Origin of the sequence: Micromonospora globbae (genome assembly GCF_036184225.1) — a bacterium.
In the GTDB taxonomy this organism is placed as follows: Bacteria; Actinomycetota; Actinomycetes; order Mycobacteriales; family Micromonosporaceae; genus Micromonospora; species Micromonospora globbae.
This window is the reverse complement of record NZ_CP108084.1, coordinates 2118160-2579532: the sequence shown is the minus strand read 5'-3', so window position 1 is coordinate 2579532 and position 461373 is coordinate 2118160. Positions and strand designations below refer to the sequence as shown.

General features: G+C 73.9%; 377 protein-coding genes, 2 tRNA genes, 1 pseudogene and 3 riboswitches (2 of these 383 cut by a window edge). Of the genes and pseudogenes, 226 read left to right on the top strand and 154 right to left on the bottom strand.

Features of this window, described 5'->3' with window-relative positions:
- Positions 1-60: the end of a hypothetical protein gene (locus tag OG994_RS11335; protein ID WP_328853138.1), read on the top strand. It extends 360 nt beyond the left edge of the window; only the last 60 of its 420 coding nucleotides appear in the window; its start codon lies beyond the left edge, outside the window; it ends in the stop codon at positions 58-60.
- A 58-nt stretch (positions 61-118) separates the two neighbouring features.
- Here the strand turns inward: OG994_RS11335 and OG994_RS11330 are convergent, their stop codons facing one another.
- Together OG994_RS11330 and OG994_RS11325 are read right to left on the bottom strand one after the other, a co-directional pair.
- On the bottom strand, positions 119-619 hold the full coding sequence (locus tag OG994_RS11330; RefSeq protein WP_120330945.1) for a hypothetical protein: 501 nt from the start codon (positions 617-619) through the stop codon (positions 119-121).
- A 98-nt stretch (positions 620-717) separates the two neighbouring features.
- Positions 718-1269, bottom strand: a complete 552-nt coding sequence (locus tag OG994_RS11325) for a hypothetical protein (protein ID WP_328853137.1) — start codon at positions 1267-1269, stop codon at positions 718-720.
- 305 nt (positions 1270-1574) lie between these two features.
- Positions 1575-1654: riboswitch (ZMP/ZTP riboswitch) on the top strand.
- Between the two features lie 22 nt (positions 1655-1676).
- Between OG994_RS11325 and OG994_RS11320 the strand changes: the two genes are divergently transcribed.
- The 3 genes from OG994_RS11320 to hflX all read left to right on the top strand — a co-directional run bounded on the left by OG994_RS11320 (position 1677) and on the right by hflX (position 4612).
- Positions 1677-2522: a bifunctional 5,10-methylenetetrahydrofolate dehydrogenase/5,10-methenyltetrahydrofolate cyclohydrolase gene (locus OG994_RS11320; RefSeq protein WP_328853136.1), complete on the top strand. Its 846-nt coding sequence runs from the start codon at positions 1677-1679 to the stop codon at positions 2520-2522.
- 100 nt (positions 2523-2622) lie between these two features.
- Positions 2623-3375 (top strand): dienelactone hydrolase family protein, encoded by a 753-nt coding sequence (locus tag OG994_RS11315; protein WP_328853135.1) that lies wholly within the window; start codon positions 2623-2625, stop codon positions 3373-3375.
- An 88-nt stretch (positions 3376-3463) separates the two neighbouring features.
- Complete coding sequence (gene hflX, locus OG994_RS11310) at positions 3464-4612, top strand: GTPase HflX (protein WP_328853134.1); 1149 nt, start codon at positions 3464-3466, stop codon at positions 4610-4612.
- Positions 4613-4622: 10 nt separating this feature from the next.
- On the opposite strand, the gene OG994_RS11305 is transcribed toward hflX, so the two are convergent.
- Positions 4623-5336 carry a spermidine synthase gene (locus tag OG994_RS11305; protein ID WP_328853133.1) on the bottom strand — a complete coding sequence of 238 codons (714 nt, stop codon included), beginning with the start codon at positions 5334-5336 and terminating at the stop codon, positions 4623-4625.
- Positions 5337-5476: 140 nt separating this feature from the next.
- Here OG994_RS11305 and OG994_RS11300 point away from each other — a divergent pair, with 140 nt between their 5' ends.
- The gene (locus tag OG994_RS11300; RefSeq protein WP_328853132.1) at positions 5477-6490 is read left to right on the top strand and encodes a zinc-binding dehydrogenase; all 1014 of its coding nucleotides are present in this window, start codon (positions 5477-5479) and stop codon (positions 6488-6490) included.
- A 143-nt stretch (positions 6491-6633) separates the two neighbouring features.
- Positions 6634-8022, top strand: a complete 1389-nt coding sequence (eccB, locus tag OG994_RS11295; RefSeq protein WP_328853131.1) for a type VII secretion protein EccB — start codon at positions 6634-6636, stop codon at positions 8020-8022.
- Between the two features lie 57 nt (positions 8023-8079).
- On the opposite strand, the gene OG994_RS11290 is transcribed toward eccB, so the two are convergent.
- From OG994_RS11290 to OG994_RS11280, 3 genes are read right to left on the bottom strand one after another with little or no spacing between them, the layout of a single operon-like run.
- A complete protein-coding gene (locus tag OG994_RS11290) occupies positions 8080-8946 on the bottom strand; it encodes a carbohydrate ABC transporter permease (protein ID WP_328853130.1) in 867 nt (288 codons plus the stop codon).
- Positions 8946-9905: a carbohydrate ABC transporter permease gene (locus tag OG994_RS11285; protein ID WP_328853129.1), complete on the bottom strand. Its 960-nt coding sequence runs from the start codon at positions 9903-9905 to the stop codon at positions 8946-8948. Before OG994_RS11285 ends, OG994_RS11290 begins: the two co-directional genes overlap by 1 nt.
- The gene (locus OG994_RS11280; RefSeq protein ID WP_328853128.1) at positions 9902-11296 is read right to left on the bottom strand and encodes an ABC transporter substrate-binding protein; all 1395 of its coding nucleotides are present in this window, start codon (positions 11294-11296) and stop codon (positions 9902-9904) included. The genes OG994_RS11285 and OG994_RS11280 overlap by 4 nt, the downstream gene beginning before the upstream one ends.
- Positions 11297-11413: 117 nt before the next feature.
- Between OG994_RS11280 and OG994_RS11275 the strand changes: the two genes are divergently transcribed.
- From OG994_RS11275 to OG994_RS11265, 3 genes are all read left to right on the top strand, one after another.
- Entirely contained in the window at positions 11414-12454 is a 1041-nt protein-coding gene (locus OG994_RS11275) for a zinc-binding dehydrogenase (protein ID WP_328853127.1), read from the top strand.
- The gene (locus OG994_RS11270) at positions 12451-13269 is read left to right on the top strand and encodes a sugar phosphate isomerase/epimerase family protein (protein ID WP_328853126.1); all 819 of its coding nucleotides are present in this window, start codon (positions 12451-12453) and stop codon (positions 13267-13269) included. The genes OG994_RS11275 and OG994_RS11270 overlap by 4 nt, the downstream gene beginning before the upstream one ends.
- A 137-nt stretch (positions 13270-13406) precedes the next feature.
- Positions 13407-14780, top strand: a complete 1374-nt coding sequence (locus tag OG994_RS11265; protein ID WP_328853125.1) for an MGH1-like glycoside hydrolase domain-containing protein — start codon at positions 13407-13409, stop codon at positions 14778-14780.
- A gap of 7 nt (positions 14781-14787) precedes the next feature.
- Here OG994_RS11265 and OG994_RS11260 read toward each other — a convergent pair whose 3' ends face one another.
- A complete protein-coding gene (locus tag OG994_RS11260; RefSeq protein ID WP_328853124.1) occupies positions 14788-15147 on the bottom strand; it encodes a winged helix-turn-helix transcriptional regulator in 360 nt (119 codons plus the stop codon).
- A gap of 142 nt (positions 15148-15289) precedes the next feature.
- Between OG994_RS11260 and OG994_RS11255 the strand changes: the two genes are divergently transcribed.
- Both OG994_RS11255 and OG994_RS11250 read left to right on the top strand, forming a co-directional pair.
- Positions 15290-16159: an NAD(P)-dependent oxidoreductase gene (locus tag OG994_RS11255; RefSeq protein WP_328853123.1), complete on the top strand. Its 870-nt coding sequence runs from the start codon at positions 15290-15292 to the stop codon at positions 16157-16159.
- Complete coding sequence (locus tag OG994_RS11250) at positions 16156-17052, top strand: NAD(P)-dependent oxidoreductase (RefSeq protein ID WP_328853122.1); 897 nt, start codon at positions 16156-16158, stop codon at positions 17050-17052. The genes OG994_RS11255 and OG994_RS11250 overlap by 4 nt, the downstream gene beginning before the upstream one ends.
- Positions 17053-17114: 62 nt before the next feature.
- Here the strand turns inward: OG994_RS11250 and OG994_RS11245 are convergent, their stop codons facing one another.
- Together OG994_RS11245 and OG994_RS11240 are read right to left on the bottom strand one after the other, a co-directional pair.
- Positions 17115-17654: a hypothetical protein gene (locus OG994_RS11245; protein ID WP_147427287.1), complete on the bottom strand. Its 540-nt coding sequence runs from the start codon at positions 17652-17654 to the stop codon at positions 17115-17117.
- A gap of 297 nt (positions 17655-17951) precedes the next feature.
- Positions 17952-19265 carry an aminotransferase-like domain-containing protein gene (locus OG994_RS11240; protein WP_120330930.1) on the bottom strand — a complete coding sequence of 438 codons (1314 nt, stop codon included), beginning with the start codon at positions 19263-19265 and terminating at the stop codon, positions 17952-17954.
- Positions 19266-19313: 48 nt separating this feature from the next.
- Here OG994_RS11240 and OG994_RS11235 point away from each other — a divergent pair, with 48 nt between their 5' ends.
- From OG994_RS11235 to OG994_RS11185, 11 genes are all read left to right on the top strand, one after another.
- On the top strand, positions 19314-20621 hold the full coding sequence (locus OG994_RS11235; protein ID WP_328853121.1) for an MFS transporter: 1308 nt from the start codon (positions 19314-19316) through the stop codon (positions 20619-20621).
- Positions 20622-20750: 129 nt separating this feature from the next.
- Positions 20751-21155 (top strand): DUF2267 domain-containing protein, encoded by a 405-nt coding sequence (locus OG994_RS11230; protein WP_328853120.1) that lies wholly within the window; start codon positions 20751-20753, stop codon positions 21153-21155.
- A 330-nt stretch (positions 21156-21485) separates the two neighbouring features.
- The gene (locus OG994_RS11225) at positions 21486-24953 is read left to right on the top strand and encodes an AMP-binding protein (protein ID WP_328853119.1); all 3468 of its coding nucleotides are present in this window, start codon (positions 21486-21488) and stop codon (positions 24951-24953) included.
- The gene (locus OG994_RS11220; protein WP_328853118.1) at positions 24950-28126 is read left to right on the top strand and encodes a thioesterase domain-containing protein; all 3177 of its coding nucleotides are present in this window, start codon (positions 24950-24952) and stop codon (positions 28124-28126) included. Before OG994_RS11225 ends, OG994_RS11220 begins: the two co-directional genes overlap by 4 nt.
- Positions 28123-30432, top strand: coding sequence for a lantibiotic dehydratase (locus tag OG994_RS11215; protein ID WP_328853117.1), 2310 nt, complete (start codon positions 28123-28125; stop codon positions 30430-30432). The genes OG994_RS11220 and OG994_RS11215 overlap by 4 nt, the downstream gene beginning before the upstream one ends.
- Positions 30429-33944 (top strand): amino acid adenylation domain-containing protein, encoded by a 3516-nt coding sequence (locus OG994_RS11210; protein WP_328853116.1) that lies wholly within the window; start codon positions 30429-30431, stop codon positions 33942-33944. Before OG994_RS11215 ends, OG994_RS11210 begins: the two co-directional genes overlap by 4 nt.
- An 11-nt stretch (positions 33945-33955) precedes the next feature.
- Entirely contained in the window at positions 33956-39424 is a 5469-nt protein-coding gene (locus tag OG994_RS11205; RefSeq protein WP_328853115.1) for a type I polyketide synthase, read from the top strand.
- 26 nt (positions 39425-39450) lie between these two features.
- A complete protein-coding gene (locus OG994_RS11200; protein ID WP_328853114.1) occupies positions 39451-40404 on the top strand; it encodes a TauD/TfdA family dioxygenase in 954 nt (317 codons plus the stop codon).
- Positions 40404-40592 carry an MbtH family protein gene (locus tag OG994_RS11195; RefSeq protein WP_328853113.1) on the top strand — a complete coding sequence of 63 codons (189 nt, stop codon included), beginning with the start codon at positions 40404-40406 and terminating at the stop codon, positions 40590-40592. The genes OG994_RS11200 and OG994_RS11195 overlap by 1 nt, the downstream gene beginning before the upstream one ends.
- Entirely contained in the window at positions 40589-43708 is a 3120-nt protein-coding gene (locus tag OG994_RS11190; protein WP_328853112.1) for a non-ribosomal peptide synthetase, read from the top strand. Before OG994_RS11195 ends, OG994_RS11190 begins: the two co-directional genes overlap by 4 nt.
- A complete protein-coding gene (locus OG994_RS11185; protein ID WP_328853111.1) occupies positions 43708-49242 on the top strand; it encodes a non-ribosomal peptide synthetase/MFS transporter in 5535 nt (1844 codons plus the stop codon). Before OG994_RS11190 ends, OG994_RS11185 begins: the two co-directional genes overlap by 1 nt.
- A 162-nt stretch (positions 49243-49404) precedes the next feature.
- On the opposite strand, the gene OG994_RS11180 is transcribed toward OG994_RS11185, so the two are convergent.
- The 3 genes from OG994_RS11180 to OG994_RS11170 all read right to left on the bottom strand — a co-directional run bounded on the left by OG994_RS11180 (position 49405) and on the right by OG994_RS11170 (position 52306).
- Positions 49405-50649 (bottom strand): hypothetical protein, encoded by a 1245-nt coding sequence (locus OG994_RS11180; protein ID WP_328853701.1) that lies wholly within the window; start codon positions 50647-50649, stop codon positions 49405-49407.
- 56 nt (positions 50650-50705) lie between these two features.
- Complete coding sequence (locus OG994_RS11175) at positions 50706-51530, bottom strand: LLM class flavin-dependent oxidoreductase (RefSeq protein ID WP_328853110.1); 825 nt, start codon at positions 51528-51530, stop codon at positions 50706-50708.
- Positions 51531-51610: 80 nt separating this feature from the next.
- Positions 51611-52306, bottom strand: a complete 696-nt coding sequence (locus OG994_RS11170; RefSeq protein ID WP_328853109.1) for a YdcF family protein — start codon at positions 52304-52306, stop codon at positions 51611-51613.
- Positions 52307-52449: 143 nt separating this feature from the next.
- Between OG994_RS11170 and OG994_RS11165 the strand changes: the two genes are divergently transcribed.
- The gene (locus tag OG994_RS11165) at positions 52450-52944 is read left to right on the top strand and encodes a type II toxin-antitoxin system PemK/MazF family toxin (RefSeq protein WP_328853108.1); all 495 of its coding nucleotides are present in this window, start codon (positions 52450-52452) and stop codon (positions 52942-52944) included.
- A 22-nt stretch (positions 52945-52966) separates the two neighbouring features.
- Here the strand turns inward: OG994_RS11165 and OG994_RS11160 are convergent, their stop codons facing one another.
- Positions 52967-53617 (bottom strand): flavodoxin family protein, encoded by a 651-nt coding sequence (locus OG994_RS11160; protein ID WP_328853107.1) that lies wholly within the window; start codon positions 53615-53617, stop codon positions 52967-52969.
- A 156-nt stretch (positions 53618-53773) separates the two neighbouring features.
- On the opposite strand from OG994_RS11160, the gene OG994_RS11155 reads away from it, so the two are divergent.
- From OG994_RS11155 to OG994_RS11145, 3 genes are all read left to right on the top strand, one after another.
- Positions 53774-54118 (top strand): ArsR/SmtB family transcription factor, encoded by a 345-nt coding sequence (locus OG994_RS11155; RefSeq protein ID WP_328853106.1) that lies wholly within the window; start codon positions 53774-53776, stop codon positions 54116-54118.
- Positions 54102-54575 carry an SRPBCC family protein gene (locus OG994_RS11150; protein WP_328853105.1) on the top strand — a complete coding sequence of 158 codons (474 nt, stop codon included), beginning with the start codon at positions 54102-54104 and terminating at the stop codon, positions 54573-54575. The genes OG994_RS11155 and OG994_RS11150 overlap by 17 nt, the downstream gene beginning before the upstream one ends.
- A 275-nt stretch (positions 54576-54850) precedes the next feature.
- Positions 54851-55006, top strand: a complete 156-nt coding sequence (locus tag OG994_RS11145) for a hypothetical protein (RefSeq protein ID WP_328853104.1) — start codon at positions 54851-54853, stop codon at positions 55004-55006.
- A 72-nt stretch (positions 55007-55078) separates the two neighbouring features.
- On the opposite strand, the gene OG994_RS11140 is transcribed toward OG994_RS11145, so the two are convergent.
- The 3 genes from OG994_RS11140 to OG994_RS11130 all read right to left on the bottom strand — a co-directional run bounded on the left by OG994_RS11140 (position 55079) and on the right by OG994_RS11130 (position 59920).
- Positions 55079-58399: a glycosyltransferase gene (locus OG994_RS11140; protein ID WP_328853103.1), complete on the bottom strand. Its 3321-nt coding sequence runs from the start codon at positions 58397-58399 to the stop codon at positions 55079-55081.
- Positions 58399-59007 (bottom strand): hypothetical protein, encoded by a 609-nt coding sequence (locus tag OG994_RS11135; protein WP_328853102.1) that lies wholly within the window; start codon positions 59005-59007, stop codon positions 58399-58401. The genes OG994_RS11140 and OG994_RS11135 overlap by 1 nt, the downstream gene beginning before the upstream one ends.
- A 265-nt stretch (positions 59008-59272) precedes the next feature.
- On the bottom strand, positions 59273-59920 hold the full coding sequence (locus OG994_RS11130) for a GGDEF domain-containing protein (protein ID WP_328853101.1): 648 nt from the start codon (positions 59918-59920) through the stop codon (positions 59273-59275).
- Between the two features lie 263 nt (positions 59921-60183).
- Here OG994_RS11130 and OG994_RS11125 point away from each other — a divergent pair, with 263 nt between their 5' ends.
- The 5 genes from OG994_RS11125 to OG994_RS11105 all read left to right on the top strand — a co-directional run bounded on the left by OG994_RS11125 (position 60184) and on the right by OG994_RS11105 (position 64419).
- The gene (locus OG994_RS11125) at positions 60184-60423 is read left to right on the top strand and encodes a DUF397 domain-containing protein (RefSeq protein WP_120330908.1); all 240 of its coding nucleotides are present in this window, start codon (positions 60184-60186) and stop codon (positions 60421-60423) included.
- Positions 60424-60553: 130 nt separating this feature from the next.
- A complete protein-coding gene (locus OG994_RS11120) occupies positions 60554-61435 on the top strand; it encodes a helix-turn-helix domain-containing protein (RefSeq protein WP_396844142.1) in 882 nt (293 codons plus the stop codon).
- A gap of 126 nt (positions 61436-61561) precedes the next feature.
- Positions 61562-62626 (top strand): LacI family DNA-binding transcriptional regulator, encoded by a 1065-nt coding sequence (locus OG994_RS11115; RefSeq protein WP_120330906.1) that lies wholly within the window; start codon positions 61562-61564, stop codon positions 62624-62626.
- Position 62627: 1 nt separating this feature from the next.
- Positions 62628-62831, top strand: a complete 204-nt coding sequence (locus tag OG994_RS11110) for a hypothetical protein (protein ID WP_120330905.1) — start codon at positions 62628-62630, stop codon at positions 62829-62831.
- A gap of 163 nt (positions 62832-62994) precedes the next feature.
- Positions 62995-64419, top strand: a complete 1425-nt coding sequence (locus OG994_RS11105; protein ID WP_328853100.1) for a serine/threonine-protein kinase — start codon at positions 62995-62997, stop codon at positions 64417-64419.
- Positions 64420-64518: 99 nt separating this feature from the next.
- Here OG994_RS11105 and OG994_RS11100 read toward each other — a convergent pair whose 3' ends face one another.
- Positions 64519-65238 (bottom strand): MOSC domain-containing protein, encoded by a 720-nt coding sequence (locus OG994_RS11100; protein ID WP_328853099.1) that lies wholly within the window; start codon positions 65236-65238, stop codon positions 64519-64521.
- A 323-nt stretch (positions 65239-65561) separates the two neighbouring features.
- Between OG994_RS11100 and OG994_RS11095 the strand changes: the two genes are divergently transcribed.
- The 5 genes from OG994_RS11095 to OG994_RS11075 all read left to right on the top strand — a co-directional run bounded on the left by OG994_RS11095 (position 65562) and on the right by OG994_RS11075 (position 70029).
- The gene (locus OG994_RS11095; RefSeq protein WP_120330903.1) at positions 65562-66353 is read left to right on the top strand and encodes a DedA family protein; all 792 of its coding nucleotides are present in this window, start codon (positions 65562-65564) and stop codon (positions 66351-66353) included.
- Positions 66350-67480: a sensor histidine kinase gene (locus OG994_RS11090; protein ID WP_328853098.1), complete on the top strand. Its 1131-nt coding sequence runs from the start codon at positions 66350-66352 to the stop codon at positions 67478-67480. The genes OG994_RS11095 and OG994_RS11090 overlap by 4 nt, the downstream gene beginning before the upstream one ends.
- The gene (locus OG994_RS11085; protein WP_120330901.1) at positions 67471-68115 is read left to right on the top strand and encodes a response regulator; all 645 of its coding nucleotides are present in this window, start codon (positions 67471-67473) and stop codon (positions 68113-68115) included. Before OG994_RS11090 ends, OG994_RS11085 begins: the two co-directional genes overlap by 10 nt.
- A 561-nt stretch (positions 68116-68676) precedes the next feature.
- Complete coding sequence (locus OG994_RS11080; RefSeq protein WP_328853097.1) at positions 68677-69273, top strand: hypothetical protein; 597 nt, start codon at positions 68677-68679, stop codon at positions 69271-69273.
- Positions 69274-69609: 336 nt separating this feature from the next.
- The gene (locus OG994_RS11075) at positions 69610-70029 is read left to right on the top strand and encodes a protein-tyrosine phosphatase family protein (RefSeq protein WP_396844053.1); all 420 of its coding nucleotides are present in this window, start codon (positions 69610-69612) and stop codon (positions 70027-70029) included.
- Positions 70030-70292: 263 nt separating this feature from the next.
- Here the strand turns inward: OG994_RS11075 and OG994_RS11070 are convergent, their stop codons facing one another.
- On the bottom strand, positions 70293-72566 hold the full coding sequence (locus OG994_RS11070; RefSeq protein WP_328853096.1) for an excinuclease ABC subunit UvrA: 2274 nt from the start codon (positions 72564-72566) through the stop codon (positions 70293-70295).
- Between the two features lie 169 nt (positions 72567-72735).
- On the opposite strand from OG994_RS11070, the gene OG994_RS11065 reads away from it, so the two are divergent.
- From OG994_RS11065 to OG994_RS11055, 3 genes are all read left to right on the top strand, one after another.
- Positions 72736-73461 (top strand): MerR family transcriptional regulator, encoded by a 726-nt coding sequence (locus OG994_RS11065; protein WP_328853095.1) that lies wholly within the window; start codon positions 72736-72738, stop codon positions 73459-73461.
- A gap of 104 nt (positions 73462-73565) precedes the next feature.
- Positions 73566-74822, top strand: coding sequence for a D-alanyl-D-alanine carboxypeptidase family protein (locus OG994_RS11060; protein ID WP_328853094.1), 1257 nt, complete (start codon positions 73566-73568; stop codon positions 74820-74822).
- Positions 74823-74915: 93 nt separating this feature from the next.
- Complete coding sequence (locus tag OG994_RS11055) at positions 74916-75731, top strand: peptidylprolyl isomerase (RefSeq protein ID WP_328853093.1); 816 nt, start codon at positions 74916-74918, stop codon at positions 75729-75731.
- A 17-nt stretch (positions 75732-75748) separates the two neighbouring features.
- Here OG994_RS11055 and OG994_RS11050 read toward each other — a convergent pair whose 3' ends face one another.
- Positions 75749-76798, bottom strand: coding sequence for a LacI family DNA-binding transcriptional regulator (locus OG994_RS11050; RefSeq protein WP_328853092.1), 1050 nt, complete (start codon positions 76796-76798; stop codon positions 75749-75751).
- Positions 76799-76952: 154 nt separating this feature from the next.
- Positions 76953-78026 carry a LacI family DNA-binding transcriptional regulator gene (locus OG994_RS11045; protein WP_120330893.1) on the bottom strand — a complete coding sequence of 358 codons (1074 nt, stop codon included), beginning with the start codon at positions 78024-78026 and terminating at the stop codon, positions 76953-76955.
- 140 nt (positions 78027-78166) lie between these two features.
- On the opposite strand from OG994_RS11045, the gene OG994_RS11040 reads away from it, so the two are divergent.
- From OG994_RS11040 to OG994_RS11010, 7 genes are all read left to right on the top strand, one after another.
- Entirely contained in the window at positions 78167-79474 is a 1308-nt protein-coding gene (locus OG994_RS11040) for an extracellular solute-binding protein (RefSeq protein ID WP_120330892.1), read from the top strand.
- Entirely contained in the window at positions 79471-80469 is a 999-nt protein-coding gene (locus tag OG994_RS11035; RefSeq protein ID WP_328853091.1) for a carbohydrate ABC transporter permease, read from the top strand. The genes OG994_RS11040 and OG994_RS11035 overlap by 4 nt, the downstream gene beginning before the upstream one ends.
- Positions 80470-80471: 2 nt before the next feature.
- Positions 80472-81332, top strand: a complete 861-nt coding sequence (locus tag OG994_RS11030) for a carbohydrate ABC transporter permease (RefSeq protein WP_396844051.1) — start codon at positions 80472-80474, stop codon at positions 81330-81332.
- An 89-nt stretch (positions 81333-81421) separates the two neighbouring features.
- Positions 81422-83800: a beta-xylosidase/alpha-l-arabinosidase gene (locus tag OG994_RS11025; protein ID WP_328853090.1), complete on the top strand. Its 2379-nt coding sequence runs from the start codon at positions 81422-81424 to the stop codon at positions 83798-83800.
- Complete coding sequence (locus OG994_RS11020) at positions 83797-84801, top strand: acetylxylan esterase (RefSeq protein WP_328853699.1); 1005 nt, start codon at positions 83797-83799, stop codon at positions 84799-84801. Before OG994_RS11025 ends, OG994_RS11020 begins: the two co-directional genes overlap by 4 nt.
- Before the next feature lie 105 nt (positions 84802-84906).
- A complete protein-coding gene (locus OG994_RS11015; RefSeq protein ID WP_407942602.1) occupies positions 84907-85734 on the top strand; it encodes a M15 family metallopeptidase in 828 nt (275 codons plus the stop codon).
- Positions 85735-85806: 72 nt separating this feature from the next.
- Positions 85807-86313 (top strand): DinB family protein, encoded by a 507-nt coding sequence (locus tag OG994_RS11010; protein ID WP_328853089.1) that lies wholly within the window; start codon positions 85807-85809, stop codon positions 86311-86313.
- 46 nt (positions 86314-86359) lie between these two features.
- On the opposite strand, the gene OG994_RS11005 is transcribed toward OG994_RS11010, so the two are convergent.
- Positions 86360-87175, bottom strand: coding sequence for an alpha/beta hydrolase (locus OG994_RS11005; protein ID WP_328853088.1), 816 nt, complete (start codon positions 87173-87175; stop codon positions 86360-86362).
- A gap of 351 nt (positions 87176-87526) precedes the next feature.
- On the opposite strand from OG994_RS11005, the gene OG994_RS11000 reads away from it, so the two are divergent.
- The 3 genes from OG994_RS11000 (at position 87527) to OG994_RS10990 (ending at position 88937) form a co-directional block, all read left to right on the top strand.
- Positions 87527-87598 (top strand) — tRNA-Glu (locus OG994_RS11000).
- Positions 87599-87629: 31 nt separating this feature from the next.
- Positions 87630-87703 (top strand) — tRNA-Gly (locus OG994_RS10995).
- A gap of 34 nt (positions 87704-87737) precedes the next feature.
- The gene (locus OG994_RS10990; RefSeq protein WP_328853087.1) at positions 87738-88937 is read left to right on the top strand and encodes an RtcB family protein; all 1200 of its coding nucleotides are present in this window, start codon (positions 87738-87740) and stop codon (positions 88935-88937) included.
- 27 nt (positions 88938-88964) lie between these two features.
- Here OG994_RS10990 and OG994_RS10985 read toward each other — a convergent pair whose 3' ends face one another.
- From OG994_RS10985 to OG994_RS10945, 9 genes are all read right to left on the bottom strand, one after another.
- A complete protein-coding gene (locus tag OG994_RS10985; protein ID WP_240033126.1) occupies positions 88965-89348 on the bottom strand; it encodes a UBP-type zinc finger domain-containing protein in 384 nt (127 codons plus the stop codon).
- A gap of 70 nt (positions 89349-89418) precedes the next feature.
- Entirely contained in the window at positions 89419-90672 is a 1254-nt protein-coding gene (gene fmdA, locus OG994_RS10980; RefSeq protein WP_120330885.1) for a formamidase, read from the bottom strand.
- 87 nt (positions 90673-90759) lie between these two features.
- Positions 90760-91044: an FmdB family zinc ribbon protein gene (locus tag OG994_RS10975; RefSeq protein ID WP_120330884.1), complete on the bottom strand. Its 285-nt coding sequence runs from the start codon at positions 91042-91044 to the stop codon at positions 90760-90762.
- A 155-nt stretch (positions 91045-91199) separates the two neighbouring features.
- A complete protein-coding gene (locus OG994_RS10970) occupies positions 91200-92687 on the bottom strand; it encodes a DHA2 family efflux MFS transporter permease subunit (protein ID WP_328853086.1) in 1488 nt (495 codons plus the stop codon).
- A gap of 189 nt (positions 92688-92876) precedes the next feature.
- Positions 92877-93785: a Gmad2 immunoglobulin-like domain-containing protein gene (locus OG994_RS10965; RefSeq protein ID WP_328853085.1), complete on the bottom strand. Its 909-nt coding sequence runs from the start codon at positions 93783-93785 to the stop codon at positions 92877-92879.
- Complete coding sequence (locus OG994_RS10960) at positions 93782-95284, bottom strand: HAMP domain-containing sensor histidine kinase (RefSeq protein ID WP_328853084.1); 1503 nt, start codon at positions 95282-95284, stop codon at positions 93782-93784. The genes OG994_RS10965 and OG994_RS10960 overlap by 4 nt, the downstream gene beginning before the upstream one ends.
- A 10-nt stretch (positions 95285-95294) precedes the next feature.
- Entirely contained in the window at positions 95295-95975 is a 681-nt protein-coding gene (locus OG994_RS10955) for a response regulator transcription factor (protein WP_120330881.1), read from the bottom strand.
- Positions 95976-96070: 95 nt separating this feature from the next.
- Positions 96071-96649: an AMIN-like domain-containing (lipo)protein gene (locus OG994_RS10950; protein WP_328853083.1), complete on the bottom strand. Its 579-nt coding sequence runs from the start codon at positions 96647-96649 to the stop codon at positions 96071-96073.
- 138 nt (positions 96650-96787) lie between these two features.
- Complete coding sequence (locus tag OG994_RS10945) at positions 96788-97390, bottom strand: CGNR zinc finger domain-containing protein (protein WP_328853082.1); 603 nt, start codon at positions 97388-97390, stop codon at positions 96788-96790.
- 95 nt (positions 97391-97485) lie between these two features.
- On the opposite strand from OG994_RS10945, the gene OG994_RS10940 reads away from it, so the two are divergent.
- From OG994_RS10940 to OG994_RS10930, 3 genes are all read left to right on the top strand, one after another.
- Entirely contained in the window at positions 97486-98232 is a 747-nt protein-coding gene (locus OG994_RS10940) for a phosphodiesterase (protein ID WP_328853081.1), read from the top strand.
- On the top strand, positions 98229-98900 hold the full coding sequence (locus tag OG994_RS10935) for a LysE family translocator (protein WP_328853080.1): 672 nt from the start codon (positions 98229-98231) through the stop codon (positions 98898-98900). The genes OG994_RS10940 and OG994_RS10935 overlap by 4 nt, the downstream gene beginning before the upstream one ends.
- A 173-nt stretch (positions 98901-99073) precedes the next feature.
- Positions 99074-100894, top strand: a complete 1821-nt coding sequence (locus tag OG994_RS10930) for a bifunctional metallophosphatase/5'-nucleotidase (RefSeq protein WP_328853079.1) — start codon at positions 99074-99076, stop codon at positions 100892-100894.
- A 20-nt stretch (positions 100895-100914) separates the two neighbouring features.
- Here the strand turns inward: OG994_RS10930 and OG994_RS10925 are convergent, their stop codons facing one another.
- Both OG994_RS10925 and OG994_RS10920 read right to left on the bottom strand, forming a co-directional pair.
- Positions 100915-101679, bottom strand: a complete 765-nt coding sequence (locus OG994_RS10925; RefSeq protein WP_328853078.1) for a VOC family protein — start codon at positions 101677-101679, stop codon at positions 100915-100917.
- 164 nt (positions 101680-101843) lie between these two features.
- The gene (locus OG994_RS10920) at positions 101844-103100 is read right to left on the bottom strand and encodes an MFS transporter (RefSeq protein ID WP_120330876.1); all 1257 of its coding nucleotides are present in this window, start codon (positions 103098-103100) and stop codon (positions 101844-101846) included.
- A gap of 75 nt (positions 103101-103175) precedes the next feature.
- Between OG994_RS10920 and OG994_RS10915 the strand changes: the two genes are divergently transcribed.
- From OG994_RS10915 to OG994_RS10850, 14 genes are all read left to right on the top strand, one after another.
- Entirely contained in the window at positions 103176-104159 is a 984-nt protein-coding gene (locus OG994_RS10915) for an ArsR/SmtB family transcription factor (protein WP_328853077.1), read from the top strand.
- Between the two features lie 120 nt (positions 104160-104279).
- Positions 104280-105554, top strand: a complete 1275-nt coding sequence (locus OG994_RS10910; protein WP_328853076.1) for a snapalysin family zinc-dependent metalloprotease — start codon at positions 104280-104282, stop codon at positions 105552-105554.
- Between the two features lie 156 nt (positions 105555-105710).
- Positions 105711-106436: a hypothetical protein gene (locus OG994_RS10905; protein ID WP_328853075.1), complete on the top strand. Its 726-nt coding sequence runs from the start codon at positions 105711-105713 to the stop codon at positions 106434-106436.
- A gap of 170 nt (positions 106437-106606) precedes the next feature.
- The gene (locus OG994_RS10900) at positions 106607-107800 is read left to right on the top strand and encodes a LacI family DNA-binding transcriptional regulator (RefSeq protein ID WP_328853074.1); all 1194 of its coding nucleotides are present in this window, start codon (positions 106607-106609) and stop codon (positions 107798-107800) included.
- Complete coding sequence (locus OG994_RS10895; protein ID WP_120330872.1) at positions 107797-108729, top strand: carbohydrate ABC transporter permease; 933 nt, start codon at positions 107797-107799, stop codon at positions 108727-108729. The genes OG994_RS10900 and OG994_RS10895 overlap by 4 nt, the downstream gene beginning before the upstream one ends.
- 1 nt (position 108730) lies before the next feature.
- Positions 108731-109570, top strand: a complete 840-nt coding sequence (locus OG994_RS10890) for a carbohydrate ABC transporter permease (RefSeq protein WP_120330871.1) — start codon at positions 108731-108733, stop codon at positions 109568-109570.
- 33 nt (positions 109571-109603) lie between these two features.
- Complete coding sequence (locus OG994_RS10885) at positions 109604-110896, top strand: ABC transporter substrate-binding protein (RefSeq protein ID WP_328853073.1); 1293 nt, start codon at positions 109604-109606, stop codon at positions 110894-110896.
- Positions 110897-110900: 4 nt separating this feature from the next.
- Positions 110901-112088: an ADP-ribosylglycohydrolase family protein gene (locus tag OG994_RS10880; protein ID WP_328853072.1), complete on the top strand. Its 1188-nt coding sequence runs from the start codon at positions 110901-110903 to the stop codon at positions 112086-112088.
- Entirely contained in the window at positions 112085-113431 is a 1347-nt protein-coding gene (locus tag OG994_RS10875; RefSeq protein WP_328853071.1) for an ADP-ribosylglycohydrolase family protein, read from the top strand. Before OG994_RS10880 ends, OG994_RS10875 begins: the two co-directional genes overlap by 4 nt.
- A gap of 85 nt (positions 113432-113516) precedes the next feature.
- A complete protein-coding gene (locus OG994_RS10870) occupies positions 113517-114455 on the top strand; it encodes a ribokinase (protein WP_120330867.1) in 939 nt (312 codons plus the stop codon).
- On the top strand, positions 114452-116401 hold the full coding sequence (locus OG994_RS10865; RefSeq protein ID WP_328853070.1) for an SUMF1/EgtB/PvdO family nonheme iron enzyme: 1950 nt from the start codon (positions 114452-114454) through the stop codon (positions 116399-116401). Before OG994_RS10870 ends, OG994_RS10865 begins: the two co-directional genes overlap by 4 nt.
- A gap of 4 nt (positions 116402-116405) precedes the next feature.
- On the top strand, positions 116406-118571 hold the full coding sequence (locus tag OG994_RS10860; protein WP_328853069.1) for an alpha/beta hydrolase-fold protein: 2166 nt from the start codon (positions 116406-116408) through the stop codon (positions 118569-118571).
- The gene (locus tag OG994_RS10855; RefSeq protein WP_120330865.1) at positions 118568-119770 is read left to right on the top strand and encodes a CaiB/BaiF CoA transferase family protein; all 1203 of its coding nucleotides are present in this window, start codon (positions 118568-118570) and stop codon (positions 119768-119770) included. Before OG994_RS10860 ends, OG994_RS10855 begins: the two co-directional genes overlap by 4 nt.
- On the top strand, positions 119770-120591 hold the full coding sequence (locus OG994_RS10850; protein ID WP_328853068.1) for an HpcH/HpaI aldolase/citrate lyase family protein: 822 nt from the start codon (positions 119770-119772) through the stop codon (positions 120589-120591). The genes OG994_RS10855 and OG994_RS10850 overlap by 1 nt, the downstream gene beginning before the upstream one ends.
- A 281-nt stretch (positions 120592-120872) precedes the next feature.
- On the opposite strand, the gene OG994_RS10845 is transcribed toward OG994_RS10850, so the two are convergent.
- On the bottom strand, positions 120873-122309 hold the full coding sequence (locus OG994_RS10845) for an MFS transporter (RefSeq protein WP_120330863.1): 1437 nt from the start codon (positions 122307-122309) through the stop codon (positions 120873-120875).
- Between the two features lie 89 nt (positions 122310-122398).
- On the opposite strand from OG994_RS10845, the gene OG994_RS10840 reads away from it, so the two are divergent.
- On the top strand, positions 122399-122941 hold the full coding sequence (locus tag OG994_RS10840; protein ID WP_120330862.1) for a winged helix-turn-helix transcriptional regulator: 543 nt from the start codon (positions 122399-122401) through the stop codon (positions 122939-122941).
- A 30-nt stretch (positions 122942-122971) separates the two neighbouring features.
- Here the strand turns inward: OG994_RS10840 and OG994_RS10835 are convergent, their stop codons facing one another.
- The 3 genes from OG994_RS10835 to OG994_RS10825 all read right to left on the bottom strand — a co-directional run bounded on the left by OG994_RS10835 (position 122972) and on the right by OG994_RS10825 (position 125513).
- The gene (locus tag OG994_RS10835) at positions 122972-123601 is read right to left on the bottom strand and encodes a DUF305 domain-containing protein (RefSeq protein WP_328853067.1); all 630 of its coding nucleotides are present in this window, start codon (positions 123599-123601) and stop codon (positions 122972-122974) included.
- Between the two features lie 68 nt (positions 123602-123669).
- Positions 123670-124563, bottom strand: coding sequence for a DUF1996 domain-containing protein (locus OG994_RS10830; protein WP_328853066.1), 894 nt, complete (start codon positions 124561-124563; stop codon positions 123670-123672).
- A gap of 293 nt (positions 124564-124856) precedes the next feature.
- Positions 124857-125513, bottom strand: a complete 657-nt coding sequence (locus OG994_RS10825; RefSeq protein ID WP_328853065.1) for a C39 family peptidase — start codon at positions 125511-125513, stop codon at positions 124857-124859.
- Between the two features lie 1674 nt (positions 125514-127187).
- Between OG994_RS10825 and OG994_RS10820 the strand changes: the two genes are divergently transcribed.
- Positions 127188-129032 carry a M28 family peptidase gene (locus tag OG994_RS10820; RefSeq protein WP_328853064.1) on the top strand — a complete coding sequence of 615 codons (1845 nt, stop codon included), beginning with the start codon at positions 127188-127190 and terminating at the stop codon, positions 129030-129032.
- Between the two features lie 47 nt (positions 129033-129079).
- Here OG994_RS10820 and OG994_RS10815 read toward each other — a convergent pair whose 3' ends face one another.
- The 3 genes from OG994_RS10815 to OG994_RS10805 form a co-directional block, all read right to left on the bottom strand.
- Positions 129080-129769 (bottom strand): hypothetical protein, encoded by a 690-nt coding sequence (locus tag OG994_RS10815; protein WP_328853063.1) that lies wholly within the window; start codon positions 129767-129769, stop codon positions 129080-129082.
- A gap of 165 nt (positions 129770-129934) precedes the next feature.
- The gene (locus OG994_RS10810; RefSeq protein ID WP_120330130.1) at positions 129935-130633 is read right to left on the bottom strand and encodes an SDR family oxidoreductase; all 699 of its coding nucleotides are present in this window, start codon (positions 130631-130633) and stop codon (positions 129935-129937) included.
- Between the two features lie 202 nt (positions 130634-130835).
- Positions 130836-131321: a winged helix-turn-helix transcriptional regulator gene (locus OG994_RS10805; RefSeq protein WP_328853062.1), complete on the bottom strand. Its 486-nt coding sequence runs from the start codon at positions 131319-131321 to the stop codon at positions 130836-130838.
- 150 nt (positions 131322-131471) lie between these two features.
- Here OG994_RS10805 and htpG point away from each other — a divergent pair, with 150 nt between their 5' ends.
- The 5 genes from htpG to OG994_RS10780 all read left to right on the top strand — a co-directional run bounded on the left by htpG (position 131472) and on the right by OG994_RS10780 (position 143741).
- A complete protein-coding gene (gene htpG, locus OG994_RS10800) occupies positions 131472-133385 on the top strand; it encodes a molecular chaperone HtpG (RefSeq protein WP_328853061.1) in 1914 nt (637 codons plus the stop codon).
- A gap of 786 nt (positions 133386-134171) precedes the next feature.
- Positions 134172-137291, top strand: a complete 3120-nt coding sequence (locus OG994_RS10795) for an OmpL47-type beta-barrel domain-containing protein (RefSeq protein ID WP_407942578.1) — start codon at positions 134172-134174, stop codon at positions 137289-137291.
- A 22-nt stretch (positions 137292-137313) separates the two neighbouring features.
- A complete protein-coding gene (locus OG994_RS10790; RefSeq protein ID WP_120330134.1) occupies positions 137314-138279 on the top strand; it encodes a sugar phosphate isomerase/epimerase family protein in 966 nt (321 codons plus the stop codon).
- Entirely contained in the window at positions 138276-139490 is a 1215-nt protein-coding gene (locus OG994_RS10785) for a multicopper oxidase domain-containing protein (protein ID WP_328853059.1), read from the top strand. Before OG994_RS10790 ends, OG994_RS10785 begins: the two co-directional genes overlap by 4 nt.
- Positions 139491-139694: 204 nt before the next feature.
- Entirely contained in the window at positions 139695-143741 is a 4047-nt protein-coding gene (locus OG994_RS10780) for a ThuA domain-containing protein (protein ID WP_328853058.1), read from the top strand.
- A gap of 97 nt (positions 143742-143838) precedes the next feature.
- Here the strand turns inward: OG994_RS10780 and OG994_RS10775 are convergent, their stop codons facing one another.
- On the bottom strand, positions 143839-144267 hold the full coding sequence (locus tag OG994_RS10775) for a hypothetical protein (RefSeq protein ID WP_328853057.1): 429 nt from the start codon (positions 144265-144267) through the stop codon (positions 143839-143841).
- Between the two features lie 189 nt (positions 144268-144456).
- Here OG994_RS10775 and OG994_RS10770 point away from each other — a divergent pair, with 189 nt between their 5' ends.
- The 3 genes from OG994_RS10770 to OG994_RS10760 are packed head-to-tail and all read left to right on the top strand — an operon-like array spanning position 144457 to position 145846.
- Complete coding sequence (locus OG994_RS10770) at positions 144457-144813, top strand: ArsR/SmtB family transcription factor (RefSeq protein WP_120330136.1); 357 nt, start codon at positions 144457-144459, stop codon at positions 144811-144813.
- A complete protein-coding gene (locus OG994_RS10765; protein ID WP_328853056.1) occupies positions 144810-145268 on the top strand; it encodes an SRPBCC family protein in 459 nt (152 codons plus the stop codon). Before OG994_RS10770 ends, OG994_RS10765 begins: the two co-directional genes overlap by 4 nt.
- A 47-nt stretch (positions 145269-145315) precedes the next feature.
- On the top strand, positions 145316-145846 hold the full coding sequence (locus OG994_RS10760; protein WP_120330138.1) for a GNAT family N-acetyltransferase: 531 nt from the start codon (positions 145316-145318) through the stop codon (positions 145844-145846).
- 61 nt (positions 145847-145907) lie between these two features.
- On the opposite strand, the gene OG994_RS10755 is transcribed toward OG994_RS10760, so the two are convergent.
- Genes OG994_RS10755 through OG994_RS10725 form a run of 7 tightly spaced genes read right to left on the bottom strand, consistent with a single transcriptional unit; the run spans position 145908 to position 153329 of the window.
- Entirely contained in the window at positions 145908-146615 is a 708-nt protein-coding gene (locus OG994_RS10755; RefSeq protein WP_120330139.1) for an N-acetylmannosamine-6-phosphate 2-epimerase, read from the bottom strand.
- A complete protein-coding gene (locus tag OG994_RS10750; protein WP_328853055.1) occupies positions 146612-147553 on the bottom strand; it encodes an ROK family protein in 942 nt (313 codons plus the stop codon). Before OG994_RS10750 ends, OG994_RS10755 begins: the two co-directional genes overlap by 4 nt.
- Positions 147550-148392, bottom strand: a complete 843-nt coding sequence (locus tag OG994_RS10745; protein ID WP_120330141.1) for a carbohydrate ABC transporter permease — start codon at positions 148390-148392, stop codon at positions 147550-147552. Before OG994_RS10745 ends, OG994_RS10750 begins: the two co-directional genes overlap by 4 nt.
- The gene (locus tag OG994_RS10740) at positions 148382-149329 is read right to left on the bottom strand and encodes a carbohydrate ABC transporter permease (protein WP_120330142.1); all 948 of its coding nucleotides are present in this window, start codon (positions 149327-149329) and stop codon (positions 148382-148384) included. The genes OG994_RS10745 and OG994_RS10740 overlap by 11 nt, the downstream gene beginning before the upstream one ends.
- A 12-nt stretch (positions 149330-149341) precedes the next feature.
- Complete coding sequence (locus tag OG994_RS10735) at positions 149342-150625, bottom strand: ABC transporter substrate-binding protein (RefSeq protein WP_240033063.1); 1284 nt, start codon at positions 150623-150625, stop codon at positions 149342-149344.
- Positions 150626-150647: 22 nt separating this feature from the next.
- Positions 150648-152243 carry an FAD-dependent oxidoreductase gene (locus tag OG994_RS10730; RefSeq protein ID WP_328853054.1) on the bottom strand — a complete coding sequence of 532 codons (1596 nt, stop codon included), beginning with the start codon at positions 152241-152243 and terminating at the stop codon, positions 150648-150650.
- A gap of 39 nt (positions 152244-152282) precedes the next feature.
- Positions 152283-153329: a LacI family DNA-binding transcriptional regulator gene (locus OG994_RS10725; RefSeq protein WP_328853053.1), complete on the bottom strand. Its 1047-nt coding sequence runs from the start codon at positions 153327-153329 to the stop codon at positions 152283-152285.
- A 459-nt stretch (positions 153330-153788) separates the two neighbouring features.
- On the opposite strand from OG994_RS10725, the gene OG994_RS10720 reads away from it, so the two are divergent.
- The 3 genes from OG994_RS10720 (at position 153789) to OG994_RS10710 (ending at position 158563) form a co-directional block, all read left to right on the top strand.
- On the top strand, positions 153789-155141 hold the full coding sequence (locus OG994_RS10720) for a glycoside hydrolase family protein (RefSeq protein ID WP_328853052.1): 1353 nt from the start codon (positions 153789-153791) through the stop codon (positions 155139-155141).
- A 195-nt stretch (positions 155142-155336) separates the two neighbouring features.
- Positions 155337-157337 carry a translation factor GTPase family protein gene (locus OG994_RS10715; RefSeq protein ID WP_328853051.1) on the top strand — a complete coding sequence of 667 codons (2001 nt, stop codon included), beginning with the start codon at positions 155337-155339 and terminating at the stop codon, positions 157335-157337.
- 119 nt (positions 157338-157456) lie between these two features.
- Positions 157457-158563 carry an AAA family ATPase gene (locus OG994_RS10710; protein WP_328853050.1) on the top strand — a complete coding sequence of 369 codons (1107 nt, stop codon included), beginning with the start codon at positions 157457-157459 and terminating at the stop codon, positions 158561-158563.
- Positions 158564-158580: 17 nt separating this feature from the next.
- Here OG994_RS10710 and OG994_RS10705 read toward each other — a convergent pair whose 3' ends face one another.
- The 9 genes from OG994_RS10705 to OG994_RS10665 all read right to left on the bottom strand — a co-directional run bounded on the left by OG994_RS10705 (position 158581) and on the right by OG994_RS10665 (position 169878).
- On the bottom strand, positions 158581-161391 hold the full coding sequence (locus OG994_RS10705; RefSeq protein WP_328853049.1) for a glycoside hydrolase family 38 N-terminal domain-containing protein: 2811 nt from the start codon (positions 161389-161391) through the stop codon (positions 158581-158583).
- Positions 161391-162536, bottom strand: coding sequence for a Gfo/Idh/MocA family protein (locus OG994_RS10700; protein WP_328853048.1), 1146 nt, complete (start codon positions 162534-162536; stop codon positions 161391-161393). The genes OG994_RS10705 and OG994_RS10700 overlap by 1 nt, the downstream gene beginning before the upstream one ends.
- Positions 162533-163444 (bottom strand): sugar phosphate isomerase/epimerase family protein, encoded by a 912-nt coding sequence (locus OG994_RS10695; RefSeq protein WP_328853047.1) that lies wholly within the window; start codon positions 163442-163444, stop codon positions 162533-162535. The genes OG994_RS10700 and OG994_RS10695 overlap by 4 nt, the downstream gene beginning before the upstream one ends.
- On the bottom strand, positions 163435-164643 hold the full coding sequence (locus OG994_RS10690; protein ID WP_328853046.1) for a CehA/McbA family metallohydrolase: 1209 nt from the start codon (positions 164641-164643) through the stop codon (positions 163435-163437). The genes OG994_RS10695 and OG994_RS10690 overlap by 10 nt, the downstream gene beginning before the upstream one ends.
- Positions 164640-165785, bottom strand: a complete 1146-nt coding sequence (locus OG994_RS10685; protein WP_328853045.1) for an ABC transporter ATP-binding protein — start codon at positions 165783-165785, stop codon at positions 164640-164642. Before OG994_RS10685 ends, OG994_RS10690 begins: the two co-directional genes overlap by 4 nt.
- Complete coding sequence (locus OG994_RS10680; RefSeq protein WP_204985244.1) at positions 165785-166669, bottom strand: carbohydrate ABC transporter permease; 885 nt, start codon at positions 166667-166669, stop codon at positions 165785-165787. The genes OG994_RS10685 and OG994_RS10680 overlap by 1 nt, the downstream gene beginning before the upstream one ends.
- Positions 166666-167607, bottom strand: coding sequence for a carbohydrate ABC transporter permease (locus OG994_RS10675; protein ID WP_204985245.1), 942 nt, complete (start codon positions 167605-167607; stop codon positions 166666-166668). Before OG994_RS10675 ends, OG994_RS10680 begins: the two co-directional genes overlap by 4 nt.
- Positions 167582-168979: an extracellular solute-binding protein gene (locus tag OG994_RS10670; protein ID WP_120330152.1), complete on the bottom strand. Its 1398-nt coding sequence runs from the start codon at positions 168977-168979 to the stop codon at positions 167582-167584. Before OG994_RS10670 ends, OG994_RS10675 begins: the two co-directional genes overlap by 26 nt.
- 161 nt (positions 168980-169140) lie before the next feature.
- The gene (locus tag OG994_RS10665; protein WP_120330153.1) at positions 169141-169878 is read right to left on the bottom strand and encodes a GntR family transcriptional regulator; all 738 of its coding nucleotides are present in this window, start codon (positions 169876-169878) and stop codon (positions 169141-169143) included.
- Positions 169879-170066: 188 nt separating this feature from the next.
- Here OG994_RS10665 and iolC point away from each other — a divergent pair, with 188 nt between their 5' ends.
- The 6 genes from iolC (at position 170067) to OG994_RS10635 (ending at position 181065) form a co-directional block, all read left to right on the top strand.
- Positions 170067-171050 carry a 5-dehydro-2-deoxygluconokinase gene (gene iolC / locus OG994_RS10660; protein WP_120330154.1) on the top strand — a complete coding sequence of 328 codons (984 nt, stop codon included), beginning with the start codon at positions 170067-170069 and terminating at the stop codon, positions 171048-171050.
- Complete coding sequence (locus OG994_RS10655; protein ID WP_328853044.1) at positions 171047-171967, top strand: Cgl0159 family (beta/alpha)8-fold protein; 921 nt, start codon at positions 171047-171049, stop codon at positions 171965-171967. The genes iolC and OG994_RS10655 overlap by 4 nt, the downstream gene beginning before the upstream one ends.
- The gene (gene iolB / locus OG994_RS10650; RefSeq protein ID WP_328853043.1) at positions 171964-172866 is read left to right on the top strand and encodes a 5-deoxy-glucuronate isomerase; all 903 of its coding nucleotides are present in this window, start codon (positions 171964-171966) and stop codon (positions 172864-172866) included. Before OG994_RS10655 ends, iolB begins: the two co-directional genes overlap by 4 nt.
- The gene (gene iolD / locus OG994_RS10645; protein WP_328853042.1) at positions 172866-174710 is read left to right on the top strand and encodes a 3D-(3,5/4)-trihydroxycyclohexane-1,2-dione acylhydrolase (decyclizing); all 1845 of its coding nucleotides are present in this window, start codon (positions 172866-172868) and stop codon (positions 174708-174710) included. Before iolB ends, iolD begins: the two co-directional genes overlap by 1 nt.
- Before the next feature lie 320 nt (positions 174711-175030).
- A complete protein-coding gene (locus tag OG994_RS10640) occupies positions 175031-177457 on the top strand; it encodes a M14 family metallopeptidase (RefSeq protein ID WP_328853041.1) in 2427 nt (808 codons plus the stop codon).
- A 194-nt stretch (positions 177458-177651) separates the two neighbouring features.
- Complete coding sequence (locus OG994_RS10635) at positions 177652-181065, top strand: S8 family serine peptidase (protein WP_328853040.1); 3414 nt, start codon at positions 177652-177654, stop codon at positions 181063-181065.
- A gap of 60 nt (positions 181066-181125) precedes the next feature.
- Here the strand turns inward: OG994_RS10635 and OG994_RS10630 are convergent, their stop codons facing one another.
- Positions 181126-183516 (bottom strand): WD40/YVTN/BNR-like repeat-containing protein, encoded by a 2391-nt coding sequence (locus OG994_RS10630; RefSeq protein ID WP_328853039.1) that lies wholly within the window; start codon positions 183514-183516, stop codon positions 181126-181128.
- Between the two features lie 224 nt (positions 183517-183740).
- On the opposite strand from OG994_RS10630, the gene OG994_RS10625 reads away from it, so the two are divergent.
- Positions 183741-184073: a PadR family transcriptional regulator gene (locus OG994_RS10625; RefSeq protein WP_328853038.1), complete on the top strand. Its 333-nt coding sequence runs from the start codon at positions 183741-183743 to the stop codon at positions 184071-184073.
- Complete coding sequence (locus tag OG994_RS10620) at positions 184067-185038, top strand: hypothetical protein (protein WP_328853037.1); 972 nt, start codon at positions 184067-184069, stop codon at positions 185036-185038. The genes OG994_RS10625 and OG994_RS10620 overlap by 7 nt, the downstream gene beginning before the upstream one ends.
- 87 nt (positions 185039-185125) lie before the next feature.
- Here the strand turns inward: OG994_RS10620 and OG994_RS10615 are convergent, their stop codons facing one another.
- Genes OG994_RS10615 through OG994_RS10595 form a run of 5 tightly spaced genes read right to left on the bottom strand, consistent with a single transcriptional unit; the run spans position 185126 to position 189642 of the window.
- Positions 185126-185596 (bottom strand): hypothetical protein, encoded by a 471-nt coding sequence (locus OG994_RS10615; protein ID WP_120330165.1) that lies wholly within the window; start codon positions 185594-185596, stop codon positions 185126-185128.
- 18 nt (positions 185597-185614) lie between these two features.
- Positions 185615-186496, bottom strand: coding sequence for a carbohydrate ABC transporter permease (locus tag OG994_RS10610; protein ID WP_120330166.1), 882 nt, complete (start codon positions 186494-186496; stop codon positions 185615-185617).
- Positions 186493-187506, bottom strand: a complete 1014-nt coding sequence (locus tag OG994_RS10605) for an ABC transporter ATP-binding protein (protein WP_328853036.1) — start codon at positions 187504-187506, stop codon at positions 186493-186495. The genes OG994_RS10610 and OG994_RS10605 overlap by 4 nt, the downstream gene beginning before the upstream one ends.
- The gene (locus tag OG994_RS10600) at positions 187499-188791 is read right to left on the bottom strand and encodes an ABC transporter substrate-binding protein (RefSeq protein WP_328853035.1); all 1293 of its coding nucleotides are present in this window, start codon (positions 188789-188791) and stop codon (positions 187499-187501) included. The genes OG994_RS10605 and OG994_RS10600 overlap by 8 nt, the downstream gene beginning before the upstream one ends.
- Entirely contained in the window at positions 188788-189642 is an 855-nt protein-coding gene (locus OG994_RS10595; protein WP_328853034.1) for a carbohydrate ABC transporter permease, read from the bottom strand. Before OG994_RS10595 ends, OG994_RS10600 begins: the two co-directional genes overlap by 4 nt.
- Positions 189643-190002: 360 nt before the next feature.
- Here OG994_RS10595 and OG994_RS10590 point away from each other — a divergent pair, with 360 nt between their 5' ends.
- Entirely contained in the window at positions 190003-191916 is a 1914-nt protein-coding gene (locus OG994_RS10590) for a Xaa-Pro dipeptidyl-peptidase (RefSeq protein WP_120330170.1), read from the top strand.
- Between the two features lie 245 nt (positions 191917-192161).
- On the opposite strand, the gene OG994_RS10585 is transcribed toward OG994_RS10590, so the two are convergent.
- On the bottom strand, positions 192162-193388 hold the full coding sequence (locus OG994_RS10585; RefSeq protein ID WP_120330171.1) for a PucR family transcriptional regulator: 1227 nt from the start codon (positions 193386-193388) through the stop codon (positions 192162-192164).
- A gap of 238 nt (positions 193389-193626) precedes the next feature.
- Between OG994_RS10585 and OG994_RS10580 the strand changes: the two genes are divergently transcribed.
- From OG994_RS10580 to OG994_RS10570, 3 genes are all read left to right on the top strand, one after another.
- A complete protein-coding gene (locus OG994_RS10580) occupies positions 193627-194961 on the top strand; it encodes a nicotinate phosphoribosyltransferase (protein ID WP_328853033.1) in 1335 nt (444 codons plus the stop codon).
- Between the two features lie 205 nt (positions 194962-195166).
- Positions 195167-196393, top strand: a complete 1227-nt coding sequence (locus OG994_RS10575; RefSeq protein ID WP_240033067.1) for an SGNH/GDSL hydrolase family protein — start codon at positions 195167-195169, stop codon at positions 196391-196393.
- 14 nt (positions 196394-196407) lie between these two features.
- Positions 196408-197439, top strand: coding sequence for an alpha/beta hydrolase (locus tag OG994_RS10570; RefSeq protein ID WP_328853032.1), 1032 nt, complete (start codon positions 196408-196410; stop codon positions 197437-197439).
- Positions 197440-197487: 48 nt separating this feature from the next.
- On the opposite strand, the gene OG994_RS10565 is transcribed toward OG994_RS10570, so the two are convergent.
- The gene (locus tag OG994_RS10565) at positions 197488-198408 is read right to left on the bottom strand and encodes an RNA polymerase sigma-70 factor (RefSeq protein WP_328853031.1); all 921 of its coding nucleotides are present in this window, start codon (positions 198406-198408) and stop codon (positions 197488-197490) included.
- Positions 198405-199565 carry an NAD(P)/FAD-dependent oxidoreductase gene (locus OG994_RS10560; RefSeq protein ID WP_328853030.1) on the bottom strand — a complete coding sequence of 387 codons (1161 nt, stop codon included), beginning with the start codon at positions 199563-199565 and terminating at the stop codon, positions 198405-198407. The genes OG994_RS10565 and OG994_RS10560 overlap by 4 nt, the downstream gene beginning before the upstream one ends.
- A 232-nt stretch (positions 199566-199797) precedes the next feature.
- On the opposite strand from OG994_RS10560, the gene OG994_RS10555 reads away from it, so the two are divergent.
- Entirely contained in the window at positions 199798-202845 is a 3048-nt protein-coding gene (locus OG994_RS10555) for a P-loop ATPase, Sll1717 family (protein WP_328853029.1), read from the top strand.
- Here the strand turns inward: OG994_RS10555 and OG994_RS10550 are convergent, their stop codons facing one another.
- The gene (locus tag OG994_RS10550) at positions 202846-203178 is read right to left on the bottom strand and encodes a hypothetical protein (RefSeq protein ID WP_120330177.1); all 333 of its coding nucleotides are present in this window, start codon (positions 203176-203178) and stop codon (positions 202846-202848) included.
- A 241-nt stretch (positions 203179-203419) separates the two neighbouring features.
- Between OG994_RS10550 and OG994_RS10545 the strand changes: the two genes are divergently transcribed.
- From OG994_RS10545 to OG994_RS10535, 3 genes are all read left to right on the top strand, one after another.
- Positions 203420-206542 (top strand): amidohydrolase family protein, encoded by a 3123-nt coding sequence (locus tag OG994_RS10545; protein WP_328853028.1) that lies wholly within the window; start codon positions 203420-203422, stop codon positions 206540-206542.
- Between the two features lie 66 nt (positions 206543-206608).
- Entirely contained in the window at positions 206609-207382 is a 774-nt protein-coding gene (locus OG994_RS10540) for a hypothetical protein (RefSeq protein WP_328853027.1), read from the top strand.
- Positions 207383-207470: 88 nt separating this feature from the next.
- The gene (locus OG994_RS10535; RefSeq protein WP_328853026.1) at positions 207471-208670 is read left to right on the top strand and encodes a cupin domain-containing protein; all 1200 of its coding nucleotides are present in this window, start codon (positions 207471-207473) and stop codon (positions 208668-208670) included.
- Positions 208671-208674: 4 nt separating this feature from the next.
- Here OG994_RS10535 and OG994_RS10530 read toward each other — a convergent pair whose 3' ends face one another.
- Both OG994_RS10530 and OG994_RS10525 read right to left on the bottom strand, forming a co-directional pair.
- On the bottom strand, positions 208675-209547 hold the full coding sequence (locus OG994_RS10530) for an NAD(P)-dependent oxidoreductase (RefSeq protein WP_328853025.1): 873 nt from the start codon (positions 209545-209547) through the stop codon (positions 208675-208677).
- Between the two features lie 48 nt (positions 209548-209595).
- Positions 209596-210222, bottom strand: coding sequence for a flavin reductase family protein (locus OG994_RS10525; RefSeq protein ID WP_328853024.1), 627 nt, complete (start codon positions 210220-210222; stop codon positions 209596-209598).
- Between the two features lie 104 nt (positions 210223-210326).
- Here OG994_RS10525 and OG994_RS10520 point away from each other — a divergent pair, with 104 nt between their 5' ends.
- Complete coding sequence (locus OG994_RS10520; RefSeq protein WP_120330182.1) at positions 210327-210947, top strand: L-threonylcarbamoyladenylate synthase; 621 nt, start codon at positions 210327-210329, stop codon at positions 210945-210947.
- Positions 210948-210998: 51 nt separating this feature from the next.
- Here the strand turns inward: OG994_RS10520 and OG994_RS10515 are convergent, their stop codons facing one another.
- Positions 210999-211586 (bottom strand): NADPH-dependent F420 reductase, encoded by a 588-nt coding sequence (locus tag OG994_RS10515; protein WP_328853023.1) that lies wholly within the window; start codon positions 211584-211586, stop codon positions 210999-211001.
- Between the two features lie 65 nt (positions 211587-211651).
- Between OG994_RS10515 and OG994_RS10510 the strand changes: the two genes are divergently transcribed.
- Genes OG994_RS10510 through OG994_RS10500 form a run of 3 tightly spaced genes read left to right on the top strand, consistent with a single transcriptional unit; the run spans position 211652 to position 213102 of the window.
- Positions 211652-212068, top strand: coding sequence for a winged helix-turn-helix transcriptional regulator (locus tag OG994_RS10510; protein ID WP_328853022.1), 417 nt, complete (start codon positions 211652-211654; stop codon positions 212066-212068).
- A 22-nt stretch (positions 212069-212090) separates the two neighbouring features.
- A complete protein-coding gene (locus OG994_RS10505) occupies positions 212091-212549 on the top strand; it encodes an SRPBCC family protein (RefSeq protein WP_328853021.1) in 459 nt (152 codons plus the stop codon).
- Positions 212539-213102, top strand: coding sequence for a TetR/AcrR family transcriptional regulator (locus OG994_RS10500; RefSeq protein WP_328853020.1), 564 nt, complete (start codon positions 212539-212541; stop codon positions 213100-213102). Before OG994_RS10505 ends, OG994_RS10500 begins: the two co-directional genes overlap by 11 nt.
- Here the strand turns inward: OG994_RS10500 and OG994_RS10495 are convergent.
- From OG994_RS10495 to OG994_RS10485, 3 genes are all read right to left on the bottom strand, one after another.
- Positions 213080-215269: an FUSC family protein gene (locus tag OG994_RS10495; RefSeq protein WP_328853019.1), complete on the bottom strand. Its 2190-nt coding sequence runs from the start codon at positions 215267-215269 to the stop codon at positions 213080-213082. The two genes, OG994_RS10500 and OG994_RS10495, sit on opposite strands and share 23 nt — an antisense overlap.
- Positions 215270-215370: 101 nt before the next feature.
- Positions 215371-216114, bottom strand: a complete 744-nt coding sequence (locus OG994_RS10490) for an N-acetyltransferase (protein WP_120330269.1) — start codon at positions 216112-216114, stop codon at positions 215371-215373.
- Between the two features lie 168 nt (positions 216115-216282).
- Complete coding sequence (locus tag OG994_RS10485) at positions 216283-216615, bottom strand: hypothetical protein (RefSeq protein ID WP_328853018.1); 333 nt, start codon at positions 216613-216615, stop codon at positions 216283-216285.
- 452 nt (positions 216616-217067) lie between these two features.
- A riboswitch (cyclic di-AMP (ydaO/yuaA leader) is annotated at positions 217068-217250 on the top strand.
- Between OG994_RS10485 and OG994_RS10480 the strand changes: the two genes are divergently transcribed.
- The 4 genes from OG994_RS10480 to katG all read left to right on the top strand — a co-directional run bounded on the left by OG994_RS10480 (position 217248) and on the right by katG (position 226537).
- Positions 217248-217862 (top strand): transglycosylase family protein, encoded by a 615-nt coding sequence (locus tag OG994_RS10480; RefSeq protein WP_328853017.1) that lies wholly within the window; start codon positions 217248-217250, stop codon positions 217860-217862. It overlaps the preceding riboswitch by 3 nt.
- 309 nt (positions 217863-218171) lie before the next feature.
- Positions 218172-223619, top strand: a complete 5448-nt coding sequence (locus OG994_RS10475; protein ID WP_328853697.1) for an ATP-binding protein — start codon at positions 218172-218174, stop codon at positions 223617-223619.
- A gap of 247 nt (positions 223620-223866) precedes the next feature.
- The gene (locus tag OG994_RS10470) at positions 223867-224271 is read left to right on the top strand and encodes a Fur family transcriptional regulator (protein WP_192902218.1); all 405 of its coding nucleotides are present in this window, start codon (positions 223867-223869) and stop codon (positions 224269-224271) included.
- 34 nt (positions 224272-224305) lie between these two features.
- Positions 224306-226537, top strand: a complete 2232-nt coding sequence (gene katG / locus OG994_RS10465; protein ID WP_120330189.1) for a catalase/peroxidase HPI — start codon at positions 224306-224308, stop codon at positions 226535-226537.
- A gap of 165 nt (positions 226538-226702) precedes the next feature.
- Here katG and OG994_RS10460 read toward each other — a convergent pair whose 3' ends face one another.
- A complete protein-coding gene (locus tag OG994_RS10460) occupies positions 226703-227539 on the bottom strand; it encodes an aldo/keto reductase (protein ID WP_328853016.1) in 837 nt (278 codons plus the stop codon).
- 57 nt (positions 227540-227596) lie between these two features.
- Positions 227597-228334: a TetR/AcrR family transcriptional regulator gene (locus OG994_RS10455; protein ID WP_120330191.1), complete on the bottom strand. Its 738-nt coding sequence runs from the start codon at positions 228332-228334 to the stop codon at positions 227597-227599.
- Positions 228335-228446: 112 nt separating this feature from the next.
- Here OG994_RS10455 and OG994_RS10450 point away from each other — a divergent pair, with 112 nt between their 5' ends.
- Complete coding sequence (locus OG994_RS10450) at positions 228447-229430, top strand: NAD(P)-dependent alcohol dehydrogenase (RefSeq protein ID WP_328853015.1); 984 nt, start codon at positions 228447-228449, stop codon at positions 229428-229430.
- Between the two features lie 6 nt (positions 229431-229436).
- Here the strand turns inward: OG994_RS10450 and OG994_RS10445 are convergent, their stop codons facing one another.
- The 7 genes from OG994_RS10445 to OG994_RS10415 form a co-directional block, all read right to left on the bottom strand.
- Complete coding sequence (locus OG994_RS10445) at positions 229437-229949, bottom strand: hypothetical protein (RefSeq protein ID WP_328853014.1); 513 nt, start codon at positions 229947-229949, stop codon at positions 229437-229439.
- 64 nt (positions 229950-230013) lie between these two features.
- Positions 230014-231042 (bottom strand): SEC-C domain-containing protein, encoded by a 1029-nt coding sequence (locus OG994_RS10440; RefSeq protein ID WP_328853013.1) that lies wholly within the window; start codon positions 231040-231042, stop codon positions 230014-230016.
- 121 nt (positions 231043-231163) lie between these two features.
- The gene (locus tag OG994_RS10435; protein ID WP_328853012.1) at positions 231164-231817 is read right to left on the bottom strand and encodes a response regulator transcription factor; all 654 of its coding nucleotides are present in this window, start codon (positions 231815-231817) and stop codon (positions 231164-231166) included.
- Positions 231814-233019, bottom strand: a complete 1206-nt coding sequence (locus tag OG994_RS10430) for a sensor histidine kinase (RefSeq protein ID WP_328853011.1) — start codon at positions 233017-233019, stop codon at positions 231814-231816. The genes OG994_RS10435 and OG994_RS10430 overlap by 4 nt, the downstream gene beginning before the upstream one ends.
- 87 nt (positions 233020-233106) lie before the next feature.
- On the bottom strand, positions 233107-234081 hold the full coding sequence (locus tag OG994_RS10425) for a hypothetical protein (RefSeq protein WP_328853010.1): 975 nt from the start codon (positions 234079-234081) through the stop codon (positions 233107-233109).
- A gap of 148 nt (positions 234082-234229) precedes the next feature.
- Positions 234230-235129: a permease prefix domain 1-containing protein gene (locus tag OG994_RS10420; protein WP_328853009.1), complete on the bottom strand. Its 900-nt coding sequence runs from the start codon at positions 235127-235129 to the stop codon at positions 234230-234232.
- The gene (locus OG994_RS10415; RefSeq protein ID WP_120330195.1) at positions 235126-235539 is read right to left on the bottom strand and encodes a PadR family transcriptional regulator; all 414 of its coding nucleotides are present in this window, start codon (positions 235537-235539) and stop codon (positions 235126-235128) included. Before OG994_RS10415 ends, OG994_RS10420 begins: the two co-directional genes overlap by 4 nt.
- A gap of 144 nt (positions 235540-235683) precedes the next feature.
- Here OG994_RS10415 and OG994_RS10410 point away from each other — a divergent pair, with 144 nt between their 5' ends.
- The 12 genes from OG994_RS10410 (at position 235684) to OG994_RS10355 (ending at position 247775) form a co-directional block, all read left to right on the top strand.
- Entirely contained in the window at positions 235684-236151 is a 468-nt protein-coding gene (locus OG994_RS10410) for a nuclear transport factor 2 family protein (RefSeq protein WP_328853008.1), read from the top strand.
- Positions 236152-236299: 148 nt separating this feature from the next.
- Positions 236300-236776: a VOC family protein gene (locus tag OG994_RS10405; RefSeq protein ID WP_120330197.1), complete on the top strand. Its 477-nt coding sequence runs from the start codon at positions 236300-236302 to the stop codon at positions 236774-236776.
- A gap of 20 nt (positions 236777-236796) precedes the next feature.
- Positions 236797-237138, top strand: a complete 342-nt coding sequence (locus OG994_RS10400) for a YciI family protein (protein WP_192902217.1) — start codon at positions 236797-236799, stop codon at positions 237136-237138.
- Entirely contained in the window at positions 237135-238331 is a 1197-nt protein-coding gene (locus tag OG994_RS10395; protein WP_328853007.1) for an RNA polymerase sigma factor, read from the top strand. The genes OG994_RS10400 and OG994_RS10395 overlap by 4 nt, the downstream gene beginning before the upstream one ends.
- 137 nt (positions 238332-238468) lie before the next feature.
- A complete protein-coding gene (locus OG994_RS10390; protein ID WP_328853006.1) occupies positions 238469-239746 on the top strand; it encodes an MFS transporter in 1278 nt (425 codons plus the stop codon).
- A gap of 261 nt (positions 239747-240007) precedes the next feature.
- Positions 240008-241186 carry a condensation domain-containing protein gene (locus tag OG994_RS10385; protein WP_328853005.1) on the top strand — a complete coding sequence of 393 codons (1179 nt, stop codon included), beginning with the start codon at positions 240008-240010 and terminating at the stop codon, positions 241184-241186.
- Positions 241183-242496 carry an MFS transporter gene (locus OG994_RS10380; protein WP_328853004.1) on the top strand — a complete coding sequence of 438 codons (1314 nt, stop codon included), beginning with the start codon at positions 241183-241185 and terminating at the stop codon, positions 242494-242496. The genes OG994_RS10385 and OG994_RS10380 overlap by 4 nt, the downstream gene beginning before the upstream one ends.
- Positions 242489-243580 carry a condensation domain-containing protein gene (locus tag OG994_RS10375; RefSeq protein WP_328853003.1) on the top strand — a complete coding sequence of 364 codons (1092 nt, stop codon included), beginning with the start codon at positions 242489-242491 and terminating at the stop codon, positions 243578-243580. Before OG994_RS10380 ends, OG994_RS10375 begins: the two co-directional genes overlap by 8 nt.
- Entirely contained in the window at positions 243558-243788 is a 231-nt protein-coding gene (locus tag OG994_RS10370) for a phosphopantetheine-binding protein (protein WP_120330220.1), read from the top strand. The genes OG994_RS10375 and OG994_RS10370 overlap by 23 nt, the downstream gene beginning before the upstream one ends.
- Positions 243785-244993 carry a cytochrome P450 gene (locus OG994_RS10365; protein ID WP_328853002.1) on the top strand — a complete coding sequence of 403 codons (1209 nt, stop codon included), beginning with the start codon at positions 243785-243787 and terminating at the stop codon, positions 244991-244993. The genes OG994_RS10370 and OG994_RS10365 overlap by 4 nt, the downstream gene beginning before the upstream one ends.
- Positions 244990-246303, top strand: a complete 1314-nt coding sequence (locus tag OG994_RS10360; RefSeq protein ID WP_328853001.1) for an amino acid adenylation domain-containing protein — start codon at positions 244990-244992, stop codon at positions 246301-246303. The genes OG994_RS10365 and OG994_RS10360 overlap by 4 nt, the downstream gene beginning before the upstream one ends.
- Positions 246300-247775 carry an aminotransferase class V-fold PLP-dependent enzyme gene (locus OG994_RS10355; RefSeq protein WP_328853000.1) on the top strand — a complete coding sequence of 492 codons (1476 nt, stop codon included), beginning with the start codon at positions 246300-246302 and terminating at the stop codon, positions 247773-247775. The genes OG994_RS10360 and OG994_RS10355 overlap by 4 nt, the downstream gene beginning before the upstream one ends.
- Before the next feature lie 13 nt (positions 247776-247788).
- Here the strand turns inward: OG994_RS10355 and OG994_RS10350 are convergent, their stop codons facing one another.
- Complete coding sequence (locus tag OG994_RS10350; RefSeq protein WP_328852999.1) at positions 247789-250380, bottom strand: ATP-binding protein; 2592 nt, start codon at positions 250378-250380, stop codon at positions 247789-247791.
- A gap of 340 nt (positions 250381-250720) precedes the next feature.
- Here OG994_RS10350 and OG994_RS10345 point away from each other — a divergent pair, with 340 nt between their 5' ends.
- The 7 genes from OG994_RS10345 (at position 250721) to OG994_RS10315 (ending at position 263722) form a co-directional block, all read left to right on the top strand.
- Complete coding sequence (locus OG994_RS10345; protein ID WP_328852998.1) at positions 250721-251848, top strand: Gfo/Idh/MocA family protein; 1128 nt, start codon at positions 250721-250723, stop codon at positions 251846-251848.
- Complete coding sequence (locus OG994_RS10340; RefSeq protein ID WP_328852997.1) at positions 251845-253350, top strand: sugar ABC transporter ATP-binding protein; 1506 nt, start codon at positions 251845-251847, stop codon at positions 253348-253350. Before OG994_RS10345 ends, OG994_RS10340 begins: the two co-directional genes overlap by 4 nt.
- 156 nt (positions 253351-253506) lie before the next feature.
- Complete coding sequence (locus tag OG994_RS10335) at positions 253507-254532, top strand: ABC transporter permease (RefSeq protein WP_328852996.1); 1026 nt, start codon at positions 253507-253509, stop codon at positions 254530-254532.
- Positions 254529-255572, top strand: a complete 1044-nt coding sequence (locus tag OG994_RS10330) for an ABC transporter permease (protein ID WP_328852995.1) — start codon at positions 254529-254531, stop codon at positions 255570-255572. The genes OG994_RS10335 and OG994_RS10330 overlap by 4 nt, the downstream gene beginning before the upstream one ends.
- 32 nt (positions 255573-255604) lie before the next feature.
- Entirely contained in the window at positions 255605-256780 is a 1176-nt protein-coding gene (locus tag OG994_RS10325; protein ID WP_328852994.1) for a substrate-binding domain-containing protein, read from the top strand.
- Positions 256777-257628, top strand: coding sequence for a sugar phosphate isomerase/epimerase family protein (locus OG994_RS10320; protein ID WP_328852993.1), 852 nt, complete (start codon positions 256777-256779; stop codon positions 257626-257628). The genes OG994_RS10325 and OG994_RS10320 overlap by 4 nt, the downstream gene beginning before the upstream one ends.
- 94 nt (positions 257629-257722) lie before the next feature.
- On the top strand, positions 257723-263722 hold the full coding sequence (locus OG994_RS10315; RefSeq protein WP_328852992.1) for a ThuA domain-containing protein: 6000 nt from the start codon (positions 257723-257725) through the stop codon (positions 263720-263722).
- A 117-nt stretch (positions 263723-263839) separates the two neighbouring features.
- On the opposite strand, the gene OG994_RS10310 is transcribed toward OG994_RS10315, so the two are convergent.
- A complete protein-coding gene (locus OG994_RS10310; RefSeq protein ID WP_328852991.1) occupies positions 263840-264670 on the bottom strand; it encodes an NAD(P)H-binding protein in 831 nt (276 codons plus the stop codon).
- Between the two features lie 81 nt (positions 264671-264751).
- Here OG994_RS10310 and OG994_RS10305 point away from each other — a divergent pair, with 81 nt between their 5' ends.
- The 3 genes from OG994_RS10305 (at position 264752) to OG994_RS10295 (ending at position 267449) form a co-directional block, all read left to right on the top strand.
- Positions 264752-265345: a TetR/AcrR family transcriptional regulator gene (locus OG994_RS10305; RefSeq protein WP_328852990.1), complete on the top strand. Its 594-nt coding sequence runs from the start codon at positions 264752-264754 to the stop codon at positions 265343-265345.
- An 81-nt stretch (positions 265346-265426) separates the two neighbouring features.
- Complete coding sequence (locus tag OG994_RS10300) at positions 265427-266884, top strand: serine/threonine-protein kinase (protein WP_328852989.1); 1458 nt, start codon at positions 265427-265429, stop codon at positions 266882-266884.
- Between the two features lie 160 nt (positions 266885-267044).
- Complete coding sequence (locus OG994_RS10295) at positions 267045-267449, top strand: RidA family protein (RefSeq protein WP_328852988.1); 405 nt, start codon at positions 267045-267047, stop codon at positions 267447-267449.
- 22 nt (positions 267450-267471) lie between these two features.
- Here the strand turns inward: OG994_RS10295 and OG994_RS10290 are convergent, their stop codons facing one another.
- The 10 genes from OG994_RS10290 to OG994_RS10245 all read right to left on the bottom strand — a co-directional run bounded on the left by OG994_RS10290 (position 267472) and on the right by OG994_RS10245 (position 277387).
- Positions 267472-268125 (bottom strand): TMEM175 family protein, encoded by a 654-nt coding sequence (locus OG994_RS10290; protein ID WP_328852987.1) that lies wholly within the window; start codon positions 268123-268125, stop codon positions 267472-267474.
- Between the two features lie 270 nt (positions 268126-268395).
- Positions 268396-270327, bottom strand: a complete 1932-nt coding sequence (locus tag OG994_RS10285; RefSeq protein ID WP_328852986.1) for a glycerophosphodiester phosphodiesterase — start codon at positions 270325-270327, stop codon at positions 268396-268398.
- A gap of 98 nt (positions 270328-270425) precedes the next feature.
- Positions 270426-272327 carry a DUF2075 domain-containing protein gene (locus OG994_RS10280; protein ID WP_328852985.1) on the bottom strand — a complete coding sequence of 634 codons (1902 nt, stop codon included), beginning with the start codon at positions 272325-272327 and terminating at the stop codon, positions 270426-270428.
- A 140-nt stretch (positions 272328-272467) separates the two neighbouring features.
- Positions 272468-272794 (bottom strand): nucleotide pyrophosphohydrolase, encoded by a 327-nt coding sequence (locus OG994_RS10275; RefSeq protein ID WP_328853696.1) that lies wholly within the window; start codon positions 272792-272794, stop codon positions 272468-272470.
- A 382-nt stretch (positions 272795-273176) separates the two neighbouring features.
- Positions 273177-273431 carry a hypothetical protein gene (locus OG994_RS10270; protein WP_147427276.1) on the bottom strand — a complete coding sequence of 85 codons (255 nt, stop codon included), beginning with the start codon at positions 273429-273431 and terminating at the stop codon, positions 273177-273179.
- Between the two features lie 880 nt (positions 273432-274311).
- Entirely contained in the window at positions 274312-274977 is a 666-nt protein-coding gene (locus tag OG994_RS10265; protein WP_328852984.1) for a class I SAM-dependent DNA methyltransferase, read from the bottom strand.
- A 151-nt stretch (positions 274978-275128) separates the two neighbouring features.
- Positions 275129-275359 (bottom strand): hypothetical protein, encoded by a 231-nt coding sequence (locus OG994_RS10260; RefSeq protein WP_328852983.1) that lies wholly within the window; start codon positions 275357-275359, stop codon positions 275129-275131.
- A 3-nt stretch (positions 275360-275362) separates the two neighbouring features.
- On the bottom strand, positions 275363-276643 hold the full coding sequence (locus OG994_RS10255) for a WXG100 family type VII secretion target (RefSeq protein WP_328852982.1): 1281 nt from the start codon (positions 276641-276643) through the stop codon (positions 275363-275365).
- Positions 276640-276960, bottom strand: a complete 321-nt coding sequence (locus OG994_RS10250; protein ID WP_328852981.1) for a type VII secretion target — start codon at positions 276958-276960, stop codon at positions 276640-276642. The genes OG994_RS10255 and OG994_RS10250 overlap by 4 nt, the downstream gene beginning before the upstream one ends.
- Positions 276947-277387 carry a YbaB/EbfC family nucleoid-associated protein gene (locus OG994_RS10245; protein ID WP_328852980.1) on the bottom strand — a complete coding sequence of 147 codons (441 nt, stop codon included), beginning with the start codon at positions 277385-277387 and terminating at the stop codon, positions 276947-276949. Before OG994_RS10245 ends, OG994_RS10250 begins: the two co-directional genes overlap by 14 nt.
- A gap of 167 nt (positions 277388-277554) precedes the next feature.
- Here OG994_RS10245 and OG994_RS10240 point away from each other — a divergent pair, with 167 nt between their 5' ends.
- The gene (locus OG994_RS10240; RefSeq protein WP_328852979.1) at positions 277555-279012 is read left to right on the top strand and encodes an NAD(P)/FAD-dependent oxidoreductase; all 1458 of its coding nucleotides are present in this window, start codon (positions 277555-277557) and stop codon (positions 279010-279012) included.
- Here OG994_RS10240 and OG994_RS10235 read toward each other — a convergent pair.
- On the bottom strand, positions 278997-279524 hold the full coding sequence (locus tag OG994_RS10235) for a DUF488 domain-containing protein (RefSeq protein ID WP_328852978.1): 528 nt from the start codon (positions 279522-279524) through the stop codon (positions 278997-278999). The genes OG994_RS10240 and OG994_RS10235 overlap by 16 nt on opposite strands.
- A gap of 151 nt (positions 279525-279675) precedes the next feature.
- On the opposite strand from OG994_RS10235, the gene OG994_RS10230 reads away from it, so the two are divergent.
- A complete protein-coding gene (locus tag OG994_RS10230; RefSeq protein ID WP_328852977.1) occupies positions 279676-281082 on the top strand; it encodes a DM9 repeat-containing protein in 1407 nt (468 codons plus the stop codon).
- A 49-nt stretch (positions 281083-281131) separates the two neighbouring features.
- On the opposite strand, the gene OG994_RS10225 is transcribed toward OG994_RS10230, so the two are convergent.
- Positions 281132-282109 carry a DUF6461 domain-containing protein gene (locus OG994_RS10225; RefSeq protein WP_328852976.1) on the bottom strand — a complete coding sequence of 326 codons (978 nt, stop codon included), beginning with the start codon at positions 282107-282109 and terminating at the stop codon, positions 281132-281134.
- 191 nt (positions 282110-282300) lie between these two features.
- On the opposite strand from OG994_RS10225, the gene OG994_RS10220 reads away from it, so the two are divergent.
- The 3 genes from OG994_RS10220 to OG994_RS10210 all read left to right on the top strand — a co-directional run bounded on the left by OG994_RS10220 (position 282301) and on the right by OG994_RS10210 (position 287062).
- A complete protein-coding gene (locus tag OG994_RS10220; RefSeq protein WP_328852975.1) occupies positions 282301-282879 on the top strand; it encodes a hypothetical protein in 579 nt (192 codons plus the stop codon).
- Positions 282880-283125: 246 nt separating this feature from the next.
- On the top strand, positions 283126-283617 hold the full coding sequence (locus OG994_RS10215; protein WP_328852974.1) for a hypothetical protein: 492 nt from the start codon (positions 283126-283128) through the stop codon (positions 283615-283617).
- Positions 283618-283621: 4 nt separating this feature from the next.
- Positions 283622-287062, top strand: coding sequence for a hypothetical protein (locus OG994_RS10210; protein ID WP_328852973.1), 3441 nt, complete (start codon positions 283622-283624; stop codon positions 287060-287062).
- Positions 287063-287093: 31 nt separating this feature from the next.
- Here the strand turns inward: OG994_RS10210 and OG994_RS10205 are convergent, their stop codons facing one another.
- Together OG994_RS10205 and OG994_RS10200 are read right to left on the bottom strand one after the other, a co-directional pair.
- Positions 287094-287297 (bottom strand): DUF397 domain-containing protein, encoded by a 204-nt coding sequence (locus OG994_RS10205; protein ID WP_328852972.1) that lies wholly within the window; start codon positions 287295-287297, stop codon positions 287094-287096.
- Positions 287290-288180 (bottom strand): helix-turn-helix domain-containing protein, encoded by an 891-nt coding sequence (locus OG994_RS10200; protein WP_328852971.1) that lies wholly within the window; start codon positions 288178-288180, stop codon positions 287290-287292. Before OG994_RS10200 ends, OG994_RS10205 begins: the two co-directional genes overlap by 8 nt.
- A gap of 292 nt (positions 288181-288472) precedes the next feature.
- Here OG994_RS10200 and OG994_RS10195 point away from each other — a divergent pair, with 292 nt between their 5' ends.
- A complete protein-coding gene (locus OG994_RS10195; RefSeq protein ID WP_120329313.1) occupies positions 288473-288724 on the top strand; it encodes a hypothetical protein in 252 nt (83 codons plus the stop codon).
- 8 nt (positions 288725-288732) lie between these two features.
- On the opposite strand, the gene OG994_RS10190 is transcribed toward OG994_RS10195, so the two are convergent.
- Positions 288733-289956, bottom strand: a complete 1224-nt coding sequence (locus tag OG994_RS10190; protein ID WP_328852970.1) for an NAD(P)/FAD-dependent oxidoreductase — start codon at positions 289954-289956, stop codon at positions 288733-288735.
- 24 nt (positions 289957-289980) lie between these two features.
- Positions 289981-290577, bottom strand: coding sequence for a GTP cyclohydrolase I FolE (gene folE, locus OG994_RS10185; protein WP_120329311.1), 597 nt, complete (start codon positions 290575-290577; stop codon positions 289981-289983).
- 174 nt (positions 290578-290751) lie between these two features.
- Between folE and OG994_RS10180 the strand changes: the two genes are divergently transcribed.
- Positions 290752-291411 carry a helix-turn-helix transcriptional regulator gene (locus OG994_RS10180; RefSeq protein WP_328852969.1) on the top strand — a complete coding sequence of 220 codons (660 nt, stop codon included), beginning with the start codon at positions 290752-290754 and terminating at the stop codon, positions 291409-291411.
- A gap of 96 nt (positions 291412-291507) precedes the next feature.
- Here the strand turns inward: OG994_RS10180 and OG994_RS10175 are convergent, their stop codons facing one another.
- The gene (locus OG994_RS10175; protein ID WP_120329310.1) at positions 291508-291831 is read right to left on the bottom strand and encodes a DUF4326 domain-containing protein; all 324 of its coding nucleotides are present in this window, start codon (positions 291829-291831) and stop codon (positions 291508-291510) included.
- A gap of 182 nt (positions 291832-292013) precedes the next feature.
- Here OG994_RS10175 and OG994_RS10170 point away from each other — a divergent pair, with 182 nt between their 5' ends.
- From OG994_RS10170 to OG994_RS10160, 3 genes are all read left to right on the top strand, one after another.
- On the top strand, positions 292014-293129 hold the full coding sequence (locus OG994_RS10170) for a WD40/YVTN/BNR-like repeat-containing protein (RefSeq protein WP_328852968.1): 1116 nt from the start codon (positions 292014-292016) through the stop codon (positions 293127-293129).
- Complete coding sequence (locus tag OG994_RS10165) at positions 293126-293428, top strand: MoaD/ThiS family protein (RefSeq protein WP_120329308.1); 303 nt, start codon at positions 293126-293128, stop codon at positions 293426-293428. Before OG994_RS10170 ends, OG994_RS10165 begins: the two co-directional genes overlap by 4 nt.
- Before the next feature lie 222 nt (positions 293429-293650).
- Complete coding sequence (locus OG994_RS10160) at positions 293651-294394, top strand: META domain-containing protein (RefSeq protein ID WP_328852967.1); 744 nt, start codon at positions 293651-293653, stop codon at positions 294392-294394.
- Positions 294395-294418: 24 nt separating this feature from the next.
- On the opposite strand, the gene OG994_RS10155 is transcribed toward OG994_RS10160, so the two are convergent.
- A complete protein-coding gene (locus tag OG994_RS10155) occupies positions 294419-296047 on the bottom strand; it encodes a hypothetical protein (protein ID WP_328852966.1) in 1629 nt (542 codons plus the stop codon).
- 257 nt (positions 296048-296304) lie between these two features.
- Between OG994_RS10155 and OG994_RS10150 the strand changes: the two genes are divergently transcribed.
- Positions 296305-296922, top strand: a complete 618-nt coding sequence (locus tag OG994_RS10150) for a TetR/AcrR family transcriptional regulator (protein ID WP_328852965.1) — start codon at positions 296305-296307, stop codon at positions 296920-296922.
- A gap of 138 nt (positions 296923-297060) precedes the next feature.
- Positions 297061-298146, top strand: a complete 1086-nt coding sequence (locus OG994_RS10145; RefSeq protein WP_328852964.1) for a phosphatase PAP2 family protein — start codon at positions 297061-297063, stop codon at positions 298144-298146.
- A gap of 24 nt (positions 298147-298170) precedes the next feature.
- Here the strand turns inward: OG994_RS10145 and OG994_RS10140 are convergent, their stop codons facing one another.
- Together OG994_RS10140 and OG994_RS10135 are read right to left on the bottom strand one after the other, a co-directional pair.
- Entirely contained in the window at positions 298171-299343 is a 1173-nt protein-coding gene (locus OG994_RS10140) for an AI-2E family transporter (RefSeq protein ID WP_328852963.1), read from the bottom strand.
- Positions 299344-299617: 274 nt separating this feature from the next.
- Positions 299618-301366, bottom strand: coding sequence for an amidohydrolase (locus OG994_RS10135; protein WP_328852962.1), 1749 nt, complete (start codon positions 301364-301366; stop codon positions 299618-299620).
- Between the two features lie 272 nt (positions 301367-301638).
- A riboswitch (glycine riboswitch) is annotated at positions 301639-301732 on the bottom strand.
- Between the two features lie 234 nt (positions 301733-301966).
- Between OG994_RS10135 and OG994_RS10130 the strand changes: the two genes are divergently transcribed.
- Both OG994_RS10130 and OG994_RS10125 read left to right on the top strand, forming a co-directional pair.
- Positions 301967-302362: a DoxX family protein gene (locus OG994_RS10130; protein WP_328852961.1), complete on the top strand. Its 396-nt coding sequence runs from the start codon at positions 301967-301969 to the stop codon at positions 302360-302362.
- Positions 302363-302727: 365 nt separating this feature from the next.
- Entirely contained in the window at positions 302728-304971 is a 2244-nt protein-coding gene (locus OG994_RS10125) for a penicillin acylase family protein (protein ID WP_328852960.1), read from the top strand.
- A 119-nt stretch (positions 304972-305090) separates the two neighbouring features.
- Here OG994_RS10125 and OG994_RS10120 read toward each other — a convergent pair whose 3' ends face one another.
- Positions 305091-305660 carry a hypothetical protein gene (locus OG994_RS10120; RefSeq protein WP_328852959.1) on the bottom strand — a complete coding sequence of 190 codons (570 nt, stop codon included), beginning with the start codon at positions 305658-305660 and terminating at the stop codon, positions 305091-305093.
- Between the two features lie 215 nt (positions 305661-305875).
- Here OG994_RS10120 and OG994_RS10115 point away from each other — a divergent pair, with 215 nt between their 5' ends.
- From OG994_RS10115 to OG994_RS10105, 3 genes are all read left to right on the top strand, one after another.
- Positions 305876-306658 carry an SDR family NAD(P)-dependent oxidoreductase gene (locus OG994_RS10115; RefSeq protein WP_328852958.1) on the top strand — a complete coding sequence of 261 codons (783 nt, stop codon included), beginning with the start codon at positions 305876-305878 and terminating at the stop codon, positions 306656-306658.
- 217 nt (positions 306659-306875) lie between these two features.
- The gene (locus OG994_RS10110; RefSeq protein ID WP_328852957.1) at positions 306876-309470 is read left to right on the top strand and encodes a M64 family metallopeptidase; all 2595 of its coding nucleotides are present in this window, start codon (positions 306876-306878) and stop codon (positions 309468-309470) included.
- A 131-nt stretch (positions 309471-309601) separates the two neighbouring features.
- On the top strand, positions 309602-310846 hold the full coding sequence (locus tag OG994_RS10105) for a PucR family transcriptional regulator (protein ID WP_240032987.1): 1245 nt from the start codon (positions 309602-309604) through the stop codon (positions 310844-310846).
- Positions 310847-310856: 10 nt separating this feature from the next.
- On the opposite strand, the gene OG994_RS10100 is transcribed toward OG994_RS10105, so the two are convergent.
- The 3 genes from OG994_RS10100 to OG994_RS10090 all read right to left on the bottom strand — a co-directional run bounded on the left by OG994_RS10100 (position 310857) and on the right by OG994_RS10090 (position 312335).
- Positions 310857-311129 (bottom strand): potassium transporter TrkA, encoded by a 273-nt coding sequence (locus OG994_RS10100; RefSeq protein ID WP_120329298.1) that lies wholly within the window; start codon positions 311127-311129, stop codon positions 310857-310859.
- Positions 311130-311232: 103 nt separating this feature from the next.
- Positions 311233-312174 (bottom strand): rod shape-determining protein, encoded by a 942-nt coding sequence (locus OG994_RS10095; RefSeq protein ID WP_328852956.1) that lies wholly within the window; start codon positions 312172-312174, stop codon positions 311233-311235.
- Positions 312129-312335 (bottom strand): hypothetical protein, encoded by a 207-nt coding sequence (locus OG994_RS10090; RefSeq protein ID WP_328852955.1) that lies wholly within the window; start codon positions 312333-312335, stop codon positions 312129-312131. Before OG994_RS10090 ends, OG994_RS10095 begins: the two co-directional genes overlap by 46 nt.
- A gap of 268 nt (positions 312336-312603) precedes the next feature.
- Here OG994_RS10090 and OG994_RS10085 point away from each other — a divergent pair, with 268 nt between their 5' ends.
- Together OG994_RS10085 and OG994_RS10080 are read left to right on the top strand one after the other, a co-directional pair.
- Positions 312604-313437 (top strand): rod shape-determining protein, encoded by an 834-nt coding sequence (locus tag OG994_RS10085; protein WP_328852954.1) that lies wholly within the window; start codon positions 312604-312606, stop codon positions 313435-313437.
- Positions 313438-313450: 13 nt separating this feature from the next.
- On the top strand, positions 313451-313789 hold the full coding sequence (locus tag OG994_RS10080; RefSeq protein ID WP_120329294.1) for a TraR/DksA family transcriptional regulator: 339 nt from the start codon (positions 313451-313453) through the stop codon (positions 313787-313789).
- 44 nt (positions 313790-313833) lie between these two features.
- Here the strand turns inward: OG994_RS10080 and OG994_RS10075 are convergent, their stop codons facing one another.
- The gene (locus tag OG994_RS10075) at positions 313834-314802 is read right to left on the bottom strand and encodes a TrmB family transcriptional regulator (protein WP_328852953.1); all 969 of its coding nucleotides are present in this window, start codon (positions 314800-314802) and stop codon (positions 313834-313836) included.
- 246 nt (positions 314803-315048) lie between these two features.
- On the opposite strand from OG994_RS10075, the gene OG994_RS10070 reads away from it, so the two are divergent.
- Complete coding sequence (locus OG994_RS10070; protein ID WP_328852952.1) at positions 315049-318654, top strand: S8 family serine peptidase; 3606 nt, start codon at positions 315049-315051, stop codon at positions 318652-318654.
- Positions 318655-318818: 164 nt separating this feature from the next.
- Here the strand turns inward: OG994_RS10070 and OG994_RS10065 are convergent, their stop codons facing one another.
- Positions 318819-320843 (bottom strand): hypothetical protein, encoded by a 2025-nt coding sequence (locus tag OG994_RS10065; protein ID WP_328852951.1) that lies wholly within the window; start codon positions 320841-320843, stop codon positions 318819-318821.
- 622 nt (positions 320844-321465) lie between these two features.
- Between OG994_RS10065 and OG994_RS10060 the strand changes: the two genes are divergently transcribed.
- The 3 genes from OG994_RS10060 (at position 321466) to OG994_RS10050 (ending at position 329102) form a co-directional block, all read left to right on the top strand.
- Positions 321466-324399: an ATP-binding protein gene (locus OG994_RS10060; RefSeq protein WP_328852950.1), complete on the top strand. Its 2934-nt coding sequence runs from the start codon at positions 321466-321468 to the stop codon at positions 324397-324399.
- A 474-nt stretch (positions 324400-324873) separates the two neighbouring features.
- On the top strand, positions 324874-328464 hold the full coding sequence (locus OG994_RS10055) for a S8 family serine peptidase (RefSeq protein ID WP_328852949.1): 3591 nt from the start codon (positions 324874-324876) through the stop codon (positions 328462-328464).
- Positions 328461-329102 carry a hypothetical protein gene (locus OG994_RS10050; RefSeq protein ID WP_328852948.1) on the top strand — a complete coding sequence of 214 codons (642 nt, stop codon included), beginning with the start codon at positions 328461-328463 and terminating at the stop codon, positions 329100-329102. Before OG994_RS10055 ends, OG994_RS10050 begins: the two co-directional genes overlap by 4 nt.
- Positions 329103-329207: 105 nt before the next feature.
- On the opposite strand, the gene eccCb is transcribed toward OG994_RS10050, so the two are convergent.
- The 3 genes from eccCb to OG994_RS10035 all read right to left on the bottom strand — a co-directional run bounded on the left by eccCb (position 329208) and on the right by OG994_RS10035 (position 335271).
- Entirely contained in the window at positions 329208-333539 is a 4332-nt protein-coding gene (eccCb, locus tag OG994_RS10045; protein ID WP_328852947.1) for a type VII secretion protein EccCb, read from the bottom strand.
- Positions 333540-333541: 2 nt separating this feature from the next.
- Positions 333542-333985, bottom strand: coding sequence for a hypothetical protein (locus OG994_RS10040; protein ID WP_328852946.1), 444 nt, complete (start codon positions 333983-333985; stop codon positions 333542-333544).
- Positions 333986-334062: 77 nt separating this feature from the next.
- A complete protein-coding gene (locus tag OG994_RS10035; protein WP_328852945.1) occupies positions 334063-335271 on the bottom strand; it encodes a hypothetical protein in 1209 nt (402 codons plus the stop codon).
- Positions 335272-335354: 83 nt separating this feature from the next.
- On the opposite strand from OG994_RS10035, the gene OG994_RS10030 reads away from it, so the two are divergent.
- The 7 genes from OG994_RS10030 to OG994_RS10000 all read left to right on the top strand — a co-directional run bounded on the left by OG994_RS10030 (position 335355) and on the right by OG994_RS10000 (position 341398).
- Positions 335355-336053: a TetR/AcrR family transcriptional regulator gene (locus tag OG994_RS10030; RefSeq protein WP_328852944.1), complete on the top strand. Its 699-nt coding sequence runs from the start codon at positions 335355-335357 to the stop codon at positions 336051-336053.
- A gap of 319 nt (positions 336054-336372) precedes the next feature.
- Positions 336373-337335, top strand: a complete 963-nt coding sequence (locus tag OG994_RS10025; protein WP_328852943.1) for an ABC transporter substrate-binding protein — start codon at positions 336373-336375, stop codon at positions 337333-337335.
- Complete coding sequence (locus OG994_RS10020; RefSeq protein WP_328852942.1) at positions 337332-338186, top strand: ABC transporter permease; 855 nt, start codon at positions 337332-337334, stop codon at positions 338184-338186. Before OG994_RS10025 ends, OG994_RS10020 begins: the two co-directional genes overlap by 4 nt.
- Positions 338183-338902 carry an ABC transporter ATP-binding protein gene (locus tag OG994_RS10015; RefSeq protein ID WP_120329281.1) on the top strand — a complete coding sequence of 240 codons (720 nt, stop codon included), beginning with the start codon at positions 338183-338185 and terminating at the stop codon, positions 338900-338902. The genes OG994_RS10020 and OG994_RS10015 overlap by 4 nt, the downstream gene beginning before the upstream one ends.
- Entirely contained in the window at positions 338899-340461 is a 1563-nt protein-coding gene (locus OG994_RS10010; protein ID WP_328852941.1) for an FAD-binding protein, read from the top strand. Before OG994_RS10015 ends, OG994_RS10010 begins: the two co-directional genes overlap by 4 nt.
- A complete protein-coding gene (locus OG994_RS10005) occupies positions 340458-340802 on the top strand; it encodes a 4Fe-4S dicluster domain-containing protein (protein ID WP_120329279.1) in 345 nt (114 codons plus the stop codon). The genes OG994_RS10010 and OG994_RS10005 overlap by 4 nt, the downstream gene beginning before the upstream one ends.
- 17 nt (positions 340803-340819) lie before the next feature.
- Positions 340820-341398, top strand: a complete 579-nt coding sequence (locus tag OG994_RS10000; protein WP_120329278.1) for a thioredoxin family protein — start codon at positions 340820-340822, stop codon at positions 341396-341398.
- Positions 341399-341441: 43 nt separating this feature from the next.
- Here the strand turns inward: OG994_RS10000 and OG994_RS09995 are convergent, their stop codons facing one another.
- Complete coding sequence (locus tag OG994_RS09995) at positions 341442-341840, bottom strand: winged helix-turn-helix transcriptional regulator (protein ID WP_204985204.1); 399 nt, start codon at positions 341838-341840, stop codon at positions 341442-341444.
- Positions 341841-341900: 60 nt separating this feature from the next.
- Here OG994_RS09995 and OG994_RS09990 point away from each other — a divergent pair, with 60 nt between their 5' ends.
- Both OG994_RS09990 and OG994_RS09985 read left to right on the top strand, forming a co-directional pair.
- A complete protein-coding gene (locus tag OG994_RS09990) occupies positions 341901-342590 on the top strand; it encodes an NAD(P)-dependent oxidoreductase (protein WP_328852940.1) in 690 nt (229 codons plus the stop codon).
- A 46-nt stretch (positions 342591-342636) separates the two neighbouring features.
- Positions 342637-343518, top strand: a complete 882-nt coding sequence (locus OG994_RS09985) for a hypothetical protein (protein WP_328852939.1) — start codon at positions 342637-342639, stop codon at positions 343516-343518.
- Positions 343519-343603: 85 nt separating this feature from the next.
- Here OG994_RS09985 and OG994_RS09980 read toward each other — a convergent pair whose 3' ends face one another.
- The 5 genes from OG994_RS09980 to OG994_RS09960 are packed head-to-tail and all read right to left on the bottom strand — an operon-like array spanning position 343604 to position 346566.
- Positions 343604-344293, bottom strand: a complete 690-nt coding sequence (locus OG994_RS09980) for a hypothetical protein (protein WP_120329275.1) — start codon at positions 344291-344293, stop codon at positions 343604-343606.
- Positions 344294-344326: 33 nt separating this feature from the next.
- Positions 344327-345088, bottom strand: coding sequence for a hypothetical protein (locus OG994_RS09975; RefSeq protein WP_328852938.1), 762 nt, complete (start codon positions 345086-345088; stop codon positions 344327-344329).
- Positions 345089-345101: 13 nt separating this feature from the next.
- Positions 345102-345803: a WXG100 family type VII secretion target gene (locus OG994_RS09970; RefSeq protein WP_328852937.1), complete on the bottom strand. Its 702-nt coding sequence runs from the start codon at positions 345801-345803 to the stop codon at positions 345102-345104.
- On the bottom strand, positions 345800-346129 hold the full coding sequence (locus OG994_RS09965) for a hypothetical protein (protein WP_204985203.1): 330 nt from the start codon (positions 346127-346129) through the stop codon (positions 345800-345802). Before OG994_RS09965 ends, OG994_RS09970 begins: the two co-directional genes overlap by 4 nt.
- The gene (locus tag OG994_RS09960) at positions 346126-346566 is read right to left on the bottom strand and encodes a YbaB/EbfC family nucleoid-associated protein (RefSeq protein WP_204985202.1); all 441 of its coding nucleotides are present in this window, start codon (positions 346564-346566) and stop codon (positions 346126-346128) included. Before OG994_RS09960 ends, OG994_RS09965 begins: the two co-directional genes overlap by 4 nt.
- Before the next feature lie 264 nt (positions 346567-346830).
- On the opposite strand from OG994_RS09960, the gene OG994_RS09955 reads away from it, so the two are divergent.
- Genes OG994_RS09955 through OG994_RS09910 form a run of 10 tightly spaced genes read left to right on the top strand, consistent with a single transcriptional unit; the run spans position 346831 to position 356773 of the window.
- The gene (locus tag OG994_RS09955) at positions 346831-348126 is read left to right on the top strand and encodes an alpha/beta fold hydrolase (protein ID WP_328852936.1); all 1296 of its coding nucleotides are present in this window, start codon (positions 346831-346833) and stop codon (positions 348124-348126) included.
- Positions 348127-348171: 45 nt separating this feature from the next.
- Positions 348172-349077 carry a dihydrodipicolinate synthase family protein gene (locus tag OG994_RS09950; protein WP_120329271.1) on the top strand — a complete coding sequence of 302 codons (906 nt, stop codon included), beginning with the start codon at positions 348172-348174 and terminating at the stop codon, positions 349075-349077.
- Complete coding sequence (locus tag OG994_RS09945) at positions 349074-350075, top strand: proline racemase family protein (protein WP_328852935.1); 1002 nt, start codon at positions 349074-349076, stop codon at positions 350073-350075. Before OG994_RS09950 ends, OG994_RS09945 begins: the two co-directional genes overlap by 4 nt.
- Entirely contained in the window at positions 350072-350755 is a 684-nt protein-coding gene (locus tag OG994_RS09940) for a GntR family transcriptional regulator (protein WP_328852934.1), read from the top strand. The genes OG994_RS09945 and OG994_RS09940 overlap by 4 nt, the downstream gene beginning before the upstream one ends.
- The gene (locus tag OG994_RS09935; RefSeq protein WP_328852933.1) at positions 350752-351903 is read left to right on the top strand and encodes an NAD(P)/FAD-dependent oxidoreductase; all 1152 of its coding nucleotides are present in this window, start codon (positions 350752-350754) and stop codon (positions 351901-351903) included. Before OG994_RS09940 ends, OG994_RS09935 begins: the two co-directional genes overlap by 4 nt.
- Entirely contained in the window at positions 351900-352238 is a 339-nt protein-coding gene (locus OG994_RS09930; RefSeq protein WP_328852932.1) for a 2Fe-2S iron-sulfur cluster-binding protein, read from the top strand. The genes OG994_RS09935 and OG994_RS09930 overlap by 4 nt, the downstream gene beginning before the upstream one ends.
- Entirely contained in the window at positions 352222-353697 is a 1476-nt protein-coding gene (locus OG994_RS09925; protein ID WP_328852931.1) for an NAD(P)/FAD-dependent oxidoreductase, read from the top strand. The genes OG994_RS09930 and OG994_RS09925 overlap by 17 nt, the downstream gene beginning before the upstream one ends.
- Entirely contained in the window at positions 353690-355213 is a 1524-nt protein-coding gene (locus tag OG994_RS09920) for an aldehyde dehydrogenase (NADP(+)) (RefSeq protein ID WP_328852930.1), read from the top strand. Before OG994_RS09925 ends, OG994_RS09920 begins: the two co-directional genes overlap by 8 nt.
- A gap of 19 nt (positions 355214-355232) precedes the next feature.
- Complete coding sequence (locus tag OG994_RS09915) at positions 355233-356042, top strand: helix-turn-helix domain-containing protein (protein ID WP_328852929.1); 810 nt, start codon at positions 355233-355235, stop codon at positions 356040-356042.
- Positions 356043-356053: 11 nt separating this feature from the next.
- Entirely contained in the window at positions 356054-356773 is a 720-nt protein-coding gene (locus OG994_RS09910; RefSeq protein ID WP_120329263.1) for an SDR family oxidoreductase, read from the top strand.
- A 15-nt stretch (positions 356774-356788) separates the two neighbouring features.
- Here OG994_RS09910 and OG994_RS09905 read toward each other — a convergent pair whose 3' ends face one another.
- Positions 356789-357493 (bottom strand): FadR/GntR family transcriptional regulator, encoded by a 705-nt coding sequence (locus OG994_RS09905; RefSeq protein WP_328852928.1) that lies wholly within the window; start codon positions 357491-357493, stop codon positions 356789-356791.
- A 239-nt stretch (positions 357494-357732) separates the two neighbouring features.
- A complete protein-coding gene (locus OG994_RS09900; protein WP_328852927.1) occupies positions 357733-359157 on the bottom strand; it encodes a P1 family peptidase in 1425 nt (474 codons plus the stop codon).
- A 204-nt stretch (positions 359158-359361) separates the two neighbouring features.
- Here OG994_RS09900 and OG994_RS09895 point away from each other — a divergent pair, with 204 nt between their 5' ends.
- The 9 genes from OG994_RS09895 to OG994_RS09855 all read left to right on the top strand — a co-directional run bounded on the left by OG994_RS09895 (position 359362) and on the right by OG994_RS09855 (position 369414).
- Positions 359362-360414 carry an isocitrate/isopropylmalate dehydrogenase family protein gene (locus tag OG994_RS09895; RefSeq protein ID WP_328852926.1) on the top strand — a complete coding sequence of 351 codons (1053 nt, stop codon included), beginning with the start codon at positions 359362-359364 and terminating at the stop codon, positions 360412-360414.
- Positions 360415-360482: 68 nt separating this feature from the next.
- Positions 360483-361994 carry an ABC transporter substrate-binding protein gene (locus OG994_RS09890; protein ID WP_328852925.1) on the top strand — a complete coding sequence of 504 codons (1512 nt, stop codon included), beginning with the start codon at positions 360483-360485 and terminating at the stop codon, positions 361992-361994.
- A gap of 4 nt (positions 361995-361998) precedes the next feature.
- A complete protein-coding gene (locus OG994_RS09885; protein WP_120329260.1) occupies positions 361999-362946 on the top strand; it encodes an ABC transporter permease in 948 nt (315 codons plus the stop codon).
- Positions 362943-363812, top strand: a complete 870-nt coding sequence (locus tag OG994_RS09880; RefSeq protein WP_120329259.1) for an ABC transporter permease — start codon at positions 362943-362945, stop codon at positions 363810-363812. Before OG994_RS09885 ends, OG994_RS09880 begins: the two co-directional genes overlap by 4 nt.
- Entirely contained in the window at positions 363809-364804 is a 996-nt protein-coding gene (locus OG994_RS09875) for an ABC transporter ATP-binding protein (protein ID WP_328852924.1), read from the top strand. The genes OG994_RS09880 and OG994_RS09875 overlap by 4 nt, the downstream gene beginning before the upstream one ends.
- The gene (locus tag OG994_RS09870; RefSeq protein ID WP_328852923.1) at positions 364801-365700 is read left to right on the top strand and encodes an ATP-binding cassette domain-containing protein; all 900 of its coding nucleotides are present in this window, start codon (positions 364801-364803) and stop codon (positions 365698-365700) included. Before OG994_RS09875 ends, OG994_RS09870 begins: the two co-directional genes overlap by 4 nt.
- A complete protein-coding gene (locus OG994_RS09865) occupies positions 365697-366926 on the top strand; it encodes a M20 family metallopeptidase (protein WP_328852922.1) in 1230 nt (409 codons plus the stop codon). The genes OG994_RS09870 and OG994_RS09865 overlap by 4 nt, the downstream gene beginning before the upstream one ends.
- Positions 366923-367972 (top strand): P1 family peptidase, encoded by a 1050-nt coding sequence (locus OG994_RS09860; RefSeq protein WP_328852921.1) that lies wholly within the window; start codon positions 366923-366925, stop codon positions 367970-367972. Before OG994_RS09865 ends, OG994_RS09860 begins: the two co-directional genes overlap by 4 nt.
- The gene (locus tag OG994_RS09855; protein ID WP_328852920.1) at positions 367969-369414 is read left to right on the top strand and encodes an aldehyde dehydrogenase family protein; all 1446 of its coding nucleotides are present in this window, start codon (positions 367969-367971) and stop codon (positions 369412-369414) included. Before OG994_RS09860 ends, OG994_RS09855 begins: the two co-directional genes overlap by 4 nt.
- Positions 369415-369490: 76 nt before the next feature.
- Here OG994_RS09855 and OG994_RS09850 read toward each other — a convergent pair whose 3' ends face one another.
- Positions 369491-370258, bottom strand: coding sequence for an SDR family NAD(P)-dependent oxidoreductase (locus OG994_RS09850; RefSeq protein WP_328852919.1), 768 nt, complete (start codon positions 370256-370258; stop codon positions 369491-369493).
- A gap of 157 nt (positions 370259-370415) precedes the next feature.
- Positions 370416-371171 carry an alpha/beta fold hydrolase gene (locus OG994_RS09845; protein WP_328852918.1) on the bottom strand — a complete coding sequence of 252 codons (756 nt, stop codon included), beginning with the start codon at positions 371169-371171 and terminating at the stop codon, positions 370416-370418.
- Positions 371172-371393: 222 nt separating this feature from the next.
- Between OG994_RS09845 and ggt the strand changes: the two genes are divergently transcribed.
- The 3 genes from ggt (at position 371394) to OG994_RS09830 (ending at position 375843) form a co-directional block, all read left to right on the top strand.
- Positions 371394-373193, top strand: a complete 1800-nt coding sequence (gene ggt / locus OG994_RS09840; RefSeq protein WP_120329254.1) for a gamma-glutamyltransferase — start codon at positions 371394-371396, stop codon at positions 373191-373193.
- A gap of 161 nt (positions 373194-373354) precedes the next feature.
- Positions 373355-375325: a potassium transporter Kup gene (locus OG994_RS09835; RefSeq protein ID WP_328852917.1), complete on the top strand. Its 1971-nt coding sequence runs from the start codon at positions 373355-373357 to the stop codon at positions 375323-375325.
- Between the two features lie 95 nt (positions 375326-375420).
- The gene (locus tag OG994_RS09830; RefSeq protein ID WP_120329253.1) at positions 375421-375843 is read left to right on the top strand and encodes a hypothetical protein; all 423 of its coding nucleotides are present in this window, start codon (positions 375421-375423) and stop codon (positions 375841-375843) included.
- Between the two features lie 69 nt (positions 375844-375912).
- Here the strand turns inward: OG994_RS09830 and OG994_RS09825 are convergent, their stop codons facing one another.
- Positions 375913-376551 (bottom strand): TetR/AcrR family transcriptional regulator C-terminal domain-containing protein, encoded by a 639-nt coding sequence (locus tag OG994_RS09825; RefSeq protein WP_328852916.1) that lies wholly within the window; start codon positions 376549-376551, stop codon positions 375913-375915.
- A gap of 199 nt (positions 376552-376750) precedes the next feature.
- Between OG994_RS09825 and OG994_RS09820 the strand changes: the two genes are divergently transcribed.
- Both OG994_RS09820 and OG994_RS09815 read left to right on the top strand, forming a co-directional pair.
- Positions 376751-377695, top strand: coding sequence for a quinone oxidoreductase family protein (locus OG994_RS09820; RefSeq protein WP_328852915.1), 945 nt, complete (start codon positions 376751-376753; stop codon positions 377693-377695).
- Between the two features lie 129 nt (positions 377696-377824).
- Complete coding sequence (locus tag OG994_RS09815; protein ID WP_328852914.1) at positions 377825-379201, top strand: FAD-dependent oxidoreductase; 1377 nt, start codon at positions 377825-377827, stop codon at positions 379199-379201.
- A 21-nt stretch (positions 379202-379222) separates the two neighbouring features.
- Here the strand turns inward: OG994_RS09815 and OG994_RS09810 are convergent, their stop codons facing one another.
- The gene (locus tag OG994_RS09810; RefSeq protein ID WP_328852913.1) at positions 379223-380116 is read right to left on the bottom strand and encodes a bifunctional helix-turn-helix transcriptional regulator/GNAT family N-acetyltransferase; all 894 of its coding nucleotides are present in this window, start codon (positions 380114-380116) and stop codon (positions 379223-379225) included.
- Positions 380117-380291: 175 nt separating this feature from the next.
- Between OG994_RS09810 and OG994_RS09805 the strand changes: the two genes are divergently transcribed.
- Positions 380292-380930, top strand: coding sequence for a hypothetical protein (locus tag OG994_RS09805; RefSeq protein WP_328852912.1), 639 nt, complete (start codon positions 380292-380294; stop codon positions 380928-380930).
- Positions 380931-381027: 97 nt separating this feature from the next.
- On the opposite strand, the gene OG994_RS09800 is transcribed toward OG994_RS09805, so the two are convergent.
- Positions 381028-382287 carry an MFS transporter gene (locus OG994_RS09800; protein ID WP_328852911.1) on the bottom strand — a complete coding sequence of 420 codons (1260 nt, stop codon included), beginning with the start codon at positions 382285-382287 and terminating at the stop codon, positions 381028-381030.
- Positions 382284-382994 carry a siderophore-interacting protein gene (locus OG994_RS09795; RefSeq protein WP_120329246.1) on the bottom strand — a complete coding sequence of 237 codons (711 nt, stop codon included), beginning with the start codon at positions 382992-382994 and terminating at the stop codon, positions 382284-382286. Before OG994_RS09795 ends, OG994_RS09800 begins: the two co-directional genes overlap by 4 nt.
- Positions 382995-383093: 99 nt before the next feature.
- Between OG994_RS09795 and OG994_RS09790 the strand changes: the two genes are divergently transcribed.
- The gene (locus OG994_RS09790) at positions 383094-383654 is read left to right on the top strand and encodes a GNAT family N-acetyltransferase (protein WP_328852910.1); all 561 of its coding nucleotides are present in this window, start codon (positions 383094-383096) and stop codon (positions 383652-383654) included.
- A 99-nt stretch (positions 383655-383753) separates the two neighbouring features.
- Positions 383754-384833 carry a PIN domain-containing protein gene (locus OG994_RS09785; RefSeq protein WP_120329244.1) on the top strand — a complete coding sequence of 360 codons (1080 nt, stop codon included), beginning with the start codon at positions 383754-383756 and terminating at the stop codon, positions 384831-384833.
- A 61-nt stretch (positions 384834-384894) separates the two neighbouring features.
- Here the strand turns inward: OG994_RS09785 and OG994_RS09780 are convergent, their stop codons facing one another.
- Complete coding sequence (locus OG994_RS09780; protein WP_158610107.1) at positions 384895-385404, bottom strand: VOC family protein; 510 nt, start codon at positions 385402-385404, stop codon at positions 384895-384897.
- Positions 385405-385645: 241 nt separating this feature from the next.
- On the opposite strand from OG994_RS09780, the gene OG994_RS09775 reads away from it, so the two are divergent.
- Entirely contained in the window at positions 385646-386932 is a 1287-nt protein-coding gene (locus tag OG994_RS09775) for an L-lactate MFS transporter (RefSeq protein WP_120329242.1), read from the top strand.
- A gap of 90 nt (positions 386933-387022) precedes the next feature.
- Here the strand turns inward: OG994_RS09775 and OG994_RS09770 are convergent, their stop codons facing one another.
- Entirely contained in the window at positions 387023-387649 is a 627-nt protein-coding gene (locus tag OG994_RS09770) for a class I SAM-dependent methyltransferase (RefSeq protein WP_328852909.1), read from the bottom strand.
- Between the two features lie 314 nt (positions 387650-387963).
- On the opposite strand from OG994_RS09770, the gene OG994_RS09765 reads away from it, so the two are divergent.
- The 6 genes from OG994_RS09765 to OG994_RS09740 are packed head-to-tail and all read left to right on the top strand — an operon-like array spanning position 387964 to position 395319.
- Positions 387964-389640, top strand: a complete 1677-nt coding sequence (locus tag OG994_RS09765) for an ABC transporter substrate-binding protein (RefSeq protein ID WP_328852908.1) — start codon at positions 387964-387966, stop codon at positions 389638-389640.
- Positions 389641-389647: 7 nt separating this feature from the next.
- On the top strand, positions 389648-390604 hold the full coding sequence (locus OG994_RS09760; RefSeq protein WP_120329241.1) for an ABC transporter permease: 957 nt from the start codon (positions 389648-389650) through the stop codon (positions 390602-390604).
- The gene (locus OG994_RS09755) at positions 390601-391485 is read left to right on the top strand and encodes an ABC transporter permease (protein ID WP_120329240.1); all 885 of its coding nucleotides are present in this window, start codon (positions 390601-390603) and stop codon (positions 391483-391485) included. Before OG994_RS09760 ends, OG994_RS09755 begins: the two co-directional genes overlap by 4 nt.
- Entirely contained in the window at positions 391485-392537 is a 1053-nt protein-coding gene (locus OG994_RS09750; protein ID WP_120329239.1) for an ABC transporter ATP-binding protein, read from the top strand. The genes OG994_RS09755 and OG994_RS09750 overlap by 1 nt, the downstream gene beginning before the upstream one ends.
- Positions 392534-393535 carry an ABC transporter ATP-binding protein gene (locus OG994_RS09745; protein ID WP_120329238.1) on the top strand — a complete coding sequence of 334 codons (1002 nt, stop codon included), beginning with the start codon at positions 392534-392536 and terminating at the stop codon, positions 393533-393535. Before OG994_RS09750 ends, OG994_RS09745 begins: the two co-directional genes overlap by 4 nt.
- The gene (locus OG994_RS09740; RefSeq protein ID WP_328852907.1) at positions 393532-395319 is read left to right on the top strand and encodes a gamma-glutamyltransferase family protein; all 1788 of its coding nucleotides are present in this window, start codon (positions 393532-393534) and stop codon (positions 395317-395319) included. The genes OG994_RS09745 and OG994_RS09740 overlap by 4 nt, the downstream gene beginning before the upstream one ends.
- On the opposite strand, the gene OG994_RS09735 is transcribed toward OG994_RS09740, so the two are convergent.
- A complete protein-coding gene (locus tag OG994_RS09735) occupies positions 395301-396002 on the bottom strand; it encodes a GntR family transcriptional regulator (RefSeq protein ID WP_158610106.1) in 702 nt (233 codons plus the stop codon). The genes OG994_RS09740 and OG994_RS09735 overlap by 19 nt on opposite strands.
- 99 nt (positions 396003-396101) lie before the next feature.
- Between OG994_RS09735 and OG994_RS09730 the strand changes: the two genes are divergently transcribed.
- Together OG994_RS09730 and OG994_RS09725 are read left to right on the top strand one after the other, a co-directional pair.
- On the top strand, positions 396102-396818 hold the full coding sequence (locus OG994_RS09730) for a YoaK family protein (RefSeq protein WP_158610105.1): 717 nt from the start codon (positions 396102-396104) through the stop codon (positions 396816-396818).
- Between the two features lie 119 nt (positions 396819-396937).
- Positions 396938-398446, top strand: a complete 1509-nt coding sequence (locus tag OG994_RS09725) for a pyridoxal phosphate-dependent decarboxylase family protein (RefSeq protein WP_328852906.1) — start codon at positions 396938-396940, stop codon at positions 398444-398446.
- Between the two features lie 3 nt (positions 398447-398449).
- Here OG994_RS09725 and OG994_RS09720 read toward each other — a convergent pair whose 3' ends face one another.
- From OG994_RS09720 to OG994_RS09685, 8 genes are read right to left on the bottom strand one after another with little or no spacing between them, the layout of a single operon-like run.
- Positions 398450-399406, bottom strand: coding sequence for an NAD(P)-dependent oxidoreductase (locus tag OG994_RS09720; protein WP_328852905.1), 957 nt, complete (start codon positions 399404-399406; stop codon positions 398450-398452).
- Complete coding sequence (locus OG994_RS09715; RefSeq protein ID WP_328852904.1) at positions 399403-400257, bottom strand: class II fructose-bisphosphate aldolase; 855 nt, start codon at positions 400255-400257, stop codon at positions 399403-399405. Before OG994_RS09715 ends, OG994_RS09720 begins: the two co-directional genes overlap by 4 nt.
- Positions 400258-400266: 9 nt before the next feature.
- The gene (locus OG994_RS09710; RefSeq protein WP_328852903.1) at positions 400267-401796 is read right to left on the bottom strand and encodes a xylulokinase; all 1530 of its coding nucleotides are present in this window, start codon (positions 401794-401796) and stop codon (positions 400267-400269) included.
- Positions 401793-402686 (bottom strand): SIS domain-containing protein, encoded by an 894-nt coding sequence (locus OG994_RS09705; RefSeq protein ID WP_120329231.1) that lies wholly within the window; start codon positions 402684-402686, stop codon positions 401793-401795. The genes OG994_RS09710 and OG994_RS09705 overlap by 4 nt, the downstream gene beginning before the upstream one ends.
- Positions 402683-403489 (bottom strand): MBL fold metallo-hydrolase, encoded by an 807-nt coding sequence (locus OG994_RS09700; protein ID WP_328852902.1) that lies wholly within the window; start codon positions 403487-403489, stop codon positions 402683-402685. Before OG994_RS09700 ends, OG994_RS09705 begins: the two co-directional genes overlap by 4 nt.
- The gene (locus OG994_RS09695) at positions 403486-404424 is read right to left on the bottom strand and encodes a shikimate dehydrogenase family protein (protein WP_328852901.1); all 939 of its coding nucleotides are present in this window, start codon (positions 404422-404424) and stop codon (positions 403486-403488) included. Before OG994_RS09695 ends, OG994_RS09700 begins: the two co-directional genes overlap by 4 nt.
- On the bottom strand, positions 404421-405107 hold the full coding sequence (deoC, locus tag OG994_RS09690) for a deoxyribose-phosphate aldolase (RefSeq protein ID WP_328852900.1): 687 nt from the start codon (positions 405105-405107) through the stop codon (positions 404421-404423). Before deoC ends, OG994_RS09695 begins: the two co-directional genes overlap by 4 nt.
- Positions 405094-405675 (bottom strand): glucose-6-phosphate isomerase family protein, encoded by a 582-nt coding sequence (locus tag OG994_RS09685; protein WP_204985198.1) that lies wholly within the window; start codon positions 405673-405675, stop codon positions 405094-405096. Before OG994_RS09685 ends, deoC begins: the two co-directional genes overlap by 14 nt.
- 365 nt (positions 405676-406040) lie before the next feature.
- Here OG994_RS09685 and OG994_RS09680 point away from each other — a divergent pair, with 365 nt between their 5' ends.
- The 9 genes from OG994_RS09680 to OG994_RS09640 all read left to right on the top strand — a co-directional run bounded on the left by OG994_RS09680 (position 406041) and on the right by OG994_RS09640 (position 416750).
- Positions 406041-406862, top strand: a complete 822-nt coding sequence (locus OG994_RS09680) for a DeoR/GlpR family DNA-binding transcription regulator (RefSeq protein ID WP_328852899.1) — start codon at positions 406041-406043, stop codon at positions 406860-406862.
- On the top strand, positions 406859-407923 hold the full coding sequence (locus tag OG994_RS09675) for a sugar ABC transporter substrate-binding protein (protein WP_328852898.1): 1065 nt from the start codon (positions 406859-406861) through the stop codon (positions 407921-407923). Before OG994_RS09680 ends, OG994_RS09675 begins: the two co-directional genes overlap by 4 nt.
- A gap of 21 nt (positions 407924-407944) precedes the next feature.
- On the top strand, positions 407945-409489 hold the full coding sequence (locus OG994_RS09670) for a sugar ABC transporter ATP-binding protein (RefSeq protein ID WP_328852897.1): 1545 nt from the start codon (positions 407945-407947) through the stop codon (positions 409487-409489).
- 2 nt (positions 409490-409491) lie between these two features.
- On the top strand, positions 409492-410526 hold the full coding sequence (locus OG994_RS09665; RefSeq protein WP_158610103.1) for an ABC transporter permease: 1035 nt from the start codon (positions 409492-409494) through the stop codon (positions 410524-410526).
- Between the two features lie 21 nt (positions 410527-410547).
- Positions 410548-411534 carry a sugar phosphate isomerase/epimerase family protein gene (locus tag OG994_RS09660; RefSeq protein WP_120329225.1) on the top strand — a complete coding sequence of 329 codons (987 nt, stop codon included), beginning with the start codon at positions 410548-410550 and terminating at the stop codon, positions 411532-411534.
- A 3-nt stretch (positions 411535-411537) separates the two neighbouring features.
- Entirely contained in the window at positions 411538-412524 is a 987-nt protein-coding gene (locus OG994_RS09655; RefSeq protein WP_120329224.1) for a 1-phosphofructokinase family hexose kinase, read from the top strand.
- The gene (locus tag OG994_RS09650; protein ID WP_328852896.1) at positions 412521-413849 is read left to right on the top strand and encodes an FGGY-family carbohydrate kinase; all 1329 of its coding nucleotides are present in this window, start codon (positions 412521-412523) and stop codon (positions 413847-413849) included. Before OG994_RS09655 ends, OG994_RS09650 begins: the two co-directional genes overlap by 4 nt.
- Before the next feature lie 7 nt (positions 413850-413856).
- Positions 413857-414486 (top strand): bifunctional 4-hydroxy-2-oxoglutarate aldolase/2-dehydro-3-deoxy-phosphogluconate aldolase, encoded by a 630-nt coding sequence (eda, locus tag OG994_RS09645; protein WP_120329222.1) that lies wholly within the window; start codon positions 413857-413859, stop codon positions 414484-414486.
- A gap of 233 nt (positions 414487-414719) precedes the next feature.
- Positions 414720-416750 carry a ligand-binding sensor domain-containing protein gene (locus tag OG994_RS09640; protein WP_328852895.1) on the top strand — a complete coding sequence of 677 codons (2031 nt, stop codon included), beginning with the start codon at positions 414720-414722 and terminating at the stop codon, positions 416748-416750.
- Between the two features lie 99 nt (positions 416751-416849).
- Here OG994_RS09640 and OG994_RS09635 read toward each other — a convergent pair whose 3' ends face one another.
- Entirely contained in the window at positions 416850-418160 is a 1311-nt protein-coding gene (locus tag OG994_RS09635; protein ID WP_328852894.1) for a Gfo/Idh/MocA family protein, read from the bottom strand.
- A gap of 149 nt (positions 418161-418309) precedes the next feature.
- Between OG994_RS09635 and OG994_RS09630 the strand changes: the two genes are divergently transcribed.
- From OG994_RS09630 to OG994_RS09600, 7 genes are all read left to right on the top strand, one after another.
- A complete protein-coding gene (locus tag OG994_RS09630; protein ID WP_120329219.1) occupies positions 418310-419551 on the top strand; it encodes an ABC transporter substrate-binding protein in 1242 nt (413 codons plus the stop codon).
- Positions 419552-419613: 62 nt separating this feature from the next.
- A complete protein-coding gene (locus OG994_RS09625) occupies positions 419614-420543 on the top strand; it encodes a carbohydrate ABC transporter permease (protein WP_120329218.1) in 930 nt (309 codons plus the stop codon).
- Positions 420540-421433 carry a carbohydrate ABC transporter permease gene (locus OG994_RS09620; RefSeq protein WP_328852893.1) on the top strand — a complete coding sequence of 298 codons (894 nt, stop codon included), beginning with the start codon at positions 420540-420542 and terminating at the stop codon, positions 421431-421433. Before OG994_RS09625 ends, OG994_RS09620 begins: the two co-directional genes overlap by 4 nt.
- Entirely contained in the window at positions 421430-422434 is a 1005-nt protein-coding gene (locus OG994_RS09615) for a hydroxyacid dehydrogenase (RefSeq protein ID WP_328852892.1), read from the top strand. The genes OG994_RS09620 and OG994_RS09615 overlap by 4 nt, the downstream gene beginning before the upstream one ends.
- Before the next feature lie 45 nt (positions 422435-422479).
- Positions 422480-423361, top strand: coding sequence for a Gfo/Idh/MocA family protein (locus tag OG994_RS09610; protein WP_328852891.1), 882 nt, complete (start codon positions 422480-422482; stop codon positions 423359-423361).
- 227 nt (positions 423362-423588) lie between these two features.
- The gene (locus OG994_RS09605) at positions 423589-424605 is read left to right on the top strand and encodes an NAD-dependent epimerase/dehydratase family protein (RefSeq protein WP_328852890.1); all 1017 of its coding nucleotides are present in this window, start codon (positions 423589-423591) and stop codon (positions 424603-424605) included.
- Between the two features lie 8 nt (positions 424606-424613).
- Positions 424614-425669 (top strand): dihydrodipicolinate synthase family protein, encoded by a 1056-nt coding sequence (locus OG994_RS09600; RefSeq protein WP_204985197.1) that lies wholly within the window; start codon positions 424614-424616, stop codon positions 425667-425669.
- A 63-nt stretch (positions 425670-425732) separates the two neighbouring features.
- On the opposite strand, the gene OG994_RS09595 is transcribed toward OG994_RS09600, so the two are convergent.
- A complete protein-coding gene (locus OG994_RS09595; protein ID WP_328852889.1) occupies positions 425733-426953 on the bottom strand; it encodes a hypothetical protein in 1221 nt (406 codons plus the stop codon).
- 81 nt (positions 426954-427034) lie between these two features.
- Here OG994_RS09595 and OG994_RS09590 point away from each other — a divergent pair, with 81 nt between their 5' ends.
- From OG994_RS09590 to OG994_RS09575, 4 genes are read left to right on the top strand one after another with little or no spacing between them, the layout of a single operon-like run.
- Entirely contained in the window at positions 427035-428207 is a 1173-nt protein-coding gene (locus tag OG994_RS09590) for a DegT/DnrJ/EryC1/StrS family aminotransferase (RefSeq protein ID WP_328852888.1), read from the top strand.
- Complete coding sequence (locus tag OG994_RS09585) at positions 428204-429100, top strand: dihydrodipicolinate synthase family protein (RefSeq protein WP_328852887.1); 897 nt, start codon at positions 428204-428206, stop codon at positions 429098-429100. Before OG994_RS09590 ends, OG994_RS09585 begins: the two co-directional genes overlap by 4 nt.
- Positions 429097-429837 carry an amidohydrolase family protein gene (locus OG994_RS09580; RefSeq protein ID WP_328852886.1) on the top strand — a complete coding sequence of 247 codons (741 nt, stop codon included), beginning with the start codon at positions 429097-429099 and terminating at the stop codon, positions 429835-429837. The genes OG994_RS09585 and OG994_RS09580 overlap by 4 nt, the downstream gene beginning before the upstream one ends.
- Entirely contained in the window at positions 429834-430565 is a 732-nt protein-coding gene (locus OG994_RS09575) for an amidohydrolase family protein (RefSeq protein WP_328852885.1), read from the top strand. Before OG994_RS09580 ends, OG994_RS09575 begins: the two co-directional genes overlap by 4 nt.
- Positions 430566-430567: 2 nt before the next feature.
- Here OG994_RS09575 and OG994_RS09570 read toward each other — a convergent pair whose 3' ends face one another.
- Positions 430568-431719 carry a citrate synthase gene (locus tag OG994_RS09570; RefSeq protein ID WP_328852884.1) on the bottom strand — a complete coding sequence of 384 codons (1152 nt, stop codon included), beginning with the start codon at positions 431717-431719 and terminating at the stop codon, positions 430568-430570.
- Positions 431720-431787: 68 nt separating this feature from the next.
- Here OG994_RS09570 and OG994_RS09565 point away from each other — a divergent pair, with 68 nt between their 5' ends.
- The gene (locus OG994_RS09565) at positions 431788-432987 is read left to right on the top strand and encodes a citrate synthase (RefSeq protein WP_328852883.1); all 1200 of its coding nucleotides are present in this window, start codon (positions 431788-431790) and stop codon (positions 432985-432987) included.
- A 40-nt stretch (positions 432988-433027) separates the two neighbouring features.
- Here OG994_RS09565 and OG994_RS09560 read toward each other — a convergent pair whose 3' ends face one another.
- From OG994_RS09560 to OG994_RS09540, 6 genes and pseudogenes are all read right to left on the bottom strand, one after another.
- Positions 433028-434851 (bottom strand): hypothetical protein, encoded by a 1824-nt coding sequence (locus OG994_RS09560; protein ID WP_328852882.1) that lies wholly within the window; start codon positions 434849-434851, stop codon positions 433028-433030.
- A 57-nt stretch (positions 434852-434908) separates the two neighbouring features.
- A pseudogene (locus tag OG994_RS31550) lies at positions 434909-434992 on the bottom strand (twin-arginine translocation signal domain-containing protein); the annotation flags it as partial.
- 102 nt (positions 434993-435094) lie between these two features.
- Positions 435095-436141: a zinc-dependent alcohol dehydrogenase family protein gene (locus tag OG994_RS09555; RefSeq protein WP_328852881.1), complete on the bottom strand. Its 1047-nt coding sequence runs from the start codon at positions 436139-436141 to the stop codon at positions 435095-435097.
- 150 nt (positions 436142-436291) lie between these two features.
- Positions 436292-437500, bottom strand: a complete 1209-nt coding sequence (locus OG994_RS09550) for a D-alanyl-D-alanine carboxypeptidase family protein (RefSeq protein ID WP_328852880.1) — start codon at positions 437498-437500, stop codon at positions 436292-436294.
- A gap of 192 nt (positions 437501-437692) precedes the next feature.
- Positions 437693-440221, bottom strand: coding sequence for an ABC transporter permease (locus OG994_RS09545; protein ID WP_328852879.1), 2529 nt, complete (start codon positions 440219-440221; stop codon positions 437693-437695).
- Positions 440222-440229: 8 nt separating this feature from the next.
- Positions 440230-440988, bottom strand: coding sequence for an ABC transporter ATP-binding protein (locus tag OG994_RS09540; RefSeq protein WP_328852878.1), 759 nt, complete (start codon positions 440986-440988; stop codon positions 440230-440232).
- A 147-nt stretch (positions 440989-441135) separates the two neighbouring features.
- Between OG994_RS09540 and OG994_RS09535 the strand changes: the two genes are divergently transcribed.
- The 5 genes from OG994_RS09535 (at position 441136) to OG994_RS09515 (ending at position 445222) form a co-directional block, all read left to right on the top strand.
- Positions 441136-442338, top strand: coding sequence for a sensor histidine kinase (locus OG994_RS09535; protein WP_328852877.1), 1203 nt, complete (start codon positions 441136-441138; stop codon positions 442336-442338).
- Positions 442335-442973: a response regulator gene (locus OG994_RS09530; protein ID WP_120329203.1), complete on the top strand. Its 639-nt coding sequence runs from the start codon at positions 442335-442337 to the stop codon at positions 442971-442973. The genes OG994_RS09535 and OG994_RS09530 overlap by 4 nt, the downstream gene beginning before the upstream one ends.
- Before the next feature lie 324 nt (positions 442974-443297).
- Positions 443298-443696, top strand: coding sequence for a hypothetical protein (locus OG994_RS09525; RefSeq protein WP_328852876.1), 399 nt, complete (start codon positions 443298-443300; stop codon positions 443694-443696).
- Between the two features lie 171 nt (positions 443697-443867).
- Complete coding sequence (locus OG994_RS09520) at positions 443868-444644, top strand: MBL fold metallo-hydrolase (RefSeq protein WP_328852875.1); 777 nt, start codon at positions 443868-443870, stop codon at positions 444642-444644.
- Positions 444645-444661: 17 nt separating this feature from the next.
- Positions 444662-445222, top strand: a complete 561-nt coding sequence (locus OG994_RS09515) for a DedA family protein (RefSeq protein WP_328852874.1) — start codon at positions 444662-444664, stop codon at positions 445220-445222.
- Here the strand turns inward: OG994_RS09515 and OG994_RS09510 are convergent.
- Positions 445167-447497 carry an alkaline phosphatase family protein gene (locus OG994_RS09510; protein WP_328852873.1) on the bottom strand — a complete coding sequence of 777 codons (2331 nt, stop codon included), beginning with the start codon at positions 447495-447497 and terminating at the stop codon, positions 445167-445169. The genes OG994_RS09515 and OG994_RS09510 overlap by 56 nt on opposite strands.
- Before the next feature lie 200 nt (positions 447498-447697).
- Entirely contained in the window at positions 447698-448300 is a 603-nt protein-coding gene (locus OG994_RS09505; RefSeq protein ID WP_328853695.1) for a mycothiol-dependent nitroreductase Rv2466c family protein, read from the bottom strand.
- A gap of 195 nt (positions 448301-448495) precedes the next feature.
- Here OG994_RS09505 and OG994_RS09500 point away from each other — a divergent pair, with 195 nt between their 5' ends.
- Both OG994_RS09500 and OG994_RS09495 read left to right on the top strand, forming a co-directional pair.
- On the top strand, positions 448496-449614 hold the full coding sequence (locus OG994_RS09500; RefSeq protein ID WP_328852872.1) for a hypothetical protein: 1119 nt from the start codon (positions 448496-448498) through the stop codon (positions 449612-449614).
- Positions 449611-449838: a hypothetical protein gene (locus OG994_RS09495; RefSeq protein ID WP_328852871.1), complete on the top strand. Its 228-nt coding sequence runs from the start codon at positions 449611-449613 to the stop codon at positions 449836-449838. Before OG994_RS09500 ends, OG994_RS09495 begins: the two co-directional genes overlap by 4 nt.
- Here the strand turns inward: OG994_RS09495 and OG994_RS09490 are convergent.
- From OG994_RS09490 to OG994_RS09470, 5 genes are read right to left on the bottom strand one after another with little or no spacing between them, the layout of a single operon-like run.
- Positions 449791-450645 carry an alpha/beta fold hydrolase gene (locus tag OG994_RS09490; RefSeq protein ID WP_328853694.1) on the bottom strand — a complete coding sequence of 285 codons (855 nt, stop codon included), beginning with the start codon at positions 450643-450645 and terminating at the stop codon, positions 449791-449793. The two genes, OG994_RS09495 and OG994_RS09490, sit on opposite strands and share 48 nt — an antisense overlap.
- A 2-nt stretch (positions 450646-450647) precedes the next feature.
- Complete coding sequence (locus tag OG994_RS09485) at positions 450648-451514, bottom strand: SDR family oxidoreductase (protein ID WP_328852870.1); 867 nt, start codon at positions 451512-451514, stop codon at positions 450648-450650.
- Positions 451504-452994 (bottom strand): flavin-containing monooxygenase, encoded by a 1491-nt coding sequence (locus OG994_RS09480; protein WP_328852869.1) that lies wholly within the window; start codon positions 452992-452994, stop codon positions 451504-451506. Before OG994_RS09480 ends, OG994_RS09485 begins: the two co-directional genes overlap by 11 nt.
- Positions 452994-453305, bottom strand: a complete 312-nt coding sequence (locus OG994_RS09475) for a DUF4873 domain-containing protein (protein WP_328852868.1) — start codon at positions 453303-453305, stop codon at positions 452994-452996. Before OG994_RS09475 ends, OG994_RS09480 begins: the two co-directional genes overlap by 1 nt.
- 29 nt (positions 453306-453334) lie before the next feature.
- The gene (locus tag OG994_RS09470; RefSeq protein WP_328852867.1) at positions 453335-454048 is read right to left on the bottom strand and encodes a TetR/AcrR family transcriptional regulator; all 714 of its coding nucleotides are present in this window, start codon (positions 454046-454048) and stop codon (positions 453335-453337) included.
- Positions 454049-454096: 48 nt separating this feature from the next.
- On the opposite strand from OG994_RS09470, the gene OG994_RS09465 reads away from it, so the two are divergent.
- Entirely contained in the window at positions 454097-454993 is an 897-nt protein-coding gene (locus OG994_RS09465) for an AurF N-oxygenase family protein (RefSeq protein ID WP_328852866.1), read from the top strand.
- A 49-nt stretch (positions 454994-455042) separates the two neighbouring features.
- Here OG994_RS09465 and OG994_RS09460 read toward each other — a convergent pair whose 3' ends face one another.
- Positions 455043-457742: a sugar-binding protein gene (locus OG994_RS09460; protein WP_328852865.1), complete on the bottom strand. Its 2700-nt coding sequence runs from the start codon at positions 457740-457742 to the stop codon at positions 455043-455045.
- A 413-nt stretch (positions 457743-458155) separates the two neighbouring features.
- Here OG994_RS09460 and OG994_RS09455 point away from each other — a divergent pair, with 413 nt between their 5' ends.
- The 3 genes from OG994_RS09455 to OG994_RS09445 all read left to right on the top strand — a co-directional run.
- The gene (locus OG994_RS09455) at positions 458156-459310 is read left to right on the top strand and encodes an ROK family protein (RefSeq protein ID WP_120329190.1); all 1155 of its coding nucleotides are present in this window, start codon (positions 458156-458158) and stop codon (positions 459308-459310) included.
- A 49-nt stretch (positions 459311-459359) separates the two neighbouring features.
- A complete protein-coding gene (locus OG994_RS09450) occupies positions 459360-460406 on the top strand; it encodes an extracellular solute-binding protein (RefSeq protein ID WP_120329189.1) in 1047 nt (348 codons plus the stop codon).
- A 140-nt stretch (positions 460407-460546) separates the two neighbouring features.
- On the top strand, positions 460547-461373 hold the 5' portion of the coding sequence (locus tag OG994_RS09445) for an ABC transporter ATP-binding protein (RefSeq protein WP_120329335.1). Its footprint extends 247 nt past the window's final position; 827 of the gene's 1074 nt are visible here — the first part of the coding sequence; it begins with the start codon at positions 460547-460549; its stop codon lies off the right edge, out of view.

Below are 461373 nucleotides of genomic sequence, written 5' to 3'. Positions count from 1 at the left end.
CCATCGGTCCCACCGGTCGGCGTAGGGCAGGCTGAGAAGCCGAGACGATCTGGCGACTGACGAACAGGACGGGCCGCGGTCGACCAACCGCAGCCCGTCCACCCGTGCGGATCCACAGCTACATCTTTTGAATCTGGTAAGCCACCGCGGCCTGAGCGTTGCCGGCCGGGATGATCAGGACGGACGAGTTCTTCGCATCGGCCGCCAGGTGGAGATCAACCGTACCGGTGGTGACCGTGGGGGAGCACGGGGGGAGTTCCGTGATGCCCGATTCCCCGCCTATGCGGAAGTGCGCGAACACCGTGCCTTCTCCGACGCAGTACACCACCAGTCGATAGTTGCCCGCCTCCCATTCGTCACGCCCCTCGTCACGGATAACCATGGCCATGAGCCTGGAGTCCTGGATCGTCGCCGTCGGGCGGGCGCTGATGGCGACGACCGTGTTGGCCACCTTCGTGTTGGCTCTGTCGGCCGCCAGTAGATGGCGCGGGATCTCCGGCGAGAGGCTCGGGGAGGCGGGTGCGGAGACCGATGCGGAGGGCGCGGCGTCGTCGCTCGGACTGTCCGGCGCGGGCGTACACGCGGTCATGACGAGCGGGACGCACAAGATGGCGCACACCGCTGCGTTGGTGGTCGGGGTCTTGATGTCTACCTCCGCTCTCCGTGGCACCCGGTTGCCGAGGATCGGCGACCGGGTGCCACACGTCGACCCTCCGATCAGGAAGATGTCTCCCAGTACCGGTAACCCCAGGAAAGTGCACTGGGCATTCTGGTGACCGTTCCCGTCACGCTGTCGGTCTTGACGCAGTTCGAGTTCATGTAGTACTTCTCGACGCCCATCCGCCAACCCCAGTTTCCGAACTGGAGGTTGCCGTACTTCCCTGAGCTGATGGTCCGGGAATATGTGTAGCTCTGCGCCAACGACGATGTGACGGAGGCGTTGATGCCGAACGTGCCCTCGGCCGAGAGCACGACTGCGCTCGCGCTCACGGATATCCCGCTGGAGACAGCGAAGGTCGTCGACAGGTTGTACTGGATCGAGGCACCCACCGTGCCTCCCGGACCGGACTTGAAGTGGATTCCAGCGGGAATGTGCAGATCCTGCTTGGAGAAGGTGCGGTAGTGCCAACCCATGTCGACACAGGCCATGGGCGTGACGGGTCCCTCCGCTCGGGCGGATTCGACCGCCACGAGGGTCGCGCCGACGCCCAGGACCGCAGCCAGGGTCGACCTGGTGAAGCGACCACGCCGAGCGCGGTGGATTAGCATGGAACGAGTTCTCACATGTCCTCCTGCCAGGGGGATGGGAACGTGGTGCCCCGCGGGGTGCAGACCCGCGGGGCACCGTCCGAGTGGCGCAACGATACGGTCCCGCGCCTGTGCGCGGGGGAGGATCAACCGCGTCAGGAGCGTCCGACGCACCGTAAGTGATCAAGAAAGTCCGGAATGATCCTCCGTCGTATCCACTGACCGTCATGAATTGACGGAAGGTGAAGATCACGAATTGATCACGGTCTTGGTGCGGGAGACCGCCCCACGTGCGACGCGCGGACGGGCGACCGGGTGTTGATAATCTGTGACCGCGCGACTGGCGAGGGTGGGTCACCACCGGGGAGCGCTGTCAGCGGGAGCATCGTCCGCCTGGGTGCTCCTCACCACGAGGTGAGGAGCCGAGCATGACCGCGACCCTGATGGACGGGCGGGCGCTGTCCCGTCAGCTGCTCGACGCCACGGCGGAACGCGCCACCGCGTTCCAGCTCGCGCACGGGCGCCGGCCCTGTCTGGCCACGGTCCTGGTGGGGGACGACCCCGCCTCCCACACGTACGTCCGGATGAAGGTCAACCGCTGCGCGGAGGTGGGGATCGAGTCGCGCCGCGTGGACCTGCCGGCGTCGACCGCCACCGAGGAACTGGTGGGGCTGCTGCGGGACCTGTCCGCCGATCCGCGGGTCGACGGCATCCTGTTGCAGCACCCGGTGCCGGCACAGATCGACGAGCGGGCCGCGTTCGAGGCCATCCCGGCCGGGAAGGACGTCGACGGGGTGACCGGCGCGTCGTTCGCCGCCATGGCCTTCGGCGACCCCGGCTTCGCCTCCTGCACGCCCGGCGGGATCATGCGGCTGCTGGACGCGTACGAGGTGCCGCTGCGCGGGCGCCGGGCGGTCGTCGTGGGGCGCAGCGCGATCCTCGGCAAGCCGGTGGGCATGCTGCTGCTGGGGCGCGACGCCACGGTGACGTACTGCCACTCCCGCACCGTCGACCTCGCCGCCCACGTCCGTGAGGCCGACGTGGTGGTGGCCGCGGTCGGCGTGCCGGAACTGGTCCGCGGCGAATGGATCAAGCCGGGGGCCGTGGTGGTCGACGCCGGCTACAACCCGGGCAACGTGGGGGACGTCGAGTTCGACGCCGCGGCCGCCCGGGCGGGACTCATCACCCCCGTCCCCGGCGGCGTCGGGCCGATGACCATCGCCGTGCTGCTGTCGCAGACCGTCGACGCCGCCGAGCGGCACGCTCAGGGGTGACCGGCGGCCCCCGGGCGTGGGGGCGGCCGGTCCGCCGCGCGGGGTGACGACCCGCGGAGTAGCGTCGTCCGTCGGAGCCAGTCACGCGGGGAGGGCAATGGTGCGGACGACGACGGTGGACGTCAGGACCGGCGACGGGGTCGCGGACGCGTACCTCGTACGCCCCGACGGGGAGGGGCCGTTCCCGGCGGTGCTCGTCTTCATGGACGCGTTCGGTCTGCGGCCCCGGCTGGCGGAGATGGCCGAGCACATCGCCGCCCGGGGCCACGTGGTGCTGGTCCCCAACCTGTTCTACCGCGCCGGCCGGTCGCCGCTGTTCGACCTGTCCCTGCTGGGCGACCCCGGGCAGCGCGGCGCCATCTTCGCCCGGATCGGGCCGCACATGGCGGCGCTGACCCCCGAGGTCGTCGCCCGGGACGCGGCGGCGTACCTGGACTTCCTGGCCGCACTCGACGGGGTCGCGCCGGGGCCGGTCGCCGTCGTCGGGTACTGCATGGGCGGGATGAACGCGCTGCGGGCCATCGAGGCCCACCCGCAGCGGATCGCGGCGCTGGCCAGCTTCCACGCCGGCCGGGTGGTCACCGACGCTCCCGACAGCCCGCACCTGGGGGTCGGTTCGGTCACCGGCGAGCTGTACTTCGCGCACGCCGACCACGACCGGTCGATGACCGCCGAGCAGATCGCCACGCTCGAGCGGACCCTCGACGCCGCCGGCGTCCGGTACCGGTCCGAGGTGTACGAGGGCGCGCCGCACGGGTTCACCATGGCCGACACGGCCGAGTACGACGAGAAGGCCACACAGCGGCACTGGGCCGCGATGTTCGACCTGCTGGACCGCACGTTCGGCCGCTGAGCCGCCGGTCCGGCGACCGCCGTCGGGCATGGTGACCGCCTGGCCGGGTAGCACGCCTCGTCCGCCGGTGACGAGGTGAGGTGACGGAGTGGCCGGAACGTGGTTGCTGGGCACGGGAGTGGGCGAACCGGGACGTCGGCCCACGGCGCTGCTGGCCGGGGTACGCGAGGAGGAGGCCGGCGACACCGGGTCGGGCACCGCGACGTCGCTGGAGGAGCTGCGGAGGCTCGCCGACACCGACGGGCTCGACGTGGCCGACGCCGTGGTGCAGAACCGGCCCCGGCCGGACCCGGCGACCTATCTCGGCTCCGGCAAGGTCGACGAGCTGGCCGCGCTGGCCGAGCGCACCGGCGCCGAGGTGGTCATCGCCGACGGCGAGCTGTCGCCCGGGCAGATCCGCAACCTGGAGGAACGGGTCGGGGTGCGCGTCGTGGACCGGACGGCACTGATCCTGGACATCTTCGCCGAACACGCCCGCACCGGTGAGGGCCGGCTCCAGGTGGAACTGGCGCAGATCGCGTACCAGCTGCCACGGTTGCGCGGCGACGGCCGGTCGCTGTCGCGGGTCGGTGGCGGCCGCATGGCCGGCGGCGCCGGCATGGGCGTACGCGGACCCGGTGAGATGCGGCTGGAGACGCAGCGCCGGCGGCTGCGGCAGCGGGCGACGCGGCTGCGCCGCAACGCCGCGGAATTGTCCCGGCGGCGGGAGCGGACCCGCAACCGGCGCTCCCGCAACCAGGTGCCCTCGGTGTCGATCACCGGCTACACCAACGCCGGCAAGTCCGCCCTGCTCAACCGGCTGACCGGGGCGGACGCCCAGGTCCAGGACGTGCTGTTCGCGACCCTCGACCCGACCGTGCGGCGGTTGACCGCCGGCGGGCTGACCTTCACGGTCACCGACACGGTCGGCTTCGTGCGGCACCTGCCGCACCAACTGGTGGACGCGTTCCGCTCCACGCTGGAGGAGGTCACCGGCAGCGACCTGGCGCTGCACGTGGTCGACGCGTCCGCGCCCGACGCGCTGGACCAGATCACCACCGTGCACGGGGTGCTGCACGAGATCGGCGCGGGCGACGTGCCCGAGCTGCTCGTCCTCAACAAGATCGACATCGCGCCGCCGGAGTGGGTGGACGCCCTGTGCCGGGCGCACCCGCAGGCGGTGCCCGTCTCCGCGCTGACCGGCGCCGGGATCGCCGAGCTGCGGACGACCCTCGCCGAACGGCTCGCCCGACGCTGACCCCGCCGCGTCAGGCGCGCCGGGCCACGTAGACGGTGTTGGCCGACTGGCCCCCGGTCAGCGGGTTGGGGAACGGCACCACGTGGGTCTGGGCGGTGGCGAAGACCTCGGCGAGCGTGCGCGCGAAGTCCGCGTCGGGCGGATCGTCGGACCAGAGCGCGAACACACCGCCGGGGTGCAGGTGGTCGGCGAGGCGGCGCAGCCCGTCCGGCGTGTAGAACGGGGCGTGCCCCGGGTGCAGCACGTGCCGGGGGGAGTGGTCGATGTCGAGCAGCACGGCGTCGAAGCGGCGTCCCGGCCGGTCCGGGTCGAACCCGTCGCCGTCGACGGCGGCGAAGAAGTCCGCCCGCACGAGGCGGGTCCGCGGGTCGTCGGCCAGCCCGGCGGCGAACGGCAGCAGCCCCCGCCGGTGCCAGTCGATGACGTCCTCGACCGCCTCGACCACGAACAGCGACCGCACCCGCTCGTCGGCCAGCGCGGTGCGGGCGGTGTAGCCGAGACCGAGCCCGCCGACCACCACGTCGAGGTCCGCGCCGGTCAGCGGGGCCAGCCCGAGCCGGGCCAGCTCGATCTCCGCGACCGGGAAGAGACTGGACATCAGGAACTCGTCGTCGAGCTTGACCTCGTACACGTCGACGTCGAGCGCGGGGTCGCGGCGCCGGCGCAGGCTGATGAGCCCGAGCGGCGTCTCCCGCCAGGCCAGTTCCTCGAAGCGGACGCCCACCCGGATCCTCCCTACGCTGCTGCCGTGCGGATGCTATCCGGCCGCGCGCCTGACGCGCCCCGGCCACGCGGGGCAGGCATCGGATCGCCGCCGGCGGGTAAGCCGGCCCGTCGGAGACGGGTCGACGCGGGGAGCGCACGATGGCGGAGATGCTGGCCGGACGGCTGCACCTGACGGACCGGGCGCTGCGGATGGAGACGGTCCCGGTGCCCGAGCCCGCGCACGGGCAGGTGCGGATCCGGGTCGCGGCGGCCGGCGTCTGCCTCTCCGACGTGCACCTGATCGACGGCACGCTGAGCCCGCTCTACCTACCCGGCGACGTGGTGACACTCGGCCACGAGGTGGCCGGGACCGTCGACACGCTCGGCGAGGGGGTGACGGGCTGGCAACCGGGCCAGCGGGTGCTGCTCCAGGCCGGGGAGCGCGACCAGCGCGGCACCGTGTTCACCCGGGGCGTCGACTACGACGGGGGATGGGCCGAGTACGCCGTTGCCAGCGCGGAGACGCTCGTGCCGATCCCCGACGACCTGCCGTTCGAACAGGCCTGCATCATCCCCGACGCGGTCTCCACGCCCTGGGCGGCGGTGACCGACACCGGGCGGACCCGCCCCGGCGAGGCCGTGGCGGTGTGGGGCGTCGGCGGCCTGGGCGCCCACGCCGTGCAACTGCTACGGCTCGTCGGCGCGGCACCGGTGATCGCCCTGGACCCGCTGGACGCCGCCCGCGACCGGGCGCTCGCCCTCGGCGCCGACGCCGTGTTCGACCCGGCCGACGCGGGTCTGCGCGACGCGCTGCTCGGCCTCACCGGCGGGCGCGGACTGGACGTGGCGTTCGACTTCGCGGGCGTGACCCCCGTCCGCGAGCAGGCCCTCACGCTGCTGGGCCGCCGTGGCCGGCTGGTGCTCGCCGGCATCGCCAACAAACCCGTCACCATCGCCTCGGACAGCCCGTTCAACTACCTCCAGCAGGCGGTGCTCGGACACTACGGCTCGGAGGCCGAGCACGTGGTGCAACTGGTGTCGCTGGCCGGGCAGGGACGGCTCGACCTGCGCGCGTCGGTCAGCGACGTGCTGCCACTCGCCGACGCCCCAGAGGCCGTACGGCGGGCGCAGAGCAAGGAGGGCGACCCGATCCGCCTCATCCTGCGGCCCTGAGCGGCGGTCCCGGGTCACACCGGTCCCGGTGCCCGTGCGGCCGTCGGAACCCGCGTGGACCGGCCACCGACGACACGGAGGGTCCACGGGGGATCGACGCAGCGCTTATCCTGTGCCCCGTTCCGTGCACCGGAAGGGGTGGCATGCCGTCGCGGCAGGACCAGCTGCACTCGTACCAGTTCACCGTCCAGCGGGCGGTCGCCGCCCTGGTCATGCGCGAGACGGACCCGGCGCAGTCCCCGTTCCGGCGTCTGGCCGGTGCCGGGCTGGCCAGCGTGCTCGTCGCCGCGATCGGACTGGGCGGCTTCGCGCTGTACGGGCTCTTCGCCGGTGGTGGCAGCGCCTGGCGCGACCCCGGCGCGGTCATCGTGGAGAAGGAGTCCGGCGCCCGGTACGTCTACCGCGAGCGGAAGCTGCACCCGGTGCTCAACTACGCCTCGGCGCTGCTGATCGTCGGCGCGGAGCGGCCGCGGACCGTGCTCGTGTCCCGCCGGTCGATCGACGGGGTGCCCCGCGGCCTTCCGCTGGGCATCGCCGACGCGCCCGACTCGCTGCCCGCCGCGGCCCGGCTGTCGGGCGCGCCCTGGACCGTCTGCTCGCTGCCGCCCGCCGACGCCGGCCGTGCCGTCCCGCGCTCGGCGCTGCTGATCGGCACGGGCACCGCCGGTGGGCGCGAACTCGGCGACGAGGCGCTGCTGCTGCGCCACCCCGACGGCGGACTGCATCTGGTGTGGCACGACCAGCGCCACCGGATCCGCGACACGAACCGGGTGCTGGCCGCGCTGGCCACCACCCGGGCCCGGGCCGTGCCGGCGGCCCCGGCGCTGCTGAACGCGCTGCCGGCCGGCGCCGACCTGGCCCCGCCGCCCGTCCCGTCGCTCGGCGAGCCGTCCGCCCGGGTACCGGGCGCCCGGATCGGCGACGTCTACCTGGTGCGCAACTCCGGGGGCGGCCGGCAGTACGCGGTCGCCGTCCGGGACGGGCTGGCCGGGGTCACCGAGTTGCAGGCGGCACTGCTGCTGGCCCGCACCGGTCAGGGCGAGCCGGAGCCGATCAGCCTCGGCCGGTTCGCGGCCCTGCCCGCGGCGCCCGACCTGGCGCCGGCCGGCCCGGACGCCCCGCCGGCGTCCCCGCCCCGCCTCGCCTCCCTCGACGGCGGGGGCCTGTGCGCCCGGGTGGGTGGTGACGCGGCCGTCGCCCAGGTGCGGGTGGGCGCGGCGCTGCCGGACCTCGCCGGCGCGCCGCGCACCGGCGCCGGGACGGCCGGCGGGGTACGGGCCGACCACGTCGTGGTGGCGCCGGGCCGGGGCGCCGTGGTCGAGGCGGTCCCGGCCCCGGGCGCCACCGGCGGCGCGATCTCGGTGGTCACCGACCTGGGACGCCGGCACGCGGTGACCGACCGCGGCGTGCTCGCCATGCTCGGCTACCGCGACGTGCGTCCGGCGCGGCTGCCGGCCGGCGTCGTGAGCCTCGTGCCCGCCGGCGCCACGCTCGACCCGGCGGCCGCGCGGGCCGTCGCGGCACCCGGCTGACCAGCGCGTCAGAGTGCAGCCCGACCGCCAGGAGCGGCTCACCGGCGACGCCCGGGGTCAGCCCTTCTCCGCGCCGCTGGTGAGCCCCTCGGTGAGCAGCCGCTCGCTGGCGAAGAACAGGAGCACGATCGGCAGGGTGAGGATCACCGAGCCCGCCATCAGCACGGTCTTGGGCACCTCCACACCGTCGGCCAGTTGCGCGAGCCCGAGCGACACCGTCCACCGGTGCGGTTTGTCGACGAGGAAGAGCAGGGCGAAGAGGAACTCGTTCCAGGCGATCATGAAGTCGTAGAGGGCGACGGCCATGATGGACGGCGCGGCGAGGGGCAGGCTGATGCGGCGGATGATGCCGAGGCGGCCGGCGCCGTCGATGGCCGCGGACTCCTCCAGGCTGAGCGGGATCGTCTCGAAGTAGTTCTTGAGCATGTAGACGGAGACCGGCAGGGTCTGCGAGATGTAGACCAGCACCAGGCCGAGCAGCGAGCCGCGCAGCCCCGCCCGGGTGAAGACGACGAAGAGCGGGATGGCGATCACGATGGACGGGAAGAGGTAGACGGCCAGGAACAGGAAGTCGACCTGACGGCGGCCGAAGAAGCGCAGGCGGGAGACCGCGTACGCGCCGGGGATCGCCACGACCAGTGTGAGCAGGGTCGCCGCGAGGGCCACCACGCCGCTGGTGCGGATGAAGGTGACGAAGCCCTGGCCGCCGTCGTCGGTGGCCCTGAGCACCTCGGCGTACGTGGCGACGGTGAGTTCGCCGAGGCCGACCACCAGCGCGCCGGGGTCGAGCAGCAGCCGCTCGACCGGACGCACCGAGAGCACCAGCATGTAGTAGAAGGGGAAGACGGTGACCAGCAGGAACGCGGCGATCACGAGCCGCCGCAGCCAGCGCAGGCTCACCGTCTCGACCCGGTCGCGGTCCATCAGGGCACCCTCCGGGCGAAGAAGCGCAGGTAGATCAGGACGAACACGATGAGCACCACGGCCAGCACGACCGCCTGGGCGGCGGCCGCGCCGATGTCGGTGCGCGCGGTGAGGAACTGGTAGACGCGGACGCTGACCACCTCGGTGCCGGCGGCGCCTCCGGTGAGCAGGTAGACGTCGTCGAACTTGTTGAACGTCATGATGAACCGCAGCACGCCCAGCAGCGCGATCACCGGCATCAGCTGCGGCAGCAGGATGTGGCGGAAGCGCTGGGTGGGGGTGGCGCCGTCGACCCGCGCGGCCTCCTCCAGGTCGGCGGGCACCGCCTGGAGGCGGGCGAGCAGGAACAGGAACGCGAACGGGAAGTAGCGCCACGCCTCGAAGGCGATAACCGTGGCGAGGGCGGTGGACTCCTGGGAGAGGAACGGGACGGGGGCGTCCCAGCCGAGCAGCCGCCGGCCCCAGTGGTTCACGATGCCGAGCTGCGGGTCGAGCATCACCTGCCAGACGAAGGTCATGGCGACCACGGGCGCCACGTACGGCAGCAGCATCGACGCCCGGACCAGGGTGCGGCCCCGGAACGGCCGGCGGACGACGAGCGCCGCCACCAGGCCGAGCGCGATCGACCCGGCGGTGCTGCCGATGCTGTAGACGAGCGTGGTGACCAGCGAGTCGGCGAAGCCGGGGGTGTGCAGTACGCGGTCGATGTTGTCGAGGGTGAACTCGCCGAACAGCCCGGTGCGGCGCAGCGTGGCGAGCCGGACCCGCTGGAACGCCAGCACCACCGTCCAGACGATCGGGATGCCGATGACCGCGATCACGACGAGCAGGGTCGGCGCGACCAGGGCGAGGCCGGCGCGGGACTCGCGTCGCCGCAGGGTCAGGGGTCGGCGGCGGGGGCGGGGCGCCGGCCGTGCCCGGGTGGGGGAGCGGCCGGTGCCCGGCGTCGTGGTGGTCAATTGAGGCCCGCCTTGATCGCCTCCACGTCCTTCTTGGCGCGGGCGGCGGCCGCCGCGGCGTCGGACTTCCCGCCGATGAGGTCGGCCAGCGCCTTCGGCACCGGCAGTTCACCGAGGATGGCGCCGACGAGCGTGCCCTGGCCCTGGGTCAGGCCCCAGCGCTGGAACGTGTCGGGGCTGGTTCGCAGGGTGTCGAGCAGCGGGGCGCCGTAGATCTCGGCGAGTGGCTTCTTCGCGTCCACACCGGCCTGGCTGCCGTTCCAGGCGGTGCGGAACTTCTCCGGGTCGTCGGCGGTGCCGGCGCGTACGGGGAACCGGCCCTCGGGGGACATGCCGAACCAGCGGGGGTACGCCTCGTCGAGCATGTATTGGACGAAGCGGGTCGCCGGGTCGGTTGCGGCGCCGTCGAGCACCGCCCACGAGCTGATCTCGCCGTACTGGGCGGGTTCGGTGCCGTTGGGGCCCTTGATGGCGGTGACGAATGCGCTGTTCCTGGCGAGGAACGTGGGGTCGGCCGCGCACTGGGGGCAGGTGGGCCGGGCGTCGTTGCGCAGCCCGGCCAGCTCGTCGAGGATGAACGGCGACCAGACGAGCATGGCGGCCTTGCCGGCGAAGTACGTGGCGCGGGTGGTGTCCACGTCCTGGGCGCCCTTCACGGAGTGGTTGCGCATCAGGTCGCCGTAGAAGCGGAAGGCCTCCACGCACGGCGGCGAGTCGAGCGTCACGGCGCCGGAGTCGTCGGTGAGCTGGCATCCGTTGGCCAGGGCCAGGTGCTCGAAGGTCTGCTGGGTGAAGACGTCACCGGGTGCGGTCGCCGCGGTGATTCCGGCGATCCCGCCGGTGTGGAGCCGGGCCGCCGCGGTGGCGATCTTCTCGTACGTGTCGGGCGCCGGCAGGCCGGCGGCGTCGAAGAGGTCCTTGCGGTAGACGAGCAGTTGTCCCCACCCGTCGCTGGGCACCGCGAGCTGCCGGCCGTCGTCGGCGGTCAGCTCCAGGGCCCGGGCCGAGAACGTCTGCCGGCCGAGCGCCTCCACGATGTCGCCGTTGGCGTCGGGGTGCAGCAGGTCGTTGCCGGCCAGTGTGCGGACGCCGGCCAGCGGGACGGCCCCGACCACGTCGGGCAGTTCACCGGCCGCGGCGCTGGAGGCGATGAGCGACGGGAACTGGTCCTCGTTGAGGGTGACCAGCTCGACCTGGACGCCGGTGGCGGCGGTGAAGTCCGCGACGATGGCACGGGTGGCCGTTACGCGGTCGGCGACGTCCTCCAGGCTCCACACCGTGATCCGGTTGTTGTCGCTGTCGGCGTCGTCGTCGCCGCAGGCCACGAGGGTGGCGCCGAGAAGGGCGAGGATCAGGGGAGCGGCGAGCGTCCGCATCGGAGTGAATGACATCGACGGCACTCCTCTCGAAGGGTACATGGCGGATTCAACCCCTTCGATTGATCAATGACAAGACATATGCCGATTTTTTGTTCTAGGATGGAACTCAGTGCTACCGGGATGTGACTCATGGTCAACTGGGTTGTCTCCTTGGCCGGGCCCCGCAGGATCAGCCTCGAGCCCTGCCCCCGGGATCCGCTCGGTCCCGGCCAGGTCCGGGTGCGCACCCGCTACTCCGGCATCTCCGCCGGCACCGAGCTGACCCTCTACCGGGGCAGCAACCCCCGCCTCAGCAAGGACTGGGACGACGCCGCCCGGATGTTCGTGCCCCGCCAGTCCCCGGTGCCCTACCCCCTGGTCGGCTTCGGCTACGAGGAGGTCGGCGAGATCGTCGAGGTGGCGCCGGAGGTCATCGACCGGCATCCCGGTCAGCTCGTCTGGGGGATCTGGGGCCACCGGGCCGAGGCGGTCCTGGCCGCCGACGCCGTCCACCCCCTGCCACCCGGGCTCGACCCGCTCGCCGCCGTCTTCGCCCGACCCGGCGCCATCGCGCTCACCGCCGTGCTCGCCGGGGACCTGCACCTCGGCGACTGGGTCGGCGTCTTCGGGCAGGGCGTCATCGGGCTGCTCGCCACCCGGCTCGCCGTGCTCTCCGGCGCCCGGGTCGTGGCCGTGGACCGCATCGCCGACCGGCTGGCCCACGCCACCCGCTACGGCGCCCGGACCACCGTCGACGCGACAACCGAGTCGGCGGCCGCCGTGCTGCGCGGCGCCACCGGTGGCCGGGGCGCCGACGTCTGCCTCGAGTTGTCCGGGGCGTACCCGGCGCTGCACGAGGCGATCCGGGCCACCACCCACGCCGGCCGCGTCGTGGCCGCCGGCTTCTACCAGGGGCAGGCCGACGGCCTCGGCCTCGGCGAGGAGTTCCACCACAACCGGATCCAGCTGGTGGCGGCCCAGGTCTCCGGGCCGACCCCGGCGCCCGGCCTGGCCGGCCGGTGGTCCGGCGCCCGCGTCGCCCAGACCTTCATGGACCTGGTCGCCGAGGGAAGCGTGGACCCGCTGCCGCTGGTGAGTCATGTCGTCGACGCGGGCGCGGTGGCCGACGCGCTGGCGTTGCTCGACCGCGGTGACGGTGACGTCCTCCAAGTGGTGCTGAGGTTCCCATGACCATCCCCATCGCCTGCCAGGAGCAACTCCTGCCGGGCACCGACCTGATCCAGAAGTACGCCCTGGCCGTCGCGCTCGGCTACGACGGCATCGAGCTGCGCGGGCGCGGCGACCTCGCCTTCGCCCGCCGCCTGCCCGAACTGCGCCGGGCCCGCGCCGCCGGCGTCGTCATGCCCACCGTCTGCGTCGAGATGGACCACTTCATCGGCGACTTCGACCCCGTACGCTCCGCCGACGCCGTCCGTAACCTGCGCTCCCAGCTCTCCGTCATCGCCGAGCTGGGCGGCGTCGGGGCGATGACCCCCGCGGCCTGGGGCATGTTCTCCCGGCGGCTGCCGCCGTTCGAGCCGCCCCGCCCGCCGGCCGGTGACCGGCAGGTGCTCCTGGACGCGCTCGGCGCGCTCGGTGAGCACGCCCGCGCCGAAGGGGTCACCCTCTTCCTGGAACCGCTCAACCGGTACGAGGACCACATGGTCAACCGGCTCGACGAGGCGGTGGTGCTCTGCGCCGCGCTCGGCCTGCCCTCGGTGCGGGTGGTCGCCGACACCTTCCACATGAACATCGAGGAGGACGACGTGCACCGGGCGCTGCGCGCCGCCGCGCCCTACCTGGGGCACGTGCAGGTCAGCGACTCCAACCGGTACCAGCCGGGCGCCGGCCACCTCGACTGGCGCGCCCTGGTCCGCACCCTTCTGGAGATCGGCTACGGGGGGTGGCTGGCCCTGGAGTGCCGGCTGCGCGGCGACCCGGTCCGGGCGTTGCAACAGGCCGCTGCGGTGCTGCGGCACGCCGAGCCCCGGCAGGCCGCCGCGTGACCGCCGCCGAACCGGCGGGGCCCGGCGTGAGCGCCGACGAACCGGCGGACCCCGGCGTGAGCGCCGTCGAACCGGCGGGGCCCGGCGTGAGCGCCGGTGCGCCCGGCGGGAACACCGCTGGACCGGAGGGGGACGGCGTGAGCGCCGGTGCGGCGGAGGGGCCCGGCGCCGACACGGAACGGCTGTGGCGGCTCGCCGTGGCCACGCTGGACGGCAACTGGGAGCACGACCACACGGTGCCGTCCCGCACCCTCTACCCGCACCAGTGGAGCTGGGACTCGGCGTTCATCGCCGTCGGGCTGGCGCACGTCCGCCCCGACCGTGCCTGGCGGGAGCTGGAGAGCCTGTTCCGGGCCCAGTGGGCCGACGGGCGGGTGCCGCACATCGTGTTCAACCCGCGGCTGCCCGTCGGCGCGTACTTTCCCGGGCCGGAGTTCTGGGCGTCCGACCGGGCCGACGGCGCGCCGGCCGCGGCGACCTCCGGCCTGGTGCAACCGCCCGTGCACGCGCTCACCGCCTGGCTCGCCTACCGTCGGGCGCCCTCGGACGCGGCCCGCGCGGCCCTGGCGCGGCTCTACCCCCGGCTGGTGGCCCAGCAGCGCTACCTCGCCACCCGGCGGGACGTGGGCGGCGGCGGGCTGGCCTGCGTGGTGCACCCGTGGGAATCCGGCCTCGACAACAGCCCCGCCTGGGACGGCCCGATGGCCGCCGTGCCGGCCGACGTCGCGGTGATGCGCGCGTACCGGCGGCACGACACCCGGCACGCGCCCGCCGCGCACCGCCCCACGGACCTGGACTACGCGCGGTACGTGGCGATCGTCGCCGGCTACCGCGACGGCGGCTACCGCGACGACGACCTGGGCCGGCGGCACCCGTTCCTCGTGGAGTGCCCGCTGTTCAACGCGGCGGCCGGCGCCGCCGAGCACGCGCTGGCCCGGATCGCGCCGCTGGTCGGCGCCGACCCCGGGCCGCACCGGGAGCGGGCGGCCGGCATCACCGAGGCCCTGGTGCGCCGGCTGTACGACCCGCGGACCGGGACGTTCCGGCCCCGCGACCTGCGGACCGGGCGGCTGGTGCCGGCGCGGACGGTGCTCGGGCTGGCGCCCCTGATCCTGCCGGACCTGCCGGCGCCGCAGGTCGCGGCGGTCGTGACCGAGGCGTGTTCGGCGCGGTTCGGTGTGGCCCGACAGATGGATCGGCCGTTGCCCAGCTACGACCGGACCGCGCCGGACTTCGAGCCGCTGCGCTACTGGCGCGGGCCGAGCTGGATGAACATCAACTGGCTGGTCCGCCGCGGTCTGCTCGCCCACGGCCGGGCCGATCTCGCCGACGGCCTGCGCCGGTCCATGCTCGGGCTGGTCGCGGGCGCCGGCTGCCACGAGTACTTCCATCCGGACACCGGCGCGGGGCTCGGCTCACCCGCGTTCGGCTGGACCGCCGCGCTCGTGCTCGACCTGCTGGCCCGCGAGCCCGCGCCCGCCGGCGCGGCCGGCGGGCGGCCGGCCGTGTGACGGGTGGTCAGGCGGGCGTGGCGACGCCCTCGGCGGCGAGGCGCTCGGACCGCCGCCGACCCCACTCGCCGAGCGGGCGCAGCGCCTCGTTGAGCGACGCGCCGTGCTCGGTGAGGGAGTACTCCACCCGCGGCGGGACCTCGCGGTAGACCTCACGGTGGATCAGCCCGTCCTCCTCCATCTCCCGCAGGTGCTGGATGAGCATCTTCTCGCTGACGCCGGGCAGGCCGCGCCTCAGCTCACCGAAACGGCGGGTGCCGTAGTTGTTCAGCTCCCACAGGATCAGCGACTTCCACTTGCCCGACACCACGTCCATGGCGGCGTCGATGCCGCAGATGTAGGGGCCGCGCCTGGCGCCGGATGTCATCGGACCTCCAACGGTGTCCCGTCCTCACTTACCTGGAGGTAAGTATTGAACAAATTAGTGGGTACTTGTCGCTCCGACGGTACCCGGGAAGCATGGTCATCGGCGCGCCCGTCACCTCACCGACCACAGCAGAGGAAATCCGATGACCACCAGCACCACGTTCCTGGGACTGGGAGCGATGGGCACCGCGCTCGCGACCGCGGCCCTCGACGCCGGCCGACCCGCCGTCGTCTGGAACCGCACCCCGCAGCGGACGCACGACCTCGCCGCGCGCGGCGCCGCCGTCGCGGCGACCGTCGCCGAGGCCGTCGCCGGTGACGGCGTGATCGTCGTCTGCCTGTTCGACCACCGGTCCGTGCACGCCGTACTCGACCCCGTCGCCGCCGAGCTGTCCGGGCGTACGGTCGTCAACCTGACCACCACGACCCCGAACGAGTCCCGCGAACTCGCCACCTGGACCGCCCAGCACGGCGCCACCTACCTCGACGGCGCCATCATGGCCGTCCCGGAGACGATCGGCCAGCCGGGCGCGGCGATCCTGTACAGCGGATCGGACGCCGCGTTCACCCGCCACCGCGCGCTGCTGGACCTGTGGGGCACCAGCAGCTTCGTCGGGACGGACGCCGGCCTGGCACCGCTGCACGACATGGCCATGCTCGTCGGCATGTACACGATGTTCGCCGGCTTCCTGCACGGCGCGGCGATGGTCGGCTCCGAGGGTGTGTCGGCGACGGAGTTCACCGCGCGGCAGGCGCCCTTCCTCGCCGCCATGACCGGCCAGCTCGCCGGTCTCGCCGCAACGGTCGACGCCAAGGACTACACCGGCGCCGGGCAGCAGAGCCTGCGGTTCACCGAGGCCGCCCTGGCGGCCCTGCTGCGCGCCACGGCCGAGCAGGGCGTCAACGGGGAGGTGCTCAAACCCGTGCACGACATCGTCACCCGGCAGATCGCCGCCGGGTACGGCGAGCACGGCACCGCCCGCATCGTCGAGGAGCTGAGGAGCGCCCGGTGAGCGCCACCCGTACCCCTGTCACCGTCATCGGTCTGGGCCCGATGGGCCAGGCCATGGCCGCGACCCTGATGCGCGCCGGGCACCCCGTCACGGTGTGGAACCGCACGCCCTCCCGCGCCGACGACCTCGTCGCCGCGGGCGCCACCCGGGCCGACACGCCGGCGGACGCCGTGGCCGCCAGCGACGTGGTCATCCTCAGCCTCACCGACTATCCGGCGATGTACGACATCCTCGGCCCGGTCGTGGACGACCCACGCCGGGTCCTCGCCGGCCGGGTCCTGGTGAACCTGAGCTCCGACACGCCCGACGCCTCTCGGGCCGCCGCCGAGTGGGCCGCCGGACACGGCGCCGACTTCGTGACGGGCGGCGTGATGGTGCCCGCGCCCGCGGTCGGCACCCCCGCCGCCCACGTGTTCTACAGCGGCCCGAAGGCGGTGTTCGACGCGCACGAGCCGGTGCTGCGCCCGATCGGGCGCCCCGCGTACCTCGGGGAGGACCCCGGGCTGGCGCAGCTGTTCTACCAGGCCCACCTCGACGTGTTCCTCACCGCCCTGGCGAGCCTCCTGCACGCCACGGCCCTCGTCACGGCGGCCGGCGTGCCGGCCGGCGACTTCCTGCCCGGCGCGCTCGACCTGCTCACCGACATCCCCGCGATGATCGGCGACGGGCGGGAGCTGGCTCGCGAGCTGGAGGCCGGTGAACACCCGGGCCACCTGAGCACCGCCCGGATGATGGGCGCCACGGCGGACCACATCGTGCGTACGAGCCAGCGGGCCGGCGTCGACCTCGCGCTGCCGGACGCCGTGAAGTCGTACTACGACCGGGCGATCGCCGCCGGGCACGGCGACCGGAACTGGACGGCCCTCTTCGAGGTGGTCAGGGCGCGACCCTGAGCCGGACGCGCGGCGGCCGGGCGGAACCTCCCCGCCCGGCCGCCGGCGTCACCGACCGGCGGCTACAGCAGATTGGTGATCACCCAGTTGGACGGTCCGCCGTTCTGGGTCATGCCCTCCGGCGTGAAACAGGCCGTCTGGTCGCCGGTGGTCTCGGTGATGACCTGCCGCACCTGCGCACCGGCGTACAGGCCCGACGTGATGGGCCCGTCGGCGATGGCCAGCAGCTGGCCGTTGACGGTGTTGGAGAACCGGAGCGTCCAGTTCCAGTTGCTGGTCTCGCCGGTGTTCCAGTGGAACGTCTGTGTGCCGGTGCCGCCGGCGAGCAGTGCGGTGCACGACGTCGTGAACGTTCCCGAGAACGGTGCGACGAACGACAGCTGGGTGAGCGGCCGGGCGAGGTCGACGCACGCCACGGCCGTGTCCTGCCCGCTGATCGTCACCGTCTGAGGCGTGTTGGTGAGCCCCGGGCTGTAGTTGATGACGTTCGTGCCGGTGCAGGTGACCGAGATGAGCGTGGACGCCGACGCGGGCTGAGCGACCGCGAGGAACCCCAGCAGAAGCGCGGCAGCGCTGGCGATCGAGAGGGCCTTCTTCGTCATCGCGAACTCCTCGTGCGATGGTCGGGCGGGGTCGCCGGCCGGGGCGCGGCACACGCGCACAGCCTCTCGTCGTCGATGGGCGGCGGCGAAACCCCCATGTGGAACCTCAGGGGCGTGCACGTCTGGCTGATCCGGCGCGCGCCGGCCCCTGGTATCGGCTGAGTTTGGCTGGGTGGCCACCCAACACACAGCGTAACCAACCCTGCGCCGGTGGTGCATCGCCTGTTGGGACGACTTCGGACGGTTGGGGGCGACCACCGGCCGGGCCGCAGTCGCCGCCGGACGCCGCCCGCCTGCTCAGCCGCCGAGCAGCCGGGCGAGGGCGTGCAGCGCCGTGCGGACGCTCGCGTCGTCGGCGCTGAGGCTGACCCGCAGCCCGGCCGGCGCGCTGCGCCGGGCCGCGAACTCCGCCGTGCCGGCCACCGCGAGACCGCGGCGCCGGGCCCGCTCGGCAACCTGCCCACCGTCGCCGTCGAGGCGTATCCAGGCGAACGGGGCCGGCCCGGGCGCGTACACCCGGTCCCCGAGCAGGTCCCGGGCGAGCGCGGCGCGGGCGGCCAGCTCGGCGGCCCGCGCCGCGGCGAGCGGGACGGCGGCGCCCCCGAGCACGAGCTGGGTGGCCACCTCGGCGACCAGCGGGGCGGGCGCCCAGGCCAGTGCCCGGGCGGCGGCGCTCAGCGGGGCGGCGAGCGACGGTGGGGCGTACCGGTAGCCGATCCGCAGTCCCGGCGCCAGGGTCTTGGTGATGCCGCCGAGCAGCACGGTGCGCGGGTGCAGCGCGGCCACCGGTGGCGGCCGGTCCGGCAGCAGCGCCCCGAAGGGGTCTTCCTCGATGACGGGCAGGTCGTGGGCGGCGGCCACCGCCGCGATCTCCTGCCGACGCCGGGCGGGCATGGTGACCACGGTCGGGTTGTGCAGGGTGGGATGCAGGTGCAGGGCCGCCACCCGACGCCGGGCGCAGATCCGGTCGACGGCGTCCGGTCGGGGCCCCCACTCGTCGCTGGGCACCGTGGCCAGTTCGACGCGGAGCAACCGGGCCGCCGCGAGCAGCCCCGGGTTGGTCAGCTCGGTGGTGACCACGACGTGCCGGGGCTGTGCCAGCGTTGCGAGGGCCGCGGCGAGCCCGTGCTGGCCGCCGGCGGTCACCTCGACGTGCGCGGGGTCGGGGCGCCAGTCGCCGTACGCCAGCCAGCGGGCGCCGGCGATGCGGTGCCGTACGGCGTCGGCGTCCTCGCCGCTGACCGCGAGCGGGTCGGCGGCGATGCGGTGCAGCACCGGCGCCACCGCCCGGTGCACCGCCCCGTGGCCGGGCGGGTGCACCGTGGCGAGGTCGAGCAGGGCAGCGCCCGGGGCGGCCGGCCGGGACGGGGCCGGCGCCACGAACGTCCCGCGGCCGACCTCCCCGGTGAGTAGCCCGCGCCGGACGGCGACCTGGTAGGCCCGTCCCACGGTGGCGACGGTCACCCCGAGCCGCCGGGCCAGTTCCCGCTGCGGCGGCAGCCGCTCGCCGGGCCTGAGCCGGCCGGCGGCGATGTCCGCGCCGATCGCGTCGGCGAGGGCGAGGTAGCGGGGGACGCCGGTCGGCGGCGCGGGGGGCTCCCAGATTGTCACCGTGACAATCTAGCCGCCGGGGTGCTCGCCGCTCACCGGATTGTCACCGTGACAATCGCCGTCGCCGGGTTCCCGCGGCGGGCCGGCGAGGCTGCCCTCATGTCCCTCGACCTGTGGCGGCACGCCACCTTCCGCCGTCTCTGGCTCTCCGACGCGGTGAGCACGCTCGGAACCCACGTCACCGCCGTCGCGCTCCCGCTGGCCGCCCTGACGGTGCTCGGCTCCGGCGCCGCCGGGGTGGCCGCGCTCACCGCCGCGAGCACCGCCCCGTACCTGCTGCTCGGCATCCCGGCCGGCGCGATCGTCGACCGGCTGCCCCGCCGGGCGGTCCTGGTCGTGGCGGACCTGGTCCGGGCGGCGCTGCTGGCCAGCGTGCCGCTGGCCTGGGCCGCCGGGCTGCTCACCCTGACCCACCTGGTGCTCGTGGCGCTGCTCGCCGGGGCGGCGACGGTGCTGTTCGACGTGGCGTACTTCGCCGCCGTGCCGGCCGTCGTGCCGCCCGGTCGGCTGGCCGACGCCAACGCGCGGCTGGAGGCGGCACGGGCGGTCGGCCAGACCGCCGGGCCCGGCGTGGCCGGGGTGCTGGTCGGCGCGCTCGGTGCGCCTGCCGCCCTCCTGGTCGACGTGGCCAGCTTCGTCGCCTCGGCGTTGTTCCTGGCGCGTACGCCCCGGCTGGCCCGCTCCCGCGCCGGCCGCGCCGGGGTCTGGCGCGACGCCGCCGGCGGCGTCCACTTCGTCCTGCGGCAACCGGTGGTCCGCGCGCTCACGCTCTGCTCGGGGCTCACCAACCTCTGGCACGCCGGATTCCTGGCCATGCTGATGGTGTACGCGGTGCGCGACCTGCGGCTGCCCGCCGCGACGGTCGGGCTGCTGGTGGCCGGCGCGAACGTGGGCTACGTGCTCGGCGCGGCGGTGGCCCGGCCACTGCGGGACCGGGTCGGCCTCGGCCGCGCGATCACCGGCGCGGCGGCACTGCAGGGCGGCGCCGCGCTGGTCCTGTTGGCGCAGCCGGTCTGGATCGCCGCGGGGCTGGCCGTCGGCGCGTTCGCCAGCGGCCTCTACAACGTCAACGCGGTCAGCCTCCGGCAGGCGGCGACGCCGCCGGCGATGCTGTCGCGGATGACCGCCACCAGCCGGTTCGTCATCTGGGGCGCCATGCCGCTCGGCGCCGCCCTCGGCGGTGCGGTGACCGGGCTGCTCGGGGCCCCGGGCTACCTGGCCCTGGCGTCCGCCGGCATGGCCGCCGCGGCGCTGCTCACCCTCGCGTCGCCGGTGTGGCGCACCGCCCGGTTCCCGCAGCCGCCGACCGACCCGGCGGGCCGGGAGGTGACCGACGCGGGGGCCGTCCGTGCCTGAGCCGGGCGCTTCCGGCCGGGAGGGGACGCGTACGGGCTGGGCGGCCTCGGCCGGGAGCGGGGTGCTGCGCGGTGTCGTTTGCGCTGCCCGGCGCGGGGTAAGCGCGGTGCCGGACGAGGGAGGGGCGGCGTGCGGTTTCCCCGCTTCATCGACGCGGTGTCCCGGCGGTCCGGGCTTCCGCCGGAGCAGGCCGCCACCGTCGCCCGCGCCGTGTTGCAGACGATGGCCGAGCGCGTCAGCGGCGGGCCGGCGGACGACCTCGCCGGGCACCTGCCGGACGAGGTGGACGGCTACCTGAACCGGGACACTCCCGGTGCGGCGGCGGGCGGTTCCCCGACCGGGCCCGGCGAGTTCCTGCGGCGGGTGGGGGAGCGGGCCGGGGTGGACGACGCGACGGCGCGCATCGGGACCGGCGCCGTGTTCGCGACCCTCCGGGAGGCGGTGACGGTCGCCGAGTTCCGGGAGATGGTGGCGCGGCTGCCGCGCGCCGGGGACGGCGGAGTGGCCCCTCGCCCGCCGTCGTACGATGGCTGATCAGGGACCAGGTGCGGCAAGCTGTCCAAGGTCCGACATCCGGCGAGTTTCCGGAAAGTTTCCGGTCAGTAGCGGTAGTTGACCGCAAAAATATTCGCCTCGCCTCCTCTACGCGGTAACTCCTCAACGCGCTAGGGGGATGATCGGACTATTTCCTCCGTCCCTCGTCTGAGGCTCCGGTCGGCTCTTCGGCCGGACTGTCATCGACGATCTTTTCACCCAGGTATCGAGACTTATGCTGCTTCCATTGTGAAGTCCTGGGGGGGATCATGATCACGCTTGTCCAAGGCTGCGCGTCCGTCCTCTGTGGAGCGCACACCGCGTCCTGAGATGGCGAACGACACCCTGATCCATCGCTTCGGCGATGTCGCCGCCGCCTGCCCCGAGCAGCCCGCCGTCCTCGGCGAGACCCGACGGTTCAGCTACGCCGAACTGGCCGGCCTTGCCGGTGGGTACGCCGACGCGCTCACGGCCGCCGGCGCCCGGCCGGGCGACCGGGTCGCGCTGCTCACCGCGCACGGGGCCCCGACCATCGCCGCGATCCTCGGCACGCTCGCGGCCGGGTGCGCGTACGTGCCGCTGGACCCGGGCTTCCCCCGCCGGCGACTGCGGCACATGCTCGCCGCCGCCGGCGTACGCACCGTCCTGTGTAAATCCGAGCACGAGGAGCTGGCCCGCGCGCTGGACGTCGACGGCACCACGGTCCTCGTCGTGGACGACCCCGACCCGGCGCCGCTGCGCCCGCGACCGGTCGACCCCGACGCGCTGGCGTACGTGCTGTTCACCTCCGGCTCGACGGGCCTGCCCAAGGCGGTCGGCCAGACCCACCGCAACCTCCTGCACGTCGTCCGCAACCAGATCGACACGCTCGACATCGGCCCGGCCGACCGGCTCAGCCTGCTCGCCTCGTTCAGCTTCGACGCGGCCATCCCCGACCTCTACCCGGCCCTGCTCACCGGCGCCGCCGTGATCCCCGTCGACCTGCGCCGGCACGGGCTGGCACACGCCGTCGACCAGCTCGCCCGTCACGGCGTCACCGTCTACCACTCGACCCCGACCGTCTACCGGTTCCTCCTGGACACCCCCGGCGTCGAACGGCTGGACCGGGTACGCGTCGTGCTGCTCGGTGGCGAGCAGGCCACGTGGGCCGACGTCGCCCGCGGCCGTGGCCGGTTCGCCCCCGGATGCGTGCTCGTCAACGGCTACGGCGCGACGGAGATGACGTTCGCGGCCCGGTACGTGACGCCCCTGGCCGAGGCCGACCCGGCGGCCACCGGCCCGCTGCCCATCGGCACCGCGCTGCCCGGCTACCAGCTGCGCCTCGCCGACGACGGCGAGATCGTGGTGCGCAGCGTCCACCTCGCCCCCGGCTACCTCGACCGGGACAGCGACCGGTTCACCACCGACCCCGACGGGGTGCCGGCGTACCGGACGGGCGACCTCGGCGAGCGGCTGCCCACCGGCGAACTGCGCTGCCTCGGCCGGCTCGACCGGCAGGTCAAGGTGCGCGGCTTCCGGATCGAGCTGACCGAGATCGAGGCCGTCCTCGCCGCCGAGCCGGGCGTCGCCGCGGCCCGGGCCATCGCCCGCGACGGCGAACTGCTGGCCTACGTCCGCCCCGCCGCCGGCCCGCTGGACCCGGCCGCCCTGCGCGCCTCGCTCGCCGACCAGCTGCCCGAGTACGCGGTGCCGCGCGCCGTCGTGCCGATCGACGAGTTCCCGCTCACGGTGACCGGCAAGGTCGACGAACGCGCGCTGCCGGACCCCGACCGCCGGGTGCCGCCCGGAGCGGAGCCCCGTACGCCCACCGAGCGGGCCGTGCACGACATTTGGTGCGCCGTGCTCGGCCGCGACGCCGTCGGACGCACCGACAACTTCTTCGACGTCGGCGGGCAGTCCCTGCTCCTGGGCCAGGTGCAGCAGCGACTCGCCCAGCGCTTCGGGGTGCGGCTGCCGATGCTGCGCCTGTTCGACCACCCGACCGTGGCCGCGCAGGCGCGGCTGCTCGACGACCCGCCGGCCGACCGCGCCCCCGCCCCGGCCCTCGCCGCCCCGCCCGCGCCCTCGGTGGCGGCCCGCGAGTACACCGGCGACGAGATCGCCGTGGTGGGCCTCGCCGGCCGGTTCCCGGGCGCGCCCGACGTGGCCACCTTCTGGTGGAACCTCTGCGCCGGGGTCGACTCCATCCACGACCACACCGACGCCGAGCTGGCCGCGCTCGGGATCGGACCGACGCTGCGCGCCGACCCGCGGCACGTGCGGGCCGCCGGCCGGCTCGACGGCGTCGCCGACTTCGACGCCGAGTTCTTCTCCTTCGCCGAGCAGGAGGCGGCGCGGACCGACCCGCAGCACCGGCTGTTCCTGGAGACGGCCTGGGAGGCGCTGGAGGACGCCGGCCACGACCCGTCGCGCTTCCCCGGCCTCGTCGGGGTCTTCTCCGCCACCTCGGCCAACCGGTACTTCCTGTTCCACCTCATGGACAACCCGGCCGTCGTGGGCGACGTGGACCCGGACGACTGGGAGGCCCGGCTCATCGGCCGGCAGTTCACCGACCACCTGCCCGGGCAGGTGGCGTACCGGCTGGGGCTGACCGGCCCGGCGGTCGCCGTGCAGAGCGCCTGCTCCAGCTCGCTGGTCGCCGTCTGCCTCGCCGCGCAGAGCCTCGCCGACTACCAGTGCGACATCGCCCTCGCCGGCGGCGTGAACGTCACCTGGCCCCGGTACCGCCACACCCCCGGCGGTCTCGCCTCGCCGGACGGGCGGTGCCGCGCCTTCGACGAGGCCGCCAGCGGCTCCGGCTTCGGCTCCGGCGTGGGCGTGGTCGCGCTGCGCCGGCTCGCCGACGCGCAGGCCGACGGCGACCGCGTCTACGCGGTCCTGCCCGGCTGGGCCGTGACCAACGACGGCCCCGACCGGGCGGGCTTCGCCGTGCCCGGCCCCGCCGGACAGGCCGCCGCGGTGGCGAACGCGCTCGCCGCCGCCGAGGTCGCGCCCGGCGAGGTCCGGTTCGTCGAGGCCCACGGCAGCGGCACGCCGCTCGGCGACGCCATCGAGGTGGCGGCGCTGCACGAGGTGTACGCGGGCGGCCCGGCCGACAGCTGCGCCCTCGGCTCGGTCAAGACCAACATCGGGCACCTGGACGCCGGCGCCGGGATCGCCAGCCTCATCAAGGCGGTCCTCGCCGTGCAGCACGGCGTGATCCCGCCGAACCTGCACTTCACCCGCCCGCACCCGGAGATCGACCTCGCGGCCGGTCCGTTCTACGTGCCCACGAAGGTGCGGGACTGGCCGGAGGCGCCGCGCCGGGTCGCCGGGGTCAGCTCGTTCGGGCTCGGCGGCACCAACGCCCACGTGATCGTCGAGCAGCCGCCCCCGGCCGAGCCGGTCGACGCGCCGGCGCCCGCCGCGCACCTGCTGCCGGTCTCCGCGCGGACCCCGGCGGCGCTGGCGGAGGCGCTGCGCCGGCTGCGGCGCCACCTCGCCGGCGCGGCCCCGGCGCTCGCCGAGGTGGCCGCCACCCTGGCCCTCGGCCGGCGGGCGTTCGCCTGCCGCGCCGCGGTGGTCGCCGCCGACCTGCCCGGTGCGCTGGCCGCCCTCGACGAGCTGCTGGACACCGGCGTCCCGGTCGCCGGCGAGCCGGGCGAGCTGCGCGAGCTGGCTGCCGCCTGGGTGGCCGGCCGGGACGTGGACTGGACGGTGCTGCACCCCGAGGGCGCGGTGCGGCGCACCGGGCTGCCCACCTACCCGTTCCAGCGGCAGCGGTACTGGATCGACCCCCCTCAGAAAGGCACGCGGTGAACTGGTTCGTCTCCGCCGGTGGCCGTGACCCGGCCCCGGTGCAGCTGTTCTGCCTGCCGTACGCCGGCGCCGGCGCCAGCGCGTTCCGGCACTGGCAGGGCGGCCTCGGCCCGGGCGTCGAGGTGCTGCCGGTGCAGTTGCCCGGCCGGGAGAACCGGATCACCGAGGACCCGCGGTTCCAGGTGGCCGACGTCGCCCGGGCCGTCGCCGAGCGGGCCACCGGCCCCTACGCCCTGTACGGCCACTCGATGGGCGGCCGGCTCGGCTTCGAGGTGGTGCGCGAGCTGCGCCGCGAGGGGTGCCCGCTGCCGCTGCGGCTCTACGTCGGCGGGGCACGGGCCCCGCACGTGACGGCGCCGAGCCTCTTCGACGGCCTGTCCACCGTGGACGACGACGAGCTGCTGCGCCGTCTCGGCGAGGGCGGCGGCCTTCCGGCCGAGGTGCTCGAGCACCCCGAGCTGGTGGAGCTGCTGCTTCCGCTGCTGCGCGCCGACTTCGGCCGGGTGGACAGCTACCGGTACGTGCCCGGCGAGCCGCTGCCCGTGCCCATCGTGGCGTTCAGCGGCCGGCACGACCGGGCGGTGACCCGCGCGCACAGCGAGGCGTGGCGCGAGCACACCGCCGCCGGGTTCACCCTGCACGAGATCGACGGCGGGCACTTCTTCCTGCACGACGCGCTGGACGAGCTGCTGTCCGTGATCCGCGCCGACCTCGACGCGGCCCTCGCCCAGCCGCCGGCCGCGGCGACCGCCGTCGCACCGGCGACCGCCGCCGCACCGGCGGACACCGCCGCGCGCGCCCCGCTGCCGCCGGCGACCGCCGCGGGCGCCGCCCAGCCGACGGGCGGCGCGGTCGGCGCGGCCGGGCACCGGGTGCCGCTGGGGAACACCGGCTGGTCGGTCTGGCGGGACGCCATCCTGCGCACCACCGGCTTCCCCGCCGACGGCCTCACCCTGCTCAGCGCCCCGCAGGCCGCGGCGGCCGCCGACGAGATGCTGGCCACCGGCGCCGGCGCCGAGCAGTTCGACAAGGAGTTCGCCGAGGCCCTCGCGGCGACCGGCCGCCGGCTCGTCGAGCTGGCCGGTGACCCGCTGCTGCGCGAGGCGGTCACCTGGCAGAACCGCAACGCCCTGCTCGCCCTCGACGGCCTGCGCCGCGGCGGCCCGGACGCGCCCCGCAACGTGCGCCGCCGCGACCGGGAACGGGCCCTGCTCAAGTACTGGCAGCGCTACTGCGGCAAGAACGAGACCGTCGGCTTCTTCGGCCCCAGCTGCTGGGCCACGCTGGACCCGACCAGTCCGGTGGCCGCCGAGGTCCGTCCCGGCCCGACCCTCACCCGCCGCCGCTGGGTGTGGTTCGAGTCGTGGGCGCTCGCCGCGTACGCCGACCACATCGGCCAGGACCTGGCCGTACGGGCCTGGTGGCCGCCCGTACTGGCCCCGCACCTGCGCCTCGTCGACCGGACGGTGCTGCGGCCCGGCCGCCCGCCGGTGTCCCTGTCCCCGGTGGAGGCCGCGCTGCTCGCCGCGGCCGACGGCCGCCGGCCCGCCCGGGACCTCGTCGCCGACCCGGCGGTCGGGCTGCGCCGCCCCGAGGACGGGTACGCGCTGCTCGACCGCCTCGTCGAGCGGGACCTCGTCACCTGGGACGCCGGCCTGCCGGTCAGCCCGGCCGCCGAGGACGTGCTGCGGGAGCGGATCGACACCATCGGCGACGCGGCGGCCCGCAAGTCGGCGCGCGCCGGCTTCGACCGGCTCGTGGCGGCCCGCGACGCCGTCGCCGCGGCGGCCGGCGACCCGGACCGGCTGCGCGCCGCGCTGGACGCGCTCGACGAGACGTTCACGGCGCTGACCGGCCTGCCGCCGCGCCGCCGCGAGGGGCAGATGTACGCGGGCCGCACCCTCTGCTACGAGGACACCGCCCGCGACCTCGACGTGGTCTTCGGCGCGTCGCTGCTGGACGGGATCGCCGCGCCGATGGGCGTGCTGCTGCAGGCCGCCCGCTGGCTCGCCGGCGCGCTGGAGGAGGCGTACGGCGCGGTCTTCCGGGAGCTCTACGAGGAGCTGCGCGCCGAGACGGGCGACGGGCCGGTGGCCCTGTCCGATCTGTGGTTCCTGACCCAGGGCATGTTCTGGGGCGACGGTGAGCGCCCGGTCGACGCGGTCGCCGCGGAGTTCGCCGGCCGGTGGGCGGGGCTGTTCGGGCTCGACGCGCTGCCGCCGGGCACGACCGAGGTGCGGCTGCGCGCGGACGACCTCGCCGCACGGGTCGCCGAGGCCTTCCCCACCGTGCGCCCGGAGTGGAGCAACGCCCGGCTGCACAGCCCCGACCTGCAGATCTGCGCCGCCGACGCGGAGGCGCTGGCCCGGGGCGACTACACGGTCGTCCTCGGCGAACTGCACGCCGCCTGGCCGTCCTTCGACTGCCAGGTGTTCACGCCGTCGCACCCCGACGTGGAACGCCTCCGCGCGGCGCTCGCCGCGGACCTCGGCGAGCGGCGCATCCGGCTGCTCTTCCCAACCGACTGGCCCCGCCGCACCAGCCGCGTCGCCGAGGCGCTGATCGGCCCGACGGACCGGCAGCTCGCCTTCGCCCCGGCGCCGGGCGCGGACCCGCAGCGCGCGCTGCCGACGGTGGCGCTGACCGTCACCGACGAGGCCGGCCGGCTCGTGGCGACCGCCCCGGACGGACAGCGCTGGCCGCTGACCGAGATCTTCGCCGGGCTGCTCGCCGCGCACGCCGTCGACGGGTTCAAGCTGGTGGCCGCCGCCCCGTACACGCCGCGGATCACGCTCGACCGGCTCGTGGTGGCCCGGCAGACCTGGCGTACCACGGTGGGGGAGAGCGGCCTGGGCACGGTGACCGGGGAGCGGGAGCGGTTCCTCGCCGTCCGCGCCTGGCGCCGCCGGCTCGGCCTGCCCGAGCAGGTGTACGTGAAGCTCGGCACCGAGACCAAGCCCTGCTTCGTGGACCTCAGCAGCCCGGCGTTCGCCAACATGTTCTGCGCCATGGTCCGCGCCGCCCGCGGCGACCGCGGCGACGACGTGTCGCTGGTGGTCAGCGAGATGCTGCCGGGCCCGGACGACGCCTGGGTGCCCGACGCGCAGGGGCGGCGCTACTTCAGCGAGCTGCGCCTGCACATCGTGGACGACGCCGTGGAGGTGGCCCGGTGAGCCACCGGATCCCCCTGAGCGACACCGGCTGGTGGGTGTGGCGGGACGTCGTGCTGCGGACCGCCGGGTTCCCGGCGGCCGGGCTGGCCGCGTTCGCCGCCCCCGAGGCGGCGGCCGAGGCGGACGCGCTGCTGGCCGGCGGCGGCAGCCGGGACCTGTTCGACAAGGCGTTCGCCGCCGCGCAGCTCGACGCCTCCGGCCAGGCGAACCGGATCGCCGCGGACCCGCTGCTGCGCGAGGCGGTCACCTGGCAGAACCCGGACATGCTCGTCGCGCTCGACGGGCTGGTCCGCACCGACCCGGCGGCCCGCAACTGGCGTCGCCGCAAGCGGGAGTCCACCCTGCTGCGGTACTGGCAGCGCTACTGCGGCAAGGCCGAGACGATCGGCTTCTTCGGGCCGGTCTGCTGGGCCCGCTTCGACCCCGACGATCCGCGGACCCGGGTGCGCCCCGGACCGGCGCTGGTGTCCCGGCGCGAGGTGCGCTTCGAGGCGTGGGCGCTGATCGCGTACGCCGACCGGCTCGCCGACGACCTGGCGGTGCGCCGCTGGTGGGCGCCGGCCCTCCCGCCGCACCTCAGCGTCGCGGGCCGGCAGTTGCGCCGCCCGCTGCACCCGCCCGTGGACCTCACCGCGGCCGAGGCGCGGCTGCTGTCGTACTGCGACGGACGCACCCCGGCCGAGGCGGTCGTCGCGCGCGCCCGCGCCCACCCCGACAGCGGGTTGCGCTCCGCGGCCGACGGGTTCCTCCTGCTCGACCGGCTCGTGGAGCGGTCCCTGCTCACCTGGGACGCGGCGCTGCCGATCAGCCCCTGGGCCGAGCGGGCGCTGCGCGAGCGGCTCGCCGCCATCGGCGATCCCGCGGTGCGGGCCGAGGTGACCGCCGGGTTCGACCGGCTCTGCGCGGCCCGCGACGCGGTCGCGGCGGCGGCCGGCGACCCCGACCGGCTGGCCACCGCCCTCGCCGCGCTCAACAGCGAGTTCACCGCGGTGACCGGGCGGCCGGCGACCCGGCACCGCGGGCAGATGTACGTGGGCCGCACGGTGCTCTACGAGGAGACCGTCCGCGACCTCGACCTCACCATCGGGTCGGCGGTGCTGGACGCGCTCGCGCCGCCGCTGGCCATCGTCCTGCGGGCGGCGCGCTGGCTCACCGCCGAGATCGGCACGGCCCTGCGGCGGCTGCTCGACGACCTGTACGCCGAACTGCGCGACGACGGCCCGGTCCGGCTCGCCGACGTGTGGTCGCTGGCCCAGGGTCTGCTGCTCGCGGCCGACGGTCCGCTCGCCGGCGCGAGCACGCAGTTCACCGCCCGCTGGGCGGAACTGTTCGGTCTCGACCGGGTCGACGCCGGGCAGACCGAGGTCCGGCTGCGCAGCGCCGACCTGGCCGAGCGGGTCGACGCCCTCTTCCCGGCGACCGCGCCCGGCTGGCCGTCGGCGCGGATCCACAACCCGGACGTGCAGATCAGCGCCGCCGACGTGGCCGCCCTCAACCGGGGCGAGTTCCTGCTCGTCCTCGGCGAGATGCACCCGGCCACCACGCCGTTCGACAGCGCGGTCTTCGCGCCGTTCCACCCCGACCCGGCGGCGCTGCGCGCCGGCCTGGACACCGACCTCGGACCGGCCCGGGCGCGCGTGCTCTACCCGGAGGGCTTCCCCCGGGTCACCACCCGGACCACGTACGCCTCGGTGGGGCCGGCCGACCGGCAGTTCGGCATCGACACCGCCCGCGGCGCGGACGTGGACCGGCTCGTGGCCGCCACCGAGGTGCGGGTCGACCGCGACGGCGCGGAGCTGACGGCCGTGCTGCCCGACGGGAGCCGCTGGCCGCTCGTGGAGATCTTCGCGCACCTGCTCGGCTCCCTGCTGCTGGACAGCTTCAAGCTGGTCGCGCCGGCCCCGCACACGCCGCGGATCACCATCGACCGGCTCGTGGTGGCCCGCCGCACCTGGCGGACCACCGTGGGCGAGAGCGGCCTGACCGGCGTGAGCGGCGACGCCGAACGGTTCCTCGCGGTGCGCCGGTGGCGCCAGCGCCTCGGCCTGCCGGAACGGGCCTTCGTGAAGGTGGGCACCGAGGTCAAGCCCTGCTACGTCGACTTCACCGGCCCCCTGTACGCCCACTCGCTGTGCGCGATGGTCGACGCCGCGGCCCGGACCGGCCCGGACGTGTCCGTCGTGGTCAGCGAGCTGCTGCCGGCGCCCGAGGACGCCTGGGTGCCCGACGCGCAGGGCCGGGGACACGTCAGCGAGCTGCGGCTGCAGATCACCGATCCGAAGAGCTACCGGGGAGAGAACGGGTGACCGACATCCTGTCCATCAGCGCCGTGGAGGGCGAGCCGCTGCCCTGGCCGGACGCGACGCTGGCCGAGCTGATCGTCGCGCAGGCGGCCCGTACCCCCGACGCGGTCGCCGTGCGCCAGTGGGACGACCGGCTCAGCTACCGCGAACTGCTGGACCGGGCCGCCGGGGTGGCGGCCGCGCTGCGGACGCGGGGCGTCGGCCGGCAGAGCCGGGTCGGTGTGTGCGGGCACCGCCGCCCGGACCTCGTCGCCACCGTGCTGGGCGTGCTGCTCGCCGGCGCCTGCTACGTGCCGCTGGAGCCGGGCGGCCCGCGCCGGCGGCTGCGGGAGATCGCCGCCGACGCCGGCGTGTCGGTGGTCGTCGGCGACGCCGCGGAGACCGAGTTCGCCGACGCGGACGGCATCGAGGCGGTCGGGCTGCCCGGCCCGGCGCCGCTCGCACCCTGCCCGGCCCGGCCGGGCGACCCGGCGTACGTGCTGTTCACCTCGGGGTCGACGGGCCGCCCCAAGGGGGTGCTCACCACCCACCGCAACGTCGTCGAGTTCGTGCACGGGGTCGTCGCGCTCAGCGGCGCCGACGCCGGGGTGCGCAGCCTCGGCATCGCCTCGCTCGGCTTCGACGCGGCCACCATGGACCTCTTCGTGCCGCTCGTGCTCGGCGGCGCGGTGCAGCTGCTCGGCGCCGAGGACCGCGCCGACCCGGTCCGCCTCGCCCGGTTCATCGCCGCGCACGAGGTGAACTGGGGCTTCATCACGCCGACCGTCCTGTCCATGCTGGACCCGGCCGAGCTGCCCGGCTGGCGGGTGATTCTGTGCGGCGGCGAGGCGGTGCCGGCCGACCTGGCCGCCCGCTGGGCGCCCGGGCGGACCTTCCTCAACGGCTACGGGCCCACCGAGACCACCGTGCTGGCGGTCAGCGGCCCGCTCACGGCGGGCGAGAGCGACCCGGTGCCGATCGGCCGGCCGCTGCCCAACCACCGGGCGTACGTGGTCGACGCCGACCTGCGACCGGTGCCGCCGGGGGAGACCGGTGAACTGCTCATCGGCGGCCCCGGACTGGCCGACGGCTACCTGAACCGGCCGGCGCTGACCGCCGAACGGTTCGTGCCGGACCCGTTCTCCGGCGAGCCGGGGGCACGGCTGTACCGCACCGGCGACCTGGTCCGGCAGGAGCCGGACGGGCGGATCGTCTACCTCGGCCGGGCCGACCGGCAGGTGAAGATCCGCGGCCAGCGCATCGAGTTGGGCGAGGTCGAGGCGGTGCTCGCCGACCTGCCCGGCGTCGACCGGGTGGTGGTCGAGGCCGTACCCGGCGCGGCCGGCGCCGAGCTGGTCGCGTTCCTGACCCCGGCCGACGCGCCGGACGACGCCCGGCTGCGCGCGTACGCCGGCCCGAGGCTGACCGCCGCCATGCTGCCGGCCCGGGTGCTGCGCCTCGACGACCTGCCGGTGAGCCCGACCACCGGCAAGGTGGACCGCCCGGCGCTGCGCGCCCTGGCCGCCGCCGACCGCGACGCGACGCCGGTCGCGGAGCCGGCCGGCCCGGACGAGCCGCTGGACGCGGCGGTGCGGCGGATCTGGACCCGCCTGCTCGGCGCGGCGCCCACCCCGCAGACCGACTTCCTCGCCGCCGGCGGCAACTCCATCGCCGCGATGCGGCTGGTCGCCGCGCTCCGCGCCGAACTGGGGCGGCACGTCGACACCCGCGACGTCTTCACCGGACGCACCTTCGCGGCGCTGGTCGAGCGGGTGCGCTCCGCCGCGACGACGGACGGGGACGGCCTCACCACCGGCAACCCGCCCACCCTGTCCCCGCCGCAGCGGCGGCTCTGGTTCGTCGACCAGCTCGCCCCCTCCAGCGCGCCGTACAACATCGCGGTGGCGCACCGGCTGCACGGCCCGCTGGACGTCGCGGCGCTCGGCGCGGCGCTGCGGGCCGTCGCCGAGCGGCACGACGTGCTGCGCTGGCGGATCCCGCAGACCGGTGGCGTGCCGTACGCGGTGCGGGAGGAACCGACCGACGTGGCGGTGCCCGTGGTCGACCTGACCGGCAGCGCCGACCGGGAGGGCGAGCTGGCGGGGATGCTCGCCGCCGGCGCGGGACACGCCTTCGACCTGGCCACCGGGCCGCCCTGGCAGGTGACCGTCTACCGGCTGGCGGCCGACGAGCACGTGCTGGCCGTCACGCTGCACCACGCGGTCTTCGACGGCTGGTCCGAGGCGCTGCTCTACGACGACCTCGCGGCCGCGTACGCGCAGGCCCGCGCCGGAGAAACCCCCCGGCTGTCCGCGCTCACCGCCACGTACGCCGACTACGCGGTGTGGCGGGCCGAGCGGGACCGCCGCCGCGGGGACACCGACCTCGCCTGGTGGACGGGCCACCTCCAGGGCGCGCCCACGGTGCTGGACCTGCCCCGGGACCGCCCGCGACCGGCCGTGCAGACCTACGCGGGCGCCGAGGCGGCCGTACGGTTGCCCGAGGCGACCGACCAGGCCGTGCGCGCGCTCGCCGAACGGCGCGGCACCACGGTCGCCGCGGTGCTGCTCGCCGGGTTCGGTGAGCTGCTGTCCCGCCTCACCGGCGGCGACGACCACGTGCTCGGCGCGATCGTCGCGGACCGGCGGCTGGCCGCCTTCGACGACGTCGTCGGCTTCTTCATCGACACGATGCCGGTGCGGGTACGCACCGGCGGGGCCAGCTTCGCCGAGCTGGTCGACCGGTGCGCCGCCGAGCTGCACGAGGTGACCACCCACCCCGGCGCGCCGCTGGAGCGGATCGTGGAGGCCCTCGGCGTCGGGCGGGACACGTCCCGGGCGCCCCTCGTGCAGGTGCTGTTCAACGTGCTCAACTTCGTCCCGCCCCGGCTGACGCTCGACGGACTCACCGCCGAGCCGGTCCCGGTGCCGAAGCCCGGATCCCCGTTCGACATCACCGTCTACGTGGTCGAGCGGGCCGGACAAGTCGGCGTCGAGGTGGTCTACAACCCGGACCTCTTCGACGGCGAGCGGATCGACGCGCTCCTGGCCGACCTCGCGGCCCTGGTCGGCGCGCTCGCCGCCGCGCCGGACGCGCCCGCCCGCGACGTGGCCGCCGAACTGCCCCGGCCGACCGTCCGGGTGGCCCAGCTCGGCGCCATGACCGTGGCCGCCGCCGACCCGCCGCGCGCCGTCCTGCCGGCCGGCCCCGACGGGCTCACCGAGACCGAGGAACTCATCGCCGGCATCTGGCGGGCGGTGCTCGAACGCGACCGCGTCGGCGTCACCGACAACTTCTTCGACATCGGCGGGCACTCCCTCGCCCTGGCCGAGGTGCACGCCCGGTTGACCGCCGCCACCGGCCGCTCGATCGCGATGCTCGACCTGTTCCGCCACCCCACGATCCGGGCGCTCGCCGCCAGCCTGGACGGCGCCGCCGACCGGCCGGAGCTGGCCCGCGCGGCCCTGCGGGCCGCCGCCCGACGCAGCCGTACCCGTCGTAATCCACCCCGCCGCCCCGGCGGCACCACGCACTGAAGGACACCGTGATGGACGATTCGACCGCAACCGAACTGTCCGGCGAGGGCGACGGCATCGAGCCGATCGCGATCGTCGGGATGGCCGCCCGCCTGCCCGGCGCCGCGGACGTGAACGAGTTCTGGCGCAACCTGGTCGACGGGGTGGAGTCGGTCACCGAACTCACCCGCGAGGAGCAGCTCGCCCGGGGCGCCTCCGCCGAGGAGGTGGACGACCCCGGCTGGGTCAACCGGGCGCCGCTCGTCGACGGGTACGACGAGTTCGACGCCGGCCTGTTCGGGATGACCGCCCGGGAGGCGGAGATCACCGACCCGCAGCACCGGCTGTTCCTGGAGTCGTGCCACGCCGCGCTGGAGGACGCCGGCTACGACCCGTCCCGCTACGACGGGGCGATCGGCGTGTACGCGGGCACCGGCGGCAACACGTACCTGCACCGCCACGTGCTGCGCAACAAGCGGGTCGGCGGCAGCCCGCACAGCGCCGTCTCCATCGCCACCGGCAACTCGCCGAACTACGTGGCGACCAACGTGTCGTACCGGCTGGACCTGCGCGGGCCGAGCCTCACCGTGCACACCGCCTGCTCCACCTCGCTGGTCGCGTTCCACCTCGCCTGCGAGGCGCTGCGCAACGGCGAGTGCGACATGGCGCTCGCCGGCGGCGTGAACATCGAGCTGCCGCACGTCGGCTACCTGGGCATGGACGGCTTCACCTCGCCGGACGGCCGGTGCCGGCCGTTCGACGCCGGCGCCAACGGCACCGTGTGGGGCAGCGGCGCCGGGGTGACCCTGCTCAAGCGCCTCTCCGACGCGATCGCCGACGGCGACACGATCCGGGCCGTCGTTCTCGGCAACGCCATCAACAACGACGGCGCCGGCAAGGTCGGCTTCACCGCCCCGAGCATCGACGGGCAGATGGAGGCCATCGCCCAGGCCGTCGCCATGGCCGGCGTCGACCCCCGCACCATCAGCTACGTCGAGGCGCACGGCACCGGCACCGCCATGGGCGACCCCATCGAGGTGGCGGCGCTGTCGGCCGTGTACGCCAAGGACACCGACGACCGGGGCTGGTGCGGCATCGGCTCGGTGAAGTCCAACATCGGCCACCTCAGCCAGCCGTCGGGGATCGTGAGCGTCATCAAGACCGTGCTCGCCATGGAGCACGGGCTGATCCCGCCCACCATCAACTACGAGACCCCGAACCCGGCCATCGACTTCGCCGACACCCCGTTCTACGTGGCGAACACCCTCACCAAGTGGGACACCGACGGCGGCCCGCGCCGGGCCGGCGTCAGCTCCTTCGGCATCGGCGGCACCAACGCCCACGTGGTGCTGGAGCAGGCGCCCGCCGCGTACGGCGCCGCCCGGCGGGTGCGCCCGGCACAGCTGCTGCACGTGTCGGCGCAGACGCCCACGGCCCTGGACGCCGCGCTGCAACGGCTCGCCGCGCACCTCGACGGCGCCGCCGACGCCGGTCCGGAGTACCTCGCGGACGTGGCGCACACGCTGCGCGTGGGCCGCCGGGAGTACCCGCACCGCGCCGCCGTGGTGGCCACCGACCTGCCCGACGCCGTGGCCGCGCTGGCCAACCCGCGGCGCGTGCAGCGGGGCGTGGCCGAGGGCGCACCCCGCCTGGCCTTCCTCTTCTCCGGCCAGGGCGCCCAGTACGCCGGCATGGGCGCGCAGCTCTACGCCGAGGAGCCCGGTTTCGCCGCCACCGTCGACGAGTGCGCCGAGCTGCTCCGCCCCGAGCTGGGGCTGGACATCCGGGACCTGATCCTCGGCCGCGACCCGCAGGCGGGGGAGAAGCTCACCGAGACCCGCTACACCCAGCCCGCGCTGTTCGTGGTCGAGTACGCCCTGGCCCGCCTGTGGCAGGACGCGGGGGCGCGCCCGGCGGCGATGATCGGGCACTCGATCGGCGAGTACGTGGCCGCCACCGTGGCCGGCGTGCTCACCCTCCCCGACGCGCTGCGGGTCGTCGCCGCCCGCGGCCGGCTCATGCAGTCCCTGCCGGCCGGTGCGATGCTCGCCGTCTCGCTCGACGAGAAGACGGTCGCCGAGCGGCTGCCCGAGGGGCTCGCCGTGGCGACGGTGAACGGCCCGGGCACCTGCGTGGTGGCCGGTGAGACCGAGGCGGTCGCGGCCTTCGCCGAGGTGCTGAAGGGCAAGTGCAAGCTGCTGCGCACCTCGCACGCCTTCCACTCGCCCATGATGGAACCGATCCTCGACGAGTTCACCGCCCTCATGGCGTCGGTGACGCTGCGCCCGCCGACGGTGCCGTTCCTGTCCAACGTGACCGGCACGTGGATCACCGACGCGCAGGCCACCGACCCCGCGTACTGGGCGGCCCACCTGCGCCGGCCCGTGCGGTTCGGCGACTGCGTGGCCACCCTGCTCGGCGAGGGCACCTGGCAGCTCGTCGAGTGCGGCCCCGGCAAGCAGCTGGCCAACCTCGCCCGGATGCAGGTCGCCCGGGCGTCGTCGGACCAGCGCAAGCTCACCCCGCTGGGCAGCCTCCCCGGCCCCGGCGAGTCGACCGGCGACCTGGCCACCCTGCTCGGCGCCGCCGCCGTGCTCTGGTCCGCCGGCGTGCCGGTGCGGCTCGTCGACGACCCGCAGGCGCGGCGGGTGCCGCTGCCCACGTACCCGTTCGAGCGGCGCCGCTACTGGGTCGACCCCGACCCGGAGCCGCAGGGCGGGGCGCCGGCGGCGCAGAGCGGCCCCCGTCCACTGCCGGAGTGGTTCGCCGTACCGGTCTGGCGGCAGGCCGCGCCGCAGCCGCCCACCGAGACGCTCGGCCGGTGCCTCGTCCTCGCCGACGGGCCGCGCGGCGACGCGCTGATCGCCGGCCTGCGCGCCGCCGGAGCCGACCCCGTGGAGGTACGCCCCGGCGACGCCTTCGCCGCGACGCCGACCGGCTACCGGCTGCGCCCGGGCGTCCGCGAGGACCACGACGCCCTCGTGGCGGCGCTGTCCACCGACGGCGTACCCGCCCGGCTCGTGCACGCGCTCACCCTCGACGGGGCGCCGACCGGCACCGACATCGCCGCCACGTGGGCGGCGCAGGAGCGGGGCTTCTTCAGCGCGCTGCACCTCGTGCAGGCACTCGCCGGCGCCGGCCTGACCGCGGAGGAGAACGGCCTCACGCTGGACCTCGTCACGAGCGGCATCGGCGACGTCCGTGGCGACGACCTGACCCGGCCCGAGCACGCCACCCTCGCGGGACTGACCCGGGTGCTCCCCGCCGAGCTGCCGGGGCTCGCCGTCCGGCTCGTCGACGCCGACCCCGGCGACCACGACGGCCGGGCCGTGGTCGACGAGCTGCGCCGGCCGCGCGACCCGCGACGGCCCGAGGTGGCGTTGCGCGGCGGCCGGCGCTGGGTCGCCGACCACGAGCAGGTCACCATCGAGGGCGAGAGCGAGCCGGGCGCCCTGCGCGAGGGCGGCCGGTACGTGATCACCGGCGGCCTGGGCGGCATCGGCATCACCCTCGCCGAGGACTTCGCCCGCCGGGCCCGCGCCCGGCTCGTGCTGCTGGCCCGCTCCGGCCTGCCGCCCCGCGAGCGGTGGGACGACCACCTCGCCGTGCACGGCAGCGCCGACCGGGCCGGGCGGGCCATCGCCGCCATCCGCCGGATGGAGGCCGCCGGCGCCCAGGTGCTGGTGCTGGCCGCCGACGTCACCGACCCCGACGACCTGCGCCGAGTGCGGGCCGCGGCCGAGGAGGCGTACGGCGGGATCGACGGCATCGTGCACGCCGCCGGCCTGCCCGGCGGCGGCATGGCGGAGGTCAAGGAGCGCGCCGAGGCCGAGCGGGTGCTCGCCCCGAAGCTCGCCGGCACCCTCGCGCTGGCCCGCGTCTTCGGCGACCTGCCGCTGGACTTCGTGGTGCTCTGCTCGTCCGTCACCTCGGTGATCGGCGGCTTCGGCCAGGTCGACTACTGCGCCGCGAACGCGTTCCTCGACGCCCACGCCCGCGCCGGACGCGGCTGGCGGGCGCCCGTGCTGTCGCAGAACTGGGGCGGCTGGGCCGAGGTGGGCATGGCCGTGGAGACGGACGTGCCGGCCGGATTCCGGGCCGCCGGACGGGACACCGTCACCACCACCGTCGACCACCCGGTGCTCACCACCCGGGTCACCGGACCGGAGGGTACGGTGCTGCACGGGCTGGTCTCCGCCACCACGCACTGGGTGCTCGACGAGCACCGCATCGGCGGCGTGCCGGTGGTGCCCGGCACCGCCCACCTGGAGTCGGTCCGGGCCGCGGTGGTCGCGGCGCTGCCCGCCCCCGGCCCGGACGCGGCCGTGGAGCTGCGCGACGTGGTGTTCCTGGAGCCGTTCGCGGTGCCGGAGGGCGCCATCGCCCAGTACCGGGTGGAGCTGACCCCCACCGACGACGGGACGGACTTCGCGGTCCGCAGCCTCGCCGGCGGCCAGCTGCGCACGCACGTGCGCGGCGCGGCCGGGTGGGTCGACGAGCCGGCGCCGCCGGCCCGGGAGGTGACCGTCGCGGGCCGCCGCGTCGACGACGACGCCTCGTTCGGCCGGGGCCGGACCAGCATGCTCACCTTCGGACCGCGGTGGAACGCGCTGCGCGAGCACCACCTCGGCGACGGCGAGGAACTGGCCCGGATCGAGGCGCCCGCCGAGGCCGCCGGCGACCTGGCGTCGTGGGGCCTGCACCCCGCCCTGCTCGACGTGGCGACCGCGTTCGGGCGCGGGCAGGGCTCCGGCACCTACCTGCCCCTGTCGTACGGCCGGATCGTGGTGCGCGGGCCGCTGCCGGCCCGCTTCACCAGCCACCTGCGGCACCGCGACAGCGCCACCGACGAGGTCGTCGCCGCCGACCTGACCCTGCGGGACGAGGCGGGCCGGGAACTCGTGGCGATCAGCGACTTCGTGCTGCGCCGCGTCGATCAGGGCGCGGTCACCGGCGGACTGGCCGCCACGGCCCCGGCCGAGGAGACCCCGGCCGGGCCGAGCGAGGACATCCGGCCGGTGGACGGGGCGGAGGCGTTCCGCCGCAGCCTCACCGCCGGTCTCGGCGCGCAGGTCGTCATCGCCACCCGGACGGTGGCCGACCTGTGCGACCGGGCCGGCCGGGTCACGACCGGAAGCCTCGAGGACGAGCCGGACACGCCGGCCGCCACGCCCGCGGTGACCGGCGGCGGCTCGGCGGCGCCGAGCACCGAGCTGGAGATCGCCATCGCCCAGGTGTGGCGGGACGCCCTCGGGGTGGCCGAGGTCGGCGTCGACGACGACTTCTTCTCCCTCGGCGGCAACTCCCTGGTGGCGGTGCAGCTCATCGCGGCGATGCGCAAGGCCACCGGGGTCCGGCTGCCGATGCGCAGCCTCTTCGAGACGCCCACGGTGGCCGGCCTGGCCGCCCGCATCGGGGAACTGCGGGCCGCCGCGCCCGCCACCGACGAGTCACGGGAACCGGCGGCGATCCCCGCCATCCCGCGGCTGCCGCGCGCCTGACCACGAGACGACAGGAGTAGATAGCCATGAGCGACACCATCGCCACACTGCCGGTGGTCGTCGAGAACGACGGCCGGGCACTCACCGACCTCATCGCCGACCGCCGCGGCGAACTGCGTGCCGCGCTGGCCGAGCACGGCGGGCTGCTGTTCCGCGGGTTCGAGGTCGGCGGGGTGGACGGGTTCGACCGGGTGGTCCGCGCCCTCTCCGGGGAGCCGCTGACCTACACCGAGCGGTCCTCACCCCGCCACGCCATCAAGGGCCGGGTCTACACCTCGACCGACTACCCGCCGGACGAGGAGATCTTCCTGCACAACGAGAACTCCTACCAGGCGCGCTGGCCGCTGACCCTGTTCTTCTACTGCATCACGCCGCCCGAGACGCAGGGCGCCACGCCCCTGGCCGACGTGCGCCGGGTGTACGAGGAGATCGACCCGCAGGTGCGGGAGGAGTTCGTGCGGCGTCGCTGGATGCTCGTCCGCAACTTCCACGAGGACTTCGGGACCCCGTGGCAGCACGTGTTCAACACCGACGACCGGGCCGAGGTCGAGGCGTACGCGGCGGCGAACCGGATCGAGCTGGAGTGGCGCGGCAAGGACGGGCTGCGGACGCGGGCGGTGCGCGACGTCGTCCACCACCGTCCCGGCTCGGACACCCCCCGCTGGTTCAACCACGCGACGTTCTTCCACGTCAGCACCCTCCCGAAGGACTACCAGGAGGGGCTGCTGGCCATGTTCGGCCCCGACGAGCTGCCGTCGAACACCTACTACGGCGACGGCGGCGAGATCCCCGCCGACGTGATGGACCACCTGCGGTCCGCGTACCGGGCCGCGACCGTCCGCTTCGACTACCAGCGCGACGACGTGCTGGTGGTGGACAACATGACCGCCGCGCACGGCCGGGAACCGTTCACCGGCCCCCGCAAGATCGCCGTCGCGATGGCCGAACCGCACACCCCCGAGAGCAACGGAGCGAACTGATGGCCGAATCCCGATACCTCGTCGTCCGCAACGACGAGGAGCAGTACTCGATCTGGTCGGCCGACCGGGAACTGCCCGCGGGCTGGCACGACGCCGGCTTCGCCGGCAGCCGCGAGGAGTGCCTCACCCACATCGACGGCGTCTGGACCGACATGCGCCCGCGCAGCGTGCGGGAGGCGGCGTCATGACGCGGGAGTGGACCTTCCCGGCCTCGTTCGCCCAGGAGCGGATCTGGATCGCCAACCAGCTCGATCCCGCCTCGCCGGTCTACAACGTCTCCAACCCGTTCCGGTTCCCCGTCGGCGTGACCCCGGAGCAGGCCACCGAGGTGGTCAACCGGGTCGTGGCGCGGCACGAGGCGCTGCGTACGCACCTGCGGGTCGACGACGGCGCGCTGGTGCAGGTCGTCCGCGAGGCGGAGCCGTTCACGCTGCCCGTGGTGGACCTGCGCCACCTCGCCGGCACCGAGCAGGTGCGCCGCTTCGACGCCGAGCTCACCGAGCTGGGCCGCACGCCGATCCCGCTGGACGCCGCCCCGCTGTGGCGGGCCCGGCTGCTGCGGCTCGGCGACGACCAGGTGGCGCTGCTGTTCGTGGTGCACCACGCTGTGTTCGACAGCCACTCGGCGGTGCTGCTCGCCGCCGAACTGGCCGCGTTCAGCCGGTCCGTGCTCACCGGCGAGCCCGCCGACGTGCCCGAGCTGCCCGTCCAGTACGCCGACTTCGCGGTGTGGCAGCGCGAACAGCTCACCGGCGAGGAGCTGGAGCGGCAGCTCACCTTCTGGCGGGACCACCTCGCCGGCGCGCCCGCCGCCACTGGGCTGCCGCTGGACCGGCCCCGACCGGCCCAGCTCGGCTTCGCCGGCGACGAGGTGCACTTCGACCTGCCCGACGGGCTGCTCACCCGGGTCGGCGAACTCGCCACCGGCGCGTCGGCCACCCCGTACATGGTGCTGCTGGCGGCGTTCGCGGCGCTGCTGTCGCGCATCTCCGGCGACGAGGATGTGGTGGTCGGCGTGTCCACCGCCGGCCGCGACAACCCCGAGCTGGCGCCGCTCATCGGCATGTTCGTGAACCCGGTGGCGCTGCGCTGCGACCTCGCCGGCGACCCCACCTTCGCCGAGCTGGTCACCCGGGTACGCGACGGGCTGGTCGACGCGATGGAGCACGGCCAGACCCCGTTCCAGCGGATCGTCGAGGCGGTCGCCCCCCAGCGCGACCCGTCGGTGCAGCCGATCTTCCAGACCGCGCTCAACTGGATCCCGGACTCCGGCCTGGACCCGGTGGCGCTGGGCACCACGAAGGACGACCTGGCGTTCGACATCACCACCACGACGAGCCGGCTGGTCTACCGGACGGCGCTGTTCGACCGCACCACCGCGGAGGCCCTCGTGGCCCGGTACGTCCGGCTGCTCGACGCGGCCGTGACGGCACCCGGGCAGCAGGTCTCCGCGCTGCCGCTGCTCGACGACGCCGAGCGGGAGCGGGTGCTCGTCACGTGGAACGACACCGCCCGCGAGGTGCCGGCGACCACCGTCGTGGAGGAGGTGCAGCGGCGCGTGGCCGCCGCCCCCGACGCCACGGCGCTGGTGCACGAGGGCGTCGCGCTGTCCTACGCCGAGGTGAACGCGCGGGCCAACCGCCTCGCCCGGCTGCTGGTCGCCCGCGGCGCCGGCCCGGAGACCCGCGTGGCGCTGGCGCTGCCCCGCTCGGTGGAGCTGGTGGTGGCGATCCTCGCCGTGCTCAAGTCGGGCGCCGCGTACGTGCCCGTGGACACCGGCTACCCCGCCGGGCGGATCGCGTACCTGTTGGAGGACGCGCAGCCAGCGCTGGTGCTGGCCACCGCGGAGACCGCCGCGCTGGTCCCGGCCGGTGCGCTGGTGGTCGACGCCGGCACCGGCGCGGACCTGGCCGACGGTGACCTCACCGACGCCGACCGGGTCGCCCCGCTGCGCCCCGAGCACCCGGCGTACGTGCTCTACACGTCCGGCTCCACCGGGCGTCCCAAGGGCGTGGTGGTCGAGCACCGGGCGGTCGCCGCCTACCTGGCCTGGGCGCGGCACACCTACCCCGGCCTCGCGGGCACGGCGCTGCTGCACTCGCCGGTCTCGTTCGACCTGACCGTCACCGGGCTGCTCGGCACGCTCACCGCCGGCGGCACGGTCCGGCTGGCCGCCTTCGACGACGCGGCGGCCCGCGCCGGCGGCCGACCGTCGTTCCTCAAGATCACCCCGAGCCACCTGCCGCTGCTCGAGCCGGAGCTGTCGCCCACCGTCGACCTGGTGATCGGCGGCGAGGCGCTCACCGGCGAGCAGCTGGCCGGCTGGCGGCCCGGGCACGAGGACGTCGCGATCGTCAACGAGTACGGGCCGACCGAGGCCACCGTGGGCTGCGTGGCGGCCCGGATCGCGCCGGGGGAGACGCTGCCGGCCGGCCCGGTGCCCATCGGCGGTCCCACCTGGAACACCCGGGCGTACCTGCTCGACGCGGCCCTGAACCCGGTGCCGCCGGGGGTGGTCGGCGAGCTGTACGTCGCCGGCGACCAGCTCGCGCGCGGCTACCTGCGCCGGCCCGGGCTGACGGCGGAACGCTTCCTGCCCTGCCCGTTCGGGCCGCCCGGTGCGCGGATGTACCGCACCGGTGACCTGGCCCGCCGGCGCGCCGACGGGACGCTGGAGTACCTCGGCCGCCGCGACAACCAGGTGAAGGTCCGCGGCATGCGGATCGAGCTCGGCGAGATCGAGTCGACCCTGCTCGCCCGCCCCGACGTGCGGGAGGCGGCCGTGGTGGTGCGCACCGACTCCGGCGAGCCGGAGCTGGTCGGCTACGTGGTCGGTACCGCCGACCCGGCGGCCCTCGCGGCCGACCTGGCCGCCGAGCTTCCCGCGCACCTGGTGCCGACGGCCTTCGTGCCGGTGGACGCGCTGCCGCTCACCCCGAACGGCAAGCTCGACGTCGCGGCGCTGCCCGCGCCGGAGGCCGCCGCCACCGCGGACGGTTTCGTGGCTCCCCGCACCGAGGCCGAGTCGCTGGTCGCCGACGTCTACGCCGAGATCCTCCAGGTGGAGAAGGTCGGTGCGCTCGACGACTTCTTCGCCCTCGGCGGCAACTCCCTGCGGGGCATGCGGGCGATGGCCCGCATCCGCGCCGAGGTGGACGTGGACCTGCCGATGCGGGCCCTGTTCAGCAGCCCGGTGGTGGCCGACCTGGCCGCCCAGATCGAGCAGCGGATCGCCGCCGAACTCGACGGGCTCTCCGAAACCGAGGTCGCCGCCCTGCTGGCGGCGGAGAAGGACACTCCCTGATGACCGACCTGAAGGACCCGGCCCGGGACGCCGCCCGGCAGGCCCTCATCGCGCAGCGGTTGCGGCGGCGTCAGGCCGCCGCGACCGCGGCGCGGATCACCCCGCGTCCGCCGGACGCCGAGGTGCCGCTCTCGTACGCCCAGGAGCGGGTCTGGTTCATGGACCAGCTCGCCCCGGGCGAGGCGGCGTACCACATCGCCGTGCCGATGCGGGTGCGCGGCCCCCTGGACGTGGCGGCGCTGCGGGCCGCGCTCGACGGCCTGACGCGGCGGCACGAGTCGTTGCGGACGCGGTTCCCCGCCGACGCCGACGGCAAGCCGACCGTGGTGATCGAGGAGAGCCTCGAGGTGCCGCTGACCATCGTGGAGGCCGCCGACGAGGCCGCCGCGCAGGAACTGGTCGAGGCCGCCGCCGCCGAACCGTTCGACCTGGCGCGCGGCCCGCTGCTGCGCGCCCTGCTCATCCGGCTCGCGCCCGAGGACCACGTGCTCTTCCTCGGGCAGCACCACATCGTCGGCGACGGCTGGTCGGTCGACGTGCTGCTCCGCGACCTCGTCACCCTCTACCGGGGCGGCGAGCCTCCGGCGCTGCCCGTCCAGTACGGCGACTTCGCCGTCTGGGAGGCGCGGGAGCTGGCCGGGCCGGCCGCCCAGGGGCACCTGGAGTGGTGGAAGCAGCGGCTCGACGGCATCACGCCGTTGGAGCTGCCGCTGGACCTGCCGCGGCCGGCCACGCAGACCTACCGCGGCGACTTCGTGGAGTTCACCCTCGACAAGGCGACCACCGACGGACTGAACGCGCTCACCCGCGCCCACGGCGGCACCCTGTTCATGACGCTGCTCGCGGCGTACCAGGTATTCCTGTCCCGGCACGCCGGCCAGGAGGACTTCGCCGTCGGGGCGTCGGTGGCCGGCCGGTCCGCGCCGGAGCTGGAGAACGTCGTCGGCATGTTCATCAACATGCTGCCGCTGCGCGCCGAACTGGCCGGCGACCCGACGTTCGCCGAACTGCTGGAGCGGACCCGGCGCAGCGTGCTCGACGCCCTGGAGCACGGCGACGTGCCGTTCGCCCGGGTGGTGCACGAGCTGGGCCTGCCCCGCGACGTCAGCCGCTCGCCGGTGTTCCAGGCCATGTTCGTCCTGCAGAACTACGACATGGGCCGGTACGCCGAGGTCCCCGGCACCAGCGAGGTGACCTTCGACTGGACGCCCATGGAGCTGCGGGCCACCCGGTTCGACTTCGAGCTGCACGCCGTGGAGACCGTCGACGGCCTCTGGGGCAAGCTCGTCTTCAACACCGACCTGTTCACCCGCGAGACCGTCGAGCGGATGGCCGGCCGGCTCGGCGCGCTGCTGCGGGCCGTGGTCGCCGCGCCGGACACCCCGGTCTCCGCGCTGGACCTGCTCGCCCCCGGCGAGCGGGAGCTGCTGGCGGCCTGGAACGACACCGCCGCCGACTTCCCGCGTACGCAGACGCTGCACGCGCCGATCGAGGAGCGGGCCGCCCGCACCCCAGACGCCGTGGCGCTGCGCTTCGAGGGCCGTTCGGTGACGTACGCCGAGCTGAACGCCGCGGCGAACCGGGTCGCGCACCGGCTGCGCGCGGCCGGCGTGGGCCCGGAGACCCTGGTCGGGGTCTGCGCGGAGCGTTCGGTGGAGCTGGTCGCCGGCCTGCTCGGCGTGCTCAAGGCCGGCGGCGCCTACCTGCCGCTGGACCCGGAGTACCCGGCCGAGCGGCTGGCGTTCATGCTCACCGACGCCGACGCGCCGGTCGTGCTGGTGCAGGAGCACCTGCGCGACGTGCTGCCGGAGACCGGCGCCACGGTGCTCGTCCTCGACGACGACGGCGTGTGGGCCGGGCAGCCGGAGACCGACCCCGATCCGGTGGCCGGCCCGGAGCACCTGGCGTACGTCATCTACACCTCCGGTTCCACCGGGCGGCCCAAGGGCGTGCCGAACACGCACCGGGGCATCGTGAACCGGCTCGACTGGATGCAGAAGACGTACCGGATCGGCCCGGACGACGCGGTGCTCCAGAAGACGCCGGCGAGCTTCGACGTGTCGGTGTGGGAGTTCTTCTGGCCGCTGCGCGAGGGCGCACGGCTGGTCCTGGCGCGGCCCGGTGGGCACAAGGACGCCGGCTACCTGCGCGACCTGCTGGTCGCCGAGAAGGTGACGACCACCCACTTCGTCCCGTCGATGCTGACCGTGTTCCTGGCCGAGGACGGCGTCGAGGCCGCCATCGCCCTGCGGCGGGTGATCTGCTCCGGCGAGGAGCTGCCGCTGGCGACGGCCACCGACTTCACCGCCCGGCTGCCCTGGTGCGGGCTGCACAACCTGTACGGCCCGACCGAGGCGGCCATCGACGTCAGCTCCTGGCACTGCGACCCCGCGCTGCTGGCCGGACTGGCGAGCGTGCCCATCGGCGCGCCCATCGCCAACCTGCGGCTGCACGTGCTCGACGCGGCCGGCAACGAGTGCCCGGTCGGGGTCGCCGGTGAGCTGCACATCGGCGGTGTCGGGCTGGCCCGCGGCTACCACCGCCGTCCGGCGCTGACCGCCGAGCGGTTCGTGCCGGACCCGTTCTCCGGCGAGCCGGGCGCCCGCCTGTACCGCACCGGCGACCTGGCCCGCTGGCGGATCGCGCCCGCGGCGCCCGACGCGGCTGGCGTCGACGCGGCGCCGGCCGGGGTCATCGAGTTCCTCGGCCGCATCGACCACCAGGTGAAGCTGCGCGGGCTGCGGATCGAGCTGGGGGAGATCGAGAGCGCGCTGCGGGAGCAGCCCGGGGTGGTCGAGGCCGCGGTGATCGTCCGCGAGGACACCCCCGGCGACAAGCGGCTCACCGCGTACGTGGTGGGGACGGCCGAGCACGCCGACCTGAAGGCGGCGCTGAAGGAGACCCTGCCGGAGTACATGGTGCCGGCGGCGTTCGTCACCCTCGACGCGCTGCCGCTCAGCCCGAACGGCAAGCTGGACCGCCGCGCGCTGCCGGCGCCCGTGGTCACCCGCGAGGCGTCGGTGGCGATGGTCGAGCCCCGCGACGACACCGAGCGGCTGCTCGCCGGCATCTGGTCGGAGGTGCTCGGCGTGCCGGCGGTCGGCATCGACGACGACTTCTTCGACCTGGGCGGGCACTCGATGCTCGCCACGCAGGTGGTCGCGAAGATCCGCAAGGCGGAGCACGGTGGCCGCGCCGTCGGCGTCATGGACCTCTTCCAGCAGCGCACCATCCGCGAGCTGGCCGCCTTCATGTCCGGCAGCGCCGGCCAGGAGGGGCCGCGGCGGCTGCTCTACGAGCTGACCAAGCCGATCCCGGCGAAGCAGCGGGTGGTGTCGTACGTCTGCGTGCCGTACGGCGGCGGCAGCGCGATCGTCTACCAGCCTCTCGCGGACGCGCTGCCGGCCGGGCACGCGCTGTGGTCGCTGGCGATTCCGGGGCACGACGTGGGGCTCAGCGAGGACGCGGTGCCGTTCGACGAGCTGACCACGCGGGTGGCCGAGGAGATCCTGGAACGGGTCGAGGGACCGCTCGTCCTCTACGGCCACTGCGGCGTGGGCAGCGCGATCGTCACCGAGGTGGCCCGCAAGGTGGAGGCCGCCGGGCGTGAGCTGGAGGCCCTCTACATCGGCGCGATGTTCCCGTTCGCCCGTCCCAAGGGCATCTTCGCCGCGCTGCGCACGCGGATGGAGAAGCTGCGCAGCAACCGGCACTACGCGAGCTGGCTCAAGTCGATGGGCGTGGACACCGACGAGCTGGATCCGGAGCAGGCCGACCGGATCATCAGCAACATGCGGGCCGACTCCCGGGCCTCCGAGGAGTACTTCACCGGCCTGCTCGACCGTCGGGTGACGAAGCTGCGCGCGCCGATCGTCTCGGTGGTCGGCTCCGAGGACCCGGTCACCGACTACTACACCGAGCGGTACGCCGAGTGGCAGTTCCTCAGCGACGACCTGACGCTGGTGGTGCTGGACCAGGCCGGGCACTTCTTCCTCAAGTACCGCGCCGACGAACTGGCCGAGATCGTCACCCGCACCCACCGGGCCGTCGCCGCCGGCGACGTGTCCGCGCTGTCGCGGGAGGCGCGGGGCGAGGACGCCGGCTGGGCCGTGCACGACACGATGCGCGTCGGCGTGGACGAGCGGCGGCAGGCCAACACGGTCAAACCGAGCATGGGCCGGTTCGTCGCGGTCACCGCCGGCCAGGTCGTCTCCACGACCGGCTCCGCGCTGACCGCGTTCGCCCTGCCGATCTGGCTGTTCAACCGGACCGGCTCGGTCACCAACCTGGGCCTGCTGTGGGCGCTGGCGCTGATCTGCGGCGTGCTCATGCTGCCGGTCGCCGGGGCGATCACCGACCGGGTGAGCCGCCGCCGGATCATGATGATCGCGAGCAGCAGCGCCGGCTCGGTGCAGGTGGTCCTCGCGGCGCTGCTGTGGACCGACACCCTGGCGCTCTGGCACATCTACGGCCTCGTGGCGTTGAGCCAGGTCGCCGGGTCGTTCCAGCGCATCGCGTTCCAGTCGGCCGTGCCGCAGCTGGTGCCCAAGCGCTACCTCGGTCACGCCATGGGCATCACCCAGCTCTCCAACGGCGTCGCCATGCTGCTCATGCCGGTCTTCGCCGCCGGCCTGCTGGCCGCCATCGAGCTCAAGGGCATCGTGATCATCGACGTGGTCAGCTACCTGGTGGCCGTGCTCACCCTCGCGATGGTCCGTTTCCCGAACGCGCTGGGCTGGCGACCCCGGGAACGGCTGCTCGTGGCGATCGCCAACGGGCTGCGCTACTCCTGGAACCACCGCGGGTTCCGGCTGATGCTCGGCTACTTCGCCCTCGGCAACATCTTCCTGGCCCCCGCCCTGGTGCTCGTCACGCCGCTGGTGCTCTCCTTCGGCACGGCGACCCAGGTGGCCCAGGTGGCGCTCGCCGAGGCCCTCGGCGCGGTGGCCGGCGGTGTGCTGATGTCGATCTGGGGCGGCCCACGGCACCGGCGGATGATCGGCGTGCTCATCGGCAACCTCGGCACGGCGATCGGCTGCATGCTCATCGGCCTCGACGCCTCGGTGGCGATGATCGGCGTGGGGATGTTCTGGCTGGCCATGGCGATGACCACCGCCCAGTCCATCTACGCCACGATCGTCCAGGTCAAGGTGCCGCAGCGCTTCCACGGCCGGGTGTTCAGCCTCAACCAGACCATCTCCTGGTCGACCCTGCCGATCGGCTTCGCGCTGGTCGCACCCGCGACGACCAACCTCTTCGAGCCGATGTTCGCCCCGGGCGGCGCGCTGGCCGGATCGGTGGGCGCGGTCATCGGCACCGGCCCGGGCCGGGGGATCGCGTTCGCGTACATCTGCTTCGGCGCGACGCTGGTCCTGATCACCCTGGGCGGCTTCGCGATCCGGCTCCTGCGCCGCTTCGACATCGAGGTCGAGGACTCGCTGCCGGACGACCTCATCGGCGCGCAGGAACGCGAGCGGCGCCTCGCGGCGCGCGCGGCGGAGCGGGAGTCGGAGAAGGTGCCGGTCGCCGCCTGAACCCGCCCGGCCTCCGGACGTCCCCCGGAGGTCGGGCGGCCTCCGGTCGCTCCAGGCCCGGCGGGCCTCCGGTCGCCGGTGTACGCGCCGGCCCGCGGCCCCGCACGCCGTGACGGCCGGAGGCGGGTGGGGCCTCCGGCCGTCTCCCGGAGGCCCCACCGGTCAGACCGTCCCGGGCGGTTCGGTGAGGTCCTCGTCCGGCAGCTCCGACGGCTGCGCCACCCACGCCGAGTAGACCGGCAGGCCGTGCCACGGCCCGGCCGGCACCCCGCCGCGGGTGTCGGTGGCGACCGCCACCACGGCGTACGGGTGCCCGAACCGCAGTTCGGCGAACCGGGCGACGTTCTCCGGCGGCAGCCCGGTCGCCAGGGCGAACGCCGTCACGGCGGCGGCCTCGAACCCGTACCGGCCGTAGCGCGCCACCGCGGACTGGACCGCCTCGTACATCAGCGGCGGGCCGCCCATCAGCTCGCCGAGGGCCCGCGCCGCCGAACCGAACCCCAGCGCCGCGGCCGTCAGGTCGTGCCGGCTCTCCGCGGACCAACCGGGCAGCACCGCGCTGACGTGCTCCTCCCGGGCGTACGCCCGGGTCTGCTCCTCCCGCAGCGACCACAGCGGGGTGTCGCCCAGCGGCAGGTCGTAGAGGGAGCGCCGGCCCACACCCTTCTCCACGGTGGACCGGGCCGCCTCCACGGCCACCTCGTGAGCCGCCGCGAGCACGTCGGCCGCCGGGACGTCCGGCATGGCGGCCACGGAGACCACCAGCATCCCCGCGTCGCGGCCGTCGACGCTCTCCGGCCGGGCCGCGGCCGCGTGCACGGCCACGTCCCCGGCCCGCGTGGTTTCGGCGATCCAGCAGTCGTGGCCGTGCCACGGCGTACGCAGCACGTGGCGCAGCCGCCGCGCCCAGGCGCTGTCGGGGCCGAGTGCGTCGCCGGTCGCCACCTGGAACGGGTCGGCCCAGGAGATCCGCGTGGCCAACGCGGTCGCCATGACCAGCAGCGTTTCCGGCGACAGCGTGAGGGGGAACCTCTCGATGAGGCCCAGGGTGTGCTCGCGCGCCCACGCGTCCAACGCCGCCTGGTCGGGCAGCGGGCCCGTCTCGGTGAGCTCCGGCAGCGTGGCCCGCCACCGGGCCAGCGCGTCGGAGGCCGACCGCTCCCACAGCGCGCTCGCCGACGCGACCAGCGGGTGCGGCGCGTCCAGCAGGGACCGCGCGGTGGCGGCCGCCCGGTCCACGTCGGTGCCGAGGACGTCCTCCAGTTCGGCGCGGGCGGCGCCGGTGGCGGCCGGGCCGACCAGGGCGAGCAGCAGCCACGCACCCAGCGGGGAGGCGACGTGGTGACCGTCGCCGACGAGGCGGTGCATCCGTTCCGCGTATCGGGCCACGGGCCCGGTGAGAACCATCACCGCTCCACTGTGCCCGCTGCCCGCCGCCACGTCAGCCCCGGTCGTCGGGCGGGTCAGCGGGGTGGGCCGGCGAGCACGCGTTCCCGGGCCGCCTCGACACCACCGCGCCACCAGCCCATCGCCTCGATCCACCAGGTGAGCCCGACCGCCGCGTACGGTGCGACGGTCCGCGCGGCGTTCTCCGGTGACGTCCAGCCTTCGAGCCCGATGTCGAACCCGTCGAGCGAGCCCCGCTCGGCGGCGACGAACCGCACCGCGTCGGCGAACTGCTCGACGGGCACGGGGACGCCCATGCCCGCGCCGGCGAAGGTCGGGACCACTCCGTCCCAGTGGGCGGCGCGGCGCAGGCCGGGACGGTTGGGCCACCGGCCGGCGCACCAGACGGGTACGCGCGGCCGCTGGACCGGCGTGGGCAGCATCCGCACCCGTTCGCCCGACGGCAGGGGCACCTCCTGGCCCGACCACAGTGCCGTGAGCTGCGCGAGTGACTCGTCCAGTCGCCTCCCGCGCACCCGCAGGTCGGGATCTTCGCCGAACGCCGTGTACTCGGCGTCCATCGAGCCGATGGCCGCACCGAAGACGAGCCGACCGCCGGACAGCGTGTCCAGGGTGGCGGTCTCCCGGGCCACCACCTGCACCCGGCGTCGCGGCAGTGCGGTCATGAGGACGCCGAGCCGGATCCGGGAGGTCCGCGCCGCGATCGCGGACGCGACGACCACGGGATTCACGACGGGCCAGTCCGGCTCGTGGTAGAGCACGTGGTCCCAGACGAAAACGCCGTCCCAGCCGCGTTCCTCGGCGGCGACGGCCAACTCGACCAGGGCCGCGGCGTCGGCGAACGGCCCGACGTTCGGAAGTCCGACTGCGTATCGGGGCATCGAGCAACCCTAACGCCCGCCCGGCGGTGACGCGACGACCGCGCGTGATGTCGCCACGGTCGCGAGCGCGCCGGCAGATGTCAGCCCGGGTGCCCGGTGAGGAGCGCCACGTGCTCGCTCCACAGCCACCGCAGGTAGCGCTTCAGGTCGTCGAGGGAGGCGACCCATCCGCTGTCCGCGTACCTCACGATGCGTGCGGCCTCGCCGGGGAGCAGGTCGTAGGCGGTCGCGTGCGTCTCCGGGACGGCGGTGTGGGGAGGAACCGTCACCGGGTCGGGCACGAGGGCGATGCGAAGGCCCCGCTCGTCGAGGGCCCTGAGGACCGTGAGGTACACCCGCGGCAGGTGGTACGGCGAGACGGTGAGCCCGAGGCTCGTGATGCCCAGTTCGCCGACCCGGTCGGCGATCCACGCGGCCTGGAGGCCGGTGTGGGGCGCCGGCCCGGTCTGGAGGAGGACGCCGTCGAGGCGGCTGAGCCCGAGATCACGCAGGTAGGGGAGGGTGAGCTCGCGATACGTCGCCTCGCGCGGGTTGCCGTTGGCGACCAGCAGATGGTTGATCTCCGGGCGGGCCTGCCAGCGGTCGATGGCGTGGGTGAGGCGCCACTCCTCGCCCTGGCCGGTGGGCACGGCGAGCGCGTCCACCCGGTCGGCGGCCGAGGCGGGCAGCGCCAGGATGGCCGTGAAGGCCGTCATCACGTCCATGAGCCCGCGCGTGGTGACGGCGGTGAGGTCCGCGGCCGGCACGACTCGGGGCAGCGGTCCGTTCGGGTGCACCCATGCCTCCGCTGGGGTGAGGGTCCGGCGTGTGTGCCGGGGGTCGTCGGGAGGGGGCCCCTCCGCCGGACACGGTAGTGCAGGCTCCGTCACGGGTTCCCTGGCTCGGGGAGGGTGGGGCGGAGCGGATAGGCTGCCGGGCCGTGGCAGGTCTGTTGAGGAATGTGGCGGCGCGCATCGGTCGGGTGGGTGGGGTCGTCGTCCCCCGTCCGCGCCGGCCGGGGCCCGCGCCGGCCCAGGTCGCCCGGCGGCGCCAGGTCGCCTCGTTGCAGCGGCGCGAGCTGTCGTACGCGCCCGAGCTGGACGGGCAGGCCGACCCGGGTGAGATCGTCTGGACCTGGGTGCCGTACGAGGACGACCCTCGCCAGGGCAAGGACCGGCCGGTGCTCGTGGTCGGGCGGCAGAGCCGGACCCTGTTCGGGCTGATGCTCTCCAGCCAGAGCGAGCGCGACGGCCAGCGGCACTGGCTCGCGCTCGGCCCGGGCACCTGGGACCGTGAGAAGCGGCCCAGCTGGATCCGGTTGGACCGGGTGCTCACCATGCGGGAGGACAGCATCCGCCGCGAGGGTGCGATCCTGGACCGGGAGCGCTTCGAGCGGGTGAGCCGGGCGCTGCGCGCCGGCTACGGCTGGCGCTGAGCGACGGCGGGGAGCGACCCGTTCAGGCCGGTTCGCGGCTCGGTCCGACCGCCGCGCCCCGGGCGTCCGGCGGCGGGTACGGCTGCTCGGCCAGCAACCGGGCCAGGTGTGCGCTGTTGAGGGCCAGAGCCCTGGTGGTACGCCCGGTCGTGTCGGGCTTCGGCCGGGCGTCGAGGTAGTCGACCTTGTGCAGCGCCTCGCCGACCCAGTACGTCGCCCCGGCGGCGGGACAGGTGAAGCCGACCTCGTTCAACGCCTGCTGCACCTCGGCGATGGTGTGGTGCGCGCCGTCCTCGTTGCCGACGACGGCCACCCCGCCCACCTTCCCGTACGTGAGCAGCCGGCCCTGGGCGTCGGTCTCGGACAGCTCCGCGTCGAGGCGTTCCAGCACCATCTTGGTCACCGAGGACGGCTGACCGAGCCAGATCGGAGTGGCGATGACGAGGATCTGCGCGGCGAGCAGCCGGGCCCGGATGGCCGGCCACCCGTCGCCGTCGCCCTCGTCGGTGGAGACGCCGAAACGCACGTCGTGATCGACGACCCGGATCAGCTCGCCGTCCACGCCCTGGTCGGCGAAGGCGTCGAGCACCTCCCGGCCGAGCACCTCCGAACTCGACGGCGCCGGTGACCGCTTCAGGGTGCAGTTCAGGACCAGGGCCCGGATGGCCGTCACGGTGCTACCTCCTCGGCCGGTGCCGCGTGCGCTGTCCGTTCTACCCGTGCGACGGCGCGGAACACCTCCACGAGGTTTCCGGATCCGCTTGACACCGCGCCCCGACGGCGTACGTTCAACTTATCGGTTTATCAACCAAGTGGTTGAGAGAAGGTCATGACGGCAGATCCGGTCAGCCTCGTGTTCGCCGCCCTCGCGGATCCGACCCGCCGGGCCATCCTCGCCCGGCTGGCGTCCGGCGAGGCGACGGTCAACGAGCTGGCGGCGCCGTTCCCGGTGAGCGTCCAGGCCATCTCGAAGCACCTCAACGTCCTGGAGCGGGCCGGCCTGATCGTCCGCACCCGGGAGGCCCAGTGGCGGCGCTGCCGGCTCGATCCGGCCCCGCTGCGCACCCTGTCCGAGTGGGTCGACCAGTACCGAAGGCTCTGGGACGACCGTTACGACACATTGGACGACTATCTGCGCGACCTGAAGGAGAGAGGCGATGGGACAGCTCAGTGACCTGGTGATCGACCTGCCGTCGGACCGCGAGATCACCCTCACCCGCACGTTCGACGCGCCGCGCGACCTGGTGTTCGCCGCCCACAGCGAGGCGGAGCACCTCAGGCACTGGTGGGGCCGGGGCAACCCGCTCGACGTCGAGATCGACTTCCGGGTCGGCGGCCGGTACCGCTTCGTGGAGCACACGAAGGACGGCAACTCCTACGCCTTCCGGGGCGAGTTCCGCGAGATCGTGGTGCCGGAGCGCATCGTGCAGACCTTCGAGTTCGAGGGCATGCCCGGGCACGTGGTGGAGGAGACCCTCGTCTTCACCGAGCGCGACGGCCGGACCGTGGTGACCGGCACCAGCCGCTTCGACACCACGCAGGAGCGCGACGGCATGCTCGACAGCGGCATGACGCAGGGGGCGGCCGAGTCGTACGCCGCGCTCGAACGGTACCTGGCCACCCTGGTCTGACGACCGGCGTCGGCGCCCGACGTGCCGGTGCACGCGTAACAGCGGTGTGTAACGCCGGCATGCGCGTCGGCGCTGCACACTATGCACTGGGGAGTCGCACCGGGTTCCGCACAGTGGCGGCGGCGGGGTCGCCGTCCGGACCGGAGAGGACGGCCGCGATGAACGGTGATGTGCCACGACCCCAGGCTGGTTCCGAGGACCATCTCCCCGTCACTCCAGGCTGGACCTGCGGTACCTGCGGCGCGGAGTGGCCGTGTGCCACGAAACGGCGCCGGTTGCTGGAGGAGTTCCGCCGCGACCGTGCCGCGCTCGGCGTCTATCTGGCGTCCTGCCTCGCCGCGGCGTCCGACGAACTGCGCCGCGTGCCGGTGTCCGTCCTGCAGCAGCGGTTCACGGGCTGGCTGCCCCGGCCACCACGACACTCCTTCTGACGCGGTGCGGGCCGGCGGCCCATCGGCCGCCGGCCCGCACCGACCGCACCTCCTTTCTGCTGTGACCCGTGGTCAGATCCGGGTGCTCGCCCGGACCTGCCGCGCTGTGGCGGGGACCGGCGCGCGCCGAACGCGCCCGGTCGCCGCGGGGGTGCCGGTCGGCCAGCCGAGCAGCCGGGGACGCCGTCGGGCGCTGACGTCCTCGACCCAGCCGACCAGCAGCACGACGACGAACAGCAGGACGAGCGCCACCCCCAGGTATCCGGCCCGCCCGAGCCACCAGGCGTCGACCCGGTCGCCGACGGCGAAGCAGACCGCGATGGCCGCGTTGTGCCAGAGGTAGATGGTCAGCGCACGGCCGTTCAGCCAGGTGACCAGCCGGTCCAGTGGTCGGGCCCGGGCCAGCCAGCCCAACGGCGGGCGCGCCCGCAGCAGCACCAGCACGAAGCCCAGCGAGTAGAACGCCTGGGCCAACGGGATGTCGTTCAGGTCGAACCCGCCGGCGGGGTGGGTCAGCGTCCACCCCACCCCGACCCCCAGGCACAGGGCCGCCGCGGCGAGCAGGGCCGCCAGGGGAACACGGTGCAGCGCGCCGTCGCGGTGGGCGAAGCCGACGAGCCAGCAGGCGCCGAACGTGGCCAGGTCGGTCACGACCGAGTTGACCTGGCCGCTGAGCGGCGGAGACGTGGTCTGCAGCACCACCACGGCGGCGAGGGGCAGCAGCACGGTCGGCAGTGGCCACCGGCGGTAGAGCCCGAGCAGCGCGGGGGAGAGCAGCACGAGCCAGAGGTACGTGACCAGATACCACAGCACCCCGGTGACGTCCTGCGCCCAGGCGTTGCCGGCCGGTTGGGCGATCGGCAGCAACCAGGTCAGCAGCCCCGGCCACGCCGGCCGGTCGGACCAGCCGTGCCAGACCATCAGCGGCACGAGCACCGCGCCGAACACCCACAGGGCGGGCAGGAGCCGCCGCAGCCGGCCGTTGACGGCGCGGGTGGGCGCACGGTCCAGGGACCGGGCCATCAGCGAGCCACCGAGCGCGAACATCACCCCCATGGCGGGGAACGCGAAGCTCAGCCAGGCGTAGCCCCACATGTGGTAGACGATCACCCGCGTCAGGGCCAGCGTCCGCAGCGTGTCGAACCAGCGGTCGCGGCCGGCACCGGCGGGCGCCGCCGTGCGCGGTCCGGGCGGCACGACGCTTCCGTCGACCACCCTGCCCTCGTGACCCGGCGGGTCACCGGCGCGCTTGAGCTTCCGCCACCGCAGCCGGGTGCCGGTCAGCGCGGTCACCGTCGACTTGACCAGGACCAGGTACATGAGCTGCCGGTACGCGAACTGCTGCAGGGGCAGTGCCAGCAGCGGCAGGAGACGCTCCCGGTCGAGGCGGAAGGCCACCACCGCCGTGACCGCCTGCACGGCCAGCATCAGCAGCCACGCCGTCGCGGTCTCGGTGGTGCCCAGGAAGAACAGTCCGTAGAGGGCCATCACGTCCAGCACGGGCCCGAGCAGAGGCAGCGCCACACCGAACAGGGCGAGCATCGGCAGGCCGAGACGCCCGAACCGGCCCGAGGGGCCCCGGTCGAACACCGCCCCGCGGTGCTTCCACATCGCCTGCATGGTGCCGTAGCTCCAGCGGTACCGCTGCCGCCACAGCTGGGTCAGCGACGCGGGCGCCTCGGTCCACGCCCGGGCGCGCTTCTCGTACACCACGCGCCACCCGGCCCGGAGCACGGCCATCGTGATGTCGGTGTCCTCGGCGAGGGTGTCGTCGCTCATGCCACCCGCGGCGAGCAGCACCCGGCGCCGGAACGCCCCGATGGCCCCCGGCACGGTCGGCATGCAGCCCAACGTCTCGTACAGGCGGCGGTCGAGGTTGAAACCGATGACGTACTCGATGTGCTGCCACCACCCGAGCGGGCCCCGGCGGTTGGCGACCTTGACGTTGCCGGCGACGGCGCCCACCGACGGGTCGGCGAACGGCTGCACCAGCCGGCGTACGGAGTCCCGCTCGAACACGGTGTCACCGTCGACCATCACGATGATCTCGTGGCTGGCGTGCGCGATGCCGAGGTTGAGGGCGCTCGACTTGCCGCCGTTGGGCTTGCGGATCACCCGGACGTTGCGCAGCCCGAGCGCCTCCACGAGGTCGGCGGTCCCGTCGGTCGAGCCGTCGTCGACGACGATGACCTCGATGCCGCGATGGTCGCCGTTGGCCAGCGACCGGACGCTCGCGACGATGCCGGCCTGTTCGTTGTAGGTCGGCACGACGATCGTCACGGGCTCGGTGACCGGCGGCCCCCAGTACCCGCGCCGGCGACGCCAGGCCAGCCGTGGCGCGAGGACGAGCAGCAGCAGCGTACGGACCAGCATGAGGAGCCCGGCCACCACGAACAGCACGCGCAGCGTGGCGATGAAGAGGTCGGCGACCTGCACCGCCAGGACCACCGAGCCGGAGTGCCAGCGGTCGACCGCCGACACCGGCCGGTTGACCGGAACGGCCGACACGCCGTCGTCGTCGATCTCGTCCCGGGTCCGGTTCACACCGTCCCCGACGGTGACGAACTCGTAGCCGCGGGCCAGCATCGCGGGGATGAACCGGTCGAGCGCGGCGACCGTCTGGGCCCGGTCGCCGCCCGCGTCGTGCAGCAGCACGACGGCGCCCTGCCCGGCCGGCGGGGTCATGTTCCGCAGGATCGCGTCCACTCCGGGCCGGGCCCAGTCCTGGCTGTCGGTGTCGTTGACCGCCGTGAGGTAGCCGAGGTCACCGGCCTGTCGGATGGCGGTCCACGCGTCGTCGTCGACGGCGTCCGCCCGCGACGAGTACGGGAGACGCAGCAGGGTCGTCCGGACGCCGGCGGCGTTCATGATGGCCATCTGGGTCTGGGTGTACTCGAGTCGGCGCTGCCAGCCGGGCAGCAGGGTCGCATCCGGGTGACTGAAGGTGTGCACACCCAGTTCATGGCCCTCCGTGGCGATCCGTCGGGTCAGGTCGGGGTGGCGCGCCACCTGGCTGCCGACCACGAAGAAGGTCGCCCGCGCCCCGTGGCGCCGCAACACGTCGAGGATCCGCGGCGTCCACACCGGATCCGGTCCGTCGTCGAAGGTGAGCGCGATGGTGCGGGGCGGCATGTGGTAGGACCGCTGCCCGCCGTCGGTCGTGTCGATCACCGGGCCGCCCGAGATGATCTCGGCCGGTACGCCGCCCTGGTCCCCGGCCTCGCGCACGTGGTCGGGCGTGAACTCGGAGTTCGCGTACGCCTCCACCAGCAGCACGCTGAGCAGGGCGGTGACGAGTGTCCCGTAGACCACCCAGCTCGTCCGCAGCGGAAACCGGACCCGACGTGGCCTCCTGGGCGGGGAGGGCACGGGCCGCCTCGTCGTCACGGTCATCAGGCCAGGTACCTCCGTGCGGCGTCGAGGAGGGCCGGTGCGGTCGGTGTCACGGGCGGGGGCGTCTGGGGAGACGGGCTGGGGAGCGTGCCGGTCGGTGACGGTGAGGGTGACGCCGACGGCGGCGTGGGCCCTGCCGTCGAGGGGGACGGGTGGGAGGGACCGCGGCCGGGACCAGGGGATGGCGAGCCCCGACCCGGTTCGTCACGCACCGGCCCGGGTTCGGCGAGGACGGGCGGCCAGGGCCCCGCGTCGTCGGCGCTGTCGCCGGCCGGGCCGAGGTCGCCGCCTGCGACCTCGCTGGCGCCGGCGATCACGGGAGGGAGGGGCGGCAGCCCCTGCTCGGGCGCCTGGTCGGCGGTCTCCATGCCGGTCTCGTCGTTGAGGAGCGGCGCGGGCTGGGGGACGGACGGTCCGGTGAGGACGGCGAGCCCGACGATCGGCACGTACACGAGGGCGCCGGCCGCCAGGAGTACACCGCACCGGCGCATCAGGCGCGCGCGCCGTCCGGTGGCGTCGACGAAGACCGGCACGGGGCCCGGGGACTGCGCGACGGCGATGTCGCGGGCGGCTGCGGGCGAGTTGCCATCGTGAATGCGAACGACCACCCGGCCGAGGCTAGGGATGGCAAAAGCGGCTTATGTCCACTTTGCCGTCATCGGGTCGTGCTCGGGATTTCATATTCCGAACAACCGGATGGACGAGGCGAAGGGGCGACGAACATGCCGGGAGTTCTCATTCACGTCCAGGCGTGACGGGACGTCGATAAGACGCCGATATCGCCCGGCCCGGTCAACGACGGCCCCGTCACGTTTCCCCGCCCGGCGCGTTGAGCGGACGGAAGTTGGCGGGCGGAAGGTGGGAGGTTGCGGGTCAGTCAGGAAGGTGGACGGTGTCGACCAGCTGGCGGGTCTGCCGGCCGGCGCTCAGGCTCTTCGCCTGGTACATGGCCGCGTCCGCCTCGCGCAACGCCTCGGTGAGCTGCGTCGGGCCGGTCACCGGCGCGAGGCCGACCGACGCCGTCACCCGCAGGGTGAGCGTGCCCAGCGGGATGGGGGCGGCGAGCATCTCGCAGAGCCGGCGGCTGGCGTGGTCGATCCAGCGACGGTCCACGGTGGGGCTGACGAGCAGGCCGGCGAACTCGTCGCCGCCGAGGCGGGCCACGAGGTTGTCGCCGGCGAAGGCGGCCAGCCGCTCCGCGACGCTGATGAGCACGTGGTCCCCCGCGGCGTGCCCGTAGCGGTCGTTGACCTGCTTGAAGTCGTCCAGGTCGAGCACCACGGCGATCAGGGGCCGCCGGCCGACGTCGGCCAGCAGGGCGGCGGCCAGCCGGTAGAAGGCGCGGCGGTTGGGAAGCCCGGTGAGAGGGTCGTGGCTGGCCGCGTGTCGTTCGGCGGCGAGTTCGGCCTGCAGGTGCGCGATCTCCGCCTCGGCGCGTAGCGCGCGGCGGCGCAGCTGCCAGGAGGAGAGCAGTGCCCCCGCGGCGCAGATACCGGACGCGACACTCATCGGATCCGGCACACGAGCCCTCCCGTCACGCCGCCGCCCGAGCCCCGTCGCGGCCGACGCGCCCGGCCGGGCCCCCGTTTTCCCTGGTCACGGCCCAGGTCAGGTAACTCACTGTGAACGGATGGGTACCGTACACATGGGTTATCATGCTCGCCGTCCGATGCAGATGCAAGAGCAGCTGCACGTGCAGCACCGTCCGATGTCGACACGTCTTCCGCGCCGCCACCGCTCCTCCCCACGGCATCGGCCGGCTATGAACAGAAAGACCCCTCCGCATGCAGCAGCCGATGAACGGCGTCCCCGTCAACCAGCTTCCCCCGCTGACCTGGCAGAAGAGCCGCCGGAGCAACCCGAGCGGCAACTGTGTCGAGCTGGCGGCGCTGCCGGGGGGAGCCGGCATCGCCGTACGGAACTCGCGGTACCCGGACGGGCCGGCGCTCATCTACACCGTCGAGGAGATCGCCGCCTTCGTGCTCGGCGCCCGCGACGGCGACTTCGACCACCTGATCGCCTGACCGGCGCCCCGCGACGCGCGGCACGCCACCGGTCACGGGGAGTGCGGCGCACCGCCGGTCCGTGGCATGCTTACCAGTCGGCCGGGCCGGAGCCCGGTCGTGCGTGGTGCGCGGAGGTCGGCACGTGACGATGGTGGACGCCGACGGCGGCTCGGCGACCGGGCCGACCGTGCTGCGCATGCTGCTCGGCGCGCAACTGCGGCGCCTACGGGAAGCCAGCGGCGTCACCCGGGAGGGCGCGGGCTGGGAGATCCGCGCCTCCGAGTCGAAGATCAGCCGCATGGAGCTGGGCCGCGTCGGCTTCAAGGAACGCGACGTCGCCGACCTGCTCACCCTCTACGGCGTCACCGATGCCGAGGAACGGGAGACGCTGCTCAAGCTGGCCCGCGACGCGAACAGCCCCGGCTGGTGGCACCGGTACGGCGACGTGCTGCCCGCCTGGTTCCAGTCCTACCTCGGCCTGGAGGCCGCCGCCGTACTGATCCGCACCTACGAGGTGCAGTTCGTGCCGGGCCTGTTGCAGACACCCGCGTACGCCCGCGCGGTCGTGCTGCTCGGGCACGGCTCGGCCGCACCCGACGAGATCGACCGGCGGGTGGCGCTGCGCATGCGTCGCCAGGAACTCCTGCGCCGGGCGGAGCCGCCGCAGCTGTGGGCGGTGATCGACGAGGCGGCCCTGCGGCGTCCCATCGGCGGGCCGGGCGTGATGCGTGACCAGTTGACCGCGCTCATCGAGGCCACCCGGTCGCCCAACATCCGTCTGCAGATCATCCCGTTCGCGGCCGGCGGGCACGCGGCGGCCGGCGGGGCGTTCACCATCCTGCGCTTCGGCGACCAGGATCTGCCCGACATCGTCTACATCGAACAGCTGACCAGCGCCATCTACCTCGACAAGCGGGACGACCTCGACCACTACGCGCTGGCCATGGAGCGGCTGTGCGTCGAGGCCGAGCCGCCGGAGCGTACGCCGGACCTGCTCGCGCGGCTGCGCGACGAGGTCTACCCCGCCTGATTCCGCGCCCCGCCGCCGCGACACGAGGGGCGCGACCTCGGTCGCCGCGCATCCCTGTTGACCGTTTCCCGCCGTCCCGCTAGTCTCTGAATCGATCCAGTTCTGAATCGATCCAGAGGGGGAGCGGTGAAACCCACCCTCCAGGCCGTGGCCGACGCGGTCGGCGTCTCCCGCAGCACCGTGTCCAACGCCTACGCCCGCCCCGACCAGCTCTCCGCGGCCCTCCGCCAGCGCATCCTCGAGACCGCGAAGGCGATGGGCTACCCCGGCCCGAACCCGACCGCCCGCTCGCTGCGGCGGGGCTACGTCGGCGCGATCGGGGTGCTGTTCACCTCGCGCCTGTCGTACGCGTTCACCGACCCCTTCGCGGTGCGCTTCCTCGCCGGCGTCAGCGCGGCGGCCGAGGGGCACGGCACCAGCCTGCTGCTCGTGCCGATGCCCGGCGACCGCGCGGAGGCCCGCCATGCCGTGGAGAACGCGGCCGTGGACGGCTTCTGCGTCTACTGCGCCGGCGACGAGACCTGGGCCCTGAACGCGCTCCGCGACCGCGGGCTGCCCTTCGTCACCACCGCCCCACCCGAGGACGCCGGCCCCGACGACCGCTACGTCGGCATCGACGAACGGGCCGCCGCCCGGGGCATCGCCGCTCACGTGGCGAGCCTCGGCCACCGGCGGGTGGCCCTCCTCGGCGACTCGGTGCTGCCCGACGCGCCCGCCGGCCCGCTGCGACTGCCCGCGGCCGACCGGGTGCCGCACACGACCACCCGCGGCCGGTTCGCCGGCTTCGCCGACGCGTTCGCCGAGGTCGGCGTGGCCTGGTCGGACCTCACGGTCCTCACGGCCCCGGGCAACGACCGGCGGGCGGCCGCCGCCGCGGTCGCCGGCCTGTTCGACGGGCCGGACGCGCCGACCGCCGTGCTCGCCTGTTCGGACGTGCTCGCCCTCGGCGTCCTCGACGTCCTCGCCGGGCCGGAGCACGCCGGCCGACCGCCGGTCTCGGTCACCGGCTTCGACGACATCGCCGAGGCCGCCACCGTCGGCCTCACCACCGTGCGTCAACCGGCCGAGGAGAAGGGCCGGATCGCCGCCGAACTGCTGCTCGACCCGCCCGCCGACCCGGCGGCCGCACACGTCCTGCTGCCCACCGCACTCGTCGTCCGGACCTCCACCGGACCCGTCCCGAGGAGCTGACATGGAACAGCCCACCGGCTTCGTCACCGCCGTCGACGCGGTGGTCCGGCACGTCAACTCGGCCCGCCCCGACGCGCCGGTCCGGGCCGACCGCACCCGCCCACCCCGGCTCACGCCCACCCGACTCGCCGCCGCCGCGGCGCTGCGCCGCCTCGCCGACCGGATCCAGCCCGCACCCGTCCCGTCCACGCCGCCCTGCGCCTGAACCCGCGCCCGCCGGGCCCGTGGGCTCCGGTCCACGGTCCCGGCCATCTCCGCATCCGGGCAGGACACGTCGATCGGTGCCGAATCGGGCGCGTTGAGTGGTGGGTCAGGCCGTCGGCCGGGCACACTGGACGACCATGTCGCCGTTCACGCCCACTCTCCGGTTGCACGATCGGTACGTTCTGCACGAACGGATCGGTCTGGGCGGAATGTCCGAGGTGTGGCGTGCCGACGACGAGGTCCTCGGGCGACCCGTCGCCGTCAAGGCGCTCGCCGCACCGCTCGCCACCGACCCGCACCTGCGGGCCACCATCCAGCGCGAGGCCCGCGCCGCCGCCCGCCTGACCCACCCGCACGTCACCCACGTGTACGACTACGGCGAGGCGACCCTGCCCGGCGGCGAGGTCGTGCCCTACCTCGTCATGGAGCTGGTCGACGGGCGCAACCTGGCCGACCGGCTCGCCGAGGGGCCGCTGCCGTGGGCCGAGGCGGTACGGGTCGGGGGACAGGTGGCCGCCGCGCTCGCCGCCGCCCACCGGATCGGCGTGGTGCACCACGACATCAAGCCCGGTAACGTGATGCTCACCGAGACGGGCGCCAAGGTCCTCGACTTCGGCATCGCCGCCCTCGCCGGTCCGCACCACCCGCTCGCCGGGCAGACCGGCGAGGTGCTCATGGGCACCCCCGCGTACTTCGCGCCGGAACGGCTCACCGCCGGCCCACCCGACCCCGCCAGCGACGTCTACGCCCTCGGCGCACTGCTCTACCGCACCCTCACCGGACGGGCGCCGCTGCCCGTGCAGACGTGGGAGGACGCGCTGGAGGTGCACCGGCGGCGTACCCCTGTACCGCCGCTGCGGATCCCCGGCCTGCCCGCCGACATCGCCGACCTCGTCCTCGCCTGCCTCGCCACCGACCCGGCCCGGCGCCCGCGCGCGGCGCAGCTCGCCACCCGGCTCAGCGCCGTCCCGCCGGCCGACCCGCCCACCGCCGTCGTGCCGCCCCTGCCCACCGGGCGGGCGGCCGTCGCGGGCGCGCAGGCGCCCACCCTCGTCGACCGGCGACCCGCCGCACCGCAACCGGCCGCCGCGACGCCCCGCCGCCGCTCCCGCAGCCCGCTGGTCGCGATCACGGCGGCCGGCCTCGCACTCCTCGTCGCTCTGGGCGCGATGGCCGTCCTCGACGACGAGCGCGGCACACCGTCCGCGACCGGCCCGAGCGCCACGCCGTCCGCGCCCTCGCCCTCCGCCACGTCCGAGTCGCCGACGCCGCCGCCCACCTCGGCACCCCCGCCGACCACGGACGCCCCCGTCGCGATCAGTCTGCGCGAGCTCGCCACCGAGTTCGCCGCGCTCCTCGCGCAGGCGCAGGCACAGGGGCAGATCGACCGGCGGACCGCCGAGGACCTGCGCGACGAACTGGCCGACCTGTTCCGGGGCAAGCCGAAGGACCGGACCAAGCGGGTCGAGGACCTGCGCAAGCGGATCGGCGAGGCCGTCGAGCGGGACCGGCTGTCGCCCGACCTCGCCGACCGGTTCGACGACCTGCTGGACCGGGTGGATGTCGGGGTCGGCCGCGACGACGGCTGACCCGGGCGGGGTGACCCCGCGCGGACCGGTGGCGTCCGCCGGGCGGGAGCGGGGGTTGTGCCCCGCCGGCACTCCGCGCGTCGGTCGAGGGCCCGCCCCTCAGTCCAGCTCGACCCGGTCGCCCACGGCGACCCGACCCGGCGTGACCACCTGGGCGTACGCGCCGACGCACGGCTGCCGCCCGAGGCCGGGCAGCGGCTCGATCCGGTTCAGCCGGGCCGGCACCCGCAGCGCGTCCGGCTGCCGCGGGAGGCGGCCGTGCACGAGGGTCGGCACGGCGCAGCGCGGCGTCGGCGCGAGCACCCGCAGCACCAGTTCCGCGCCGACGCGCAGGTGGCGACCCACCCAGCCGTTCTCCACGAACCCGGCCCCCGGCGCGTCGACCACGAGGTTGGGCCGGTACCGGTCGGCCGCCACCGGGCCGTCGGGCAGTTCGGCCGAGACACGGTCCAGGGTGGCGGTGGTGACGAGGTGGATCGGCGCGAAGTCGAAGAAGCTGCCGGGCGCCGCCGCGCCGAGCGTCGTGACCTCGACCGGCACCGTGGCGGTGACCCCGGCGGCGAGCACGGCGTCCGGGACCGCCCGGTCGAGGGTCGCGCCCGCGGGCGGGGTGTCGGTGAGCGTCACCGGCGCACCGAGCACCGTGGACAGCACCGTGTCCGCGTCGTCGTCGCATGTGGACACGACGCGACCGTCGGGCAGGGTGACCCGTACCGGGTCCGGAGCGCCGCCGGCCGCCCGGAGGGTGAGCATGCCGCGCCACCGCCGCGGGTCCTTCGCGCTGACCACCCGCCCGCTCTCCGGGTGCAGCAGCGCCACACCCGGTCGCCGGAGACGCCGGCCGGCCCCACCGCGGCGGCGGCGAGCTGCTCGCCGAGCATCGACTTCACGGGGTAGCGCCAGAGCTGCGCCACCCGCCCGCGGGAATCGGTCACCGCCCGACCCTAACGAGCGCCACGTCCCGCCGTACGCCAGGCCCGCCGCGAGGCACCTGAGGGCCGGGACCTCAGGGACGGGGACGTGCCCACCTGTCCTCCCGGGCGGGGTGCGGTTTCCCGCACCCGGCCGGGTGCGGTTCCGCGGCCCGGTCGGGTGGCCTGCCCCATGGCCGGCTCCCAGGAACGGTTCGTAGCGTTGGAGCCATGATTCGTACCTCGCACGTCCTCCTCGCCGCGGGAAACCTCTCGGCCGACGCCGAACCGCCCCAGGACGGACTGGTCGGCTACGTCACGGACCTCGTGGAACGGCTCGGTGGCCCGGGCGCCGGCCTGGCCGTGGCGCTGGAGAACCTCTTCCCGCCGATCCCGAGCGAGGTGATCCTCCCGCTGGCCGGATTCGTGGCCGGGCAGGGGCGGATGAGCGTGCTGGGGGCGATCTTCTGGACCACGCTCGGCTCGCTGCTCGGCGCCCTGGCCCTCTACGCCATCGGCGCCGCGCTCGGCCGGGACCGCATCCGGGCGGTCGCGGCACGGCTGCCGCTGGTGAAGCTCAGCGACGTCGACCGCACCGAGGCGTGGTTCATCCGGCACGGTGTCAAGGCGGTCTTCTTCGGGCGGATGATCCCGATCTTCCGGAGCCTCATCTCCATCCCGGCCGGCGTGGAGCGGATGCCGGTCGGCGTGTTCGCGCTCTACACGACGCTGGGCAGCCTCATCTGGAACAGCACCTTCGTGTTCGCCGGCTACCTGCTCGGTGACAACTGGCATCTCGTCGAGGGGTACGTCGGCGTACTCCAGAACGTCGTCATCCTGGTGTGCGCGGCGGCCGTCGTCTGGTTCGTGGTGACCCGGGTCCGCCGCGCCCGACGGGGCGGCCGCGACCCGGAACCGGCGGCGGCCCCCACCCTGGGCGCGGGCGTTCCCGACCCGAGCGGCCGAGGCACCCTCTACCGCAGCGGCGGGTGGGGCGACGACGGACGCGGCGCGGCGGGATGACCCACCCCGCCCGGGTCGGGGTCGGCGTCGCCGCCGGTGTGCTGACCGCCGCCGGCGGCCTCGCCTTCCTCCTGGCGGCCGCCGTCGCCGGCGCCGCGTCCGCCGTCGTCCCGCCGGCCCGCCGCCGGATCGGCGCGCTCATCCCGCGGTACGCCACGACACTGGTACGCCTCGAACGACGGCGGCTGGGCGAACTGCTCGGCGCCAGCGAGCTGCCCCCGGTCCGCACGGCCGGCTGGCGGGACGTCGCCTACCTGGCGGCCCGGCTGCTCCCGGGCGCGCTCGGCGCGCTGGCGTTCGGGCTGCTGGGGATCGGCGCGGTGCTGGCCTGGATCCTGGTGTCCGCCACCGTGCGCGGTGACCTGTCCCTGGCCGAGATCCTGCTGCAGGTCGTCATCGGCGCGGTCCTGTTGCTGCTCAACGTGCAGGCCATCGCCAGCGTCGGCGCGCTCGACGTCCGGATCGCCCGCCGGCTGCTCGACCGCGACGCCCGCGCGGCGCTGGAGGACCGCGTCCGCGAGCTGGCCAGCACACGCGCGGGCGTGATCGCGGCCGTGGACGCCGAACGCCGGCGCATCGAGCGCGACCTCCACGACGGGCTGCAACAACGACTCGTCGCCCTCGGCATGCTGCTCGGCCGCGCCCGACGCAGCCGGGACGCCGAGCGCACGTACGCCCTCGTCACCCAGGCCCACGAGGACCTCCAGCGGGCGGTCGAGGAGCTGCGCGAGGTGGCGTGGCGGGTCTACCCGTCCGCGCTGGAGGAGAGCGACCTGGGTGAGGTGCTCGGCATGGTCGCCCAGCGGTCCACGGTGCCGGTGCGGATCCGCTGCGACCTCCCGGTACGCCCCGACCGGCAGATCGAGACCGTGCTGTACTTCGTGGCCTGCGAGGCGCTCACGAACGCCGCGAAACACGCCGCCGCTACCCTGGTCACGATCGACATCGGCGTACGGGAGGGGACGGTCCGGATGCGCGTACGCGACGACGGCGCGGGCGGCGCGGCCCCCTCCGGGCCGGGCCTGTCCGGGCTGGCGCGCCGGGTCGCGGCGCTCGACGGGCGGCTGCGGGTGGAGAGCCCCGCCGGCGGGCCGACCACCGTGTTGACGGAACTGCCGTGCGGGTAACCCTCGCCGAGGACTCGGCGCTGCTCCGCGAAGGGCTCGTCCGGCTGCTCGCCGAGGAGGGCCACGACGTCGTCGCGGCGGTGGGTTCCGCCGACGAACTCGTCGCCGCCGTCGCGCGCGAACGGCCTGACGTCGTCGTGACCGACGTCCGGATGCCACCGAACCACACCGACGACGGGCTGCGCGCCGCGCTGGAGATCCGCCGCCGCTGGCCCGAGACCGGCGTCCTCGTCCTGTCCCAGTACGTCGAGCGGCGGTACGCGAGCCAACTGCTCGCCGACCGGCCCGAGGGAGTCGGGTACCTGCTGAAGGACCGGGTCGCCCAGGTCGACGACTTCCTCGACGCCCTGGACCGGGTGGCCGCCGGCGCCACGGCACTCGACCCCGAGGTGGTCCGCCGCGTGGTGGCCGGCTCGGACCGGGCCGACCCGCTCACCCGGCTCACCCCCCGCGAACGGGACGTCCTGCACCACATGGCGCAGGGCCACACGAACGCGGCGATCGCCCAGCGGCTGCACGTGTCACTCAGCGCGGTGGAGAAACACGTCAACGCGATCTTCGACAAGCTCGACCTGGGAGAGGCGGTCGGCTACAGCCGCCGGGTGCTGGCGATCCTGCGGTACCTGTCCACCTGAGTGCTCATCCCGACCCTCCGGCGGGCATCTCGACCGGTCGCCGCGCCGCCCGAGGGCCGTGCCCCGGGGGCCTGTGAACGCCCCCGATGCCGCAATGTCGCCGGCCTGAGGTGGGTCGCCCGCTTTGGCGGCTGACCGGATGGGCGGCTTGTCCGATCATGGGTGGTTTGGGGTGTGGTCGGTGGCACCCTGGGGCCGGAATCGTGGGCGGGCCGGGGTCGTTGAACACCCCTGACGGCCGAGGCAGCAAGACCCCGGCCCCGGTGGCCCGCCGGCACAGGTGAGGTCCCGGGAATGATGGCGGGCCGCCGGTCGTTGCACACCGATCCACGGCCCCGGTAGGGCACCGCCCCGCCGCCCCCCGGCCTGGCGCCGGGGAATGACGGCCGGCCGCGGGTCGTTGGACACGGACCCGGCCCGGTGCGGCACCCCCCGCCCACCACCGGCCGCGGACCCCCCGAGACTTTTCCCCTTTCGAGCGCACCCGTGTGCTCGTCCCCCGAGATCCACGCCCCGATCCCCCGAACGGGCGTGGACCTTCACCCCCGAGGAGCTTTCATCATGAACACGATCCTGCGTAAGAGCGTGCTCGGTATCGCTGGTCTGGCGTTCGCCGGTGGCGTGGTCGGTGGCCCGATCGCGGCCCACACCAGCGGCCACCACGCGGTCGACGCGCGGCCGGTGGCGGTGCTGCAGGCGGACAAGCCGGGCGTGGACACGGCGAAGCTGATCCCGCACGGCACCCAGGGTGCGCAGTCGCGTATCGAGCTGAACGACGAGCAGGTCGCGAACGTCAAGGCGATCATCGCGGCGACGAAGAAGTCCGGTATGGACGAGCGGGCGGCGGTCATCGCGATCGCGACGAGCCTGCAGGAGTCGAAGCTGGAGAACCTGGGCCACCTGGGTGACGCCAACGACCACGACTCGCTGGGCCTGTTCCAGCAGCGCCCGAGTTCGGGTTGGGGTACGCCGGAGCAGATCACCGATCCGGAGTACTCGACGATGGCGTTCCTCAAGGGTCTGAAGCAGGTCGACGGGTGGCAGGACATGCCGCTGACCGACGCCGCGCAGACGGTGCAGGTGTCGGCCTACCCGGACGCCTACGCCCAGTGGGAGCAGCAGGCCGCCGACCTGGTCGCCCAGCACTGGAACAGCTGACACCCCCACAGCCGACACCGCACGACCCCACAGACCTGACACACAAGGGGGAAACACGCTGGCCGGCACCCGAACGGGTGCCGGCCAGCGGCATGTCCACACCCGTCCGGCCCCGACCGGCCCCCATCCTGTCCCGTTGATCATGAGGTTGGCGGGGACGAACCGGGCAATCCGCCCCGTCAACCTCATGATCGACCGGAGGATCGGGGGGTGGGAACACCGGCGGGTGCGCCGGAGCCCCGTACGCCGCTGCGGTGCCCGAGCCGGGCCGGCGGGAGGAGAGGGCCGTGCCGGGACTGGTCACCCGATCGTTGCGCGAGACGGCAGAATGCCGGGATGAGCATGGAGTCGTCCTGGGCGGAGCAGTCGGGCGTGGTCGTCCTGCCGAGCGGTGCCGTGGTACGGGGGAGGCGCATCGCCGATCCGGCGTCGCCCGCCGACTTCGCTCTGCTGCTGGCTCCCGGACCGGCACCGACCTGGCCGTACCGCCGGATCCGGTGGCCCGACTTCTGGGTGCCGCTCGACCGCGACGATGCCCTCGACGCGCTGCGCGAGGCGCTGCGCCGCGCGCACGGCGGCGAGCGGGTGGAGGTCGCCTGCCGCGGAGGCCAGGGGCGTACGGGGACGGCGCTGGCCGCGCTCGCCGTGCTCGACGGCATGCCCGTGGAGCGAGTGGTCGACTGGGTACGCGCGAACTACCGGCCCCGCGCGGTCGAGACGCCCTGGCAACGGCGGTGGCTTCGCCGGCTGTCCTGACACGTCGGGCGCGGCCACCACCGAACACGTCGGGCGCGGCCACCACCGAACACGTCGGGCGTGGCCACCACCGAACACGTCGGGCGTGGCCACCACCGGAAACCGCCCCGGCCGGATCGGGCGAAGGCCGGCCCCGCCCTGTCCCGCGCCGCCGCGGCGCCCGCAGGGGTCCGGAGGTCCGGACCCACGCGCGCCGGGGTCCGGAGGCCCGAACCACGCGCGCCGGGGCCCGGAGGTCCGAACCCCGGCGGCGTTCGCTGGTCTCAGGCTGCGACGTACTCGCGCAGGTGCCGGGCGGTGAGCGTGTCAGCCGTCGCCACCAGGTCGGCCGGTGTGCCGGTGAAGACGATCCGGCCGCCGTCGTGGCCGGCGCCCGGGCCGAGGTCGATGAGCCAGTCGGCGTGCGCCATCACGGCCTGGTGGTGCTCGATGACGATCACCGTGTTGCCGGCGTCGACCAGGCGGTCGAGGAGCGCGAGCAGTTGGTCGACGTCGGCCAGGTGCAGGCCCGTGGTCGGTTCGTCGAGCACGTACGTGCTGGTCTTCTCGGCCATGTGGATGGCCAGCTTGAGGCGTTGCCGTTCGCCGCCGGAGAGGGTGGTGAGCGGCTGGCCCAGGGTGAGGTAGCCGAGCCCGACGTCGGCCAGCCGGCCGAGGATGAGGTGCGCCGGCCCGCTGGGGAAGAAGTCGTACGCCTCGGTGACCGGCATGGCGAGCACCTCGCTGATGTTCTTGCCGCGCAGCCGGTAGGTGAGCACCTCGTCGGTGAACCGTCGCCCCTCGCAGCGTTCGCAGACGGTCGCCACGCCGGCCATCATGGCCAGGTCCGTGTAGATCAGGCCGATGCCCTTGCACGCCGGGCAGGCGCCCTCGGAGTTGGCGCTGAACAGCGCCGCCTTGACGCCGTTGGCCTTGGCGAACGCGGTGCGGATCGGGTCGAGCAGGCCGCTGTAGGTGGCCGGGTTGCTGCGACGCGAACCGCGGATGGGGGACTGGTCCACGATGACCACGCCCTCGCGCCTGCGCAGTGAGCCGTGGATCAGTGAGCTCTTGCCCGAGCCGGCCACCCCGGTGACCACGGTCAGCACGCCGAGCGGGATGTCGACGCTCACGTCGCGCAGGTTGTGCAGGTCGGCGTGCCGGATCGGCAGGTGCCCGGTCGGCCGGCGTACCTCGGGACGCAGGCCCACCCGGTGGTCGAGGTGGCGCCCGGTCAGGGTGTCGGAGCGGCGCAGGCCGGCCACGTCGCCGGTGTAGCAGATGCGGCCCCCGGCGGTGCCGGCGCCGGGTCCCAGGTCGACCACGTGGTCGGCGATCGCGATGGTCTCCGGCTTGTGCTCGACCACCAGCACCGTGTTGCCCTTGTCGCGCAACCGCAGGAGCAGGTCGTTCATCCGGGCGATGTCGTGCGGGTGCAGGCCGACGGTCGGCTCGTCGAAGACGTACGTCACGTCCGAGAGGCTCGACCCGAGGTGCCGGACCATCTTCACCCGCTGCGCCTCCCCGCCGGACAGCGTGCTGCTCTCCCGGTCGAGACTGAGGTAGCCGAGACCGATCTCCACCAGCGAGTCGAGCACGTCACTCAGATTGGCGACGAGTGGGGCCACCCCCGGGTCGTCGATGCCCCGGACGAACTCGGCGAGGTCGCTGATCTGCATGGCCGAGCACTCGGCGATGTTGCGCCCGGCGATGCGCGAGGAGAGGGCCGCCTCGTTGAGCCGGGTCCCGCCGCAGGCGGCGCAGGTGGTGAAGGTGACCGCCCGGTCGACGAACGCCCGGATGTGCGCCTGCATCGAATCCCGGTCCTTGGACAGGAACAGCCGCCGGACCTTCACCACGAGGCCCTCGTACGTCCAGTTGAAGCTGTCCGTCTTGATCTTCGTGGCGGGTTTGTGCAGGAAGTCCTCCCACTGCTGTGGCGTGAAGTCCTGCAGCTTGACGTCCGGGTCGAACAGCCCGGAGCCGACGATGGTCTGCCAGTACCAGGAACCGACGGCGAAGTTCGGCACCTTGACGGCGCCGTCGTTGAGCGAGCGCTCGACGTCGACCAGCTCGTGCACGTCGAGGTCGGACACCTTGCCGAGCCCCTCACAGGCCGGGCACATGCCCTCGGCCAGGTTGAAGCTGAACGCGCCCGCGCTGCCGACGTGCGGGGTGCCGAGCCGGCTGAAGACGATCCGCAGCATCGCGTACGCGTCGGTGGCCGTGCCCACGGTCGAGCGTGAGTTCACGCCGAGCCGTTCCTGGTCGACCACGATAGCCGCGCTCAGGTTGCGCAGCGAGTCCACGTCGGGACGGCTCTGCCTCGGCATGAACGACTGGAGGTAGGCGCTGTAGGTCTCGTTGATGAGGCGCTGGGACTCGGCGGCGATGGTGCCGAAGACCAGCGACGACTTCCCCGAGCCCGAGACACCGGTGAAGACGGTGAGGCGGCGCTTGGGGATGTCGACCGACACGGAGGCGAGGTTGTTCTCCCGCGCACCCCGTACCTCGATCATGTCGTGGCTGTCGGCGGCGGTGGGTGTTGGCTGCGGCATGCGAACCCTTCGCGAGATGGGGCGGGCGAACGCCCACCCTGGCACCGGGGTCTGACAGATTCATTCTCCCATTGACGTCCCCGTGGAGGGTTTCACGACCATCAACACGGGACTGTCGGGGGAAGCTCCCGTAAAGTCTCAAACGACGTGACGACCCGGGGGTGATCCGATGGGGACGATGGAGCGGCTGCGGGCGGTCGACCTGGCCGCCGGCGCGGGCATCTCGGTGCAGCAGGTGCGCAACTACGTCGACCTCGGTGTGCTCCCTCCGGTGCGGCGCACCGACAGCGGCTACCGGATCTTCACGGCCGAGCACGCGCGGGCGCTGGCGGTGGCGCGGCGGATGGCCGAGGGCTACGGGTGGGCGCGTACCCGGGAGATCATGGCCGCGGTGCACCGGGGCGACCTGCCGGCGGCGCTGGCGTCGCTCGACGCCGGCCACGCCGAGCTGGACCGCGAGCGCGCCGACATCCGCCGGGCGCTCGCGGCGTTCGAGACGGTGGTGACGAGCCCGGCGAGACCGGTCCCGGCGCCGCGCCGCCCGGCCCGCATCGGCGAGGTCGCCGACCTGGTCGGTGTCCGCACCTCCCAGCTGCGGCTGTGGGAGGCCCGCGGGCTGCTGCGGCCGGTCCGCGCCCGCGGCACCGGCTACCGGGTGTACGACGAGGCCGAGCAGCGCGCCGCGCAGGTGGTCGCGCTGTTGCGCCGGGGCGCGTACCCGTTCGACATCATCGCGGCGGTGGTGGCCGAGCTGCGGACCACGGGCAGCCCGCAGCGGGCGCGGGCCGAGCTGGCGCGCCGCGAGCAGGACCTGCACGCGCGCAGCCTGCGCCGGTTGGGCGCGTCCGCCGCCCTGTACGACTACCTGCGCGACCGCGGGTCGCCCGGCACCTGAACCCGACGGCTCCCGCGCCGGGCCGACCGGCCGGCACCCCCACCGACCCCGGCCGGGTGGACCGGCCCGCCACGGGCACCTCGCACTCCCACTAGGGTGCTGGCATGACCCGGCTGCTGGCCACCACGGCGACCGCCGTCCTGCTCGCCACCGGCACCGCGGTGCCCGCGGCGGTACCTGCGGGTGCGCTGCCCGCCGGCACCGCCGCCCAGGTGGCCGCGGCGCCGACCGTGCCCTGCCCCCGGGCCCCGGCGCCGAAGGTCTCCCGGCCGCCGCGACCGTCCCCGCCGCCGGCCGTGCCCGAGGAGCGGGTGGTGGGAGGTGACGCGCTCGCCACGGCCGGACTGGTCGTCCCGCCGGGCGCGCCGGCCCCGCCGAAGATCACCGCGACGTCGTGGCTCGTGGCCGACCTCGACACCGGGCAGGTGCTCGGCGGATGCGGCCCGCACGAGTACGGCACCCCGGCGAGCGTGCAGAAGCTGCTGCTGGCCGCCACCATGCTGCCGCGCCTGGACCCGAAGCAGGTCGTCACGGTCACCGCCGAGGACATGGACATCGAGCCCGGGTCGTCCGCCGTGGGTCTGGTCGAGGGTGGCCGGTACACGGTGGAGACCGTCTGGCTCGGGCTGCTGCTGAACTCCGGCAACGAGGCGGCCAACCTGCTCGCCCGGCTGGGTGGCGGCGCCGACGGCGCGGCCGGGGGAGTGCGCGCGATGAACGAGTACGCGCACCGGCTCGGCGCCCTTCAGACGCACGCCGTGACCCCGTCCGGGCTCGACGGCCCCGGCCAGTTCACCAGCGCGTACGACCTGGCGCTCATCGCGCGGGTCTGTTTCGCCGACCCGACGTTTCGCCGGTACGCGCTCACCGAACGCGCCCAGATCCCGGCCCAGCCCGCCCTGCGGACCAAGGGCTTCCAGATCCAGAACGAGAACCAGCTCATCTACCGGTACCCGGGGGCGCTCGGCGGCAAGACCGGCTTCACCGACCTCGCCCGGCACACGTACGTCGGCGCGGCGGAACGCGACGGGCGACGGCTCGTCGCCACCCTGCTCGGCGCCGAGCCGCGACCGCTGCGCGGCTGGGAGCAGGGCGCGGCACTGCTCGACTGGGGCTTCTCCCTGCCCCGCTCGGCGTCCGTCGGCCGGCTCGTCGAGCCGGATGAGCTGTCGGCGAGCCCGACGGTCGAACCCACCCCGCTCCCCGCCCCCGCCGGGAATCGCCCGGCCGCCGCGAGCGGTCCGGCCGGCGATGGGTGGCCGAGCTACTGGTCGGTGGGTGCGGTGGTCGCCGCGGCCGCCGTCCTGCTGCTGGCCGGGCTGCTGTGGGCACGACGGTCGGCGCGACGGCGGCGACCCTGACACCGACCCGCTCCGTGCGCGTGTGGATCGACAACCGTCGACGGTATGCATAGACTCCGGTCGCTCCGGCACCACGAGTCCAGGAGGATCCCCGTGTCGTGTGAACCTCGACCGCATCCCGTTCCCGCCCCGTGCCGTTCCGGGCGTACGCTGCCGCGCCTCGCCGGCGCGGCGCTGCTCACCGGGGTGCTCGTCGCCTCCGGCGGCGCCGTCGCGGCGGCCGCGCCGCCCACGACGTCGGTGTCCGCCGTCGCGCCGGTGAGCGCCGGCGGGCCGCGTACGACGCCCGGGCCGTGCGGGTACACGGCGACGCCGGAGGACCCCGCGGTCCGGCCGGTGCCGTTGCCGCCCGACCCGCGCCGGACGCCGGACAAGGGCCGGGTCCGCGTCACGCTCCGGACCAACCACGGACCGATCGGGCTGACCCTCGACCGCTCGGCGGCGCCGTGCACCGTGCAGAGCTTCCTGCACCTGGCCCGGCACCGCTTCTACGACCGGACCTCCTGCCACCGGCTGACCGCGTACCCCACGTTGAGCGTCCTGCAGTGCGGTGACCCGTCCGGCACCGGGTCCGGCGGGCCGGGCTACCGCTACCGCGACGAACTGCCCACCGACCTGCCGCCCGCGCCCACCGACCCGACCGGCGAGCGGCGGCTCTACGCCCGCGGCACGCTCGCCATGGCCAACGCCGGTCCGGACACCAACGGCAGCCAGTTCTTCCTGGTGTACGCCGACTCGGCGCTGCGACCGAACTACACCGTCTTCGGCTCCGTCGACGCCGCCGGGCTGGCGACGCTCGACCGGATCGCGGCCGGCGGGGTGGCCCCGACCGAGGAGGACCCGGCGCCGGTCGACGGCGCGCCCGCGCTGCCGGTCCACATCCGCTCGGTCGTCCGGCACCACCACTGACGGACGAGGCCGGGCGGCTACCGACCGGAGACGGTCGCCGCGCCGGCCCGGTCCGGCGGTGTGGCGGAGCTGTCCCGGACGACCAGTTCGGTGGCGAGTTCCACGCGCGGCGAGTCGACACCCTCGCCCTGGGACAGCCGCAGCACGGTGCGGGCGGCCAGCCGCCCCATCTCGACCAGGGGCTGCCGCACCGTGGTCAGCGGCGGCGACGCCCAGCGTGCCTCCGGAAGGTCGTCGAAGCCCACCACGCTGACGTCGTCCGGCACGCGCAGGCCGCGCCGGCGGATGGCCTCGTAGACGCCGAACGCCATCTGGTCGCTGGAGGCGAAGATGGCCGTCGGGGGCTCGTCGAGGTCGAGCAGCGCCTGGCCGCCGGCGAAGCCGGAGGAGTGGTAGAAGTCGCCCGGCCGCATCAACCGGTCGTCGACCGGGACGCCGGCGGCCTCCAGCCCGGCCCGGTAGCCGTCCATCCTGGCCCGGCTGCACAGGAGGTGGGTCGGTCCGGCCACGAAGCCGATCCGCCGGTGCCCGAGCGAGAGCAGGTGCTCGGTCGCGGCGAGCCCACCGGCCCAGTTGGTGGCGCCGATCGTCGGTACGTCGGTCGCCGGCACGCCGGCCGGATCGACCACCACCACGGGTACGTCGAGCCGGCGCAGCTGGGCGTGCAGCGGCGCGCTGACGTGCGAGGTCACGAAGATGACGCCGTCGGTCGCCCGGGCGCGCAGGTTCTGCAGCCACTGCCGGGCCGCCGTCGGCTGGCGGTGGATGGCGGAGACCACGGTGCCGACCCCGGCGCCCCGCCCGACGTCCTCCACACCGCGGATGATCTCCACAGCCCACGGGCTGTCGAGGTCGTTGAAGACCAGGTCGACCAGGCCGGCGCGCCGCACCCCGCGGTTGGTCCGGCGCCGGTAGCCGTGATGGCGCAGCAGTTCCTCGACCCGTTCCCGGGTGTCGGGGGCCACGTCCGAGCGCCCGTTCAGCACCCGTGACACGGTCGGCACCGAGACCCCGGCCTCCCGCGCGATGGCGGTGATGGTCACCCTGCGTCCGTCGTCGGCGTCCACCCGCGTCTCCCTCCCCAACCGGGGGCGGACGCGGCGCCGGCGCCGGGTTCCCGGCTCGCGGCGTCGGCGCCGGGAGCCCCGGCGTCGCGTGCCGCCCCGGTCATCTTGCCGTACGGAGGGTGGTCGCCGACACGGCAGGTCGTCACCGGCAGGGTCAACCGCCGGTGATCGGAGGGGCGTCCCCGGCGGTCGCCGCGGGCACCGGTCGACCCGGGCGCGGGGGAGGGGGGTACGCGGCGCAGGAGGCTCGGATGACCAGTTCGGTGGGGAGCCGGACGTGCGGGTCGCGTTCGACGCCCCCGATGACGTCGATGAGCAGCCGCATGGCCTCGGCGCCCATGCGTTGCAGGGGTTGCGCGATCGTCGTCAGGGGAGGGTTGACCAGCGCCGACTCGGGAACGTTGTCGAATCCGATCACGGACAGGTCGTCGGGCACCGCGAGGCCCATGCTCCGGGCGACGTCCATCGTGGAGATCGCTGAGAGGTCGTTGCCGGCGAAGACGGCGGTCGGCCGGTCGGCGAGCGCGAGCAGTTCGGCGGCCGTGGCCGCCGCGCTCTCGACCCGGAACCCGCCGACGCGTACGAGCCGCTCGTCGACGGGCACGCCGGCGTCGGCCATGGCCTTGCGGAAGCCCGCCTCGCGCAGCCGCGCCGACTCGAGGTCGGGGCGTCCGCTGAGGTGCGCGATGCGGCGGTGGCCGAGCGACAGCAGGTAGTTCGTCGCGAGCATCGCGCCGGTGAAGTTGTCGGAGTCGACGGTGGGCAGGCCGGACGGGCCGGTGTGGGGGTCGACGGCGACGACGTGGAAGCCCTGTCGGGTCTCCACCACGGTGGGCGTGACGATCACGGCCCCGTCGATGAGCGTCCCGGACAGGCGGGCCAGCGAGCGTCGTTCCCAGCCGATGCCGGCGCCGTCGCCGTCGCCGCCCGAGTACGCGAGCAACTGGTAGCCGGTGCCGGCGACCTCTCTCGACGCCCCCTTGAGCAGCTCGGTCGAGAACGGCTCGAACTCGGAGACCAGGATGCCCAGCACGTTCGTGCGGTGACTGCGCAGGCTCTGCGCACCGAGGCTGGCCTCGTACCCGAGCTGGTGGATGACCTGTCGGACGCGCTCCACGGTCGCCTGGGCCACGCCGTACCGGCCGTTCACGACCTTGGATACGGTCGCCACCGAGACGCCGGCCGTGCGGGCCACGTCCGACATCTTCACACGCTGCGGGAACGCCACGCCGACGATGATAGAGGCCGCTCCAGAGGCCGTCACCGGAGAATCGAAAACGTTATCGATAACGATTGACACTGAGTTACACGGCTGTAAAACTCCCCCCCAGCCGAGTACCGCGGACTGCTAGTCGAGGAGACGATTCGATGGCGATGAAGCACCGCGCGGGCGCCGCTCTGGCGCTGTTGACGACCAGCGCACTCCTCGTCGCCGGTTGCAACGGCGGCGAGAGCGAGACGCCGAATGAGGAAGAGCCGTTCCAGAAGCCGGTGACCCTGACGTGGTGGCACAACGCCTCGCAGGACGGCCCCGGCAAGACCTACTGGGAGAAGGTCGCCAAGGACTTCTCCACGCTCCACCCGACCGTCACGATCCAGATCGAGGCGATCGAGACCAACCAGTTGCAGCGCACCCGGCTCCCCGCCGCGCTCCTGACCAACGACCCGCCGGACATCTTCCAGGCGTGGGGCGGCGGTGAGATGCGCGAGCAGGTGGAGGCCGACTACCTCAAGGACATCACCGACCAGGTCAAGACCGAGGTCGCCGACATGGGCAGCGCGGCGGAGATCTGGCAGGTGGACGGCAAGCAGTACGGCCTGCCGTTCCGGATGGGCATCGAGGGCGTCTGGTACAACAAGGACCTGTTCGCCAAGGCGGGCATCACCGCTCCTCCGACCACCTTCGAGGAGCTCAACGCGGCCGTCACGAAGCTCAAGGCCATCAACGTCACCCCGATCGCCCTCGGCGCCGGCGACAAGTGGCCCGCCGCCCACTGGTGGTACAACTTCGCGCTGCGCGCCTGCTCCGTCGACACGCTCAAGAAGGCCTCGGTCGACCTCGTCTTCGACGACCCCTGCTTCGTCAAGGCCGGCGAGGACCTGAAGACGTTCATCGCGACCGAACCGTTCCAGCAGAACTTCATCGCCACGCCGGGGCAGAACGACCCGACCAGCGCGAACGGCCTGCTCGCCAACGGCAAGGCCGCCATGGAGCTGATGGGCGACTGGAACCGCGGCACCCTGGAGACCGTCGCCGAGGACCCGGCGAAGCTCACGAAGTTCCTCGGCTGGTTCCCCGTGCCGGCGATCTCCGGTTCGCCCGGCGACCCGAAGGCCGCCCTCGGCGGCGGCGACGGGTTCGCGTGCGCCAAGAACGCCCCGCCGGAGTGCGTCGAGTTCCTCAAGTACATCGTGAGCCCGGAGGTGCAGAAGGGCTACGCCGGGACCGGCACCGGCCTGCCCGTCGTCAAGGGCGCGGCGGACGCCGTGACCGACCCCGCGCTGAAGTCCATCCTGGAGGCGACCGCCGGCGCGACGTACGTGCAGCTCTGGCTGGACACGGCCTTCGGCAGCACGGTCGGCAACGCGATGAACGACGCGATCGTCGCCATCTTCGCCGGAAACGGCACCCCGCAGCAGGTCGTGGACGCCATGAAGGCGGCCGCACGCAAGTGACCGCCACCAACCCGACCCTGAACCCCGCCGGCGGCGCGTCAGCGCCGCCGGCGGGCCCCCGGCCCGCCGGGCGGTCGTCCGCCCGCGCCGCGCAGACCCGACGCAAGTGGTACGAGATCGTCGGGCTCACCACGCCGGCGATCGTCGTCTACGTGATGTTCGTGCTGGTGCCGATGGGCTTCGCCGTCTACTACAGCCTCTACCGCTGGCGCGGCGTGGGACCACCCACCGAGTTCGTCGGGCTCGACAACTACGTCCTGGCCTTCCAGGACCCGATCTTCCTCGACGCGCTGCGCAACAACGCCGTCATCGTGGTCGGATCGCTGCTCGTCCAGGGCCCCATCGCCCTGGCCGTGGCCCTGCTGCTCAACCGCCGCTTCCGCGGGCGCACCGTGTTCCGCCTGCTCGTGTTCGTGCCCTACGTGCTCGCCGAGGTCACCGTCGGCATCATGTGGAAGCTGCTCCTGACCGGCGGCGGCACCGTCGACGCGCTGCTGCGCCAGCTCGGTATGGGCGGCCTGGTGCACGCGTGGCTGGCCGACCTCGACATCGTCATCTGGACGATGCTGTTCGTCCTCACCTGGAAGTACGTCGGCTTCGCCATCATCCTCCTGCTCGCCGGCCTGTCGAACGTGCCGCCGGAGTTGACCGAGGCCGCCGCGATCGACGGCGCGAGCTGGTGGCAGACGCAGCGCCACGTCACGCTCCCGCTGCTGGGGCCCACGATCCGGATCTGGATGTTCCTGTCGATCATCGGTTCGCTGCAGGTGTTCGACGTCATCTGGGTGACCTCGGTGCCCGCCGTACGGTCGCTCGGCGCCTCGGCCACCATGGCCACGTACATGGTGGACAACGGCTTCTTCGCGCGGCTGTGGGGCTACGGCAACGCGGTGGCCGTGATCCTGTTCGTCATCTCGTTCATCGCGGCGCTGCTGTTCCAGCGCTTCCTCCTCCGCCGCGACATCGAGGGCGCCATCACCGGAAGGACGAACTGACCGTGCCCGCGACCACCGTCCCCTCCCCGCCCGCCCCGCGTCGCCCGTGGTCGTGGGCCAACCCGCTCACGTACGCGCTGGCGCTCGCGGTGGCCGCCGTGTCGATCGCCCCGGTGGTCTACGTGATCGTCGGCGGCTTCCGCACCACCCCGCAGATCGTCGCGGACCCGGCCGGGCTGCCCGACCCGTGGGTGCTGGACAACTACGCCAGGGTGCTCACGGAGAGCGACTTCTGGCGCCAGGCGTTCAACAGCGCCGTGATCGCCCTGGGCACGACCCTCGGTGTCGTCGTACTCGGCGTCTGCGCGGCGTTCGTGCTCGCCCGGTACACCTTCCGGGGACGCGAGGCGCTCTACACCTTCTTCACCCTCGGCCTGCTGTTCCCCGCCGGCGCGGCGATCCTGCCGCTCTACCTCATGCTGCGCGACCTGAACCTGATCAACTCCTACTACGCGGTGATCCTCCCGCAGGTCGCCTTCTCGTTGCCGATCACGATCGTGATCCTCCGCCCGTTCCTGTCCGCGGTCCCCCGCGAACTGGAGGACGCCGCCGCCATCGACGGGGCCGGACGGCTGAGCTTCCTCTGGCGCATCATGCTGCCGCTGTCCCGGCCCGCGCTCGTCACCGTCGGGGTCCTCGCGTTCGTGGCCAGCTGGAACGCCTTCCTCCTGCCACTGCTCGTCCTCGGCGACGTCGACCTGCACACCCTGCCGCTGGGCGTGCAGAACTTCTCCAGCCAGTACACCTCCGACACGGCGGGGATCCTCGCCTTCACCTCGCTGGCGATGTTGCCGGCACTCCTCTTCTTCACCCTCGCCGAGAAGCAGATCGTCGGTGGCCTGCAGGGCGCGGTCAAGGGCTGACCGCGGCCGGCGAGGACGACACACCGCATGACCGTCTACCTGTTCGCCCGCCGGGCCCTCCCGTAGGGACCGACGGGCGTCGGAGGAAAGTGACCGACACCGTGACCGTGGACATCGAACGCAGCACCGCCATCTGGAACGACCCCTCCTACGACCCCGCCACCCGGGTGGACGCCCTGGTCGCCGCCATGACCCTGCCCGAGAAGATCGCCCAGCTGTACGGAGTCTGGGTGGGCGCCTCCGCCGACGGCGGCGAGGTCGCCCCGTACCAGCACGAGATGGAGGACCCGGTCGACCTCGAGGCCCTGCTGGGGACCGGCCTCGGCCAGCTGACCCGGCCGTTCGGGACCGCGCCGGTGGACCCGGCGCTCGGCGCGCTCTCGCTGCTGCGCACCCAGCAGCGCATCGTCGCGGCGAACCGCTTCGGCATCCCCGCCGTGGCCCACGAGGAGTGCCTGGCCGGCTTCGCCACCTGGGGAGCCACCGCCTACCCGGTGCCGCTGTCCTGGGGAGCGACGTTCGACCCGCCGCTGATCCGCCGGATGGCCGCCGCCATCGGGGCCGACATGCGCCGCGTCGGCGTGCACCAGGGGCTCGCCCCGGTGCTCGACGTGGTGCGCGACGCCCGCTGGGGACGGGTCGAGGAGACCATCGGCGAGGACCCCTACCTGGTCGGCACGGTCGGCACCGCGTACATCCAGGGCCTGGAGTCCGAGGGTGTGGTGGCCACGCTCAAGCACTTCGTCGGCTACTCGGCCTCCCGCGCCGGCCGCAACCTCGCACCGGTCGGCATGGGGCCCCGCGAACGGGCCGACGTCATGCTCCTGCCGTTCGAGATGGCGGTACGCGAGAGCGGCGCGCGCTCGGTGATGCACGCCTACACCGACACCGACGGGATGCCGTCGGCGGCGGACGAGGAACTGCTCACCGGGCTGCTCCGCGACACGTGGGGCTTCACCGGCACGGTGGTCGCCGACTACTTCGGCATCGCGTTCCTGCGCATGCTGCACGGGGTGGCCGGCAGCTGGGGCGAGGCGGCCGGTGCCGCCCTGGCCGCCGGCGTGGACGTCGAGCTGCCCACCGTGAAGACGTTCGGCGAGCCGCTGCGCGCGGCGATCGCCGACGGCGTGGTGCCCGAGGCGCTCGTCGACCGCGCCGTGCGCCGGGTGCTGCTCCAGAAGGCCGAGCTGGGGCTGCTCGACGCCGGGTGGAGCCCGGTGCCGCCGGCGCTGGACGGGGTCGACCTGGACGACCCGGAGGCCGTGCGCGGCGCCGTCGACCTGGACCCGCCGGCCAACCGCGAGCTGGCCCGGCAGATCGCCGAGGAGGCGGTCGTCCTGCTGCGCAACGACGGCATCCTGCCGCTGGCCGCGCCGGCGCGCATCGCGGTGGTCGGCCCGCAGGCGGAGAGCCCGACGGCGGTGCTCGGCTGCTACTCCTTCCCGGTGCACGTCGGTTCCCGCCACCCCGGGACGCCGTACGGGATCGAGCTGCCGACGCTGGTGGCGGCCCTGCGGGCCGAGTTCCCGTCCAGCGAGGTGGTGGTCGAGACCGGCGCGAGCGTCGACGGGCCGGACACCGACGGCTTCGCGGCGGCCGTCGCGGCGGCCCGGGACGCGGACGTGGTGATCGCGGCACTCGGTGACCGGGCGGGGCTGTTCGGGCGGGGCACCAGCGGCGAGGGCTGCGACGTCGAGTCGCTGGCCCTGCCGGGTGTGCAGCAGCAGCTGCTCGACGCGCTGCTGGACACCGGCACGCCCGTGGTGGTGGTCATGGTCGCGGGCCGGCCGTACGCGCTGGGCCGGGCGGTCGACGACGCGGCCGCCATCGTGCAGTCGTTCTTCCCCGGCCAGGAGGGGCCACCGGCCATCGCCGGGGTGCTCAGCGGGCGGGTCGAGCCGCAGGGGCGGCTGCCCGTGAGCGTGCCCCGCCGGACGGGCGCGCAGCCGGCCACCTACCTCGCGGCCCGGCTCGGGCACGCCACCGACGTCTCCAACCTCGACCCCGCCCCGGCGTACGGCTTCGGGCACGGCCTCAGCTACACCCGCTTCGACTGGTCGGAGCTGACGGTCGAACGGGCGACGGCGGAGACCGACGGCGAGCTGCGGCTGGCCTTCACGCTGCGCAACAGCGGCGACCGGTGGGGCAGCGAGGTCGTGCAGCTGTACGCGCACGACCCGGTGGCCTCGGTGGTGCAGCCGGTGCAGCGGCTCGTCGGCTACCAGCGGGTGCCCCTGGACCCGGGGGAGTCCTGCCGGATCGAGGTCACCGTGCCGGCCGACCTGTTCTCGTTCACCGGCCGCGACGGGCGGCGCGTGGTCGAGCCGGGCGCGTTGGAGCTGCGGCTCGCCGCGTCCAGCACCGACACCCGCCTGACGGCCGATGTCGAGCTGCGCGGGCCGGCGCGGCACGTCGACCACACGCGGCGGATGCACCCGGGTTTCACCGTCACCCCGAGCGCCGGCTGACGGTGTTCACCGACCTGCCCGAGGAGCAGCTGCGCGCGTACCGCAGCGGGGTGCGCGACCCGGCCGACTTCGACCGGTTCTGGGCCACCACGCTGGCCGAGGCCCGCTCCGCCGACCCGTCCGTGCGGGTCGAGCCCGTACCCACCGGGCTCGCCGGCATCGACGTGTACGACGTGACGTTCCCCGGCTTCGCCGGCCAGCCCGTCCAGGGCTGGCTGCGGGTGCCCCGCGGCGGCCGGCCGCCGCTGCCGGCCGTCGTGCAGTACGCCGGTTACGGCGGCGGACGCGGGCACCCGCTGGAGAACCTGCTGTGGGCCGCGGCCGGGTACGCCCACCTCCAGATGGACACGCGGGGGCAGGGTTCGGGGTGGAGCCGCGGCGACACCCCGGACCCGGCCGTGGCCGGCCCGGAGGCGCCCGGGGTGCTGACCCGGGGCATCGCCGACCCGCGCACCTACTACTACCGGCGGCTCGTCACCGACGCCGTCCGGGCCGTGGACGCCGTCCGGACCCTGCCGGCCGTCGACCCGGCCCGGGTCGCGGTGCTCGGCCACAGCCAGGGCGGCGCGCTGGCGCTCGCGGCCGGCGCGCTGGCGCCCGACCTGCGGGCCGTGGTCGCCGGGGTGCCGTTCCTCTGCGACATCCCCCGCGCCGTCGTGGTCACCGACGCCCGGCCCTACCGCGAGATCCGCGACTTCCTGGCCGTCCACCGCGACGCCGAGCAGCGGGTGCTCGCCACCCTGGCGTACGTGGACGGGGTCAACTTCGCCCGGCGCTGCCATGTCCCAACCCGCTACTCGGTCGCCCTCATGGACGAGATCGTGCCGCCGTCGACCGTCTTCGCCGCCGTGAACGCCCACGCCGGGCCCACGGAGCTGTCGGTGTGGCGCTACAACGGCCACGAGGCGGGCGGGATCGACGACGACGCGGCGGCGCTGCGGTTCCTCGCCGCGCACCTGACCGGGGACGCCGAGGCCGCTCCGGAGCCGGTCGCCGGCTGATAGACAGGACGGGTGCGCAGGTCAGCCCGGACGTGGCCCGGCGCGGCGCCGACGCGGCGGCGCGCGCGTCGGCCCCCGCCCCCGCGCCGGCGGGCCGCCCGGCTCGTGGCCGCGCTCCTCGCGGCCGGCACGCTGCTCGGCGCCTGCGGGCGGCCCGAGCCACGCCCCGCGCCGACCCCGCCCGTCCCGCAGCCGTCACCGACCGGCCCCCCGTCGGCGTCGCCCACCGGCCCGCCACCCCTGCCCGGCTTCGTGGTGCTCGGCGACGTCGACCCCCGCATCCTCACCGACATCCGGTACGCCACCCCGCACAACTTCGTGGGCCGGCCGATCACCGGTTACACCGAACCGCTCTGCCTGCTCACCCGGCGGGCCGCCGAGGCGCTGCGCCGGGTGCAGGACGCCGCCCTCGCCGGCGGTCACAGCCTCAAGGTGTACGACTGCTACCGACCCGTGCCGGCCGCGGACGACTTCGTGGCCTGGGCCGAACGGCCGGACGAGCAGCAGATGAAGGCCGAGTTCTATCCCCACGTGGACAAGGCCCGGCTGTTCGAGGACGGCTACATCGGCGCGCCGACCGCGCACAGCCGCGGCAGCACCCTGGACCTGACCCTGGTCGACGTGCCCGCGCCGACGCAGCCGCCGTACGTGCCCGGCCAGCCGCTCGTCGCCTGCACGGCGCCGCGCGCCCAGCGGTTTCCGGACAACAGCGTGGACATGGGCACCGGCTTCGACTGCTTCGACACCCGGGCCCACACCGCCGACCCCGCCGTCACCGGCACGGCGCGGGAGAACCGGATGCTGCTGCGGCGGCTCATGACCGGCGCCGGGTTCGTCAACTACGACCGCGAGTGGTGGCACTACCGCCTCCGGGACGAGCCGTACCCGGACACCTACTTCGACGCCCCGGTGGCCCGCTCGTCCGTGCGCTGAGCGGACCGTCCGGCGCGTACGGCATGATCGGCGGGACGCGGACAGCACCACCGCGGGGAAGGAAGACGGCACATGACGACGGAGCGCATCGCCCCACCACTGACCGGCGGGGAGCGTGAGACGCTGCGCGCCTTTCTGGACTACCACCGGGCGACGCTCGCCCTGAAGTGCGACGGGCTGACCGACGAGGAACTGCGGCAGCAGTCCTCGCCGCCGTCGACGCTCTCCCTGCTCGGGCTGGTCCGGCACATGGCCGAGGTGGAACGGACCTGGTTCCGCCGGGTCATCAACGGCGAGGACATCCCCCTGGTGTGGTCGAGCAGCGGCGACTTCCAGGAGGCGTACGACGCGCGCTCGGCGACCCGGGCGGAGGCGTTCGCCGCGTGGCGGCGCGAGGTGGAGCACTCGCGGCGGATCGAACGGGAGGCGGAGTCGCTGGACGTCACCGGCCACAACGCCCGGTGGGGCGCGGACGTGTCCCTGCGCCTGGTGATGCTGCACCTGATCCACGAGTACGCCCGGCACAACGGCCACGCCGACTTCCTCCGGGAGGCGATCGACGGCACCGTCGGCGCCTGAGACCCGGCGTGGGCCGGCTGGTGGCCCGGCGCCGCCGCGGCGGCGGTCACGCGGGGCCGGGCGGCGCCGGGTCGGTGGTGGCCCGTGGCAGCGGCAGCCAGGCGAGCACGTCGGCGATCTTCGCGTCCCAGTACGCCCAGTCGTGGTCGCCGGGGGAGAAGTCGACGGTGAGCGGCACACCCCGCTCCCGCGCGGCGGCGACGAAGCGGACGTTGTCCTCGTACAGGAAGTCCTCGGTGCCGCAGGCGACGTAGAGCGCGGGCCGGTCGGCGGGCCCGCCGCTCACCCGGTCCAGCAGGGCCAGGGTGTCCTCGTCGGTGCCGGCGACCGGGCGCTCGCCGAAGACGGTGCGCCGCACCGCCTCATCGAGCGGGTCGGTCGGGTGCTCCAGCCGGTGGGTGATGTCCAGCGCCCCGGAGAGACTGGCCGCCGCGGCGAACCGTCCCGGCTGCCGCAGCGCCCACTTCACCGCCCCGTAGCCGCCCATCGACAGCCCGGCCACGAACGTGTCCTCCCGGCGGTCGGAGATGCGGAAGAACGACCGGCACAGCTCCGGCAGCTCCTCGCTGAGGAACGTCCAGTAGCGGTTGCCGTGCGCCTCGTCGGCGTAGAAGCTCCGGCCGACCTGGGGCATCACCACGGCGAGGCCGAGCGGCGCCACGTACCGCTCGACGGACGTGCGGCGCACCCAGATCGTGTCGTCGTCGGTGAGCCCGTGCAGCAGGTAGAGCACCGGCGGGTCGCCGCCCGTGGTGCCACCGGCCATCCCGATCTGCGAGGACGTCCGCTGCGGCAGGATCACGGTCATGGAGGTGCTGAGGGCGAGCACCTCGGAGTAGAAGTCCACGCGCATGAGGGCCACGATCGTGAACGGTAGCCGGCGCGCGGTGGCGCGGCGAATATCGATTGCCGGCCCGGGCGCGTCCCGCATACCGTCGTCGGCGCAAGGTCACCTGATCATCCCAGGGAGGACGCCGTGCCAGCGCACGCCACCATCCGGTCCACGCGGCCCACGCCGCGCGGCGGTGCGTGGCTGTCCACAACGGAACGGGTCCTGGGTCAGCGCCGGTACGTGGGGGGCCGGCACCGGGTGAGGCGGCGCGACTGACGCGCCCGCGTACGTACGCAGCCGCCCACCCCGCCGGGGTCCGGGCGGCTTTTTCCGTCCGTGACCCCGGCCCCGGGCGGGCCGGGGGGTCGCCCGCCCGGGCACGGGCCGTTGGAGCAGCGGAAGCTCACCCGGTTCTCACCCGGGAGGTCACGGGTTCGAATCCCGTACGGCTCACGCGTCGGCGCCGCCGGGCGCCGCGCGTCTCGCGGTTGTAGCGCAGCCTGGCAGCGCGTCACCTCGCCACGGTGAAGGTCGCCGGTTCGAGTCCGGCCAGCCGCTCCGACACCATCCGCATCGACACGAGGAGACGACCATGGGCTTCACCACGCTGGCCGGCACCCGGGCACCGGTTCGGGTCTGGACCGACCCGTACGCCATCGAGCCGCAGGCGGCCCGGCAGCTGCGCAACATCGGCGCGCTGCCCTGGGTGGAGGGTGTCGCGGTGATGCCGGACGTGCACTTCGGCAAGGGCGCCACGGTCGGCTCGGTGATCGCCATGCGGCAGGCCGTGTCCCCGGCGGCGGTCGGCGTGGACATCGGGTGCGGCATGTCCGCGGTGCGCACCTCGCTCACCGCCGCCGACCTGCCCGACGACCTGGCCGGGCTGCGCTCGGCCATCGAGGCGGCGATCCCGGTGGGCTTCGCGCAGCGCGACGAGCCGGTCGACCCGCGCCGGGTGCGCGGGCTGGAGCAGGGCGGCTGGGCCGGCTTCTGGGCCCGGTTCGCCGACCTGCACCGGGGGGTCGCGCAGCTCGAGGTCCGCGCGCAGCGGCAGCTGGGCACCCTCGGCGGCGGGAACCACTTCATCGAGGTCTGCCTGGAGCAGGGCGGCGCCGACTCCGGGCGGGTCTGGCTGATGCTGCACTCCGGCTCCCGCAACATCGGCAAGGAGCTGGCCGAGCGGCACATGGCGGTGGCCCGGCGGCTGCCGCACAACGCCGACCTGCCCGACCGGGACCTCGCGGTGTTCCTCGCCGGCACGCCGGAGATGGACGCCTACCGCCGGGACCTGTGGTGGGCGCAGGAGTACGCGCGGCGCAACCGGGCCGTGATGCTGGCGGTGCTCTGCGGCGTCGTCCGGGAGCGGTTCCCGCAGGTGCGCTACGACGAGCCGATCAGCTGCCACCACAACTACGTGGCGGAGGAGAGCTACGGCGGCGTGGAGGTGCTCGTGACCCGCAAGGGCGCGATCCGGGCCGGCCGGGGCGACCTCGGCATCATTCCCGGCTCGATGGGCACCGGTTCGTACATCGTGCGCGGGAAGGGCAACGCGGACGCGTACTGCTCGGCGTCGCACGGTGCGGGGCGGCGGATGTCGCGGGCGCAGGCCAAGCGGACCTACGGCACCGCGGATCTCGTGGCGCAGACCGCGGGCGTGGAGTGCCGCAAGGACGCCGGGGTGGTCGACGAGATCCCCGCCGCGTACAAGGACATCACCGAGGTGATGGCGCAGCAGGAGGATCTGGTCGAGGTGGTCGCGCACCTCAAGCAGGTGGTGTGCGTGAAGGGCTGAACCGGAGGGCCGGAGGACGACCGCCCGTCAGTGCAGGCGGGTCTTCCAGTCCTCCGGCACCCGGCCGCGCGGGCCGGGTGCGGGCTGGTCGAGCGGGTGCGAGTGCGGCTCGGCCAGCACCGGCCCCTCGGCGTAGAACTGGTCGGTGGAGTAGTCCCAGAACCACGACTCGCCGGGCTCGTAGCTCTGGATGATCGGGTGGCCCGTCGCGGCGGCGTGGGCGGTCGCGTGCCGGCTCGGCGACGAGTCGCAGCAGCCGACGTGGCCGCAGGCCGCGCAGCGGCGCAGGTGGAACCACCATCCGCCGGTCGATTCGCACTCCAGGCAGCCGGGGCCGCTCGGCGGCGCGGCCGGGTCGATCGCCGCGCTCACGGACTGCGGCTCGGGCTCCGGCCTCGTCTGTTCACCCACGTTCGGCAGTCTGGCACGCGCGAGGGCCCGGGCCCACCCCGCCCCCGCACGTGTGCCGGCCGGCACATCCTCAGAAGGTCGACTTCGGTGCGGTCACCTTCTGCTTGATCTTCGTGGGCCCGCTGGCCGAGGGCCGGACGTCGAAGTCGAAGATCTCGGTGGGGATGTAGATGGTCGCGCAGGAGTTCGGGATGTCCACCACGCCCGAGAAGCGTCCCTCGATCGGCGCGGCCCCCAGGAGCAGGTACGCCTGCTCGGGGCTGTAGCCGAACGTGGTGAGGTAGTCGATGGCGTGCAGGCAGGCCCGCTGGAACGCCAGCTGCGAGTCCAGGTAGCGCTGCTCCCCGTCGAGGGTCACCGAGATCCCGGAGAAGGCGAGCCACTGACAGTACTGGGGGTTGGTGTTGCCCGGCAGGAAGATCGCGTTCTCGGAGACCCCGTACGTGCGCATCCCGTCCTTGATGAGGTCGACGTGCAGGTCGACGAAGCCGCCCATCTCGATGGCGCCGCAGAACGTGATCTCCCCGTCGCCCTGGGAGAAGTGCAGGTCGCCGACGGAGAGGTTGCCGCCCGGCACGTACACCGGATAGAAGACGCGGGATCCCTTGGTGAGGTTCTTGATGTCCTGGTTGCCGCCGTTCTCCCGGGGTGGCGCGGTCCGCGCCGCGACGGCCGCGGCGGCCTCGTACGCGGAGCCGGTCAACGAACCGAGGATCGCGTCCTGCGGCAACGGGGGCAGCGCCAGTGGCGGCACCCGGTCGGGGTCGGTCTCCGCGAGCGTCCGCTCCCGCCGGTTCCACCTGTCCAGCAGGTCGGCCGACGGGGCGGTGCCCATCAGGCCGGGGTGGATCATGCCGGTGAAGGAGACGCCCGGGATGTGCCGCGAGGTGGCCCGCTGCCCGCTGAAGTCCCAGATCGCCTTGTACGCGTCGGGGAACTGGTCGGTCAGGAACCCGCCGCCGTTCTGCTTGGCGAAGATCCCCGTGTACCCCCAGCCCTGGCCGGCGAGCGGGCCGGAGTCCTCCTGCGGGATCGGGCCGACGTCGAGGATGTCGACCAGCAGCAGGTCACCCGGTTCGGCGCCCTGCACGGCGAACGGGCCGCTGAGCGCGTGCACGATGGACAGCGGGGCGTCGCGGACGTCGTCCGCCGAGTCGTCGTTGTGGATCTCGCCGTCGAACCACTCCCGGCAGTGCACGCGGAACGTCGCTCCCGGCTTGACCGTGGCCACCGGCGGGATGTCCGGGTGCCACCGGTTGTGTCCGATCTTCTCCTGATCCCTGAACTTCTTCGTCGAGTCGAGAGGGAAGATGACCTCGGGCATGTGCCGTCCTTCCGTTCCCACCGTCCGCCACGGTGGTGGTCTGTCGTCTGGCGGCGGCACAGCGCGGGATCGGCGCCGCCGGTCGTGTCACAGGCGCGGGAGCCGGGAGTGGGCCGGGTGGGCAGAGGCCCTCGGGGTGGCCGGTCGCCGTCCCGGTACGCGGGTCACCACCTGGGGCGTCTCCGCGCTCGCCGCGGCCCGGTCCAGCGCCGTCCGGAGCGCGCGGGGCGTGCGGGTCAGCCGCGGCGCCGACCAGACCCGGCCGGCCGCGCCGCCGCAGGCCGGGCAGGGCAGCGTCGGTGGTGCCTCGCCGAGCGGGAACCGCGCCTCGACGTCGCCGTCGTTCGGGCACCGGTAGTCGTACGTCGCCACGTCGCCCTCCTCACGTGCGCCGTCGTCGTGGCCGGGCGGACACCGGGGCCGCGCCGGACAGGTCAAGGATCGTGCGCATCCGGGCGGTCCGCTGGCCAACGTCCGAGGTGGTCCCCGTGGCCGCCCGATCGGGTGACGCGGTGCGGCCGGCGCGGTCAGCCCAGGTGCGCCGGCGCGCCGGTGGGCACGTCCTGCCGGCGTACGCGGATCAGCAGCAGGGTGGTCAGGCCCGAGAGCAGGATCAGCCCGGTGCCCCAGGCGAACGCCACCGAGTAGCCGTGCACCAGCGCCCGCACCTGGGTGCCCGGATCCGGCACCCGGGTCGCCAGGTACCCGGTGACCGCGCTCGTGTACATGGTGTTGAGCAGGGCCGTGCCGAGGGAGCCCCCGACCTGCTGGGTGGCGTTGAGGGTGGCGCTGGCCGCGCCCGCGTCGTGCTCCGGGACGCCGTACAGGGCGAGGCTGGACAGCGGCACGAACGTGAAGCCGAGCCCCATGCCGAGGACGACCTGGGCGGGCAGCAGGTGGGCGGCGAACGAGGTGTCCACGTCCACCTGGGTGAGCGCCACCATGCCCGCCGCGGCGAGCACCGCGCCGGCGAGCATCAGGGGCTTGGCACCGACCCGGGGCAGGAGCTGGCTGGCCGCGCCCGCGGCGATGAGCACCCCGGCGGTGACCGGCAGCGACGCGAGCCCCGCCTCCAGCGGCGTGTACCGGAGCACCACCTGGAAGTAGAAGGTCAGGAAGAGGAACGCCCCGAAGAGGCCGGCGCCGATCAGCGTGGAGGCGAGGTACGCGCCGCCCCGGTTGCGGTCGAGCAGGATCCGCATCGGCAGCAGCGGGTGGCTGGAGCGCAGCTCGATGACGACGAACGCCGCGAGCAACGCCACGCCGGCGGCGATGAACGCGAGCGTCCCGGCGGCGTCCCAGCCGTCCTCGGCGGCCCGCGTGAACCCGTACACGAGGCTCACCAGGCCCAGGGTGACGACCAGCGCGCCCGGCACGTCGTAGCGGGTGTCGCCGTGCGCCCGGCTCTCCGGCACCAGCGGGAGCGCCAGGAGCAGCGCGAACGCGGCGATCGGGATGTTGACCAGCAGGCACCAGCGCCAGCTCGTGTACTCGGTGAGCACCCCGCCGAGGAGCAGGCCCACGGCGGAGCCGCCGCCGGCGATCGCGCCGTACACGGCGAACGCCTTCGCCCGCTCCCGCGTCTCGGTGAACAGCACCGTGAGCAGCGCCAGCGAGGCCGGGGCGAGCAGCGCGCCGAAGACGCCCTGCAACGCGCGGGCGCCGAAGAGCAGCGCGCCGTTGGTGGCCAGGCCGCCCACGGCGGAGGCGAGCGCGAAGCCGACCATGCCGACCAGGAAGGCGCGCTTGCGTCCCCAGTAGTCGGCGATCCGGCCGCCGAGCAGCAGCAGCCCGCCGAACGTCAGCGTGTACGCGGTCACCACCCACTGCCGGTCGGCGTCGCTGATGCCCAGGTCGGCCTGGGCGTGGGGGAGCGCGATGTTCACGATGGTGGCGTCCAGCACCACCATGAGCTGCGCGACCGCGATGACCGCGAGCACGGCCCAGCGGCGCGGGTGCCCGCCCTGCGTCCCGGCGCCGGGCACGTCGGCGGTGGTCGAGGGTGTTCCGGGCATGGCGAGGCCCTCCGTGCGGACGAGGATCCGGCTCGGCGCGACGGGACGGTCGCGCCCGGCCCACGTCCGGGTGCCGTCTTTCGCCTGCCCCGCCCCCCGCGAACGACGTTCACGTCCGACGCTAGTGGGCGCGATCCGGTCCGCGCAGCGGCTTGCGGCATCCGCCCCCGGTCGGGCCACGCCGGGTGGTCACCGGGCGGGTGCGAGCCGCACGGGCACGCGGACGACGTTCACGCGGCTGCCGTCGTTCGCGGACACCTCGTACACCTCGACGGTGCCGGCCTGTTCGCGGGCGGCCCGCCAGGTGACCACGGCACGGTAGTCGCCCCGGCAGCCGCTGCCGCAACTCGCGGTGGTGAACGCCGTGGCGATCTCCCGACCGCCCGCGTCGAGCACCCGCAGGCTGACGGTCGCCTCGAACACGTCGGCGGTGCCGGTGACGGTGAGCGGGCTGGTGACCCGCTGCCCGACGGTGGGCCCCGTGACCACGATCGGCGGCAGCAGGTCGGCGTAGTCCGCCCGCCCCACCGGCGCGTCGGCGGCGGCCACCGGCGGGTCGAATCGCACCCGGCGGACGGTGGGGAACTGGGTGAGCGTCCAGACGACCTGGCCCCGGCGTAGGCGGTCGGTGCGCGGGTCGCCCCCCACCGCGGCGAGCCGGACGGTCGCGACGCCCCCGGACACCCCGAGCGGTTCGGTGCCGGCCGGCAGCAGCGTGGTCATCCCGGTGGCCGCCTCCCCGACGGTCGGTCCGGCGGCCAGCTCGGTGAGGGCCAGCCGGGAGGTGGCCAGGGTGCTCGGCCGGGTACGCCGGGTCGGCACCAGCCGCCCGTCGCGGACGAACCACAGCTCGACCGTCACGGCGCCGGCCGTCGTCGGGGCGTCGGTCACCGGCGGTGGGGCGGGACGCGGGGAGCGCGGGCCGGATGTGGCCGGTTCCCCGGTGGCCGGCGTCACCGGCGCCGGGGCGGGCGGCGTCGCGCCGGGTGTGGCCGTCTCCGGCGCCGCGGTGGGGGCGGGGCCCAGCGACCCGGAGCGGGGCGGCGCGCAGCCCACCAGCACCCCGGCGACCAGCAGCGCGACCAGCGGACGTCTCACGGCGCCTCCTGGCGGTCGGCCGGTCCGGCGTGGCGGGCCGGTGCCGCGGCGGCGTCGTCCGGTCCGGCGTGGGTGGTCGGTGCCGCGGCGGCGTCGGCCGGGGCCGGCGTGGCGTCGGGCGGGCCGGACACCGGCAGCGCGAGCCGGAACCGGGTGCCGACGCCGGGCGCGCTGTGCACCGTCAGGTGGCCGCCGAGCAGCCGGGTGTTCTCCTGCGCGATCGCCAGCCCCAGGCCGCTGCCCGGCCCGGAACGCGCCGGGTCGACCTTGTAGAAGCGGTCGAAGAGGCGCGGCAGGTGCTCCGGGGCGATGCCCGGCCCGCGGTCGGCCACGTCGACGAGCACCCGGCCGGCGTCGCGCACCACCGTCGCCCGGACCTCGCCGCCGCCGTGCTCGACGGCGTTGCCCACGAGGTTGGCGAGCACCCGCTCCAGCCGGCGCGGATCGGTGCGCACGGGGGTGGCCGTCCCGGCGACGGTGACGCGGTCCCGCCAACCGCGCGCGGCGACCAGGGCGTCCAGCAGGGCCAGGGGATCGACCGGGCGCGGGGCGAGCGGCTCCTGCCCGGCGTCGAGCCGGGAGATCTCCATGAGGTCCTCGACGAGGCGGCGCAGCCGGATCACGTCGGCCACCAGCAGTTCGGCCACCCGCCGGGCGTCGCCCGGGAGCCGGTCGGTGTGCTCGCGCAGCAGCGAGGCCGCCGCCACGAGGGCGGTCACGGGCGTACGCAGCTCGTGCGCGACGTCGGCGGTGAACCGCCGCTCCCGCGCCTGGGCCCGCGAGAGCGCCTCGATCTTGGCCTCCAACGCCTCGGCCATGCCGTTGAAGGACGCCGCCCAGTCGCTGAACTCGTCGCGGCCGTGCACCGGCAGGCGGGTGGCGAGCAACCCCTCGGCGACCGCCCGGGCGGCCCGGCTGGCTCGCCCGACCGGTTCGAGGGTGCGCCGGGCCAGGCCGTGCCCGACCGCCGCGGCGACGAGCACGACGAGCCCCCAGCCGGCCAGCAACGCCGTACGGAGCTGGTCGAGGCCGCGGTGCAGGTCCTCCTCGGAGGTGACCACGTAGAGCTCGCCGTCGGAGCCCGGTATCCGGCCGCCGACCAGGAGCAGCCGTGGCCGGGCCGAGGGAGCGGAACGCTCGTACCCCAGCTCGCCGGCGGCCACCGTGGCCCGCAACGCCGGCCCGGGCAGCGGCGCGAACGAGGCGTTCGAGGCCTGCACGTCCCCGTCGGCGGCGAGCAGCACGTGGCGGCCGCTGCCCTCGAAGCTGCGCAGCAGCTCCGCGCGGCGCTGCTCGGTCAGCGGCCGGAACTGCCCGGCGAGCACGAGCTGGTAGCGGGCGTCCGCGGCGGCCTGCTGCACGGAGGCGTCCAGCCGTGCCTGCCGCAGCAGCAGGTACGACCCGCCCGCGAGGGACCCGGCGGAGACGCCGGCGACGAGCACGAACGCGACGGTCAGCCGGCGCCGGAGCCGGCCCGGGGGCACGCGGTTCGCGGCCATCGCGGCACGCTCACGTCGCCGTGAGCTTGTAGCCGGCGCCGCGTACGGTGCGGACGAGGCGCGGGTGGGCGGGGTCGTCCTCGATCTTGGCGCGCAGCCGTTGCACGGCCACGTCGACGAGCCGCGAGTCGCCGAGATAGCTGTGGTTCCACACCCGGTCGAGCAGCAGCTCGCGGGTGAAGACCTGACCGGGGCGACGGGCCAGCTCCAGCAGCAGCCGGAACTCGGTGGTGGTCAGCGGCAGCTCCCGTCCGGCCTTGCGGACCACGAAGCTGCCCGGGTCGATCTCCAACCCGCCGACGGTCAGGACGCCCGGCTCGGCCGGCGCGGTGGCCCGCCGCAGCACCGCCCGCACCCGGGCCACCAGCTCCGGCAGGTCGAACGGCTTGCGCAGGTAGTCGTCGGCGCCGCACTCCAGGCCGACGACGACGTCGATGGTGTCGGTGCGGGCGGTGAGCATGAGGATCGGCACCGCGCTGCTGCGGCGGACCTCCCGGCACACCTGCAGGCCGTCGAGGCCGGGCAGCATCACGTCGAGCACGATGAGGTCGACCGGTCGCGCGCGCCAGACCGCGAGCGCCTCCCGGCCGTCGACGGCGGTGGTCACCCGGAACCCGGCCCGGCGCAGTCCGAGGGCGCTGACCTCCCGGATGGAGGCATCGTCCTCGACCACCAGCACGCGGCCGTCCATGACGCCACCAGCGTAGGCCCGCGCGACCGCGGGCGACCCTGGCGCAACGGACGGTGACGGGGGCCCGGGTGGCGCCGGGCCCTCGTCCGTGCGGTTCACTCCTGCCACTGGTGGGCCACGTCGACCACGATGCGGCTGTGGGCGCCGGGACCGTCGAGGACGAACGCCCGGAACGGCAGCCGCGCCCGCACCCCGACCGCGAACGTCGTGTAGCCCTCGAAGCTGCCGCCGAACACCACGTCGCGCAGTGTCCGGTAGCGCAGCACGGTGGCCGCGTGCTCGCCCACGCGGTACGGCACCGTGGCCGCGCGTTCCGCGTCGTACGCGGGCGCGCGGAGGGAGACCCGCAGCAGCGCACCCCCGGCGGTGTACGGCGACAGCGGCCGGCCCTCGCCCTCGGTCCAGGTCTCGCCGTACTCGACCGTGTAGCCGTTCGCCGGGCCGGCGAACTCGAACACCACCCGGTCGTAGCAGTCGTGCCGGCCGGTGCGCACCTCGACCAGCGGGTCGGTGCTGAGCGTGCCGGCCGCCTTCGTGCCGCTGCCCCAGGTGATCCCGCAGTACGGTGCGGCGGCGGCCGCCCGGTCGGTGGCCGCCGTGCCGACGCCCGCCGTGCCCGCCACCAGACCGGTGACCAGCACGGCCAGCGCGGCCAGTGTGCTTCTCGTCCTCATCGTCGTCTCCCCTCGCCCGTCCCGGGTGGTCACCCGCCGGCGTCGTCGCCGGCGTCGACCTCGACGGTCGGGCGGCACGGCCACGGCAGCTTCGCCGCGCCGTAACAGCAGGGTTACGGCGGTGTCGGGGGAGCGCGGTCAGCGCCCGGCGGCGTGGCGCTGGTAGTGCCGGGCGACGCGGGCGCGGTTGCCGCAGGACGGCTTGCACCACTCCTGTCGCGGGTGCTCCTTGACGAAGTAGCGCACGCAGCGGGGCGCGTGGCAGGCGCGCAGCCGCTCGCGGTCGGGGCCGGCGAGGAACTCGACGGCGGCGCGGGCGAGCCCGGCGACGAGTCGCAGCCGCGCGTCGCTCACGTCGGTCCGCCAGGTGAGCGTCGGCGCGGCGTCGGGCTCCCAGGCCAGCACCGGGCAGACCGGCACCGCCGCGGCGGCCCGGTTGAGCCGGTCGACGGCCTCCCGGGGAGACAGCAGGGACGCGGAGTCGGCCCGGCTGGGCGGGCCGGGGCGCACCGCCTCCGCGAAGAGGGTGCGCACCGCGCGACGCAGCGCCACGACGTCCCGCCGCAGGCTCTCGTCGGCGGCGTCGAGGCCGTCGAGGTCGCCGGCGTACGGCCGCAGGGACGTGGCCTGCTCCCGGAGCCAGGCGGACAGCCCGGCGACGTCGTCGAGGTCGTCGGCGACCCCGCCGTCGCCGTCGTGCCGGATCGTGCCGGCCAGGGCCAGCGCGAGGTGCTGGGCCATGCGAACTCCTCCCTCCAGGACCGGCTTGCGTCGCCGTCGAGATCAACTGTACCGTGCCTAATGCTTGAAGCGCCAACAACCATTAGGGAGCGGCCGTGCTGGTCATCGCCCACCTCAGCGACACCCACATCGACAGCCACCCGCGCTCCGCCGAGCGGACCGCCCGGGTGATGGACCACCTGAACGGCCTGCCCCGACCGGTCGACGCGATCCTCGTGACCGGCGACGTCGCCGACCACGGCGAGGTGGCGGAGTACGAGACCGCCGCGAGGCTCCTCGCCTCCCCGACCCCGGTCCTGGTCTGCCCCGGCAACCACGACGTGCGTCCCGCGTACCGCAAGGGCTTGCTCGGCGACGACTCCGGCGCGACCGGGCCGATCAACGCCCGGCACGACGTGGCCGGCGCGGTCTTCCTGCTCGCCGACTCCACGGTCCCCGGAGAGGACGACGGCCACCTCGACCAGGAGACGCTCGACTGGCTCGCCGCCGAGCTGGCCTCCGTACCAGGCGACACACCCACGTTCGTCGCCTTCCACCACCCGCCCGTCGCGCTGCACCACCCCGTCATCGACCCGACCCGGCTCCTTCCCGCCGAGCCCCTGGCCGAGCTGGTGGCCGCGCACCCGCAGGTCGTCGCCGTGCTGACCGGGCACTTCCACACCCCCGCGGCGAGCACGTTCGCCGGCCGTCCACTGCGCATCGCGCCCGGCGTCGTCTCGACGCTGCGGATGCCGTGGGAGGGGGAGGGGACGCTGACCACCCAGGCACAGCCCCCCGGCGTGGCCTTCCACGTGTACGACGACACGGGGCTGCTCACGACCCACTACCGGGTGGTGGTGTGAGCGTGCACGGTGCCGCGCTGCTCGGGTTCCTCGTCGCCGTCGCGCCGATCACCACGACGCCCGGCGCGAGCCTGACCCTCGTCGTCTCGCGGGTCGCCGCCGGGGGGCGGCGGCAGGGCTGGTGGGTCATCCTCGGGACGGTGACCGGGCTCTACGTCCACGCCACACTGGCCGCGCTGGGGCTCGCCGCGCTCGTGCTCGCCTCCTCGCGGGCGTTCTGGACGGTCAAGCTGCTCGGCGTCGCGTACCTCGTGGGACTCGGGCTGTGGCTGCTGTGGTCCGCGGCCCGGCGTCCCGGCCGCGGACGCCCGGGCGACCCGCGCGACGTCACGGCGTCCCGGGTGGAGCGGCGCCGCCTGCCCCGGTTGCCGTGGCGGGGGCACCACCCCTACCTCCAGGGGCTGCTCGGCAACGTGCTGAACCCCAAGGCCGCCGCCGTCTACCTCACGCTCGCGCCGCAGTTCCTCACCCCGGACCGGCCGGTGCTGGCGCCGATGCTGCTCCTCGCCACCGGGCACGCCGCGCTGCACACCGTCTGGCTGGCGGGGTGGACGGTCCTCTCCGGCGCCGCCGCCACCCTGCTGCGGACGGCCGCCGTCCGCCGCCTGCTGGACCGGCTGACCGGCGCGGTCCTGGTCGGCCTCGGCGTGCGCAGCGCGGTGGCCTGAGGCGGGTCGGGCACGGCGAGGCCGGAACAGAAGTTCCGGCTCCCGTGGCGCGTACGTCACCCCGTGTTCGGATCCGGACAGGACACTCACGACGGCCGCCTACCTCAGCCTGGTGCCCGGACGTGGGCATGCGAGTCCGCCGCGGCCGCCTACCTCGAAGGAGCCGTAGCACGATGTCCAACGCCCGGACCACGCGCCCTCGCTGGCATCGACTGGTCACCGCGACCGCCGCGGGCCTCGTCCTGACTGCGGCGTCGCCCGCCGCCAGGGCGGACGCCACCGCCGCCGACGCGAACCCGGTCCGGGTGCAGTTGCTGTCGATCACCGACCTCCACGGCTACTTCGGTGACTACACCACCACCGTGCCGGGCGCTCACGCCGGTGAGGCGACGCAGACCGTTGGCGGCGGCGCCTACCTGGCGGCCCACCTGGACCGTCTCCGCGACCAGGCCGCCCTGCCCGAGGCGAACTCGATCCTGTTCTCGGCGGGCGACGACTTCTCCGGCTGGCCCAGCGAGACCGCGTACTTCTGGAACGAGCCCACGATCGAGTACCTCAACCACATCGGTGTGCGGTTCTCGACCATCGGAAACCACGAGCTGGACCGCAACCTCGACTACCTGCGCCACATGATGGACGGCACGTGCGAGGGCCGCCCCGACGGCGACCTCTGCTTCACCGACTCCACCGGCGAGCGGTTCGCCGGAGCCGACTTCGACTACTACTCCGCGAACGTCGTCGACGGCGCGACCGGCGAGCTGGTCGTGACGCCGTACCACGTCGAGCGGGTCGACGACGGGCACGGCGGAACGCTCCCCGTGGGCTTCATCCACGCGACCACGAGCGGCACGCCCAACGAGGGACTCTCGTACTGGCCGGCCGACCAGCTGCGCTTCCTGCCGGAGGCGGCGGAGATCAACCGGTACGCCGCCGAGCTCCAGGCCCAGGGCGTGCAGTCGATCGTCGCCGTCGTGCACGAGGGATTCGCGCAGGTCGGTGACTTCTACAACGACTGCACGAACCCCTCCGGGCCGATGGTCGAGATGAACAAGCAGATCTCACCCGCCGTCGACGCCATCGTCACCGGGCACTGGCACGCCCTCGCCAACTGCCTGCTGCCCGACCCGGCAGGCAACCCCCGCCCGGTCGTCGAGGCCGCCAACCACGGCCGCCTCATCAGCGAGATCAACCTGCAGTTGGACCCCGAGACCGGCGATGTCCTGCGCGATCGGACCACCTCCACCAATCACGCCAACACCCGTACCGTGACTCCGGACCCCGAGGTCCTCAGGATGGCCCAGTACTGGCGCGACCGCGCACAGCAGCGCCGGAACGAGCCCGTCGTGGACATCGCCGGCGACCTCGCCCGCACGTCCGCCGACGCGGAGGAGTCGACCCTGGGTAACGCCACCGCCGACGCGTTCCGCTGGGCGGCGCAGCAGGACGGTGGTGCCGACGTCGGGATCGTGATGCCGAACACCCTGCTGCGCGACGTCACCTACGCGCCGACCGCCGGCAACGCCGCCGACGCTCCCGGCCGGGTGCTGTTCGGAGAGCTGATGGTCGGCGTGATCCACGAGAGCGGCGGCTTCGGCGCGGCACTCACGAGCGGTGAGCTGACCGGCCGCGGGCTCGACCAGCTGCTGGAGAGCCAGTGGCAGCAGGCCGCCGACGGCTCGGTCACCTTCCGGCCGCTGGCGGTCTCGAGCAACGTGAGCTACCGCTACGACCCCACGGCGCCCGTCGGCGACCGCGTCGACTTCGGGCAGGTCCGCATCGACGGCAAGCCGCTCAAGCCCAACGCCACCTACCGCGTCGCGACGCTGTCCAAGGACTTCGTGACCCGGTACGCCGTCCCCGGGTTCAGCGCCCTGCTCGACGCCCACCACCAGCACCGGACGGCCTACTCCGGCCCCGACGCGCTGGCCGGCTACCTGCGCGCGCACGCGCCGCTCGCCCCGCCAGCGCTCGACCGGATCCGGGCCAAGCCGTAACGCGCTCGCCCCGGGTGCGGTCAGGGCGGAGTGGTCCCGAGTATCGAGAAGAACGCGCCCTGGGGATCGGTGAGCACCGCGAACCGACCCCGCGTCAGGTCCGTCGGCTGGACGGCGAGGGTCGCACCCAGCCGCAGCGCCTCGGCGGCGACGCTGTCGGTGTCGGTGACCGCGAAGTAGACCATCCAGTGCGACGGGAGATCACCCCAGTCTTCGCCGATCATGGGCATCATCCCGGCGACGGGGCGACCCTCCCGCTGCCAGGTGGTGTAGGTGATCGGGCCCATCGGCTGGTCGTCCGCCGTCCAGCCGAACACCGACCCGTAGAACTCCTTGGCCCGGTCCCACTCCCGCGTGGTCAACTCGGCCCAGGTCAGCGAGCCGGGTACGTCGAACACCTCGGCACCCGGCATGCCGAGCGACTGCCACACCCCGAACGGCGCCCCGGCCGGGTCGGCGACGAGCGCCGTCCGCCGGGAACCGGGGACGTCGACGGGCTCGGTCAGGACCCGGCCTCCGGCGGCGGTCACCCGCCGGCAGGTCTCCTCGGCGTCGTCGGCCGCCAGGTAGGGCACCCAGGCGGGCCCGTGCGGGCCAGCTCCCCGCCCGGCGCCGGCCACCGGTCTGCCCTGCTGGTGGAAGACGAGGTGACCGTCGGCCGGGGGTTGCCGGTCCGCCTCGGCGACGGCCCAGCCGAACAAGGGCGCGTAGAAGCCCGCCGCGCCGGGAAGGTCGGTGGTGACCAGGTCGACCCAGGCGGGTGCTCCCGCGGGGATGTCTGTCATGGCTCCGGCTTCGCTCCCTCGGCTCCGGCCGTCGCCGGCACGCCCTGCCGGCATCGTGGCACCGTTCGCGCCCGTACGGGGCGGATCGGGCGAATCGGCAGCGCAACCGTCGTCCGGACGCACCACCGACCGGGTGGCCCGGGAGCCACGAAGGCGGCACCCGGTCACGCGCCGGGCGGCCGGCGCAGCGCGCGCAGCGGCGACAGGAAGACCGGAAGCCAGGTCAGCCCGTTGGCGACGGCGCCGACCAGCAGCGACGTCCGTACGTCGGTGAACTGGGAGAGCAGGCCGGCGATCGCCGCGCCCACGGTGAGCGCCCCGGTGAGCAGGAACCGGAAGGTGGCGTTCATCCGGCCGAGCAGCGCGTCGGGGGTGGCGGCCTGGCGCAGGCTGACCCCGATGACGTTGCCGATGCCGGTCCGCCAGGCCAGCGCCAGCCACCCGAGGCCGGCGAGCCACAGCATCGGCCCGGTGTCGACCAGCGCGACGAGCAGTCCGAGCGGTGCGACGAGCAGGCCGGGCAGCCAGAGCGCCCGGCCGTGCCCGATCCGGCCGGCGAGCCGCCGGGCGGTCAGGGCGCCGAGCAGGCTGCCCACCCCGCCGACCCCGAGGAAGAGACCGAGGGCGGCCGCGCCGAGGCCCAGCTCGCGGAGGAACACCACCGGCAGCATCGTGGTGGTGAGCTGCATCGTGAGGTTGATGCTCGCCGTGGAGGCGGCGAGCGGCCGCAGCAGCGGGCTGCCGAGGACGTGCCGGACGCCGGCGCCGAGCTGGCGGGCGAACCCGCCGGGCTCCCGGGTAGGGCCGGAGCGTGGCCCGCCGGCGGGGATGCGGCCGACGGCCGCGGCCGCGACCGCGTAACCCACCGCGTCCAGCACGATCGCCGCCGGTGCCGTGAGCAGCTGCACCAGCAGCCCGCCGACGCCCCGGCCGGCGATCTGCAGCGTGCCGCTGGTCGTCACGAGCAGCGAGTTCGCCGCCACCAGCCGGTCCCGGCCGACGAGCTCCGGCAGGTAGCTCTGCGCCGCCACGTCGGCGAAGACGGTGCCCAGCCCGGTCAGGAAGACGACGACGTAGAGCTGGTGGATGCTCAGCCAGCCGGCCCACCACGCCACCGGCACCGAGGCGACCAGGACCGCCCGGAGCAGGTCCGCGGCGACCAGCACGCTGCGGCGGGGCCACCGGTCGACCCAGACCCCGGCGGGCAGGCCGACCAGCAGGAACGCGGCGGTGCTCAGCGCGCCGAGCAGGCCCACCTGGGCGGGGCCGGCGGAGAGCAGGGAGACGGCGAGCACGGGCACGGCGAGCTGTCCGACGTGGAAGCCGACGTCGTGGGCGACGGCGGCGGTGTAGAGCAGCCGGAAGGAGCGCGGCCATCGGGTCGGCGCCCGGCCCGCGGCCGTCGGGGTGGCGATGGTCATGCCGGTCACGGTGCCGGCCGCGCCGGTCGCGGGGCGATAGATTCGACCCTCGCCGAATCCACCGAAGGAGTAGCCATGATGCTGGTCGGGCTCGACGCCCGGGACCTGGCCACCACCCGGTTCGCGGTGTCGCCGCTGTGGGAGGTCGTGGCCAGCGTCCGGGTCGTCACGCGACCGCACCGCTTCCCGGAACACCTGCCCTGGGCGGAGCGGGCGCGGGCACGGCTGGCGGGACTGGACTGGCGGCTGCTGGCCGAGCTGTTCCCGCCGGACAGCGGCGTCGTCCCCAGCTTCGTCTGCCCGCCCCCGTCCACCTCACAGCCGACACTCGACGTGGAGCTGGCCGCCCTGGCCGCCGCGCCGGCCGACGCCGTCCGCGCCGACCTGGACGCCCAGCCCGGGCCGCGCTCGCCGCGGGTGGCCGAGTTGTACGACGATCCGCCCGCCGGCCTGCGCCGGCTGGCCGAGGTCGTCCGGGCGTACGGGGACGCCGTGATCGCGCCGTACTGGCCCCGGATGCGGACGCTGCTGGAACGGGAGGTGCTGCTCGGCGCGCGGCGGATGGCGACCGACGGCGTGAACGGGCTGCTCAACCACCTCGACCCGTACGTCCGGCTGGAGGGCGACACCCTGCACGTCGAGCATCTGGTGGTCTCCGGCGCGGTGCGGCTGGACGGTCGGGGCCTGTTGCTGGTGCCCTCGGTCTTCTGTGGCCCCCGCGTGTGGTCCAACTTCGGCTCGCCCGGGCAGCCGGTCCTGCGGTATCCGGCCCGGGCGGTGGGGACGCTCTGGGAGCGGGATCCGCTGCCGCCCGGGCGGGGGCTGGCCCGCGTGCTGGGGCGCACCCGGGCGGCCCTGCTGCACGAACTGGCCGTGCCCACATCCACCACGGAGCTGGCCGAGCGGTGCGGGCTGGCGCCGGCCACGGTGTCGGCGCATCTCGGGGCGCTGCGCGACGCCGGTCTGGCCGGCACGCACCGGGCCGGTCGCTTCGTGCTGTACGCGCGGACGACCGCGGGGGAGGCCCTGGTGGCCGCCGCCGGCGCCGCCGCACCCTGACCCGCCCGTTCTCGCCGCGCCCTGACCCCCCGGTTCCCGGCGCGCCTGCCCCGTCGGTTCCCGGCGTGGCGTGACCCGCCGGTTCCCGGCGTGGTCGGGGCCCGGTATGACGGATCCGTTATGACCGACATCGCCGGGCGTCGATCTAACATCCACGTACATCAATGTCTCGGTGGCGGTGTCGCCGCCGGAGGACCAGGGGAGTGCGTGATGTTCCGACGACAACTGCTGCGGACGGCGGTGACCGCGCTGGCGGCCGTCCTCGCGGCGGCCGGCCTTCAGGTCGCCACGGGTGCGGGAGCCTCCGCCGCGCGGACCGTCTACTACGACGCGAGCCGCACCGGCGAGTTCCGCACCAACTTCGACCAGGCCGCGCAGATCTGGAACAGCCGGGTCAGCAACGTCCGGCTCGTGCCGGGCACCCCGGCCAGCATCACCATCTACGTCGACGACGGCTGGCCGCGCGCCCAGGTCACCGGCCTCGGCTCCGGCCGGATCTGGATGGGCCGCACCGCCGTGAACCAGGGGTACCACCGCACCCGCATCGCCGCCCACGAGTTCGGGCACATCCTCGGCCTGCCGGACCGCCGCACCGGCCTCTGCGCGGACCTCATGTCGGGCAGCAGCGCCCCGGTGTCCTGCACCAACGCGTACCCGAACGCGACCGAGGCGAGCCGCGTCAACCAGCTCTTCGCCGGCGGCCTCGCCGCGGCGGAGGCGGTCGGCACGTACACCTGGAGCGGCGACGCGGACGTGAGCCCGCTCGTGGTCGGTGGCCGGCCGGCCAGCGAGAACTACTCGTTCCTCGTGTACCTGTCCGGCTGCACCGGCTCGCTGATCAAGGCGAACTGGGCGGTCACCGCCAAGCACTGCCCGACCCCCTCGTCGGTGCGGGTGGGCAGCACCAACCGCACCAGCGGTGGGACGGTGGTCGGCGTGACCCGGGCCGTCAACCACCCGACCATCGACGTGAAGCTGCTGCAACTGGCCAGTTCGGTGAGCCACGCGCCGGCGCCGATCCCGAGCACCTCGGGCGCCGTCGGCACGGCCACCCGGATCATCGGGTGGGGGCAGACGTGCCCGACGCGCGGCTGCGGCTCGGCGCCCACGGTGGCGTACGAACTGGACACCTCCATCGTCTCGGACAGCCGGTGCCTGGGCATCAACGGCCCGTACGAGATCTGCACCAACAACACGAACGGCAACTCCGGCGCCTGCTACGGCGACTCCGGTGGCCCGCAGGTGCGGCGGGTCAACGGCGTGTGGAACCTGATCGGGGCCACCAGCCGCGCCGGCAACAACAACTCGACCTGTGCGACCGGACCGTCCATCTACGGCGACCTGCCGGCCATCCGGTCCTGGATCAACACCCAGGTCGGGGGTCTGCCGTCCTGACCGGACGCACACGAGCCCGGCGCGGGGGATGTGGCGGCATCCCCCGCGCCGCCGTGTACGGGGTCGGCGCGACCGGCGACGACTGCGGGGGGTCACACCGCGCGGGCGCAGCGTGCGGTAGCGTGCCTCGCATATCGACCCCTTCCGAGGTGAACCATGCCTGTCGTGGCCGCGCTCGCACTGACCCTCGCGTTGACGCCCGCGCCGACGCCGTCACCGCCACCACAGTCCAGCGGGCCGGTGGGCGGCCTGCTCGGTGGCCTCGGGGACCTCGTCGACGGCCTGCTGGGCGCGGGCGGCGGCGCGCCGAGTGGTACACCGACCACCGCGCCGCCGACGCCCACCCCGTCCGCCACGTCGGTGCCCACGCCCGGTCCCGTCGTACCCTCCGGCTCCGTGCCCCCCGGCGTCGCGCCGTCGGGTACGCCGACCGCCGTGCCGACCGCCGTGCCGACCGGCGTGCCGAGCGCCGGACCGAACGGCCTCCCGGCCGGCGGGCCCGGCCGGGGAATGCCGGGAGGCGGCCCCGGCGAGCCGGCGGCCGTGACGGCGGCGCCGCCGGGTGGCGACGGAGGCCCGGCGCCTTCGACGTCGGAGAACCTGGGTGTGCCCACCGTCGTCGGGTCCGACCCGTTCCTGCGATGGGCCGTCATGGTGCTCGGGGTCGGTGTGGTGGGGCTGGCCGTCGCCCTGTTCCTGCGGCGGCGTCCGGCGCCGCCGGCTCCGGTGCCGGCCGCGACCGGGGCCGGCGTGGGGCCGGTGCCGCCCGGTCCCGACGAGACGACCGGGAACGTCACCCGGCTGCCGACCAACCTGAACGCGATCTACGAGCTGGGCCGCCTCGACGAACGCCTCGCCCAGGAGCGCGAGCGCCGCTCCTGAGCCCGGCTCGGACGCGGCCCCGACGGCGAGCCGCGGTGGTCGACGCTGCCGCGCGTCGGGGGCCGCCGACCCCGGTTGGAAACGTTTTCGTAACGGGCCCTTGACCTCTCCACAGGGCGCGGCGCAGACTCCCCGGAAACGTTTACAGCAATCGGGTGGAGGTGCCGGGCGTGGGTCGTAAACGTTTACCGGAGTCGGCGGACGGCCGGCCCACGGTGCACACCGTCGCCGCCCGCGCCGGCGTCTCCATCGCGTCCGCCTCCCGCGTCCTCAACGGCGTCGGCGGCAGCCCGGAGACGATCCGCAAGGTGCGCGCGGCGGCGGCGGAGGTGGGGTACGTGCCGAACGCGATCGCCCGCTCCCTCCAGTCCCAGCGCACCGGCCTGGTGGCGCTCGCCGTCGAGGACATCGGCAACCCGGTCTACGTGGCGATGATGCGGGCGATCGAGGCGGTGGTCGCCGACTCCGGGCGCCAACTTCTCGTGCATGCCACCGGCGGGCGCATCGACAACGAGACGGCGCTGCTGCGGCGGCTCGCGAACCGCTACGTCGACGGGATGATCATCTCGCCGATCCGGGTCACCGACGACCACCTCGCCGCGCTCGTGGACAGCCCGGTGCCCGTGGTGGTCGTCGGCCAGCTGGGCGCCGACGCGCCGGTGGACAACGTACGGACCGACTCCCGGCAGGGCGTCGCGCTGGCCGTCGAGCACCTCGTCGCCACCGGCCGCCGTCGGATCGGCTTCGTCAACGGCCCGCTCGACACCGTTCCCGGCGCGGTGCGCGACGCGGGGTTCCGTGCCGCGCTGGCCCGGCACGGCATCGACCTCGACGAGGACCTGGTCGAGGTGGGCGACTTCCAGTACGCGGCCGGCCGCGCCGCCACCGAACGGCTCCTCGCCCGGGCCCGTCCCGACGCGCTGCTCTGCGCCAACGACCTCATCGCCGTCGGCGCGCTGCACGCCCTGCTGGCCGCCGGGCGCCGGGTGCCCGAGGACGTCGCGCTGGTCGGCATGGACGACACCGAACTGGCCCGGATGATGTTCCCGCAGCTGTCCAGCGTCTCGCTCGGCTCCGCCGAGCGCGGTCGCCGGGCCGCCGAGCTGCTCCTGCAACGCATCGCCGATCCCGCCCTACCGCCGCGGCGCGAGCAGGTGCCCCCGAGCCTCGTCGTCCGCGCCTCCAGCGGCGCGCCGCTGCCGTCGCCGCGGCCGGCCGGCGACCCGTTCTCCGGACCGTCCACCGGCGCGGCGTCGGCCGTCACCACGGACCCCGCGCCACCGGCCGGACCGCCCGCCGACCCCGCCTCCGGGCCGGTCGGCACCCCGCCCTCCCACCCGTCCAGCGAAGGGGCGAGCTCATGACCACGCTGGCCGAACGGCCGGACGTCACACGGGCCGGGCGGTCCCGCCGCCCGAACCGCCGATCCGACCGCACCGCCATCTACCTGCTGCTGCTGCCGTCGCTGCTGCCCATCCTGGTGTTGTCGGTCTTCCCGCTGCTGCGCGGCATCTACCTCGGCTTCACCGACGCCCGGGCCGGGCGCAACGTCGACGTCAGCTTCACCGGCCTGGAGAACTACCGGGAACTCCTCGGCGACGGACTGTTCTGGAACTCGTTCAAGATCGGTCTGCTCTGGGCCCTCGGGGTGACCGTGCTGCAGTTCCTGCTCGCCCTCGGGCTGGCCCTGCTGCTCAACCAACAGCTGCGGTTCCGTGGGGTGGCGCGGGTGCTGGCCGTGGTGCCCTGGGCCATGCCGCCCGTCGTGGTCGGCATCCTCTGGAAGCTCGTCTACCACCCGGACGCCGGTCTGCTCAACGAGTTCTTCCACCGGATCGGGGCCGACGGTCTGCGGACGAACTGGCTCGGCGACTTCAGCACCGCCCTGCCCGCGGTGATCATCGTCGGTGTCTGGGCCGGCATGCCCCAGACGACCGTCGTCCTGCTCGCCGGCCTGCAGGGGGTGGCCCGCGAGCTGCACGAGGCGGCCGCGGTGGACGGCGCCAGCGCCTGGCACCGGTTCCGGCACGTGACGCTGCCCGCCCTGACCCCGGTCATCGTCGCGATCACCTCGCTGGACTTCATCTGGAACTTCAACTCGTTCGGCCTGGTCTACGTGCTCACCGCCGGCGGTCCGGGCGGCAAGACCATGCTGCCGATGCTGTTCGCCTACGAGGAGGCGTTCCGCTACGGCAACTACGGCTACGCCGCCGCACTCGGCAACGTCATGGTCGTGATCATCGTGGCGCTGCTGGCCGTCTATCTCCGCCGCCGGATGAGGGAGGCAAACTGAGATGTTCGGGAAAACCAGCCGCGTCGGGCGGACGCTGCAGTACCTGGCCCTCGCCGGCTACCTGATCTTCCTCGGGTTCCCGCTGGTCTGGCTCCTCTCGACGGCGTTCAAGCCCCCGCGGGAGCTGGTGCAGCTGCACCCGAGCCTCATCCCGACGAACCCCACCACGCAGAACTTCGTCCAGGCCTTCACCGAGCAGGAGCTGGGCCGCGCGGCGCTCAACAGCCTCCAGGTGTCGCTGGCCTCCGCGGTGCTCACCGTCCTGGTCGCCATGCCGGCGTCGTACGCGCTCGCGCGGTTCCGCTCGAAGCTCGGCACCGCGGCGCTGGGCTGGGTGCTGCTGTCGCAGCTGTTCCCGTTCGTGCTGCTGATCATCCCGATCTTCCTGATCCTGCGGCAGGTCGGCCTGGCCAACACCCACGCCGGGCTCGTGCTCATCTACGTGGTCTGGGCGCTGCCGTTCGCGCTGTGGATGCTCCAGGGGTTCGTCCGCAACATCCCCCGCGAGCTGGAGGAGGCGGCCAGCGTCGACGGCGCGACCCGGCTCCAGGTGCTGCGCCGGGTGGTCTTCCCGCTGCTCGCGCCCGGCATCGTGGCGACCGCGCTGTTCTCCTTCATCTCGGCCTGGAACGAGTTCTTCTTCGCGCTGGTGCTGGTCAAGACGCCGGAGCTGGCGACCCTGCCGGTCGCCCTGGCCCGGTTCGTCGGCATCGAGGGCACCGCCCGTCTCGGGCCCCTCGCGGCCGGCTCGCTACTGGCCACCCTGCCCAGTCTCATCTTCTTCGCGTTCATGCAACGCCGGCTCTCGTCCGGGTCGCTCGCCGGCGCGGTCAAGGGCTGAACCATCCCCCCACCACCAAGGAGGTAATCCCCCATGCTCCGTACCCGATTCCGTCGACTCGCCGCGGCCACCGCGGTCGCGGTCGTCGGCCTCGGCGCGCTCGCCGCCTGCGGTGACGGCGGCGACGACGAGGCCACATCCGGTCCGGTCAAGCTGCGCTTCCTCAGCCTCGCCTGGCAGAAGGAGTCGCTGCAGGCCAACAAGGACCTGGTCGCCAAGTGGAACGCCGAGCACCCGGACATCCAGGTCGAGTACGTCCAGGGCGACTGGAACTCGATCCACGACCAGCTCGTCACCTCGTTCGAGGGCGGCGACGCCCCCGACATCGTGCACTACGAGGCGTCGGCGATCGGCGAGTTCAGCAAGCAGGGCTACCTGGCCGACCTGTCCGACCTGATCTCCGACGACCTGAAGGGCCAGATCGACCAGGGCGTCTGGGACACGGTCACGTTCGACGACAAGGTCGCCGGGGTGCCGTTCCTGCTGGAGTCGCAGGTCGTCATCGCCAACAAGAAGCTGCTCGACGCCGCCGGCATCGCGGTGCCGCCGGCCGACGGCGGCTGGACCTGGGACGAGTTCCAGGCCAACGCGCAGAAGCTCACCAAGCCCGGCCAGTACGGCGTGGCGTGGGCGCTGAAGTCGCCGACGAACCGCGTGCTGAACCTGGCGCTCAACTTCGACGGGAAGTTCTTCTACACCGACGGCGGGCGCACCGAGGTCCGCATCGGCGACGCCGAGAAGGAGGTCCCGAAGCGCATCCACGACATGATCTACACGACGAAGTCCGCCTCGCCGGAGGCGCTCGGCATGAGCGGTGCGGACACCCTGCCCGGCTTCTTCGGCGGCAAGTACGCGATGCTGCCCGGCTCGGTGTCGCTGCGCCAGCAGATGGTCGAGCAGGCGCCGGAGGGCTTCGAGTGGGTCACGCTGCCGCCCGTCAAGGGCCTGTCCACCAAGCAGGCGGCCAACCCGCAGACGCTGTCCATCGCCGAGGACTCGAAGCACAAGAAGCAGGCCGCGCAGTTCCTGGAGTACTTCCTCAACCCCACCAACATGGCCGCCCTGGCCAAGGGTGACTGGCTGGTGCCCACCGGCAAGCAGGCCAACGAGGAGCTGGTCAAGCTCACCGGCGGCAAGCAGGGCTGGGACGTCGCCGCGGACAGCGCCGCGGACCTGACGGTCGCCCCGTTCCAGATGGCCGACGGCTACCCCGAGTGGAAGACCAAGTACGCCACCCCGGCCCTCCAGCAGTACTTCGCCAACAAGATCACCCTGGACCAGCTCGCCACGCAGCTGGTCGACGGTGGCAAGCAGGTTCTGAGGTAAGGAAATGTCACTCTTGCTCGACACTTCGGTCGGATGCCTGGTCGGCGCGGCGGTCGGGGACGCCCTCGGTGGCGCCACCGAGACGGCCCTGCCCGAGCAGATCCGCGCACGGTTCGGCGGCTGGGTCGAGGGCATCGTGCCCCCGTACCACGCCGACTGGGCCACCGCGCGGCCGCTCGCGCCGTACCACAAGGGCGACGGGCACATCACCGACGACACGTTGATGACCCACGCCCTCGTCCGGGCCTACGCGGCCAAGCGCGACCACCTCGACGCGTACGACGTGGTGGAGCTGCTGGTCCCCGACCTGATCGAGCGGGTGGTCTACATCCCCGACCTCGAGCGGGAGGGGGTGACCTTCCACCGCCTCGCGGCCGCCGAGCGGTGGTTGGTCACCCGCCTGCACCACGCGCACGCGGACCCGCGCGAGGCCGGGGTGGGCAACATCGTCAACTGCGGTGCGGCCATGTACATGGCCCCGGTCGGCATCGTCAACGCGGGCGATCCGGCCGGGGCGTACGCCGAGGCGGTGGAGATCGCCGGGGCGCACCAGCACAGCTACGGGCGGGAGGCCGCCGCGGTCTTCGCGGCGGCGGTCGCCGCGGCGGCCACCCCCGGGGCCACCGTCGACGACGTGGTCGCGGCCGCGCTGGACCTGGCGCGCGACGGGACCCGGGCGGCCATCGACGCCGTCGTGAAGGAGGCCCGGGGGCACCACGACTGGAAGACCGCGATCCCCGCGCTGCGGGCCGCCGTCGCCCCGTACGACACGGTGGGGGAGGAGTACCGCAACCCGGGCCTCGGCGCGCGCCGCCCCAGCCGGCTGCACTCCATCGAGGAGCTGCCGGTGGCGATCGGCATGCTGGTGGTGGCCGGCGGCGAGTACCGGCCCGCGGTGCTCGGCGCCGTGAACTACGGACGCGACGCCGACTCCACGGCCACCATGGCCGGCGCGATCGCCGGTGCGCTCGGCGGCGCCGCGGCGGTGCCGGCGGAGTGGGCCGAGGCGGTCGCCACCGCGTCCCGCACCGACCTCGTCGAGCCCGCCCGGGTCCTCGCGGCGGTCGCCGGCGAGGTCTTCGACCGGGACCGGGCCCGGTTCACCCGGCGCGCCGAGCGCTTCGCGGGGCTGACCGGCGGCGTGCCGGCGCAGCCCGGCCCCGCCGAGCAGGACGCGGAGCCGGCCCGGTGAGGATCACCTGGGTGCAGCCGGAGGACCTGCTGCCGCACGAGCTGGCGGCGAGCCGGGACGAGGGACGCGACGTCAGCGCGCTCGCGCGGCGCTGGACGGAGGCCGGCGGCGACCTCACCCCGCCGGTCAGCGGCGCCTCGCCGAACCCGGCGTCGCCGCGGCTGCGGGCGCTGGCCGCCGAACTGCTCGACGCCGCCGACGCGCTGCCCCCGGCCGCCGCCGAGGACGAGCCCGACGAGCTGGCCGACCTCCGGGCGACCTGGCCGCGACAGTGGTCGCTGCCGACCGACGTGACGCACGACCGGCTGCACGGCGCCTGGCTCGGCCGGGCGGTGGGCTGCCTGCTCGGCAAGCCGGTCGAGAAGATCCCCCGGGAGGGCATCCGGGAGATCCTCACCGCGACCGGGCGCTGGCCGCTGCGCGACTGGTTCACGGCGCGCGGGTTGCCAACCGAGGTGGCGGCCCGCTGGCCGTGGAACCGGCGCAGCGCGCCGACCAGCCTCGCCGAGAACATCGACGGCATGCCCGAGGACGACGACCTCAACTACGCGCTGCTGGCGCTGCGGGTGCTGGAGACGCACGGGCGGGACTTCACGAGCGCCGACGTGGCGCAGGCGTGGCTGGACTGGCTGCCCGGCGGGCGGGTCTTCACCGCCGAGCGGGTCGCCTACCGCAACCTGCTGCTCGGGTACGCCCCGCCCGAGAGCGCCCGGCGGCACAACCCGTTCCGGGAGTGGATCGGCGCGCAGATCCGCACCGACGTGTACGGCTGGGTCAACCCCGGCCGCCCGGACCGGGCCGCCGAGCTGGCCTGGCGCGACGCCACCGTCAGCCACGTGCGGGGCGGTGTGCACGGCGCCGTGTGGGCCGCCGCGCTCGCCGCGGCCGCGCCGGTCGCCGACACCGTGGACGAGGTGCTCGACGCCGCCGAGTCGGTGCTGCCGCCGCGCAGCCGCTTCGCGGCCACCGTCCGCGAGGCGCGTGCCCTCGCCACGGACGCCGAGGACTGGGAGCGGGTGGTCGACGAGCTGTACGCCCGGCACGGCCACCTGCACTGGGTGCACGTACGCAACAACGCCGCCCTGGTGGCCGCCGCGCTCGCGTACGGGCGGGGCGACCTGGAGCGGTCGATCTGCGCGGTGGTCAGCGGCGGCTGGGACACCGACTCGACGGGCGCCACGGTCGGCGCGGTGACCGGGGCGCTCACCGGCGCGTCGGGGCTCCCCGACCGCTGGGTGGCGCCGCTGCGCAACCGGCTGGCGAGCAGCATCGCCGGCTTCGACGGGGTCGGCTTCGACGAGCTGGCCGCGCGTACCCGCGCGCTGGCCGGTGCCGGGTCATGAGGGGGCGGCACCGGCCGGCGCCGGGTCGGGGGACGGGCGTCGTGGGGGCGACGGCCGTCGCGCGGGAGAAGGAAGGAGGCAGGGGATGAGCGCACGCGTGGTGGTGGTGGGCAGCACCAACCTCGACCTGGTGGTGACGGCGCCGCAACTGCCCCGCCCCGGCGAGACGGTACTGGGCGAGGACTTCCGCACCGTCCCCGGCGGCAAGGGCGCCAACCAGGCGGTCGCCGCGGCCCGGGCCGGCGCCGCGTGCGACTTCGTCGGCGCGGTCGGCGACGACGCGTTCGGCTCCCAGTTGCGGGCGAGCCTCGTCGACTCCGGTGTGGACGTGCGCCGCCTGCGCACCGTCCCCGGTCCCTCGGGCGTCGCGCTGATCGCCGTCGACCGGTCGGCGGAGAACTTCATCGTGGTCGCGCCCGGCGCCAACAGCACCCTCACCGACCTCGACGCCGAGGACCGGGCGGCGATCGCCTCGGCCGACGTGCTGCTGCTCCAGCTGGAGGTGCCGCTGTCCACCGTGGTCCAGGCGGCCGACTGCGCCCGGGCCGAGGGCACCGTCGTGGTGCTCAACGCGGCGCCGGCCGCGGTGCTCCCGGCGGAACTGCTGGACCTGGTCGACGTGCTCGTGGTCAACGAGCACGAGGCGGCCACCGTCGGCGGGGTGTTCTCCGACGACCCCGCCGTCCTGCTCGACGCGCTGCTGGAGCTGGTGCCCCGCGTGGTGCTGACGCTCGGGGCGCGCGGCGCCGCGTACGCCGACCGGCGCGGCCTGCGGCTGGACATCCCGGCCCCGTCGATCACGGCCGTCGACACCACCGCCGCGGGCGACGCCTTCACCGGCGCGCTCGCCGTCTCCTGGGCCGAGCGCGGCGGCGCGATCAGCGCGGAGACCGTGGCGGCGAGCCTGCGCTGGGCGTGCGCCGCCGGCGCGGCCTGCGCCCAGCGCCCCGGCGCGTCCACCGCGCTGCCGGAGCGGGCGGCCATCGACGCCCTGCACGACGCGACCTACCGAGGTGCACCGTGAGCTTCAACCCGTACGTCCCGCGCCCCATCGACCGGCCGACGGAGGTGCCGCTCGACGAGCGGGCCGACCTGACCGTCCTCGACGAGGCGAAGATCTTCGCGGCGCCGGACGACCCGGCGCACTGGCCCGCCTGGCGGGAACAGCTGACCCGGTGGCGGGCCGACGCGCGGGCCCGCCTCGGCTACACCGGCACCCACTACGACGAGATCACCGGCGACTGCTTCACCGTCTGCCTCGCCTGGTTGTGGGACGAGACGCTCTACGACCACGCCCGCGGCGTGTTCACCGTCGACGCGTTCCTCGACGCCGCCGAGCGGGACTTCGGCGGCTTCGACGGGGTGGTGCTCTGGCACGCGTACCCGGTGATCGGCCTGGACGAGCGCAACCAGTTCGACTGGTACCGGGACGTGCCGGAGCTGCCCGAGGTGGTGCGGGCGTTCCAGGCCCGCGGGGTGCGGGTCTTCGTCGACTACAACCCCTGGGACACCGGCACCCGACGGGAGGCGGGCAGCGACGCCGAGGAGGTCGCGGCGCTGGCCGGGAAGCTTGGCGTCGACGGCGTCTTCCTCGACACCCTGAAGGAGGGCGCCGGCGAGCTGCGCGCGGCGCTCGACGCCGTCCGACCGGGCCTCGTGCTGGAGGGGGAGAGCCGCGTCCCGCTCGCGCGCATCGGCGACCACGCCATGTCCTGGGCGCAGTGGTTCGCCGACTCGCCGGTCCCCGGGGTGCTGCGCGCCAAGTGGTTCGAGCGCCGACACGTCCTGCACCACACCCGCCGCTGGCACCGGGACCACCTCGAGGAGCTGCACTCGGCCTGGCTCAACGGCGTCGGCGTGCTGGTGTGGGAGAGCGTGTTCGGCGTCTGGGTCGGCTGGAACGAGCGGGACCGCGCGGTGCTGCGGGCCATGCGCCGGGTCCAGGCCGGCCACGCCGCGTGGCTGCGGTCGGAGGACTGGGTTCCGCTCGCCGACTACCCCGGCTCCGGTCAGGTGTACGCGTCCCGCTGGACGCACGAGGGCCAACCACTGTGGACGGTGGCCAACACCGGCGGCGACCACGACGGGCCGTGGCTGGTCACCGACGCCCGGCCCGGTCGGCGCTTCGTCGACCTGGTGACCGGCGCCGAGCTGAGGGTCACCGACTCGGGGCCGGGAACGGTCGCCGTGGGCGGCCCGCTGCCGGCCGGGGCCGTCGCGGCGGTCGTCGTGACCGACGCCCCGGTCACCCGGCACGCGCCGCCGACCGGCGACCCGTCCTTCCCGGCCCGCGCGGCGGTGCGCACCCGCACACCGTGGGCGCCGCGGACGGAGGTGCCCGAGGGCATGGCGGCCGTCGAGGCGGGCCGCCGTGAGCTGGTGGTCCGCCACCGGGTCCGGGAGACCGGCCTGTACGGCGAGACGCCGTACGTCGACGAGTGGAAGCCGCTGCCGCCCCGGCTGCACCACACCGCCACGCTGCGCCGCGCCGTCACGCTGGGCCGCTTCGCCATCGCCACGCACGAGGTCACCCACGGCCAGTACGCCCGGTTCCTGCGCGCCACCGGCTACCGGCCCGTCCGCCCCGAGCGGTTCACGGCCGGTCAGGGGCCGGCCGACGCCCCGGTCACCGGGGTCGACCTGGCCGACGCGCGGGCGTACGCGGCCTGGGCCGGGCTGCGGCTGCCCACCGAGGACGAGTGGCAGGTGGCCGCCGAGGCGGGGCTGCTCGCCCGCCGGGAACCGCTCGTGTGGAACCTGACCGATAGCGAGCACTCCGACGGGCGTACCCGTTTCGTGATCCTCAAGGGCGGCGCCGCCTACCGGGCCGAGGGCTCCGACTGGTACTTCGACGGCGGCCCGCAGCCGCCGGAGGTCTCGGTGAAGCTCCTGCTCACCGGGGCCGGACTCACCCGCTCCGACCAGGTCGGCTTCCGCTGCGCGGCCGACCTCCCCACCCCCGAGGAGTGACCCCATGAGCAGAGGTTGGCGGATCGGCGGCGCCCTGGCCGCCGTACTCCTGGCGCTCGGCCTGGCCGGCGCGGTGCCCGGCGCGGCCGGCGCGAAGAAGCCCCGGGCCGGCACGCTGACGACGGCCACCGCGCCGTCCCCGGCGCTCGGCGGGACCATCGACTACATCGTCTACCTGCCGTACGGGTACGCCGGCGACACCGGCACCCGTTACCCGGTGCTCTACCTGCTGCACGGGCGCGGCGACACGATGCAGGCGTGGACCCGGGTGAAGGCCGACCTGGACCGGATGATCGCCGACGGCGAGGTGCCGCCGGTGATCGCCGTGCTGCCCGACGCGCCGTGGAGCAGCCGGGGCAACTGGTACGTCGACTCCCGGTACACCGGCGCCGACGACCCGGGCCGACCCGTCGAGACGGCCCTCACCCGGGACCTGGTGGCGCACGTCGACGCCACGTACCGCACGGCCGCGCACCGCGGCGCCCGGCTCGTCGGCGGCTACTCGATGGGCGGCGCGGGCGCCCTGCGGTACGCCCTCGCCCACTCCGACCTCTTCGCCAACGCGCTGGTGCTCAGCCCCGCGGTCTACCGCCCCCTGCCGCCGGCCGACTCCTCCGCCCGCGAATACGGCGCGTTCGGAGACGGCGAGCAGCGCTTCTCCGACGAGGTGTACGAGCGGCTCAACTACCCGGCCCTGCTGCCGGGGCTGGACCCCGAGTCGCCCGTGCGGATGTACATCGCCGTCGGCGACGACGAGTGGGCCAACCCCGACCCCGCCGACGCGGCCCACGACCTCGACTACGAGGCCGCCACCCTCTACAACACCGTGCGCCGCGCCGACGGGGTCGCCGCCGAGTTCCGCGTCCTGGACGGCGGACACGACTGGGACGTGTGGCGACCGGCCTTCGTGGACGGCCTGAAGCACCTCGCCGGCACGCTGAGCGTCACCCCGCCCGCCGGGCTGCCCGGTCCGCTGCACGGCACCCCGGGCACCGACTGGGCCGGCGGCGTCGCGGCGCACCCGGACGGCACCACCACCCTGGCGTACGCGGCCTCCGGCGCCGTGTCGGGCCAGCCGTACGCCGGCGGGCTGGACGCCGTGGTGAGCCACCTCGACGGCACGGGCGCCGCGCGGTGGACGACCCAGTTCGGCACCCCCGCCAACGACCGCCTGTACGGGGTGGTGCCGCTGGCCGACGGCGGTGTGATCGCGGCCGGGTACACCCGGGGCGACCTCGACGGGCGGCACCCCGACAGCCCCGCCGACGACGCGTTCGTCACCCGCCTGACCGCCACCGGCGAGCGGGCCTGGCTCACCCAGACCGGCGATCCCGCCAAGGCGGACCGCTTCTACGCCGTGGCACCCGCCCCGGACGGCGGCGCGTACCTGGCCGGCTACACGAGCGGGTCGTTCGCCGGTGCGGCGACGGCCGGCGACAAGGACGCCGTGCTGGTCCGGGTCGCCCCCGACGGGCGGATCGCCTGGAGCCGGCAGCTCGGCGGCCCGGGCGAGGACAAGGCGTACGCGGTGGCGGCCGACGCGAAGGGCGTCTACGTGGCCGGCACCACCTCGGCGGGGCTGCCCGGCACGACCCCGCTCGGCGGCGCCGACGGCTGGCTGGCCCGGTACGCATCCGACGGCACGCCCGGCTGGGTGAACGCCGTCGGCGGCGCGGGCGACGACCTGCTCGGCGGCGTCGCGGTGGCGGCCGACGGGACGGTGGTGGCCACCGGGTCCACCGGCGGTGAGGCCACGGCCGGCGGCACCGACGTGCTGACCGTGGCGTACACCCCGGCCGGCCGGCAGCGGTGGCGGACCGTCACCGGCGGGACCGGCGCGGACGCCGGCGCGGACGTCGTGCCGCTGCCCGGCGGCGGGGTCGCCGTGGTCGGCTTCACCGGCAGCCGGCTCGGCCTGCCGGTCGGTGGCGCCGACGTCCTGACCCTGCGGCTGGACGCCCGGGGCCGCCAGCTCGGCGTCGCCCAGTACGGCACCGCGCGCGACGACGCGGCCGACGCGTTCGGCGAGGAGAACGTCTACGCCACCCTCGCCGCCGACGGACGGCTGTTGGTCAGCGGACTGACCGCCGGGACACCGGTGGGCGGCGGGGCGCGCGGCAACGGTGACGTCTTCCTCGCCGCGGTCGACCCCGCGAAGGGGACGCCGTGACGGCCGGCGCGGGCCGTGGCCCGCTCGACGGCGTGACGGTGGTCGACCTGGCCACCCTGTTCGCCGGGCCGCTCGCGGCGGCGTTCCTCGGCGACTTCGGCGCCGACGTGATCAAGGTGGAGCATCCGGCGAAGCCGGACCCGTCGCGGGGGCACGGCCCGGCCAAGGACGGCGTCGGGCTGTGGTGGAAGGTGCTCGGCCGCAACAAGCGGACCGTCACCTGCAACCTCTCCGACCCCGACGGCGCGGAGCTGCTGCGCCGCCTGCTCGCCGACGCCGACGTGCTCGTGGAGAACTTCCGCCCCGGCACGCTGGAACGCTGGGGGCTCGGCCCGGCCGAGCTGCACGCCGTCAACCCGCGCCTGGTGATCACCCGGATCAGCGGGTTCGGGCAGGTCGGCCCGTACGCGCGCCGACCCGGGTTCGGCACCCTCGCCGAGGCGATGAGCGGCTTCGCGGCCGCGACCGGGGAGCCGGACGGGCCGCCCACCCTGCCCCCGTTCGGGCTGGCCGACTCGGTGACCGCCCTCGCGGCCGCGTACGCGGTGATGCTCGCCCTGCGGGCGAGGGACGTCACGGGCGCCGGGCAGGTCGTCGACCTCGCCATCATCGAGCCGATCATGGCGATGCTCGGCCCGCAGATCACCTGGTACGACCAGCTCGGCTACATCCAGCCCCGGCTGGGCAACCGCTCCAACAACAACGCGCCGCGCAACACGTACCGGTGCGCGGACGGCCGGTGGGTGGCCGTCTCCACGAGCGCGCAGAGCATCGCCGAGCGGGTGATGCGCCTCGTCGGCCGCCCCGAGCTGGTCGACGAGCCGTGGTTCGCCACCGGCAGCGGCCGGGCCGCGCACGCCGACGAGCTGGACGCGGCCGTGAGCGCCTGGGTGGCGCAGCGGGACCGGGACGAGGTCGTGGCCGCGTTCGAGGCCGCGCAGGCGGCGGTCGCCCCCGTCTACGACGTGCGGGACATCCTCGCCGACCCGCAGTACGCAGCGCTCGGCACCGTCCGCACCGTGCCCGACGAGGAGCTGGGTGAGGTGCGGATGCAGAACGTGCCGTTCCGGCTCTCCGACACCCCCGGCGACATCCGGCACGCCGGACGGCGGCACGGCCAGGACACCGACGCCGTGTTCGGCGCGCTCGGGCTCAGCGCAGACGAGCTGGCCGCGCTGCGCGAGCGGGGCGTGATCTGATGCTGCTCACCTGGCTCTACGTGCCCGGTGACCGGCCCGACCGGTTCGCCAAGGCGGTCGCCTCGGGCGCCGACGCGGTCATCCTCGACCTGGAGGACGCGGTGGTGGCGGGGCGCAAGGCGTACGCCCGGGAGGCGGTCGCCGACTTCCTCGCCGAGGAGCACCCGGTGCCGGTGCAGGTGCGGATCAACGAGCTGACCGGCCCGGACGTCGAGGCCGACCTGGCCGCCGTGGCCGGCCGGCCGGGGCTGTCCGGGCTGCGGCTGCCCAAGGTCGAGTCGGCCGGGACGGTGGCGTCGATCGCCGCCCGGGTCGACGTGCCGCTGCACCCGCTCGTCGAGTCGGCGCTCGGGCTGGAGGCCGCGTACGCCATCGCGAGCGCCCACCCGGCGGTGGCCTCGATCGGTCTCGGCGAGGCCGACCTCCGCTCGGACCTGGGGGTCAGCGACGACGCCGGGCTGGCCTGGGCCCGCGGCCGGGTGGTGGTGGCGGCCCGCGCGGCCGGTCTGGCGCCGCCCGCCATGTCGGTGTACGCCGACGTCGTCGACGTCGAGGGGCTGGCCGCCTCCTGTGCCGTGGGCCGGCGGCTCGGCTTCCTCGGCCGGGCGGCGATCCATCCTCGGCAGCTGCCGGTGATCGTCGAGGCGTTCCGGCCGGACGAGCGGGAGGTGGCCCGGGCCGCGGAGCTGCTGGCCGCGGTCGCCGAGGCGGAACGGCGGGACTCGGGGACCGTGGTGCTCCCGGACGGCCGCTTCGCCGACCGGGCGATGGTCGCCGCGGCCCGCCGCACCGTCGACCTGGCCGCCCGCTACGCCGCCTGACGGCACCCGTCGCCGCCTCGCCCGGGGGCGTGCCAGCGCCGGCCCGGACCGCGCCGCGAACGCCGCGCGGCCCGAGCTGCCCATCCGGCCTGGCCCGTTCAGCTTGCCGGCCTGGCCCGTCCGGCCTGGCCCGTCCGGCCTGGCCCGTCCGGCCTGGCCCGTCCGGCCTGGCCCGTCCGGCCTGGCCCGTCCGGCCTGGCCCGTCGGGCCCGGGGCCGCGCCGTCGGCCTCGCCTGCCGGGGGACGCGCCGACGGCGCGGCTCGCCGCGCTTGCGGCGGGCTCAGCCGGCGGCCGGGACCGGAGCGGCGACCCGTCGCCGGCCCACGGTCGCCGCGGTGCCGAGCAGGGCCACGACGGCGCCGAGCAGCAGGACGGCGTCGGCGCCGTGGGCCGAGAAGCCGCCCGTCTGCCCGGCGGGCAGCAGGCTCGAGGCCGCGGTGATGCTGGCGGCGACGCCGAGGGCCGAGCCGACGTAGCGGGCCGTGTTGTTGGCGCCGGACCCCATCGCGACCCGGTCCGCCGGGACGCTCGTGACGGCCATCCGGGCCAGCGCCGCGTTGAGCAGACCGCTGCCGGCCCCGGAGATCAGCAGACCGGGCACGGTGCGGACCCAGGAGTGCGCGTCGGCGTAACCGAGCATGGCCAGGTATCCGGCGGCGGTGAGGAGGAACCCGAGCGCGAGCTGCCGGGTGGGCGCCACGCGCGCGCCGAGGTGACGCATCTGGTTGCTGACCACGAACGAGGCGCCCGCCCACAGGAAGGCCAGGCCGGCCGCGCCCAGCGCGCTGACGCCGATCAACCGCTGCACCAGCGTGGGCAGGACCGTGCTCGGGCCGAGCGCGGCGAGCCCCGTGAGGAACGCGCCGAGGGTGGCCGTCCGGAAGTCCGGCCGGCGGAACAGCGCCAGGTCGAGCATCGGCGCGCGGCCGCGGGCCTCGACCGCCACGAAGGCGGCGACCAGCAGGACCCCGAGCACCAGCGGGATCAGCACGGCCGGCCGTACCCAGCCGGTACGCCCGGCGGTGACGGCGACGAGCAGCAGCGCCAGTCCGGCGCCGAGGGTCAGCACCCCGGCCACGTCGACCCGGGCGGTCCGCTCCGCGCGGGACTCGGCGAGCAGCCGCCCGCCGAACACCGCGAGCACGGCGGACAGCACCGCGAGCACCAGGTACAACCAGCGCCAACTGCCGAGCGCGGTGAGGACGGCCGAGGCCAGCGGCCCGACCGCGATGCCGGCGCCGAGCATCGACGCCCAGCGGGCCGTCGCGTGGGACCGTCCGTGGTGGGTGCGGAAGGCGTGCCCGAGCAGCCCCAGCCCGGCGGCGAGGATCGCCGCGCTCGCGGCGCCCTGCACCACGCGGGCGGCCACGAAGGTGCCGGAGTCGGGGGCGACGGCGGCGCCGACCGTGCTGACGGCCAGCAGCGCCAGGCCGGCCCGGAAGATCCGGCGCCGCCCGAAGTCGTCGCCGAGGCTGCCGGCCACCAGCAGGGTGGCGGCGAGCCCGAGCGTGATCGCGTTGATCAACCAGGTCTGGGTGGTGAGGCCCGCCCCCAGGCTCCGCGCCGTCTGCGGCAGGACGGCCACCGGCGCGGTGTAGTTCACGAGGACGAGCAGCGTCGCGGCGCAGACCGCGAACAGGGCCCGGGAGCCGGAACGGGCGGCGTCCGGGTCAGGGGCGACGGCGGTCGGTGCGGTGACGCCGGCGGATGTCGACATGCGGAAGCCTCTCGGGTCGGTTCATTCGACGAACCGACAATAGCAGCGATGGTTCGCTGAATGAACCGACCCGGGGGTAGGATCACACCGTGGCACTGGGGAAGAACTACGAAGGGCAGCACTGCTCCCTGGCCAGAGCACTGGAACTGGTCGGCGAGCGGTGGACGCTGCTCGTCGTCCGCGACGCCTTCTACGGCGTACGCCGCTACGGCGACTTCCTCAGCCACCTCGACATCCCCCGCGCCGTGCTCGCCGACCGCCTCGCCACGCTCGTGGGGGCGGGCATCCTCCAGCGGCACCGCTACCAGGAGTCCCCACCCCGGGACGAGTACGTGCTCACCGAGCGGGGCGTCGAACTCTGGTCGGTGATCTACCCGCTGATGCACTGGGGCGCCCGGCACTTCGCCACCGGACAGTGGCTGCGCAGCTTCCGCCACGCCGCCTGCGGGACCGAACTCGACCCGGGCGGCCGCTGCCCGGCCTGCGGCAACGCCGACGTCCCGCCCGGTGACGTCGAGACCGTTCCCGGGCCGGGCGTGCCCGACGAGCCCCGCCAGGATCCGGTCAGCGTCGCGCTGCGCCAGCGCCCGCACCGGCTCCTCGAACCGCTGCTCCCCGCCGACCGGGCCTGAGCGGCCGACGCCTAGTCGGGCCGGCCTCGGCTACCGCACCCCGGCCGAGGCGGGCGGCGGGTCGAGCCGGTCGAGCCGGGCCAGGGCGGCGGTGCCGTTCCGGACGACGGCGGCCGCCAGCGCGGTGACCGCGGGATGCGCACCGGACCGCTGCTCGGCGGCGGCGACCCGGACGGCCTGCGTGAGGTGGGCGCGCAGGTGCTGGGCGAGCAACCGGTGCAGCGCGGCGACGCTCGCCGACCGCAGCTCGGCGAGCTGCTCGGCGGTGACCATCCCCGGCATGTCGTGGCCCTCGTGCGGGTTGGTCGCGGGCGCGCCGGAGCCGGCCAGCAATCCCCGGGCCCGTGTGAGGTCGGCGCGGTGGGTGGCGGCGACCTGCGCGGCGAGTCGCCGCCAGGCCGGGTCGGTGGTGCGGGCCGGCACCAGGTCGAGCGCCGGGAGCAGCCGTTCGGCCATCGCCACGTGCAGCTGGAGCCAGACGACGTCGGTCCCGTTGAACGCCGGTGCTCCGCGCGTACCCCCTGGGCCGGCGGTGCCGGCGGGTGACGCGGCGTTGCCGGTGGTGGCCGTGGGAGGCCGCGCGGCCGGACCGGCATGCGCGCAGCCGCTCACCAGCAGAGCCACCGCCACCAGGGCGGACGACGCGGCCGTCGTACGCATCGGGCCTCCTCTCGCGCCCGAGGGGAGCGGGCCCCGTGCCATGGGGCCCGCTCCCGGATCGATTCGGGTCAGAGCGGCCGTCCGTCGTGGCCGCACTTGATGACCGGGCGGATGCAGTCGTTGACCCGGCGGGCCATCTCCGCCACGGGCCAGGCGTTGAAGAAGTCGCCGTGCATCGTGTAGCCCGGCCCGGAGGCCAGCCGGAACTGCGACGGGTCACCGTTGACCGGGTACCGCAGCACCTGCCGCAGCTTCGGCACCGGCACCGGGTGGCTCGCCGGGCAGGCCTGGTTCACCGGGTACGCCATGTGGCTCTTGTGGTCCGGCGAGTCCAGGTCGCGGCCGTTCCAGCACTGCGGGAAGTCGAGGTACGACTCGAGCATCGTGCCGGCCGGGCAGTTCACGAAGTTCTTCGACGGCGGCACGTGCCCCGCGTGCAGGCACGACCAGCGGGCGATGCTGTTCTCCGGCCCGGTCGCGAGGGCGTTGCCGGCCACGATCCGCAGCCCCTGGGGGAGCGGCTCCGTACGGGCGACCACGTCGCTGCGTACGCCCTCACCCAGGTAGTAGAACGTGACGATCGCCGGTTCCACCGGCACGTTGTTGCGGTAGAGCGTCGGCACCCAGTACGACGAGGTGTCCACGCCCGGGTTGCAGGTCGTGGCGGAGTTCAGCAGGTCCGGCAGGGTGGTGTGCGCGTTCGTCACCGTGCTGCCGAAGAAGCTGTGCATGTGGGACGCCCCGGGCAGCCCGGGGAAGATGATCGGGTCGTCCGGCAGCCGGTGGCTGAAGCCGCAGTCGGCCGGGAACTCGGCCACGCGGATGGCGTTGGTGCCCGGGGCGGCGTCGGCCCGGGCGGTGGTGGAGACGGCGTACGTGCCGAGCAGCGTCAGCAGGGCGCCGATCGCCGTGGCGAGGCGCAGCCGGCGGCGGATGCCGGCGCGGGGTACGGCCCTTTCCATCTCGGACTCCTGTCGGGGTGGGCCAGGGGCACGTCCGGCGCCGCCGCCGAAGGCATCGGAGATTCCTGGCCGGGCTGGTGGTGGTTGCGGAAGGATGAGAGAGCGCTCTCACCGTCAAGGGTCGGCCTCGCGTCGACAGTTGTCAATACGTTCCGGCTCGTTCGGAGATGCGACGGCACGAGGGGTCGCCGGCGGGGTCGCCGCCGTCGGATGACGAGACGACGAAAGGGCCCGGCCCCCGGTTGGGGGTCGGGCCCTTTCGGTGTGCGTTGTGTTGGTGCGCCTCGGTTGGGTCAGGAGGCGCTGTAGCCGCGGGTGGCGATCCAGTCGGCGAGGTTGTCGACGCTCATCCGGTAGGAGGCCATGGTGGGGTCGGCGGAGTCGGCGATGGTGACGGTCTTGCCGCCGTCGCGGTAGCCGATGACGCTGATGTAGTGCCCGCCCTCGAAGGAGTGGGTGTTGCCGTCGGTGTCCACGGCGGTGCCGGCGATGTTGGCCACGACGGCGCGGCCGTCGTCGACGGTGTCGACGATGTCGGTGCGCAGCTTGTCGGTCTGCTTCTCATCGGCGGTCGGGCTGGAGATCTCGACGCTGTGGTAGGCGTTCTTGCCGGTTTCCTTGTTCAGGACGGGGGTGATGTCGTTGATGGAGTTGGTGCCGGCTTCGGTGGTGCCCATTTCCTTGGCCATGGCGTCGACGTTGATGTCCTTGCCCTGGACGGAGAGGGCGTTGCGGGTGGCGGCGGGGCCGCAGTAGTAGAAGTTGGGCTGGGCCTCGTAGCGGACGTTGAGTTCGCGTTGGCCGTGGTCCTTGCGGTTCTGGACCTGCGCGGCGGGCTTGCCCTCGGGGGCGGCGGCGTGGGCGGCGATGGCGGGGCCGGCGATGCCGCCGCCGGTGGCGGCGATGGTCGCGGCGGTGAGGGCGGTCTTGCGGATCAGATCGGTACGCATGATGGGTGCCTCTCTGGTCGGGGGTGTTTCGGGGGTGTGTGGCACACGCGCGGGGGTGTGCCGTGAGGATTCGGGGGGCGCCTGGGGGTGGTGCCTGCTCGGCGCCTCGGGGGTGTAACGGTCCGGGCCGGGGATGCATTCCACCGGGGTCGGGGCCCGCGGCGGGGCGGCCTCGGGGGCTGCGGCGGCCGGGCTTGGGCACGGCGGCCGGCCGGGTCGTAGAGGCTTGGCCGGTGGCCGGGGTTGGTGCTCGCCGGGGGTTCGTGCGTGGGCCGCGGGGGTGGCTGCTTCGCCCGGCGTCGGCATGTTCAACGACGCGGGGGTGGGCATGATTCCGCCGTGGGGGTGGCCCCGACCACGGCACACCCGACCCCACAACCGGACATGACGCCCAGCCGGGTGGCCGACGAACCGGACACCAGCCGCATGCAGGCCCCATCCGCTCGTCCCCACGTTCCACGGCCGAGGGCACCCGGCGGGCCAACCGCGCGACGTCCTCCCCATGCGGGTCACTCGTCAAGATCGCGCAGTTTCCTGGATGTTGTCGCATCGAGGAGCGATCGAGGCCACAACATCCCCGATGTTGTGGCCTCCGCGCGCCGCCCCGGGGCACACCATGATCGGGATGGGTGCGACTCGGCCTCGGCGCACACGCCGAGGCCACGGCGTCCCTGCCCGTCCGGCCGGGGCACGGTCCAGGGGACAACGTCCCCGGCTGCCGGCGGGGTCGGCGCGCGGTGGGCGCCAACTTCCGGGACGTTGTCGGGTCGGGGCGCCGTTGAGGGCACAACCCGGTCGTTCGGCGGGACCGGGTGCCGAATCGTCTACGACATCAGCTCTAAAGGCTCCGACGACCACACCGGCACGGCGGTCGGCAACGGCCTGGGAATCCCGGCGGGCACGCTGCCGGCGACGCCCCCTTACCGCGCTGGCCACCCCTGTGCATGGCGAGGCGCATGTGGGCGTGTGCTGTCGAACTGCCCCGGATATGGGGCAGGCTGCCGGCATTCCCGCATAGGGACTGGTGTAGGTCGGGATGGCGCGGCCCGATCCACGTAATGCGTCCGCCGGACACGGTGAATCGACTCGTTGCTGCACGACTGCCGTGTCGACCGGATGCCGCCGCCGGGGCGGCTCGGCCCGGGCGCCAGTGTGGCGGTATGGCGGGTGCCCCAGATATGGGGCAGGTCGACAGCATCCGCCAGACCGGTGTGGCCGGGCCGCAACGGGGGCGTGGCCAACCGATGCAGCCGCCGGTGGCGGCCGGTGAGTCGCTGGTCTCCTGCCTCTCCCGCGCCTAGGTGGAGAAGGTGAGATCGACGGCATGGCGTCCGCCGGGGCATGCCGCCATGCCGAGGGGCGGCGAGCTGATCAATGGCCTTCGACTGGCTGCCCGGCATGTGCGACGGTGCTGACCGCCGGCAGGCATGTGACCCGGATCCGCCGGGAGGCATGTGCCCCAGATACGGGGCAGGTCGACAGGATCGAACTAGCTGGGGCGGGCCGGGACTGACCTCGTAGAACAACCTCGACGTCGGCGGGCGGTCGGCGCTCGGGCACCCCGGACATCACCGCACCGGAGTCGTTCATGCCGGCGGTTCCGGACGAACGGCCATTGCGCCAACGAATCGAGGGGTGTCACTGTCTAATCCCCTCCGACCCCGAGGAGTCCTCATGAGAGGCAGTGCGTTGAGCGCGCGGATCGCGTTCGTCGTGTGCGCCGGGATGTCGGTGACGCTGGCCGCCCACCCCGTGGTCGCGTCCCCGCCCGTCGACCTCCCACCCCGGTCCGCCGGCCCCCACCCCGTGGCCGCCGCCCCGGCCGTCCCGGCCCCGGCAGCCCCGTTCACCGCCGCGGACGTCGCCGCCGCCGACCGGGCAGCCCCAGCGCCCGCGGCGCTTCTCGCCGCGCCGGACATCTCCGTGGCCAACGTGCAGGCGCACCTGGCCCAGTTCGGCAGCATCGCCAGCAGCAACGGCGGCAACCGGCGCGCCGGTTCGGCCGGCCACACCGCGTCCGTCGCGTACGTGAAGGGCCGGTTGCAGGCGGCCGGCTACACCGTCACCGAGCAGCGGTGCACGTCCTGCACCTACCCGTCGAACAACCTCATCGCCGAGTGGCCGGGCGGCCCCGCCGACCAGGTGGTCATGTTCGGTGCGCACCTCGACGGCGTGTCCGCCGGGCCGGGCATCAACGACAACGCCTCCGGGTCGGCGGCCCTGCTGGAGAACGCGCTCGTGCTCGCCACGCAGAACCCGACGACCACCAAGCGGGTGCGGTTCGCCTGGTGGACCGACGAGGAGCAGGGACTCAACGGCTCGCGCTTCTACGTCAACTCATTGAGCGCGACCCAGCGCGGCTACATCAAGGGCTACTACAACTTTGACATGGTCGGTTCGACCAACGGTGGCTACTTCATCAACCGGCTCACGTCGAGCACGGCCGCGCCGCTGAAGGCGTACTGGGACTCGCTCGGACTGCAACCGGAGGAGAACGTCGAGGGGCAGGGCCGCTCCGACGACTACCCGTTCCAGCAGGCCGGCATCCCCACCTCCGGCTACGCGGCCGGTGCCAGCGCCCGCAAGACCAGCGCCCAGGCGGCGAAGTGGGGCGGAACGGCCAACGCGGCGTACGACCCGTGTTACCACCGCTCGTGCGACACCACCAGCAACGTCAGCGCGACAGTGCTCAACCGGGCGGCGGACGGCATCGCGTACGCCATCTGGCAGCTGGCGGTCGGCGACGGCGCCCCGGCCGACGACTTCTCCGTCGCGGTGAGCCCGACCTCCGGCAGCGTGGCGCCCGGCGCGTCGCGCACCGCCACCGTCACCACGGCCACCACTGCCGGGTCGCCGCAGACCGTCGCCCTCTCCGCGACCGGCGTGCCCGCCGGCGTCACGGTGACGTTCAGCCCGTCGTCGGTCACCTCCGGCGGCTCGTCGACGATGACCGTGACGGCGTCCGCGGCGGCCACCACCGGCACGTTCCCGATCACGGTGACCGGCACCGGGTCGGCGCGGCGGACCGCCACCTACACGCTCACCGTCACGGGTACGGGCGGCTGCCCCGGCGGCCAGCTCGTCACGAACGGCGGCTTCGAGAACGGCAGCAGCCCGTGGACCGCCACCTCCGGCGTGATCACCAACTCGACCGCGCAGCCGGCCCGCACCGGCACCTGGAAGGCCTGGCTGGACGGGTACGGACGCAGCCGCACCGACACGCTGTCGCAGACGGTCACCCTGCCGGCCGGATGCACCGGCTCCACCCTGTCGTTCTGGCTGCACATCGACACGGCCGAGACCACGACCTCCACCGCGTACGACCGGCTGACCGTGCGGCTCGGCAACACCACGCTGGCCACCTGGTCCAACCTCGACGCCGCGCCGGGCTACGTCCAGCGGACGCTCCCCGTCGGGGCCTACGCCGGGCAGACGGTGACCCTGACGTTCACCGGCACCGAGGACGCCTCGTTGCAGACCAGCTTCGTGATCGACGACGTGTCGCTGACGGCGAGCTGACCTGCTCGCCCGGCCGGAGCGCCGGTGGCTACGCGCTCGGGGATCGCTCAGTCGAGCACCGACTCGCCACCCGGGTAGGCGAAGGACGACCGTGGCGAGTAGAAGCCCCACACGACCTCGAGCGGCTCGGCCGGACGCAGTGCGTACACCGGGTGGTCGGGTTCCAGGAACTCCAGTGACGTCACCTCGAAGGGGTCGACCGGCTCCGCCACGAACGGGTAGTTGCCGCTGACCAGCGTGCCGTCCACCTGCGTGAGGTAGCGGAGTTGTCCCCGGTTCACGGCGTCGCCGGTGCGGCCCACTCGGGCCGTCGCCCTGATGACGGGCACGCCGTCCGCCTCGGTGGTGGCGACCAGCCGGTTACCCCGTACCTCGATGGTGGTCGTCCCCGGGGTGGCCGGTACGCCGCGGGCGGTGGCGTACGCCCGGACCACCGGGCTCGAGTTGAAGTAGTGCGTCCACCACCGACCGGGGGTGACCCCGTCGGGAGCGTCCACCCCGGACAGGTCGGGCCCGATGTACGTCAGGGAGTAGGCGCCGAAGCCGGAGGTCTGTGCCTCGTCGTCGACGACGTACTGGTTCATGAACACCTGGCGGTTCGGTGCGGGCCTGAGCCCCTCGGGCACGAGGGCGGCCACGGCGTCGGGGTCGGCTGGTATCCAGCCGAAGTAGAGCATCCGGCTGTTCACGACGAGTTGAGGAGCGACGAGTTCGGTCACGAGGGGCCCCTTCCACACGACAGCAGTGTGTGGTCGCGACGCTACGGAGCCCTCTGGTGCGGGGCAACGACGGATTGCCGACACGCGACCGCCCGACCGGGGTCTCCCCGCGGTCACCGCCGTCTCGGCCCGGTCAGGGCGGGGTGGGGCCGACCTGCGCCACCCCGCCACCTACGCCGGCCGTCAGGGCAGGTCGGGGTAGAGCGCGGCGACCCCGCCGGCCAGGCCGGCCCGCACCTGGCGGCTCAGGTCGTCGGCCAGGATCTCGTAGGAGTCCGCCTCGATGCCGTCCACGGCGATCCGGGCGACGTCCGCCGGGTCGAGCTTCGGGGCGGTGACGTTTGCCGTCATGTCGGTGTCCATGTAGCCGACGTGCAGGCCGGCGACCCGGACGTTCCGCTCGGCGAGCTGGGTCCGCAGGGCGTTGGTCAGGGCCCACTCGGCCGACTTGGCCGCGCTGTACGCCCCGGCGTTGGGCAGGGCGATCCAGGACAGCACGGACAGGATGTTGAGGACGGTGCCGCCGCCGTTGCCGGCGATCACCGGTGCGAACGCCCGCACCATGGACAGCGTGCCGAAGTAGTGGGTGTCCATCTCCAGCCGGATCCGCTCCGGGTCGCCGTGGAGCAGGTCCGCCCCGGTGCCGGAACCGGCGTTGTTGACGAGCAGGTTCACGTCGCGGGCGCGCTCGGTGGCGGCGGCCACGGAGGCGGGATCGGTGATGTCGAGCCGGACGGGCGTGACGCCGGGCAGGTCGACGGTGTCGGGGTTGCGGGCGCCGGCGTAGACGGTGGCGCCGCGGGCGACGAGTTCGGCGGCGAGGTGCCGGCCGAAGCCCCGGTTGGCGCCGGTGACGAGGGCGGTGCTTCCGGCGATCTTCATGCGTTGCTCCTGGTGCTCGTGGGATGGCCGGGACGGCGGGACGCCGGTCGGCCGGCGGGAGGTTCCGGGCGGCGGGGCGCCGACCGGGTGGCGGGAGGTTCCGGGCGGCGGGGCGCCGACCGGGTGGCGGGAGGGTCGGGGACGGCGGCCGGATGTCGGCCGGTGGCGGGGGAGGAGGCGGCGCGCCGGCCGGCTCCGCGGATCAGTTGCCCTCGGCGCGGCGCAGGCCGGGCCCGGGGCGTACGTCGATGGCGTCGGGGTCGACGTCGTGCCCCGCGGTGCAGCGCAGCACGGCGTGCACCTCGGCGCCGCAGTCGTGGTGTGCGACCCGCACCGAGGGGCCGGCCGGGTCGGCCGCCCACGCGTCGCCCCACTGGCGCAGCGCGGTCAGCACGGGCAGCAGTTGGGCGCCCTTGTCGGTCAGCACGTACTCGTGGCGGGTGCGTTGCCCAACCTCGCGGTAGGGCCGCCGTTCCAGCAGCCCGTCGGCGACGAGCTGCTTGAGCCGGGCCGCGGCGACCGGCTCGCTGACGCCGACGCGGGCGGCGAAGTCGTCGAAGCGGCGCGTGCCGAAGGACGCCTCGCGCAGCAGCAGGAGCGTCGAGCGGTTGCCGACCACGTCGAGCGCGCGGGCGATCGAGCAGTTGGTCGTGAGCCAGGCGTCCCGGTCGGCGAGGAGATCGGTCATGCCGGCGACGCTACCCGAGCTGACTTAGTAGAGGCAAAGTCAGCTACGTCACGCCGCCGGGGGCGGGATCGGGAAGAGGTCGGCCCGGGCCGCCCGGGTGACGGCTCGTATCCTGTGCGCGAACACCACGTGAGGCAGAAGGGAGACGGTGTGGGCAACCCGGTCGAGACGCTGGAGTTCCAGGCCGAGGCGCGGCAGCTGCTCCAGCTGATGGTGCACTCGATCTACTCGAACAAGGACGTCTTCCTCCGCGAGCTGATCTCGAACGCCTCGGACGCGCTGGACAAGCTGCGGCTCGCCTCCCTGGTCGACAAGGACCTCGACGTCGACACCTCCGACCTGCACATCGCCATCGAGGTCGACCGGGACGCGCGGACGCTGACCGTCCGCGACAACGGCATCGGGATGACCCGCGACGAGGTGGTCTCGGTGATCGGCACGATCGCCAAGTCGGGCACCGCCGAGCTGCTGCGTACGCTGCGCGAGTCCAGCGACTCCGCCGCCTCCCAGGAGCTGATCGGCCAGTTCGGCGTCGGCTTCTACGCGGCGTTCATGGTCGCCGACCGGGTGGAGCTGCTCACCCGCAAGGCCGGGGAGTCCGGCGGCACCCGCTGGTCGTCCACCGGCGAGGGCACGTACTCGGTCGAGACGGTGGACGCGGCGCCGCAGGGCACCGCGGTCACCCTGCACCTCAAGCCGGCCGACGCCGAGGACAACCTGCACGACTACACCGCCGAGTGGACGATCCGGGAGATCGTCAAGCGCTACTCCGACTTCATCGCCTGGCCGATCCGGATGGAGGTCGAGCGCTCCGGCGAGGGCGGCGCCACGACCCGCGAGGTGCAGACGCTCAACTCGATGAAGGCGCTCTGGGCCCGGCCGCGCGACGAGGTCGACCAGGCCGAGTACCACGAGTTCTACAAGCACGTCGCGCACGACTGGGCCGACCCGCTCGAGATCGTGCACATGAAGGGCGAGGGCACCTTCGAGTACGAGGCGCTGCTCTTCATCCCAGCCCACGCTCCGCTGGACCTCTTCGCCCCGCAGGGTCGCCGCGGCGTCCAGCTCTACGTCAAGCGGGTGTTCATCATGGACGACTGCGAGGCGTTGATGCCGGGCTACCTGCGCTTCGTGAAGGGCGTGGTGGACGCCCACGACCTGTCGTTGAACATCTCCCGCGAGATCCTCCAGCAGGACCGGCAGATCCAGGTCGTGCGCCGCCGCCTGGTCAAGAAGATCCTCGCCACGGTGAAGGACCTCAAGGCCAACCACCCCGAGCGGTACCGCACGTTCTGGACCGAGTTCGGCGCGGTCGTCAAGGAGGGGCTCGTCGACGACGCGGAGAACCGGGACGCGCTCCTCGATCTGGTCAGCGCCGCCTCCACCCACGACGCCGCCGAGCCGACGGACCTGCGCGGTTACGTCGAGCGGATGAAGGACGGCCAGAGCGAGATCTGGTACGCCACCGGCGAGTCCCGCGCCATGCTGGAGAACTCGCCGCACATGGAGGCGTTCCGCGCCAAGGGGCTCGAGGTGTTGCTGCTCACCGACCCGGTCGACGAGGTGTGGGTCGAGCGGGTCGGCGCGTACGACGGCAAGCCGCTGCGGTCGATCGCCAAGGGCGAGGTCGACCTGGACACCGACGAGGAGCGCCAGCAGGCCGAGGCCGAGCGGGAGCAGCAGCGCAAGGACTTCGCCGACCTGCTGACCTGGATGGGCGGGGCGCTCGCCGACAGCGTCAAGGAGGTGCGCCTCTCCTCCCGGCTCACCACCTCGCCGGCCTGTGTCGTGGGTGACGCGCACGACCTCACCCCGACGCTGGAGAAGATGTACCGGGCGATGGGGCACGAGGTGCCGCCGGTCAAGCGGATCCTCGAGGTGAACCCCGGCCACCCGCTGGTCGCCGGGCTGCGCAAGGCGCACGAGCAGGGCGGAGACCAGGCCGAGCTGCGGGAGACCGCCGAGCTGCTCTACGGGATGGCGCTGCTCGCCGAGGGCGGCGAGCTGGCCGACCCCTCCCGGTTCACCCGGATCCTCGCCGAGCGCCTCACCCGTACCGTCTGACAGCCGTCGCGCCGGTCGACGCCCGCCTGGCGTCGACCGGCGCGGCACGTCCCGGCCCGACGGGCGCGCCCGCGTCTCCTTCGCGCCCGGCCCGTCGAGGCCGTCCCGGGGGCGCTCCGGCGTGTCCTCCGGGGAGCTCTCGCCGAGCCCGTACGACCGCATCCACCCTCTGAGACCTGCCCGGTGACCTGCGCGGAAGCGGGTCACGCCCGGTCCACGCCGCCTCGCCTGGCGGCTACCCACGGTGACTTTTGTTGGTTCAGATAAAAGTACGCGCGGGGGTGACGAAAGGTCTGGACAGGGTGACACCAAGTTAGTAGTGTCGGGGCTCATCGATATGTTTCATCGAGATGAACCGCAGCGCGGAAGGTCTCGATCGGCGGCCTCGGGGCGGCGCAACACGCCCTCGCGGCCACCGACCCGAGCGGGGACGGCACCCCCGAGGTCAGTGGCACGCCCGGCGACTCGGTGCGACGACGCGCCGTGTCGGGTGACCGACGCCCGTCCCGCTCGATGACGCCTCGTCAGCTCCGACGCTCCGACACCCCGCCAGCACCGCGCTGAACGCCGCCCGTTCACGCGAGCGATCCGGCTCGCCCGCCGACCGGGCAGAAGGCCATCCACACAGGACGACCGTGGCGACGCCACGGCCGGGGACCCCGTGCGCCCGGGGAGGGGGACACACGGGGGTGTCGTTGGGCGACATTTCGCGACATGAGGTGACCCGACATCGGCGGGGGTGCCCGCTCCTGCGGTGCGCGCCTCGCGACTGGGAGAGAGGCATTGATGAACGGTTATCGACCCCCTGGTCGACTACGCAGATCGATCGCAGCCCTCGGAACGGCCGCCCTCGTGTGGCTGACCGCGCAGGTGGTGGCGGTGCCGGCGAGCGCGCGGCCGGTCGACACCGAACGACCGGCCGCCGCCGCGGCGTCGCAGCCCCGCCAACTGCAGGCCCAGGTGCTGACCTGGACCGCCGGCAACGACTTCATGGCCTACCGCTCCGCACCGACCACCGCGGTCGCCGGACCGGCCACGCTCGTCTTCGAGAACAGCGCCGCCACCGGCAACACGACCGGGATGCAGCACACCCTGACCTTCGACACGACCAACCCGGCGTACAACACCGACGTCGACGTGAACATCCTGGCCGACCCGACGGACGCCAACGGTGGCCGGTGGACGGTCGACGTGGTGCTCTCACCGGGCACGTACCGCTACTTCTGCGCGATCCCCGGCCACGGGAGCATGACGGGCCTCCTCGTCGTCAGCGGTGGCAGCTCGGACACCACGCCGCCGACGGTGACCGCCGCCGTGAGCGGCGAGCGCGACGACAACGGCGCGTACGTCGGTGCCGCCACGGTGACGCTGTCGGCCACCGACGAGGGCTCCGGTGTCGGCCGGGTCGAGTACTCGCTCGACGGCGGCCCCTACGGCACCTACTCGGCGCCGGTCACCGTGAACCAGCCGGGCCAGCACACCCTGACGTACCGGGCCACCGACAACGCGGGGAACACCTCGTCGCCGCAGTCGGTGTCGTTCACGGTGGTGGAGGCGCCGCCGACGGACACGACCCCGCCGACCGTGACGGCCGCCGTGACCGGTGAGCGGAACGACGACGGGGCGTACGTGGGCTCGGCGACGGTGACGTTGTCGGCCACGGACACCGAGTCGGGTGTGGACCGGGTGGAGTACTCGCTCGACGGGGCCGCGTACGCGACCTACTCCGCCCCGGTCACGGTCAACCGGCCGGGCCAGCACACGGTCAGCTACCGGGCGACCGACAAGGCCGGCAACACCTCGTCGCCGCAGTCGGTGTCGTTCACGGTGGTGGAGGCGCCGCCGACGGACACGACCCCGCCGACCGTGACGGCCGCCGTGACCGGTGAGCGCGACGACAACGGCGCGTACGTCGGGTCGGCGACCGTGACGCTGTCCGCCACGGACACCGAGTCGGGCGTGGACCGGGTCGAGTACTCGCTCGACGGCGGCGTCTACGCCACCTACACCGCGCCGGTGGCCGTGAACCAGCCGGGCCAGCACACCCTGACGTACCGGGCCACGGACAAGGCCGGCAACACGTCGTCGCCGCAGTCGGTGTCGTTCACCGTGGTCGACCTGCCGCCGACGGACACCACCCCGCCGACCGTCACCGCCGGGGTGACCGGTGAGCGCGACGACAACGGCGCGTACGTCGGGTCGGCGACCGTGACGCTGTCCGCCACGGACACGGAGTCGGGCGTGGACCGGGTCGAGTACTCGCTCGACGGCGGTGCCTACGCCACCTACACCGTCCCCGTGACGGTGAACCAGGTGGGCCAGCACACGGTGAGCTACCGGGCCACCGACAAGGCTGGCAACACCTCGACGCCGCAGTCGGTGTCGTTCACCGTCGTGGCGCCGCCGGTCCGTGACACCACGCCGCCGACGGCGACCGCCAACGTCACCGGCCAGCGCGACGACAACGGGGCGTACGTCGGCTCGGCGACCGTGACGCTGTCGGCCACCGACACGGAGTCGGGCGTCGACCGGGTCGAGTACTCGCTCGACGGCGGGGCCTACGCCACCTACACCGCCCCGGTGACCGTCAACCAGGTCGGCCAGCACACGGTGAGCTACCGGGCCACCGACAAGGCCGGGAACACGTCGACGCCGCAGTCGGTGTCGTTCACCGTCGTCGACCCGCCGGCGCCGGACACCACGCCGCCCACCGCCACGGCCAGCGTCACCGGCCAGCTGGACGAGACGGGCGCCTACGTCGGCAGCGCCACCGTCACCCTCGCCGCCGCGGACGCCGGCTCCGGCGTCGACCGGATCGAGTACTCGCTCGACGGCGCGGCGTACACCCGGTACTCGGCGCCGGTCACGGTCGACCGGCCGGGCGCGCACACGCTCAGCTACCGGGCCACCGACCGGGCCGGCAACACCTCGGGCACCGCGTCGGTCACCTTCACGGTCGTCGCGAGCGGCCCCCGCGCCTGCCCGGTGCCCGACACCCGGCCGACCGTCTGGTTCGGCACGGTGGACAGCGGTGTGCCCAACCGGGAGATCGCGGACGGCTGCACGATCAACAACGCCATCCAGGACGAGAAGGAGTGGCGTAACCACGGCCAGTTCCTGAAGCACGTCAACGAGGTCACCGAGCACCTGCACCACCTGGGCGTGATCGACCACGCCGAGCACGGCCGCCTCGTCAGCGCCGCCGCCCGTTCCGGTGTCGGCAAGCCGGACGGCAAGAACGGCTACACGGCCCTGCTCGACTCGTCGCCGGCCTCGTTCAAGAAGTGGGAGCACGTCGGGGCGGGCGGCTTCACCCGCAACGCCGACGGGTCGATCACCAGCCGGGCGGTTCCCGGTCTCGGCATGCTCTGGCTTCCCACCGCCGAGTACGGCGACTTCTCGCTCAAGCTGCAGTGGCGCGACGACGCACCCGGTGACGGCCGCGCCAACAGCGGCGTCTTCGTCCGGTTCCCGACCGTGCACGGACACCCCGACGAGCCCCGGCCGGAGTGGGTGGCCATCAAGTACGGCCACGAGCTGCAGATCTTCGACCGTCCCGACGGCGACCAGTACAAGAGCGGGTCGGTGTACGGCTTCGACCGCGTGGACCTGGCGGGCGCCGGGGTGACCCCGAAGGGCACCTGGAACGACTACGAGATCCGCGTGGTGGGGCAGCACTACTCGATCTTCCGCAACGGCGAACTGGTCAACGAGTACGTGAACTCCCCCGAGGCCGTGTTCAGCCCGCCCCGTGCGGACGATCCCGGCGGCGCGGGCCGCCAGCACGCCCGCGGCCACATCGGCCTGCAGAACCACGGCACCGGCGACGTCATCAGCTTCCGCAACGTCCGGATCGCGCCCCTGACGGCGTGCTGCCCGGGCGGGACGTCCGCCGCCTGCTGCTGACCCAGGAGAGGAAACGACCACCATGGCGAAGAACAGGATCGACCGGCGGGCGCTGCTGCGCGGCCTCGCCGGAACCACCGTCGCCGTCAGCGCGGCGAGTCTCGCCGGCGCCCTGCCGGCGACCGCGGCGGGCGAGTCGAACGGCCGCCTGATCCCGCGCGGCCACATGGGCATCCAGCTCTACAGCGTCCGGGACAAGATCGCCGAGCTCGGCTTCGCGGTCGTCTTCGAGGAGCTGTCCCGCATCGGCTACCGGGAGGTCGAGTTCGCCGGCTACACCCAGGGCAACGTCGGCCCCATCACCCCGCAGCAGATCCGGCAGCTGCTCGACGACAACGGCCTGAAGGCCGCCGGCAGCCATCGGGGCCTTCAGGACTTCCGCACCAACCTCGAATGGGAGCTGGACGTCGCCGAGATCCTCGGCATGCCCGCCATCGGCACCGCGCAGGCTCCCACGGGCAACCGCACCATCGACGGCTACAAGGCCGCCGCCGCCGAGTTCAACGAGTGGGGCGCCGCGGCCGCCGCCCGCGGGATCAAGCTCTACCAGCACAACCACACGATCGAGTTCAGCTTCGCGACGGACCGGCCGGACGTGCGGCTGTACGACCTGTTCCTGGAGCTGACCGATCCCCGGTACGTGTTCATGGAGCTGGACATCCTGTGGGCGTACGGCGGGGCGCGCAAGTACCCCGGATTCCGCCCGGTCGACTACGTGAAGGCCCACCCGCACCGCTTCCCGCTGTTCCACGTCAAGGACGGCGTACCCCTGCCCGACCCGCAGCAGGGCAACTCCTACCTCGACGTGGAGTTCGGCGCCGGGGTGATCCCGTTCGCCGAGTTCTTCACCGAACTCGACGGCGGCGGTCGCTTCACCTACCTGTGGGAGCAGGACACCGCGCCGAACGTCCAGCCGAACCCGCCCGGTTCGCTGGGCGCCGCGGAGCGCAGCTACCAGCGCATGGTCGACCTGCGGGGTGAGCGGTGAGCGGCTGGCGGCTCGTCGAGGACGACCCGGCGGGCGGAAGCGCCGCGAGCGGGCCGGCGGCCGACGTCCCGGCGGCCGGCGCGCACACCGACCCGCCGCACCGGCGCCGGACGGGCGGTCGCCGGCTGATGGTGGTGATGGCCACCGTCCTGCTGACGCTGGTCGGCGCCGGTGGCTTCGCCGCCGCCCGCACCGGGGCCTTCTTCGCGGAGCGGCCCGACGGCTGCACCAAGCCGGACCGGACCCTGCAGCTGTACGCCGTCGAGCTGCCCAAGGACGGCACGCAGACCCGGCTCGGCTACGGTCTCACCCCGCAGACGGCCTCCTACCCGGGCCCGACGATGGAGATGACCGAGGGCGAGTGCCTCGCCATCACGCTGCACAACCTGGTGCCCGCCGCCACGCTGGAGCGGCTGCGCACCAACCCGGCGCACCCGCTGGGCGTGTCGCTGCACGTGCACGGCGTCAAGTACACGCAGCTCTCCGACGGCACCGTGCAGAGCGGCTCGTTCGTCCCGCCCGGCGAGTCGCGCACCTACACCTGGTACGCCGCGCCGCGCAACAAGAAGACCGGCGCGCCCGGCACCGCCGGCTACTGGTGGTACCACGACCACGTGGTGGGTGGCCCCCACGGCACCCAGGGCCTCGGCGCGGGCCTCTTCGGCGGGCTGGTGGTCCGCCGACCCGGTGACCCGAAGCCGGACCGCACCTACACGGTGGTCTTCGGCGACCTGCAGAGCATCAACCTGCGGCGCGGGGCGGCCGCCGACACCTGCGACGCGCAGAACCCCCAGCCGGGACCGACCTGCCTGGTCGCCCGCAAGGGGGAGCGGGTGGAGTTCATCGTGGTCGGCATCGGCAACGACATGCACACCTTCCACCTGCACGGCCACGCGTGGGTGGACAACCGCACCGGGGTGATGCCGAACGGGGAGGCGTTCGCCGACACCGTCAACGTCATCGACAACAAGCCCCTCGGACCGGGCGACTCGTTCGGCGTCACGGTGACCGCCGGCGACTCGGTCGGGCCCGGCCACTGGATGCTGCACTGCCACATGCAGTTCCACTCCGACGGTGGGATGTCGACGATGCTGCACGTCCTGGACGAGAACGGGAACATGCCGCCCGGCCACGACGCGCACACCCACGCCGCCGCCCCCGCCGCGGCCGGCGTGACCACCGGCGCCGCCGGTGCGCACCAGCACAACTGACCACCGGCCGCCACCGCACCTCTGACCCAGGGTCCGTGGCTGCTGGTCCGCAAGCCGGAGCAGCAGCCACGGCCGGGACCCCGTGGTCCCCAGCCACCCCGCCCGTCCGCCGCAACGTCCCCCACCCACACCCCGTACGGGCGGCCGACCGATCCGGCGCGCCGCCCCGGTAACCGCATGTACCTCTACTGAGGAGGAGTCGAGATGGCTCACAGACGCCATTTCCGGTTGTCCCGATGGGTCGGACGACCGCCACGGTCCGACTCGCCCGTCGCGCCGCCACCCGCCCGTCGGCGGGCGCTGCGGCGGGCCGGGGCCCTCGCGTCGAGCGCCGCGCTGGCCCTCGGCGTGCTGGGCCTGCCCACCCAGCCGGTGGGCGCCGCGCCCGTGCAGGCGGCCGCCGCCGAGGCCGCGGCGGCGGTGAAGGTCCTGGTGTTCCACGGCCCGGCCGACAAGCAGGACGACCCGGTCACCCGGGCCGTCGACGCGATCCGCGGCCTCGGCGCGGAGCACGGCTTCGCCGTCGACGCCTCCAGCGATCCCGGCGTGTTCACGTTCGGCAACCTGTCCCGCTACCGGGGCGTGGTGTTCCTCTCCGCCAACGGGGTGACGCTCGACGACGCGCAGGAGGCCGCGTTCCAGGCGTACATCAAGGGCGGCGGCGGGTTCCTCGGCGTGCACGACGCGGCCCGCGCCCAACCCAGCTCCGCCTGGTTCACCGGTCTCATCGGCACCCGGCCGGCGGCCAGCCTGCCGAACGCCGAGAAGCCCGTCTCGGCCAGGGCGAGCGCCGAGAACCCGCCGAACGAGACCGCCGCGAAGGCGATCGACGGGTCCACCGGCACCAAGTGGCTGACCTTCAACCCGACGGGCTGGCTGGCCGTGCAGCTGGCGAAGCCCGTCGTCGTGAGCCGCTACGCGCTGACCTCGGCGAACGACTTCCCGGGCCGGGACCCGAAGAACTGGACGTTGCAGGGCTCCGAGGACGGCAACACCTGGACCGACCTGGACACCCGCACCAACGAGACGTTCCCGCAGCGGTTCCAGACCAAGCAGTACAGCTTCACCAACACCAAGGCCTACCAGCACTACCGGCTCAACGTGACGGCCAACAGCGGTGAGCCGCTCGTGCAGCTCGCCGAGCTGTGGCTCATCGGCCCGGACGCAGGACCGGCCCCGGACACCACCGTGCAGGAGGCCGTGGTCGACTTCACCGACCGCCAGCACCCGGCGAACAAGGGCCTGCCGCTGACCACCAAGCGGGCCGACCAGTGGATCAACTGGGACCCGAGCCCGGTCGGCCGGGTGCACACGGTGGCCCAGGTCGAGGAGGGCACCTACAACCCGGGCCTGAGCGGGAACGGCGCGTTCCACCCGGTCTCGTGGTGCCAGGACTACGAGGGTGGCCGCTCGTTCTACACCGGCATGGGCCGCACGGAGGCGAGCTGGACCAGCGACCGGCAGTTCCGCAGCCACCTCGTCGGCGCGATCCAGTGGACCACCGGCATGGTGCGCGGCGACTGCCAGGCGACCATCGGGTCGAACTACCGCATCGAGCGGCTCACCGCCACCAACCAGTCGGGCCAGCTCGACCAGATCGGCGAGCCGCACGGCCTGACCATCGCCCCCGACGGCAAGGTCTTCTACATCGGCAAGGCCGCGTGCGCGACCGGCCCGATCTCCAGCTGGGACAACCCGAACGTGGGCCTCGGCTGCGGCACCATCCACCAGTGGGACCCGAAGACCAAGCAGGTCAAGCTGCTCACCACCCTCGCGGTGATGGGCAACCGGGGCAGCGGCAGCGAACTGGTCAAGAACGAGGAGGGCCTGGTCGGCATCACCCTCGACCCCAAGTTCGCGGAGAACGGCTGGATCTACGTGTACTGGATGCCGCACGAGTCGATCGACCGGGACCGGCGCATCGGCAAGCGGACGGTGTCGCGGTTCACGTACGACGCCGCGCGGCAGACCATCGACCAGGGCACCCGCAAGGACCTGCTGAGCTGGGACACCCAGATCCACAGCTGCTGCCACGCCGGTGGCGGGATGACCTTCGACGAGTCCGGCAACCTCTACATCGGCACCGGTGACAGCAACTCCTCCGGCGGCTCGGACGGCTACTCGGGCAACAACTGGACGCAGGAGTACAAGGGCGTCTCGTTCCAGGACGCGCGGCGCACCGCCGGCAACACCAACGACCTGAACGGCAAGATCCTGCGCATCCACCCGGAGCCCGACGGCACCTACACGATCCCGCAGGGCAACCTCTTCACCGGCAAGGAGGAGGGCGGCGGCAAGACCCGCCCGGAGATCTACGTGATGGGCGTGCGCAACATCGCGCGCATCGCGTGGGACCCGGTCAACGACTGGCTGACCGCCGCGTGGGTCGGCCCGGACGCCGGGGGCCCGAACCCCGAGCTGGGTCCGGCCAAGTACGAGACGGCCACGATCATCACCTCCGCCGGCAACCAGGGCTGGCCGTACTGCATGGGCAACCGGCAGCCGTACCGCGACCGCAGCAACACCGACGCGAGCGTGCTCACCGGCTGGTACGACTGCGACAACCTGCGCAACGAGTCCCCGCGCAACACCGGCCTGGTGAACATCCCGCCGGCCCGGGACAACATGATCTGGTACTCGCCGCAGGGCGGTGGACCCGTCTACCCGAAGCGCACCGACGGGAGTGGCCTGCCGACGTACAAGCTCGGCGACGAGACCTTCACCCAGCCGTACCTGAAGGGCGGCGGGCAGGCCGTCATGGACGGCCCGACGTACCAGCGGGAGAACGTCGACGTCGACAGCGGTGTGGCCTGGCCGGAGTACTGGGACAACAAGTGGTTCATCGGTGACCAGTCGAACGCCAACAACCGGATCGCGGTCACCGTCGACCCGAGCAAGGTCCCGACCGCGGGGCCGCCGGCCTTCGCCGAGGACCTGCGCAGCATCATCCGCCCGGGCAGCGGCGCCAACCAGCTCCAGTCCTGGATGGACGCCAAGTTCGGCCCGGACGGTGCTCTCTACATGCTCGACTACGCCGGCGGGTTCTTCAGCCTGCACCCCAACCAGAAGCTGATCCGGATCACCTACCACGGTGGCCCGGCGACGCCGAACCCGAGCCACGCGACCGCGCGGGCCGTGGCGCAGAGCAGCCCGAAGACGATCGCCTTCTCCAGCGCCCGCGCCGGCGGCGTGGCCTGGGAGTGGAACTTCGGTGACGGCAGCGCGCCGTCGCGCGAGGCCAACCCCACGCACACGTACGCCGACTACGGCACCTATGAGGCGACCGTGAAGGTCACGTACGCCAACGGCGAGGTGGCCACCGGCACGGTCCAGGTCGTGGTCGGGTGCGCGGCGCCCGACACCCGCTCGACGGTGCGGATGCTCGACACCGACACCGGCCTGACCAACCACGAGGTGGGCGGCGACTGCACGGTCAACGACCTGATCGACGACGAGCGCATGTGGTCCAACCACGGCCAGTTCGTGAGCCACGTCGCCGGCGTGGTGGGCGACCTGCGCAAGGCGGGCGTCCTCGACAACCGCGAGGCGACGACGTTGCAGAAGGCCGCCGCCCAGTCGCAGATCGGCAAGGTTCCCGGCTACCAGCCGATCTTCGACGGCTCGGCGGGTTCGCTCGCCGACTGGCGGCAGGCGCCCAGCGGGTCGTTCACGCTCCAGCCGGACGGCTCGATCCGCAGCTCGGGTGGGCTCGGCATGCTCTGGTACGCGAAGAAGGAGTTCGCGGACTTCTCCATGCGGATGCAGTTCCGGGACGTGTCCACCGGCAGCACGTACGCCAACAGCGGCGCGTTCGTCCGGTTCCCCGACCCGAGGACGCCGCTGGAGGAGCGGCCGGACGGCAGCTGCGGCACGGTCGGCTCGGCCCGCAGCTCGCAGGCGTGGGTGGCCATCTTCTGCGGTCACGAGATCCAGATCTACGACGGTCCGACCGGTGAACCGCAGAAGACCGGGTCGATCTACAACTTCGACCCGACCACGCTGGAGCAGGCGGGGGCGACCCCGAAGGGCCAGTGGAACGACTACGAGATCCGGGTGGTCGGGCAGCACTACACGATCATTCGCAACGGCGTGGTGATCAACGAGTTCGACAACACCCCGGGCAAGCAGTCCTCGCGGGCCGGTGACCCGCCCACGGACCTGCGGCAGTTCCTCAGCGGGTTCGTCGGACTGCAGAACCACGGCACCAACGACCTGATCGAGATCCGCAACGTGAGGGTCCGCGAGCTGTAACACCGAGAGCGTGCCGGGCACGGAGGACCCACCCTCCGTGCCCGGCACCGCCGCGTCCGCCGGCGGCGTGCCGACCGCCCGCGACGCCCCGCGGTGGTCAGGCCTTGCGGGCCGTACGCCGGTTGCCGAACGTCTCCATGGTGGTCGCCTTCTTCGCCGGCGCCCTCGTGGCCGAGGTGGTGCGGGACCGGGCCGGGGCCTTCTTGGCGGCCTTCCGCGCGGCGGCCGGCGTGGCGGGCGCCTTCTTCGGCGGCGCGTTCTTCGCGGCGGCCGCCTTCGCCGTCGGCCTGCGCGTGGGCGTGGCCGTGGTGGCGGACGTGTCCTTCTTCCGCGCGACCCGGGCCGTCGTGGCGGTCGGCTTCTCGCCGGGAGCCTTGGCCGCGCTCGCGCCGGTGGCCCGCTTCGTGGCTGCGGCGACCTTCTTCGCCGCCGCCTTCCGGTTCATCGGCGCCTTCTTGGCCCCGGTGGACTTCCGGGCCCCGCTCGGGCGGCTGCCCGGCGGGACGGCGTTCCTGCCTGCGGTCATCCTGGTCCTCCTCCGGTCTGCCGGCGTCGCCTGCTGCCGCACACCGGGCGCGGCGGGACCCGTGGGCGCGGCCGGCCCGGTCGCGCGGGTCTTCCCCGGGCTCTGGGCGGCAAACGCCGGGGGACATCCGCAGGCGAAAAAGTTAAGCAATCCCTTGACTATTGGGGGTGGCGGTGAAAGGTTAAGTGAGTGCCTAACCATCAGGTTCCGTTGGACCGGGTGTTCCACGCCCTCGCCGACCCGTCCCGGCGCGCCATCGTCGAGCGGCTCACGGCCGGGCCCGCGTCGGTGAGCGAACTGGCCCGGCCGCTGCGGATGACGCTGCCGGCGGTGCTCCAGCACGTCCAGGTCCTCGAGAGCAGCGGGCTGGTCGTGTCGGAGAAGGCCGGCCGGGTGCGCACCTGCCGGGTCGAGCCGGCCGCCCTGCGCGCCGCCGAGGTCTGGCTCACCGCGCGGCGCACCGCCTGGGAGCGCCGCCTGGACCGGCTCGACGACGTACTGGCCGGGGCAACGGAACCGACCACCACCGAGGAGGACCGACCATGACCACGACAGAGATCACCCACTCGACGTTCACCCTCGAACGCCACTACGCCGCGCCGCCCGCCACCGTCTTCTCGGCGTGGGCGGACCCGAGCGTCAAGGCCCGGTGGTTCGCCGGGCCGGACGCCGAGCACGAGCTGGACTTCCGGGTCGGCGGCCGCGAGCGGGCGATCGGCCGGCACGACGGCAGGGTGCTGACCTTCGAGGCCCACTACCAGGACATCGTGCCCGGCGAGCGGATCGTCAGCTGCTCCACGCTGTCGGCCGGTGACGCCCTCTCGACGGTCTCGATCACCACCGTCGAGTTCGTCCCGGACGCCGACGGCACCCGCCTCGTGCTGACCGAGCAGGGCACCTACCTGCCCGGGCACGAGCAGCCGGCCTGGCGCGAGCAGGGTACCGCGTCCCAGCTCGACGCCCTCGCCGCCGAGCTGGACGCCGCCGCGACCAGGGGGTGACGCCGCGCCGCGGGCGCGACGCGCGGGCCGTGGCAGGATGCGGTCCCGTGCGCACCATCACCACCGACCGCCTCCGGCTCCGCCCCTGGCGGGACGAGGACGCCGACTTCCTCCTGGACATGCAGTCGCGCTGGGAGGTCGTCCGCTTCCTCGGCGCGAACCCCACCGTGATGACGACCCGCGAGGAGGCGCTCGCCTCGATCGCCCGCCGCCGGGCCGTCGACCACCCCGTCCACGGGATCTGGGCGATCACCACGGCCGCCGACGACCGGCTCGCGGGCACCCTCCTGCTCAAGCCGATCCCGCTGTCGGCCGGTGAGACCACCGACGGGCCGGAGGAGGTGGAGATCGGCTGGCACCTGCACCCGGACGCCTGGGGGAAGGGATACGCCACCGAGGCGGCGGCGGCCGTCCTCGACGACGCGTTCCGCGCCGGTCTGGAGCGGGTCGTCGCCGTCACCTATCCCGACAACCACGCGTCGCAGGCCGTGTGCCGGCGGCTCGGCATGACCCACCTCGGCCGCAGCAGCCGCTACTACGACCTCGAGATGGAGCTGTTCGAGAAGCGGCGCGACTGACGCGCGGCCGCCCGCCCCGCTGTGGCCGGCGCGGTCGGGTGCCGGTCCCGGCGGGGGCGTCTCACCGCTGCGGGGCGCCCGCTCCGGTCGTGCCGCGCAGGGACGCCACCAACCGGCGGGTGATCCACAACGGCGAGGTCACGGCGTTACCCACCACGACGGCGTGCGCCCCCGCCGCGAAGGCCGCGTCGATCTGCTCGGCCGTCCGGTAGCGTCCCTCGGCGAAGACCGGCACCGGCACGGCGGCGGCGAGCCGGCCGACCAGGGCGACGTCCGGGCCGTCGGCGTGCGGGCTCGCCGCCGTGTACCCGGACAGCGTCGTGGCCACGGCGTCCGCGCCGGCGGCGACGGCCGCCACGCCCTCCTCCACCGTCGAGACGTCGGCCAGCACCAGGGCGGCCGTCCGGTCCCGCAGCGCGCGTACGGTGTCGGCGAACGTCCGCCCGTCGGGGCGGGGCCGGTCGGTGGCGTCCACCGCGACGATCGGGGCCCCGGCGAGCGCCACCTCGACCGCGTGCCCGGCGGTCGGGGTGATGAACACGTCCGCGTCGCCGTGCTTGTAGAGGCCGATCACCGGCACGTCCACGGCGGCGCAGACCGCCCGGACGTGCGCGGGACTGTTGACCCGGACGCCCACCGCGCCACCGCGCACCACGGCGGCCGCCACCCGGGCCTGCACGTACGCGTCCCGCATCGGGTCGCCCGGGTCGTCGGGCAGCGGCTGGCAGGACACCACCAGCCCGCCCGCCAGGTCGTCGAGCACGCTCACGTCGGTCGTTCCCTCCTCGGTGACGCCGCAGCGCCCCCGTCGTACGGATCCAGGGCCAGCCGGGCCGCGCCGACGGCGACGGCGTCCCCGCCGAGGGCGGCGGCCCGCAGCGGCACGTCGGCCCACGCCGGTGGCAGCTCGGCGGCGTACGCGGCCGCCGCGGCGGGCAGCAGGGCCTCGGCGGCGCCGCCCGCGAGCAGCACCACCGCCGGGTCGAGCAGGGCCACGAGCCCGGCGAGGGCGCGACCGAGCGCGGCGCCGGCCCGGGCGAGCACCGTCTCGGCGGCCGGGTCGCCGCCCCGGGCCCGTTGCGCGACCGCCCGCCCGTCGACGTGCGCGCCGGTCTCGGCGGCGTACGCGGCGGCCAGCCCGCTGCCGGAGGCGACGGCCTCCAGGTGCCCGTACCGGCCGCACCCGCAGCGCAGCCGCTCGGCGCCCGGCGCCGGCAGGTGGGCGACGGCCCCCGCGGCACCGCGCGCGCCCGTGTCGACATGACCGTCCCGCACGAGCGCCCCGCCGAGCCCCGTGCCGACGGCGACCAGCAGCAGGTCCGCGTCGCGCCGGCCGGCACCGGCCCAGGACTCGCCGAGCGCGGCGGCGTGCACGTCGTTGGCGACCCGCACCGGGCGGCCGAGCCGGTCGGCCAGCGCGTCGGCCACCGGCGTGCCCGCCCAGCCCGGCAACGAGTCGGTGGCGTACCGGATGGTCCCGGTGGCCGGGTCGACGGTGCCCGCGGTGCCGACCCCGACCGGCCCGTCGCCGGCCGCGGGCAGCAGCTCCGCGGCCAACCGGGCCGCGGTGTCGAGCACCGCCCGCGGCCCGCCGCGGGCGGGCGTGGGGGCCCGCCGCCGGTCCCGCACGCTGCCGTCCGCGCCGACCAGCGCGGCCACCGTCTTGGTGCCGCCGATGTCCAGGCCGACGACCGTCGGTGTGCTCATCCCTTGAGGCCGGTGTGGGCCAGGCCCTCGACGAACTGCTTCTGCGCGAGGACGAAGACCACCAGGACCGGCAGCGCGGTCATCGACGCCGCCGCGAGCTGGACGTTCCACATCGGGCCGCCGTACGCGTCGACGAACTGGGTGAGCGCCTGGGGCAGGGTGAACTTCTCCGGGGAGGAGAGGAACACGATCGGCTCCAGGTAGAGGTTCCAGCTGTGCAGGAAGGTGAAGATCGCCACGGCGCCGAGCGCGGGCCGGGACAGCGGCAGGGCGATCCGCCGGAAGGTGGCGAACCGGCCGAGCCCGTCGACGCGGGCGGCCTCCTCCAGCTCGGCGGGCAGGCTGATGAAGAACTGCCGCATGATGAACGTGGCCAGCACGCTCGGGGCGCCGAGGATCGGCACCAGGATGAGCGGCCAGTGCGTGTCGATCAGGCCGAGCTTGAAGAACATCTGGAACAGCGGGACGATCGTGACCTCGCTCGGGATGAGCAGCCCGGTGAGGACCACCAGGAAGAGCACGTTCTGGCCGCGGAACCGGATCCGGGCGAAGGCGTACCCGGACAGCGCCGACACCGCGAGCGTCCCCACGGTGACCACGAGCGCGATGTAGAGGCTGTTCAGGTACTGCCGGCCGAACGGCTGCAGCTCGAACACCCGCTGGTACGCCTCCAGCTGCGGGTGCACGGGCAGGAGCTGCGGCGGGAAGGCGAAGATGTCCGAGATCGGCTTCAGCGACGAGGTGACCATCCACCAGGTCGGGAAGACGAACGGGATCGCCAGCACCAGCAGCACCCCGTAGAGCACCACCTTGGTCCGGGGCGACAGGTCACGACTCATGGAAGACCCATCTCTTGCGCATCTGCCACTGCAGCACGGTGAGCGCGAGGACGATGCCGAACAGGACGATCGACAGCGTCGCGCCGTAGCCGAAGTGGTGGAACTGGAACGCCTGCTGGTAGAGGTAGTAGACGAGCACGGTCGTGGACGTCCCCGGCCCGCCCTGGGTGAGCACGGCGATCTGCGCGAAGACCTGCAACGAGCCGACCACCGTGATGATCGAGGTGAGCAGGATCGTCGGGCTGATCAGCGGCACGGTGATCCGCCAGAACTGGCGCATCCGGCTGGCGCCGTCGACCTCGGCGGCCTCGTACAGCTCCGCCGGCACGCCTTGGAGCGCGGCGAGGAACAGCACCATGTTGAGGCCGACGTTCTTGAAGACCTGTACGACGATCACCGAGAACATCGCGGTGCCCTCGCCGCGCAGCCAGTTCGGCCCGTCCACGCCGATCGTGTCCAGCAGCCCGTTGACACCGCCGTTGTCCTGGAGCAGGAAGCCCCAGACGATGGTCCAGGCCACCAGCGAGACGACGACCGGGGAGAAGAACAGGGTGCGGAAGACGATGGTGCCGCGCAGCTTCTGGTTGAGCAGGACGGCGAGCAGCAGTGCGAGGCCGAGGTTGAGCACCACGAGGCCCACGGAGAACAGCCCGGTGGCCCGCAGCACCGACCCGAGGTTGGGGTCGTCGGCCAGCGCGGCGTAGTTCTCGCCGCCCACGAAGTCGAACGTGCCGGCGAGCACGTTCCACTCGTGCAGGCTGTACCAGACGACCAGCACGAGCGGCAGGAAGACGAAGACGAGGCTGCCGATCAGCTGCGGCGCGATGAACAGGTAACCGGCGAGGTGGTCCCGGCGGCGGCTCGTCCAGTACGGCCGGGCGCGGGCCGGGGTGGGCGGGGCCGTCGCCCCACCCACCCTGATGTCCGTCTGGGACATGACCCTGCTGCCCTACTTCGCCAGCATCGGCTGGATCTTGGCGCAGAGGCCGTCGAGGACGGCCTTCACGTCCGCGTCCGGCTTCCACAGCGGGTCGAGGCCGGCGCGCACCTGCTGGCTCAGCTCGGCCTGCCCGGCGTGGTTGGGCTTCACCACGCCGCTGGTGATGCCGTCGATGACGACCTTCTGCAACTGTTCCGGCTTGAGCTTGGGGTTCGTCTTCGCGAGCGTCTCCGCGGTGAGCTGCGACTGCCGCGGCGGCGGGAAGAACTGCGCGAGCTTCGCCGAGTTGGCGGGGTTGGTGAGGAAGGCCAGGAAGTCGGCCGCCTGCTCGGCGTGCGGGCTCTTCTTCAGCACCCCGATGCCGGCCTGGCCGACGACGGCGTAGGGGCCCTTCGGGCCGGCCGGCAGCGGGACGAGGTCCCAGGCGAAGCCGTCGTCCTTCAGCAGCGACGCGCGGGAGATCTGCGTGATCGTCATGGCCGCGTCGCCGGCGAAGAAGTCCGCCGTGGTGCCCGGCCCCGGCAGGGCCTTGTCGGTGAAGATCGCCTTGTGGAGCGTGGTCATCGCGTCGACCATCTCCGGTGCGGCGAAGCCGCAGGACTTCCCGTCCTCGCTCCACGCCTGGGCGCCCCAGCCGGTCCAGAAGGTGGACAGGTTGTCCCAGCCCTTGTAGTCGAAGTCCCGGATGACCAGGCCCGCCTTGCCGGTGGCACGGGCGGTCGCGCCGGCGGCGGCGAGCGCCGCGTCCCACGTCCACTGACCGGCGGCGATCAGCTCCGCCGGTGTCTTCTGCCCGGCCTTCTTGAGCAGGTCGGTGTTCACGAAGACGCCGAACGGGGAGGTGGAGAACGGGTACGCGTAGAGCTTGCCGCCGTCCTGCCACAGCTTGAGCGTGGCGGGGGAGAGGTCCTCGTACTGGTAGCCCTCGGTCTTCTTGAGCGTGTCGTCCAGGGGCGCCAGCGCGCCGGAGGCGACGAAGTCCGGCGCGGAGTTCTCGAAGATCCAGGCCAGGTCGGGAGCGTTGCCGCCGGCGATCTGGGTGGTCAGCGTGGTCGTGTAGTTCTCGAACGGCAGCGGGTCGAACGTGATGGCGCTGACGTCCGGGTGGTTCTTGCGGTACTCGTCGGCGATCTCGTTGAGCAGCTTGAGGTGCGCCTCGTTCGCCGACCAGACGGTCATCCGGAGGCTGGCCGGGCCGTCGTCGGCCGAGTCACCGCCGCCGCCGCAGGCGGACAGCGCGAGCGCGCCGGCCACCGCCGCGGCGGCGACCCGCAGTCCTTGACGGGTTCTCACAATCATCTCCTCACCGGGGGTTTCAGTAGCCCGCGATCGTCGGCCAGCGCAGCTCCACGCCGTCGGCCGAGATACGGTCCTGGAAGTCGGCCAGCAGACGGGGGGTGCTGCGGACCGCGCGCGGGGACTCGCCCCGTGCCAGACAGAAGTCGGCGAGCAGGCCGGCGACCTCGCCGATGTTCCACTCGACCGGATGCAGCCGGTAGCTGCCGTTGGTGATGTGCGTGGTGCCGATGTTCTTGCCGGCGGGCAGCAGGTTCTCCACCCGCTGCGGGATGAGCGCGCCGAGCGGGATCTCGAAGGGGCAGGAGCCCACGTCGATGTAGTTGTCGCCGCCCGTGGACGGGTGCAGGTCGATGCGGTACATCCCGACGCCCACGGAGTCCGGGTAGCTCACGGCGCCGTGCTCGCCGCGTACGGCCAGCGACAGGTCCTGCTCCACGACCGTGTACTCGGCGCGGATGCGGCGCGACTCGCGGATGTACGGCGCCTGGGCCAGCCCGTCCCGGCTGCCGGTCACGTCGCCGCGCAGCCGCAGCCCGGGGAACCCGGTGCCGCCGTCGGGACGGGGCGCCTCGGTCTGGAGCCAGTACAGGACCGACAGGGACAGCTCACGCGCCTTGGCCAGGTGCCAGGCCGCGTTCGGCACGTCGATGACCGGCCCCTCGAAGTAGTCGATCATCGGCCAGTTCACGAGCGTGATGTCGCTGGCGTACGCGCCGGTGGTGAAGTTGCGCCGCGCGGCGATGCGCCGGAACGTCCACAGGTTGCCGTCGCCGGGGTTGAGCCGCTGGTCGGCGTTGACGGTGAGCGGGTCGTCGTCGGGGTTCGGGGTGAAGCTGCGCTCGACGATCTCCAGCGTCCGCGGGTGCGGGGAGCGCCACGAGAGCAGCCGGTCGCCCCAGAAGTCCGGCTTGTAGTCGCGCCAGAAGTCGTAGCCGGCGGGGCGGTCGATGGTGTGGTCGCCGTCGACGTGGTCGATGGCGAAGCAGACCGAGACGGCCTGCATGTTCATGGGCTGCGCCTCGGCGGGCGCGCTGGGCTCGCCGGTCTGGGCCTGCGACTCGAACCCGGTGACGTACTCGGTGCCGGACAGCGGCAGCAGCTCACCGGTCTCGGTGGCGTCCAGCACGTACGGCGCCGTGAGGTCGATGCGGTCGTCGCGGTCCCGGTGCGCCACGGTGACCCCCACGACCCGGTCGCCGTCGGTGGCCACGGCGACCGGCCGGTACGGCTGGAGCACCGTGAGCCGCCCGGAGCCCCGGTACGGCGCCAGCATGCCCTCCAGGACGGCGACGGCAACCCTCGGCTCGTGGCAGATCCGGCTCACCCAGCCGGCTCCCGGGTTCAGGTCCGTCCAGGCCCGGGAGCGCTCGGTGAGGGGGTAGTGCCGGCGGTAGTAGTCCCGGATGCCGTTGCGCAGCGCCCGGTAGCTGGCGGTGGCGCCGAACTGCTCGATCCAGGAGTGCTCGTCCGGTGGGACCGCCTGGCTGGTGAGCTGCCCGCCGAGCCAGTCGAACTCCTCGGTCAGGATGACCGACCGGCCGGCACGGGCGGCCGCGAGGGCCGCCGCGACGCCACCGAGCCCGCCACCGACGACGAGGACGTCCGCACGCATCTGTACCACTTGCTTCCTTCCGCTTGCGCGGCCGTCGCCTCAGGGGCGGCTGGCCGCCTGTCCGGGGGTGCCGAGGGTGTCGCCCTCGACGAGTTCGCAGGGGAGGAGCCGCTGCGGGACGTCGCTGGCGCTGCCGTCGATGACGCGGGCCAGGACCTCGACCGCCTGGCGGCCCATCTCCTCACGGGGGATGCGGAACCCGGTGAACGCCAGGTCCGTGGGGACCGGCACGGTCGGGTCGCCGAGGCTCAGCAGGGACAGGTCACGGGGCACGGCGAGGCCGCGCCGCCGGGCGGCCCGCTCCAGCGCCACGACGGTGGCGAAGTCCTCCACGAACGCCACCGTGCTGCGGTCGGCGAGCAGGTCGTCGAGGACCGTCTCGGCGTCCGCGGCGGTGGCCGAGCGGTGCCGGGCGCTCTCCGCGGCGGCCGCCGCCGCCAGGTAGCCGCGCCGCCGGTCCTCGGACGACTCGGCCGTGATGCCCATGCCCAGGTAGGTGAGCCGGCGGTGGCCCCGGTCGAGCGCCATCTCGACGAGGCGGCGCACGGCGGTGGCGTAGTCGGCGCCGACGTACGGCACCGGTCCGCCGGCGTCGTCGCGGCGGCCCACCGCCACGTACGGGTAGCCGTCGCGGTTGAGCCGGTGCAGCTCCTCGCCGTCGATCTCCTGGCCGAGCAGGATGCAGCCGTCGGCCAGGCGCAGCCGGTTGTCCTGGTGGAAGATCCGCCGCCGGCCGTCGACCACCGGCGCGCTGGTGAACAGCAGCAGGTCGCAGCCGACCCGTTCGGCGTACTCCTCGATGCCGAGCAGGAACGGGTGGAAGAAGTCCCGGCTGCCGCTGGGGAACGCGGGCTCGTACGTGAACACGCCGATGATCCGGTTGAAGCGGGCGGCGAGCCGCCGCGCGACCGGATCGGCGGCGTAGCCGGTCTCGGCGATGACCCGCAGCACCCGGTCCCGGGTCTCCGGTGCGATCCGCACGTCGGCGTCGGCCCGGTTGTTGAGCACGAGGGAGACCGTCGCCTGGCTGACGCCGGCCAGCCGGGCGATGTCACGCTGAGTGACACGTCGGGGGGTAGCGGGCACGGGGGTTCCTTCCGATGGCGCTAATACGCATTAGCGCGCGGCGTAGGAGGGAGCTTCGCGGCCCCACCCGGGAGATGTCAAGAGGGTGAACGAAGATTTCTCCGAGATGAATCCCCAGGAGTAATGCGCATTAGTCGAATCTGGACGCCCGCCGGTGGTCGCCTGGCCCTAGGCGAGCGGTGGTTTCGGGGCAGCCTCTTGACAGGAGTGGCCGGCGGCGGCAACCATTCGAGAAACGTCACTGCTAATACGTATTAGCACGCCGGGTCGGTTCACTCGCCCGGCGTCCCCCCGCCGTACCCGCGTCACCGAGCGTCACCATCTTGCGCGCTGTGGACCGCCCCCGACCGTCCACTGTCGCCCGTGCGGCGACCGCGACCGCGGCCACCGCGGGCGCGGACCATCCGGCCGACCGCGACCGGCCGGGCAGCCCGACCCGTCCCGAGAAGAGGAAGAGGCATGACGAGAGCACGTGTCGCACCGCCGCGCCGCGCCGTCGCGGCGATCGGCGCCGGCCTGCTGGTCACCGCCGGGGTCGCCACCCCGGCATCCGCCGACGCACCGGGGATCGACTTCCCCCGCTTCAGCTACGTGGGCGACGCCTTCGACAAGGCCGACCTCACCTACAACCCGACCAACGAGTTCATCTTCCCCAGCGTCATCCGCGCCGCCGACTACTTCCCGAACCCGCTCGGCACCTACTACCTCTACTACGCCCCCCACGAGCGCCCCGGCGGCATCGCCCTGGCCTACGCCGACTCGATCGACGGCCCGTGGACCGAGTACGCGGGCAACCCCCTGATCAGCAACACCTGGCTCCCGCACTACTCGACGGTCAGCCACGTCTCGTCCCCGCACGCGGTCTGGATCGAGGGCGAGGGCAAGCTCTTCCTCTACTACCACGGCGAGAACTCGATCACCCGCTACGCCACCTCCGAGGACGGCATCCACTTCACCTACGGCGGCACCGCGGTGAGCCGTGACGCCACCACCGGCGGCGAGACCTCCTACGCCCGGGTGTTCGAGCAGGCGGTACCCCGCCTGGGCAGCCGCTACCTCATGGTCTTCATGGACAACCCGACCGCCGCGCTGCCCGGCCCGACCGGGCCGGTGTCCCGCCGGATCCGCTGGGCGGTCTCCCCGGACGCCCGCACCTGGACCATCCAGCCGGAGCCGCTCGTGACCCCGCAGGGTGACGAGGGGCCCAACGCCTCCGGCCCGTTCTTCCTCCGCTGGCAGGACCGCAACCTGGTGATCTACCACGCCGCCGACGGCAACATGCACGCCGTCGACGTCGGCGAGAACTTCGACCAGGAGATCCACCTCGGCGTCGTCCACGACTCGATGACCGCCGCGCCGGACCTCGGCCGCTCGGCCGCGCCGACGTTCTACTTCGACGGCCGCACGGCGCACATGTACTACGAGGCCGGCGGTCGGCTCAGTGCGACCATCGGCCACGCCGTGGCCACCCTGCCCGAGCCGGTGCCCACCCGGCAGCTCGACTGCACCGTCGACCAGCCGGTCCTGTGGCCGCCGAACCACCGGATGGTCGACGTGACGGTGGACGTGGACCTGCCCGACGGGGTGCTCGGCCCGAACGCGTTCGCGCTGACCGCCGTCAGCGGCGGCGACGCCGCGGACGTCAGCGGCTTCACCACCGGTACCCCGGACACCGCCGGCCGGCTGCGGGCCGAGCGCGCCGGCAACGGCGGTGACCGCGTCTACACGTTGACGTACGCGGGGCACGACGAGATCGGCCGGCCGGTCGGCTGCACGGTCACCGTCACCGTGCCGCACGACCAGGGGGCCTGACCGACCCCACCCGCCGCCCGCGGCTCCCACCGGTCACCCGGTCGGGAACGCGGGCGGCCCTATTTCGGTTGCCCACCCCGGCCCGCGCTGGTCGACTGGGCGGGAGACACCACGACCGGAGGGAGCGAGAGATGCGAGCCGCGTCCATGTCCAACCACCAGGGAACGTTCATCGACCCGAAGGACATGACGCTTCGTGAAGACCCTCAACGTCGGGATCCTCGCCCATGTTGACGCCGGAAAGACCAGCCTGACCGAACGCCTGCTGCACGCCGTCGGCGTCACCGACGAGATCGGCAGCGTGGACGACGGGACGACGCGCACCGACACGCTGGCGCTGGAGCGGCGGCGCGGCATCACCATCCGCTCGGCCGTCGTCTCCTTCGTGGTCGACGACGTCACGGTCAACCTCGTGGACACGCCCGGCCACCCGGACTTCATCGCCGAGGTGGAACGGGTCCTCGACCTGCTCGACGGCGTGGTGCTCGTGGTCTCCGCCGTCGAGGGCGTCCAGGCGCAGACCCGGGTGCTGATGCGGACGCTCCAGCGCCTGCGCCTGCCGACCCTCATCTTCATCAACAAGATCGACCGGGCGGGCGCCGACCCCGACCGGGTGCTGCGGGACATCGCGGCGCGGCTGACGCCGCGCGTCGTGGCCACCGGCACGACGCACGCGCCCGGCACCCCGCACGCCCGGTTCGTGCCCCACCCCGACACCGACCCGGCGTACGCGGCCCGCCTGCTCGACCTGCTCACCGTGCACGACGAGCGCCTCCTCGCGGCGTACGTGCAGGAGCCGGCGCGGCTGACCGGCCGGCGGCTGCGCGCCGCGCTGGCCGCGCAGAGCCGTGGCGCGCTGGTGCACCCGGTGCTCGCCGGGTCCGCGATCACCGGGGCGGGCGTGGACGCGCTGACGGCCGCCCTGACCGGGTTGCTGCCCGTGCGGACGCAGGACGGGCGGGGCCCGGCGTCGGGGACGGTCTTCAAGGTGGAGCGGACCGCCGCCGGCGAGAAGGTGGCGTACGTCCGGATGTTCGACGGCACCGTGCGGGTCCGCGACCGCGTGCCGGTGGGCTCGCGGGTCGCGACGGTCACCGGTGTCGACCTCTTCGACCGCGGGTCGACCGTGCGCGCCGAGGCCGTGACCGGCGGCCGGATCGCGCTCCTGCGCGGGCTCGGCGACGTACGGATCGGCGACCCGGTCGGGGCGGTCCGCGCCGGCGCGGCCGGCCACCACTTCGCCCCGCCCAGCCTGGAGACGGTCGTGGTGCCCGAGCGCGACGCGCAGCGGGCGGCCCTGTACGCCGCGCTCACCGAACTGGCCGAACAGGACCCGTTGATCAACGTCCGGCGCGACCCGCTCCGGCGGGAGATCACCGTGTCGCTCTACGGCGAGGTGCAGAAGGAGGTCCTCCAGGCGATGCTCGCCGACGAGTACGGCATCGCGGTCACCTTCCGCGAGACGACCGCCGTCTTCGTCGAACGGCCCGTCGGCACCGGCGCGGCCGTCGAGCTGATCGGGGTGGCGCCCAATCCGTTCCTGGCGACCGTGGGGCTGCGGGTCGCGCCGGGCGCGCCGGGCAGCGGTGTGACCTTCCGGCTCGGCGTCGAACCGGGCTCGATGCCGCCGGCCTTCTTCACCGCGGTGGAGGAGACCGTGCGGGAGACGTCGTCCCAGGGACTGCACGGCTGGCAGGTGCTCGACTGCGCGGTCACCATGACCCACGCCGGTTACTGGGCGCGGCAGAGCCACGCGCACGGCACGTTCGACAAGAGCATGTCGAGCACGGCCGGGGACTTCCGCAACCTCACGCCGCTGGTGCTCATGGCCGCGCTGCGGGAGGCGGGCACCCGCGTGGAGGAGCCGGTGCACCGGTTCCGCCTGGAGGTCCCGGCCGACGTGCTCTCCGCCGTGCTGCCGGTGCTCGCCCGGCAGGAGGCCGTGCCGCACGCGACGCTCACGCAGGGCGCGTCGGCGGTGGTCGAGGGGCTGGTGCCGGCGCGGCGGGTGCACGAGGTGGAGCGCCGGCTGCCCGGGCTGACCCGCGGCGAGGGGATCCTCGAGGCGGCGTTCGACCACTACCGTCCGGTCCGGGGCGCGCCGCCGCGGCGGGCCCGCTGGGACCACGACCCGACCGACCGCAAGGGTTACCTGCTCGCCGTCAACCGGCGGGTGGCCCGAGGCGGTGCGCGGTGAGGCGCCCCGAGCGGCCCCGCGCCGGGGCGGCCCCCACCGGGGCCGGACGCACCCGGGCGGGCCGCACGCCCGGCGGCGCGAACGCGTCCGGGAGCGACCGGACGGTTCCTGTGCTGTGGTTGTGCGGCCCTCCCGGCGTCGGCAAGACCGCGGTCGGCTGGGAGATCTACGAGGGCCTGGTCCGGTCGGGGATCCAGACGGGCTACGTCGACATCGACCAGCTCGGGATGTGCTACCCGGAGGTGGCCTCGGATCCCGGGCGGCACCGGATGAAGGCACGCAACCTCGACGCGGTGGTCCGCGGTCACCGGGCGGCCGGGGCCCGGTGCGTGGTGGTGTCCGGCGTGGTCGACGCCCGGCACGGCGTGCACCGCGACGCGCTGACGGGGATGTCGTTGACGGTCTGCCGGCTGCGGGCCGACGAGGACGAGCTGGCCCGGCGGTTCGTCGGCCGGCAGGGACACGCCGACGCGCTGCCGCACGTCCTTCGGGAGGCCGCGGACCTCGACGCCGGCGCGGTCGGCGACGTGTGCGTCGACACCACGGGCCTGACGGTGGCCGAGGTCGCCCGCCGGGTGCGGGAACGGGTGCCGGGCTGGCCGGCGACCGGCGGGCACGGCTCACCGTCCCCGGCCGATCCAAGGGGCCACACCGACGCCGCAGCCGTCACGGGCCCGTCGTCCGTGCTGTGGGTGTGCGGCGCGACCGGTGTCGGCAAGTCCACCGTCGCCTTCCAGGTCTACCTGAAGGCGCTCCGCGCCGGGCTCACGGCGGCGTACGTCGACCTCGACCAGCTCGCCATCTGCGGCCCCACGCCGGCCGACCACCGGCTGAGGGCCGGCACCCTCGCGGCCGTGTGGCGCACCTACCGCGAGGCCGGTGCCGCGGCGCTCGTCATGGCCGGACCCGCGGAGGACCGGTACGCCCTCGACCGGTACGTCCGTGCGCTGCCGACGGCGACGGTGACGGTGTGCCGACTGCACGCCGGCCGTGACGAGCTGACCCGCCGGATCCTGCGCCGGGGCCGGGGCCGCGGCAGCTGGCCGCAACCAGGGGACCCGCTGGTCGGCCAGCCGGTCACCCGCCTGCGCCACGTGGCCGACCAGGCCGCGCGCGACGCCGACGCCCTGGAACGGGCCGCGATCGGCCACCGGATCCCCACCGACGGGCGCACCGTCGAGGAGGTCACCGCGATGGTCCTCACCCACGCCGGATGGGCGCACTAGCCAGCGGCCGGCCGACCTCAGGCCAGGTCGAGCTGCACGGTGGCGATCTCCCACGGGCGCAGCGGCAGCCGGAGCCGGCCCTCGGCATCGACGGGCAGCGGCTCACCCGGCCGGCCGAGCAGGTCGGCGCGGCGGGCGCCGCGTACGGCCCGGCCCGCCCCGATCACCGCCGTCGTCGCCTCCGGCGTCTCGGCCACCACCCGCGCCTCGATCCGGCCGTCCCGGGCCCGGACGCTGGTCAACGCCACCCCCGCGCCGGTCACCGCCAGGCCGGTGACCGGCTCCGGCAGCGCGCCGGCCGGACCGGCCGTGCCCGCGAAGGACAGCAGCTCGTGCCGGTAGTGCTCGGCGGCCTCGACCACCCCCGCCGTGTGCCAGTCCCCGCGGAACGGCAGCACGGCCAGCTCCACGCTGCGCGCGCCGCGGCACTGCGCCTGCGGCGTGGGCACCTGCGGCCCGGCGGGCTCGTCACGCAGCGCGTGCCGGTTGCGCGACAGCATCCCGATCGACCGCAGGACCGTGACGGCCAGTTCCCGCCCGGAGTCGGTCAGCTCGTACTCGGTGGGCTGGGTCAACAGCGCCGCGAGCGACCCGCCCGGCCCGCCGGCGGCCACGAACCCGGAGGCCGGGAACGTGGGCAGCGGCACCTCACCACCGCCGCCCTCCGCGGTCAACCCGCGCTCCACGACCGCGAACTGCCCCTCGGCGTACGACACGGAGGCGGGCGACGGCAGCGGCAGGTGCAGGCGTACGCGGTGGTCGTCGCAGCGGTTGTCGAACTCCACCCGCAGGCGGACGAACGGCTCGCCGGCCCGCAGCTCGACGCGGGTGGTGACGACGATCGCCTCCCGGTCCACCGCCCGGGAACCCGCGTCGACGTCGGCCGCCACGGGCCAGCGGTACTCGCGTACCACGTCGAGGACGGCGAGCAGCGGCCCGCGGTGGCGCGGCACGACGCGGACCGCCCGGGGCTTGTCGACCAGTTCGTCGGCGGCCGGCGGGGCGTAGTTGTAGCTGTCGCCCACGTCGCCGCCGTCCACGATCCGCCCGACCCCGTCCACGGTGAGCCCGTCCGGCGTGGACAGTCGCAGCGTGCCGTCGCCGGCCACGTCGACGCGCAGCAGGCCGTTGTCCAGGGCGCGGTCGTCGGCCGTCGACACGGTCGGCGGTCGCGGGGCGCCGTCGGGGGCCCCCGCGGGCGGCCCGGCCTCCGCCGCGGCGGGTGGGCCCGCCACGGGCCGCACCGCGGCGTGGCCGAGCGCCGGCACGTCGACCAGGGCCGCGACGGTCATCCGGGGCGCCGCGACGATCCGTACCCGCCACCGGTCGGCCGGCGCGGCCTCCGCGAGCGCCAGCCGCACGTCCTCGACGTCGAAGGCGGGGTCACCGTGCCGGGCGACCTCGAACGTGAGCGTGGCGTCGGCCGGCGACACGGACCAGCCGGTGACCTCCTGGCCGTACAGTTCGGTGCCGTGCACGCGGGTGAGCACCGCGGGCAGGTCGGCGGCGGGCACCACCTCGTCGGCGAGCACCGTGCGGGCCCGGTCGAGCACCTGGGCGGGCAGCGTCCGCCCGTCCGCCGTGGCCAGCGCCACCGCGTCCCCGGCCGGTGCCCCGCCGGCCCCGGTCGGGGCCTGGACGTCGAGGCGCACCAGCGCCGTCCGGGGCGCCGGGCTCGGGTTGAACAGCAGGTACCCGTCGCGGGGCACCGCCGCGGCGAGCCGCGCGCCGACCAGGTCGCAGACGGCGCGGCCGAGCTGGTCGGCCTCGGCGAGCCGGGCCGCCACCTGCTCGGCGGTCTCGTCGCACCCGCAGCCGGTCACCGAGTCGTGGCAGCTCGCGTCGATCAGCCGGGCCCACGCCATGTCGAGGAAGCGTTGGACGGACGGATCGTGGAACAGTGCGGCCAGCGGCTCCGCGTACCGCTCGACCCGACGCTCCGCGCGGCCCATCGCCTGCTTGAGGTGGGCGCGCACCGAGATGACGCCGGGCAGGATGTTGGCCCGCGCGTGCGACCGCAGCTCCCCGCGTACGGTGGGCAGTCCGTCGACGCTGGTCGGCTGGGTGGCGAAGTACTCGGCGAGGGTGCCCAGGCGCAGCGCCACGCCGTCGACGTCCGCGGCGGCCAGCCGGTCGGGCGCGTCCGGGGCCGGGGCGGCGTGGTCCGTGCCGTACATGGCGAGCACCGGGCCGGTGGCGCCCTGCGGCCGCCAGGCGGCGAGCCGGGCGGCCAGGTCGGTGGCCCGGCGGGTGACCAGGGCTGGGTCGTCCATGATGCCGGCCGCGTTGCCGTACCCGCCCGGCAGGTACTCGGTGCGGATCGTGGTGCCGTCGGGGGCCTGCCAGGCGAACGCGTGGGTCCGCACCCGGTCCGGCACGCCACGGAACACGCAGGCGTGGGCGAGGCCCGCACCCGCGAGGATCTGCGGCATCTGCGCGATGTGGCCGAACATGTCGGGCAGGTAGCCGACCGGCATGGCGCCGCCCAGCTCGGCGCTGCGGGTCAACCCGCGCTCCAGGTTGCGGACGATGTTCTCCCCGCTGCACAGGAACTCGTCCAGCAGGATCTGCCACGGGCCCACGGCGAGCCGGCCGGCGCGGACCAGGTCGACCACCTGGCCCCGCCGCTCCGGGCGGACCTCCAGGTAGTCGTCGACGGCGGCGAGCTGCCCGTCGAGTGTGAACCGTTGCCGCTCGTCGCGCGCCATCCGGTCGAACACCTCGTCGAGCAGGGCCACCAGCCGCAGGCGGAACCGCTGGAACGGCTCGTACCACTCGCGGTCCCAGTGGGTGTGCGGAACCACGATGATCTCGGTCGGTTGCGCCATCAGCTCGCCGCCTCTCCGCCGATCGCCACCCCGGTCAGCTCACCGTAGCGGCGTACCACCTGCTGGCTGGTCCGTATGTCGGCCGCGCCCCCGTCGATGCCGGTCAGCGGGGCGGCGCCCGCCGTGACCATCGCGTGGAAGGCGACCAGTTCCTGCTCGAACGCCTCGGTGACCGACCGGAACACGCTGCGCCGCTCGCCGCCGCCGTGGTCGTCGACCACGGTGAGCGCGGTCGGCGCGTTGAGCAGGTACGGCGACGGGAAGACCAGTTCCAGCGAGCCGCGGGCGTGGTGCAGCGTCACGGTCTCCCGGTAGGCGGGGTAGTCCGGCAGGTTGAGCCAGCGGATCCCGTACCGGCCGCCGCCGGGCAGCTGCCCGCTGATGTCCACCGAGGGTTCGGCCGGCCCGCCGGGGCGTACCGGCCAGGTCGTCACGTGGTCCACGGTGGCCGGTGCGCCGGTGAACAGCCGCAGCAGCGACAGGTCGTGGCAGACGCTGTTGACGAGGATCCGGTAGAGGGTCCGGGCGCGGGGGTCGGCGCCGACGGCGGCGTCGAGCAGGGCCTCGTCGGCCGCCCGCAGCCGGGCCGCCTCGCCGGCCGGCACGTCGCCGGGCGCCGGCGGCAGGTTGGCGAACGCGAGCTGCCGGTCGCCGCCGGCGTGCAGCACGGTCACCTCCACGGCGTGCACCCGTTCGGGCCCCCCGAGGTCGTCGAGCAGGCGGGCGGCCTCGGCGACCGCCGGGTCGTACTGCTTCATGTAGCCGACCATGAGCGCCGGCGTGCCGCCGCCCAGCTCGGCGAGGCGGTCCGCCTCGGCGAGGGTGTAGGCGAGGGGCTTCTCGCACAGGACCGGCAGGCCGGCGCGCAGGGCCTGCGCGGCCAGGTCGCCGTGGGAGCCGGAGGTCGCCAGCAGGACGGCGTCGTACCCGCCGTCGGCGAGCATCGCCGCCGCGTCGGTGTAGCGGCGGCCGTCCTCGACGCCGTACCGGCCGCCCAGCTCGGTGACCCGGGTGGGGGAGAGGTCGCAGAGGGCGACCACGTCGAACAGGTCGTCGCGGCGTTGCAGCAGGGGCAGGTGCACCGTGCGGGAGATGATGCCGAGGCCCGCCACCGCGATCCGGATCCGCTTGCCCGGCTCGGTCATCGCCGCACCCCCGCCAGCCAGCGGAGGTTCGCGGCCTGGTCCGTGCGGGTCCGGTCGAGGTCGCGGCCCCGGGCCGGGGCGTCCTGCTCGATGACCAGCCAGCCGGTGTAGCCGCCCTCGTCGAGGGCGGCGAGGACGCCGGCGAAGTCGACGTCGCCCGCGCCGAGCGGGCAGAACCCGCCGGCGGCCACCACGTCGGTGAGGCCGCCGCCGGCCGCGCGGACCCGTTCGTGGACGGCGAGGTCGGCGTCCTTCAGGTGGACCTGCGCGATGCGCCCGGCCCAGCGGCGCGCCGCCGCGACCGGGTCGCCGCCGGCCAGCAACAGGTGCCCGGTGTCCAGGCACACGTTGACGTCGGTGAGTTCCAGCAGCCGGTCGGCCTCGGCCTCGCTCTCCACCTGCGTGCCGAGGTGGTAGTGGAAGACCGGTTCCAGGCCGCGCTCGCGGCAGCGGTCGGCGGCCCGCTGGACGCGGGCGGCGAAGGCGGGCCAGTCCCCGGCCGGCAGCCCGGTGCCCGGGTCGGCGGGGACGCCGGGCCGGGCCATGCGCGCCGGGTCGCCGGGGCAGGCGAGCGTGGGCCGGGGCGCGAAGCGCGGGTCGTCCACCGGCGCCGCGGTGAACGCGTCGAGGGCCGCGTCGAGCTGGGCGAGGTCGGCCTCGAAGCCGTCGGGGTCGGCGTAGCGAAGGTCGACCCACCCGCCGGCCAGACTGAGGCCCGCCGTGGTGAGCCGACGGGCCAGCGTGTCGCCGGTGCCGAGGTAGCCGATCGGCCCGGAGTCCACCCCGTCGTACCCGTCCCGGGCCAGCGAGGCCAGCAGGTCGTCCGGGCCGAACTCCACCTCGTCGGGCTGGTAGATGCCGTGGTTCACGGGTGCGCCGGCCACCCGGGTCCGTCCGGTCAGCTGCACAGTGCGATCACCTCCATGCGGTGGGACTCCAGGACGTGCAGGCCGTCGCCGGCGGGGAACCGGCACCGGTCGCCGCGTACGACGCGGTGGCGCCCGTCGGGGTGTTCGAGCAGCGCGCCGTCCGCGTCCAGGGCCAACAGTTCGTCGCCGACGCGCAGGAGCAGAGGCGCGCCCGGGCCCGCGGAGACGGCGGTACGGCCGGCGCGCAGCGCGTCGACCACCGCGGCCTCGACGGGCCGGTCGGGGTCGACCAGCAGCCAGGTCGTCGGGGAGCCGGGTGGGGCGTCGTCACCGGGACGGTGGAAGTCGCTGCCGCCGACGGGCACTACGTCGGGGCGCCACGCCCGGGCCCAGGCCAGCGGGGCGCCCCAGGTGCGGTCCCACCAGCCGGAGTGCCACACCTCGGCCAGCCGGGTCCGGTCGGTCAGCGGCTGCCGCCAGGCGCAGTCGCCGCCGAGGGGATGGTTGACCGACATCGCCCCGCCGGCCCGCTCGGCGGTGGCCCGCCACTCGTCCGGCGGCCGGCGGAAGTCCACCCAGCCGACCGGCCCGAACACGTTGGCGTGGCCACGGTCGGTGGTGACCTCCTGCCCGGGCACCAGGGCGATCCCGTAGCGGGCGGACGCGGCCGGCAGCCACGGGTGGTGGCTGACCGTGTTGTGGTCGGTGACCGCGAGGAAGTCCAGGCCGCGGCCGGCCGCGAGGGCGGCCAGCTCGTCGACGGTGCACGACCCGTCGCTGTGCACGGTGTGCGCGTGCAGGTCGCCGGCGATCCAGCGGAGGCCGTCCACGGCGGGCAGGTCGCGCCGCGGCGGGCGCTCCGGACGGGGCGGCGCCGCCGGCGGCGGTGGCTGCGGCGGTGCGGTGGTGGCGACCGTCGCGGTCACCTCGTAGTCGAGCCCCTCGGGCGGGATCCGGTGCAGCCGCAGCAGCACCCGCCACTCGCCGGGCTCCAGCTCGCCGGGAAGGTAGCCGGGGGTGGCCCAGCCGGCGGTGATGGTGAACGTGTCCCGGGCGCCACCGGACCAGCCGCGGAAACCGGCCGGGCCGAGACAACCGAGGTCGAGCACCCCCGCGTCGCGCGGGTGATCGAGCCGTACGGTCAGCGCGGCGGTGCCGGGCGGCACGGTGACCGGCAGCTCCCGCAGCACGGCGTCGGCCCGGTCGGCGAGGGTCCAGCGGCCCCGGTGGGTGGTCACTGCTCGGCGCCGGCGGCGGTGCGGGCGGCGGGCACGGCCGGGGTCGCCTCGGGGGTGACCAGCTCCCCGTCCCGGTAGAGCAGGGACCGGCCCGGCCGGGGCACCACCCACCCGGTGTCACCCGGCGCCGGCTCCCGCCCCTCGGGGACGACGACCTGGAGGCTGGTGCCGGGGGTGTCGCCGGCCGGCGCGTCGGCGGGCTGCAGGTCGAGGGAGACCAGCGAGAAGCTGCCCAGGTTCTCCACGACCACCACCCGTCCGCGTAGGCCGCCGGACGCCGGTTCGGCGGTGTGGTCGAGGTACTCGGGGCGTACGCCGTAGGTCAGCTTCTCGCCGTCGGTGACCTGGACGCCCTCGGGCACCGGCAGCCGGGTGCCGGCGACGACGAGTTCGCCGTCGCGGACCTCGGCGTCGACGAGGTTCATCGGCGTGGAACCGATGAACCCGGCCACGAACGTGTTGGCCGGGCGGCGGAAGACCTCGGTGGGGGTGCCGACCTGCCGGATCCGGCCGCCCTCCATGACGGCGATCCGGTCGGCGAGGGCGAGCGCCTCGGCCTGGTCGTGCGTGACGAAGACGGTGGTGACGCCGAGTTCGCGTTGCAGCCGCTTGAGGAAGGTGCGGGCCTCCAGCCGCAGGCGGGCGTCCAGGTTGGACAGCGGCTCGTCGAGGAGGAATACCTGCGGGTGGCAGGCCATCGCCCGGGCCAGCGCGACCCGCTGCTGCTGCCCGCCGGAGAGCTGCCCGGGCCGGCGCTGCAACAGCGCGCCGAGCCCCAGCTCGTCGGCGGTCTCGGCGGCCTTGTCGGCGCGGGCGCGGCGGTCGACCTTCTTGATCCGCAGCGGGTAGGCGATGTTGTCCTGCACGGTCATGTGCGGGAACAGCGCGTAGTCCTGGAAGACCATCGCGACGTCGCGCCGGCCCGGCGGCAGCGCGGTGACGTCCCGCTCACCGATGTGTACGCGCCCACCGGACGCGGTCTCCAGGCCCGCGATGGTGCGCAGCAGGGTGGTCTTGCCGCAGCCGGACGGACCGAGCAGGGCGAAGAACTCGCCGTCGGCGATCTCCAGGTCGAGGGCGTCCAGGGCGCGTACCCCGTTGGGGTAGACCTTGGTCAGCTCGCGCATCGTGATGGCGGACATCAGCGCTTGATCCCTCCGTGGAAGCGGAATCCGTACCGGCTGCTGACGAAGACGAACATGAGCGCCACCGGCAGCGAGTAGAGCAGGGAGAACGTGGAGAGCAGCCGCAGGTCGGCCTGGCCGCCCTCGGTGTAGAGGGTGTACATGATGACCGCGGCGGGCGCCTTCTCCGGCCCGCGCAGCAGCAGGAACGGCACCAGGAAGTTGCCCCACACGTTGGCGACCGCCCAGACGCCCACGGTGGCGAGGCCGGGCCGGACCACGGGCACCACGATGTGCCGCATGATCTGCAGCGGGCTGGCGCCGAAGACCCGCGCCGACTCCTCGTAGGACGTCGGCGTGGCGTCCATGAAGTCCTTGAGGATGAAGATCGCGGCGGGGAGCAGCCCGCCGCTGAGGATCAGGATGACGCCGAGCCGCGAGTCGATGAGGTTGAGCCGGAAGGCCAGCTCGAACAGGGGCACCATGGTGGCCGTGCCGGTGACGATCGAGGAGAGCAGCAGCAGCCCGTAGAGCAGCGCGTCCCGCCCGGGGACCCGCACGCGGCTCAGCGCGTACGCGGCCAGCGCCGCGAACGTCACCACCAGCACGGCCGTGCCGGCGGCCAGGTAGACCGAGTTGAGCAGCGAGCTGAGGGCGTACGGGTTGTCGAGCAGGGCCCGGAAGTTGTCCAGGGTGAACCGCGGCAGCGACGCGGTGATCGTCGGCGTCTCGTCGAACGGCGCGGTGGCGAGCCACAGCAGCGGCAGCGCGAAGAACCCGAGCACGGCGCAGAGGAAGACGTAGCGCCCGATGCGGGAGAGCACGTGCCGCACGGCGACGGGCGCGGCGCCGGGCGCCGGACGGTCGGTGCGGGCCGGGGCGGTCCGGGTCGCGGTGCTCACGCCGTCTCCTTCCGCCGACCCAGCATCCGCAGGTAGACCAGCGCGATGACCAGGTTGATGAGCAGCATGACGAACGAGATGGCGGCGCCGAAGCCCAGCTCGCCGCCGGACAGCGCCACCTTGTAGACGTAGACCGGCAGGATCTCCGACCGCTGCTCGGGCCCGCCCGCGGTGATGAGGAACGGCGCGAAGTCGTTGAACGTCCAGAGGCTGATGAGCAGGAGGTTCGTCAACACGTGCCCGCGGATGCGGGGGAAGACCACGTCGCGCAGCTGCTGCCAGGTACCGGCGCCGGCCAGCCGGGCGGTCTCCAGGTGCGAGCGGGGCACGTTCTCCAGGGCCGCGGCGTAGAGCATCATCGAGAACGCCGTCCCGCGCCAGGTGTTGAACACGATGATCGACAGCATCGGGTGGTCGAGCAGCCACGCCGTGCCGGGGATGCCGAGCAGCGCGTTGAGCGTCCCGCCGTCGCGGTCGAGCAGGGCGATCCAGAGGAAGGCGACCACGGAGCTGGGCAGGATCCAGGACAGCAGCACGAACCCCTCGACCAGGCGGCGCAGCGGGCCGCGGCGGTCGCGCAGCGCGTACGCGATGGCGAAGCCGAGCCCGGCCTGGCCGATGACCGCCGACCCGAGCACGAACTGGAGGGTGAGCACCAGCGAGCTGCGGAACCGCTCGTCGGTCAGGGCCCGGGTGTAGTTGTCCAGCCCGACGACCTCGGGGTTGGCGGCGGCCAGGCCGGTGAGCCGGTAGTTGGTGACACCCAGGTAGATCGTCCACGCGGCCGGCACGACCAGGAAGAGCAGGATCAGCACCATGCCCGGCACGAGGAACCCGGTGGCGCGTGCACGGCCGAGGCCGGCGGCGTCGGGGGCGGCGCCGGTGGCCCGGCGCCGCCCCTTCACCGCCTGGTCAGGAGGTGACGTTACCGGGGCCACCGACGATCCCTTCGACCTTCTTCTGGTACGCGGCGGCCGCCTGGTCGGCGCTCGTGCCGGACGCGGCGGCGGCGGTCGCCTCCTGCAGCGCCACCGACACCTGCGGGTACACGGCCAGCGGCGGCCGGTACGCGGTGACGGGCAGGACCTTCTCGGTGATGAAGCTCAGCATCGGGTCGCCCGCGAGGACCTCCTTGTTGACGTCCGTGCGGGCGGTGATCCGCTTCTCGCCGGCCAGCTCGGCCTTGACCCCCTCGGCGGAGTGCATGAACGACAGCAGCTCCCACGCCTGGGACGGGAACTTCGAGTGGGGGTTGAGTACCCGTACGCCGCCGCCGGACATGCTCACGAAGTCCTGGCCGCGGATGCCGGCGCCGGGCTGCTTCGCGGGGATCAGCGCGTAGCCGACGGTGGTGTCGCGGTCGGCCATCTTGGCGATGCCGCTGGTGGGGTTGACGACGCTGCGCCAGAAGTAGTCGCCCTCGGCGAGGATGCCGATCTTGCCGGCCGCGAACTCCGCGAAGGACTTGTCGCGCCCCTTGGCCTCCTGCTGGAGCTTCGGGTCGCCGAGGCCGCCGCCGTAGACCTTCGCGTAGAAGTCCAGCATGTCCTTCACCGGCTGGGTCGCGCCGGCCCACTTGCCGTCGGCGTAGATCTCCCCGCCCGCCCCGGCGAGCAGGGGCAGCGCGCCCTGCATGGTGGTGGCCTCGCCCATGGCCGTGCCGGCGTTGATCTGGATGGGGGTCACGCCCGGCAGAGTCTTGAGCTTGGCGCCGGCGTCGAGGATCTCCTGCCAGCTCGTCGGCTGCCACTCGGCGGGGAGCCCGGCCTGGGCGAAGAGCTTCTTGTTGTAGTAGAGGACGCGGCCGTCGGTGCCCAGCGGGATGCCGTACCGCTTGCCCTCGAAGGAGCCCAGGCCCTGCACGGTCTCCGGGATCTGCGACCAGCCCTCCCAGGAGTCCACCTCGCCGCCGGCCACGTCGGACAGCGGCTTGAGGTAGCCGGCCTGGACGAACTCGCCGACCCAGATGCCGTCCAGCGCGATGACGTCGGCGCCGCCCTTCGAGCGCAGGTCGAGCGCGATCTTGGTCTTGTACTGCTCGTCGTCGACGCCGCTGGGGACGAAGGTGACCTTCGCGGTGACGCCCTTGGCCTTCTGCGCCTCGACGAACCGGGGGATCACCCACTTCTCGATCCACTCCGCGCCCGCGGAGTTCTTCCCGCCCACGATGGAGTTGGCGGCGATGGTGAGGGTGATGTTCTTCGCGTCCTTGCCGGCGGGCTCGGACGAGTCACCGCAGGCCGTGGCGGCGAGGGCGACGGCGGTGAACGCGGCGAGCACGCCCAGTGCGTGTCTCGGTTTGGCTGACATGGGCTGCTTCCCTTCGCAAGGAGAGACTTCGAAGAGACTCGCGGGTAGCCCGCCGGCCGCAGGTCACCAACCGGCGTGCTTGCGGCCACAATGTCATGACAGCCTGACGACGTAAATACCTGTCACTGAAATGAGCGCGAAACATCCACCGTCGCCACTGCTCACCGCTCGGCGACGGTCACCTCCAGTGAGTAGCGCGTGCCCCGGTAGATGTGGGCGCCGTGCTCCACGAAGCGCCCCTGGTCGTCGTACGCCGTGCGGGTCATGGTGAGCAGGGGCGCGCCCCGCCGCTCGCCGAGCATCTGGGCCTCGGCGGCGGTCGCCGCCCGCGCCCCGATGCGCTGGTGGGCGCCGCGGATGCGGATGCCGGCGGCACGCAGGGTCGCGTAGAGGCCGCCGGCCTGCAACCCGTCCATGGTGAGCCGGACGCGGTCGGCCGGCAGCCAGTTCTCCATCACGGCGAGCGGCTCGCCGTCGGAGAAGCGCAGCCGGCGCAGGTGCCACACCTCGCTGCCGACGGCGACGTCGAGGGCCGCCGCCACCGCGGACGGGCAGGGCACGGTGGTCAGCTCCAGCACCGAGGTCGACGGTTTCCGGCCGGCCCGCAGCAGGTCGTCGTGGAGGCTGGTGAGCTCCACCGACCGGCGTACCTCGCCGCGTGCCACCTGCGTGCCCACCCCCCGCCGGCGCACGATCAGTCCCTTGTCGACCAGGTGCTGGATCGCCTGGCGGACGGTGGGCCGGGACAGGCCGAGCCGGTCGGCGAGTTGCAACTCGCTGTCCAGCCGGTCGCCCGGGGCCAGCTCACCGCGCTGGATGGCCGCGGCGAACTGCTCGGCGACCTGGAAGTAGAGCGGGACCGGGCTGCTCCGGTCGACCGCGATCTCGGGGCCGGTCACGGCATCTCCTCGCTGACGAAGGACGCGGATTCTCGGGGCACGACGAACGGACGCCACTGTACCGAAGCGATCACCCACCGCAGAGGGCGGATGTCATGACAACACATTGACACAACTCAGCGGCGCTGTTACCAATCAGGGACAGCGCTGGCCCGCGCACCCGCGCCGGCCGGGACGGAGGACGCGGCATGCTGGACGTGCTCACCATCGGCCGGGTCGGGGTGGACATCTACCCGCTGCAGATCGGCACACCGCTGGCCGAGGTGGAGACGTTCGGCAAGTTCCTCGGCGGCAGCCCCACCAACGTTGCCGTGGCCGCCAGCCGGCAGGGCCTGCGCGCCGGAGTCGTCACCCGCACCGGCGCGGACGCGTTCGCCGACTACGTCCACCGGGCGTTGCGGGAGTTCGGCGTCGACGACAGCCAGGTCCGCCCGGTCGAGGGGATGCCCACCCCGGTGACCTTCTGCGAGATCTTCCCGCCCGACCACTTCCCGCTCTGGTTCTACCGCACCCCGACCGCCCCGGACCTGCAGATCCGGCCCGACGAGCTGGACGCGGACGCGATCGCCTCCGCCCGCGTCCTCTGGCTCACCGGCACCGGCCTCTGCCAGCAGCCGAGCCGGTCCGCGCACACGGCCGCCCTCGCGATCCGCGGCGGCCGGGCCCACACCGTGCTGGACCTCGACTACCGGCCGATGTTCTGGCCCGACCCGGCGGCGGCCACCGCGGCGGTCGCCGAGGTGCTGCCCCACGTCACGGTGACTGTGGGCAACCTGGACGAGGTGGAGGTGGCCGTCGGCACGCGCGACCCGGAGCGGGCCGCCGGCCTGCTCCTGCGACGCGGGCCCCGGCTGGCGGTGGTGAAGCTCGGACCCGACGGCGTGCTCGCGCGCACCGCCACCGAGACCGTCCGCGTGCCGCCGGTGCCCGTGACGGTGGTCAACGGGCTCGGGGCCGGCGACGCGTTCGGCGGCGCGCTCTGCCTCGGCCTGCTGCGCGGATGGCCGCTGGAGCGGACGCTGCGCTTCGCCAACGCGGCCGGCGCCATCGTCGCCTCCCGCCTGGCCTGCTCCGCCGCCATGCCCGACGAGGACGAGACCCTGGCGCTGCTGCACGCCGTCCAGCCGCAACCGGTGCCGCCGACCGGCGCCGGGGGAGGAGAAGACCGGTGAGCACCGAGTACGACGCCCTGACCCGCACCCGCGCCCACCGGCCACAGGCGATCGCCGAGGCGGCCGCCCGCCGCGTCCGCCGGCCGTGGCCGGAGCCCGGACGGCCGCTGTTCATCATCGCCGCCGACCATCCGGCCCGGGCCGCCCTCGGCGTACGCGACCGGCCGATGGCCATGGCCGGGCGGGCCGACCTGCTCGACCGGCTGCGCCTGGCGCTGTCCCGTCCGGGCGTCGACGGGGTGCTCGGCACCCCCGACATCCTGGAGGACCTGCTGCTGCTCGGCGCACTGGAGGACCGGCTGGCCATCGGGTCGATGAACCGGGGCGGCCTCTCCGGCGCCCGGTTCGAACTCGACGACCGGTTCACCGCCTACGACGCCGACAGCATCGCCGCGATGCGCTACGACGGCGGCAAGATGCTGTGCCGCATCGACCCGGACGACCCGGCCACCGCCTCCACCCTCCAGGCGTGCGCCCGGGCGGTCACCGCCCTCGCCGCGCACCGCACGGTGGCGCTCGTCGAGCCGCTGTGGGTCACGCGCACCGACGGCCGCGTCCACCCCGACCTGCGGCCCGAGGCGGTCGTCAAGGGGGTCAGCGTCGGCCAGGCGCTCGGCGCCACGAGCGCGTACACCTGGCTGAAGCTGCCGGCCATCGACGAGATGGAGCAGGTGATGGCCGCCACGACCCTCCCGGTGCTGCTGCTCGGCGGCGACCCCGTGGAGGCGCCCGACACGGTGTACGCGCGCTGGCAACGGGCGCTGCGGCTGCCCGGCGTGCGCGGGCTCGTCGTCGGCCGCGCCCTGCTCTACCCACCGGACGACGACGTGGCGGCCGCGGTGGACCTGGCCGGCTCACTGCTGCCCACCGGGCGCGACGACGACCGCGCCGCCGCGCAGCAGGGCGGCCGCGCGTGAGGACCGCCGAGGCCCACCTGCCCTGGGGCAGCACCGCCCGCCCACCCTGGGCGCTGGAGATCACCCCCGAGCGGGCCGGCTGGCGCCACGCCGGCCTGCGGGTGCTCACCCTGGCCGACGGCGCCACGGTCACGTTCGACACCGGCGACGAGGAGATGCTCGTGCTGCCGCTGGCCGGCGCCGCGACCGTCCACTGTGACGGGCTGCGGATCCGGCTGGCCGGGCGGGCGTCGGTCTTCGCCGCCGTCACCGACTTCGCGTACGTGCCGCGGGACGCCACCGTCACCGTCGAGGGCGCCGGACGCGTCGCCCTGCCGTCGGCCCGGGCCGCCCGGCGGCTGTCGCCCCGCTACGGCGCCGCCCGGGACGTGCCGGTGGAGCTGCGCGGCGCCGGCCCGGCCAGCCGGCAGGTCAACAACTTCTGCGCCCCGGACGCCTTCGACTGCGACCGGCTCGTCGCCGTCGAGGTGCTCACGCCGGGCGGCAACTGGTCGTCGTACCCGCCGCACAAGCACGAGGAGGACCGCGTCCACGACGGCGGCCGGCAGGAGGCGGCGCTCGAGGAGATCTACTACTTCGAGGTCGCCGGCGGACGGCCCGGCGACCCCGCCGGGCCGGTGGGCTACCAGCGGGTGTACGGCACCGACCGCCGCCCGATCGACGTCCTCGCCGAGGTGCGCGCGGGCGACGTGGTGCTCGTCCCGTACGGCTACCACGGCCCGTCGATGGCCGCGCCCGGCTACGACCTCTACTACCTCAACGTGCTGGCCGGGCCCGGTCCGGTCCGCACCATGGCCTGCGTGGACGATCCGCGACACGCGTGGATCCGGGGCAGCTGGGCCGGGCAACCGGTCGACCCGCGGCTGCCGCTCGCCGGCCCCACGACCCAGGAGGCGTGATGCCCAGACTGACGGTGGCCCAGGCGCTGGTGACGTTCCTCGCCAGGCAGTGGTCCGAACGGGACGGGGTGCGACGGCGCCTCGTCCCGGCCTGCTTCGGCATCTTCGGCCACGGCAACGTGGCGGGCGTCGGCGAGGCGCTGGCCAGCACCGACGTGGACCTGCCCTACCACCTGTGCCGCACCGAGCAGGGGATGGTGCACACGGCGGCGGCGTACGCCCGGATGACCGACCGGATGAGCACCCTGGCCTGCACCACCTCGATCGGTCCGGGGGCGACCAACCTGGTCACCGGGGCGGCCGGCGCGACCATCAACCGGCTGCCGGTGCTGCTGCTGCCCGGCGACATCTTCGCCACCCGCGTGGCGAACCCCGTCCTGCAGGAACTGGAGGACCCGCGCTCGTACGACGTGAGCGTCACCGACGCCCTGCGCCCGGTCTCCCGCTACTTCGACCGGATCAACCGGCCCGAACAGCTGCCCGCGGCCCTGCTGGCCGCCATGCGGGTGCTGACCGATCCCGTCGAGACCGGCGCGGTCACCCTCGCCCTCCCGCAGGACGTGCAGGCCGAGGCGTACGACTGGCCGGCGGAGCTGTTCGCCGAACGGGTGTGGCACGTGCCGCGCCCCCGGCCCGATCGGGCGGCGGTCGACCGGGCCGCCCGCGTCGTCACGGCGGCACGCCGACCGCTGCTGGTCGCCGGCGGCGGCGTCGTCTACAGCGGAGCGTGCGACGCGCTGCGCCGGTTCGCCGAGGCGCACGGGGTGCCGGTGGCGGAGACGCAGGCGGGCAAGGGCGCCCTGCCGCACGACCACCCGTTGGCGCTCGGCGCCCTCGGCGTCAGCGGCACCACGGCCGCGAACACCGTCGCGGCCGACGCCGACCTGGTGATCGGGGTCGGCACCCGGTACAGCGACTTCACCACCGCCTCGGGCACCCTCTTCGGCGACGGCGCCCGGTTCGTCAACCTGAACGTCACCGGCTTCGACGCGGCGAAGCTGTCCGGGACGCAGGTCGTCGGCGACGCCCGGGAGGGCCTCGCGGCCCTCGACGCGGCCTGTGCCGGATGGGCCACGGCGGCGGCGTACCGCGACGAGGTGACCGAGCTGACGAGGCGGTGGACGGCCGTGGCCGACGTCGCGCGGCGGTCCGCGCCCGACGCGCGGCCCACCCAGACGGCCGTCATCGGCGCGGTGAACGAGGCGGCCGGGCCCCGGGACGTGGTGGTCTGCGCGGCCGGCTCGATGCCGGGCGACCTGCACCGGCTCTGGCGCGGCGTCGACCCGAAGAGCTACCACGTCGAGTACGGCTACTCGTGCATGGGCTACGAGATCGCCGGCGGGATCGGGGTGAAGCTGGCCGCACCGGAGCGCGAGGTCTTCGTGCTGGTGGGCGACGGCTCGTACCTGATGCTGCCCAGCGAGCTGGTCACGGCCGTGGCCGAGGGCATGAAGCTGGTCGTGGTGCTCGTCGACAACCAGGGGTTCGCGTCGATCGGCCGGCTCTCGGAGAGCGTCGGCGCGCAGCGGCTCGGCACCGCGTACACCGACCGGGCGGGCGACCCGCTGCCGGTGGACCTCGGGGCCAACGCCGCGAGCTTCGGCGCGGACCTGATCCGGGTCGACAGCACGGCGCAGCTGCGCGACGCCCTGGCGCGGGCGCGGGCCTCGGAGCGCACCACGGTCGTCCACGTCCGCACCGACCCCATGGAGGCGGGCCCCGAGGGCGGCGCCTGGTGGGACGTGCCGGTCGCCGAGGTCTCCACGACGGCCGCCGCGCGGGCCGCCCGCGCCGGCTACGAAGCGGGGCGCAAGGCGCGCCGCAACCACCTCAGGCCCGGCTGACCGGGCGGGCGACGCGGCCGGGCCGTCGGCCCCTCGTCCACCGTCCCACCAGGGGATTGACAGATCACTTCCGGCCACTGAGGATGATCCCAGTTCACCGACCGCCACCGCGTCATCACGTTCTGGCCCGTCGCATGTCGGCGATGCGCGGCGTCCAGCCGGCGGTCGGCTCTGTCACCACCCGTCCCGTCCACCACGTCGCGTGCCCGGTCACCGCAACGATCGCACCCGACCCATTCGATGGAGCCGCGTACCCCGGGCGTGCCCCTCGGCCACCTCCGTCGGCCTGCCGGCCGAAGAGCCAGAAGGGCAGTGAACACATGCCGTACCCCCAGTCGCCACGGTGGCGACGTCGTCTACCCGTTCCGCTGGCCGCCGCGACGGCCGTCGTGCTGCTGGTCAGTCCGGCCGCCGCGACGGCGCCGCAGCCCGCCGCGCCCGCCGACGCCGGGCCGGTCGCCGGCGAACAGGCGAGCGTCGTCGAGGTGCTGCTCGACGGCACCGCGGAGCTGGACGCGCTCGTCGCCACGGGCGTCGACCTCGACCACCACGTCGAGCGCACCGAGGACGGCGTGGTCGCCCACGCCGTGGTCACCCCCAGCGAGGCCGCGCGGCTGACCGCGGCCGGCTTCACCCTGGGCGACGCCCTGTACCGTCCCGAGGACTCCCGCGCCCGCATCGCCGAGCGCGAGGCGACGATCGCCGCGCACGTGGCGGAGAACCGCGAGTTCGCCGCGGCGGCGTCCGACCCGACGGCCCCCGACGTCTCCGACGTCAAGATCATCCGGGCGGACTACTACACGTCCGGGACCAGCCAGATCCTCTCCGTCGAGGCGAAGTGGGCGCAGGGCCAGACGGCGTCGAACACGCTCACCGTCGAACGGGACAGCGGCCCCGGCACCGCCATGGGCTCCGGCGGCACGCAGACCATCTCCCGCTTCGTCGACGCCGGCGTCTACCTCTACCACCGCGGCGCCGCCACGGTGACCGCCCGCCCGGAGTACGTCCGGATCACCAGCCCCACCGGTGACGTGGCGGTCGCGAAGGTGCGGGAGTGGCTGCCCACCCCGGAGACCAGCCCGGAGCCCCCGGGGTACCAGAAGGACTTCGTCACCAGCTACCTCACCCCGACCGAGCTGTACGCGCGGATCCACCAGCTCGCCGCCGAGTTCCCCGACCTGGCCGAGATCGTCGAGCTGCCGTACAAGACCAACGGCTACCGCCGGCACGCCCAGGCCGTGCTCGGCGCCGCCAACGCCAGCCGCGTCGCCGTGGACTCCCTCGCCTGGGGCCACGAGGGCGGCAACGACATCTCCGTCGAGCTGGCCAACCCGGGCCCGGGCAACGCGACGACCGGCGTGACCGTCATCGGCTCGCACATCCGGGTGAACCTCGCCACCGACGCCGCGGGCGCGGTCACGAGCACCGCCGCGCAGGTCGTCGCCGCGCTCAACAGCGGCGCCGGCTCCCTCGTGCGCGCGTACACCTACCGCGGCAGCCCGGGCACCGGCGTGGTGGCGCCGGCCCCGCGGACCCCGCTCACCGACGACCTGAGCGCGCCGGCCTCCGTCTCCCGCGACCCGCACCCGGTGTACGCGATCCGCATCGGCAAGCACCGCGACGGCACGAAGACGGGTGTGCTCGCGTACGCCCAGGAGCACGCCCGGGAGTGGGTGCCGCCGCTGGTCACCATCGAGACCGCCGAGCGGCTGCTGCGCAACTACGCGCACGACGGCCGGACCAAGCAGCTGCTCAACAACCTCGACATCTGGATCGCCCCGTCCATCAACCCGGACGGCGGCCACTACTCGTTCTACGACTTCAACTCCCAGCGCAAGAACATGACGAACCACTGCCCGCTGACCGGCGCGGCCGACTTCCTCGGCCGGGACTCCTGGGGCGTGGACGTCAACCGCAACTACACCGAGTACAGCCTGTTCGACGGCTACTCGGGCGCCTCGTCGAGCTGCACCAGCGGCACGTACGCCGGCCCGAGCGAGCTGTCGGAGCCGGAGGACAAGAACCTCGACTGGCTGGCGTCCCGGCCGAACATCAAGTTCTCGATGAACCTGCACTCGTCCGGCAACTACTTCATGTGGTCGCCCGGCGCGTACGCCCTGCCGGACCGCACCTCGGCGCCGCGCCCGTCGCTCGCCGACGAGTCGTTCTTCTGGGGCGCGTCCTCCCGGATCCTCACGGCCATCAAGCAGCACCGCAACATGGCCGTGACCCCGGCCCGCACCGGCCCGATCTCCGACGTCCTCTACTCGGCGGCGGGCAACTCCGGCGACATGCTCTGGTACAAGTACGGCATCTACGCCTGGAACTTCGAGGTCGGCACCTCCTTCCAGCCGCAGTGGGACGAGGCGCACGACGAGACGATGGAGTTCGCCAACGGCCTCGTCGAACTCATGCGGGTGGCGCGGGACTACGCCTCGGACAAGAAGCGACCGGAGAGCACGCTCACGATCGCGCCGAGTTCGACGCCGGGCATGGTGAACGTGACGTTCGACGTCTCCGAGCCGGCCGCCGTCTTCTACACCCTCGACGGCGCCGCCCCGACCTACGAGTCCACCCTCTACGGCTCGGCGGGCGTCCGGGAGGGCGGTGAGACGCTGACCGTCCCGGCCGGCACCCGGGTCAACTGGTTCTCCGTCGACGCGGCGGGCAACGTCGAGAACAACTACCAGCCCGACGGCAACGGCAAGAACTACCGCAAGGGTCAGGCGGTCCTGCCGACCAGCTGACCACCTGCCCCAACCGGCGGCCGCGGCGCACCCAGCGCCGCGGCCGCCGGCCGTTCTCGGGGCCGCCCGGCCTGAACGCTCGGTGACCGCACGGCGTACGCGATGCGTGTTCCCGGCGACCGCTCCGCGGACTAGCGTGAGATCAACTTTTCGGCCCGGTCCCGTCGGACCGGGTCAGTCCATGAAGGAGCGGCATGCTCAAGAGAACACGATGGCTGCTGGCCGTCGCCGTGTCGGCCACGGTGGCGGTGGGCGTCCCGGGCGGACCGGCGCTGGCGGATCCCAGCGACCCCGCCCCGACAGCGGTGGCCGGAACGCGGGTCGGCGCGGAGACGTACACGGTCACGCTGCTGACCGGTGACGTGGTGACGGCGCGGACGAACGGCACCGGCTGTCCGCAGGCGTCGGTGCAGCCGGCGACCCCGAACGCCGTGTTCCACCAGTGGTGCGGGCCCGACGGGCACCTGCACGTCGTACCCGCCAGCGTGGCGGCACGGATCGGCCCGGTGCTCGACCCGGACCTGTTCGACGTGTCGGTGCTGATCGCCGACGGCTACGACGACGAGAAGACGTCCGCCCTGCCGGTCATCGTGCAGCCGGCCACGAAGGCGGCCCGCGTGGCGGCCCTGGACGGCGTCGTCGACCTGCCGATCATCGACGCGGTGGCGGGCCACGTACCGAAGAAGGATCCGGCGGCCGCGAGGCTGGCGGCGAACCCGCTGCTGGCGGGAGCGAAGAAGGTGTGGCTGGACCGCAGGGTCCGCGCCACCGGCCTCCCGGCGGCGCCGCCGCGCGCCGTGCCGGCGACCGCCCCGCGACCGACCGCCGCGGGGGCGGCAGGCCACGGCGACGACCTGGACTGGAACCTGCGGCAGGTCTCCGCGCCGGACGCCTGGCGGGCCGGCTACACCGGCCGGGGCGTGCGCGTCGCGGTGCTCGACACGGGCGCGGACTTCACCCACCCGGACCTGGCCGGCCGGGTCGTGGAGAAGGCCGACTTCACCGTCGACGGCGGCGACGCGGTCGACCACAACGGCCACGGCACGCACACGGCGTCCACGATCGCCGGCACCGGCGCGGCGGCCCACGGGCAGCGGCGCGGCGTGGCCCCCGACGCGCAGCTGGTGATCGGCAAGGTCCTCGACGACAACGGCTTCGGCGACGACTCGCAGATCATCCGCGCAGTGGAGTGGGCCGCGCAGCGTGCCGACGTGGTCAACATGAGCCTCGGTGGTGAGTACCCGGACGACGGCAGCGACCCGCTGGCGCTGGCCGTCGACGCCGCCACCCGTGCGCACGGCGCCCTGTTCGTGATCTCCGCCGGCAACAGCGGCGGCGGGATCTCCGCGCCGGGCTCGGCCACCACGGCCCTGACCGTGGGCGCGGTCGACCGGGACGGCGCCCTCGCGGACTTCTCCAGCCGCGGCCCCCTGGTCGACACGTCGGTGGCCAAGCCGGAGCTGGTGGCGCCCGGTGTCGACATCGTGGCCGCCCGGGCGGCCGGGACGAACCTGCAGGACCCGATCGACCGGTACTACGAGGGCTCGACCGGCACGTCGATGGCCGCCCCGCACGTCGCCGGCGCGGCCGCGCTGCTCGCCCAGCGGCACCCGGACTGGACGCCCGACCGGCTCAAGGCCGCGCTCGTCGGCGCCGCCGACCCCGTGACCGGCGTCGACCCGTACGCCGTGGGCGCCGGACGCCTCAACGCCGCGCGCGCCCTGTCCGGCCCGGTCAGCGGGCAGCCCGTGGTCGACCTCGGCACCTTCACCCACCCGCAGTCCGGCACGGCCGAGACGACGCTGACCTGGACCGGCGACACCACACCGGCCACCGTCACCCTCGACCTGGACGTCACCGCCGTCAACCACGACGGGACCACGGCACCGCGCGGCGCGCTCACCCTCACCACGAGCAGGGTGACCGTCACGCACGGGTCCAGCGCCCGCGCCACGTTGCGGGTCGACCGCGCCGCCCTGGCCGCACGGCCGGGCTACTACATCGCCACCGTCACGGCCCGGGGCCCCGGACACCGGCTGGTCGCCACCACCCCGGTCAGCTTCCACGTCGAGCCGCGCATGGTCGACCTGACGGTCGACACCAGGCCCATGGCCGACGCGCCGGAGGGCGCCGACACCTGGGTCGGTGTCCTGGTGACCAACCTCGACGACCCGTACGTCTCCGCCGGTGACGGGTTCTTCCGGCCCGGCGGCTCGGTGACGGTGCGGGTCGCCCCGGGCCGCTACGCGGTCACCGGCGCGTTCAGCTCGTACGACCCGCTCACCGACGCCCAGGCGGGCGCGTACGTCGGCACCACCGACCTGTCGGTCACCGGTGCCCGCAGCGTCGTCCTCGACCCGGCGACGGCACGACCCGTGACGGCGACCGTCGACGGGGCGCCCACCACGCCGATCCTCACGTCGTTCGTCCTCCAGCAGACCACGAGGAACGGCCTGAGCTGGTGGAACAGCGTCACCGGCCTCGGCGGCGGCGCGAAGGTGTCGGTGTCGCCGCTGCGCAGGCCCGGCATCGGGTCGCTGCGCACGTACGCCGCGTTCTACCTCCAGTCACCGCAGGGCACGGTGGACCCCTACGCCTACGACCTCGTCCACGAGTACGAAGGCGGCGTGCCGGCCGACCCGTCGTACCGGGTGAGCCGGGCCGAGCGGACCCGGCTCGCGCGCGTCGACCAGCGGTTCCAGCAGGTGGACTCGCCGGAGATGTTCACCTCGCTGCGGCGCTCCATGTACGCGCCCGACGGGCTGTACCTGACGCAGCTGCGCACGTTCGGCCTGCCCACGCGGCGTACCGACTACCTGTCGCCGGGCTACCTCTACCTCGACGAGGGCGTCTACGGCGGGCTTCCCGCCCAGGAGCAGGTACGCAGCTACCGGCCCGGCAGCCGGCAGTCGCGGATCTGGGCGCGCCAGCCGCTGCACTCGGACTGGGTCGACGGGCTCGTGACGATCGGCGACGTGTTCCCGTGCGCCACCGCGCCGTCGCGGACGCGGGGCAACCTGCACGTCGACCTCGCCATGCTCACCGACCAGCACGGGCGCGCCGACTGCCTCCAGGGCGGGACGATCGGGTTCAACCGGAAACTGTCGCTCTACCGCGACGGCGCGCTGATCGAGGAGCGGAACGCGTCGCGGGCAGACTTCACGGTGCCCCGGCAGGCGGCCGACTACCGGCTGACGTTCGACCTCGAGACGAGCCTCGTGCTGCCCGTCTCGACCCGCGTCACCACGTCCTGGACGTTCCGCTCGGCCGGGCCCGCCGGTACGGGAAGCGTGCCGTTGCCGCTGCTCGCGGTCGACTACGCGCTGCCGATGGACGACGGGAACCACATCGTCGGTGGCACGGGCGAGTTCACGGTCCGGCAGGCCCGGGGCGTGCCGGCGCAGAAGGTGACCTCCTTCCAGGTGTGGACGTCCACGGACGACGGCGCGACGTGGAGGGCCGCCCGGGTCACCCGGGACGGGGACACCTACCGCGCGGCCCTGCCGCGCCCCACCGCCGGGCAGGCCGTCTCCCTGCGGGTGAAGGCGGACGGCAACGGCGGCAGCGGCATCGACCAGACCGTCATCCGGGCGTACCGGGCCGGCTGACCGCCGCTGGACGGACCGCGGCCCCGGCACATCGTGCCGGGGCCGCGGGTCCGGCCGGTATCAGGCCTTCTTGCAGGAGGACAGGACGCCGACCACGCCGACGCCGGTGGGCTTCAGCGGCAGCTTCGTGGAGGCCGCGGGGCACCTCGGCACGGTCAGGTCGTAGACGCCGCGACCGAAGGTCGCCGAGGTGAGCTGGCGGGTGGGCTCGTGGTACCGCAGGTACATGACGGGCGCCTGCGGCAGGTCGGTGCCGAGCGCCGCCCACTCGCCGCCGTTCCACGCCGACATGAACACCCCGACGTCGGTGCCGACCAGCAGGAGGCCGTCGGCGGTCGGGACGATGCTGTTCACCGGCGCGTCCGGCAGGCCTTGGCCGATGTCGCTCCACGTCCGGCCGCCGTCGCGCGTGATCATGACGTGCGGGCGGTCGCTGCCGGAGCGGAACCCGGAGAACGTCGCGTAGGCGATGTCCTCGTCGGTCGGGTGCACCGCCACCCGGGTGACCCACGTGCCGGGCAGCTGCGCCGGGTCGACCTGGTGCCAGGTCCCGCCGAGGTCGTCGGTCCACCACAGCCGGCCGTCGTCGGTGCCGACGTACAGCGTGTCGCCGTCACTGGGCGCGGCGGCGATCGTCGTGATCGTGCCCCACGGGTAGCCGGACGGGTCGTTGGGGCCGCCGCCGGTGAGGTCCGGGCTGATCGGCGTCCACGTGCGACCGTTGTCGGTCGACCGGTTGACGATGTTGCCGGCGTAGTACATGACGTCCGGGTCGCTCGGGTCGAACTGCAGCGGCGTGAGCCAGTTGCGCCGGGCCGAGGTCGTCTGACCGGCGCCGATGGTCTGCCGCGGCGCGGCGCCGGAGTTCTCCGACCGGTAGCAGGAGCCGTACTGGCTGCAGCCGAAGACGATCGTCGGGTCCTCCGGGTGGATGATCACCTGGAGGCCGTCGCCGCAGCCGATCGCGGACCACGGCCCGCCGACGCCGGTGTAGCCGCGGTTGCAGCCGTTGTCCTGCGCGCCGCCGACCTTCAGCACCGGGTCGGTCTCGGCCACGTCCACCGTGTAGAACTGCGTGTACGGCTCGTAGGTCGACTTCACCCAACCGCCGGCCCCGTTGGCCTCCGAGCGGTAGAAGCCGCCGTCGTTGCCCAGGTAGACCCGACCGGGCACCTTCGGGTCCCAGCGCATCGTGTGCTGGTCGGCGTGCACCCCGCCCACCGACGAGAAGCTCTGCGCGCCGTTGGTCGAGCGCATCAGGTTCACGCCGGTCAGGAACACGTGGTCGGCGTTGGTGGGGTCGACGAAGAGCTTGCCGAACCACCAGCTGAACGTCGACTGGGACGCCTGGCCGGCGGTCACGGGGGTCTGCGTCCAGGTGTCGCCGCCGTCGTCGGACCGGTAGAAGGCGCGGAACGGGCCGAGCGCGGTCCCGACGTACGCGTAGAGGCGCTGGGGGTCGTTCGGGGCGAGCGCGAGACCCCAGCGGCCCTGGTCGGCGTCGGTGGGCAGGCCGTTGGTCATGCGCTGCCAGGTCCGGCCGCCGTCGTCGGAGCGCCACAGGCTGGAGCCCGGGCCGCCGTAGGTGCGCTGGTGCGGTTCGCGCAGGTGGTCCCACATGGCGGCGTACATCCGGCGGGGGTTGGTCGGGTCGATGAGGACCTCGGTGGCGCCGGTCGTGGGGTTCGGCGGCGCGAGGACCTGCCGCCAGCTGTCGCCACCGTTCTCCGAGAGGTAGACGCCGCGCTGGCCGCCGGGCTTGAAGAGGTTTCCGCTGGCGGCGGCGAAGATGCGGTCCTCGTCGGTCGGGTCGATGGCGAAGCGGGCGATGGCGTGGCTGTCGCGCAGGCCGACGTGCCGCCAGGTCTTGCCCCGGTCGGTCGAGCGGTAGATGCCGTCGCCTCCGAAGGTGATCGAGCCACCGCCGGGCTGGGCCTCGCCGGTGCCGGCGAACAGGACACCGTCGCTGGTCATGGCGACGGCGCCCATGCTCTGCGTCCCGTCGTCCGGCCAGGCCGTCTCGAACGTGGCGCCGGCGTCGCCGGAGCGCCAGATCCCGCCGGACGCGGCGGCGATGAAGACCTGGTCCGGCACCTGCGGGTCGACGGCGATGTCGACGACCCGGCCGCCGATGTTGCTGGGGCCGAAGAACGACCACGGCCGCTCGGCCAGGTGCCGGTACGCCTTGCGGGTGTGCGCAGCGACCAGGTCGGCCTCGCCGCGGGCCTTCGTGTACTTGGCGGTGGAGAGATCGGTGCTGCCGTCGCTCATCCGCTGGGCGGTCATCCACTCGTCGGGCAGTTCCATCGGGCCGGTGGGGGTGCTGGTGGCGAGCGACACCTCCTGGGTGGGCCCTGGCGTCGATGAGGCGGTCAGCGCGACTGTGGCGAGCAGCGCGACAGCCGCCGTCATGGTGAGGCCGCGATATCGGCGGATGAGCGTGAGCTTCATTCGGGTCTCCCTGTTGGCGGGGGTCGTGGGAAAGCGGTCTCCACCGTGCACGCTAGACAGGGGAGTGAGCCGGGTCACCGAGCAACTGTCGCGAATGCCGTCGGCCTCTTAGGACACCTGTCGAGGCCCGCACCAGCGCTGTCGGCAGCCGGCGGTTGCGGGTGCGCGACGACGGGCCCGGCAACGGGGCTGGACCCTATGTAGAGTTCCGATATAGTGGGCCGGTGCGTATCACCGTCCCCGTCACCAAGGTCCTCGCGGCCCTCCTCGCCGATCCCGGCGCCGAGTGCTACGGGCTGGACCTCATGAAGGTCACCGGTCTGCCCAGCGGCACGCTCTACCCGGTCCTGCACCGGTTGCAGAGCGCCGGCTGGCTCGACGCGCACTGGGAGGCGATCGACCCCGCGGCCGAGGGCCGGCCCGCGCGCCGCTACTACCGGCTCACCCCCGAAGGCGCCGTCGCGGCCCGCCGGGCACTCGCCGAGCTGCGCGCCCTGACCACCGACGGACGGCAGTCCTGGGGTGGCGCCGAGCCGACGGGCGCACCGGCGTGGTGACCCGCCGGCTCGCCGAGGCCCTGCTCCGGGCGGCCACCCGGCGTTGGCCCGCCGAGTACCGCGACGAGCTGGGGCGCGAGTGGAGCGCGGAGCTGCACGTGCTGACCGCGCAGCGGCAGCGTCTGCGGATGCTCCGCTACGCCGCGAGCCTCGCCGCCAGCCGACCCGACGGCCCGCTCGCCGGTCCGCGCGCGGTCCGCGGGCGGGCCGGGCGCACCGCCGCCGCGCTGCTGCTCGCCCCGGTCGCCGGCGTCGGGATCGTGCTGGTCAGCGCGGTCGTGATGGCCGTCGTGGTGAACGGGTTCCTCGCGACGACCGTGAGCTGGTCGACACGTGCGCAGTTGCCGCTGCTGACGGTCCTGACCGCCGCGTTGGCGCTGCTCCTGGCCCGGTTCGCGGCGCGCTGGGGTCGCCGCAGCGCCCTCGCCGGGCCGCTGCGTACGGCCCTCGGCGTCATGCTTCCGGTCGGCGTCACCGCCGTCCTCCTCGAGTACGTGCTGAATCGGGGCACCCAGGGCCTGATCCGGGCCGCCCCCGGCCTGGTGAGCTGGCTGACCCTGCTCACCCTCGTCCTGTGGGGCGCGTCGGCGCTCGCCGGTCGCGGCCGTGTCCGGGCCGCGTGGTGGTTCGGCGTGCTCGGCGCCCTCGTCGTGGCCGACGTGTCGGTCGTCCTCACCGTGGTCAACGCGATCCCCGCCGGCCCCCAGACCGTCGTCGACGGCCTGCCGCAGGCCGACACGGTCGACCGGATCTCCGCACCCCTCTGGCTCTTCGCGAGCTGGACGGACTGGTCGTTCGGGCTCCCCAGGCCGACGCCGTGGGAGCTGTTCCTGATCACCGATCTGGTGGAGGTGCAGCCCTACCTCTACCTGGCGGTCAGCCCGTACGCGCTCGCGTACGCCGTCAACGCCGCGCGGTCCGCGCCGCCGGCCGACGCGGCGCCGCCGGCGGGGTTGCCCGCCTGAGCGGGCCGGTCACCGGCCACCGCGCCCGGCGGGGCGGCCACCGGCCTCCCGCCTAAGCGGGCCGGCGGGTCGCGTGCGCCCGGCGGCTCAGCGGCTCTGGAACTCCGGCAGCCCCGCGTCGTCGCTGTCCGGGCCCACCACGGCCGTGAGCGTCGTCCCGTCGGCGCAGAGGGCGGTGGCCCGCAGGTACGTCCGCCGCTGCTGCGCCCGCATGAGCACCTCGGCCTCGAAGATCTCGTCCTCCACGCGGAGCAGGTCGACGTCGTCGCGCCGCTCGTAGTGGGCCCGCACGTCCAGCGGCGTCATGCGGACGACGGCCTCGACCGTCGTGAGCGCGCCCTGCGGGACGACCGACGTGACCCGTGCCCCGTCGGGCAGCAGCAGGCCCGTGACGTCGGCGTCGACCTCGGCGTCGGCGTCGAGCGGCACCCGGTCGCAGCTCGGCAGGTTCGCCAGCATGCCCGGGCCGCGACCGGCCGGTTGCGGGGCGTCCGTCCCGCCGCACGCCGTCAGGAGCAGCGGGACCGTGGCGGCGACGGCCAGCGTCCGGAGTCTCACCGCCGCAGCATGGCACGCTCAGCGCAGCACGCGCCACCGCCGGACGGCGAGCAGCAGCGCGGCGATGACGACGGCAGTGACCACCATGAGGACGGTCGTGATCAGGGCGCCGTAGGCGAAACCGGAGAACTCGAAGGCCTGGTCGAAGATGTAGACGGGCAGGTAGAGGGTGGCGTTGGCCGGGCGGCCGTCGGTGAGGACGTACGCGGGCACGAAGTTCACCTGCAGTGTCAGGATCGTGTCGCGTACGGCGAGCAGGAGCAGCACGGGTGCGAGCAGCGGCAGGGTGAGCCGGCGCAGCTGCCCGAACGGGCCGCAGCCCTCCAGGGCCGCCGCCTCGTAGAGCCGCCCGTCGAGCAGCCGCCGGGCGGCGAGGACGACCAGGAAACCCTCCCCGATGGGGAACACCAGCATCAGGGCGACGGCCACCCGGGCGGTGCCCGGGTCCGACAGCCACGTGAACCCGGGATGGCCGACGAGCCCGAGCACCTGGTTGAGCGGGCCGTACAGCGGGTTGAGCACCCACAGGAAGAGCACCGCGAGGGCCACGTCGGGCACGACCGTCGGCAGGTACACCGCTACCCGGAACCAGCGGCCACCCGGTCGCGGCGCCGCGAGCAGCAGGCCCAGACCGACGGCGGCGAGCAGCCGCAGCGGCACCGCCAGCGCCACGTGGACCGCCGACGCCTCCACGCTGTCGAGCAGGAAACCGTCGGCGACCATCCGCCGTACGTTGGCGAAACCGACGAACTGGGGATCGCGGGTCAGCCCGGTGTGGTCGGTGAACGCGTAGCCGACGTTGAGCAGCGCCGGCAGCGCGATCAGCAGGCCGACCGCGACCGCGTACGGCGCGAGGAACGCCCACGCGGTCAGCGGCCGGCGGGACCGGTCGGCGCTCACCGCAGGCGCCGCCCGCTCGCCGTGTCGAACCGGTGCAGCCGACCCGGGTCCGCGCGCAGCCGCACCTCGTCGCCCGGGCGGACGCCGGGGCGCGGGCCGGTGCGGACGGTCAACCGGGTGCCGTCCGGGCAGCGGGTCAGCAGGATCGTCTCGCTGCCGAGCGCCTCCACCGCCTCGACCGCGGCCCCGACCGGCCCGTCGGGATCGAGCGCCAGGTCCTCCGGGCGGACGCCTACGGTCACGTCGTCGGCGCCGCCGAGCACGCCGCCGCCGGGGACGAGGTTCATGGGCGGGCTGCCCAGGAAACCGGCCACGAATACGTCCGCCGGCTCGTCGTACACCTGCTGGGGCGGCCCGACCTGGCGGACCCGGCCCCGGTCGAGGACGGCGACGCGGTCGCCGAGGGTCATGGCCTCGGCCTGGTCGTGGGTGACGTGGACGGTCGTCGTGCCGAGCTCCCGGTGCAGGGTGATCAGCTCGGCGCGGGTGGCGAAGCGCAGCGGCGCGTCCAGGCTGGCCAGTGGTTCGTCCAGCAGGTAGACGGTCGGTTCGCGCAGCAGCGCGCGGGCCAGGGCGACGCGCTGGCGCTGGCCGCCCGAGGTCTGGTCGGGGTAGCGGTCGAGAAGCTCCCCGATGCCGAGCCGGTCGGCGGCGGCCCGGGCCCGCCGTTCGGCCTCCTGCCGGCGGACCCGGCGCACACGCAGCCCGAACGTCAGGTTCGCCAGGACGGTGAGGTGCGGATAGAGCGCGTAGTCCTGGAAGACCATCGCGACGGCCCGCCGGTGCGGCGGGATCCGGGCGACGTCCTGCCCGTCGACGAGGATACGGCCGCCGTCGGGCCGGTCCAGGCCGGCGACCAGTCGCAGGATCGTCGACTTTCCCGAGCCCGAGGGGCCCACGAGGGTCAGCAGCTCGCCGGCGCGCACCTCCAGGTCGACGCCGTCGAGGGCCACGACCCGCCCGTACGACCGGGTGAGCGACTCGAGGCGGACGGCCCCGCGCTCACCCACCCGTGCCCGCCGGCAGGCTGAAGAGCGGGCGGATCTTCTCCTCCAGTTGTCGCAACCCCTCCTCCCGGCCGACCCGGCCGTAGAAGACCTCCTCGAGCAGGGCGTCCGCCTCCCGCTCGACGCGGGACCAGGTGCCGGTGCGGGGAGTGGCCCGCAGGTGCGGCTCGGCGTCGAGGTAGACGCGGGACGACGCGGGCGGCTTGGCCGGGTCGAGGAACGCGGGGGAGTTCGCCACGTCGAGCCGCGACGGCACGGTACGCCCCGAGGCGGCCAGGATCCGCTGGCCCTGCTCGCCCATGGCGAACTCGATGAACCGCCACGCGTCGTCGTGGTCGGGACGGCCGGCGCTCATGCAGTACGCGTCGCTGTGCAGGATCGACGCGGGCACCCCGCCGGGCGCCACCGGCAGCGGCGCGGCGTCCCACGTGAAGCCGTCGATCGTGCGCAGCGTGGGGACGGCCACCCGGCTGTTGAGGTACATGCCGAGGGTGCCGCGCAGGAAGCGGGCCTCGCTCGACTCGCTCTGCTCCTCGGCGTCCGGGGGCACGACGTGGTGCGTGAGCTGGAGGTCGAGGAACCAGTCGACGGCCTTCCGGGTGGCCGGGTCACCGGTGAGGGTGAGGGTGGTCGGCCGGGCCGGGTCGTCGACGAGCTCACCCCGGTTGGACCAGACGAACGGCGCGAGCCGCGGGATCGACGGCTCCACGCCCAGGCCGTACGTGCCGTCGCCGGTCAGCGCACGGGCGGCGGCGAGCAGGTCGTCCCACGTCCAGCCGGCGCGCGGCGGCGGCACACCCTTGGCGGCGAAGAGGTCGGCGTTGTAGTAGACGACCAGCGACGACATGTTCTGCGGCAGGCAGGTCAGGGTCTTCCCGTCGAAGCGGAAGGCGTCCAGCGCCCGCGGGCTGAAGTCGCTCTCGTCAAGGGCGGTGCTGCGATCCAGGTAGGACTGCACCGGCTCGATGGCCTGCTGGGCGGCGAACTGCCCGTACCGGCGGTAGTTGAGCAGGAACACGTCGGGCGGCTGACCGCCGGCGAACGCGGTGGTCAGCCGCGCCATCAGCTCGTCCTGGGTGGCGACCGGGGACAGGTTGACGGCGACGTCGGGGTGGGCGTCGGAGAACGCGTCGACGAGGCCGCGGTAGCCGGCGATCTCCTCGGCGTCGCCGAAGAGCACGACCGTGATCCCCGAGTCGTCCGCCGCGTCGCCGCCGCTGTCACAGGCGACGGCGCCGAGCAGCAGCGCGGCGGTGACCAGGGCGGCACAGCGTCGGAAGCGGCTCACCTACGACCTCCAGATCTCAGGGCGGCCAGCGGATCGTCGTGCAGCAGGATCCGCTGCGCCAGCAGGAACACCACCACGCACGGCAGGGTCGCCACCACACAGCCGGCCATGAGCAGTGGCCAGTCCGTCGGGTTCAGCAGTCGCAGGAACTGCAGGCCCAGCGGGTACGTGTAGCGGTCGCCGCGGTGCAGGTACAACAGCGGGTCGATCAGGTTCGACCAGTGGAACGTGAACGCGAGCACGGCCACCGCGAGGGTCGCCGGCCGCACCTGGGGCAGCGCCACGCGGCGCCAGACGGTGAGCCACCCGGCCCCCTCCAACCGGGCGGCCCCGAGCTGGCTGTCCGGCACGCCGCCGAAGGCCCAGGCGTACAGCAGCACGAGGAAGGGGCTGCCGGCGAGCAGCGCCGGCGCCAGCAGCGGGACGTACGTGTCGACGACCCCGGCGAGCCGGAACAGCTCGAAGCGGGTGGCCCAGACGGCGGTGACCGGCACGAGCAGCACCGCCAGCAGGCCGAGCACGGCCCGCCGCCGGGCCGCCGGCGTGAGCAGCCGCAGCCCGAAGCCGGTCAGCGAGGCGACGACGACCGTCAGCGGGACGGCGACCGCGACGACCATCGCCGAGTTCGCGAGGTAGCGGAAGAGGGGGATCAGCTCCGGCAGCCGGGCGTACGCGGCCACGGTCGGCTCGGGCGGGAGCAGCTCCAGGGTGCGGGGCGGGGGCCGGCCGGCGGGCCGGAGCGAGCCGACCACCATGAACCACAGTGGGGCGGCGAACAGGGCCGCGAACAGCGCCGGCACCACGAACCGCCCGATGATCCGCGGTGCCGCGGAGGGGCCCGAGGACCGCACGTCCCGCCCTTCCCGCCAACTGGTTGGCGTGCTCGTCCACGTCTCCCCGCCACCGGCTGGCATCGCCCATCGCCCAGCCCGGTGGCGGGTGTGCGGCCGAACCTATGGCCCGGCGGCGCACCCGTCATCGGGCACCTGTTGGAATCCCCCGCCCACCGCTCCTACGCCTGTCGCAGTCCTCGGGGTCACGCTGGGTGGCGGTGGCGTACGACAGACGTAGGAGACGCCGACGATCAACTTCCGCACCTGTCCGATGACCGGGCCACCCCCGGATTCCTAGGGTTCCACCATCTGCCGCACCGGCGGCCCGCCGACCCTGCCCGGGACGGCCGTGCCGGTGCCGGACCAGGGAGGAGCACCATGCGAACCAGGAGGAGCTGGTGGCGTGCGTCGGTGGTGGTCATGCTGACCGCCGCCGTCGGCCTGCCGGCGGCCGCCGCGACCGCGAAGCCGGCCGCGGAACGTCTCGGACCGGTCGTCCGGGACGGAGTCACCCAACCGGTGTTCGGGTACGCCGACGCGATCCGCGAGCGGGTATTCGTCACCTCGGACGTCGACACCGACGGCGACGGCGCGCGTGACGTCGTCGCCATGGACATCATCCGGCCCAAGGCCAGCGACGAGGGCCTGCGCGTGCCGGTCGTCATGGACGCGAGCCCGTACTACTCGACGGTCTGCCGCGGCAACGAGAGCGAGTGCAAGGAGGACGTCGACGGCGACGGCCTCAACGACAAGTGGCCGCTCTTCTACGACAACTACTTCGTCCCGCGCGGCTACGCGGTGGTGCTGCTCGACATGATCGGCACCAACCACTCGACCGGCTGCCCGGTCACCGGCGGGTACGCCGACAACATCAGCGCGCCGACGGCCATCGACTGGCTCAACGGCCGGCGCCCGGGGCGCAACGCCGCCGGTGAGCCGGTCGTGGCGACCTGGCACAACGGCCGCACCGGCATGATCGGCAAGTCGTACGACGGCACCCTCGCCAACGCGGCGGCCGCCACCGGCGTCGAGGGCCTCACCACGATCGTGCCGATCTCGGCCATCTCGAGCTGGTACGACTACTCGCGCAGCAACGGCCTGGTCACCCGCGCCAACAACTACTCCGGCAGCCTCGCCAACACCGTCACCAACCCGGACCGGCGGGCGTACTGCGCGCCGGTGCGCACCCAGTTGGGCGTGGACGGCGACGACGTGACCGGCGACTACAACGACTTCTGGGCCGAGCGGGACTACGTCCCGCACGCCGACCGGGTGCGCGCCAGCGTGTTCGTGGTGCACGGCATCAACGACAACAACGTCCGTCCGGACCACTTCAGCAAGTGGTGGGACGCGCTCGCGGAGAACGACGTCCCCCGCAAGCTGTGGCTGACCGGCACCGGCCACGTCGACCCGTTCGACTTCCGCCGCGGCGAGTGGGTGGACACCCTGCACCGCTGGTTCGACTACTGGCTGCACGGCATCCAGAACGGGATCATGAAGGAGCCGCGGGTCGACGTCGAGCGGGCCCCGGACGTGTGGGAGACCCACCGCGACTGGCCGATCCCGGGCGCCCGCCCGACCCAGGTGTTCCTGCGGCCGGGCGCCGAGGGGGAGGCCGGCGGCCTGTCGGTCCGCCCGAACGCCGGCAAGGCGTCCCGGACCTTCCAGGACACCCCGACCATGAGCCAGACGAACGCGATCCGGCACCCGTCCGACCCGGCGGCGAACACCGAGAACCGGCTCGTGTTCCTGTCCCAGCCCCTGAAGGCGCCGCTGCACATCTCCGGCACGCCGGTCGTGCGGATCAAGGCGTCGGTGAACGGTGAGGACACGAGCTTCGCCGGGCTGCTCGTGGACTACGGCACCCGGCCGCGGTTCAGCACGGCCGGCGACGGCATCGCGACGCTGACCGAGGAGGACTGCTGGGGCGAGGCGGCCACCTGGGGCGGGCACGCCGAGGACGCCTGCTACCGGCAGACCCGCAAGACCATCGCCACCGACGCGCAGGAGCTGGTCACCAAGGGCATCCTCGACGGGCTGAACCTCGACTCGCTGCGCGTGTCGACTCCGCTGGTGCCGGGGCAGAAGAACGCGGTCGACGTGCCGCTGCTGCCCGAGGACTACGTCTTCGAGGCCGGTCACCAGATCGGCGTGGTCCTGCTCGGCTCCTACTCCGGCTACAGCAGCCGGGCCAAGCAGAACCGGGCGGAGATCACTGTGCACTTCGACAGCAGCCGGATCGAGCTGCCGGTGGTCGGCGGCCGGACGGCCGCCGTCCGGGCCGGGCTGTAGCGACACCCGAACCGACGGGCGGGGCGGCCAGGCCGCCCCGCCCGTACGGCGCCCGACGTGTGCCGCCCGTACGGCGCCCGACGTGTGCCGCCCGTACGGCGCCCGACGTGTGCCGCCCGTACGGCGCCCGACGTGTGCCGCCCGTACGGCGCCCGACGTGTGCCGCCCGTACGGCGCCCGACGTGTGCCGCCCGTACGGCGCCCGACGTGTGCCGCCCGGTCAGCTCTCCGGGCGGTACGCGCCGTCAGCTCTCCGGGCGGTACGCACCGGTGAGCCGACCGAGCTTCAGCGCCAGGTGCAGGCAGAGCCGCTCGTTGCCGTTCTTCAGGTCGGTCTCCGCCAGCTCCTCGATGCGCTGCAACCGGTAGTACAGCGTGGTCCGGTGCAGCCGTAGCTGTTCCGCCGTGGCGTGGGCGTTGCCGGCCAGGTCCAGGTACCGCTCCAGCGTCTGCAACAGCACGGGGCTGGGCTGCTCGCGCAGGAGCCGGTCCAGGCCCGGATGCACGTCGGCCATGTCGAGGCGCCGGCCCTCCAGCCGCGACAGCACCCGGTAGATGCCCAGCCCCGACCAGGAGACGACGCTGCCGAGAGCCGGCAGCCGCACGCCGACCCGGGCGGCCTGCAGCGCCTCGCCGTACGACCCGAAGGCGTCGGACAGGCCCGGGCGCGTCTGCCCCACCCCGACGACCGAGCGGTCGACGCAGGCGAGCCCCCGCGTGGCGTGGCGCAGGTTGTCGTCGAGGAGCTTCGCGGCCGTCTCGGGGGAGGGACGGCCCGCCCCCCGCCCGCCCGCGAGCAGCAGCACCCCGTGGTCGTCACGCACCAGGTGCAGCGCCTCCCGACTGCCGACCCAGCGCCGGGTGGTGACCAGCGCCTGTTCGAGCGCGAGCCGGGCCACCTCGTCGGGCACCCGGTCGTCGGGCGGGACGAGCTGCGCCACGAGCGCGGTGGCGGGCCCGTCGGCGATCATCCCCGCCTCGCGCAGGGCCTGCACCGAGCGGTCCCGGGTCGCCTCGCTGTCCGACAACAGCGTTCGGGCCGCCTCGGACTCGCGTTGCGAGGCCAGCTCACCGAGCAGGTTCTCCCGGTAGAGGGCCAGGGACAGCTCACTCATCAGCCCGGTGGCGGCGATGTCCGCGTCCGCCATCGTGCCGTCCGGGTCGATGAACCACACGAATCCCAGGAGCAGATCCTGGTGGCGTATCGGCACGCAGACCCGTGGCAGCAGGTCCAGTTCCTTCGACGCCGGCGTGCGCACAGGCTCGCGGGCGTCCATGATCCCGACGTTGCGGAACCACGCCATCACCTCCGGCGTGGTCTGGCGGCGCAGGATCGACGCCCGCCGTACGCCGTCCATCACGCCGGTGTGTTCGCTGTAGACCACGACGCGCTGGCGCCGGTCCTCGATCAGTGCTGGTCGACCCGCGTACGCGGCGAGCGCGTCAACCAAGCGTTGCAGCTCACCCTCCATTGGGCTCCTCCGGTCGCCCCTCACTGGACCTTCCACGACGGACAGGTACCCGTCGGTGCGCCCCACCGAGCCTCGATGGCCCGGCCGCGCCAGGGCCGCACAGAACGATCATGCTGGTCGGCATCGACCGGGACAACCGTCTACCCGGCCGTAGCCAGCGGCCCGGCACCCGGGAAGCCCGGGATCGCCCGTTTTCCGTACGCCGGGGCGACCCGTCCCCCACAGTGGTGCCGTGGGCATGAGCGGGTTGCGGACGGACCTGTACGAGCTGCGGATGGCGGCCAGCTACCTGCGCCGCGGCATGACCGACCGGGCGACGTTCAGTCTCTTCGCCCGCCGGCTGCCGCCCCGGCGCGGCTTCCTCGTGGCCGCCGGGCTGGCCGAGGCGCTGACCTTCCTCGAGGAGTTCGCGTTCGACGCCGCCGACCTGCGCTATCTGCGCGACGTGGGCGGCTTCGACCAGCCGACCCTGGCCGCGCTGTCGGCGCTCCGCTTCACCGGCGACGTGTGGGCCGTCCCCGAGGGACGGGTGGTGTTCGCCGACGAGCCGCTGCTGGAGGTGACGGCCCCGATCGCCGAGGCGCAGCTCGTGGAGACCGGCGTGCTCAACATCGTCACGTTCCAGACCACGATCGCCAGCAAGGCGGCCCGCTGCCGGCTCGCGGCCGGCGACGCCCAACTGGTCGACTTCGCGTTCCGGCGCACCCACGGCATCGAGGCGGGGGCGGGGGTGGCCCGCGCCTCGGCCATCGCCGGCTTCGCCGCGACCAGCCACGTCGAGGCGGCGCGCCGCTACGGTCTCGCACCGTCCGGGACGATGGCCCACTCCTACGTCGAGGCGTTCCCGGACGAGCGGTCGGCGTTCCGCGCCTTCGCCACCGACTCCCCCGACAACCCGATCTTCCTCGTGGACACGTACGACACGCCCGCCGGCGTGCGCGCCGCCGTCGACGTGGTCGCCGAGCTGGGGCTGACCGGCCCGCTGGGCGTACGGCTCGACTCGGGTGACCTCGCCGCGCTGGCCCGGCAGGCCCGCACGATCCTCGACGACGCCGGCTTGACCCACGCCCGGATCGTGGCGAGCGGCAGCCTCGACGAGGCCGCCGTCGCCGATCTCGTGGCCGCCGGCGCGCCCATCGACGCGTACGGTGTGGGCACGAAGATGGGCGTCTCCTACGACGCGCCGTCGCTGGACAGCGCGTACAAGCTGGTCGCGGTCGGCGACCGGCCGGTGCTGAAGCTGTCACCCGGCAAGGCCACCCTGCCCGGCCCCAAACAGGTCTTCCGGGACGCCGCCGGCGAGGCCGACGTGGTGGCCCGGCGCGACGAGCCCGCCCCCGGAGACCGGGAACCGCTGCTCGTGCCGGTCATGCGCGACGGCCGCCGCCTGGAACCCGCGGACCCGCCCGAGGAGGTACGCGCCGCGCGGCGCCGCCTCGACGCGGACCTGCGCTGGCTTCCCGAGCCGGCGCGCCGCCTCACCGATCCGACCCCGCTCACCGTCACCGTCAGCCCGGCGTTGCGGGCGCTGCACGACCGGGTGGCCGCAGAGGCCAGGCGGGGCGGCGCCTGACCGGGCCCGCGCCCGGGCGGCAAGAGGTGCACGCCCGTCGATGGCCGCTGGTCGCAGCGGCCGTCGCCGCTCGGCTCAGCCAGCCGTCCGCTCGTCGCGCCGAACCCCCCGGCTCATCGCCTGCCGCTGTCGGATGATCACCGTACGTGATTTCATTCCCCGCGCCGGCCGGCTTCCGCACCGAACTCGAGACGAGGAGCTGAGTGTGAAGAAGCGTCTACGAGTACGTCTCGCCGCCGTCGCCGCGCTGACCGTCGGCGCCGGCCTCCTGCCCACCACCGCGGTGGCCCAGTCCGGCGGGCACGCCGACTGGATCGGCAGCTGGTCCGCCGCCGTGGCCCGGCCGGGCACGTCCGGCACGTCGGCGGCCGGCTTCACCGACACGACCCTGCGGCAGGTGGCGCACCTGTCCGTCGGCGGTGACGGCGTCCGCCTGCGCATCAGCAACGTCTACGGCACCACCGCGCTGACCGTCGGCGCCGTCACCGTGGCGCCGCGCACCGGTGGCGCGGGCACCCCCCAGGTCGACCAGGGCGCCCTGCGCCCCGTGACGTTCGACGGCGAACGGTCGGTGACCATCCCCGCCGGCGTCGAGTGGTGGTCCGACCCGGTGCCGATGCGGGTGGCCGACGACTCCGACCTGGTCGTCAGCACCTACCTCCCGGGCCCCACCGGCCCGACGACCTGGCACCCCGCCGGCTACTCCACCTCCTTCCGCGCCACGGGCGACGCGACCTCCGACGCCGGGGGAGCGTTCACCCGCCTGGACACGGCGCGGTACTTCCTCTCCGGAGTGGACGTCGTCTCCCGCGCGGCCGGGTCGGTGGTGTTCTTCGGCGACTCGATCACCGACGGCGTCGTCTCGACGGTCGACGCGAACCTCCGCTACCCCGACCAGGTGGCGGACCGGCTGCTGCGGCGGCCCACGGCCCGGCAGTGCGGCGTGCTCAACGCCGGCATCAGCGGCAACCGGCTGCTGAACAACGCCGGGACGGCGGGCGACTCGGCCCTGGCGCGCTTCGACCGAGACGTCCTCGGCCAGGCCGGGGTCCGCAGCGTCGTGTTGCTGGAGGGCATCAACGACATCGGCAACAGCCGAGGCGCCCTCGAACCGGAGCAGCTCATCGCGGTCTACCGGCAGTTCATCGCCCGGGCGCACCAGGCGGGGATCCGGGTCGTGGGCGCCACGATCCTGCCGTACGAGGGCGCCGGCTACTACAGCGAGGCCGGCGAGGCCGACCGCCAGGCGGTCAACGAGTGGATCCGCACCTCCGGCGAGTTCGACGCGGTCGTCGACCTGGACGCCGCCACCCGCGACCCGGCCGACCCCGGCCGCCTCAACCCGGCGTACGACTCCGGCGACCACCTGCACCCCGGGAACGTGGGCTTCACGGCGATGGCCGAGGCCGTGAACCTCCGCGACATCTGCTGATGGAGGGCCGACCCATGCGCAGACGCGCCACCCTCGGCGCCGTGGTGGCGCTCGGGCTCACACTGGCCGGGCTCACCGCACCACCGGCCGCGGCGGCCGGACCGGCGGCCACCACGGGTGCCGTCACCGGCCCGGTGCACGCGCCCGACGGCGCGTACGTCGCCCGGGAGACCGTCGTCGGGCCGCGCCTGGTCGACCTCACGATCCAGTCACCGGCGCTCGGCGGGACCGCCGCCGTACGCCTGCTGACGCCCGACGGGTGGGAGCAGCGCCGGCCCGGGGACCGCTGGCCGGTCCTCTACCTGCTGCACGGCTGCTGCGACTCGTACGTGAGCTGGACGCGCTCCACCGACGTGGCGAGCATCCCGGAGCTGCGCGACGTGCTCGTCGTCATGCCGGAGGCCGGTGCCGCCGGCTGGTACAGCGACTGGTGGAACGGGGGCCGGGGCGGCACGCCCGCCTGGGAGACGTTCCACCTCGACGAGGTGCGCCGCATCCTGGAGCGGGGTTACGGCGCCGGTCCGAAGCGGGCGGTGGCCGGCCTCTCGATGGGCGGCTTCGGGGCCATGTCGTACGCGGCCCGCCACCCGGGCATGTTCCGGGCGGCGGCGTCGTTCAGCGGCGTCGTGCACCCGTCCCGCGACGCGTCCTACTGGCTGCCGTTCTTCGGCCGCACCGGGCTCGACCCGTACGACCTGTGGGGCGACCCGGTGGCGCAACGGCACATCTGGGCGGCCCACGACCCGTACCACCTGGCGAAGCGGCTGCGGCACACCGCGTTGTTCGTGGCCACGGGCGACGGCACCGCCGGCGGGCCGTTCGACCCGCCGGGGACGACCGACGGTCTGGAGGCGCTCATCCACGCCGAGAACGTCGCCTTCGTCGACCGCCTGCGGGAGCTGGGGATCTCCGTGCGGACCGACTTCTACGGGCCGGGCAGGCACAGCTGGCCGTACTGGGAGCGGGAGCTGCACCGGGCGCTGCCGACGCTGCTCGGCGCGCTCGGCACGGGTCGCGGCGCGGCGACCCACGAGGTCGCGCGGTAGCCCGCGGCGTCCGCCGGTGACCCTTTGTGGGTCACCGGCGGACGCCGGCTACCGCTCGGGGCCGCCCTCGACGGGGTGGACGGTGCGGGCGGCGACCGCGCGGAGCTTGTCGGGGTTGGCGACGTTGTGGATCGCGACGACGGAACCGTCCTCGTCCAGGTCGAGGGTGAGCGTGGCGATGACCCGGCCGGCGCCGCTGAACACGATGCCCGGCCACCCGTTGATCTCGACCAGTTCGACGGCCATGTCGGCGGGCTCGACCCCCTGGTAGGGGCGGGTCGCGATGCCCGCGAACCACGCGGCCACCCGCTCCGCGCCGGTCACCGGCCGCATCGCCTGACGCACCTTGCCGCCGCCGTCGGTCCACAGGGCCACATCGGGGGCGAGCAGCTGCATCAGCCCGTTGATGTCACCGCCGGTGGCGGCGGCGAGGAAGCGCTCGGTCACTTCCCGCTGCCGGGCACGGTCGGTGTGGAACCGCGGCCGCCGGGCCTGCACGTGCCCGCGGGCGCGGTGCGCGGCCTGGCGCACCGTCGCCTCGGACCGGTCGACGGCCTCGGCGATCTCGGCGTAGCTGAAGCCGAACGCCTCCTTGAGCACGAACACCGCGCGTTCGAGCGGGGTGAGCGTCTCCAGCACCACCAGCAGACCCATCGACACGGCGTCCGCGGCGGCCACCTCGTCGGCGGTGTCCGTGCTCGTCAGGATCGGCTCGGGCAGCCACGGCCCGACGTACGTCTCCCGTCGGGCCTGCGCGGACCGCAGCCGGTCCATCGCGACGTTCGTGACGATCCGCACCAGGTACGCCTTCGGGTCGGCGACCTGCGACCGGTCGGCCGCCGACCACTTCAGCCACGCGTCCTGTACCGCGTCCTCGGCGTCGGCCGCCGTGCCGAGGATGCGGTAGGCCACGGAGAACAGCAGGTTCCGGTGGTCGTCGAAGACGCTGCCCCGCCGGTCGGTGGTCATCGGGTGTACCGGCCGCCGCGCCGCCACGCGAACGATCCGACGGCCGGGTACCTCTGGAGCCGACGGAACGACGGCCACCCTGACGAGCTCACCGTCTCCTTGTACCAGACGGCGGCGCGACCGGTCAGGTAGAGCCGCTTGGGGCTGTCGTCAGGGTGGGTGAACTGGATCACGGCGTCGCGGCGGCCGAGGCTCACAGGAGCGTGCAGGTAGCCGAACCGGAACGGGCGTGGCTGCCGGCCGTCCAGCTCCCGCGCGATCGACAGGGCCGCGTGCACACCCGTCGGCATGCCGCTCTGGCAGGTGCCGTGCATCACCCCGTAGCGCTGCCGGACCGCGGCCGCGTCGCCGATCGCGTACACCTGCGGGTGCGACACCGACCGCAGCGTCGGGTCGGTCACGATGCGTCCCCGCTCGTCGACCGCGAGACCCGCGGCGGCCGCCAGCGGCGGCACCCGGACCCCGCTGGTCCACAGCACCACGTCGGCCGGGACGCTGTCCCCGCCGGCCAGCTCCACCGACTCCGGCAGCACCTTGACGACCTCGACCCCGCTCACGACCCGGACGCCCAGCCGGGCGAGCGCGCGACGCAGGTGGGCCCTGGCCCCCGGCGTCATCGTCGCCCCCGGCTCCTGCCGGCCGACCAGCACGACGTCCAGGCCCGGGTGCCGCTCGGCGATCTCGGCCGCGCACTCCACGCCGGTCAGCCCGCTGCCGCACACCACCACGGTGCCGCCGCCCAGGCCTGCGAGCCGCCGCGCCAGCAGGTCGGCGTCGTGCGCGCTGTCGAGGGTGTACGCGTTCTCGTCCACGCCGGGAACGGCCGCGGTGTCGGCGACGGCGCCCAGCGCGTACACCAGCCGGTCGTACTCCAGCACCCGTTCGTCGTCGATCCGCACGCGTCGCGCGGCGGCGTCGACGCCGGTGACCCAGCCGCGCACGAACTCCACCCCGGTGCCCGCCAGCAGGTCCGGGATCCGCAGATCCGCCAGCCGCTGCCCCGAGGCGGTCTGGTGCAGCCGCAGCCGTTCGGTGAACCGCTCGTCGGCGTTCACGACGGTGATCCGCACGTCGCTGCGGCGCCGGGTGCGCCCGGCGAGGCTGGTCGCCGCGGCCAGTCCCGCGTACCCGGCGCCGAGAATCACGATCCTGTTCATGTGCCTGCCCCTTCTCGCGTTGTCGACGACCACGGGACGAGCCGGTACGGTCTGCCCGTGAAGCGCGGTGACGGGCGTCACACGGCGGGCGGGCCACGCCCGTCCGGTCCGGCACCCGCCGGTGAGCGTCCGGCCGTTGCCTTCACGCGCGAACCCGGGTGATCCTTGGCCGAAGGCGACAGCGGGGACGCCCCGGGTTGCCCGGGCGCGGCCGGCGACGGAACGGAGCACGATGACCGATCAAGGTGGACTGCACATCGGCCCCATCGGCACCCTCCGTTTCGGGCAGGACGTCGCCGAGCACGACGAGCGGCTCGACTCCTACTTCCTCCGGACCGGGACGTACTGGGCGTTGGTCCACGACGACGTCGACCTCGTCATCGGCGCCAAGGGCACCGGCAAGAGCGCCATCGCCCGGTTCCTGTCCAAGGCCGACGTCGACATCGAGCAGCTGAACGACGTCATCATCATGCCGGCCTTCAACATCCGCGGCTCGATCCTCTTCAAGCGACTGATCAACCAGGTCGACGCGGACGACGAGGGCATCTACCGGGACATCTTCCTGGCCTACATGGTGGGCCTGGCCGGGAACTACCTGGTCAAGACGTTCTCCGACACGGCCGACGTCGCGGCGCTGGAGGAGGGCATCCGTAGCTGCGGGCTGATGGTCGACGAACCGTCGCCGCACTCGGTGTGGCGGCGGGTGCTGAGCCGCATCCGGCCGCAACTGGGAACGACGATCGTCGTCAGCGACGGGGACGGGTCACCGGGCGCCCCGAACCGACAGGCGTCCGGCGACGCGTTGCTCGTCTCGCTGGACACCCTCGAAGGGCTGCTCGATCTCATCTACGCGGCGCTCGAGCGGTTGAACCTGCGCATGTGGATCCTCTTCGACCGGCTCGACGAGGCGTTCCCGGACCGGCGGGACGTCGAGGTGGCCGCCCTGCGCGGGCTGCTGCGCGCCCACCTCGACGTGTGCAGTTTCGGGATGCGACTGCGGCCCAAGCTGTTCCTGCGCCTGGACATCTTCGACCGCATCACGCAGAAGGAGGGGTTCGTCAACGCGACCCACCTGCGGACGACCCGGATCACGTGGGACTCGGACGCCATCCTGCACATGATCGCCCTGCGGGTCACGGCGGGCGCCGAGCAGCAGGAGCTGGTGAGCCCGGCGGTCAAGGACATGCTGACCACCTCGACCGGCCGCCGCCGTCTCTGCCGCAGCCTGTTCCCCCGCCGCATGGAGAACCTCGATCCGCTCGTGTGGCTGCTGCTGGTCACCGTCGACGCGACCCGCGAGTTCAACCCGCGCAACGTGCTGACCCTGCTGCGCAGCGCGCAGCTCGCCGAGATCCAGATCGCCATGCGGGACCGGGCCGGGATGTCCGCCCGCCGGGACACGTTCGTCCTCTCCCCCCGGGCACTCCAGCAGGGCTACCGGCAGCTCTCACTGGCGCGCATGCAGGACACCCTCTACGCCGAGAGCACGATCGCCCGGACGTACATCGAGAAGCTCCGCGGCCGTGCGGTCAGATTCACCCAGGCGGAGATCGCCGAGCGGCTGGGCGTCACCGGCGAGGAGCTGGAGGAGGTGCTCCGTGTGCTGCGGTACATCGGATTCCTCCGCAAGAACGAGGGCGTCTTCATCGTTCCGCCGCTCTACCGGCCGGCGTTCTTCGTGTCGATCCACGGCGCCGAGCTGCGACTGGGCGCGGCCGAGGCCGACGAGATGACCGGGCTCGCCGAGCCGGAGGAGACCGCCCGGCCCGACGACGACCCGGCGGCGGGCACGGTCGGCGGCGCGCCGGACGAGGTCGGGGAACCGCGCGACGACGACGGCGAGGCGGCGGCCGACGCCCCGGCGCCGGAGGCCGCGACGTCCGCCAAGCGCCGACGCCGCGGCCGCCGGCCGAAGCGCCGGGGCAGCAGCCGGGACGAGCTGGTCCCGACCAACACCCCCTCCGAGATCGGCGACCAGCTCGACTTCGCGCAGGAACTCGGCGACGCGCTCGGCAGCGACGAGGCGATGGTCGGCCTGCCGGCCGGCGACTCTCCGGTGAGCCTCGGCGTCGGCGACAGGTCGGGCGGGGCGTCGGCGCCGGCGGGTCCGACCTCGTCGCTCGTGGCCCGGACGGGAGCGTGGGCCGTCGGGCAGGCGCGGGAACTGGGGGAGCAGGGTGACCCGGTCGGCGGCTTCCACCTGCTCCACCCGGGCCACACCGGCCACGACGGCGCCGCCTGCGTGGCTGCCGACCTCGCCTACCTCTCCTGCGACGAGTCCACCATCGACCTGGCCGTCGAGATGTTGCGCAACGGCGGCGCGGAACGGTCCTGGCCGGCCCGGGCACGGTTGCTGGTCCTCGAGTTGATGAGGAACCACCTCGACGAGGCGCAGGCGCTGGTGGTGAGCGCGGCGAAGCGGTACCTGCAGGAGATCGCCATCGGCGTGGTGCGGATGGTGAGCCAGGTGCCGGAGCGGGAGGCCCAGTTCTGGCAGACCAGCCTGGCGTTCATCAGCGGACCGGACGCCCCCGTCTCGTCGCTGCGGCCGCTGTGGCCGATCCTCGCCGCCTCACGGGTGATGCCGATCGGCCGGCATTCGTGGGAGCGCGGCCTCGGCAACGTCACCGGCGACGTCGAGGAGCTGCGCAACCAGATCTGGACACGGGAGCTGTGGAGCCTGACCATCCGGCACATCGAGGGCTTCCTGCACGCGTACGCGAAGGGCGGCCCCATGTCGACGGCGCCCGTGCTTCTGCCGTACCAGATCCTGTCCTGCGCCTGCGTCCTGGAGAGCGCCGGCCGGCTCAGCCCAGCGCTGCGGGCGGGGATCGCGCGGTCTCTCGGCACGCACCTGGAGGGCACGGACCTCCGTAACCGTGAGCGGTTCCTGGAGTGGGTCCAGTACGCGCCGCTGGTGCTGGAGGTGGAGATGCCGGTCGGACCGGGCCCGGGGGCCGGCACGGGACAGCGGCGGAACGTGCCACGGCAGGGCGGCCGGAACAACGGGGGCGGCTGGCGCGGCCAGAGCCGCAACGTTCCCGACCAGGAACTGTGCGACTTCGTCGTACGCGTCGTCCAGGACGGGCTGTTCGAAGGGCGGCCCGGCATGCTGCTGTCCGAGATGGGCAATCGGCTGCTGGCGCGTTCTCCGGGCTTCAACTACCGGGCGCTCGGCTACACGTCGCTGCTGGACTTCGTCAATGCCGTGTCGGAGGCCGACAACCGGATCGTCATCCAGAAGACGGCCGAGAACCAACCCTACGTCGTGCTCGGCTGACTAGCTCTTCGAGTGGTCGAACCGCACCCTGCTGAACGCCGACACGAACATGGCCAGCAGCAGGACGACGAGGCTCGCCCAGACGACGGGCCCCGCGACGAGCGGGAGCCGCCCGTCGGTGCCCGCGAACACGACCAGCATGCTGCTGACCTCGCCCGCGGCGAAGACGGCGAGCAGCAGGGCCAGAGGCACCGACCGGAACGTCATGGTCATCCGCCCGTGCAGCCGGCCGAGCCCGTAACCGACGAGCGTCGCCCAGCGCTGCAGCACGAGCGCGATCGCCAGCGCCGGGAGGACCTGAGCCGACAGCGAATAGAACTCAACATTCCGCACGGACGCATGCTACTGAGCCCGGTCGACAGCACGGCCCGCCTCGACGCGCCGGGTGGGGTGCGACGACCGCGCCGACCGGGTCGCAACACGCGGTGATGTGCCGCTCAACGACCGGAACCCGCCGATCACCGCTCGTGCCTGTTCGCTGACCGCTCGCCGGCGGACGGCACCTGTGCCAGACCCGGGACGGCCCACGACGATCGAGACTGTTCGATCGACGGCTGTCGAAGGGGGAGGCGTCATGACGGGTGTACGGAGGCGGGACCTGCTGGCGGGAGCGGCCGGGGCGGCGGCGCTGGCCGGAGGCGGGACGGTGGCCGCGGAACCGGCGCTGGCCGGCCCGCGGGACGCGGCGGGGGACCGGAACCGGCGGGTCGCCCTGCGGGAGGGCACGGACGTGGCCGCCCAACTCTCCCCGGACGGCCGGATGATCGCCATGGACCTGGTGAGCGTGCTGTGGGTGCTGCCCGCGTCCGGCGGTCCGGCGCGGCGCCTCACCAGCGACCTGTTCGACATCGCCCAGCCCGACTGGGCGCCGGACAGCTCCACGATCGCCTTCCAGTCCTACCGGGACGGCGCCTTCAACCTGTGGCTGATCCGCCCGGACGGTTCCGGGCTGCGACAGCTCACCCACGGCCCGTACGACCACCGGGAGCCCCGCTTCTCGCCCGACGGGCGGCGCATCGCGTTCTCCTCGGACCTGACCGGCAGCTACGGGATCCACGTGCTCGACCTGGCCACCGGCGGGACGAGCGTCGTGGCGGACACCGGCGTCGAGGAGTACGAACCGGCCTGGTCGCCCGACGGCACACGGATCGCGTTCGTGGTCGCCAACACCCGCATCGACGTGGTCGACCTGGCCAGTGGCGCCCGCACCACGGCGGTGACCGCCCCGACCGGCGCCGTCCTGCACAGCCCCGCCTGGACCCCCGACGGCCGTGACCTGGTCTACCACCGGCTGCTCGACGGTCGCAGCGAGCTGTGGCGGGGCGACACGCCCCTGGTCACCGGCGAGGACACCTACCCCTTCCGGGTCTCCTGGCGCTCCGACCGCGAGTTCGTCTACGCCGCCGACGGCCGGATCCGCCGCCGCCGACTCGACGGAGGCCGCCGCCAGGACGTCGGCTTCGTCGCCGCGGTCACCGTGGCCACGCCCCGGTACCGCAAGCGGCGGCGGGACTTCGACTCCACCGTCCGCAGGCCGGTGGTGGGCATCGGCAGTCCCGTGCTGTCGCCGGACGGCCGGCGGGTGGCCTTCCGCGCCCTCAACGACATCTACCTCATGACCATCGGGCAGCCGCCCCGACCGCTGACCCGCGACCAGTGGTGGAAGTGCGACCCGGCATGGTCGCCGGACGGGCGGTACCTGTCGTACTCCACCGACCGGGGCGGGAAGCTGGACATCTGGCTGCGCGACCTGCGTACCGGCGAGGAGCGGCAGCTGACCGACCTGCCGGACGCCGCCGCCGTCTCCGGCACCTGGTCCCCGGACAGCGCCCGCCTGGCCTTCCTCGACCAGAACGGCGCGCTCTACACCGTCGAGGTGGCCTCGGGAGCGGTGCAGCCGGTGTTCGGGGCGACCTTCGAGCCCGGCCGTCCCACCTGGTCGGCCGACGGCCGGACCATCGCACTGGCCGCCGTCGTGCCCTACTCCGCCCGCTACCGCGAGGGACTCAGCAAGATCCTGCTGGTCGACCGGGTCACCGGCGCCGCGCGCTACGTCGACCCGATGCCGCACCGGTCGATCCAGACCCGCGGTGACGACGGTCCGGTGTGGTCGCCCGACGGCCGCCGCATGGCGTTCGTGGTCGCCAGCGTGCTGTGGGTGGTCGACGTCGGACCCGACGGCACGTTCGCGGGCGCGCCGCGGCAGGTGACCCACGAGGTGACCGACGCGCCGAGCTGGAGCGGTGACTCCACCCACCTGCTCTACCTGAACAACGGGCGGCTGCGGCTGGTGTCCGCCGACGGCGGCGCCCCGCGTACCGTCCCGGTGGGCTTGACCTGGACCAACAGCCGGCCCCGCGGGCGTACGGTGATCCGGGCCGGACGCCTGTGGGACGGCGTCGGCCACCGCCTGCGCGCGGACGTCGACGTGGTGGTCGAGGGGCACCGCGTCGTCGCCGTCGAGCGGTCCCGGCCCGGCCGCGACGGCCGGATCGTCGACGCCCGCGACGGGGTGGTGATCCCCGGCCTCATCGACATGCACCACCACCGGGAGATGCAGGGGTACGCCTACGGCGCCCGGCAGAACCGGCTCTGGCTCTCCCTCGGCGTGACCACCACCCGCTCGCCGGGCAGCCCCGCCTACCACATGGTCGAGGAGCGGGAGTCGGTCCAGTCCGGCGCCCGGATCGGCCCCCGGTACTACGCCACCGGCGAGGCCGTGGACGGTCCCCGCATCTACTACAACTTCATGCGCCCCACCTTCGACGAGCGGCAACTGGCGCTGGAGCTGGAGCGGGCCGGGGCGCTCGACTACGACCTCATGAAGGCGTACGTCCGGCTGCCGGTCGCCTGGCAGCGCGCGGTGGTCGCCTGGTCGCACCGGCGGGGGGTGCACGCCACCTCGCACTACCACTACCCGGCGTTCGCGTTCGGCAGCGACGGGATGGAGCACACCGGCGCCACGAACCGCTTCGGCTACTCCCGTACGGTCACCGCCATCGGGGCCGGCTACCAGGACGTCATCGACATCTTCAACGTCTCCCGGGCCGCCCGCACACCGACCCTGTTCGGCGCGAACACGCTGCTGCGCGAGGACACCTCACTGGTCACCGACCGGCGGGTCCGCACGCTCTACCCGTCCTGGCAGTACGCGGCGCTACAGGCCGCCGTCACCGCCGCGCAGGCCACCGACCAGACCGCCAACCGGGAGAACCTGGCCCGGCAGGTCGCCCAGGCGGCGGCGATGATCCGTGGCGGCGGGCGCGTGCTGACCGGCACCGACTCGCCGATCGCGTTCAACGCCGTGAGCCTGCACCTCAACCTGCGGGCCATGGTGAGGTACGGACTCACCCCGTACGAGGCGCTGACGACCGCCACCCGGGCGCCCGGCGAGTTCCTGGAGGAGCCGATCGGGCAGATCGCGCCCGGCATGTACGCCGACCTGGTGGTCCTGGGCGGCGACCCGCTGAGCGACATCGACCAGGCGGCCAACGTGCGGCAGACGATGGCCAACGGGGTGCTGCACGACGTCGACGAGTTGCTCGCCCCGTTCGAGGCGGCGCGGACGGCGACGGCCGCCGCCACGACGAGCACCCTGTTGCCGCCGCTTCCCGCCCACCCGGACAACGCCCGGTACTGGTGGCACGACCCCCACTACGTCGAGGCCGGCCGGCACGCGTGCTGCGCCGAGGGCTGAGCGGCGCGACGACGATCAGTAGGCTGCAGGCCGGTACGTGGGTGTGCGGTCTGGGTCGGGGGTCGGATGCGCGGGAAGAGCCTCATCGCGGGGATGCTGGTGGCGGCGGGCCTGTCCGCCTGCACGGGACAGCCCGTCCCACCGGCGCCCCCACCGTCCACCGCGAGCGCCGCCGTGGCGTCTCCCTACGAGCCGGAGGCGTTCCTGGCGCTCGTCCGCGCCGCGGCCGAGGAGGAGGGCTTCGGCGACCGCGTCGCGGAGAGCGACGTCGAGGGCGGCGAGGTGTACCTGCGACCCTGCGACCTGCTCGTCACGGACCCGGACCGGGACGGGGGCGCCGAGCCGCCGGTCGAGGCGGTGTGGGCCGCCGAGGTCGAGGTCAACCCGACGCCGTCGTTCCAGGGCGTCTCCCGCCCGACCACCGCCCTGACCGTCGAGGTCGCGCGGCTGGCCGACGCCGACGAGGCCGCCGCCGCGGCCCGCCGCCTCCGCGCGACCCGGTGCCCGGACGGCGACTTCCGCCTCACCATGGGCACGGCCAGCGCGCGCTGGGCGGCGAGCGCGGTTACCGTCGGTGCGACGCCCGCGCGGCTGACCACGGCGACGGTCCGCCGGATCGACCCGGAGGCCGAGGGCGGGATGACGTTCCTGCCCGGTGACGCGCGGCTGATCCTCGCGTACGGGCCCCTGCTCGTCGGCGTCGAGGCGGTCGCGTTGTGGCCGCGCAGCGCGAGCACCGCCGCCGAGGTCACCGCGATGGCGCGGGAGAAGGCCACCGCGTTCGCCCTCGCGATCGTGGAAGGGCTGCCGCCGGCGGACGCGCCCGGCCCGGGAAACTGACCGACGATCGCCCGCTCGCCGTTTCCGGCCCGCCGTCCACGCCGCTCGGCCTAGCATGGCTCGTGGTCACGATTCGGACGGGCGGGGCATGACGGCCGCGTCGCCCCGCCGGTTGGTCGAGGAGCTGCTCAACGACGGCGGGGGAGTGCTGCGGCTCGCCCCGGCCTTCGTCGCCCGGGACCTGGTGCCGCCCGGCCGCCGGTTCGGCCTGCCCGAGGACGCGTACGACCTGGGCGAGCGCGGCTACGTCTGCGAACGCTGGCTGGGCTCCACCACGAAGGCCGACAACCGGATCGGCCCGCCCGACGAGGGGCTCAGCCACGTCGTCGACTCGACGGGACGGCCGCGGATGACGCTGCGCGACGCCGTCGCCGCCGACCCCGCGGCGATCATGGGCGAGGCGTACGCGGCGAGCCACCCGCAGGGGCTGGGGCGGCTGGCGAAGCTGCTCGACTACGGCGCCCGCATCCCGTACCACATCCACCCACCGCAGCGGTTCGCCGAACTGCTCGGCCGCCGGTCCAAGGACGAGCAGTACTACTTCCCGGCCGGGGTCGACGCCGGTCCGCGCCCGGAGACGTTCTTCGGGGTGCACCCGTGGATCGTCCGCGAGCGCGCGTACGACGTGCTCCTGCCGTACCTCGTCGACTGGGACAGCGACCTCATCCTGCGCCACTCGCGGGCCGAGCTGCAGGTGCCCGACGAGGGCTTCCAGGTGCCGTCGGGGGTGCTGCACGGGCCGGGCACGGCGCTCACCGTCGAACTCCAGGAGGACTCCGACGTCTTCGCCATGTTCCAGGCTCTCAACGCCGGCCGGATCATCTCCAAGGAGCTGCTCTTCCACGACGTACGCCCCGAGGACCGCCGCGCACACGGCGAGCGGTTCCCGCTGAACTTCGTCGAGTGGGAGTTGAACGGCGACCCGTACTTCTACGAGAACAACCACCTGACGCCCCAGCCGATCGACACCGACGGCGGCGGCAGCGAGTGGTGGATCTTCTACAACACGCCGAAGTTCAGCGGGAAGAAGCTCGTCGTCCCGCCCGGCGGCCGGCACACGGCGACGGAGCGGGGGGTCTACTCGCTGCTGGTCTGGTCGGGCTCCGGCCGGTACTGCGGCCACGACGTCCGCGGCGGGGACGCCAACCGCGACGAACTCCTCGTGAGCCACGCCGTGGCGACGGCCCCGCACACGATCGAGAACACCGGCGACACCGATCTGGTGGTCTTCACGTTCTTCGGGCCGGACATCAACGAGACGCCGTCCATCCCGGTGTTCGCGGCGTAGGGGCTCAGCGGCCGGCGCGGGCGCCGTCGACGATGTGGGCCAGCACGCGCGAGTAGTCCTGGTCGCCGAGGCCCGCCTCCTCGGCCGCCACGATCCAGCTCCGGGCCGCCTCGGCCACCGGCAGGCGGACGTGCGCGGCCTCGGCGGCCGAGGTGACCAGGTCGGCGTCCTTGTGGGCGAGCGACAGGGGGAAGTGCAGCGGGACGTCGCCCGACTCGACCGCCGTCCGGCGCCGGTCCGCCTGCGCGCCGACGGGGGTCGCCGACAGCACGTCGAACGCCACGTCCCGCGACAGGCCGAGCCCCTCGGCCAGGGCGAGCGCCTCGCCGAGGACGGCGAGCACCCCGAAGAGGGTCGAGTTGGCGACCAGTTTGGCGGCCGCCCCGGCGCCGAGCGGGCCGACGTGCGTCGGCGTGCCGAGGGCGTCCAGCGTGGGCATCCACCGCCGGGCGAGCGGGTCCGGCCCGCCGACGAAGATGCGCAGCTGGCCCGCCTCGGCCTGGGGGTGGCTGCCCAGCACCGGCGCGTCGAGGAGGCCGACGCCCTCGGGCAGCGCCGCGGCGAGCCGCCGCACGGCGGCCGGCCCGACCGTCGACATCTCGGCGATGGTGGTGGGCGCGGCGGCACCGGCCAGGATTCCGTCCGGCCCCTCGGTCACCTGCCGCAACGCGGCCGGGTGGGCCAGCATCGTGATGACGAGGTCGGCCGCGCGGGCGGCGTCGGCCGGGCTCGCGGCCGCGCGTGCGCCGTGGGCGACGAGGTCGTCGGCCCGCTGCGGCGTCCGGTTCCACACGACGAGGTCGTGGCCGGCGTCGAGCAGCCGGCGCGCCATCCGGCGCCCCATCCCGCCGAGGCCGATGAAGGCGATCGTTGTCATGCTCTCCATCCTGGCAACCGCGGACGTGCCGAGCGCCGGATCGCCGGCTCATGCCACGACGGCGGCCCGGCCGGCGGTCGGTGTGTCGGAGCGGAAGCTGTGGCCGAGTTGCGCGCCCAGGCCGAAGTAGTGCCGGAAGTTGTAGATCAACGGCTGCCAGGCGGTGGGGTCGACGTGCTGGGTGCCGGGCACCACGATGGCGGGGTCGGCGTGTACGCGCAGCACGTCCGCCTCGACGATCACGAACTCGCCGCGCAGGTCCGGGGTGATCCGGGCGGCCCGTGCCTCCAGTTGGAGCGGGCACTCCGCGACGCGTTGCGGTCGGACCAGCTCGGCCGGTTCCGGCCGCAGCCCGGCGGCCTCGAACTTCGCCGGTTCGTAGCGGAACCCCCGCTTGTGCGCGGGCACCGGGTCGCGGCCGGTGAGCGGGGCGAGGTGTTCCACCGCCGTCCACTGGGCCGGGGACGGCAGGTTGATCACCATGTCCGGCCGTTCCCGCAGGTTGTGCGCGGTCTGCCCGGTGACGCCGAGGCCGAGGACCACCATCTGGCCGAGCGCCCAGGCCGACGACATGGGAGCGAGGTTGCTCGTCCCGTCCTCGTTCTCGGTGCTCAGCAGCACCACCGGGGTGCCGAAGTAGAGGATCTTCGGCTGGATCGTGACGTGTGCGGTCATGACCGCAGACGCTACGAGCGGAACCGTTCGGCCCGCGCCGAACGGCCGCGCCGGAGCTGTCGCCGGTGTGGGCCGGGTGGGCACGGCCTGACTAGGCTCTCTCCATGGCGAGGTACTACGACGTCCACCCGGACAACCCGCAGCCCCGGGCGGTGAGCCAGATCGTCGGCCTGATCCGCGACGGCGGCCTCATCGCCTACCCGACGGACTCCTGCTACGCGCTCGGCTGCCGGCTGGGCAACCAGGAGGGCCTGGACCGGATCCGGGAGATCCGGCGCCTCGACGAGCGGCACCACTTCACGCTGGTCTGTCGGGACTTCGCGCAGCTCGGCCAGTTCGTCAAGGTGAGCAACTCCGTGTTCCGGCTCGTGAAGGCCGCCACGCCGGGCAGCTACACGTTCATCCTCCCGGCGACCAGGGAGGTGCCGCGCCGGATGCTGCACCCGCGCAAGCGCACGGTCGGTGTGCGCGTCCCCGACCACGTGGTGACGCAGGCGCTCCTCGCCGAGCTGGGCGAGCCGCTGGTGTCGAGCACGCTGATCCTGCCCGGCGACGAGGAGCCGATGACCCAGGGTTGGGAGATCAAGGAGCGGCTCGACCACCTCGTCGACGCGGTGGTCGACGCCGGCGACTGCGGCAAGGAGCCCACGACGGTGGTCGACCTGTCCCAGGACGAGCCGGAGGTGCTGCGCCGCGGGGCCGGGGACCCCTCCCGGTTCGAGTAGCCCCGCCCGGTCGTCGGACCGGGCCGGGTCGGCGCGGGCAGAGCCGACCGGTCAGTGGGCGATGGCGAGCGCGAACGGGACCGGCCCGAGGGCGGCGACCAGCGGCCGGACCATGAGCAGGAAGGACTCCGGCCACCAGGCGTTGGCCACGCCACCGAGGTCGATGATCCGGTGTGGTGGCCAGCCGAGGTCGGCGAGCAGCCCCGCCACAATCTTCTTCGCGTCGGGGTCGTCGCCGCACAGGAAGGTGGACGGGGGCACCGGCAGGCTGGTCGGGGCGACCATCAGGGGTGCCGGACCCACCGTGTTGAGCGCCTTCACCACGCGGGTGTCGGGCAGCGTGCGCTGGATCTCCTGGCCGAGGTTCGGATAGAGCAGGCGGGACGCGAAACCGTCCGGCCCCTGCTCGACCGCGTTGGCGACGTCGATCAGGACCTTGCCGGCGAGAGCCGGGCGCAGTCGTCCGAGCACCTCCACCGACACCGCGCCGGGCAGCGCGTTGACGACTGTCTCCGCCGACGCGGCGGCGGCCTCCAGACGGTCGCGGGAGCCCACGACGACGTCGTGGCCGGCGGCGGACAGGGCCGGGGCCAGCGCCCGGGCGACGGTGCCGGCACCGAGGATTCCGATGATGCTCATGCCCCGACGCTAGGCTGGCGCCCGTCCCGACGGCAGTAGGCACCTTGAGGTGCCCGGAGGATCCGATGGTCACCAGCAGAGCGGCGGCACGCCGCACCGCCGCCCGCGCGGCGTACCTGACGTCGATGGCGGCGTGCCCGACGCACCGCGTACTGGACCGGATGGGCGAGCGCTGGGTCAGCCTGATCCTGAAGGAACTCGCGTGCGGCCCGCGCCGGCACGGCGAGCTGGCCCGCGCCGTCGCGGGCGCCACCCAGAAGATGCTCACCCAGACGCTGCGGGGCCTGGAGCGCGACGGCCTGGTCGCCCGGTCCGTGACCGGATCGGTGCCCCCGCGCGTCGAGTACCGGCTGACGCCGCTCGGGGCGAGCCTCCTTCCGGTGCTGGCCGTGGTGACCGAGTGGTCCGAACGGCACATCGGTGACATCGACGCGGCACGCGCCGCGTACGACGCGGGTACGCCGCGGGAGAGGGCGCGGTGACCGTAGATGTACCATCCGGTACATGGACTACGAGGAGACGACCGTCGCCACCGCCGGCATCGGCCCCACCTGGGCCGCGCTGGCGGACGTCACGAACTATCCGCGGTGGACCGCGTCCATGACGTCCGTCGAGCCCCTCGACGGTCCGGGACTCGTGGTGGGCAACCGCTTCCGCATCCGGCAGCCCGGCCTGCCGCCGACGGTCTGGCGGGTGTGCGACGTCCGCGAGCGCGAGTCGTTCAGCTGGGAGGCCACCGCGCCCGGCGTGCGCACGCTCGCGTACCACCACCTGAGCGGCGAGCCGGACGGGACGACCCGGATCCGCATCGGCCTGCGCCAGACGGGTGTCCTCGCCGGGCTGGTCGCGCTGTTCACCCGGGCGAGGACCCGGCGGTACGTCGCGATGGAGGCCGCCGGCCTCAAGGCCGCCGCCGAGGCGGCCGCCCGTTCCGAGGACGACGAGGCGGCGGATGGCCGGTGACGCCCGCGCGGCGCTGCTCGACCGGTGCGTGGCATTCCTGAAGGAGAACGGGTTCAGCGAGCTGAGCCTGCGGGAGATCGCGGCCGGGGCCGGCACCAGCCACCGGATGCTGATCTACCACTTCGGCAGCCGCGAGGGCCTGCTCGCCGAGGTCGTCCGCCGCGTCGAGGACGAGCAGCGGGCGGCGTTGGCCGCCCTCGCGACCGGCTCCGACGACCCGGTGGAGGTGAGCCGGCAGTTCTGGCGGCGCCTCGCCGATCCCGCGCTTGCCCCCGCGGAGCGGCTCTTCTTCGAGATCTACGCCCACGCCCTCCACGGCCGGTCCTGGACGGAGCCGTTCCGCGCCTCGGTCGTCGCCGCCTGGACCGGGCCGGTCGAAGAGCTGTTCGTCCGGCTCGGCTTCGACGAGACGGAGTCCCGCCGGCGGGCCCGCCTCGGCCTCGCCGCGACCCGCGGCCTGCTGCTCGACCTGCTCGTCACCGGCGACCGGGAGCTCCTGGACGCCGCCGCCGACCTGTTCGCGCGGCTCGTCACGGCCCCTCGGAGCCAGTGACGGCGCCGGGGTCACCCCCGGCGTCGCGCCCGGAACCGGTGCGGGCCAGGTCGTCGGCGGCGCTGGCGAGCAACAGGTGCACCTCCACGAGGTGCCGCACGGGACGGCCCGGCTGGTCGAGTGCCGGGCGGATCGGCTCCAGCTCGTCGACGCACCGGGTGGGGGTGACCGTCGGGTGCGCCGGTTCACCGTGGGCGATCCGCCGCGCCACCTCGTCGTACGCCGACCGCAGCCGCCGGACGGTGCCGCGGAGCTGCGCCGCGGCGTCCGGCCAGCCGGCGAGGCAGCCGGGCGGGTTCCGGTCCAGCGTCGACTCGGCGGCCAGCAGCGTGTGGTGCCCGGCGGCCAGGACGGCCTGCCAGTCCACCCGGCTGGTACGCGGGTCCGGACGCTCCCCGTGGTACTGGGCGTAGGAGGCGTCCGCCAGGATCATGGCGCGCCGGGCCCGCTCGAACGTGCGGTCCGACGCCGGACCGCCGAGCGTCGCCTCGACGACCTCCTCGAGCACCTCGGCGCTGGCCACGAGCGCGGCGGCGGCGTGGCGGCGCAGGTCACCCCGCGCGCCGCGCGGCCACATCAGCAGGCCGGCCAGCACGCCGATCGCCGTGCCCAGCAGGACGTCCAGCAGACGGACCTCGGCCAGCTGGAGTCCTCCGGACGAGAGCTGCGCGAACACGAACGTGAGCACCAGGGTGAAGGCGGCCTGCGCCCAGGCCGGCGCGGCCAGCCGCCCCAGGGTGAAGGCCAGCAGCATGGTGACCGGCAGTGCGACCGCGAAGATGACCAACTGGCCCACGAAGTGCAGCAGCAGGCCGCTGACGATCGCGCCGGCGACCGTGCCCACCACCGCGGGGCGCAGCGCCGTACGGGTGTCCACGGCCGAGGTCCGCAGGACGGTGAGGGTCGCCAGCAGCACCCAGAACCCGTGCATGAGCGACAGCACGCCGGCCACCACGCGGGCGGCGGCCAGCGCCACACTCAGCCGCAGCGCCGTCTGGAACGGGGGAGAGCCGGGGGTCAGGTGAGCCTGGAACTGCCGCCGGTACAACGTCCACCGGCCGTGCCGCGCGTCGGCGAACACCTGCTGGTACGCGCTGGCCACGCGGTTCTCGTCGCTGGCCGGCACCCCGGCGGCGGTCCGCGCCGAGACGGCGAGGATGCGGGCCTGCTCGGCGATGCTCAGCACGGTCGCGTCCAGGCACAGCCGGGGGAGGTAGGCGGGGGAACCCGCGTGCGGGTACGCCCGCTCGGTCGCCCTGGTCGCGGCGTCCACGTCGTCGACCGTCACCGCGGGTGTGCCGCCGCGCAGGGTGCGGCCGGCGGCCCGGGTCGTGTCGGCGCACGTCCGCAGCAGCCGTACCGCCTCGGGGTCCGGCCGGGGCGGACGCTCCGCCGCGAGCCGTGCCGTCTTGACGAGGAGCCCCTGCATGGCCGCCTGGCAGGCCCGCAGCGCCCGGTCGGAGGCCCGGGAGGCGGTCGGTCGCTGCGGCGCCGGCAGCTCGGCCAGGCGGATCCGGGCCACCGCCTCGGCCGCCTGGTCGTGCCGGGCGTCCCGGTCACGCTGGGCGCTGACCGGACCGGTCAGCGCGGCCGTGGTGGCGTCGAGGAACGCCGCGACGCTGTCGGCCGCCTCGGCGAGCCGCCGCGGATAGGAGACGGGCGTGGCGTCGGGCCAGATCGTCACCTCGGCGGCGGCGAGCAGCGCCACGCTGGCCGTCACGCCCACCAGACGCTGCGGCAGGGTCTCCGGCTGGTACGGCGGGAAGCAGGCGAGGATGTAGAACAGCTGGAAGGCGTTGGCCAGGCCGACGAGGTGGGGCCCGCCCACACCGGCGAACGCCACGGCGAACCCGATGACGAGCATTCCGGCGGCGGCGCCCGCGGTGTTCCCGGCCAGGAGGGTGCCGGCGACGACCAGCACCCAGGCCACCGGCAGTGCCGAGAGCAGGATCCGGGCCCGGTGGCGGGCCGACCCCGGCAGCTGCGCGAACATGCCGGTGGCGACCACACCGAAGAGCCCGTACGTCGCGAGCGTCACGTCACCGGCGCCGTAGCGGCCGATGTAGAAGACGGTCGACGCCACGAGGGTCAGTCGCGCGGCGCGTCGCAGGGCCGCGTACCCCGGGTCAACGTGGCGCAGCCGGGCCAGGAGGCCGCTTCCGAGCACGCCTCGACCCCCGTCGTACGTACCTCGTCCCAGGGGTCATTCTCCACGGTGACCTGCCGGGACGGGTCGCTTCCGGCGCAATCGCCGGTGCGGGGCGCGCGTTACAGCCGGTGCCGGACCCAGACGTTGGGCTCGACGTAGACGGCGTGGTCGTGGGCCACGTCGCAGTGCACCGGCACGAGGGCGCCCGGCACGTGGACCGGGCCGCTCGTGTCGAACGGCAGGCCGGTCCAGCGACGCCAGTCGGCGAGCGTCCCGGAGATCACCATGGACCGGGGCGCGACGCGCTCGATGCGCCCGCCGGCGCGTACGTGCACCCGCAGCCACGGGTCGACGGGCAGGCCGTCCGCGCGGACCTGCGCGGCGTACTCGGTCATCGGCAGGTCTGGCCGGGTGTGCTTGCCGTTCGGCCGCACCGGCGCCACCAGCGTGTCGAAGCCCCGCTTCGCGACCGCCCGCCGCATCGCGTCGAGCATGAGCGCGGACAGTCCGCCGCCACGACGGTCGGGGCGGATGCAGATCTCCAGCGCCGAGACGATGTTCGGTTCCGCGCCGCTGAGCCGGTTGACCGTGGCCCGCTGGATCATCCGGTCCCACCCGCCGTCGGGCAGCTCCGGCTCGGTCCAGCGCAGCGGCACCGCGTACGCCCGGGCGGCCAGGCGGCCCGGCTCGGCCGGGTCGACGGCGGCGAACACGAACTCCGGGTACAGCTCGTGGGCGACGCTGTAGTAGACCGAGCCCATCGGGTCCCAGACCATGAACGGCGGCCAGGCGCCGTCGAAGTCCTCGTCGAGCAGCGGGCCGACGTCCGGGCGCTCCGCCAGGGTCACGATGTCGAGGTCCACGCGGCGCACCCTAGAGGCGCGACCCGTCGGCCCGCAGCCGATATTCGGCCCGCTCCGGGGGCGGCCACGGTGGCCGGCGTCGCTCAGCTCCCGCGTCACCGGTCCACCCGCGGCCGCAGCCCGGAGCGGAACCCACACGTCCTCCCGGCCGTCGGGCCGTCCGCCCCGTCAGGCGGCCGAGGCGCTCGTCGACTCCCGCAGGTGGGCGGTCGCGGCGCGGCGGGCCGCGGGCACGACCGGGGCCGCCGACCAGCCGGTGGGGGCGTCCTGCGCGGGCTCGGCCATGCCGTCGGCCTCGCTCTGGGCGGCCCGCAGCGCGCGCTGGGCGTTGTTCCACGCCGTGCACGGCCACGGCTCACCGGCGCAGAGAAGGTTCCGGCAGCCCCCCTCACCGTCGGGCTCGTGCGCGTCGGCCACCTCCAGCGCGAGCTTCCACAGCAACGGGTCGGTCACCCCGTCCGGTCGTTCTGTCACCGAGTCGGTACGGTCTGTCTCGGGCATGGCGATTCCCCCCTCTGGTTCGTGTGCCGCCCTACCTTCACCACTGTCTCCCCCCGGTAAACCCGGCTGCCGGCGGCCTGAGCTGCCGGGTCTCCGTAGCGGATTCTCACCCACGGTGTCGAGGCATCCCAGCCCCGCGCGTATTCGTGTCGTAGTCGTCACCGCCGTGTCCCCCGTACGGACCACCGATGATCGCGTTGGGTGATCATGTGCGTGCCATCGGTGGCCGTCCGGCATCCCGGGTGTCGGGTGTCGCACGTGGACGGCGGTGTCACCTTCCCGGTACGCCGCGTGGTCGTCCCGGCGCCGACGCGCCACTCATCGCACGGCCTCGCGCGGTCCGCAACTCGAGCGAGGGACGCCACGCGGGGCCCGGTGAAGAACTTCACAGGGGGTGGGCGACCGTCGTGAGAGCCGCCTAGCGTCGGTCGGGTCCGCCATCGTGGACACCGCGACCGGAAACGCCTAATCCTGCCGCCGGTCGTCGGCAATTCGTCACCCGGGCAGGAGCGGGGGACCCACGTTCCTCGGCGTGCGGCGGTGCGCCGCGCGCCTCGGGGTGAAGCCGCCATGGGCGGCCGGGCTCCTCGGCCCGAACCCGACAGCTCACCTCGCCGGCGTGGAGGACACCCATGTCATCTGCGTACAACGCCCGTCACCGTGCCGTGACCGCCCGTCGCGTCGCCCTCGGCACCCTGGCCGCCGGCGCCGTCACCGGCGCCGTCGCCCTCTTCGGCACCGCTTCGCCCGCTCAGGCCGCGGTCAACTGGGACGCCATCGCCCAGTGCGAGTCCGGCGGGAACTGGCACATCAACACCGGCAACGGCTACTACGGCGGGCTCCAGTTCTCCCAGAGCACCTGGGAGGGGTACGGCGGCACCAAGTACGCCGCGCGTGCCGACCTCGCCACCCGCGGCGAGCAGATCGCCGTCGCCGAGAAGGTGCTCGACGGCCAGGGCATCGGCGCGTGGCCGACCTGCGGCAAGAAGGCCGGCTCCACCGCCTCGACGTCCACCGGCAAGTCGTCCACGTCCACCCGGGACAAGGAGCGCGGTTCGACGTCGACGACGCGCACCGCGCCCTCGTCCGGCGGGCACACGTACGTGGTGAAGCCCGGCGACACGCTGTCGGAGATCGCCGAGGCGCACCACGTGGACGGCGGCTGGCGGGCCCTGTACGAGCGGAACGAGCGGGTGGTCGGCGACGACCCGGGTCTCATCCTGCCCGGGCAGCGGCTCGCCCTCTGACGCACCACCGGCGTCCGGGCATCCACCCTTCCGGGGTGGGTGCCCGAACGTGTCGGTGCGGCCGTCACGGACAGTGGTGGCGCGAATCTCCCCGGTCGGTCGGACGCGGTCACCGGCGGGGCTGATGCATCGATCTTTGGAGAAGGCGTACCGTCCGGGTTGGTGAATCTCCACAACTTCCGCCGTTCGCAGTTTGGTCGGTGCGACAGTTCCTTACCGGCCGGTAGCGGCGAAGGTTGTCGGCGGGGACCTCTGCCACCAGGGCGTCCCCGTTCTTCTGTGAACGACGCTCTTTGGGGGGCCAACTCGGTGTTCAGCCGCATCGCCATCGTCAACCGGGGAGAAGCCGCCATGCGGCTGATCCACGCCGTCCGCGAGCTCAACGCCGAGGCCGCAGCCCCGCCCATCGAGACCGTCGCGCTGTACACCGACGCGGAGCCCACGGCCACGTTCGTCCGCGAGGCCGACCACAGCTACTGCCTCGGGCCCGCCTCCGCGCGTCCGTACCTGGACCACGCCGTCCTCGAACGTGCCCTCGTCGAGACGGGCGCGGACGCGGCGTGGGTCGGCTGGGGCTTCGTCGCCGAGGATCCGGCGTTCGCCGAACTCTGCGCGAAGCTGGGGGTCACGTTCATCGGGCCCAGCCCCGAGGCGATGCGCACGCTCGGCGACAAGATCGGCGCAAAGCTGATCGCCGAGGAGGTCGGCGTGCCGGTGGCGCCGTGGAGCCGTGGCGCGGTGGAGAACCTGGCCGCGGCCAAGCGCGCGGCGGCCGAGATCGGCTACCCGCTGATGCTGAAGGCGACCGCCGGCGGCGGCGGACGGGGCATCCGGGTCGTCCGCAGCGACGAGGAGCTCACCGACGCGTACGCGCGCACGAGCCTGGAGGCCCAGCGCGCCTTCGGCAGCGGCGTCGTGTTCCTGGAGCGCCTGGTCACCGGCGCCCGGCACGTCGAGGTGCAGGTCATCGCCGACGGCCAGGGCACGGCGTGGGCGCTCGGCGTCCGCGACTGCTCGGTGCAGCGGCGCAACCAGAAGGTCATCGAGGAGTCGGCGTCGCCGGTGCTCGCCCCCGAGCAGGTCCGCGAGCTGAAGGCGGCGGCCGAGCGGCTCGCGCTGGCTGTGGACTACCGGGGCGCCGGCACCGTCGAGTTCCTGTACCACCCCGGTGAGAAGCTCTTCGCGTTCCTCGAGGTCAACACCCGGTTGCAGGTCGAGCACCCGATCACCGAGGCGACCACGGACTTCGACCTCGTGAAGGCGCAGATCCACGTCGCGGCCGGCGGCCGGCTCGGCGACCGGATCCCCGCCGAGGCCGGGCACGCCGTCGAGGCGCGCCTCAACGCCGAGGACCCCGACCGCGACTTCGCGCCCTCGCCCGGCCGGATCGTCCGGCTGGCCCTGCCCAGCGGCCCCGGCATCCGCGTGGACACCGGCGTCAGCGAGGGCGACGTGATCCCCGCCGACTTCGACTCGATGATCGCCAAGATCATCGCCTACGGCCGGACGCGCGACGAGGCGCTCGGTCGGCTCCGCCGCGCCGTCGCCGAGACCACGGTGATCATCGAGGGCGGCGCCACCAACAAGAGCTTCCTGCTCGAACTGCTCGACCAGCCCGAGGTGATCGACGCGAGCGCGGACACCGGCTGGATCGACCGGGTCCGCGAGCAGGGCCGCCTGGTCTCCACCCGGCACTCCGGCGTCGCGCTGGCCGCGGCGGCCATCGAGGCGTACGAGGACCAGGCCCTCGTCGAGCGGCAGCGCCTGCTCACCACCGCGCACGGCGGGCGTCCCCAGGTGCAGCACGAGAGCGGCCGGCCGATCGATCTCAAGCTCCGTGGCGCCAGCTACCGGGTGACCGTCGCGCAGACCGGGCCGCGCCGCTTCCGCGTCGGCATCGGCACCGCCCCGGCCGTGGACGCCGAGCTGGAGCGTTTCGACGAGCACACCGGCCGGATCGTGGTGAACGGGCAACGGTTCCGGCTGGTCACCGACACCCACGGACCCACCCACCTGGTCGAGGTGGACGGCGTCACGCACCGGGTCAGCCGGGACGAGGGCGGCGTGCTGCGCTCGCCCGCGCCGGCGCTGGTCGTCGCGACGCCGCTGGAGGTGGGCGACGAGGTCGAGGCGGGCGCGCCCGTCCTCGTCCTGGAGAGCATGAAGATGGAGACCGTGCTGCGGGCGCCGTTCGCGGCGCGGCTGCGGGAGTGCCTGGTCTCCGTCGGCAGCCAGGTGGAGACCGGCGCGCCGCTGCTGCGCCTGGAGCCGGTCGGCGATCCCGCGGCGGGCGAGGCCGCGCAGGCCGAGGCCGTCGACCTGGACCTGCCGCCCGAGCCGACCGACCTGTCCGCCGAGGCCCGCGTGGCGCGTGGCATCGCCGACCTGCGCGGGCTGCTGCTCGGCTACGACGTCGACCCCCACGACGAGCGTCGCGCGCTGACCGCCTACCTGGCCGCGCGGGCCGAACTCGGCCGCCGGCCGCTGGAGGAGGAGGTCGGGCTGCTGCAGGTGTTCGCCGACCTGTCCGAGCTCAGCCGCAACCGGCCGCTCGGCGAGGAGACCCGGGCCGACACCCGCGTGCACAGCCCCCGCGAGTACTTCCACGCGTACCTGCAGTGCCTCGACGTCGACCGCGCCGCCCTGCCGGACACGTTCCGCACCCGGCTGGCCCGGGTGCTGGCCCACTACGGCGTCGAGGACTTCGAACGCACCCCGGCCCTGGAAGAGGCCGTGTTCCGGATCTTCCTGGCGCAGCAGCGGGCGTCGGCCGACGTCTCGGTGATCGTCACCTTCCTCCAGACGTGGCTGGCCGAGCCGCTGCCCGGCGACGAGCTGCGCGAGATGGTCGGCCAGGCGCTGGAGCACCTGATCTTCGCCACCCAGCTCCGGTTCCCGGTGGTCGGCGACCTGGCCCGCAGCATCGTGTTCCGCTGGGCGGCGCAGCCGATGCTGCGCCGCAAGCGCGCCGAGGTGTACGCGGCCGTCCGCGGCCACCTGCGCCACCTCGACCGGCACCCGGACGCGCCGGACCGGGCCGAGCGGATCGCGAAGATGGTGTCCTCGCCCGAGCCGCTGGTGCGCCTGCTCGGCCAGCGGATCGGCAAGCCCGGCCGCGACCACGGCCCGATGCTCGAGGTGCTGAGCCGCCGCTACTACGGCAACCGCGGCGTGAGCGGGGCGCGGTGCGTGACGACGGCGGGGCACGCCTTCTTCACGGCCGAGTACGACCGCGACGGTGAGCGGTTCCGGCTGGTCGCCGCGGCCGCGGACTTCACCGAGCTGCCCGCGGTCCTGGCGCAGGTCGCCGCGCTGTCCGGCCCGGGCGCCGTGGCCGACGTGTACCTCACCTGGACCGACCAGCCCGCCCCGGACGCGATGGCCGCGTCGCTGCGCGAGATCCTCGATGACGCCGGGCTGCTGGACGTCGTCTCACGGGTGACGGTGTCGGTGGCCGGGCGCACCGGGACGGAGATGCACCACCACTTCACGTTCCGGCCCGGTACCGGGGAGGACCGGCTCATCCGCGGGCTCCACCCGCTGATCGCCGAGCGCCTGCAACTGCCCCGCCTGCGGAACTTCGACCTGACCCGGCTCCCGTCGGCCGACGAGGAGGTCTACGTCGTCCACTGTGTCGCGCCCGACAATCCGGCCGACGAGCGGCTGGTGGCGATGGCCCAGGTCCGCGACCTGACGCCGCTGCGCGTCGCCGACGGACGGATCCTCGCGCTGCCCGCCGCCGAGGGCGCGCTGGACGCGTGTCTCGACGCCATCCGCAAGGTGCAGGCGCAGCGGCCGGCGAAGAAGCGGCTCGACACCAACCGGATCATCATCTACGTCTGGCCGCCGAGCGAGCTGACCACCGAGGAGCTGAACGCCGTCGCGCAGCGTGTCCTGCCGCGCACGGCCGGCGCGGGCCTGGAGGAGGTCCTGTTCCTGGGCCGCCAGCGCGACCGGGCCACCGGCGAGCTGACCGACATCGCCGTGGAGATCTCCTACCACGCCGGCATGCAGGTGTCGGTCACGGCGCCCACGACCGAGCCGATCCCGCCGCTGGACGACTACCGGCAGAAGGTGCTGGCGGCGCGGCGGCGCGGCACGACGTACCCCTACGAGCTGACCGACATGCTGGCCGGTCCGCGCGGCACCTTCACCGAGTACGACCTGGACGACGCCGGCCAGCTGGTCCCGGTGGAGCGGCCGAAGGGGCGCAACCGGGCCGGCATCGTGGCCGGTGTGGTGAGCACGCCCACCGAGCGCTACCCCGAGGGCGTCACCCGGGTGGCGCTGCTCGGCGACCCGACCCGGGCGCTGGGCGCCCTCGCCGAGCCGGAGTGCGCGCGGGTGATCGCCGCGCTCGACCTGGCCGAGCGGATGCGCGTACCGGTCGACTGGTTCGCGGTGTCGGCGGGCGCGCGGATCTCGATGAGCTCGGGCACCGAGAACATGGACTGGGTCGCGGCGGCGCTGAAGCGGATCGTGGAGTTCACCCAGCGTGGCGGTGAGATCAACATCGTGGTCGCCGGGATCAACGTGGGCGCCCAGCCGTACTGGAACGCCGAGGCCACGATGCTCATGCACACCAAGGGCATCCTGGTGATGACCCCCGACTCGGCCATGGTGCTGACCGGGAAGCAGTCGCTGGACTTCTCCGGCGGGGTGTCGGCCGAGGACAACTTCGGCATCGGCGGCTACGACCGGGTGATGGGCCCCAACGGCCAGGCCCAGTACTGGGCGCCGGACCTGCGTGGCGCCCGGGACCTGTTGATGGCGCACTACGACCACACCTACGTGGTGCCGGGGGAGGCGCGACCGCGCCGGGCCGTCACGTCCGACCCGGTCGACCGCGACATCTGCACGTACCCGCACGTGGTGCCGGACAGCGACTTCACGACCGTCGGCGAGATCTTCTCGCGGGACCGCAACCCCGACCGTAAGAAGGCGTTCGACATCCGTACGCTGATGCGCGCCCTGGCCGACCAGGACCACGCGGTCCTGGAGCGGTGGGCGGGCATGGCCGACGCCGAGACCGCCGTCGTGCAGGACGTGCACCTCGGCGGCATCCCGGTGTGCCTCGTCGGCATCGAGTCCCGGTCGGTGCCGCGGCGCGGGTTCCCGCCGACCGACGGGCCGGACACGTACACGGCGGGCACGCTCTTCCCGCGTTCGTCGAAGAAGGTGGCGCGGGCGATCAACGCGGCCAGCGGGAACCGGCCGCTGGTCGTGCTGGCGAACCTGTCCGGGTTCGACGGGTCGCCGGAGTCGATGCGGCAGCTCCAGTTGGAGTACGGCGCGGAGATCGGCCGGGCCATCGTGAACTTCGACGGGCCGATCGTGTTCTGCGTGATCTCGCGGTACCACGGCGGGGCGTTCGTGGTGTTCTCCAAGGCGCTCAACCCGAACATGACGGTGCTCGCCGTCGAGGGCTCGTTCGCGTCGGTCATCGGCGGGGCGCCCGCCGCGGCCGTGGTCTTCGCCGGCGAGGTGAACGCCCGCACGGCGAAGGACCCGCGGGTGGCGGAGCTGGAGGCGCGCGTCGCCGCAGCAAGCAACGGGGAGCGCGCGGCGCTGGTCACGCAGCTCATGGACGTCCGGGCCGCGGTCCGGTCGGAGAAGCTGGGCGAGGTGGCCGCCGAGTTCGACGGGGTGCACAGCATCCAGCGCGCGGTCGAGGTCGGCTCGGTGGACGCCATCATCCGGCCCGAGGAGCTGCGTCCGCAGATCATCGCGGCGGTCGAGCGCGGCCTCGGGGCCTGACACCGCCGGCTGCCCGGGACCGGTCCTCGGACCGGTCCCGGGCAGCGGCCGTACGGGCGTCCGTGAACCGACGGGCGGGAGCATGCCGCCGATCCGGCCCGCGTGACCAAGATCACCTTCCGTGCGCGGCGGGGAAACCGCATCGTGGCCGGTCCGGGCTCCGGGTGACCCCGGACCCATAATCTTGACTCATTCCAAAAAACGAAGCAGACTTCGGGGCGTGCCCACGACCCTGGACTTCCCGCGGATGCTGCGTGCCGCCGCGCTGCGCGTGACCCGCCCCCGGCTGGCGGTGCTCGACGCGGTGCACACGCATCCGCACGCCGACACCGAGTCGATCATCGGTGTGGTGCGCACGGAACTCCCCGACGTCTCCCACCAGACCGTGTACGACGCGCTGCACGCGCTGACGGCCGCGCGTCTGGTGCGGCGGATCCAGCCCTCCGGCTCGGTGGCCCGCTACGAGTCGCGGGTCGGGGACAACCATCACCACGTGGTGTGCCGGTCCTGCGGGCTCATCGCCGACGTCGACTGCGCCGTCGGTGAGGCGCCCTGCCTGACCGCGTCCGACGACCACGGCTTCTCGATCGACGAGGCCGAGGTCGTCTACTGGGGCCGGTGCCCCGACTGTTCCGCCGCAGGCAACTCCTGATCCCCCTGGTACGCCCAGTCACGGAAGGAACCAGATGTCCGAGAACCACGACGCCGTCGTCCACGACGCCGAGGCGGGCAGCGAGTCCCGCTGCCCGGTCGCGCACGGACGCGCCCCTCACCCGACGGAGGGTGGCGGCAACCGCGGCTGGTGGCCGAACCGTCTCAACCTGAAGATCCTCGCCAAGAACCCCGCGGTGGCCAACCCGCTCGGCGAGTCGTTCGACTACGCCGAGGCGTTCAAGTCCCTCGACCTGGCCGCCGTGAAGCGGGACATCGCGGAGGTGCTCACCACCTCGCAGGACTGGTGGCCGGCGGACTTCGGCCACTACGGCCCGCTCATCATCCGCATGGCGTGGCACAGCGCGGGCACCTACCGCATCAGCGACGGCCGCGGTGGCGCCGGCCACGGCCAGCAGCGGTTCGCGCCGCTGAACAGCTGGCCGGACAACGCGAACCTCGACAAGGCCCGCCGCCTGCTCTGGCCGGTCAAGAAGAAGTACGGCCAGAAGATCTCGTGGGGCGACCTGATGATCCTCGCCGGCAACGTCGCGCTGGAGTCGATGGGCTTCAAGACGTTCGGCTTCGCCGGCGGCCGTGAGGACGTCTGGGAGCCGGAGGAGGACGTCTACTGGGGCCCCGAGACCACGTGGCTCGGCGACGCCCGCTACACCGGCGACCGTGAGCTGGAGAACCCGCTCGCCGCCGTGCAGATGGGCCTCATCTACGTCAACCCGGAGGGCCCGAACGGCAACCCGGACCCGGTGGCCGCGGCCCGCGACATCCGCGAGACGTTCGGCCGCATGGGGATGAACGACGAGGAGACCGTCGCGCTGATCGCCGGCGGCCACACCTTCGGCAAGACCCACGGCGCGGGCCCGGCCGACCACGTCGGCCCGGAGCCCGAGGGCGCCCCGCTCGAGGAGCAGGGTCTGGGCTGGAAGAGCAGCTACGGCAGCGGCAAGGGCGCGGACGCCATCACCAGCGGTCTGGAGGTCACCTGGACCTACCACCCGACCCGGTGGGACAACGAGTTCTTCCACATCCTGTTCGCGTACGAGTGGGAGCTCATGAAGTCCCCGGCCGGCGCGCACCAGTGGCGTCCCAAGAACGGCGCCGGCGCGGACCTGGTGCCCGAGGCCCACGACCCGACGAAGCGCCGCGAGCCGCGGATGCTGACGACGGACCTCGCGCTGCGGTTCGACCCGATCTACGAGCAGATCTCGCGGCGGTTCCACGAGAACCCCGACCAGTTCGCGGACGCCTTCGCCCGGGCCTGGTTCAAGCTCACCCACCGCGACATGGGCCCGGTTTCCCGCTACCTCGGCCCGGAGGTGCCGAGCGAGACGCTGATCTGGCAGGACCCGCTGCCCGCGGTCGACCACGAGCTGGTGGACGCCGAGGACGTCGCGGCCCTCAAGCAGCAGATCCTCGCCTCGGGCCTGTCGGTGTCCCAGCTGGTCTCCACCGCGTGGGCGTCGGCGTCGACGTTCCGGGGCAGCGACAAGCGCGGCGGCGCCAACGGCGCGCGGATCCGCCTGGAGCCGCAGCGGAACTGGGAGGTCAACGACCCCGACGAGCTGGCGCGGGTGCTGCGCACCCTGGAGGGCATCCAGGAGGCGTTCAACGCGTCGCAGACCGGCGGCAAGAAGATCTCGCTGGCCGACCTGATCGTCCTCGCCGGTGGCGTGGGCGTCGAGCAGGCGGCCCGCAACGCCGGCTACGACGTCGAGGTGCCGTTCACGCCGGGGCGTACGGACGCCTCCCAGGAGCAGACCGACGTGGAGTCGTTCGCGGCGATGGAGCCGACCGCGGACGGGTTCCGCAACTACCTCGGCAAGGGCCACCGCCTGCCGGCCGAGTACCTGCTGCTCGACCGCGCGAACCTGCTGACCCTCAGCGCGCCCGAGATGACCGTCCTCGTCGGCGGCCTGCGTGTCCTCGGCGCGAACTACCAGCAGTCGCCGCTGGGCGTCTTCACCACCAACCCCGGGTCGCTGACCAACGACTTCTTCGTCAACCTGCTCGACCTGGGTACGACGTGGAAGCCGACCTCGGAGGACTCGACCACGTTCGAGGGTCGCGACTCCGCGACCGGCGAGGTGAAGTGGACGGGCAGCCGGGCCGACCTCGTGTTCGGCTCGAACTCCGAGCTGCGCGCGCTCGCCGAGGTCTACGCGAGCGACGACGCGCACGAGAAGTTCGTGCAGGACTTCGTGGCGGCGTGGGTCAAGGTCATGAACCTGGACCGGTTCGACCTCGCCTGATCCCACACCGACGGCAGGGCCGGCCCCCGCACGGGGGCCGGCCCTGCCGCATCCGCCCGCCGGTGGCGCCGCGCGGGCGCCCTGATCGTGTCGCGGCCGCCTCGGCCCTGCCCGGCCGATCGCGACCGCGCCGCGTGTCGCGGGCCGGTGTCGTGGCCCGTGGTGTCAGAACTCCTCGTAGACCGCCGGGTCCTGGCCCGCGAGACGCCCGTCGGGGCGGCCCAGCGCGGTGATGGCCGCGATCTCGGCCTCGTCGAGCGCGATGTCGAAGATGCCGAGGTTCTCCCGCTGCCGCTGCGGCGACGCCGCCTTGGGGATGGGGATGACCTGGCGGGCCACGTGCCAGGCGAGGATCGTCTGCGCGGGCGTGACGCCGTGGGCGGCCGCGATCTCCGTGACGACCGGGTTCTCCAGCAGGTCGTTCCCGCGGCCGAGCGGGCTCCAGCCCTGCACGAGGATCCCGTGCTCGCGGTGGTGGTCGAGGGCGTCCTGCTGCGGAAAGTACGGGTGGATCTCGATCTGGTTCACGACCGGGGCGACCCCGGTCTCGGCCACCAGCCGGTCGATGTGCTCGGGAAGGAAGTTCGACAGTCCGATGTGCCGGACGAGCCCGCGCTCGCGCGCCTCGACGAGCGCCTTCCACGCCTCCACGTACAGCCCGGTCCTCGGGTTCGGCCAGTGGATCAGGTACAGGTCGATCCGGTCGAGGCCGGTGCGGTAGACGCTCTCCTCGATCGTGGCCAGCGCCTCGGCGTAGCGGTGGTGCCGTCCCGGCAGCTTCGACGTGACGATCAGTTCGTCGCGTACGTCGCCGGCGGCGCGGACGGCCCGGCCCACCGCGCCCTCGTTCTCGTAGTTCACCGCGGAGTCGATCAGCCGGTAGCCGGCCCGGATCGCCTCGCCGATGGCGTCGACCCCCTCGGAGCCGGTCAACCGGTAGGTGCCGAGCCCGATCGCCGGCAACGCGGTGCCGTCGGCGGCCGTCAGGCGGGGAATCGTCATCGTGCTGCTGCCTCTCCGGTGGCGCGGATCGGGCGACCGGGTCGCCCTCCCGCGTTCCTATGCCTCGTCCTGGTCCTTGCGGTGGGACCGCCGCGACGAGGACCAGCCCTGCCGCTGCAGCCGTTCGATGCCGTCCAGCAGCAGGTCCAGCGCGAACTCGAACTCGAACTGGTCGTCGCAGCCCTGCCCCACGACAGTGTCGCCGTCGTGGGAGGCCGCCGTGGAGATCTCCGCCAGGTGCGGGAACCGGGCCGCGACCTCCGCCGGCAGGGCCGCCGGCGGATCCGGGTTGGTCGCGCCGGACCGGCCGGCCTGCCGGGAGGGATCGAACAGTTCCTGGCTGAAGCCCAGGATCCGGCTGCCCATCGCGTGCATCACGTGGTGGGCGAGGTCGGTGGAGAAGCCGCCGGCCCGGAGGGTCGCGACCACCGAGTCGAGGTAGGCGAGGATGGCCGGCGTCGCCATGGTGCGCGACTCGATCGCGAGCGGCGCCCAGGGGTGGCGCCGCAGCGCCCGCCGCGCCGAGAGGATGCGCCGGCGCACCGACTGCTTCCAGTCGGTGCCGGGCACCGGGGGGTCGATCTCCCCGACGACCACGTCGATCATCCCGTCGAGCAGTTCGTCCTTGTTCGCGACGTGCTTGTAGAGAGCCATCGGTACGACGCCCAGGTCCTGGGCGAGGTTGCGCATGCTGAGGGACTCGATCCCGGCCTCGTCGGCGAGCGCGACGGCGGCACGCAGGATCCGTTCCCTGCTCAGCGGCGTCCGGCGCAGCGTCTGCACCTGCTCAGGCATCTCGGGTCCTCGTCTTCCGGCAGCGGTTGAACCTTAACCGTCTTGACGGGTGTACGGCGTACACCTATGGTGCGTGACATGAGGTGTACGCCGTACACCCGAGGGAGGGAAGATGAAGGCGATCGTCCAAGACCGATACGGCCCGCCGGAGACGCTCACGCTCGCGGACGTCGACACGCCGGTGCCCGCCCCCGACGAGGTGCTCGTCCGGGTCGAGGCGGCCTCGCTCAACGCGTACGACTGGCACGCCATGCGGGGCGACCCGCTGATCGCGCGGCTGGCCATGGGCCGGTCACGGCCCCGGGCCCGCATCCGTGGCCGCGACTTCGCGGGCCGGGTCGAGGCCGTCGGCGCCGAGGTCCGGCAGGTGCGCCCGGGTGACGCCGTCTTCGGCGACCTCGGCGACGCCAACGGCGCCTTCGCCGAGTACGCGTGCGTGCCGGAGACCCTCGTCGCGCCGCGACCGGCGAACCTGACACCGCAGCAGGCCGCCGCCCTGCCGCTGGCCGGCGTCACCGCGCTCATGGGACTGTGCGACGTCGGCCGCGTCGGGCCCGGCTGCCGGGTTCTCGTCAACGGCGCCTCCGGAGGCGTCGGCACCCTGGCCGTCCAACTGGCCCGGGCACTGCGCGCAACCGTGACCGCGGTCTGCAGCACCCGCAACGTCGACCTCGTCGGATCGCTCGGCGCCGACCACGTCGTCGACTACACCCGCCACGACTTCACACGGGACACCCGCCGCCACGATCTCGTGTTCGACCTCGTCGGCAACCGCTCCCTCGCGGCGCTGCGGCGGGCGCTGACCCCGACCGGGACGCTGCTGCTCTCCGGCGGCGGCGTCTACCGTGGCGGCAGCCTCCTCGGACCGGTCGGGCTCATCACGCGCGGACGGATGCTGGCGCCCTTCGTCCGACAGCGGATCGTCGTGCTCACCACGGCACCCGGCCGGCGGCACCTCGACGCGCTCCGCGTCCACGTCGAGAACGGCCGCCTCACCCCGGTCATCGACCGGACGTATCCGCTCCACGAGGTGCCCGAGGCCATCCGGTACCTCGAAGGTGAACACGCGCGCGCCAAAGTGGTCATCACCATCTGACGCGCCCTACGCCTGCTCCGCGACCCGGAACGCGAGCGAACCCTTCGCCGTGCCGCGCACGGCGGTGATCGTCCAGCAGCCGGCCGTGGGGAACCGCCAGCCGGTGCCCCACTCCTCGCCGGGCCGTTCCCAGTTGCTGCCGCCGTGCGCCTCGGGACCCCAGGTCGGCTCGACGACCGTGCCGTCGGGGCCGGTGGCGCTGACGGCGAAGTCGCCACTGCCCGTCATGCGCCACACCACCTTGATCTCCGAGGCCGTGGTCAACAGCGGATCGCGGGGGAACAGCAGCGCCCACAGTGTCGCCCCGTCGCCGGTGCCCTGCCGCTCCAGCGTGGCGCCGGGCCCGCCGACCTGGGCGGTCGCCGGACAGGACGGCGAGGGCGCGGCGGCCGGTGGCGCCCCGGAGGGCGACCCGGACGGTGGGGGAGGGGCGGGGTCGCACCCGCCGAGCAGGAGCGCCGACGCGAGGCCGAGCCACCAGACGCTGAGGGCGGGCCGGGCCCGCGCCACGGAAGCCATGGTCGATGCTACCGCCGACGGGGCGACCGCCGGGTACCCGAAGCGCGCGGGCCCCGCCGGCTCGTCAGCTACGGGAGCGCGGCAGGCAGCACTTCTTGTACTTGAGGCCGGAGCCGCACCAGCAGGCGTCGTTGCGCTCCGGCGGCCAGGGGATCCGCGCGGCGGGCCGCGTCTCCAGCTCCCGCGCGTACCCGGCCCGGACCTGCGGGTCGGTCACGTCGCCGCGGCCGGTCAGCTCGTCCACCGACCCGCGCAGCACGTGCAGCCCGCCCCGGCCGGCGCCGGCCTGCCGGACCAGTTCCTTCTCCAGCCGCGCCCGGTGCGCGTCCCAGTCCGGCCCGTACACGTCGGTGAGCGCGGCCTGCTCGGCGAGCAGGCGGTCGAACTCGGCCCGGGGGAAGAAGACCAGGTCGGTCTCCCCGGCGGGCCGCTGCTGGGCGCGGCGGACGAGCTGCGCCTCCAGCCGGTCGGCGAGGTCGTCGTGCCGGTCGTGCGGCAGGTTCAGGTCCCGGCGTACGCGGTGCCGCTGCTGGAGCAGGAAGAACAGGACACCCGGCGCCTCCGGCGGCCCGACCTCGACGGCCGGCTCGGTCAGGGCCTGCGCCGGCTCGCCGCTGGCGGCGGCCCGCTGACCGAGCAGCGTGTCGACCGCCTCGCTGAGCCACTCGTCGGCCGTCGCCGTGCGTCCGCCGGCGTCCAGGGCCGCGCTGACGTACGCGGGGGCGTCCGGCTGTTGGGTGAGCAGCGGACGTAGGGCGTCCAGTTCGGCCATCGCCTCGTCCTCGCGACCACCGACCCGGAACAGGATCCGGGCCCGCAGCGCCCGGGCACGGCCGGCGCGGGCGTCGTCCCGGGTCGGGTACGCGGCCACGGCCCGGTCGGCGTACCGCAGGGCGGCGTCCAGCCGGGAGCGGATCTCGGCGATCTCGGCGGCCAGGGTCAGCGCGTCCCCCGCGTCGTCCGGGTCCGCCAGCCGGCCCTGATCCACGGCGTCGGCCAGGTCGGCGGCGACCCCGAGCGGGTCGGCCGTTCCGAGCGCGGAGCGGCGGATCTCGGCCAGGTCGGCGCTGGTGAGTACGTCTGTCGTCGGCACGATCTCACGGTACGTCCGCGGTGGCCGGATCCACCGCTGGATCACCTGTTACGCCGATCTCAGGCCGTGCCGGCGGTCACTGCACCGTCGCCGGCCGCCCCTGGGCCGGCGGACCGGGTGCTCACTCGTCCACCAGCAGGCCGGCCTGGGCGGCGAGCAACGCCAGCCGGATCCGGTTACCCGCGCCCGTCTTGGCCAGCAGGCTCGTGACGTGCGTCTTCACCGTCGTCACGCCGAGGTGCAGCCGCTGGGCGATCTCCCGGTTGGAGAAGCCGGCACCGACGAGGGCCAGCACGTCCCGCTCGCGGGCGGTCAGGGTGTCCGGCAGCGCGGGCGCCGGCGCCTCGCCGAGCCGCGCCCGCACCGCCTGGTCGACGAGGCGGCGCAGCACGGTGGGGCTGAACGGGGTCTCGCCGGCCGCCGCCCGGCGGATCGCCGCCAGCAGCTCGTCGGGGGAGGCGTCCTTGACGAGGAAGCCGCAGGCGCCGGCGGCGAGGGCGGGGAAGAGGTGGTCGTCGTCGTCGAAGGTGGTCAGCACCACGACCCGCACCGACGGCCGGTCGGCGAGGATCCGCGCGGTCGCGGCCGTCCCGTCGACGAGTGGCATCCGCAGGTCCATGAGGACCACGTCCGGCGCCACCTGCCCGGCCAACCGGATCGCCTGCTGGCCGTTCTCCGCCTCGCCGACCACCGTCATGTCGGGTGCGGAGTCGCAGAGCATCCGCAGGCCCGCGCGGACCAGCCGCTGGTCGTCGACGAGCAGCACCCGGATCATCGGGTCGCCCCCGCCGGCAGGACGGTCCGCAGCCGCCACCCGGCGCCGTCGGGCCCCGCGACCAGGGTGCCGCCGAGCAGTTCGACGCGCTCGCGCATGCCCGTCAGCCCGTGTCCCGGTTCGCCGTTCTCGGTCGCGGCGCGCCGCACGCCCCGGCGGGCGCCGTCGCCGCCGGGCCGGGCTGGGGCGTCCGCGCCGCCGTCGTCGCTGACCTCCCAGTGCACCGCGCCGTCCCGCATCCGGACGGACACCCGGGCCCGGGCGGTCGGGCCGGCGTGACGGGACACGTTGGCCAGACCCTCCTGGGTCAGCCGCAGGACCGCCAACCCGCGTACGGCGTCCAGCGTCGCCACCTCCGGGTCGATCGTGGCCTCCACCGTGAGGCCCGTCCTCACGGCCCGGTCCACGGTCTCGGCGAGCGCCTCGGGCAGCGCGCCCGGGTCGATCGGGACGTACCCGGACCCGTCGCCGACCGTGGCCGGGTTGCGCAGCACCGCCACCAGGCGGCGCAGGTCGGCGAGCGCCGCGCTGCCGCTGGCGTGCAAATCGTCGAAGACCTCGCCGACGCGTGGATCGGAGCCGGCGAGCACGTGCCGGGCCACGCCGACGCGCAGGACCATCGACGCCACGTGGTGGGCCACGAGATCGTGCAGTTCCCGGGCGATGGCCGCCCGTTCGCTGGCCCGGGCCGCCAGCGCCTCGACGGCCACCCGCTGGTCGGCCTGCCGGGCGAGCTGGCGGGCCGCCCGGATGTTGAGGCCGATCAGCAGCGGCACGCCCACCGTGAGGGCCACGCCGTAGAGCCAGGTGGGCAACCCGACCGGCGTGCCGTCGAACGAGTCGAGGACGTAGCCGGCGAGCAGCGCCGCGAGACCGACGGCCACCTGCCGGGTCGGCACCCGCAACGTCAGTTCCAGGACCGCCCAGGTGGCGCCGACCTGCGGCACGACCGGCTCGACCTGGCCGAACCAGCCGGCGAGGCCGAAGACCAGCGCCGAGGTGAGCGCGGCGGCCAGGGGCCACCGCACGCCGAGGGGGCAGATCGCGAGGGCGGCGGCCGCGAAGGCCCAGTCCACCGGGGCGTACGGGCCGTCGGCGTGCGGCCGCAGCAGCAGGTAGCCGATGCCGCTGAGGGCCAGCAGGGTCAGCCGGAGCCACGCGTACCGGTCGTCGAAGAGCCGCGACACCCAGCGGGTAACCACCATGTCAGGGTAGGCGTGGGTCGGGTGCCGGGACAGCCGCCGACCGGTCCGGCCCGGCGTCGACCGCCGGGCCGGACCGTCCGCCGCTCACGCGTACACCCGCGGGGGTTCGTCCTGACCGGACGGCGCCGGCGCCGTCCGGCGCAGCGCGAGCAGGACACCGACGGCCGTGACGGCGGAGACCACACCGGCCGCGGCGAGCGTCGCGCCGTCGGGGTGGACCAGCGGCTGACCGCGCAGGGCCTGCCAGGTGACGACCGCGAGCAGACCGGCGTACGCGACCGCGGCCGTGACGACGAGCCGCAGCCGGACCCGGACGTCGCGCAGCCGGGGGAACCGTCCGGCCAGCACGCCGAGCGCGATGGCCAGCAGCGGCAACGCCTGCAGGGCGTGCATGCCCACGAAGTGCGGGATGCGCAGGTCCCCGCCGGTGGTGCTCCACCCGGTGAGCGGCATCCCCGGCCCGCCGTCGGGCACGCCGACGCTGTGGGCGCCCACGAGCGTGACGGCGTCGGCGGCCCGCTGCTCGGGGGTCGGCAGGACCATGAGGTAGCCCAGGCCCATCCCGACCACCGCGATGAGCAGGCCCAGCCGCAGCGTCCAGGCGATCGCCCGGTCGGGTATCCGCTGCAGCATCAGCAGGACGGCGAGCACCAGCGTCCCGGCGTAGATCCCGGCGACGAGGGCGGCCATCATCCCGAAGATCGTGGCGTCCAACGGGGTCGCGACGTTGAAGTGGCTCTGCTGGCCCCGGGCGGCCTGCAGGGCGATCAGTCCCACCTCGAAGAAGCCGGTCACGGCGACCAGGGTGCCGGCCCACCAGGCGACGCGCCGGCCGCGCGTCATGAGCGGGATCATCCAGGCCAGCGTCACCACGTAGACGAGGAACGAGACGGCGAACTTGAAGGGTTTGAGCCAGATCGGCGCGCCGACCAGGATCCGGTCGTCGACGACCAACCCGACCAGGGACACGACGCCGAGCGCCGCCATCGTGGCGGCCACGGCCATGAGAGGTGGGTGCCAGCGGAAGGCCTGTCGCAGCGATACGGGTGAGTACGTCATGCCCTCGACGGTCGCCGAACCGCGGCGCCGGATCGCCCGCCCGCCGTCCCGGACCGCCGGCCCCCGGTACGAACCGTCCTCCTACCGTGGGAGGAGGACGGTTCGGGTGGCGTGACGCCCGGGTGTCCGGCGCGCGGGCGTCGTCGGGTCAGTGCCGGGGCGCGAACAGCATCCGTGCGAGCACGAGCAGCATCGCCGCGAAGCCGGCCACGAGGGCGAGCGGGGACCACGCCCAGCCGACGGTGAGGCCCAGCACGGCGAACGCCGCGATCGCGACCAGCCACAGCGTCACCGTGTAGAGGCCGAACCGGGCCGCGGCCGACGGGTCCTCCGTGAACCGGTCGCCGACGTCCTGGTGGGAGGCCGCGAACCGGAGCACCCAGGGCTTGTGGCGGTTGGTCTGCGTGGCGCCGAGGACCGTGAACACCACGATCGAGGCCACGACGGCGAGGGCGCCACCGATGAGCCAGGGCAGCTCGCGGTCGAGCGCGTAGCGCCACGCGCCGCCCGCGCCGAGCAGCGCGACGGTCGTGGCCGCGCCGTATCCGGCGGCGCGGCCGGCCGGCATCGGGTAGTTGGTGGTGGTCTCCTGCCGCAGCGCGTCGGCCACCACGAGGCCGGCGGCCAGCGCGACGGCGACGACCGCGACGAGTTGCGCCGGCCCGGGCACCGCGACGTCCACGGTGGCCAGCACGACAGCGGTGAGCGCGGCCGCCGCGACCGCCGCGAGGACGACCGTGCGTACCAGGAATCCGGGCTTCGGCCGTACCCGGTATCGCGCCCAGGCCGGCGTGGCGGCGTCGGTGGCGGTCTCCACCTCGTCGATCAGGGACCGGATGTCGCCCGCCTCGGGCATCGCACGCTGCGCGGCCGCGACGGGGGACAGGCCCTCGCGTTCGAACTCGGCCGCCCGGGCCACCAGGTTGGCGCGCATCTCCTCCTTCAGGTCCTGGAGGTCGGCCGTCATCTCGACGCCGGCGAAGGCCTCGTCGAGGAGGCGGTGGATCTCCATGGCGGAACCGCGTGTGGTGTCGTCGGTGGCGGTCATGACGGATGCCTTTCCAGTGATCGGTCTCCGGAGGTGGGGCGGTCGCCGAGGTCGAGCAGGGAGTCGATGAGGTCGCGGGTGACGACCCACGCGGCCAGGTTGCGGCGGTAGACGGCGTGACCGGCATCGGTGATGCGGTAGTACTTCCGCCGCCCGCCCCTGGTCTCGTCGCCCCAGTACGCCTCGACGAGCCCGTCCTTGACGAGCCGCCGGTAGCTCGCGTAGAGGGTCGCCTCCTTGATCTCGTACGCCCCGCCGGTGGCGTCGCGGATCGTCTTGAAGATCTCGAAGCCGTAGCTGTCGCCGCGGCGCAGGATCCCCAGCACGATCGTGTCGGTGTGGCCGCGCAGCAGGTCGGAGGCGAAGGCGTCGCCGAGGAGGGCGGTGTCGCTTCCGCTTCGCTCAAACATGTTCAGTACTGTATCAGATCAAGTACTAGCGCAGCCATACCGCTTCGCCGCCCTCGTCGCTCGCCCCGTTTCGGCCGCCCCGAGCAGGGAATGCCTCGGCGCCCGTGGCGCAGGAGCAGATCGCGAGACGAAAGGGGCCGCACGATGAGCGACGCCCGCCCGCCGTTCCCACCGTTCGACCTCGACAGCGCGATCGCCAAGGTGCAGGCCGCGGAGGACGCCTGGAACACGCGCGACCCGCACAAGGTGAGCCTCGCCTACACGGAGGACTCCGTCTGGCGCGACCGCCACCGGTTCTTCAACGGCCGGGAACGGATCGTCGAGTTCCTCACCGCCAAGTGGGAACGCGAACTCGACTACGTGCTGCGCAAGAGCCTGTGGGCCTTCCGGGAGAACCGGATCGCGGTGCGCTTCCAGTACGAGTGGCACGACGCCGACGGCCGGTGGTTCCGCAGCTACGGCAACGAACTGTGGGAGTTCGACGAACGCGGCCTCATGCGTCGTCGCGAGGCCAGCATCAACGACGTGGCGATCGACGAGAGCGAGCGCCGCTACTTCGGGCCGCGCCCGGAGAACGAGCGCGGCGCGGGCCACGACATCGCGCTGCGGTGACGCCGACCGTGCCGGCGCGCGCCACCGGCCGGTGAGCGTCGCCGCCCACGGCAACGGACGGAGAAAAATCGTCCGGCAGGATGTCGGATCCGGCCGCCCGCCGGTCGTCTACCTGGGTGAAGGGCAACGAGAACCCAGGAGGACACCCATGACGGCACCATCGAGCCCCCACCCGATCCCCGACACCTACCGGCGGGTCACACCGTGCCTGGTCGTCGACGGCGCGGCCAGGGCCCTCGCGTTCTACGCCGACGTGTTCGGCGCCCGGGAACGGATGCGGATGGCCGGCCCGGACGGCACCATCGCCCACGCCGAGATCGAGATCGGCGACGCCGTGCTCATCGTCGAGGACGCCGACCCGCAGCGGGGCACGAGCGCGCCGCCGGCCGGCGGGCTGCCCGGCACCCCCGTGTTCCAGTTCGTCTACGTCACCGACGTCGATACCGTGGTGGAGCGGGCCGTCGCGCTCGGCGCCACGCTCCGGCGGGCCCCGGAGAACCAGTTCTACGGCGACCGCGACGCGTTCGTCGTCGACCCGTTCGGCCACGCCTGGACCGTCGCCACGCACGTCGAGGACGTCGACCCCGACGAGGCGGCGCGCCGGATGGCCGCCCTGTCCGCCTGAGCACCACGAACGGAGACCCGGTGAAGTACGTGCTGATGTTCGTCGAGACCGAGCAGTTCGCCGCCGACCTGGCGGCCATGGACGAGCCGGAGCAGGAACGCGCCTACGCCCGCGTACGCCAGTGGTTCGCCGACCACCACGACAAGATCACCCACCACACCCACCTCATGCCGCCGGACACCGCCACCACGCTGCGGCTCGACCGGGGCGAGCCGCTGATCTCCGACGGACCGTTCGTCGAGGGCAAGGAGATCGTCAGCGGATTCGCCGAGATCGACGTCGCCGACCTCGACGAGGCCCTGCGGATCGCCCGGTCCTGGCCCGCCTGCCCCGTGGTGGAGATCCGGCCCATCGCCGCATGAGCCGACCGACGTACGCCGAACTGGCCCGCGTGGTCCGCGACCACGCGGGCCGGCTCGCCGCGTCCCTCGTCCACCTCGTCGGCGACTTCGCCGCGGCCGAGGACCTCGTGGCCGACGCGGTCGAGGCCGCGCTGACCCACTGGCCGGTCGAGGGCATCCCCGACCGACCCGACGCCTGGCTGTACACGGTGGCCCGCCGCCGCGGCCTCGACCAGCTCCGCCGCGACAACCGTCACCGCCAGAAGCTGGCCCTGCTCCCGTGGCCGGTCGAGCCCCGACCCGACGACCGGCTCCGCCTCGTCTTCACCTGCTGCCACCCGGCCCTGCCCCGCTCCGCACAGATCGCCCTCACGCTCCGGGTGGTGTGCGGCCTGACCACCGCCCAGATCGCCCGCGCGTTCCTCGTCTCGGAGAGCACCGTCGGGCAGCGCATCACCCGCGCCAAGCGGAAGATCAGCGACGCGGGCATCCCCTACCGGATCCCCTCCGCCGACGAGCTCGGCGACCGGGTCGCCGAGGTGCTCGCGGTGATCTACCTGCTGTTCAACGAGGGCTACCTGTCCACCGGCGACCAGCAGGCCCACGCCCGCGACCTCGCCGAGGAGGCCGAGTTCCTCGCCACGCTGCTGCACACCCTCATGCCCACCGAACCCGAGGTGGCCGGCCTGCTCGCGCTGATCCGGCTGCACCGGGCCCGCGCCGCCGCCCGCTTCGACGACCGGGACGACATCGTGCCGCTGCCCCGGCAGGACCGGTCCCGCTGGGACCACGACGCCATCGCCGCGGCGGGCCGGCTCCTCGCCCGCGCGGCCGCCCAGAAGCGGCCCGGCCCGTACCAGCTACAGGCCGCGATCGTGGCCTGCCACGCCGAGGCGCCCCGGTGGGAGGACACCGACTGGCCGCAGATCCTCGTGCTCTACGACATGCTGCTCCACCTGGCGCCGTCCCCGGTCACCCGGCTGCACCGGGCCGTCGCCCTGCGCTACGTCGCCGGTCCGGCCGCCGCCCTCGCCGAGGTCGACGCGCTCCGCGACGACCTCGCCGGCTACCACCTCCTGCACGCCACCCGCGCCGAACTCCTGCGCGACCTGGGCGACGCCACCGGGGCCCGGGCCGCCGACGAGCGGGCGCTCGCGCTGACCGCCAACCCCGCCGAACGGTCCCTCCTGCGGCAACGCCTCGACTGGACCTGAAGGCTCCGCGCCCGATCGCGCGCCGAACGGATTCGAACGACCCCGAACGCCCGGTCCCGTTCCAAATCGGTCCGGCGCCGATACGGTCTGTGCCGACCACCGCACTGGCAGCGGTGGACGGCAGGACGGGGGTCGGCGTGACCGAGCGTGCCGCGACGTACGCAGAGGTGTTCGCGGTGCGCGAGTACCGCTACCTGTTCGGGGCGTACCTGCTGTCGCTGGCGGGCGACCAGATCACGGCCGTCACCGTGGCGTACGTCGTGTACACCGGCACCGGCTCGGCGGCGCTGTCGGCGGCCGCGTACGCCAGCTCCTACCTCGCCTGGCTGACGGCTGGCCCGTTGCTGTCCGGCCTGGCCGACCGGTTTCCGCGACGACGGGTCCTGGTCGTGTGCGACCTCGCCCGCGCGGCGCTCATCCCCCTGGCGGCGCTGCCGGACGTCGCCGCGCCCGCCCTCGTGGTCCTGCTGTTCCTCGTCAACCTGCTGCGGCCTCCGTTCGTCGCCGCGCGGGCGGCGCTGATGCCCGAGGTGCTCGACGGTGACCGCTACCCGGTCGCGAACGGCGTGGACAACATCTGTGCCCAGGTGGTGCAGGTGGTGGGCTTCGCCGTCGGGGGGAGCCTGGTGGCGTTGCTGTCGTTGCGCGGCGCGCTGCTGGTGGACGCCGGCACGTTCCTGGTCTCCGCACTACTGATCATGGTCGGGGTCCGCCGCCGCCCCGCCCCCCGCCCGGCCGCGGGCCCGGCACGTCCGGACCGCGCCGCGGGCCTCCGGATCATCCGCACCGACCCCCGGCTACGCGCCTACGTCCTCGTCCTGTGGACGGCCAGCTCGTTCACCTACGCGGCGGAGGGCCTCATGGCGCCGCTGGCCCGCCAGTACGGCGGCGGGGCCGGCACCGTCGGACTGCTGCTGGCCGCCGCGCCGACGGGGATGGCCCTCGGTGGGGTGGCCCTGACCCGGTTCTGTCCGCCGGCGGTCCGGCCGCGGCTGATCCTGCCGCTGGCCGTCCTGTCCGCCGGGGTGCTGGCGGCGGTCTGGCTCGTTCCACCGCTGTGGCTGGTGCTGACGCTGTTGCTGCTGGCCGGTGCCGCGAGCGCCTTCGCCGTCCCGTTGAACGCGTTGTTCGGCCGGGCCGTGCCCGCGCAGTTGCGGGGACGCGCGTTCGGCGTGGCCATCACCGGCCTGAGCGGGTTCCAGGGCCTGGCGATGGTCACCGCGGGCCTGGCCGCCGACCGGTGGACGCCCACCACGGTCATCGGATTCAGCGGACTGTCGGGCGCCCTCGTGGTCCTCGCTCTCGCGCCCCTCTGGCCGCGACGCGCCGCCGTGGTGACCGACGGCGTCGAACGACTTCGAACGCCTTCGATCGCCGATGGCCCTACCGCCAAGGTCGGCGGCGGCCGACGCTGAGGTCACCGGGCGGGCCACGGGGCCGCCCCGTCGGGAGGGGAGGAATGCCATGCGCAGCGTCGGCAAGCGCGGCGTCAGCTGGACCTGACCCCGCCATCACCTCGGCGATGTGCCTCCGGATCCGTGCGAACCGGAGGGAGTCGACGGCGCTGACGAGAGGAGGTGCGGCGATGCGTAAGGACGACTGCGCCGGCTGAGAGCACTGAACCACGGTGGGTGGCCACCGCGAGGTGACCACCCACCCCCGAGGCTGGAGGATCCATGCCGATCGAGGGCACCTACCCGCTCACCATGGGCCAGCTCTCCATGTGGAAGGCCCTCGCGGTGCGCCCGCCTGAGCAGCTGTGGGAGTCCAACCAGGACGTCGTGTGGCCGGTCGCGGCCCCCGTCACCGAGGAGCGGATCCGGCATGCCCTCACCGCGCTGGCGGTGCGGCACGAGTCGCTGCGCACCGTCTACCGCCCGGCCCACGAGTCCGGCGAGGTACGCCAGGCGGTCCTGCGCGACCCGCCCGTGCGGTTCGGTGCGGCGTCCGTGCGGGAGCCGTTCGACCTGACCGCCGAGCCGGCGTGGCGCGCCTGGGTCCGTACGCCGGACGACGGGCCACCGCGGGTCCATCTGGTGATCCACCACATCGTCGCCGACGGCGCCGCGCTACGGGTCCTGGAGTCCGACTTCCACGCGCTGCTGCGCGACGAACCCCTCCCCGACGCCCCGGCGCCGCGGGAGGTGGCCGAACGGCAGCGCGGCGACGCGTTCCGGGAGAGGTTGACCGCGGCCGCCGAGTACCGCCGCCACACCGTCGCGGCCGCCCCACGGGCACCGGTGTCCCGCGGCCCTCTGGTGCGGGCTCTCGTCGACACGGGCGTCCCGTACGGCGCGGCCCGCCGCGCGGCCCAGCACCTGCGGGTGACCCTGCCCAATCTGCTGCTCGCGGTCTACGCGCAGGCGCTGGCCGCCACCACGGGGGTGGCGGATCAGCTGCTGTGGCAGTTGGCCGCGAACCGGCTCGACCCGGCCGTACGACGCCTGGTGTCGTCGATGACCCAGTGGGTGCCCATGCTGGTCCCCGTCGATCCCGACGGGCCGCTGGGCCCGGTGGCCCGCGAGGTCAACGTGGCGGCGGTACGCGCCATGCGGCACGGTGTGTACGACCCGTTCGCCGTGGGGCCGCACGACTTCGACCACGGGAGCTACGTCACGTTCATCCCGCCGCCGGCCGACGCCGATCCCGCGTCCACCGAGGTCCTGCCCGGCCGCATCGAGTGGCTTCCGCCGCGCTCCTACAGCGGGGCCAGCTTCTATCTGATCGCCAGGGCCCACCCGACCGTGCAGCTCACCCTGCGGGTGATGCGCGACGGGTACGGGCGGGCCGAGGTGGAACGCTTCCTGACCACCATGGCCGACCTCCTGCTGCGCACCGTCAAGGACGCGCAGTGACCACCAGCCTCTGGCGCAACCGCGACTTCATGGTGCTGTGGTCCGGCCGGACGCTCAGCGAGGTCGGCGACGCCGTCTCGCTGCTGGCCATCCCGCTGCTCGCGGTCACCGTCCTGGACGCCACCGCCGTCGAGGTGGGCATCCTCAGCGCCACCCGGATGGTCGCCTACCTGTTCCTGTCCCTGCCCGCCGGTGTGTGGGTGGACCGGATGCGCAAACGCCGCGTCATGGTGGTCTGCCACCTCGTCCGCGCCGGGCTGGTGGCAACCGTCGCCGTCGGCGCCTGGGCCGGCTGGGTCACGATGGCGCACCTCTGGATCGTGGCGTTGCTGTCCAGCGTGTGCACCGTGCTGTACGAGACCGCTCACCAGAGCTTCCTGCCGGCGGTCGTGCCGGGCGGGCAACTGCTCGAGGCCAACGGCAAGCTGGCGACCACGTACGCGGTCTCCCGGATCGCCGGATACAGCGTGGGCGGCGCCCTGGCGTCGGCGCTGGGTGTGGCGCGCACGGTGGGCGTCGACGCCCTCGCCTACCTGGTCAACGCGGCGTCCCTGCTGTTCATCCGGCGTGCGGAGGACCCACCGGCGGCGGCGGGGCCGCGGGACTTCCGCCGGGAGCTGGCCGCCGGGCTGTCGTTCGTGTTCCGCCATCCGATCATGCCCAGGCTGGTGGCGGCGTCGGCGTCGCTCAACCTGTTCAGCCAGATGATCTTCGCTCTGGCTGTCCTCTACCTCGTGCGGGACCTGCGGCTGGACGAGCACACCGTCGGCGTCGTGTTGGCACTCACCACGCTCGGCGGGATCGGCGGTGGCCTGCTGTCCGCGCGGCTGGCGCGACTGGTGGGCAGCGCGCGGATCATCTGGATCGCTCCGCTGGGACTCGGCTGGACGGTGCTGCTCGTGCCGGCCGCGCGGCCCGGCTGGGGCCCGGTCGCCTACACGGTGGGCATGGCCGGGCTGGGAGCCCTGTTCGCCATCTACAACGCGGCGGCGATCAGCTACCGGCAGGGAGTGTGCCCGCCGGAGCTGCTGGGACGGATGACCGCCTCGATCCGGTGGGTGATCTTCGGGGTGATGCCGGTGGGCGCCCTCGCCGGCGGTCTGCTGGGCAGCTGGCTCGGTGTGCGGCCGACGTTGTGGATCGCCGCCGTCGGGGTGTGGGCGTCCGGCCTGTGGCTCTACTTCTCACCGCTGCGGCGACGCCGCGACGTGCCGGACGCCGCGTCGGACGCGGCGCCGTCACCGGCGGCGCGCGAGCGGGTGCCCGTCGACATGGCCGGAGAGGCCACGGGAGGAGGACGACGTGGATGACCAGCCGTTCGGGCAGCGCATCCTGTCCTGGGTGGGCGGGCCGGCGGACGCCGACCGGTTCGTCGCCCTGGGCGGGGTCCGGCTGCCGGCGGAGCCCGACCCCGCCGCGCTGCGGCGGTCCCTCGACGCGATCGTCGCCCGGCACCCCGTACTGGGGGAGGGACCGGTCCCACTGCGGACGGTCGACGACGTGTGGGCGGCGGCGGCCGCGGGGCGGTACCCGCCCGACGCACCCTGCCTGCTGTGGGCGTACCTGGCCGGCGCCGAGCTGCTGCTCGTGGCTCACCACACCGTCTCGGACCCGTGGTCGATGCGGCTGCTGGTCCGCGAGGTGCTGAAGCCCGGCAGCGGGCCGGCGCCCTCGTACCACGACGGCACGGCCCCGTACCCGGCCCGGCGGGTGGCCCGTTCCGCGCCGTTCTGGAACGCGATGCTCACCGACGTCCCGGCCCTCGTCGCGGGTACGGACGACCGCGCCGGCACGGCGGAGATCCGGCAACCGAGCGGCATCACGCAGGAGCACGCGGCGGCGGTTTCACGGGTCGCGCGCAGCACGCCGTTCGTCATCCTGCTCACCGCGTTCGCGCGGGCGCTCGGCCCGCTGTGCCACGGCGAGACCGTCGTTCCGGTGCTCACCCACGGCCGCCGCAGGTCCGAGTGGGACACCGTGGGGCTGTACATGAACGTGCTGCCGGTGCGGCTCGGCACGCCGACCGTGGGCTCGGTCCACCGCGCGTTCGCCGAGGCGTACGCGAACGAGATCCCGTTCCCGCTGCTGCTGGACGCGGTGCCGCAGGCCGACGCGTTGTTCGCCGCCGGCGGACCGAGCCTGGCCCAGTTCGAGGTCATCCAGGTGCCGGACGGTGCCGGGATCGAACCGCTGACGATCCCTCCCGGGCTCGGGCTGGGCGGGCCGCTGCTGCCCGTCAACGGGCTGGCGTTCTGGCTCGAGCCGGGCGCGGGTGGCGCCTACACGGCCTGCCTGCGCTACCGCCGGTCGTACGGGGAACCCGAGATGCGCGCCCTGATGCGGCGCTTCGTCGAGCGATGGGAGGAGATCGATGCCGACCCGGCCCGAGCTTGAGTCGATGTTGACCCGGCTGTGGAGCGAGAAGCTGAACGTCACACCGATCGGCGTCGAGGACAACTTCTTCGCCCTCGGCGGCGACTCGCTGCTCGCCGCCGACCTGCTCATGGACCTCTACGATCGCCTCGGCGTCGAGGTCGACGCCGCGGTGCTGTTCCTCAAGCCCACGATCGCCGAGCTGGTCGACGAGGTGCTGGCCTCATGAGGATCGCGCCCTGTGGCCACACCCGCCCCCCGGGCAGGGCCCACCTCGCCGACCCCGTCCTCCACGAGGTGGGAGACCCGCACGCCGCGTTGCGGGCGCTGCGCCGGTGGGATCCGGTGGGCTGGCAGCCGGTCGAGGGGCGGTCGGGCTTCTGGGCCGTCACCCGCTACGCCGACGTCCGAGCCGTCCTCACCGACCACGAGACGTTCAGCTCCACCGGCGGGGTGATGCTCAACATGCTCGGCCGACCGGAACCGGCGCGAGACCAGCAGTTCGCGTCCAGCGACCCGCCGCGGCACGGGCTCATCCGCGGGCCGTTGCAACGACAGATGACCACGCGCGCGGTGGTACGCCACGCGCCGGCCATCCGGTCCTTCGTACGGGGGATGCTGCACCCCGCCGACGGGCCCCTGGACTTCGCCGACCTCACCTCCGGCCTGCCGCTGGCCTTCCTGGGGCCGCTCATGGGCATCCCCGCCGCGGACTGGCCCGACCTGGCCCGGTGGGTGGCCATGTCGGTGGCCGAGCACGACCCGGAGGCCATGCTGCCCGACGGCCCGACCGCGACCCTCGAGCGCGGGCACCGCGAGCTGTTCGCGTACCTGCTCCACCTGGTGCTCGACCACCGGCGGCGCCCGCGCGGGGACCTCGTGGACCTGCTGGCGTCCATGCCGCTGCGGCCCGGCGCCGTCGTGGCCAACTGCTACAGCCTGCTCCTCGGCGGCGGCGCCGCCATCCCGCACGTGCCCCGCGCGGCGCTGGCCGAGCTCATCCGCACCGGGCGCTACGAGGAGTGGGCCCGGCGACCCGACCGGATCGACCGGGCGGTCGAGGAGGCGCTGCGGTTCGCCACGCCGGCCGGACACTTCATGCGACTCACGAAGCGGGACACCACCGTCGGCGGCGTACGCATCCCGGCGGGTGACGCCGTCGTGGTGTGGCTCGGGTCGGCGAACCGCGACGAGGCCGTGTTCCCCGACGCCGACACGATGGACCCCGACCGCCACCCGAACCGGCACCTGGCGTTCGGCGACGGGCGCCACTACTGCCTGGGAGCACCCGTCGCCCGGCTGACGCTGCGCATCTTCTTCGAGGAGCTGTTCGCCACCTTCGCGTCCTTCGAGCCGGCCGGCGAGGTGGAGCGCGTCCGGTCGACCTGGCTGGCGGGGATCCGGCGGATGCCGGTCGTGGGCAGGCGGCGTTGATCCCCGACGCGCTGGCCGCCCAGCTGCGCTCCCGCGGGGAGGCGCCGGCGGTGGTGGATCCCGAGCAGGCCCTGACGTACGCCGACCTGGACGGCCTGAGCGGTGCGGTCGCCGCGCACCTCGACCAGCTCGGGGTGGGCGCCGGCGAGGCGGTGGTCGTGCACACCCGGCTGTCGCGCTGGGCCGTCGTGGCCATGCTCGGCGTCCTGCGGGCGGGAGCACGGTACGTCCCCGTCGACGCGGCCTTCCCGGCCGCTCGCCGGGACCTGATGGTCGCCCGCAGCGGCGCCCGGGTCACACTCACCGAAGGGCTGCTGGCATCGCTGGCTCCGGCCCATTCGCCGTGGCGGGACGGGCCGTTCGCGTACACGATGTTCACCAGCGGATCGACCGGCGTGCCGAAGGCGGTGACCGTGTCGCGGGCGGCGCTGAGCTACTCGACCGGCGCCCGGCTGGAGTACTACGGTCGCCCACCCGAGCGTTTCCTGCTGTGCTCGTCGATCTCGTTCGACAGTTCCGTGGCGGGCGTCTACTGGACCCTGTGCACCGGGGGCACGCTGGTCATCCCCAGCGACCGGCCGTTCGACGTGCGGGCGCTGGTCCGGGCGGGAGCCGTGCACCGGCCCACCCACACGCTGATGGTGCCCTCGCTGTACCGGCTGCTGCTCCGTTCGCCCGTCCGCAGCCTGACCACCGTGATCGTGGCCGGTGAGACCTGCCCACCCGCCCTGGTCGACCTGCACCACGAGCGGATGCCGCACGCCGCGCTCCACAACGAGTACGGACCGACCGAGTGCACCGTCTGGAGCACCGTGCACCGGTGCGTGCCGGGGGAGGACCCGGTACCCATCGGCCGGCCGATCCCCGGCACCACGATCTCGATCGAGGACGGCGAACTGTGCATCTCCTCGCCCGGTGTGGTGTCCGGCGGGCCGGTGTACCGCACCGGCGACCGGGTCAGCATGGGCGCCGACGGCCTGCTCCGGTACCACGGACGGGTCGACGAGCAGCTCAAGGTCGGCGGCATGCGCATCGAACCGGCCGAGATCGAGCACGCCCTGATGTCCCACCCGGCGGTGCTTCTGGCCGGCGTCGCCGTCCCCTGGCAGGGCGTGGCGTTCGTCGTCAGCGCCGAACCGGTGGACCAGAAGAGCCTGCGGGCGCACCTGCTCGACCGGCTGCCCGCCGTGGCCGTACCCACCGTGTTCGTGCGGGTGCCCCGGCTGCCCACCCTGCCCAACGGCAAACTCGACCGGAGCGCCCTGGGCCGCGCCGCCCGCCCCGAACCGGATCGGCAGCTCTCCCCGTGACCGCCGACGACCAGCCGTCCACCGCACCGGCCGGCGTGCGTGTCGCGGCGAGCGTCGCGGACACCGCCCGGATCGACGCGCTGCGCGCCACCGAGTACCGGCACCTCGACCGCGACGGCGGCGTCTACCTCGACTACACGGGAGCCGGGGTGGTGGCACGGGCACAGGTCGCGGCCCACCACGACCGGCTGCTCTCGGGCCTGTACAGCAATCCGCACTCCGAGAACCCCACCTCCGAGGCGGCCGGTTCCCTCGTCGAGTCGGCCCGGCGGGCGGTGCTCGGCTTCTTCCGCGCCGACCCGGCCGAGTACGCGGTCATCTTCACACCCAACGCCAGCGGCGCCTGCCGCCTGGTCGGCGAGGCGTACGACTTCGGCCGCGGTCGCCCCCTCGTGCTGACGTGGGACAACCACAACTCCGTCAACGGGATCCGGGAGTACGCCCGTACGGCCGGCGCGCCGGTGCGTTACGTGCCGCTGAGCGGCCCCGACCTGCGGGTGAGCGAACCCGACGTGATCGCCGCGCTGACCGCCGGCCGGCTGGTCGGCCCTCGACGGTGGCGCCGCACCGGCAGGTCAGGGCTCTTCGCGTACCCGGCGCAGAGCAACTTCACCGGTGTCCAGCATCCGCTGGCGTGGGTGGACCTGGCCCAGCGGCACGGATACGACGTGCTCCTCGACGCGGCCGCGTTCGCCCCGACCAACCGGCTGGACCTCAGCGTCGTGCGGCCGGACTTCGTCTGCCTGAGCTGGTACAAGCTCTTCGGCTACCCCACGGGGGTGGGGGCGCTGCTCGCCCGCCGCGACGCGCTGGCCCGGCTACGTCGACCGTGGTTCGCGGGTGGCACCATCCGGGCGGTCAGCGTCCAGGGCGACTGGCACCAGCCGATGGGGGACGAGTCGGGGTTCGAGGACGGCACCCTCAACTTCCTCAGCATCCCCGACGTGGAGTTCGGGTTGGGCTGGCTCGACTCGATCGGCGTCGACCTCGTCCACGCCCGGGTCGGTCTGCTCACCGCCTGGCTGCTGGAGCGGCTGACCGCGTTGCGGCACCGCAACGGCCGGCCGCTGGTGCAGGTGTACGGGCCGTCGACGGGCGACGCTCGCGGCGGCACCGTGGCGTTCAACTTCCGCCACCCGGACGGGTCACTCGTCGACGAGCGGCTCGTCGCGCGCGAATCGTCGGCGGCCGGCTTCGCCCTGCGTACCGGATGCTTCTGCAACCCGGGCGCCGCCGAGGCGGCCTTCGGGATCAACCAGGACCTGCTGCGACGCGCGATCCTCACGCACGCCGAGACGATCGACCAGCACCTCGCCACGTTGCGGCTGCCCACCGGCGGCGCGGTACGCGTCTCCTTCGGCCTGGTCTCGACCGTGGCCGACGCGGAACGTTTCCTGGCCTTCGCCGAGTCGACCTACCTGGACCGGGACGCCCCCACCGACGCCCGGCTGGCGCCGCGGATCCGCTGCTGAGAACGGGCCGCTCTCAGCCGGAGCCGGTGGTGGTGGCCCCGGCCAGGGCGGCGCGCAGCTGGGCGCACGCCGGCGGGTCCAGGCCGTCGAGCCGGTCCAGGGCGTCCCGCCAGTGCTGGTGCGCCAGGGCGGCGTGGCCGAGGCCGGCGTGGGCGTTGCCCAGCACCTGGAGCGCCAGGCCGATGCCCCGCTGGTGCTCGTAGCGTCGGCAGATCTCCAGCGACTCGCCCGCGCGCGCGATCGCCGCGCGGTGGTCGCCGGCGGCCTGGAGCGTCTCGGCGAAGTTGACCAGCGCCTGGGCCTCCCGCAAGGGGTCGGTGCCGCTGTCGGTCAGGGCGAGGCCCGCCTCGTGACAGGCGATGGCCCGGGAGTGGTCGCCGAGGCGCTGGTGCACCAGGGCCAGGTTGTCGAGGACCATGGCCTCCTTGTGCCGTTGCCCGAGTTGCCGCCGGATCTCCAGCGCGGCCCGCAGGCGGTGCAGGGCGCCGGTCAGGTCGCCGCGGTCGCGTAGCGCGTTGCCGAGGTTGTTCAGGATCGCGGCCTCCCGGCCCCGGTCACCGAGCTCGCGCTGGACGGCCAGGGAACGTTCCAGCAGCGGGATCGCGTCGTCGATGCGGCCCTGCCGGAGCAGCGCGACCGCGACGATGTTGAGCCCGGACGCCTCGCCGGCGCGGTCGCCGCGCCGGTTCGCCGCCGTGACGGCGAGGTGACCGAACTGCTGTTGCTCGGCGATGTATCCGGCGTAGTCGAGGAACTTGGCCGCGACGAGGGCCAGGTCACCGACCTCGGTGAGGGTCCGCCCGGCCGCCGTCTGCTGGCGGGCTATCAGCAGCAGGTTGGTGTGCTCCCGGTCGAACCAGTCCCACGCGTCGGCGACGGTGTGCAGGGGCGGGTCGGGGCGTACCGGACCGGTTGGCTCGTCGATGCCGAACCGGTCCTGCGGGTAGAGCAGCCGGGCGGCACGGATGGTGGTCGCGAGCAGCCACGCGGTCAGCCGGCCGAGGGCCTGCTCCCGGTGGGACGGGTCGTCCACCGCCTGCGCACGTTCCCGGGCGTAGAGCCGGACGATGTCGTGGAACCGGTAGCGGTCGCCACCGGCGGACTCGACGAGGTGGGCGTCGGCCAACGCGTCCAGCGACCGCTCCGCCGCGTCGACCGGCAGATCGGCCAGTGCCGCGCACCCGTGCGGCGTGAGGTGCGTCCAGCTCGGCAGCGCGGCGAGCCGGAACAGCCGGGCAGCCTCTCGGCGGTCGCTCTGCGGCGCGCCCTCGAACGCCTGGTAGCCCAGGTGCAGGCTCGCCCGCACCGACAGGTCACCGACCTCCAGCGTGTCCAGCCGGAGGCCCTCGTCGTCCAGACGCGTGGCGAGGCTGGCGAGCGAGGCGTCCGGCCGGGCCCCGGCGCGGGCGCCGACGATCCGTAGTGCCAGCGGCAGTCCGCCGCACCGGCGCACCACGGTGGCGGCCGCGGCGGGCTCCGCCCGCACCCGTTCGGGGCCCGTGAGCCCGGTGAGCAGGGCGAGCGCCGCGTCGTCGGGCAACGGATCGAGGCGGATCCGGGCCGTGGTGTCCAGGTCGGGGAGCATCCACCGGCTCGTGATGATCGTGGTGCACCCGGGACCGCTGGGAAGGAGCGGCCGGATCTGTGCGGCGGACGCGGCGTTGTCGAGTACCACGAGCACCCCGCGTTCGGCCGTCCACGTGCGCAGCAGGGCCGACGCCTCGTCGAGCGAGGCCGGAACGGTGGGCGCGCCCAGCGCCCGCAGGAACCGGCCCAGCACGTCCGCGGGCTCGGCCGGCGCGATGCCGGCGGTGGCCCCGCGCAGGTCCGTGTAGAGGCAGCCGCCGTCGTACCGCCCGACGATCCGGTGCGCGACGTGCAGGGCGAGCGCGGACTTGCCGACGCCGCCGGCCCCTTCGACCAGGCACACGGCCGCGTCGGCCGCTGTCGACGCGAGCAGCCGGTCGATCTCCGCCGAGCGGCCGAGCATCAGCGGCGGCGCCGGGGGCAGCTGGTACGGCACGGGTGCTCCTGGCCGGTTCTCCACCGGCCGTACCTCGGCGGCGGTCGGCCACGGTGACACGCGCGGTCCGGTCCGGTCCGGCCCTGCGCCGGACCCGTCGGCCCGTCCGATCCTCGGACCGGTCCCGCTCGCGGGGATCAGACGCAGGGCGGTGGCGCCGTCCGTGGGTCGCCCGACGCCGTCGCTCCGAGCGGTGGAACCGATCGGAGCGGGGGCGCGGGCGGCGGGACCGGCCGGTGGGCGTCCGGGCCGGCGCGGTGGACGTCCGTCCGGGGCCGCCGGGGGCGCCGTCGCCCGTGCGGCGGCCAGCCGGCCCCACGCCGCCAGCCACGCCGACACGCGGTCGTCCGCCACCTGGCAGGCGCGCAGCAGGGCCGACACCAGCTCGCGACGGGGTAGCGTCGGCCGGCCCAGCATCGTCGCCAGGGTGCTCGCCGGCAGCACGTCCCCGTTGCGCTGCGCGCGTCGGGCGATCTCGCGGTAGGCGAGGCCGGACTGGTCGCGGACGCGACGCAGCAGCGTGACGTACTGCTCCGGGTTGGTGGCGGTGCTCGGGTCGACGCCGAAGTCGGCGGCCGTCATGCGTGCCCTCACGTCAGCTGTAGGCGCCCGACGCCGGAGTGTGCCGGGCGGTCGTCCGGGGTGCGTCAAACGGTACCCGCCCGACTCCAGGGATGGACACACCTATTCCACAGTGGACGGACGTGGACGCGTTGGCCGGATGGCCCGTCACGACGGCCCACCACAGTGGACCGTTCGGGCTCGCCGGTCCGGTCTGGTGGCCCGGCATCGGGGATGTCCGAGACGAAACGGGAGGTTCTGTCGACGATCACGACGACTTTCGCCGCCGCCTATCTAACTATCGGCGAAGACGGCATGACTTTTCGTTGACCCGGGCATAAGTTGTCGCTACCGTCGACGCATGTCTATGGCCGACGTGACAGCGGCGCCCAGCGAACCGGATTCCGAGCAGCGGACCCTGCGTGTCGCGGTCGTGGGCGCGGGGTTCATGGGGCAGGTGCACGCGGAGGCGGCGCGGCGCGCGGGAGCGAGCGTCGTGGCCGCCGTGGCGTCCCGACCGGAGGGTGCCGCCGCCGCGGCCCGCGCGGTCGGCGCCGAGGAGGGCTACCCCGACCTCACGACCCTGCTCGGCGACGCCGAGATCGACGTGCTGCACGTGTGCACGCCCAACGCCTCGCACGTCCCGACCGCCGCCGCGGCGCTCGCCGCCGGCGTGCACGTCGTCTGCGAGAAGCCACTCGCGACGAACAGCGCCGACGCGCGGACGCTGGTCGAGGCCGCCGGTGGGCGGGTGGCCACCGTGCCGTTCGTCTACCGCTTCCACCCGATGGTCCGGGAACTGCGGGCCCGGCTGGCCGCCGGGGAGGCCGGCGTGCTCGCCAGCGTGACCGGCGGGTACCTCCAGGACTGGCTGTCCCGACCGTCCGACGACGACTGGCGGGTCGACGCCGCGCTCGGCGGCCCGTCCCGGGCGTTCGCCGACATCGGCTCCCACTGGTGCGACCTGTTCGAGTTCGTGACCGGCGACCGGATCGCCCGCCTGTCCGCCCGCACCGCGGTCGTGCACGAGCGGATCCGCGGCGACGGCCGGGCCACCGAGGACCTCGCCGCCGTGCACTTCACCACCGCCGCCGGCATGGTCGGCACCCTGGTGGTGTCACAGGTCGCCGCGGGCCGCAAGAACCGGCTGCACCTGGAGCTGTCCGGCACCGACGCGAGCTTCGGCTTCGACCAGGAGGACCCGGAGCGGCTGTGGGTCGGCCGGCGCGAGGGCGGCCAGACGTTGCTGCGTGACCCCGCCACGCTGCACCCCTCCGCCGCGCGCTACGTCCGGCTACCCGCCGGGCACGCGCAGGGCTACCAGGACTGCTTCGACGCGTTCGTCGCGGACACCTACCGCGCCGTGCGCGGCGCGGACGTGCCCGACGGCCTGCCGACGTTCGCCGACGGGCTGCGCGCGGTCCGGATCACCGAGACCGTCCTGGCCTCCGCCGCCACCGACGGCGCGTGGACGGAGGTGCCGGGATGACACCCGGCCCGGCGACCCGCGTACGCCTGCGGGGGATCACCAAGTCGTTCCTCGGCGTGCCCGTGCTGCACGGGGTCGACCTGGACCTGCGCGGCGGCGAGGTGCACGCGGTGATGGGCGAGAACGGCGCCGGCAAGTCCACGTTGCTCAAGGTGCTGGCCGGGGTGCACCGCCCCGACGGCGGCACCATCGAGGTCGACGGCACCGAGGTCTCCTTCGCCGGTCCCACCGACGCGCAGCGGGCCGGCATCGCGATCATCCACCAGGAGTTCACGCTCCTGCCGCACCGCACCGTCGCCGAGAACGTCTACCTCGGCCGCGAGCCCGTACGCCGGATGCAGGTCGACCGACGGCGCATGGTGGCCGACACCCGCGCGCTGCTGGACTGGCTCGGCGAGGACGGGATCGCGCCGACCGACGTCGTGGCCTCGCTGTCGGTCGCCCAGCGGCAGGTCGTCGAGATCGTCAAGGCGCTGTCGACCGACGCCCGGGTGCTGGGCATGGACGAGCCGACGGCGGCGCTCGCCGACCACGAGGTGGAGCTGCTCTACGACCTCGTACGCCGGTTGCGCGAGCGGGGCATCGCCATCCTGTACGTCTCGCACCGGATGCGCGAGGTGTTCGACCTCTCCGACCGGATCACCGTCCTCAAGGACGGCCGCTTCGTCACCTGCGCGCCGACCCGGGAGCTGACCTCCGAGGACCTCGTCCGCCACATGGTGGGCCGCGACCTGGGCGAGTACTACCCGGACCGGGCCCGCCCCGGCGACCTCGGGCCGGTGCGTCTCGCGCTGCGCGGTGCCGGCAACGAGCGCGTCCGGGACCTGACCTTCGAGGTGCGCGCCGGGGAGATCGTCGGGTTGGCGGGCCTGCAGGGCTCCGGCCGCTCGGCGGTGGCCCGCGCGGTGTTCGGCGTCGAGCCGTTCACCCGTGGGGTGCTGGAGGTGGACGGCACGCCGCGGCGGGTGACGCGGCCCCGCACCGCCGTACGCCTGGGGATCGCGCTGGTCACCGAGGACCGCAAGGGCGACGGGCTGGCCCTGCGCCAGTCCGTGCGCGACAACACCCTGCTGGTACGCCGAGCCGCGCTGCGCGGCGCGCGTGCCCGCGCGCGGTCGGACCTGCCGGCGCTGCTCGACATGGTCGCGGTGGTGGCCCGGGGCGAGCACCAGGAGGTGCGGTTCCTGTCGGGCGGCAACCAGCAGAAGGTCGTCCTCGCCAAGTGGCTGGCCGTCGCACCGAAGGTGCTGGTCGTCGACGAGCCGACGCGCGGCATCGACGTGGGCGCGAAGCGGGCCGTGCACGAGTTGCTGCGCGACCTCGCGAGACGCGGTGTGGCGGTGCTGATGATCTCCTCCGAGCTTCCCGAGCTGATCGGGATGAGCGACCGGATCCTCGTCATGCACGACGGTGCGCTGGCCGGTGAGCTGCCGGCCGGTGCGAGCGAGGGGGCCGTGATGGCCCTGGCCACCGGGCACGGTCTCGCGGAGGCGGTGGCATGAGCGAGCGCAGCGAGCGAATCGTCAGGCACTGCGCGGTGAAGTCTCGTGACGGCGCCGACCGGAGGGAGGCGGCGGCATGAGCGAGCGGGGCGAGCGAATCGTCAGGCACTGCGCGGTGGAGTCTCGTGGCGGCGCCGACCGGAGGGAGGCGGTGGCATGAGCGTCGTGCAGGAGAACGTCTCCCCGGTGCGGCCGAGGACCGGCCGGGCCGCGCCGCGTCCGCGGCTCACGCCGGTCGCCATCGTCTACCTCGCGCTGGTGGCGCTGCTCGTCGTGGGCAGCGTGCTCGTCGGGCTGCGGGGCGAGGTCCTGCTCGACCAGGCCGGCATCCTCAACATCCTCACCCGGGCCACCGCGCTCGGCCTCGTCGCGGTCGGGCAGACGATGGTGATCCTCACCGGCTCCCTTGACCTGTCGGTGGCGTACCTGATCGGCCTCACCTCGCTGATCGCGGCGGAGACGATGGCCGGGCGCGACGGCATGGTGGTGCCCGGTGTGCTGCTGGCGCTCGCGGTGGCCGCCGGCGTCGGTCTGGTCAACGGGCTGGTCATCACGGTCCTGAAGGCCAACGCGTTCATCGCGACGCTCGGCGTGGCGTTGATCCTGCGCGGCTACCTGGAGGACAACTACACCGGCCCGGCCGGCGACGTGCCGCGCGGCTTCCAGCACCTCGGTTACGACCGGATCGGCCCGGTGCCGGTGGCGGCGCTGCTCATGCTGGCCGTCGCGGCCGTGGCCTGGTGGTACCTGTCGCGCACCCGCCCCGGCTACCACATGTACGCGGTGGGCGGCGACATCGAGGTGGCCCGGCTGTCCGGGGTGCCGACCCGGCGGGTGGTCGTCACCGCCCACGTGCTGTGCTCGGTCGCCGCCGGCCTCACCGGCATCTACCTCGCGAGCCGGCTCGGCTCGGGCGCCCCGTACGTCGGCACCGACGCCGGCTACGACCTGGAGTCGATCGCCGCCGTCGTGCTCGGCGGCACGCTGCTCGCCGGTGGTCGGGGCGGCGTCGTGGGCACCATCGGCGGCGTCCTCATCCTCGCCACCCTGGACACGATCTTCGACGACCTCGCGGTCGACCCGTTCTTCAAGGACGTGGTGCGCGGCGTCGTCCTGGTGACCGCCGTCGCGCTGTACGCCCGGCGGATGACGGCCCGTCGCGCGCGGGGGAGGCTGGCATGACACGGGAGGCTGGCGTGGCCGCGCGCCGCGAGGGTGGCGCGTCCTGGCGTCCCCGGCTGGCCGAGGGCACCGCGCCGGTGCTGGTCGTCCTGCTCCTGCTGCTCGTCGGCCTCGCCGTCACCGGTCCCGCCTACGACGAGCCGTCCGGCTACCTGGCGCTGCTCAAGCGGGCCGCGCCGCTGATGATCCTCGCCATCGGGCAGTACTTCGTGATCGTCTCCGGCGGGTTCGACCTGTCGGTCGGTGCGCTGGTGACCGCCGGGGTGGTCATCGCGGCGCGACTCATCGACGGCGACGAGTCCGCCACGACGGGGGTGGTCCTGCTCGTGCTCGGCTTCGGCCTGCTGGTGGGCCTCGTCAACGGGCTGGTCACGACGAAGCTCCTGGTGCCGTCGTTCATCGTGACGCTCGGCATGATGCTCGTGCTCGACGGCGCGGTCTTCCTGTGGACCGACGGCGCGCCGCGCGGGGCGCTGTCCGCCGGGTTCCGCACGTTCGGGCGCGGCAGCGTGGACGTCCCGCTGCTCGGCGAGGTCCCGTGGTCGGTGCTCATCCTGCTGGCGATCCTGGTCGCCGCGGCGCTGTTCATGCGCGGCGGCACCGGCCGCGCGCTGGTGGCGGTCGGTGACAACGAGGCCGCCGTACGGCTGTCCGGCGGCCAGGTCGACCGGCTGCGGCTGCTCGCGTTCGTCCTGTCCGGCCTGCTCGCCGCGGTGGCCGCGATCCTGCTCGGCGGGTTCGCCGGCGTCTCGGCCCAGGTCGGCAACGGTCTGGAGTTTCGGGCGATCACCGCGGTCGTGCTGGGCGGCGTGCTCCTCGGCGGCGGTCGGGGCTCGGTGGTCGCGGCCGCGGCCGGCGCGCTGTCCCTGGAGGCGCTGTTCACCCTGCTGAACCTGCTCGGCGTGAGCGGCGCCCTCGAATCGGCCGTGCAGGGCGTCATCATCATCGCCGCCGTCGCCTACGCCGCCCTCGGCGGGGGCCTGCGGCAGCGGCTGCGGTGGCGGCCGAAGCGGAACAGCACCCAACCCGCTCCCTCCTGATGTCCCCACGGCTGGCAAAGGAGATCACGACAATGACCAAGAGATGGGCCCTGGTGGCCGTGGCGGGCGTGCTCGCCCTCGCCGGCTGTTCCAGCGACCTGCCCGAGGAGACGCCCTCGGGCTCCGGGTCACCCAGTTCCGACCCCCGCAGGTCCGAGTTCTTCGACCAGGCCGAGTACGACCGCCAGCTCGCGTTCCGCGACGCCACGCCGCAGGGTCCGGACGGCAAGCCGTGGGAGCAGATGCTCGAGCCTCAGATGGTCGACACCGCGAAGTACGCCAAGCCGGGCGGGAAGTACCGGCTCTGCTTCTCCAACGCCGCGGTGGACAACCCGTGGCGGCAGGTGGGCTTCAAGACCATGCAGCAGGAGGTGAAGCTGCACCCGGAGATCAGCGACTTCGTCGTGTTGGACGCGGAGGCCAAGGACGACAAGCAGATCAGCGACATCCAGTCGCTGAGCGGCCGCGACTGCTCGGCGATCATCATCTCGCCGAACACCACGGCCACCCTCACACCGGCCGTCGAGCAGGCGTGCGCGACCGGCGTGCCGGTGATCGTGTTCGACCGGGGCGTCAACACCACCTGCCCGGTCACGTTCATCCACCCCATCGGCGGCTTCGCGTTCGGCGCGAACGGCGCGGAGTTCCTGAAGGAGAACGTCAAGCCCGGCGGCAAGGTCCTCGCGCTGCGCATCCTGCCCGGCGTGGACGTGCTGGAGCAGCGGTGGGCCGCCGCCAACGAGATCTTCTCCGGCAGCGAACTTGACGTGGTCGGTGTGGAGTTCACCGACGGGGACGCGGCCAAGACGAAGAGCATCGTGTCCGACTACATCCAGCGCGAGGGCACGATCGACGGTGTCTGGATGGACGCCGGCGCGACCGCCGTCGCCGCCGTCGAGGCGTTCCAGGACGCGGGCGTCGACGTGCCGGCCTTCGTGGGCGAGGACCAGCAGGACTTCCTGCGGCTGTGGGTCGACGAGGGCCTGACGGCCGTCGCCCCGACGTACCCCACCTACCAGTGGCGCACCCCCGTCATCGCGGCCGTGAAGATCCTCAAGGGCGAGCAGGTGCCGAAGGAGTGGGTGCTGCCGCAGCCGCGGATCACCGGCGAGAACGTCCGGGAGTACGTCAAGGAGGACATGCCGCCCCTGCACTACGCGATGTGCGGCTGCGAGGACATGCCGGGCTACCCGGGGCCGTGGAAGTGACTGCCCACCGCCTGGGGGTCAACACCTGGGTGTGGACCTCGCCGCTGACCGACGCGACCCTGGCCGCGCTGGCGGCCAAGGTCGCCGGGTGGGGGTTCGACGTGCTCGAACTCCCGGTGGAGAACCCCGGCGACTGGGATCCGGCGCGGGCCGCCCGGGTGCTCGCCGACCACGGCCTCGGCGCCACCGTGTGCCTCGTGATGCCGCCCGGCCGCGAACTCGTGGCGGCCGACGCGGCCACGATCCGGTCCACCCAGGACTACCTGCGCCGCGTCGTGGACGCGGCCGCCACGGTCGGCGCGCCGGTGATCGCCGGCCCGGCGTACGCCTCGGTGGGCCGGACCTGGCGGCTGTCGCCGGGTGAGCGGGCGGGCGCGTACGCGCAACTTCGGGAGAGCCTCGCCCCGGTCGTCGCGCACGCGGGCGCGGCCGGCGTCACGGTGGCCGTCGAGCCGCTCAACCGGTACGAGACGAGCCTGCTCAACACCGTCGGCCAGACCGTCGAGGCGATCGGGGACCTGCCGCACTGCGGGGTCGCGCTCGACCTCTACCACCAGAACATCGAGGAGACCGACATCCCGGCGGCCGTCCGAGCGGCCGCCGGCCGGGTGGCCCACGTGCAGGTGTGCGGCAACGACCGGGGCACCCCCGGCACCGACCACCTGGACTGGCCGGCGATCCTCGCGGCGCTCGACGCGGCCGGCTACACCGGCCCGCTGTGCATCGAGTCGTTCACCGCGGAGAACGCCACCATCGCCACCGCCGCCTCCATCTGGCGTCCACTGGCCGAGAGCCAGGACGCCATCGCCGTCGACGGCCTGAAGTTCCTACGGGCGGTGATGCCCTAGACCCGATCGCCACCACCGCGAATCCGACGGCGCCGGCACGCCGCACGGTCACGACAGCATCAGTTCCTCGCGTCCCAGGGAGGTTGCACATCCCATGAACGTGACCCGGCGTCCCCGGTGGGGACGGCTGCTCGCGATGCCGGTCGCCGCCGCGCTCGCGATGTCCATGATCGGCCCGTCGCCCGCCGCCGCCCACCCGGGCGCGCACGGCGACGCCCACGTGCTGATCTTCACGAAGACCACCCAGTTCCGGCACACCGAGGCGATCGAACAGGGCGTCCCGGTGCTGCAGGCGGCCTTCGCCGAGGCCGGCATCACCTCCGAGCACACCGAGGACTCGTCGGTCTTCAACGACGAGGACCTCGCCCACTTCGACGCCCTCGTGATGTTCCAGGCCTCCGGCGACCCGTGGACCGCCGACCAGAAGGCGGCCATGGAACGCTACATGCAGGCCGGGCACGGCATCGTGGCCATCCACAACGCCACCGACATGCGCGGCAACTACGCCTGGTGGGACAACATGATCGGCACGCTGATGCCCGGTCACGCCGCCACCGGGACCAGCCCCGGCCTGCCGGGCACCGTCCGCGTCGAGGACCACACCCACCCCTCCACGAGCCACCTGCCGCAGCGCTGGGAACGCGCCGACGAGTGGTACAACTACGCGCTCAACGTCCGCGGCGACGCGCACGTGCTCGCCACGATGGACGAGACGACGTACGACCCGGGCGGCAACGCCATGGGCTACGACCACCCGATCTCGTGGTGCAAGCCGTACGACGGCGGCCGTGCCTGGATGACCGGCATGGGCCACTTCGGCGCCCACTACACCGGTGAGCCGCAGCTCGTGCAGCACATCGTCGGCGGTGTGAAGTGGGCCGCCGGCATGGTCGAGGGCGACTGCGGCGCCACCACGTGGGACAAGTTCGAGCGCGTCCCGCTGGACCAGAACACCTCCGCCCCGTACGCCATGGACATCGCGCCCGACGGCCGGGTCTTCTACACCGAGCTGGTCCGCGGCGAGATCCGCGTCTACGACCCGCGCACCCGCACCACGTCGACGGCCGTCACCATCCCGGTGTACTCCGGCGGCGAGGACGGCCTGCTGGGCATCGCGCTCGACCCGGACTTCGCCGACAACGGCCACCTCTACGTCTACTACTCGCCGGCGAGCGCCGACGACACCGACCCCGACAACTTCGTCAACCGGCTGTCCCGGCTGACCGTCGGCGAGGGCTCGCAGATCGACCGGGCGAGCGAGAAGGTGCTGCTGGAGGTGCCGGCGCGGCGGCTGCCCGACGAGCCGGGGCACACCGGCGGCGGCCTGGACTTCGGCCCCGACGGCAACCTCTACCTCGGCGTCGGCGACGACGTGAACCCGCACTCCGAGCCCTCGGGCGGCTACGCGCCGCTGTCCGAGCGCGACGGCACCTTCCACGACGCGCGGGCCACCTCGGCCAACACCAACGACCTGCGCGGAAAGGTCCTGCGGATCCACCCGGAGCCGGACGGCACCTACTCCGTCCCGGAGGGCAACCTGTTCCCGCCGGGCACCGAGAAGACCCGCCCCGAGATCTACGCCATGGGCTTCCGCAACCCGTTCCGGTTCGCCATCGACCCCGAGTCGGGTGCGCTGGCCGTGGCCGACTACTCGCCCGACAACGGCAGTGACAACCCCGACCGCGGCCCGGCGGGCATCGCCGAGTGGAACCTCATCACCGAGCCCGGCTTCTACGGCTGGCCGCTGTGCATGGGCGACAACGAGCCGTTCCGCGACGTCGACTACCGCACCAACCCGGTGACCGTCGGCGCCTACTTCGACTGCGACAACCCCGTCAACGACTCGATCCGCAACACCGGCCTGCGGGAGCTGCCGCCGGCCAAGCCCGCGAAGATGTGGTACGGCTACCAGCGCTCCTCGGTGCCGTCGGTCATCCCGCAGGGCGGCGGCCTCGCCCCGATGGGCGGCCCCTTCTACCAGTACGACCCGGACCTGGACTCCGACACGAAGTTCCCGGCGTACTACGACGGCAAGCCGTTCTTCTACGAGTGGTCCCGCAACAAGATGTACTCCATCATCCCGGGCGCCAACGGGACCGTGGAGAAGGTCAACCCGTTCCTGCCGCAGGAGCAGTTCCTCGCGCCGATCGACTCGAAGTTCGGCCCCGAGGGCTCCCTGTACGTGCTCGACTGGGGCGGCGGCTTCGGCCGGGACAACCCGAACTCGGGCCTGTACCGCGTCGACTACATCTCCGGGTCGCGCTCCCCGGAGGCGAAGGCCACCGCCACACCGGACTCCGGGCGGGCGCCGCTGGAGGTGCGGTTCGACGGCGCGCCGTCGTCCGACCCGGAGGGCGAGGCGCTCACGTACGCGTGGGACTTCGACGGCAACGGCACGGTCGACTCGACCGACCGGGCGCCCGCCCACACGTACACCGACAACGGCGTCTACAACGCGCGGCTCACGGTCACCGACCCGCACGGCAAGACCGGCACCACGACGGTGCCGATCACGGTGGGCAACACCCGGCCGCAGGTGCGCTTCGAGGCGCCGCCGAACGGCGCGTTCTTCGACTTCGGTGACGAGATCAGCTGGAACCTGTCGGTCACCGACGCCGAGGACGCCCAGATCGAGGACGCCGACGTGGTGATCCAACCGGCGCTCGGCCACGACGAGCACGCCCACCCGGCCGACCCGCTGCACGGGCGGACCGGCTCGGTGGTCACCGCCCTGGGCGGCGGCCACAGCGACGACATGAACGTCTTCTACGCCCTCGACGGGCGCTACACCGACTCGGGCGGCCCGGGTGGCATCCCCGCGCTCACCGGATCCCACACGACGCTGCTGTTCCCCAAGCAGCGGGAGGCGGAGTTCTTCGACGCCTCGCAGGGCGTCACGGTGGCGCCGGCACGGGACGTGGAGGGCCACGCGAACGCCATCACCGGCGCCAACGGCGCGTGGGCGTCGTACGACCCGGTGAACCTGCGCGGTGTGGACCGGCTCGTCCTGCGGGCCGCCGCGACCAGCGCGGGCACCGTCGAGCTGCGCCGCGGCGCTCCCGACGGCGCGCTGCTGGGCACCGCGCAGGTGCCGGCGACCACCGCCGGCCGCTACGTGGACGTACCAGTCCAGGTGAGCGACCCGGGGGAGACGTTCACCCTGTACGTGGTGTTCCCGGGCGCCGGCGAGCGGCGGCTGAACTTCATCGAGGCCGACGGCAAGGGTGTGTCCCCGACGACCAAGCCGAAGGTCACGGTGACCGCACCCGGACCGGACGACGACCTGGAGCCGGGCGCCATCGCGGTGACCGCGGACGCCTCCGACGCGGAGAACACGATCACGAAGGTCGAGTTCTTCGTCGACGACACCTCGATCGGCGTGGACACCACGGCGCCGTACGCGGTCACCTGGAACGCCACGACCGAGAAGCGCTACCGGCTGACCGCGGTCGCCACCAACGACAAGGGCGCCACCACCACCTCACGCATCGTGGAGGTGGAGGTCGGTGACCTCTACGGCGACTGGCAGACGTTCAGCAACACCAACGCCACGTTCGACCGGCCGGACACCGACACCTGGGTCGTCACCTCCGGTGGCGCGAACATGTGGCAGGGCACCGACCAGTACGGCTCGGTGTACCTCCCGGCGGCCGGCGGGAACCAGTGGACGGCCACCGTGAAGATCGCGCGGCAGGGCAACTCCAACGCCTCCGCCAAGGCCGGGCTCATCGTCCGCAACGACATCACCGGGCCCGGCACGTCGCCCGGCTACGCGGCCATGACGATGCGGGCCGGGCTGGGCTTCGAGTGGCTGCGCGACACCGACGGCAACGGGCAGCTCGACGCGAGCACCGGCGCCAGCACGACGAGCTACCCGGCGTGGGTGCGGATCGTGCGCGACGGCGCCCGGTACTACGGCTACTGGAGCAAGGACGGCGTCACGTTCACCCGTGTCGGCGACCCCGTGACGCTGCCCGGCGCCACGAGCCCGCAGGACATCGGCCTCGCGGTGACCGCGCACAGCGCCACGGCCACCAGCGAGGTGGAGTTCACCGGGTTCAGCCTGGTGGACAGGGCCATCCACCCCGGACCGGACCCCGAACCGGAACCGGGACCGGGCTGCCTCGTCACCGCCTCCGACCCGTTCGACGGCGACGCGCTGAACACCACCCGCTGGACGGTGGTGCGCCACGCACCGGACCTGCCCGTGCGGGTCGCGGACGGCACGCTCGTGCTGCCGGTCACCAACGGTGACATCAACGAGGCCGCGACCGGCCCGATCAGCTACGTCGGCCAGCCGGCGCGGCCCGGGTCGTGGACGGTGCGGACGAAGGTGTCCCTCGCGCACACCCGGGAGTGGCAGCACGCCGGGCTGCTGATGCACGGCGGCGACAACGACTACGTGAAGCTGGCGTTCACCCGCAACTCGTCCGGCGGGCGGCTGCTCGAGTTCCAGACGGAGGCGGCGGGCACCCGCACGTGGCACGCCAACGTGACCGTGCCGGCGGACTTCCCGCCGGCCGTGCACCTGCGGCTGAGCAGCGACGGGTCGAAGCTGACCGCCGCGTACTCGACCGACGGCGAGACCTGGACGGCCCTGGCCGGCCAGGCGACCGTGATCCCGCGCGCCACGATCGGCCTGATGGCCGCCGGTGACACGGCGGCACACGCGGTCGACGCGGTGTTCGACCACTTCACCCTCACACCCGACACGGGCGACGACGGTGTGCGGGCGCCGGGCGACGAGTTCGACGGCGACGCGCTCGACGGCTGCCGCTGGAACGCCGTGGTCCGCTACGACTCGTCGAAGGTCGCCGTCACCGACGGCCAGCTGCGGATCGAGACGCAGCCCGGCGACATCAACGGCGACACCAACCAGTCGCCGCGCAACTTCGTCCTCCAGGACCTGCCCGACGGGGACTGGACCATCCAGACCCGGCTGACGCCGACGATGCTGCACCGCTGGCAGCTGGCCGGGTTCCTCGTGTACGCCGACGACGACAACTACGTGAAGTTCGACGTGGTGGCCACGAACACCAGCGGCGCGCCGACCGACCTGCGAGCCGAGCTGGTGTCCGAGCGCAACGGCCAGTTCGGCAACGGCGGCAACCGGTCGATCGACGTCGCCGAGGCGACCGAGAGCGGCTGGTACGACCTGCGGCTGAAGCGGACCGGGAACACCTACTCGGCCGAGATCAGCGACGGCGGAGTCACCTGGACCTCCCTCGGCGACCCGGTGACCAACGACGCGCCGATGACCTCGTTCGGCCTCATGGCGCTCGGACCGGAGCAGGTGTCGCCGGTGACGGTGGCGTTCGACTACTTCCGGGTGGTCGACACGGTGGCGCCGTCGGTGTCGGTGGCCGTCGACCCGGCCGCACCGAACGGCGACAACGGCTGGTACGTCTCGCCGGTCACCGTCTCGGCCACCGGGACGGACGACCGGGGCCCGGTGCGGATCTCGTACCGGATCGGCGACGGCGAGTGGACCGACTACCGGGAGCCGGTGAGGGTGACCGGGGACGGCACGCGTGAGCTGCGGTTCCGGGCGGTCGACGAGGCCGGCAACGTCTCGACGGAGTCGGTCGTGTCGCTGCGGGTCGACGCCACGGCCCCGGTCGTGTCGTTCGGCGGGGTCACCGACGGCGGCTCCTACGAGCTGGGCGAGCGGCTGCCGATCACGGCATCCGCGAAGGACCCGGCCTCGGGTGTCGCGTCGGTGGTCGTCACGCTCGACGGCACGCCGGTCAGCGGGCCGGTCGCCCCGACCGCGGGCGCCCACCGGGTGACCGCGGTGGCCACCGACAAGGCCGGCAACGTCACCGAGTCGGCGGCGTCGTTCGAGGTGGTCGCGACGTACGCGAACACGGTCGCGCTGGTCGACCGGTACCAGGAGGAGGGGCTCGTCCCGCAGCACCGCGCGGCTGCCATGAAGAGCCAGCTCAAGGTGGCCGAGCGCCTGGTGAAGGCCGGGCAGGAGCCGCAGGCCGAGGCGGCGCTGGACCGGTACGCGTCGTTCGCCGACGCCGTCGCCGACCAGTCGGCGCGCACCCAGTTGATCGCGGCCGGCGAGTACCTGCGGGCCCACCTGTGAGGAGATGACGGCGAGCCGGTGCCGGCCGGCTCCCGACCGGTGCCGGAGCACGCCAGGCGTGCTCCGGCACCCGGTGTCCGTGCACCGGCCGGCCCGCGGCCTGCGACCGCCGGTCGATCAGCGGAAGGCGGCGGCGTTGCGCCTGGCCCAGGCGGGGAAGCTGCCGGGCGCGCGACCCAGGATCTTCTGGACGTCGGGGCTGACGGTCTGCTCGCGGGCGGTCGGGGTGCCGAGGATGTCCAGGGTGGTGTCGGCCACCGGCGCCGGCATGAACGCGAGCATCAGTTCGCGTGCCGCCTGCCGAGTCTGGTCGACGAACGTGAGGGGCTCGCCGATGGCCTCGGCGATGGCGGCGACGCGCTGACGCGGGGTGATCAGCTCGGGGCCGGTCAGTTCGTAGACGGCCTTCGCGTGGTCGGGTCGGGTGAGCGTCACGGCGGCCACGGCGGCGATGTCGTCGGGATCGATGAGCGGAAGGCCGACGTCGCCGAAGGGAGCGGCGACGGTCCGGGAGGCCTTGACCGACGGCGCCCAGGCGTAGGAGTTGGACGCGAAGCCGCCGGGACGCAGGATGGTCCACTCCGCGCCGGAGGCCATGACGGCCTGCTCGAAGGCGGCGAAGGCCCGGCCGTGTGACAGGGAGTCCGGACGGGTGGCCACGCCCTGAGAGGAGAGCAGGACGATCCGGCCTGCGCCGGCGAACTGCGCCACGACCTGTTCGGGGTCGCCGGTCATCATCAGGTCGCCGCCGACCAGCAGGAACACCGCGTCCGGGGAGGGCAGGTCGGCGGCCGGCCGGGCGAGGTCCGCGGCGAGCGTACGGACGCCGGGCGGCACGTCGGACGTGGTGATGCCGCGGGAGACGGCGGTCACCGCGTGGCCCTGCTCGACGAGGGTGCGGACGAGGGTACGGCCGACGTTACCGGTGGCACCCGTGACAATGATCATGAATGTCGCTCCAGAGTTAGTTAGTTGACTGACTTGGCTCTGGGGGACCGTAGCACGGGAGGGGGACCTATAGTTAGTCGGGTGACTGACTCGAACGCGGTGCGCTCCCGGAAGGCCGGCGCCAAGCGCGAGCGGCTCATGGTGGCGGCCGCGCACGTGGTGCACCGGCAGGGAGTCGAGCGAACCACCATCGCCGACATCGCCCGCGCCGCCGACGTCCCCGTCGGCAACGTGTACTACTACTTCAAGACCAAGGACGAGCTCGTCGCCGCGGCGCTGTCGGAGCACACCCGGCAACTGGAGCTGCTCACTGAGCGCCTCAACCGGCTCCCAGATCCGCGCGACCGGCTCAGAGGCCTGATCGAGGCATGGGTCAGCCAGCGTGACGTGGCCGCCCGGTACGGATGCCCGACCGGCACCCTCGCGGTGGAGCTCGACAAACGCGACGACGGCGGGCTGGACGCCGAAGCGGGCAAGGTCATTCGGCAGCTGCTCGGCTGGGTGGAGCAACAGTTCCACGAGTTGGGCCTGCCGGAACCCGACGGCCTCGCCCTTACGCTGGTGGGCGCGTACCAGGGCATGTCGCTGCTGGCCAACGCCTTGCGCGACCCGAGCGTCATGGACCGCGAAGGCGCCCGGCTGCTCAGCTGGCTTGAGTCGCTCGACGCCACATGAGACCGGTCGGCGCCCGTCACCGCGGCGACGACGGAATGCCATCGTGCGTGAGATCGGCGAGTCCGGGGTACGGGTTCCCCTATGCCGAGAGAGGGGCAAGTCGTCGGAGGCCGTTACCGCCTGGAGGAGAAGATCGCCAGCGGCGGTATGGGTGACGTGTGGCGGGCCGTGGACGAGACGCTGGGCCGCTGTGTGGCCGTCAAGACGCTGCACTCCCGCCTGGTCACCGACGCCGAGTTCGGCGAACGGTTCCGTCGCGAGGCGCGGGCGATGGCGGCCCTGCGTCATCCCGGTGTCGCCCAGGTCTACGACTACGGCGAAGTGTCACTGCCCGGCGAGCCGGCCCTCGCCTACATCGTCATGGAGTGCGTGCAGGGACAGCCCCTGGCGGCGCGGATCGCCGAGGCGCGGCGGCTCGACCCGGCCGAGACGATGTCGATAGCGGCGCAGACGGCCCGCGCCCTCGACGCCACCCACCGCGCCGGCGTCGTGCACCGCGACGTCAAGCCCAACAACCTCATCATCGAGCCGGACGGGCACGTCGTACTCGTCGACTTCGGCGTCGCCGTCACGCAGGAGGCCGCGAGCCTCACCGCGGCGAACAAGGTCGTCGGCACCCCCCTCTACATGGCCCCCGAGCAGGTGGCCCGGAACGAGACCACCCCCGCCATCGACATCTACGCGCTGGGCGCCGTCACCTACCACTGCCTCGCCGGTCGACCGCCCTACCAGGGCGACAACGCCGTCACGGTCGCGCTGCGGCACCTCGAGGACGAGCCGCCGCCGCTGCCCGAGGACGTCCCGGCGGAGCTCCGGCAGTTCGTGGCCACCGCGATGGCGAAGGAACCCGCCGACCGGTTCCCGACGGCGGCGGCGATGGCCAGCGCGGCGCAGGCCCTCGCGGACTCGTACGCCCGGCCGGGGAGCCCCACCGTCCGGGCGGCCTGGACCGAACCGCCGACCGTTGCCCTCACCCCGCGACAGCCGACCTCCAGCGGTACGCCCCGCCGGCTCGTCGGCCGGGAACCCACCAAGGTCGCGGTGCTGCTCGGTTCGCTGGCCGCCGCGGCCGCCGTCCTGGCGCTCGCCGACCCGGCCGGGACGATGTCGGACCGGACCGGGCGACAGCCGGGATCACCCGCGGTCTCGCCCACGGTGTCGCCGTCGACGCGGCCCGCACAGGTGGGACCCGGCCCTGGCGCCGGTGGTGGTGAACCGGAGGCGCGCACGTCCGCCGCGGTTCGCACGCCCGGATCGCCCAGCCCGACGGCCACCCGCCCCGTGGACGGGAGCACCACGGGTGGCGTGACGCCCTCGGGTGGAAGCGGCTCGCCTGATCCCACCACCACCGACAGTGCGTCCCCGGAGCCGACGGGTGCGCCGACGGGCGGAACGACGGGCGGCCCGTCCGTGGAGCCGACCGAGGAGCCCACCGCGGACCCGACCGCGGACCCGACCGCGGAGCCCACAGAGGAACCGACCGGGGAGCCGTCGGCGGACGAATCGACGGCCGGGGACGGCGCGGCTTCCCGCCGTTAGCCGGTGCCGGCGCGGCTGCTGACCACGCACCCGCGCACCGCAAACTGCGGCAATTCGCGGCCCTTGTGCGATCTAGTCGTCACCGAGCCGTCGCGGTGGGTGACAATGGCTCGATGCGGTGCGCGCGGACGCACCCCTACCCGATCGCAACGGAGGAGCCTTGAGCGCCACGGTCACGTCGTTCAGCTACCACGTTCCCTGGGAGGGCCTGTACGGGTTCAGCCAGGCCATGCAGGTCGGCGACACGGTCTACATCTCCGGTCAGCTCGCGCACGACGCCGAAGGGAACTTCGTCGGAGAGGGCGACTTCGACGCCCAGGTGAACGCGACGCTCGACAACCTCGACAGGGTGCTGGCGCACTTCGGTGCCTCCCGGCGTCAGGTGGTGGAGACCACGGTCCTCGTCGTGGGGTTGCGCGAACACTTCGACGCGGTGGCCGCGGCGCACTCCCGCTACTTCGGCGACCACCGTCCGACCAGTACGGTCAGCGGTGTGGTGGAGCTGGCGCTACCGGCCCAACTCGTCGAGATCGGGGCCGTCGTCCGCCTGGACATCGCCGCCTGATCCCAATCTCCGGACCTCTGCCCTACGTCCGGTCCCGGGCGGTCTCGCCCCGGATCGGCAGCCAGTAGAACGGGATGAACGTCGCGATCACCGCCACGCCGAGAGGAGGGAACAGCGCACCCAGGACGGTGCCGGTGGCGATCCAGGTGAGGGCGAGCCGGAAACGCCGACCGAGGGCCTTCGCGCCGGCGAGGTCGATCGTCGTCGCGAGCAGCCGGCGGTGCCGCCGTACGTGGCCCCAGATGGCGTTGAACAGGACCGCCGCCAGCCCGAACGTGAGGCCGTGGAGGACGACGGCGGCGCGCTGCCCGTGTCCGTCCCGGAACGCCTGGGCCAGGACCGACGCGGCGAACGGCAGGAACGCGATGTCCATCAGCAGCACGGTGTTGAGGAACAGCACCATCCGATCGGCGACGCGGATCTGGTCGAACATGACGTGATGGTTGGCCCACACCTGCCCGATGAGCATGAAGGTGACCGCGTAGGCCAGATACGACGGCCAGAGTGCGGCCAGGCCGTCGGCGAGATGGCGGGTGTCCTGCGGCGGCCGGATCTCCAGGACGAGCAGGGTGACGGCGATGGCGATGACCGCGTCGCTGAACGCCACGAGCCGGGAGGGATCGCGCTCCATCCCGAAGGGCGTCGACCGTCCCTGCCACCGAGCGGGTTCTGTCACCGTCCCAGCGTCCGGCATCGGCCCCCTCGACGCCCGCAGCCGGGGCGTGTGTCCCGCAGCGCGTTGCTCGTCGTCCGGGACGTGCCGGCGCCGCGATCGACACCTACTTCGTCCTGGGCAGCGTGCCGCTCGTCGGGATCACGGCCGCCCACGTCCGTCGGCGGGTTCCCGGAGCCCGAACGGCAGACCGCCGGGATCGGCCGCGCCCATCCATGCCGAAAGGAAGGTCCCCGCCGTCGGAGCAGACGGCGGGGACCGGTGGTGCGAAAACTACTTCTGCGCGAGCGCCCGGGCGTCGGCGACGATGACGCCGGCGACGTCCGCCGGCACCTGCTTGCCGGCCTGCACCGTCGCGTACGTGGCCAGCGCCGCGTACTGGCCCTGGCTCAGCAGCGCCGTCATCGCGGTGACCGCGGACTGCTTGGCGCCGGAGGTGAGGATCACGTAGCCGAGGCCGGCCTGGCTCGGCGTCACCGTGAAGGTGCTCGTGGCGGTCGCCGTACCCTCGGGACCGGTCACCTCGGCGCGGATCGTGTGCTCACCGGCGGCCAGCGTACGCAGGTCGAGAGCACGTCCGACCTCGGTCTTCACCCCGTCGACGGTGACGGTGACGGTCTCGGCGTTGGTCGCGGCCACCGCGACGACCGGGGACTGGGCCCGGTCGAGGCGCGCCTCGTCGGCCGGCGAGGTGATCGCCACGGTCGGCTCGGCGCTGGGACGCTGCAGGAATGCGGAGTTCCACCCGACCAGCTCGGAGGGACGGTTGGTGATCACCCCGTCGACGCCGATCCGCTCCAGCCGCTGCCAGAGGCTGGCGGAGTCCATCGTCCACGCCATGACCGCGACGCCGGCGGCGTGCAGCGGGGCCACGATCTCCGGCTTGGCCAGCAGCGCGTTGCCGTCCGGGTTGTACGCGGTGAGGTGCAGCTCGCGGGCGATCGCCACCGGGTCGGCGTCGAGGCTGCTGCGCAGCAGGCCGAGCGGCAGCTCGGGCGCCAGCTCGTACGTGTAGCGCAGCGCGTCGACCTCGAAGCTCTGGACGAAGACCCGGCCCGTCATCTGCTGGTCGCGGATCACCTGGACGATCTTCGCGACCTCGTCCTTCGTGTGCCGGCCCTTGATCTCCAGCAGCAGGTTCCCGCCCCGCGTACGCAGGTCGGCGAGCTGCTCGGCCAGCGTCGGGACCCGCTCGCCCGCGTACTGCGGTGCGAACCACGAACCGGCGTCGAGCGCCTTGATCTGCGCGGCGGTCAGGTCGCGGATGTTGCCGGTCCCGTCGGTGGTCCGGTCGACGGTGCCGTCGTGCAGCACGAACGGGATCCCGTCCTTGCTCGGCTGCACGTCGTTCTCAATCCAGTCGGCGCCACCCTTGCGCGCGATCTCCTGCGCGACCAGGGTGTTCTCCGGCGCGGCAGCCGACGCGCCCCGGTGCGCGATCACCGTGAGCGGGCTGCCCTCCGGGCGCAGGAACCCGTTCGGCGGCAGCTCGGTGACGACCACGTCGTCGTACGAGACGGTGCCGCCGTTGACGAACAGCGCCTGCACGCCGTTGGCGGAGCGCTGGAGGCTGCTCGTACGCATCATCTCGCGCCCGTCGAAGATCCAGCGGGCCTGGTTGCCGTGCACCTCGACGGCGACGCGGACGTCCCGGCCGGTGCCGGCGGCGTACGGCGCGGAGGCGGTGTTCGTGACGACCCACGCGTTGCCGGTGGTCCGCTGGGCGAACTCGAGACCGTTGGAGGCCGTGCTGCCGCTGCGCATGGTGGCGATCCACCACGGCGTCGCCCCGTCGGCCGGCACGTCGATGCCGAGCGACGCCCAGCGGGTCGCCGCCTGCACCGACTCGAAACGCATGGTCGCCTCGAACCGGAAGTCGTCGAGGTGCCGCCCGAACGTGATCTTGTTGTTCGCGCTGGCGCTCGCCGACGTCCCGTACAGCCGGCCGTTCTCGACCTTCCACGTCCCGTCGACCGCGTTCCAGCCGGCGGGCAGCGACCCCGAGGAGAAGTTCTCCGAGACGACCACGTCGCCCGGCTTCGCGGTGGCCGGCGACGAGGTCGCGACGGCCACCGCGGCGGCGGCACCGGTGACGGCGAGCGCGGCGGCGACGGCGGCGACCCGGGTACGCGTGGCGGCCAGTCTCGTGGCGGCGAGGATCTTCGTCGCCCGGCCGCCCGGCGATGATGCGGAATGGACAGTCATGGTCGCCGACCGTAGGAAGCGGAGCCGACCACATGATCAACCGAGCGTGGCAGGCACGGGAACGCTCGGTGTACGAACCGGTTTGTGTGAAGCGTGGATCAGAGCGGCCGGGTCTCCGGCTCGTACGTCGTCTCCACCGGGCGGCTCACCTTCACCAGCGAAACCAGGTAGTCGCGCGTCTCAGCGTCGGTCGAGTAGATCATCGTGCCGCGCATGCCACGGGTCAGCAGGACCTTGTACGTGTTGCGGATCAGGAGGTCCGCCTCGGCGTCGCTGACCGCCTTTCGGCTGCGAAACGCAGGATCCTTCGACTCCTCGCGACGGGTCACCAAGCGACCGTCGCGGGCCACGAGGTCCGGCCCGATGATGACGCCCGACCAGGCGTACTCGAATCCCTGTGCGGTGTAGACGCACCCCACCTGACCGAAGCCGTTCGGATCGGTGGCCCAGAACGCGCTCCCGGGCGCGTCGCCGACGCTGCGATCGCTCTTGACGTTCCACGGTCTCGACCAGCCGCCGATCTGCACGTCGGGGACGAGGGTGTCGTCCGGCCGTGGATCGCTCCACGGCCAGCAGTAGCCCGCCGACATGCGGGCCGTCACACCGGGCGCCTGCTTGCCGGCGAGAAACGCTTCCAACTCCTCCGGTGATTCGGCCAACCGCACGTCGATGCGCCCGTCGCCCGTCCAGACCCAGGGCTCCCCGCCGTCGAGGCCGAGGAGGTCGACGACCCATTGCTCGTACTCGTCGCTGCCGCCGCACCGGAACTGGCCGTGCAGCGACACCACCTCGACGTCCAGGTTGAGCTGTTTGGCGTACGTCGAGATGACCTCGACGTTGCCGAGTTCACCCGGCTTGACCACCTGGTGTTCGTCGAGCAGGAAGACGGGTACCCGTGCGGCAGCGATGAGTTCGTCGATCTGCGGGCGGGACTTGTCGCGCTTCGCCTTCGGCGTGAACCGGTTGACCGAGGTCTCTCGGATCCGGTGCGCCTCGTCGCAGATCAGCACGTCGAGGCCGTTGCGCTCGGCGGACATGAAACTGTTGAAGTAGCCGAAGAGGTTTTTCAGCCGGGTCGACCCCCGGCCTGCGTATCGGCGTAGCGTCTGGGTGAACGAGCGTGAGCCAGTCGCGTGCATGACCGCGCGCTGCTGCCGGGCCAACTCGCCGAGCACGGACAACGCGATGACGCTCTTCCCGCTGCCGGGCCCGCCGGAGACGACCACGACGCTCTTGCGGTCCGCCGACCGGGCCCGTTCCACTGCGTGTAGCACCAATTCGTACGCCACGCGCTGCTCGTCCAGCAGCGTGAAGTGCGAACGTTCCTTCAGTTCCTGTGCGGCGTACGCCAGCAGATGCCGACTGGGCCGGACGGAGCTGGTGAGGAACCGGTCGGCCGCAGCCGCACCGGACTTGGGTGCGAGGTGAGCGCGGAGGTAGTCGAGGAACTGGCCGCGTCGTTGCTTGGTGAAGATCCGGCTCTGTTCGTTCGCTCGGCGGATGAACAGGTCGTTGACATCGCGGTCCACGGCATTGTGCAGGTAGGCCGCACCGCGCACAGGATTGCGATGTCCCGAAAGAATGCCGAGAAAGTCGGTCAGGTACTCGCAGTACTGCTCGACCTGCAGACCAGGATGAAGCCGTGGACCGCGGGCGTGCTCGACCGCCACGAGACGGTCGGAACCCTCGTAGGACTCCGCATACGACCATTGCTTGAGTTCGACGACCACGTAGGAGTCGTCCGCGGTTTTGGGGTCCACCCCCGCGAGAACCACGTCAACCCGCTTGCTCGTCAGTGGGAGCTGGTACTCGACCAGCACCTCGACCTGGCCGAGCCCCGCGTCGGCGAGGTCCTGACCGAGCACCTGGAGGCTGCGTGACCAGGACCGGCGCTCTGCCGGGCTTACGTTGCGCCCCATACTCTCGGCGATCCGGTCCGCGAGCATGCCGGTGCCGGCGAGGCGCAGGAGACCATCGGCGGAAATGCGGAACGTCGACAACTTTCGCCCCCGGGCAGCACGAAGCGTTCGTGCGCATGGGGGGCGTGTCCGGTGGCGGCCGGAAGCCCGTCGTAACGCGCCTTGATGTGGTGGACTGTAGCGAAGAGATCAACTCGCCGCTACGTCCACACGGGCGGTCGCTATCGTTTCGCGGCCGAGCCGCGGACCTGGTCGATCGGGTAGCGCCGGGCGGAGTCCTCCAGCTTGGTCAACGCTGCCTCCACCGGATCAATCCCCAGCACATCGGCGAGTCGGGTCAGATAGATCATGACGTCGCCGATCTCCGCCCGCACCCGGCCGCCGGCCTCCGGGTCGGACATCACGGTGGTGGACTGCTCCGGGGTGAGCCATTGGAATTCGGCGATCAACTCGCCGACCTCGCCGGCCAACGCCATGGCGAGGTTCTTCGGTGTGTGGAACTGCTGCCAGTCCCGTTCCTCGGCGAACGCTGCCAACCGTTCTTTCAGCGTGCCGTGGTGCGGGCGGTCGTGCGGTGCGATGTCCTGCGTCGAGTTCGTTCCGGCCACGAGTCAACAACCTAGGCGACGCTAGCGAGCCGAGGTGTAACACTGCTCTCGCTCCTTCTGCCACAGGACGTCGTCGTCGAGGTTCGCGTACTCTGAGCGCATGCGGCGTGCCAGGTCGTAGAAGCCCTCATGCGGGCGGCCAGTCTCCCTCCGACGACGAGAGCGCTCCAGATCGGCGCACCGCTCCGCGGCACCGCGCACGGGCCGGCGACACCCTTCGGTACCCCGGGAGGGTGTCGCCGGCGATGTGCTAGTAAGCGGTGTCCGAGCGGTTGATCGAACTTCACTCCGTCGACGCGGAACGCGGTGCGTCCCTATGAAACTAGTAGCACTTGATGCCGCTGGGACCGCTGATCACGTACCACTCGTGCTGCCCGTATCCGGTCCTCATGGTGTAGCAGTTCTTCTTCGGCCAGTTCCACTGGCAGGCCACCCAGCTGTTGTCACCAGTGGACTTCGTGCGGTTGTTCTGGCAGATGTACGTGTTTCCGCCGCCGGTCCACTGCCCGAGCTTGAAGTAGCCGTTGGCCTTGTTGTTCCTCACGTAGATGGCCCGCCGGTCAAACCGGATACACATGGTCGCGTTGTATCCCGACGGGCTGTAGCACTGGATGTTGCTGGCGGTCGCGCCGGACCAGACCGTCGATTTCGAGACGTTGGTTCCGTTCTTCCAGTAGAGCGACCCGGCGGACGCCGGAGCTGCGAACACCGTCGCGGATGCCACCGCCAACGCGGTGGCCAACAGAGCCGAGCAGGCCAGTGAGCGGAGACGTGTCACAGTCTCTCCCTTCCAGGGTTCGGTCCGGCAACATGGGCCGGAACAGCAGGTCATTGCGCACCCTCGGAGCCGTCCACCAGCAACTGTGATTCGGCTGGACCGGCATCCTCGTGGGACCGAGTCTGGCAGGAATACTTCGACGAACGGCTATGCGTATCGCGTCTTGAGGAAATCTTGAGTTTGAATGTCCGGGCACGGGCCCGAATGTCATCGCTGATGATCACAGGGAGGGCCCGCAAACAGTGGCGACCAGAGTCCCCGAGCAGCGACTACGCCCTCACGGCGATTCCCATCGATGCTGCCGCCGCTCGTGGGCCGAGTGGGACCAGCGGGCCGGAGCGCCGATGCCTACGGTCGAGCCACGAGCGCCGACGACGATGACACCAGCGAGGGTCAGGTCACGGTTCGCCACGTTCATCTCGTCCACGAACCGGGTAGAGCCACAGATGCAGACGATCTCAGGTCGGTCGGACACGGCTCAGTCCTTCGGGTCGAACGGAGACCGTCAATGTGCGGCGAGACCTCACAGACGGGCAAACGAGCCAACAGCGAACGCGGCGAGGTGGACCATGCGGCTGCACCGTCGCAGGCGGGAGGCGTAGCGCGTGCGGGGATTGACCCTGCTCGACGTCGAAGTCCGGGGTGCGCCCGGCTCGCCAGCTTCCTGTAGCCACACGGCCTAATGAGCCTTGGCCAGCAGGACCGCCTGATCGTCCTGCTCGCCGCGCTCGGCACGTCGTACCAGGCGGCACACCTCCCGCAGGCCGACAGCCTCGAACTGGGAGGCGACCTGGTCCGGCGTGTAGAGGTAGCGCTCGAGTTCGACCTCGTGGCCGAACCGGCGGTACGCCGCTGACACGTCGCGCGTACCCTCGCCGGACTGGAACCCGACGAGCAGGTGACCGGTCGGGCGGAGAACCCGGGCGGCCTCCGCGAAGATGCGGGCCTGGCCGGCCGGAGGCGTGTGGATGATCGAATACCACAGCAGCACACCCGCGAACCGGTTCTCGGGGTAGGGGAGGTCGGCCAAGGAGCCGACGGTGAACGCCAGGTCAGGGCGGTCGCGCCGGGCCATGGCGACCATGTGCGGAGACAGGTCGACACCTTCCACCAGGCACCCGCGCTCGGTGAGGTACCGGCTCATCCGCCCCGCGCCGCACCCGGCGTCAAGGACCCGTGCGTCGTCACCGGACGTCACCGCCGTTGCGAAGGCGTCGACCATGGCGAGGTCGAGGGGAGCCTCGGCGCGGGTGTCCGGAAGGTACCTGGCGTAGTCCTCGGCCACGGTGTCGTAGGCGCGTTGCACGCTGCGGTAGTCGAGCGGTTCTGGCGACGGGCTGGACACGAGCAGCATCATCGCAGCGCGACGCCCGGCGAGCACCTCCCATAGTCCTGTCAGGGCTGACCGCGGTCACTGCGCCACACGATCCGAGGCGCGCATCCTCATTCGAGCTCCTGATGACGATTCGTTCGCCTCAAGCCTCTGGTGAGCCGGGTCAACTTGCGAAGATGGCCCGCGGTGGAAACTCTCCACTGGATCTCCAGAGGTTGACGATCTTTGCCGTGATGGCGCTCGCTGCGGAGTCGAAGTCTCCGTCTTCGACCCCTGCCTGGAGAGTGGTTGGATCGATCGTCAGGACCCGGTCGAACCGGTCGTCGAATCCGAACTCGTACCGCACGGCGTCCGTGGCAGCCTCCACCCGCCGCGCGACCACCATCATTCCCATGGTCTAGCCTCCGAAAATCGAGTAGTCCTCGCACGTTGGACCGGGAATCGATTCCTGCCAGTTCGATATGCGGTTGGCAGCGCTGTGAGCCTCTCGGTAGTCCGCCTGCGGATGCGTGCGGTAGTAGTTGGATTCCGCCAGCTCATGCTCCAGGAGTACGTAGTCTTCGGGCAGCGGGCTGCCACGACGAAGGCGCAGCCACGCCTCGGCCATGGGCGCGCTCGGATCGTAGCGCTGCCGGATGATCCCACCCGCATAGTCGTCCATCGGATGCTCTTCGAAGAAGATGTGCCGACGAATCTGCTGGATTTCCTCGAGAGAGAAGCCGCGGGAGCCGTCGAGCCGAGGGGCGTCTGCCACATGGCGGGCGATCACCGCCGCATCCTCCTGTCGACGGATCGCCTCGTACGCCTCCCCAGCCCAGCGATCCTGACCGAGATAGTCCGCCAGGTTGCGAGGTCGTGATGTGTGACCGCCATGAGCCACAACCCCGTCCTCGGCCACCCGAATGGGCTGTCCGTCTGGCACATCTCGCAGACGCCCGAGGGTCTGCTTGAGTCGCTCGATCAGTTCGGCGAGCCGGCGGGCGGCCGGGATGATCCGTCGGAGACTGTTGATCAGTCCGCGGAGCAGCTTCGCGATCCGCGCCGCCCACGACGCCACCAGGGTGGTGACCTGCTCGGCGACCAGCGGTGTGGCGAGCCCGGCCGTGGCGACGAGTTCGGCCGCGTACACGACGAGGCGGGACACGCACGTGGCGATGGCGTCGCGGACGAGGAGCCGGACGGCGGCGACGAGGCCCGCCGTCGCCTCGGTGATGGTGGCGATCGTGTCGGCGCCCGCGGCCAGCCCGGTGATGGCCTGCTGCTGCTCGTGCGCCCAGGCGCGGTAGGCGGGTCCGGCCAGCCCACCCCACTCGGCCAGGTCGATCCGGACGTCACGGGCCAGGTCGCCGGCGGTGTCGCGCAGCGACGCGGCCACGTTGCGCCAGGTCTGGGCGTGGGCGGTGATCTGGGCCGGGTCGCCGGCGAGCCAGTCGAGGGCTTCGCTGAGCGGCTTGACGTGCTCGATGAGCCAGGCGATGCCGTACTGGAGGAGCGCGCCCACCGGGTCGGAGACGAACGCGAGCGCGTCGAGGCTCGCGCTGACCACGCCGAGCGTGCCGTCGATCCAGCTGCCGTCGCGCACGCCCTGGTGGATGAGCGCGATGTCCTCGAGGATCCACACGCCCGCCCACGCGCTGGGGGAGGGGTCCGCGGCGGGGGCGACCAGCGGGTTGGTCACCGCCCGCGCCGTGCCTGGTCGAGCAGCCGCTCGGCGCGCGCGTCGGCGGCCCGGTAGCGGGCCGCGCCGGCGCGGAGCCGCTCGCCGCTGTCGCGGACCGATCCGGCCGCCGCGCCGATGCCGTCCACGAGGGTACGGTGCAGGCCGTCCAGCAGCATCGGCACGAGTACGCAGAGTTGACCGTACGCGTCGGCGCTGAGGCGGACGTGCTGGCCGGCCGCCCGGGCGGTGTCCAGACGGTCGGCGGCGCGGTCGAGGTGGCCGGCGTGGGCGGTCAGGTCCTCGGGCCGGACGTGGATGCCGTCACCGGGCGGCACCGGCGCCACCGGAGTCGACGTCGTCGGGTCGGACGCGGATGCCGGCACCGGCAGCCTCGACCTGCGTGCGCCGTCGGTAGGACTCGACGATCGCCGCCCCGGCCGGGTCGTCACCCAGGGTCTGCCGGGTCGCCTCGGTGACCTGCTCCAGCAGGTCGGCGCACGCGGCCCGGGTGGTCGCGACGATCAGCTCGGCGATGTGCGCGGCCGGGCGCTGGCGGATGCGCTCGTCCAGGCGCAGGTCGACCAACTGCCCGGACGAGTCGACGGTGGCCACGACCGCCCGGTCGGGACTGTGCGCCGTGCCGTTCAGGGCCCGGATCCGCGACGTGAGCGAGCGTGTGCGCTCGGCCCGGTCGGTGAAGGACGCCTCCCAGCGGTCGAGTCGTCGGGCCGCCGCGTCCAGCGCAGCCTCGTCCGCCCACATGCCGACCCTCCCCAGGGACAATCACGGCCATCGTGGTGACGCAGACGATAGCAACCGACCGCGCTGCGTGCTGTCCCGCGAATGCCGTGTGCCCGATCACCATCGGCACGCGGCACAAAGCCAAGCCTCACCTGGTTGTACGAGGTGGCAGTTGGTGGGAGGACGCCATGCGCAGGATCCTGATCGTCGGCGGCGGCTACGCCGGTTTCTACACGGCCTGGCGGCTGGAGAAGAAGCTCCGCCGCGGCGAGGCGGAGGTCACGCTCGTCGATCCCCGCCCGTACATGACCTATCAGCCGTTCCTCCCCGAGGTCGCCGCGGGTTCGGTCGAGGCGCGTCACGTCGCCGTCTCGCTGCGCCGTCACCTGCGCCGGACGACCGTCATCCCGGCCAGCGTCACCGAGATCAACCATGCGCGGAAGACGGTGACCATCCGGCCGCTGGACGGGCCCGACCGCGAACTCGACTACGACACCATCGTGGTTACGGCGGGCGCGGTGACCCGTACGTTCCCGATCCCCGGCGTCGCGGAGGGGGCGATCGGCCTCAAGCACGTCGAGGAGGCCGTCGCGATCAGGGACCGGCTGCTCACCGCGTTCGAGCGTGCCTCGACCCTCCCGCCCGGTCCGGAGCGTTCCCGGCTGCTGACCGTGACCGTCGTCGGCGGCGGGTTCACCGGCGTCGAAGGCTTCGGGGAGCTGCTATCCCTCGCGACGGCGCTGCTCAAGCGGTACCCGGAACTCACCTTCTCGGATCTCGCCTTCCACCTCGTCGAGGCGCAGGGGCGCATCCTTCCCGAGGTCACCGACGACGTGGGCCGGTGGGTGGTCCGCCACCTCGAACAGCGCGGCGCGCACATCCACCTCGACACGCAGCTCGTCTCGGCGCAGGACGGGCACGTCGTGCTCTCGACCGGCGAGGAGTACGACACCGAGCTGCTGATCTGGACCGCGGGCAACGGCGCCAACCCCGTCGTCGCCAAGCAGACCGACCTGCCGGTCGACCGGAGCGGCCGCCTGCAGGTGCGCGCCGACCTGCGGGTCGGCACGGCGGAGGCGGCGATCCCCGACGCCTGGGGTGCGGGCGACAACGCCGCCGTGCCGGATCTCGCCTCGTCGGTCCCGGGTGCCCTCACGGTGCCGAACGCGCAACACGCCGTCCGGCAGGGCAAGCGGCTGGCCGCGAACCTGGTGGCCGACCTCCGCGGGCGGCGGGTCAAGCCGTACGTCCACCACAGCCTCGGCGTGGTCGCGACCCTCGGCCTCGGGCGCGGCGTCTTCCAGTACCGCCGCCTGGTCGTCAAGGGGTTCCCGGCCTGGGTGATGCACCGCGGGTACCACGTGCTCGCCGTGCCGACCTGGGAGCGCAAGCTCCGCGTCCTGCTGGTCTGGCTCAGCGCTGCGCTGTTCGGCCGCGACATCGTCTCGCTGCAGTCGGTGCAGCAGCCCCGGGCCGCGTTCACCGCCGCCGGCGCACCCCGCCCGGCCACCGGAGGCCCGATCCGCGACGGCCGGTGGGCGGCCATGCGCCGACCGTCGCCCAGCGGGCTCGGCCGCCGGCGCGCCGTCCATGACCGGCTCGCCGCAGGACGCCCGGCAGCGGACGCGCGTCACACGCGGTCGTAGACGAGTACGCCGCCGGGCGCGAGCCGCGCGCCCGCGGCCACCGGGTGCTCCCTGAGCTGACCGCGATGGTCGAGGTGGCACACCGGCGTGTCCCGAGCCAGGGTGACGAAGTCGGCGATCAACCGGCGGTGGCACCGCCACCAGACCGTCTCACTGCACATGACGGCCACGCGCGACGTCCGCACCTCGGTGAGCAGCTCGTCGGCCGCCGCGATGAACTCCGGGCTGCGCATGTGGGCGGCGTACGCCCGGAACGCCTCGACCTGCCACCACCGGTCGGGCGAGTCCTCCGGGACGCGCCGGCGGCCGCCGAGCCGCTCCTCCCACCGGTAGCCGACGCCGACGGACGGCAGCCACCCCGCCAGGGCCTCCCGCGTGACGTGCGGGTGGGCCCGGCTGCCGGGATACCGGCGTACGTCCACCAGCCGGGTGACGCCCGCGTCCCGCAGCAGCGCGGTGAGTTCCGCCTGGCTGGCGGTGCCGTGGCCCACGGTGAGGAGCGGCTCTGCCATGAGGATCAGATAACCGTACGGAGTGCCGGGCCGCACAGGGAATCGGACCGCGACGGACAGGCAGGCCGGTCGATCCCACCAGCCCGGCGTCGCCCCGGATCAGCGCGTCGAGGCCTGTGGTGACGGGACATGTTGATCTACGCTGCACGGAATGGATCTTTCTGCCGATGGATATCGTTGGGAGCCGGCTCGCGGCGGCTGGATCCCACCCGGCGCGGTACCGCACGGCTATGAGGCGAACGGCGAGCCACTGTGGGTGTGCCGCGTCCGGATGCACGGCGGCGTGCACCCGGGCAAGGTCCGTCCGGCCTTCGGCGCGGCGCAGGCCGCCTGGGGCGGCAACGAGGTCAGCGTCGACGAGTACGAGGTGCTGATGGATCGGGGCGTCTGGGGCATCGCCTCCGGCGGTGCGGTGCCGGCGGACGCGGTGCCGGCGGGCCGGGAGCGCGACGGCGAGCCGCTCTACGTCGCCCGCGCGGCGGTCGCGCCCGGCACACTGCACATCGGCAAGGTGCGGCCCGCCTTCGGCGCCGCCAACATCGGATACGGCAACGACGAGCACAAGGTTCACTCGTACGAGGTACTGCTGCACCCGTCGTCGTCTCCTCCGCCGGAGGCCCCGCGGCGTGCCGGGATCCAGATGGAACCCACCTACGCCGACTTCGGCACCGAGCCGCCACGCGTCGGGAACGTCACGATCACCGGCGTCGACGGGTCCTCGGCCGCGGGCGACCACCTGGCCATCGGCGCCGGCGGGTCGGTCGAGCTGGAGTTCGACGTGCCCGACCCGGCCGTCGTCTGCGAGGCCTCCGTCGCCCTCGTGGCGCTCGCGTCGATGCTCTCCCGAGCGCCCGGATACGCTCCGCTCACCGTCCGCCTCAACGGCAGACCGCTGGCCGACCGGCTGCGGATCCCGAACGGCGGTGGACTCCCGCAACGGCTGGTCTTCGCGGTCCCGGCCGAGGAGTTGGTGGCCGGCCGGAACGCACTGCGAATCGAGAGCGCCACCGACGCCCGGAGCATGCTGTGGTTGTACCGGGTGACGATCGACCCGATGCACGCGCACGATCAGGCGGGGCTGGCGCTCGAACGGCAGGCGATCGCCGAGCCGGTGCTGCGATACGCGACCGACGCCGGTGACGTCACCATCTTCGTGGACCGCGGCGAGCAGGCCGTCCTCGAGCAGGTGGCCTGGGCGGACACCTCCGGCACCGAGTACGCGATCACGTTCGAGAAACAGCAGGCGGCTTTCTACGGCTGGACCCGGCAGCCGGGGGAGCGGCCGAGGGAGTTCCGCGGCCGGCTGATCGAACGCGGCTCCTTCGCCAAGGAGGCTCGGCGGTTCTCCACCGAGGAGGGCTGGAGCGGCGGGTGGCACCGCTCCGGTGATCTGCTCCTCGCGGTGGGTGTGTCCGGCCGCCCGATCAGCAGGCTGGCCTGGCGCGACGGCCGCGGCAACAACGGCACGGTCGCCTTCGGCGACGGCGGCTTCCTGGGGACCTACCAGCGGGTCGGGGAGGGCCCCATCGGCTACCGTGGCCGTCCGGCCCAGGGGTGATCCTGCTTGGCGCGCGCGCCGACTGGTGGCACGCCGGACCGAGAGGAGGTCAGCCCGCCTCCCGGAGCAGGCGGTACAGGTCCCGGCGTAGTGCCGGCCATTCGTCGGGGATCGCATACCGAGCGGCGTTCAGCGCATCGACGGCGGCCGCCCCCTCGCCCGTCCCCGTGTAGAGGGCGTCGACGGCAGAGGCACCGGCTTGCCCGTCGACGCCGTGGGCCTTGAGGTGGATGACCCTCGACCGGGTCTCCTCGTCCAGAGTCAGGCCCCGCTCGACGGCCTCCACTGCCTGTCTCGCCAGGTCGTCGTCGCTGAACCGGTGCCGGGCCGCCACCGCCCGCAAGGCAAGCGCCAGCGCCGTCCGCCGAACCGGCTCCGGCGCCGCCCGCAGTCGCGCGTCGAGGTCGGGCTCGTAGTGACCGAAGTTCGAGGGCGGCCTCGGGTCGGGCGGAATCGGCCCGAGCCGTACGGTCACCCACGGCCCGGCCTGCGGATCTGCCCCCTCGTCGCTCATCCACTCCGCCGGCAGCCGCACGCCGGTCCGCCTCTCGACAAGCGCCATCGCCGCGGCGGTCACATACTCGGTGCCCTGCGCGGCGCGCACGTCGTCCAGGTCGTCGTCGAACGCGGACGGGTCATCGCCGTACCGCCGGTCCGGATCGTTCATGTCCATCCAGACGAGCACCTTGCCGTACACGGCGTACGTGACGCCGCCGTTGCCGTTGATGGTCCAGTCGACCGTGTGCACCCGCGTGCCGTCGCTGAGCCAGCGCAGAACCTCGGGCCGGCTCAGCTCGCAGCCGTTGTCCTGGAACACCACCACGTTGGGACCAATCCGAGCCAGGTCGGCGAGCTCGCCGGTCTGCGTGTCACCCGGCTCGACACGCCTGGCACGCAGGCGTTCGATCACCCCGTCGATGGTGGCCTCGGCACTCGCCGGCTGCACCACCGCCCAGCTCAACCCCTCGGCGAGCCAGTCCCGATCGGCCAGGAAATCGTCGTAGTAGCGCACGGTGTCCGACACCATCCCCACACAGTACGACGATCATGGCCGCCGTTGCCCCCTGCCTGAAGCCGATATCCGCCGTGAGTCCGCACATCGTGGAACCTGCCTGCCTCCCGCTCTGTAGTGCACCGAGCGGGGGGTGGTTCCGCGTGGCGGCCGTATGGACAGGCGGCAAGATCACCCTGTCGTACATGATCGGTAGGCTGTGGCGCATGACGATGCCAGAGAACGGGAAGCGACCTGCCGGATTCGTGGTCGGCTCGCTGGTTGCCATCACGTTCGGCACCGTTTTCGTGCTGGCGAACAGCGCTGCCCTGCCCACGCCATGGCCTGTCGTCATCCGCGCAGTTGGACTGATCGTGGCCGCTCTGCTCGTCGTTGGACTCGCGGTGGTGGTCCGCGCGGCACCGACCGCGACACAGGTGCCGGCGTCCGAGCATATGGATCGTCGCTACTGGCTCATCGTCGCTCTGGAAGCGGGCGCGCTGTTCGGAGGACTAGCCGTGATCAACGGCGTTCTGCACCGCTCGGCGGTGTCGGTCGCGTGGGTGGCACTGGTGGTCGGCGTGCACTTCTTCGGACTTGCCTGGATCTGGCGTATGCCGCTCTATCACTGGCTCGGGGCGGCGATGTCCGTCCTCGGCCTCACCGGCTTCCTGATCTACGCGTTCGGCGGTGCCCCGGAGATCGTCGGGCTGGTGGCCGGGGTCGGTTCGGGTGCGGCGCTCTATGCCGCGGTCGGCGTGGCTCTGCGCCAGGCGTTGCGCGGGCGGACGCCCGTCGCCGTCTGAGCCCGCACAGCACCCCGCGATCCCCAACTCGCCACGGCACGTCCCGGCCTGCCGGAAGAATCCGCCGACAGGGCGGTCACGTGTCGTTTGACCGACTCACCTACCTTGTGGCTGTCATTCGTGGACATCACTAGTTTTGTGCTCGCCTGATCCCGACAGGAGCTCCACGCAAGCGGTGGATCCGGCCGGTGAACCACGGTGGAGCGCTCGACGGGAGATGACCGATCACGTGGGGAGGAGCAGCCGTTGCTGACCGAGGCATTGGCGGCGCTGGCCGCCAACGGTGGGGCGGCCCTGGTGGCGGCCATGGCTACCGACGCCTGGCAGGCCGCCCGCGACGGCATGGCCCGGCTGTTCGGCCGCCAGGGGTCCCAGCGTCAGGCAGCCATCGAGACTCAATTGGACAGCAACGTCGTCCTGGTGGAGCGGGCCGGCGATCCCGCCCAGGCGCGGCAAGGTCTGGTGCCGTTGTGGCAGATGGAGTTGATGCAACTGCTGGCAGAGCACCCAGAGGCCGAGGCCGAGTTGCGGAAACTCGTCGCCGACCTGCGTGACGCGCTGCCCCGCGCCCAACAGCAGTGGGTGCAGGTGGTCCTTACCACCATCGCCCGCGACAACTCCCGGCAGTTCACCGCGGTTTGGGGCAACGTCATCTACCACGAGTCTCCCTCGTCCGCGGCCGGCCGGCAGCCCCCCTCGCCTGCCGAGGCCGACGACAGCCCGGGCACCGTGCGGTGACGCCGTGGACGGCATGTTCGGTCAGCTGGGGCGAGTCGACAGCGTCCATCAGCAGGTGCGGGTCGAGAACGGCGGCTTCGGCTACGCAGCGATGGGCGGGGACGTGCACGTCTTCGGTGACGGCAGACCCGTGTACCTGCTCACCGAGGCCGGCGGGCCGGCCGACCTGACCCTGGCGGTGGACGGCCACGGGCTGCCGGCTCAGCCCAGCCACCTGCTCAACGCCCGCCACGCCATCGTGGACTTCACCGGCCGCAACCGTGAGGTCGACGATCTGACCACCTGGCGGGACAGCGGTGGTGGTCGCGCGGTCCGCTGGCTGCACGCCCCAGGCGGCCAGGGCAAGACCCGCCTGGCCAGCCACGTCGCCGCGATGGCCGCCCGCGAGGGGTGGAAGGTGATCGTCGCCCAACACGCGCCAGCCCGCGTGGTCGCCGCCGAGGAGCAGACCAGCCACGACCTGCGCGTCGGGACTGCCCGCGGGCTGCTGATGCTGGTCGACTACGCCGACCGGTGGCCACTGGCCCACCTGACGTGGCTGTTCAGCAACAAGGTGCTCGACCAGAAGGTGCCGGTGCGGGTACTGCTCCTCGCGCGCAACGAGCACGTCTGGCCTGCCCTGCGCCATGCCCTCGTCCAAGCGCACTGGCCGTCCGACGCCTGCACCAGCCAGCCGTTGGGCGCCCTGCCGCAGGCCCGGGACGCCCGCAGGAGCATGTTCGTCGCCGCCCGCGACTGCTTCGCCCGCCACTACGGCATTTCGGACCCGACCGGGATTGCCGTGCCCGACTGGCTGGAACGGGACGAGTTCGGCCTCACTCTTGCCGTGCACATGGCGGCGCTGGTCGCGGTCGATCGCCACGCCCGCATCGCACTCCAGCCAACCGGTCCGGAACCGGATGCACCGCGCGAGGGCATGATGGCCCTGACCAGCTACCTGTTGCAGCGCGAGTGCCTCCACTGGAACGCCCTCCATGGCACCGTCGACACTCTCACCGGCGGGCGTACGGCGATCAACACCGGACCTTGCCGGATGCGCCGGGCCGTGTTCACCGCAGCCCTCACCGGTCCCCTGGGTTACCGAGACGCCAGGGCGGCGCTGGACAGGGTCGGCGTCGGCGGCGACCCCGACCAGGTACTCGCCGACCACGCCTTCTGCTACCCGCCCGTCGACCCCCGTACCGTTCTGGAGCCCCTCTACCCCGACCGTCTCGCCGAGGACTTCCTGGCCCTGTGCGTTCCCGGTCACGACGTGCCCGGCCAGTCGGACCCCTGGGCCCACGGGGCCCCCGAGATGTTGCTCGCCCCACCGGCCGGCGACGATCCGCTACCGCCGTACGCGGCCCGCGCGATCACGTTCCTCACCGCCGCCAGTGAGCGCTGGCCCCACCTGATCGCCACGCTGGAAGGGCTCGAGCGCCTCCTCCCACAGGACCCGGACGACGCGGGCGGGGACCTCACCGTCGCTGCGGCCAACCTCGTCGACCGCCTCGTGCGTCATCGTCTGCCGACGTTCATCGACCCGGCCGCGCGTGCCGAACTGTACGACACCCTGGGTCGCTGGCTCGACCGGGCCGATCGGGACAACGAGGCCGCCGCCGCGCTGACCGAGGCCACCCGCCTGTACCGACCGCTGGCCACGGCAGACCCACAGGCCTTCGGACCCAAGCTCGGCTGGTCAGCGCTGAACCTCGCCCTGGTCCTGATCGTCGACCTGGGTCTCGTGCCCCAGCCGGGCGACTTCAGGCACCTGTCGGCCGGCGGTGACGCGATAAGGCCGAGCCTGGCCCGTCCGGACGACGCGCTGGCGGCGCTCCGGGAGGCCGTCGAGATCTTCCGCCGGCTGGCCCGCGACAATCCCGCTGACCACGAGGAGGACCTCGTCGCCGCGCTGTCCATGGTTGGCGTCTTCGGGCCGCATCTCGGAGCGGCCGAGGATTCACTGTCCTTCGCCCGCGAGTGCGTCGACATCGTCCGCCGGCTCTCTCGCGACGGCCCGCCGGGCGCGTACGAGGACACCATGCCGCTCATGCTGGCGAACCTCGCGAGCAACCTGGTGACGTCGGAGCCGGTGCAGGCCGCTGCCCTCGCCGGTGAGGCGGTCGACGGTGCCCGCCGGCTGGTGGGCGACAACCCGGCCGAACCCGACAGCGATGACGCCGCACGCTTCACGCTTCACTTCACGCTCGTCGTCCAGGCCGGGGTGCTGCTACGGGTGGGCCGCGCCGAACCAGCGTTCGCAGCCTTCGACGAGGCGGTGCGGATCCAACGCCTGGGTCAGCGGGAGAAGGATCCAGACGGCCGCGATGCCTGGTTCTCGACGTTCGGACTGATGATCGGCCTGCTGTGGGTGCAAGGACGTGAGGACGAGGCGGCGGTCGGTCTGGGAGCGGCCATGCACGTGCTCCGGCGCGAGGCGCGAACCAACCCGACCGCCCACGGGCCAGAGCTGCTCCAAGCCTTCCTCGTGCTCGACTACCTGCTGCGCATGCTGGAGCGATGGGAGCTCGTCCTCGCCGGACAACGCGAGATGATCCGCTTCCTCGAGTCGTCGGACTACCCGCTTCGATACGACGACCTGCTCGGGGTGTTGGGCGCCAACAGCGCCGTCCTGATGACGTTGGGGCGGTGGGACGAGGCGTTGGACGTGATCGGCGACATGGCCGAGGCGTTGCTACGGGAGGGCAGCACCGATGAACTGGAGTACGGCCTCATAGGAGCGCTGGCCGCGGTCGCCGCGGACGGATCGGGCGAGTGGCGGGACGACCCCGCCTACGGGGGAGTGGCTCAGGAAAAGGCCGTCGTCAGGCTGAACCAGATAGCGGAGGCGTACCGCCAGCGACCGTGCGGCGACACGCATGTGCGCGACCACGGCTTGGCCGTCACGCTCAAACTGCTGGCCGGGGCACTGTGGATCATGGGTCAACCGTGGGAGTCCCTGGCCGCCAGTGGTGAGGCTGTCGAGGCCCGCCGCCACCTGGCAGGTGGCGGATCCGCCGAGCACGACAGCTATCTCGCGCTCGCGCTGCTCGACCATGCCCGGAAGGCTGAGGACCTCGAACTACACGAAGAGGCCGCGGCCGCCGCGAAAGAGGCCGCTCACCTCTACGACCGACTCGCGCGTGAGGACTTCGCCACGCGTGCGCCGAGCCTCGCCGCGGCGCTGCACACCCTGGCTGTCAACGTGTGGTGGATACACGCGGCGGAGGCGCTGGAACCGGCCCGGCGTGCCGTCGAGATCCTGCAACGGTTGGCGCGCGGCGAACCGGCCAGGCACCAGGCCAACCTCGCCAACGCGCTGGACACGCTCGCCAGCCTCCTCCGCCATCTGGGGCGAGAGGCGGACGCGCGCGCCGCGGAAGGCCAGGCCGCCGAGGCGCACGCCCGGCTTGCCGCCCTCAGCGAGACGCCATCTCCTGGCGGGGGAGCCGCCGTCGACCGGTGAGGTGGTCGAGCACGGGGCGTGCCCTCGGACCTCAGGCGGCGAGATCCGGCCGCTTCGCGGCGGCGACGAACGCCGTCCAGGTCGCCGGGGTGAAGGCGAGGACCGGGCCGTCGGGGTCCTTCGAGTCGCGTACGGCGACGACGCCGGGGAGGTTGGTGGCGACCTCGACACAGTCCCCGCCGTTGCCGCCGCTGCGCGTGCTCTTGCGCCAGACGGCGCCGGTCAGGTCAGTCATGTCGCATCTCCCCGATGACCCGTTTGATCATGTCCCTCGATTCTGCCTCTCCGAGCGCGAGCGCATCCAGCCCCTTCCAGACCCGCTCGTAGGCGGCCAACTCATCGGCCTTGTCGAGATAGAGGGCTCCCGTGAGTGACTCGCTGTAGACAACCGACGGCTCGGGTGCCGCCCTCCCGCCCTTCGTGGCGGGGAAGTCCAGGATCACGAACGATCCGGCCACCGCGCCCGGCTGGGGGCCGGCCGACAGCGGCAGTACTCGGATGGTGACGTTCGGCAGGTCCGACATCGTGATGAGGTGGTCGAGCTGGGCATGCATGATTCCCGGCCCGCCGACGGCCCGCCGTAGGACCGCCTCCGAGAGCACCTGCGTCACCTTCGGAGGTGCGGGAAGGCGACGCGTCAGCAGGGCCTGTCGTTGCAACCGCACCTCGACGGCTCGCTCCCGATCCTCCTCGTCGGCCTGCGGGCGGTCCAGCCGATAGACGGCCTGCGCATACTGGCGGGTCTGGAACAGGCCCGGAATCAGCGACTCGTCGTACCTCCGTAGGTAGGCGGCGGCGGATTCCAGGCCGACGTACAGTTCGAACCAGCTCGGCACCGCGTCGCCGTACGCGTGCCACCAGCCCTTCGACTTCGTCTCGGCGGCCAGGCCCTTCATGGCCTCGGTCATCTCCGCCGAGACGCCGTACAGCTCGCACATGGCCTTGACGTCGAGCACCCGCACCGGGCCCATGCCGCTCTCGATGCGCCAGATCTTCTGGCGGCTGTATTCGAGGGCGTCGGCGGCGGCGTCGAGGGTGACGCCGGCCTCGGTGCGGTACTGCCGCAGCAGCCGCCCGAGCTGCCGGCGCGGCACGGTAGATCCGATGTCCTCGGCCATGCGAACACTCCCTGGTTCCGTCCTGCAACACTGCGTGACGTCGCCCTGCAACCTCTACAGGTTTCAGTAAAGAAAGTCAATACATCTCAGCGAAAATGCGCTGTGGAACGTTGCATGTGGACGGCGTCGTGTCACAAGCTGACCACCAACAGCTGTGCTGCCGTACCGCTGAACGAAGCTGCGGTGGCACGGCGGGGTGGGGCCGGTCGCGGGGGAGGGCGGGGGCCTCACCCCATCCAGCCGACGACGGAGAGGCCACGATGGATCAGCGAACGGGCCGGGGGAGCGCGCGGTGAGCCGACGGTACGTCATCCACCTGCCGGTGGTCGCCAACGACCTGCCCGCGGCCCAGCGGCTGGCCCGGGTCGTGGGCCGCTGGATGACCGTGCTGCCGATGATGGACCCCGGCGGGACCACGGTGTCGACGGAGGACGACCAGAACGTACGCCACTGGGTCTTCTGCGACGCGCCGATGCCCGGCGGCCGGCGCTGCCTGCTCCGCCCCGACCACGACGGCGAGTGCTCCCGCCGCCTCCGCCACTGACCCTTCGATCAGCGCACCTCGTCCAGCGGCACGTCGGGATCGGCCAGCCGGTCGAGGTCCACCGGCCGGGCAGCCGCGACCAGCCGCCGGATCTGCGGGACGACGTCCCACACGTTGACGTTCATGCCGGCCAGCACCCGCCCGCCGGCGGTCCAGAAGGCGATGAACTCGCGCTTGGCCACGTCGCCCCGGACGACGACCCGGTCGAACTCCCCGGGCGGGGCGTGCCCGACGTACTCCATTCCCAGGTCGTACTGGTCGGTGTAGAAGTAGGGCAGGTCGTCGTAGCTGACGGGCTGCCCCAGCATGGCGCGGGCCGCGGCGGCGCCGCTGTGCAGCGCGTTGGCCCAGTGCTCGACGCGCAGGCGCCGGCGCAGCACGGGATGGTAGGCGTTGGCGACGTCCCCGGCGGCGTGGACGTCCGGGTCGGCCGTCCGCAGGGACGCGTCGACGAGGATGCCGTTCTCGACGGCGAGGCCGGCCGCCGCCGCCAGGTCGGTGTTCGGCCGTACGCCCACGGCGACCACCACGGCGTCGGCCGGCAGTTCGGTGCCGTCGGCCAGCAGGACCGAGGAGGCGCGCACGTCCCCGCGGATCTCGCGGACCTCGGCGTCGAAGTGGAAGGTGACGCCGTGGTCCCGGTGCAGGTTGGCGAACACCCGGGCGATCTCGTCGCCGAGCACCCGGCGCAACGGCAGGGCGGCGGTCTCGACCACGTCGACGGTGGCGCCCCGCTGCCGGGCGGCGGCAGCGACCTCCAGGCCGATCCACCCCGCCCCGACGATCACGACGTGCGCGCCGTCGACCAGGGCCGCGGCGATCCGGCGGCTGTCGGCGAGGGTACGCAGGCGCAGCACCCCGTCCAGGTCGGCCCCGGGCGCCGCGAGGTCGCGCGGCGTGGCGCCGGTGGCCAGCAGCAGCCTGTCGTACGCGATGTGCTCACCGTCGGCGAGCCGTACCACCTTCGCGGAGCGGTCGACGGCGACGGCGCGGGCATCGGTGCGCAGGTCGACGTCGTGCTCGGCGTACCACCCGGCGTCGTGGACGAACACGCTGTCGGGCTCGGCGCTGCCGGTCAGCAGGCCCTTGGACAGGGGTGGCCGCTCGTACGGTCGGTCCGGCTCGTCGCCGACCACGACGATCCCGCCGTCGAAGCCCTCCTCCCGCAACGTCTGCGCGGCCCGCGCGCCGGCGAGCCCGGCTCCCACGATCACGAAGCTGGTCTTCGACATCGGTCCGGTCCTTCCGTGTGTGCGTCAGCGGGGGCCGACCCCGGCCAGCGTGAAGAACTCGGCGCGCGAGCGGTGGTCGTCGCGCAGCGTGCCGAGCAGGGTGGAGGTGATGGTGCTGCTGCCGACCGCGCGGACACCGCGCAGCGTCATGCACAGGTGTTCGGCCTCGACGACCACGCCGACCCCGCGCGGGCGCAGGTGGTGGGTCAGCCAGTCGGCGATCTGCTTGGTCAGCCGCTCCTGCACCTGCGGGCCGTGGGCGAACAGCTCGACCACCCGGGCCAGTTTGGACAGCCCCAGGATGCGCTCGCCGGGCAGGTAGCCGACGTGCGCGACGCCGACGAACGGCAGCAGGTGGTGCTCGCAGACCGACCGGATCGGGATGGCCCGGGCGAGCACCAGTTCGTCGTAGCCCTCGTCGTTGTCGAAGGTGGTCAGCTGGAACTCGCGCGGGGTGAGCAGTTCGGCGTAGGCGCGGGCCATCCGACCGGGGGTGTCGGCGAGGCCGTCGGCGGAGGTGTCGACGCCGAGCGCGGCCAGGAACTGGGCTGCCGCCCGTTCGGCGGCGGCCAGGTCGCGGCGGGGGCGCTGGTGCTGCACCCGGAGGGCGGTGACGCTCACGTCAGCGGCCTCCCCGCGGTCGCGGGCGCTTCCCGGTCGTCGGGCCGTCGTGGGTGATCCAGGTGCATGACGAACCCCCAGAATGTTTTCGCCAACGTCCGTTGGTGTTATCGAGGATGCTGCCCCAGCGAGTCCGGAATTTCAATAGCGTTCGCTGGTGATAATGTCGGGGCTGTGAGCACCGGGGAGCGCTGGAGCGCGATGGCCGCGCTCGTCGACCGGTCCCGGCGGGCGCTGTACGACTACGTGTGCCGGGCCGACCACCCGGTCACGCGCGAGGAGGCGGCCGAGGCGCACGGCATGTCCCGCAACCTCGCGGCGTTCCACCTCGACAAACTCGTCGAGTCCGGGCTGCTGCGGGCCCGCTACCAGGCGCCGGCCGACCAGCCCCGGGGCCGCGGCCGGACGCCGAAGGTCTACGAGGCGGCCGGTGACGGCCTCGCGATCACCGTTCCCGAGCGGCGCTACGAACTCATCGCCGAGATCCTCGCCGACGCGGTCGCCGACGACCCGCACGACGCCGACCAGGCCGCGCGGCGGCAGGCCCGGCGACGTGGCCGGGACCTGGGCGCGCAGGTACGCGACTGCGGAGAGGACCTCGTCGCCGCGCTCGCCGGCCTCGGCTTCGAGCCCGAAGCCTCCCGCGACCACGTGCTGCTGCGCAACTGCCCGTTCCACGCCCTGGCCACCCGGCAGACGGCCCTCGTGTGCGGGCTCAACCACGCGTTCCTCGCCGGACTGGTCGCCGGCGCGGGACGCACCGACCTGCTGCCCCGGCTCGCGCCACGTCCCGGTGCCTGCTGCGTCCGGCTCGACGCGGCCCCCGAGCGTTAGCGACGTTCCGGTGAGGTGCCGGTGGTGTCCACAACGCCGCATCTCCCGGAAGGTGCGAATCGTCGTCCCGATGGTCGGTGCCGTGGTTCGCGACGCCTACCCCGCCGTCGACGGCAGCGCGTCGGCGAGTTCGGCGATGACCTCGGCGTGACAGCGCTCCGGCACGCACCAGCAGCCGAGCCGCCGCCCCCGTAGCCCCGGGAGCAGGGCGAGCAGGTCGGGTCGTCCGAGCAGGTACGCGCGGTACCGCGCGACGACCTCCTCCCGCGTACCGTCCGGGCCGGGACGGTACGGGCTCGACAGCGGGGAGGCCGGAAGGCGCCAGCCGCCCCGGTACATGGCGCGCCCCACGTAGACCACGTCGGCGTACGCCGGGTCGTCGCGGTGGCCCTTCAGGTTCACGACAGTGGTCGGGGGCATCACTCGGCTCCTCCGGTTCCGGCCGGCGCACCGGCACCCGGCGGCCGTCCGGCCGTCGCCGCGCCGCGCGCCGTCCACCGATTCGTCGTACCCGCAGAGTACGACTGGCGGTGACCGATGAGTTCCGACCTGGCGGAGAGTCTTACCCGGGGCACCACTGACCTGAACGGAAGGATGCGGAGATGAGCGGCGTACGAGTGCTGGTCGGCACACGCAAGGGCGCGTTCGTGCTGACGTCGGACGGCAGGCGCGGCGACTGGACGGTCGAGGGACCGCACTTCGGCGGCTGGGAGATCTACCACCTCGCCGGGTCGCCGGCCGACCCCAACCGGATCTACGCCTCCCAGTCCGGCGGCTGGTTCGGGCAGTTGATCCAGCGCTCCGACGACGGCGGGAAGACCTGGAACACGGTCGGCAACGACTTCGCCTACGCCGGCGACGTCGGCGACCACCTCTGGTACGACGGGACCCCGCGCCCGTGGGAGTTCAAGCGCATCTGGCACATCGAGCCGTCCCGCGACGACCCCGACACCGTGTACGCGGGCGCTGAGGACGCCGCCCTCTACCGGTCCACCGACGGCGGCCAGAAGTGGACCGAGCTGACCGGCCTCCGGACGCACCCCACCGGGGCGTCGTGGCAGCCCGGGGCCGGCGGCCTGTGCCTGCACACGATCATCCTGGACCCGGCGCACCAGGGCCGGATCTACACGGCCATCTCCGCGGCGGGCGCGTTCCGCAGCGACGACGGTGGCGACAGCTGGCTGCCCATCAACAAGGGCCTGCGCTCGGGGGAGATCCCCGACCAGGACGCGGAGGTCGGCCACTGCGTGCACCACATCACCCAGCACCCCTCCCGGCCCGACACGCTGTTCATGCAGAAGCACTGGGACGTCATGCGCAGCGACGACGCCGGAGCGACCTGGCGCGAGGTGAGCGGCAACCTCCCGTCCGACTTCGGCTTCCCGATCGCCGTGCACGCGCACGAGCCGGAGACGATCTACGTCGTGCCGATCAAGAGCGACTCGGAGCACTACCCGCCGGAGGGGAAGCTCCGCGTGTACCGCAGCCGCACCGGCGGCGACGAGTGGGAGCCGCTGACCACGGGGCTCCCGCAGGCCAACTGCTACGTCAACGTGCTGCGGGACGCCATGGCGGTCGACACGCTCGACCCGTGCGGGATCTACTTCGGCACCACCGGCGGCCAGGTCTACCACTCGGCCGACGGCGGCGACACCTGGGCGCCCATCGTCCGGGACCTCCCGCCCGTGCTCTCCGTGGAAGCCCAGGTGCTGCCGTGATCCGGGTCGTCCTCCCGGCCCACCTGAAGACCCTCGCGCACGTCACCGGGGAAGTCGCCATCGAGGTGACCGGGGACGGCCCGGTCACCCAGCGCCGGGTGCTGGACGCCATCGAGGCGCGCTACCCGATGCTGCTCGGCACCATCCGTGACCGGCACAGCGGCAAGCGCCGCCCGTTCGTCCGCTTCTACGCCTGTGAGGAGGACCTGTCCAACGAGTCACCCGACGCGCCGCTGCCCGAGCGGGTCACCAGAGGCGAAGAGCCGTTCATCGTCCTGGGCGCGATGGCCGGGGGATAACTCCGCCGTCCCGGATGCAACCGCACGCCACCGCCGGCCGTCCAACACGTCGGGGCCGGCGGTGGCCGGTGTGGCGAGAGGACGGGTGAAGCGATGGGCCGGCGGGGTTTCCTTGCGGCGACGGTCATTGTCGGGGCGCTGCTTGCGGGCTGCGCCGGCGAGGACGGGGCGCAACCGTCTCCGCCGGTCGCCGAGCAGCCTCTCACGGCGACACCGGCCCCCGTGGATCCCACAGCGCTGATCGGCAACTGGCACCTCGTCGGGGTGGCCGAGGAGCCCCAGGGCGTCCTGCGCGTCGCTCCCCACCAGATCCAGCTCTTCGGCCGCTGCGGGATGCACACCGGCTCGTGGCGAGCCGACTCCGGCGGCCTCTTCGTCGCCGCCATGTTCGGCATCTCCGGGCCCCGGCGGGGCGACGGCTGCACCGCCGACCCCCGTCAGCTCGTCGGCTGGTTGCAGCGGGCCACCGGATACCGGCTGGAGGGCGACACGGTGGTGCTCATCGACGAGGCGGGTGCCCAGGTCGCTCGGCTGCGTACCGGAGCGACGCCGACGCCGGGGCCGCACCTGGCACCCTCCGAGGTGGCGCCGCCCACGCTCACCGACGAGGACCGGCGGCGGTTCGCGCCCGCGGCCGCGCTGCCGGCGAACCTGCGCCCCGTCGACCCGACCCGGCTCGTCGGCAGATGGGCGCCGGCCCGCGGGCCCGAGACGGTGTACGTCGAGTTCCGCGCCGACGGTGAGTGGCGCGGCTCCGACGGATGCAACGGTCAGGGCGGACGCTGGGTGGCCGGCCCGGGAGGCGCGCTGCTCGCCACGTCCGGGCCCAGCACGCTGATCGGCTGCGAGGGGGAGCCCGTCGGGGCCTGGCTCTCGTCGTCCTGGCGGGCCGGCCTGGACGGCGAGACGCTGGTGCTCCTCGACGCCGGGGCGGGGGAGATCGGGCGGCTGCGCCCCGCCGGCTGACCCCGGGCAGCGCGGCGACGACCGCTACCAGACGAAGATGCGCGGTACCGGCCGGACGGGCCGCGGTGGCGGCGGCGCGATCCGGGGCGCCGGCCGGTACGTGTACGGCGGACGCTGGTAGCCGCCGAGATCCGGCGGGTAGTAGCGGGGGAGCGGGGGCAGTTCCGGCACGAGCAGCTCCGGAAGGCGCAGCTCCGGCAGGGGCCCCGGCCGTCCCGGACGCGCCTGGGGCGGCCGGCGGGCCTTCAGGGTCTCGGTCACCTTCCGGTCGATCAGGGTGGGACCGTTGCGCAACGACGCCAGCGTCTGCCGGTGCCTCTCCGCCAACCGCTCCGCCCGGGGCGTGGCGTCGGCGACGGACCGGCGGACGTCCGTCTGGTCGACGATCACCGCGGCTTCCCGCGCGACGGCCGCGTCGAGGTCCTGCGGGCTGCGGACCGCGACGCCGACGAGACGGTCGTACGCCCTGCCGATCCGGTCCTGGAGCACCTGGTCGGCGGCGTCGGCGAAGGCCTGCAGCAGCGGCTCCATGATCGGGACGGCCTCGGTGAGCGGTCGGGTGAGCGCCAGGATCCGTTCGCTGACGACCTTCTCCAGGTGCAGCGTCACCTTCCTGCGCCCGTCGGCGACGAGGTCGATCCCGCCGCCGCCCGGCCGGTCGGCCAGAGCCCGGCGGCTGGCCTCGATCTGCTCCGGTGTCACGTCCCCCGGCAGGTCCCGCCGCCCGGTCGACTCGACCCGCAGGTCGCCGTCGAGCGCGCCCAACCGGGTCCGTCGGGCAGTCTCCTCCCGGACCGCCGCGTCCACGGCGGGGACGCCGACCGCGTACCGGCGCCGCGTCTCCTCGGCGTGTGCCCGCACGGTGTCGGCCAGGTCGGCGATCGTCGTCTGCTCGCTCAGGGCGTCCCGGTACGACGGTGGGAAGGTGGCGAGGACCTTCGTGTACAGGCCGCTCGTCACGCGGGTGGACAGGTCCGCCTCGACCTTCGCCGTCACGTCCGCGTACCCCTGCTGGGCGACCTTGAGGCGCAACCGCAGGTCATCCGCGGGCACGCCGAGGTGCATGCCGAAGAGGGAGAAGGACGCGAGCGTGGCGAGGCCCGCCGCGGCCGGCCCGCTGTAGCGGGTGTAGAACTCGGTGCCGCGGTGGAGCCCGTGCGCCGTCCGGAACCGCCACCCGTGCCCGGCGTCCGGGCGCCGGTGGCGCGTGCCCCTGGCCAGCAGGAGACAGGTCAGCAGGTGGACGCCGACCAGGACGCCGAGCACCACCGACTCGCTCAGCTTGAGGTTGTCGGAGAAGAACGACGACGTTTCCTCGAAGGCGCGCTGGAGGGCGATGAGCCGGTCGGTGCTCGCGGTGCCGCCGAACGATTCGACCCAGGCCGCCAGGAGGCAGTAGAAGGTGGTGGCGACGCCGATCGGCACGAGGTACAGGACGCCGAGCGCGCACAGGTGGTAGCGGAGGTCCGCCCCGTCGCGTACGTGATCCAGGCCGAGCCGCCGCCGCACCGAGCAGGCGTGGCCGGCGCAGAGCAGGACGAGCCCCCAGATCGCGCCGGCGAGCAGGCCGTACCAGGTGATCGCGGTGAGGGCGACGGTCAGGGCCACGAGCAGGCCGACCGCCGTCACCCTCCTCAGCTCGATCGTCGTCATCCTGTCCTCCCCGGGAGCAGGGCGGCCACCTCCCTCCAGGAAATCACAGCTGGTAAATGGATCGCTGCGTCGCGCTCCCGCCCAGCTTCCGCGATCTTGCACTTCGTGCCCCCGATACGGGCGTTTCATCCCGGTTCGCCGGGGCGGAAAGTGCAAGATCGCGGGAGGGGATCGGGGGCGCGGCGCTGTGATCGGGCACACGATTTTTCCCTCTTGGAAACTTTGCCGGAAAAGCAAGTTTCGCGGATAGTGGTCGCGTGACCTCGGACGTTGGCCTTCGCGAGCGCAAGAAGCGGGCGACCCGCGCGGCGCTGAGCCAGGCGGCATGGTCGCTGATGGTGGAGCGCGGGATCGACGCGGTGACCGCCGAGACGGTCGCCGCGACCGTGGACGTCTCACCCCGGACCTTCCGCAACTACTTCTCCAGCCGCGAGGAGGCGATCCTCGACGGGATCGTGCAACGCGCGTCCTCGCTCGTGGAGGCGCTGCGCGCCCGGCCCGCCGACGAGCCGGTGTGGGACTCGCTCGCCCACGTCCTGCCCGAGGCGATCACGAACGTGCTCGGCGACCGGGACGACATCGCCGTGCTGGTGCGCGTCTCCGCGGCGAACCCGGCGCTGCTGGCCCAGCAACTGACGGTGTTCGCCCACGTCGAACGGCTCATCGCCGAGGTCATCGCCGAGCGGACGGGCGCCGACGTCGAGCGTGACCTCGCCCCGCACCTGCTGGCGGCCGTGCCCGGAGCCCTCATGCGGGCGGTCGTCACGTTCTGGGCCGACGGCGACACCGACGCCAGCCTCCCGGACCTCGTCCGGGCGAGCATCACCCAGCTGCGCGACGGCCTCCCGCTCGGCCGCGCCGCACCGGCCACCTGAACCCGGCGCCCGCCGGCCCGGCCGACGTGCGCGTCACGCACGGCACCGAGCCGGAGCTGACCCGCCTCCCCTCCCGTGGGGCCGCCCGCCGGCGGCGAGGTCCCACACCTGCCCAACCCTCGTCGTGAAAGGACCGCCGTGGGCGCCGACGACCGCGGGACCCGCCCGCACCCCCTCCGGGAGCTGCTGCTCGTCGCCGCGCTGTTCCTGGCGTACAAGCTCGGACGGCTGGTCGCGGTCGGGGACCTCTCCAGCGCGTACGCCAACGCCACACACGTCTGGGGGCTGGAGCGCGCCGTGCGACTGCCCGACGAGGCCACCCTGCAGGGGATCCTGCTGTCGCACGACCACCTGGTCCGCGCCGCGAACCGCTTCTACGCCTCGGTGCACTTTCCCGCCACCGCGGCGCTACTGCTGTTCACGTACCTGTTCCGGCCCGCCCTGTACCGGTGGGCCCGGACGCTCCTCGCGGCGCTGACCGCCGTGGGCTTCGCCATCCAGGCGCTCGTGCCCATGGCGCCGCCGCGGCTGCTGTCCGCCACCGGAGTGCTCGACACGGGAAAGCTCGTGGGCCCCCGCGCCTACGGTGATCCCGCCACCGACACCCTCTCCAACCAGTACGCCGCCATGCCCTCCCTGCACGTCGGCTGGGCCGCGGTGGTCGCCATCGTCCTGGTCGCCGCCGGCCGCAGCCGCTGGCGGTGGCTCTGGCTGCTGCACCCGGTGCTCACCCTCGCCGTCGTCGTGGTGACCGGGAACCACTACTGGCTCGACGCCGTCGCCGCCCTGGCCCTGCTCGGCACCATCCTGCTGCTTGCACCGGGACCGCGGACCGCGCCGGCCGCCCGGGCGGCGACCGTGCCCGGAACGCGGACGGCGATCGCGCTCGCGACCCGCGCACGGGCGGCGATGACGCCCGCCATCCGATGGGGGAGGGCGGCCGCACCCGGGACGGCGGCCGTATCAGGGAGGGCGACTGCTCCCGGGAGGGCGGCAGCATCAGGGACGGCGACCCCACCCGGGACGGCCTTCGCGCCCGCCCCGATGCCGCGGACGGCGCCTGTCGTGCCTCCGGCGTCGACGGTCGTGGATCCGGCGCCGTCGCTGGCCGCCGTCACCCGGACCGGGTCGCCCGGCGGCCACCCGGCGATCCCGGGCGGCCCCGGCTGGCGTACCGCCTCACGCCCGTTGGAACCCGAGCCGGCCGTCACCGAGGGGGCCTGAACCCGTCCGGTGCTCGCCCCGCCGTCAGGCGGGCTGCTCGGCCGCGGTGGCGCCCGCCGCAGGGCGGTCGGGGCCCGGCTCACCGGCCGGGTCGGTCGGGTCCGGGTCCGGTTGCTCCGGTGCGGCCCGTTCGGGCGGGTCGCTCAACTGCTCGCGCAGGTAGTTCCAGATCACGGCGACCAGCGCGGCGGCCGGCACCGCCAGCAGGCTGCCCACGATGCCGGCCAGGCTGCCGCCCAGCGTCACCGCGAGCAGGACGACCGCCGCGTGCAGGCCGAGCCCGCGGCTCTGCACCATGGGCTGGAAGACGTTCCCTTCGAGCTGCTGCACCGCCACGATGATGGCGAGCACGATGAGCGCGTCGGTCAGGCCGTTCGACACCAGTGCGATGAGGACGGCGACGAACCCGGCGAACAGGGCACCCACGATGGGGACGAACGCCGCCACGAACGTCAGCACGGCCAGGGGCAGCACCAGCGGCACCCCGACGATCCACAGGCCGAGGCCGATGAAGACGGCGTCCAACAGACCGACGAACGCCTGGGACCGCACGAACGCGCCCAGGGTGTCCCAGCTGCGGGCCGCCACGGTGGGCACGTCCACGGCGAGGCGGCCGGGGAGCTGGCGGGTGAGCCAGGGCAGGAACCGGGGGCCGTCCTTGAGGAAGAAGAACATGAGGAACACCGCCAGGACGGCGGTGACGACCCCGTTGACGATCGTCCCCACACCCGTGACCGTGGCGGTCACGATGCTGCCCACGCTGTCCTGGACACGGGCGACCCCGGCGTCGAGCGCCTCGCTGATCTCGTCGTCGCCGATGTTCAGCGGCGGGCCGGAGGCCCACTCGCGCAGGTGCTGGATCCCGTCGACGACCCCGTCGGCCAGCTCGCCGGACTGCGACGCGACCGGCACCGCGATGAGCACCACGATCCCGGCGGCGGCGAGGAGGAACAGCAGGGTCACGGTCGACGCGGCCAGCGCCGGGCGCCAGCCGTGCCGGCGCAGGAAGCGGGCCAGCGGCCAGGTCAACGTGGTCAGGAGCAGGGCGATCACGAGCGGCCAGACGACCGACCACATCCGGCCCATGATCCACAGGACCACCCCGGTGCCCAGCAGGACCAGCAGCATGTCCAGGGAGACGCGTGCCGAGGCCCGCAGGGCGGCCCGCGTCTTCGAGGCGTTCAGCGAGGAAGGCATCGGCATAACCCTAGACATCCTCGTCGAGCCGGCGCCGCCCGGCGTCGTAGAAGAGCGGTGACCGGCATCACGGACCGCCGACCGGCGCACGGACGAGCGGTGACCGGCATCGCGGGCCCGCGCCGCCCCGCGTCACGGACGAGCACCGGCCCGCGTCACGGGCCGGCGTACGTCGCCCGAAAGGGCGTGCGACGCGGACACGGCGGTGTGGTGCCGGGGCCGCGCCCCGACACCACACCCGTGCTCCGGCCCGGCGACGCCGGGCCCACCGGCGCTACTCCAGCGGCGGCAGGTTCGACGGCGGCAGGCTCGGCCCGAGGTCAGGGGCGGTCTCGGTGGAGACGACCCGCCGGGGCGGCCAGGTGACCCCGCGCGGCGGCCAGGACTGCCGGGTCCGCTCCAGGAACCACTTCGGCGGCTCGTACAGGGGCAGCTCGTAGTCGTTCGGCAGCATGCTCTTCCACTTGATCTTCGCCGTACGCCGCTCGAACTCCTCCTTCATCTCGGCGATGACCGTCGGCTGGGTCAGCAGATCGACGGTGGTGGCGGCCAGGTACTTGGCGGCGGCCAGCATGGACACGTGCCCGGCGTGCGACGCCGCCGTGGCGGTGTGGTGCCACGAGTGGTTCTTCGTGCCGCCGGGCTGGTGGGCGGTGCCCATGGAGATGGTGGGCACCTGCCAGCTGATGTCGGCGACGTCGGTGGAGCCGCCGCCCATGAACACCGGCGCCGGGGGCCGGAGCTCACTGATCGTGGAGGAGAAGCCGGTCTCCGCCGACCCGTTCGACCTCTGCAACGCCTTGCCGAAGCGCTGGTCGGCCTCCGAGAACGTCGGCGCGCCGACCTGCGTCATGTTGGCGTACATCAACTCGGCGCCGCGCTTGTTGCCGAGCTTGTTCCAGACGCCGCCCATGATGCGGTACTGCATGCGGGTGCCGGTGGCCAGGGCGGCCGCCTCGGCACACTTGACGATCTTGTCCATGAGGATCTTGGCGCGGGCCGGGCTGCCCTCCCGCGCGTAGTACCAGATGCTCGACAGCGTCGGGAAGACGTTCGGCGCCTGCCCGGTCTGGCGGATGGCGTGGTGCATGCGGGCGGTGTGGGCCATGTCGCTCTCCCGCAGGAACTCGGTGAGCATCGCCATCGCCGTGACCGCGTCCTGGGTGGAGCGGGTGCTCAACGGGGAGCCGCCGTGGCCGTCGGTGCCCAGGAACTGGAACGCGACGCTGTACATCGCGTTGCCCGAGCCCCAGCTGGTGCTGTTGCCGGTGGCCGGGTGCCAGTCGACGAAGGCGTCCAGGCCCCGGTAGACGCCCGCCTTCACGGCGACCGACTTGCCGACCAGCTGCTCCTCGGCCGTGGAGCCGAAGAACTTGATGGTGCCGTCGAGGTTGCGGGCCTTCATCGCCTTCGCGGTCGCCACCGCCGCGCCGGCCGCCGCGGCGCCCAGCGCGCAGTGCCCGCAGCCGTGGCCGAAGCCGTACGTGGGCGAGTAGGGGTCGTGGTGGTAGACGAGCGGGGAGTGCTGCGGGTTGGACTTCTCCTGCGACAGCCCCGGCAGCGCGTCGTACTCACCGCTGAAGCCGATCACCGGCTTGCCGGTGCCGTTGCTGAACGTCGCCACGAACGCGGTGGGCATGCCGCCCGACCCCCACTCGATCGTGAAGCCGTTCGCCTTCAGGAACTGCGCCTCGGCCCACGACGAGTTCCACTCGGCCAGGGAGGGCTCCGCGTACTCCCAGATCCGGTCGTTCAGGCCGATGATGCGGTCGGACTCGCGGTCGATCCACGAGAGGGCCGCGTCCTTCGCCTGTGAGTCGACGGCCAGACCCGTCGGCGCCTCGTAGTTCACGGGATCGGCCGGCATCGTCGCGGGGTCGAGCGCGAGATCCGACGCGGCGGCCAGGGCCGGGTCCGACGTCAGGATGGGAGCGACCGCGAGCCCGGCGCCGGCGGCGCCGAGGAGCCCGAGCAGATCGCGACGGCTGTACCCGGACGAATCGAGATGATCGGTTTCACACACGTTGCTCTCCTCGACCAGAAGCTGATCAACCGGACAGTGACAGCGGGTCGTCGGCATGCCGAAATGGTGAGCAACGGGCAATCCGAAATGGAGGATCCCGCGGAGGAGTGACAAATTGGGGGTCGACGGAAAAGGGCATGACGTTGAGCCGACTGTCGATTGGACGCAACGGGCGCCCACCGTCCCCACTGTCTGTTTACCTGAGAGTGTCACCAGCTCGCGCTGGCTTCCCCCTTCGGTGAGCGGCATACGCCGCTGCTCTCCAGTGGCGCCTCGGAACTGCAGTACCTGGGCCTGAGAGATTCCGGGAAGTTGCTCCTTCGGCGCCTCCCTTGGCCAGAGGGAGGACTCTCCTGCAGCTCCTCAAACGGCTAGTGTCGATCCAAACCAACAGGGCCCGCGGATGTCAACCCTCATCCCATGGTTGCCCGTAAAAGATTATTACCGACGCCAATGCGTATCTGGTCGTGAACCCGCACGGTCGGTGGTGCGGTCGCGCGCCGCGCCACGCCCGGCCGCCGGGAGCGGTGTCGCGGGTGTCCGGCGCCGGGGCGCCGCTTCGACGTACCGGTGGCAGGCACCGCCGTCGAAGGGATCGCCATGACCACGAAGCAGTTGTCGCCGGGCCGCGTCCGTCACCTGCGGTGGATACCGCAGGTGCCGCTGGCGCTCGCGATGGTCGCCGCAGGAACGGCCAAGCTCGGCGGCAATCCCGCCATGGTGGCGATGTTCGACGACATCGGCGCCGGGCAGTGGTTCCGCTACGCGGTGGGCGCACTGGAGGTCGCCGGCGGGGTGGGCCTGGTGATCCCCCGGCTGGCCGGCTACGCGGCGCTCGGTCTCGTGTGCCTGCTGGCCGGCGCGGTCGTCACCAACGTGGCCGTGCTCCGTACGTCGCCGGTGGTCGCGCTGGCGCACCTGGCCGCCGCCGTGCTGGTCGCCTGGCTCCGCCGCCCGCCCCTCGTGTCGCGGAGCGATCACGCGCGCCGGCCGTGACCCGGCCTGCGATCAGGGCGAATATCTGTTGATCTCTATTGCCCGTCCGCCCCACGAGTGGTAGTCATGTCGGAGCGGGTTGATCACCGAGTGGTCGGGGAGGTGGCGATGATCGTTGTCGTCCCCTGGCCGAACGGCGGGCACCGCGCCGCCGCCCGACCCTGCGCCGGCGCCTCCGGCGCACCTCACCCACGCGCGACCGGCACCGCCGGGTCCGTCCGGTAGGGACAGGCCGCCGTGCTGGGAGTCCGCGAACCGGCAGTCGCCGCGGCGCCTCGGGCGCCGACCCCGCGGATGCCACGAGCCGATCCACCCGGATCGCCCCACCACCGCACCGTCCCTTTCGAGAAAGGTGGACCACCCCCATGGACCACGCGCAGAACGACGGGCTGAGCCGGCGCCGCATCCTGGGCGGCGCAGCCGGACTGGCCGCCGGCGCCGCCGCCGTCGCGGCGGGACTGCCGACCGGCGGCGCGACCGCGGCCGGGAAGGGCGGATCCGATCTCGCCCGCTGGCGCCGGCAGGCGGCACACGTGACGATCACCCGCGACGACTGGGGCATCCCGCACGTGACCGGCAGGACGGACGCCGACGCCGTGTTCGGGATGATGTACGCCCAGGCCGAGGACGACTTCAACCGGATCGAGCGCAACTACCTGGTGAGCCTCGGCCGTCTCGCCGAGGCCGAGGGCGAGAGCGCGATCTGGCAGGACCTGCGCCAGCGGCTGTTCATCGACCCCGAGACCCTGAAGAGGTACTACGCCGCCTGCCCCGACTGGCTGCGGAAGCTCATGCAGGCCTGGGCGGACGGCCTCAACTACTACCTCGCGACCCACCCCGAGGTGCGCCCGCGCGTCATCACGCGGTTCGAGCCGTGGATGCCGCTGAGCTTCTCCGAGGGCAGCATCGGCGGCGACATCGAGCGGGTGCCGCTCAGCCAGCTCCAGGCGTTCTACGAGGGGCGTTCGGCGCCGATGACCGACGAGGAACGCGGGTTGCTGTTCCGCGAGCCCAGCGGCTCCAACGGCATGGCCATCGCGCCCAGCCACACCCGTGACGGCCACGCGCTGCTGCTGATCAACCCGCACACCAGCTTCTTCTTCCGCTCCGAGCAGCACGTGACCAGCGGCGAGGGGCTCGACGTCTACGGCGCGGCCACCTGGGGCCAGTTCTTCATCTACCAGGGCTTCAACGCCCACACCGGATGGATGCACACGTCCAGCGGCGTCGACAACGTCGACGAGTTCGCCGAGACGATCGTGACCGGGCCGGACGGCCGCCGCTCCTACCGGTACGGCACGCGGCTGCGGCCGGTGACCACGAAGACGATCACGCTGTCCTACCGTACGGCCGAGGGCGGGCTGGCGCGCCGGCGGTTCACGACGTACGCCACCCACCACGGGCCCATCGTGCGAGAGGCCGACGGCAAGTGGATCGCGTTCGCCCTCATGAACCGGCCCGTCGAGGCGCTGCAACAGAGCTTCCTGCGCACCAAGACGCGCGACTACGCGAGCTACATCGCCGTGGCGGGGCTCAAGGCCAACAGCTCGAACAACACCCTGTTCGCGAGCGCGAAGGGTGAGATCGCGTTCCTGGTGCCGCAGTTCATGCCCGTACGCGAGGACCGCTTCGACTACCGCAAGCCCGTCGACGGCAGCCACCCGGAGACCGACTGGCACGGGCTGCACACCCTGCGGAGCCTCCCGCAGGTGGTGAACCCGAGGAACGGCTGGACGTTCAACACGAACAACTGGCCGTGGACCGCCGCCGGCCCGGACAGCCCCCGGGCGGAGGACTACCCGCGCTACTTCGACCAGGCCGGGGAGAACCCGCGCGGCCCGCAGGCGATCCGCGTGCTCAGCGCCCGCACCGACTTCACGCCGCAGACGCTGATCGAGGCGGCCTTCGACCGGTACCTCACGGCGTTCGCCCGGCTCGTGCCGCAACTGGTCGCCGCGTGGGACAAGCTGCCCGACGACGACCCGCAGAAGTCGGCGCTCGCCGGCCCGGTCGGTCTGCTCCGCGACTGGGACCACCGCTGGAGCGCGGAGTCGACCGCGACGTCCCTGGCCGTGTTCTGGGGTGAGGCGCTGTGGGCGCCCCTGGCGCAGGCGGCCCGCGACGCCGGCATGTCCATGTGGGACTACCTGGCCGAACGCGCCACCGACCCGCAGCGGCTCACCGCCCTCGCGGAGGCAACGAACCGGCTTACGCAGGACTTCGGCAGCTGGCAGGTGCCGTGGGGCGAGATCAACCGCTTCCAGCGCAACGACGGCGCGATCACCCAGACCTTCGACGACGCCAAGCCCAGCATCCCGGTGCCCTTCACCTCCGCGCAGTGGGGTTCGCTCGCCTCGTTCGGCGCGCGCCGCTACCCGGGCACGAAGCGCTACTACGGCACCAGCGGCAACAGCTTCGTGGCGGTCGTCGAGTTCGGGCCGCGGCTGCGCGCCTGGGCGGTGACGGCCGGAGGCGCGAGCGGGCACCCCGACTCGCCGCACTTCAACGACCAGGCCGAACGGTACGCCAACGGCGACCTGCGCCCCGTCTACTTCTACCCGGAGGACCTGAAGGGCCACATCGAGCGGAGGTACAAGCCGGGCCAGTGACCGGCGCGCGGACAGCCCGGCCGGGCCTCGGACGACGGGGTCCGGCCGCACTGCCGCGGGCGCGACGGCGGCCACGGCGGGGGCCGGGCCCCAGCGTGGGGGCACGAGGTGCGCCCCTGTCAGCGCGGCCCCGCGCACGGCGTACCGACGGCGACCGGCACGTCGACCCGCTGCCCTCCGGAGTCGACGACGAGCGGGACGCACGACGGATCCGACACCCACGTCCCGCCGGTGAAGACCAGCCACGTGGCCGACGCGGCGGGGCACGGCCCCACCTGCACCGTCTCCGCGGGCATGGCGTCCCGGCCCCATCCGATGCGCGCTCGGCCCGCCCACCCGGGTGCCACCCGCACCTCGACGGCCGCTCCGGCGCGGACGTACAGCCCCCACTTGGCGAACCACCACGCCGGCTCCGGACCGTCGGGCGACCGGTCGTACCCGAGGACGGCGGTGGGCACGGCGACCGCTCCGGCGACCGTGCGGTACCCCGGCGGCGGCGCCGTGCCCGGAATCGCGTCCCCGCACGACAGGCGCAGCCCTTCAGGCGGCAGCGGAGGCAGCGGCGAGACCACCGGCCGGACCGGAGCGGACGCGTCGGGGGCCGCCCCCCGGTCCTGGGTGGTGCAGGCCGGCGCCGCCGCCAGGAGGCCGACGGCCAGCGCGAGCCGTGGGAACGTTCGGGACCACACGCGCCGATCCTCCCAGCCGGCGGCGCCGGGAGCGACAGTCGCGGGTCGACGTTCCCGAGTCGGCCGGCCGAGGGCCACGCCGACCTTCGCGAGTCCGGTCCGCGGCGGAGGCGGCCGGCGTCCGAATCAGGTCGCCCGACGGCGGGCCGCCCCCTAGGGTGTCGGCGGACCACGGTCGCGCGGCCCTGTGCCGCAGGCACGTCAGGAGGGTGGCGGTGATCGATCCGGGGCTCGCCGGCAGGACGGTGCTCGTCACGGGAGGTGCGGGCAACATCGGCGCGGCCATCAGCAGGGCCTTCGCCCGGCAGGGCGCACGGGTCGCGATCCACTACCTGGCACAGGACCCGCCCGCCCCGGCCGGGACGGAGTGGGCGCACGTCACCCCGGCCGCCGAGGACGCCGAGCGCCTCGCGCGGGAACTCGGCAACGGCGCCTTCGCCGTGAGCGCCGACCTCGCCGCACCCGAGGCGGCACGCGAACTGGTCGACGCGGTCGTCGCCCGTGCCGGATCCGTGGACGTCCTGGTCAACAACGCGGCGCACTGCGAGGCGCCGGACACGATCGACGAGCTGAGCCACGGCTCCCTCGAACGCCACTACCGGGTCAACGCGATCGCTCCGGCACTCCTGATCGCGGAGGTCGCCCGTCGGCACACCGGCGGGGAGGCGCCGTGCGTCGTCAACATCAGCACCGACGCGGCGCGTGCCTTCCCGGGCCAGGTCGGCTACGGCACGTCCAAGGCGGCCCTGGAGGCGATCACCCGCGCCACCGCGCTCGACCTCGCCCGGCGCGGCATCAGGGTCAACGCGGTGGCCCCGGGGCCGGTGCAGACCGGATGGATGAGCCACGACCTCGCCGCGCGGGTCGCCGACCTCGTGCCGATGGGCCGCGTCGGGGATCCGGACGACATCGCCGACGCCGTCGTGTTCCTGGCCTCCCGCCAGGCCCGGTGGATCACCGGGCAGGTCCTCCAGGTGGCCGGCGGGCACGCGCTCTGAGCGGCGTCCGGTGCCGATAACGCTCGGCCGGGCCGTGCGGCCCGCGCCGTGAGCGCCCGCGCCCCGGGACCGTCCACCCGCCCCGCGCCGGCACTTCGGCTGAACGGTCGGTGACGGCGGAAGTTCCGTCAGGTGTCGAATGCTTCCCACCCCCGGCCGGAACTAGCGTCGGGTGGCCGGAGGACACGCCGGCGGACGAAGGGGAGGTGGGGAGCCAGTGAGACTGAAGGTGGCCGCCCTCGCGGCGGTGGCCCTGGTGGCCACGCTGCTGGGCGGAGTCGGTCCGGCGAGCGGCGCTCCGGCGGACGGACCGCCGACGCCTCTGCCCGAGCCGAAGGTCCATCCGATCCAGGTCACCGGCCCGGCCGCGGAGCGCCTGAACCTGATCATCCTCGGCGACGGCTACCAGTGGGACCAGCAGCAGCTCTTCCTCGCCGACGTCGACCGCAACCTGGCGGTCATGTGGGCCACCGAGCCGTTCCGGACCTACCGCGACTACATCAACGTGTACGCCGTGGAGATCGCCTCCATCGACTACGGCGTCCGGTGCGACCCGGACGGCCGCGTACGGCATCCCGACGGCACGATCCGCGACACCGGTGAGCGGGAGGGCCCCGTCAACGGCAAGAACACCGCCCTGCGGATGATCTTCCAGAACGGCTGCAACGACCCGCTGTCGCGCGGCACCGTCTACGGTGGCGCGCCGGTGGACTGCGCGGAGTACGCCGCCTACTACCCGGCCGGGGTCAATCCCTGCGAGACCGGCAACCAGGCGCACAACCGGATCCTCGACACCTACGTGGCGCCCGTGCTGGGCATTCCCCGCACGTCGCAGAACGTGCAGACCCTCGCCATCTTCAACACGTTCACCTACGGCGGGATCGGCGGCACCAACGCGACGACCTCTGGCGGCTCCCCGCAGGGCCCGCTGATCTCTCTGCACGAGATCGGCCACTCGCTCGGCACGCTGGCCGACGAGTACCCGTACTCCTCCCGTGACGTGGTGCGGCCCTGCTACATCGGCGGCGAGCCCAGCAGCTTCCACCACACCACCTACAGCGACCCGGCGAAGATGGTCGCCGACCAGCACAAGTGGTGGCGGTGGATCGGTGAGGAGAGCCTGTCCGGCGGCACGATCGGGCTGCACGAGGGCGGCGGGTCGTACCCGTGCGGCCAGCGCCGGCCCAGCGAGCACTCGATGATGCGGTGGATCGGCTTCGACTTCGACCAGGTCGGCCTCGAACACATGGTCGCCCGGGTGACCGGGATGCGGAACGCCGGGCAGATGAGCATCCGGCACACCCCGCTCGGCACGGTGGCCTCCGACAGCGTCCTGTGGGTCGAGACCGGGCAGCCGCGCTACCACGAACTCCAGGTGACCTGGCGGGTCGGCGGCCCGGACGGCACCGTGCTCGACACGCACAACAGCCGCGACCTCGACCTCGGCGACCTCGACCTGCCGGCCGGGACCGTGGTCCACGTCGAGGTGCGCGACCCCGTGGGGCCCGACGGCATCGACTGGGTCCGCAACCCGTCGACCGGCAACACGGCCACGAACTCCGGCTACAACGGCCCCCGGTTCGTGCAGACCCGGCAGTGGACGGTGGGGGAGACGACGGCGGAGGTGTCACCGCCCGCCGCCACCATCACCGGCGCGACGCCGACCACCCAGCCGGTCGCCGGTGACGAGGTGGTCTACGTACGCACCAACCACCCGAACGACCGCGTCCTCGACGTGTCCTGGTCGCTCGACGGCCGGGCGCTGCCGAACCCGCACAACAGCCGGACCCTCGACCTGGGCGCGCTGGACCTGCCGGCGGGCACCCACCGGCTCACCGCCACGGTGACCGACCCGGCCGACCGGAGCGTCTCCGACCGGATCGAGTGGACCGTCGACAACGCCGGCCCGACCGCGCCGCGCCGCCTGTCGGAGCCGCTGACCCGGCTGTCCGGCGACCTGGAGCACCCGGTGTACTTCAACGGTTGGGACATGTGGCTCGACCCGCAGGACGACCGCACCGGGTACGACCAGGAGCGCCACGTCGTCGGCCAGTTCCGGCTCGACAGGGACGGCTGGTACAACTACTTCGGCTTCCCCGAACAGCCGATGCCCGAGTCGCCGTTCCGGTTCCGCCACTCCGGCACCGACGTCAAGGCGCTGACGTACGGCAACCTCGGCACCGGCGGCCTGTCGAAGGCGGCGTTCGAGCAGACGCTGCCGGACGACCACCCCAGCGGCGGGTTCGTCCCGGGCTTCGGCACGCACCTCGTCGAGCACCGGGCCATCGACCCGGCGGGCAATATCGGTGAGCCGAGCGCGTACCGGGCCACGGTGCTGCCGGGCGGGTCGCCGGAGTGCACGCGGACGCTGACCGGGCCGCAGCAGCGGGTCGTGGCCGGCGACGGGGTGACCTGCCTGCGCGACGCCCGGGTGGCCGGTGGCGTGTCGGTGCGTCCGGGCGCGTCCCTCGTCGTCAGCGACAGCACGATCGACGGTGGGCTGACGACGACCGGCGCCCAGGCGGTGCAGGTGTTCGGCAGCACGGTGAACGGCCCCGCCCGGATCGCCGGCACCACCCGGGACGTGACGATCGCCGGGAGCACGTTCAACGGCCCGCTCGCCCTGTCGCAGAACGTCCAGGTCAGCGCCAACGAGCGGTACAGCCGGCTGGCCGGCGCGTACGGGCCCGTCCTCGTCGGCAGCCGGGTCAACGGCCCGCTGAGCTGCGCCGGCAACAGCGCGGCGGTCGCCGACTTCGGCGCCCCGAACACGGTGAACGGCCCGAAGGGCGGTGACTGCGCGGCCCTGTAGCGGCGACCGGAGCGCGGCGGGCCGGGGACATCCGGCCCGCCGCGCCCGGCGGCGCACCCGCCCGTGTGCCCGGTTGCCGTCGCGCCGCCCGCGGCCGGGCGATACTGGGTGACGCGGGAAAGGACGTGACGGTGGCCGACGGTGACCAGCGCTGGCGGGCCGCGGCCGGCGACGACTGGCTGGCGGACGTGGCCCGGGCGGCCAGCCGGGACGCCGGTGGCGCGCCGGTCGAACTGCTCGGCGACTACCTGCTGCTGCTGGCCGACGCCGCGGTGTCCGGCCGCCGGCCCCGGCGCAGCGAGCTGGAAGCCGTCGAGCGACTGGGCCGCCACGCCGCCGAACAGGGCGTGTCGGCCGGTAAGGCCGTGCAGCTGTACCTGTCCGCGGCGCGGCGGATGTGGCAGCAGCTGCCCCTGCTCCGGCGCTCCGGCGACAGCGCCGTGGTCCTCGCGGCCGCCGACGCGGTGCTCCAGGTGGTCGACGACGCCGTGGCGACCCTCGCCGAGGGGTACGCCGCCGCGCGCCGGGAGCTGGTGCGCCGGGAGGAGACGCTGCGCCGGGAACTCGTCGACGACCTGCTGCGCGGCGACTCCGACCTCGGCGGCCTGGTGCAGCGCGCCGAGCCGTTCGGCCTGGACCTGACTCGGACCCACCAGGTCGCGCTGGCCGCGCCGAGCCGGCGGCTGCCGGACACGGAGGCGGCCATCCGCGCCCTGGAGGCCGTGATCTTCGACCGGCTGGGCGACCGTGACGTGCTGGTCGCCACGAAGGAGGGGCTCCTCGTCGTCCTGGCCCCGGCGGATCCCGCGACCACCGCCGCCGAGCCCGCGGCCCGAGCCGCCGACCTCGCGGCGGCGGCCACCGCCGTGCCGCTCGGCGACCTGATGTACGCGGAGCTGAGCCGCCTGCCGAGGGGCCGGCCGTGGCAGATCGCCGTGGGCCGACCCCATCCCGGCCTGTACGGCATCGCCCGCTCGTACGAGGAGGCCCGCGAGGCCCTGACCATGGCCCGGCAGCTGAAGGTGGACCGGCCCGTCGTCGGCGCCCACAACCTGCTCATCTACCGGGTGCTGCTCCGCGACCAGCCCGCCATGGTCGACCTCGTGCAGGCCGTCCTGCACCCGCTGACCCGCGCCCGGGGCGGCGCGCAGCCGCTGCTGGAGACCCTGGCCGCGTACTTCGACAGCGGCGGCGTCGCCACCGAGGCGGCGCGACGGCTGCACCTGTCCGTCCGCACCGTCACCTACCGGCTGGCCCGGGTCCGTACGCTGACCGGCTACGACCCCGCCGACCCCACCGACCGGTTCACCCTGCAGGCGGCGACCCTCGGGGCCCGCGCGCTCGACTGGCCGCGGCAGCCGCTACCCGCCGTCTGAGCGAAGGCGTTCAGCGCCTCGGCGGCGGCGGCGAGGCGTCGCGGGGTCCGGTGAAGGCGACGTCGACGACGTCGAGGATGCCGAGGAGCCCGGCCAGCGCCATGGCCTCGCTGCGGGTGAGGGAGAGGCTGCACGCGGCGTCCGGGTCGTCCCCGCCGGTGTCGACGATCAGTTCACGCCGGCCGCCCGCGTAGTGGTTGATCACACCGACGCGGCGCCCGTCGGCCGTCGTGAACGTGCGGCGGAGCCCGATACCGGGCAGCGGGGTCAGCTCGACCTCCATGACATCTCCAGGAATCGCAGTGCGCCGAGCCACGCTCGGCCGGACGGGGACGCCGCGGATGACCGACGTGGTCGCGCCCGCGGCGGGCGGCGGCAGGACGGGATCAGCGGGTGAGCAGGAGCCGCAGACCGGTCAGCGTGGCCAGTTGCGGGTCGGCGGGGATGGTGACGGACCGGCCGGTGTACCCGGCGAGGCGTGCCGCCGCTCCCGCGGACGCCGCGCCCCCACCGGTGACCAGGAGCCGTCGCCGCCCGGTTCCCGGCGCCGTCAGGTCGCGTACGCACCGGGCGATCGCGGGGACCGGATCGACCGGGTCGTCCACGTCCACCCGTTGCGCGGCGGTGACGCTCCGGTCGGCGATGCGCGCCACCTCGATGAGGCCGGAACCGATGTCCACGGCGACGACGTCGTCACCGCCCCAGTCGGGCCGGCAGGCCAACGCCGCCGCCAGCGGCTCCTCCACCGTGCTGACCCGCCCGCCGGTCGCCCGGCGTACGGCGGCCACCAGCACCTTCTTCTCCCGCAGGGTGGCGGTGGCCGGCACGCCGACGAGCACGGGGTGGTCGTCGGCGTACCACTGCCCGGCGCGGGCGAGCAGGAGCCGGAGCAGGTGCACGCAGCCGAAGAAGTCCCGGACCACGCCGTCCCGCACCGGCCACACGAGCGTCCCGCCGTCGCGCTTCGCCTGCTCGATGGCGGCGCGTCCCACGGCGTGCCGGCCGCCCGCCCGTCGGACGAGGGCGGCGGGCTCGCTGATCGTCGTGTCGGTGGCCGAGGTCCACAGCCGCACCGTCGACGTGCCCACGTCCAGGGCGATGCAGTGGCGCAGCCCTCGACGGGCGTACGCACCCATGGCCAGCACCGTCATCGCCCCCTGCGAGCAGGGGCCGGGACGGGTCGGCGCGGTGGCCGGGAACGGCGGCGGGGAGAGGACGACGTGGGCATGGTGCTCCCAGGACCGGGCGACGGCGCCGGGTACGGCGCCGCGGGTGGACGGCTTCAGGCGGCGGGCAGCAGACCCGGCGGCGCCCGGTCCGCCGACCACGCCGGGACGCAGCCGGGAACGGCGCGCCTCGTCAACCGGAACACGATGCACAGCCCGACGGCCCTCGTGGCCGCCAGCACCACGGCGAGGACGGCCAGCACGGCCAGCATCGGCAGCGACACCCGCTCGCCGACGCAGCCGATGCCGGGCTGGTCCTGCATGCCGGACACCATAGCCCTCCCCACCGGGAGCGGCCAGCGCCCTGCGAGCGGAGCACCCGTGCCCCCGCCGGACCCGCCGCACGACCGGGAAGCCGGCGAGCGCGGGGCGAGCCGCATCGCGCCTTCCCGGCTCGCGGGACGGCCCGCCGCCCGGCGGTGCTGGTTGCCGGACGCCGGCAACCAGCACCGCCCCTTCTTCGCCGGTCGCCGATCCTGTCGACCGGCCGACCCGCGGCGATGATGGATTCCCCGACGGAAAGGGGTCGGTGTGACCGCTCCCGTGAACCTCAGTCCCCTCAACCGCCCGGCCGGGCGGCCCACGACCGGCGCCGGCGGCCGACCGGCGGCCACACCGACGGCGGTCGCGGTCGACCTGGGCAGCTGCACCGTCGGGGTCTGGGCGTCCCACCGCGGCACGCTCACCGGCCCGTGCGGGGACGCCTTCTCCTCGGCGGGCCGGCTCGTACGTCGTGGCCGCGTCGTCGACGTCGACGGCTGCGCGCTGCTCCTCGACCAGCTGATCCGCCGCTACGACGAGCCGCTGCCCGCCGGCGCCGTGGTGGTGGCGTGCCGACCCCTGCTGGCCGCCGAGTCCGACGAGGCCGCGATGCGGCGGGTCCTCGACACCGTCTTCGCGCCCTCCCGCATCCTGTTCGTCGACGCCGTCCGGGCCGCCGCGATCGGCTCCGGCGCCGCGGCCGGCACGCTGCTCATGGCCGACATCGGCGCGCAGGTGAGCGAGGTCGCCGTCCTCTCGCACGGACGTGTCGTCGCCGCCCGCCGCGCCAACGTGGGCACCATGGACCTCGCCCACGGCACCGCCGCCGGACTGCTGGGCGACGTGGTCGCGAACCAGGTCCGGGACCTGCGGCGCGACCTCCCGGCGGCGGACCTCGCCGCCGCGAAGGCGCGCGGCATGCTCCTCGTCGGCGACGGCGCCCTGCAACCCGACCTGACCACGGCGCTGTCGAAGCTGCTGCGCCTGCGGGTGCACCGCGCGCCGACGCCCCGCACGGCCGCGCTCAACGGCGCGGCCCTCGCCGCGATGGCCGCGCTGCGCCACCCGGCACCGCCCCGTACCCGGACGTGGCCCGTCTCGTGACCCGGGAGGCACCATGGCCCTTTCCGCGCAGGAACCCGCCGGCGTGGTCGAGGAGCACACGGAGCTGCTCCGCGCGATGCTCGAGGACCAGTTCGCCGCCCACACCCGCCGGCTCACCGAGCTGACGGTGTACGCCCGGCTTCCGGGCCACGGCGGCTACGAGCCGCAGGCGCTCGAGACGCTCGCCGCGGCCGCCCGCCAGGGCATCGCCGACACCGCGCAGGCGCTGCGCCGCATGACCGACGGCAGCTACGGCGTCTGCGAGCGGTGCGGCGAACCGATCCCGTTGGGACGGTTGAAGGCCCTGCCGCACGCCCGCTACTGCGCCCCCTGCCAGCGACACCAGACCTGACGGCGGGACCCGTCGCGCCGGGCGTCACCGCACGACGATCCGGTTCAGAGCCAGCCCCGTTCGCGGGCCTGCCAGCCCAGCTGCATCCGTGACCGCGAGTTGGTCAGCTCCATGAGGTGCTGCACCCGCCGGACCACCGTGCGGCGGCTGACTCCCAGCCGCGCACCGACCGCCTCGTCGGTGAGCCCGGCGACGAGCAGCGAGAGCAGGTGCCGGTCGGCGGCCGAGACGGTCGCCGCGGCGGTGAGACCGGCGGAGTCGCCCACGGACAGGGGAGTGGCCTGGTTCCACACGGTCTCGAAGAGCGCGATCAGCGCGTCGAGCAGCCCGCACGGATGCACCAGCAGCGCGGCGTCGTGCGCCGCCCGCGTCCAGGCCAGCGGCAGCAGGGCCAGCTCCCGGTCGGCCACGGCGAGCTTGGTCGGCAGGCCGTGCGCCAGGCGCGCGTGCTCACCCTCCTGGACGTGGACCACCACGCTCTCCAGGAAGGCGGCGTCGGTGAGGGCGTCCACGTCGTACACCGCACGGTAGGTGACCCCGGCGGCCTGCCGTTCGAGCTGTTGGCGGTTGACGGCCTTCGGCACGGCGTACGGCGGCGCGACCAGCACCCGCATCTGCTGGCGGGCGGTGTGCTGGAGCCGGTCGAAGGCCTGCGCGACGGCCGCCCGGCCGGACACGATCTCGATCAGTTCCTCGGTACGCCGGTTGGTGGCGCGGCTGCGGGCCTCCTCGGCGAGGCGGCGGGCGGCCGCCCGTACGCCCTCCAGCTCCTCCTCCCGGCGGCGGACCTGCTGCTCCACGGCCAGCTCCGGGGGCACCGGCACGACGCGCTCGTCCGGGGCCGGGGTGTGGTGCACGAAGCCCCGGCGGCGCAGGGTGAGCACCGCGCGGCGTACCTGGGCGGGGGTCAGTCCGGTCCGGACGGTCAGCTGCGCCGGCGTCGCGGCGCCCTGCCGGACCAGGGCGAGGTAGGTCGCCTCCTCCGCCACGCTCAGCCCCGCCGGTCGCAGCACGATCGTCCTCCCTGGCGCATCTGGGCCATGTCACAGCTGCGCTGACTCTAGATCCTTTACGGTCCGGCTGACGAGGTGTGACGCTGCCTGCCGTACGGCCGGCACGTCAAGGGGAGTCTCGTGTTCAGCTCGTTACGCAGGGTGCTTGCCGCGGCGGTGGCCGCGGTCACCGTCATCGCCGTGACACCTCCGTCCGGTTCGGCCTTCGCCGCTGACGCAGTTGCGCCAGCCGGGTCGCCCGGGTCGGTGTACACCGTCACGCTGATCACGGGTGACGTGGTCCGGTTCACCCGCTTCACCGACGGCCGCCAGGAGGCGACCATCGACCAGCGGGGCGGCCCCGACCGGCACGGCTTCCGGCTGTCCCACCGCGACGGTGACGTCTACGTGGTGCCGGACGAGGCGGTGCCGTACGTCGCCGCCGGCCTCGTGGACGAGGCGCTGTTCAACGTCACGGACCTGGTCGCCGAGGGCTACCACGACGCGGCCCGCGCGACCCTTCCGCTGCTCGTGGCCGGGCCGCCCGCCGACGGCGTCCGCGCGGCGGTGCCCGACACACCGCCGGGCGCCACCCGCACCCGGGTCCTGCCCAGCATCGGCGCGGTCGCCGTCACCGGACGCAAGACCGAGCTGCGGACGCTGTGGGAGTCGCTGACGACCGGGCCGCGTACCCTCGCCGCCGGTGCCCGGAGGGTGTGGCTGGACCGGCGGCTGCGCGCCGACCTCGCCGACAGCGTGCCCCAGATCGGCGCGCCGGCCGCCTGGAAGGCCGGATACGACGGGCGGGGCGTCACCGTGGCGGTGCTCGACACCGGGTACGACCCGACCCACCCCGACCTGGCCGGCCGCGTGGCCGCCACGGCGGACTTCACCTCCGACGGCGGCGACGCGGTCGACCGGGTCGGGCACGGCACGCACGTCGCCGCCACCATCGCCGGCAGCGGGAAGGCCGGACGGGCCGGAGCGAAGGGGGTGGCGCCGGGCGCCCGGCTGCTCGTCGGCAAGGTCCTCGACGACGCCGGCTCCGGCGACCTCTCGTGGGCCATCGCCGGCATGGAGTGGGCGGTACGCCAGGGGGCACGGGTGGTCAACCTCAGCCTCGGCGCGCCGTCCTACGGCGGCCCGGACCCGGTCAGCGAGGCGGTCGACGCGCTGAGCGCCAGCTCGGGGGCGCTGTTCGTGGTGAGCGCCGGCAACTCCGGCCCCGGGCCGCAGACCGTCGGCACACCCGGCATCGCCACCGCGGCGCTGACCGTCGGCGCCGTGTCCAAGACCGACGAGCTGGCCGACTTCTCCAGCCGCGGTCCCCGCCCCGACGACGGCGCCGTCAAACCGGAGATCACCGCGCCCGGGGTCGACATCGTGGCGGCCCGGGCCGCGGGCACCTCGCTCGGGCAGGTGGTCGACGCCTCCTACACGGCGATGTCCGGCACCTCCATGGCGGCCCCGCACGTGGCCGGCGCGGCGGCGCTCCTCGCGCAGGCGCATCCCGACTGGCGCCCGGAACAGCTCAAGGCCGCGCTCGTCAGCAGCGCCACCCCGGTCGGCACCGCGCCGGTCTGGCAGCAGGGCGTCGGCCGGGTGGAGGTGCCGGCGGCGCTGCGCCAGACCGTCCACGTCGACAGCGCCGGCCTCGTGATCGGGCAGGTGCCCGCCGGCTCCGGCCCGCGCACGGCCGACGTCGCCTACCGCAACACCGGCCGGGAACCGGTCACCCTCGACCTGGCCGTGACCGCCACCGACGCCGGCGCCACGGGCCGGGCCGCCGCGCTGACCGTCACGCCGTCCCGGCTCACCATCGCACCGGGTGGACGGGCGACCGCCACCGTGCGGCTGGACACCGCGGCGACCGCGCCGAACCAGTACGCCGGGGTGCTCACGGCGACCGGGGCCGGAGTGCGGCTGCGCACCCCCGTCGGTCTCCGCGTCACCCCACCGGTGCACACGCTCACCATCGAGGCCACCGACCGGGACGGACGGCCGGTGACCGGCTTCGTCAACCGGGCGGAGCTGTGGAACCTGGACACGGGCGCGCAGTACTACGGGCACTTCACCGACGGCCGCGCCACGGTGGAGCTGCCCGCCGGCCGCTACTCGGTGATGGCGCTCCTGCACAGCCTCGACGCCGGCGGCAACGAGAAGGACCTGACCCTGGCGGGTGACCCGGAGGTGCGCGTCGACGCGGACCGCACCCTGCGCTTCGACGCCCGCGCCGGCAACGAGATCCGCATGGACGTCCCGGACCCCACCGTGGTCGGCAGCGGCGCCGTCTCGTGGCTGCGCACCGCCGGGAGCCGGTCGAACCTGTCCGGCTGGGCGTTCAACCCGTCGAACGTGCGGCACGTGTACGCCGTGCCGACCCGCCCGGTCTCCACCGGCACGTTCCGGTTCTTCAGCCGGTGGGACCTGCGGGCCCCCGAGCTGACCGCCCAGGTGACCGGGGCGCGTGGCTTCGCGCTGACCCGCCCGCTGCCGGTGGAGGGCGCGCCGCTGCTCGACGGCACCCGCACGGCGCCGCTGGTGGACGGCGGTGACGGCGAGCCGGGCCGGCTCGGCGCCGCCCGCGGAGCCGTGCTGCTGCTCCGCCACGTCGGCGACGACGCCGTCGCGGAGCAACTGCGGGCCGCGGCCGCGGCCGGTGCGGTGGCGGTGTTCCTCGCCCCGGACACGGCGGCGAGGGTCTACCCGAGCGGCTACGGCGCGACCGTCCCGACCTACCAGATCGAGTACGCCGACGGCCAGCGGCTGCGCGAGCGGTTGGCGGCCGGGCCGGTGACGGTCGGACTGACGGGCGTGCCCCTCAGCCCCTACCGCTACGACCTGCTGCTGACCGAGCCGGACCGGATTCCCGCCGACCTGCGCTACACGACCGGTGAGCTGGCGCTGGCCACCGTGGAGAGCGAGTTCCACCAGCACGGGTCCGAGATGCGGGCGCTGGACGCGAGGGCCGGGTACCCCGACGGGGTCGGCGTCGCCTTCGACTTCAACCGCTCGGTGACCGTGGCGCAGCGGCGTACCGACCACGTGAGCACCCGGGGTGTGCTCTGGCGGGCCCAGGCCACCGCCGAGGGTGAGAACCTGGGCGGGACCCAGGGCACCGTGTACGGCCCGCTGCGCGCGTACCGGCCCGGCGAGCGGGCCCGGGAGGTGTGGTTCCCGGCCCTGACCCGGCCCGCCGTCCCGCAGACCACGCCCGACTACGCGTACGGGACGCCGGTCAACCGGTGGCACGACACCATCCGGGTGGCCGTGCCCCAGTACGCCGACGGCTCCGGGACGACGTACGGCTGGATCGACGGCCGCTCCGACCGGGCCCGGTTGACCCTGCGTCGTGGTGACCGGGTCGTGGGCACCACCACCGGATCGTCGCACCAGTTCACCGTCGGCAACGGCAACGGCACGTACCGCCTGACGCTGGACGTCACCCGGGACACCTTCCCCGAGAGGGTCTGGTGGACCACCTCGACGGCGACGTCCACCACCTGGACGTTCCGGTCGAAGCGGCCCCGGGGCGACGAGCCGCAGGTGCTCCCGCTGCCGCAGCTCCGCTACGACCTCCGGACCGACCTGTCCAACGTGGTCCGCGCCGACCGGCCGTACCCGCTGACGCTGACCCCCGGCTACCAGCCCGGCGCGTCCGGGCGGGGCCGTTTCCAGGTCACCGTGTGGGTGTCCTACGACGACGGCGCGCACTGGCGCCCGGCGCCGGTACGGGGCACCGGGACGGTGACGGCGACCGTGCCGGCCGCGCCGCCCGGCGCGGCGTTCGCCACCGTACGGGTCACCGCCGCCGACCGCGACGGCAACCGGATCGACCAGACCATCACCCGGGCCTGGAAGGTGCGGCCCTGACCTCACCGGCCGGTCGGGCCGACCCCGCGCGGGGCGCGGGCCCGACCGGCACCGTGGACGGCGTTTCCTCCGGCCGCCGGCCACGACGGGCGGTGCCGGGCGACCCCTCGTCGCCCGGCACCGCCCCCCGCGTCGACCCCGGTCGCCGGCCGAGGGTGACCACGTCACGCGCAGGGCGCCCCCGCGCAGACGTCGACGACCTTGCCGGTCAGCAGGAACGTGGCCTTCTGCCGCTGCGCCGCGGGCTGGGCGCGCGGGTACTCGTGCGGGTCCGCGCCGTACTCCGGCCCCTCCGGCGCGAGGTTGGTCGGCGGCGGGGCGTACGCCGCGCCGCTGTTCCAGATCACGATGGCCGAGCCGGTGTACGGGTAGGAGCGGATCGGCGGGATGCCCCAGTACGGCCTCACGTCCGTCGACCAGCCGTCGGCGAGGGCGGGGGTGTGCAGGCGGGCGCCGATGGTCCGCGCCTGGACCTCGGCCGCGGCGGGGGAGACCTGGTGGTCGCCGAAGGCCACGTGCATGAGCACCTGGTGGCGCGGGGTGCGGGGCAGCGGGTCGTCGGTCATGTGCTGGGCGTACCCGTTGGCCTCCGACCGGTCCCACAGCATCTGCAGCAGCGCGAAGATCAGCTGCTGGTCCGCCGGGTCCGGGTACGACACGTCCATGATCGCCTGGAACGGGGCGAAGTCCACGCTGCGTTGCAGCAGGGTGGAGTAGTTCATGGCGGGCACGCCGAGCACCGAGCGCGTCCAGTCCTGGGCGATGGCGGTGAGTGCACCGCCGTTGATGCCGCCCTGGCTGTTGCCGTCGTAGTGCAGGCCGCCCCGCACGTCGATCAGGGAGCGCCCGGCGGCGTCCTGGAACGCCCGGTCGGCGGCGAAGCCGCGCGGGTGGATCATCGTCCGGCCGAGGAAGAGGAAGTTCAGGAAGCTCTGCTGCAGCCGGTCCACGACCGCGGGGAACGCGCTGAGGTCGCCGAACGTGCCCGCCACGTACGGCACGTCGGCCGCGGCCATGCCGATCCAACTCGTCGCGCAGAAGGCGAAGCGGTACGTGTCCGACATGCTCTTGACGTTGCCGGCGTTGATCTCGGTCGGTCTGCCGAGCAGGCCGTGGCCGTAGAGCGACAGGTGCGCCGGGCGGGCGGCGGTGGCGCTGCGCGGGATGTTGCAGACGAAGTCCGCCGACACCGTCGCGCCGGACGGCGTGGGCAGCGCGTCCTTGGTGGGTGGTGTCCCGTCGCCGCCGGCCCGCCCGTAGTGCAGGCGGGAACCGGGCCCGCCGTCGCCGGTCAGGTAGGACGGCACGGCCACCGTCCCCGTGACCTGGCGGGCGATCCGCGGATCCTGCTCCGGCGTGTAGTCGGTGACCTGGGTGACGGTGTACGACGGCGCCGCCGCGCCGAGCGTGGCGAACGCGCGGTCGCGGATCGCCAGCATGCGTCCGGTGAGACCCTGCCGGCTCGCCACCGTGAAGTCCCAGGCGAGGTAGAGGTGGTGACGCGTGACGCCGACCCGGGTCAGGTCGGCGAGGATGCGCTTCATCTGCGGCGCACGGCGGTCGCGGGGGCCGAGGCCGTTGCCGGTGACGTACGCCCGGAAGGCCGCCGGCGCGGGGATCGGCGCGCCCGTCTCGTCGCGCATGCCGCGCAGGCCCACGACGTAGCGGGCGCCCTCGGTCAGCGCGACCGCCGGCCGGATGACGAGCAGCCGCCGGTCCGGCCGGTCGGCGGCGTGGGCGTCCAACTCCGCCCAGTACGGGGTGCGCCTGCCGGTGTCGGCGTCGAGCAGCACGATCGGGGCGTCCGGCGCCAGCGAGCGGCCGACGTCGGTGACCGGGGCGATGCCCGTGGCCGCGGCGTCGAGGCCGGGCACGTGCACGAGGATCGGCGAGCCGGGGCTGAACCCGTCCTGCCGGTTCCACTCGGTCGGGTCGATGGGGGTGCCCTGCACGGTGGCCGGCATCGACGAGGGCGTGAACTGCACACGCCTGCCCGTGGGGCTGGTGCGGTCGGGCACCGTGAAGTAGTCGTTCGGGAACGGCAGCAGGCAGGCCGTCGGGTCGATCGGGTCGCACGCGCCGTACGCCGGCCGCGGCGGGGGTGGGCCCGCGGCGGCGGTCGTGCCGAGCAGCACGGCACCGGCGGTCACCAGCACGGACACGACGAGACGGAGCCGGCGGATGGTCACGCGCATCTCCTCGGCGGGGACGGACGGGGCCGACGCGGGCCCGGGGGTGGTGGGGTGTGTCCTTCCTACGCTCGTGAAGGATCCTCGGCAAGGGGCGGACCGTCGGGTGTGGGCGGACGGCGAACGCGGCGACCCGGGTCGGTCGGGGCGTCGCGGAATCCTCGTCGCAGCCGCCCGCATTCCGTCGTCGCGCGCCGGTCCGCATTTCACGGGCGGGCGTACGGTTGTCGGCCGCCCCCCGTTCGGCGGCCCCGCCGGTTTCGGTCCGCGAGCCGCGGGCATTTCGGACGGAACCCGTCCGTCGCCGCAATTCAACAATTGCCCCCGTCGACCGGGTCGCCTATCCGGATCGGCGCGGGACGCCGGCGACGGGCAGGTGGCGGTCCCTGCGGAGGTGTGGGAATTGCCGTCCATGGGGGATGCCCACAGTTCCTGTGCGGCAGACGACGAGTCGGACTAATTCCGTCATGTCCGCGCCTTCTCCACGGCCGGGCCGCCTTCTCGTACGCGCCCCCGCAATGCGGCCGTCCCGCTCTATGGATATTCCACGAATATCGGTGGACTTCAACGTCATTTCCGGGCGACAATCGGCCCGGCCGATGCTGACCGACCGGGAGGGGGGATGGTGACTACCCGGTCCGGGACGCGTTCCGGTCAACTCCCCGCGCTGTCCGTGCCGCGGTTCGTCGGACGCGACCGGGAACTCACCGCGCTCGGCGACGCGCTGGGGCGGCCACCCGCCGTGGTCCTGCTGGAGGGCGAGGCGGGAATCGGCAAGACCCGGCTGCTCCGGGAGCTCCTGCCGTCCTCGTCCGGGCCCGACGGACGTGTCCTCATCGGCGCGTGCCCTCCACTGCGCGAGCCGTACACCCTCGGCGCCGTGGTCGACGCGGTGCGCGAGGGCGTCGGCGGCGTCGCCGGGCTGCGGCTCAGCGGCCTGGCCGGCGCCTTGCGGCCGCTGTTCCCCGAGTGGGACGCCGACCTGCCACCGGCCCCCGAGCCGCTGGGGGACGCGACGGCGGCGCGGCACCGGCTGTTCCGGGCGTTCGTCGAACTGCTCAACCGGCTCGGCGTCGCGGTGCTCGCCCTCGAGGACGTGCACTGGGCCGACGAGGCGACCCTGGAGTTCCTGCTGTTCCTCGTCTCCCGCCGGCCGCAGCCCGTCAGCGTGGTGGTGACGTACCGGCCGGAGGAACTCCCGCCCGACTCGCTGCTGCTGCGGCTGTCCTCCCGGGTGCCGGCCGACGCCCACCTGGTCCGCATGACGCTGAAGCCGCTGGGCGTCGCCGAGTCGGCCACGTTCGTCTCCTCCATGCTGGCCGACGAACACGTCTCGGCCGAGTTCGCGGCCTTCCTGCACTCCCGGACGGAGGGCGTCCCGCTGGCGTTGGAGGAGTCGGTGCGGCTGATGCACGCCCGCGCCGACCTGATCCGCCAAAACGGTGCGTGGGCGCGCCGCCGGCTGGACCACATCGAGGTGCCGCCCACCATCCGCGACGCCGTGCTGGAGCGCGTCGCCCGGCTACGGCCCGACACGCGCACGGTCCTGTACGCCGCGGCGGTGCTGGCGGACCCGGCCGACTACCCGACGCTGCGGGCGGTGACCGGCCTGCCGGACGAGCGCGCGAGCGCCCAGGTGGCCGAGGCGGTGGGGTGCGGCCTCCTCCGCGAGGACGGGCGCGGGCAGTGGTCGTTCCGCCACTCCCTGGCCTGCCGGGCCGTCTACGAGGCCATCCCCGCCCAGGAGCGGCGGTGCATGCACCTGCGCGCCGGCCGGGCCCTGGAGGCCGCGCCGCTGCCGGCCGTGGCGCAACTGGCCCGGCACTTCCGGGAGGCCGGCGACGTCGAGGCGTCGCGCCGGTACGCCGAGCAGGCCGCCGACCTCTCCGCGGAGGCCGGCGACGTGGCCACCTCGGCGCTGCTGCTGCACAACCTGGTCACCACCGTCGCCCTGCCGGTGGAGGCGCTCGTCCGGCTCGTCACGAAGATCCAGTTCCAGTCGCTGCCCGGCTCCGACCCGTACTCGAAGGTACTCGAGTCGCTGCAGTCGGCGCTGCGGACCCAGGCCCTGACGCCCGCGCAGGAGGCGCTGGTCCGCTTCCAGCTCGGCCGGGTGCTCATGGTGGCCGGCGCCATGGAGACGGGCCGGTGCGAGATCGCCGATGCCGTGCCCCACCTGCCGCCGGACTCCCTGGAGGCCGCGCGGGCACGTATCCTCCTCGCCCTTCCCCTCGGGGCCGCGCGGCCGGTCGCCGAGCACCTGCGGTGGCTGCGCGAGGCGCCGCCGGTGGCGCCGTCGATCGCCTCCCACGAACGGCTCCGCCTGTTCCTCGAACGCTCCTTCGCCCTGATCATGCTCGGTGAGGAGGTCGGCTGGGTCGAGGCGCGGCAGATCCCCGACGACGCCACCAGCCCGCAGGAGGCGGCGCTCATCGCCATCGGCCACACCAACATCGGCGAGGCGGCGATGCGGTGGGGGCGGTACGGCGAGGCCCGCCGGCGCCTGGCCCGGGCCCTGGCCCTCGCCGAGGACCACCAGCTGCTGGGCCACTTCGGCAGCATCGCGTCCACCGCGGCCCACCTGGACTGGTTCACCGGCGCCTGGGCCGGCCTCCCGGAACGGGTCGCGGCGCTGCTCGACGACGACGGCGTACGGCTGAAGGACCGGTGCGAGGCCGCTCTCGTCGCGGGTCTGATCCAGGCCGCCGGCGGAGACCGGGACGTCGCGGAGCAGCGGCTGCGGTTCGCCCGGCACGACGACCAGCAACACGTCGAGGCGGCGGCGGCGCTGGCGTGCCTGCACCTCTACGACGGCGACGTCGACGAGGCCCTGCGGATCACCGACGAACCGACCGACATCACCGTGCGCAGCGGCATCTGGCCACGGGCCGCCGAGATCGCCCCGGTGCGGGTCGCCGCGCTCGTGGCCGCCGGGCAGCTCGACCGCGCCGCGGACCTGGTGGCCACGTTCGCGCGGGCCCTCGGCGACGTGGACGCGCCGGCGCCGCAGGCCTCCCTCGTGGTGTGCCGGGCGCTCCTGGCCGAGGGCGAGGGGCAGCTCAGCCGCGCCGCGGCGCTGTTCGCGCAGGCGGCCGCCGCGTGGGAGGCGCTGCCACGCCCGTACGGCGCCCTGCTCACCCGGGAGCACCACGGTCGCTGCCTGCTCGCCGCCGGCCGGGAGCAGGCGGGCCTGGCGGTCCTGTCCGACGTGGCACGGGCGCTGTCCGACCTCGGCGCGCACCACGACGCCGACCGGGTGACACGGTGCCTGCGGGAGCGGGCCCCGTCCTCCCGGGCGCCGCGGGCCCGTCGCGGCCGGCCGAGCTACGGCAACCGGCTCTCCCCCCGCGAGCGGGAGGTGGTCCGGCTGCTGGTCGGCGGGCGGACGAACCGGCAGATCGCCGACGCCCTCGTGGTGTCGACGCAGACGGTGGCCAGCCAGCTGAAGTCGGCGATGCGCAAGCTGGACGTGTCCTCGCGCACCGCCCTCGCGATCCGGGTCGTGGAGCTGGGCCTCGTCGGCGATCAGGAACAGCCGCCGGACGGCGACGAATAAATTCGCCACCGTCACTGGCTGCGAAGAAATACGCGCCGGTGGGGCGCCTCTTTAAATCCCGCATCTGACCAATCGAGGCCGGGCCCGTCCCGATCACACACTGGGCACCATGCTGCCCGCAGATCCGCCGAGGCCGGAACCGGCCGGCGATCCCCTCGCGCCGGTGTCCGGCGCGGGGGACGAGCCGGTACCGGCAGTACCGCCGACCAGTCCGGCAGACACCCCGACCGCCGAGGGCACGGGCGGTGCCGAGGTCGCCGGTGAGTACGAACCGCTCTAGTGAGGAGACCCCATGGCCGGACCGTGAACACCCGTGGTGAGCAGGCACCTCACCCCGTACCCCCGAAGCTCCGCACGTCCGTAGTCGTGACCCCCTGACAGGAGACCGAAGAGATGAGGCGAAGCCCGGCCAGAAGGCCTTTCGGGCGGCGCCTGGGCGCGGCGACCGCTGGTCTGGCCATCCTCGCGATGGTCATGTCGACCACGGCGGCCCACGCGGCCAGACCCACCCAGCAGGCGCCGATCCCCGGCGCCCCACAGCGACAGCACGTGACGGTGAACCCCAACGACGATCTGCTGCGGACCGTCGCCGCCTCCGGCGCGACCCTGCCGCTCACGCTGATCACCGGTGACACCGTGCACGTGGGCATCGACGCCGACGGCAAGCCGGTCGTCCGCGACACCGAGAGCGCGGCCCGGCCCGACGGGTCCACCGTCGTGTTCCACACCATCACCCGCAGGGGCGCCGTCCACGTCGTACCCAACGACGCCCTGCCGCTCGTCAGCGACGGCCTGCTCGACTGGGGCCTCTTCGACCTGAGGAAGCTCGCGGCCCTCGCGGCGTCCGGCACGGTCGGCACGGTGCCGGTGCTCGTCACCTACACCGGGAAGACGTCGGCCGCGAAGGCCCCGAAGGCCGCCGGTGCCACCGAGGGCAAGGTGCTCCCGAGCGTCAACGGCCGCTCGCTGACCATCGCGGGCGACGGCCGGTGGTGGCACGACGTGCGGGGCAAGACGGACCAGGGCATCGGCGCCGCGCGCGCCGCAGGCTCCCTGGCCGGCGTCGAGAAGGTGTGGCTCAACGAGCTGGCCACGGTCTCCCTCGACACCTCCGTGCCGCAGATCGGCGCGCCCGTCGCCTGGGAGCGCGGATACGACGGCACCGGGGTGTCCGTGGCGGTGCTCGACACCGGCATCGACCCCGACCACCCCGACGTGGCCGGGAAGATCGTCGAGCAGGTCGATTTCACCGGCAACGCCAACGGTCCCCGCGACGGGCACGGGCACGGCACGCACGTGGCGGCCACGATCCTCGGCACCGGGGCCGCGTCCGACGGGCTGCGCAAGGGCGTCGCGCCCGGCGCCCAACTGCGTGTCGGCAAGATCTGCAACGACGGGGGCTCCTGTGCCCTCGACGCGATCATCGCCGGGATGGAGTGGGCCGCCCAGACCGGGGCCCGGGTCGTCAACATGAGCATCGGCGGTGGCGCCACCGACGGCACCGACCCGATGAGCGAGTCGCTCAACCAGCTCAGCCGGACCACCGGAACCCTCTTCGTGGTCGCGGCGGGCAACAACGGCCCGGCCAGCGGGACGGTCGGCGCCCCCGGCGCCGCCGACGAGGCGCTCACCGTGGCGGCCGTCGACAAGGAAGACGAGATGGCCGACTTCTCCAGCCGCGGACCGCGGGTGGGGGACGGCGCCGCCAAGCCGGACATCGCCGCCCCGGGCGTCGACATCGTGGCGGCACGGGCCGCCGGCACCGCGATGGGCACCGTCGTGGACGACTACTACACCACCGCCAGCGGCACCTCGATGGCCACACCGCACGTGGCCGGCGCCGCGGCGATCATCGCCCAGCAGCACCCGGAGATGCGCGGCCAGGAGATCAAGGCACTGCTCATGGGCACCGCCACCGACCTGGGACACGACGTGTACGCCCAGGGCGTCGGGCGGGTGAACGTCGGCACCGCCGTCGACCCCACGATCATCCCGAGCGGCAGCCTGAACTTCGGCCGGCTGGCCTACCCGCACTCGGCACAGGTGAAGACCGTCACCTACACCAACCACACCGACGAGGCCATCACGCTGCACCTCTCGACGTCGATCGCCTCGGGTGACCGGCCCGCCCCGAACGGCCTGTTCAGCCTCAGCACCGACCAGGTGGTCGTACCCGCCCGAGGCTCCGCCGAGGTCTCGCTGACCCTCGACGGCCGGGTGCTCGGCACCGACGGGCTCTTCGGCCGCTACACCGGCGTCCTGAACGCCCGGGACGCCTCGAACACACTGCGGGCCACCACCCGCGTCAACGCCTTCGTCGAGCCGCAGCGGTTCGGCCTCACCCTGAAGGTGGTCCCGCCGAAGGACGCGACCACCGTCCGCTACGGCAACGCCGTCGTCCTGCCGGTCGACGACAAGGACCTCCTGCACGACGGTCCCGTCTCCCTGGAGGGCGCGGAGACGGTCACGGCGTCGCTGTTCGGCGGCACGTACGCGGCCGCGGTCGCCGTCGAGTGGCAGGACAAGGCCGGCGAGTGGCACACCGCCGTGCCGATGGCGGCGGAGGTGACCGTCACCAGGGCGACCACGGCCACGCTGGACCTGCGCAAGGCCAAGCCGCTGCGGGTGCAGGCCCCGGTGCCCACCGAGACCTACGACGCGGTGACCAACTTCGAACGGCTCTCCGCGACCGGCGCGTGGGGGATGACGAGCGAGCTCACGGCCGCGTACGGCGCCGACGAGCCGAACTGGTGGGCGCTGCCGACCGGCAAGGTCCGCACCGGAACCCTCACCCACAACACCTACAGCGTCCTCGCGACGCCGGTGGTCACCATGAAGGTCGTCGGTGGCGGTGAGGCGTTCAGCCTGTCCAGCCGCTACCACACCCCGGACGTCTCGGTGCCCGTCGGGCAGCAGACGTGGCAGGAGGGCGAGACGACCGTCGGCCGCGACATCGCCGTCTCGGTTCCCCGCCTGCCGACCCGCGGCCTCGCGTCGGTGGTCCACGCGGGCACCGGCTCCGCCGCCGACCTCGCGAAGGTCGGCGTCAGGGGCAAGCTCGTGCTGGTGACGCCGACCGACATCTGCACGACGGCCTGCGACTTCATCATGCTGCGGGACCGGGTGGCGGCCGCCGCCGCGGCGGGCGCCGTCGGCGTGCTGGTCGCGGCGCCGGGCCTCACCTCGCTGGGCGTCGTCCCGACGCAGAGCGCCACCTGCACCGACGGGCCGCAGAGCTGCCCCGAGGTCCAGCCGTACGCCGCACTGCCCGTCGTGAGCGTGGACCACGACGCGGCGGCGCGCCTCATCAAGCGGCTCAACGCCGACTCGCGGCACGTCCGGATCCTCCTCGGTGGCAGCAGCGCACCGACGGTCTACGGCGCCTCGTTCGGCAGCAGCGGCAAGGTCCCATCCGACCTGCCGTACCGGAGCCGGGCGCGCGACTTCGACCGGGTCGACCACCACTTCCACGCCGACCGGCCGGGGGAGGCCGTCAGCCACACCTGGCAGCAGCAGCCCAAGTCGGGTCCGCCCGCGGTGCTGCTGGACGTGCCGCTCACGGCCACGCAGCGGACGCTGACCATGTTCGTGAAGCGGCAGGGCGACGCGATCAACCGGTTCCAGACGGCCTGGGCCGAGCACGCCGGACCCTCCGTGCGGGGTGCGAGCGGCGGCGAGATGCAGGACGTCGCGCTCACCGGCAGGAACGAACTGCACTGGAACACCGGACCGACCGTGCCGGGCGCCGTGCCGCAGGTGCGGACCCGGTCTGGCTTCACCGTCGAGACCGGTTACCTCTGCTCGGGCTGCCGGCAGGGTGACACGTTCTATCCGACCCTCTACCTGACCGGCAGCGGCGGTGGCCGCCAGGCCATGATCGGGATCGTCAACGACACGGGCCTCGGGCAGTACTACTTCGGAAGCCCGAGCTGCGAGCCGCCCGCCTGCGACTTCCGCCTGCGCGACGGGTCCGGCGACGAGGTCGAGCGGCGCTACGAGCGGGTCACCTGGGGGATCGGCGGCAACGCCGGTGCCACGGCGGGCCTCGCCGGAGGCCGGCGATGACGGTCGAGACAGCTAAGGAGACCAACGCCATGAACATGAACGCGCCGTCGCCGCGGCGCCGGAAGGGGGCCGTGGCCGCGCTGGTGACCGCAGCGGTGTTCGCCCTCGGCTGCTCCGTCGGCGGGGACATCGTCGCCTACGACCTGCCGGCCGAGTCGGCCCGGTACACCTTCGAGGCGGAGACCAACAGGGTCAAGACGGTGTGGGAGTACACCTCCGACAAGCCGACCGAAGGGGAGGCCTCGGAGCTGCAGCCCTGCATGGGCGAGGTGCTCGGCAACAACTCCGACGCCTGCCGCCCCGAGCCGCTGATCTTCCTGAAGTACGACCTCAACCTGGCCCTGGACAACACGGCCCGCGCCGGCGACAGCCACCGCATCACGGTGGTCGGCTACTACCAGGAACGGCTCACCGCACCGCCCACGGTGACCTCGCTGCGGGTCGAGGCGAGCTTCGACGAGGGCCGGACGTGGCGGCCGGTGACCACCCGGGCCACGGCGAAGAACACCTTCACGGCGGAGATCAAGCACCCGAAGCGGCAGCAGGCCGCCGAGGGCGTCGCGCTGCGGATCAGCGCGACCGACAGCGGTGGCAACACGGTCACCCAGACCATGCCCGAGGCGTACCGGCTGCGCTGAGGAACCGGCCACCGAGTGGAGGGAACCGGGGGTGACGGCCGGGGCGAGGCGACTCGCCCCGGCCGTTCGCCGTGCGACGGGACGCCACCGCGGCCGAACCGCCGGTCAGGGCTCCGACCAGGCGGTCTGGACGACCAGCGCGTCCTCCCGGCGGCGGACCAGGGTGCCCCGACCGGGCGGCATCGCCTGCGGCCGCAGCCCACCCAGGAGCGGGCCCTCCTCCCGGCTCCCCGACATGAGCAGTCCCGGGGAGTCCAACTCGCGCAGGCGTTGCAGCACGGGCTCGTAGAGCGCCCGCCCCGCGCCGCCGCAGCGCCGGGCCACGATCAGGTGCAACCCGATGTCGCGGGCGTGCGGCAGCAGGTCCAGCAGCGCCCCGAGCGGGTTGTTGCCGGCGGAGGCGACCAGGTCGTAGTCGTCCACCAGGAGGAAGAGGTCGGGCCCCGTCCACCAGTTGCGCGACCGGAGCTGCTCGGCGGTGACGTCCGGCCCGGGCAGCCGCGCCGCCATCGCCTGGCGCACCGAGGCCAACGCCTCGGTGAGCACCTGCTGGGAGGGGGCGTACTCGACGAGGTGCTCGTCCGGGACCGCGCCGAGCAGGCTCCGCCGGTAGTCGACGACCATCAGCCGGGCCTGCGCCGGCGTACGCCGGGCGACGATCTGCCGGGCGACGAGCCGGAGCAGGTTGGTCTTGCCGCACTCGGCGTCACCGAAGACGATCAGGTGCGGCTCGCGGTCGACGTCGAGGCTGACCGGGGCGAGGGACGACTCGTCGACGGCGACGGGTATCCCGGACGCGGCCGGGTCGACGAGCGCGTCGAGCTGCTCCATCGTGAGCCGGCGCGGCAACAGGCGCACCGGCGGCGCGGGCGCACCTGGCCACGCCTGCGCGACGGCCGTCACCAGCTGCGTCGTCGCCGTGGCCAGGTCGTCCACGTCGTGTCCACCGTCGATGCGGGACAGCGCCGTGAGGAAGTGCAGCCGGCCGCGCAGCAGACCGCGGCCCGGCGTACGGGGCACGTTCGCGGCGGCACGCCGGCCGAACTCGGACTCGGCGGGGTCGCCGAGCCGCAGTTCCAGGCGGGTGCCGAGCAGATCCCGCAGGGTCATCCGGAACTCCATCCAGCGGGCGCCCGTCAGCACCACGTGCACCCCGGAGCCCGACCCCCGCTGGGCGATGTCCGTGATCGCCTGCTCCAGCTCCTCGTACTCCTGGCGCAGCGTGGTCCAGCCGTCCACGACGAGGAAGACGTCCCCGAAGGGGTCGTCGGCGAACTCCCCGGCGGCGCGGCGCGACCGGTAGTCCGCCATGGACTGCACGTCGTGCGTGGAGAAGCGGTGTTCCCGCGCGTCCAGGATCGCGGTCACCTCGGCGACGGTCCGCCGCACCGCCTCGGTGTCCCGCCGGGTGGCCACCCCGGAGACGTGGGGCAGCCCGTCGAGGGCCCGCAGGCCGCCGCCGCCGAGGTCGAGGCAGAAGAACTGGACCTCGCGTGGCGTGTGGGTCAGCGCCAGCGCCGTCACGAGGGCGCGCAGCATCGTGGTCTTGCCGGACAGGGGAGCACCCACCACGGCGACGTTCCCGCCGCTGCCGTCGAGTTCCAGCCACAACGGCTCCCGGGCGTGCCGCTCGGGCACGTCGACGACGCCGACGGGCACGCGCAGCGGCGCCCGCTCCTCCCGTACCGGCGTGAGGCCGCGGACCGGGTGCCGGTGCAGCGGGCCGAGGAGGTCGTCCAGGCTGGGCGGCTCGGCCAGCGGCGGCAGCCAGATCTGGTGCGCGGCGGGTTGCCGGCCCCGCAGCCGCTCGACCAGGATCTCCACGAGGCTGCGGCCGAGCAGCTCCGGCGGTGCCGCGTCGTCCGGGTCGGCGAGCGGCCCGGAGACGTACGCGGCCCGGAAGGCGTTCATCGTCGTGCCGGCCTTCAGGAAGCCGTGCCCGGGTGCGCGCGGCAACTCGTAGGCGTCCGGCACGCCGAGCACCATCCGGCTCTCCGTCGCCGAGAACGTCCGCAGGCCGATCCGGTACGACATGTGCGTGTCGAGCCCTCGCAGCCGTCCCTCCTCCAGTCGCTGCGTGGCGAGCAGGAGATGCACACCGAGGGAGCGGCCGACCCGGGCGATGTGCACGAAGACGTCGATGAACTCGGGCCGCGCGCTGAGCAGCTCGGAGAACTCGTCACAGGCGACCACCAGGCTGGGCAGCGGTGGCAGCGCGGCGCCGGACTCCCGGGCGCGTTCGTAGTCGCGGCGGTTGGCGTGGTTGCCGGCGGCGCGCAGCAGCTCCTGGCGGCGGATCATCTCCCCGTTCAGCGTGTCCGCCAGCCGGTCGATCAGGGTCAGGTCGTCGGCGAGGTTGGTGACCAGCGCGCTCACGTGGGGGAGCCCGGCGAACGGCCGGAACGTCGCCCCGCCCTTGAAGTCGATGAGGACGAGGTTGAGCTGGTCGGTGGAGTGCCGTGCGGCGAGCGCCACGACGATCGTCCGCAGGAGTTCGCTCTTGCCCGACCCGGTGGCGCCCACGAGCAGCCCGTGGGGCCCCATGCCCTCCTGGGCCGACTCCTTGAGGTCGAGCAGCACCGGCCGCCCCTGGTCGTCCAGTCCCACGGGCGCCGTGAGGTGGTCCGCGCCGGTGCCGGTGCGCCGCCCCTCGAACCGCCACAGCGCCGCCCGGTCGGGCACCCCCAGCACGAGGAGCGTCTCGTCGGGCCGGTCGGCCAGCGGGAGGGACCGGTCCCCGCCCGTCGCGGTGCCCGTGGAGGCCACCGACCAGGCCTGCACGATGGTCGACACCATGGTGCCGGTGTCCTCCGCCGGCTCGGTCTCCGGGTCCGTCTCGCCGTCGACCGTGCTCGCCGTCAGGTCGGGCAGCGCGATGCGGAAGGTCCGCCGGCCGTGGATGGCCCAGCCGGGCAGGTTCATCGGCAGGCGGGCGGCCTGGTCGGGGTTGACCAGCGACTCCTGCGGCTGCGACAGGCGGGTCTCGATCCGGGTCTGGGGCAGTTCCCGCAGCTCGTCCGGGATGACCCGCCAGCTCCGCTCGACGATGACGACGTGGATCCCGTAGCCGAGGCCCTTGTTGGCGAGGTCGACCACGCGGGACGTGAAGTCGGGCAGCAGGGTCGCGAAGTCCTGCCAGCGGTCGACGATCAGGAAGACGTCCGGGCACGGGCCGATGTCGAGGTCGGCCCGCCGGGCCCGCAGGCTGGTCGGCGACTCCAACTCGTGGCGGCGGAAGAGCTGCTTGCGGTCGAGGACGTCGCGTTCCAGGCGGTCGAGCAGCTTGCCGACCTCGTCGACCTCGTCGTCGCCGAGCACCGCGTGGACGTGCGGCAGGCGCCGCATCGGGCCGAGGCGGTTGCCGCCCGACTCCAGGCAGTGGATCGCCACCTCGTCGTCGGAGTGGGTGAGCGCGAGCGCGCCGATGATGGTCCGGAGCAGGGTGGTCTTTCCGGTCCCCGCCCGCCCCACGACGAGCAGGTGGCCGTCGGAGGAGGCCAGGTCCAGCCAGACCGGTTCGCCGCCCGGCTGGTCGATCCGCTGCACGCGCCCGACGGGGATCCTCAGCAGTCCCCGTCGTCGCCACTCGGTGGCCCGCAGCTTCACGTCCTCGGCCGGCTCCAGCGGACCCAGCAGGTCGCCCAGGCGCGGTTCCCGCTGGTCGCGGTGCCGCCGGTGCCGCTGCTGCCCCTCCCGCGACAGGGCGATGTGTATCTCGTCGCTCGCGCTGCCGAAGTGGCACGGCGTCTGCGCCGAGCGCTTCGGCAGTTCGAGGTGCACGTACCGCCACAGGTCGTCCGGGGTGATCCGGCCGCGTCCGGAGATGTCGGCGGCGCCGGTGCTGAGGCCCTGGATGACGGTCTCGGTGAACGCGGAGCGCTGGCGCGGCGCGGTCTCGGACGCCGGCCGTCCGTCGTCGGCCCGCTCGACGGAGTTGGTGGCGGTGATGACGTAGCGCCCGTACCCGGTCTTCAGCTCGCCGTCGATCGCGAGGTCGTCGGTGGTCTTCAGGCCCTGCCCCTCGAACGCGCCGCTGTAGCAGCAGTCGAGCAGGATGACCGAGCTGGCCGCGTCGCACTCGTCCAGCAGTTCCCGGATGAAGGAGGCGGAGATCGCGGTCGACGAGAGGTGGTCCACCTCGGTGTTCGCGACGGCGAGGTGCAGCCGGCCGCGCTTGCTGCTGCGGACGCCGTGGCCGGAGAAGTAGAGCAGGACGAGGTCCTCCGGACCGGCGGCCCGCAGCATCGCCTCCATGGCCCGCTCGATGGAGCTCTTCGACTCGTTCTCCAGCAGCAGCGTCTGGTCGAACGCGCCGATGTCCGCGTCCGCGAGGAGGCTGAGCAGGTCGCGGGCCTCCTCGCGGGGCGCGTAGAGGTCGGAGAGGGACTCGTCGATGTACCGGTCGTTGGCGATCAGCAGCGCCCGTCGTGCCCCCATCCTCAGCTCCCCGCGCGGGCGCTCCCGCCGTCGGGGGAGGCGGTGGGTAGGGCCGCGGTGGCGGGAGCGGCCGTCGACCCGGACTGGCCGAGCAGCTGCGCGAGCTGGTCGACGAGCTGCGCGTCCACCCGGGTCGCCCCCGTGACCACCAGCTCGTTGTCCCCGCTACGCAGCCGGATCGAGCGCGCCTTGACCCGGTCGGCGTACGCGATGGCGATCTGCGCGATCGCCCGCATGGTGGTGGCCGAGAAGAGACCGCCGACCACCAGCATGCCCAGCTCCCACGCCTGCGGGGACTTCCCGTGCCCGTCGGCCGGACGCTGCGCGTGCGCGACCCGCAGGCCGCGGACGGTGCGCAGGTCGTCGGCGAGGCCGGACGCGAGCCCGTCCACGCGCTCGGCGGGAAGCGCCGGGCTCGGTTCGACGAGCAGGGTGAGTTCGGACACGGGCACCTCCGGCGGCAGGGATGTCTACATTCAACACCACGGCGCCGCACACCCCGGCCCCGCCGGGCGTCCCGGGCTCAGGCGGACGCCAGGTCGGCGGGGAGAAGCTGCTCGGTGAGCAGACGGCGGACGCGCGCGGCGCGGTCGTCGGCCAGCCACCGGTCCAGCAGCTCCCAACCGTGGTGGTAGCCGAGGACGTACAGGTCCATGCCCGTCGCGCGCAGCGTCGCGAGCGCGCCGGCGCTCTCCGCCTCGGAGAGCAGCGCCCATCGGCGGAGGTACGCGGCCACTTCCGCCTCGGGGCGGCCCTCGGCGGCCAGGTGGGCGGCGTTGGCCCAGACGCCGAACAGCACGTTCTGGACACGGTGGACCGTGGCGAAGTCGCTGCCGTCCGGGGCGATGCCCACCTCGGCGAGGACGTTGTCGGTGAGCCACGCCTGCGCCTCGTCACCGGGGAAGATGATCTCCTCGGCGTGCAGGCCGAGCCCCTCGCTGAGGACGAAGCTGGGGCTCAGCAGGAACCGGATCCGCAGTTCGAGGTGGCCCTGTTCCGCGGCGAGCCGGCGGTCCTTGAGCAGGGACTCCGCGATGTGCCCGGGGTGCCCCTCGTGCGCGACGACGTACAGCAGGTCGGCCAGGTTGAACGGCAGGTCCCCGTTGACGTGCAGCGTCGCACGCAGGCCGCCCTCGTACTCGCCGGCCGCGCGGTACCCCACGCCGGACTCCAGGCGGCAGCGCACCACCTCGCCCTCGGGCAGGGCGACGAGCCGGCTCGTCCGTCGCCGCGTCTCGGCCACCGCCCGGTCGAGCAGGGCCGGCAGCCGGTCGCGCTGGGCCGCCGGCAGGGTGTGCGCGGCCTGCCAGGCGTGCAGCCGGTCGGCCAGGGTTCCCGGGCCGGGCGGCAACGCCCGGTCGAGTCGGGCGTGGGCCTCGTCGAACACGTCCTCGGGCAGCGGTCGCGCGGCGATCCCCAGGCACTCGCGGGCGAACTGCGGCAGGGGCGGCCGCGGGCCGACGAGGCTGCGGGCGACGGCCCGCATGGCGCGTACGTGCGCCGCCAGGTACTCGGCGCGGCCGGCTGCGAACGGCACGTGCGCCAGCAGTTCGTCGGCGTCGTCGACCAGTCGGCGGACGGGTGGCTGCTCCTCGCGTTCCACCTCGACGCGCCACTGCGGTGGCCCCTGGTAGATGAGCACCGTCCCGGTGGCGCTCCCCGGCAGTCGCCGGTCGAGGCGGAGCGCGAGCAGTGCGTAGCGGCGCAGCCATTCCTGTGGTGTGACGGACATGCTTCCTCCCGGACCTCCGTTCGGCACTCGGGCGAAAGCTAGCTGTACGGTAATTCGTACGGTGTACGAAAGGAGTGCGTGCGATGCCCCGGCCGCGACCGTCGGCGATCTGGCTGCGGGAGGAGCCGGTCCGCAAGCCCCGGCTCTCCCGGGAACGCATCACGCGCGCCGCCGTGGAGCTGCTCGACGTCGAAGGTGTCGAGGGGCTGTCCATGCGGCGCCTCGCGGCCCGCCTCGACGCCGGCACCATGTCGCTCTACCAGTACGTCGGCAGCCGGGAGGACGTCCTCGACCTCGCCACCGACGAGGCCGTCGCCGAGATCGCGATCGACGACGTCGAGGGCCTGCCCTGGCGTGCGGCCGTCAGCCAGCAGATGGGTCGGGGCCGTCAGGTCATGCTCCGGCACCCCTGGCTGCCCACCCTGATGTCCACCCGTCCGCTCCTCGGCCCGCACGCGCTCGCCCGCTCCGAACTGGTCTACGCCCTGCTCCGGGGCGCCGGCCTGGACGGGGCGCGGCTCACCGCAGCGGTCGGGGCCCTGACGTACTACGTCCAGGGCTACGCCGCCATGGAGAACACCTGGCGGGGCCTGCGTCACGAGCCGGCGGCCGAGGCGGACCTGCGCCGGCGGGCCCAGGAGCACCTCGACCGCGCCGCGGAGCGGCATCCGACGCTGGCCCGCCACGCGGATCTCGGCAACGACGACTTCGACGCGTCGTTCCAACTCGGACTCGACGTCCTCCTCGACGGCATCGAGGCGCAGCTCGGCCCCCGGGCCTGACCCGCCCGCCCCCTGGCGACCACGCCGGTCCCGCACCGTCATGTGGGACAACTCTTGCTATGTCCTATCGGATAAGTAGACTTTCCGGCATGACGGAGTCGAGGGACCTGACCACTCGACGCCACGTGGACTTCGAGCGGACCTCCAGCAGCCTCTGTCGCTGCCCCTGACGGCCCTCCGCGCCTCCCACCCTCCACCTGCCCGGCCACCGGCGCGACGACGCGCCGGGGCCGGCACGTCCCGCCTCCCCGTCGACCCGTCGCGCCCGCGCCGGCCGCCACGCCGACCGGCGCCGCGCCGCACCCTCCGGAGCCTTCCCATGCCCAGACTCAGACTCCTCGCCCTCCTCCTGACCCTCACGGCGCTCGCCGGTTGCGCCGGCGGCGCGGCCGGCGCCGACGGCCGCCAGCAGTTCGTCCTCCGCGTCGGCATGACCTCGGTCACCGGCACCGTGCAGGGCAACCTCGGCTGGGCCGACGAGAAGGGACTCCTGCTCGACCGCCTCCGCTCCGTCGGGGTCACGCAGGTGCGCTTCTCGTTCTTCCAGTCCGGCGCCGACGTCAGCGCCGCGCTCCTCGCCGGGGCCGTCGACGTCGCCGTGACCGGTGACATGCCCGCGCTGCGCACCCGCGCCAGCGGCAACCCCACCCGGCTGCTCGCGCTCACCACCGTGAACGCGGACACCTGGCTCATCGGCCGCAAGGGCGGCCCGACCGACATCCGGTCACTGGTCGGCAGGACGGTGACCGCGCCCGAGGGCACCATCCGCTACCGGGTCGCGTACGGGCTGCTGCACGCCGCCGGCCTCGACGATCGCATCGAGATCAGGAACGTGCCGACCCCCGAGTCGCTGGCCGGCCTGTCCAGCGGCGCCATCGACGCCACCGTGATCGGCGGTCCCCAGGCGTACGACCTGGAGCGCAAGGGCTTCGTCGTCATCGACAAGGCGTCCCACCACCCGCACCTGCTCAGCACCGAACACAGCACCGCCCTGCAGTCCTTCCTGGACGCCCACCCCGGCTTCGGCGAGGCGTGGGGGAGCGCCGTCGCGGCGATCAACCAGCACGTCCGCGACAACATCGCGGACTACTGGGCGTACGCCGCGAAGAAGGACGGGGTCGACGTCGCGCTGGAGGCCAAGGCGGAGCCGGCCGCGCACTTCAACGTCGAACCGTTCCCGGCCGAGGGCCTCGCGCAGGTCCGGGCCACGTACGACTTCCTGCGGGAGCAGCGGCTCATCGACGCCGAGTTCGACCTCGACGCCTGGCGGGTCACGCCATGACGGTCGTCCTCCCCACGAGCGCCCGGCCCGCCGCGGAGCCGGCGCTGCACGAACTCACTTGCGCGCCGCGCCGCCGCGGCCGGGTGCTCCGCGTACCCCGCTGGCTGCGCGCGCTGTCCGGGCCGGCCCTGCTGATCGCGCTCTGGTGGCTGGCGTCGGCGACCGGCGTGCTGAACCCGCAGCTGTTCCCGCCGCCGGCCGCGGTGGCCGCCACCGCGGCCCGGCTCGCCGCCGACGGTGAACTTCAGACGCACGTGGGCGCGTCGGTGTGGCGGGTGCTGCAGGGCACCGCCTACGGGGTGCTCGGTGGCGGGGCCGTCGCGGTGCTCGCCGGCCTGAGCCGCGTCGGTGCGGACGTCATCGACTCCACCATGCAGGTGGCCAAGGCGGTGCCGAACTTCGCGCTCACGCCCCTGCTCATCATGTGGATGGGCATCGACGAGGGGCCGAAGGTGCTGCTCATCGCCCTGGGCGTCGGCATCGCCATCTACATCAACACCTACAGCGCGATCCGCGGGGTGGACGCGCAACTCGTCGAGGCGGCGACCACGCTCGGCGTCGGCCGGGCCGCCATGGTGCTGCACGTGATCCTGCCCGGCGCGCTGCCCGGCTTCCTGGTGGGGCTGCGCCTCGCGCTGTCCAGCGCGTGGCTCAGCCTGATCTTCGCCGAGACGATCAACACCACCGAGGGCATCGGTTTCCTCATGGCCCGGGCGCAGACCCTGCTCCAGTTCGACCTGTCCGTGCTCGTGCTGCTGCTCTACGCGGTGATCGGCCTGCTGAGCTACGCCCTCGTGCGCTTCCTCGAGCGGCGCCTGCTCGGGTGGCGCCGCGGATTCGAGGGCGCATGAGCACGGCGGCGATCGACGTGCGGGGCGTACGCCGCCGCTTCGGCGCCCGCGCCGTCCTGGACGGCCTCGACCTCACCGTGGCGCCCGACGAGTTCGTGGCGATGCTCGGGCACAGCGGCTCGGGCAAGAGCACCCTGCTGCGCGCGCTGGCCGGGCTCGACCCGGACGTCGAGGGGTCGCTGCGGATCCGCCCGCGACGGTCGGTGGTCTTCCAGCAGCCCCGGCTGCTGCCGTGGAAGCGGGTCCTCGCGAACGTCACGTTCGGCCTCGGCGGGCCGCGGCCACGGGAACGCGCCCTGGCCGCGCTCGCCGAGGTCGGCCTGACCGGGCACGCCCGTGCCTGGCCGGTCACCCTCTCCGGCGGGGAGGCGCAGCGGGTGGCGCTGGCCCGCGCCCTCGTCCGGGAACCCGACGTGCTGCTGCTGGACGAGCCGTTCGGCGCGCTCGACGCGCTGACCCGCCTCCGGATGCACGTCCTGCTCCGGGACCTGTGCGCGCGGCACCGACCGGCCGTGCTGTTCGTGACCCACGACGTCGACGAGGCGTTGCTGCTGGCCGACCGGGTGGTGGTGCTCCGCGACGGCCGCATCTCGCTCGACCGGACCGTCGAGCTGCCCGCGCCCCGGCGGCGCACCGACACCGCGTTCGCCGCGCTGCGGACCGCGCTGCTGCGGGAACTCGGTGTCCCCGAGGAGATCGTGGAGGTGACGGCATGACGGCGCGGAACGTGCGCGACGCCGACGTGCTGGTCCTCGGCGGCGGTCCGGCGGGGGCCTGGGCCGCGTGGAGCGCCGCCAGCCACGGGGCGCGGGTGGTCCTGGCCGACAAGGGCTACCTGGGGTCGAGCGGCGCCACCGCGCCCGGCGGCAGCAACCTGCTCTACCTGCCGCCGGACGCCGAGCTGCGCGAGCGCGCCGTGGCGAAACGGATGGCCGGCGGAGGGGAGCTGTCCGAGGCCCGCTGGATCCACCGCGTCCTCGACGGGGTGTACGAGAGCCTGGCCCTGGTCGAGCGGTGGGGTTACCCGTTCGTCCGGGACGAGCACGGTGAGCCGCTGCGCAACCACCTCCAGGGGCCGGAGTACATGCGGCTCATGCGCCGGGTGGTCCGGCGCGCCGGGGTGACCGTGCTCGACCAGTCGCCGGCGCTGGAACTGCTGGCCGACCGGCACGGCGTCGGCGGCGCGCGGGGCCTCGACCGGCTCACCGGCGCCGAGTGGGAGGTACGCGCCCCGGCCGTGGTGCTCGCCACCGGCGGCTGCGCGTTCCTCAGCAAGGGGCTGGGCTGCAACGTGCTCACCGGCGACGGGCTGCTGATGGCCGCCGAGGCCGGCGCCGAGCTGTCCGGCATGGAGTTCAGCAACTCCTACGGCACCAGCGCCCGGTACAGCACCGTCACCCGTAACCGGCTGCTGTCGATGGCCACCATCACGGCCGCCGACGGCACGGTCCTCTACGCCGGCGACGGCGCCCTGCCCCGGGACGCCATCGCCCGGGCACTGCTGGACGGCCCCGTCCACGCCGTCCTCGACCGGGCGGACACCGCCGAGAAGCGGGCGCTGCTGCGGACCTCGCACGCCGTGTTCTTCCTGCCCTACGACCGGCGCGGGATCGACCCGTTCACCCAGCCGTTCCCGATCACCATGCGGTTCGAGGGCACCGTGCGGGGCACCGGCGGGATCCGGCTCGTCGGCGACGGCTGCGAGACGTCCGTGCCCGGCCTCTACGCGGCCGGCGACGCGGCCTCCCGCGAGCGCAGCCACGGGGGACAGAGCGGCGGGGGAGCGTACAACGCTTCGTGGGCCATCTGCTCCGGGCGGTGGTCCGGAGCCGCCGCCGCCCGCTACGCGGCCACGGCCGGTTCCCGGGCGCGGCGTCTGGCGCCGGTCGGCGCCGCGGGCCTGCGCTCCGGGTCGCCCGACACGATCGACACGGCGTCGGTGGTCGCGGCCGTCCAGCGCGAGACGCTGCCCCTGGAGGTCAGCCACTTCCGCTCCGTCACCCGGCTGCGCCGCGCGCTGGCCGCCGTCGACGACCTGTGGCCCGCCGTGCTCCAGCGCCCGGCGCCCGGCGTACGGGGACGGGTGCGGTCCCGCGAGACCGCCGCGATGGTGGCCACCGCCCGGTGGATGCACACGGCCTCGCTGGCGCGCACCGAGACCAGGGGCATGCACCGGCTCGCCGAACACCCGGCGCCCGACCCGGCCCAGCGGCACCGGTTGGTGCTCACCGGCCTGGACCGGGTGTCCGTACGCACCGAGGAGGTACCCGCGTGATCGAACTCGTCAGCGACAGCCGCTGCACCGGCTGCGGCATCTGCGTGAAGGTGTGCCCCACCAACGTCTTCGACGGCGCCGTGGGTGAGGTGCCCGTGATCGCCCGGCAGGGCGACTGCCAGACCTGCTTCATGTGCGAGGCGTACTGCCCGGCCGACGCCCTGTACGTCTCACCGCTCGCCGACGAGACCGAACACGTCGACGAGGACGCGCTGGCCGAGGCGGGACTGCTCGGCAGCTGGCGGTCCCGGCTGGGCTGGCACAAGGGCCAGACCCGGCTCGCCGCCATCGACACCACCCCGTTCCTGCACCGCGTCGAACCCGTCCGGCTGGACGGCTGAACACCAGGAGGACACCCATGCCACCGGTCAACTCGTCACTCGTCGCGCTGGGCACCCCGCTGCCCGCGTTCGAGCTGCCCGACCTGGACGGGAAACCGGTCAGCTCGACGGACCTCGCCGGTCCCGCGCTGCTGGTCGCGTTCCTGTCCAACCACTGCCCGTACGTCCGGCACATCGAGCGGCGCCTGGCCGCGGTGACCGCCGACCTCGCCGGCCGCGGCCTGTCCGTCGTCGGCGTCGCCAGCAACGACACGGGCATCGCGCCGGACGACGACGTCGACGGCCTGCGGGAGCAGGTGGAGCGGGCGGGCTTCACCTTCCCGTACCTCGTCGACACCACCCAGCGGACCGCGCGGGACTTCCGCGCCGCGTGCACACCGGACCTGTTCCTCTACGACGGGCAGCGGAGGCTGGCCTACCGTGGCGCGTTCGACGCGGCGCGGCCCGGCAACGACGTCCCGGTCACCGGCGACCTCCTCGTGTCGGCGGTCGACCTCGTGCTCTCCGGCCGCGACGTGCCCGAGCCGCACACGCCGAGCCTGGGGTGCGGCATCAAGTGGTCACCGGACAACGAACCCGGCGTCGTCGTCCACTGACGACCCGGCGGTCGGGGCCGTTCGGGCGCGTCCGAACGGCCCCTCAACCGGCCAGCGCCGACGGCCGTGCCCCCGGCGCGTCGTCGAAGTCGTCGCGTGCCCGCAGCACCTCGCCGAGGTGGTCGCGGGCCCAGCCCCGGACGTGCGCGATGACGTCGAGCAGGGTGCGACCGAGCGCGGTGAGCTCGTACTCGACGCCGCCGTCGGGACCGCCGACCGGGCGTCGCCGCAGCAGCCCGTCGCGCTCCATCGCCGTCAGGGTCTCGGCGAGCACCTTCGCGCTGATCGGACGCAGGTGGCGGCGGAGCACCCCGAACCGCCGGGGGCCCGCCTCCAGGCAGAGCACGATCATCGCCGTCCACCGGCCGCCGATCCGGATCGGGAACGCGCTCATCGGGCAGGCCGGGTCGAACGCCGGCAACGGCGCATCGGTCCTGGTCACCGATCCAGCGTACGTGGTTACGTTGCGGTTACCGCCCCGGTGGCCTCTACCGTCACGCCCATGCCCAGTACTCCTGACCAGCTCCCCAAGCAGGTGGCCGTCCTCGGTGCGGGCGGCCGTGTCGGCCGCGCCGTCACGGCCGCGCTGCTCGCGGGGGAGCACCACGTGACCGCCGTCGTCCGCGATCCGGGCCGGTACGACCCGCCCCCGCACCCGAGGCTGCGCGTCGTCCGGGGCGACGCCCGGCAGCCGGCGCCGCTCGCCCCGGTCCTGCGGACGACGGAGGCGCTCGTGCTGGCCGTCACCCCGTTCACCGCGCCCCCACCGTCGTTCGACGGCTTCGACCCCGACTACTACGCCGCCATCGTGGCCGGCCTGGCGGACGCCTGGGACCACCCGCACCGGCGACTGGTGGCCGTCGGCCTGACCGCCACGCTGCGGCTCGACTCCGGTGGCGCCGTCATGGACGATCCCGACCTGTTCCCGCCCGCGCTCACCCCGTACGCCGAGGCGCACGCGCGGCAGCTGCCGGCGCTGTCGGCCACGACGCTCGACTGGGCGATCCTGGCCCCGCCCGGCGGCTTCGGGACCGACCCGGACCCGCGCCGGCCGTACCGGCTGCTGCGGGAACCGCTCAGCCGGACGCAGGTGATGGCGGCGCTGTCCCACGGCACGTACGCCGGAGCGGTCGTCGCCGAGGTCGAGCGCCCGACCGTCCGGCGGGAACGGGTCGCGGTCGTACCCGGGTGACCCGCGAGGGTTCGCGGCCGTCGCGGGCCGATGGTATGAATGCACCGTGGCGTCGTCGCAGAACGAGGACCCGATGGGCAGCGTGCGCGCGCTGGTCGAGGACGCGCTGCCGGGCCTCGTGCCGGGAGCCCGCGTCGCGCCGGCCGGCGACGAGATCGTCATCCCGGTGCCGGGCGGCCGGGCACGGGTGTCCCTGGCCCCGCTGCTGCGCGCCTGTCAGGACCAGCCCCGCCCGACGTGGCCCGACCTGGTGGCCGACTGGATGGCGGCGGTCCGCCGGGAACTGCCGGACCGGGTCACGGCGGAGCTCGGCGCGGTCGATCTCGACGAGCTCCGCCTGCGCCTCACCCCGGCGGCCACGCGCACCGACGGCTACTTCACCATGCCGTACGGCGCGCACTTCACAGCCGTGCTCGTCGTCAACCGGCCCGGCCGGCTGGACATGCTGACCGTCGCGCAGGTGGCGCAACTGGGACACGACCCCGAGGAGCTGGTACGCCTCGCCGTGCGGCAGACCGTGCGGCACGAGCTGGCCACCCTCGACGTGCGCGACCACGAGCTGCCCACCGGCGCCTCGGTCCGCCTGCTCGCCGCGGACGGCAACCCCTTCGTCACGACGGCCCTCATGTCGGTCAGGCGGTTCCTCCCCGACGACGCCGAGTACGGGGCGCTGGTGGCCGCGCCGCGGTACAGCGCCGTCCTGCTGCACGCGGTGGACGCCGAGGTGGAGAAGACGATCGCGGCGCTGCGGCACCTGACGACGTCCATGTTCACGGCGGCCACCGACCCGTGCACCGACGAGATCTTCTGGTGGTACGACGGCGAGTTCCACCCGCTGCGCGTCGTGGCGGGGGAGGCCGGCGCCGGTGAGGTGAGGGTGCCGCAGGCGCTGGCCCCCGTGGTGGCGCGGTTGACCGGCGGCCGCTGAGCATCCCGGGGGCCGGGCGGGCTGTCCCGTCGCGCTGCGCGGGCACGGCCGGGTCGTCGCCGGGGCGGTGTCCGGGGCGGGCGGCCTACGCGGCCAGCACCGTGTCGAGCTTCTGCGCGGTGAGGGCCCGGTCCCGTTCCTCGGCGAGGAACCGCAACGCCGCGTCGCGCTCCCCCTCGTGCCACGCCTGCGCGAGCCGCTCGTAGAAACCGGCCTGCTCGGTCAACTGGCGGGCGCCCTTGCCGGACGTCCCACGGGCCCGCTCGTGGCACAGGTCGGCGAGCTGGGTCGCGGGCTCGACGGGAGACGCGGCGCCGGTGACGACCCGCCATCCGGGCAGCTGGTGCCAGTGGGTGCGGCGGCGGCGCGGCTCCTGGGCGTAGTCGCGCTCGGCCACCTGGGCGAGACGGTCGGCCGGCCAGCTGTCGATCTTCTCCAGGCCGGCGTCCAGCACGAACCGCCGCGTCTGGTCGGCCGCCGCGTCGGATGCCAGGTCCACCGTGCGCGGCCCGGATCCGGCCTCGTCCATGCGGATGCCGTAGGTCATGATCCAGCTGGTGAAGGGCATGACGAGCGGCTGCACCGCGGCGGACACCCAGCCCTCGGGCCGCGTGGGGGAACCGGCGTAGCCGATCCAGGCCACCGTCCAGTCGACCGGCTCCCGGACCAGCACCGTGCCGAGGCCGCCGCCCCGGACGGACCACTCGCCGGGCAGCTCGGGCCGCAGCTCGGACAGGATCTGACGCCACCGTCGCGCCTTGTCAGCAGAGGACATGCGTACCTCTCGTCACGTGCGGGCCGCCGGCGGTCAGTCTACGCTCAGCGGCCGCTGCGTCGGCCGGATCTCCTCGGGCGGCCGGCCCAGGTCGAGCTTGTCCTGCACCTTGTTGGCCCAGCCCGGTTCGATGCCGGTCTTCAGGCCGGTCTTGAGGTCGTAGGCGTGTGCCACCTCCCAGTCGAGGTCACCGGTCGCGGCGTCCTCGTACTGGCGCTCGAGGATGACGTCCGGCCGGAAGTCCTGGTCCTTCTGCCGCGACGTCTCCACGCCCTGGGCGTCGTAACCGACCTCGGTCCGCAGCCGGAATCCCGTCTCCGGGGGCAGCATGTTCTGCGCCTCGGCGTCGATGCTCCGGGCGAAGTGCGTGTGCGCCTCGGTGCCCAGCGCCGTCCGTTCCAGGATCAGGTCGACCGTCTCCTCCGGGTAGCCCCGCTCCAGCAGCTTCTCGCGCCGTCGCTGGTAGCCCTCCTGCGCGAGGATCGCGTCCTTGTTCTGGTCGACGTGGTCCCACGCGTCGTCGGCCATCTGCTGGAGCTTCGGGGCGATCTGGTTGCGGGCCTTCTCGATCTCGGCCACGGTCTGCTCGTCGTGCTTGCCGAGCTTCGGGTCGTTGCGCGGTTGGGCGGACTCCCCGCCGGGGCGGCCCCTGGTCGCCGCGTCGGCGATGGCCTCGTGACCCTCGGCGATGGTGGCCGTGGGTCGGCCGTGGCCGTCCCGCGGGCGGGGGACGCCACCGTCGGCGCCGTCACCACCGTCACCGGCGTCGCCGTGCGGTCCCTTGGGTCTCGTCACGGTCGGCCCCGGCTCAGCCGTTGATGAGCTTCGACAGGTTGGTGAGGCTGGTGACGAGCGCGGTGGTGTAGCTCAGGATCCGGCCCGCCCACTTGACCACGGCGGCGATGATCTGCGCGGCGACGACCGGGATCGTGACCACGAAGATCGCCTCGACCGCCCACACGATCACGCGCGCGACCAGGTCCGCGATCAGGTCGCGGACGATGTCGCGGGTGAAGGAGACCAGGTTGCCCGCGGCCTGGGTGGCGGCTGCCATCGCGGCCGACGTGCCGCCGAGGCCCGCGATCGCGTCGACGTTGTTCTTCATCAACGACTGGTACGCCTCGGCGGCGTGCCCCCGCCAGTCCGGGAGGTCCCCGGCCAGGTGGGTCTGCAGGTCGGCCGCCATCTGCTTCAGGTGCCCGGCCATGTTGTCCCACGTCGCCGCGTGCGACGCCACCACGTCGGGCATGCCGGTCAGCCAGTCGAGCATCTCCCGCAACGGCTCGAAGTACTCCATGGCCCAGCCGAGCCCGTTGGCGAGCAGCGCGCTGAACGGGTCCAGCACGGTGGCGACGACGTCCAGACCGAGGGACGCCCCGGCGAGCAGGTCGTCGACCCACCCCTCGCTGCGGATCGCGTCGACGAGACCCTCGACGCCGTCGGCCAGCGACGACCCCGTCCACACCTCCCGCGTGGAGTGGACGGGCGCGACCAGCGACATGTCCGTCATGCGCGCAACCGCCGTCCGATGGCGCTCATCGAACTCGCCGCGTCGCTGTCGACCCCGTCGTAGCTGTCGGCGTTGCGGCGCAGGCCGTCCGCGACCATCCGCAGGTTCTCGTCCACGTACGCGACCAGCTCGTCCTGGCGCACGTGCCGGCTCTCCAGGATCCCGGCGATCCAGCCGCAGAGCTGCCCGTACGCCTGGTCGTCCTGCGTGATGTGCGCGCTCGCGCCGCGGATCGCCTCGAACCGCGACCGCAGTGCCTCGATGTGCGCGGCGTGCGCGCGGATCTGCTCGGGGTCGGCCGCCCATCCGTCGGTGATCGTCCTCACCCCCGCCAGCCGTGGCCGTCGTACGGCTCGCGCTCGTCGGGCTCCGGGTCGGGGAGCAGCCGGCGGTGCACCCGCTCGGCGATCGCCCGTGCCGCGGCCGACTCCGTCCCCACGGTCTCGGCGATGATCTGCTGCGACCGGTCCGCCAGCTCGCCCTTGGCGCGCCGGAGCGTGTCCATGATCGTGCGGGCGAGGACGTCGGGCGGGACGCGCTGCGCGTGCCGGCCCAACCGCAGGTCCAGCAGGGCGCCCGTGGAGTCGACCGTCACCTCGGCGAGGCCGTTCTCGTCCTGGACCGTGACCCGCAGCTCCTGGAGGCGGTCGCTCATCGCCTTCGTGTCGGCGGCGAGCTTGTCGATGCGGCCCTTCCAGGCACGCATCTGCTCCATGGCGCCGCCCGGATCAAGGACACCACCGCCCACGGCCGCGCTCTCCATGTGCCTCCCCCGAGATGCCACGGAACCTGTGGAGGCCGCCGCGGCTGCCAGCACTACACGAAGTGGCGTCGATTGTAGACCAGACATTCACGCCCGTGGACGCCCTGACGTGGGCGACCGCCCCCTCTTGGCGGGAAGCCGTCACCGCCCTAGGATCAGTGCAATGGCACACCGTACTGCCGGGTCCGCTGGCGTCCGGCGGCCCGGACCGGGCCTGTGCGAGCAGATCGAGAGCGGCCGCCGGCCACGGCGGGAAGGGTGCCGATGACCGTCGTCGCGACGTACACGATCCCCGGCATGCGGGTCCGCGAGCACGTCGTCGGGGTGCCGCTGGACTGGTCCGACCCGGCGCGCGGCAGCATCGAGGTCTTCGCCCGGGAGATCGTCGACCCCGTGCGGGCGGGGGAGGACCTGCCCTGCCTGGCCTACCTCCAGGGCGGGCCCGGCGGGAAGGCGCCCCGACCGCTGGCCCGCACCGGCTGGCTCGACCGGGCGCTGCGCGACCACCGCGTCGTCCTGGTCGACCAGCGCGGCACCGGCCGCAGCACCCGCGTCGACGGCCGCCGCATGCGCGCGTTCGCCACCGCCGAGGAGGCGGCCGACTTCCTCGCCTGCTTCCGCGCCGACGCGATCGTCGCCGACCACGAGCACCTGCGGAAGACCGTCTTCGGCGGCCGGCGCTGGTCCACCCTCGGCCAGTCGTACGGCGGGTTCATCACGCTGACGTACCTCTCGACGGCCCCGGAGGGCCTGAGCGCCTGCTACGTCACCGGCGGCCTACCCGGCCTCGACCCGTCCGCCGCGGAGGTCTACCGGCGCACCTACCCGCGGGTGGAGGCGAAGAACCGGGCGTTCCAGCGGCGGTACCCGCACCAGGTCGCGCAGGTGGACCGGATCGCCGACCGGCTGGCCGGGGGCGACGTCCGGCTGCCCGACGGCGACGTCCTCACCGTCCGGCGGTTCCAGTCACTCGGCCTCGACCTCGGCATGGCGCCCGGCGCCGAGCGCCTGCACTGGCTCGTCGACGAGGCGTTCTGCGGGGACGAACTGTCCGCGACGTTCCTGCACGAGGTGCTGGCCCGCACGTCCTACGCCGACAACCCGCTGTTCGCGGCGCTGCACGAGAGCATCTACGGGCACGGCCCCGGCGCCACCGGGTGGGCGGCCCAGGCGGAGCGGGACCGCCACCCGCAGTTCGCCGAGGACGCCCGGCCCCTACTGTTCACCGGCGAGATGATCTACCCCTGGATGTTCCGGGAGATCGCCGGACTGCGTCCCTTCCACGGCGCCGTCGAGGTGCTCGCCGCCCGCGAGGAGTGGCCGCCGCTCTACGACCTCGACCGGCTGGCCGCCAACGAGGTCCCGGTGGCCGCCGCCGTCTACCACGACGACATGTACGTCGACGCGGGCCTGCAACTCGACACCGCCGCCCGCGTCGGCAACGTCCGGACCTGGATCACCAACGAGTACGAGCACGACGGCGTCCGGCAGGACGAGCGGGTGTTCACCCGGCTGATTGAGATGATCCGCGAGACGGGAGGAGGCGTGACCGACGCCTGACGAGGCGACCACCATCCCTGTCCCCACCCCGCGAGGAGTTCCCGCATGTCCACCCCCGAACGGCCGTGGCGCGGCGTGCACGTCGCCACGGCGCTGCCCTTCCACGACGACCTGTCCGTCGACCACGACGCGTACGCCGAGCACGTCCGGTTCCTCGCCGACGGCGGGTGCGACGGCGTGACGCCCAACGGGTCGCTCGGCGAGTACCAGACGCTGACCCCGCAGGAGCGGGCGCGCGTGGTCGAGACCGCCGTCCAGGCGGCCCCCGCCGGATTCGGCGTGATGCCCGGCGTGGCCGCCTACGGCGCCATCGAGGCGCGCCGCTGGGCCGAGCAGGCCGCCGAGGCCGGCGCCACCTCCGTCCTGCTGCTGCCGCCGAACGCGTACCGGGCGGACCGGCAGGCGGTCGTCGCGCACTACCGCGAGGTCGCGCGGGTCGGCCTGCCCGTCGTCGCCTACAACAACCCGATCGACACCAAGGTCGACCTCACCCCGGACCTGCTCGCCGAACTGTTCCACGAGGGACTGGTCGTCGCGGTCAAGGAGTTCAGCGGCGACGTCCGCCGGGCGTACGAGATCGCCGAGCGGGCGCCCGGCCTCGACCTGCTGGTCGGCGCCGACGACGTGCTGCTCGAACTGGGCCTCGCCGGGGCCGTGGGCTGGATCGCCGGCTACCCGAACGCGATCCCGGAGAGCACCGTGCGGCTCTACCGGCTGGCCACCTCGGGCGACGCCGCCGACATCGCCGAGGCGCTGCCGATCTACCGGGACCTGCACCCGCTGCTGCGCTGGGACTCCAAGACCGAGTTCGTGCAGTCGATCAAGCTGTCGATGGACGTGGCCGGTCGCCGGGGCGGCGCCTGCCGTCCACCCCGCCTGCCACTCGCGCCCGAGCTGGCCGCGCGGATCACCGCCGACACCGAGGCGGTTCTCGCCAAGGGCTACAAGTGAGGTCCCGCCACACGTTCCACGTCGTCGACTCGCACACGGAGGGCATGCCCACCCGGGTCGTCGTAGGCGGCGTGGGCACGATCCCGGGGGCGACCATGGCCGAGCGCCGGCTGTGGTTCGCGGCGAACCGCGACGACGTCCGCACGCTGCTCATGTACGAACCCCGTGGCCACGCGGCGATGAGCGGCGCGATCCTCCAGCCGCCGACCCGTCCCGACGCCGACTACGGCGTGCTCTTCATCGAGGTCTCCGGCCTGCTGCCGATGTGCGGCCACGGCACGATCGGCGTCGCGACGGTGCTCGTCGAGACCGGGATGGTGCCCGTCGTCGAGCCGGTGACCACGATCCGCCTCGACACGCCCGCCGGCCTGGTCGTCGCGTCCGTGGCCGTCCGCGACGGCGCGGCCGAGTCGGTCACCATCGAGAACGTCCCGTCGTTCGTGTACGCGCTCGACCGGACGGTCGAGGTGCCGGGCTTCGGCACGGTCGGGTACGACATGGCCTTCGGCGGGAACTTCTACGCGATCGTCGACCTCGCGGAGCTGGGGCTGCCGTTCGACCGGTCCCGCGCCGACGACCTGTTGCGCGCCGGCCTGGCCGTCATGGACGCCGTGAACGAGCAGGACCGGCCGGTGCACCCCGAACGCGATGACATCGACGGCTGCCACCACGTCTACCTCGCGGCGCCCGGCTCGACCGCCCGGCTGTCACGGCACGCCATGGTCATCCACCCCGGATGGTTCGACCGTTCCCCCTGCGGCACCGGCACCAGCGCCCGGATGGCGCAACTGCACGCGCGGGGCGAACTGGCCGTCGGCGCCGACTTCCTGAACGAGTCGTTCATCGGCACCCGCTTCACCGGCCGGCTGCTCGGCGAGACCACGGTCGGATCGCGCCCGGCCGTCCTGCCGTCGATCACCGGTCGGGCGTGGGTCACCGCCACGGCGCAGTTCCACCTCGACCCCACCGACCCGTTCCCGGCGGGGTTCCGGCTGTGAGTCCGGTGCCCGTCCCCGACCTTCCCGGCGTCGGCCGCCGGGAGAACCTCCGCGACCGCATCCGCGACGCCCTGCGGGCGGCGATCATCTCCGGCAAGCTGGAGCCCGGCGTCGTCTACTCGGCCCCGGCGCTGGCCGCGCAGCTCGGCGTGTCACCCACCCCGGTCCGCGAGGCCATGCTCGACCTCGTGAAGGGCGGCCTGGTCGTACCCCAGCCGAACAAGGGCTTCCGGGTCACCGAGCTGTCCGAGCAGGACCTCGACGACGTCGCCGCCGTGCGGCTGCTCATCGAGCCGCCGACCGTCCGCGACGTCGTGGCGGTCATCCCGGCCGAGGACCTCCCCGAACTGCGGAGGATGGCGCAGGCGATCGTCGACGCGGTCGAGTGCGGCGACCTGGTGGCCTACATCGAGGCCGATCACGTGTTCCACCTGACCCTGCTCGGGTACCGCGGCAACCGCTACCTCGTGGACGTCGTGGCCGACCTGCGGTCGAAGACGCGCCTGCTCGGGCTGACGCCGCTACTGCGCAGCGGCCGGCTGATCCGCTCGGCCGCCGAGCACCACGAACTCCTGGACCTCGTCGAGGCCCGCGACGCCGACGGTGCCGAGCTGCTGATGCGCCGGCACATCGGCCACGTGCGGGGCCTGTGGGCCGGCGGCGCCGAGGAACGTCCGTGACCGCCGACCTCGTCGTCGTCGGCGCGGGCGTGGTGGGCGCGGCCAGCGCGTACTTCGCCACGCTGGCCGGGCTGCGGGTGGTCGTCGTCGAGCGCGGCGCGGTGGCCGGCGGCACCTCCAGCGCAGGGGAGGGCAACGTGCTGGTCTCCGACAAGGAGGCCGGCCCCGAGCTGGACCTGGCGCTGTACTCGCAGCGGGTCTGGCGGGAGGACCTGGCCGAGCACGGTGACCGGTGGGAGTTCGAGTCCAAGGGTGGGCTCGTGGTCGCCGCGTCGGCCGAGGGCGTCGCGTCGCTGCGCGAGCTCACTGCCCACCAGCGCGCCTGCGGCGTCGACGCGCGCGACCTCGGCCACGCCGAGCTGCGCGACTACGAACCCCACCTCTCGCCCCACCTCGCCGGGGGCGCCTTCTACCCGCAGGACGCCCAGGTCCAGCCGATGCTGGTCGCCGCCCACCTGCTGCGGCTGGCCCGCGAACGCGGCGCCCGGGTGCGTACGCACACCGAGGTGACCGGGTTCCTCCGCGCCGGCTCCCGCGTGACCGGAGTGCGGACGCCCGCCGGTGACGTCCCCGCCGGCGCGGTGCTCAACGCCGCCGGCACCTGGGCCGGGGACGTCGCCGGACTCGCCGGGGTGCGCGTCCCCGTGCTGCCCCGGCGCGGTTTCATCCTGGTCACCCAACCGATGCCGCCCGGGACGATCCGCCACAAGGTGTACGCCGCCGAGTACGTCGGTGACGTCGCCAGCTCCGACGCGGCCCTGCAGACCTCGCCCGTCGTCGAGGGGACGGCCGCCGGGACCATCCTCATCGGCGCGTCCCGCGAGCGGGTGGGCTTCGACCGGACCGTGTCGACCGCCGCCATCGGCGCCCTCGCGGCCCGGGCGATCGCGCTGTTCCCGATGCTGCGGACGGTCCGCGCCATGCGCACGTACCTCGGCTTCCGCCCCTACTGCCCCGACCACCTGCCGGTCGTCGGCCCCGACGCCCGCGCACCCGGACTCTGGCACGCCTGCGGGCACGAGGGCGCCGGCGTCGGGCTGTCCGCCGGCACCGGCAAGCTCGTCGCCCAGGCGCTCGTGGGCGGACGCACGGACCTGGATCTCGCCCCGTTCGCGCCGGAACGGTTCGCCGAGGAGGACCTCCCGTGACGTACCGGATGACCTTCCGCGGCGCCGTCGTGCCGGCCGAGCCCGGGCAGAGCGTCGCCGCCGCCCTGGTGGCCGCGGGCGTCACCGACTGGCGTACGACCCGCCGGGACGGCCGCCCCCGCGGCCTGTTCTGCGGCATCGGCATCTGCTTCGACTGCCTCATCACCGTCGACGGGGTGCCGGACCAGCGCGCCTGCCTCGTGGCCGCCGCCGACGGCCTGCGGCTCGGCGACGCCCCACCCGACGCGGGCGACGCGCGTCCCGGCCTCGGCGGCGCTCCGCCCGCCGCCGGTGGCGCCGACGAGCCGGGGAGGGACGATGCCGCCCGTGCATGACGTCGCCGTGGTCGGCGCGGGCCCCGCCGGTCTCGCCGGCGCCGTCGAGGCCGCCGCGTCGGGACTCACCGTCGCCCTGATCGACACCGCCGCCCAGCCCGGCGGCCAGTACTGGCGGCACTACGACGAGACCCACGCCCGCCCCGCCGACCGCGCCGGCCACCACGGCTGGCGGACCTTCACCGCCCTGCGGGAGCGCCTGGACGCCCTGCGCGCCGCCGGCCGGATCCGCTACCTGCCGGGCCACCAGGTCTGGCTCGTCACCCGGAACGCGGGCGGCGAGTTCGACCTCCGGCTGACCGCCACCACCGCCACCGCGTCCGGCGCGGCCCGGAGCATCGTGGCGCGGGCGCTGATCCTGTGCCCCGGCGGGCACGACCGGCAACTGCCCGTGCCCGGCTGGGAGCTGCCCGGCGTCCTCACCGCCGGGGGAGTGCAGGCCCTGCTCACCGGGCACCGCACGCCGGCCGGGCGACGCGCCGTCGTCGCCGGCACCGGTCCGTTCCTGCTGTCCGTGGCCACCGGCCTCGCGGAGGCGGGGGTGACCGTGGCGGCCGTCGCGGAGGCCAACGGGGTAGGGGGCTGGCTGCGCGACCCCCTCGGCGCGCTGTCCGCGCCGGGCAAGGGCGTCGAGGCGGCGCGGTACGCGGCGCTCTTGGCCCGGCACCGCATCCCGTACCGGACGAGGACGGTGGTCCGGGAAATCCTCGGCCGCGACCGGGTGGAGGCGGTCCGGCTCGCCCGCGTGGACCGGGACGGCCGGGCCACCGGGCCGGACGAGGAGGTCGCCGTCGACCTCGTGGCCCTCGGGTGGGGCTTCACCCCCGCGCTCGAACTGCCGCTCATGCTCGGCGCCGCGATCGCCAGGGACGTCGACGGGTCGCTCGTCGTGGTGGCCGACGACCTCCAGCGCAGCAGCGTCGACGGGCTGTACGTGGCCGGCGAGGCGACCGGTGTGGGAGGCGCCGCGCTGGCCGTCGCCGAGGGCCGGCTGGCCGCGCTCGCCCTCGCCGCCGACCGGGGCCGCCCCGCCGACCCGGCGCGCACGCGCCGGCTGCGGGGCCGCGTCCGGCGGGGTCGCCGCTTCGCCGCCGCCATGCACCGGGCCTGTCCCGTGCCGCCCGGATGGTCCGACCGGCTACCCGACACGACGGTGGTGTGCCGGTGCGAGGAGGTCTCGTACGGTGACCTGCGCCGCGCGTACGACGACCTCGGCGCCACCGACGCGCGCACGCTGAAGATGCTGGCGCGGCCGGGCATGGGCTGGTGCCAGGGACGGGTGTGCGGTTACGCCACCGCCGCGATCGCGGCCCGGTGGGGCGGGCGGGCGACCACTGTGGACGACCTGCGTCCACTGGCCACCCGCAGCCTCGCCGTGCCGGTGCCGTTGGAGGAGATCGCCGCGCTCGCGGGGGAGCCCGCCGGTGCGACGGAGGAGGAGGGACGAGACGGTGAGTGACGTGCTGAGCATCGACCCGCGTACCGGGACGGTCCGGGGACGCGTGGCGACGGAGGCGACAGCGGAGGACGTCGACCGTGCGGTGCGGGCCGCCGCGGCGGCCGGCGCGGCGCTGCGGGACCGGGCCCGCCGGGCGGACCTTCTGCGCACCGCCGCCACGCTGCTGGAGAAGAGCGGCGAGGAGATCGTCGCGACGGCCGACGCGGAGTCGGCGCTCGGGTCGGTGCGGCTCACCGGCGAGCTGGCGCGCACCTGCTACCAGCTGCGGGCGTTCGCCGACGTGGTGGACTCCGGCGCGTACCTGGACGTGGTCGTCAACCACGCCGACCCGTCGGCCGTGCCCGCGCCGCGTCCGGACCTGCGCCGCCTCAACGTGCCGCTGGGCGTGGTGGCCGTCTTCGCGGCGAGCAACTTCCCCCTGGCCTTCAGCGTGCCGGGTGGCGACACCGCGAGCGCGCTGGCCGCGGGGTGCCCCGTGGTGGTCAAGGCCCACCCCGACCACCCGGCCACCTCCGTCCTGTGCGCACGGATCCTCCGCGCCGCGGCCGCCGAGGTGGGGCTGCCCGAGGACGTCGTCCAACTCGTCCACGGCTTCGACGCGGGCCCGGAACTCGTCCGCCACTCGCTGACCGCCGCCGTGGGGTTCACCGGCTCGGTACGCGGCGGCCGTGCCCTGTTCGACATCGCGTCCTCCCGGCCGCGGCCGATCCCGTTCCACGGCGAGCTGGGCAGCCTCAACCCCGTGGTGGTCACCGAGCGGGCGGCCGAGACCAGGGCGGACGAGATCGGCACGGGGCTCGCCGCCTCGTACACGCTCGGCATGGGCCAGTTCTGCGTCAAGCCGGGTCTCGTCCTCGTCCCGGCCGGCCCGGCGGGCGACGCGGTCGTCCGGGCGGTCGCCACGGCCGAGGTGCCGTCCGGGCCGATGCTCGACCCGCGCATGCGGGAGGCGTTCCTCGCCGGGGTGCGCGCCCGCGCCGCACTGCCCGGCGTCGAGGAGGTGCTGGTGGCGGGCGAGGCCGGCGACGACGGCACGCCGCTGGCCGTACGGCCGGGTGTGCTGACCGTGGCGGCCGCCCGGCTCACCGGCGGCCCGCACGACGAGCTGTTCGAGGAGTGCTTCGGGCCCGTCACCGTGCTCGTCCGGTACGGCTCGGCGGCCGAACGCGACGCCGTCCTCGCCGCCCTCCCGGGCACCCTCACGGCGACCGTGCACCTGGCCGCCGACGAGCGCGGCGGCGCGGCGGCGGACCTGCTCGCGGCGCTGAGCGGGATCGCCGGGCGGGTGGTGGTGGACGGCTGGCCGACGGGCGTGACGGTCGCACCCGCCATGCAGCACGGCGGCCCGTACCCCGCCGCCACGACCCCGGCGACCTCCGTGGGAAGCGGCGCCATCGCGCGCTGGCTGCGTCCGGTCTGCTACCAGAACGTCCCCGACCCGCTGCTCCCGCCCGAGCTGCGGGAGGCCAACCCGCTCCGCCTTCCCCGCACGGTCGACGGCGTCCGCACGGTCTGACCGCGGCCGGCGGCGGGGCATGATGGACGTCGTGGTGCCGCTGCTGCATTCCCTGCCGGCCGAGCCGCTTCCCGACTGCGGTGAGACGACGAGCCGGCTCGCGCGGCGGGCGCTGCGCCCGTACGTCCTCGGCTACGGAGGCTTCCGCACCCGGGTCGACGGGCGCCTGCGGCGGCGGATGCTCCCGCTCACCGTCACCACGGTGATCGTGGACTTCGCGGGCCCCGGTGGCTGGGTGACCGGCCCGCGCAGCGTCCACGCCGTGCACGAGCTGGCCGAGTGGCGGCACGGTGTGGCGATCGGGCTGACACCGGCCGGGGTGTCGGCGCTGCTCGGCGTACCCGTGCCGGAGCTGGTCGGCGCGACCGTGCGCCCGGACGCGCTGCTCGGCCTCCGGGCGGCGGAGCTGGCCGACCGCCTGGGGTCCGCGCCCGGCTGGCCGCAGCGGTTCGCCCTGCTGGACGACCTGCTCGCCACGTGGTTGCGGCCGGACCGCCCGCCGGAGGACGCCGTCACCCGGGCGTGGTGGCGGCTCCAGCGCCCGGTCCGGGCGGTGGGGGAGGTCGCCGCCGGCCTGGGCATGAGCCGGCGCGGCCTGGAGCTGGGGTTCCGGCGGCACGTCGGCATGTCGCCCAAGACGGTGGCGCGCATCGGCCGGCTCCAGCACGCCGTGCACCGGCTCGGCCGGCCCGGCGCCGCGCTGGCCCTCGCCACCGACTGCGGGTACGCCGACCAGCCGCACCTGAGCCGGGAGGTCCGCGCCATGACCGGGCTCACGCCGACCGAGCTGTTCGCATTCCTTCAAGACCTGCGGCGGACGGCCAACTAGCCTGCCCAGCCATGAGCTTGAGCGGAAAGACCGCGATCGTGACCGGCGGCTCCCGCGGGATCGGGCGGGCCGTCGTGCGGCGCCTCGCCCGGGACGGCGCCGAGGTCGTCTTCACCTACCGGGAGAACAGGGCCGCCGCCGAGGAACTGGCCGGCGAACTGGACGGCGTGCGGGCGGTCCACGCCGACCAGGCCGACGTGAGCAGCCTCGACACGCTCTTCGCGGCGGTGCCCGACGGCCTGGACATCCTCGTGAACAACGCGGCGATCACCGCGCCCGTCCCCGTCACGGCGATGACCGCCGAGGACTTCGACCGGGTGATGACGGTCAACGCGAAGTACCCGGTCCTGGCCATGAGGCGCGCCGCGGAGGTGATGCGCGACCACGGCCGCATCATCAACATCTCCACACTGAACACCGTGGTGCCGGCGCCCGGCCACTCCCTGTACTGCGCCAGCAAGGCGGCGCTGGAGCAGTTCGCCGCGGTCGCCGCGCGCGAGCTGGGCGGCAGGGGCATCACGGTCAACACGGTCTCGCCGGGCGCGACCGACACCGACCTGCTGCGCGGGAGCAACCCGCCGGAGGCGCTGACGCAGGTGCCCGCGATGACCGCGCTCGGTCGCCTCGGCCGGCCCGAGGACATCGCCGACGTCGTGGCATTCCTCGCCGGGCCCGACGCCCGGTGGATCACCGGGCAGAACATCCGGGCCACCGGCGGCCTGCTCCTGTGAGGACTCCGCCCCGGGTCACTCCTGGTCGATGAGCGCCCGCAGGAACACCCGCTCGTCCTCCGGCACATAGGAGGCGTAGTAGTCGTACAGGTTCTGGCGGGCGATGCGCGCCGCCCCCGCGCCGTCACCGGCCCGCACCGCCTCGAGCACCTCGGCGTGGTGGGCGATGCTCTCCTCCATCTGCGCGGTGCGGTCCAGCGCGTGAGCGATCTTCTCGGCGATGAGCGTGAGCGCCACCGAGCGTACGACCTGGTTGCAGACCTGGAGCAGCCGGTTGCCGCTGGCCCGAGCGACGGCGTCGTGGAACGCCACGTCGGCGCGGCTGAACTCCTCGTAGCCGAGGGACACGCTGTCGCGCATGACCTTCAGGGCCGCGTCCATCTCGGCGAGCTGCTCCTCGGTGCGCAGCTTGGCGGCGAGCAGGTTGGCGGTCGCGTCCAGCAGCATCCGGAACTGGATGAGTTCGGTGAGGGTCAGCTCGGAGAGCCGGGCCAGGGTGGTCATCGACTTCTGGAGGGTGACCGGGGAGAACGGCACGATCTCCGCGCCCGCCGGGTCGCCCGCCCGGGACCGGACCAGGCCGTTGCTCTGGAGCACCCGCAGCGCCTCGCGCACCGTCGCGCGGCTGACCGAGAACTGCCGCACCAGGTCCCGCTCGGAGGGCAGTCGCTCGCCCGGGCGCAGCTCACCGCGCAGGATCGCCTCCTCGACCTGCTGCACGATCCGTTCGTACGCCCGCACGGGCTGGACCGGTTGGAATCGCGGCCGTTGGGCCACTGGCTACCCCCGTGGTGGAAGTCTGCAAGAGCGCTGGCGACCAGCGGAATCGCCGCGGTCGGGGCGAACCGATCCGGCCATTCGTGGCCGTCTGCCGGAAATGGTAACGCCTCACGGTGCCCGGCCGGCGTGGCGGCGAGGCCGCGCCGGCCGGGCCCGTGAAGCGGTCGTCCGCCTCGCGGTCAGCGCCGGGCGGCTGCTCGGCGCCGGATCAGCAGGGCACCGGCCAACCCCGCGAACCCGACGAGCGCCAGGAGCCCGTTGACCGGTGCGGGCCCGTCACCGCCGGACGAGGCGGTGGGGGTGAAGGCGACCGGTTGCGACTCGTCGCCCGCCCCGGCTCCGGACGTGCCGGCGGTCTGCCCGGTGGCCGACGCGCCGCCGACCGGCGGGGTCCCCTCGGAGACCTTGGCCGACGCGGCGGCCAGCGACTGGGCCGTGACCTCCGGCGCCACGCCGCGCTTGTCCGGCGGCAGGGGTGCGAGCTTCTTGCAGGCCGAGGGGTACCGGTCGCAGTAGCTCGTCGCCGTGCCGACGGTCCGGGCGTTGAGGATCGCGTGGCCCACGGCGCGGGTGAGCGTGTCGGCGGCGGCGTTGAAGATGCGGTTGAGCTGGCCGCCGTCGGCGTTGACGCGCAGCGGCGTGCCCTCGCCGGTGGAGACCGCGAAGACCGTGTCGCCGTCGCTGAGGGTGTGGATCGGGTTGATGGCGCGGGCCAGGCCGTCGTGCGCGTTCGTGGCCATGCGGGCCGCGGCGGCCTTCTCCAGCGGCGCGTTGGTGGCCACCACGGCGATGGTGGTGTTCATCGAGGGCTCGTCGGCCTTCGCGCCGGACGCGCCGGGCGGGTTGCACTCCTGCTTCTTCGGTGTGGTGAGGCCGCGGAACTCACCGGCGACCTCGAACCGGGCGGCCAGCAGCGAGCAGTCCCGTGCGTCCACGGGGGAGCCGACCGAGTTCACCACGACGATGGCGCCGACGACGATGCCGTTGTCGAGCACCATGCTGGCCGTGCCGACGCCGCCCTTCATGCCGCCGGAGCGGGCCCCGGTGCCGCCGCCCACGACGCCCTGCGCCACGGCGCCGGCGTGGGCGTTCTCGGCGGCGAGCCAGCCCCAGGCGGGGGTCGTGCGGGCCCGGATGTTGCCGCCCCGACCGAGATCGAAGATGTCGGCGGCCGGCACGATCGGAGCGACGCCGCCGCCGACCCGGACGCCCTCGCCGCGTTCCTCGAGCCACCGGATCACGCCGTCGGTGGCGGCCAGCCCGTACATGCTGCTCCCGCCGAGCATGACGGCGTTGACGCCGGGGTTGGAGTTGAGCGGGTCGAGCAGGTCGGTCTCCTTGGTGGCCGGCGCGCCGCCCTCCTGGTCGACGCCGGTCACGGACATGCGGGGGGTGTAGACGACGGTGGTGCCGGTGAGGTACGGGGCCCGGGTGGACTGGACCTGGCCGACCTGGATGCCCGGCACGTCGGTGATGGCGTTGTAGCGGCCGGGCAGGCCGGGAGTGTCCGCCGCGGCGGCGGGAGCGGATACGCCGACGACGGCGACCGAGCCCATGAGCGCCCCGGCGAGCACTGCGGCGGACCGCGATGCCATGGATGCCATGAGTTCCCCTCTCTACGGAGTGGCTGCCGGATCCTCCCGGGGGCGTGGGCAGGCGTCCCCGGTTCCGGCGAGAACCTTGGGGTGGAGCCCTTGACCTTTCCTGCGGGCGAGTGAGAGCGTTGGGTCCACTGAGGCTACTGGTCAGACCAGTTGACGTAAAGAGCGTCTTCAACGAACGGAGAGCTCGGCGTGCAGGACCTCCGCGTGGCAGTGATCCCCGGTGACGGTGTGGGTCCCGAGGTGGTCTCGGCGAGCCTGCCCGTGCTCCGCGCCGCCGCGGCGCGCGCCGGCGCCAGGCTGGATCCCGTCGAGTTCGACTGGGGCGGCGAACGGTACCTGCGCACCGGCCGGGCCATGCCCGCCGACGGCGCCGAGATCCTCCGCGGCTTCCCCGCGGTGCTGTTCGGCGCCGTCGGCCGTCCCGACGTACCCGACCACGAACTCGTCTGGGGCCTCATCATCGGGGTCCGTCAGGCCCTGGACCTCGCCGTCAACGTACGGCCCGTGCAGTCCTGGGCCGGTGTGCGTACGGTCCTGCGCGAACCCGACGGCGTCGACCTGGTCATCGTCCGCGAGAACACCGAGGGGGAGTACGTGGGCGTCGGCGGCCGTGCCCACGCCGCCACCGCGCACGAGCTCGGTATCGAGGTGGCCGTCCACTCCCGCACGGCGATCCTGCGCGCGGCCCGGTACGCCTTCGATCTCGCGCGGTCCCGGCGGGGCCGGGTGAGCCTCGTGACCAAGTCCAACGCGCTGCGCCACGGCTACACGCTGTGGGACGCGGTGGTCGCCGAGGTGGCGGCCGCGTATCCCGACGTCGAGTGCGAGCAGGTGCTCGTCGACGCGATGGCCGTCCGCCTCGTCCAACAGCCCCGCGACCTCGACGTGCTGCTGTGCAGCAACCTCTTCGGCGACATCCTCTCCGATCTCGCGGCCGTCCTGGCCGGGGGGATGGGCATGGCGCCGAGCGCCAACCTCCTTCCCGACGGGGACGCGCCGGCGCTCTTCGAACCCGTGCACGGCTCGGCTCCGGACATCGCGGGGCGTGGCGTGGCCAATCCGGTGGCGTGCATGCTGTCCGGAGCCATGCTCCTCGACCACGTCGGCCTGCCGGTGGCCGGGCGGATCGTCCGCGACGCGGTGGCCACCGCGCTGCGCGATCCCGCCCGGCACACACCCGACCTCGGTGGCAGCGCCACCACCAAGGAACTCGCGGCGGAGATCCTGGCCGTCGTGGAGAGCAGCACCGCACCGTGACCACGCCCCACCCGTCCGTTCGCACGCCCGGACCGGCCCCGCCCGGCCCCTGTCCCAGGAGAGAAGCCGTGACACGACCGCTCGCCCGGCTCGTGGCGGTGATCGCGACCGTCACGCTCGCGATCACCGCCGCGGGTTGCTCGTCGGGAACCTCGGGAGACTCCGCCACCGGATCCAGCCTGTCGGTCGGCTTCGTCGCCGAACCGGCCAACCTCGACTTCACGAGCACCGACGGCGCCGCCATCCCCCAGGCGCTGCTCGTCAACGTGTACGAGGGCCTCGTCAGGCTCGACCAGGACGGCAAGATCGTCCCCCTGCTCGCCGAGTCGTGGGAGGTCAGCCCCGACCGCAAGACCTACACGTTCCACCTGCGCGACAACGTGACCTTCACCAACGGCAAGACGTTCACCGCCGACGACGTCGTCTTCAGCATCAACCGGGTCAAGACCGACTGGAAGGTCTCCCTGAAGTCGGCCATGGACGTCGTGGCCAACGTGGAGAAGAAGGACGACGCCACCGCCGTCGTCACCCTGACCAAGCCGAGCAACTCGTGGCTGTACCGGATGACCACCCGGATCGGCGCGATGTTCAGCCGGGACGGCGTGGCCGACCTCGCCAACACGCCGGTCGGCACGGGCCCCTACAAGCTGGAGTCCTGGCGCCGCGGCGACGCCATCACGTTCTCGGCGAACGACTCCTACTGGGGCACGAAGCCGAAGCTCCAGAAGGTCGTGCTCAAGTACTTCAAGGACGCGACGGCGCTGAACAACGCTCTCCTGACCGGCGGCATCGACGTCATCTCGGCCGTCCAGGCCCCCGAGTCGATCCAGCAGTTCTCGGACACGTCGAAGTACGAGGTCATCGAGGGCACGACGACCGGTGAGGTCGTCCTGTCCTTCAACAACTCCAAGGCCCCGCTCAACGACCCGCGCGTGCGACGTGCCATCCGGCACGCCATCGACCACAAGGCGCTGCTGGACACCGCGTGGGCCGGCCGGGGCCAGCTGATCGGCACGATGGTCCCGCCGACCGACCCCTGGTACGAGGACCTGACCGGCCTGTACCCGCACGACCCGGCGAAGGCCCGGGACCTGCTGGCCCAGGCCGGGCAGACGCGGCTCAACCTCAAGCTGCGCATCCCCAACCTGCCGTACGCCGTCGCGTCGGCGCAGGTCGTCAAGTCGCAGCTCGACGCGGTGGGGATCACCGTGGACATCGAACCGCTGGAGTTCCCGGCCCGCTGGTTGGACGTCGTCTTCAAGCAGGCGGACTACGACATGTCGATCATCAACCACGTCGAGCCCCGCGACGTCACGGCGGTCTTCGGCAACCCGGACTACTACCTGCGCTACGACAACCCCCGGGTGCAGGAGCTGTTCGCCAAGGCGGACGCCGGCACCGAGGAGGAGCAGGTCACGGCGATGAAGGAGGCCGCGCGGATCATCTCCGAGGACGCCGCCGGCGACTTCCTCTTCCTGTTCCCCAACCTCATCGTCGCCAAGAAGGGGATCGCCGGCCTGCCGAAGAACCTGGTGTCCGAGTCGTTCGACCTGAGCGTGCTGTCCCCGTCCGAGGCGTAGCACGATGGGCCTGTACCTGCTCGTCCGCGCGGCGGTGCTCGTCGTGAGCACCGCCGTCGCCTCGGTCGTCGTCTTCGCCGTCATGGCGGTGCTTCCCGGCGACCCGGCCGAGGTGGCGCTCGGGGTCAACGCCACGCCCGAGGCGGTCGCGGCCAAACGCGCCGAGTTCGGCACCGACCGGCCCCTGGTCACCCAGTTCCTCGACTGGGTGTCCGGCCTCCCGACCGGCGACTTCGGCGTCTCGTACGTCACCTCCGACCACATCGGACCGCAGATCGTCGACCGGCTCGGGGTCACGCTCTGGCTGGTGCTGTTCGGGATGCTGACGGCCCTCGTGGTGGCGGTGCCGCTGGGCACCGCCGCCGCGGTCCGCCACCGCAGCGTCGGCGGACTGCTGCTGTCCGGGCTCAGCCAGGTGGGCGTGGCCGTCCCGGCGTTCCTCGCCGGCATCCTGCTGGTCTTCCTGTTCGCCGTCACCCTGCGGGTGCTCCCCTCCGGCGGCTACACCCCGCTGGGCGAGGACCCCGGCGCCTGGTTCCAGCAACTGCTGCTGCCGTCGCTGTCCCTCGGCCTGGTGCAGGGGGCGGTGCTCAGCCGCTACGTCCGCTCCGCGGTGCTCGACGTGATGCGGGAGGACTACATCCGCACCGCCCGCGCCAAGGGCCTCGGCCTCTACCGGGCGCTGTGGCGGCACGGCGCCCGCAACGCCGCGATCCCCGTGGTCACCGTCCTCGGCCTGCAACTGGCCACGCTGCTCATCGGCGCCGTCGTGGTCGAGCGGGTCTTCACCCTGCCCGGCCTGGGCAGCCTCCTGCTGGACGGGGTGGCCAACCGCGACCTGCTGCTCGTGCAGGGCACCGTCATGGTGCTCGTCGTCGCCGTGCTCGCCGTCAACTTCCTCGTCGACGTCCTGTACGCCGTGCTCGACCCGAGACTGCGGGGGGCCCGATGACCGCACTGGAGAACACCTCGCCCGCCGCGCGCGGGCGCCGGCGGTGGCGGCGCCTGAACGCCAGCATGCTCGTCGGCGGCGCCCTGGTGGCGCTCGTCGTGCTGGCCGCCCTCGTCTCGTTCGTCTGGACCCCGCACGACGCCGTGCACGTCGACGCGGCCCACCGGTTGGCGCCCGCCCTCAGCGACGGCTACCTCCTCGGCACCGACAAGTTCGGTCGCGACGTGGCGAGCCAGTTGCTGGTGGGAGCCCGCACCACGCTCTTCGTGGGGATCGTGGCCGTCGGCGTCGCCGCGCTGGTCGGCACCCCGCTCGGCGTCCTCGCCGGGATGGCCGGCGGCTGGCTCAGCGAGATCGTCATGCGTGCCAACGACCTGCTGTTCGCGTTCCCCGCGCTGCTGCTCGCGATCATGCTCGGCGCGGTGTTCGGCGCGAGCACCCTCACCGCCATGATCGCGATCGGCGTGGCCACGATCCCGGCCTTCGCCCGCGTCGCCCGCGGCCAGACCCTCGGCGTCATGCACACCGAGTACGTCCTCGCGGCCCGCGCCGCCGGCCGCTCCCGGCTCGCGATCGCGCTGCGCCACGTGCTGCCCAACATCGCCAGCATCCTCATCGTCCAGGCGTCGGTCTCGTTCGCCATCGCCATCCTGGCCGAGGCCGCGCTGTCGTTCCTGGGCTTCGGCACCCCACCACCCACCCCGTCCTGGGGACGGATGCTCCAGGAGTCACAGGAACTGCTCTTCTCCACGCCCCGCCTCGCGTTCCTGCCCGGCCTCGCGATCGCCCTGGCGGTCCTCGGCTTCAACCTGTTCGGCGACGGGCTGCGCGACTGGCTCGACCCCAAGCTGCGGGAGCACCGATGACGCACGTACCCGACACGGCCGTGGCGACGGGCCCGGTGCTCACCGTCGACGACCTGGGCGTCCAGGTGGGACCGGTCCACCTGGTGCAGGGGGTCGGCTTCACCATCGGCAGCGGCGAACGCGTGGGCCTCATCGGCGAGTCGGGGTCCGGCAAGTCCCTGACCGCCCTGGCACTGATGGGACTGCTCCCCGAGGGGCTGCGGGCCAGCGGGTCCATCCGCCTGCGGGGTGTGCCCGACGACCTGCTGGGCACCGGCGAGCGCCGGCTGGCGAAGGTGCGTGGCAGGACCGTGTCGATGGTGTTCCAGGAACCCATGACCGCGCTCAACCCCGTCATGCGCGTGGGCGACCAGGTCGCGGAGGTGATGCTGCTCCACGGCACCCGCAACAGCCGGGCGGAGGCGGCAGCCGCCGCCGTCGACCTGCTCGACCGGGTACGCCTGCCCGACCCGAGGGCGATGGCGCGGGCCTTCCCGCACCAACTCTCCGGCGGCCAGCGCCAACGGGTGATGCTCGCGATCGCGCTGGCCAACGATCCCGCCCTGCTGATCTGCGACGAGCCGACGACCGCGCTCGACGTCACCGTGCAGGCGCAGATGCTCGATCTCATCGGCGAACTCGCCGCCGAACGGAACACCGCGCTGCTCTTCATCACCCACGACCTGGCGGTGGTCGCCACGGTGTGCCAGCGCGTCCTGGTGATGTACGGGGGCCGGGTGGTCGAGACCGGTGACGTGTACGACGTGTTCACGACGCCCCGGCACCGCTACACCGAGGGGCTCATCGCCGCGTCCGACCTCTCCGTCGTCGACGAGAGGGGGCGCCTGCGGACGATCCCCGGCGCGGTGCCCAACGGCGGCGAGTTCCCCGACGGGTGCCTGTTCCGCACCCGGTGCCCGGCGGCGACCACGCGGTGTGAACGGACACCGGAGTGGTCCGGCGCACCGGGGCACGGATTCGCCTGCTGGCACCCGGTAGGGGAGGACCGGTGACCGAGACCCCGCAGATCGACCCCGCACCGGCCCCGCTCGCGGCGGCCACCCCGGACACCGCCGGCGACCCCGTCATCAGCGCCCGGCAGGTCGTCCGCCGCTACCGGCGCCCCCGCCGCTCGCTGACCCGCCCCGGCCCGGTCGTCGAGGCGCTGCGCGGCGTCGACCTCGACGTCGCGTACGGGCAGCGGCTCGGCATCGTCGGTGAGTCGGGCTCCGGCAAGTCGACCCTCATCCGGCTCCTCGCCGGCCTGGACCGTCCGACCTCCGGCAGCATCCGGTTCGCCGGGCGGGAGATCACCCGGCTTCCGGACCGGTCCCTGAGGTTCCTCCGCCGGGACCTGCAGATGGTCTTCCAGGACCCGATGAGTTCGCTCGACCCCCGGATGACCGTCGGCGACATCATCCGCGAACCGCTCGTGGCGCTCGGCCACCCCGACAGCCGGGCGCGGGTCGCGGAACTGCTCGACGCCGTCGGCCTGCCCGCCGCCGCGGCCCACCGTTACCCGCACCAGTTCTCGGGCGGGCAGCGGCAGCGGATCTCGATCGCGCGGGCCCTGTCACCCCGCCCCAAGGTCCTGGTCGCCGACGAGCCCGTCAGCGCACTCGACGTGTCCGTGCGGGCGCAGATCCTCAACCTGCTCATGGACCTGGTCGACGAGTTCTCCCTGACGCTGGTCTTCGTCTCCCACGACCTGTCGGTCGTACGGCACGTGTGCGACACGGTCGTCGTGATGCGCGACGGCGAGATCGTCGAGCGGGGCGCCACCGCGGCCGTCTACGAACGCCCGACACACCCCTACACCGAGGCGCTGCTGGCCGCGGCGCCCACGCTGCGGAAGGCCCTCGCGGCCCACGCGGCGGCACGGAACCGGAAGGAGCCGCAGGAACGATGAGGGTCTCGCCCGAGGTCGACGCCATCCGTATCGACGAGGACGGTGTGGTCGCCTTCACCCAGGCGCTGGTGCGCATCCCCAGCGTCAACGACCCCGGCAGCGGGCGCAGCGAGCAGCCCGCCGCCGACCTCGTCGCCGCCAAGATGCGCGAGTTCGGGTGGGAGCCCGTCGTCTCCGAGGCCGCCCCCGGGCGACCCAACGTGGTCGCCGTGGTCGACGGCGGCGGCGGTGACGGGCCGACGCTCATGTTCGAAGGCCACACGGACGTCGTCACCGAGGGCGCCCTCGACACCTGGACCGTCGACCCGTACGGCGCGGAGATCCGCGACGGCCGGCTCTACGGCCGCGGCTCCGCCGACATGAAGGGCGGCGTGGCGGCCATGCTGTACGCGGTACGTGCCCTGCAGCTCGCCGGGCCGTTCCCCGGGCGGATCAAGGTGTGCGCGCTCGCGGACGAGGAGGGGCTGATGCTCGGCGTGCACCACTTCGTGGACTCCGGGCTGGCCGCGGACGTCGACGCGGCGATCGTCTGCGAGCCCGAGGCGGGGGAGATCTGCCCCGTGTCGAAGGGGGCGCTGCGGTTCCGCGTGGACTTCCACGGCCGGATGGCGCACGGGGCCATGCCGCAACACGCCCGCAACCCCATCCGGACGGCCGGGGCGTTCGTCGTGCGACTCGCCGACCTCGAACGCGAGCTCCACGCCCGGCACGGCGCGCACCCGCACCTGGGCCTGCCGTACGTCACCCCGACGGTCGCCACCGCGGGCGACCTCGACCAGATCAACGTGATCCCGGCGTACGCCACCGTCGCGGTCGACGTCCGCACCGTGCCCGGGGTCGACCACCCGTCCCTCGTCGAGCGGGTCCGGGGCATCGCGGCGGCGCTCGGCGCCGACGACGAGGTGCGCGCCGAGGTCCACGTGCTCGTCGACCGGCCGCCGGTCGACACGCCCGTCGACGCCCCCGTGGTCGTCGCGCTCGCCGCGGCGCACACCGCGGTGACCGGCGAGGAACCGACGTACGGGGGAGTGCCGGGCACCACCGACGGCACGATCCTCACCGCGCGCGGCGGCGTGCCGAGCGTCGTCTACGGTCCCGGCGGGAAGTGGATCGCCCACCAGGCCGACGAGTACGTCGAACTCGCCGACATCGTGCGGTGCACGCGGGTGTACGCGGAGGCGGCCCGCCGGTACCTGAGCGCCTCCGACCGGACCGGCGCGCGGTGACCGCGCCGCGACCCGGGCCGAGCAACACCCTGACCGACGTCCCCGGCTTCCGCGTCGGACACCATCAGCGCACCGGAGACGGCTGGCTCACCGGCACGACAGTGGTCCTCGCGCCGCCCGGTGGCGCGGTCGGCGGGGTGGACGTCCGTGGCGGTGGCCCGGGCACCCACGAGACGGACGTCCTCGATCCCCGCAACCTCGTCGAACGGGCGCACGCCGTCGTGCTCGGCGGCGGCAGCGCGTACGGGCTGGCCGCGGTCGCCGGTGTGATGGACCGGCTGGCGGACGCCGGCACCGGTTTCCCGGTGGGCGCCGGGCCGGGTCAGGTGGTGCCCATCGTTCCCGCGGCGGTCCTGTTCGACCTCGGCCGCGGCGGCGACTTCCGCGCCACGCCCGGCCCGGACTTCGGTGCCGCGGCCCACGACGCGGCGACCGGCGCTCCGGTCGTCCTCGGCACCGTGGGCGCGGGCACCGGCGCGGTGGCCGGTGGGCTCAAGGGCGGCGTCGGGTCGGCCAGCGTCGTGGTGGAGGGGGTGACGGTCGGCGCCTTGGCCGTGGTGAACTCGGTCGGGTCGGCCGTCGATCCCGACACGGGCGAGCTGTACGGGAGCCGGTTCGGCCTGGCCGGCGAGTTCGACGCCCTGCTCCCGCCCGACCCGGAGGAGCGGGCGCGCGCCGCCGAGGCCGTCCGGACCCCGGTCGGTGGGAGCGTGGCCGCGTCCTTCCACACCACCATCGGCGTCCTGGCGACGGACGCGACCCTCACGAAGGCCCAGTGTCAGAAGCTCGCCGGCATCGGGCACGACGGCATGGCACGCGCCATCCGGCCGGTCCACTCGATGTTCGACGGCGACACCGTCTTCGCGCTGGCGTCCTGCGCCGGAGCCGCCCTCGACCCGCCCGCGTTCAACACGATCCTCGCGGCGGCGGCGGACGCGTTCACCCGTGCGGTGGTCCACGGCATGCTCGCCGCGACGAGCGCCGGCGGTCACCGCGCGTACGCCGACGTCTTCCCCCGTGCCGTTTCCCAGTGGAGGCGACGATGAACCACTTCGAGGCCCCGTACCCGGCCGGTCTGCCGATCGGCGACGGTTGGGTGCCCGCGCCCACCGCGCCGGTGCGGTTCCCGTACGACGGCTCGCCGGTGGCCCCCGCGCCCGTCGGCGACGCCGTGCTCGCCCGGACCGCGCTGGACGCCGCGGTGGCCGCCGCCGAGACGGTGGCCCGCCTGCCCTCGCACGTCCGCCGGGCGGCGTTGCTCCACGCCCGCGACGCGCTGGCCGCGCGGCGCGCCGAGTTCGAGCGGCTGCTCGTGCTGGAGACCGGCAAGCCGCTGGTCGACTGCCGGACGGAGGTCGCGCGCACCCTCGTCACGCTGGAGACGGCGGCCGAGGAGGTGGCCCGGCTGCACGGGGAGACGGTGCCCCTGGACCTACTGCCCTCCGGCGAGGGACTGATCGGGTTCTGGACGCGCCGGCCCGTCGGCGTGGTGGTGGGCATCGCCGGCTTCAACTACCCGCTGCTGCTCGCCACGCACAAGATCGCGCCGGCGCTCGCGGCCGGCTGCCCGGTGGTGTGCAAGCCCGCGCCGCAGACACCGCTGGCGACGCTGTGGCTGGCGCACCTGCTGCGTGAGGCGGGCGGGGCGGTCGGGATGCCGCCGGAGGCGGTGCAGGTCGTGACCGGTGGGGTGGACGTCGGGGAGACGCTGGTGACCGACCGGCGGGTGGGCGCCGTGTCGTTCACCGGGTCGGCCGCCGTGGGGCACACCATCGCCCGGGCCGCCGCGCCCACCAAGGTCCTGCTCGAACTCGGATCCAACGCGGCCCTCGTGGTGGCCGCCGACGCCGACGTGGCCGCCGCCGCGGACGCCGTCGTGCGGGGCGGCTACTACGCCTCGGGGCAGGCGTGCATATCGGTGCAGCGCGTGCTGGTGGAGGCGCCGGTGGCCGAGGAGTTCCTCGGCCTGCTGGCCGACCGGGTCGCCGCGATACCAGTGGGCGACCCGCGCGACGAGAGCACCCGGGTGGCGGCGTTGATCGACGCGCGGTCGACCGGGCGCGTCCGCGGCTGGATCGCCGACGCCGTCGCGGCGGGCGCGAAGGTCGTGGCCGGCGGCGACGACGGGCCGGTGCTCCGACCGGCCGTCCTCACCGGCGTGCCCGACGGCCTGCCCGCGTGGGACGAGGAGATCTTCGGCCCGGTGGTCTGCGTCCGGACGGTCCCCGACGTGGACACCGCCCTGGACCTGGTCAACCGGTCCCGCTACGGCCTGCACGCGAGCGTCTACACCCGTTCGCTGGCGACCGCCTTCGCGGCGGTGGAACGGCTCCAGGTGGGCGGAGTCGTGGTCAACGAGGTGCCCGGATTCCGCGCCGACAACATGCCCTACGGCGGCGTCAAGGACTCCGGGGTCGGCCGGGAGGGCCCCCGCTTCGCGGTGGAGGAGCTGACGGTGACCCGGATGGCGATCATCCGGCCGATGTGACCGGCGGCCCCGCCGCCGGGCCCGACACGGTCGCCGTGCACCGGGCCGGCCACTGTGCCGGCCCGGGCGCGGGGCGTCAGTTGGGCGGCTCGAACCGGCCGTCGACCGCGGTCCACCCGCCGTCGACGACCAGGCAGGTGCCGGTCACGAAACTCGCCGCGTCGCCGGCGAGGTAGACGACCGCTCCGGCCATCTCCTCCGGGCGCGCCCAGCGTCCCAGCGCGCTCTTGGCGGCGTACGCGTCGTACCAGTCGGGGTTGGCCTTGATCTGGGCGGTGAGGGGCGTCTCCACGACGCCGGGAGCGACGGCGTTGACGCGCACGCCGCGCGGCCCGAGTTCGGCGGCCGCGGTCCGCAGCAGCTGCACGAGGCCCGACTTGGTGGCGGCGTACACGCCCTGGCCCGGCTCCACCGTGAAGGCGCGGATCGAGGAGAAGCCGATGATGCTGCCCCGACCGCGCTCCGCCATCCCGGCGCCGAAGGCCCGGACCAGCGCGAAGGAGGCGGCCAGGTTGAGCCCGACCACCCGGTCGAACTCCTCCTGCGTGTAGTCCAGCAGACGCTTGCGCACGTTCGTCGCGGCGGTGAACACGAGGACGTCGACGTCACCCAGCTCGGCCGCGGCCCGGGCCACCGCGCCGCCGTCCAGGACGTCCACCGTGTACGGCGAGCCGCCGGCCAGCTCGGCGGTCAGGGCGGCGGACTCGGCGTCACGGTCGGCGCAGACGACCTCGGCGCCGTGGGCGGCCAGGGCGCGGGCACACTCGCGGCCGATGCCGCTGCCGGCACCCACCACCACGGCCCGTCGACCGTCGAGCCGGAAGAGCTTGTCGTACGCAGGCATGGCCCCCACCCCTCGTCGTCGGCCGACGTGTTCGCGCGCGGATCTTCCCGGGGTACCGGTCGGCGTGCTCCGCCGACCTCACCACCCCAACCTACTACCGCCACCCACCCGGTGATCAAGAGCGAGGTGGGTGTGGATGCCGCGCGCGGCGGGGCCGTCACCGGCCGAGGAAATCCTCGACCACCGTGGCCAACCGGACCGGCGTCTCGTACATGGCGTAGTGCCCGGCGTTGGCGAGCACCTCCAGCCGCGCGTTGGGGTAGTGCCGCATCCAGGTCTCGCGCATCATGTCGGCGCCGAGCGCCGGGTCGTGCTCGCCGACCACGGCGAGCGCCGGCACCGGACTGCCCTTCACCTCGTCGGTGAGGTCGGTACGCGCCCAGGCGGTGAGATAGGCGCCGAACGCCTCCGGGGTCGAGTGGTCGAGGGAGAACCGGACCATCTCGTCCAGCCATCGCCCGGACAGCCGGTTGCCGGTGGTGAGGTCGATGATGGCCCGCCGGTTGTCCGGGTTCGCGGCGGCGCCGTCGAACAGCGCCCAGCTCTGCAGGTCGAACGGCACGCCGCCGGCGGGCACCGGGCTGATGCCGACGAGACGGTCCACCCGCTCGGGCGCGTCGGCGAGCACGCGCTGGGCAGCGCTGCCGCCCATGGAGTGCCCGACCAGGGCGAACCTGTCCCAACCGAGGGAGTCGGCGAGGTCCAGCGCGTCGCGGGAGATCTCGGCGAGCGTGTACTCGCCGGCCACCCCGGCGCGCGCCCCGTACCCCCGGTAGTCCAGGAACGCCCAGGTGAACCGCTCGACGTCGACGAGGTCGGGCAACCAGCCCCAGCCGCGCGCCGACCCGAACCATCCGTGCAGGGCCAGCACCCGCCGCGGGCCGTGGCCGACGCTGATGTGGCTGATCGTCATGACGGTGACCCCTCCGCTCCAGGCTGTGGCGTCCGCAGTGAACGTCGCGGCAGCCCACCCGGGGAACGCTCGTGTCGCGAAGGCGACGGCGGGGCGCGTCCGGTGTGGCGGAGCGGCTCGGCCGCCGGACCGGTCCGGCCGGGAAGATCGACCGTTCGGGTTGCCTCCCGCCCGCCGGAACGGTAGGCAGGAGGTGCACCCGCGTCGATCTGGGGAGACCACATGAGAACTCGGGTCCTCGTCACCGCGACCGTCGCCCTGGCCACGCTCGTGGCCGGCGCCCCTCCCGCACAGGCGAAGCGGACCGAGCCGCCGAAGCAGCCGGTGGCCGTCGGGTACGGGGGCGCCGTGTCCACCGTCGACCCGACCGCCACGGCCGTCGGGCTCGACGTGCTGCGGCGCGGCGGCAACGCGGTCGACGCGGCGGTCGCCGCGGCCGCGACGCTCGGCGTCACCGAGCCCTTCTCGGCCGGCATCGGCGGCGGTGGCTTCCTCGTCTACTACGAGGCGAGGACCGGGCGCGTGCACACCATCGACGGCCGCGAGGCGGCGCCCGCGTCGATGACCGCGACGAGTTTCGTCGACCCGGCGACCGGGCAGCCGTACCGCTTCGACGAGGCCCGCATCAGCGGCCTGTCGGTCGGCGTTCCCGGCACGCTGCTGACCTGGCGGGACGCGCTGGCCCGCTGGGGCACGCGACCGCTCGCGCAGATGCTCCGGCCTGCCGCGCGGGTCGCCGAGGAGGGGTTCACCGTCGACGAGACCTTCGCGAGCCAGATCGCCGCCAACCAGGCCGCGTTCGCCCAGTTCAGCTCGACGAGCGCGCTCTACCTGCCGGGTGGCCGGCCCCCGGCGGTGGGCAGCACCTTCCGCAACCCCGACCTCGCCGACACGTACCGCCTGATCGCCCGGCGCGGCACCGACGTCTTCTACCGGGGCGAGGTCGGCCGCGACCTGGCCGCCACGGTCACGCGTCCGCCGCTCGCGGCGCGGCCGACGGAGTCGTGGCCGTACCCGATCCGGCCCGCGACGATGACCACCGCGGACCTCGCGCGCTACCGCACCCGCTTCCCGGCGCCGACCCGCTCGGACTACCGGGGCTACGAGGTGTACGGCATGTCGACGCCGTCCAGCGGCGGGGTCGCGGTCAGCGAGGCGCTCAACATCCTCGAACGGTTCGACCTGCGGTCGATGACCCCCGCCCAGGCGATGCACCACTACCTGGAGGCCAGCGCGCTGTCGTTCGCCGACCGCAACCGGTACGTCGGGGACGACACCTCCCAGCGGATCCTGCGCGAGCTGGTGACGGACGCGTACGCCGGGGAGCGCGCGTGCCACATCGACCCGTCGGCGGCGCTGCCCAAGCCGGTCGCACCGGGCGTGCCCGACGGAAGCTACGGCGGCTGCCCGGCGGCCACGGCCGCCGACACCCGCGACGACCGCATGAGCACCACCAACCTGACGGTGGCCGACCGGTGGGGCAACGTCGTCGAGTACACCCTCACCATCGAGGCGACCGGCGGCAACGGGATGGTCGTGCCGGGTCGGGGCTTCCTGCTCAACAACGAGCTGACCGACTTCAACTTCGCGCCCACCCAGGGGAGCGCGCCCGACCCGAACCTGCCGGCGCCGGGCAAGCGGCCGCGTAGCTCCATGTCGCCCACCATCGTGCTGGCCGACGGACGGCCGTTCCTGGCCGTGGGCACCCCCGGCGGCGCGACGATCATCACGACCGTCCTGCAGATGCTGGTCAACCGCATCGACCGCGGAATGACCCTGCCCGAGGCGCTGGCGGCGCCCCGGGCGTCGCAGCGCAACGGCGCCAGCACCCAGGCCGAGCCGGCGTTCGTCTCCGCGTACGGGGAGGGCCTGCCGCCGGGCCACGTCTTCGCGCCCACCGCGGAGATCGGCGCCGCGACCGGCATCGAGTTTCTCCCCGACGGCCGTGTGCTCGCCGCCGCCGAGCCCGTACGCCGCGGCGGTGGCGCGGCGGCCGTCGTCGGCCGCTGGGCACGCCCCTGACGGTCCCCGTCCCGCGACCGCCGCCGGTCCCCGGTGGCGCTCGGCGGCGACCGGCCCCGCGGTAGGCGGCCGTGCCGGTAATGTCCGGATGTGTCGAGGCCGGGCCCCGGCCGCCCGGGCCATCTCGCCGGACGCGGCCGTTCGCCGCAGGGAGGTCCGCCGTGAGCGAGCGGCAGCAACGGGGCGCGCCGGACGACGGGTCCGCGTCCCGGCCACTGGGCGCCACGACCGCGCACGCGCACGACACGGTGCGGCTCGCGCTGGTCGTCGGGGCGCTCGGCGTCGTGTTCGGTGACATCGGCACCAGCCCGATCTACACCATGCAGACGGTGTTCAACCCCGGCGACCCCCATCCCGTCCCGATCAGCACCGAGAACGTGTACGGGGTGGTGTCGCTCGTGTTCTGGTCGGTGATGATCATCGTCACCGTCACCTACGTGCTGCTCGCCATGCGCGCCGACAACGAGGGCGAGGGCGGCATCATGGCGCTCATCACGCTGCTCCGGCGCCACAACCCGAAACGGGCCGCACGGACGGCCGTGCTGCTGGCCGGACTGGGGGTCTTCGGCGCCGCGCTGTTCTTCGGCGACAGCATGATCACCCCGGCGATCTCGGTGCTGTCCGCGGTGGAGGGCCTCAAGGTCATCGAACCGTCGCTGCACGAGCTCGTCGTACCGATCACCGCGGTGATCATCCTGGTGCTGTTCCTGGCGCAGCGGAGGGGGAGCGGCACGGTGGGCCGCCTGTTCGGCCCCATCATGATCATCTGGTTCGTGACGATCGCCGCGTGCGGCGTACGGGGCATCGCCGGAAACCCCGAGATCCTCCGGGCGCTGTCGCCCGCGTACGCGCTGGACTTCCTGGTCGGCCGCTTCGACGCGGCGTTCTACGCCCTCGCGGCCATCGTGCTCGCCGTCACCGGCGCCGAGGCGCTCTACGCCGACATGGGGCACTTCGGCCGGCGCGCGATCACCCGCGCCTGGGTGGCCCTCGTCTTCCCCGCCTGCGCGCTCAGCTACCTCGGGCAGGGCGCGTTGATCCTCGCCGACCCCGGCCACGTCAGCAGCCCGTTCTTCCTGCTCGTGCCCGAGTGGGCCCGGCTGCCGCTGGTCCTGCTGGCGACCGCGGCGACGGTGATCGCCTCCCAGGCGGTGATCAGCGGCGCGTTCTCGGTGGCGTCGCAGGCCGCGGAACTCGGCTACCTTCCGCGACTGCGCATCCTGCACACCTCCGAGTCCACGGCCGGCCAGGTCTACGTGCCGTGGGTCAACTGGCTGCTGCTCGTCGCCGTGCTCACCCTCGTCCTCGCCTTCCGCAGCTCGACGGCGCTGGCGTACGCCTTCGGCATGGCGGTCACCGCGACCATCACCATCACCACCCTCATGTTCTTCTACGTGGGCCGGTGGCGGTGGAACGTGCCGCTCTGGGTGCTCGCCGTGGGTGCGGTCCCGCTGCTGCTCGTCGACCTGCTCTTCGTCGCCGCCAACGGGACCAAGCTGCTCCACGGCGCGTGGCTGCCGCTGCTCATCGGCCTGGCCGCCTTCACCGTCATGACCACCTGGCAACGCGGGCGGGAGATCGTCACCGCCGAGCGCCAACGCCGGGAGGGCTCACTGCGCGACTTCGTCGTGCGGCTGCGCGGGGACGGGGCGCTGACGCGGCGCGTCCCGGGCACCGCGGTGTTCCTCAACCGGGGCAAGGAGACCGCTCCGCTCGCCATGCGCGCGAACGTCGAGCACAACCACGTACGCCACGAGCACGTCCTGATCCTCTCGATCGACACCCAGCCGGTGCCCCGGGTGCCGCCTGAGCAGCAGATCGTCGTCGACGACCTCGGCTTCGCCGACGACGGGATCACCCACGTCAGCGCCCGGTTCGGCTACATGGAGACGCCCGACGTGCCCGAGGTGCTGCGGCGGCTGGGACCGGACGCCACCGAGGGACAGCTGGACGTCGACGAGGCGTCGTACTTCCTGTCGAAGATCGAGCTGCGGTCCGGCACGCGACCGACCATGCCGCGGTGGCGAAAGCGGCTGTTCATCGCCACCTCGTACATCACCGCCGACGCCGCCGAACACTTCTGCCTGCCGCGCGAGCGCACCGTCATCATGGGCTCGCACATCGAGCTGTAGTCGTGGCGCCCACGCCGGTGGTCGGCGGCCGGCGTTGCCGCCACCCGGCACGGTCCGGGGCGTTTCCGATCCCGACCCCGGGGAAGCCTGCGGGCATGGCCGAGACCTTCGCGGACCAGGACCTCACGACCCTGCGGTCGATCGCGCGCGGCGCCGGGATACCGGACACCGACGACATGTCGCACGACGAGCTGGTCGACATGCTGCGCCGGGCCGGGCTGGCCGACACCGCCGGCGGGCCGGCCGACACGAGGCTCGCCGAACCGGGCGCACCGGCCGGCTCCGGCGTGTACCACGGCCGGGGTGTCGGGCGGCGGGAGTCCGCCGGCGGCCCGGGCGCGCAGACGGCGGCCGGGGAGCCCGACCAGCCGACGGAGGATCCCGCCGGCTTGTCCGATCTGCCCCGCAGCGGTCTCACCCTGGGGGACGAGAGCACGGGCGGGCGGGCCGCCGAGGAGTCGATCGGCGCGCGGCCGGGCGAGTCCGGCACGGAGATCGACGACCGTACGCAGCGCTAGGGGTGCTCGCCGCGCGGTGCCCGGCGCTCGCGGGGCCGGGGCCGGCGCGGACGTCGTCCACGCCGGCCGTCACATCGCGGACGCCGTCCCGGCGGAGGCCGGGATGCCGTTGACGAGCAGCCGCAACCCATGGTCGAAGTGCTCCTCGCCGTGCGGGGCCGGCACGTGCGCGAGTGCCGCGTGCAGGTGCGGGTGACGGTGCGGATCGACGGCCCGGGTGAGTCGCGTCGTGGCCGGTGCCCCGTCGTCGGGCAGGCCGGCGGCGAGTTGCTCCTCGGCGGCGTGGCCCACGACGTAGTACGTGACGGCGTCGGCGGTCCACGCCGCGTCGCGGTGGGACATGCCGGCGTCGCGCAGTGCGGCGATCATGGCTTCGCCGTAGTCGAGCGCGTTCGGCAGCGGGAAGAAGAGGCTCGCGAAGAGGCGCGCCCCGTCACGGCGTGCGAGCAGCGCGCGCCGTAGGCGGTGGGCGAGGCCGGCGACCCGCGCGTGCCACGGGGCGTGCGGGTCGAGATCGTCGACGATCCCGGCGAGCATGGCGTCGGCCATCGCCTCCAGCAGCGCCTGCTTGCTGCGGAAGTGCCAGTAGGTGGCGCCGTTCTGCACGCCGAGCCGGGCCGACAGCCGCCGCATCGTCAACTGCTCCAGCCCGACCTCGTCGAGCACGTCCACCGCCGTGCTCAACACCTGCTCCTTGCTCAGCCGCATCGTTGCCCGCTCCGGAAAAGGTTTGACGACCTCCCCGAGTATGCCCCAGACTTCAACGCCGTTGAACTTCAACAGCGTTGAAGTTCGGTCGTCCACGGAGGGGAGGGGCGCCGATGCTGCCGAGGAACACCGCCTAAGACACCCGGGGCCGCCCTCGACGGGCGGTCACGCCGCCCGACCCGATCAGAAGGAACAAAGCATGCGTACCGTCAACTTCTCCGACGACGGCGTCGAGGTCGTCGACGCGCCCGACCCGCTCGTACCACCGGGGCGCCTGCTGGTGCGCACGGAGGCCGTCGGGGTCGGGGTCGGGCTCGTCCGCCTGCTGGCCGCCTCCCGCGGGCGCGCCGAGCCGGTGCGCCCGGGCGGCGAGATCGTCGGGACCGTGGCCGCCGTGGGCGCCGGCGTGTCCGGGTTCGAGGTGGGCGACCGGGTGGGCGGGGTCGTGTTCGAGGACGCGTACGCCGATCTCGTGCTCGCCGACCCACGGCTGGTGGCCCGGGTGCCCGGCGAGGTCGGGGCCCCGGCCGCCGTGTGCCTGGTCCGTGGTGGCCTGATCGCGCTCAGCGCCCTGCGGGCGGGACGCTTCGCGCCCGGCGAGTCGGTCCTGGTGACCGCCGCCGCCAGCGGCACCGGGCACCTGATGGTGCAACTGGGCCGGGCGTTGGGCGCGTCCCGGGTCGTCGCCGCGGTGGGATCCCCGGAGAAGGCCCCGTTCGCGCGCGACTGCGGCGCCGACGAGGTCGTCACGTACGCCGAACCGTCCTGGGGTGAACCGGTCGACCTCGTCCTGGACGGCGCCGGCGGCGACCTCGTGCGACGCGGCGTGGACATGCTGGCTCCCCTCGGCAGGATGGTCGCGTTCAGCGCCGCCGGCGGCACCGTGGACGTGAGCAGCCTGCTGGGCGGCATGAGGAGCGTCCTCGGCTTCACGATCGGCACGCTCGACCGGACCCGGCCCGACCTGGTGAACGGGTACCGGGCGCAGGTGTGGGACCTGCTGGCCCGCGGCGCGCTCCGCCCCCGGTGCGTCGAGTTCGGGTTCGACCGCCTCGCCGCCGCCGTCGGGCTGGTGGCGTCGCGCGGAAATTTGGGCCGGGTCGTGGTGACGACCGGCGGACGGTCCGCCGCGCCGAGCCCCTGACGGGCGCTCGTGGCCGGCGGAGCCGCGGGGCCCACGCGGAACCACGCGCGGGCGTGAGGGGACTGCCGTCGTGCCCGCTCGCTGGCAGGATGCGGGAAGGCGCGCACCCCCGCACCCGATGGAGAGCAGATGGCATCCTCCCCGGCCCGGATCTTCGCCGCACTGAACGCGGAGCGGCCACCCGAGCGGGCCACTCCGGTCATGGGCAGGGCCATCGTGATCGGCGGCAGCGTGGCCGGGCTGCTGGCGGCCCGGGTGCTGGCCGGCCACGCGGAGAGCGTCGTCGTCATCGACCGCGACGACCCGCGGACGGCCGGCGCCCGGCCCGGAGTGCCACAGGGTACGCAGCTGCACGCGCTGCTGCCCGGCGGCTTCCTGCTGCTCGAACGGCTGTTCCCGGGGTTCCGGGAGCACGCCCTGGCCCAGGGGGCGGTCGAGGCGCTGCCCGCCGGCCGGCGCAGCTACCTCGACGGTCGGCTGAAGGTGGTGGTGCCCGACGACGCCGACAGCCTGGCGGGCACCCGGCCGTTCCTGGAGGGGCTGATCCGCCAGCAGGTGCTGCGACTGCCCAACGTCGAGACCCGGACCGCCCGCGCGACGGGTCTCGTGTTCGACGGCGCGGTCACCGCCGGCGTCCGCTACGACGACGGCGGTGCGCCCGGCGTCGAGCGCGGCGATCTCGTGGTGGACGCCATGGGACGGTCGAGCCGCCTCTCCGACTGGCTCGAGCGGGCCGGCGGGGAGCGGCCGGCCACCCGGCGGATGCGGGTCGACCTCAACTACGCGACGGCGCTGTTCCGGCGCCGGGAGACGGACCCGCGACCCACCCTCGTCATGGCCCTGCACAGCCCGGCGGCGTCGTCGGACGTGGCCGGCGCCGCGTTCTTCGCCGTCGAGGACGGCCGGTGGATGGCCATGATGGCCGGCTACGGCGACAGCCATCCCGGGCGCACGGCCGACGACTTCGTCCACCGGTTGCGGTCGCAGTTCCCGCCGGAGTTCGGCGAACTCGCCGGCAACGAGATGCTCGGCGACGTGCGGACGTACCACCACGCCGACAGCCGGCGGCGGGAGTTCCACGCGCTGCGGCGCCTGCCCGCCCGTCTCGTGAGCGTCGGGGACGCGGTCGCCTCGTTCAACCCCGTGTACGGGCAGGGGATCACGGCGGCGGCCCTGCACGCGGCCTGCCTGTCGCGGTACGTGCGCGCGAAGCCGGATCCCGACGCGCCCGCCCGCGAGTTCTTCGCGTTGCAGAAGGTCGTGGTCGACGCCGCCTGGTCGACGTCCACCTCCGCCGACCTCGCCCTGCCGCACGTGGACGGTCCCTACCCGCGCGGCCACCGGTTGCGGAGCTGGGTCAGCCGGCAGATCGTCACGGCGACGATCACCGACGTGGCCGTCGCCCGCCGGTTCAACCGCGTCGTCTCCCTGTCCGCGCACCCGAACTCGCTGGTCACTCCCGGCGTCCTGCTGGGCGCGCTGCGCGCCAACCGGCGAGCCCGGTGAGCCTACCGGCCGGGGCGGACGTCACGGCACCAGGCGCTTCTCGAACCAGTGGTCGGCGTAGCGCTCGGTGTTGTACGGCTCGATCTCGCGGTAGCCGGCGGCCCGGTACATCGCGATCGCCTCGGTGAGGGTGCGGTTGGTGTCCAGCCGTACGGTGTCCCAGCCCCGCTCCGCGGCGTACCGCTCCAGTTCGTCGAGCATCCGCCGGCCGATCCCCAGGCCGCGCACGCTGTCGGCCACCCAGACGCGTTTGATCTCCGCGGGCGCGTCCCGGTGGAGCTTGACGGCGCCGCAGCCGACGGGTTCGGCGTTCAGGGTGGCGAGCAGGAACACCCCGGCCGGCGGGACGAGTTCGTCGTCGCGCACCGGGTTGCTGAGGGCCGGATCGAACCCGTCGTCGAAGCGCCGCGCCACGTCCCGGGTGTAGGCGCGCAGGCAGGTGCGGGCGCGCGGGTCGCTCGGCGGGCACGGCGCGATGACCACCATCGACGCGACGAGCAGCCGCTCCACCTCGGCCATGGCCGCCACGAGCCGTTGCCGATGCGGCGCGGCCAGTGGTTCGAGGATCGACCAGGCGAACTCGTCGGAGCGCCGGTCGAGCTCGGCCCACTCCGTACGGCCGGCCGGGGTGAGCGCCGCCGTCCGGACCCGCCCGTCGCCGGTGCCGTCCGCGGGGCCCACCGTGACCAGGCCGTCGTTCTCGAGGGCACGCAGCAGCCGGCTGAGGTAGCCCGAGTCCAGCCCGAGCCGGGCCCGCAGCGCCGCCACCTCCGCGCCGCCGGGGCCGATCTCCCACAGCAGGCGTGCCTGCGCCAGGGGTCGGCCCCGCGCCATGTACTCGTCGTCGAGCGCGCCCACCCGTTGGGTGACCGTCCGGTTGAACCGCCGCACGGCGGCGATCAGGTCGTGGCTCATGTAGCTGACTTTAGTCAGGTATCGGCGACCGGTGGTACGCGACCCCCGCGGCGGCCGGTTCGCGGGTGCCGTGCCCGGTCCCCTCTGAAGGGTGCGCGGACTCGGGGAGAACCCCGGCCCGGTTCCGGGTTTCCTCCGATGCCGCCCGGCGGCCGGCCCGGTGACCATCGGAGGCATGGTCAAGCGTTGGCGTCAACTCACCGTGTGGCTGCACATCCTGACGTCGGTCGGATGGATGGCGCAGGCCATGACGCTGTGCGTGCTCCTCGCCGTCGGCCTCGCCGCGGACGGTTCCGCCGCGCGTGACGCGGCGACCTCGATGGCGCACGTCGTCGACGGCCGACTGCTCGCCCCCATGGCCGGCGTCTCGGCCTGTACCGGAATCGTGCTGGCGGCGGCCACCCCGTGGGGCTTCTTCATCCACTGGTGGGTGCTGGCCAAGTTCGCCATCAGCATGGTGCAGGTGTACCTCGGGATCTTCGTCCTGTCGCCGACGCTGACCGACGCGATGACCGGCGGGCCCACCCTGCGCCTCGTGGTGGGCACGGCGTTGATGGCGAGCGCGATCGCCTTCCAGGGCTGGCTGTCGGTGCGCAAGCCGTGGGGGACGGTTCGCGGGGGCCGCCGGGCCACGGGTCCCTCGGGGCCCCGGTGGGTCTTCGTCGCCACCGTCCTGGGCGGGCTGGCCGAGCTGACGCTCGCCCTCGTCCTCGGCCACCCGTTGCCGCTGCTGTCTCTGATCCTCATCATCGTCGTGCTCTCGTGCCGGCCGCGCTGGTCCGGCGCGCGGCGGCTGCGGCCGGCCCGGGCGTGAGACGGGCGGCCCGGTCGAGCGCGTCGCGGGCCCGCCGCGGTCGGGCCGGGCCCGCCGGCGCCGCGTGGGGGCGACGCCCGGAGCCTGGACCCCTCCGTCAGGCCGGGACCGCCACGTCGCCGGACGCCGGCCGCTCGTCGGACCGGTCCGCCCGCGGTGGGTGCGGACGCCGGTAGCGCCGCTGGTGGGCGAGACCGAGGACGACTCCGGCGGCGACCAGCAGGACGGACGCGACGGCGACCGCGGGGTAGCCGAACCGCTCGGCGGCCGCGAGACCGACGGCCGAGGCGACGAACGAACAGACCAGCCCGAACGAGGACAGGACCGTGAAGTCCGTGCCTCCGGTGCCCGCGCGCGAGTAGTCCATGTTCACCGTGTAGAGCACGACGTTGGCGACGGTGTACGCCGCCAGGAAGCAGCAGAGCGCCGCGACCGTCCCGGCCAACGGCGCGTGCCCACGCATCAGTGGCAGCAGGAGCACCGTCGACAGCGCCAACCCGACGCCGCCGGCCACCAGCACGCCGCCGCGCCCGTATCGGGCGATCCCGGCCCCGGCCAGCAGACCGGCGACGATCGCCGGGGCGCTGGTGACCACCCCGGTCACCACGCCGATCCGGCCCAGCGACCATCCGGCGTCCACGAGGGCGGGCGTCACCAGGGCGTACGCCATCCCCGCGCCGACGTAGACCAGCGGCACCACCCCGAAGGTCCATTGTCGGCACCCGGGCTGCCCGAACACGGACAGCAGCGCCCGGTACGCCGTGCCGACCCCGGCGATCCGGTCGGTGCGGGGTGGCTCCCGGAACCGCCACGCCACCGCGATTCCGGTCGCCGTCAACGCGGCCAGCAGGCCGATCGCGGGCGCCCAGCCGAACCGGTCGTAGACCAGCACGCAGGCGCCGCCGCCGAGCAGGTTGCCGAGGTAGCTGGCGGCCACCTGGATGCCGTTGCCGAGCCCGCGGGCGGAGTCGGAGAGCAGCCGCACGGCGACGGCGTCGACGGCGATGTCCTGTGTGGCGGAGAAGAGGACGTAGGCGGTGCAGAGGGCGATGACCGGCCCGAGCTGCGCGGCCGGACGGGAGAACGGCAGCAGCGCCAGCAGGGCCAGCACCAGCGCGGACTGGAGGACGACCAACCAGGACCGGTAGTGCCCGTGGCGGCGGGATCCGTAGCGGTCGAGGATCGGCGCCCAGAGGAACTTGATCGGCCAGACCAGACCGACGACCTGGAGCAGGGCGAGCGTGTCCAGGGAGGTGCCGCCGTCGCGCAGGATCGCGGTCAGGCCGACGGTGATGAACCCGATGCCGAGGTACTGCGTGACGTACAGCGTGGTCAGCGTGCCGAGACGGCTCGTCACGTGGCTCTCCAGTAGCCCAGCGAGGTCAGCTGGCGCCGGTCGACGCCCAGGGTGCGCCGGATGTGCCGGGTGATGCTGCGGGTGGTGGCCGCCTCGGCCGCCACCCAGTAGTGGGCGGCGTCGCTGACCGGCAGCGCGGCGCAGACCGTGTCGACCAGGTGCCGGCCGGCCTCCCGGCGCGGCACCCAGGTGACCTCGTGGTGTGCCCGCGCCCGTGGCGCGAGCGCCTTCTCGCCCTCGTGCGCGTACTCCAGCCAGATCGTGGCGGGGATGTCGGCGCCGGCGTCGAGCAGGCTGTTCACCGCCGGCAGGGACGCCGCGTCGCCGACGAGGTAGAGGTGCCGGGGCGCGGGGTCCGGAAGGGTGAAGGCGCTGCCCTGCACGGTCGCGGCGATGGTGTCGCCGGGCCGGGCCGTCGTGGCCCAGCGGGCGGCGCAGCCGTCGTGCAGGGCGAACTCGAGGGTGAACCGGCCGGTGGCCGGGTCGGGGTCCACGAGCGTGTACGCGCGCTGGTGCGCCCGACCGTCGTTGTCGAACCAGAGCCGGATCCACATGGTGGGGTGCACGCCGCAGCTCTCCAGCAGCCCGCCGTCATCCATGAGCAGGCGTTGGTAGTGCCCGTCGACGGACTCGGTGGCCAGGACGGTCAGCCGGAAGTCCCGACCTCCCATGGCCTTGAGCACCAGGGCCTCCCAGTTACGTTTCACGCACCCTCCAGGTGAGGTCAGGCTTGGTTAGGTTAGGTTAACCTAAGCCCCGGCGGGCGGGGAACGCCTGCCCGCCTCGCATCCAAGGACAGGGCACCCATGACCTACCAGGAGAAGATCTCCGACCTCGGCGAGCTGTCGCTCGTGACCGTGGCACCCGACCGGCACGCGGAACTGTTGCACGGCTGGGTCACCCGGCCCCGCAACTCCTTCTGGGGCATGGGCGGGCACACCGTCGAGCAGGTACGCGAGATCTACGCGTTCCTCGACGGCCTGCCGACGCACCACGCGTACCTCGTCATGATCGACGGCGAGCCGGTCGGGCTGTTCCAGACCTACCAGCCGGACGCCGACCCGGTCGGCGAGCGCTACCCCGTCCAGCCCGGCGACGTGGGCATGCACCTGCTCCTCAACCCTCCCCGGCGCTACGCCCGGGGGCTGACCAGCGCCGTCGGCCCGGCCCTCGCGCGCTTCCTGTTCCGCGACCCGGCCGCCCAGCGGATCGTCGTCGAGCCGGACGTGCGCAACGAGGTCGCCCTGCGGCGGCTGGAGGCGGAGGGATTCGTGTTCGGCCCCGAGATCGACCTGCCCGACAAGCGCGCCCAGCTCGCCTTCCTGACCCGGGCCCGCTTCGAGGCCGATCACCCCGCCCCGGCCTGAGCGTCACCCGCGCCCCCGGGTGCGTCCGTCCGGCGTCCGGCCTGGAGGGTCCCCGCGAGCGTCCGGGTGGCCGGGCCGGCACCCGGCTAGGCTGGCCGCGTGGATCACGAAGACCGGATCGCCCTCTTCCTCGACTACGAGAACCTCGCCCTGGGGTTCCGCGACCACCACGGCGGGATGGCCTTCGACTTCCGTCCCATCGCGGACGCCCTCGCCGAGCGCGGACGGGTGGTCGTGCGCCGGGCGTACGCGGACTGGTCGTACTTCGACGAGGACCGGCGGATGCTCACCCGCAACCACGTCGAGCTCATCGAGATCCCCCAGCGCATGGGGGCCACCCGCAAGAACGCGGCCGACATCAAGATGGCCGTCGACGCCGTGGAACTGGCCTTCGAGCGGGACTACATCTCCACGTTCGTGATCTGCACCGGCGACAGCGACTTCACCCCGCTGGTGCACAAGCTCCGGGAGCTGAACAAGCGGGTCGTCGGCGTGGGGGTCGAGAAGTCCACCTCGGCGTTGCTGCCGCCGGCCTGCGACGAGTTCCTCTACTACGACCGGCTGGAGGGTGTCGAGATCCCGCCGGCCCGGGTCCGGGGCGGCCGCGGCGCGCGGCCCGCGGAGCAGGAGGCGCCGCGGGTCGAGCGGGAGCCCGAGCGGCAGCCGGAGGTCGAGGAACCCGGGCGGGACGTCGACACGCTCGCCGCCTCCGTCGCGCAGACGGTGGCCGGTCTGCAGGGCAGCTCCGGCGGCGAGGTGACGGCGTCGCGGCTCAAGCGCACCCTGCTGCGGAAGGACCCGACGTTCAGCGAGTCCGACTACGGCTTCCGCACGTTCGGCGAACTGCTCCGGCACCTCGCCGCGACCAGCGTCATCGAGCTGGCCGAGGGGCCCGCGAAGGGTGACCCGGAGGTCTCCCTGCCCGAGCACGGTGACCGGGAGGTGGCGTTCGGGCTGCTCCGGTCGGTGGTGGTCGACCTCGCCGACGGCGACGGCGCGGTGGCGCTGTCCGGCCTGAAGGACCAGCTCCGCCGGGCCCGGCCGGACTTCAGCGAGAAGAAGCTCGGCTACCGCAGCTTCCTCCAGTTCTGCAAGGCCGCCGCGACCGCCGGCGCCGTGCAGTTGCGGTGGAGCCCCGAGGCGGACGACTACCTGGTCACCCCGCAGACCACCGGATGACGGGCGCCCGGCCGGCGTGGTCGAGGGCGGGCCGTCGGGAGTGGAGTGGTGAGCGCCGCTGTCAGCCGGGGCGGGCGAAACCGCCCTTCGGCGCGATGAGCTCCAGGTTCGTGCCGTCGGGGTCGTTGAAGTAGGCGACCTCGGTGCCGAGCGCCTCCGCCGGGTTCACCTCGCCGGCGGCGAACGTGTAGGGGTCGCCGAGGAAGTCGAAGCCGGCCTCCCGCATCCGCGCGTGGACGGCCCGCACGTCCTCGACGCGGAAGCAGAGGTGCATCGACCCGGGCCGGTTGGCGGCCGGCCGGGACGGTTCGGCGACCGGGTCCAGGAACTGGATCAGGTCGATGCCGAGGTTGGTCAGGTTGAACGTGGCGTACCGGAGCCGCGTCGACGGCAGGCCCTGCGACCGCGCGAACCCGGCCCCCTGCATGGTCTCGTCCCGCACGACCGGTTCCACCCCGAGGAGCGCCTGGTAGAAGGCGACCGAACGGTCGAGGTCGCTCACGGCGATGCCGACGTGGGCGGCCTCCCGGAGGCCGACGGACACCCTCGCGGGGTCTGGCACGGTCGTCATGCCGGATCTCCTCCCTGACAGGCGGCCTGCGGTGCTGTCCCGACGTACCCCCCGAGGGGTCGGCCATGCCGTCATCATTCTGCGCCGGTCAGACAAATCCTCTAATGTCAGACTTGCTCGTGTTTGTTGAGCAGGTCCGTCGCACCCGGGCACGCCGGTCGCCCATGCCACCGGCGCCGCGGCACGGCCCCGGCGAGCCGGATCCCGGCGCCCATGAGCCGACACACGGGGGGTTTCGCTCATGGCACACACAGCAGGTGATCCGCGTACGTCCCGACCGACCCGCGGCCGCTGGGGACTGGTGGTCGCCGCCGTGCTCGTCCAGCTCGCGCTCGGCGCCGTGTACGCGTGGAGCGTCTTCAACCAGCCGCTGCAGCAGCAGTTCGGCTGGAGCAAGGCGGAGGCCGTGCTGCCCTTCGAGGTGGCGATCGGCACGATCTTCATCGGCAGCCTCATCGGGGGGCGCATCCAGGACCGGCGAGGGCCGCGGCCGGTGGCGCTGGCCGGGGGAGTCCTCTACGGCATCGGCAACATCCTCGCCTCGCTCACCTCGTCGAGCGACCAGTTGTGGCTGCTCGTGCTCACGTACGGCGTGCTGGGCGGAATCGGCCTCGGCGCCGTCTACATCACCCCGATCGCCATGCTGGCCAAGTGGTTCCCCGACCGGCGGGGGCTCATCACCGGCATCGCCGTGGCCGGGTTCGGCTTCGGGGCCGTGATCGTCGCACCCGTGGCGAAGTCGCTGCTGAACTCGACCAGCGACAAGACGAGCGTGTTCCTGCCGCTGGGCATCGCGTACCTCATCGCGGTCCTGCTCGGGGCGTCCCTTTTCCGCAACCCGCCGCCCGGCTACCAGGTGCCCGGCTTCACGCCGAAGGTCGGCGGGCGGGCCGTGGCCGGCACCCGCGTGTACAGCCTCGGCGAGGCGCTGCGGACACCGCAGTGGTACCTGCTCACGGCGATCCTCACGCTCAACGTCGCCTGCGGCATCGCGCTGATCTCCCAGGCGGCCGACGCCACGCAGGCGGTCACCGGCGCGAGCGCGGCGACGGCGGCCACGCTCGTCGGCATCCTCGGCCTGTTCAACGGGGCCGGTCGCGTGGCCTGGGCCTGGCTGTCGGACCGCATCGGGCGGATGACGGCGTTCATCGGGATGCTGCTGCTGCAGGCCATCTGCTTCTTCATCCTGCCGCACGCGGCGGCGTTCGGAGTGTTCGCGGTCCTCGCCGCGCTGGTCTACCTCGCCTACGGCGGCGGGTTCGGCACCATGCCGGCCACCGCGGCCGACTACTTCGGCACCCCGAACGCCGGCGCCATCTACGGGGCCATGATCGTGGCCTGGAGCATCGGGGGAGTGGTCGGCCCGCTGGTCACGGCGCTGCTCTACGAGGCGAGCGGCAACAGCTACACGGTGCCGTTCACGGTCATCGCGATCGTCGCGCTCGTGGCGCTGGTCCTGCCGCCCATCACCCGGCTGCCGACCGCGCCGGGGCGGCCCCGACCCCACAACGAGGTCACCGGCCCCTGACGGCGGCGGGACGACCGCCGCGCGGGGCGGGCCGCCGTGGCGCGGCGGCATGCGGTCGCCGCGCCGACCCGGACGGCCGGCGCGCCGCCGTCAGGCCGCCGGCCTGCGGGCGGCGACGCGCTCGACGACGCCGAGGGCGAAGCGGTCGTGCGCCTCGACCGTCCAGCCCCAGGCCCGCACCTGGTCGGCGGGGTGGCGGAGGAAGTGCTCGCCGCCCATGGGCACGGTGACCACCTCGGCGAGCCGCTGTCCGAGGCGCACCGGCCACGCCGTCGAGGGCACGTGGTCGGCCAGCAGGAGCAGCCCACCCGGACGCAGCACCCGCCGCATCTCGTCGAGCGCCCGCCGCTCGTCCGGGATGGCGCAGAGGGAGAACGTGCACACCACGGAGTCGAACGACCCGTCGGGCAGGTCGAGCGCCTGCGCGTCACCGAGGCGCAGGTCCGCGTCGCGGCCGAGGTCGGCGGCCCGGCGCCGGGCGACCGCCAGCATCCGCGGGCTCCACTCCACGGCCGTCAGCCGCACGTCGGGCGCGTAGTGCGGCAGGTTGAGGCCCGTGCCCACCGCGATCTCGAGGACGTCGCCGGACGCCCGGCGGCAGATCCAGGCGCGCGTGTCGCGGAAGACGCGCCGCTCCGCGAACCCCATCTGCCGGTCGTACGACTCGGCGTGCCGGTCCCAGTAGCGGCGCAGCCGCCCGTCGCGATCCGTCGTCACCGTGCCCCCGCCTTCCGCCGCGATCCGCCCCGGCGACCGGGCCGGGCATCCCTCCCCGGCGACCGGGCCGCACGCGAGCGAGCCTAGCCAGCCAGCTCAAGCCGGGCGCCCGGCGCGGACCCGGACGATCGCCCGGCGGGCGCGCGAGCAGGACGCGCGGGCCGGACTCGCGACGGTCCGTGGGCGCGTCCGGACCCACCGCACGGGTCCGGAACCGGGCGGCGGGCGGGGCTGGCGCCGCATCGAAGAAGGCCCTTGCGTGATTCTTCGTATACAACATACGCTCCCGGAATCGCCCATGTGAGGAGCTCTCGATGATGAACCTCTTCTTCCGCGAACCGACCCCCCGCCGACGCCGTCCACTCGGTGTCGCCGTGGCGGCCGTCGCCGCCGTCTGCGCCGTCGCCGCCTGCTCACCCGTGTCCGAGAGCGACGGTGGCGACCAGCCCGGCGACACGCAGGGCGCCGGCCAGGACAACGTCGGTACGCCGGCGGACCCCGCCGCCGTGAAGAAGGGCGGAACACTGGTCATCGCGCTCTCCGCGGAGCCCGACGCGCTGGATCCGACCCTGTCGCGCAGCCTCTACTCGCGCTACGTCTTCCAGGCGATGTGCCAGAAGCTCTACGACGTGGACGAGAAGGCGCAGGTCGTACCCCAGTTGGCGACCGCGCTGCCGACGGTGAGCGACGACGGGAAGACGGTGACGATCCCGCTGCGCGAGGGCGTACGCTTCGCCGACGGCACGCAGTTCGACGCCGCCGCGGTGCGGACCACCCTCCAGCGCCACCTCACCAACGCCCGGTCCGCGCGCAAGAGCGAACTCGGGCCCGTCGAGTCCGTCGACACGCCGGACCCGCACACCGTGGTCGTCCGCCTGAAGCAGCCCTTCGCGCCCCTCGTCGGCGCCCTCGCCGACCGGGCCGGCATGATCATGAGTCCGAAGGCCCTGTCCAGCCTCGGCGACGACTTCGCCTCCGCCCCGGTCTGCGTCGGGCCGTTCAAGTTCGCCAAGCGGGTGCCGCAGAACTCGATCGAGGTCGTCCGGGACCCGAACTACTACGAGGCGGACAAGGTGCACCTCGACGGCATCACCTGGCGGATCCTCACCGACGCGAGCATCCGCGCCGCCAACCTGCGCTCCGGCGACGCCCAGGTCGCCGACACCGTCTCCACGCAGGACGTCGCCGCGCTGCGGCAGGACCCGTCGGTCACCGTCCTGCAGTCGCAGTCTCTCGGCTACCAGGGACTCACGTTCAACGTCGGCAACGTCGACGGCGTCGGCACCCCGCCCAAGCCCATCGACCGTCCCATCGCCCGCGACGCCAAGGTCCGGCAGGCCTTCGAGTACGCCATCGACCGCAAGACGCTCGTCCAGGCGGTGTTCAACGGCATCCACGCCGAGGCGTGCTCCCCGATCTCACCCGCGAGCTCGTTCTCGTCCCCCGAGGCGCAGGCCTGCCCGCCGCACGACCCCGCCAAGGCCAAGCAACTGCTCGCCGAGGCCGGGGTGCAGACGCCGTACCAGGTGACGATGCTCGCGTCGAACACGCCGGAGACGCTGCGGTTCGCCCAGGCGCTGCAGTCCATGGTGAAGGAGGGCGGCTTCGACCTGAAGATCAACCCGGTGGAGTACTCGTCCCTCCTCGACGAGCAGGACCGCGGCAACTTCGAGCTGCTGCAACTCGGCTGGAGTGGACGGATCGACCCGGACGCCAACATCACCAACTTCGTGGGCACCGGCGGGAGCCAGAACGTCGCCGGCTACAGCAACCCGCAGCTCGACGACGTGCTGACCCGGGCCCGGCAGTCCAACGACCTCGACGAGCGCCGCAAGCTGTACGGGCAGGCCGTCACGATCCTCCAGCAGGACGACGCGCTCATCTACCTCTACCGGCAGCGGAACCTGACGGCCGTCTCCAAGTCGGTCCTCGGGCTCCAGGTCTTCCCGGACGGCGTGATCCGCGCGGCCTTCGCCGGGTTCGCCAAGTAGGTTGTCGATGTCCCGGTATCTGATCACCCGCGCCTGGCAGTCGGCGCTGACCCTGCTGCTGTCGACGGTCGTCGTGTTCCTCGGGGTGCGGGCGCTCCCCGGGGACCCGGCCCTCGCCCTGGCGGGGGAGGACCGGTCGCCGGAGGCGCTGGCGGCCATCCGCCACCACTACGGGCTCGACCAGCCGCTGCCCCTGCAGTTCGCCCGCTACCTCGGACGCGTGGCGCAGGGCGACTTCGGGGAGTCGATCCGCACCGGCGTGCCGGTGTCGTCGATGCTCACCACCGCCCTGCCCGTGACGGTTGAGCTGTCCGTCCTGGCGATCCTCATCGCCACGGCGCTCGGCGTCGGCGCCGGGGTGCTCGCGGCCGTCCGCCGCGGGCGCCCCGCCGAGTGGCTGGCCAACGGGCTGGCGCTGGTCGGCCTGTCCGTGCCGCACTTCTGGCTCGGGCTGCTCGCGATCCTCTACCTCTCCGTGGCCACCGGCCTCTTCCCGGCCTCCGGGTTCGTGCCGCTGGGGGACGATCCGGTGGGCAACCTGCACCACCTCGTGCTCCCCGCCGTCATCCTCGGCACCGGACTCGCCGCCATCATCATGCGGCAGACCCGGTCGGCCATGCTCGACTCGCTCTCCTCCGACTACGTGCGCACCGCGAAGGCGAAGGGGCTGCGGCCGCGTGCCGTCATCAGCCGGCACGCCCTGCGCAACAGCCTCATCGTGGTGGTGACGATCGTGGGTCTCCAGCTCGGGGGCCTGATCTCGGGGGCCGTCGTCACCGAGCAGATCTTCGGGCTGCCCGGCTTCGGCAAGATGACCATCGACGCCGTGTTCCAGCGGGACTACCCGGTGATCCAGGCGGTCGTCCTGCTCACGGCGACCGCGTACATCGTCATCAACTTCCTGGTCGACCTGCTCTACTCGGTCATCGACCCGCGCATCCGGGTGGCGGGTGGTGCCGCATGACCGTCCTCACCGTACCCATGGCGGAGGCCACGCCGGCCGGCACCACCCGCCGGGCCCGCGTCCTGCGGCGGCTGCGACGCAACCCGCTCGCCGTCGTGAGCTTCGTCGTGCTGGCGCTCGTGGCGGTCGTCGCCGTGCTGTCGCCGTGGATCGCGCCCTACGCGGTCGAGCAGACCGACTTCGCCCACACGTTCGCCCCGCCGGGCACCCCGGGCCACGTGCTGGGGACCGACGACCTGGGCCGCGACGTGCTCTCCCGGATCATGCTCGGCGCCCGGGCGTCCCTCCAGGTGGCGCTGCTGGCGGTCGCCACGTCCCTGGTCGTCGGCGTGCCGCTCGGCCTCGCCGCGGGCTACTTCCGGGCCTGGGACGCCGTGATCTCCCGCCTGACCGACCTGCTGCTCGCGTTCCCGTTCCTGATCATGGCGGTGGGCCTGGCGGCCATCCGGGGCGCCAGCCTGACCAACGCGGCCGTGGCCATCGGGATCGCGCAGATCCCCGGGGTCATCCGCGTGGTGCGCTCGGACACCCTGCGGCTCAAGTCGCTGGACTTCGTGGCCGCCGCCGTCGTGGACGGCGCCAGCGACCTGTGGGTCCTCGCCCGGCACGTCCTGCCCAACGCCACGTCGGTGATCCTCGTGCAGGCCACGGTCGCGGTCCCGGCCGCGATCCTCGGCGAGGCGGTGCTGTCGTTCCTGGGGCTGGGCATCCAGCCTCCGGCGCCCAGCCTCGGCACCATGCTGGCCACCGCCCAGCAGTTCGCCGCCCGGGCCCCGTGGGCCGCCGTCCTGCCCGGCGTGGTGATCATGGGGCTGGCGCTCGCGTTCAACGTCTTCGGCGACGCGCTCCGGGACGCCCTCGACCCGAAGGGAGACCGGTGATGACCGTCGTGCAGGCCGCCGGCGCGGCGGCCGCGACCACCGGCGCGCCCGTGCTGGAGGTACGCGACCTCTGCGTGTCGTTCCGCACGGAGGGCGGCTCCGTCTCGGCCGTCGACCGGGTGACCCTCGACCTCGCCCCCGGCGAGATCGTCGGCCTCGTCGGCGAGTCCGGCTGCGGGAAGAGCGTCACGGCCATGAGCCTCGCCGGGCTGCTCCCCGACAGCGCCCGGGTCTCCGGCTCCGTGCGCCTGGAGGGCACCGAACTGGTCGGTACGCGGGAGTCGGTGCTGCGCCGCGTCCGCGGCAAGGAGATCGCGTACATCTTCCAGGAGCCGATGACCTCCCTGAACCCGGTGCTCACGGTGGGCCGGCAGATCGGCGAGGCGTTGCAGGTCCACGAGCGGATGTCCCGGCGGGCCGCGCGGGCCCGCGCCGTCGAACTGCTCTCCCTCGTCGGCATCCCGTCGCCCGCGACCCGGGTCGACAACTATCCCCACCAACTCTCCGGCGGCATGCGCCAGCGCGTGATGATCGCGATGGCGGTGGCGTGCGGCCCCAAGGTGCTGGTGGCCGACGAGCCCACCACGGCCCTGGACGTCACCGTCCAGGCGGGGATCCTGAAGGTGCTGCGCGACCTGCGCGACCGGCTCGGCACCACGATCCTGATCATCACGCACGACCTCGGTGTCATCGCCGACGTGGCCGACCGGGTCGTGGTCATGTACGCCGGGCGGATCGTGGAACGGGCGCCGGTCACCGACCTGTTCGCGCACCCCCGCCACCGGTACACGGCCGGGCTCCTGTCGGCGTCGCCGACGCCCGGCGTGCACGCCGGCAGCCAGCGGTTGCAGGAGATCCCCGGTCTCGTGCCCGTGCTGTCCAGCCAGCCCGACGCGTGCACGTTCGCCGACCGCTGCCCGGCCGCCGACGCGCGGTGCCGGTCGGCCGCGCCGCCCCTGGAACCCGTCGGGTCCACGGCGGCCGACCACCTCGCCGCCTGCTGGCACCCCTGCCCGACGCCCCGGACGCAGCCGGAGGAGACGACCCCATGACGGCGGAACCACACGCCCTCGAACTCGAGGACCTCGTGATGCACTTCGGGCCGGTCCGTGCCGTGGACGGCGTCTCCCTCACCATCCCCCGGGGCCGGGTCACGGCGCTGGTGGGGGAGAGCGGCTCCGGGAAGTCCACCGTGGGCCGGTGCGTCGTCCGGCTCGTGGAGCCCACCGCGGGCGTGGTCCGCATCGCCGGGACGGACGTCACCCACCTGCCCCGGCGGCAGCTGCGCCGGCACCGCAGCCGCGTCTCGATCGTCTTCCAGGACCCCGCCGGCTCGCTGGACCCGCGCATGCTCGTCGGCGACATCGTGGCCGAGCCGTTGCGGCTGTCCCGCACCCGGATGTCGCGGCGCGACCGGGACGCCCGCGTCGCCGCGGAACTCGGCCGGGTGGGCCTGCGGGCCGAGGTGGCCCGCCGCTACCCCCACGAGCTCTCCGGCGGCCAGCGCCAGCGGGTCAGCATCGCCCGCGCCCTGATCTCCGAGCCCATGCTGCTCATCGCGGACGAACCCACGAGCGCGCTCGACGTGTCCGTCCAGGCGTCCGTGCTCAACCTCCTCGCCGACCTGCAGCGGGACATCGGGTTCGCCTGCCTGTTCATCACCCACGACCTGTCCGCCGTGGAGTACCTGGCCGACGACATCGCCGTCATGTACCTCGGCCAGCTCGTCGAGACGGGCTCCCGCGAGCAGATCTTCACGCGTCCGGCCCACCCCTACACGCAGGCGCTGCTGTCGGCGGCGCCGGTGGCCGACCCGGTCCGCCAGCGGGAACGCCAGCAGGTGCTGCTCGGCGACGACCTGCCCTCGGCACTGGACCCGCCGTCCGGCTGCCGCTTCCGCACCCGGTGCCCGCTCGCGTTCGACCGGTGCGCGACCGAGGTGCCGGCGCAGATCGGGTACGGCGACGGCATGGCCGCCTGCCACCTGGTCCGGCCGGACGGCACGCGACCCGACGTCCGGGCCGCCGACACGAGTGAGGTGCTCTCATGATGTTCACCACGAGGCCGACCCTGCAGGGCACGTTCGGGATGGTGTCCTCGACCCACTGGCTCGCCAGCCAGGCGGCCATGGGCATCCTCGAACGCGGCGGCAACGCCTTCGACGCCGCGGTCACCGCCGGGTTCGTCCTGCACGTCGTCGAACCGCACCTCAACGGGCCGGCCGGGGAGGTGCCCGCCATCGTGGCGACCGCCGCCGACCCGGCGCCGAAGGTGCTCTGCGGGCAGGGACCGGCGCCGGCCGGCGCCACCATCGCGCACTTCCGGTCCCTCGGCATGGACCTCATCCCCGGCGCCGGCCCCCTCGCGGCGGCCGTGCCCGGCGCCGTCGACGCCTGGCTCCTGCTGCTGCGCGACCACGGCACGTTCCCGCTGGCCGAGGTGCTGGAACCGGCGATCGGCTACGCCGGCGCCGGCCACCCGCTGGTCGGCCGGGTCGGCGCGACCGTCGCGTCGGTGCAGGACCTGTTCGAGGAACACTGGCCCACCTCCGCGCAGCTCTGGCTGCGCGGCGGGCGGCCCCCCGCCGCGGGCGAGCTGTTCACCAACCCGGCGTACGCGCGGACCCTGCGGGGACTGGTCGACGCCGGGCGGGCCGCCGGCGGCGACCGGGAGGCGCAGATCGAGGCGGCCCGCCGCGCCTGGCGGGAGGGATTCGTGGCCGAGGCGGTCGACCGGTTCAGCCGGCAGCCGTTCCAGGACTCCAGTGGCACCCCGCACGCGGGCCTCGTGACCGGCGCCGACATGGCCGCCTACTCGGCCACCTGGGAGGAGCCGGTCACGCTCGACTGGAACGGCTGGACGGTGGCGAAGACCGGGTTCTGGGGGCAGGGGCCGGTGCTGCTGGAGACGCTCGCCGTCCTCGACGCGCTGGGCGACCCGGCGGCGTACGACCCGGGGACGGCGGCCGGCATCCACGCCCAGGCCGAGGCGCTCAAGCTCGCCTTCGCCGACCGTGAGGCCTGGTACGGCGACGTCCCCGTGCCCGCCAAGGCGCTGCTCTCCCCGGAGTACGCGCGGGAGCGGGCGGCGCTCATCGGCGACCGGGCCTCGACGCGGCTGCGGCCGGGGCGCCCCGAGGGGGCCGACCCCCGCCTGCCGGCCCACGTCCGGCACGGCGCCGAGGAACGGGCCGGGTCGACCGACCCGACGACGGGGGAGCCCACCGTACGCGCGGACGGCGTGACCCGCGGCGACACCTGCCACGTCGACGTGGTCGACCGCTGGGGAAACATGATCTCCGCGACGCCGAGCGGCGGCTGGCTGCAGAGTTCCCCCACAATCCCGGACCTCGGCTTCCCGCTCGGCAGCCGGTTGCAGATGCTCTGGCTGGAGGAGGGGCTCGCCTCGTCGCTCGCGCCCGGCCGCCGCCCGCGCACCACGCTGAGCCCCACGATGGTGCACCGCGACGGCGAGCCGGTCATGGCGTGCGGCACGCCCGGCGGTGACCAGCAGGACCAGTGGCAGCTGGTGTTCCTCCTGCGCCACCTCGCGGGCGGCCAGTCGCTGCAGGAGGCCATCGACGCCCCCATGTGGCACACGGCGAGCCTGCCGGCCTCGTTCTACCCGCGCGGGTTCGAGCCCGGCGTCCTCGTCGTCGAGGACCGCGTGGGCGAGGACGTGCGGGCGGCGCTGCGGTCGTACGGGCACGAGGTGCGGCTCGCGGACCCGTGGAGTCTCGGCCGGCTCTGCGCGGTGACCCGCGACCCGGCCACCGGCGTGCTCGCCGCCGGGGCCAACCCGCGGGGCATGCAGGGCTACGCCTGCGGCCGGTGACCGTCCACGGTGCCGTAGCCGCCCTCGGCGTTCTCGAAGGCCGCCGCGGACGCCGCGTCGAGGTGGGCGAGGGCCGCCCGCTCGGCGCGGTCGCCGTCGCCGGACTCGATGGCGTCGACCAACTGGATGTGCTCGGCCCACGAGTGCGGCGCCCGTTCGGCGGCGCCCAGCCGGAAGACCCACTGCACGTGGAGGTACAGCGCCTTGGCGATCGACGACAGCCACGGGTTTCCGCTGATCTGGAGGATCCGCAGGTGCAGGGCGCTGTTCAGTTCGGCGACCCGGCGCAGGTCCTGCTTCTCCGTCGCCTCGCGGCCCTGCTCCAGCAGGGCCCGCAGGGCGGCCACGTCGGCGGCCGTGGCCCGCTCCGCCGCCAGCCGGGCGGCCAGCGACTCCAGCCGCTCGCGGACGGCGAACATGTCCGCGATGGTCCCGCTGCTCGGCGAGGCGACCACCGCTCCGCGCCGCGGCAGGATCACCACGAACCCCTCCGCCTCGGCGACGCGCAACGCCTCCCGGACGGGGTTGCGGGACACGCCGAAGTCCTCGGCGAGCCGGTCCTCGGTCAACCGCTCACCGGGAAGGTAGTCGCCGTCGATGATGGCGGCCCGTAGCGCCGTGAGGACCTGATCGCGTAGCGGCAGGTGTCGTGCGCCGAGCTTGTCCCGCAGGTCTTCCGCCAACCTGACCGCCTCTCCCGAAGTTCCGGGCAAAGTGTATACGAAGAACAATTTGTGAAGGGATGGCCGACAGTGCCGAGATCAGAGCCATCCGTCGTACCCGTGGGGGGCGCGACGGCGCGGGACGCCCGCCTCCTGCGGCGCCGGCACGCCCTCGTCGTCGTGCTCACGTTCCTGACCGGCGCCGCCGACGCCGTCGGTTTCCTCGCCCTCGGTGGCGCCTTCTCCAGCGTCATGACGGGCAACATGGTCCTGCTGGGCCTCTCGGCGGGCCGGGGGAACGCCGAGCTCGCGGTGACCGCCGGGAGCGCCATCGTCAGCTTCATCGCGGGCGTGCTCGCGGGCGCCCGCGTCGCCGGCGCGGCCCGCCCCGACGACCCGGTGTGGCCCCGCCGCGTCACCACGGCGCTCGGCCTGGAACTCCTGGTGTTCCTGGCGTTCCTCGTCGTCTGGGAGGTCAACCTGCCCGACCACTCCGAACGCGTCGACCTCACGCTCCTGATGCTGTCGGCGGCGGCGCTCGGCGTGCAGAGCAGCGCCATCCAGCGGTTCGGTGTGCCCGGCCTGTCGTCGACCTACCTCACCGGCACCCTCACGAGCCTCATCGGCGGCGTCGCCGCGCGGAGCCCGTGGCATCGCCTGCGCCCCAAGGCCGAGATCCTGCTGGCCCTCATGTGCGGCGCCGCCGTGGGCGCGCTCGTGGCGCTGCACCAGCCCGCGTGGGCGCCGGCGCTGCTGCTCGTGCCGCTGGTGACCGTCATCGCGGTCGCCGCGCGCATGCCGCAGGAGCCGGCCGTCGAGTCCCCGGCCTCGGTGTAGGCCGCCCGGGCACCGACGTGGCGGCCGCGCCGAGACCCGGCGGCCGGGCCGCGCGCCCCGGCCGCCGGCCGGCGGCCGGCGGGGCACCGCCGGAACCGTGATCGCACTATCCTCCGGCCATGACATCGATCTCACCCGTGGCGCGGGATGCCGACTCCGCCCTGGACCCCTCCCCGGAGCGGATCCGCGAGATGGGCGCCCAGGCGGTCGACTGGATGGCCGCCTACCACGAGGCGGTCCGCGACCTGCCGATCGCGCCCCAGGCGTCCGCCGCCGCCCTGCGGGAGGTGCTCGCCGAGCCGCTGCCCGCCGAGGGTCGCGACTTCACCGAGCTGCTGGCGGTGTTCCGGGACGTGGTCGTGCCCGGCAGCCGGCACAACGGGCATCCGCGCTTCTTCGGCTACGTCTCCGCGCCCGGCACGGCGGTCGCGGCCGTGGCCGACCTCCTCGCCTCGGCGCTGAACGCGAACCTGCCCGCGTGGCGGTCCGCGCCCGCCCCGGTCGAGCTGGAGCACGTCGCCATCGACTGGATCAAGGAGGCGCTGGGCTGCGACCCCGGCGCCGGCGGCCTGTTCACCAGTGGTGGGTCGATGGCCAACTTCACCGCCCTCGCGGCGGCCCGGCACCGCCACTGCGGCGCGGAGGTCGCCGCCCACGGCGCGGCCGCCCATCCCGCGCCGCTGCGGGTCTACACCTCCACCGAGACCCACCACTCCATCCACAAGGCCGCCGCCCTGCTCGGCATCGGGCGCGCCAACGTCCGGGAGATCCCGGTGGACGCCGGCTTCCGGATGGACGTCGACGCCCTCGTCCGAGCCATCGAGGAGGACCGCGCCGCCGGGGCGGAGCCGTTCTGCGTCGTGGCGAACGCCGGCACCGTGGTCACCGGCGCCGTCGACCCGCTTGCCGACATCGCGGCGGTCGCCCGGCGGTACGGGCTGTGGATGCACGTCGACGCCTGCTACGGGGGCTTCGCCCGGCTGGCGCCCTCGGCGCGCCCGCTCTTCGACGGCCTGGCCGAGGCCGACTCGATCTCCCTCGACCCGCACAAGTGGCTGTACCTGCCCGCCGACTGCGGCTGCCTCATCTACCGCGACCCCGAGGCGGCCCGGGCCGCCTTCACCCTGGACGCCGACTACACCCGGGTGACGCAGACCGACCCCGCCGAGGCCTTCGCCTTCTGGGACTACGGCCCGGACCTGTCCCGGCGCTTCCGCGCGCTCAAGGTCTGGATGACCCTGGCCCACGCCGGGTCGCGGGCGGTCGGGGACGCGATCGAGGGCAACCTCGACTGCGCCCGGCACCTCGCCGAGCTCGTCGACGCCAGCGCCGACTTCGAGATGCTCGCCCCGCCGGGACTGTCCATCTTCTGCTTCCGCTACCTGCCACCGTCCGCCCGCACGGGCTCGCGGTCGGCCGCCGACGAGGAGGCGATCGACCGCCTCAACGAGCGCATCATGGTCGCGCTGCAGCGGGCCGGCAGCTCCTACCTGTCCAACGCGAGCGTCAACGGCCGGTTCGCCCTGCGCGGCTGTGTGCTCAACTACCGCACGACCCGCCGGGACATGGAGATCCTGCTCGACGACGTGCGCCGCGCCGCCGACGAGGTGACGGCCGAGGCGCCCTGACCGTCACGACCCGCCGGACGCCTCCGTCCCCTGCTGGCCGCGCTCGTCCGCGAGGGCGGCCAGCAGGTTGTCCACGGCGGCGTCGGAGGCCCGCCGTACGCTCTCGGCCGTCGCGGCGCCCAGGTGCGGGGTGGGCAGCACCCGCGGGTGGGCGAGCAGGGCCGACGGCGCGGGCGGCTCCCGGTCGAAGGCGTCGACGGTGTAGAGGGCGATGCGGCCGGAGTCCAGCTCGGCCAGCAGGGCGTCCTCGTCGACCAGGGTGGACCGTGCGGTGTTCAGCAGGACGGCGTCGTCGCGGAGCAGGGCGAGTTCGGGCGCGCCGAGCAGCGGACCGTCGGGCGACGGCGGGACGTGCAGCGACACGACCTCGCTGGTCCGCAGCAGGTCGTGCAGCGGTAGCAGCGGCACGTCCCCGGCGTCGCGCACGAACGGGTCGTGCGCGACCACCCGCATCCCGAGCCCGGCCGCCAGGTGGGCGAGCCGACGCCCGATCGCGCCGAAGCCGACCACGCCGAGCGTGCGGCCGGCGGCCTCGCGTCCGGTGGTGCGCCGCCACTGCCCGGCGCGCAGCGCCGCCGCGGCCTCGGGCAGCCCGCGCAGGCCGGCCAGGGTGAGGGCGAGGGCGAGTTCGGCGACCCCCTGGGCGTTCGCACCCCGGGCGGTCAGCACCCGCACCCCGGAGGCGGCGGCCGCCGCCATGTCGATGGCGTCGCAGCCCGCACCGTTGCGGCTGATGACCCGCAGCGTGTCGGCGTGTGCCAGCACCTGCGCGTCGATGGGCTCCACACCGGCGACCCAGCCGACGACGCCGGGCACGGCGGCGAGCAGGTCCTCCCGGGTCGGCTGCCGGCCCGGTGCGGGGGTGACGACGGTGTAGCCGGCGGCCTTCAGCCGGTCGACGGCGGGTGAGCGGCCCGCCGACATCGACCGCGGGGTCACCAGGACGCGGGGGCCGGTCACGGCGCGACCGCCGCCGGTTCCGGGCCGAGCAGCCGGATGAGTCGCTCGACCTCGGCCGCCATCGCCTCGCGCGCCGGCGCGACGTACCGGCGGGCGTCCAGCAGCGCCGGGTCGGCCTCCAACCGGGCACGCACCTCGCGGGTGAACACCTTGTTGAGGTGCGTCGCGATGTTGATCTTCGTCATGCCGCGCCCCACCACCTTCCGCAGGGTGGCGTCGTCGACGCCGGACGACCCGTGCAGCACCAGGGGAGCGGGCAGCCGCGCGGCGATCGCCGACACCAGGTCCAGGTCGACCACCGCCGTCCGGTCGGCCATCGCGTGGGAGGTGCCGACTGCCACGGCGAGCGCGTCGACGCCGGTGTCCGTCCAGAACCGGCGGGCCTCCTCCGGGTCGGTCCGTACGCCCGGCGCGTGCACACCGTCCTTCCCGCCGATCTCGCCGAGTTCCGCCTCGACCGCGACCCCGTGGGCGTGGCAGTGCGCGACGACGTCGCGGGTGGTGGCCCGGTTCTTGTCGTCGGGCAGCCGGGAACCGTCGAACATCACGGACGTGAACCCGAGGTCGACCGCCTGGTGGACCAGGTCCACGTCCTCGGCGTGGTCGAGGTGGACCACCACGGGAACGGTCGCCGACTCGGCGAGCGCGAGGGTGGCGAGGGCGATCGGCCGGAGCCCGCCGTGGTAGCGGACGGCGTTCTCGCTGATCTGCACCACGACGGGGGAGCGGGCGGCCTCGGCGCCGGCGACGATGGCCTCGGCGTGCTCCAGCAGGGTCGTGTTGAAGGCGCCGACGCCGTGCCCGGCGGCGCGGGCGGCGGCGAGGATGGGTCGGGGATCGGCGAGGGGCATGGACAGCTCCTAGATACGGTGGTCGTCGGGGGTGGAGGTCGCGGCGGCGTGGCGGCGGGTGGCGTCCCGCGCGGCGTCGAAGCGGAGGCGGGGCAGCGCGTAGGCGTCGGCGAGGTCCGGTCGCGGGTCGACCCGCAGGGCCTCCCGCCGGGCCTCGCGGAGCGGGGCGGTGTCCGACCACGCGCCGATCCCGAGCAGGGCGAGGGCCCCGGCGCCGAGCGCGGCCGCGTGCTGGGCGGCGTCGGGGCGCGCCAGTGGACGGTCGAGGAGGTCCGCGAGGACCTGCAACATGAGCCTCCCGCGGGCGCCGCCGCCGGTGGCGGTGACGGCGGGCCGTTCACCGGCCGGGTGCGCGGGCACGGCGGCGAGCATGGTCGCGGCGGCGTCGGCGAGGCTGAACCCGATGCCCTCGATGAGGGCCCGCGCCAGGTCGCCGTGCGAGTGCCCGAGGTCCAGCCCGAGGAAGGCGCCGCGGACGGCGGGCCCGCCCTCGGCGACCGTCCCGCCGGCCAGGGTGGGCACGCAGGTGAGGCCGTTCGCGCCGACCGGCGCGGCGGCCGCCTCGTCGAGCAGGGCGTCGATGTCGTCGCCACGGCCGAGGAGGGTCGCGAGCCACTGGAGGCTGCTGCCGCCCCCGAAGGTCGACAGCGCGGAGATGTACAGGCCGGGCAGGACGTGGTCGAAGACGAACGGCCGGGTGACCGGATCGAGGACCGGGTCCGGCCCGGCCACGGTGACCCAGTTGGACGACCCGAGGGACAGGTAGGCCGCCCCGGCCCGGTCGAGTCCCGCGCCGAGCGCCATGCACGAGTTGTCGACGCCGCCGGCGACGACCGGCACCCCCGCGGGCAGCCCCGTGGCGGCGGCGGCCTCGGCGGTGACCGTCCCGATCACCGTGGTCGACGCGACGACCTCCGGCCACCAACGGGCCGGCACGTCGAACCTGGCCAGCAGGTCCGCCGACATCGTCCGGGCCCGAAGGTCGTACGCGCCGCTGCCCGAGGCGTAGCTCGGGTCGGTGCACTCGACACCGGTGAGCCGGGCGTTCACCCAGTCCTTGCTCCCCAGCAGCCGGGTGGTGCGCGCGGCGAGGTCCGGGTGCTCGGCGCGCAGCCAGCCGGCCTTGAACACCGTGTACATGCCGCGCGGGAACCCGTTGCCGGTCGTCGTGTACCACTCGTCCTCACCACCGGCGGCGAAGTGGGCGGCCGCGGCCGCCTCGCCCCGCGTGTCCGACCAGATCGGCACCGAGTCCAGCAGCGCCGAGCCGTCGGCGCCGACCGGCACCATGGCGAGGCTGTGGCCGGACAGCCCGACGGCGGTCACCCGGTGCCGGCCGGCGTCGGCGTCGAGCAGGTCACGGCAGGAGCGGACCACGGCGGCCCACCAGTCCTCGGGGCGCTGCTCGTGCCGGCCCGGGGCCGGATAGCTGGTGGGGTAGGGGACGAAGGTGCTGCGGACGACCCGGGCGTCGGCGTCGACGAGCGCGGCCTTGCCGCCGCCGGTGCCGAGGTCGAGGGCGAGGACGACGTCGGTCATGGCCGCCCCGGCCGGTTCGGGTCGCGCACGGCCTCGTGGTGCAGCCCGGACCGCATCGTCGCCAACCGTGTCTTCATCGTCCGGATGTCCTCCAGCGCGGAGGCGTCGCGGCGCAGCAGCACCATCGTGGCGAGGACGTCGATGACCACGAGCTGGGCCAGCCGGGAGATCGTCGGGGTGTAGACGTCCGTGTTGTCCAGCGATTCCACGACCAGGGGGATGGTGCTCAGCTCCGCCAGCGGTGACCGGTCGCCGGTGATGCCGATGACCACCGCACCGCGCTCGCGGGCGACCCGCACGGTGTCCAGGATGGACACCGTGCGGCCGGTGTTCGAGATCGCCACGAACGCCGTGGACGGTCCGCTCGTGGACGCGGCCAGGAACTGCTGGTGGGCGTCGACCGGGGCCGAGCACGGGACACCGAAGAGGGGGAACTTCTGCTCGGCGTCCATCGCCACGATGCCGGAGGCGCCCAGGCCCACGAAGACGATGTGTGTCGACGCCGCGAGGGCTGCCACTGCCGCGTCGATCGCCGCGAGGTCGAGGTGGCGGCGTACGTGGTCCAGCGACGTGATGGAGAAGTCGAATATCTTGCTGACCGTGGTGCCGGTGTCGTCCTGCGCCTGGATGACCGACTGGGTGGCGGGGATGCCCAGCGCCACGCTCTGCGCCAGCTGGATCCGGAAGTCGTGGAACCCGTCGCAGCCGATGGCGTTGGCGAACCGGACGATGGTCGGCTGGCTGACCCCGGCGGCCTCGGCGAGTTCGGCGAGCGTCATCGGCACGACCTTGTGCGGGTCGGCCAGGACGACGTCGGCGACCTTGCGCTCGGAGCGGCGCAGCGTCGGCAGCCCCCGGTTGATGCGTTCCAGCACCGGTCCGTCGCTCATCGCGGCACCGCCAGGTCGAGAACGCCGCCGTGTTCCGGCACCCGGACGGTGACGCCGCGGCGGGCGGCGAGGGCGAAGTCGAACCCCGCGGGGTCGACCGTGTTGAAGTCGAACATGCCCCAATGATGTGGCACGAGCGTGCGGATCCCGGCCCCCGCACACAGCGCGACCGCCTCGGCGAAGGTGAAGTTGCCGGGCACCCCGTGGGCGAGGCGGTGGGCGTCGCGCCCGTTGACCGGCAGCAGCGCCACGTCGACGGCGAGGTCCCGCAGCCGTTCGACCTGCCCGGCCCAGGGGGTGCAGTCGCCGGAGTGGTAGACGCGCGTGCCACCGACCTCGACGACGTAGCCGAGGAAGTGGTCGTCGCCGTGGGCGTCCCGCCAGCGTTCCTCGTGCGCCGCCGGCACCGCCGTGACCGCGAAGGGCCCGTACTCGACCCGGTCGCCGTCGGCGAGCCCGTCCACGCGGGACGCCGCGGCGCCGGACCGGGCCAGCGCCTCGGACAGGACCGCCCGGGGGCAGGCCAGGCGGAGGTCCGGTTGGGCCGCCATGAGCGGGGTCAGGGTGCCGGGGTCCATGTGGTCGGTGTGCGCGTGCGAGCACAGCACGGCGCGCAGGGCCGGAAGGTCCGCGACGGCCACCGGCGCCGGTCGCATCCGGACGTGCGGGAAGAGGGTTCCGGCGTACTTGTCGGCCAGCGAGTCGGACAGGTACGGGTCGACGAGCAGGTGGGCGTCCCCGTCGCCGGTCGCCGCGGTGAGCCAGAAGCCGGCCTGCCCGAGCCAGCGTGCGCGTACCGTCATCGCACCTCCTGCGCGGCGTCGTAGAGGCGCGCGAAGCCCGGCCCGGAGGTGGGGATGCCGAGGCCGAACACGGCGTCGATGGCCCGGGTCCAGCCGTGGACGAAGTACCGCCAGCCGTCCTCGACGGTGAGCTGGTCCTCGGCGGCCCGGACCCGGGCCTGGCGCAGGAACGTGAGTTCGCCCCGGTAGTTGAAGTCCCAGGCGTATCCACCCCGCGGGAAGACCGCGGCGTCGGTCAGCGGCGAGCCGGGTCGGTCCTTGCCCATGCCGGTCGCGTTGACGACCAGGGCGCCCGGGGCGAGGTCGGCGAGCAGGTCGTCGTGGGTCGCCGTGGGCGCGAGCAGGTGGCTCTGCCACGTGATGGAGGCGTCGCCGCCCGCGACGTCCTCGGTGATGGCGGCGAGCCGGTCGGCGGAGATGTCCGTGATGACGACGCGCTCCGGCGACTCGTCGCCCGCCCGGTAGGCGAGGGAGTCGCACAGGGCCAGGGCGGCGCCGCCGGCGCCCATGACGAGCACGTCGCGGCCGGCCAGCCGTGGGACGAGGGCGTGCAGGGCCAGCTGGCTGGTGATCGGGTCGAGGGCGAGCCCGTCCACGTTCCCGTCGCGGGCGACGAGGGCGCTGACCTCGCGGAGCCGCGCGGCGTCCTCGTTGACCGTGCCGAACAGGTCGTGGCAGGCCGCGTACAGGTCGAGCTTGTGGGTGGTGACGAGCGCGCCGCGGGAGTGCTCGTCGTCGCGCAGGTGCTCCACCACCCGCCGGTAGACGGCCGGCGGCGCGCCGACCGGCACGTCGATGCCAACCAGGTCGACGTCGTGCAGGCCGAGGACGGGCCGCCACGCGGCGAACACCCGGTGGATGGCCGAGGAGCCGGTGGTGACACCGATGAAGTACATGGTGGGCCGCTTCGCGGGCCGCAGGTCGTCAGGCGTCACCGGCTCGCCTCCCGCGCCTCGGACACCAGCCGGACGGCGTGGGCGGTGTTGATGCCGAACCGTGTGGCGCCACTGGCGAGCAGGGCGCGCACCTGCTCCAGCGACCGGATCCCGCCGGAGGCCTTGATCTCGCGGTCCGGGCCGGCCACCTCGCGGATGACCCGCACGTGCGCGGGCGTGGTCGCGACGCCCTGCCAGCCGGTGCCGGTCTTGAGCGACTCCGCGCCGGCGTCCACCGCCGCCCGGGCCGCGTCGCGCAGTTGCCGCTCGTCGAGCAGGCCGACCTCGAGGATGACCTTCACCGGTACGCGTCCGCCGACCGCGTCGAGCACCGCGGCGACGTCGCGGGTGGCGGCGGCCAGCTCACCGGAGCGGACCAGGCCGACGTTCATCACGACGTCCATCTCCTGCACCCCGGCGTCGAGCAGCCAGCGCGCCTCGGTCGTCTTGACCTCGGTGGCCGTGCCGCCGGACGGGAAGCCGACCGGTGATCCGGTGTTCGTGCGCGAGCCGGCGAGCAGGGGACGCAGGACCGGGACCCACGACGGCAGCACGTGCGCGGCGACGAAGTCGCCGGCGAGGGCGTGGCGCGCGAGTTCCTCGACGTCGGCGCGTCCGTGCTGGGCCTGGACGGCGCTGATGTCCACCATGCGGGCCAGCGACGTGAGGTCAACGGGGGACATAGCCACGGTTCTCCTCCAGACGCCATCCGTCCCCGTCGGCGACGGCGCGGTGCCGCATGCCGCCGGAGCGGGCGATGATGTCGTAGTCCTGGCCGGCGTCGGCGGGGTAGCAGAAGAGCGTGACGAGGTCGGTGTCACCGAGGTTGACGCTGCGGTGGATGTGCACCGGCGGGACGTAGGCCACGACGCCGGGCCGCAGCTCGGTCACCACGGTCTGGCCGTCGAGGGTCTCCATGAGCATGAGGCCGTGCCCGGACAGGCAGTGGTAGATCTCGGTGCGGTCGTGCCGGGCGTGGATGTGCCCGCGGGTCATGTGGAACTCGCGCCCGACGCGTCCCGGCGACAGCGTGGAGATGCCGGTGATGAGGTCGCCGGTCGCGGTCGACGGACGGAACTCGTCGACGTGGTAGATGACCCGGTCGGCCTCGGTCGCCAGGCGCGCGGCGAACGCGGCCTCGTCGGCGAACAGTCCGTCGAGATCGGACAGCCTCTTCTCGTAGCGACCGGTGCGGCCGGCCATCTCCTGCGGGGTGATGACCAGACTCGGCCCTGGCAGCGGTTCGGACACGTGCTCCTCCTGGGTGGCTGGGAACGCGGGCAGAGCCGCACGCCCAGTGATTCTGTAGCAAACTTACAAGACGCCGTCCGACGCCCGCAATCCTGGTGTGGCGCTCGTGTAGCGAAGGTCCGTCACTGTTGCCCTGACGGGCCGACCGGACGGCAATACCGCCCTTTATTCCGGTTATTTCGGATAAGGTGGCGGGAACCACGGTAGGACCGCTACCGAAACCGAGGCCGTCCCACGTAACGTTTCGGAAACACCCGTTGACCTTTGGAACGCCAAATGTAGTGTTGCTCCCCAAGATGTGTGCCGTGTAGCGCAGGCCACATGGTGCGTGTGGGAAACCCACACCGTCGCGGAGGAGTGCAGCGGTGAAGGTGTCGGCTCGGCGTCACGAGATAGTCCAGCTCGTGCGCACCGCGGGGCGGGTGGACGCCGCCGAGCTGTCCCGGCGCTTCGCCGTGAACACCGAGACCATCCGGCGGGACCTGGCCGCGCTGGAGGCGGCGGGCGAGCTGCGCCGCGTCCACGGCGGCGCCGTTCCCCGCATCACCCTGGCCGCCGAGGGCCGCGTCGCCGGCCGGATCGCCGAACGCCGCGCGGAGAAGCTGGCGATCGCCCGCGCGGCGGTCGAGGAGATCCCCGCGTTCGGCGCCATCTTCATCGAGGCCGGCTCGACGACCGGTCATCTCAGCCGGCTGCTGCCCGACCGCGGCGACCTGCTCATCGTCACCAACGCCCTGCAGACCGCCCTCGAACTGACCGACCTCGGCCGCTCGACCGTGATGACCATCGGCGGCCGGGTCCGCTCCGAGAGCTACGCCGAGGTCGACGCGTGGGCCCTCGAACGACTCGCCCACCTGCGCTTCGACGTCGCCTTCGTCGGCGCCAACGCCGTCGACCTGACCTGGGGGCTGTCCACGCCGGACCCGAGCGAGGCAGCGGTGAAGGCGGCCATCCTCGCCTCCGCCCAGAAGACGGTGCTCATGACCGACCACACCAAGTTCGGCCTGACCGCCGCCTGCCGGTACGGCGCCGTCACCGACGTCGACCTCGTCGTCACCGACGCCGGGGTCACGCCCTCCACCCTCGACGACCTACGTGCCCTCGGCGTCGACGTCCGCACCGCGGACCCGGCCGAGGTCCCCGATCCCCCCACCAGCAGCATCCCCACCACCTGGAGGAACTCATGAGCACCCGCTCGCGCGTCGTCAAGGCGCTCACCCGCGGCTCAGCCGCACTCCTGGCCGTCGCCCTGTTCACCTCCGCCTGCGGCAGCGACGGCGGGTCGGGCGGCGAGCCGGCCGAGCCGATCGCCGGACGGCCCACGCCGACGGACCAGAAGCCGGACGAGAAGGTCAAGATCGCGATGATCGGCTTCGCCAACAACCCGTACTGGGTCTCGGTGAAGGCCGGCGCGGACTACGCCGACCGGGTGCTGACCGACCGCAACGGCGAGGTCGACTGGATCGTCGCCGGCGACAACATCGACGTGCAGACCGTGTCGAGCGCGATCCGCGCCGCCGACGCCCAGGGCTACAAGGGCATCGGCTTCTTCATCGCGGGCGAGGGCAACTGCGCCGACATCAAGACGCTGTCGGCCAAGGGCCTCAAGATGGGCGCCTACAACACGCTCTTCGACTGCGTCGGGGAGTCCGGCGGCACCATCAACTACGCGCAGGAGCAGTACAAGGCCGGCCAGCTCGCGGCCCAGGAGATGATCAAGGCCGCCGGCGGCAAGGCCGGCAAGGTCGGCATCATCGTCAGCCAGTTCACCGCGCCCGGCTCCGAGCAGCGGCGCAAGGGCTTCGTCGACGGGCTCCAGGGCTCGAACCTGACCCTGGTCGGCCAGGGCGTCGAGGCCAAGGACTCCGCGTCCAACACCTTCGCCGCGGCCCAGAACTACCTGCAGTCCAACCCGGACCTGGTGGGCATCTACGCCACGGCCGGTGGCCCCTTCGGCGCCGCCCAGGCCGTCGCCGCCGCCAACAAGCAGGACACGGTCAAGGTGATCGGCTACGACATCACCACCGAGAACATCGACGCCATCAAGAACGGCTCCATGTACGGCGTCATCGGCCAGGACGCCTTCGGCCAGGGCTACAACGTCGCCGTCGAACTGTTCAACGCGGCGGTGACCGGCCAGGCGCCGGCGCAGGTGACGCAGGAAGCCACCGCCCCGTTCGTCACCAAGGACAACCTCGCCGAGCACGACCCGGCGACGCTGCCCCTGGGTACGCCGGGCGCGTCCTGACAGGAAGCGACCAGCATCTCCATGGCTACCACCCCTGTTGACGACGTCAGGCCGGCGGCACTCGCGGCCGTCGGCCTGGCGAAGTCGTTCGGCGCCGTCCAGGCGCTGCGCGACGTCTCCCTGACCTTCCCCGCCGGTCAGGTCACCGGACTGCTCGGCGAGAACGGCGCCGGCAAGTCCACCCTGATCCGCCTGTGCTCCGGGCAGATGCGACCCGACCGCGGCCGGCTCCTCCTCGACGGCGCCGAGGTCAGCTTCGCCACGCCGCTGGAGGCCATCGCGGCCGGCGTCGTCGTGGTCAACCAGGAACCGCTGCTGATCGGTGAACTCACCATCGCCGACAACCTCTTCCTGTACGACCTGGGGGAGCGACCCGGGTACGGGCGGGCCCGCCGCAGCGAGAACGTCCAGCGGGCCCGGGCCCTGCTCGACCGGCTCCGCATGGCCGACTACCTGCCGGACCCGTCCACCTTGTGCCGGGACCTGTCGGCGGCCTCGCGCCAGATGGTCGACATCGTCCGGGCGCTGTCCCGCCAGCCGAAGGTCCTCTTCCTCGACGAACCGAACTCCAGCCTCACCCGCGAGGAGTCCGAGCGGCTGTTCGCCGTCATGAACCGGCTGCGCGACGAGGGCGTCGCCGTGGTGCTCGTCAGCCACCGCCTCGCCGAGGTCTACTCGATCGTCGACAACGTGATCGTGCTGCGCGACGGCACGTTCGTCGCCGCCGGCCCGCCCGACGAGATCGACCAGGAGCGGGCGGTCGCGTTGATGGCCGGCGAGCGCAAGCGCGCGGTGGTGGCCGAGGTCATGGCCGACCGCGCCGAGGCCACCGCGCAGGCCGAGACGGCCCTCGAACTGGACGGGCTGACCGGTGACGGGTTCGCCGGTGTGGACCTCACCGTCCACCGCGGCGAGATCGTCGGCATGGCCGGGCTGGTCGGCGCCGGCCGTACCGAGATCGCCGAGGCGGTCGTGGGTCTGCGGCGGGTCAGCGGGGGACGCATCCGCGTCGGCGGCCGTCCCGTCCGGATCCCGAACCCCGGCCGGGCCCAGCGGCTGGGCATCGCCTACGTCGCCGAGGAACGCCGGACCGAGGTGTTCCACGAGCAGAGCGTCGGCTACAACCTGACGGTCCGCATCCTTTCCTCGCTCGGCCGGCTGGGCTCGGTCTCCCCGGGCCGCGCCGGCCGGGCCGCCCGGGACCTCGCCCGGCGCTTCGGCGTGAAGGCCGCCTCGATCGAGGCGCCCATCACGTCGCTGTCCGGCGGCAACCAGCAGAAGGTGCTGCTCGCGCGGGCCCTCGCCGCCAAGCCCGAGGTGCTGATCCTCGACGAGCCCACGCGGGGCGTCGACGTCGGCACGAAGGCGGAGATCTACGCGACGCTGCGCGAACTCGCCCACGGCGAAGGGCTCGCCGTGTGGTTCATCTCCTCCGAACTGGAGGAGATCGTCGAACTCGCCGACCGGGTCGTGGTGATCCGGCGCGGCCAGGTCACCCTCGACGCCCCGAACAACGCCGGACCCAACCCCATTGTCGCCGCCGCCATGGGCGCAACCGAAGGATGAACATGAGTACCACGACCGCTCACACCCCGGAGCGCACCTGGAAGGGCCGCGCCCTCTCGGCGGTGAAACGCCAGGAAGCCGGCCTGCTCGGCGTCATCATCGTGCTCGGCCTGCTGGTGACGCTGGCCAACGACAACTTCCTCAGCAAGGACAACCTCTACAACGTCCTGCAGACCGTCGTCGTGGTCGGGATCATCGCGGTCGGGCAGACCTTCGTCCTGATCGCCAAGGAGATCGACCTGTCCGTCGGCTCGGTCCTCGCCCTGTCGGCGGTGAGCGCCGGCGCCGCCTACGGCAACGGGGTGAACCCGTGGCTGGCGATGGCCATCGGCATCGGCGTCGGGGCCCTGAGCGGGTTCGCCGTCGGTTCCGTCGTCGTCCTCGGCCGGGTCAGCTCGTTCATCGTCACGCTCGGCATGCTGTCGATCGCCCGGGGCCTCACCCAGCTGATCACCGGCGGCCTCCCGCAGACCATGCCGAGCGAGCTGTCCTTCATCGGCCAGGGGCGCGTGCTGGGCGGCATCCCGGTCAGCGTCATCATCTTCCTGGTGCTGGTGATCCTCGGCCAGCTCCTGCTCACCCGTACCGTCTTCGGGCTGCGCGTCACGGCCGTCGGCGACAACGACGCGGCCGCGCGCACCAGCGGCATCCCGGTGGGTCGCACCCGCATCCTCACCTTCGTCCTGATCGGCACGCTGGCCGGTGTGGCCGGCATCGTGTTCTCCACCCAGGTCGGCGTCGCGGAGGCCCAGGCCGGTCTCGGGTACGAGCTGGACGTCATCGCGGCGGCCGTCATCGGCGGCGCGAGCCTCTCCGGTGGGCGCGGGTCCATCATCGGCGCGTTCCTGGGCGCCTGCCTGCTCGGCGTGCTGCGCAACGCGTTCATCCTGCTCGCCCTGTCGCCGTTCCTCCAGCAGCTCAGCATCGGCCTCGTGATCGTCCTCGCCGCGCTGTTCGACCAGTGGCGCCAGGGCAACCTGCGGCACTTCAGCCTCGGCAACCTCCGGCAGCGGCTCGCCAACCGCACCAACGCCTGACCCCACCCGAAGGGACCACCGATGAAACCACAACCCTTCCGCCGCCACGACCAGCGTGTCGTCCGGGCCTTCCTGGAGGCCCGACGCCAGCACACGGCGGACGAACCGCGTCTCAAGCTCGGCTGGAGCAACTGGGGGTTCGGCACCGAGGACCTCGCCGCCTCCGCGGCCCGGTTGCAGCGCTACGGCGTGCGGTACATCGAGCTGCACGGCAACCTCTACTCGCCGGACCTGGGCTACCGTCCGGAGGAGACCCTCGCGGTGCTCGGCGACCACGGCATCACGGTCTCCGGGGTCTGCGGCATGGTGACGCCGGAGCAGGAGTTCGCCCACAACCTGCCGCACGTGCGTGCCCGCGCCATCGAGTACTTCCGCCGCCAGGCGGAGTTCACCCGGGCCGTCGGCGGCTCCTACCTGCTGTTCGGCGCCGCCTCGGTGGGCCGCCCCGGGCTGCTGGACTCCTACGAGATGCAGCGGTCGGCGCAGACCATGCGGCTGGTCGCCGACGACTTCGCCGCGGCCGGCATCCGCGGCGCCGTCGAGCCGATCCGGCCCGAGGAGACGAGCATCGTCCACACGTTCGCGCAGGCGCTGGAGCTGATCGACCTGGTCGACCACCCGGCGATCGCCCACGTCAACGGCGACCTCTACCACATGCTCAGCGGCGAGCTGCACATCGGCGCGACGATCCTCGACCACGGCCACCGGATGATCAACCTGCATCTGGCGGACACGAACCGCCGCGCCCTCGGGCACGGCCTGCTCGACCTGGACATCGTCATCATGGCCCTGTACGCCGTCGGCTACCAGCGCGGGGACAACTACTGCTCCGCCGAGCCGCTCGGCGCCGGCGGCAACCCCTACGCCGCCATGAACCTGCCGCCGGACAGCGAGCGGCTCGACGAACTGGTCCGGGTCACGGCGCAGACCTTCCGGGAGCGCGAGGAGGAGGTGCTCGGCGCGAGCGACGACGAGCTCCGCGCGCTCTACCAGATCGACGCCGAGTAGGTCATGTCGACGACGTACACGCTGCACGTGGTCTGCCCGAACCCCGCGCTGGACCGGCTCCAGGTGGTCGAGACCTTCCGCCCGTTCGAGGTCAACCGGGTCACCACCGTGCGCAGTCTCGCCGGCGGCAAGGGCATGATCGTCTGCCGCGGGGCGCGGCGTCTCGGCGCCACCGTCACCGCGCACGGCTACGTCGGCGGCTCCACCGGGCAGGTCATCCGTCGCGGCTGCGACGAGCTGGGCGTACGCGACCGGCACATCGAGGTCGCGGGCGAGACCCGGGTGACGCCCGTCGTGATCGAGGAGAGCACGGGGCGCTCGACCGTGCTCAACGAGCGCGGGCCCACGGTCACGGCCGGCGAGCAGGAGCGGCTGCTCGCCGGCCTGGCCGAGGACGTACGCCCCGGCGACGTGGTGGTGACCACCGGCAGCCTCCCGCCCGGCTCGGCCCCCGACCTGCACGCGCGGATCGCCCGCCTGGCGCTGGCGCGGGGCGCCACGGCTCTCGTCGACGCCCAGGGCGACCCGCTCGCCCGGGTCATCGCCGACGTGCGCGCGGAACCGCCGGCGGGCCGGCTCGTCATCAAGCCGAACGTCCACGAGCTGGCCGGGGTCCTGGGCCGATCCCTGCCGGACGGGTCCGCCGCGGCCGACGCCGCCGCCGACCTGCACGCCGGGACGGGCGCCACGATCGTCGTCACGCTGGGCGCCGACGGCGCCCTGTGGGTCGACGGCGACGGCGAGCTCAGGGTGGACACGCCGGCCGTCGACACGGTCAACGCCACCGGGTCGGGCGACTCCTTCCTGGCCGGCCTGGCGGTCGCCCTCGGCCGCTCCGAGAGTCCCGCCTCGGCGCTCACCCTGGCCTCGGCCATGGGCGCGGCCAACGCCGCGTCGCTCGCGCCGGACGTGGACCCGGACCTGGTGGCGCGGCTCCGTTCGCGGGTGACCGTCACCCGCGGCGACGCGGGGGTGGTGGTCGCGCGGTGAGCCAGCAGTTCATCGGCGTCGACATCGGCACGACGCGCACCAAGGTCGGCTGCTACGACACGGCGGCCGGGCGCCTCGTGGCGCTGCACACGGCTCCCACCGTCGTGGCCGACGACCCGTGGGGTGGACGCCGCGACGCCGCGCTGCTCACGTCCTCCGTCGACGACCTGCTCGCCCGGCTGCTCGCCGACCCGGCGGTGCGGGTCGGCGACGTGGCGGGCGTCTGCGTCGGCTCGGTGGGCGAGGAGGTCGTCCTGTTCGACCGCGACGGGACGGTCACCGCGCCGGTGCTCGCCTGGTACGCCGGGCACGGCCGGGTGGCGAAGGCGGAGCGGACGCGCGCCGACGGGCCGTGGTCGGACCTGGACGACACCTTCTCGGTGTTCAAGCTGCTGTGGCTCGCGCACCACCTGCCCGAGGCGGTGGCGGCGGCGCGCACCTTCACGTCGCTCGCCGACCACGTGGCGCGGCACCTGCTCGCCGATCCCTCCGCGCCGGTGTTCCTCAACCGCTCCCACGCGTCGCGTACCGGCCTGTTCGACGTGCGCGCGGGGCGCCTCCGGCCGGACGTGCTGCCGGATCTCGGGCTCGGCACGCTCGCGCTGCCGGAACTGGTGGACAGCGCCACCCCGGTGGGCCGGGCCTCCGGGGCCGGCGTCCTTCCCCGCGGGGTTCCCGTCGTCGCCGGGGGCCACGACCACATGTGCGGCGCCTTCGGCGCCGGGGTGCGGGGCGCCGGTGACGTGTACGTCTCGGCCGGCACGTCGGAGGCGCAGCTCCTGCTCGTGACGGAGCTGCCGGACACCGTCGATCCCGGCGTCGACATCGGCGTGTTCGTGGCGGGCGGGCTGCGCTACCTGCACCGGGCCACCCCGTCCGGCCGGTACTACCAGGCCTGGCACCGGCTGCTGTACGCCGGGGTCGACGACGGGGTGATGTGGGACGAGATCGGCCGCGTCGTGGACGACGTGGAGCCCGCGCTGATCGACGCCGACCGGCGGACCGCGCGGCTCGCCGCCCTGCCGATGGACCTCACCCGCGGCCACGCCATGGCCAGCCTCCTGAAGGGCCTCGCCGTTGAGGCCGAATCCGTCACCAGCCGGCTGGGGCGCCTCGGCGGCACCGACGTCGCCGACGTGACCATCGCCGGCGTGGCCGCCGGGTGGGACGTGTGGCGGCGGCTCCGGCAGCAGGCGACGCGCCGCCGGCTACGGTTCGTGGTCGAGCCCGAGGCGACCGTCCTCGGGGTCGCCGTCCTCGCGCAGCTCGGCGCGACCGGTCGGGCCGACCTGCCGGCCCGTCTGACCACCGTGGACATCGACTAGGAGCAGCATGAACGTCCCCGAGGTGCTGGGTCAGCACCGCCTCGTCCCCGTCATCGTCCTCGACGACGCCGCCCACGCCGAGCCGCTCGCCGGCGCACTGGCCGCCGGCGGCCTGCCCATCGCCGAGGTCACCCTGCGCACCCCCGCGGCCGTCGACGCGATCGCCCGGATGGCCGCACACGGCGGTGTGCTCGTCGGCGCCGGCACGGTCACCACCGTGGCGCAGGTCGACGCCGCGGTGCGGGCCGGCGCGAGGTTCGTCGTGTCGCCCGGATTCAGCGAGCCGGTCGTGCGGCGCTGCCAGGAGCACGGCGTCTTCGCGCTGCCCGGCGCCACGACGGCGACCGAGGTCATGGCCGCGCTGGCCGCCGACGTCACGGTGCTGAAGTTCTTCCCCGCCGGCACGTCGGGCGGCGCCGCGGCGGTGGCCGCGCTGTCCGCGCCCTTCGGCCAGGTGTCGTTCGTGCCGACCGGCGGCATCGACGCCGCCTCGGCGGGCGACTACCTCGCGGTGCCGTCGGTCCTCGCCGTGGGTGGGAGCTGGATGGTGCCCCGGAAGCTGGTGGCGGCCGGGGACTTCGCGCGCGTGACCGAGCTGGTCGCCGAGAGCGTCGCGGCCGTCGCGCGTCCCGCCTGATCGCCGCGCCGGGCGGGCCGGCACCCTCCACGCGCCGCCTCCGGTCGATCCGGAGGCGGCGCGTTGACGCGTCGATACCGGCGACCTACAGTCATTACGGGCTGGACCGATACTGGCCCCGAAGGCTCACCGAGAGCTGCCGGCGGACACGGACCCCGCGCGCTCCGGCAAGCCGGTTCGAAGGTCGGCCGCCGGTTCACCGGTGGTCGCTCCGACCACGGAAGCGGGCGCTCATGACCAACCGCCGTACGTTGCTCCGCTCCGCCGTCGCCCTCGCCGCGGCGCCGGCGATCCCGCTCGCCCGGCCGGCCGCCGCCGCGGAACCCGCCGATCCCGGCGTGACCGTGGACCCCTTCGGCGTCCCGCTGCGCGACGTGCTGCTGATCGGCGGCACCGTCGCACCGGGGCCCGACGGGACGCCGGTGCTCTGGTCCGCGGTCTCCGGCGAACCGGCGCGGCTCGCCGCGATCGACCCGGCGACCGGCCGCACCGTCTCCGACCAACCCCTCACCGGGGCGCCCGGCTCGTACGCGGTCGCCGCAGCCCCCGACGGCACCGTCTACGTCGGCGCGTACACCACCGGCGACCTGTACCGGCGCCGGCCGGGGCCGGACAGCCCCGTGGAGAACCTCGGCCGCCCCCTGCCGTCGGAGACGTACATCTGGCGGATCGCCGTCGACGACGCCGGTGTCGTGTACGGCGGCACCTTCCCCGGCGGGCGGGTCTTCGCCTACGACCCGGCCACCGGGACCACCCGTGACTACGGGCAGGTGCTCCCCGGCGTGCAGTACGTCCGCAGCCTCGCGGTCACCGCCGACACGATCTACGCCGGCACCCAGCCGGACGCCCACCTGTTCGCGATCGACAAGGTCACCGGGGAGCGGCGGGAACTGCCGCTGCCCGAGGGGCTGGGCGACGGTGCCGGCCGGACGGTGTACGACCTGAACGTCCACGACGGCCGCGTGTACGCCCGGTACGGCTCGGCCACCACCGGGCGGCTGGGCGTGTACGACATCGCCGGCCGGCGGTGGACCGACCTGATCGACGACGTCGCCGGCCTCGACGTCTCCGCGCCCGGCCCCGGCGGCCTGGTCTACCTCACCCGCGCCGGCCGGCTCACCGGCTACCATCCGGGCCGGCGCACGTTCACCGACACGCCACTGGTCTTCCCCGGGCGGGTGGTCAACAACCGGGGCATCGGCTGGGTCACCCTCGCCGACCGGGGCTGGCCCGGTCGCACCCTCGTCGGGCTGCTCTGGCGGGGTGACCTGTTCCGCTGGAACCCGGTGACGGGACGGGGCGACGTCCTGCCGACGGACGTGCCCGGCGAGCCCATCCCGATCGCGTCGCTGCACGTCGGCGCGTCCGGCGCGGTGTGGGTGGGCGGCTACCTCAACGGCGGCCTCGCCCGGGTCGACGCGGACACGGGCCAGTCGACCTTCCAGCGCTTCGCCCAGGTGGAGGGCATCCTGGAGACCGGCGGCCAGGTCTGGCTCGGCGCGTACCCCGACTCGCGGCTCTACCGGTACGACCCGGCGAAGCCGTGGAGCAGCCCGGAGTACTCCCCGGGCGTGCCGGGCAGCGTGGACAACCCGCTGAAGCTCGTCGACCTCAAGGCCGCCGACCAGGTGCGCGCCCGCGCGCTGACCGACGCCGGGGACATGGTGGCCTACGGCACCATGCCCAACACCACCCTCGGCGGTGCCCTCGTCGTGGTGGACAAGGTTACGGGCGCGTCCCGTGTGCACCGGCCCGTGGTGACCGACCAGTCGATCGTGAGCCTGACCCATCTCAACGGGCTGATCGTGGGCGGCACCTCCGTCGCCGGCGGCTACAGCGTCCCGCCGCCCACCCAGTCCGAGGCGCGGATCTTCGGCTGGGACGTGGCGAGCGACGGCAAGGTGTTCGAGTTCGTGCCGGTGCCGGGCGCGACGGCCGTGCCGGCCCTGGCGGCCGACCGGATTGGTCTGCTGTGGGGGCTGGCCGGGGGACAGCTCTTCGCCGTCGATCTCGCGGCCCGGGCCGTCGTGCGGCGCGTGCAGCTCGCCCCCGGAGTCGCCGACAGCCGCGGCCGGCTCGGCTACGACGCCCCGCGCCACCTGCTGTACGCGCTGGTCGGCGGCCACCTGCTGGTGCGGGTGGACCCGGACACCGGCGCCTCGCGGATCCTGCTGGACCAGCCGGCGGAGTTCCTCGCCGTGCACCCGGACGGCCGGCTCTTCGTCGGCGCGGAGGAGCACCTCCTGCGGGTCACCGTGCGCTGATCCGCGCGGCCGCGACGGGCCGGTGACTCCGAGGGGGAGTCACCGGCCCGCCGCGCCGACCCGGTGGCCCGAGCTGGTGCCCGGGGTGAGGTGCGCCGCTCAGCCCACGGGTCGGGCCGACCGGTCGGGCTGGGCCGGGGGCCGCGGGTCGGCGGCCGGGGCGGCGAGCGGGACCGGCACGCCGCCCGCCAGGCGGCTGCGCTCGGCCGCGAACGCCATGCGGTGGCTGTCCAGGGACTCCCACGGTCCCGAGCGCACCACCGACCGGTCCCCGGTCGCCACCGCCTCGACGAACGCGGCCATCAGCCGCATGTCGCCGCCGCCGTGGCCGGAGCCGGCGTCCGCGCCGCCGCCGCGGGTGTCGGTGGTGACGGTGGCGCCGGTGACGAAGTCGGTCACGCTGACCTGCTCGCCGTCGCCCTCCAGGTAGCCGTGGGTGCCCATGATCCGGGTCCGCCGGTGGCCGCCGGGCGTGAACGCGCTCATGGTGAGCGTGGCCGTCGCCCCGCCCGCGAAGGAGACGGTGACGCTCTGGTGGTCGGCGACGTCGTTGCCGCCGCCGAACACGCACCGGCCGTACGGGCCGTCGCGCAGCGCCGTGGTCACGCCGGACGGGGTCAGGTCGCGGGTCACCACGGACAGCGGCCACTCGTGCCGACCGGGGTCGGCCAGGCAGTCGTGGTAGAAGCGGACGGCCGAGTACGGGCAGCGCGACTCGACCGGGCAGTCGAGGCAGCGCTCGGCCGCGCCCGCGGGCCGGTTGCCGGGGTGGAAGTGGTGCAGACCGCCGACGCTGCTGACGCGTACGGGGGTGTCGTCCACGATGTAGCGCAGCCAGTCGAGGTCGTGGCAGCACTTGGCGAGCAGGCTGCTGGACGACGTGTCGGCGCGGCGCCAGTTGCCGCGTACGTAGGAGTGGGCGAAGTGCCACCAGCCGACGGGTTCGAGGTGTTCCACGCCGACGATCCGTCCGAGCGCGCCCGCCCGGACCTGCCGCCGCACCTCGTCGGTGTAGCGGGTGTACCGCAGGACGTGGCACACGGCGAGCAGGACCCCGGTGCGCTCCGCCGCCTCGGCGACGGCCACGCACTCGGCCTCGGTCGGGGCGATGGGCTTCTCGAGCAGCACGTGGTAGCCCAGCTCGGCGAACCGGGCCGCCGGCTCGGCGTGCTCGCGGTCGGGCGTGGCGAGCACGACCGCGTCGGCGAGCCGGGGGAGGGCGGCCAGCGCCCGCCACGAGTCGAGGCGTCCCTCCGGCGGCACGCCGTGCGCGTCGGCGAGCGCGTCACGCTGGGTGGCGCGGGGGTCGGCGACCGCCACGACGCGGGCCCGGTCCGGGGACCGGAGGGCGTAGCCGGCGTACGTGCTGCCGCGGTTGCCGGCGCCGACGACGGCGAGGGAGACGACCATCGGGTTCCTTCGCTATTACGGGACTGGATCGATCTGGCCAGGTCTCGGTACGAACAGTAACGATGCGACCTCGATACTCTTCGGCTCTAGTATCGGCCCGGACCGTAAGTTAATGTACTGCCCACCTGACTCCCCCGGAAGGATGCGAGATGCGTGTTCGCAAGAGCCTGTCGGCCGTCGCGGTGGCGCTCGTCGCCGCGCTCGCGGCCACGGGCTGTGGCGGTTCGGACTCCGGTGGTTCCGGCAAGACCACCGTGACGATGTGGACATACCCGGTGATCGTCGACGAGGCGCAGCACCGCGCCTACTGGGACGAGACCGTCAAGGCGTTCCAGGCCGCGAACCCCGACATCACCGTGAAGGTCGAGATCTTCCCCTGGGCCAACCGCGACCAGGCCTTGGCCACCGCGATCGCCGGCAACAAGGGGCCGGACGTCGTGTACCTGATCCCCGACCAGCTGCCCAAGTACGCCCGCAACATCGAGCCGGTCGACAAGTACCTCGACGACGCGTCCAAGAGCGACTACCACGAGAACGTGATGCAGTCGGTGACCATCGACGGCAAGATGATGGGCGCCCCGATCCTCACCAGCGCCGCCACGCCGATCTGCAACAAGAAGGTCTTCGCCGACGTCGGCGAGACGACCTACCCGACCAGCTGGAACGATCTGCTCACCCTCGCGCCGAAGTTCAAGGCCAAGGGCTACGACGTCACGGCGTACGCCGGCGACTCGAAGCAGACCCTGAACCAGACCTTCTACCCGCTGCTGTGGCAGGCCGGCGGCGACGTGTTCGCCGCCGACGGCAAGTCGGTCGTCTTCAACAGCGAGGCCGGCCGCAAGGCGCTGAACTTCGTCAAGCAGCTCGTCGACGGCGGCTACGTCGACAAGGGCCTCATCACCAACGTCCCGTCCATCGAGCAGACCCGCGTCGGCCAGGGCAAGGTCGGCTGCGTCTGGTACGTGCCGGTGGCGGAGGTGGAGAAGCTGTGGGGCAAGGAGAACATCCAGGCCGTCCCGCACTTCACCGAGACGAAGCAGATCGGCTACGGCACGGTCGGCTCGCTGGCGATGCTGAAGGGCTCCAAGGAGAAGGAGGCGGCCGGCAAGTGGATCGCCTTCGCCACCAACGCCGAGAACACCAAGAAGTACGACCTCGCCTCGAACTTCTTCTCGCCGCGGAAGTCCACCGGTGCGCTGTGGACCGATGACCCGGTCCTGAGCGTCCAGGAGAAGCAGGTGTCCGCCAGCACCGTCGGCCCGCTGCACGAGAAGGCCCGGGACGTGCAGGGCGTCCTCTTCCCCGAGATCCAGGCCGCGCTGCTCGGCAAGAAGTCGGTGGAGCAGGCGCTCGACGACGCGGCGAAGGCCGCCGACCCGCTGCTCGGCTGATCCTGACGCGGCTCGCGGTGGGCGTAGCGTGCCCACCGCGAGCCGTCGAGAAAGGTTGTCAGATGGTTGCACTACCGGAGAGCCGGGTCCGCGGCTCACGGCCGGCACGCGGCCCGGTCCGGCGGCCCCGCCGCCCGTCCGCCCGCGAGGCCGGCACCGCCCTGCTGTTCGTCCTGCCGTTCCTGCTGCTCTTCGCCCTGTTCCGGTTCGGGCCGGCGATCGCCGGGGTGTTCCTCGGCTTCACCGACTACACCATCGGCGGCGACACCAGCTGGACGGGCCTGGAGAACTTCCGCAGGCTCGTCGACGACCCGACCTTCTGGACGGCGCTGCGCGTGACGGTGGTCTTCACCGCGCTGTCCGTACCGCTGTCGATGCTGGCCTCCCTCGGCATGGCGCTGCTGACCCGCCGTGCCTTCCGCGGCGCGAAGCTCTTCCGGTCCATCTTCTTCCTGCCCGTGGTGACCAGCCTCGTCCTCGCCGGGGTGGTCTTCACCTGGGTCTTCGCCGACGGCGGCCCGTGGTCCCGGGCGATGGGCGCGCTCGGCCTGCCGGCGGGCAACTGGCTCGCCGACAGCGCGCTGGTGGTGCCGGCCCTGGTCCTCGTGTCGGTCTGGTCCCGGTTCGGCTACGGCATGCTCATCCTGCTCGCCCGGATGCAGGACATCCCCGCGGAGCTCGAGGAGGCCGCCCTCACCGACGGCGCCTCGGCCTGGCAGCGCTTCCGGTACGTGACGCTGCCGCAGCTGCGGCCCGCCCTGTTCTTCGTGGCGATCATCGAGACCACCGTGTCGTTCCAGGTCTTCGACATGATCTACGTGATGACCGGGGGCGGTCCGGTCCGGTCCAGCTACAGCCTCGTGTACCTGCTCTACGACCAGGGCTTCAAGTACTTCGACCTGGGCTACGCGAGCGCCGTCGGAGTGGCCCTGTTCGTGATGACGATCGTCGTGGCGCTGATCCAGCGGCTGACCCTCGGGAGGGACAAATGACGGACACCATCACGCCCCCCGCCACCGCCGCGACCGCGCCGCCCGCCCGCAGCCGGCGTCCCTACCGGGTCGGCCGGGGTGGGCGGGGCTGGCTGGTCGGCCGCGGCGCGCTGCTGCTGATCGGCGCGGCCGTCACGCTCTTCCCCTTCTACGCGATGGTCGTGCTGTCGTTCAAGCCGACCGGACCGGTGACGTTCCCGGACAGCCTGCTGCCCTGGCCGTTCTCCACCGAGGCGTACGACCAGGTGATCGGCGCCAAGAGCATGCTGCGGTGGATGTGGAACACGCTCGTCTACGCCGTGGTGTCGGTGGTCGGGGTGCTGCTGTTCGCCTCCATGGCCGGCTACGCCTTCGCCAAGAAGCGGTTCCCCGGCAAGGAGACCATGTTCTGGTCGTTCCTGGCCATGCTGATGGTGCCGTACCACGTGACGATGATCCCGACGTTCATCATCATCTCGGAGCTGAACGGCGTCGACACGTACTGGGGCATGATCGTGCCGACCCTGGCCAACGCCCAGGCGGTGTTCCTGATGCGGCAGTTCATCGCCTCGCTGCCGGACTCGCTGTTCGAGGCCGCCCGCCTCGACGGCTGCTCGGAGTGGCGGGTGTACGTCTCGATCGTCCTGCCGCTGATCAAGCCCATCCTGGCGACGCTCGGCGTCTTCGTCTTCCTCTGGCACTGGAACGACTTCCTCTGGCCGCTCATCGTCGGCCAGAGCATCGACATGCGGACGCTCACCACCGGCATCGCCTCGCTCCAGCAGGAGAACGTGCCGCTCAACATGCTCCTCGCCGGATCGGTGGTCGCGTTCGTGCCGATCTTCATGGCCTACCTGATCGGGCAGCGCTACTTCCAGGAGGGCGTCTCCACCACGGGGATCAAGGGGTGACGGTCATCGCCGTGGCGGCGCCGCCGGAGGTCCGTGACCTGTTCTTCGACGCCGACACGTGGGCGGCGCTGCGCCGGCTGGGCGACGTGCGGCTGCCGCCCCCGGAGGCGGACGTCGGCGACGAGGCGACCCTCGCCGCCCTGCTCGCCGGCGCCGACGTGGTCGTCACCGGCTGGGGGTGCGCGCCGCTGTCGGCCGCCGTGCTGGCCGCCGCGCCCGGACTGCGGCTGCTCGCCCACACCGGAGCGAGCGTCAAACCGTTCGTGACGCCCGAGAGCTTCGCCCGCGGGGTGCGGGTCACGCAGGCGGGGGAGGCGATGGCGTACGCGGTGGGGGAGCAGGCGCTCGCGCTGACCCTCGCCCTGCTGCACCGGGTGCACCGCTTCGATCACGCCCTGCGGAGCGGCGTCGACTGGCCCACCGCGAAGGCGGCCCCGCCACGGCGGGAGCTGCGCGGGGCGACGGTCGGGGTGGTCGGCGCGTCCCGCACCGGCCGGGCCTACCTCGGCCTCGTACGCGCGCTCGGGGCGCGGGTGCTGGTCGCCGACCCGTACCTGTCGGATGCGGAGGCGGCGACGCTCGGGGCCGAACGGGTCGCGCTCGACGACCTGCTGCGCCGCAGCCAGGTCGTGTCGCTGCACGCGCCCGTCCTGCCCGAGACGGTCGGGATGATCGGGGCCCGGGAACTGGCCCTGCTGCCCGACGGCGCCCTGCTCGTCAACACCGCCCGGGCCGCGCTCGTGGAGGAGGCCGCCCTGCTGGCCGCTTTGCGCGCCGGCCGCATCGACGCGGCCCTCGACGTCTTCGACGCCGAACCGCTGCCAGCGGACCATCCGCTGCGCCGCCTGCCGAACGTGCTGCTGACCCCCCATGAGGCGGCGGGCACGGTCGAGTCGCGCCGCCGCGCCGGCGCCATCGTCGTCACCGAGATCCACCGGTTCCTGCGCGGTCGGCCCCTCGCGCACGAGGTGCGGCCCGAACAGCTCGACCGGACCGGCTGACCTGCGGTGGCGTCGCCCGAGTGCGGATGAGTAGCCTCAGCGCTCATGCGCATCGCTCTGGCCGGACTCGCCACCAGTCACCCGTACACGGACGCCCGTGCCCTGCGCGACCACGCGGAGCTGGTCGTGTGGGAGCCCGATCCGCAGCGGCTGGCGCGGTTCCGCGGCGAGCAGCCGGACGCGGTGGTGGCGCCGGACCTGTCCGCGCTGCTGGCGACCGATCCCGACGGCGTGGTCCTGACCGTGCCGATCCCGGACGTGCCCGAGGCGCTGGCCCGGGTGCTGGAGCGCGGGCTGCCGTGCTTCGTCAACAAGCCGGCCGCGGCGACGCTCGACCAGCTCGACCGGCTGGAGCGCGTGGTGGCGCGGGCCCCCGAGCTGGTGCTCACCTCGTCGGTCCTGCGCTTCGCGCCGGCCTTCGTGGGGTGGGACGTGCGGCCCGAGGAGGTGCTGTCGGTACGCGCCACGGTGCGCCACGACGTGGGCCTCTGGGCGACCGGCTACAACCCGTGGCAGGACGACCCGGCCGTCGGCGGCGGGACCCTGGTCATGATGGGCCTGCACGGGATGGAGCTGCTCGTGGCGCTCCTCGGGCCGGCCGTCTCGCTGGTGGGGGCGACCTCCACGGTGCGCCGGCACCGCGGGCTGCGCTCGGAGGACACCGGACTGCTCGCGGTGCGGTGGGACGACGGGGTGCCCGGCGTGGTCGAGGTGCTCGGGGTCAGCCAGGACGAGGCGTACGAGGTGACCGTCCACACGGTCAGCGGTGAGCGCCGCGTGGTGCTGCGCGGCGGGGCCGACGAGCTGGGCTACCGCGCCACCATCGACGCGTTCGTGAGCATGGTCCGCGGAGCGCCGAGCCCCGTGCCGTGGGCGCAGACCCGTGCCGTGCTCGGCGTCCTCGCCGCCGCGCGCGCCGCGGCCTGACACCCGTCCCCGCCGCGACGTCGGCCGCTGCCCGGCCGAGCGTCATCTCCACTGCCTGGCCGGCGTCCTCGCCGCTGTCCGGCCGGCGTCCTCGCCGCTGCCCGGCCGGCGTCCTCGCGTGGCCTCGTCCCGCAGCGGCCCTGACCGGATCGGCGTGCCCCACGCCTTGACGCCCCTCTGGCCGGAAGTTACGGTCATGACCGTTACTTCGGAAGGGGTGTGGTGGCATGCGTACCGTGGCGGAACTGGAGGAGCGGCTCTCCCGGCCGCGGGACGTCCTCGTGGACGACCTGCGCAAGCTCGACGGGGACATCCTGGTCCTGGGCGCGGGCGGCAAGCTGGGGCCGAGCCTCGTCCGGCTGGCCCTGCGCGGCGTCGCGGCGGCGGGCACCGGGGCGCGCGTCGTCGCGGTGTCCCGCTTCTCCGAGCCGGGGCTGGCCGACAGCCTGCGCGAGGAGGGCGCCGAGATCGTCGAGGCGGACGTCGCGGACGACGCCGCGTTGCAGGCGCTGCCGGACGCGGCGAACGTCGTCTTCCTGGTCGGGGCCAAGTTCGGCACCTCCGGCCGGGAGCACGCCACCTGGGCCACCAACACGTACCTGCCGGGGCGGGTCGCGCAGCGCTTCGCCGGCTCCCGCCTGGTGGCCCTCAGCACCGGCAACGTGTACCCGCTCGTGCCGGTGACCTCCGGCGGCTGCGTCGAGCAGACCCCGGTGGACCCCGTCGGCGAGTACGCCATGTCCTGCCTGGGCCGCGAACGCATCCTCACCCACTTCGCGCTGCGCGACGGCACCCCGCTGGCCCTCATCCGGCTCAACTACGCGGTCGAGATGCGCTACGGCGTGCTCGTCGACATCGCCCGGGCCGTGCACGCCGGCGAGGCCGTGGACCTCGGCATGGGCCACGCCAACGTCGTCTGGCAGGGCTACGCCAACGAGGTCGTCCTGCGCGCCCTGCACCACACGGCGACCCCGCCGTTCGTCCTGAACCTGACCGGACCGGAGCTGATCTCCGTCCGCCAGGTGGCCACCGCGGTCGCCGCCCGGCTCGGCCGAGAGCCGGTGTTCACCGGCACCGAGGCGCCGACCGCCCTGCTGTCCAACGCCCAGCTCTGCCACCGCCTCTTCGGCTACCCCGACCTCTCGGTCGCCGAGCTGATCGAGCTGACGGCGGACTGGGTGGCCGGCGGCGGGCCCCTGCTCGACAAGCCGACCGGATTCCAGCGCCGCGACGGGAAGTTCTAGGAGACACCGTGTTGACCGCATCGAGCACGCGACAGGCCGCGGCCCTGGCCCGGTTCCGGCAGGGGTGCGTCATCCCCGCCCACCCGCTCGCGCTGACCCCCGACCGGCGCCTCGACGAGCGCCGGCAACGGGCACTGACCCGCTACTACCTCGCCTCGGGCGCGGGCGGCATCGCCGTCGGCGTGCACACGACCCAGTTCGCCATCCACGACCCCGCCGTGGGGCTGCTCGCCCCGGTGCTGGAACTCGCCGCCGAGACCGCCGCGGGCTCCGACGCCGTCCTGGTCGCCGGCGCGTGCGGGGACACCGCCCAGGCCGTCGCCGAGGCCGAACTCGCCGCCTCGCTCGGCTACCACATGGTGCTGCTCTCGCCGTACGCCGGCCTGGACGAGGACGGCCTCGTGGAGCGGGCCCGGGCGGTCGGGGAGGTGCTGCCGGTCATCGGCTTCTACCTCCAGCCGGCCGTGGGCGGACGGGAGCTGTCCCGTGGCTTCTGGGCCCGGCTGGCCGCGCTGGAGTCGGTGGTCGGCATCAAGGTGGCCCCGTTCGACCGCTACCGCACCCTCGACGTGCTGCACGGCGTCTGCGCCGCGGGCCGCAACGGGGACCTCGCCCTCTACACCGGCAACGACGACCACATCCTCGCCGACCTCGTGGCCCCGCACCGGGTCATCGTGGACGGCCGGGCCGTCGAGGTCGAGTTCGTCGGCGGGCTGCTCGGCCAGTGGGCCGTCTGGGCCGGCACCGCCGTGACCCTGCTCGACGAGGCCCGACGGGCCCGCGACGGCGACGACGCCGCGCTGCGCCGGCTGCTCACGCTCGACGGTCACCTGACCGACGCCAACGCCGCGATCTTCGACGCCGCCAACGGCTACCACGGCTGCATCCCCGGCATCCACGAGGTGCTGCGCCGGCAGGGCCTGCTGGCCGGCCGGTGGTGCCTCGACCCGGCCGAGGACCTGTCGCCGGGGCAGATGGCCGAGCTGGACCGGGTGCACCGCGCCTACCCGCACCTGCGCGACGACGACTTCGTGGCCGCGCACCTCGACGAGTGGCTGGCGTGAGACAGGCCCTTCCGGCGTGACATCGGCCGGTCCGCGCCCCCAGCGGGCGCGGGCCGGCCGGCGTCAGAGGGTCAGGCGGTAGAGGGTGAGCGGGCGACCGCTGCTGCCGGAGGCCAGGTTCCCGGTGCGCTCGGCCAGCCCGGCCAGTTCGAGACGGTGCAGCATGCGCCGCGCCGTACGCTGCTGCACCCGCAGCTGGTCGGCGACCTCGCGGCTGGTCAGCGGCTCGTTGCCGAGCGCGGTGCGGACCTCCCGCAGCCGCAGCAGCGTGGGCACCGACAGGCCGACCCTCTGGGCGATGACGGCGAGGTTCGCCTCCGCGGGCCGCGGCGGCGGCGTGGTCGACTCGAGCACGATGTCGGTCTCGCCGCGCAGCGAGAGCACGGCCGTCGTGGGGCCGACCCGGCGGGCCCGGCTCAGCGCGCGGCGGGCCAGGTTCTCCGCCTCCGCGGCGCTGCGGCCCAGCCCGAAGCCGATCTGCACCGTCTCGTGGCGGTCGGCGAGGCGGCGGAGCATCGGCAGCGCCGTGAACCCGCCGGTGGCGTCGTGCAGCGGCCCGCGGGTGGTGACGATCAGGTACGTGTCGGAGGCGAACCGCGCGAGCGTGCCGCCGAGCCCGGCGACCTCCTTGAGCAGCCCGTCGTCGCCGTCGGACAGGGTCGCCAGCCCGAGCGCGATCTGGGCGTCCTCCTGCGCCTGGCTCCCGACGTGCAGCAGGAGCTGACGCAGCGCGGTGCGCACCGAGTGGTTCGACGGCGCGAGGCGGAACGCCGGCATCTCGCGGCGCAGCACCTCGTACACCGAGCTGATGCAGCTCACGGCGACGTCCGCGCCGGCCTTGCGCTGCCGGCGGTGGAAGGCGACCACCTCGTCGGAGCTCAGGCCGCTGCGGTAGGGCAGCGTCCGCACCCGGTCCACCGGCAGCCCCGCCTCGCCGAACGTGGCGGCGACGTCGACGCCGGTCACCGTGTCGATGGACATGCGGGTGACGTCCCGGCCGTCGCGCAGCAGCCGCACGGCGGCCTGGAGCAGGGTGGCGCCGGTGTAGTCCACGAACACGGCGGGCCGGTGCAGGACGTTCGCCTCCCGCGCGAGGGTGTACGGCACCACGCCGGTGAAGAGCCACGCCTCCACCTGGCCCCCGTGCGCCTCGACGATCGCCGGAGCCTGCGACTCGTGGTCGTAGTGCAGCCGCCGCGCGGCGACGCCGGGCTGCTCCTCGCAGGTGGCAGCCACGTCGTCGACCAGGTCGTGCGGACCGACGACCCCGATCTCGATGGTCACCGCTGCCTCCTGTGGGGGTTGCGTTGCTCGCAGGACAAGATTACGGTCAGGCCCGGTATTGCAGAAGCCCTGGGAGGATACGTGTCGTTCCCCAGCATGGCCGACGCCAGCGGCCGGACGATCGGCGCGGAGGAGCTGGACGCCGTCAGCCGGGTGCTCCGGTCCGGCATGCTGAGCTCGGTCTGGGGCACCGAGGTCCGGGCCCTGGAGCGGGAGATGGCCGAGCTCCACGGAGTGTCGCACGCCGTGGCGGCGAGTTCCGGAACCGCGGCCCTGCACCTGGCTGTCGCGGCCGTCGCGCCCGACCCCGGCGACGAGATCATCACCTCTCCGATCAGTGACTTCGGCACGGTCGCGCCCATTCTCGCGCAGAACGCCGTGCCCGTGTTCGCCGACGTCGATCCGTACACCGGCAACCTGGATCCGGCGGCGGTGGCCGCGGCCATCGGCCCGCGCACCCGCGCGATCCTCGCCGTGCACCTGTTCGGCGCCGCCGCCGACCTGCGCGCCGTCGCCGACGAGGCGGGCGTGCCGCTGATCGAGGACTGCGCCCAGGCGTGGCTCACCCGCTACCCGGACGGCCGGCTCGCCGGCACGGCGGGCGCGGTCGGCTGCTTCAGCCTCCAGCAGTGGAAGCACATCACCTGCGGTGACGGCGGCCTGTGCCTCACCGACGACCCCGTGCTGGCCCGGCGGATGCGGCTGTTCGCCGACAAGGGCTGGCCCCGCGACGAGGCCCGCCGGCACGTCGGCCTCGGCCTCAACTACCGGATGACCGAACTCGCCGGCGCCGTCGCCCGCGCCCAGCTGGCGAAGCTCCCCGGGGTGCTGGCCGACCGGCGGCGCACCGCCCGGCGGCTGGTCACCGCGCTGTCCGGCCTGCCCGGCGTGCGCCTGCCCGCCGACGTGGACGCCCACGCCTGGTGGCTGTTCCCGATCGTGCTCGACCCGCCGCTGACCAACCAGGAGGTCGCGGGGAAGCTGGCCGCCGCCGGCATCCCCGCCCGGGCCGGCTACCTCGAGCAGCCGCTGCACTGCGCCCCGGCGCTGACCGAGGCGCCGGTCTACGGCACCTCCCGCTTCCCGCTCACCGTGCCGCCGGCCGACCGGCTGCCGGCCTACGGGCCCGGCGCGTTCCCCGTGGCCGAGCGCCTGATCAGCGAGACCCTCCTGGTGATCGACTGGAACGAGCGCTACACCGACGCGCACGTCGACGAGATCGCCCGCGCCGTGCGGGCCGCGGTGGCCCCGTGATCGCCCCGGCCGCCGCCGCCCTGCGCGACCGGCTGCGCTGGCGGCTCGTCGCGGCCACGGCCACCCCCGTGGACGCCCGGCGGGCGGTCGACGCGGGCGTGCTCGACCGGTACCTGCGCGGACTCGTCGCCGACGGCGCCGACGCCCTCGCCGTCTGCGCGCACACCGGCCGCGGCCCGTACCTCGACGCGGAGACCCGGGACCTCGTCGTCCGGCTCGCCGTGGGGACCGGCGTGCCGGTGATCGTCGGCGTGGGCGGCCGGCCGGGGGAGCGCACCGACGAGGTCGCCGCGCAGGCCGTCCGGGCGGCCGACCTCGGCGCGGCCGGTGTGCTGGTCTTCCCCGTCGAGGGCGACGCCGTCGGCCACCACGACGCCGTCTGGCGCGCCGCTGGGCTGCCGATGCTCGCGTTCGACCTCTACGTGCGGCCGTACGCCGAGCCGGCGCTCGCGGAGCTGCTCGCCCATCCCGGGGTGGCCGGGGTCAAGGTGGCCCGGCTCGACGACGCCATCGCCTGCCAGGCCGCGCTCGCCGCGGCGCACCGCGCCGGCCGGCTGGCCGTGACCGGTGAGGACCGCATGTTCGGGCCGTCGCTGATGTGGGGGGCCGAGGCCGCCCTGGTCGGCCTGGCCGCCGCCGCGGTGCCGGTCACCGCCCGGGTGCTGCGGGCCTACGCCGACAAGCGGTACGACGAGTTCGTCGCCGCCTCGGCCGACCTCGACCGGCTCGCCGAGGTCACGTTCACCGCACCGATGGAGGGGTACGTGCAACGCATGCTCTGGATCGCCGCCGCCGAGGGGCGTGTCCCGGCCACCCACGCGGGCGACCCGTACGGCCCGGCGCTGCCTGACGGCGACCGGGAGCGGGTGCTCACGGTGGCGGGGCGGCGGTGAGCCGGAACCCGTTCGTGGCGGCCGACCTGCCGCCGGTCACCCTCGACGTCGACGTGCTCGTGGGCCGGTACGCCGACCGGCCGGGCCCCACCGGCGAGCCCGCCACGGTCACCGCCCTCCTCGCCGCCAACGGCATCGCCCGGGCCGCCGTGGCCAGCCTGCGGGCGGCGCTGTTCGACGTGCGCAGCGGCAACGACGAGGTGGCCGCCCTGGCCGGGCCCACCGTGCTGCCGGTCGGGACGCTCGACCTGCGCGACCCGCTGGGCGCCGAGCGGGAGGTCGTCCGTCTCGCCGGGCAGGGCGTGCGGGCCGTGCGGCTGTTCCCCGACGAGCAGCACGTCGAGCCGGACTTCCCGTCCGTGCGGCACGTGGCCCGCCGGGCCGCCGAGGCCGGCCTGGTCATTCTGGCCGGCGGGGACGTCCGCCGGTACTGGCGGCCGCTGCGCGGCGCCACTGTCGTCTTCCTCGACACGCACTTCTACCACCTGGGCGACTTCGTGGTGGCCGCCCGCGACGAGCCGGGATTCCACACCTCCACCCGGTTGCTCAACTCGCCCGACGCGCTGGAGACCATCGCGGAACACGTCGGCGTCGAGCGCCTCCTGTACGGCTCGCGTACGCCCTTCTACGAGGCCGTGGTCCCGCGGTTGCGGCTGGCCCGCAGCGCGCTCGGGCCGGACGCCGTGGCCGCCGTGGCGGGCGGGAACGCCCGCCGGATCCTGGGGTTGACCGAATGATCATCGACGTGCACGCCCACTGGGGTCCGTGGTTCTTCAGCATGGAGGTCGGCGCCGTCGCCACGAACCTCGCCGTGATGGACCGCTACGGCATCGACCTCGCGGTCGTCTCGGCCACCGAGGCGGTGATCTACGACCCGACCACCGGCAACCGCGCGATGGCGCGGGTGCTGGAGACCACCGACCGCCTGCTCGGCTACCTCACGATCAACCCGCGCCGGCTCGACGACGCCGAACGGGACCTGCGCGAGCTGCTCCCCACCGGCCGGTTCGTCGGAGTGAAGATCCACACCGACTACACCGGCTCGCCACCGTCCACCCCGCAGACCCGGGCGGCGCTGGAACTGGCCGCCGCGCACGACCTGCCGGCCCTCGTGCACACCTGGGACAGGTCGCCCCTGGACCTGGCGGCGGCCGTCGCGGACATCCCGGGGCTGCGCGCCATCGCCGGCCACATGGGAGCCAACGGGTGGCGGCACGCCGTCGAGGCGGCCAACTCGGTGGACCGGCTCTGGCTCGAACCCTGCTTCTCCCACACCGAGGCGGGCCGGTTCGCGGCCGTCGCGGCGGCCGTGGACCCCCACCGGCTGCTCTTCGGCACCGACGCGACGCTCATCGACCCGGCCGCCGCGTACGGGGCGGTGCTCGCCGCCGACCTCGAACCGGAACTGGCCGAACGGGTCGCCTGGCGCAACGCCGCCGACCTGTTCCGGCTCGAGAGGGCCTGAGGTCAGGCGGCGGGGTCGTCCGGCGGCAGCGGCTGCGGCGCGGGCGGACCGACGTACCGGGAGTCCGGCCGGATGATCTTCGAGTCCTCGGCCTGCTCCAGCACGTTCGCGCACCAGCCGATGACGCGGCTCGTGGCGAAGGTCGGCGTGAACATCTCCCGGGGCAGCCCGCACAGGTGCATGACGACGCCCGCGTAGTACTCCACGTTGGTGTGCAGCTCCCGGCCTGGCTTCAGCTCCGTGAGCAGCGACAGGACCCGCTCCTCGACGGCCACGGCGAAGTCCACGAGGTCGCCGCCGAGGGATCGGGCGATGCCCTTGAGCATGCGCGACCGCGGGTCCTCGGTGCGGTAGACGGGGTGCCCGAAGCCCATGATCCGCTCGCCGTCGAGGATGCGCGTCCGCAACCACGCGTCGGCCCGGTCGACGGAGCCGATGGCGTCGAGGGTGTCGAGGGCGCGGCTCGGGGCCCCGCCGTGCAGCGGACCCGACAGCGCGCCGAGGGCGCCGCCCACGCAGGCGTAGATGTCCGCCCCGGTGGAGGCGATGACGCGGGCCGTGAAGGTCGAGGCGTTGAAGCCGTGGTCGACGGTCGCGATGAGGTAGCGCTCGATCGCCCGGGCGTGCGGCTCCGACGGCACCTCGCCCGTGACCATGTACAGGTAGTTCGCCGCGTGCGACAGGTCGTCGCGCGGCGCGATCGGCTCCCGGCCGGTGCGCAGGCGGTACAGGGCGGCGAGGAGGGTGGGCGTGAGCGCGCACAGCGCCATCGCCTGCGCCCGCCGCTGCGCCGGCGGGGTGTCGTAGAGCGGTCCGGCGCCGGCGGCGAGGCCGGCCACGGCCAGCGCGGCGCGCAGCCCGCCCATCGGGTCCGCGGACGCCGACGCCGCGGCGATGCCGGGCAGCGCGGCGGCGACGGCCGGCGGGATGTGCCGCAGCGGCGCGATCTCCTCGTGCAGGGCCTTGGGCTCGGCGGGCAGGGCGCCGTCGATGAGCAGCGCCCACACGTCCTCGAGGGTGCGGTGCTCGGCCAGGTCGATGGCCGAGTACTGCCGGTAGTGGTAGAAGCCCTCCTGGCCGCGGACGTGGCCGATGGCGGTGTCGGTCACGACGACGCCGGCGAGGCCGCGGGGAACGGTGATGGTGTCAGCCATGCCGGCAGCGTCACGCCCCGGCACGGACCCGGTCAACGTTGATCCAGTCAACATGAGAGCATGCCCACATGTCCGGGGACCAGCTGCTCACGACCGCCGAGGTGGCCCACCGCCTGCGCGTCAAGCCCGAGACGATCTACGCGTACGTCAGCCGCGGGCTGCTGTCCCGGGTCAAGGTCCCCGGGGAGCGGATCAGTCGGTTCCGGTTGGCCGACGTCGAACGGCTCGCGGCCCGTACGCAGGCGACCCGGCCGGAGCGGGACGCCGCGCCCGCCATGCGGACGGCCACCACGCTGATCGCGTACGGCCGGCTGCACTACCGGGGGCTGGACGCGGCGCGCCTCGCGCCGGTGACCCCGTTCGAGGAGGTAGCCCGGTGGCTGTGGACGGGCGAGCGGCGCCACGAGCCCTTCACGGCCGACCCGGAGACCGTCGAGCGCGCCCGGCGGGCGAGCGACCACCTGCCCGCCGACGCCCGGCTGTTCGACCGGCTCCCGGTGGTCGTCGCCGTCGCCTCCGCGATGGATCCGCTGCGCTTCGACCTGGCGCCCGCCACCGTCACCGGCCTCGCGCCCGCGCTGCTGGCCACCATGGTCGACGCCCTGCCGCTCGCCGGCGGGGCGCCCGTGCGCGACGACCTGGCGGCCCGCCTGTGGCCGCGCCTGACCCGCGAGCCGGCGTCCGAGGCGGGCCTGCGGGCGCTCAACGCCGCGCTCGTCCTGCTCGCCGACCACGACCTGGCCGCCTCGACGATCGCGGTCCGGGTGGCGGCGTCCACCCGGGCGAACCCCTACGCGGCGGTGCTGGCCGGTCTCGGCGCGCTGGACGGGCCCGCGCACGGCGCCATCGGCAGCAGCGTCCACCGGATGGTGGAGGTCGCGCGGCGCGAGGGTGTGCCGGCGGCGGTCGCCGAATGGCTGCGGACCGGCTCGCTGCCCGGGTTCGGGCATCCGCTGTACCCCGACGGCGACCCGCGCGGCGCCGCCCTGCTGGACCTCCTGGCCGAGTTGCCCGTCGAGGCCGGGCTGCGGCGGGTCGTCGACGACCTGATCGCCACGGCGGCGCGCCGCGACGCCCTGCCCAACGTGGACCTCGCGCTCGCCGTGCTGGCGCACGCGACCGGCATGGGGCCGGGCGCCGCCGAGGTGGTCTTCTCGGTCGCCCGCACGGCGGGCTGGGTCGCGCACATCGTCGAGGAGTACGCCCAGCCGCGCCACCGGTTCCGGTGGCGCAGCGGCTACACGGGGCCGCCCCCCGCGCCGGCCTGACGCGTCCGGCGCGGGGGGCGGGTGGACCCGCGGAGGAGGGTCAGCTCCGGCGCGGCAACGGGAAGCGGGCCAGGTCCGTGCCGTGCATGCCCCACGTCGCCCGGCCGTCCGGCGTGAAGTGGAACGACGGGTTGTTGTACCAGCCGCGCGGGACGTTGTCGTACAGCGTGACCACCTCGCCGCCCGGCACGGTCGGCAGCTCGCTGATGTCGTTGGTCCAGTGCACCCACGAGAACACGCGGCCGTCGACACCGTTCAGCTGGCCGTACCCGCCGAGGTCGCCCTCCATGACGATCCGCCGGGTGTGCAGGTCGTACGCGAACCAGGCGCCGCGCGGGCGCCGGCCCACCGCGTAGAGCAGGTTGCCCAGGACGTACAGGTTCTCGTACGACTGCCAGTCCGGCTTGATCTCCTCCCGCCACAGCAGCCGCCGGGTGACGATGTCCACCGCCGCCACCTGCGCGACCTTCCGGACCGGCCCGGTCGTGCCCTCACCGTAGGTGTCGCCTGCGATGTACGCGGTGGTGCCCTGCACCACGACGTCCATCACGCTCTGGTCCGGCAGGAACTCGCGGTGACCCTCGAACGTGCCGGTGGCGAGGTCGATGAAGGTCAGCGCGCCGGTGTGCTTCGTGGTCTGCGGGCTGGACGCCACGATGAGCTGGTTGCGCGGCCGGTCCACGTGGATCCGCTTGGTCCGCAGCTGCTCGTTGCCGAGCAGGCCGAGGGGCCGGATCCGGTAGCTGCCGGGGTCGATCGCCACGATCTGGGTGCTCGGGTACAGGCCGGCGTACACCACGCCGGCCTTCCCCTCGGCCATCGCCTTGACCTCGCCGTTGACGTCGAACCGGTCGCTCGTGCCGGCCTCGGTGCGGTGCACGGTCATGCCGTAGTGGCCGCCGACCCAGATCGTGCCCCGGGTGTGCCGCATCATCGACTGGATGGTCTCGGGGTAGCCGAAGCCGCGGGTGGCGGTCTGCCAGACGCTGGCCGTGCCGTTCGGCGTCGCCCGCCACACGTGCCCCAGGCCGCTGACCCCGAGCAGGGCGCCGTCGGGCAGTGGCGCGAGGAGCTGGTTCTCCACGTCGGCGAGGGGCTGGCCGACCTTCACCAGGCCGTCGGCCGTCACCTCGTACAGGTTGGTGGTGAGCCGGGTCAGCGCGTAGACCCTGCCGTCGGCCCCGACGGTGACCTGGTCGACGTAGCGGTCCTCGGCGGCGATGTCCCGCGAGACCCGGTGGGATCCGTCGCGGTCGAACGAGATCAGCTGCCGGCCGCAGGCCACGTACACGACGCCGTCGGAGACCACCATGTCGAGGATGCCGACCGGTGACGTGCTGAGGTGCGGGGTGAGGTCGACCGGGCTGCCGCCGGCCTTCGGCCACCGCAGCAGCGTGCCGGGAGCGGCCGAGCCGCCGTAGACGTACTCGTCGTCGACGGCGACCGCCGCGGCGTACTGCGACGTGGAGATGCGGCCGTACGTCTCGACGGTCGCGTCGGCCAGGCGGATCCGCTTGACCGTGCAGTCGGGGTACGTGCCGATGTAGAGGTGCTCGCCGTGCACGACCATGTCGTAGTACCAGGTGGTGCTGCCACCGGCACGCGCCCAGGCCACCAGCTCCTTGGTCCGGGGGTCGAACCGGTGGACGTACGCGCTGCCGGCCGGGCCGATGTACACGTACCGGTCGTCGGCGGCGAGCTTCTGCCCGCCGCTGCTCGCGATGGCGAGGTCGTCGATGCTGCGCATCTCGCCGGTGTTGACGTCGAACTCGCCCAGCCGCATCTTCCCCTCCGGCGTGTTGAACCGGGAGGTGATGAAGACGCTGTCACCGATGACGGCGGCGCCACGGACCGCCGCCGTCAAAGACGCGGGTCCGAAACTGGTCGGGGTCAGGGTGTCGTCGGCCTTGGCGGACGCCGGGGAGGGGAGTGCGTTCTGGCCGATTGCCAAGGCAGCGCCAGTGATGGCGCCTCCGGCCAGGAGTGAGCGACGGCTGACGGGCATGGGCATCTCCGTTCATCGCTGCCATTACGGCCAGGACCATAATGTGTTCCGATTCGGAGGGTCAAGGGTGCGACGAACGCCGGTGACGCCTTCCCCGCGACCTCAGGGGCGAATGAGGCACATCCCGCCCGGCCCCGGACGGTCCATGGTCGACAGCGCGTCGGGCACCTCGGCGAGGCCGATGGTCCGGGTGACCAGTTCGTCCGGGCGCAGCACGCCGGCGGTCACGAGCCGCAGCAGGCGCGGGTAGGCGTGCGCGGCCATGCCGTGGCTGCCGCGCAGCTCCAGCTCGTACGCGATGACGAGGTCCATCGGCAGCGCGGGACGGCCCTGCGCGGCGGGCAGCAGACCGACCTGCACGTGGCGGCCCCGGCGGCGCAGGCTCTCGACGGAGGCCACGCACGTGTCGTGGCTGCCCAGCGCGTCCAGGGAGAGGTGGGCGCCGCCGCCGGTGACCTCCCGTACGGCCGCGGCCACCTCGCCGGGCCCGGTGAGCGCGCCGCCGTCGAGGCAGACCGCGGCGCCGAACCGGTAGGCCAGCTCCAGCGCCCCGGGCGCGATGTCGACCGCCACCACCCGGGCGCCGCACGCCGCGGCGATCATCACGGCGGACAGACCGACGCCGCCGCACCCGTGCACGGCCACCCACTCGCCGGCGGCGACCCGCCCCTGGTCGACGACGGCGCGGAACGCGGTGGCGAAGCGGCACCCGAGCGCCGCGGCGGCCGGGTGGTCCAGCTCGTCGGGGAGCCGGACGAGGTTGACGTCGGCGTCGTGCACCGCCACCTGCTCCGCGAACGACCCCCACCCGGTGAAGCCCGGCTGCGTCTGCCGCTCGCAGACCTGCTGGTCCCCGGCCAGGCAGGCCGGGCACCGGCCGCAGGCGCAGACGAACGGCGCGGTGACGCGGTCGCCGGGCCGCCAGGCCCGGACGCCGGCCCCGACGGCCGCGACGACGCCGGAGAACTCGTGGCCGGGAACGTGCGGCGGGCGGATGTCCGGATCGTGGCCCTGCCAGCCGTGCCAGTCGCTGCGGCACAGCCCGGTCGCCGCCACGCGGACGACCACGCCGCCCTCCGGCGGCGTCGGGTCCGGGACGTCGCGGACCTCGGGTCGGGCGCCGAACTCGTCGAAGACCACCGCACGCATGTGCGGGATCCTCACATGCCGGCGGGCTCACCCCACGCCCACCCCGCCCGCCGCCCCGCCGGCGCCTCGGGCGCTGCGGCCCCGCGCGGCGCGCCGTCCTGGCGGCCCCGCCGGGCCCGCCGTCCTAGCGGCCCCGCGCGGCCCGCCGTCCTAGCGGCCCCGCGCGGCCCGCCGGGCGCTGCGGCGCCGCCACGGCACCGCCAGGCCGACGGCCAGGACGAGCGCGGCTACGAGGCCGACACCGACGGGCAGCGACCGCGACGACGACGTGGCGTTCCGCTCGGGACGCTCACCGCCGACCGGGACCACGGGTTGGTCGTACTTCTTCTCGTCGGGCGACACCAGGTGGCCGACCGACGCGCCGCGGGGCAGCGCGAAGCCCCAGTCGAGCAGCGCCGTCGCCTCACCCAGGCTGCCCAGCGGCGCGGTCTCCGCGCCGAGCAGCGTCACGGCGAGCCGCCGTCCCTCCCGCTCCGCCACCCCGACGTACGTCTGCCGGGCCAGGTCGGTGAAGCCCGTCTTGCCCCCGAGCGTGCCCGGGTAGGCGCCCAGCAGCGTGGTGTCGTGGGTGATCTCGAAGGCGGGGTGGCCCACGCCCTCCGGGATGTGCGCGGTCGTCGTGGCCACGTACCGCCGGAAGTCCTCCCGGGCGAACGTGGCGCGGGCGATCAGCGCGAGGTCGTACGCGCTCGTGTACTGGCCGGGGCCGTCCAGGCCCGACGGCGTCGCCGCGTGGGTCTGGTACGCGCGCAGCCTCCGGGCCTCCTCGTTCATGGCGTCGACACCGCCCTGCCGGCCGGCCGCGCCGCCGCCGACCCGCGCCAGCACGTTGGCGGCGTCGTTGCCCGACCGGAGCAGCAGACCCAGCCACAGGCTCTCGACCCGGTACCGCCCGCCCGCGACCACGCCCATGAGCGAACTCGCCGGGTCGAGGTCACGCAGGTCCGCCCGGGTCACCTCGACCTCCTGCCGGGGGTCGAGGCGGGGCATGAGGGCCGCGGCCAGCAGGAGCTTCTGCACGCTGGCCGGCGTCCGGTGCTCGTGCGGGGCGCATCCGCCGAGGACCTCGCCGGTCTTCAGGTCCGCCACGAGCCACGCGGTCGCCGTGACGGCGGGCGCCGCCGGCGCGCCGGTCGGAACGGCCAACCCCGAGGTGTCCAGCGCCGCTCCGCCGATCACCCGACGCGCCGGGTCGACCGGCGGCGGGGACGGCGCCGCGGGCGGCGGAACCGGCGGCTTCACCGCCGGACAGGGAACGTACGGCGCGGCCGCCGCCCCGGTCGCCGGCGCGATCGCGACGGCGGGCGCGGCCAACAGGACGGCCGCGGCCGTCAGGCAGGTAACCCGATTGGTCGTCACACTTACGCACGGTAATCGGCGGTTCGTCGGACAGTGCGGTAATGGGGGAAGTAGCGACGGACCGCCCGGTCCGGTGGTCGGCCGGGCCTACCGGGGCCACGCCCCCCGGCGGTGGTCGACCGGGCCGGTCCACCCCGGCCGGTCGGCGGGCGGCGGCCCGGCGGCCGGGAGACCGCCGGGCCGCCGGGGCCGTCACCCGTCGATGCCCAGCGCCGCCACGGGGCTGACCCGGGCCGCGCGCCGGGCCGGCAGCACCCCCGCCAGCGCGGTGAGCACCACCAGCACGGCGAACAGCCCGGCCAGCGGCAGCACCGGCAGGACCAGCGGGGCGTCGACACCGAGGGCCTTCACCGCCAGCCAGGCGTACGGGACGCCGAGCACCAGGCCCATCGCCGCGCCGATCAGGCCGTACAGCCCGGACTCGGCGGTCAGGGTGGTGCGCAGGCCGGCCCGGGACAGGCCGAGGGCACGCAGCAGCCCGGCCTCGCGTACCCGCTCCACCACCGACAGGGCCGTCGTGGAGCCCACGCCGACCACGGCGACGAGGACCGTGAGGCCGACCAGGCCCACGGCGATCCAGACGAGGGCGCGCAGCACCTCGTCGTTGCGGTCCCGCTCGTCGGCGAGGACCGCGAGTCCCACGCCGTCGGCGCCGCCGATCGCCTGCCGCAGGGCCCGCACGGCCGCCGTACGCCCGGCCTCGCCGCCGCCGGCCGCGTCGGCCAGCAGACCGGTGGGCGCCGCCGGCACGCCGAGACGGTCCAGGTCGGCGGGGTCGGCGAGGACCTGCGCGTGCAGCGGGCCGTGGTCGGGCAGGACGGCGACCACCCGCACCTCGACGGTCCGGCCGGCGCGGGCGAGCGCGACCGTGTCGCCCACCCGTAGCCCGGTGTCCCGGGCGGCCCAGCTCCCGAGCACGACCCGGCCCGCGGCGCGGTCGGCCAGCGTGCCCTCGGCCACGTCCAGGTCACCCGCGGTCGGCAGCGCCGACACGTCGAGGTCGACCGTGGCGAAACCGGGGTCGGCCGTCCCGAGCCGCTGGCCGCCGCGCGTCAGCGCCACGTCGACGGCGCGCCGGTAGGGCACCACCCGGGCGAGCGCGCCGCGCGCCGCCTCGGCCCGTGCCACGACGGCGTCCGGCAGGGGTCCGCCGCCGGTGGCGGACACCTCGACGTCGGCCGGCGCGGAGAGCGCCAGTTCCCGGTCGGCGAGGACGCGCATCGACGCGCCCCCGACGAGCACCCCCGCGATCAGGGTCACGCCGAGCGCCACCACGACGGAGACCGCCGCGGCCCGGCGGGGCGCCCCGCCGATCCCACCGACGGCCAGCCGGCCGAGCGGCCCGAACTGGCGCAGCGGCCACCCCACGACGGCGAGCACCGGACGCACCACCAGCGGGCCGAGGGCCACCAGCGCGAAGAACGCCGCCGCGCCGGAGCCGACGAGCAGCAGCAGCGTCGACATCGGGTCGTACACCTCCTGCTCCGGGGTCGGCAGCCGCGCGCCCGCCGCCGCGCCGGCGAGGACCGCGCCGGCGGCCAGCAGCACCCCGGCCAGCAGCCGCGCGACGCCCACGTCGCGCCGCCCGCCGGTGGTGCTCGCGGCGCGCAGCGCCTCCAGCGGCGAGACCCGGGCGGCGGCGAACGCCGGCGCCAGCACCGCCAGCACGGTCAGGGCGACGGCGCCGACCACGACGGCCGCCGCCACCCCCACCGGGACGCCGGGGGACGAGACGGCGAGGCCGAACCCGCGCAGGACCGCCGGGAGCACGTGCCCCGCGGCGAGGGCGGCGGCCACCCCGACGACACCCGCGACCAGACCGGTGAGCGCGCCCTCGGCGGTCAGCGCCCGGACGAGCGCGGCGCGGTCCGCGCCGACCGCCCGCAGCAGCGCGAGCTGGCGCATCCGCTGGGCGAAGACGATCCGGAACGCCGACGTGACCACCAGCGCCGCGGCGGCCACGGCGACCGCCACGAACATGGCGACGAGGGCGAACAGGTTGTCCACCTGCTCGGCCGCCGCGTCCGCCTCCGCCGCACGGACCTCGTCGCCGCCCCGCACCGCCACGTCCGGCGGGAGCTGCGCGGCCAGCCGCTGGCGGACCGCGTCCGGCGGCGTGCCGGGAGCCACCCGCAGGTCGATCCGGTCCAGGTCGGTGAGACCGGCCCAGGACACCACCGCGGCGGCCGGCGCGTACCCGTCGTAGCCGGCGTCGGCCTCCGTCGCCACGACACCGGTCACGGTGAGCGGGCCGGGCGTGGCCCGCTCACCGCCGGTCCCGGTGGTCACGGTGCCCACGCCGAGCCCCAACCGTTCGGCGGTCCGCGCGGTGACGGCGATCTCGCCCGGGGCGTCCGGGTACGTGCCGCGCACCAGCCGCACCGTCGACAGGGGGCCCGCGCCGGGGTCGGCCCGCAGGTTGAGGTACGACTCCCCGACGGACAGCCCGATCTCCACCCGGCCGACGGCCTCGGCCACGCCGGGCAGGGCCTGGACGCGCGGGAGCGTGGCGACGGCCGGCAGCGGGCCCTCCGCGGCGCCGCCCACCACGAGGGACGTGGCGGCCGGGGTGCCGCTGAGGGTGTCCCGGGCGGTCCGTTCGGTGATCTGCTGCGCCAGCACGGTGCCGGTCACGACGAACGACGCCACCACGACGGCCAGGCCGGTGAGGACGAGCCGGCCGGGGCGGCGGGCCGCGGCGCTGACCTGGGTCCGCAGCACCGTCCCCCTCATGCGCCGGCCGCCAGGTCGCGCAGCGCGTCGGTGACCGAGCCCTGGTCCGGCCGGTCGATCTCGCCGACGACGCGGCCGTCGGCGAGCAGCACCACCCGGTCGGCGTACGCGGCGGCGATCGGGTCGTGGGTGACCATGACGACCGTCTGCCCGAGGTCGCGCACCGAGTCGCGCAGCACGGAGAGCACCTCCGCCCCGGAGCGCGAGTCCAGGTTGCCGGTCGGCTCGTCGGCGAACACGACCTCGGGCCGCGACACGAGCGCCCGGGCCAGCGCCACCCGCTGCTGCTGGCCGCCGGACAGCTCGCTGGGACGGTGGCCCAGCCGGTCGGCCAGACCCAGCACGCCGACCAGGTGCGCCAGCAGGTCGCGGTCGGGCTGCCGGCCCGCGAGGTCGAGCGGAAGGGTGATGTTCTGCGCGGCGGTGAGCTGCGGCAGCAGGTTGAACGACTGGAAGACGAACCCGACGCGCTCCCGGCGTACGCGGGTCAGCGTCCGGTCGGACCGCCCGGTGAGTTCGGTGCCGCCGAGCAGCACCCGCCCGGAGGTGGCCGTGTCCAGGCCGGCGAGGCAGTGCATCAGCGTCGACTTGCCGGAGCCGGACGGACCCATGATCGCCGTGAACCCGGCCCGGTCGAAGCCGACCGAGACACCGTCCAGGGCGCGTACGGCGGTGTCGCCGCTGCCGTACACCTTCACCAGCTCGATCGCGGCGACGGCGGCGCGGCCGGCCTCCGGCGGGGCGTGCGTTCTCATCGATCCTCCAGGAACGGGACGTGTGACGGTGGAGAGCCTCGCCGCCGGCGGCCGGGACCGCATCGGCCCGCCGACAGAGATCACCGCTGTCGGGTCTGCCTTTCGGCCGATCCGGCGCCCACGAGGGCCTGGCTACGCTGGGTCACGATGAACGCGCCCCGACACCGGACCTGGTGGGTACGCCTCGGCCAGCTCGCCGGCCTGGTGGCGATGGCCCTGCTGGGCCTCTTCGACCTGCGGTTCGGCGACTTCCACGGGATGACCCCGGCCGCCCTGCTGCTCACCCTCGCGCGGATGGGGCTGGCGGCGGCCACCGTGCTCGTCTGGTTGCCGGTGCACCGCACGGGCTCGCGGCGGGCGCCCGTGCTGGCGCTCCTGGTCGGCGCCGCCTCCCTCGCGGTCAGCCTCGCTCTGGGCGCCCTCCACACCGCCGGCTCGTACGTGCTGAGTGGCAACTGGGGGCTGGCCGAGTCGGCCGGACTGATGGCGGTCGTCTTCGTGGTCGCCCGCTGGGGCGCGCCCCGCATCGCGCCCTGGGCGGCCGTGGTCGCGGGCCTCGCCGTCGCCGCCCTCCCGCTGCGCGCCGGCACCGACAGCGTCTACGTGATCTTCGCGCTGCTCCAGGCCCTCGCCGCGGTGGGCGCCGCCGCGGGCGGGATCTACCTGCGGGTCGTCGCGACCGGGCGGGACCGGGCCATCGCCCTCGTACGGGCCGAGCAGCGCGCCGAGTTCGCCCGCGACCTGCACGACTTCATCGCCCACCACGTGACCGGCATCGTCGTGCAGGCGCAGGGCGCCCGCTTCGTGGCCGAGCAGGACCCGCAGCGGGTGATCACCGCGCTGGAGCAGATCGAGCGGGCCGGTGCGGAGACCATGGCGTCCATGCGGCGGATGGTCGGGATCCTGCGCGACCCGGACGCCGCGCCGGACGCGCCGCTGGCCCCGCTCGCCGGCGTGGCCGACCTCGCGCCGTTGCTGGAGGGCTTCAACGGCACGGCGAACGCCCCCGCGCGGCTGCACGTCGACGGCGCGTTGGACGGGCTGCCCGTCGAGGTCTCGACGTCGGCGTACCGGCTGGTGATGGAGGGGCTCACGAACGCGCGCCAGCACGCGCCGGACGCCCGGTCCGTGGACGTGTTCGTCCGGCGTACGCCGGACTGGTTGCTGGTCCGGGTGGCCGACGACGGCGCGGCCGCTCGCACGTCGCCCCCGCGCCGCCACGGGTACGGGCTGGTCGGCCTCACCGAGCGGGTACGCGCCCTGGGCGGCACGATCACGGCCGGTCCCGGCGTGACGGGCGGCTGGGTGCTCGACGCCGCGCTGCCACTGCAACGGACGGTGGTCCGATGATCCGGGTGCTGGTCGCCGACGACCAGGCGATGGTCCGGACCGGGTTCGGCATGATCATCGGGGCGCAGCCGGACATGGCGGTGGTGGGGGAGGCCGCCGACGGCGTCACCGCCGTCGAGCTGGCCCGGCGCCTGCGCCCGGACGTGGTGCTGCTCGACATCCGCATGCCCCGCCTCGACGGCCTGGAGGCGCTGCGCCTGCTCGCCGGACCGGGCGTCACCGACCCGGTCCGCGTCGTGGTGGTCACCACGTTCGACCTCGACGAGTACGTGCACACGGCCCTGCGCAACGGCGCCTGCGGCTTCCTGCTCAAGGACTCGGGGCCGGCCCTGCTCGTGGAGGCGGTCCGCGCGGCCGTCTCCGGCGACGCGCTGATCAGCCCGTCGGTCACCGTCCGGCTGCTGGAGCACCTCAGCACGCCCGCGCCGGCCCGCGACGACGGCGGGCTCTCCCCGCGGGAACTCGACGTGGTGCGGCTCGCCGCCCGGGGCCTCACCAACGCCGAGATCGCGGCGCGGCTGTTCATCGCCGTCGGCACGGTGAAGACGCACCTGGCCAGCGTCCAGGCGAAGCTCGGGGCCCGCAACCGGGTCGAGATCGCCGCCTGGGCGTGGGAACGCCGCCTGGTCGGCTGACCCGGCGAGGGCCGGAGCACGGGGCGGTCGGGCGGCCCGACGCCGGCCCGACGCATAGGCGACCGTCGGTGTGGGTATGGAACACGGCACGTCGCAGCGGGTCCGGGTGCGGAGCCGCCCCGACCGCCGCACCGGCTGGCGGACACGTCGGCCGACCGGGTGTCGCGGCCACGGCACCGGCCCGCCCGAGGACGCGGTGTGGCCCCATCACGGCGTACGGAGGTGCAACATGCTGTTCCACGATGGATCCGTTCCCCGGTCGCTGTCGCTGACCGGCTCCCATACCGGCAGCGGACCCGCGGTCCGCCGGAAGGGGTGAGCGTCATGGCCGCTCTGCCCGCCCCCCGCCCGGTCCGGCCCGCGGCGCCGGTGCCCCGCACGTACGTGCAGTACCTGCGGGACCGGCTGCTGGAGGCCGAGGCCGGGCTGACCGCGATGAGCGAGAAGTACGAGCGGACGAAGGCCCGCTTCGACCGCTGCTACGCCCGCCGCGGCATCACCCCGGAGACCGACATCGTCAACTACATCAACGCGAAGTCGATGAACCCGGAGTTGACGTTCTGGTACGCGAAGGTCGAACACTTCCAGCGGGAGGTGGCCGCGTACGGGGCGGCGCTGACCGGGCTGGACGCGGCGCGCCGGCTGCTCGCCGACGACGGCTACCGGGTCGACGACCGCACGCGCCCGCGCAACGGCCGGCGCGCCCTGAACCGGGTCGGCTGACGACCCGCGTCCCGCCGCGGCCCCGCCTGGCGCCGGCCCACCGGCGCCCGGCACCGACCCGCTGGCCCGGTCCCGGCCCGGGCGGACGGTCCGCGCCGACCCCGCCCGGCCGCACGTGACCCGTCGCCACCGGCGGCGGCGCGACGAGGCTGGTCGGATACGGTGGCAGGCGTGACCGAGACGGGTACGGTGCGGCTGACCTGGCACGGGCACAGCACCGTGTGGATCGAGGACTCCGGCACCCGGCTGCTGACCGACCCGCTGCTGCGGGACCGGCTCGCGCACCTGCGCCGCCGCCGCGGGCCGCGCCCGCACCTGACCGACGCCCCGGACGCCGTCCTCGTCTCGCACCTGCACGCCGACCACCTGGACTTCGCCTCGCTGCGGCGACTGCCCGGGCGTCCCACGCTGGTGGTGCCGGCCGGCGCGGGGGCGCTCGTCCGCCGGACCCTCGGCCCGGCCGCCGGCCCCTGTGTGGAGCTCGCGCCCGGTGAGACGACCACGGTCGGCGAGGTCCGGGTCACCGCCGTGCCGGCGGCGCACGACGGCGGGCGCGGCCCGTGGTCGCGGCACCGCGCGGCGGCGGTCGGCTACCTGGTCCAGGGGCAGGCCCGCACCTGGTTCGCCGGGGACACCGGCCTCTTCGACGAGATGGGCAAGCTCGGCCCGCTCGACGTGGCGCTGGTCCCGGTCGGGGGCTGGGGCCCCACCCTGCCCGCCGGCCACCTCGACCCGGCGGGCGCCGCCGAGGCGGTCCGCCGCGCGGCGGCGGCCTGGGCCGTGCCCATCCACTTCGGCACCTTCTGGCCGATCGGGTGCGACCGAATCCGACCGGACCGGTTCCTGCCGCCGGGGGAGGAGTTCGCCCGGCAGGCCGGGGCGGTGTCCCCCGGCACCCGGGTCCGCGTGCTGCGGCCCGGTGAGTCCTGCGCCGTCCCGGTGTCATGACGGCCACCCTCAGTGCGTTGGCCTGGCTGATCCTGGTGGTGATGTTCGGCTCCGTGGTCCCGGTCGTGCCGACCGGCGCGGCCGTCAGCGGCGCCGCGGCGCTCGCCGCACACCAGCACCCGCTGACCGTCGTCCTCGTGGTGGCCGCCGGCGCCCTCGGCGCGTACGTCGGTGACCTGGTCACCTACCTCGTCCTCGGCTGGGGAGGGGAGCGCATCGCCCGCCGGCTGCGCTGGCTGCGGGAGCCGGAGCGCCTGGACCGCGTCTCGGCGCGGGTGCGGGAGGGCCGGGTGTCGATGCTGCTGGTGTCGCGGCTCATCCCCGGCGGGCGCGTGCCGGTGCTGCTCGCCGGCGCGGTGGCCGGCCTGACCTGGCGGCGCTTCGCCGCCGCCAACGCCCCGGCGAGCCTCAGCTGGGCGGCCCTCTACGCCGCGATCGGCGTTCTCGGCCGGGCGATCTTCCCCGAGCCGTGGCAGAGCGTCGTCGCCGCGATCCTGCTGGTCGTGCTCGTCACCCAGGGGCTCAGCTGGGTGAGCCGGCGGCGGACGGCGCCGGCGCATCCGCCGGCGCGACCATGACCGGCACCGGCGCGCCGGAGGGGACGAGGTCAGGCTCCCCGGCGCCGGCCGGGAGGTCGTCGGCGCGGTCGTCGGCCCGGCGCAGCCCGAGCCGGCGCAGCCACGCGAGCAGTTGCCGGTGCACGGCGTCCGGGCCCACCAGCTCACCCTCCTGCGGCCAGTCCGCCGGGTGGATGAGCAGGGCGTCGGTCTGCCAGCCGCCCAGGCCGCCGTGGCACCCGACCAGCTCCTCGAACGCCGCCACCTCGTCCAGGCTCGGGTCGACGGCGCTGATCACCACGAGGTCGCCCACGTGCGCCATGGTCTGGTGGCGCAGCAGGTCCTGACGCGCCCGCGGGCCGTACGGCGCCAGCGGGTCCTCGCCCTCGACGTGGCCGTCCCGCAGCCGGTGCCGCCCGCGCGGCCCGATCGCCACCGGCCCGGCCGCCGAGTCGACGACGACCAGCCCGATGCCGGGGTGCGCGGCCAGGCCGTCGACGAGCCCCGGCGCGACGGCGTCGATGCGTTCCCGGGTGAGCCGGCCCGGGTGGCGGGTCAGGTAGATCATCGCGAGGTTGCCGGAGGCCACCACCACGGTCTCCGGGTCGGTACGCGTGGCCGCCTCCTCGCGGTCGGCCGGCCCGAGGCTCACCGCGCCGTCGGTCCCCGACCGTACGGCGACCCGCGTCGCCGCGGCGGTGACGCCCCCGCGCCCCGCCACCTCGGTGAGCAGCGTGTTCACCCGCCCCCACTCCTCGACGCGTCCGGCCGCCTCGACGCTCGTGGCGGCCCGTGCGGCGGGCGCCGACGCCGGCCGGTCGTCGTCGGGAGCGGGCGCCGCCAGCCGGGACACCACCTGGGCGAGCGACTCGCCGTACCGCTGGCGGAACGTGGCGCCCTGACTCTGGCCGTGGTCGCTGAGCACCACGATGTGGTAGCGGCGCCCCGCCTCGGCCGCCAGCCGCTCCAGGATGCCGAGGGTGTGGTCCAGCGCCTCGAGGGCGGCCATGGCCTCGGGCCGGGCCGGGCCGGCGTGGTGGGCCACCTCGTCGTAGTCGACGAAGTCGCAGAAGATCACCGGAGCGCCCCGGGCCATCTGCTCGGCGATGAGCGAGACGTTCAGGTCGTTGAGCAGGCTGGCGAGCGGGCGCAGCGCCAGGTACGAGCCCCGGCGCTCGCCGCGCGGCTGCACGCCGCGCCGCCGCTGCCGCCGCGCCTCGTGCAGCTCGCGCAGCACCTGACCGGCGCTGAGGACGACCGCGCGGGCGAAGCCGTACGGGCTGGTCATGAACGCCGCGTAGCCGGGGGTGGAGCGGCCGGGCAGGCCGGCGCGGCTGACCGTCAGCAGGCTCGTCGGCGCGTCGCCGGAGAACGCCGTGCTGATGCTCACGCCGCCGTCGCGCAGCAGACCGGCGCCCGTGGAGAGGCGCCGCTCGACGTCGGCGGCGTCCCGGGGACGGCTGGTCACCACGAGCCGGCCCGTGGGGTGCTCCGCGGTCGCCTTCTCGTACCACCGGTAGGCCGGCACGTGACGGACGTCACCGTGCAGCAGGCCCGCCTGGGCCGCCGGGGTGGTGGCCGGCAGGCCGGTGTGCCAGCGCGTCATCCGGTGGCTGCGCGAGCGCAGCCACCGGCCGACGGTGGGGAGGTTGCCGGCGCGCACGGCCCACTGCAGGAGGGGCGCGGCCACGCCGTCGAGCTGGATGATGAGCAACCCGTCGGCCGGCGGGTCGTCCGACGGCGGGTCGGTCGTGACGCGGCGCCGCCAGCGCCGGGTCGGCCGCTGGCGGCGGTCCGTGGCCCGGCGTACCCGGTTCATCAGGCGCAGCATCTCGCTGACGAACGAGTCGTCGGTGCCGGCGTCGGCGAGCCAGTTCACGATCGCCGCGAGCGCCACCGACACCCAGGCCGCCACGAACGCCACCGCGAACCCGGCGACGTGCGCCTCGGGATCGAGCCGGAGCGCCACGTACATGACGACGGCCTGCACGCCCACCCCGATGGCGAGCGCGCCGAGACCGCCGAGCGCCGTGGCCAGCGCGAGCAGCAGCGGACGCAGGACGGCGCCGACCCCGGTGACGAGGGCCACCAGCCACAGCATCGCCACCAGGCCGCTGGCGGTCACCCCGGGCAGCAGCCAGAGCGTCGTGCTGAGCACGACGAACGAGGTCGCCATGCTCCGCACCAACGCGCGCACGCGCGCGACGGTGGGCCGATAGCCGCGCAGGACCCGCAGGCCCACGCGCACCGGTTCGGGCAGCGCGGGGCGCTTGCGGGCATCCACCTGCGGCTCCATCCTCGCCACGATGCCACATCCGAGCTATCAAGATCCCCAGGGTGAGCAGCGCGTCACAGCGCGCCCGGGCGCCGGTCGTCTCCGGCGTGGCCCACCCGCCCGGCGTCGCCGGGCACACCCTGTTCAACGCTCGACGTGGCCGTCCGCCATCCCCCGGCGGGCCGGGCGGGCACCCCGGGCGGTGTGGCGTGGCCCACCCCTCAGTCGACCCGGGGGGACTCCGTGCGGCCGCGCTTGAGCTCGAAGAAGCCGGGCGTGCCGGTGACCAGGAGCACACCGTCCCAGAGGCGGCCGGCGGCCTCCCCGCGCGGCACGGGGCTTACCACCGGGCCGAAGAACGCGGTGCGGCTCCCGTCGGGGCCGGGCACGTGGATCGCCGGGGTGCCGAGATCCTCGCCGACCGGGTCGAGGCCGGCGTGGTGGCTGCGCCGCAGCGCCTCGTCGTGGTCGGCGACGTCGGCCGCGTCGGCCAGGTCGGGGGCCAGCCCGAGGGCGGTCAGCGCGTCCACGTACAGGTCCCGGCCGATCGGGGTCCGCTCGCCGTGGATCCGGTCGCCGAACGCCGTGTAGAGATCCCGCAGCACGTCGGTGCCGTACTTCTCCTCCGCGGCGGTCAGGACGCGGACCGGGCCGAGCGTGTCGGACAGCCACCGCTCGTACCACGGTTCGAGGCCCTCCCTGCCGTCGTTGAGCAGCCACAGGCTCATCACGTGGAACCGCACCCGCACGTCCCGGACCCGCTCGACCTCGAGCAGCCAGCGGGAGGTGTTCCACGCCCAGGGGCACTTGGGGTCGAACCACATGTCGACGATGGTCACGGCGTCTCCTCGGTCTGTCGTCGTTCGTCGCGCAGGGCCATTCAACGGCCGCGGATCGGCCGGCAGAAGTGCCAATCGCCGCCCACTCGACTGGGCCACCTCCGGCGCGACGCCGTGCGGGCCTGTCGTACGGCCGTGGCAGGCTCCGGTCGCCTCGGACCGCACGACCACGGAGGAGCCATGGCGGGCGACCTGCTGCTCGACCGCGAGGTGAGCGTCCACTACGGACAGATGTACGTCGAGAGCGCCGGCCACGAGTTCCAGGGTGGGATGGCGGCCTCGTTCCAGGGGCAGGTCAACGGCCTCTGCGGGGCCGCCGTGCCCGGCTTCCTGTTCCTCCTGACCGGCACCCGCACCGGCCGGGTCGGCGTCGCCGTCGAGCTGCACCGCCGGGAGCCCGTGCTCGACGACCGCTGGGAGGACGTCGTCGAGGTCTCGTTCGGGCTCGACGGTGACGGTCTGACGCTCACCGAGTGGGGTGGCGGCGGGTCCTACCCGCTGGCCGTGCCCGGCGGGGCGTACCGGGTCCGCTACTGCGCCCGGGGCATGACCGCGGGCCGCCGGGGTGGCGTGCCGGAGAAGGGGCACCCGCCGTGGGACCACTACCTCCTGCAACTCTGGCCGGCGCCGCCGGCGCCCGACCGGGTGGTCCGGGAGTCGACGGCCGCGGCCGCGTACTGGCACCGGTGGGCGCGGTCGCTTCCACCCCCGCCGACGCCCGAGCAGATCGCCGAACGGGAGCGCCGGGAGGCCGAGGCGCGGCGGCGCCGGGAGGCCGACCTGCGGGCCGCCGCAGACCGCCGGCGCTGGGGCGACCGCGTCCCCAACGACCGGCTACGCCGGGTCGGCGGCAACGTGCGGGGCATGGAGCGCGTCGACATGGACCTGGTGTTCGCCCTGGCCGAGGCCGACGAGCGGACGCTGCGCGCGGTGGCACACTGGGCGGCCGAGTCGGCGTACGCCGCGGCCGGGCTGACCGACCGGCCGTGGGTCGCGCCGGCGCTGGCGGCGCTGCGCGACGGCCGGCCGCTCCCACCCCCGTTCGACGATCCGCTCACCGTGTGGCGCCACCTCGACGGCGCGGCGCTGACCACGGTGCGCGCCTACGACGGCACCCACCCGCGGGTGTCCCAGCAGCACGCCGCGCTGCCGGCCCTGTTCGGCGCCGTGGAGCCCGACCCGTTGCAGGCGGCGCTGGACGCCCTGTTCGCGGCGGTGGTCACCCACGGGGAGGGATTCCCGGGGCTGCTCGCCGAGGTCCGGCGGGCGTTCCCGCAGCTCACCGCGGGCGGCGGGTGACCCGGGCGCGGTGCCGGTACCGTGCGGCCGACGTCGAGTGGCGTCTGGTCCGGCCGGCGTTCTGGGCGTGGATGTTCATCGGCCTCACCGACCTGCTCGCGGCCCGCTACGGCGACGCCCGCCGCGACGCCGCGCCACCCACGCTGGAGTGGCAGGTCCGCCACCTGAGCCTGCACTCACCCCTGCTCGCCACGAAGGCCGGCGTCCCCACCCGGAACGGCTGACGTGACCCCCGACGCCGCCACGGCGCCAGTCGTCTCCAGGATGAGCCGCGCGACCCGGTCCGGGGCGTCGCTCATCGGCACGTGCCCGCAGCCGGGCAGCGTCACCACGCGGGCGCCCGGCAGCCCGGCCCGGGCGCGTTCGGCCTGGTGCACGCCGAAGATCCGGTCACGGTCGCCCCAGCCGATCGTCACCGGCACCGACGCCCGCGACAACCGGGCGCCGTCGAAGCGGTAGTCGCGTGCGGCCCGCGCCACGGCGGGGAAACCGAGCCCTCGCCGCAGGGCGAGCGCGTCGCCCAGCGCCCGTTCCACGGTCAACGCGGCGGGACGGCACACCAGCGGCGCGAAGCAGAGCGCCCGCACGGACGCCGAGCGCAACGCCACCCGCATGAGCGGTGTGGGCAGGTGGGCATTGAGTCGCAGCAGCCGGAGGATGGCCAGGGCCCGCCGGCGCTCGGCCGGCGTGAAGAAGCCGGCGGGGGAGAAGGCGGTGGCCGAGGCGACCGCGCCGGCCGCGGCGAGTTCCAGGGCGATCGCCCCGCCGAGGCTGTAGCCGGCCACGTGCGGCCGCTCGACACCCCACTCCGCGAGGACCGGCAGCAGCGCGGCGACGGTCGCCGCCATGTCGGCGGGCATGCCGGCCTCGGGCACCGGGGAGAGCCCGAACCCGGGCAGGTCGAGCGCGATCACCTCGTGGTGGGCGCAGAGCCGGTCGAAGACGGGCTCCCACGCCTGGTGGCGGTGGCCGATGCCATGGATGAGCACGAGCGGCTCCCCGCTGCCCGCGCGCCGGACGTGGACCTGCATCGTCACCCTCCCACCGAACTCCTGCCGAAGGAGCGCCCGAGCCGGCGTACCTCCTCCTCCATCTGCCCGACCAGGTCGGCGCCCCCGAACCGGGCGACCAGCGCGTCGGTGAACCCACTGAGCACGACCGGTCGCAGCGCCTGCACCACGGCGAGGGACCGGGGCACGTAGACCTTGCGGCTGCGCCGCTCGATGCCGCGCAGCAGGGCGGCGACGCACCGGTCGACGGGGACGACGGTGGACAGCGGCCACGGCAACCGGCGCAGGGCGCCGCGGAACGACGCCAGGTCATCGTGGATGTCGCGGACCAGGTCGGTGTCGATCCAGATGGGATGCGCGGTGCCGACGGTGACGCCGCGGTGGCGGACCTCCATGCGCAGCACGTTGGCGAACTGTTCGACGCCGGCCTTCGAGGCGCAGTACGCGGCCATGCCGGGCATGGCCGTGAACGCCGCGGCGGACGAGACGATCAGCACGTGCCCGCGCGCCTCGGTCACGTGCGGCAGGGCGGCGCTGACGGTGCGGATCACGCCGCCCAGGTTCACCTCGACGGTGCGGATCAACGCGTCCACCGGTCCGGTCGCGACGGTGCCGAGGTTGGCGATGCCGGCGTTCGCCACGACGACGTCGATCCCGCCGAAGCGGTCCACCGTGGAGGCGACGGCCGCGTCGAGGGCGGCCTGGTCGGTGACGTCGCACTCGTGCCAGTGCGCGTCGAGTTGGGCGCCGAGCCGCCGCAGCCGCTCGGGTTCGAGCCCGACGAGGGCCACGCGGGCGCCGCGGGCGGCCGCCGCGCGGGCCAGCTGTGCCCCGATGCCGCGCGCCGCACCCGTGACGAGGAGGGTGCGGCCGGTCAGGTCATACCGCATCGGCGTGCTCCCGTTCCGGTTCGCCCGGCCGGCTCCCGGCCACCACCCGGTGGTCGGCCGGGCGGAAGCGGCGCAGCCGCAGCGCGAACCCCGTGGCGTAACCGGGCCAGATGGTGGTGTTGCGGCCGGTGGCGTCCAGGTACCAGCTCGAACAGCCGGTCTGCCACACCGTGCCGGCCATCCTCCGGTGGACCCGCTCCGTCCAGCGTCGCTGGGCCTCCGCGGTCGGCTCGATGGCGTCCGCGCCGGTGGCCCGCAGGTGCCGCAGGGCGGCGACCACCAGCCGCAGCTGCGCCTCGATCATCAGCACCACCGACGTGTGCCCGAGCCCGGTGTTCGGCCCGAGCAGGAAGAACAGGTTGGGGAAGCCGGCCACCATCGTGCCCTGGTACGCCTGCATGCTGGGCGTCCACGCCTCCCCGAGGCTGCGCCCGTCGCGACCCCGGACGCGCCACACGACGGGGGAGTCGGTGACGTGGAAGCCGGTGCCGAGGATGAGCGTGTCCGCGTCGTGACGGGTGCCGTCGGCGGTCACCACCCCGTCGGGCACGATCCGGGCGATGGGCGCGGTGACCACCTCGACGTTCGGCCGGGCCAGCGCGGGCCAGTAGTCGTTGGAGATGAGCACCCGCTTGCAGCCCATCGCGTAGCGCGGCGTGAGCTTGTCCCGCAGTCGCGCGTCGGCCACCTGCCGGCGCAGCGTCCGCAGCGACATCCGCGAGGCCAGGCGGTTGACGGCGGGATGCAGGAAGCCCACGGCCAGCGCCTCGCGGGCGACGTACAGCCCGGCCCGGACGGCCCGCTGCGCGCCGGGCACGGCACGGAACGCGGCCTGTTCGAGCCGGCTGATCCGGCGGGAACGCCGCGGCATGATCCAGGCGGGGGTGCGCTGGAACAGCGTCAACCGCTCCACCATCGGCTGGATCCGCGGTACGAACTGGACCGCCGACGCGCCGGTGCCGACCACGGCGACCCGGCGGCCGGTGAGGTCGTGGTCGTGGCGCCAGCGGGCGGAGTGGAAGACCGTGCCGGCGAACTCGCCGAGCCCCGGGATCGCCGGCACGGCCGGTTCGCTCAGCGGCCCGGTCGCGCAGACGAGTACGCGGGCGCGGTGCTCGCCGCCGGAGGTCCGCAGCCGCCACCGCCGTGCCTGCTCGTCCCAACTGGCCTCCCGCACCTCGTGGCGCAGCCGCAGCCGCGGCCGGACGCCGAAGCGGTCGACACAGCCGCGCAGGTAGTCCCAGATCTCCTGCTGCCCGGAGAACGTGTGCGACCAGCCGGGATTGGGCGCGAAGGAGAACGAGTAGAGGTGCGAGGGGACGTCGCAGGCGCAGCCGGGGTAGCTGTTGTCCCGCCACGTGCCGCCGACGTCGTCGCCCCGGTCCAAGACGAGGTAGTCGGTGAAGCCGGCCTGCTGCAACCGGATGGCCGCGCCGAGGCCGCCGAAGCCGGCGCCGATGATGGCGATGTCGACGTCCATCACACCTCCCGGGCCCCGGTTGTGGCGGCGGGCTCGTCCTCCGGCGGCCAGGGCGGCCCGCCCACGCCGGTTATCCGTACGCCGCCCCACGGGTCCACCTCCGCCAACCGGGCCGGGCTCACCCGGTCGGCGATGCGCAGCGCGACCTGCCGGTGGCCGGCGCGGAGCAGCCGGGCCACCCGCGGGTCCGGCTCGATGCGCCCGCCCCAGTGGTACCGGCCGTCGACCGGCTCCCACCGCCCGCTCAGGTGCACGCGGACCGGGGTGTCGCCGACGTACCCCGCGCCGCGGTAGCCGTCGTGAGACTCCATTGCGCGGTGACTCGCTCGCTGGCGCTCGCTCATGGGGTGATCCGCTCGTGCGCGCGGGTCAGCTCGCGGGGCAGGTCGGCGCTGCGCCGGACCCCTTCGATCCCGCTCCACAGCAGCGTGGTGAGGTACTCGGTGAGGGCGGCGCGGCGGATCGGCTGGCCGTGCTCGGTCCACCAGTCGCCGACCGCCTGCACGAAACCCACCAGGCCGTACGCCCACGGCTCGGCGGGCCCGGCGTCGAGGCCCAGCGCGCGGAGCCGGTCGCCGATGACCCGGGCCAGGCCGGCGGCCACCTGCCGACCGGTGCCGGCGATGACCTGGTGGATGCCCGCGTGACCGGACTGCATGAGGAACCGGTACAGCGCCGGCTCCGACTCGATCACCCCGAGGTAGGCGTCGATCGTCGCCTCGACGAGGTCGCGCTCCTCGCGGACCCGCTCGATCGCCGGGGCGATGGCGTCGATGACCCGGGCGGCGACCAGCTCGCTGACGGCAAGCCACAGGTCGGACTTGTCGGCGAAGTAGCGGTAGAGGACCGGCTTGCTGACGCCGGCGGTCGCGGCGACCTCGTCCATGTCGACCTCGGGCCCGTGCCGCAGCAACGCCTGCACGGCGGCGCCGAGCAGGTGCTGCCGCCGCTGCTCGCGATGGCCCGCCCAGCGCTCCCGGCGGCCGTCGGCCGCGGTCGACCGCGTGCCGTCCGGCGGGTCGGATCCATTGACATCCGTGAGAGGCGATTGCATGCTACCACTCGTAACAGTTACCGGGCGTCACGTCAATATGGAGGCGTCATGGCGGCGACACCGACCGGGCGCGACCGCGAGGCGACGGCCGAACGGCTGCTCGCCTCCTCGCTGTGGACGAGCTACGACCCGAGCGTCGAGATCGACTGGGAGGCGCCGCCCGTGCCGGGCGCCTACTGGCTGCCGCCGCACCGCAGCAGCCTCTACGGCACAACGCTGTGGCAGCGCATGAGCGAGGAGCAGCGGGTCGAGCTGACCCGGCACGAGGTGGCGAGCGCGGCGAGCGCCGGGGTCTGGTTCGAGACGATCCTCATGCAGATGCTGATCCGGCAGTACTACGACGCCGACCCCACGAGCCGGCACGCCCAGTACGCGCTGACCGAGGTGGCCGACGAGTGCCGGCACTCCATCATGTTCGGTCGGCTCATCGAGGCCATGGGCTGCCCGGTCTACCGGGCGAGCCGGTGGGACCACGCGCTCGGACGCTTCCTCAAGACCACCGCGACCGGCGCGCAGATGTACGCGGCCATCCTCATCGCCGAGGAGATCCTCGACGCGTTCCAGCGCGAGATCATGGCGGACGAGTCGTTGCAGCCGCTCATCCGGATGGTGTCGCGGATCCACGTCGTCGAGGAGGCGCGGCACGTGCGGTTCGCCCGCGAGGAACTGGCCCGCCAGGCCCGGGCGGCCGGCCCGGTGGCCACCGCGTACGCGCGGCTGCTGATCGGCCGCGCGGCGTACGCCATCGCGGGCCGGTTGGTCCACCCCGACGCGTACGCCGCCGTGGGCGTGCCGCCCGCCGTGGGGCGTGCCGCCGCCCGCGCCAACCCGCACTGGCGGGCCACCCTGCGCTGGTCGGCGAGCCGGGTGCACGAGACGCTGGCCGACCTCGGGCTGGTGGCCGGTCCCGGCCGCCTGCTGTGGGCCCGAGCGGGCCTGATCTGACGGGCCGGAGGGGCCCGCCCCGGTCCGGGGCGGGCCCCTCCGGGGCGTGTCAGCGCAGCCGGGCCTGCGTGGCGAGGGCGGACCCGCCCGCCTCGAACGCGGCCAGGAGGCTGGTGGGCCGTCCGTCGGCGACCGGGACCACGACGGTCACCGGGCGGCCGGACCGCAGGTCCACCGAGCGGTCGCCGACTGCGCGCTCACCGTCCCAGGCGTACAGGTGGACCGTCCCGGAACGGTCGGCGCGCACCGTCACCTTCACGCCGCCGGCGACCCGCGTCTGGCCGGTCAGCCGGAGCGCCCGCTCGGGCAGCCGGGGCACCGCGGCCGGGGCCACGCCGTCCACCGCCGACTGCGCGATGGTCTGCGGGCTGTGCACGCTCCGCGCGGCGGTGTCCGGGAAGACCGGAGCGCTCGGCTCCCGGTCGGCCGGGGTGTAGCCGGGCAGGGTCACCAGGCCGTACCGGTAGGGATCGGCCCGCACGCCGGTGAACGTGGACCAGCCCAGCCGGGACTGCGAGGTGAGGTCCTGGGTGTCCGAGTCGTAGATGAGCACGTTGAAGCCCATCCGCTGCGGGTCCACCGCGTCGGGCAGCACCGAGAACGGGATGCTCGCCTCGATCGTGTAGCCGGTGTACGGCGAGCTGACCTTGCTGACCACGGTCATGCCCGGAGCCGTGACGTCGGCCGGTCCCTGCCGGTTGTCGGCGTCCCGCTGCCAGCACGGCGGGTCACCGTTGGCGGGGTCGTCGGTGACCGGGAAGATGCCGGCCTTGAACACCGTGGAGGTGTCCGTCGAGTTCCCCTTCGGGTCGACGATGATCTCCACACTGTCGGTACGGCGCTGCCGCTTGCAGTCCTGCGGCACCACCTTCGTGCCGAGCACGTCGTCGGTGACCCGCACGAAGACCTTCAGCGCGTCCTCGGTCCAGGCGACGCGGCCGGTGGCGGAGGCGTCCTGCGGGGTCGTCGCCTGCCCCTCCCAGATCCGGGAGAGGTCCAGCTCCTCGCCGGGGTACTCGCCCGGGCTCGCCACACCGTCGACGGCGTGGCCCGGACCGGCGTGCGGCACCTCGCTGGTGGGCACGATCTCCAGGGCGCCGCTCTCCACGGTGGTGCCGGAGCTGCTGGTGGTGGTGATGGTGATGCCGTAGTCGCCGTCCGACCCGCCCTCGTTGGCGGTCGGCAGGGTGGCGTCACTGTTGGTCACCGTGAAGGTGACCGAGCCGGCGGCCCCGGGGGCCAGGTTCGCGTAGCTCTTGGTGGCCGCGTCGGCGGTGAAGCCGGCCGGCAGGCCGAGGGTGACCGTTCCGCTCTCCGTGGCGTCGCCGTGGTTGCGCAGGTCGACCCGGACGGACCGGCTGCCACCGGAGCCGAGGGTGAGCACCGGCTTGATCAGGGTGTCCAGCTGCGGGTACCCGTTGTCGCGGGCCCAGTCGCGGAACACCCCCACCTCCGGCAGCGGTTCCAGCGTGCCGCGCACGTCGGCGACCACCCGGACCGCCCGGTCGGTACGGCCCGCGCCCTGGCCGGTGGTCAGGGTCGCCCCGATCAGGTGCTGCTGGTTCGCCGCGTTGGCGGGAACGGTCACCGTGAAGGTGGCGGTGCGTTCCTTCCCCGCCGCGATGGCGCCCTTGAACGCGCCGGAACCGGTGGCGGTCCAGCCCGACGGCAGCCGCAGGGACACGGCCGGCCGGGAGAGCGCCCGGTCGCGCGGCGCGCGTACGTGCGCCGTCACGGTCACGGTCTGGCCGGGGGTGAGGTCGAACCGGTCGGTGGTCAGGTACAGCTCGGTGCCGCGGGGCAGCCCACCCGGGGCCGGCGGCAGCACCGAGCCGCGCAGGATCGCCGCCGGGGAGGTGTCGGCCGGGTCGTAGGGGACCCGGCTGTCCACGAGCGTGTAGAAGTCGCAGCGGATGGCGGCCGGGTCGGTGGGCGCGGCGGCGGTGCCGGCCCAGCCCTGCGTGACGTACTCCCGGCGGGCGTCGACCTCGATCTCCGCCCAGGTCCTGCCGTTGGCGCTGCGGGTGCCCTCCCAGACGCCGAAGACCTGGTCGGTCGGGACGGTCGGGGTGAAGCTCGACGCGCACGCGGGCCCGGCGGACGACGTACCCGTGCCGCCGGTGCGCAGGAACGTGGCGGGCCGGAAGGGCTTGAGCCCCTCCCGGGTGAGCTGCTCGGGGAAGGCGGTGGGGTCCGCGGCGGCGTGGAACGCCTCCGCGGCGAACCGGGCGGCCTGCTGGTGGTTGCCGTGGTTGCCCGGGGTCGGGGACGGGTTCATCGTCATGATGATTTCCGGGCGCGTCTGCCGGATGACCCGGACGATCTTGGCGAGCGTGTCGTCGTGGCCCCAGATCCGCTCGGACAGCGGCGCCGACGCCGTGTACCAGAAGTCGACCCGGTCCAGGTTGTACAGGTTCTCCACCCCGGCGTGGCCGATCGCGGTGCGCTCCTCGCGCTCGCGGATGATGCCGAGCGGCGGGCCCTCCTCGAGCCCGACGGCGTTGCCGCCGCCCTCGCCGCGGGTGATGGTGACGACCCCGGCGCGGACGCCGTAGTTCTCCTTCCACTGGCCGAGGGTGGCCAGGCTGCCGGCCTCGTCGTCGGGGTGGGCGCTGACGAAGAGCACGTCGAGGTCGACGGTGCCGGTCCCGGCGTGTGCGCCGCCGGCGGGGGCGGCGAGTGCGGTGGCGGGTGTCCCGGCGAGGGCCAGGGCGAGCGCCGTGGGTAGCAGGAACGCCTTGAGTCGCATGCAGATCCCTTCGGAAACCGCGATGTCCGGGCAGCGACCAGCGACGTCGGGCACGTGTCGGCGCCGACGCGGGTCGGGGTCGGACGGACTGTCGGGTTGACGGGACGGCGGGCGCCGGCTGGCGCCACGTCACCGTGGTACGTCAGCGGCGCGGACGTCCGTACACACTGGAGCGTCCGTGTCCGCTGGAAGGCCTTCGCCGGGTGACGCTAGGGATGACCGCAACCATCCGTCAATGGCTCGCCAACCACTTTCTTCATTTGCAATAAAAAAGAACCCGCCCCTGCCCGCAAGGCCCCCACTGGCCCAGGATCTCCGATCCGCCGCTTTCGCCCCTGTTCGCGCTGCCCCGAGAGGGCGCCGAGACCCTTTCGTTACTTGACTCAATAATTCGTTCGCCGTAGGAAGGAAGTGTGACTGACGTGGTGACGCCACCGACGAGCCCGGTGAGCCGGGAGCGGTCCAAGGAGATCAAGCGCCTGTCCGTGATCTCGACGGCCCGCCAGGTGCGGATGCTCTCCCGCGCCGAGCTGACCGAGCTCACCGGCCTGAGCCCCGCCACGCTCACCCCGCTCGTGCGCGAACTCATCGCCGAGGGGTACCTCATCGAGCGCGGGCCCGGCACGTCCCGCACCGGGCGTCCCCGGGCCATGCTCGAGTTCAACCCGCGGGCCGAACTGGTCGCCGCGGTCTCGCTGGAGCCGTCGAGGATCAGCTGCGAGATCGCCGACAGCGACGGCGCGGTCATCGCCCACCGCACGGTCCGGCTCACCGGCGACATCGTCGACACCATCTGCCGCTTCGTGCCCGAGCTGGCCGGGGACGGGCTGTCCGCCCTGCGCGGGGTCGCCATCGCGGCGCCCGGCGTCTCCTCCGGAGGGGCCGTCCGCCTCGCCCCGTCGGTCGGCCTCGTGGAGGCGCGCCCGGTGGGGGAGTCGGTGCAGCAGCGGCTCGGGGTGCCGGTGGTGGTGGACAACGACGTGAACCTGATGGCGGCCGGCGAGCACGCGGCCGGCGCGGGCAGCGACGTGGCGGACCTGCTGCTCCTGCACGTGGCCGACGGCATCGGCGCCGGCCTGGTGCTCGACGGCCAGGTCCGTCGCGGCGCGGGCGGAGCCGCCGGCGAGGTCGGTTTCCTGCCCCTCGACCCGGCCGACCGCGGGCACGACGGGATCGGCCCGTTCGAGGCCCGCTGGTCGGAGAACGCCGTCGCCGAGCGGATGGTGGCGCTCGCACCGGGTCGCCGCCCGGACTCCCCGGTGGCCGCCCTCGTCGAGCTGGCGGCCACGGACGAGCGGGCCGCCGCGTACCTGGACGAGCTGCTGACCGCCTGGGCGCGCCTCATCGTCTCCTGCGTCTGCGTCATCGACCCCGGGCGGGTGCTGCTCAGCGGGGCCGCCGCCCAGCTCGACGACGCGGCCGTCGCCCGGCTCCAGACCCTGGTCACCGCGGCCGCGCCGAGTCACACGGAGGTCCGTCGCGCGGTGCTCGGCGACCGGGCGGTGCTGCACGGCGCGGTGAGCTACGCGCTCTCCGCCGCTGCCGCCGCCGGCCTGCCCACTCCCTGACCGATCATCCTCTGATCCAGAGCTCCCCCTATCCCCCTCGGAGGTACCCATGAAACGCCGTCTTCTCTTCGCCGGTGCGCTCGCCGCCGTCCTGGCCGCCGGTACCGCGTGCGGCGGTGGCGGTGACGACGCGGGCGGCAGCGCGAGCGCCGAGAAGCTGACCATCTACACGGCACGCGACAAGAAGGTCGCCACGTACGTGGTCGACCAGTTCACCGCCAAGTACCCCGAGTACAAGGGCAAGGTGGAGATCCTCAACCTGGGCGCCCAGGAGATCCTGGAGCGCGTCCGGGCCGAGAAGGCGAACCCGCAGGCGGACGTCTGGTGGGGCGGCACCCAGCAGGGGCTCGCGGCCGCGGCCACCGAGGACCTGCTCGCCCCCATCCAGCCGGCGTTCGCCGCCAAGATGGACCCGAAGTACAAGGACCCCGAGGGCCGCTGGTTCGGTGAGATCCTGCTGCCCGAGGTGATCATGTACAACAACAAGGCCCTCACCCCGGAGCAGGCGCCGAAGGACTGGGACGACCTGATCAAGCCGGAGTGGAAGGACAAGATCATCATCCGGGACGTGGCGGCGTCCGGCACGATGCGGTCCATCTACGCCTCGATGATCCAGCGGCTGTCGCCGGACGGCAGCAACCCCGAGCCCGGGTACGAGTGGCTCCGCAAGCTCGACGCCAACACCGGCTCGTACACCGCCAACCCCACCGACCTGTACCTGAAGATGTCCCGCCAGCAGGGCGTCGTCAGCGCCTGGAACCTCCAGGACATCCTGCTGCAGGCCAACCAGGCGAACATGCCGTTCGGCTACGTGATGCCGGCGTCCGGCGCTCCGGTGCTCATCGACGGCCTGGCCGCGGTGAAGGGCGGCAACACCACGGGGGCGCAGAAGTTCCTCGAGTTCCTCTTCGACGACAAGCTCCGGGCCGACCTGGCCAAGGACTACTTCCAGATCCCGGCCGTCGACATCGCCGAGAAGCCGGAGTGGCTGGCCCAGCTCCAGCTCAAGCCGATGGACGTCGACTGGGACGTGGTCGGCAAGCACGAGACCGAGTGGATCAACCACTGGAACAGCCAGATCAAGAACAAGGGCTGACGACGGTGGCGCCGGAGCGCACCTGAGCGCTCCGGCGCCACCGCCGGCCCCTGAACCGGGTGCGCAACACCGTCCCGCCCGCCCGGATCCCGGTCCCCGACCGGACCCACCCGTCCGGGCCGCACGAAGGAGAGGACGTCATGATCGATGTCACGCTGGAGTCGGTGAGCAAGCGCTTCGCCCGCGGCGGTGACGCGGCCGCCGTCGACCAGGTCGACATCAGCATCGCCGCCGGGGAGTTCTTCACCCTGCTCGGCCCGAGCGGCTGCGGCAAGACCACCACGCTGCGCATGGTCGCCGGGTTCTACTTCCCGACCTCCGGGCGCATCCGGTTCGGCGCCGAGGACGTCACCCACCGGCCGCCGAACAAGCGCGACACCGGCATGGTGTTCCAGAACTACGCGCTCTTCCCGCACATGACCGTCGCGCAGAACGTCGCGTACGGACTCAAGATCCGCAAGGTCGGCCGCGCCGAGTCGAAGCGGCGGGTCGAGGAGGCCCTCGGCCAGGTGCACCTGGCCGGCTACGGCCACCGGCGCATCGACGAGCTGTCCGGCGGCCAGCAGCAGCGGGTCGCGCTGGCCCGGGCCCTGGTGATCCGCCCGCGCACGCTGCTGCTCGACGAACCGCTGTCCAACCTCGACGCCAAGCTGCGCGAGGAGACCCGGCTGGAGATCCGCCGCATCCAGCGGGAGGCGGGCACCACCTCCATCTACGTGACGCACGACCAGGCCGAGGCGATGGCGATGTCGGACCGGATCGCCGTCATGCAGGCCGGCCGGGTGCAGCAGATCGGCGCCCCGCAGGAGATCTACCACCGTCCGGCCACCAGCTTCGTGGCCCGCTTCATCGGCCGCAGCAACGTGCTGTCCCTGCCCGTCGTGGCCGCCGCGGAGGAGACGGTCACCGTGCGCCTGCCGGGAGGGGCCGAGGTCGCGGCGCCGGCCCCGGCCGGGCACGGTCTCCG

What these genes read in the sequence shown, in the direction of transcription:
- OG994_RS11325 (WP_328853137.1), bottom strand. Translation starts at nt 1,269, where the DNA reads ATGCTAATCCACCGCGCTCGGCGTGGTCGCTTCACCAGGTCGACCCTG.
- OG994_RS11320 (WP_328853136.1), top strand. Translation starts at nt 1,677, where the DNA reads ATGACCGCGACCCTGATGGACGGGCGGGCGCTGTCCCGTCAGCTGCTC.
- OG994_RS11300 (WP_328853132.1), top strand. Translation starts at nt 5,477, where the DNA reads ATGGCGGAGATGCTGGCCGGACGGCTGCACCTGACGGACCGGGCGCTG.
- eccB (WP_328853131.1), top strand. Translation starts at nt 6,634, where the DNA reads ATGCCGTCGCGGCAGGACCAGCTGCACTCGTACCAGTTCACCGTCCAG.
- OG994_RS11290 (WP_328853130.1), bottom strand. Translation starts at nt 8,946, where the DNA reads ATGGACCGCGACCGGGTCGAGACGGTGAGCCTGCGCTGGCTGCGGCGG.
- OG994_RS11280 (WP_328853128.1), bottom strand. Translation starts at nt 11,296, where the DNA reads ATGTCATTCACTCCGATGCGGACGCTCGCCGCTCCCCTGATCCTCGCC.
- OG994_RS11275 (WP_328853127.1), top strand. Translation starts at nt 11,414, where the DNA reads ATGGTCAACTGGGTTGTCTCCTTGGCCGGGCCCCGCAGGATCAGCCTC.
- OG994_RS11270 (WP_328853126.1), top strand. Translation starts at nt 12,451, where the DNA reads ATGACCATCCCCATCGCCTGCCAGGAGCAACTCCTGCCGGGCACCGAC.
- OG994_RS11260 (WP_328853124.1), bottom strand. Translation starts at nt 15,147, where the DNA reads ATGACATCCGGCGCCAGGCGCGGCCCCTACATCTGCGGCATCGACGCC.
- OG994_RS11255 (WP_328853123.1), top strand. Translation starts at nt 15,290, where the DNA reads ATGACCACCAGCACCACGTTCCTGGGACTGGGAGCGATGGGCACCGCG.
- OG994_RS11245 (WP_147427287.1), bottom strand. Translation starts at nt 17,654, where the DNA reads ATGACGAAGAAGGCCCTCTCGATCGCCAGCGCTGCCGCGCTTCTGCTG.
- OG994_RS11225 (WP_328853119.1), top strand. Translation starts at nt 21,486, where the DNA reads ATGGCGAACGACACCCTGATCCATCGCTTCGGCGATGTCGCCGCCGCC.
- OG994_RS11205 (WP_328853115.1), top strand. Translation starts at nt 33,956, where the DNA reads ATGGACGATTCGACCGCAACCGAACTGTCCGGCGAGGGCGACGGCATC.
- OG994_RS11200 (WP_328853114.1), top strand. Translation starts at nt 39,451, where the DNA reads ATGAGCGACACCATCGCCACACTGCCGGTGGTCGTCGAGAACGACGGC.
- OG994_RS11195 (WP_328853113.1), top strand. Translation starts at nt 40,404, where the DNA reads ATGGCCGAATCCCGATACCTCGTCGTCCGCAACGACGAGGAGCAGTAC.
- OG994_RS11190 (WP_328853112.1), top strand. Translation starts at nt 40,589, where the DNA reads ATGACGCGGGAGTGGACCTTCCCGGCCTCGTTCGCCCAGGAGCGGATC.
- OG994_RS11185 (WP_328853111.1), top strand. Translation starts at nt 43,708, where the DNA reads ATGACCGACCTGAAGGACCCGGCCCGGGACGCCGCCCGGCAGGCCCTC.
- OG994_RS11180 (WP_328853701.1), bottom strand. Translation starts at nt 50,649, where the DNA reads ATGGTTCTCACCGGGCCCGTGGCCCGATACGCGGAACGGATGCACCGC.
- OG994_RS11175 (WP_328853110.1), bottom strand. Translation starts at nt 51,530, where the DNA reads ATGCCCCGATACGCAGTCGGACTTCCGAACGTCGGGCCGTTCGCCGAC.
- OG994_RS11155 (WP_328853106.1), top strand. Translation starts at nt 53,774, where the DNA reads ATGACGGCAGATCCGGTCAGCCTCGTGTTCGCCGCCCTCGCGGATCCG.
- OG994_RS11150 (WP_328853105.1), top strand. Translation starts at nt 54,102, where the DNA reads ATGGGACAGCTCAGTGACCTGGTGATCGACCTGCCGTCGGACCGCGAG.
- OG994_RS11140 (WP_328853103.1), bottom strand. Translation starts at nt 58,399, where the DNA reads ATGACCGTGACGACGAGGCGGCCCGTGCCCTCCCCGCCCAGGAGGCCA.
- OG994_RS11125 (WP_120330908.1), top strand. Translation starts at nt 60,184, where the DNA reads ATGCAGCAGCCGATGAACGGCGTCCCCGTCAACCAGCTTCCCCCGCTG.
- OG994_RS11120 (WP_396844142.1), top strand. Translation starts at nt 60,554, where the DNA reads ATGGTGGACGCCGACGGCGGCTCGGCGACCGGGCCGACCGTGCTGCGC.
- OG994_RS11110 (WP_120330905.1), top strand. Translation starts at nt 62,628, where the DNA reads ATGGAACAGCCCACCGGCTTCGTCACCGCCGTCGACGCGGTGGTCCGG.
- OG994_RS11095 (WP_120330903.1), top strand. Translation starts at nt 65,562, where the DNA reads ATGATTCGTACCTCGCACGTCCTCCTCGCCGCGGGAAACCTCTCGGCC.
- OG994_RS11090 (WP_328853098.1), top strand. Translation starts at nt 66,350, where the DNA reads ATGACCCACCCCGCCCGGGTCGGGGTCGGCGTCGCCGCCGGTGTGCTG.
- OG994_RS11080 (WP_328853097.1), top strand. Translation starts at nt 68,677, where the DNA reads ATGAACACGATCCTGCGTAAGAGCGTGCTCGGTATCGCTGGTCTGGCG.
- OG994_RS11075 (WP_396844053.1), top strand. Translation starts at nt 69,610, where the DNA reads ATGAGCATGGAGTCGTCCTGGGCGGAGCAGTCGGGCGTGGTCGTCCTG.
- OG994_RS11070 (WP_328853096.1), bottom strand. Translation starts at nt 72,566, where the DNA reads ATGCCGCAGCCAACACCCACCGCCGCCGACAGCCACGACATGATCGAG.
- OG994_RS11065 (WP_328853095.1), top strand. Translation starts at nt 72,736, where the DNA reads ATGGGGACGATGGAGCGGCTGCGGGCGGTCGACCTGGCCGCCGGCGCG.
- OG994_RS11060 (WP_328853094.1), top strand. Translation starts at nt 73,566, where the DNA reads ATGACCCGGCTGCTGGCCACCACGGCGACCGCCGTCCTGCTCGCCACC.
- OG994_RS11040 (WP_120330892.1), top strand. Translation starts at nt 78,167, where the DNA reads ATGGCGATGAAGCACCGCGCGGGCGCCGCTCTGGCGCTGTTGACGACC.
- OG994_RS11010 (WP_328853089.1), top strand. Translation starts at nt 85,807, where the DNA reads ATGACGACGGAGCGCATCGCCCCACCACTGACCGGCGGGGAGCGTGAG.
- OG994_RS10990 (WP_328853087.1), top strand. Translation starts at nt 87,738, where the DNA reads ATGGGCTTCACCACGCTGGCCGGCACCCGGGCACCGGTTCGGGTCTGG.
- fmdA (WP_120330885.1), bottom strand. Translation starts at nt 90,672, where the DNA reads ATGCCCGAGGTCATCTTCCCTCTCGACTCGACGAAGAAGTTCAGGGAT.
- OG994_RS10970 (WP_328853086.1), bottom strand. Translation starts at nt 92,687, where the DNA reads ATGCCCGGAACACCCTCGACCACCGCCGACGTGCCCGGCGCCGGGACG.
- OG994_RS10960 (WP_328853084.1), bottom strand. Translation starts at nt 95,284, where the DNA reads ATGGCCGCGAACCGCGTGCCCCCGGGCCGGCTCCGGCGCCGGCTGACC.
- OG994_RS10955 (WP_120330881.1), bottom strand. Translation starts at nt 95,975, where the DNA reads ATGGACGGCCGCGTGCTGGTGGTCGAGGACGATGCCTCCATCCGGGAG.
- OG994_RS10950 (WP_328853083.1), bottom strand. Translation starts at nt 96,649, where the DNA reads ATGAGGACGAGAAGCACACTGGCCGCGCTGGCCGTGCTGGTCACCGGT.
- OG994_RS10945 (WP_328853082.1), bottom strand. Translation starts at nt 97,390, where the DNA reads ATGGCCCAGCACCTCGCGCTGGCCCTGGCCGGCACGATCCGGCACGAC.
- OG994_RS10930 (WP_328853079.1), top strand. Translation starts at nt 99,074, where the DNA reads ATGTCCAACGCCCGGACCACGCGCCCTCGCTGGCATCGACTGGTCACC.
- OG994_RS10925 (WP_328853078.1), bottom strand. Translation starts at nt 101,679, where the DNA reads ATGACAGACATCCCCGCGGGAGCACCCGCCTGGGTCGACCTGGTCACC.
- OG994_RS10920 (WP_120330876.1), bottom strand. Translation starts at nt 103,100, where the DNA reads ATGACCATCGCCACCCCGACGGCCGCGGGCCGGGCGCCGACCCGATGG.
- OG994_RS10915 (WP_328853077.1), top strand. Translation starts at nt 103,176, where the DNA reads ATGATGCTGGTCGGGCTCGACGCCCGGGACCTGGCCACCACCCGGTTC.
- OG994_RS10910 (WP_328853076.1), top strand. Translation starts at nt 104,280, where the DNA reads ATGACCGACATCGCCGGGCGTCGATCTAACATCCACGTACATCAATGT.
- OG994_RS10905 (WP_328853075.1), top strand. Translation starts at nt 105,711, where the DNA reads ATGCCTGTCGTGGCCGCGCTCGCACTGACCCTCGCGTTGACGCCCGCG.
- OG994_RS10895 (WP_120330872.1), top strand. Translation starts at nt 107,797, where the DNA reads ATGACCACGCTGGCCGAACGGCCGGACGTCACACGGGCCGGGCGGTCC.
- OG994_RS10890 (WP_120330871.1), top strand. Translation starts at nt 108,731, where the DNA reads ATGTTCGGGAAAACCAGCCGCGTCGGGCGGACGCTGCAGTACCTGGCC.
- OG994_RS10885 (WP_328853073.1), top strand. Translation starts at nt 109,604, where the DNA reads ATGCTCCGTACCCGATTCCGTCGACTCGCCGCGGCCACCGCGGTCGCG.
- OG994_RS10880 (WP_328853072.1), top strand. Translation starts at nt 110,901, where the DNA reads ATGTCACTCTTGCTCGACACTTCGGTCGGATGCCTGGTCGGCGCGGCG.
- OG994_RS10870 (WP_120330867.1), top strand. Translation starts at nt 113,517, where the DNA reads ATGAGCGCACGCGTGGTGGTGGTGGGCAGCACCAACCTCGACCTGGTG.
- OG994_RS10860 (WP_328853069.1), top strand. Translation starts at nt 116,406, where the DNA reads ATGAGCAGAGGTTGGCGGATCGGCGGCGCCCTGGCCGCCGTACTCCTG.
- OG994_RS10850 (WP_328853068.1), top strand. Translation starts at nt 119,770, where the DNA reads ATGCTGCTCACCTGGCTCTACGTGCCCGGTGACCGGCCCGACCGGTTC.
- OG994_RS10845 (WP_120330863.1), bottom strand. Translation starts at nt 122,309, where the DNA reads ATGTCGACATCCGCCGGCGTCACCGCACCGACCGCCGTCGCCCCTGAC.
- OG994_RS10835 (WP_328853067.1), bottom strand. Translation starts at nt 123,601, where the DNA reads ATGCGTACGACGGCCGCGTCGTCCGCCCTGGTGGCGGTGGCTCTGCTG.
- OG994_RS10830 (WP_328853066.1), bottom strand. Translation starts at nt 124,563, where the DNA reads ATGGAAAGGGCCGTACCCCGCGCCGGCATCCGCCGCCGGCTGCGCCTC.
- OG994_RS10825 (WP_328853065.1), bottom strand. Translation starts at nt 125,513, where the DNA reads ATGCGTACCGATCTGATCCGCAAGACCGCCCTCACCGCCGCGACCATC.
- OG994_RS10820 (WP_328853064.1), top strand. Translation starts at nt 127,188, where the DNA reads ATGAGAGGCAGTGCGTTGAGCGCGCGGATCGCGTTCGTCGTGTGCGCC.
- OG994_RS10810 (WP_120330130.1), bottom strand. Translation starts at nt 130,633, where the DNA reads ATGAAGATCGCCGGAAGCACCGCCCTCGTCACCGGCGCCAACCGGGGC.
- OG994_RS10805 (WP_328853062.1), bottom strand. Translation starts at nt 131,321, where the DNA reads ATGACCGATCTCCTCGCCGACCGGGACGCCTGGCTCACGACCAACTGC.
- OG994_RS10795 (WP_407942578.1), top strand. Translation starts at nt 134,172, where the DNA reads ATGAACGGTTATCGACCCCCTGGTCGACTACGCAGATCGATCGCAGCC.
- OG994_RS10790 (WP_120330134.1), top strand. Translation starts at nt 137,314, where the DNA reads ATGGCGAAGAACAGGATCGACCGGCGGGCGCTGCTGCGCGGCCTCGCC.
- OG994_RS10780 (WP_328853058.1), top strand. Translation starts at nt 139,695, where the DNA reads ATGGCTCACAGACGCCATTTCCGGTTGTCCCGATGGGTCGGACGACCG.
- OG994_RS10775 (WP_328853057.1), bottom strand. Translation starts at nt 144,267, where the DNA reads ATGACCGCAGGCAGGAACGCCGTCCCGCCGGGCAGCCGCCCGAGCGGG.
- OG994_RS10765 (WP_328853056.1), top strand. Translation starts at nt 144,810, where the DNA reads ATGACCACGACAGAGATCACCCACTCGACGTTCACCCTCGAACGCCAC.
- OG994_RS10750 (WP_328853055.1), bottom strand. Translation starts at nt 147,553, where the DNA reads ATGAGCACACCGACGGTCGTCGGCCTGGACATCGGCGGCACCAAGACG.
- OG994_RS10745 (WP_120330141.1), bottom strand. Translation starts at nt 148,392, where the DNA reads ATGAGTCGTGACCTGTCGCCCCGGACCAAGGTGGTGCTCTACGGGGTG.
- OG994_RS10740 (WP_120330142.1), bottom strand. Translation starts at nt 149,329, where the DNA reads ATGTCCCAGACGGACATCAGGGTGGGTGGGGCGACGGCCCCGCCCACC.
- OG994_RS10730 (WP_328853054.1), bottom strand. Translation starts at nt 152,243, where the DNA reads ATGCGTGCGGACGTCCTCGTCGTCGGTGGCGGGCTCGGTGGCGTCGCG.
- OG994_RS10720 (WP_328853052.1), top strand. Translation starts at nt 153,789, where the DNA reads ATGACGAGAGCACGTGTCGCACCGCCGCGCCGCGCCGTCGCGGCGATC.
- OG994_RS10705 (WP_328853049.1), bottom strand. Translation starts at nt 161,391, where the DNA reads ATGGCGCAACCGACCGAGATCATCGTGGTTCCGCACACCCACTGGGAC.
- OG994_RS10700 (WP_328853048.1), bottom strand. Translation starts at nt 162,536, where the DNA reads ATGACCGAGCCGGGCAAGCGGATCCGGATCGCGGTGGCGGGCCTCGGC.
- OG994_RS10685 (WP_328853045.1), bottom strand. Translation starts at nt 165,785, where the DNA reads ATGTCCGCCATCACGATGCGCGAGCTGACCAAGGTCTACCCCAACGGG.
- OG994_RS10670 (WP_120330152.1), bottom strand. Translation starts at nt 168,979, where the DNA reads ATGTCAGCCAAACCGAGACACGCACTGGGCGTGCTCGCCGCGTTCACC.
- iolC (WP_120330154.1), top strand. Translation starts at nt 170,067, where the DNA reads ATGCTGGACGTGCTCACCATCGGCCGGGTCGGGGTGGACATCTACCCG.
- iolD (WP_328853042.1), top strand. Translation starts at nt 172,866, where the DNA reads ATGCCCAGACTGACGGTGGCCCAGGCGCTGGTGACGTTCCTCGCCAGG.
- OG994_RS10640 (WP_328853041.1), top strand. Translation starts at nt 175,031, where the DNA reads ATGCCGTACCCCCAGTCGCCACGGTGGCGACGTCGTCTACCCGTTCCG.
- OG994_RS10635 (WP_328853040.1), top strand. Translation starts at nt 177,652, where the DNA reads ATGCTCAAGAGAACACGATGGCTGCTGGCCGTCGCCGTGTCGGCCACG.
- OG994_RS10630 (WP_328853039.1), bottom strand. Translation starts at nt 183,516, where the DNA reads ATGAAGCTCACGCTCATCCGCCGATATCGCGGCCTCACCATGACGGCG.
- OG994_RS10590 (WP_120330170.1), top strand. Translation starts at nt 190,003, where the DNA reads ATGCGAACCAGGAGGAGCTGGTGGCGTGCGTCGGTGGTGGTCATGCTG.
- OG994_RS10585 (WP_120330171.1), bottom strand. Translation starts at nt 193,388, where the DNA reads ATGGAGGGTGAGCTGCAACGCTTGGTTGACGCGCTCGCCGCGTACGCG.
- OG994_RS10580 (WP_328853033.1), top strand. Translation starts at nt 193,627, where the DNA reads ATGAGCGGGTTGCGGACGGACCTGTACGAGCTGCGGATGGCGGCCAGC.
- OG994_RS10570 (WP_328853032.1), top strand. Translation starts at nt 196,408, where the DNA reads ATGCGCAGACGCGCCACCCTCGGCGCCGTGGTGGCGCTCGGGCTCACA.
- OG994_RS10565 (WP_328853031.1), bottom strand. Translation starts at nt 198,408, where the DNA reads ATGACCACCGACCGGCGGGGCAGCGTCTTCGACGACCACCGGAACCTG.
- OG994_RS10560 (WP_328853030.1), bottom strand. Translation starts at nt 199,565, where the DNA reads ATGAACAGGATCGTGATTCTCGGCGCCGGGTACGCGGGACTGGCCGCG.
- OG994_RS10555 (WP_328853029.1), top strand. Translation starts at nt 199,798, where the DNA reads ATGACCGATCAAGGTGGACTGCACATCGGCCCCATCGGCACCCTCCGT.
- OG994_RS10545 (WP_328853028.1), top strand. Translation starts at nt 203,420, where the DNA reads ATGACGGGTGTACGGAGGCGGGACCTGCTGGCGGGAGCGGCCGGGGCG.
- OG994_RS10540 (WP_328853027.1), top strand. Translation starts at nt 206,609, where the DNA reads ATGCGCGGGAAGAGCCTCATCGCGGGGATGCTGGTGGCGGCGGGCCTG.
- OG994_RS10535 (WP_328853026.1), top strand. Translation starts at nt 207,471, where the DNA reads ATGACGGCCGCGTCGCCCCGCCGGTTGGTCGAGGAGCTGCTCAACGAC.
- OG994_RS10530 (WP_328853025.1), bottom strand. Translation starts at nt 209,547, where the DNA reads ATGACAACGATCGCCTTCATCGGCCTCGGCGGGATGGGGCGCCGGATG.
- OG994_RS10525 (WP_328853024.1), bottom strand. Translation starts at nt 210,222, where the DNA reads ATGACCGCACACGTCACGATCCAGCCGAAGATCCTCTACTTCGGCACC.
- OG994_RS10520 (WP_120330182.1), top strand. Translation starts at nt 210,327, where the DNA reads ATGGCGAGGTACTACGACGTCCACCCGGACAACCCGCAGCCCCGGGCG.
- OG994_RS10515 (WP_328853023.1), bottom strand. Translation starts at nt 211,586, where the DNA reads ATGAGCATCATCGGAATCCTCGGTGCCGGCACCGTCGCCCGGGCGCTG.
- OG994_RS10510 (WP_328853022.1), top strand. Translation starts at nt 211,652, where the DNA reads ATGGTCACCAGCAGAGCGGCGGCACGCCGCACCGCCGCCCGCGCGGCG.
- OG994_RS10505 (WP_328853021.1), top strand. Translation starts at nt 212,091, where the DNA reads ATGGACTACGAGGAGACGACCGTCGCCACCGCCGGCATCGGCCCCACC.
- OG994_RS10500 (WP_328853020.1), top strand. Translation starts at nt 212,539, where the DNA reads ATGGCCGGTGACGCCCGCGCGGCGCTGCTCGACCGGTGCGTGGCATTC.
- OG994_RS10485 (WP_328853018.1), bottom strand. Translation starts at nt 216,615, where the DNA reads ATGCCCGAGACAGACCGTACCGACTCGGTGACAGAACGACCGGACGGG.
- OG994_RS10480 (WP_328853017.1), top strand. Translation starts at nt 217,248, where the DNA reads ATGTCATCTGCGTACAACGCCCGTCACCGTGCCGTGACCGCCCGTCGC.
- OG994_RS10470 (WP_192902218.1), top strand. Translation starts at nt 223,867, where the DNA reads ATGCTGCGTGCCGCCGCGCTGCGCGTGACCCGCCCCCGGCTGGCGGTG.
- katG (WP_120330189.1), top strand. Translation starts at nt 224,306, where the DNA reads ATGTCCGAGAACCACGACGCCGTCGTCCACGACGCCGAGGCGGGCAGC.
- OG994_RS10460 (WP_328853016.1), bottom strand. Translation starts at nt 227,539, where the DNA reads ATGACGATTCCCCGCCTGACGGCCGCCGACGGCACCGCGTTGCCGGCG.
- OG994_RS10455 (WP_120330191.1), bottom strand. Translation starts at nt 228,334, where the DNA reads ATGCCTGAGCAGGTGCAGACGCTGCGCCGGACGCCGCTGAGCAGGGAA.
- OG994_RS10450 (WP_328853015.1), top strand. Translation starts at nt 228,447, where the DNA reads ATGAAGGCGATCGTCCAAGACCGATACGGCCCGCCGGAGACGCTCACG.
- OG994_RS10445 (WP_328853014.1), bottom strand. Translation starts at nt 229,949, where the DNA reads ATGGCTTCCGTGGCGCGGGCCCGGCCCGCCCTCAGCGTCTGGTGGCTC.
- OG994_RS10435 (WP_328853012.1), bottom strand. Translation starts at nt 231,817, where the DNA reads ATGATCCGGGTGCTGCTCGTCGACGACCAGCGGCTGGTCCGCGCGGGC.
- OG994_RS10425 (WP_328853010.1), bottom strand. Translation starts at nt 234,081, where the DNA reads ATGACGTACTCACCCGTATCGCTGCGACAGGCCTTCCGCTGGCACCCA.
- OG994_RS10420 (WP_328853009.1), bottom strand. Translation starts at nt 235,129, where the DNA reads ATGACCGCCACCGACGACACCACACGCGGTTCCGCCATGGAGATCCAC.
- OG994_RS10415 (WP_120330195.1), bottom strand. Translation starts at nt 235,539, where the DNA reads ATGTTTGAGCGAAGCGGAAGCGACACCGCCCTCCTCGGCGACGCCTTC.
- OG994_RS10410 (WP_328853008.1), top strand. Translation starts at nt 235,684, where the DNA reads ATGAGCGACGCCCGCCCGCCGTTCCCACCGTTCGACCTCGACAGCGCG.
- OG994_RS10405 (WP_120330197.1), top strand. Translation starts at nt 236,300, where the DNA reads ATGACGGCACCATCGAGCCCCCACCCGATCCCCGACACCTACCGGCGG.
- OG994_RS10395 (WP_328853007.1), top strand. Translation starts at nt 237,135, where the DNA reads ATGAGCCGACCGACGTACGCCGAACTGGCCCGCGTGGTCCGCGACCAC.
- OG994_RS10385 (WP_328853005.1), top strand. Translation starts at nt 240,008, where the DNA reads ATGCCGATCGAGGGCACCTACCCGCTCACCATGGGCCAGCTCTCCATG.
- OG994_RS10370 (WP_120330220.1), top strand. Translation starts at nt 243,558, where the DNA reads ATGCCGACCCGGCCCGAGCTTGAGTCGATGTTGACCCGGCTGTGGAGC.
- OG994_RS10365 (WP_328853002.1), top strand. Translation starts at nt 243,785, where the DNA reads ATGAGGATCGCGCCCTGTGGCCACACCCGCCCCCCGGGCAGGGCCCAC.
- OG994_RS10350 (WP_328852999.1), bottom strand. Translation starts at nt 250,380, where the DNA reads ATGACGGCCGCCGACTTCGGCGTCGACCCGAGCACCGCCACCAACCCG.
- OG994_RS10345 (WP_328852998.1), top strand. Translation starts at nt 250,721, where the DNA reads ATGTCTATGGCCGACGTGACAGCGGCGCCCAGCGAACCGGATTCCGAG.
- OG994_RS10340 (WP_328852997.1), top strand. Translation starts at nt 251,845, where the DNA reads ATGACACCCGGCCCGGCGACCCGCGTACGCCTGCGGGGGATCACCAAG.
- OG994_RS10335 (WP_328852996.1), top strand. Translation starts at nt 253,507, where the DNA reads ATGAGCGTCGTGCAGGAGAACGTCTCCCCGGTGCGGCCGAGGACCGGC.
- OG994_RS10330 (WP_328852995.1), top strand. Translation starts at nt 254,529, where the DNA reads ATGACACGGGAGGCTGGCGTGGCCGCGCGCCGCGAGGGTGGCGCGTCC.
- OG994_RS10325 (WP_328852994.1), top strand. Translation starts at nt 255,605, where the DNA reads ATGACCAAGAGATGGGCCCTGGTGGCCGTGGCGGGCGTGCTCGCCCTC.
- OG994_RS10315 (WP_328852992.1), top strand. Translation starts at nt 257,723, where the DNA reads ATGAACGTGACCCGGCGTCCCCGGTGGGGACGGCTGCTCGCGATGCCG.
- OG994_RS10310 (WP_328852991.1), bottom strand. Translation starts at nt 264,670, where the DNA reads ATGATCATTGTCACGGGTGCCACCGGTAACGTCGGCCGTACCCTCGTC.
- OG994_RS10300 (WP_328852989.1), top strand. Translation starts at nt 265,427, where the DNA reads ATGCCGAGAGAGGGGCAAGTCGTCGGAGGCCGTTACCGCCTGGAGGAG.
- OG994_RS10285 (WP_328852986.1), bottom strand. Translation starts at nt 270,327, where the DNA reads ATGACTGTCCATTCCGCATCATCGCCGGGCGGCCGGGCGACGAAGATC.
- OG994_RS10270 (WP_147427276.1), bottom strand. Translation starts at nt 273,431, where the DNA reads ATGTGTATCCGGTTTGACCGGCGGGCCATCTACGTGAGGAACAACAAG.
- OG994_RS10260 (WP_328852983.1), bottom strand. Translation starts at nt 275,359, where the DNA reads ATGGGAATGATGGTGGTCGCGCGGCGGGTGGAGGCTGCCACGGACGCC.
- OG994_RS10245 (WP_328852980.1), bottom strand. Translation starts at nt 277,387, where the DNA reads ATGTGGGCGGACGAGGCTGCGCTGGACGCGGCGGCCCGACGACTCGAC.
- OG994_RS10240 (WP_328852979.1), top strand. Translation starts at nt 277,555, where the DNA reads ATGCGCAGGATCCTGATCGTCGGCGGCGGCTACGCCGGTTTCTACACG.
- OG994_RS10235 (WP_328852978.1), bottom strand. Translation starts at nt 279,524, where the DNA reads ATGGCAGAGCCGCTCCTCACCGTGGGCCACGGCACCGCCAGCCAGGCG.
- OG994_RS10230 (WP_328852977.1), top strand. Translation starts at nt 279,676, where the DNA reads ATGGATCTTTCTGCCGATGGATATCGTTGGGAGCCGGCTCGCGGCGGC.
- OG994_RS10225 (WP_328852976.1), bottom strand. Translation starts at nt 282,109, where the DNA reads ATGGTGTCGGACACCGTGCGCTACTACGACGATTTCCTGGCCGATCGG.
- OG994_RS10220 (WP_328852975.1), top strand. Translation starts at nt 282,301, where the DNA reads ATGACGATGCCAGAGAACGGGAAGCGACCTGCCGGATTCGTGGTCGGC.
- OG994_RS10205 (WP_328852972.1), bottom strand. Translation starts at nt 287,297, where the DNA reads ATGACTGACCTGACCGGCGCCGTCTGGCGCAAGAGCACGCGCAGCGGC.
- OG994_RS10200 (WP_328852971.1), bottom strand. Translation starts at nt 288,180, where the DNA reads ATGGCCGAGGACATCGGATCTACCGTGCCGCGCCGGCAGCTCGGGCGG.
- OG994_RS10190 (WP_328852970.1), bottom strand. Translation starts at nt 289,956, where the DNA reads ATGTCGAAGACCAGCTTCGTGATCGTGGGAGCCGGGCTCGCCGGCGCG.
- OG994_RS10175 (WP_120329310.1), bottom strand. Translation starts at nt 291,831, where the DNA reads ATGCCCCCGACCACTGTCGTGAACCTGAAGGGCCACCGCGACGACCCG.
- OG994_RS10170 (WP_328852968.1), top strand. Translation starts at nt 292,014, where the DNA reads ATGAGCGGCGTACGAGTGCTGGTCGGCACACGCAAGGGCGCGTTCGTG.
- OG994_RS10155 (WP_328852966.1), bottom strand. Translation starts at nt 296,047, where the DNA reads ATGACGACGATCGAGCTGAGGAGGGTGACGGCGGTCGGCCTGCTCGTG.
- OG994_RS10140 (WP_328852963.1), bottom strand. Translation starts at nt 299,343, where the DNA reads ATGCCTTCCTCGCTGAACGCCTCGAAGACGCGGGCCGCCCTGCGGGCC.
- OG994_RS10130 (WP_328852961.1), top strand. Translation starts at nt 301,967, where the DNA reads ATGACCACGAAGCAGTTGTCGCCGGGCCGCGTCCGTCACCTGCGGTGG.
- OG994_RS10125 (WP_328852960.1), top strand. Translation starts at nt 302,728, where the DNA reads ATGGACCACGCGCAGAACGACGGGCTGAGCCGGCGCCGCATCCTGGGC.
- OG994_RS10100 (WP_120329298.1), bottom strand. Translation starts at nt 311,129, where the DNA reads ATGGAGGTCGAGCTGACCCCGCTGCCCGGTATCGGGCTCCGCCGCACG.
- OG994_RS10090 (WP_328852955.1), bottom strand. Translation starts at nt 312,335, where the DNA reads ATGCAGGACCAGCCCGGCATCGGCTGCGTCGGCGAGCGGGTGTCGCTG.
- OG994_RS10080 (WP_120329294.1), top strand. Translation starts at nt 313,451, where the DNA reads ATGGCCCTTTCCGCGCAGGAACCCGCCGGCGTGGTCGAGGAGCACACG.
- OG994_RS10060 (WP_328852950.1), top strand. Translation starts at nt 321,466, where the DNA reads ATGGTGACTACCCGGTCCGGGACGCGTTCCGGTCAACTCCCCGCGCTG.
- OG994_RS10055 (WP_328852949.1), top strand. Translation starts at nt 324,874, where the DNA reads ATGTCGACCACGGCGGCCCACGCGGCCAGACCCACCCAGCAGGCGCCG.
- OG994_RS10050 (WP_328852948.1), top strand. Translation starts at nt 328,461, where the DNA reads ATGACGGTCGAGACAGCTAAGGAGACCAACGCCATGAACATGAACGCG.
- eccCb (WP_328852947.1), bottom strand. Translation starts at nt 333,539, where the DNA reads ATGGGGGCACGACGGGCGCTGCTGATCGCCAACGACCGGTACATCGAC.
- OG994_RS10035 (WP_328852945.1), bottom strand. Translation starts at nt 335,271, where the DNA reads ATGTCCGTCACACCACAGGAATGGCTGCGCCGCTACGCACTGCTCGCG.
- OG994_RS10030 (WP_328852944.1), top strand. Translation starts at nt 335,355, where the DNA reads ATGCCCCGGCCGCGACCGTCGGCGATCTGGCTGCGGGAGGAGCCGGTC.
- OG994_RS10025 (WP_328852943.1), top strand. Translation starts at nt 336,373, where the DNA reads ATGCCCAGACTCAGACTCCTCGCCCTCCTCCTGACCCTCACGGCGCTC.
- OG994_RS10020 (WP_328852942.1), top strand. Translation starts at nt 337,332, where the DNA reads ATGACGGTCGTCCTCCCCACGAGCGCCCGGCCCGCCGCGGAGCCGGCG.
- OG994_RS10015 (WP_120329281.1), top strand. Translation starts at nt 338,183, where the DNA reads ATGAGCACGGCGGCGATCGACGTGCGGGGCGTACGCCGCCGCTTCGGC.
- OG994_RS10010 (WP_328852941.1), top strand. Translation starts at nt 338,899, where the DNA reads ATGACGGCGCGGAACGTGCGCGACGCCGACGTGCTGGTCCTCGGCGGC.
- OG994_RS10000 (WP_120329278.1), top strand. Translation starts at nt 340,820, where the DNA reads ATGCCACCGGTCAACTCGTCACTCGTCGCGCTGGGCACCCCGCTGCCC.
- OG994_RS09990 (WP_328852940.1), top strand. Translation starts at nt 341,901, where the DNA reads ATGCCCAGTACTCCTGACCAGCTCCCCAAGCAGGTGGCCGTCCTCGGT.
- OG994_RS09980 (WP_120329275.1), bottom strand. Translation starts at nt 344,293, where the DNA reads ATGTCCTCTGCTGACAAGGCGCGACGGTGGCGTCAGATCCTGTCCGAG.
- OG994_RS09970 (WP_328852937.1), bottom strand. Translation starts at nt 345,803, where the DNA reads ATGACGGACATGTCGCTGGTCGCGCCCGTCCACTCCACGCGGGAGGTG.
- OG994_RS09960 (WP_204985202.1), bottom strand. Translation starts at nt 346,566, where the DNA reads ATGGAGAGCGCGGCCGTGGGCGGTGGTGTCCTTGATCCGGGCGGCGCC.
- OG994_RS09955 (WP_328852936.1), top strand. Translation starts at nt 346,831, where the DNA reads ATGACCGTCGTCGCGACGTACACGATCCCCGGCATGCGGGTCCGCGAG.
- OG994_RS09950 (WP_120329271.1), top strand. Translation starts at nt 348,172, where the DNA reads ATGTCCACCCCCGAACGGCCGTGGCGCGGCGTGCACGTCGCCACGGCG.
- OG994_RS09925 (WP_328852931.1), top strand. Translation starts at nt 352,222, where the DNA reads ATGCCGCCCGTGCATGACGTCGCCGTGGTCGGCGCGGGCCCCGCCGGT.
- OG994_RS09915 (WP_328852929.1), top strand. Translation starts at nt 355,233, where the DNA reads ATGATGGACGTCGTGGTGCCGCTGCTGCATTCCCTGCCGGCCGAGCCG.
- OG994_RS09910 (WP_120329263.1), top strand. Translation starts at nt 356,054, where the DNA reads ATGAGCTTGAGCGGAAAGACCGCGATCGTGACCGGCGGCTCCCGCGGG.
- OG994_RS09900 (WP_328852927.1), bottom strand. Translation starts at nt 359,157, where the DNA reads ATGGCATCCATGGCATCGCGGTCCGCCGCAGTGCTCGCCGGGGCGCTC.
- OG994_RS09885 (WP_120329260.1), top strand. Translation starts at nt 361,999, where the DNA reads ATGGGCCTGTACCTGCTCGTCCGCGCGGCGGTGCTCGTCGTGAGCACC.
- OG994_RS09880 (WP_120329259.1), top strand. Translation starts at nt 362,943, where the DNA reads ATGACCGCACTGGAGAACACCTCGCCCGCCGCGCGCGGGCGCCGGCGG.
- OG994_RS09875 (WP_328852924.1), top strand. Translation starts at nt 363,809, where the DNA reads ATGACGCACGTACCCGACACGGCCGTGGCGACGGGCCCGGTGCTCACC.
- OG994_RS09865 (WP_328852922.1), top strand. Translation starts at nt 365,697, where the DNA reads ATGAGGGTCTCGCCCGAGGTCGACGCCATCCGTATCGACGAGGACGGT.
- OG994_RS09855 (WP_328852920.1), top strand. Translation starts at nt 367,969, where the DNA reads ATGAACCACTTCGAGGCCCCGTACCCGGCCGGTCTGCCGATCGGCGAC.
- OG994_RS09850 (WP_328852919.1), bottom strand. Translation starts at nt 370,258, where the DNA reads ATGCCTGCGTACGACAAGCTCTTCCGGCTCGACGGTCGACGGGCCGTG.
- OG994_RS09845 (WP_328852918.1), bottom strand. Translation starts at nt 371,171, where the DNA reads ATGACGATCAGCCACATCAGCGTCGGCCACGGCCCGCGGCGGGTGCTG.
- ggt (WP_120329254.1), top strand. Translation starts at nt 371,394, where the DNA reads ATGAGAACTCGGGTCCTCGTCACCGCGACCGTCGCCCTGGCCACGCTC.
- OG994_RS09830 (WP_120329253.1), top strand. Translation starts at nt 375,421, where the DNA reads ATGGCCGAGACCTTCGCGGACCAGGACCTCACGACCCTGCGGTCGATC.
- OG994_RS09825 (WP_328852916.1), bottom strand. Translation starts at nt 376,551, where the DNA reads ATGCGGCTGAGCAAGGAGCAGGTGTTGAGCACGGCGGTGGACGTGCTC.
- OG994_RS09820 (WP_328852915.1), top strand. Translation starts at nt 376,751, where the DNA reads ATGCGTACCGTCAACTTCTCCGACGACGGCGTCGAGGTCGTCGACGCG.
- OG994_RS09815 (WP_328852914.1), top strand. Translation starts at nt 377,825, where the DNA reads ATGGCATCCTCCCCGGCCCGGATCTTCGCCGCACTGAACGCGGAGCGG.
- OG994_RS09810 (WP_328852913.1), bottom strand. Translation starts at nt 380,116, where the DNA reads ATGAGCCACGACCTGATCGCCGCCGTGCGGCGGTTCAACCGGACGGTC.
- OG994_RS09805 (WP_328852912.1), top strand. Translation starts at nt 380,292, where the DNA reads ATGGTCAAGCGTTGGCGTCAACTCACCGTGTGGCTGCACATCCTGACG.
- OG994_RS09790 (WP_328852910.1), top strand. Translation starts at nt 383,094, where the DNA reads ATGACCTACCAGGAGAAGATCTCCGACCTCGGCGAGCTGTCGCTCGTG.
- OG994_RS09780 (WP_158610107.1), bottom strand. Translation starts at nt 385,404, where the DNA reads ATGACGACCGTGCCAGACCCCGCGAGGGTGTCCGTCGGCCTCCGGGAG.
- OG994_RS09775 (WP_120329242.1), top strand. Translation starts at nt 385,646, where the DNA reads ATGGCACACACAGCAGGTGATCCGCGTACGTCCCGACCGACCCGCGGC.
- OG994_RS09765 (WP_328852908.1), top strand. Translation starts at nt 387,964, where the DNA reads ATGATGAACCTCTTCTTCCGCGAACCGACCCCCCGCCGACGCCGTCCA.
- OG994_RS09760 (WP_120329241.1), top strand. Translation starts at nt 389,648, where the DNA reads ATGTCCCGGTATCTGATCACCCGCGCCTGGCAGTCGGCGCTGACCCTG.
- OG994_RS09755 (WP_120329240.1), top strand. Translation starts at nt 390,601, where the DNA reads ATGACCGTCCTCACCGTACCCATGGCGGAGGCCACGCCGGCCGGCACC.
- OG994_RS09750 (WP_120329239.1), top strand. Translation starts at nt 391,485, where the DNA reads ATGACCGTCGTGCAGGCCGCCGGCGCGGCGGCCGCGACCACCGGCGCG.
- OG994_RS09745 (WP_120329238.1), top strand. Translation starts at nt 392,534, where the DNA reads ATGACGGCGGAACCACACGCCCTCGAACTCGAGGACCTCGTGATGCAC.
- OG994_RS09740 (WP_328852907.1), top strand. Translation starts at nt 393,532, where the DNA reads ATGATGTTCACCACGAGGCCGACCCTGCAGGGCACGTTCGGGATGGTG.
- OG994_RS09725 (WP_328852906.1), top strand. Translation starts at nt 396,938, where the DNA reads ATGACATCGATCTCACCCGTGGCGCGGGATGCCGACTCCGCCCTGGAC.
- OG994_RS09715 (WP_328852904.1), bottom strand. Translation starts at nt 400,257, where the DNA reads ATGCCCCTCGCCGATCCCCGACCCATCCTCGCCGCCGCCCGCGCCGCC.
- OG994_RS09710 (WP_328852903.1), bottom strand. Translation starts at nt 401,796, where the DNA reads ATGACCGACGTCGTCCTCGCCCTCGACCTCGGCACCGGCGGCGGCAAG.
- OG994_RS09705 (WP_120329231.1), bottom strand. Translation starts at nt 402,686, where the DNA reads ATGAGCGACGGACCGGTGCTGGAACGCATCAACCGGGGGCTGCCGACG.
- OG994_RS09700 (WP_328852902.1), bottom strand. Translation starts at nt 403,489, where the DNA reads ATGACGGTACGCGCACGCTGGCTCGGGCAGGCCGGCTTCTGGCTCACC.
- deoC (WP_328852900.1), bottom strand. Translation starts at nt 405,107, where the DNA reads ATGTCCCCCGTTGACCTCACGTCGCTGGCCCGCATGGTGGACATCAGC.
- OG994_RS09675 (WP_328852898.1), top strand. Translation starts at nt 406,859, where the DNA reads ATGAGCACCCGCTCGCGCGTCGTCAAGGCGCTCACCCGCGGCTCAGCC.
- OG994_RS09670 (WP_328852897.1), top strand. Translation starts at nt 407,945, where the DNA reads ATGGCTACCACCCCTGTTGACGACGTCAGGCCGGCGGCACTCGCGGCC.
- OG994_RS09665 (WP_158610103.1), top strand. Translation starts at nt 409,492, where the DNA reads ATGAGTACCACGACCGCTCACACCCCGGAGCGCACCTGGAAGGGCCGC.
- OG994_RS09660 (WP_120329225.1), top strand. Translation starts at nt 410,548, where the DNA reads ATGAAACCACAACCCTTCCGCCGCCACGACCAGCGTGTCGTCCGGGCC.
- OG994_RS09655 (WP_120329224.1), top strand. Translation starts at nt 411,538, where the DNA reads ATGTCGACGACGTACACGCTGCACGTGGTCTGCCCGAACCCCGCGCTG.
- eda (WP_120329222.1), top strand. Translation starts at nt 413,857, where the DNA reads ATGAACGTCCCCGAGGTGCTGGGTCAGCACCGCCTCGTCCCCGTCATC.
- OG994_RS09640 (WP_328852895.1), top strand. Translation starts at nt 414,720, where the DNA reads ATGACCAACCGCCGTACGTTGCTCCGCTCCGCCGTCGCCCTCGCCGCG.
- OG994_RS09635 (WP_328852894.1), bottom strand. Translation starts at nt 418,160, where the DNA reads ATGGTCGTCTCCCTCGCCGTCGTCGGCGCCGGCAACCGCGGCAGCACG.
- OG994_RS09630 (WP_120329219.1), top strand. Translation starts at nt 418,310, where the DNA reads ATGCGTGTTCGCAAGAGCCTGTCGGCCGTCGCGGTGGCGCTCGTCGCC.
- OG994_RS09625 (WP_120329218.1), top strand. Translation starts at nt 419,614, where the DNA reads ATGGTTGCACTACCGGAGAGCCGGGTCCGCGGCTCACGGCCGGCACGC.
- OG994_RS09620 (WP_328852893.1), top strand. Translation starts at nt 420,540, where the DNA reads ATGACGGACACCATCACGCCCCCCGCCACCGCCGCGACCGCGCCGCCC.
- OG994_RS09610 (WP_328852891.1), top strand. Translation starts at nt 422,480, where the DNA reads ATGCGCATCGCTCTGGCCGGACTCGCCACCAGTCACCCGTACACGGAC.
- OG994_RS09605 (WP_328852890.1), top strand. Translation starts at nt 423,589, where the DNA reads ATGCGTACCGTGGCGGAACTGGAGGAGCGGCTCTCCCGGCCGCGGGAC.
- OG994_RS09575 (WP_328852885.1), top strand. Translation starts at nt 429,834, where the DNA reads ATGATCATCGACGTGCACGCCCACTGGGGTCCGTGGTTCTTCAGCATG.
- OG994_RS09570 (WP_328852884.1), bottom strand. Translation starts at nt 431,719, where the DNA reads ATGGCTGACACCATCACCGTTCCCCGCGGCCTCGCCGGCGTCGTCGTG.
- OG994_RS09565 (WP_328852883.1), top strand. Translation starts at nt 431,788, where the DNA reads ATGTCCGGGGACCAGCTGCTCACGACCGCCGAGGTGGCCCACCGCCTG.
- OG994_RS09555 (WP_328852881.1), bottom strand. Translation starts at nt 436,141, where the DNA reads ATGCGTGCGGTGGTCTTCGACGAGTTCGGCGCCCGACCCGAGGTCCGC.
- OG994_RS09540 (WP_328852878.1), bottom strand. Translation starts at nt 440,988, where the DNA reads ATGAGAACGCACGCCCCGCCGGAGGCCGGCCGCGCCGCCGTCGCCGCG.
- OG994_RS09535 (WP_328852877.1), top strand. Translation starts at nt 441,136, where the DNA reads ATGAACGCGCCCCGACACCGGACCTGGTGGGTACGCCTCGGCCAGCTC.
- OG994_RS09530 (WP_120329203.1), top strand. Translation starts at nt 442,335, where the DNA reads ATGATCCGGGTGCTGGTCGCCGACGACCAGGCGATGGTCCGGACCGGG.
- OG994_RS09525 (WP_328852876.1), top strand. Translation starts at nt 443,298, where the DNA reads ATGGCCGCTCTGCCCGCCCCCCGCCCGGTCCGGCCCGCGGCGCCGGTG.
- OG994_RS09510 (WP_328852873.1), bottom strand. Translation starts at nt 447,497, where the DNA reads ATGGAGCCGCAGGTGGATGCCCGCAAGCGCCCCGCGCTGCCCGAACCG.
- OG994_RS09505 (WP_328853695.1), bottom strand. Translation starts at nt 448,300, where the DNA reads ATGTGGTTCGACCCCAAGTGCCCCTGGGCGTGGAACACCTCCCGCTGG.
- OG994_RS09500 (WP_328852872.1), top strand. Translation starts at nt 448,496, where the DNA reads ATGGCGGGCGACCTGCTGCTCGACCGCGAGGTGAGCGTCCACTACGGA.
- OG994_RS09490 (WP_328853694.1), bottom strand. Translation starts at nt 450,645, where the DNA reads ATGCAGGTCCACGTCCGGCGCGCGGGCAGCGGGGAGCCGCTCGTGCTC.
- OG994_RS09485 (WP_328852870.1), bottom strand. Translation starts at nt 451,514, where the DNA reads ATGCGGTATGACCTGACCGGCCGCACCCTCCTCGTCACGGGTGCGGCG.
- OG994_RS09480 (WP_328852869.1), bottom strand. Translation starts at nt 452,994, where the DNA reads ATGGACGTCGACATCGCCATCATCGGCGCCGGCTTCGGCGGCCTCGGC.
- OG994_RS09475 (WP_328852868.1), bottom strand. Translation starts at nt 453,305, where the DNA reads ATGGAGTCTCACGACGGCTACCGCGGCGCGGGGTACGTCGGCGACACC.
- OG994_RS09470 (WP_328852867.1), bottom strand. Translation starts at nt 454,048, where the DNA reads ATGCAATCGCCTCTCACGGATGTCAATGGATCCGACCCGCCGGACGGC.
- OG994_RS09465 (WP_328852866.1), top strand. Translation starts at nt 454,097, where the DNA reads ATGGCGGCGACACCGACCGGGCGCGACCGCGAGGCGACGGCCGAACGG.
- OG994_RS09460 (WP_328852865.1), bottom strand. Translation starts at nt 457,742, where the DNA reads ATGCGACTCAAGGCGTTCCTGCTACCCACGGCGCTCGCCCTGGCCCTC.
- OG994_RS09450 (WP_120329189.1), top strand. Translation starts at nt 459,360, where the DNA reads ATGAAACGCCGTCTTCTCTTCGCCGGTGCGCTCGCCGCCGTCCTGGCC.